Here is a 429269-nt window from a genome sequence, read left to right on the forward strand (position 1 = left end):
CCCAAGAGTCACAGACGTCGACGCGTTGATGCCAGGCGTTTTTTTGAGTGGAATTATATTCATTCTTCTTAATGGTTTACGGTGGTGTCACAAGGGGATATTTGCTCAAATACTGGAAGGTTTGTTTTCTAAGTCGTCGGTCGGAAAGACTGTCATGATAGATGCGACCTATTTGAAAGCGCACCGCACGGCCTCAAACCGACGGTTAAAAAAAGGGTGTGGTGGACGCCTGATCGGCCGGACAAAAGGTGGCATGAATATCAAGTTGCACGCCGTCACCGACACGCAGGGTCGCCCTATCAGGTTACACGTAACGGCGGGACAAATCAGCGACTACACCGGAGCTGCAGCCTTAATTGAGACGTTACCGAAGGTCGACTGGCTTCTTGCTGATAAAGGCTATGATGCTGACTGGTTCAGAGAACGGTTAAAAGACGAAGAGATAAAGCCGTGGATCCCGGGTCGCAAAAGCCGCAAAAAGGCTATCAAGTCTGACAAACGCCGATAGAAGCGGTACAATCATATCGAAATCATGATTGGAAGATTGAAAGACTGACGCAGAATTGCCACCCGTTATATTCTGGCTCAAAAAGGTATGAGTCCTGAGCATAAGTTCTCAACTGGTGATCAGCGCAATGCTTCCAGTTCAGCGATACGGGCTGCACTGTCTTTTTCCAGAACGCGCGTCATTTCACGAATGATTGTTTCAGCCAGCACGAAAAGTGCCGCAGATGAATCCCATGCAGACGGCACCGCAATACGACCTGCAAGAACATGACGTGATACTCGTGCGATGGGCGAAAGCCACTGGTCGGTCACAAGGATGACGTCCACCCCTCGCCCGCGCGCCTTTTCGGCCAGCCTCAGAAGACTGTCCTGATAACGACGAATATCAAACACCACCAGTACGTCGCGCTTGCCCATATCAAGCAGACGATCTCGCCATACACTTTCCTGCCCGCCAAGATGAAAAACGTTTGGTCGGATAATGGTCATATGCGCTGCCATGTATTGCGCAATAGGGTCGGTGAAACGTCCGCCGATCAGGTAAACATTGCCCTTTGAGGTACAAAGAGCAGCAACCGCCTGTTTCAGCTGCTTTTCGCCCAAATGCCGGAAGCTATCGCGGATATTCTCAAGCGTATGCTCGACAGCCGGATAGGCCTTGTCCTGCTCTTTGTCCGGCCGCGCATTGCGATGATGTGGAGCCTGCAATTGGGCGGCAAGCTCATCCTGCAAACGAGCCTGAAAATCAGGATAACTCTGGAAACCAAGACGATTGACGAAACGCAAAATTGTCGGAGAACTGACCCCGGCCTGCGCTGAGAATTCAGCAACCGTTTTCAAACCCAGCATAGGATAATTGGCGACCAGAGTTTGCGCAGCGCTTCTCTCTCCCGCTGGCATTGCATCAATCCGTTCATTGATCAGTTCCGCTACTGTGGCACTCGTCTGCACGCTGTTTCCATTCAAGTCTGCCCTTTTCAGATTTGGGCGAAATTGTGTTTGACAAATTATCATAGACCGTATCAAATAATCCACAATAGCGCATAATCTGAAAAAACGTAACATAAGTTACAGCGCGGGGAACAAACAGAATGACGGACGAGCGAGAAAATCGCGTGGCTTCGTGCGCGCCTGTTCATGTCGTAAATGAGGACGGCAACAGCCCTTGGCTGTTGATCTGCGAACACGCTTCAAACTTCATTCCGGAACGCTTCAACAGTCTTGGTTTAAACGCTGACGCACTAACAGCGCATATCGCCTGGGATCCCGGCGCGGTTGCGGTTGCGCGTCGGTTGAGTGCAGGCTTAAACGCCACACTGGTAGAGTCAGGCCTATCCCGATTGCTGATTGATTGCAATCGACCCCTCCATGCCTCTGATCTCATACCGGAGATCAGCGAAACCACTATCATTCCCGGCAATCTCGATCTGAGCGCGAAAGAGCGCACTGCGCGCATCGACCTTGCACATCGACCATTTCACACCTGCGTCGAAAAAGTAATCGCGGAACGCACCAAGCGTGGGTTGCCGTCTTGGATCGCTACCATCCATTCTTTCACGCCGGCCTACCGCAGCGTTTCCCGACCATGGCAAATCGGCATCATTCATGACGAGGATGATCGCATCGCAAAGCCGCTAATTGCAGCTCTTTCGCAAGACAAAAGCCTGAATGTCGGCATTAACGAACCTTACTCGCCAGCTGATCGGGTCTATTACACGCTGGAACGTCATGCGCGTCCACGCAACGCACCCTGCGTGATGATAGAGCTCCGTAACAACGAAATCGCCAGCACCAAAACACAGGCGCATTGGGCAGAGCGGCTTTCTACCATTTTCGCGGCAATCGGAAACGATCTTGTCTCCCAAGGTCAAAGCAACAGATCGAGAGCCTGAAGGAGCGGGAAATGCCCAAGCCAATCAGACTGTTCGTCAAATATGTTGATGCACTGAACTACTATGTCGGGCGTTTTGCGATGTATTTGTTCTTCGTGCTCGGCGCATGTCTTCTTTATTCGACCTTCTCGCGTGTTGTTTTGGGCGTACCCATCAACTGGGTGTTGGAAATGTCGCAATTCTTGCTTTCGGCCTATTATCTGCTCGGTGGAGCTTATGCCATGCAACAGGGCGCGCATGTGCGCATGGACCTATTCTTTGATCGCCTGAACCCGCGAAAGAAGGCGATCACCGATATGATCACCATTCTCTTCATCATCTTCTATCTCGGCGTGATGGTAATGGGCGGCATTTCATCCACCACTTATGCAATCACTTACAACCAAAAAAACTATACGGCATGGGCACCATTGCTCTGGCCAATTAAGCTCATCATGACGGTGGGCATCTTCCTGCTGCTACTGCAATGCATCTCGAATTTCTTCAAGGACTGGGCATTCTTAAGGGGCAAGCCAATAAAAACAATGGCAGGGCCAGCGATTGAAGAAGGGCATCATTTATGAGCTCAGAATTCATCACCCTTTTCATGTTTGCCACCATGATGGTGTTGCTGATGACCGGGCAGCGCGTCTTTGGCGTCATCGGATTTGTAGGCACAATCGCTGCACTTCTGTTGTGGGGCAAGGGCTCTTTCGAGATGCCCTACAACGCCACTTTCGCGGTACTGAACTGGTATCCGCTGATCACGGTGCCATTCTTTGTGTTCATGGGTTACATGCTTTCGGAGTCCGGCATCGCCAGCAATCTTTATCGCATGTTTCATGTGTGGTTCGGCGGCATTCGTGGCGGACTGGCACTTGGAACCGTCGGCCTGATGGTTATCATTTCCTGCATGAACGGTCTAAGCGTGGCGGGTATGGCCATTGGTGCGACGGTCGCCCTGCCCGAACTTTTGAAGCGTGGCTATAACAAGGTCATGGTCACAGGCGTTATTCAGGCAGGAAGTTCACTCGGTATCCTGATTCCACCCAGCGTAGTTCTCGTGCTTTACGCGATGATCGCACGGCAGCCTGTTCTCCAGCTTTGGCTGGCAGGTATCGGCCCCGGCCTTTTGATGGCAGCCCTCTTTGCGATCTATATCTATATCCGTTGTCGTTTGCAGCCGGAACTCGGACCAACCCTGCCAAAGGAAGAGCTTGAACGCATCACATGGGCAGAGCGTATTTCGGTGCTGAAAGTCGGTCTGCTCCCACTCGTCATTTTTGGCGCGATGATGGGATTGTTTCTGACAGGCGTAACCAGCCTTATTGAAAGTTCAGCCGTTGGTGCACTGTTGGCAACTCTGGCAACTCTTTTGACCGGCCGCATGAATAAAAAGGTGTGGGAAACAACAACACTCAATACGCTGACAGTCACCTGCATGTTCCTATGGATCATTCTCGCAGCACTTTGTTTTTCCTCCGTTTATGATGGCCTCGGTGCTGTCAAGGCGATTGAAAAAATCCTGCTCGGCACCTTTGATCTGTCGCCGTGGTCAATCCTTATTCTCATGCTGTTGTCATTCATCGTTCTGGGGATGTTTCTCGATGACACGGCCATGCTGGTGATCGTGGCACCACTTTATATTCCATTGGTCAAAAGTCTTGGGTTTAACCCGATCTGGTTCGGCGTTCTCTACACCATCACCTGCCAGATCGCCTATATTACACCGCCGTTTGGCTACAATCTCTTCATGATGCGGGCCTTAGCACCCAAAGAAGTGACATTGATGGATATCTATCGTTCAATCGTGCCGTTCTTCTTGCTGATGGTGCTCACCATCATCATCCTGATGATCTTTCCGGAGATCGCGATGTGGCTGCCGAACTGGTACATGGGCCGATAAGAGAGGACCGATGAAAAAGATGACGGAGGAACACGCATAAGAATGGTCAAAAGAGCCGGAAAGCGGCCAGACCAGCATGAGCGCATCCCGAAAAGTGTGAAGCGGTTTTCGGATAAAGATGCGCGATAGAACAAAGGGAACATCAAACAACAATTGGGAGAATGGGCATGAGCGAGAATAACAAGCTTAATAAACGTGACTTTCTCAAAAAAGCGGGGCTGACAACCGTGGGGGCGTTAGGCGCCACCACATTGGCTACACCTTATGTACGGGCACAAAGCCCGATCAAGTGGCGACTGCAGACCTATGCCGGTCCAGCACTCGCAGAACACGTTATCAAGCCGTCAATCGATGCCTTTAATAAGGCTGCAAACGGTGAAATGGTGATCGAACTATATACTGCTGATCAGCTTGTGCCGCAGGGCGAACTATTTCGCGCTGTGCAGTCGGGTACAATTGATGCGGCACAGAGCGATGATGACTCGATGGCATCGCCTGTCGATGTGGCGGTTTTCGGGGCTTATTTCCCGTTTGCATCGCGCTACAGTCTTGATGTGCCGGCACTGTTTAACTGGTACGGCCTCAATGAAATCTGGGAAGAAGCCTATAAGGAAATTCCGGGCGTCACCTGGCTGAGCGCAGGTTCATGGGATCCGTGTAATTTTGTGACCACCAAACCAATCCGCAGCGTTGCCGACCTGCAAGGGTTGCGCGTTTTCACCTTCCCGACCGGCGGACGCTTCCTCACCAAGTTTGGCGTTGTCCCTGTGACATTACCTTGGGAAGACATCGAAGTCGCCATCCAGACCGGCGAACTCGACGGCGTCGCATGGTGCGGCGCAACCGAGGCCTACACGGTCGGCTGGGCAGACATCAACAAATACTACCTTACCAACAACATCAATGGTGCATGGGCTGGCTCCTATTTCGCGAATACCGAAAAATGGGAGGCGGTGCCAGATCACCTCAAGACTCTTTTCAGGCTCGCGATGGATTCCTCGCACTATCATCGCCAGCATTGGTACTGGTGGGGTGAAGCGCATTACCGCACCACCGGCGGCAAACTCGAACTCACCACCATTCCAGAATCCGAATGGAAGCAGATTGAAGACGCAGCGCTTGAGTTCTGGGACGACGTTGCCAAGCAGAGCGAACGCAATGCCAAAGTGGTCGCAATTCTGAAGAAATATCAGGAAACCATGCGCAATGCGGGCGCGCCTTATCGCTACAGCTAACAATTGAGGGCGCCGCGCAACAATGCGCAGCGCCCATGATTTTATCCCGTGAGGAGCGAAGCATTAAATGGCCGAACAGTTAACTTTCGACACTCTGAAAAAAGCCGTCGCAAATGACGAGATTGATACCGTGCTTGCATGTTTTGTGGACATGCAGGGGCGTCTGATTGGCAAACGCTTCTACGGACCATTTTTTGTGGAATCCGGGCATGATGAGACCCATGGCTGCAACTATCTTCTGGCTGACGACATCGATATGGAGCCCGTACCAGGCTATGAGGCCGCAAGTTGGGACAAGGGCTATGGCGACTTCGTCATAAAGCCGGATCTCTCAACTCTGCGTCTGGCGCCATGGTTGGAAAAGACAGCCATCGTGCTCTGTGATGTGCTGGACCACCAAGATCACGAAGATCTGGCGCATTCACCGCGCGGCATCCTCAAGAAGCAGCTCGCACGTCTGAATGAGCGCGGCTATCGCGCCTATTTCGCGTCGGAACTGGAATTCTATCTCTTCGATGAGACATATAAAACAGCACGCGCAAAACGCTGGCAGGATATGGAAACCGCCTCTCCTTATGTGCAGGATTATGTCATCCATCTCACCACCAAGGAAGAGCAGGTTCTGCGCGCCATGCGCAATCATCTGGGTGCCGCAGGCATCCCGGTTGAAAATTCGAAAGGCGAATGGGGACCGGGACAGCAGGAACTCAATGTTCGCTATGCAGAAGCGCTGGAAATGGCTGACCGCCATGTCATCATGAAAAATGCCATGAAGGAAATTGCCGAGGCCCATGGCAAGTGCATCACCTTCATGGCAAAGTATGATTATAGCAGGGCGGGAAGCTCCAGCCATATTCACAACTCCATCTGGAGTGCCGACGGTAAAGAACCGCTGTTCTTCGATCCCAAAGCCCCCAATACGATGACGCCACTCATGCGCTCATGGGTGGCGGGCCAGCTCAAGTACGCTGTTGATTACACCTATTTTCTGGCACCCTATATCAACTCCTATAAACGGTTTCAGGCAGGCACATTTGCGCCAACAAAGATCATGTGGAGCCAGGATAACCGTACTGCCGGTTTCCGGCTGTGCGGCGAAGGCACCAAAGGCATTCGCATAGAATGCCGGATCGGTGGAGCCGATCTCAACCCTTATCTGGCCTTTGCGGCGCTTATTGCAGCAGGGCTTAGAGGTATCGACGAAAATCTGGAACTGGAAGATCCATTTGTGGGGGACGCCTATAGCGCGGTTAAACTCAAGGAAATTCCGTACACGCTGCGCGAAGCGACAGAAGCTCTCAAAAACTCGGCATTCCTCAAAGAAGCGCTCGGTGAAAAAGTGGTCAATCACTATGTCCACACCGCACACTGGGAGCAAATTGAATATGACCGCCGCGTTACAGATTGGGAACTGCATCGCGGCTTTGAACGCTATTAGATTATATGAAGCATAGAGGAATTGCCCAATGAGCGGCACGGCCAGAATTATCTCCCCTATCGATGGCTCGATTTATGCAGAACGCGCCTATGTCAGTGACACCGCGATCCATGCGGCGGTCACGGCGGCACGTCAGGCGCAACCCAGCTGGGCAGCCACGAGCATACCAGAACGCGCACGCTACTGCCGTTTGGCACTCGACGCGCTTGCTGCAATGCAGGACGAGATCATCCCGGAAATCGCATGGCAAATGGGGCGGCCAACGCGCTATGGCGGCGAGAATGGTGGCGTTCAGGAACGCGGCCAATACATGATCGACATCGCCGAAGACGCGCTGGAGCCTTATGTTCCAGCACAGAAAGATGGCTTTCGTCGTTACGTAAAGCATGTTCCGCTCGGCGTTGTCATGGTCATCGCACCCTGGAACTACCCCTATCTCACCGCCGTCAACACGATCATTCCGGCACTGATGGCGGGCAACACGGTTCTTCTTAAACACGCCACACAAACACTGCTGACCGGCGAACGCTTCGCGCAAGCCTTCGAAAAGGCTGGTATTTCAAAAGGCGTCTTCCAGAATATCGTTCTTGATCATACGTCTACGGAAAAGCTGTTGGCGTCTGGCTCAATCGACCATGTCAACTTTACCGGCTCCGTCGGCGGCGGCCGGGCAATCGAGAAGGCTGCAGCAGGTACATTCATGTCGCTGGGGCTTGAGCTTGGCGGAAAAGACCCGGCCTATGTATTGCCCGACGTCAATCTCGACCATGCTGTCGCCAATCTGGTTGATGGTGCCTTTTTCAACTCCGGTCAATGCTGCTGTGGGATCGAACGCATCTATGTGCATGAGGCCATCTATGACCGCTTCGTCGATGGTTTCATCGACCTCACGAAGCAATATGTGGTCGGCAATCCGCTCGATAACGCAACCACGCTGGGACCGATGGCGCAGGCGCGGTTTGCCGATCTCATCCGCGAGCAGAAAGCCGAAGCCTTGCGCAAGGGCGCCAAAGCGCACGTCAATATGAAGATTGAGAGCGACACCGCGGGTTCGCCTTATATTGCGCCGGAAGTGCTTACCCATGTCGACCATCAGATGAGTGTGATGCGTGAAGAAAGCTTTGGCCCCATTGTTGGCATCATGAAAGTGCGCAATGATGAGGAAGCGCTGGCATTGATGAATGACAGCATTTACGGCCTCACCGCTTCATTATGGACAAGCGACACGGATCATGCAGCGAGCCTCGGCGACCGCATCGAAACCGGAACTGTTTTCATGAATCGTTGCGATTATCTCGACCCGGCACTGGTCTGGACGGGAGTGAAAGATACCGGCAAGGGTGCTGCCCTTTCGCCCATTGGTTATGGCAATCTCACGCGGCCAAAATCCTTCCACCTGCGCGAAAAAATCTGATCTCATTTGAATCTCTGGAAAGCAATTGACATGACCACTCTGACTGCCAAATGGAATTTTCCGACCACAGTGCTTTTTGGGCCAGGTCGCATCAAGGAACTGCCTGCTGTTCTCAAAGCAGCCGGTATCGAACGCCCATTATTTGTCACAGATCCCGGCCTCGCAAAACTCCCCGTCATCGCTTCCACTCTCGCTATTCTTGACGGAGCTGGCGTCAAGTATGCGGTCTTTTCCGATGTGAAGCCCAATCCGGTCGAAAGTAATCTTTATGCTGGCGTGCAGGTCTTCAACGATGGCAAGCATGACGGCGTGATTGCTTTTGGCGGGGGCTCGGCGCTTGATCTGGGCAAGCTTATCGCTTTTCAGGCAGGTCAGACCCGCGATGTCTGGGACTTTGAGGACATTGGCGACTGGTGGACCCGCGCCGACAGCAATGCGATTGCACCGGTTATCGCCGTACCGACAACCGCTGGCACCGGCTCGGAAGTTGGCCGCGCAGGCGTGCTGACCAATGAATCCACCCATACCAAGAAAGTCATTTTCCACCCGAAAATGCTGCCTGTAACGGTCATTGCCGATCCAGAACTTTCGACTGGCATGCCCCCCTTCATCACCGTTGGCACTGGCATGGACGCACTCGCACATTGTTTGGAAGCCTATTGCGCACCGGGCTTTCACCCTATGGCTGACGGCATTGCAATTGAAGGCATACGCTTAGTGTTCGAGAACCTGCCAAAGGCTTATGCCAATGGCAATGATATTGAAGCGCGCGCCAATTTGATGGCCGCAGCTTCCATGGGCGCCACAGCCTTCCAAAAAGGACTCGGTGCGATCCACTCCCTCTCCCACCCAATCGGCGCTCTTTACGACACGCATCATGGCATGACCAATGCCGTCTTCATGCCCTATGTGCTTGAGCATAACCGCGCGGCAATCGAAAAGCGCATTGAACGACTTGCCCGTTATCTTGGAATTGAAGGTGGGTTTAACGGCTTTATTGATGCAATTATGAAGCTACGCCGCGACCTTGGTGTTCCAGATACACTACAAGACTTTATCAAGGATCTTGATATGGACGAGGACCGCAAGATATTGGTCGCAGAAATGGCGATTGTCGATCCGACCGCTGGCGGCAACCCGATTGAGCTTACCAAAAAAGGCGCGCTCGATTTACTCGATACAGCCCTAACAGGAAAAATCTAATACTTTCGTATTGGCTACACCTGGACTACAGGCAGCGAAAATCAAGGAAAGCTTAGAGTTTTCCCGGAAAAACCGCTGTATGAGCGTTCATATGGCAGCTGACACAGGTAAATCTTTGCTCGGAATAACTTGATTAAGTAAGTCAACTTTAATATCAGGGGCGCGAAATCGTGCCCCTGAGGATGATTATGATCACTAAGAAATTCGCGCTGCTTCTGTCCGCCTGCGCTATTGCATTCACAGCCCCTGCATTTGCAGAAGTGAAGACCATCACCGATGTCATCGGCCGTGAAGTGAAGGTCGATCTTCCTGCAAAGCGTGTTGTCGTGGGATTCTACTTTGAAGACTACATGGCAGTCGGCGGCGAAAAGGCTTACGACTCAGTCGTCGGCATTTCACGCGAAGCATGGGAAGGCTGGGTTCCTGCAAACTGGAACATCCATGTAACCCATCGCCCTTCACTAAAAGACATCCCTGACGTTGGAGAAGTCGAAGCACAGACCTTCTCTGTCGAGAAGGCACTGAGCCTCAATCCTGATCTCGTCATTCTGGCAGACTGGCAGTATAAAGCACTCGTCCTTGACGCAGATCGCCTTGAAGAAGAAGGGATTCCGGTCGTCGTCATCAATTACAACGCGCAGACCGTTGATCGCCACGTTGCATCTACGCTGGTTCTCGGCGAACTCGCAGGGACCGAAAACCGTGCGAAAGAAATCGCTGATATGTATTCCGGCGCTCTGAAGGATGTTTCAGATCGCGTTGCCAAGGCTGGTAAAAACAAGCCAAAGGTCTATGTCGAATTCGGCAACAAAGACCGGCTGAATATTCTTTCACCTACGGCAAAAACATGTGGGGCGCGATGATCCCTGCGGCTGGCGGCGACAATATCGCAGCACCGTTTGTTGAGTGGTGGGGGTCGAACAATCCGGAACAGGTTCTTGCTTCCATGCGACACATGAATGCGCAAACTATCATTCTCGGTGGTATCACGCTGCTTTTCCTGTTTCAGTCTTTGCTTTCGCTAATCCAATTCCTATCCTCACCTGAACTGTCCCAACAGATCCTGTTCTGGCTGTTCGGTAGTTTGACAAAAGCCACATGGCCGACCCTGATGCTGACGGCAGCAGTCACAGCGGTTTGCTGTGGCTTGTTGATGGCCGATTCATGGAAGCTGGCTGCATTGCGCATGGGTGAAATGCGGGCTGCAAGCCTCGGCATCAATGTGCGTCGCTTGCGAATGAAAATTCTCATCATCGTTGCGCTTATGACCGCCACAGCAACAAGCTTTGTGGGTGTTATTGGATTTATTGGCCTTGTCGCACCACACATCGCGCGCATAACAGTTGGCGAAGACCAGCGCTATTTCCTGCCAATGTCTGTGATATTTGGCGCATTGATGCTGTCCGCGGCCTCTGTACTATCGAAGTCGATCATACCGGGAGCACTCTTTCCGGTGGGGATTGTTACAGCCATTGTTGGCGTGCCTTTCCTGCTTTGGCTCATCTTTGCGCCAAGATCGCGGGGCGTATGATGGAACTGAAAAACATATCCATAAAACGCGGCTCGCAAACGATCATATCCAGTGTTGACACACGGATTGAGGCTGGGAAAATTCACGTCATCATCGGTCCGAACGGCACCGGAAAAACTACACTGCTTCGTGCAATGTTTGGGGATCTGCCTTTGGAAGCAGGACAGATCACATTTAAAGACCGGGCGCTTAGTACAGGTATTCATCGAAGCACACGACTGCGCCAGTGGCGTGATACCATCGCCTATATGCCGCAAGACAGTACGACGGATGCAGCTTTGACTGTGTTGGAAGTCGTGGTTCTTGGACGCTCGACAAGCTATCATTGCACATCGATGATGAAACTCTTCATCATGCGATGACACGGCTTGAAGAAGCAGGGATTGCTCATCTTGCCGACCGCAATGTGACATCGCTCAGTGGCGGCCAACGGCAAATGACCATGTTTGCGCAGGTCCTTATGCGTGAACCAAAAGCCATGCTTCTTGACGAGCCTGTCAGCGCCCTCGATCTCAAACATCAGGTGGGCCTCCTTGATCTGGTCAAGCGCGAGATACAAGCGAACAATTGGGTCACTGTCATTGTTCTGCACGATCTCAATCTAGCCTGCCAATATGCAGACAATCTCCTCGTGCTCTCTCAGGGCCGTCTTCAGGTTTCCGGCGCACCAGCCGATATCGTGACATCCGATCTTATTCTTCAGACCTATGGCGTTGATGCCGAAATCCTGCGTGACCGCGCAGGAAATCCTGTCATTCAACCCGTTGTCAAAAAATTCGAACCAGCAATACAAAATCAGGAAGGACTAGTCCTATGAAGTCGATCATCGCGGCTTTTGCATTGAGCCTCATTGCCACTGTCTCTATGGCAGCAGATCACAAGATCAAAATGCTCAATTATGGACAAGAAGGCGGCATGGTTTTTGAGCCGGGATATGTGAAAGCGGAAGTTGGCGACACAATTACATTTATTCCGGAAAACTCCAGTCACTATGTGCAGTCCTTCGCAGTGCCTGAAGGTGTGAAAGCTTGGAAAAGCAAGCTTGACGAAGAGTTTACAGTCACTGTCGATCAGGAAGGCGTTTATCTTTATTACTGCCCGCCACATCTTATGATGGCCATGATTGGCGTTATTCAGGTTGGCAAACCTGTCAACCTGGACGCAGTCAAAGAAAAGTCCGCCAAGCTTCGCTCAAAGCTCGTCATGAAGGGCGAACGTTTGGATAACTACCTGGGGCAAGTATCCGATTAGACGTAAAAAAAAAGCCTGAACCCATTCCGGCTATTATTTTCTTCACTTCGTATAGAGGTCGCGCGACCGCTCCAAATGATGACGCATCGCGCCTTCCGCGCCATCCGCATCTTTCGCGGCGATTCTATCAAGAATTTCTTCATGCTCGACCAGCGTGAAGTTTTCTTTGCCCGTCCAGATCAGCATATGGGTATGATATTCACGCAGCCATGCGAGCATCGCCTCGCTTAAGCCTACAAAAATCGGATTGCCCGAAATCTTCGCAATACGAATGTGAAAGTCCATATCAGCAGAGATGAAAGCATCAGCCTCACCCAGTGATGCGCGCTGCCGATCAACAATTGCTTTGAGATCAGCCACGTCCTGCGGGGTCGCTTTCAAAGCCGCTTCGCGCGCAATGCCACGCTCAAAGAAAATACGCGCATTCTTGAGATGCTCAAGGGAATCAATCGACTGCGCCAACATGATCTTCGCTGTCGGATCAACCTGCTGAAAGATCGACCTTGCAGTGAGCTTGAGAACTTTCGCCCGCTCGCCGTGTGAAATGCTGACAAGCCCCATCTTGGCAAGCGATTGCATCGCCTCGCGGATTGCGGGACGGCCCACGCCAAAGCGTTCCATCAAGACACGCTCCGATGGCATTTCATCGCCGGGCGTAAGCTCACCCGACGTGATCATGTTTTCAAGCCGGTCGAATACCTCGTCCGACAATTTGCGGCGAATAATCGGTTCCACTGGCTTATTCATGCTATCTCACTGCACATTGTCATTCCCCCCTTATGCCTCCTCAGGCTCCGCAAAGAAAGCTGTTACCCACGATGTCGTGAATGGGCTAACAATTTTCCACTTGCAGATATTGGAATACTCATTATACCAGTTCGCATTCGGAGCCAAGCGCTTCAGTCACATCCTTGAAAGCGAGGAGAAACTTTCGAGTAGGTGTGGAGAATAAATGTCGGAGCATTTCTGACATGGGTGGAACACTAAAGCGCATCCCGAATAATTTTGGAACGGTTTTCGGAAAGATGCGCTTTAAAACAAGCAGCGAGCGACAAAAAATCCGATGAATATCTGTCTGACCTATCGCATTGAGACAACCGGCAGCATCGAACAGATGGCAGCCAAGATCGCCAGCGATCAGTCAACCGGCACTTTTGTCGCCCTTCCCGGCGAGACAGAAGAACTTAAAGCCCGCGTTGCAGCGCGTGTGCTGGAAATTCGTCCGCTTGAAGATGCAACAGTTCCAGCCTGGCCAGAACTTGAACCCGGACACGGCCCAATCAAGCGAGCCGATGTTGACATTTCCTTCCCGCTCGATGCGGTCGGCACTGACCTTGCAGCGCTGATGACCATTGCCGTTGGCGGTGTTTACTCGATCAAGGGCATGACCGGCATCCGCGTCATCGATATGAAGCTGCCGGAAGCCTTCAAAAGCGCGCATCCCGGCCCGCAGTTCGGCATTACCGGGAGCCGTCGTCTGACAGGCGTCGAAAAGCGTCCAATCATCGGCACGATTGTTAAACCAGCGCTAGGTCTTCGTCCGCATGAGACCGCAGAACTCGTTGGCGAACTCATTGAATCGGGCGTTGATTTCATCAAAGACGATGAAAAGCTGATGAGCCCGGCCTATTCGCCGCTTAAAGAGCGCATTGCAGCAATCATGCCGCTTATTCTCAATCACGAGCAGAAGACCGGCAAAAAGGTCATGTATGCCTTCGGTATTTCTCACGCCGATCCTGATGAGATGATGCGCAATCACGACATGGTTCTTGAGGCTGGCGGCAATTGCGCCGTGGTCAACATCAACTCGATCGGCTTTGGCGGCATGAGCTTCCTGCGCAAGCGTTCCGGCCTTGTACTGCATGCGCACCGCAACGGCTGGGATATTCTGACCCGCAATCCGGGAGCTGGCATGGACTTCCGCGTCTATCAGCAGTTCTGGCGTTTGCTTGGCGTCGATCAGTTCCAGATCAACGGCATCCGCGTGAAATATTGGGAGCCGGACGAAAGTTTCGTCAACTCGTTCAAGGCCGTCAGCACGCCGCTGTTTGATCCATCTGATTGCCCGCTTCCCGTCGCCGGTTCCGGCCAGTGGGGCGGACAGGCACCGGAAACCTATGAGCGCACGGGCCGCACCACAGACCTGCTTTATCTCTGCGGCGGCGGCATCGTCAGCCACCCGGGCGGCCCTGCTGCGGGTGTTCGCGCCGTGCAACAGGCATGGGAAGCGGCCGTCGCTGGCATCCCGCTCGAAACTTACGCAACGGACCATCCTGAACTTGCAGCTTCATTGGCCAAATTCGGGAAGGGAGGCGAATAATGTCAAACGTACCTCACGACCTTCTTCTGTCTTACTACGGCGACGATCTCACCGGCTCGACAGACGTTATGGAAGCCATGGCTTCCAACGGCGTCGACACCGTTCTATTCATGAATGTGCCGGATGAAGACCTGCTTGCGCGCTTCTCGCATTGCAAGGCGATTGGCCTGGCAGGCACCAGCCGCAGCGAAACACCGGAATGGATGCAGGAAAATCTTACACCTGCATTCAATTGGCTGAAGAGCCTGAACGCGGCAATTGCGCATTACAAGGTCTGTTCAACATTCGATTCATCACCGAAAGTCGGCAATATCGGCAAAGCGGTTGAAATCGGCAAAGCGATTTTTGATCAGGCCTATGTGCCGGTGATTGTCGGTGCACCGCAGTTGAAGCGTTACACATCTTTCGGCAACTTGTTTGCTGCCTATCAGGGCGAAGTCTACCGCATTGACCGTCACCCGGTCATGAGCCGTCATCCTGTTACGCCGATGCATGAAGCCGATCTGCGCGTGCATCTTGCTCAGCAGACAGCGCTTAAAACCGTGCTTGCTGATCTCGTGGCACTTTCGGCCGCCGATGCAGATGATCGCGTAAATGCGATTGTCAAAGATGCCGACGGCATTTTGCTGCTTGATGTCGATAGCCGCGAAAGCCAGTTGCAAGCAGGTGAACAGCTCTGGCGTCTGCGTCCGGATGCTGGCTGGTTCGTTGCTGGTTCGTCGGGCGTTGAATATGCGCTTCTCGCTGCATGGGCCAAAGCCGGACTGATTGGTGCGAAGAAAGAATTTCCGCTTCCGGGCAAAGCTGACCGCATTGCGGTTGTTTCGGGCAGCGTATCCCCGACGACTGAACGCCAGATCCGTCATGCGACGACTTCCGGCTTTACCGGCATTGACCTTAACCCACTCGATCTGCTTGGCGAAAACGGCAATCAAACAATCGAAACTGCCATCGCTCAGGGTCAGCAGGCACTGAGCCAAGGTAACAGCGTTATCCTGAATACAGCACTTGGCCCATCGGCTGATCGCGGTACGGAAATCGATAAGATTGCAGGCAGCCGTCACAAACTGGCGCGCAGCCTCGGTTTCATCCTACGCAGCCTTGTTGAGCGCGAAAAGCTTACCCGCGCCGTGATAGCCGGCGGCGACACCTCCAGCCACGCCTTGCGCGAACTGCATGTCGATGCGCTGACAACACTCCTTCCATTGCCTCAGACACCGGGTTCCCCGCTCTGCACGGCACATGGCACCTATGCCGCCACCAACGGTCTTCAAGTTGCGCTTAAAGGCGGACAGGTCGGTTCTGACGGATACTTCAGCCAGATTCGTGACGGTCTAACCGCTTAAATCTGGAATACTCATTGACTGGTTATACCAGTTAAGCTACCAAAACTACGGGAAGGAATTACAATCATGACAGCTATTGCTCTGTTCGGCGCCGGTGGCAAGATGGGCTACCGTCTGGCCAAGAACCTCAAGGGTTCGCGCTTTGACGTTCGCCACATTGAAGTCAGCGAAGTCGGTAAAGCACGTCTGAAGGACGATCTCGGCATCGATACAGTCGATGTTGATGCAGGCCTTGAAGGCGCAGAAGTCGTTATTCTGGCTGTTCCAGATACCATCATCGGTAAGGTTGCAGCAGGCATCGTTGACAAGCTGAAGCCAGGCACCATGGTTGTTGCACTCGATGCAGCAGCACCATTTGCCGGTCACCTGCCAGAACGCGCCGACCTGACATACTTCGTCACGCATCCTTGCCATCCGCCAATCTTCAACGATGAAACCGATCCTGCTGCAAAGCGCGATTTCTTCGGCGGTATTGCAGCAAAGCAGCACATCGTTTCGGCGCTAATGCAGGGTCCTGAAGAAGCTTATGCACTCGGCGAAGAAATTGCCAAGGTCATCTGGGCTCCTGTCATGCGCTCGCACCGCGTTACTGTTGAGCAGCTCGCAATTCTCGAGCCAGGTCTTTCGGAAACTGTTTGCGCGTCGCTTCTGGTTGTCATGAAGCAGGCCATGGACGAAACCGTTCGTCGCGGCGTTCCTGAAGAAGCCGCACGCGACTTCCTGCTCGGTCACATGAATGTTCTGGGCGCCGTCATTTTTGGCGAAGTTCAGGGCGTGTTCTCGGATGCATGCAACAAGGCAATCGAATTCGGTATTCCAGCGCTGATGCGCGACGATTGGAAGAACGTGTTCGAGCCAGAAGAGATTGCAGAAAGCATTCGTCGCATCACGTAATATCTATCGGGGAGAGCGCAAGCTCTCCCTTCACTGCCTCTTGGGAAATGGGGCTTTAATTGGGAGGAAAACATGAAGTTTACACGTAGGACAATTGCGCGCGGATTTGCGATCGCAGCTCTTTCGGCCAGCTTGGCAGGCGGAGCGGTCATGCCAGCATGGGCAGCAGACCTTATCGCGATCATCACGCCATCGCATGACAATCCATTCTTTAAAGCTGAAGCCGTCGGCGCTGAAGCAAAAGCCAAGGAACTTGGCTACGAAACACTGATCCTCGTGCATGATGATGATGCCAACAAGCAGTCACAGCTCGTCGATACGGCCATTGGTCGTGGCGCAAAAGCCATCATTCTCGACAATGCCGGTTCGGAAGCCTCTATCGCTGCCGTTCAGAAGGCAAAAGACGCTGGTATTCCATCCTTCCTGATCGACCGTGAAATCAATGCCACCGGCGTTGCAGTGTCGCAGATTGTTTCCAACAACTATCAGGGTGCGCAGCTCGGTGCAGAGGAATTCGTCAAGCTGATGGGCGAAGCTGGCAATTATGTCGAACTGCTCGGCCGCGAAGCTGATCTGAATGCTGGCATCCGCTCCAAGGGCTATCACGATGTGATCGATGATTATCCTGATCTGAAAATGGTTGCGCAACAGTCTGCCAACTGGAGCCAGCCAGAAGCCTTCACCAAGATGCAGAGTATTTTGCAGGCAAACCCGGACATCAAGGGCGTTATCGCTGGTAACGACACCATGGCAATGGGTGCATGGGCAGCGCTGGAAGCTGCTGGCCGCAAAGACGTGATCGTTGTTGGTTTTGACGGTTCGAACGATGTTCGTGACTCGATCAAGGCAGGCGGCATCAAGGCAACCGTCCTTCAACCAGCCTTCGCACAGGCACAGATGGCTGTCGAACAGGCAGACCAGTACATCAAGACCGGCAAAGGCCCTGCTGAAGAAAAGCAGCTGATGGATTGCGTTCTTATCAACGCTGACAATGCAGACAAGCTCGAAACCTTCGCATTGAAGGACTAACTCCCAAGGCTTGCAAAGTCGGGAGCGCAAATTTCAAAGTGAGCGCTCCCGACAGTATTTCTTCTATCGGGGATATTCTCATGTCAGTGCTGAAGTCAGCTTCCATTGTCCTGCTGGCCTGCGGCGTCGCGCTTTCGGGCTGCAAAATCATCAAGACGCCAACAGCAGAAGAAGCCGCAGAAGCACGCGGCGATAACTTCAACCCGGATCGCGCGGTTGCGCAAATCTGGGAAAGCAAAGTCGTTCCTTATTTCGCAGAAAAATCCATATCGCTCGGCGAAGTGATGGATGCTGCAAACACTAATCTCGATGAGGCTGGCGAAAAGTACGGCCATCGCGAGAAGCAAGGCAACGCGCCATGGACCTTCGCAACCAAGCTTGAAGGCACTGTGGTTGGCGCGGAAACCAAATCGCGCGCTGCCTATGTCGATGTCGATAGCAATGGCGACGGCAAGGCTGATGCGCGCGTTCAGATCGGGCCGACAGTGCGGGGCACTGCAATCCGCGACGCCCTCAAAATCGTAAACTTTAACGAGTTCCGCAACCAGATCGAATGGGCGCAATTCGGCAAGTCATTCAACATTCTCGTCAATGACTCCATTCTCACAAAGCTCCCACGTGAAGACCTGATCGGTATGAAAGTGACCGCAACTGGCGCTTTCCCAATGCCATCCAAGGGTCAATTGCCGCTCTTCACCCCTGTTTCTATTTCTCTGGAGAAATGATCCATGGAAGCAGAAGCAAAAAACAAGGACGACATCGTCCTCAGACTTGAGGACGTATCCAAGGTCTATTCGGGCATTGTCGCGGTCAAGCGCGCCAATCTCGAATTGCGCCGTGGCTCGGTCAATGTGCTTGTCGGCGAAAATGGCGCTGGCAAATCGACATTGATGAAGATCATCGCCGGCGTTGAACGTCCAACCATTGGCAAGATCATTCTCGACGGCGAAGAAGTATCCTTCGATAGCCCTGCTGACGCGCAAAAGCGTGGCATTGCGATGATTTTTCAGGAACTGAACCTGTTTTCAAACATGTCGGTTGCAGAAAACATCTTTGCCAAGCGTGAAATTACGCGAGGCCTACGCGGGATTGATCACAAGGCGCAGATCAAAAAGGCCAATGAATATCTCGACCGTCTGGATGCGGGCATTGATGCGCGAACCATGGTTGCAGACTTGCCGATTGGTCAGCAGCAGCTCGTCGAAATTGCCAAAGCCGTTTCACTTGACGCGCGCATTGTGATTATGGATGAGCCAACATCAGCACTTTCAGCGGCTGAAGTGGATATTCTTTTTAAGGTTATCGCAGACCTCAAAAGTCGTGGCGTCGCCATCGTCTATATCTCGCATCGCTTGGAAGAACTGATGCGGATTGGCGATTACATCACAGTGCTTCGTGATGGCCAGATTACCGGCCAAGAAGAAATCAAAAACATCAACACGCAATGGATTGTGCGTTCGATGATTGGCTCTGATGCCAAGGATTTCGCCAAGGCTGTCACGCATAAAATGGGCGGCGAAATGTTCCGCGCCGAAAACATCACCCTGCCTCGCGCCATTGGCGGTCTTGCTGTAGACAATGTATCGCTCAGCGTTCGTGCAGGCGAAGTTCTAGGAATTTACGGCTTGATGGGTGCTGGACGCTCCGAGTTCTTTGAATGCATTATGGGGCAGCACGCGCATTCCACCGGCGAGATTTATATCGACGGTAAAAAGATCACCGAGCGCGACACCACCCGCCGCATTCGTCGCGGGCTGGCGCTGATCCCCGAAGATCGGCAGCGCGAGGGTCTGGTGCAAATCTTGTCGATTGCCAGCAATCTGACATTGGCAAGCCTTGATCGTCTTGCACGCTTTTTTCACATCTCACCCAAGCGTGAAAAGCAGGCCATTCAGGAAGCCATCAAAGATCTGGCAATCAAAGCGCCCAACCCTGATTTTGAGGTCACTTCGATGTCAGGCGGCAACCAGCAAAAGGTGGTTATCGGCAAAGCTCTGATGACCAATCCAAAAGTCCTGCTAATGGATGAGCCATCGCGCGGAATTGATGTCGGCGCAAAAGCCGACGTTTTCCGCACCATGCGCAGACTTGCCGGTGAAGGGCTCGCTATTCTGTTTTCAACCTCTGATCTGGAAGAAGTCATGGCGCTCTCCGATCGCATCGCGGTGCTCAGCAATGGGAAGCTGATTGCCATATTTGACCGCGAAAACGCGACGGAAGCCGACATTATTGCCGCTTCGGCCAAGGGCCACGGACATGTCAACGACCATGACCAACAAACAAGGGAACTCGCGTCATGACAGCCAAAACCACGGCAGCCTCTGACCCAACCTTTTCGAGCGGCTCAGCTTTGCTGACGCTTATGAAACTGCGAACCTTCATCGCACTTTTTGCGGTATTTATTTTCTTCGCATTCGCAGCACCAAACTTTCTTTCGGCAGCGAACCTCATTTTGATGTCGAAACACGTTGCGCTGAATGCATTCCTCGCCATGGGCATGACCTTCGTCATTATCACGGGCGGCATCGACTTGTCGGTTGGTTCCATCGTGGGTCTTTGCGGCATGGTCGCTGGCGGATTGCTTATCTACGGCATCGATCTTGGCATCGGCTATACGATGTATTTCAACGTGATCGAAATCTCGCTGATCACGCTTGCCGTGGGTGTAGCCGTAGGCTTCGTCAACGGGTTGCTCATAACGCGGCTTAATGTTGCGCCGTTTATCGCAACACTCGGAACGCTTTATGTCGCGCGCGGTCTAGCGCTGCTCTCTTCGGACGGCCAAACCTTCCCGAACCTCGTCGGTCGTGAAGACCTCGGCACACAGGGCTTCGGTTTCCTGGGCGCGGGCAGCATTCTCGGTCTGCCGGTCTCAATTTGGATTCTGGTCGTTGTCGCACTCGCAGCAGCGTATATCGCGCGTTACACCCCACTTGGCCGACAGATTTTCGCCGTTGGCGGCAATGAGCGCGCAGCACGTATGTCGGGTATCCGCGTTGATCGCGTCAAGATGTTCGTTTACATGTTTTCGGGCTTCTGCGCGGCGATTGCTGGTCTTATCATTTCATCCGAACTGATGGCTTCGCATCCGGCAACGGGTAATTCTTTTGAACTGAACGCCATTGCGGCAGCCGTCCTCGGCGGCACTTCGATGTCGGGTGGACGCGGCACAATCGGCGGCACGATCATTGGTGCCTTCGTTATCGGTATTCTCTCCGACGGTCTTGTCATGATGGGCGTTTCGTCCTTCTGGCAGATGGTCATCAAGGGGCTTGTCATCATCATTGCCGTGGTGGTCGATCAGGCACAGCGCCGCCTTCAGCAGCGCGTAACACTCATGCAAATGGCAAAAGCAGGATAAAAATGGCAGACTTGAATGGCGCTCTCATCGGGTGTGGTTTCTTCGCAATCAATCAGATGCATGCATGGAATGACGTTTCGGGTGCCAAGATCGTGGCAATCTGTGACCGTGATCCTGAGCGGCTGAAGATTGTCGGCGATCAGTTCGGCATCGAACGCCGCTACACGGATGCAAACGCGCTATTCGCCGATGGCGGTATCGACTTCGTCGATATTGCCACCACGGTATCAAGTCATCGCGCTCTGGTGGAACTTGCTGCCGCTCATAAGGTGCCTGCAATCTGCCAGAAGCCATTTGCCAAAACACTTGATGACGCCAAGGCCATGGTGAAAGTCTGCGATGACGCAGGCATTCCGCTGATGGTACACGAAAACTTCCGCTGGCAAACGCCTATTCAGGCCGTTCGCAAAGCGCTCGACAGCGGCGTCATCGGCACACCATTCTGGGGACGTTTCTCGTTCCGCTCAGGCTTTGATGTATTCTCCGGCCAGCCATATCTGGCAGAAGGTGAACGCTTCATCATTGAGGATCTCGGCATCCACACGCTTGATATTGCGCGCTTTATCCTTGGCGATGTCACAAGCCTCGTCGCACGCACCAAACGCGTTAACCCGAAGATCAAAGGCGAAGATGTAGCGACCATTCTCATGGATCATGAAAATGGTGCGACCTCGATTGTCGACGTGAGCTATGCAACCAAGCTCGAAACCGATCCATTCCCAGAAACGCTGATTGAACTTGATGGAACGGAAGGCTCTATCCGCCTTTATCAGGGCTATCGCCTTGAAGTGATTACGTCCGCTGGCACGACAGTTTCCGACGTTTCGCCGGCGTTGCTTTCATGGGCATCACGCCCATGGCACAATATTCAGGAAAGCGTTTTTGCCATTCAGCAGCATTGGGTGGACAAGCTCGCATCGGGCGAGGAAACCTCGACATCAGGTGCAGACAATCTCAAGACTTTCGCGCTTGTCGAAGCGGCCTATGACAGCGCTGCAAGCGGCAACCGCGTTGATATTACGGCGTTGCTCAAATGAGCAGAGTTGATCCCTTTTTGCTTTATGGCACGCGTGAGGCTGAAACTCCGCCAAAACACCTCAAGGCTGGCTTGCTTTCGGTCGATCTAAGCGAAGGCAATCTTCGCACCATTAAATATGATGGCATCGAAGTTCTGCGCGCTGTCTCCTATCTGGTGCGTGATCGGGATTGGGGAACCTACAACCCTACAATTCACGATCTGAATGTCGAGCAAAATGACCACGGTTTTAGCGTTAGCTATCAGGCACGCTGCGAAGGCCCGGATGCAACGCAACTCACTATCGATGTGCGTATTGAGGCTGATAGCAATGGCACACTGACTTTTGACGCCGAGGCCAACACCGCAACCGGTTTTGAAACAAACCGCTGTGGTTTCTGCATTCTGCATCCGATTGTTGGCGTTTCCGGTTCACCTGTCACTGTTGAACATATTGATGGCAAGCGCATCAAAACCCATTTGCCTGATCTGATTGAGCCATGGCAGCCGTTTAAGGACATGCGCGCAATTACCCACGAAGCAATGCCCGGTGTTTTCGCCGAGTGCCGCATGGAGGGCGATACATTCGAGATGGAAGACCAGCGCAACTGGTCTGATGCGTCTTACAAAACCTATGTGCGTCCGCTGGCCCTGCCATGGCCTTACCAGATAGAAGCATCGCAACCTTTGCATCAGCGCATTGTGCTCAACATTCGCGACAGCAGGAAGAATGCTCCGCGCACAGCAGATAGCATTGAACCCGTGCGCATTACGCTCGGTGACGCAAGCGGTACAATGCCCAATATTGGCATTATCATTACGCCGGAAGAAGCCAAAGCAAGCCTCACCGCAACTGATCTGTTGCAGGAGATTGGTCCGCAGGATCTGTTATTTCATTACGATCCGCTGGCGGGTCATGATGGCTTAGCATTTGCCGATTTTGCAGCACTTACAAAGCATCACAAAGGTCGCGTTTCACTCGAAATTGCATTGCCTTGCGAGCAATCGCTCATTGATGAGACGAAGGCCATCGCCTCCGACATGAAAGCTGCTGGTTTTACACCGGATGCAATCATGATTTCACCGGCAATCGACAGACAATCAACACCGCCGGGGAGCGAATGGCCGCGCTGCCCGCCGCTTGAAGATGTCTATGCAGCAGCAAGAGTAGCCTTCCCGAACGTGCAACTCGGCGGCGGGATGCTGAGCTATTTCACCGAGCTCAATCGCAAACGCGTTCCCGGTGATCTCATTAATTTCGTCAGCCACTGTACCAATCCGATTGTTCATGCCGCCGACGACCTTAGCGTCATGCAGACGCTTGAAGCATTGCCGTTCATCACGCGTTCGGTGCGTGCGATTTATGGCGACAAGCCCTATCGCATCGGACCATCGACCATCCCCATGCGCCAGAACCCTTATGGCAGTCGCACGATGGAAAACCCGAATGGCAAGCGTATTGCAATGGCCAATCGCGATCCGCGCCATAACGGAAAATTCGCGGAAAGCTTCGCTTTTGCCTATGCGATTTCGGTTCTCGATGCTGGTCTCGACAGCCTCACACTTTCAGCACTTACCGGTCCATTCGGTCTTATTGCCGGTGAAGGCGAGCCGACGGCTGCGGGTCATAAGCGGTCATTGTTTAACACCGTGAAAGTGCTGGCTGATTTGGCGGGTAAAAACTGGAAACAATGCCAGTCCTCGCGCCCATCGGACGTTCTGGCAATGGCCGTGGAAGACCAAACCATCTGGCTGGTTAACATCACCCCGCGTGAACAGACTGTGACTGTTCCAAACGGCGAGACGATTTACTTGTCACCCTATGACGTTCGATCAATAAATATCTAAAAAAAACCGGGCGATGGCCCGGTTTTTTTAAATTCTAAATCAGCGACGTTTCGCGGGCTGCTCGCCTAGCGTCATGCCGTGGCGTTTTGAAAGCTCAGCAATAACAAGCTCCAGCTCCTGCGCCTTGCGCGTAGCATCCCAGCCAAACTCAACGCTGAGAATATCAGCAATTGCGGCCAAATTAGCATTCGACAACGCACCGTCAATTGCCAGTGTCGTGCGTCGCAGGACCACGTCCGAGAGATGCACAACCAGCTCATTACGCGCAATCCACGCAATTTCTGCACGGCTGATGCTGTCTGTATCAGGCAGAAGTGTAACGCCAACCTTTGCCTCATCCTGAATGATCGGCAAAGCGGTGGTGCCATAACGCTGCAAAAGTGTCTCGACACGTTCGACTGCAAGCCCGGTTTCCTTGGCGTGTTTCGCCACCCATGCGGCGCGTGCCCGGTCATCAGCCGGGTAATCCTTGCCGCCGCCGATGGTTAGATTACGGGTTGTTTTCACACGCTCGCGACCAAGGCGCTTGAGTACCGTATCTGCCACTTCTTCCGCGAAACCACGAAAGGTCGTCCACTTCCCGCCAACCAGCGAAATGATTGGGAACGGGCGCCATGCATCCGGCTCGATCACCGGTGCAGAATGATCTCGGCTGATCAGCCCCGGTTCAGACGCATTCGATGCCGGTAGCGGACGAATACCGCTATAGGTATAAACGATCTGGCTGCGATCGAATTTCAGCTTCGGCAGCAGCGAACGCAGGCTCTCGATGAAATAATCGATTTCCTTGTCTTCGGCGAAGACCTCATCAGGATTGTTCGCCGGAATATCCGTCGAACCAACCAGCGCAAGACCATGATAATCATAGACAAGGCAAATACGACCATCATCGGCCTCGAAATAGATCATCCGGCCTTTAAGGCCTTCAACCAGTTCAGGATGATCGATCAAAATATGCGACCCCTTGGTGCCACCAATCATCTTGGTTTCTTTACCAAGCGCCGCATTGACATGATCAATCCACGGACCAGCCGCATTGATAACGATCTTCGGCTTAACGGTGAAAGTTGAGCCGTCTGGTCCTTTAAAGCGCACGGCACCATCGCTGGCCGCAACAATCGACGTGAAATTGGCTGCCGCACTATTGGGATTGGCTTTCAGGCCATCGCTAACAAGTTCATAAACCAGACGTTCTGGCTTGCTGACCCACGCGTCATAATAGATGCCACCACCCACAATAGACGGCGTCATGTATGGCATTTCCTTCAAGGCTTTCTTCTTGAAGAGAAAATTGTGCTTTGGCATGACGCGCTCACGTGCGCCAAAATAATCGTAAAGACCAAGACCAATCTTGATCAGCACAGCCCCACGACTGCGCGGGGCAGTCGTTGAACCAAACAGTGTCCGAAGGGCTGCAGTAATACCCTTTGTCCATGAGAAAACCGGAATAAAAGTCGGTAGCGGGCGAACATTATGCGGCGCGTTTTTCAGCAGGATATTACGCTCAACGGTTGATTGCGCCACAAGACCAAATTCACCAGTTTCGAGATATTTGAGACCTCCATGAATAAGACGTGACGGGGCAGCACTGGTGCCGGAGCCAAAATCGCCCTTATCAACGATGAAACAGCTCACGCCCTGTTCACTCAGATCACGATAAAGGCCCGCACCATTGATGCCAGCCCCCAGAATGAGCACATCAACGCCATTCGCTTCGAGCTTGCTTATGCGGGTTTTCATTTCGGCACTGCTTACGAAATCGTTCATTTCACTGTCTTCGCTGTATTTCAATCAGTTAAGGCATCAATCTTGGACCAGATCGGCCCCATTGCTGATGCTATTTCCTTGAACAGCGTATAACGCTTTTCATATTGTTCGCTGCGCGCCGCATCCGGGATATAGGTCCGGCCAATCGCATCCAGATCGCGCGGATCGCTGTAAACATCAGCGAAAACGCCTGCGCCCTTGCCTGCACAAAGTGCGGCACCCCATGCTGCGGCTTCATCCGTATCGGTGACCGTGACCGGCATACCCAGCACATTCGCAAACATCTGTGCAAAGGATGGGCTGCGCGAAACACCGCCCGTCAGGCGAGCAGCAGAAATTTCAAAGCCATCTTTCAAATGATCAACATGGATACGGTGGTTGAAGGCAATGCCTTCCCAGACAGCACGCAGCATATCACCACGTTCCTGCCAACCACGCAGACCGAAAAACGCACCGCTTGCCATTGCACCATAAGGCGAGCCAAACAGATAAGGATGGAACAACGCTGTCGAAGGCTTGGCCAGCGCGGCGTCGATTTCCGGGCGCAGCATATCATGGATCGAGCGGCCAGTTTCTTCCGCTTCACGGCGTTCCGCCGGACAAAGCTTATCGAGGAACCAGTCGTAATTCGCGGTGGAAGCAGGCGAGATGGACATATTATTCCACTCGCCCGCTGCAATGCCATTGCGGCAGAACCAGCTCTTATCGACACGAGGCTCAGACGACAGCGTTTCATTGATCGAATAGGTGCCGGCCACAACCGCAACCGTGCCAACCTTAAGACCACCCACACCGAGTGCCGAAGCTGTCACATCATGCAGACCGCCAACAACCGGCGTTCCCGCAACAAGCCCTGTACGACTGGCGCATTCTTGCGAAACGCCACCGACGATTTCGTCGGAGCGCGACATAGGCGGCAGTGCGTCCCAGAGCGCTTCAAGGCCAAAAAGCTTGAGCGCGTCTTTGGAATAATCCTGTGTTTTGCAATCAGTGAACGAGGTCGAAGCTTCAGTGCGGTCAGTGCCAACTTCGCCGGTCAGACAAAAGCGCAACCAATCCTTACAAGCAATCGCATGACCAATGCGATTATAACGGTCCGGCTCATTTTCTTTGACCCAGGCCAGAATAGCAGAAGGCGCAGATGCGTGTGGCAGCTGGCCGGTAATCGCAATCGACTGATCTGCAACCGCGCTACCTAGCCAGCGTTCGGCAACATCTACAGCACGGCTATCAAGCGACAGGATGCCTTTTCCAAGTGGACGCGCATCTTGGTCAAGCATATAAATGCCGTCACCATGCGCAGTGGTGGCAATCGCGAGAATATCTGATGCCGGGCGTCCGCTTTTGGCAATGGCTTCTGCAATTGCATCGGCTGTCGCATTCCAGAACTCATCCATGTCGCGCTCAACATGGCGTGGCTTTGGAAAATATTGCGGTACACGGCGGCGTGCAACGGCAAGCGTTGTGCCATCAACGTCAAAAATAACGGCCTTGGTAACGGTCAGTCCGCTATCGATTCCTAACAAAGACGGCATAGATGGTATTTCCTGATATGTATGCGCTAAATTCGTGAGCCTTGCGGCTATTCTTTCGTTCCACTCGAGCCAGCAATGACCACATTGATGCCCTGTGCCTGCATGCGTTCAACATGTTCGAACGAAGTCTTGCTATCGACAATCACCACGTCGAAATCCTTGAGCGCTCCGAAATTATGCAAGGCACGGCGCTCGAACTTGGTGTGATCGGTCAGCAGCACGCGTTTTGCTGAACTCTCCAACATCGCACGCTTGGTCTCGACCATTTCCGGCGATTGATGAAACAGAAGATCGTCGGTAATGGCAGCGATCGAGATGAACACCACATCAGCGCGCAGACGACGGATTTCATGGATCGTCATGCCGCCAACAAAAGCGTTGCACCAATTGTAAAACTGGCCACCAAGACCAAGGAGCGTGACGTCCTTAATGTCCCGCACTTCGTTCATCAGGATCAGCGAATTGGTAATGACCGTCAGTGGGCCTTTTTCAGACAAATATGGCACCATCTGGAGAACGGTTGTGGAGTCGTCGAGAAAAATGGCCTGACCCGGCTCTACGAATTGCATCGCGGCTTCAGCGATCAGTTTCTTTTCTTCAGACTGGCGCGCAACGCGATAGAGGTCGCTCGCTTCGATAAGGCTTGTGGGTGCTGCGGAAACAATGCCGCGCGACTTGCGAAACAGGCCGCGGCTAACCAGTTCATCCACGTCGCGATGCGCGGTCATAAGGCTGATTGCGAAACGCTCGGTCAGATCTTCGATTCGAACGGATCCTTCGGACATAATCAGTTCAGCAATTTGCTGGCGGCGAACCAGCTGACGTGCGTGCCTGCTATCGTTGGGCACCTGCTCTGTCAGAAGGTTGTCTATGCTTGCTTTCATGCTTGTAACCATGCCTATCACTCGTCCCCAGCCCGCCAATGTCCTATTGGCCGGTCCCGATTCATAGCCTCGGTACTAAAAATATAAACGGGGCGCAGACTAAACCGCGCCCCATTTTGTCACGTCTTACTGTTCCAGAACGAATGGAGCAGTGTACTTGTCAACATTGTCCTTAGTGATCAGGAAGCAATCGAAAAGCTGCTTTTCCTGGTCAACGCCGGTCTTGCCTGTCTTGATGAAGTTGTCAGCCTGCTTAACAGCAGCTTCCGAGAAAATCGCTACGGGCTGAAGAACGGTGTACTGAAGTTCACCGGCCTTGATTGCAGCAACTGCATCTGGCGAACCGTCGAAACCGCCAACCTTAACCTGATCAAGCTTGCCGGCCTTTTTCAGAGCAGCGATAGCACCGAGAGCCATTTCGTCGTTACCCGAGATAACGCCGATGATGTCTGGGTTTGCCTGAAGCAAAGCCTGCATCTTGTCGTGACCCTGTGTACGGTTCCAGTTCGCAACGTCCTGACCAGCCTTTACGAGGTCTGGGTACTGCGAAAGTACGGTTTCGTAGCCGTTCGAACGGGTGGCCGCATTATTGTCTGATGGCGAACCGAACAGCTCAACATATTTGCCCTTGTCACCAACGCTCTCAACCCACTGCGTTGCACCAAGTGCTGCGCCCTGTGCGTTGTTGGAAACGAGCTGTGCCTTGGCAAGGCCTTCCTGGTTGATTTCAGCATTCACGAGGAACACTGGAATGCCAGCTGCGACAGCGCGCTTAACTGCACCAACAGAACCGTCAGCATTTGCAGGATCAAGAATGATCGCAACCGACTTGTTGGTGATCGCGGTGTCGATCAGGTTGCTTTCGGTGTTGGTGTCGCCCTTGTGGCCGCCAACAACAGCCGAATAGCCGAGGCCTTCAGCGGTTTTCTTGGCGATTTCGCCTTCAGTGTACCAATATGGGTTCGAAGGATCGTTGACCACGATTGAGATCAGACCTTCAGCCCATGCGGTGCTGGCGATAAGCGGCAATGCTGCTGCAGCAGCAAAAAGAACGCGCATACCCTTCTTAAACATGTCTCACTCCCGTAAAAATTATCACTGAGTTGTACCGGTTTCCCGGCGTTTCCATTCCAGTGGGCGAGACTTTTCCGTAATCGCCGTCTTGGAAAGTTTTCGCTACCCCCGAAGAACCGGCTCCGCCCGGAACGGTGAGCGGAGCCTTAGTGGTGTTTAACGTCGGGAATATTGAATGCTGTTGAGCAGAACCGCGAGCACAATAACCGCGCCGGTAAATACGGTCTGCCAGTATGACGATACGCCGATGATCACGAGGCCATCGGAGAGGAAGCCAATCACGAAAGCGCCCAAAAGCGTTCCGAGAATTGTACCGCGACCACCCGTCAGCGCTGCGCCACCAATGACCACTGCAGCGATTGCCGTCAGCTCGTAAGTCGTACCTGCAGTTGGACCAGCAGAGGTCAGCTGCGACGACAAAACCAGGCCAGCGATTGCGGCACAGATTCCCGAAATCACATAAACCGAAATTTGTACGCGCTTGACTGGAACGCCGGAGAGTTCCGCTGCACGTTCATTGCCACCCGAGGCATAAAGCCAGCGGCCAAAGGCTGTGCGGTTAAGCACGACTGCGACGATAATCGCCAGAACGGCCAGTACAAGAACGCCAATCGGCACGCCAAAAAGCGTGTTAAAGCCCAGCCAGTCAAATCCGGTATTGCCGAGTTCAGGACGACCGCCAAGATTGTTGTAGGTCAGACCATTAGTCATCAGAAGCGCTACACCGCGTGCGCAATAAAGTACGCCAAGCGTTGCCACGAAGGCAGGAACGCGCAGATAAGCAATCAGAACGCCGTTGATGGCACCAACAAATGCACCGAGCGCACAGGTGATGATGACGACTGCCCAGACCGGGAAATACAGGATCACGCCCAGTTCTGGAATATTGACGCCCTGCATCAAAAAGCCAGCCACAACGCCTGCAAGTCCCAGTGTAGAACCGACCGAAAGATCGATACCACCATTCAAAATAACCAGCAGCATACCAATCGCAAGCAGGCCAAAAATGGCCACATGCGATGACATGATCAGGAAATTATTGACGGTGAAATAATAAGGCGAAAGGAATGAAAAGGCCGCGATAATCGCGATCAGCGCAAAAAACGCACGGCCTTCGAGCAGCAAATGCACGATGCTGGTTTTCCGCTTCGCCCCACTCGGGGCCGCTTTTTCTTTTGTAGTCGTGACTGACATTCTATCAGTGCTCCATAACTATTTTAGAGCGCATCCCGAAAAGTGTGAAACGGTTTTCGGACAGATACGCGTTTAGACAAAAGCTTAGAGCGCCGATCTGATCCAATCAGATCGAAACGCGCTCTAATGGCCGACCATGGACTCGCCCGAGGCGGCCATGATCTTTTCCTTGGAGACATCAGAGCCGAATTCGGCTGAGATACGTCCACGGTGCATAACAATGATACGATGAGCGATGCTGAGGCACTCGCCGACTTCAGATGTGGTGTAGACAACGGCCAACCCGTCTTTGGCTTTCTCGGCCAGAAGCTTGAACACTTCGGCCTTCGCACCAATATCGATACCGCGGCTTGGCTCATCCAGCAGGATAACCTTCGGCTCAGTCGCCAGCATCTTGCCGATCACGACCTTCTGCTGATTGCCGCCGGAAAGCGAACCGATGGCCGCTTCGCCACCATCCGTCTTGATGTGAACGTTCTTGATCGACTGATCGACGATGTTCTTTTCACGCTTTTTCGAGGTGAAAAGGCCTTTCGTCATTTCACCAATGCTGGCGAGCGACAGGTTACGACCAACTGTCATCGTTTGTACGAGACCATCACGCTGGCGATCTTCCGGCACCAGAACCAGACCCTGATCAATGCGCTGCGCAATCGTCAGACCCGCAACGTCCTGGCCGTTAAGCAAAATGCTGCCCGAACTTGCTTTCAAACGGCCTGCAACGCTTTCCAGTAGCTCGGTACGACCAGCGCCCATCAAACCGTAGATACAAACGATCTCACCAGCACGCACATTGAGCGACATATTATCGACAAGTGCGAAATCGCCCGACTTATCCTGAACGGTCAGACCTTCAACGGAAAGCGCTACATCGCCCCATTCGTATCCGGTGGGAGGCGAACCAAGATCGAAGTTTTCGCCCACCATGTTGCGAACGATCCATTCAAGATCAATGTCCGCGCGTGGGGCGTAAGCAGTCATTGCACCGTCCCGCAGCACAACCGCATGATCGGTGATCTGCAAGGCTTCTTCGAGATGATGCGAGATGTAAACGATGGCAACGCCACGCGCCGTCAGATCACGAATGACCTTGAACAGCACTTCAACTTCGGAAGCACTCAACGCAGATGTTGGCTCATCCATGATCAGAATGCGCGAATTGACCGAAAGCGCACGTGCGATTTCGACCACCTGCTGCTGACCAAGGCGAAGTTCTTCAACAGGCGTCAGCGGATCAATGTCTTCTTCAAGCTCAGCTAGCAATTCGCGTGTCAGGCGCTCTTCTTCGGCGAAGTTCACGCCCGACGCACCGCGAATTTCGCGTCCCATGAAGATGTTGTCGCGAACGTTCATATTCGGCGCGAGGCTTAATTCCTGATGGATGATCGAAATACCACGATCACGCGCTTCCGAAGACGAGTTGAACACAACCGGTTCACCATCAAGAATGATCGTGCCTGATGTCGGCTGAATAACACCCGAAAGAACCTTCATCAGCGTCGACTTGCCAGCACCATTTTCGCCAAAAAGCGTGGTTACCTGACCGCGACGGATTTCAAAGTTCACGCCCTTAAGCGCGTTGATACGCCCATAAGCCTTGGCAACATCGTGTGCAGAAAGAACGACTTCGCCGTGCTTGCCTTCAACTTTGGTTTGAACGGTCATTTTACTTCAAACCCCACCGGCGTAACCAACCAGTTCTTAGGATTAACAAGCTTGAAAACGCCCGTAACGGTCACTGTCTTGCCGACGAGATTATCGACATCTACGCCTTCAAGAACCTGCTTCTTCATCTCATTATTAAGAGCAGAACCAGCATTCTGGAATTCGATCTGGTTCTTAAACTGACCGAATTCGATTGTTCCCGTCGCATCGCGCAGATCAGTACCATTCACTGCCGGGCCAGTCTGAACGCGAATAGCCATACCTTCAGGGAAACCATCGACTTTGATGACATTGTAGTTGGACTTGCGCTCTTCAACCGTACCAGTGAACTTGACAGGGATTACCGGGTTTACGCTGCCAACGCCGTATTTCTTTCCGGCTGCGTCTTTGTCGGCAGCAAGTGCTGTACCAACTTCAACGGCATCGGCTGCGCGTTCTTCAACGCTCGCCTTAACCTTCGGAAACTCTGCCGCACCATAGGCGTCAGGCGAAAAAACCTGCTGACGCACATCGGCATCAGAACCCATCTTTACGACCTTCGTGTCAAATCCAATTGCACCGATAACCACGACCGCAGCGATCACGCTCCAGAGAACAGCGCGACTTGATTTGGCGGGCTTTGGTGTAACTTGATTAGCTTGTGTACTCATTATCAAACGCCTTCAGCAAATTCTGCCGGATTGTCGTTATAGAAACGGATGATGCGGTTAGGCCTATGCAGCCTCATAACTGCGTGGATGATGCGTAACCTTAGCGATCGCGAAATATCGGGAAGCCAAAGGGGCAAAACAAACAGGAGCAGAAATCTGAAACATAAATCCTCCGCATGTTGCCGGCGCCGCCCCTCCGCGTAAGCCTTCAAACAAATATGCCGCTCTCATGATCTATGATAGCAGCATGTTATCAACTCCAATAATCATGTTATAAAGACATATAACTGTCAATCAGGACTTTTTGAAACGTGTTCCATTTTGCACATTTGAACGCCAAAAATACACGCAACTCCGGCGGATTTAAGCATAAAGGCCGACGCGGCTGCTCCATGCTTCACAAAGAGAAGCAATGGGGAGCGCAGCAAGCAACTAAAATAATTAAGCATTAAAAACAGATATTTATAAGATTTCAAGCGCAAGAAGACACCTATATCACCTTGCATTAAGCTCATCCGAACCATGATTTTTTTCGGCAGAATTCGCCTCCATCACCTTTTGGTGAAAAAAAATGCTTATGCACAAAAATTTTACAGACAGACCCGCGTCGTTATGTTATCTCGGCTATACGCGAAAGCCTTTTTTGATTAAAACAATGGGCAGCGAGCGACAAATTTCGTCGCGGGAGGAAATCCAAATGTCCGTCAAGGACCACATTGGGAAAGCGTAATTCAGTCATGCGTGGTCAAGGTGATATAATCATCGGCATCGACGCGGGCACGTCCGTCGTCAAGGCTGTGGCATTCGACCTGAACGGTCGTCAACTCGATTCGGCGGCGGTCCGCAACAAATACGAAACCGGCGAACATGGCGCGGTGACGCAGTCACTCACCCAGACATGGGACGATTGCGCCAAAGCTCTACGCGGTCTTGCAGAGAAAATTCCAAATCTAAGCACCCGCACCGCTGCTATTTCCGTCACCGGACAGGGCGATGGCACATGGCTGGTTGGGCGCGACAACAAGCCTGTCGGCGAAGCCTGGATATGGCTTGATGCACGCGCTGCCAATACTGTTACCAAACTTGCAGCAGGACCGATGAACCGTGCGCGCTTTGAAGCGACCGGCACCGGGTTGAACACCTGCCAGCAAGGCACACAGATGGCGCATATGAACAGTTTCGTCCCGGAACTGCTCGATAATGCGGAAGTCGCCCTGCATTGTAAGGACTGGCTCTATCTCAATCTCACCGGCGTCCGCGCCACAGACCCATCAGAAGCCAGTTTCACGTTCGGCAATTTCCGCAATCGTCAATATGATGATGTGGTTATTGAAGCACTCGGCCTCATTAAGCGCCGCAATCTGCTGCCCGAAATCGTAGACGGTACTCTGACGCAGCATCCTTTGTCCCCCGACGCAGCCGCTGCTACTGGTCTTTTGGCTGGTACTCCGGTGAGTCTCGGCTATGTCGATATGGTAATGACCGCACTCGGCGCTGGCGTTTATTCCGGCACCGCCGATGCAGGTTGCTCGACCATCGGATCAACCGGCGTGCATATGCGTGCGAAGCCTGTTTCCGAGATCAATCTGAATGCGGAAGGTACGGGTTACGTTATCGCGCTGCCAGTTCCCGGCATCGTCACGCAGGTTCAGACCAATATGGGCGCGACGATCAATATCGACTGGATATTGCAGATCGCAGCTGACCTGATGTCGACAGCGGACAAGCCCGTCTCCCTGAGTGATCTGATCCCGCGCCTTGATGAATGGTTTAATGCAAGCCGCCCCGGCGCATTGCTTTACCATCCTTATATTTCTGAAGCTGGAGAACGTGGACCTTTCGTCAATGCCTTTGCGCGGGCCGGCTTTATCGGGCTCTCAAGTCGCGACCGATTCCCAGAACTCGTGCGTTCGGTGGTTGAAGGCCTCGGCATGGCGACGCGTGATTGCTACGCCGCCATGGGCGATATGCCGGCCGAATTGCGCCTGACAGGTGGGGCTGCACGCTCGCGCGCATTGCGCAGCACGCTGTCTGCGGCGGTGAACGCACCTGTGCGCGTATCATCGCGTGAAGAAGCAGGGGCGGCAGGGGCAGCAATGATGGCGGCGGTTGCTATTGGTGCTTACTCCAACATGGAAGATTGCATTGCGGAATGGGTTGCACCGTTGCTCGGTGCTGCCGAAGCGCCTGATGCTGCACAGGCACAACGCTATGCAGAACTGTTTGGCGCCTATAAAGACGCCCGACTGGCTCTAACCCCGATTTGGGACAAACTTGCTGCCGACCGGTAATTCGATGATCGGCTGTAATAACATATTATTTTGCCGGAACTCCGGCATCCGAAGGAGCATGAGATGGCTGAACCGGAAACCTGCGATCTGTTTGTGATTGGCGGCGGTATCAATGGCGCGGGCGTCGCTCGCGATGCAGCCGGGCGCGGCCTCAAGGTTGTGCTGGCGGAAAAAGACGACCTTGCAGAAGGCACTTCGTCCCGCTCTGGTAAGCTGGTTCATGGTGGCCTGCGCTATCTTGAATATTATGAATTTCGTCTTGTGCGCGAAGCGCTGATTGAGCGTGAAGTATTGCTCAATGCAGCGCCACACATAATCTGGCCGATGCGCTTTGTGCTGCCACACAGCCCGCAGGATCGTCCAGCTTGGCTTGTGCGCCTTGGCCTGTTTCTTTACGACCATCTTGGTGGCCGCAAGAAACTTCCCGGCACTCGCACGCTTGATTTGAAGCGCGACCCGGAAGGCACGCCGATACTCGATCAATACACCAAGGGTTTTGAATATTCAGATTGCTGGGTGGATGATGCCCGCCTCGTCATTCTGAACGCTGTTGGTGCCGCTGAAAAGGGTGCAACCGTTTTGACTCGCACGCCGGTGACATCGGCACGTCGCGAAAAAGGTGGCTGGATCATTGAAACCAAGAACCGCGATACCGGCGAAGTGCGCAGCTTCCGTGCGCGTTGTATCGTCAATTGCGCAGGCCCATGGGTTACAGACGTTATCACCAATGTTGCTGGATCAAACTCGTCACGCAATGTGCGTCTGGTCAAGGGCAGCCATATCATCGTGCCAAAATTCTGGGCCGGTGCGAATGCCTATCTGGTGCAGAACCACGACAAGCGCGTGATCTTCATAAACCCCTATGAAGGCGACAAGGCACTGATCGGCACCACCGATATCGCTTATGAAGGTCGCGCCGAAGATGTCAGCGCAGATGAGAAAGAAATCGATTACCTGCTCACTGCAGTGAATCGCTATTTCAAAGAAAAGCTGCGTCGCGAAGATGTGCTGCACAGCTTCTCCGGTGTGCGTCCACTGTTTGATGACGGCAAAGGCAATCCATCCGCCGTCACGCGCGACTATGTTTTCGATCTTGATGAGACCAATGACGCACCACTGCTGAACGTATTTGGCGGAAAAATCACTACATTCCGCGAACTGGCTGAGCGCGGCATGCATCGGTTGAAGCACATCTTCCCGAAAATGGGTGGTGATTGGACTCATGATGCACCACTTCCAGGTGGCGAAATCGCCAATGCTGATTTCGAGACTTTTGCAAACAGTCTGCGTGACAGCTATCCGTGGATGCAGCGCAAACTGGCCCTGCATTACGGTCGCCTATACGGTGCGCGCACAAAGGATGTGGTTGCGGGTGCGACTGATCTAGTGGGGCTTGGTCAGCATTTTGGGGGTAATCTTTATGAAGCCGAAGTTCGCTATCTCGTTGCAAAAGAATGGGCGAAGACAGCGAACGACATTCTCTATCGGCGCACCAAGCATTATCTGCATTTGACAGAAGCCGAACGGGCCGCATTCATCGCTTGGTTCGACAACGCAAACGTAGTTGCTTGAGGATAGTATGGCTTTAACGCTTTCACTTAACACCAATCCGCTCGTCAACCGCTTTGCAGAGCCGGATGATCTGATTGAAACCGTTGCACGCGATCTGCGCCTGCGCGATCTGCAGCTAACACACGAGTTCATCAATCCAAGCTGGCAGGCGTCGACCATTCGTCGCCTGACGCGCGACATGGATAAGGCATTAGAGCGTACTGGCGTCCGCGTAACGTCTGGCATGACGGGCCCCTATGGCCGCCTCAACCATTTCGGCCATCCAGACGCAGATGTGCGCCGCTATTATGTCGACTGGTTCAAAACATTTGCCGATATTATCGGCGATCTCGGCGGAAAGTCGGTCGGCACGCAATTCGCGATTTTCACCTATAAGGATTTTGACAATCCTGAGCGTCGTGAAGAGTTGATTAAGATCGCCATCGACTGCTGGGCAGAAGTTGCCGAGCATGCTGCCGGTGCTGGTCTTGACTATGTTTTCTGGGAGCCGATGAGCATCGGTCGTGAATTCGGCGATACAATCGCTGAAAGCATCAAGCTTCAGGATCGGTTGACGAGCGCCAATATGGCAATCCCGATGTGGATGATGGCCGACATTGATCATGGCGATGTCACCTCATCAAACCCCGACGATTTTGATCCATATGCATGGGCGCGTGCGGTGCCAAAAGTTTCGCCGATCATTCACATCAAGCAGAGCCTGATGGATAAGGGCGGTCATCGTCCTTTCACGGCTGCTTTCAACGCCAAGGGCCGGATTCAGCCGGAACCGTTGCTGAAAGCCTTTGCCGAAGGTGGCGCAGTGGACAATGAAATCTGCCTTGAGCTGTCGTTTAAGGAACGTGATCCAAACGACCGCGAAGTCATCCCACAAATCGCGGAAAGTGTGGCCTTCTGGGCGCCACACATTGACACTGGCGCTGGAGATTTGAAAATATAACTGCAAGAAAACAATAAAGAATCGGGAGCAGGCAGCATAAAATGGCAGATGCAGAGGATTCCTTAGCCCTTCGTGCGGCCTGGCTTCACTTTATTGGCGGAATGACCCAATCAGCTGTTGCAAAACGGCTCGGGCTTCCATCCGTGAAAGCGCATCGATTGATCGCCAAGGCCGTTGCTGATGGCGCGGTCAAAGTGACCATTGATGGCGATATTTCTGAATGTATCGATCTCGAAAATCAACTCGCTGAAAAATACAATCTCGAATATTGCGAAGTTGCACCCGATCTTGGTGAAGACGCCCTGCCCCTGCTCTCATTGGGCAATGCCGGTGCGGAATTTCTGCGTCGTGAGATTGAACATGGCGACCATGAGGTGATCGGCCTCGGCCATGGCCGCACGCTTTCGGCGGCGGTCAGCCACATGCCGCGCGTAACCGCTAAGGATTTGGAGTTCGTTTCACTGCTCGGTGGCTTGACCCGAAATTTTGCGGCCAACCCGCATGACGTAATGCACCGCATCGCTGAGAAGACCGGCAGACCGGCTTATGTGATGCCTGTGCCTTTCTTTGCCAATACCGCAGAAGATCGCGAAGTGCTGCTGGCGCAAAAGGGCGTTACAACTGTTTTCGATATGGGTTGCCGCGCGGAACTGAAAATTGTCGGTATTGGCACCGTTGATGCTCACGCACAGCTCGTCACATCGGGCGTTGTTGATTTGACTGAGATGGAAGAAATTGCTGAATATGGCGCAGTCGGTGAAATGCTCGGCCACTTCTTTGATAAGCATGGTACGCGACTGGATACTAAGCTGACAGCCCGCACCATCGCCGCATCCGTCGAAAACGCTGATATGAGCCGCATCATCGGTTTGGCTGGCGGCCTGTCAAAAGCCGAGGCTATTCGCTCGGTTTTAAAAAGCGGCCGTCTTTATGGGCTGATCACTGATGAGCGCACCGCAAAAGCTCTTGTGGAGTAAATCGCGCCTCACTCAACAAAACATCACAAAGTAACATTTTATATAGATTATTATGTGATTTTGTGATTTAAGATGGCATCAGAAGCAACCACGCTTTGAGATCGGAATTTTCGTGAAACGCGACGAAAGAAGACAGGCGATCATCAATCTGCTGATAGAAAATCATGCAGTTGATCTGGATGATCTTGCTGATCGTTTGGCTGTTTCCAAAATGACCATTCATCGCGATCTGGACGCACTCGAAGAATCCGGCGTATTGCGCAAAGTTCGCGGTGGCGCGACGATGGATCCCGGCTCGCAGTTTGAAAGCGATTTTCGTTTTCGCGTACAGCAGGACAACGAAGCCAAGATTCAGATGGGCCGCGCTGCCCTTGAACTGATTGAGCCCGGCATGACAGTGATGATCAATGACGGTTCAACTGCAGCAGTTCTCGGCAGCATGCTGGTTGAAAAGCGACCGCTCACAGTGATCACCAATAATGCCGTTATCATCGAAAACCTCAAGGGCGAAGCTGGTATCAATCTGATAGCGCTGGGCGGCGTTTTCTCTGCAAAGTTTAATGCTTTCTTTGGTCTGCTGACCGAAGAAGCGCTCTCCAAGCTCAGTGCAGATTTTGCCTTTATTTCCGCGCCCGCCGTCAACGGACGCCTCGTCTATCACATGGATGAAAACGTCGTGCGCACCAAGCGCGCCATGACTGCATCGGCAACACGCACCTGCCTGCTGGTCAATCATCAGCGTTTTAGACGGACAGCACTTCATGTCATGGCCGATCTCGGCGACTTTGATGCCATCATCACCGATCAGTCTCCCGGTGATGCACTCGTCGCCGATCTGGAGCCAGCCGGCATCAAACTAACAATCGCAGAATAGTTTCTGCGAAACCACATTTACACAAGCAGAAAGAGCATTCGAGCATGTCCAAATTCTGGGTAGGTACGAGCTGGAAAATGAACAAGACGCTGGCCGATGCCCGCGTTTTTGCAGAAAAGCTGAAAGAAGCCGATGGTGATCGTTCAGCGGATATTCAGCGCTTTGTCATTCCACCCTTTACCTATGTTCGTGAAGTCAAAGACATCCTGGCCGATACATCAGTCAAAGTTGGCGCGCAGAACATGCACTGGGCTGATCAGGGCGCATGGACCGGCGAAATTTCGCCGTTGATGCTCAAAGATTGCAATCTCGACATCGTTGAGCTTGGCCACTCCGAACGCCGCGCAAACTTTGGCGAAACCAACGAAACTGTTGGACTCAAGGTTGAAGCAGCCGTTCGTCACGGTCTGATCCCGCTGATCTGCATTGGCGAAACGCTCGAAGATCGCGAAAGCGGACGCGCTGCGGAAGTGCTTGCTGAAGAGGTGCGCGGCGCACTTTCCAAGCTTTCGGGCGAACAGAAAAAAGCCGAAATCCTGTTTGCCTATGAACCTGTCTGGGCGATTGGCGAAAACGGCATTCCTGCTTCAGCAGAATATGCCGATGCCCGTCAGGCTGAAATTATTGCTGTTGCTGAAGGCATCCTTGGCCGTCGCGTGCCTTGCCTTTATGGCGGCTCGGTCAATCCCGGCAATTGCGAAGAACTCATCGCCTGCCCGCATATCGACGGCCTGTTCATTGGTCGTTCGGCATGGAACGTGGAAGGCTATCTCGACATTTTGGACAAATGCGCCAAAACCATCAAAGCTAATTAAGGAGCATTATCATGAAAGTAGCAGTAGCAGGCGATAGCGCTGGCGAAGGTCTGGCCAAGGTTCTTGCAGATTATCTGAAGGATCGTTTTGAAGTGTCCGAAATCTCCCGCACGGACGCTGGCGCAGACGCATTCTACGCAAACCTCTCGGACCGCGTTGCATCCGCCGTTCTCGACGGCACCTATGACCGCGCCATTCTGGTTTGCGGCACCGGCATCGGCGTTTGCATTGCGGCCAACAAGGTTCCGGGCATCCGCGCAGCATTGACGCATGACACCTATTCGGCAGAGCGTGCAGCGCTCTCCAACAACGCGCAGATCATCACCATGGGCGCACGCGTTATCGGTTCGGAAGTTGCAAAGACCATTGCTGATGCGTTCCTTGCACAGACCTTTGACGAAAACGGTCGTTCGGCTGGCAACGTTGACGCGATCAACGAAGTTGACGCCAAGTACAACAAGTGCTGATCGCCTAATCTCTTGAAAACAAAAAAGCGGCGGGGAAACCCGCCGCTTTTTTATTAAGGTCTTACTCAGCTTTTAGCTGAACTTTGGGTCCAGCGAACCATCGCGATAGCGCTTAGCCATATCCGATAGCGGGATCGGACGAATAGATTGGGCATGGCCAGCGGTACCGAACTGCTCAAAGCGATCCTTGCAGAGCTTGGTCATCGCAGCCATTGCAGGCTTGAGATATTTGCGCGGGTCGAACTCGCTTGGGTCTTCCTGCAACACGCGGCGGATCTGGCCCGTCAGCGCCATGCGGTTATCGGTATCGATGTTAATCTTGCGCACGCCATGCTTGATACCGCGCTGGATTTCTTCAACAGGCACACCCCATGTTGGCTTCATCTTGCCGCCGTACTTGTTGATAATTTCCTGCAAATCCTCCGGCACCGAAGACGAGCCATGCATAACAAGATGCGTATTTGGCAGCTTGCGATGAATTTCTTCAATCACGTTCATGGCAAGCACGGAACCATCAGGCTTGCGGCTGAACTTGTAAGCGCCATGCGAGGTGCCCATAGCAATTGCAAGCGCATCAACCTTGGTTTCACGCACAAATTTCACGGCCTCATCAGGATCAGTCAAAAGCTGGTCATGCGAGAGTTGACCTTCTGCACCATGACCGTCTTCTGCTTCGCCCATACCGGTTTCGAGCGAACCAAGAACACCAAGCTCACCTTCGACGGAAATGCCGCCAAGATGGGACATTTCACTGACCTGACGCGTAACGGAGACGTTGTAGTCCCAGTCAGCAGGCGTCTTGCCGTCAGCTTTCAGTGAGCCGTCCATCATGACGGAGGTAAAGCCTGCCTGAATTGCGGTCATGCAGGTAGCTGCTTCATTGCCATGATCCAGGTGCACGCAAACAGGGATATGCGGGTAGATTTCCGTGACCGCATCCATCATGTGGCGCAGCATGATATCATTTGCATAGGAACGCGCGCCGCGCGAAGCCTGCAGGATCACCGGCGCATTTGTCGCATCGGCGGCTTCCATAATGGCCAGCGCCTGCTCCATATTGTTGATGTTGAAAGCCGGAACACCATAGCTATGTTCAGCAGCGTGGTCGAGCAATTGACGTAGCGTGATACGTGCCATATGAGTTTCCTCCTGATTAGAGCATGTCGCGGAAAAGTGGGAACCGGTTTTCCGATGACGACATGCGTAGAAATAAAGAACTAGAGCGAACGCGCGTAATATTCGCCGAGCACATCGACTTCTTCCGCAACGCCAAACACCAGCGCGCTGCGCTCGTGATAGGTTTCGGGAACGATATCGAGGATCGGTGTGGAACCGTTGGTCGCCTTGCCACCAGCCTGCTGGCTGAGGAAAGCAATTGGATTGGCTTCATAAACGAGACGCAGACGGCCTTTTTCATAGCCGGGGCGCGCATCGTCTACGTAGAAGAAGATACCACCGCGTTGCATGATGCGATGCATGTCGCCGACAGCTGCACCCAACCAGCGCATATTGAAATTGCGTCCGCGCGGACCGTCTTTGCCGTTGTAGCAATCATCGACATAGGCCTTCATGCCAGCCGAGAGATGACGATAAACGGATGCGTTATAGGCGAGATCGGACGTGCGCTCAGGAAGAGTCACATTCTTGCGGGTGATCTGGAATATACCGCTGACAGGATCAAGCGTTGCAAAGATCACGCCTTCACCAACCGAAAGCGCAAGATCAATCGAGTTGCCGAACGAGACATAACCTGCTGCCAACTGGCGATTGCCCGGCTGCAAAAACGGCTCATCAACATCAGCAGGAAAAATCGAGAAAATGGTGCCAAGTGGCGCACCGAGGCCAACATTGCCTGAGCCATCAAGCGGGTCGATTGCGACAGCAACCAGACCATCAGCTTTGCCCGGAACCGGAAGCTCTGCCTCTTCGGACAGCACCGATGCAGCGCCTGCCGCAATCAGCAATTCTACAAAGAGATTATGTGAGCCAACATCGATGCTCTTCTGCTGATCAGAATCGCTGTTAACGCCAACCAACTTACCCGGATTACCCGGAAGCGAGCCCCGCGCGATGCGACCAGCGAGACGACCTGATCCAGCCAGAATTGCCTTGACGACATTGCTTGTCGCGAGACGCAAGTGATCTTGGGCTGCCCAAGTATCAAGATATTCGCCAACAGATTGGAAATTATTAACATCTGTGTCGCCAGCCAAAACAAGCGGCGCGTAATTACCTACCATTGTCATTCGCCCTGCTCCCGAAGAAGCTGCGTTTGCGGCATGCATTTTGCACGCTGTATTTTGTTAAAAGCGGGGGAAGCTGAACTCATTTACTGGTAATCTCCATACGCATGTCTTTAAGACACGCCTTATTGGGCTGAGACATGCCGGACGTAACACCGTTTTGAGATCATAACAATAATCCCAATAACATTATAACGATTGAAATGTGATCTCGTGTTTTAAAATCATGTTAATTACCGACATGCGACGTCATTTTCGCAAGCGGAAACCACATTGAGACTGAAAACGAGTCACAAAATCATCGAGTGCATCATATTTTATGGAAAAACATGTCGATTATAACATCTCAGCGCATGAGGATTTCAATACGCTTTGAGAAGTTGTCGTTAATTTTAAACCATTGGGCTGAGCCATAATCAGCTTTGGTTTTGATATATTTGTTGTGTCGCCCTAAACACCGCTCGCTCAGCAAGCAAATGTCCTATTCCGACTTGTTCTTATCGGGATTATAGGTGATGAAAAACCGAAAAGATGCCCACAAACCAAGTGCGCCGAACAACATGGCCCAACCGATACTTCCCATAAAAACTTCAAATGCTGCCCAGGCAAGACAGCTACCCGCGATTAAAACCCGCGTCCACAAGGGCCGAAAGCGCGGATCATCAAACTCAAACATTGTTCAACCTTCTTAGTTTGTAACCCGCCGCAAACTCACGAAAATTTGGTGGTATCGGATAAACATCAACTTCAACGTTAGAAGCTATTGACCTACCCTTGAAAAGCATGCCGTGAAAGGGGTAATTTCGCGCCAGCAAGATGACGCTCAGTCAGCGCACGCTCCTCGACAATCGAATATCGGAAACGAAAGAGCTTTGCGGGGCGACCGCCAGTTTCACTATCGCTTTCCCCCGTCTCTTCAACCAAATCTTGCTGCTCAATCAATCGTCTGAAATTCTGTTTGTGAAGGCGCAAACCAGCAAGCGCTTCGACGGTTCTCTGAAGCTGTAATAAAGTGAAGCTATCCGGCATCAATTCAAAAACCACTGGGCGATATTTAATCTTTGCGCGGAGGCGTGCAATCGAGGTCGCAAGAATACGCCGGTGATCGGCAAACATATGCAACCCACTGGGAAAGTCACTGTCGACAGCCTCACGGACAAGACCAGCTTCGTAAAGCAGCTCGTAGCGCTGCAGAACAAAATCCTCGTTCCAGCCCTCACCATCAAGCCCGAACGAAAAAGCAATACGGCGTGAGCGTTGCAAAGCCTGATCGGGCGAAGCCTGCTGCGCCCAGTGACGAAGCCCCTCACTTAGGTCGATCAAGATATCGGGTCGACCTTGTCGATGGTCTTCCCAAGGCAAATAATCATACCATCCACGCCAACTGGCCTCATCCGCGTCTGTATAACCCTCACGAACAAGACCAAGGTAACTGATGGAGATCGTACGCTCACCTGGTTGATGTCTATCACGATCAGCAAACGTATAAAGCTGCTCTAGATAACCCACAGGATGTGCTGTCTCTTTTTGTACCCATGCACGCAGCCCAGCCTGTAATGACTTGTGCTCTATTTCAAATGGGCCTGACGGCAGTGCATGCCCTTGCCGCACAGTCATCACACGCGGTTGTTCCGCTGTAACGGCGGTCAACACTGCAATAAGTTCAGTATGGGCAATATCATACGACAATAATGGCTGCTTTCGTCAAAATGCTCTGACTTATAGTCAACCAAATAGTAAAATATAGTTTTTCAATAGGCTACCGCAGATCGCCCACCGAAACGCAGTTTTCAGTGAACGAGTGTTCAAAACGGATGGTCATGGTGTCACATCAAACCCAAACCATTTCATCGACAATCGTTTGATTGTGCCATCCGTTTTTGCAGCACCAATGGCTTCGTTAAAATCCTTAAGCAATTGTAGGTCGCTTTTTCTGATGCCAACAGCGACGCCCCGACCAAGCATGCTACCCAAATAGTATGGCCCTGTGAGCACGAGCTTTTCATATCCTGGAATTTTAGCTGTAGCGCTTAAAAATGTTCGGGAATTAACAACTGCGTCTATCCTGCCCCCCATCAAGTCCAGAAGAGCTTCTTCACCAGTCCTATATTCTCGTACAGAAAACGCATCCGGGAAATATGCCTGTACAAGGGCATCAGCTACGGCTCCTTTAACGACGCCAACAATGGCTCCGCTCATAGCGGTACGTATTTCTTTCACCGTGCCTCTCGCAATGCTTGGGTCTTGCGAGAGAAACAAAGTTTTGCCGGCTAGCGGCAAATTCTGATACCGCCCTCCCTTGATCGTGGCAAATGCCTGCGGCGTAAGACTGTAGGAATCCGAAAAATCGATAATCTGCTCGCGCGCAGATGTTGCGGTCAAAGCGGCCATGATGACATCAAATTTTCCTGCATTCAGCCCGGTTATCAGGCCATCAAATGGCTGCGCTACGAACGTGCATTCAACTTTCATGTGTTGGCAGAGATAACGGCCGAGTTCAACTTCGTAGCCGTCCAGGGTGCCATCGGGCCGCGTAAAATTGTAGGGACGAAAATAACCCTCCGTGGCAATAAACAGATGCGCCGCAGCAAATGCGTGCTCCGTCAAAACCAAGGATATAAGGCCGGTAAAAACCACAGAAGCAACGCGCTGAAAACGTTTCATCACAAAACCTGAAATAAATAATGAGAATATTTCAGATATTCAGGTGATTTTTACAAACGCAATTTCTTGGGTGCAAAGTAAAACGCCGCCCAATGGGCGGCGTTTCAATAAGTTTACATCGTTCAGATTACGGCGTTACGTCGAAGCCGAACCACTTTTCGGAAAGCTTCTTGATCGTGCCATCAGCCTTGGCTGCTTCAATAGCTTCGTTAAACATCGCCTGAAGTTCTGGCTCGTTCTTGCGAATACCGACAGCCACACCACGACCGAGAATACCGCCCTTGAAGAAGGGGCCAGTCATAACAAGGTCTTCATTGCCCGGCTTCTTTGCTGCATCCGAGAGGTAGGCGAGCGACGCAACCACGAGATCGACGCGACCGGACTTCAGATCGAGATCATGTTGATCGGTGGTCTTGTATTCACGAATATCTGTCGAATCCTTGAAATACTTATCCAGCAGTGAAAGACCAAGCGAGGCGGTCTGAACGCCAACAGTGCGGCCCTTGATTTCAGCCGCAACTTCATCGATCACCTTCTGGGAAGCGGCTTCATCCTTGGCGAGATAAAGCGTTTCGCCTGTATGTGGCAGCTTCGCAAACGGGCTGTCTTTCAGTGTTGCGAATGTCTGCGGCGTCAGGCCATAGGAAACGGTGAAATCAATGGTTTCTTCGCGCTTTGGCGTAGCGGTAAGGCCAGCCATGATAGCATCGAACTTGCCAGCATTGAGTGCTGGAATGATGCCGTCAAAAGGCTGTGCAACCAGCGTGCACTCGACCTTCATACGTGCGCAAAGATCTTTGTAGAGATCAACTTCGTAACCATCCAGCGTGCCGTCTGGCTTGGTGAAGTTATACGGACGGAAAGCGCCTTCCGTCGCAATTGTGATCTTGTCCCACTTCTTGCCTTCTGCATGTGCAGAAGCCGTTGTAAGAACCAGTGCCGAAACGAACAGGGCTTTAAACAATCCCATAGTCTTCATTGGGGTCTTCATTTGACTTACCTTATGACAGTTATTTGCTGACGCGCCTTTTGGCATAGATCAGCAATGTTTGAAATAATCAGGCTGCATTTTCGTGGCTGATAAACTTGCGGAAACGCTCGGATTTTGAATTTCCGAACACGTCTTCAGGCGCTCCGTCTTCTTCGACCAATCCCTGATGCACGAAGACCACGCGATTGGACACATCACGGGCGAAACCCATTTCGTGTGTGACGACCAGCATGGTGCGTCCTTCTTCAGCAAGTCCGCGCATAACGCGCAACACTTCACCGACCAGTTCCGGATCAAGCGCCGAGGTCGGCTCATCAAACAGCATAACCTTCGGCTTCATGGCGAGCGCACGCGCAATGGCTGCGCGCTGCTGCTGACCACCAGACAAATGCGCGGGATAGAAATCGCGCTTGTCCGCAATGCCAACCTTGGCGAGCAAAGCTTCCGCTTCTTCGACACATTCGGCACGCGACCGGCCCTGCACATAGATCGGTGCTTCAATGATATTTTCGATAATGGTCTTGTGCGACCAGAGATTGAAGCTCTGGAACACCATGCCAAGTTCAGAGCGGATGCGCGAAACCTGTTTTTTGTCTGCCGGATAGGCTTCGCCCTTTGAGTTCTTCGCCATGCGAATAGTCTCACCCGAAACAGTCACAGTACCAGAAGTCGGCGTTTCCAGCAGATTGATGCAGCGCAGGAACGTCGATTTGCCGGAGCCGGAAGATCCAAGGATCGAAATCACTTCACCTTCGCGCGCTTCCATAGAAATGCCCTTGAGCACTTCGTTGGCACCGAAGCTCTTGCGCAGATTTTCGACTTTCAGAGCCACCGGTGATATTGGAGACACAAGTTTACTCACGATGATTTTCCTTCGATGGCGGTTTTGACGACGGGCTGGCGCAGATAGGGCGTGAGCTTATATTCAGCAAACATGAGGACACGTGTCAGAATGAAATTTATGGCGAGATAGATAGCGCCCGCAATCACGAACACTTCAATCGCACGATAAGATTCTGCGATCAGCTTGGCGGCTATGCCTGTTACTTCCATCAAGGTGATGATGGAGGCCAGCGACGTCGCCTTGACCATGGAGATCATTTCATTGCCATAACCGGGAAGCGCCTGACGGATGGCGAGCGGCATGACAATACGGCGGAAACACGTGAAGCGAGACATACCGCAGGCTTTGGCCGCTTCGATCTGACCACTTGGCACGGACAAAAGGCCACCGCGGATGATTTCACTGGCATAGGCTGCATTGTTCAAGGTGAGCGCAATGATTGCGCACCAATATGGTTCGCGCAAGATTGGCCACAGGAACGAATAGCGCACTGCCGGAAACTGGCTAAGGCCGTAATAGATAATGAATATCTGAACCAGCAGCGGTGTGCCGCGAAAGACAAACACGTAAAGACGCGCGATCCAGTCGAGAACTGTAACGCCCGAAAGACGCATCAATGCAAAAAGCAAGGCCAGAACCGCGCCAAAGACAATCGAGCTTACCGCAAGTTGAAGAGTCAGCGGCACGCCGCCAATCATCTGCATGAAGGCTTCTGAATAGAACTGCAGGTTCATGATGCCCTCCGGACGCCGCGCGAAAAGTGGCGCTCAGCTTTTTGCAGAATGGTGCCGGAAACCGACGAAATCAGCAGGTAAAGCGCGCCAGCTATGAGGTAGAAGTTAAAGGGCAAGCCAGTCGAGCCAGCGCCGATCTGTGCCTGACGCAGAATGTCCACAACACCAACAACGGAGATCAGCGCCGATTCCTTCAAGGCAACCTGCCAGACATTGCCAAGCCCTGGCAGCGCATGGCGCAGCGCAAGCGGTGCAATGATGCGTCGGAACTTGAGCGCTTGTCCCATGCCGCAAGCAGAGGCTGCTTCAAGCTCACCTTTGGATACCGCCCGAAATGCTCCACGCAGCACTTCGGTATGGTGAGCACCACAGGAAATGCCGATGGCTAGAACGCCTGCAAGAAACGCCGGAAAGCCAATAAAACCTTGCGCACCAAAGAAACGGCCAATCGCTGTGACTGCGGCACTGCCGCCGAAATAGAACAGATAGATCACCAGAAGATCGGGAATGCCGCGAATGATCGTGGTGTATGCATCTGCAACACCACGTAGCGTGCGTCCGCCGGAGATTTTGGCCCATGCTGCGAATACGCCAATGATCGCGCCAAGCAGATAGCCCAAAACGGACAGCGCGACGGTGACGAGGACCGCCATCATCAGCACATAGCCCCAGCCATCAGGCCCGAAGCTCAGAATATCGAGAAAAGCCTTCATAATGCCTCAGGCTGTGTGGGGGATAGGGAAATAAACGTCATCTTGTTTGCCGGGTGTCTCATTAGGCTGGTGCTTACTTATCCGAAACAGGCAAGGCAGGTTGAACATTATCAGGGATCGGATTCACAAAAACAGCACCGTTCAATGTCTTTACATGATCTTGCTTGGCTTTATCGATCTGCTCCGGGTTGCGGAACAACTCTATCGCAGTGCTGCCCATAATCTTCGCCGCATGCGCCATGCCCTTATGCGCCGCAGGCAATTTACCCTGTGCCACCATCTGCCACGAATGCAGCGGCGTACCAATTGCACAAGTTGCACCGCGCATCTGAACCGTTGGAACGACCCAGCTTACGCTGCCCACATCTGTAGAACCAACAAGCGAATTATCGCCCTTATAAGGCTCATAAACACTTTCGCAAAGTGCAATTTCAGCACTTGGTTGAACACCAAAACGGCGAAATGCATCGGAGATGTCTTCTTTGGTCAGCGTTGCCTGAAAGCGCTTCGCGGTTTCGCGATCCTGATCATCAAAAACCGGCGGACCAAGGCGATCAAGCTCTCGCTGCATCAATTGTTCCAGCGCTGGATTGCCAATGAGATTGGCATCACCGCTGACAATCTCGCTTTTGACCGTGGTTTCCGTCATCAAAGCCGCACCGTCGGCGATCTTTTTGACGCGCTCCAGCAGAACCTGCATCTGCGGCAGATCGAGCGCACGGATCAGATAGCGCACGCTGGCTTTCGCCTGCACGACATTGGGTGCAAAACCGCCCGTATCAGTGACGGCATAATGGATGCGTGCGGATGATGGCATATGCTCACGCATATAGTTCACACCGACATTCATCAGTTCCACGGCATCGAGCGCGCTGCGCCCCAGATGCGGAGCGGATGCAGCATGCGCTGCTCGGCCTGTGAAGTTGAAATTGATTTCGTTGCAAGCCAGTGAAACCGGATCATTAACACCCGCAAATGGTGCCGGATGCCAGCAGAAGACAATATCGACGTCATCGAATAAGCCTTCGCGCACCATAAAACCCTTGGCCGATCCGCCTTCTTCGGCTGGGCAGCCATAATAGCGAACCCGACCCTTGACACCATGGGCTTCTAGATAATCCTTGACTGCTGCCGCTGCCAGAAGCGAACCGGAGCCAAGCAAATTGTGGCCACAACCATGCCCGTTGCCGCCAGCTTCAATCGGCTGCTCTTCCGCCACACCTGCAAACTGGCTCAAACCGGGAAGCGCATCAAATTCGCCAAGAATAGCGATGACCGGACCATCTTCGCCCGCCTCACCCATCACTGCTGTGGGTAGCCCTGCGATCCCACGCTGAACACGGAAGCCTTCAGCTTCAAGCTGCGCCGCATGCGCGTCGCTCGATTTATATTCTTCGTAATTCGTTTCAGGGTTATCCCAAACCGTATCGCTCAGTTCGAAATATGCAGCGCTTTTCGCGTCAACAATGTCCCAAATGTCGTGGTGATTTTTCAACTTGGCTCTATCGCTCGCGGCTCATATTTTCGGACTTGCGGGAGAAGAGGCAGGTCAAGGACAGTAAGAAGACCAGGATACAACTCCCCATTTCGCCGAATTTTTATGGCTGAAATGTCTTGTCTGACTTCTATCACAGAAGAGAACGCTCCTCCCGAGCTGTACCTAGAGGTACTCCATATGAATGGCAACAGATATGAGTAAAATTGAACAAAACACACAGCGCAACCAACATTTTGGTTGGCAAAATTATCCATATTGAAAAGAAGCCGCAGACTTTGCAGGAATCAGCTTTACCAAAAAAAGCCGTATGACGGTGTCATACGGCTTTCCAGGTTTAACTAGATCAGGCTTAGAAATCCCAGTCTTCGTCTTCGGTCGCAACAGCCTTCCCAATCACATAAGAAGAGCCGGAGCCCGAGAAGAAGTCATGGTTCTCGTCGGCATTTGGCGAAAGCGCCGAGAGGATTGCCGGGTTGACCTTGCAGGCTTCCGCCGGGAACAGGGCTTCATAACCAAGGTTCATCAGCGCCTTGTTGGCATTATAATGCAGGAACTTTTTGACATCTTCAGTCAAACCGACGCCGTCATAAAGCGCTTCGGTATAACGCACTTCATTGTCGTAAAGCTCCAGCAACAGATCAAAGGCAAAATCCTTGATTTCCTGCTTCTTGGCTTCATCGAGTTTCTCAATCGCGCGCTGATATTTATAGCCTATATAATAACCATGAACGGCTTCATCGCGGATGATCAGGCGAATGAGGTCAGCCGTGTTGGTGAGCTTTGCGCGGCTTGACCAATACATCGGCAGATAAAAGCCCGAATAGAACAGGAAGCTTTCCAGAAACACGCTGGCGATCTTCTTCTTGAGCGGATCTTCGGCGTTGTAATTCTCCAGGATAAGCTGCGACTTCCTTTGCAGAAATTCGTTTTCTTCCGACCAGCGATAAGCATCGTCTACGTCAGGCGTCAGGCACAGCGTCGAGAAGATTGACGAGTAAGACCGCGCATGAACCGCTTCCATAAACGAAATGTTCGACAAAACAGCTTCTTCATGTGGCGTGGAGGCGTCATCCATCAGAGTCACAGCACCGACGGCGTTCTGGATCGTATCCAGAAGCGTCAGGCCCGTGAACACACGGATGGTGAGCTGCTTTTCTTCGGCTTTGAGCGTTTCCCACGACTGAATATCGTTGGACAGCGGCACTTTTTCCGGCAACCAGAAATTGCCGGTCAGACGGTTCCAGACTTCGAGGTCTTTATCGTCTTCTATCCGGTTCCAGTTGATGGCGCGAACCACAGCCGGCTTTTTCGCATTGTCTTTTTTAAACTGCATATTCATTTGTCTCTACCTTGATTGGGATCGCGTGAGATTCTGGCTAAGGCGTGCCGAAAATGGTGGGGTTCGAGAACCGGAGCGCAACGTACATAAAGTACGTGAGCACCGGCTTGCAGAACAACGCCATTTAGAGGCCGCCAGAGCCTAAATATCCGCGATCCTAAAGGGCGCAGGAAACGCAGCCTTCTACCTGCGTACCTTCGAGCGCCATCTGGCGCAGGCGGATGTAATAAATCGTCTTGATGCCCTTCTTCCACGCGTAAATCTGCGCCTTATTGATATCGCGCGTGGTGGCGGTATCACGGAAGAAAAGTGTCAGCGAGAGACCCTGATCGACATGTTGCGTCGCCGCTGCATAGGTGTCGATTATCTTTTCCGGGCCAATCTCATAGGCATCCTGATAATATTCAAGATTGTCATTCGTCATGAAAGCAGCCGGATAATAAACGCGGCCAATCTTGCCTTCTTTACGAATTTCGATCTTGGAAACGATTGGATGGATCGAAGAGGTCGAGTGGTTGATGTAGGAGATCGAGCCTGTTGGTGGAACGGCCTGCAAGTTCTGGTTATAAAGTCCGCCTTCCATGACGGATTTTTTCAGTTCCTGCCAGTCTTCCTGCGTCGGGATCGCAATACCCGCATCTTCAAAGAGCTGGCGCACCTTGTCGGTTGCTGGCTCCCAGACCTGATCGGTATATTTGTCGAAATATTCACCCGTCGCATATTTCGATTTCTCAAAGCCCTTGAACGACCTGCCCTGCTCGACCGCAATGCGGTTGGAAGCGCGGACAGCGTGATAGGCCACCGTGTAGAAATAGATATTGGTGAAATCGATGCCTTCTTCCGAACCATAGAAAATGCGTTCGCGCGCGAGATAGCCGTGCAGGTTCATCTGGCCAAGGCCAATCGCATGGCTTTCGTCATTGCCACGGGCAATCGAAGGCACCGACCCGATATGGCTCATATCTGCAACGGCTGTCAGGGCACGGATCGAGGTTTCAATGGTCTTGCCGAAATCGGGGCTGTCCATAGCTGCCGCGATGTTGAGCGAACCGAGATTACAGGAAATATCCTTGCCGAGATGCTCATAAGACAGATCATCATTGAAGATGCTGGCTTCGCTGACCTGAAGAATTTCCGAGCAAAGATTGCTCATCGTGATGCGGCCGTCAATCGGATTGGCGCGGTTCACCGTGTCTTCAAACATGATATAAGGATAGCCGGATTCAAACTGAATTTCCGCCAGCACCTGGAAGAAGTCACGCGCGTTGATCTTCTTCTTGCGAATACGGCCGTCATCGACCATTTCGCGGTATTTTTCGGTGATCGAAATCTCGGTCATCGGCACGCCGTAGACGCGCTCAACGTCATAAGGCGAGAAGAGATACATATCCTCGTCGTTCTTCGCGAGTTCGAACGTGATGTCCGGGATTACAACGCCAAGCGACAGCGTCTTGATGCGGATTTTTTCGTCCGCATTTTCACGCTTGGTATCGAGGAAGCGCATAATATCCGGGTGATGGGCGTGCAGATAAACCGCGCCCGCGCCCTGACGCGCACCAAGCTGATTAGCGTAGGAGAATGAATCTTCGAGCAGCTTCATCACCGGAATAATACCGGAGGACTGGTTCTGGATTTGCTTGATCGGCGCACCGGCTTCGCGAATATTGGTCAGGCTCAGGGCCACGCCGCCGCCGCGCTTTGAAAGCTGGAGGGCGGAATTGATGGAGCGACCAATCGATTCCATGTTGTCTTCAACACGCAACAGAAAGCACGAGACGAGTTCGCCGCGCTGCTTTTTGCCCGCATTGAGGAAGGTTGGCGTTGCTGGCTGATAACGGCCTGAAATAATCTCATCGACCATTTCGCGCGCATGCTGTTCGTTACCGCGGGCAAGGGCTAACGCCACCATACAAACGCGGTCTTCGTAGCGCTCGAGATAGCGCTTACCGTCAAACGTCTTCAGCGTATAGCTGGTGTAATATTTGAACGCGCCGAGGAAGGTCGGGAAGCGGAACTTCTTGTCATAAGCATGATCGAAAAGATCACGCACAAAATTGAAGGAATACTGATCCAGCACTTCCCTCTCGTAATAGCCTTCATCGACCAGATAACCGAGCTTTTCACGCAGATTGTGAAAGAACACCGTGTTCTGGTTAACGTGCTGAAGGAAATATTGCTGTGCGGCCTGGCGATCGCGATGCAGCTGAATCTTGCCGTCATCGTCATAGAGGTTCAGCATGGCATTCAGCGCATGATAATCCAGCGACGTTTCTGCTGGCTTCTGCGGCTTACTGCCCGATGCAGCAACCGATGCTGGGGATGACTCTTGCTTTTCCGAAGCGACGACCGTCTCGCGCTCACGGGTCAGGGTTGTGTCTGCCGTGTCCAAAATCGTTCCATCCCGTCTTTAACATTGTCAATGTCTTCTTCCGTTCCCAACAGCTCAAAGCGATAGAGGTAGGGTACCTGACATTTTTCCGAAATTATTTTGCCTGCAAGGCCAAAGCCTTCGCCGAAATTGCTGTTCCCGGCGGCGATAACACCGCGAATAAGCGACCGGTTCTCAACATCGTTAAGAAAGCGGATGACCGGCTTGGGAACAGCGCCTTTCGCACCACCACCGCCATAGGTTGGTGTCACAAGCACATAAGGCTCGTTCACCCGCAACAGGCCAGCATCGTCATCATGGTTTTCCAGCGGAATGCGCTTTGAGCGCATCCCCAGACGCATCACAAAACGATGCGTGTTTTCCGAACGACTGGAAAAATAGACGATCTGACCCATAACAAACCCCGGCAGTAGTTGGGGCTTATGCGAGCGAGCTGATCATATCCGGGCGGAACCCGGCCCAGTGGGATTCACCAGCAACAACAACCGGCACCTGACGATAGCCAAGACCCTGAACCAGATCATACGCATCGCTGTCTGCAGAAATGTCGATGACGGCATATTCAATGCCCTGACGATCAAGCGCGCGGGTGGTGGCGGTGCACTGGACGCAAGCTGGCTTGCTATAAACGGTGACGTTCATTTTTTCCTCACTGGGGATAGATTGGGAAGGATTACAAACTGGAACAAAGACGCAAAAAACCGCACGCATTGCAAAATGCGCGTGACAAAAACTATAATTAAGAGGTAGCACGCTCTAAGCGCGCATCCTGTTCTTTAGCCCGTAAAGGGCGGACCAGAACTGGCCAGTTTTGAATTCATGTTCGACATGCTTTTCACCCCGAAGCTTTTGAGGGGATATCCAGGGCGGCAAAAGACGCGGCAAAAACTTTGCCAACATTCTATCACGCACCAACCGACACCCCGCCCGTTGACGTTCATGTTCAAGGCAGGTCTCCTGGCTCACGACTTAACGCCTTTGCCCACCTTCCCGGTTTCACCCAGTGGCATTTGGACATCGGCTAACCGCTTACAGTTGCGGGGGCAGCTACGGCTTAGCCAGATCCATCATGGATATGGTGCACCGTATTCCCATCTTCGCTTCAATTCTCACGAATCGTAAGAACCTTAAACACAAGATATAGTATCTGAAGTTAAAAACTCGTCAACGGATAGACGGATCAAATTTATTTAATGTTGGCTAATTTGAGGCTTGCCTGTGAATAGCAGGGATATCTACCGCTTCTGTCCACAGATCGGCGGAACCTATTAGGGACTGCCCATCTTGTGTGGGATTCGCCAAAGCTCTGCAACCAGATAGCCATCGCTGCACACAATATATAGTGCCATTTCAGGCAGCGGAGCATATCAAGCCAGATGGCAGCTTTGCCGCATTTAGAAAATAAATTCCAATCAAAGACCCAACATTCAAATGGCATTAACAAGATCAATGACTTGGCTGCCTTCACGTCAGACCTCGAATTGAATCGATTGAAACCACCGCCTCTTGAACGAAGGGATAATTTGACAGCAATGCGTTTTATCCTGTATCGATCAGTTAAATCCTGAACATTGTTCAATATATTGAACAACTAAGAAGAGGTCCTCCCAAGCATCTCTTCAGACGACCGGTGCACCGGCTGCATCGGGAAACTGTCGGTCTGGCTTTGCAATACGCGAAAGCCAGACCGGGTGAAACCCAGCGCCTTTGTGCCGGCGAGGTATGAGAGACCTCGGCTCTGGGAACTATGAACAAGGGTGGAAATAATGACTGTAGGTATCAAGCCATTTTCTTTCGACACGGTCGGCTCAATGCATGTCGAGTGGGAGGGCGCAAAGCGTCTCGGCGAAATTCTGGGCGAGCGTTTTTCGGAACGTAAAATCCTCATCGTAACCGACAAGGGCCTGCACAAAGCTGGCGTTCTCAACGAAGCCCTCGCTTCGCTGGAAAATGCAGGCTTCAGCATCAGTATTTTTGATGCCGTTGTTGCTGATCCGCCAGAAGCCATTCTCTTTGAATGTGTAGAACAGGCGAAGGCAGCTGGCAGCGATATTGTGCTTGGTCTTGGCGGCGGCTCATCAATGGATATTGCCAAGCTTGCTGCGGTGCTGATCGTCTCCGAGCAGGAGCTGTCCGAGCTTTATGGCATTGGCAAAGTGCAGGGCACGCGCCTGCCGCTGATCCAGATCCCAACGACAGCTGGCACCGGGTCGGAAGTGACCAACATCACAATCCTGACGACTGGCGAAACCACTAAGATGGGTGTCGTTTCCCGCCAGCTCTATGCAGACTTTGTAATTCTCGACGCCGAACTGACCTGCGGTCTGCCAGCACTTCACACCGCAGCCACCGGCATTGATGCGATGGTTCACGCAATCGAAGCTTACACCAGTCGCATCAAGAAAAACCCGCTTTCTGATGCCTTTGCCCGTGAAGCGTTGAAACTCCTGTCGGCCAATCTCGTTGCAGCCTGCGAAAACGGTAAAGATCGCCATGCCCGCGAAGCCATGCTGCTTGGCGCAAACTATGCCGGTCAGGCCTTCTCGAACTCGCCGGTTGGCGCCGTTCATGCTCTCGCCTACCCGCTCGGCGGCCATTATCATGTGCCACACGGTCTCTCGAATGCGCTGATGCTCGGACCAGTCCTGCGCTTCAACATGGCGGGGGCTGCTGAACTCTACGCAGAGCTTGCAGACCTGCTTCTTGGCAAGTCGGATGGCACAACTAAAGAGCGTTCGGCTGCCTTCGTTGATTATATGGAAGACCTGATGAACCGCTCCGGCGCACCACGCCGTCTGCGCGACGTTGATGTCACTGAAGAAAGCCTCGAAACGCTTGCCCGCGATGCAATGCTTCAGACACGTCTGCTGGGTAACAACCCTGTTGATGTCACAGAAGCTGACGCGCTGGCACTTTATCGCGAAGCATTCTGATCCAACAATCATAGTTAAAAACAGTCTCCCGGGAGAGCAGGCATGAGTGCCGCTCTTCTGGAGTTTTGTTTCGTTTTTTCGGAGTAATATCTTGAGCACTGAACGCATCGACGGTCAGGAGCAGCCATATTGGCCTGCCGGACCGTTCAAAATTCGTCTGCCTTTCGTTCATTATAAATTCGAGTGGCCTGATTATTGTCAGGGTTTGCTGATGTGTGCGGTCGATCTGGCCGCCATTCCATTGATGGCAGAACTGCTGGGCATGCCATTTGAAGTGGCGCTAGCAGTCGTCGTTCTCAACGGCCTATTTTACCTTACCCATCACCTGCTTGGTGATCCGGTTGTTCCGGGTTGGATCACACCAGCCGTCCCGCTTATCATGGCCTATTGCGCTACCTTCCCTGAAGGTCCGGAGCGGGTGCACGCACTTGTTTCATTCCAGATGACATTGGGGCTATTGTCGATATTGATCGGCGCGACGGGTATTGCCAATCGCGTTATCGCGGCCATACCGCAAGCCATTAAATCTGGTATCATCATCGGCGCAGGCTTCGCAGCGGTCATTTCCGTTTTCAAGATCGGTGGGAACTTCGATATTTTCCCGTTCACCATCGCAATCTCAATCGGCCTGTGCTTTTACCTGATGTTCTCGCCGCAATTTGCTCGCCTCTCGCGCAACGGTGGTATTTTCGGCCTGATCGGCAAGCTTGGCATTCTGCCTTGCATTCTACTCGCCGTTGTTATCGCCCCATTGTTCGGCGAAGCCAAATGGCCAGAATTCCAATGGACGATCTCGTCACCTGATTTTACGACACTCTGGCGCGAATATACGATCTTTGGCCTTGGCCTGCCGCCACTCTCGATGTTCTTGACGGCTCTGCCAACTGTGCTTGCAACCTACATCGTTCTCTTTGGCGACGTATTGAAAACCAAGTCAATTCTCGGCGAAGCACAGCTTCATCGCCCTGATGAAAAGATCGACTACAACGCCAATCGCGCACATCTCGTTTTTGGAATGCGCAACACCGGCATGTCTGTGCTCGGTCCTGATGTTACCATGTGCGGACCCGTATGGGCTGCGATGCAGGTCGTTATCTGCGAACGCTTCTCCAAGGGTAAAAAATCTATGCACTCGATTTTCGGTGGTGCAGGGTCTTTCCGCTGGGGAACCAATACCGGCCTGTTTCTGATGCCCATCGTTACGCTCGTGCAGCCGATCCTGGGCGTCGCACTCACCCTGACACTACTCATTCAGGGTTATGTTTCGGTGCGCATCGGCGTGATGGAAGCCCGTTCGCAGCGAGATCTCGGCATTGCCGGTGTTACCGGTGCGGTTTTGGCAACACGCGGCGCTGGCTGGGCTTTTGCAACGGGCGTTGTTCTCTGCCTGCTCATTTATGGCCGCGATTTTTTCAAGGGCGAAACTGACAGCACTTTCGTCAAAGACCAAAAGACGAAGTAAAAACATGAAAAGCCCCTTTCAAGCAAACAGGAAGGGGCTTTTAGAAATTCTCTGCTGACACGGTAAGAAAAAGCGTTAACGTATCCCAGAAAGAGCAAGTTCTAAACCTGCGAATGAGGTCTTAAATGCAAAATTATCAGCAACTGAACCATCATCAAAAATAATACCAACAGAAGCAGATTTTTTGATGGCTGCACGTAAACGTGGACCAACGTTCTGATAGGCAACACACACATTTTGATCACATTTATCTATCTTTACATGCACAATATTCCCACCGTCATCCAGCCCCAGATGAATCATCTTCCCCACTCCCGAATGAGGTGGTGCGCGCAGAATAAAAAAAGAGTGTCCATTCTGACTGGCAGCAAGTGACCAACTAAAAACATTGGCGCCACTACTATCAATAATATTCTGTGTTACATTACATATGCGCAACTTCGTTTTGAGGTTTTCATCACAAATCAAGGTCCAGTTTGGAAATGGCTCTATAATTCGCCGATACTGCCCAAGAGAAACACCTGACGGAACTTGAACATCTGATGGCTTAATTCTGTAAGATGTCTCTTTTGAAACTTGCGTTGTCGTTTCAGTTGCGGAGGCGTTGCCCACGACAAAAAGAGCTGATAACGCCGACAAGCACACCGATAAGATATCAGCTCTCTTAAACATACGACCTCCTTTAGTTGAATGTGTAGCTTACACCGCCACCCATACCCCAATGATGACCGGTATTCGTTGCAGCTACATTAAGTCTAATACGCTGGTTCTCGCTGGTGTAGCCAAGACCCGCAGCGAAGGCGCCCTCTCCACGCCATGCACCACCACCAATGGCCGCACTCAATTTCCCCGGACGATCATCATACCGCAGGGACGATGCAGCGAGGCCGATAGCTGCCGCTTGCCGAGCTTCCTTCTCCACATTGTCAACACGACCTGAAAGCATGGATAGCTTGTCATCCATTCGATGATCCATATCTTTCAACACATTATCCGTATATGACTTGGCGTCTTTTAACGTCTCCGTCGATTTAATGTCAGCATATGAATGAGCGTCCTCTGCCACCTTTTTCAACTGCCGTACATTGGTTACATCCAAATCTGCGGAACCATCAGAAATATTATGAATTGCGACAGGTGAATTGGGATCGCCGCCTACAGGAGTTATGCTATTAGAATTCGTGCCATCGGGGTTAGGATCATATTTGACTGATCTTTTTGAGACATCCTCTAACCCTGCCATTCTGTCACTTAAATTATCCAAACGGTGGTTCACAGCACCGAATGTGTCTCCAATATTGTGATACTCTCGACCGCCAATGTTATAAGTTGGAGCACCAATACTGCCATCAGAGTTAAAAGTGGAACCGCCTCCAAGAAGTGAAGCTAAACCACTGCCGAATGTTTTGAACTGATTATTGACCGTTGTTACTGCTTGATTGGTGGCATAAAGCTCAGAGCCGTTTACTGCGTCTGTTGAATCCTTTCCAATTCTACCTGCCGCAAGATTTGTGAGCGTTCGTTCCTTGCCCTTAGCCCCAATAGAAACTGTACTATCCGGTGCAGAACCTGCGAAGTTATAATCCACTCCATTAAGTTTAGTACCACTTGTAGCTACGGCAGCGGAAGTCTGAGAGCCAGCACCCAACGCAACACTGCCTGGGTTAGACGCATTTGAACCAGTCCCTATAGCTATAGCATTATATGAATCTGTAGACACCGAAGCTCCACTTCCCAGCGCAAGCCCACCGACACTGTCTGCTTTTGCATTCGCCCCAAAAGCGGATGAATTAACTGCGTTTGCTTGAGAGTTGTATCCAAAAGCACTCGCGCCTTGTGCTAAAGCATGAGAACATCCCCCAACAGCTGTGGTAAAGTGGCCAAGCGCCCTTGCAGAATTTCCATCTGCCAACGCGTATGATCCCTCTTGTAGCGATGCAGAATCATTGCAACCTAAATCAACCGCTTCACTCGCTAGAGTGTTAGCTTTAGTTTCACTGACTTGGCCTGCAAAGCCAACACCAATAGGCAGCCCTAGTATAAAGTACGCTCCCCCCAATAGAAGTATATTTCTTGTACGGGCTGTACGGTTATATTCGCATTTAACAAACATGAATCACCCCTTTAATATTAAAAATTACATTTTTATTGAAAACTAATTATTTTGAAAAAAACATGCCAATTTGTTTTTAGCACTTTATAATTTTTGAAAAAATGAATGATAGCAATATATTGCAATCAATAATATGAATCTAATAGGAGTAAAAATTGCGTAGTGAACAATATATTCTTCAAGTATCTATAGCGGTTACTATTTTTGTCGCAGGCTTCGGTGTCATCTTTGGCCTTTTGTCTGGCTCATTTTCTATTGTCTTCGACGGTGTTTACATGTTTGCCGATGCCGCCATGAGCGGGCTTGCGCTTGTTGTCGCGCGTCTGATTGCTTTATCTGCCCTAGCGGAGCCTCCGAGCGGAAAGTTACGAGATCGCTTCACAATGGGATTCTGGCATCTCGAGCCGATGGTTTTAGGCCTCAATGGGATCATGCTGACAGGGGTTGCGATCTATGCGCTTATCAATGCTATTGGCAGCCTTATGCATGGCGGTCGCGATCTCGAATTCAGTTACGCGATTTTTTACGCAATCGTTGCGCTAGTTGCCTGCCTCGGCATGGCTTGGTTTGAAACACGTGCCAATCGTAAGCTGAAGTCAGACTTTATCGCGCTCGATGCAAAAGCATGGATTATGTCAGGTGGCATTACGGCAGCGTTACTTATCGCGTTCTCCATTGGCTATGCGATTCAGGGAACACAATTCGACTGGATAGCACCGTATATCGATCCCGCAGTGCTTGCATTGGTTTGCCTTGCCATCATCCCAATGCCGATTGGAACGATCAGACAAGCGCTGGCCGACATGCTGCTCGTGACACCACTTGATCTTAAACAGCACGTCGATGAGGTTGCGAAACAGGTCGTAGAGCACAACGGCTTTAAATCATATCGCGCTTATGTCGCCAAAGTCGGGCGTGGCACACAGATTGAACTCTATTTCATCGTGCCAGCAGGCCAACCGGCAAAGAAGCTTGAAGAGTGGGATGCATTGCGCGATGAAATTGGCGATGCTCTTGGCGGCGAAGGCCCAAATCGGTGGCTGACGATTGCCTTCACCACCGATATAGAATGGGCCGTCTAATAAGCAACCCATTTGAACGCGTTAGTGAATGGTCGCAAGCACTGTATCAAGGCGTTTCTGAACAGGCTTTGGCTTCTTCGCAGCGACTATTTGCTCAAGATTGCTAGGATTATCACCAATCGTAATCAGTGCGACCATGCCCATTGAGTAATGCGGTGTGCATTTGACAAAATAGGCACCCGGCTCGGTAACCGTCAGTGTATAATTCTCATTGATCTTGCTTTTAAAGGGCTCAACGCCTGCCGGGATCATATCCTTGATCGACTCGACATTGTGGCCCTTATCAATCGGCATGAAGGTGATTGTATCGCCCGGTTGTGCCTTCACATAGGCAGGTTCAAAAACCATCGCGCCAGCCTCGCCTTTATTAAGCATATGAACCTCAAAGTTCTCGGCAAAGGCGGGAACGGCCGTCAGAATGCAGAGGCTCGCGGCGGCAGAAACGATAATCTTGCGCATGTCAATGATCTCCAAAGAGCTAGCTTCGGTGGCATCGAAATGATGCCCTGCAAACCAGCCTGACGGAGCCATAAACCTGTCGTTTCACACTCTCCTTGATTAAGATCAACGGACTGAAAAAATGCTGATCAAAGCTGTCATATAATATTCATTCAGCAACACTGCATCACGCGAATCCATGCTCAGATGTCAATTTTAACCATTCGTTAACTGTGTTTTTTGAGTCACGGACATTGAGACAACGCCATACATCCCCAACTTGATCAGCTTGAATAATCAAATATTTTCAGCACCTTGAGATATGTTTCAAATTCGGCTCGTAAATGTGATCGCTGTTTATGTTGACTATTAACACTTCGTTAACCACAGTTTGTTGCAATTGGTTACATAGCGTTATCACAAGCATAGCATTTGGAGCAGATACGAATTGAAAACAGGTCGGCAGATAGAAAAGCAGTCCCTTAATAAAGGGAACAGCACTGCCGTTTCGCAGATGACCTCCTTTTGGGGTTTAATGCGTGCATACTGGGTGTCAGACCGCTGGAAAGAAGCGTGGGCACTGACCGCTGCGATCTTTATCTTCACAGCCTTTATCAGCAAAACGACGGTTTGGGTTGCTGAAGCTTCAGGCCATTTGATGAACTCCATTGTCAATGTGAAAAGCGCACCGGTTCAGAACCCATTGCTGGCCATTGCAATGAATGCTGGTGTGCTGATCCTGTTGATGCTGGGCAAAGACGTTCTGCTTGTCGGTTTCCGACACCTTCTGTCGACCACCTTGCACCGTAAGTGGCGCAAGTGGCTCAATGATAGTTTTTCTGACGCGATGCTTGATCGCAACCACACCCATTTCCATCTGCAACAGGGGAAAGGCGCAAATCTGCCCGACAATGTAGACCAGCGCCTGCAAGAGTCCATCAAGGGTATGACTGGTGGAGCCATAGGCCTCGTCATGGGTATAGTCGGTGTTGTGCTTTCAGCATTTTTCATCGGCCAGAAATTACTGGAAATATCGACCGAGGTCAGTGGGCTTGAGTTTCTCGGTTCCTATGGCGGCGCCGTTTTGGCCTTTGCCGCGATCATCCTCTATGTACCAATCGGCACTTTCATCGCGATCAAGATCGGTCGACAGCTGGAAAGACTCAACCTCGGCATGCAAAAGGCTGAAGGCTCCTATCGTGGCGAGTGGACGACACTGCTGCGTCGTAGTTTCCAGATTTCTGCCTCCGAAGGCGAAGCTGTGCAACGCTCAGTTAATAAGCGGCTTTACAACGATGTTGACGGCACATGGAACAAGCTCAACCGTTTTGACGCTGCTTATCTCGCGTTCTCTCAGGCTTACGGCTTCCTGTCGAACCGCATCATCGCGTATATTCCGGGCCTTGTGCCCTATATGAGCGGCGCTGTAAGCTTCCGTAATTATGTGACAGGTGCCGAGCTTGTAGCGTCCATGATCAATGATTGTTCGTGGTTTATTCAGGTTATGCCTGCCATTGCCAATCTGCGTGCAAATGCTGGTCGTGTCATGGGGCTGGCACAAGCAATCGAAGCGGTGCAAGAACCGGCAGCTTTTTATGCGCGTTCTGGTGTAAATGGCTTCAATTTTTCCACGCAGCATCAGCGCTTTGGTCTTTCAGTCCATAATCTGGCACTGATGCAGGGGCCAGATACCGAAGTGCCATTCTTGCGTTCAGGCGTAATCAATATCCGCGCGGGCGATTGGGTTTATATGCGCGGTGAATCAGGCTCTGGCAAAACGTCCTTCATTAAGGCACTGAATGGTCTTTGGGCTTATGGCACCGGAAACATCATTTTCCCTCAGAAAACAAAATCTATCTACACGCCACAGGAAGCAAAGTTTCCCAACGTCTCTTTGAAACAACTTGTCAGCCTGCCGGAAGATGAAAACAATTTCAACGATCTCGCTGTCGCTGCTGTGCTTCACGAGGCCGGACTCGGTGAATTTATCCTGCGTATGAATGATGCGGATGCAGATGGCTCTGCATGGGACATGGTGCTGTCCGGCGGTCAGAAGCAGAAGATTATGCTGGCGCGACTACTGTTGCACAAGCCATCGGTAATCTTCCTTGATGAAGCAACCGGCGCGCTCGATCCTACATCGAAGATGCGGTTCCACACAGCGCTTAAAACACGCTGCCCGGATGCAATTGTCATCAGCATCATGCATGAGGAAAAGCTGCCCACGCTCGAAAATGGCGAGAGCGTCTATTCGCACGTGCTGGAAATCCAGAACGGATATGTTTCGCTGAAACCTGTTGACCTTGCTGGAGAGCCATACGTTCCCCTAATCGCAGCAGAGTAACCCACGACAATGAGATTTGCGAATTTTGGTTCATTCTAGAAAGCTTATCCGAACAGCGTTGGCTGCGCGGTAAAAAATACTTACCAGTATATAACCAGATAGAATGATCGGCTCTTCCCGTCGCGTTTATAAACTGTAACATGCGCGGAATAGAGTTTACCGAATCCGACATTCCTCATTAATGGACGCAGCAATGACCTACATTCCAGATCCGAAACGCTATGACTCGGCTGTCTTTCGCCGTGTGGGTCGAAGCGGCTTGAAACTGCCAGCGATCTCTTTGGGCCTTTGGCACAATTTTGGTGACACCACGACGCTTGATCGCCAGCGCGCGATTCTTTTCAAAGCATTTGATCTCGGCATCACGCATTTCGATCTCGCCAATAATTATGGCCCGCCTCCTGGATCTGCGGAAATCAATTTCGGGCAGGTTTTGAAACATGATCTAGCCGCTTATCGCGATGAACTAATCATCTCAACCAAGGCTGGCTGGGACATGTGGCCGGGACCCTATGGTGCAGGTGGCGGATCACGCAAAGCATTGCTTTCAAGCCTCGATCAGAGCCTTAAGCGCATGGGTGTCGATTATGTTGATATCTTCTATTCACATCGTTTTGACGCGCATACACCGCTTGAAGAAACTGCTGATGCGCTCGCGTCCGCCGTTCGGCAGGGCAAAGCGCTTTATGTCGGCATATCCTCTTATTCCGGCAACAAGACCCGCGAAATTGCGCGTCTGCTTGAACAGCGTCAGGTACCACTGCTGATCAATCAGCCATCCTACAACCTATTCAATCGCTGGATTGAAAAGGACTTGCTGACAGCAAGCGACGAAGTCGGCTCTGGCATCATTGCCTTCACGCCATTGGCACAAGGATTGCTGACCAACAAATATCTCAATGGTGTGCCGGAAGATTCCCGCGTCAACCGTCCGGGCGGTCACTTCTTGCAAGAAGCGCATCTGGCGCCTCAAAACATTGAGCGGGCAAAAGCGCTTAACGAAATCGCAAAGCGTCGTGGCCAATCACTGGCACAGCTGGCGCTTGCCTGGGTGCTCCGTGATCCACGTATTACCTCAGCACTAATCGGCGCCAGTTCTGCAAAACAGGTTGAGGAAAACGTTGCTGCCCTCAACAATCTGTCTTTCACAGCAGAAGAGCTGGCAGAAATTGACCGTTATGCGGTTGAAGGCGGCGTCAATCTTTGGGAAAAGCCTTCCCACGACGAAGCGATATAAACAAATATATGAATACATAAAAGGCCGGCTCATACTCGGCCTTTTTTTGATAAGAATATGATCTTCATTGTCATAAGAAAATAAAGCTACTCTTAGCTGATTTTTGAGAAACCATTTTCTTGTTGAACCTATTCGTCTGCATCATCATTCAAAAATGGATTACATAGGCTTTGTTCAGATAATTATCGCCACCACCCCATTTCTTGTATGGGGGATCATTATCTTTGTCCTTTCAAACATCGAAACATCGACCAGAGCGGAAAAGCCGGAACGCGAATTAGCCACAAATAACGAAAATATCGCTGACATCTCTATCATTCCTTATGGTTTAATTTTCCCTTTGTACTATCGATCCTCCGCCCCTCATAATAATTTGGGTTAGCATCCGCATTGATTGCTCATCTCTCTGAATCGATAAATTTCCTTATGGAAACTGCGCGATAATGACATTTTGCATATCGTCAAAATCATATAACGGCGATAGTTAGAGAACGTCGATAAGCACAGCCATACACAAAGGATTTTGCCATGCCTCGCTCTCTCATCGTCTGCCAAGGCCGAGTAGCAGACCGGACGCATGGAGCTATACCGGGTGCATTGACCGCTGCTAATTCACTTGCAAATCGTTATGGTTTAGAAATTCAAATTGCCGGAAAACCATCTTCTGCTAAGAATGATAATTGGAATGTAGCACTGGAGGAAGCGCACGAAACGCTTTCAGAACTCGCACAAGCTGTATCAGCGGAATTTGAAGATGGGCAGCGTCCCATTGTGGTTACCAACACTTGCTCCGCAAGTTTAGCAACCATCCCGCAGGCTGCCCGTCACATCAAAAACCTCGTCGTTTTGTGGATCGATGCGCATGGAGACTTCAATACCCCAGAAACCACAGAGTCGGGATATCTTGGCGGCATGGCTCTTGCTGGCATTTGCGGCATCTGGGATACCGGGCACGGTGCGGGAGTGGCAACCGAACGAGTTATAATTGTGGGCGGTCGCGATATTGATCCCGAGGAACGACGCCTTCTCGAAAATTCAAACGTTAGGATCATCCCCCCATCCGACGTCACAGCACAAACACTATGCGAAGCTATAGGCTCAAACCCAGTTTGGGTTCACATTGACTGGGACGTCATGAACCCGGGATTAATCCCGGCAGCTTATGCGATCGCAAACGGACTACATGTGCAGCAATTGCGAGATGCGTTGGCCGCAATTCCAACATCACAAATCGCGGGCATTGAGCTTGCCGAGTTTGAGGTTCCTGCAACCCCGCAGGAAACAGATCAAGCCGTAGCGATAATCCAAGAAATAACTGAACCGCTTTTCGTAAAAATTTAAGCTGACAAATCACGACACATGCTGCCCAACACGACATGGCAGCATGTGAAGATATCAAACCTGTGATACTTTAGGATTAACCTCTAAGTTTATAAATAAAAATCAATCAATTAAATCGTAAAACAGATCCGAAGCCAGGCTATCGCACACTTAATTCGCACCAGCTTCACCTTGATATTCCTGCAATCTTAAATTAGCACATGCAGCAATACACGCGCTTTTCTATATATTAAGTACAGAATCATCTAGGGCGTGTTGAATTGCGGGCACACATATATGAATTCCAGTTCGGCGCAGTCACAATGGCGCATGCTTGATATGCTGCCTGCCCTTGCTCTCTTCCTGGTGGGTCTAACAGCACTGCTTTACGCAATGCTGTTACCAAGCGGAGAGAACAACACATATGCGGTGTTGATGCAGCCATGGGCAGATATTTCTCAGGTCAGCGCGCTTTTAAACAAAGCAGATGCTCAAATTATATCACTCAACGAGCGGATGAATGTCGTCGTCGTCCACGCGGAGCGTTCAGACGCCATTTCTGCACTTTATAATGCGGGCGCTTGGCTCGTATTTGAACCTAGTCAACTCTCCAGCTGTATCGACCTAGCGGTCACCGGGGCCTAAATCCATGATCATTGAACTTGACGATATACGCAGACGCTTTGCGCGGTTCCTGGTTATCTTCTTTTGGCTTCACGTACCGCTATTCGCAGCGATTGCTTATGCAACAGGAATCTCTGTTATCGGCGGCGCTCTTGCAGCCGCTTTTCTTGCAATCTGCTACAATTTAATGTGGCTGCGCTCAGACATTGCACCAGCGACGCGTTTTCTTTCTGCAGTTGCACTGGTAGCAGAGCCAGCAGTCCTTCTCTATCTCTTGCGTGGCCATATCTGGCAGATGGACATGCATATGTACTTTTTTGCCATGCTTGCACTGACAATTGGATGGTGTGACCGGCGCGCAACCATCATTGCAGCTATCGCGATTGCGTTACACCACCTCGCGCTCGACTACATGCTACCATCGTTTGTATTCCCGACCGGCAGCGATATCCGCCGCGTTATGATCCACGCAGTTATTGTCGCCTTGGAAGCTGCGGTACTTGTCTGGTTTAGCGACATGCTTGTTGATTGCGTTAACAGCATCAGCAAAATGCGCGATGAAATCATGGTGAAAAATGCCGAGATTGAAGAGCGCTCTGCACAGGTTGAGCAGGCCTATAAAGCCAAAGGTATGTTTCTGGCCAATATGAGCCATGAAATCCGTACGCCGCTGAATGCAATCCTGGGCTTCTGCCATCTTATGCAGCGTACAGACATGACAGAACGTCAACGCGATTATCTAAACAAAATTAATGGTGCGAGCGGCTCACTGCTTCGACTGATCAATGACATTCTTGATTTTTCAAAGAATGACGCGGGCAAACTCACGCTGGAGAATCGACCTTTCGAGTTACGGGCACTTTTTGATCGCAAAATGCAGATCACCAGTGCTGAAGCCCGTACAAAGAATGTTTCTGTCAGCCTGCATATTGATGAAGGGGTACCAGAGCGTCTTGTCGGTGATGAGATGCGGCTCGGACAAGTTCTTCTCAACTTGATGACGAACGCCATAAAGTTCAGCGAGAACGGCTCTGTAATTTTACGTGTGAGTGGAAAGACAACGGACGCAGACCATTACATGCTCCAGATCACAGTTGCCGATACCGGTATCGGCATGTCTGAAGAGCAGCAATCGAAACTCTTTAACTCGTTCTCTCAGGCAGATAATTCTACTACCCGTCGTTTTGGCGGCACAGGACTTGGTCTGGTTATCAGCAAACAGATTGCTACACAGATGGGCGGGGGCATCACGGTTAACAGTGCGCCTGGAAAAGGCAGTATCTTCACCGTAACGGCAAAGTTTGGAAATGTGGATCGTAGCCATTCCATCATAGAAAGACCGCTACCACACATCCAGAAGTTGCGGGTGTTGGTAGCGGATGATAATCCGGCATCCCGTGAAATATTGCAGGGAATTTTCGCTGATTGGTCAATTACCGTCGACCTCGTGGCGTCGGGCAATGAAGTTATTGGTGCGCTTGAAACCGCTTTTCAGCGTGGTAAACCCTATGATCTTCTTCTTCTCGACTGGAAGATGCCAGGCATGGATGGTATGGAAACCGTCACCAGCCTTTATGCAAATGCGAAGCTGACAAAGCTTCCTGAAATCGTGCTTATCACCGCTTATGGAAGCGACGAATTTAAAGCTAAAGCCTCGCGTGCAGGAATCGCGGCTTATCTGCCCAAGCCGATAGAAGCTCAACAGATACTCGATACATTGAACGTCATATTCCCTCTCGCAAACGAAACCGCAGCATCTACAGATAGCTTTGGAATGATTGCACCTGCTCTCAGAGGCGAACATATCCTCCTTGTCGAAGACAATGCGATAAATCGTGAAATCGCATACCAACTTCTGAGCGATGCCGGTCTCGAGGTCGACACTGCTGAAAACGGTCGCCTAGCTTGTGAAGCTATTGACCGTGCAGGAGATCATTACGCGGCAGTCTTGATGGATGTTCAGATGCCGGAAATGGACGGACTAGAGGCAACGCGTCACATTCGACGTCAGCGTTCCGCTGAAGCTTTACCCATTATTGCATTGACAGCGCATGCTTATGAAGAAGAAAGGCGCCGATGTGCCGAAGCAGGTATGAACGATCATATCGCAAAACCTATTGACCCAAGCGTACTAATAGGAACGCTTGAACGCTGGATGAAGCCACGTCGCCCGCAATCCTCCGGTTTACTTGTCGCGGAAAGCAAGCCGGAAACGGTACCGTCTGAGCTTCCAGAACGGTTGCCACCCTTCGATCTTGCACGTGCACTCGTTCGTGTAAATGGAAAAAAATCTCTGCTACGACGCCTTATCATCAGTTTCCATGATGACTTCTACAATATTATTGAGGCACTCAAAGACCAAATCGCCGCAGGCGACCTTACTGGCGCTCGTCGCCTTGCTCATACATTGAAAGGCGTGGCGGCATCGCTTGAACTCTCGGAAGTTTCTCGCATTTCGGCTGAAGTAGAGTTGGCAATCGCCAATGAACAGATCGTGGGTATAGAGCCAACACTCATCGCGCTGGATACAGCATTGAAACCTGCACTAGCAGCTGCGGAGAGCATCAAGGATCAAAAGCCAAATACCGTAAAACAGGTAGATATTAGTATATCACAGTCCGACATAAATGCCGCTGTGTTATCTTTGAGAGATCACCTCAACCGTCGAAGCATGCGAGCGCGTAGCAGTTACGATACTTTAGTACAGCTATTCGGTTCATTATCAGATGGCGATGCACAAGCTCAGGCTTTGGCCAATATAAAATCAGCGCTCGATAAGCTCGATTACAAAACGGCATTGCGCAATCTAGACGCAATTTTCCCTGAACAGACAAATCCACCAGAGAGATAAATTCACAGCAGTTAACACCAGAAAAACAAAAACAGCCGTGGTGAACCACAGCATAGTTAAGATCACCGGAGCATAATAATGCCAAATCGTGCAACCGTAATGATCGTCGATGATGAAGTATCAAACATCGAAATCATGAACGCGGTGCTTGAAGATTATTACGAAATCTCTTTTGCAACATCGGGTGAACAAGCGCTCGAAGTTGCTCGCTCAGTTCTGCCTGATCTCATATTGCTTGATGTCATGATGCCAGGCATCGATGGCTATGAAGTCTGCTCGCGGATTAAAAATGATCGCCTTCTTGCGGATGTGCCTGTCATTTTCACTACGGGGCTTGATGATCAGGACGCGGAAGTACGCGGTTTGTCTCTTGGCGCTATCGACTATGTAACCAAACCAATCAATCCAATCGTCTTACGCGCGCGCGTTGCCAATCATATAGAACTTAAACGCTTGCGCGACCAACTGGCCCAAATGGCCGTCACAGATGCATTGACTGGCCTAAGCAATCGAAGGCAGTTGGAAGTTACGCTGGAGGCCGAAATATCGCGTCTGACACCGACAGAAGCTTGGCTCTCGGTCATCATGCTGGATATCGACTTCTTCAAGCTGTTTAACGATACTTACGGTCACCCGGAAGGCGACCGTTGCATCGCGATGGTTGCGGCTGCCCTCACCCGTGCAGTCCACAAGGTCTCTGGAATGACTGCCCGTTATGGCGGCGAGGAGTTCGCATGCGTATTGCCAGGAGCAAACCCAGAGAAGGCCATGGACACAGCACGTGAAATCCAGCACCAAATTCAGTCTTTAAACATTCCGCACAAAGGTTCCGAAATCAGTACCAGCGTTACCGTCAGCATTGGCATTGCATCTGCCCAAACCCAACCGGGAATGGGAGGGGCCTTGTGGCTTCAACATGCGGACCACCAGCTTTATTCAAGCAAGAAAAGCGGACGCAATCAAATCGCACTAACCGATTTTTCGGCATCTGAAAGCATTATCAATAAAATACCTTAGTCACGACTAGAGCGCATCCCGAAAAGTGTGAAACGGTTTTCGGAACAAGATGCGCTCAGAAAACAAAGAGATAGAGCACTTCGAATTATTCAATGAAAACTGGAAACGCTCTAATGGAAATCGAGATGCGCTTTGAGCGGCATATCGTCATGAATAGACACTGTCTGTCGCTCTATCATACGATGTACAACTGGCGGCGCATCGCCTTTATGGAGAGCGATAAGCCTTTCTGATACTTCGGCATCCGACTGCGTGCGTCGCTGATTATGACGCACATATTCCACCCATGTCGGAACATGATAACTTTCGGTCCACGTTTCAGGGTTCTCTAAGTCACGCAACAATGCCCATTGACGCGCTCCATCTCGAATCCTAATTCGTCTTCTTAAAGCCATTGCAGCGAGGAAAGCCTGAACGTCTTCCTGAGCAATTTTATAATCAACCATAATCATAATCGGACCACTTCGGGAGCGTAAATCCAGACGTAACTGTGGCTCGCTGAAGCGATTAAGCGGATCAAGATTAAGCGATTCAAAATCGGGTTGTGGCAGCAAAAAACCAACTAGTGCCCCAAACACCAAAAAGCAGGCTGCAGCCAGCAACGCGCCAGACACACCAAATTCATCAGCAACAGAGCCCCATAACCAACTACCTGCAGCCATGCCTCCAAACGTCGCTGTCTGATAAAGTGCCAACGCTCTCCCTACCACCCATCGCGGTGTTGAAAGCTGCACAGTCACGTTAAAGAGGGATAGTGCCAGAACCCAAGACATCCCCGCTGGCATTAGAAACATGCAGCTTAACCAGACCGTGTGACTGATCGAAAGAAGCGAACAACTCACAGCAAAAGCTACGAATGCTATGCGCACCAACCACTCATTACCAAGCAGTTCACGCAAGTGTGCACTGGAGAGTGCACCGCCGATTGCGCCGATGCCGAAAAAGCCAAGCATTATGCCATAAGTAAGCGCCGTGCCTTGTACAAGGTCGCGGGCAACCAGAGGCAAAAGTGCAAGAATAACGATTGCGGACAAACCAAACAGAAAGCCGCGAAACATCACCTTCAATAGATTTGGCGACATGGCAACATAGCGCAACCCAGCCACCATTGCGGGCCCCAAAGATTCTCGCGGTAAAGTCGATTTAGCTATTTGTGGCTGCCAACGCCAAAGTGCGAGAATAAGTGCACAATAGCTGAAAGCATTAAAAATAAACGCAAATGCGGCGCCAGCTGCTGCAACAATGGCACCACCAATTGCAGGACCTATACTGCGCATCAGGTTGAAACTCATAGAATTAAGTGCAACCGCAGCCGGTAGGTCTGTTCTCGGTACAATATCCCCCATTGAAGCCTGCCAAGAAGGATTGTGCAATGCGCCCCCACAGCCAATCAGGAATGTGAACCCAAGTAGCATCCATGGCGTTAAGACATTGAGATAAGCGCAGGCCGCCAGCGCTGCAGAAATGACGAGCAACATGATTTGAGCCGCCAGCATAATTCGCCGACGATCGAAATTATCAGCAAGCGCTCCAGCCGCAACGGAGAAAATCATAACCGGAAGTGTCGTTGAAGCCTGCACCAACGCAACCATGTCATCTGAATGCGCAATGGTCGCCATCATCCAGCCCGCGCCAACTGTTTGTACAAGACCACCAAGGTTTGAAAACAGAGTTGCAGACCAGAGAGCACGAAAGGTCCCATATTGGAATGGAGCCAGAGGGGAATTTCGTTGCGGCATTCGGACGAACCTCCCTATTCATCCGTCATTCGGGAGCGTTTCGATCATGCTGAATCAGATCAACATATTAGAGCATTTCTAGTTTAGAATGAAACAATAGAAATTATCTATCTCTTTGTTTTTTACGCGCATCTTGTTCCAAAAACCCTTTCACACCTTTCGGGATGCGTTCTAGCTTGCACAGGAAATAGGGATGGATTTTATGCCCTGGTGCTGGCTTCGAAGTGTTTGGTCGACGGTAAATCGTCTCGATGCTCATCTTCTTTATTAGAGTAGCGACATGGAGTGCCCAACCTCAAGCCCTTCTCCTTTCAAAAGCCCCTGCAACGTCCGATTTCCGCGAATGGATATTCCAGATGCAATTCATCGATCTGCCGCCTCAGTGCCAGATCGCCATCCGAGGCAGCGTGCGGTGAATAGTAGACACGGCTACGGCTGCCCCCCGGAGCTTTGCCTGTCGTGCGACCGAAAGCTTGTGAGCGCGGTCGATCATTTCCTTGCGCCCAGAAATCCCGCCTTGGTCTCGTCGCCGAAAACACCGATCACTCCCTCAAGAAGCTGATATTTCCATTGCAATATTGGGCTCGCGTGCACGTCAAACTGCTGGGATAATTCCACTGGCGTATGCTCGCCTTGCAGCGCAGCAAGCGCAACTTGCCTTGAAAGCTGGGCTATGGTTTTGGCGTTGTCGTCTCGTCATGGTATCGCCCGTTTCCAGCATCTAAGCCGAAGTCAGGCAGAATTTCCACTTAGCCTAGTTGGGCAGATTTCCCGAGCCGCTTCGGTGAGCGTTGGGTAACTATCACCAGCCTAAAAATGTAACTGCAAAAACTAAGCCGCATTTCGCGCTTTAAACCGAGCTATAGCTGTATTGATAATGAGATTAATCGCATCCTGGCGATCAAAATCGAGTTCAACATCAAGAATAACAAGCTCTCGCGCGAATGACCTTGGCAAATTTTGCGTCGTTATCAAACGTACCTGATCCTTCGCCGTCGTGATCAGACTGACCCCTAAGTGCCTGGCTCTATCTCTTAATTCTTCGATATCAGCAGCGGTATAGGGATAATGATCGGGGAAGGTTCGAGTTTCGACAATCTCTCCACCTGCCTGCCGGACGCTCGCAAAAAACTTGGTCGGATTGCCAATTCCTGCAAAGGGCAGCCAGCGATTGCCTGCAACTTCCGCCAATGATGAAGGTATCAACTGCGCGTCGTAGACGGGACGCCCGGCCCGCGATGCCTGTCGCACCACATAATCCGCTTCACTTCCCTTGCCGATACGCAAAAGTGCATCGGTTTTGCGCATCTGGTCAGTCAACGGTGCACGCAACGGCCCTGCCGGAATAACCTTCCCGTTACCGATGCCCCGCGTAGAATCAACCACCAGCAGTGCAAAATCGGTATGCAACCGTGCGCTTTGAAAACCATCATCCATAATGATGAAATCACAGCCGCATGCCAGCAATGCCTGCGCTGATTTAAGCCGGTCGGGGCAGAGTGCAACTGGTGCATGACGGGCAAGCAAAAGCGGCTCATCACCAACATGACGAGCACTATCGTTTGACGGGTCGACAATATGAAGCCCTTTGTAATCGCCGCCATAGCCGCGCGAGACGATGCCGGGAGCGAGGCCGCGTTCTTTCGCAGCTTTTGCAAATGCGATTGCAGTGGGCGTTTTGCCCGCACCGCCGACCGTGAAATTACCGATACACAGAACGGGAGCGGCGATCTTTGGTGGTTCTGCGTTGAGAAGCCTGCGACCCGCGACAGCCCCGTAAACCCACGAAAGCGGTGTGAGACTATGCGCACGCCAGTCGGGTTTCCCCCACCAGAAGGGCGGTGCCTCGCTCGCCATGCTCAGATGCCGCCATGGATGAAAGCCGCTTCATTGCGATTTCCCGGCAATTGCGCTTGCAGCACCAATGGCTGAATGAACGGCTCAAGCGAATTGAGCGTGCGGTTAAGCGCACCGCGCATATCTTTAACCGTATCAGCACCCGCACGGATCATCGTTTTCAGGTGCTCGGGATTGTTAAACAAAAAATTAATCGCGCCTGCCAGCATATTGCGATCTTTCACAACACGCGCGCCACCATTCTTGATGAGACGCTGGAAAGAATCCCGGAAGTTTTGAACATTCTTGCCAGTAAGAACAGCAGTCCCCATCATCGCCGGTTCCAGCGGATTGTGACCGCCTTCTTTGGTCAACGAATTGCCGATGAAAGCAACTTCGGTGAGTTGCAAATAAAGACCCATTTCGCCAATCGTATCACCCAGCAGAACATCGGTATCCGCTTCGATCACATCGCCACGGCTGCGCGCTGCAACCTTTAAGCCCTTTTCGGCGAGCATGGCTTCAATAGCGGGTGCGCGGTTGGGATGACGCGGAACAATGATTGTTACGAGACGCGGATAGCGCACTTTCAGCATTTGGTGCACTTCGGCAGCAATTTCTTCTTCACCGTCATGCGTCGAAATAGCGGCCCAGGTACGACGCCCACCAATCTGTTGCTGAAGCGCGGCCAGTGCCTGCGGGTCAGCTGGAGCAGGCGCTGTATCAACCTTGAGATTACCGGAAACGCTGACAGGCCGTGCACCGAGGGTGCGGAAGCGCTCTCCATCAAGTTCCGATTGCGCAATCACATGCGCGAAATTTTCAAACAGTGCCTCGGCCAATTCAGGTCGCTTCTGCCATGAGGCAAACGAACGGTCGGAAAGGCGACCATTAACGAGAACCTGCGGAATATGCCGTGTGCCAAGCGAAAGCACTGTTGCTGGCCAGATTTCAGATTCGCAGCCAATGACCAGATCAGGCTTCCAGTGATCGAGAAAATTATTGACTGCCGGTTGCAGATCAAGCGGCGCATATTGATGAATGACCTGATCACCGAGCTGATCCGCGACGAGTTTGGCAGAGGTTACTGTCCCGGTCGTCATAACAATATGGATACCAGTCGCAGCAATGCTTTCGATCAGCGGGGCCATCGCCACCGATTCACCCACACTGGCAGCATGCGCCCAGATCACCGGACCCTGCGGACGAGCGATAGAGGTCTTGCCATAGCGTTCGCCGCGCCGTGCGCGCTCCTCCTTGCCACGCGAGGCCCGATAGGAAATGTAAGTCCCAATAAAGGGATAAGCGGCAGAGCCGAGCATGCGATAGGCCGACAACATGTTTCGCGCCCACCGTTCACTCATTTACCTGCCTCCAATGCAGCATAGGCTCTATGTGTCGCGTCATTCAGCTGTCGCGTCAGTTCCATGCGCTTTTCTTCCAGTTGTGCCTCATCGGCATTTTCATCCACCCAGACAGGCTCTCCGCACACAATCATCGAGCGCCCGAACGGTAAAGGAATAGTCGTTTTATCCCATGTCTTATGCAAAACATGATTCCGCGAAAAAGCATATGCAAAAGGCATTATTGGTCGGCCGGAAAGCTTGGCCAGCAAAATAATACCCTCGCCCGCCTCCCGCGCCGTGCCATGAGCAATATCGGCAATCATCGATGCCGATTGTCCCTTTTTCAGCGCATTTTTCAATGTCAGAAGTGCGCGTGCACCACCTTTTTTCGCTGAATTTCCTTCACCGCGTCCGCCAGAACCGCGAACGGTGATAAAGCCAAATTTTTCAGCAATACGCGCGTTCAGCTCTGCATCTGCACTGCGCGAAAACATGGCAACCACAGCCAAATCAAGCGGCCGCACGACCGGCGCCATAATATGCTGACCATGCCAGAAAGTTATGATCGAAGGGCTATTCTCGCGCAAAAGAACCTTAATATCCGCAGAGCCTTTGCACAGCGGATTGGTCAGGCGCACGAACTTCAAATAGCCTGAAATTAACTGCACCAGCGCAGATTTAACCACAGCAGAACGCGCAAGCGGGCCGCGAATGCGGCGCCACAAGCGCTTAGCAAAGCCATCAGAACGATCACGCGAACCAGACAAGCGTTTATTCCGCTTTCAGATCAACGCCTTCCGGGTCGAGCAGACGGTGCAGATGCACGATGAAATAGCGCATATGCGCGTTATCAACAGTCTGCTGTGCCTTGGATTTCCATGCAGTCTTGGCCGATTCATAGTCCGGATAGATTCCGACAACATCGAGATTATCGAGATCACGGAACTGAACGGTTCCAAGCTTTGTCAACTCACCGCCAAACACCAGATGAAGAAGCTGCTTCTTGTTGCCTTCGACGCTCATTATAATATCCCTTGAAACTAAATCGTTTGCGGCATGATTAGCTCAATGGCCAATCGGCTACAACACTCAACATTTCCTGCAAAAGGTTTCCACTCGATGCCACCAATGCTCCGTGTTGCAACGTTGGTCCACCATAGTGAAGCGGCTGAGCATCGTGATTGAGCAACGCCCCGCCCGACTCACTTAAGATCAGATCAGCTGCAGCCAAGTCCCAATCATGCGAATTTGGCCGAATGAAGGTGCCAGCAATATCGCCGCGTGCCACCATTGCAATCCGGTAAGCAAGCGATGGCACATAAGGATGGACGATCACGCGGTCGCGCCAGCCTTCCGGCAGTACATCCACCATACGTTTTGCCGAGGCCATCGAGATTTTCTCGCCCGGAGGCGGCAAGCGCGTCTGGATTGGCAATCCATTTTGCGATGCACCAAAGCCTTTGCCAGCTTCAATAACTTCGTTCAGCACCGGGCATTGCAGCACCCCGGCAATTGGTTTGCCATCTTCGACAATTGCGAGACTTACGCACCATTGAGACTGACCATGAATGAAACCGCGTGTTCCATCAATGGGGTCAATCACAAAAGAACGGCGACGCACCGCATCGGCACGATCATCTGTTGTTTCCTCCGAAATCCAGCCATAGTCAGGCCGTGCTTCGAGCAAAACCTGCTTCAAATAGGTATCGACCGCGAAATCGGCTTCGCTAACCGGCGACTGACCTTCTTTGAACCAAACCTCCGGCGACTGGCCGAAATACCGCATGGCAATGCGGCCTGCCTCACGCGCTGCATGACGCAGAAGTTCAAGTTCGTTCTGAATGTCTTTTCGCTTCTCAATTTCCGGCAAGGGTCATGCCTTCAATCACGAGTGTCGGGGCGGTCATGCCAAAGTTCCGGTCAATATCAGAAGCAGGCGTCATGTTGAGGAACATATCTTTCAGATTGGACGCAATGGTTACCTCGCTCACCGGATAAGCCAGCTCACCGTTTTCGATCCAGAAACCCGATGCGCCACGGCTATATTGTCCGGTGATCATATCGACGCCCTGACCGAAGACTTCCGTCACGTAAAAGCCGGTGCCAAGCGCACGAATGAGCGCTTCCGGTGTCTCAAGACCCGGCTCAATCGCAAAATTGGTTGAGGCAGGCGATACGCCAGAACCCGAACGCACACCGCGCCCATTGCCAACAAGACCAAGTTCACGTGCGCTCGACCCGGACAGCAACCAATGTGCGAGTACACCATTCTCAACCATTGTGAGCGGCTGACCTTCAATGCCCTCGCCATCAAACGGACGTGACGATGATCCACGAATGCGCAAAGGATTATCGGTGACATTGATGCCTGATTTCAGAATCTGCTTGCCAAGACTATCGCGTAAGAAACTCGTCTTGCGCGCAACAGACGCGCCATTGATCGCACTTGCAAGATGCCCTGCAATACCGCGCGCCAAACGCCGATCGAACACGACATTGACTGACCCTGTCTTGGCTTGGCGCGCGCCAAGACGACGAACAGCACGTTCGCCAGCACGACGACCAATATTTTCCGGCGTATCGAGATCAGCGAAATGCAGACGCGAACTGAAATCATAATCGCGCTCCATCTTCGTGCCCTCGCCCGCAATAGCAGACACCGAGCGACCAAAACGCGTTGCCGCATATTCGCCAGAGAAACCAGACGATGTGACAAGCACGAGACCGCCCATGCTGCGCGATGCGCCTGCGCCACCCGAATTGGTCACGCCCGCGACCGCACGCGCGGCCTCTTCTGTCGCTAGCGCATCGGCTGTCAGCCGTGCCGTATCAATTTCAATCGCGTCAAAAAGATCGAGATCACGCGGCTGCTTCGCCAGCAGATCAGGATCGGCCAATTGCTCAAACGGATCTTCCGGTGCAACACGCGCCATGGCCACGGCACGCTCTGCCAATTGATCCGGATTGCTGCCTGCATTTGCCGAAACACTGGCAATGCGGCGACCGACGAAAACCCGCAGAGAAAAATCATCGCTTTCGGACGATTCGGTTCCCTCAACCTTACCAAGCCGGACCGAGACACTCACCGAGCGGGCACGGATCACAACTGCGTCAGCATGATCAGCTCCGGCGCGCTTTGCAGCAGCCACCAGCTGTGCCGCGCGATCAACAAGTTTACCCGATGAATTGTCTGAAATCATTGTATAATCCAAGATTGAAATTAACGTGAGCTCCAATAAGAAACCACGCTATGTAACCAGCCGTAATCGGAATTTGCAAAAAACTTATGTCAAATTATTCGACATCGGACTGATTAGAGACATATCGTGTTTCTATATTGCTGAAATCCGATGGCTTCAAGGGAAGCCCTCACATTCTTCGAATTCCAAGAGCATATCATGGTCCCAACTGGCGGAAGTCTCTACTTACAAGCGCTGATGATTCTGGGCGGCGCGATTATCGCGGCTCCGCTGTTCAAACGGCTCGGCCTTGGGACTGTTCTCGGCTATCTCGCAGCGGGCATTGTGATCGGTCCGGTGGCACGGCTCATTTCGGATGGCGAAGATCTGCTGCATTTCTCAGAGCTTGGCGTCGTTTTCCTGCTATTCGTCATCGGGCTTGAATTAAAGCCTTCGCGTCTGTGGGCTTTGCGTCATGCAATTTTTGGTCTTGGTGCTGCGCAAGTCATACTCACAGGGTCCGCCCTTGCCGCACTCGGCATCTACCTTGCAGGTTTGACCACTGAAGCGGCGATCATAATCGGCTTTGGTCTTGCCCTGTCATCGACAGCCTTTGCCATGCAAGTGTTGGAAGATCGTGCAGAAACCAACCAGAAGCATGGACAGCGCGCTTTTGCGATTCTGTTGTTTCAGGATCTCGCAATCGTGCCAATTCTGGCAATCATTCCAGCACTTTCCCCCAATGAGCCATCCCAAGCTAGCGCCGGGTTTCACCTTGCAACCGCTATCGCAGCTATTGCAGCGCTTGTTATCGCGGGGCGCTATCTGATCAACCCGATGTTCCGGATCATTGCCAATACCGGCGCACGCGAGGTCATGATCGCAGCCGCCCTGTTTGTGGTGTTGGGTTCGGCAAGCCTGCTGCAAGCCGCCGGGCTTTCAATGGCCATGGGGGCATTCATTTCAGGTGTTCTGCTCGCTGAATCGTCCTATCGTCATGAGTTGGAAGCGGATATCGAACCATTCCGCGGTATCTTCCTTGGCTTGTTCTTCGTGGCTGTCGGTCTCTCGCTCAACCTCACAGTCATTCTGCAATACTGGCAGACAATCTTGATTGCCGTGCCGATCTTCATGGTCGTCAAAGCGGCAATCACCTATTTGCTCTGCCGCATCTTCCGTTCAAACCACAATGATGCGATCCGCGTAGCTTTTCTGCTACCACAAGGCGGTGAGTTCGCTTTCGTACTTTTCTCGGCAGCTGCAGCAGCGGCCGTCATTTCCAATGCGCTAAGTTCCGAGCTTGTTGCTGCCGTAACAGTCTCGATGGCTCTGACACCGCTTTCTGTAGCGATCGGCTCAAGGCTTATCATCAAAGATAAAACCGAAGACGTCATCGAAGAAAACTTCGAAGGCGCCGGAGCTGACGTTCTGATGATCGGCTTTTCGCGTTACGGACAAATTTCGGCGCAGATATTGCTTGCGGGCGGCATAGACGTGACGGTGATCGACAACTCACCCAATCGCGTTCGTGCAGCCGGGAAATTCGGTTTTCGGATTTATTTTGGCGATGGCACCCGCAAGGATGTGTTGGAAGCGGCAGGCATACGTAAGGCAAAGCTTGTGGCTGTCTGCACGCATAAGAAAGAAATCACCAACCGCATCGTTAACCTGATCCAGTCTGAATACCCCGATGTTCGCCTGTTTGTTCGCTCTTATGACCGTGAACACACGCTGCAACTGCGCGCACAGGGTGTGGAATATGAACTGCGGGAGACTTTTGAGTCAGGCCTATTGTTTGGTCAACGCACTTTAGAGGGTTTGGGCGTATCGGAAGCAGAAGCCTATAACATTCGCGAAGATGTGCGTCAGCGCGATGAAGATCGTCTGCATGTGCAGGCATCAGAAGGGATCATGGCGGGGCGGCACCTGCTCTTTAACAAGCCAGTAACACCGGAACCATTGGTGAAGCCTGCACGCGAAGGACAGCGTATCGACAAGGCTGGTCATGACATGGCTGAAAGCCCACCTTCACCCGCCGTTGCGGCTGAGTAAATCAGGACGTCGCGGCCGCAGACCTGCCACTCAAAACCGTATCCAGTGCCTGTTTGAGTTCTTCTCGAATGGGTGCTGTTTGCGACAGTATCTGCTCGAACTTCAAGAAATCGAGCAGGCCAATCCTTTCCACATTCGGACGCAGGAAAATATGCGGTGGACGGTTGCGAAACTTGTTCTCAATGATGGAACACATGGTGAGCTGGTTCGCCCCCATGACAGCTTCCATCGTGGTCGGCATATAGTCATCCGGCCCAACGGGCGCACCAACAACATCTATGCCGATAACAATATCAGCCTTGTCGAACAGCAAGTCGAAGGGCACAGGATTAAGCAGTCCGCCATCAACAAGAATACGCCCATCGCGACGCACCGGCCTGAAAACAGGCGGGATAGCGCAGGACGCAGCAATCGCTGAACGCAGATCACCCCGTTCAATATTGAGTTCTGTTGCCGCATGAAAGTCTGATGCTGTGATGCTCATCGGAATTTTCAGTTGCTCGACATTTTCGGGCAATGATGCGGGAAGAAAAACGTCTAATATCTTCTCAAGATTGAACTGGCTTACTCGGAAGCCACCTTTGAGAAGTTCCACCCAGCGCTCAGGCCGGGCCTGCCACATGCGACGGGCGACTTCGGAACGGCGATTGAAAATCGCCGCCATATATTCATGAATTTCAACGCCGCTCATGCCATTGGCCATGCCAGCGCCAACGATTGAGCCAATGGACGAACCAGCGATCGCCACCGGCTTAATGCCAAGTTCGTCCAGCACTTCTATAATATGGATATGCGCGATACCACGCGCACCACCGCCGCCAAAAGCGACGGCGATACGCGGTGATGTTGGTAGTGTCATATCCATAAAGCTTTTCTCTCGCCATGTACGCTTAGAGCGTGGCGCGCTTATTCGTATTCACAGCGCTCGCTCTAGCTCCTTGTTTTTACGCATGTCGTCATCGGAAAACCGGTTCCCACTTTCCCGCGACATGCTTTAGGACTGCGCAGGTCCGAAAATCAGAATTGCAGGTTCTGCTTCCAAAAGCTTTTTGGCAATAGCTTTGACCTGATCAAGCGTCACCGCATCAATCAATTCATTGCGCTTGTCGATGTAATCCCGATCAAGGTCCGCCTCCTGAAGGCCAACAAGCGTATCGGCGATCGAGATAGAGGAATCGAGATTGTTCACAGCGTAAGAGCCTTTGAGGTAGCTTTTAGCAGCAGCAAGTTCAGCCTCTGTTGGCCCGTCGCTTGCCATTTTAGCAACCTGCTCGCGAATAATCTTGAGCGATTCCTGCGCTTTTTCAGGGCGCGTAGCGGTCGAAATTGTCAGCGCCGAAGCATGATCACGCAGTGACATCGACGAAGACACTGAATAGGCAAGACCACGCTTTTCACGCACTTCCGCATAAAGACGCGACGTGAAACCACCGCCCAGAATGTGGTTCATCAAATAGGCAGCGAAAAACTCATCATCCTTGCGCGGCACAGCCGGATACACAAAGCTGATCGACGTCTGCGGCATGTCAAAGCTCAGGCTGGTTGTTGTGCCAAGCGCGAGCTTCGCATCAGGCACCGGCACCAATTCTGCAGTGGCTGGCAAATCGCCAAAGACCTCATCAAGCATTTCGCCCAGATCTTTTGCATTGATCGAGCCAACCACACCGACTGTCAGCTTGTCGCGCGCGAAATTCTTACGATGGAAATTCACCAGATCGTCGCGGGTGATTGATTGCAGAGACTTGACAGTCCCTTCATCCGGACGAGCATAGGGATGATCGCCATAAAGCACATCTGCAAATTTGCGCGATGCAATTGTCGATGGGTTACGCTGTGATGCTTCAAGGCTCGCAACGACCTGTTTGCGGATACGATCAATTGCGTCCTGATCAAAACGCGGTTTATTGACCGCGAGTGCGAGAAGATCGGTGACAGGTTTGCGGTTCTCAGCCAACATACGAATACTGCCTGAAACAGAATCCGGCGACGCCGAGAAACTCATTTCTCCGCCCAGATTATCAATGCGTTCCTGAAAGCTGTCAGAATCAAGGTCACCTGCGCCTTCATCGAAAAGCCCGGTCATCAGGTTGGCAAGACCTTCCTTACCCGATGGATCCTGTGAAGCCCCGCCCTTAAACGAAAAACGCATGGATACGAGCGGCACCGAATTATCTTCCACCAGCCAGGCTTTGATGCCTTTGGGTGAAACGACTTCCTGAATCTCGATAGCATTGGCAGGCAGGCTGACTGCCACCAGCAACAACATCGAACCCACAATGGCAGCGACGGCATTTTTCGCACGCAAAATGCTCAATACAACAACCTTACTCACTGGATTGCTCCTTCTGCGCCTTGACCAACCGCATCGCCTGCAGCGGCATTGGGATTTTCGCGGGCGTTTTCTGGCTCAGTATCGGGTGGCAGCAGATAACTGGTCACGGACTGATCTTTGACGAGATAACGGCCCGCTGCATCCTTGATCTGATCAACCGTCACCGATTTGATGAGGTCCGGCCATTTCTGAATATCTTCGATATTCTGGCCAATCGACAAGGTAGAGCCATAGATGCGGGCCATTCCAGACTGGCTATCCCGTGCAAATGTAATCGCTTTCAGAAACCGGTTTCGCGCCTGATCCAGCTCTTCCTGTGTCACACCGTCTTTAATAATCCGCGCAAGTTCAGCATCAACGGCCTTCTCTACGTCTGCCAGGGTCTTGCCATTTTGTGGCGAGCCATAGACCGAGAATGTGCCGTCATCAAGCGGATCGCCATCATAACTCGCACCCGTATTGGACGCGATGCCCTGTTTGACGATCAGTTCCTGATAAAGACGCGAACGCAGTGAACCGCCAAGAATTTCACCAAGCAAATCAAGTGCTGGGGCATCGCCCGCCTTCACATTCGGGAAACGCTTTTCATTGGCATAAGATGGCACCAGCCAAGACATACGGAATGACGGCGTACTCACCCGATCATCATGCAAGGTTACAACCCGCGCTGCGTGTTTCTGCGGCTCCTGCGGGCGCTCACGCGGCAACACATCCGCACGCTTGGGGATTTTAGCCCAGGTTTGCATGACCAAATCACGCACGCGTTCCGGTGTCACATCGCCAGCGATGACCAGGGTTGCATTGTTTGGCGTATAATATTGTTGATAGAAATCAACCGCATCCTTGAGGCTGAGTTTCTCCATTTCCTGCCGCCAGCCGATAACCGGCACGCGATAAGGATGATTATAGAACAGCACGGCATCGGTGTTTTCCATCAGCATGGCTGCGGGATTTGAATCAACCCGCATACGACGCTCTTCAAGGATCACTTCGCGCTCTGTCGTGACGGCTTCCTCATCGAGAACCAAATTGGCCATACGATCAGATTCATAGCCCATCACCATTTCCAGTGCGTCCGGTGCGACACGCTGGAAATAGGCCGTATAATCATAGGACGTGAAGGCGTTTTCCTGACCACCAATGGCTGCGATCTTCGCAGAAAACTCCCCAGCCGGATAAGTCTTGGTGCCCTTAAACATCAGATGCTCAAGAAAATGGGCAATGCCGGATTTGCCGGGCGCTTCATCAGCGGATCCCACATGATACCAGATCATCTGTGTGACGACTGGCGCACGGTGATCAGGAATGACCACAACCTTCAAACCATTTTCCAGCGTGAAGCTGCTGATGTCGTCAGATTTGCTTATTTCCGGAAGAGTTTGCGCTGGCTTCGTGGTTGCGGCTTCGGTGGATACAGCCGGAGCGGGTGTCTGCGCCTGAACAGAAACAGCTGCCAGCGGCAAAGCCAGTGCGAAACCGATTGCCGTAGACAACAATAAGCGCCGGAGTGAGGGGTTATGCACCAAACGACATCTCCAATCAGTTTTCATTTCGCCTATTCAAAAGGCCGAAATGCTTCAAAATCAATATCAAATATCATTGCCTGTCCCGTCTCCGGGGCAGGCCAATTTTTCAGCCTTGCTTCAATTGGATAAGGCGAATGATGGTGCCACCATAATTGCGCTCTTCATGCACAACGAATCGTTCATCCAGCTCAAGCGAAGCTTCAGTTTCCTCTTCAAGCACGATAAGTGCGTCAGGATTAAGCCAACCACCTTCCAGTGCTGATAAAAGTGCTTTCTCGCCCATGCGACGTCCATAAGGCGGATCAGCAAAAATCAGATCGAAAGGCTCCATTGTGCCAGCTTCACCGAGCTTACAGGCGTCACGGCGCAACACTTTTGTCTGGCCCTGCAGGCCGAAAGCTTCGATATTCTGTCGCAGAATACCGCGACCTTCCGCCGATTCTTCGACAAAAACCGCATAGCGCGCACCGCGCGAAAGGGCTTCAAGGCCCAGCGCGCCCGTACCAGCAAACAGGTCAAGAACACGACCGCCATCCACCTTTTCGGGAAAGCTGTGCGCAAGAATATTGAAGAGGCTTTCGCGGGTGCGATCCGTCGTGGGACGGATCGCATTTGTTGTGGGTGTAACGAGCGCTCGCCCGCGGAATTTACCGCCGACGATCCGCACCATTGCCTCCAGGCTTGCCACCGCGTGGCTTTCCATCATTCGACCTATTGCCGCCCGAACCGCCGCGATCTGGTCCCTTGCCGAAACCACCCGGGCCCTTTGACGGACCACGACCTTCACCGGAACGTGGTGCGCCATTGCGGGGGCCAGAAGGCTTACCGAAGCCACGGCCTTCATAACCGCCCGATGATCTTTCGCCGCCCTCCGCCTTCAGTTCAGCGCGCTCGCGCTTACCCGGACGACGCTCTTGCTTGCGGTCATCGCTGCGACCCTCTGGGCGCGGTGTGCGCGGCTCATACCGACCTTCGGAACGCCCTTCCGAACGGTTTTCAAAGCGACGCGGACGCTCTTCACGCCCCTCATCACGACGCTGCTCGCCATCGCCGAAACGGCGTGGACGTGACTGGAAGTCACCTTCACTGCGCGGACCACGATGCGGCGGACGTCCTTCCGAACGGCCCTCTGGACGGCCAGTTGGCTTATCAAAGCGACGTGGACGATCTTCACGACCTTCTTCGCGGCGCTGATCACCATCCTCGAAACGACGTGGACGCGACTTGAAATCACCATCGGAACGGCTTGCGCGCTCACCACGTGCCGTTGCGCGTGCTGCTTTTTCCGCGGCTGCTTTTTCGCCTTGTGGACGTGCACCAGACGCCATCCAGACATTCACACCGCCGCGACGACGCGGTTCAATCTTGTCGTCTTTCTTTTCTTTTGGCTTGCGGCGTTCGGGCTGACTGGAAATCCACTCGCGCTGCGGACGACGACGCTCCTCTTCCGGCTCGCGCTGTTCCATCTCACGTGCAGTACGCCCCTGAACGACCGCGTTCGAGAACTCATTGACGATTGGCGCATCAAAGTCAGCACCCGATTCTTCAACAAGCTTTTCGCCAAGCTGATCGCGCAGAATACGACCGCGAATTTCGCGCACGCCGCCTTCCTCGAGATCGCCAAGCTGGAAAGGACCGAAGGAAACACGGATCAGACGACCAACGGTCAGACCAAGCGCACCAAGAATATTCTTAACTTCGCGGTTCTTGCCTTCGCGCAAACCAATCGAGATCCAGACATTGGCACCCTGCTCGCGCTCGAGCGTCGCTTCAATGCTGCCGTAGAAAATGCCGTCGACTGCGATGCCATTTTTAAGCTCATCAAGCTGCGCCTGCGTAACCTTGCCGTGGGCGCGCACGCGGTAGCGGCGCAACCAGCCCGTTGAAGGCAGTTCAAGAACGCGCGACAGCCCACCATCATTGGTGAGCAACAACAGACCTTCGGTGTTGATATCGAGACGGCCAACAGAAAGCACACGTGGCATTTCTTCTGGCAGCGCTTCAAACACAGTCGGGCGACCTTCGGGATCGCGGTTGGTCGTCACAAGACCTGCAGGCTTGTGATAGAGCCAAAGACGTGTGCGCTCAGCCTGCTTCAGCTGCTTACCATCAACTGTGATGACATCCGTGCGCTTGACGTTAACAGCCGGTGTCGAAAGCACTTTGCCATTTACGGTGATACGGCCAGCCGCAATCATCGTCTCAGCTTCGCGACGCGAAGCGATGCCTGCACGCGCTAAGCGCTTGGCGATGCGTTCACCGCTATCTTCACTGTCCTGCCCATCACGCGGTCCAAACTTGCGCGGAGCGCGACGGTCATCGTCGCGGCGCGGCCTGTCTTCGCGGAAGCCACCTTCACGAGGCTGGTCTTCGCGAAATCCCGGACGACGCTCACCGCGTTCACCACGCGTACTGCCCGAACGTTCACCACGATCTCCGCGACCTTCGCGTCCAAATGGAGGACGTCGACCGCCCTTATTGTCGTCTTCTGTACTCATCTGATATTAGCCTCTCAGCAGCGCCGCCGTGGTGTCTCTGGCCGCTGGGGGCTGGCAAAGGACGGTCCGGTCAAGAGCGCTGTATAAATCCGTTCGCAAATCGGTTTTGATTTCGTGACTTATGCAGTAACAAATCGCTCATAAGCTTGCGAGCGAAATTTCCCTGTACCGGCCATGAAATGAGGTTGGATTGAAAAAGGTTGCAGATATTTCATCCCAAAACGGCGCTACGTTTATGGATATTGCGCTTGAAGAGGCAAAATCTGCCGCCACTCGTGGTGAGGTGCCGATTGGTGCTGTACTCGTCCATGACGGAGAAATCATTGCACGCGCCGGCAACCGGACGCGAGAATTGAACGATATCACCGCCCACGCCGAAGTGCTTGTGATCCGGCAGGCCGGTGAAACGCTCCAGTCGGAACGGCTTATCGACTGCGACCTCTATGTCACCCTTGAACCCTGCGCGATGTGCGCAGCCGCAATCTCATTTGCACGTATCCGCCGTCTTTATTATGGGGCCGCAGACCCTAAAGGCGGCGGAGTTGAATATGGGCCGCGCTTTTATACGCAGCCCACATGCCATCACATTCCTGAAGTCTATACCGGTTTCTCGGAAGAAGACTCTCAGACCCTACTCCGGGAATTCTTTCGCGAGAAACGATGAACCAACTTAATTAGTTACGCGATGTCCCGTCATGTGCCGCAGCGTGTCATCACGCAGCACAAAATGATGAAGCAGCGCCATAATCACATGACCAACAATGATAGCCAGCAAAATCCAGCCCAAAAGGCCGTGAGCAGCATTAGCGGGAGCAGTCAGGGCCGCATCCTGAACACCAGTTTTCGCAAAAATTTCTATACCTAGAAACGAGAACCCACGGCCATTGCCATAACTGCGCAACAGCGCCAGCGCAGGCACGACGAACATAAGGGCATAAATCACCAGATGGCCAAGGCCTGCAAACTTGCCAGTCAGCCCCGCATGATGCGGTCGCCGGGAATAATTGAGTACCCCCCAAACACCCCGGAAAAGTAGCAGAACCAAAAGAGCAAACCCGACCTGAAAATGGGTTGGCCAGAAAAAATTATAAAATAAAGTATCCTTAGCGAATATGCGAAGAATGGTTGAGGTGAACTGCCAGACAAAAAGTGCTGCCATAGACCAGTGGAAGCAACGGCTGACCAGCCCGTATCCGTCAGGAGTGTCCCAAAAGCGGTTTGATTTATACATAATAAGCACCTTATATACCAAAAAGAGCAGGCTATGGCCCTGCCAGAATGTTTTCCTTGATTGAAATCAAATATTGTTTATGAAAACCGACATTAAAAATATTTAATGTATAAAAGTCATCAGCACTGACATCCTAATTTATTATATTCGTTCAAGTATAATGAAAATCAGCCGGAAGAGTTAACTTCCGACTGACTAACTTATAACAGATGATGATTTATATAATCAATTCCAAGGCAGCATATCGCGCCAGCTCTTGCCACCGCCACCAGCGGCTTTCTTGCGCTCGCGCTCTTTCTGAGCCTCATCCTGTCCAAGCTCACCTGCAGATGCAGTAGACGCTGGCTGACGATAAGCCAATGGCGGTTCACTGAGGTACTTACGCGTCGAGGATGAACCCTGAGCCTGCTGCTCCCGCGCTTTTTTCAACTCTGCCACACGAGCGGGGTCTGCAGTCGGTGTCCGCGTCGCGAATTCTTCACGACGGCTGCTACCACTTGGAAGGTTGCCTGCATTGCTGGCAATCGGCGCATCCTGTTCAATCGGCGAAACAAAGTTCGGATTGTCGCGATTTGCAGTGATTTCATCACGCAAACGCTTGCGACGCTGTTCCGGTGATTCTGGCCATGATGGATCACCAGCACTCGCTAGACTCTCTTGCGGCGCTGGCAGAACACCCTTATCGCCTTGTGCCGGACGCACAAGATCAGGACGCGGCTTATAATCAATACGCTCTTTTTTCTTGCCCTGACCGAAGCTAGCCATATTCGACATATCGTCGAGAAGCTGAGCACTCGCTGTTTTGTCGGTCCCGTAAGTCGGCGACGACACGCAGCCTGACAGTGCGAGACCCGCAACCGCCGTCATCAATACCAGAACTCGTCCTTCAATCTTCATAAGCGCCACTTCTTTTACGCCTGTCGATTTTCTCTATGCCAGAGGCGTTTTCACACCTCTGCCTCAGAAAACCGGCAACTCCAAGGCAGATTGCAAGTTTATCTCAAAGATTGCCTTTTACATGAGAGCAACTCGACGGGCAATCGTGATATTAACCGCCATTTCACCATGACCTCACTTTATAAGGCAAGCCTTATGGTGAAAAGCCCGGAACCTCAAACGATGGCCGGGCTTTTCATCATTAAACTGAAAGCTTACCAAGAGCTTTCAATTCGCGCAGTGCAACTGCGTCACGCGCCGAGACTTCCGGGAATTCCGGATCAGATCCGACATCTGTCGTATAGCGCCATGAGCGTGCACATTTTTCACCTTCCGCACGCACAGGCACCACAGCGACGCCCTTGACATCATCAAGCACGAACGCTTCGGCCGGCGCTGCAGCATCGGTAAGCGAGATGCCACTCGTGATACAAATTTCAGCAAAATCCAAGCCGTCAAGCGAATCGGCCAGGCTCTTATCAGCAATGTAAACGACCGGCGCCGCTTCGAGTGAAGAACCAATGCGCTTGTCTGCGCGTTCCAGTTCGAGCGCACCCGTAACGACGCGACGGACATTGCGAACCTTGCGCCACTTTTCAGCCAGCACATCATCGCGCCATTCGCCAGGAGTGGTGCGGAACTGCTCCAGATGCACCGAAGCCGCGTTCGGATAACGATCAAGCCATGCTTCTTCCGTGGTGAAAGGCAGCATTGGTGCGAGCCATGTGGTCACACGATCAAAAATCGCACGAACTGTCTGAAGGGCAGCCTTACGACGGGAGCTCGACGGCGCATCGCAATAAAGCGCATCTTTGCGGATATCAAAATAGAAAGCCGAGAGTTCGACATTCATAAAATCGATCAAAGCGCGGGAAATACGCTTGAAATCAAACGCGTCATAACCGGAACGTACAACTTCATCAAGTTCAGCCAGACGATGCAGCATCAGACGCTCAAGCTCAGGCAGATCCGCATGCGGCAGTGTTTCGCCTTCATCATGGGCAAGCGTGCCAAGCATCCAGCGGATCGTGTTACGCAGCTTTCGATAAGCGTCGATATTGGTCTGGATGATGCTCTTGCCAAGGCGCTGATCTTCCCAATAGTCGGTCGTCATGACCCACAAACGCAGAATATCGGCGCCGGAATCCTTGATCACGTCCTGTGGCGTCACAGTGTTTCCGAGTGACTTCGACATCTTCTTGCCGTTCTCATCCATGGTGAAACCGTGGGTAACAACAGCATTGTAAGGCGCACGGCCACGCGTTCCGCAGCTTTCTAGCAGCGACGAGTGGAACCAGCCGCGATGCTGATCCGAGCCTTCCAGATAAACATCGGCAGGCCATTTCATGTCCGGACGATCTTCCAGCGTGAATGTATGCGTCGAACCCGAGTCGAACCAAACGTCAAGAATATCACGAACCTGCGTCCAGCTTTCATCAGCACGGTTGCCAAGGAAACGCTCACGTGCGCCATCGGCAAACCATGCGTCAGCGCCTTCCTCCTCGAAAGCTTCGAGAATGCGCTTATTGACGGCATCGTCCTGCAGGATATTGCCTTCATCATCGGCAAACACACAGATTGGCACGCCCCATGCGCGCTGACGCGAAAGCACCCAATCCGGGCGGCCTTCGATCATTGCGCGCAGACGCGTCTGACCAGCAGCAGGTACGAAACGAGTTTCCTCAATCGCTTTCAACGAACGCGAACGCAGCGTGGTGCCATCGCCAAGGTTCTTGTCCATATAGACAAACCATTGTGGCGTGTTGCGGTAGATGATCGGCTTCTTGGAACGCCACGAATGCGGATAAGAGTGCTTGAGACGTCCGCGCGCAAACAGATTGTTATGCGCAATCAGCTGCTTAATGACAGATTCGTTCGCATCACCCTTTTTGCCGTTATCGTCGATAACGCGTGCGGGACCGCCTTCACGATCAGGGCCAAAGCCCGGAGTGTCCTTGGTGTAATAGCCGTCATCGCCAACCGGGAACGGGATGCTTGAATCAATCCCGCGCGCTTCAAGTTCACGCGCCGCATCCATCCATGCTTCAAAGTCTTCGCGGCCATGGCTCGGTGCCGTGTGTACAAAGCCCGTACCGGCATCATCGGTGACATGATCGCCAGAGATAAGAGGAACCACGAACTCATATCCACCGGCAAAGCCTTTGAGCGGATGATGGAGTGTAACTGCGCCCAATTCTTCGAACGACACATCCCGTAAACGCTTGAATTCAAGCTTCGCCTTCTTTGCGCATTCTTCAGCGAGCTTATCGCCAAAGATCAGCTTTTCTCCGGCCTGCGGGCCGAAATCATTTTCAGCAGCAACGACTTCATAAAGGCCATAAGCAACGCGGTTTGAATAGGAAACCGCACGGTTGCCCGGAATGGTCCATGGAGTCGTCGTCCAGATAACGACCGAGCTCCCGGAAAGATCATTCGTTCCTGCGACCGGGAACTTAACCCAGATCATATCCGACTCAATGTCGTGATATTCAACTTCAGCTTCTGCCAGCGCTGTACGTTCGACCACCGACCACATAACAGGCTTTGAACCGCGATAGAGCTGGCCGGAGGCTGCGAACTTCAAGAGTTCGCCTGCGATGCGGGCTTCCGCATGGAAGTTCATCGTGGTGTAGGGATTTTCAAAATCGCCGCAGATTGCGAGACGTTTAAACTCTTCAGACTGAACCTTGATCCAGCCAGCTGCAAAATCACGGCATTCCTTGCGGAACTCGTTGATTGCGACTTCGTCTTTGTTCTTGCCCTGCGCGCGATATTTTTCTTCGATCTTCCATTCGATCGGCAGGCCATGGCAATCCCAGCCCGGCACATAATTCGAGTTGAAGCCGCGCATCTGGAAAGAGCGCGTGATGACGTCCTTGAGGATTTTGTTCAGCGCATGGCCGATATGGATATTGCCATTTGCATATGGAGGGCCGTCATGCAGAACATAAAGCGGACGGTCTTTCGCATCTTCGCGTAGCTTCTTGTAGAGGTTCATTTCCTCCCAGCGCTGCACAAAAAGCGGCTCGCGAGCTGGCAAGCCTGCGCGCATCGGAAATTCGGTCTGCGGAAGATTGAGCGTCTTGGAATAATCGATCTTGGCGGTCGTGTCGGTCATTTTATCATTTGCCTGTAATCCCGCACGGCAATGTGGCGGGTAAAAATGCTTGAATATTTAGAAAGTTGCGAGGCATAGCCGGTCGTTCCCGGACCTTCCTGCCATGCATTGCAATTCACGCAACGCCATCAAGGCTTAGAGGAAGGCCGGGCCAATAATTCGTATGGCCGCAATAATTTGCCGAAAATCCGTCATCATGAACACGCTTTTAGCAATGACCTTCGCAGGAATAAAGAGGCAGGGCGCAATAAACTTGCAGCCCTGCCCCAATAAACTTCACAGATTGAAAACTTTACAGATTGGCTTAGTTTGATCAATCCAGCGAGAAATCGAAACGATAAGTCGCAGATACGCCGACTGTAAACTGGTTCGGTGAACCATGATCTTTCACGATGCTGGAGTTTTTGGCTTTATCCTGAAGACGATTATATTCTGCAAAAAGACTCGTATCGATCTTGTCAGTTGCGCGCCAGGTAACAGCACCTCCAACGCCGACTGATTCCCAACCGCCGCCCGGGCGATATTCTTTCAGGCCAGAAGCCACAGCTTCTTCAGCCGTCACACCATAGTAAGTGCGCATATAATCTTTGGAAGCAAAGGTTGCGCGCGGGCCAGCCGAAATGCGCACAACAGGCGTCACGTCATAAAACGCATCCGCCGCAATATCAGCTACAACGCCCTTATGCGCACGGATACCGTGGCGCACCTCGCCGCGAACGCGCAGCCAGTCGGTTGGATAGACATCAACGAAACCACCGGCTTCACCACCAAATTTCGTTTCATGCAGACCGTCAATATCGGTATCTCGCTTGAACATCAGCTTGCCGACTGCACCGGCACGGAAACGATCCGTATCGATGAAAGCAAAGGCCGCATTGTCATTGCGCGATGAAAAACGCTCTGCTTCACCCTGACGGCCAAGAGAAATCAATGGTTGTCCTGAAAAGCGGTACTTGTTTGATCCCTCAAACTTCGGCGCAATCATTCCGGCTGCGCCGATCTTGAGATACCAATCGCCCGACCATGGATATTTACGGGCAGGCTTCACTTCCTGAGTCACATAAACATCTGTCTGCTGCATATCTGCGGCAATGACCGAAAGAGGACCAACGAACAGTGCGGCGCCTGTAACAAAGGCGAGAGAGACAATACGCGTCACATGAAACTCCGAAAACAGTTCCCCATAAAATTTAGGGATATTTATTACTGTTGAACGGAATATGTAAAATTAAACTTAAATCAAAGGTAGAAACATCAGCACATATTTATCCAAGTGTTGCAAGTAAACACTAATATGCTGGAAATGACAGAAGTCGATCCAGTTCTGACAAAGGTTTTGCACCCGCCAAAATCGCGTGTGATTCTTCTTCGTCGCGCTTCATCTGCGCAATCAGCGGATCAAGACCATCGAATTTCACTTCACCGCGCAAATAGCCGAAGAACGACACTTCAACGATTTCTCCATAGAGATCGCCGGTGAAATCAAAAACAAAGGTTTCAAGCAGCGGCTTGCCATCGCTTGCCACTGTTGGACGTCGGCCAAAGCTGGCAACGCCGTCATGCAGTACGCCATCTGCTCGGCGGAACCGCACAGCGTAAATACCGTGCTTCAGACTGACATGATCGTCGATCACCATGTTGGCGGTTGGAAAACCAAGGGTGCGGCCAAGCTTCTGACCATGGATGACTTCGCCACTCACACGATAGCGATAACCAAGCAGACCCGCCGCCTCTGCCACTTCGCCAGCGCATAAGAGCGAGCGAACACGCGTCGAGGAAACGAGGTTGCCCCCCTCGTCGCTAAATGCATCCACAAGAGATACGCTGAAGCCCGAAGACTGGCCAGCTTGCTCCAAAAATTGCGGTGTACCGCGCCGACCTTTACCGAAATGAAAATCGTAGCCAGTCACGACACGGCTGGCATGCAGCCGATCGACGAGGATATTACGCACAAAATCCTCAGCGGACTGGCCCGAGAACTCAGCCGTAAACGGCTGCTCGACCACGGCGTTAAAACCCATGAACCGAAGGATTTCCGCTTTTTCGGCAGCATCAGTTAACCGCTCGACCGGCTCATCAGGCTTAAAGAAACTGCGCGGATGCGGCTCAAAGGTCAGCACCACTGCGGGCAAATTATCGCGATCTGCCAATTCCAGCGCGCGTTCAAGGACAGCCTGATGACCGCGATGAACACCATCGAAGTTGCCAATCGCCACCACGCAATTACGCAGCGTAGGCGGCAATGCATCTGTTCCTGAAAGACGCTGAAAAGCAGATTTTGTCATGATCGAAGCAGATTCTCGAAACAGGTATCAGACAAGAGCATAAAGCGAGGCGATTGGAGAATGTCCATGTTTTTGCAGGAAAGCAGTCATTCTCTCGAGATCAACATTCCCATCCAACGTATAATCGGCAGCATGAACGCCCCCGGAAATATAGAGTACGTCAAGACCGTAATCCGCAGCGCCCTTTACGTCTGTCAGCACACCATCGCCGATGCCCAGTATACGGGACTTATCAACGGGACGACCACGAATTTCCTCGACCGCCTTTGAAGCCGCTTCATAAATCGGACGATGCGGCTTGCCGGCAATTAGTGTGCGACCGCCGAGCTGGCTATATTCACGCGCCAGCGCACCCGCGCACCAGATGAGTCGCGGACCGCGCTCAACCATAATGTCGGGATTTGCGCAAATCAGAGGCAGGTTGCGTGAGCGAAGGCGTTGAAGCAATTCCGCGTAATTTTCTGGTGTTTCGGTTTCGTCATCATAAAGTCCGGTACAGACGACACCAGCGGCTTCAAACTCTTCGACCAGTTCGACATCGAGGCCTTCATAGATCGCCAATTCGCGCTCGCTGCCGATATGGAAAATCTTGCGCGGGCCTTCGACAATCAGATCGCGGGTGACATCGCCAGATGTAACAACACGGTCGTAGGCGTCTTCCGGCACGCCAAGCAGCGTCATCTGTGCGATCACGCTGCCAAACGGACGCGGCGCATTGGTAACGAGAATAACCGTAATGCCCTTGGCGCGCGCGCGCTTGAGTGCTGCGACCGCAGTTGCAAAAGCCACTTCGCCATTGTGCAAAACACCCCAGACATCACAGAAGATCGCATCATATCCATCCGTCAGATCGTCCAGGCGTTCAGGCAGCTTCATTGTTTTCCTCAATATGCTGGGTCCGGCCTCTTGCCGGTTAAGTCGGACAATGCGCAAGCGCACCATGCGGTTTCCTCTACAAGAATGAGCCCGCTCTGTCACCACGCTTGCAACGCTCTGCGTCCAAATGAACGGATTGTGTTCAATCCTGGCCTTCCCCCATCAGGCTTGACCGGGCACAGACATCGTTAACCAAACTGACCGATTCCTGACCATAACCCTGCAAGTAGCCATGGGTTGGTGGATATTTTTCCGCCTGCCTTGCCACACGCCAGTATAGTCCCCACATGCGACGCCATCGGGCTTTCACAGCGCGAAATCTCCATTAAGCAAAAATTATTTTTTGCTTTCGTCAAAAAACGGCAACGATCCTTGACAAAGAATAAGACCAATTCTATCTCTTGGGTACGTTAGCACTCAGATAGATCGAGTGCTAACAAGCGCGGATCGGTTCGATCCGTTAACAGGGTTCAACGTCTATAACACCAAGGGTTATACCATGGCTGATATCAAGTTCCGCCCGCTTCATGACCGCGTCGTCGTTCGTCGCGTTGAATCGGAAGCTAAGACCGCTGGCGGGATCATCATCCCGGACACCGCTAAAGAAAAGCCACAGGAAGGCGAAATCGTCGCTGTTGGCGCTGGCGCTCGTGACGAAGCAGGCAAGCTGATCGCTCTCGAAGTGAAGGCTGGCGACAAGGTTCTGTTCGGCAAATGGTCGGGCACAGAAGTTAAGATCGGCGGCGAAGATCTGCTGATCATGAAAGAATCCGACATTTTGGGCATCGTTGGCTAATTTTTCGGGCTCGCGCCGGTATCGGCGAAGCCAGAGTTTAGTTACCGCCTGAATTTCAATTCACCATAATCTGACCGGGACATTTCCCAGGAGAGTAAAATGGCTGCTAAAGACGTAAAATTCGGTCGCACAGCGCGCGAAAAGATGCTGCGCGGCGTCGATATCCTCGCTGACGCTGTTAAGGTAACGCTCGGCCCTAAGGGTCGTAACGTTGTTATCGACAAGTCCTTCGGCGCTCCACGCATCACCAAGGACGGCGTATCGGTCGCTAAGGAAATCGAACTCGAAGACAAGTTCGAAAACATGGGCGCACAGATGCTGCGCGAAGTTGCTTCCAAGACCAACGACACTGCTGGTGACGGCACGACCACTGCGACGGTTCTCGGCCAGGCTATCGTTCAGGAAGGCGCAAAAGCTGTTGCTGCCGGCATGAACCCGATGGACCTGAAGCGCGGTATCGACCTCGCAGTCACTGAAGTTGTTGCAAACCTTCTCGGCAAGGCCAAGAAGATCAACACTTCGGAAGAAGTTGCTCAGGTTGGCACCATCTCCGCTAACGGCGAAGCCGAAATCGGCAAGATGATCGCTGAAGCGATGCAGAAAGTCGGCAACGAAGGCGTGATCACGGTTGAAGAAGCCAAGACCGCTGAAACCGAACTCGAAGTCGTTGAAGGCATGCAGTTCGACCGCGGCTACCTGTCGCCATACTTCGTCACCAACCCAGACAAGATGGTTGCTGATCTCGAAGACGCATACATCCTTCTGCACGAAAAGAAGCTTTCGAACCTGCAGGCTCTTCTGCCAGTGCTCGAAGCTGTTGTTCAGACCTCGAAGCCACTCGTCATCATCGCTGAAGACGTAGAAGGCGAAGCGCTTGCAACGCTCGTTGTCAACAAGCTGCGTGGCGGCCTGAAGATTGCTGCTGTTAAGGCTCCTGGCTTCGGCGATCGCCGCAAGGCAATGCTCGAAGACATCGCGATCCTCACCGGCGGTCAGGTTATCTCCGAAGATCTCGGTATCAAGCTTGAAACCGTTACGCTCGACATGCTCGGCCGTGCGAAGAAAGTTTCGATCACCAAGGAAAACACCACGATCGTTGACGGTGCAGGCCAGAAGGCTGAAATCGACGCACGCGTTTCCCAGATCAAGCAGCAGGTTGAAGAAACCACTTCTGATTACGACCGCGAAAAGCTTCAGGAACGTCTTGCTAAGCTCGCTGGTGGCGTTGCAGTTATCCGCGTTGGCGGTGCAACTGAAATCGAAGTTAAGGAAAAGAAGGACCGCGTTGACGACGCTCTGAACGCAACCCGCGCTGCGGTTGAAGAAGGTATTGTTGCTGGTGGTGGTACTGCTCTGCTCCGCGCTTCGTCGCAGATCGCTGCTAAGGGTGCAAACCCTGACCAGGAAGCTGGCATCAACATCGTTCGTCGCGCTCTGCAGGCTCCTGCTCGCCAGATCACGACCAATGCTGGTGAAGAAGCTTCGGTTATCGTTGGCAAGATCCTTGAAAACGGCTCGGACACCTATGGCTACAACACAGCCAATGGCGAATTCGGCGACCTGATCAAGGCTGGCGTTGTTGACCCGGTTAAGGTTGTTCGCACCGCTCTGCAGAATGCAGCATCGGTTGCTGGTCTCCTGATCACGACTGAAGCCATGATTGCTGAACTGCCTAAGAAGGATGCAGCTCCTGCTGGCATGCCTGGCGGTATGGGCGGCATGGGCGGCATGGATTTCTAAGAAATCCATCCGAGTATTGCGCAGCACAGGCGACTTCGCCTGTGCGGCCGCGACAATACGGCTTGTAAAAGAAAAACCTTCGGTCTGGGCCGGAGGTTTTTTTTATGCCTTTTTTAAAACTCGTCACTTCTTCACACAGCAAGTGACGAACAAGATTTAAGGTATAAAATTGGGAGAAAAGCAGTCTTCGATTGCTTTTCTTACATTGTGTAACTCTTTGTGATTTATAGAAAATTTACCTATCGCAGGCTTTACTAAGGAAGCTGCGATTATTTTAGCATTTTCTGATTTACATTCTGCAGTTTTCATGGTCAATCGCTATCGATACGAGATGGACTTCCTGTTTGCCCCCGCACTTTGGAAGTCCTGTCTCAGGCAACAGGAAAGGCAGGCGCGAGCCTGCCTTTCCACTTTTACACTATAAGGCTCATCGACTGCTCATTCCGCAGCTTCAGCCTGATTATAATCGCGGCCCGACGCACGCGCGTCATAACGCACCCGCGCCATCATGACATGCGCTTCATTGGCAATGGCCCATTCACCCAAAGCACGGACAGGCTTCAGCAAATCGCGGCCCAGATCGGTTAATTCATATTCCACCTTGGGCGGGATCGTCGGGAAAACAGTTCGCGAGACAAACCCGTCCCGCTCCAGATTCCGCAGCGTTGTCGTCAGCATTTTCTGTGAAATACCATCAACTGTGCGGCGGATTTCATTAAATCGCATTGGACCATTGCCAAGATAACTCACAACCAGAACTGTCCACTTATCACCCACGCGCGACAAAATATCGGTCACAGCCCTGCAAGCACTGGTTTCCTTGAAGTCACCGGGTTTCATAAAAGTGCCTCCTTGCGCTATATCCAGTCACCAGTATAGCCTCAGTTTCCATTGGTTACCATCAAAAAGGAAACACCCATGAGCAAGCTAAAAGTCGCTGTGATTATCGGCAGCACCCGTGAACAGCGCTTCTCGCCTGTATCGGCAGAATGGATCGCGAAGGTTGCCGCTGAACGCCCTGAGTTCGACGTTGAAGTTCTCGATCTTGCCGATTATCCGATGGGCTTTTATGGCGATAGTGCAACGACAACCGCACAGGCGGAGACCGCCGACAAGTGGAAAACCAAGCTTCGCGCGTTCGACGCTTATATCCTGACTGCTGCCGAATATAACCATGCGCCGACGGCGGTTCTGAAAAACGCCATCGATTATGGTGACTGGATTCAGAAGCCGATGGGCTTTGTCGGTCATGGCGGCGTTGGTGGTGCACGCGCGGTTGAACAGCTGCGGATGATCGCAGTTGAGATGTCATCCATGTCGGTCAAGACTGGCGTCCATATCCTGTTCCCGGACTACCTCGCAGTTGTCAAAAAGGAGAACACGCTGGATGACTTCCCGCATCTTGCTGAAGCGGCCAAGAACATGCTCGATCAATTGGCATGGTGGGGCCATGCTTTGAAGGCCGCTCGCCTCGGATAATTAATTGATGACAAGCCGGGCTATCCCGGCTTGTCGCAATGCCGTTTCGCCCTATGATTATCTGAACTTAACTGAGATTGGATAATCATATGCGCAAAGAACTACCGATAGCGACTGCTCCACAAGATGGTCGCAAAATAACCGTGGTCTGGATCGATGACGACGATCAGCGCAATGAGTCGGTTGGCCAGTATCGCTCGCTCGATAAGCTGAAAGCCGGCGGCGGTGACTGGGATGAAACGGACACTGGCTGGTGGATTTTCACCGATAGTAAGACACAGCAAAAAGTCGAGCCGACTGCGTGGATTTCGGAAACCGATGACGGTGATGACGACAGCGATGATAACTAGATTTTGATACGGTATAACACTCAATAAAATTTGACTTTTATAATCATATTTTATCAAATGGTTACGTGTTAGAGCGCATCCCAAAAAGTGTGAAGCGGTTTTTGGAAAAGATGCGCGTTAAAATGAAAATTTAGCGCATATTTCGATCTGATTAAATCAGATTGAAATATGCGCTAAAGCGTTACCATAGATGCATTGCGTAGCCCATAATTTCCCAATGCTGTTATTCTCGAATCGACAGATAGGCGCTTCCTACCTGAAACCAGAGCCGGAGACTGAAAATGACTGCCACGCGTACCGAAACAGATACGTTCGGACCGATCGACGTTGCCTCGGATCGTTACTGGGGTGCGCAAACTCAGCGCTCTTTGCAAAACTTCAAAATTGGTGGCGAGCGTATGCCCCTCCCCCTCGTCCATGCATTGGGCGTTGTGAAGCGCGCGGCAGCTGAAACCAATATTGCGCTTGGCAAGCTTGATCCGGTTCTGGGACAGGTCATCGCCGTTGCTGCTTCAGAAGTGATTGAAGGCAAGCTTGATGATCATTTCCCGCTGGTTGTCTGGCAAACTGGCTCTGGTACGCAGTCGAACATGAACGCGAACGAAGTTATTTCCAATCGAGCAATTGAGCTTCTGGGCGGCGAGCTAGGTTCGAAAAAGCCAGTCCATCCCAATGACCACGTCAATATGAGCCAGTCTTCGAATGACACTTTCCCGACTGCAATCCATATCGCGACGGCGGTTGAAACTGTTCAACGCCTCTATCCTGCTCTGACACGCCTCACCAAAGCGCTCAAGGATAAGGAAGACGCGTTCGAGCACATCATCAAGATTGGCCGCACCCATACTCAGGATGCAACGCCGGTCACACTCGGTCAGGAATTCTCTGGCTATCGCGCAGCACTTGAATATGCGCGTCATCGCATTGAACAGTCGCTCGCCGACGTTTTCCTGCTGGCGCAAGGCGGCACCGCAGTGGGTACCGGCCTCAATGCACCGAAGGGCTTCGATACCGGCTTTGCCGATGCAGTGAGCGAAATCACTGGCCTCAGCTTCAAAACCGCGCCAAACAAGTTTGAGGCTCTTGCCAGCCATGGTGCGCTTGCAAATTTCCACGGCAGCCTCAACGCGCTGGCCGCTGATCTCTTCAAAATCGCAAATGATATTCGTTTCCTCGGCTCTGGCCCGCGCTCGGGCCTCGGTGAACTTTCACTGCCAGAAAATGAACCCGGCTCATCGATCATGCCCGGAAAGGTTAATCCGACGCAGGCTGAAGCTCTGACAATGGTTGCAACACAGGTCTTTGGCAATCAAACAACTGTGACGGTTGCTGCAAGCCAAGGTCATTTCGAGTTAAACGTCTTCAAGCCGGTCATTGCCTATAACGTGCTGCAGTCGATCCGAATTCTGAGCGACGCCATGGTTTCCTTTGCAGATCATTGCGTGGAGGGCATTGAAGCCAATGAAGATCGTATCAAGGATCTTCTTGATCGCTCGCTGATGCTCGTCACCGCTTTGGCTCCCGCCATCGGCTACGACAATGCCGCCAAGATTGCGAAGACCGCACATAAAAACGGTACGACCTTGCGCGAAGAAGCATTAAAGAGTGGGCATGTCTCGGAAGAAGACTATGAACGTCTTGTCCGCGCAGAGAAGATGATCGCTCCGGAATAACTGTTCACGATAATCGAACAAACTGTCGAGGAATATCTATCTTTCCTTGACAGTTCTAACCGTTTAACTCGTAGCTCATATTCATTTGGAGATACCAACAATGTCCTCGATTACTCCTCAGAGCAACGGTCTTGCGACGCTCGTCGCACGCGTCTTCCTTTCCATCCTGTTCATTCTCGCTGGTTTCAGTAAGCTGACTGCGATTTCCGGCACAGCTGGTTATTTTGCTGGCCTGGGTCTTCCGGTTCCAACTGTAACAGCTGTTATCGTTGGTCTGGTTGAGTTTGTCGGCGGTCTTGCCATTCTTGTCGGTTTCCAGACCCGTATTGCTGCTGCAATCGTTGCGCTGTTCACCATCGGCGCGACACTCGTTGCTCACATGAACTTCGCCGAAGGCATGAATGCTCTGATGGCGCAGAAGAACCTCGCCATCGCTGGTGGCCTTATCCTTCTCGCACTGCAGGGCGCAGGCTCGATCTCGATCGACGCAAAGCGTGGCTAATTCCCGCTCTCATGCCTGACTTTGAAAAGCCGTGCTTCATCAGCACGGCTTTTTAGCATCAGCCCTATCAAGACACAGAACTGTTACTTGAGCTGCGGTAATATTGCGTCGGGCGAACTTGTAAGATAATGCAACCGCCTATTTTCATTTTGATAGACCTGTCTTGCTCCCAGACAAGTCTCATAACTTAGCTTGTAGAGAAAAAATGGCCGTTTCCCCCACAACGAACAGTCAGCCTCGTGCTGCTACCCATCAGGGCAATAATTACAGCTTTGCACTTGCCAGCCTTACCATGCTCTTTTTCATGTGGGGTTTTATCACGTGTCTCAACGACATTTTGATACCACACCTCAAGGGCGTTTTTCAGCTCAACTACTTCCAGTCGATGCTGATCCAGTTCTGCTTCTTCGGCGCTTACTTCATCGTCTCGCTGCCTGCTGGCGCACTCGTGAAACGCATCTCCTATAAATGGGGTATTGTGACCGGCCTGGTGATTGCAGCCATTGGTTGTGCGCTGTTCATTCCAGCGGCATCCTATCGCGTTTATGGACTTTTCCTCGGCGCGCTTTTCGTGCTGGCTTCAGGCGTCACGATCCTTCAGGTGGCCGCAAATCCTTATGTCACTATTCTCGGCAAACCTGAAACAGCGGCCAGCCGTCTGACGCTGACACAGGCCTTCAACTCTCTCGGGACAACCGTCGCCCCATCCTTCGGCGCACTCCTGATCCTGTCTGCAGCCACCAGCGATGCGGCAAGCTCTGCACAAGCAGATGCCGTTCAGTTCCCTTATCTCATGCTCGCATTGGCTTTCGCAGTTCTTGCAATCGTTTTCGCGATCCTGAAGCTACCTGACGTTCAGGAAGAAGAAGCGGTCCTGACCAAGGAAGATGGCTCAGCCTGGCAATATCGCCATCTGGTCTTGGGTTCGATCGGCCTGTTCGTCTATGTCGGTGCAGAGGTCAGCGTAGGCAGCTTCCTCGTCAACTTCCTCAATGATCCCAATGTTGCGGGTCTGGCAGAGTCTGAGGCGGCACATTACGTTTCCTATTTCTGGGGCGGTGCAATGCTCGGACGCTTTATCGGTGCAATTGCCATGCGCTATATTGATGACGGCAAGGCGCTGGCTTTCAATGCGCTCGTGGCCATCATCCTGCTGCTTATCACCGTTGCAACCACAGGACATGTCGCGATGTGGTCGGTTCTCGCAATCGGTCTATTCAACTCGATCATGTTCCCGACGATCTTCAGCCTGGCGCTGCATGGTCTTGGAAAACACACCAGTCAGGGTTCGGGCATTCTGTGTCTGGCCATAGTGGGTGGCGCGATCATCCCACTGATTCAGGGCGCGCTGGCAGATAAAGTCGGCATTCATCTGGCATTCCTGATGCCAATCATCTGCTACATCTACATCGCCTATTACGGCTTGATTGGCAGCAAGCCGAAAAATTAAAACAAAAAAGCCGGTCTGAATCTCAGACCGGCTTTTTAAATTCACCATTATACTATTAGCCAGCCAAACCGTTGCGAATACGCGAAACAACCTCCGCCACTTTTGCATTGGCTTCACTGCGACGTGCTGAAACGAGACAAGCCTGCGAACGCAGGATAATGCCATCTTCCAACACTTTAAGCTTGTTTGCAGTCAGCGTTGAGCCGGTCGAGGTAATATCGACAATCATATCTGCCGAACCCGCCGCAGGCGCGCCTTCGGTTGCACCCAGACTTTCAACGATGCGATAGACCTGAATACCGTGCTTCTGTGAGAAGAACTGCTGTGTCAGACGCCAGTATTTCGTGGCAATGCGCAGACGGCGACCATGACGCTGGCGGAAATCGGCAGCCACATCATCAAGGTCGGCCATGGTCGTCACATCGCGCCAGACTTCAGGCACAGCAACCACAACATCCGCATGGCCAAAACCAAGCTCTGCCTCAATCGACACGCGCTCATCGGCATGGGCGAGCGTTTCACGAACAAGGTCTTCACCCGTCACGCCCAGATCAACGCTGCCATAGCCAAGTTCACGTGCAATTTCCGACGCCGACAAAAACAGAATGTCGAGATCGTTATCACCATCAACCCGCGCGCGGTAATTGCGCGAGTCATCTGGCAGAACAACCTTGTATCCGGCCTTTTCCAGCACGGCGAGCGTCTGCTCTTTCAGCCGTCCCTTGGACGGAAGTGCGAGCGTTACAGTCATGATTGTTCTCCGCTCAGTGCCTCGAGCCTGTCGAGCCAGATTGAAAAACCAACGCCCGGAATGTTTTCGGAAGCACCAAGCATGGTCAACAGCCGATCGTAACGACCGCCACCGGCCAGCACCTTATCTTTGTCGCCGCCCGCCTGACGGATTTCATAAACAAGGCCCGTATAGTAATCGAGCGGACGTCCGAAAGACGCATCGTAGACAATGTCTTCGGCAGGAATACCGGCTGCAATGATCGCATCCGTGCGCGCTTCAAACTTTTGCAGGACAGCGCTCAGATCAAGCGCATTATCAGCAGCAAAAGCGCGCAGTGTAATGCTTGCTGTTTCGAGAGAAACGCGTGTCGAAAGAAAACGCTTCAGCACATCGAGTGCAGATGAAGTGAAACGGGCCGCGGCCAGATCTTCCTTCTCGATCAGACGTCGGGCGATTTCCGCAGGTGTGCGTCCCGCGCCCGGCGACATGCCAGCTTCGAGCATTTCTGCTTCCAGCATACGTGCCAACCCTGCCTCGTCCCCTTGAGCCACAAGCCCGGCCAGATGTTCCGGCAACGGGTCAGTACGCTGTTCGCCAGTCAGCTCGGCTAAAGCTGCTTCCATTGTACGGGAATCGCCAAAGGCACGCAGCAGCTTTTTACGCCATCCTTGCGGAAGCCCCAAGGCTTTCAGCATACCTGCAAAAACGGACTGATCACCCAGCACAATTTCAAGCTTGGCATTGGGCGCTGCGGCATGAACACAGGCCAACGCATCAGCAATCGAACGCGCGTCCGATACTGCTTCGTCTGTTGCACCGAGATCCTCGATCCCTGCCTGAAGAAACTCAGCCGCGCCATCGCGACGCTGACGAAACACCTCACCCAGATAGGCATAACGCTTCGGGGTTGCTGCATTGAGCGCAATGTGATTGCGGCAGACCGGAATGGTAAACTCCGGGCGCAGGCAAAGGCTGTCGCCATTTTCATTTTCGGTGAGAAAGATACGGCGACGCAAATCTTCGCCCGCCATGTCCAGGAACGGATCGGCAGGCTGGATCAGCGGTATATCGACAAGCTCAGCTTCACTGGCATCAAGCTGTCCGCGAAGCGTCGTGAAGACCAAAGATGTACGTTGACCGACCATATTATCCGTCACTTCGACTGTTGTGCGCGATCGCGAGCTTGCGCATCTAGGATTTCGCGCACTGCCGCAACGATCCCCTCTTCCTTGACCGTGACCTGCGCCGGGCGGCTTTCGCGCCAGGTTGCATTGTCTTCGATCTCGGCAGAAATGCGCTTGCCTTCAATCAGATCTTTGATCTGAACTTCGCCAGCCTCACGCTCTTGCGAACCTTGAATAATCACGCACGGCGCATCACGACGGTCTGCATATTTCATCTGCGCCTTCATGCCGGAACCGCCGACATACATTTCGGCGCGGATACCAGCCTGACGCAGATCAGAAACCATCTTTTGATAGCGCCCAAGGCTTGCAGCGTCCTTGTCCATGACCAGCACGACGACGGGACCAACAACATCGGACACATCAAGCTTGCCGAGATTTTTCAGCGCCGTCATCAGGCGCGAAACGCCGATGGAGAAGCCGGTTGCCGGAACGGGTTCGCCACGGAAACGCGAAACCAGACCGTCATAACGACCGCCGCCGCCAACTGAGCCGAACACAACCTTCTGGCCATCTTCGTTGGTGACATCAAACAGAAGCTCGGCTTCAAAAACAGGGCCGGTATAATATTCGAGACCACGCACGACCGAAGGATCGATCTTCACGCGACCTTCATAGCCACCAGCGTCGAACAGAGCTTCCATATCGGAAAGCTCTTTCACGCCTTCTTCGCCCTTAGCGTTACCAGCAACAACAGCCTGCAAATTGGCGATGGTTTCAGCACCGGTTGCGCCACCCGCAGCGGTGAAGGCGAGAACCTTTTCCACAGCCGCATCGGACAGTTCAGCGCCCTTGGTGAAATCGCCGCTCTCGTCAAGACGGCCCTTGCCCAGCAAAAGACGAACGCCTTCAGCGCCAAACTTGTCGAGCTTGTCGATGGCACGCAACACGTTGAGGCGCTTGCCAGCATTCGCATCACCTTCAAGGCCGATGGCTTCGAGCACACCATCGAGAACCTTGCGGTTGTTGACGCGGATCACGTAATCGCCGCGCTGAATGCCAAGGCGTTCAACCGTGTCGGCCATCATCATGCACATTTCGGCATCAGCCGAGACATTTGGCGCGCCAACCGTATCGGCATCGAACTGCATGAACTGGCGGAAACGACCTGGACCCGGCTTTTCGTTGCGGAACACCCAGCCATTGCGATAGCTGCGATAGGGCTTCGGCAAGCTTTCGTAGTTTTCCGCCACGAACCGTGCTAGCGGCGCAGTCAGATCGTAGCGAAGCGACAGCCACTGCTCGTCATCATCTTGAAACGAGAATACACCTTCATTCGGACGATCCTGATCGGGCAGGAATTTTCCGAGTGCATCGGTATATTCGATAAGCGGCGTTTCCACAGGCTCGAAGCCATAAAGATCGTAAACTTCGCGGATGGTCGCGGTCATCTTTTCGGTGGCGCGCAGATCATCCGGCACCCGATCGACAAACCCACGTGGCAACCGTGCCTTCATCTTGTCCGCTTTGTCGGCCATTTTTCCCGCCTGATCACTGATTTTGTTCATATTACGCCAGAAAAAACCGGCAAATTCATTGCCGGTTTCCTACCCCATCAAACGGGGTGCGGCAAGTGCAGGAAGAGCTTTAAAAAGACGCGCTTAACGCGTGGCGATGGCAACGGCCACGCCAGCCATCATTCCGGCGCAGGTGCGGTTGGCGATCTTGACCATGCGCGGGGTGCGCAAAAAGCGACGTGCCTGCACGGCCAGCAACACCCATGCATTGTAAACAACGGCCAGAACCATGAACATAACCAGCAACAATTCGCCCCAGCCGAGGATCGAAACGCCGGTTAGATCAATTACAGTCGGCAGGATGGCAACATAGAAAACCATGATTTTCGGATTGCCAAGCGTGATCGCCAGAGCGCTCAGGAAAAGGCCGCCTGCCTCATTGCGACGCGGGATGATTGCGTCATTGGTAAGATCGTTAACAGGCGCAAACCACATTTTCCAGGCGAGATAAGCCAGATAGACGAGGCCAGCATATTTAAGCACGAGAAAGACTGTGTGGAAATTCTGCGCCAGCGTTGAAAGCCCCCAGACAGCGAGTGACAACCAGACGGCATCACCGATCCAGAGTCCGACCATGAAGGGAAACACGCCCTTATGGCCACGGCTGATAACGCGCGCGACCAGCGCTCCAATGTTTGGACCCGGCGTACCGGCTGCAACCATCAAAATTCCAGCAAAGACTGCCAGCGACGCCAGATCCATTTGTTTCTCCTGTCGCCGCTTTCTGCCAGAAAAATAATGCAAACGCAATCAACGCCTAAGGACGCTCAAACGACGTTCTTAAGTCTTCAATATAAGGGCGGCAATGGCAGCCTTCGATGTGGTCATTCACCAGCCCCATGGCTTGCATAAAGGCATAGACTGTTGTCGGCCCGACAAAAGACCAACCACGTTTTTTGAGGTCTTTGGAAATACGCGTTGAGGTCGCCGTTGTTGGATTGGCAATAAGCGTCGGATAATCGACCACGGCAGGGCGATCCTCCGCACCCGGTTCAAACGACCAAAAGTAAGCGGCCAGAGAGCCTTTTTCCTTCACCAGTTCAATAGCACGATTTGCATTGTTGATGGTGGAAACGATCTTACCGCGATGACGCACTATGCCCTTATCAGCGAGCAGACGTTCAATATCCTTATCGTCATAAAGTGCGACACGATTGAAATCGAAGCCATCAAAGGCTGCGCGAAAATTCTCACGCTTGCGCAGGATCGTCAGCCACGACAGGCCAGACTGGAAACCTTCAAGGCAAATCTTCTCAAACAGGCGATGATCGTTCGTAACAGGCACGCCCCATTCATTATCGTGGTAAGCGATATAATCAGGCAATTCGCCCGGCCAGAAACAACGCATTTTACCGTCTGCATTGACGATCAAGCCAGTCTTTTCCTGCACTGTATCGCTCATGTCTGCCCCCTGAACTTTCATCTTCTCTTAATCATGTCGCGCAACCTTGCGCTAACCACAACCACAATTTGAAGGTGTCTGTCGAACCAGACGGCCCAAAATTTACCTTTATGATTCCATTGCTCGGCACAATAGCCTCATGAATTTCGGGTTCGTACTCCTGACAGGACATGTCAGGGATATGAAGGGCAACAGCGTCAGCGCGAATGCAGGACGCAGAATAGACGGATTTGGCTTATGAAACCACGTCATCTGCTTTTAATCGGATCAATTGCGGCAATCACCGTTTCTATCGTCACGACCAGCATGGCTTTTGCCAATGATCGTTATGCAACCCAGCCGCCGGTTCGGGTCGACAATGAAACATCACAGCGCTGGCTCGCACAGCTTGGCGGCCCTGCTGTGCGTGTGTTGCCTAAGACCGAGCCTGCACTGCCACAAAAACGCACCGTCGTTAAAAAGAAGCAAGCGCCTGAAGCGCGCATTCAGAATGTAAGCCAGCAGCGTCCTGCCGCTAACCCTGCAAAGGCTGTGGGCAAGAAGCAACATCTTGATCCAATGTTCCTGCCACAAGTGGTCTCTTATTCCGGCGGTGAAAAGCCCGGAACCCTTGTCATCGATACCGGCAAGCGCTTCCTTTATCTCGTCGAAGGCAATGGCCAGGCGCGGCGCTATGGCATTGGTGTCGGGAAACAGGGCTTTGGCTGGAAAGGCACACAAAAAGTAAGCCGCAAGGCCGAATGGCCGACATGGACACCACCCAAAACGATGATCGAGCGCGAACGCAAAAAGGGTCGCATCCTGCCAGCCCAGATGAAAGGCGGGGTGAACAATCCGCTTGGCGCACGCGCCTTGTATCTCGGCTCAACGCTTTATCGTATCCATGGCACCAATCAGCCATGGACGATTGGCAAAGCCATGTCTTCGGGTTGTTTCCGCATGCGTAACGAAGATGTGAGCGATCTTTATGGTCGCGTTCCCGTCGGCACACGCGTGGTCGTTCGATAATTAAAACCCTTTATGGATCGCAAATTCAGGCCGTTGTCGCATTAAGTGACAACGGCCTTTTTGTCATCGAATTGAAATTTTTGGCGTTTTTAAAGGAAAAGCGTCCGCCTTAACGCACAAAGGCAGACGAAAGGTCTTTCACTTTTCATGCGAACACCCATATGCTGTGCAAGCAAAATGAAGAGTATATATGCAAGAGGGAAGGACTGAACATGACCGTACCGGTGGTAAAACTGAACGACGGCAATCATATCCCACAGCTCGGTTACGGTGTCTGGCAGGTTGGCAATGACGAGGCTGTCACGGCTGTCAGCGAAGCGCTGAAAGTAGGCTACCGACACATTGATACTGCTGCCATTTATGGCAATGAAGAAGGCACCGGCAAGGCAATTAAAGAGTCCGGCATAGCCCGCAAAGATATTTATCTGACGACAAAGCTCTGGAATAAAGAACAGGGTTACGACTCGACGCTCAAGGCTTTTGACGCAAGTCTCAAGAAGCTCGACACGGACTATGTTGATCTTTATCTGATCCATTGGCCGCTGCCATCCAAAGACCTGTTCATGGACACATGGCGCGCTTTCATCAAGATTAAAGAAGAAGGCCGCGCGAAGTCGATCGGCGTATCCAATTTCCAGACCGCTGATCTCGAGCGCGTTCTGAAAGAAAGCGATGTTGTTCCGGTTATCAACCAGATCGAACTGCACCCGCAGTTCCAGCAGGACGAGTTGCGTCTGTTCCACAGCAAGCATGACATTGCAACCGAAGCCTGGAGCCCACTCGGCCAGGGCACTATTCTGGAAAACCCAACACTGAAATCCATCGCTGAAAAGCACGGGAAATCAGTCGCTCAGGTCATCTTGCGTTGGCATATCGAAACCGGAAATATCGTCATTCCAAAGTCGGTCACACCTGCACGCATCAAAGAAAACTTTGAAGTGTTCGACTTCAGCCTCAATGGCACCGACCATGACGCGATCACCAAGCTGGACAAGACAGACGGTCGTATCGGACCGAACCCAGCGACATTCTCGGTGGTATAACGGAAATGAAAAGCCCGGCAAATTGCCGGGCTTTTTTCATCGCAGAAGTTTTAAACTCCCCGTTAGCGAACGCACCCATTTCGTTGGGCCAGCGATCCCCACCCCGTCAACTGCTTCATTCGCCAACTCCTTTTTGGGGAAAAGGGCTTCATACTCGGTATAAACATGCAGCGAGCGCGCAAAGGCGGGGAAGGCCACAACAGCCTGCCGCTCTTCAAAGCCTGCTGCTTTTAATGCGATGGCCCGAATCGTTTCCGCATCAGCCTGAAGAATTGGCACAGGACGATCCGAGCTGATGTCGATAGCAACGCCCATTTTATCGACCAATTGTCGGGCAGCAATGAAGGGCAGCTTTGCACCCAGACCAATCGAAATCGCGCCGACTGTATTGGCGATCAGCCCCAACGGCAGTTCTGGATTAACAATAATGGCGAGGCGAAGATCTTCTTGCATGACGGCTCCTGAAATAGAGATTTCTCACAGAGAAATACACCGCATCACGAGGTCAATCCTGCCTATCTCTCCCGCTTAGGATAGTTTTATGGTAGACCTTACCATAATAAGTCGACTTTAAGGTAAATTCATATGAACACGCTCGATCCGTCTGACATCAGGATTCTCGAAGCCTTACAGGGTGACGGTCGCCTCACAAATCAGGCGCTCGCAGATCAGGTCGGCATGTCCACGTCTCCAAGCTGGCGCAAAGTTCGCAAACTGGAGGAAGAAGGCGTGATACGGGGTTATCGCGCCACGCTGGATCGCAAGGCAATCGGCCTTGGCGTTCTGGCTTTTGTCCGCATCAAAATCGATAGTCACAGTGAAGCGGAAGCCGAACAGTTTGCGGCTGAACTGATGGGCCTTGATGAAGTCATCACCTGTTACAGCATTGCTGGTGACGCAGACTTTCTGCTGCAAGTCGTATCGCACGATCTCGATACCTATGCCGATTTTGCCATGTCAACGCTGCGCCGCTTGCCCCGCATCAAGGAAATGCAGACGACTTTCGTGCTGAAGGAAACGAAAAGCTTCAAGGGCTTTCCGCTCAAACATGCCCGGTCAATGAAGGCTGGAACCTGAAAGCACAACGGGCTTTGGCCCGCCATAGGCCCAGTCCAGCAATTCAATCGTGTGCACAATCGGCAGCTTACTGCCTGTTGCAATCTGCGTCATACAACCAATATTGCCGGTCGCAATCAGATCGGCTCCGGTCGCCTCAATATTCCTGACCTTGCGATCGCGAAGTTTGGTCGCGATCTCCGGCTGCATAATATTATAGGTGCCCGCAGAACCGCAGCAAAGATGGCCTTCCAATGGCTCTTTCACTGTGAAACCCGCTTTTGAAAGCAGGTCTTTCGGCTGACGCACAATCTTCTGGCCATGTTGCATCGAGCAAGCCGAATGATAGGCAACCGTCAGCACCTTCGGCTCTTCGGGCTGCGGCAGTGTGATGGTTGTCAGATATTCGGTAATATCCTTGGCGAGCGATGATACAAGCGCAGCCTTATCCTTATAGGCCGGGTCGAGCCGCAGCATATAACCATAATCCTTGATCGTCGTTCCACAGCCCGACGCTGTCACGATAATTGCATCAAGACCGCCCGTCTCAATCTCCCGCGTCCAGACATCGACATTGTGCCGTGCCTGATGAAGCGCCTGTTCTTCGCGTCCCATATGGTGCACGAGTGAACCACAGCAGCCTTCATCCTTTGGTGCCACCACTTCAATGCCAAACCGATTGAGCAATCTCAGTGTAGCAGCATTGATGTCGGGATTAAGCACGGGTTGCGCGCAGCCATTCAGGATCGCAACACGCCCGCGCTTTTCGCCCTTGGCCACACTTATTGGTAGAGGATCAGCTTTGGCGGGAAGATTTTGCGGTGCGAGTTCGAGCATGGCTGCGATAGGCTTTAAGCTCGCGTTTTTCCGCATAAGCGGAGCAAATGGTCGCCCGAGTTTGGCGAGCTTGAGTGCCATCCGAAACCGGCCCGGATAGGGCAGAACCTGCGCCAGCATCCCGCGCAGAAAGCGGTTCATAAATGGACGCTTATAGGTCTTTTCGATATGCGCACGCGCATGATCAACCAGATGCATATAATTGACGCCCGATGGACAGGTCGTCATGCAGGAAAGGCACGATAGACAGCGATCAACGTGGCGCACGACTTCTTCATCCGCCGGACGTCCGTTTTCGAGCATATCCTTGATAAGATAAATGCGTCCGCGCGGACTATCGAGTTCATTGCCAAGTGTCACATAGGTCGGGCAGGTCGCCGTGCAGAAACCGCAATGCACGCATTTACGCAGGATTTTATCGGCTTCGTTGACACCGGGTTCGAGCAATTGTTCGGGGCTGAAATGGGTCTGCATGGCTCACGCTCCCGCCTGCTCAGGATACATACGTCCCGGATTAAGAATGTTCTCCGGATCAAACTGATGTTTCAACCGCTGTGAAAGTGCTGCAAGCGCTGCCGGTTGCGGCTCAAAAACATCGATGTTGGCTCGCACAAATTCCGGTGCGCGTATCAGCGTTGCATGACCGCCGCCATATTTGGCGATCAGCTTCCGCAGCGTGCCGGCTTCCGGCTCGGCCTCCATTCGCATCCAGATCAAACCGCCCTGCCAATCATAATAGGCATCAACGCCTGCATGGCGACGAAACTCGTCAATCATGCGCCAGCCTTGCAACGGTGCCATTGAAACACGCCAGACCACACGATTATCGCCAGCCTGCGCATAGGGCAGCACATCGCGAACTTCTGTCCAGATCTGTGTCGATTGAGGCTCATCAATCACGTCGATTGCCCCTGCCCCACCTAACAGAGCCTGTAATTGTCTGCTTCGATGTGCGACGGATGGCGCAAAGCCTTCCAGCCTCAGAATGGTTGCAGCTTCCCAGCCAAGCTTGCCATCGAGAAAACGATTGGCGACAGTGGGCGGCAAATGAGCGCTGGATGCCACTTCTTCGCGCGATCCCATCGCCATAGCCATGACGCGAGCGGCCTGCTCGTCATCCAGCCCGCGAACAGCAAGCGTCACAGAAGTCTCAGGCTTGGGCAGAACCTTAAATGTAACTTCCGTTGCCACGCCCAGCGTACCCCAGGAATTGGCCATGCCTTTGGAAAGATCGTAGCCGGTGACATTCTTGACGACCCGCCCGCCGGATTTGAACAACTCGCCGCGGCCCGAAACCACCCGGACGCCCAAAATATGATCGCGCGCAGCGCCCGCCTTCAACCGACGCGGCCCCGAAAGATTGGCAGCCAACACACCGCCAATTGTGCCGCGACCTGCTTCACCACCAAGCAGCGGACCATAATCTATCGGTTCAAAATGAAAGCATTGGTGGCTTGCCGCCAGCAATTTTTCAATTTCGGCAACAGGTGTACCCGCCTTCGCCGACAGCACCAGCTCATCCGGCTCATAAAGTGTTATGCCTGAAAGCTGCGACACATCCAGAACATGGCCAGCCTGCACCGGGCGACCTATTCCACGCTTTGAGCCTTTACCGATAATCTCCAGCGGCGTTGACGTACCGAGTGCCCACTGGACCGCCTCGACGACACCCGATTCATCCTGCGGTATTAAGGTATTTGCATCAGTCATTTTCATAACCACAGATCAGAAACGCGGAAGGTCGGGGAAGGCCAGCTCGCCGCGATGCACATGCATACGACCAAGCTCGGCACAGCGGCGCAATTGCGGAAAGACCTTGCCGGGATTGAGCAGGTGCTTGGCATCAAACGCACATTTCACACGCATCTGCTGGTCGAGATCGATTTCGTTGAACATTTCCGGCATGAGATCGCGCTTTTCGATACCCACTCCATGCTCGCCCGTCAGCACGCCGCCAACGTTCACGCAAAGACGTAAGATATCGGCGCCGAAATCTTCCGCAGCCTCCAGCTCTCCAGGAATATTTGCATCATAGAGAATGAGCGGATGCAGATTGCCATCACCTGCATGAAACACATTGGCGACCCGAAGCCCGTATTTTTCGGATAACTCGCGCATGCCGGACAAAACACGCGGCAGTTCTTTGCGTGGAATAGTCCCATCCATACAGAGATAGTCCGGCGAAATACGCCCCACCGCCGGGAAAGCCGCTTTACGACCCGCCCAGAAAGCAAGTCGCTGTTCTTCCGACTGCGACAGGATGCAGGTGGTCGAGCCATTTTTAAGCGCAATGCTCTCGACCGCTCCGATCAAATGGTCAACTTCTATCGGCGGCCCATCGAGTTCTACGATCAGCAGTGCCTCGACATCAAGCGGATAGCCCACTCTGACAAAATCTTCGGCTGCGCGAATGGCAGGCCTATCCATCATTTCCATGCCACCAGGAATGATCCCTGCGCCGATAATATCGGCAACGCATTGCCCCGCCTGCTCACTTGATGGAAAGCCAACCATGACAGCACGCGCGGTTTCAGGCTTTTGCAGAATGCGAACGGTGATTTCAGTCACCACCCCAAGCAGACCTTCCGAGCCGGTCATCAGTCCCAGCAGATCATACCCTTCGCTATCAAGATGCTTGCCGCCAAGGCGCAAGACTTCGCCAGTTATCAGCACCATTTCAATGCCAAGCACGTTGTTGGCGGTGAGACCATATTTCAGGCAATGCACGCCACCAGCATTCTCCGCAACATTTCCGCCTATCGAGCAGGCAATCTGCGAGGATGGATCAGGCGCATAGTAAAAACCTTCATGCTCAACAGCTTTTGTAATGCCGAGATTCGTTACCCCCGGCTGTACGACTGCAACGCGATTGGGATAATCGATTTCGAGAATACGATTGAAGCGCGACATGCCAAGCAGCACAGCATCAGCCAGCGGCATCGAACCGCCGGACAGCGATGTGCCAGCTCCGCGCGGCACCACGCGAATACCATTGTCATGACAATAGCGCAGAACATCTGAGACTTGATCGACGGTTTCGGGCAGGACAACGACCAGCGGCAGAGAACGATGTGCTGTCAGCCCATCGCTTTCAAACACACGCATCGCATTAACAGTATCGACAACGCCCTCACCCGGCACGATATTGCGCAAGTCGGCAACGATGCTGGCCCGTCTTTGCAAGACGGCTGCATCCGGCTCCGGCATGACCAATCCGCTCATATATTCCTCCGCCTCCCAGCGACTTCACATAACTGGTAAACTAATTTTACCAATCATGCCTATGGCGAAACAGTTTTAACGCTGCGGCATAATCGCCTTGCGATTTCTGCAAAGCCTCGGCTAGATGAACGCATGCGTATATCTGCCGGGGAGCATTTGAAACTAACATGATGAGCAGTCTGGCCGATATGGAGATTTTCGCGCGTGTTGTCGCAACCGGCAGCATGTCAGCCGCGGCGCGCGATCTTGGGCTATCACCGGCTGTCGTTTCCAAACGACTCGGCAGACTTGAAGAGCGCCTCGGCACTCGGTTGCTGCAGCGCACGACGCGCCAGATCGCACTCACCGAAGCAGGTCAAGGCTATCATGAGCGCGTTCTTGGCATTCTCGGCAATATCGAAGAGGCGGAAGCCTTTGTCGCCCGCCGGTCAGCCGATGCGCGCGGGACGCTGAAAATCTCGGCTCCCACCACTTTCGGACGTATGCATATCGCGCCTTATCTGGTGCCATTCATGCGCGCCAATTCCGACCTCACCGTCAATATGCAGCTTTCGGACGAAATGGTGGATATTGTCGGCGACGGTTATGACCTAGCGATCCGCATTGGCGAACTCTCTGACTCAACGCTTGTGGCTCGCCGTCTCGCACCGGTGCGTAGAATTCTCGTGGCCTCACCCGCTTATATTGCTGAGCGCGGCACACCACAGACAATCGAAGATCTCGCCGATCATATCTGCCTTGCACCGCACAACAACGATCCATGGCGGCTGGAAGGCCCTAAGGGTCCAATCACCATCCGCCCGGTCGGCCCGCTGCAGACCAATTCGAGCGAACTGGTGCGCGAAGCCGTGTTGGCCGGTCTTGGCATTGCGCAACGCTCGACATGGGACGTGGGACCAGATCTTGCCGCCGGAAAGCTTGTGCAGGTGCTGCCCGACTATGCCGCGTCGCGAAATGTCGCAATCCACGCAGTTTACCCTTCCAAGCAGTTCCTGCCTGCTAAAGTGCGCCTCTTCATCGACTATCTGGCTGATCTTTATGGACCAGTGCCTTACTGGGAAAGCGGGAGTTCTCCACAAGGCTTGGCTAAGGAATAGACGTGGCAGCCGTGATTGCGTATGAACCCGGTCAGCCTCCCAGGCATCAGGTAATATTGAGGAAATAATCCAAGGAATCAAAATGAACACCGCTCCCCGCCTTATTCTCGCACTCGTCGTCGCCGTTATCGTCGGTTGCGGCTTCATGTATTATGACAAGTCGCGCGGCGCTGAATGGGTTGTTTCCCCGCAGCAGATCGAACAAGCAAAGTCCGAAGGCAAAACTGGCTTTGAAAGCCGCCCCGGAACCGTCACGGTTCTTCCGATCCGTAGCGAAACCGCAGATGTCCTGCCCTTCAAATGGGCGATGTACGGCCTCGCTGCTGGTATTGTGGTTTTCGTTTCTGGCCGCAAGCGCAAGAAGGCCTGATTACAGGCCGCAACTGTGTAACAAACCCCGGAAGCTTTGTTTCCGGGGTTTTTGTTTAAGCGTTTCAGAGAAACGTTGCCGTAACCTTTGCTTGGGGCTAGTTTGCGACCATGACCGAACCAGTGTTTTCCCGCATTCAGGCAAGCCGTACGGCAGACGATGTTGTGCATCAGATCGAGAGCCTGATTCTTGAAGGTGTTTTGCGCGGTGGCGACAGACTTCCGGGCGAACGGGAACTGGCACGTCAATTCGATATCTCGCGCCCTATTCTGCGTGATGCGCTCAAACGGCTCGAAAATGCAGGCCTTCTCACATCACGTCATGGTGGCGGAACATTTGTGGCCGATGTCATCGGTCAGGTTTTCAGCCCCCCTGTTGTCAGGCTTTTCAGCGAGCATCGAAAAGCGACAACCGACTATCTCGAATATCGTCGTGAGATTGAAAGCGTGACTGCCGAATATGCAGCGCTGCGCGCCACGTCAGCCGACAAGGCACTCCTTGCTGAAATCATGGCCGCGATGGAAGAGGCCAACAGCGCCAGTGATCTGGATAAAGGCGCACAGCTTGATGTCGAGTTTCACAATGCGATTGGCGAAGCCGCGCACAATATTGTGCTGCTACACACATTGCGTTCCTGCTATCAGCTGCTCAAAGACGGCGTTTTCTACAATCGCAGCCTGATTTACAGCTATCCCGGCGTGGCTGACATGCTGCTGTCACAGCATCGCGCCATTTACGACGCGGTGATTGCGGGCAACCCGCAAGCCGCACGCGAAGCGGTGCAGAAACATATCCGCTTTGTCGAACAGGCAACCAACGACCGCGAACTCAACGACGAGCGTGAACGCGTATCGCGATTGCGCTATCGGCAGCGGGCTGGAAAAGATGTGAAAGAGAGCGGCGATTCATGAGTGGCATGACCCTACAGGACGCAAAAGGCCCGGAAGGTATCCGGCTTTATGCCATTGGTGATGTGCATGGTCGTCTCGATCTCTTGCAAGATATGCATGGGCTGATCCGCGCCGACCTCGACCACAATCCTACACATGACTGGCGCATTATTCATTTAGGCGATTACATCGACCGGGGACCGGATTCGAAAGGCGTGCTGGATTTTCTGATCCATGCCTCAACCCATGATCCGCGCATTCTCGCGCTCATCGGCAATCATGATGATGGATTTCTACATTATCTTGCAACCGGCGATACAAATGGCATTTTTGCACTGCATGGCGGCAGCGACACCGCACGGTCATACGGTGTAGAGGTCGATTACACCGACCCCACATCGGCGAAAGCAGCTTATCCAAAGCTACTGGACGCAATTCCGCAGACGCATATCGACTATATCCGCTCGATGCCTTCTTGGTTAAGTTTCGGAGACTTCTTTTTCTGCCATGCGGGCGTGAACCCGGTGGTGCCGCTTGATGCGCAGGACCGTGATGACCTGATGTGGATCAGAACATTGTTTCTGAAATGGACCGACCCACTAGACAAGGTGATTATCCACGGCCATACGCCACAACGCGTTGTCGATGTTCAGCCCAATCGGGTCAATCTCGACACATATGCATGGAAAAACGGAAAGCTGTCGGCCATCGTCATCGATGGCCCGGAAAAGCGCTTTCTGGAAGCGGCAGGTCCAGCCGCTAGTAGCAACGTTTAACGCGCGCTGGAAATACCGTAACCGTCGGTCGAGGTCATGCTGTTACCAGCATCGACGGTAAAAATGCCAACTGCCATGAACACGATCGCAGAAACCATCAGAACTGTGAGAAGTGCAGCATGCTTAGCAGTCATAATCGAAAACTCTTTGGACAGGTTACCGGACAGTCGGAGACCGAGCTTTCATAATGGGCAAGATTTACACCTTGTCCGACCATTTGCCACCCGGAGCGAGGCCTCAGTTACACCTGAAAAAAGTTACCCGCAACTGAACGTCCGAGTTACAATTGTTGCTTTCAGACCGAAAATCCCAAATGGTTTTCACCTGTGGCAAAGTGGCAACGATTTATCAGATCAGACCAACCCATGCCCGTGCCAGAGCAGCCCCCGCGCGGTCGGCAGCGACGCCTGAGAGTTGTAGATTTCCTGGAAGTTCAGCTGCCCATTGAGAATCGAAACCGGCAATCATCTCACGTAAAGATGCACTCCATTCCGAGACGAGCTTGGTGTCGGCCTCGAAGTGAAACTGGGTGCCATAAGTCGCACGCCCGATCCTGTAAGCCTGATTGACCGTCATGTCGCTGCTTGCCATATGAACCGCGCCATCAGGCAGAGAAAAAGTATCACGATGCCAGTGGAAAATAGGAAAAGCGGCTCCCGCGGCAGACATAACCGGATCACTTTTTCCGTTCTCTGTCAGCCAGACCTTATGCCAGCCAAATTCCATCGGGCGGTTGAGAATATTTTCACCGCCATAAGCGCGCGCGATAAGCTGGCTGCCAAGGCAAATGCCTAAAACCGCCTTGTCTTTATCGCCAAACGCCCGAATGAGATTGAGCAGATCAGGGAAATAAGCGTAATCGCTATCGGCAAGAGCGTTCTGCTCGCCGCCTAGTACGATCAGAGCGTTATGCTGACTATCATCTGCGGGAAGGGCATCGCCATTATAGGCATGCCTGATATCAATTCCGTAACCCGCTTCAATCAGGATCGGCTCAATCTGCCCCAGACCTGAATCGGAATAATTCTGGACCACCAACACTTGCATTGTTCAAGCCCCGCGTTTTTATAAAAAATGGCTATCATGAAAAAAGCCCGGACAAAATAGCCGGGCTTTCATATGTTTCAGTTCACCACAGACACGCTGACGGTGCGGCCAGCCACCAGATGCACGCCTTCCGGCACATCTTCAAGCTTCACGCGCACCGGAACACGCTGCGCCAAACGCACCCAATTGAATGTCGGTGAAACATTGGCGAGCAGGCTGGAGGAATCAGTGCGCTCACGATCCTCGATTCCGCCTGCAATACCTTCGACCTTGCCTTTGAGCTGCACCTTGCTGCCCATCACATCGATGACAACAGGGTCGCCAATTTTGATGCGCTCAAGCTTGTTTTCCTCAAAATAGCCGGAGACATAAAATGAGTCCGTATCGACCAGCGCAGTCACCGCAGAACCGGCCGTTACATAATCACCGGGCTGGAGCGAGAAATTGGTGATGACACCATTCACCGGCGCTTTTACCGACGAACGGTCAAGATTAAGCGCGGCCAAGTCACGATCAAGCTCTGCCTGGCGATAGGTGGCCTCGGCTTGCATTGTCGTGGTTTCGATCTGCTCCATCTTCTGTTGCGTAACAGTCGTATCATTGAGTTTGTGATAACGAGACAAATCACGGTTTGCCATGTCGAGTGCTGCCTTGCTGCTGGCCAGTTTTGCCTGCGCCTGCTGCAATGCGAGCTTGTAGCGTGCCTGATCAATGCGGAAAATCACATCGCCCTTTTTGACGTCCTGATTGTCATGGACCAGCACTTCGGTGACGAGACCCGAAACATCGGGCGCAAGACGCACCACGTCCGCGCGGATTTTACCATCACGCGTCCACGGCGCATTCATATAATAATCCCATAGATGCCAGCCGAGAAGCCCTGCCATTGTAACCATGACGAGGGTTAGGAAGACCCGGCCGGAATGTGCGAAAAGCTTCTTCATAGTGGTATTCCGTTCAAGATAACGGCGCTTGCGCCGAGAATGCAAAAATACATGGCGGCATCAAACAAAGGTCTGTGCCACACAAAACGATAAAATCGCACGCGTGCGAGCAGACGCTGCATCAGCGAGTTTGCGAAATAGGCACCCAATGCCAGCACCGCGAGGCTCGGTAGATAGATCCCATAGATGTCGAATTCCGGTCTCATAATTTTAATTCCATTCGTCCAGTTCGTCTCAGGCGGCCTGCGACAGTTCGAGTTGCGATTGCGGTGGCAACTCAAAAGGCGGCGCCTTTGGAAAGAGGTTGAAGCGCAGCGCAACCAACGCCAGGCGTGGCCTTCTGGTGATTGCAGGCGAACCATGTTCAAGGATGACGGCAATGGCCTCATCGATTGCGCCAAGAAGTCGCTTATCTGTATCCGCTTGCGCTTCATCAATTCTGTTACGCAAAAGCGCTTTGTAATGCGCACCAACACCATCAAGCACCTTGTCAACCGCCTGTCGGCATTGTTCCGGTAACTTTGAACGATACTGCTGGATGTCGATGGTGTTCATTCCATTCCGCAGATCGCGCAGCAAATCGACCTTCGCAATGTCGGCAGAGGGAATTAAAGCCAGTCGTGGTGTCATCATTCCGATGCGGTCAATCATCCTGAGCAACAAACTATTCATACGCAGACGGCGATGACGTCCCTGCTTGCGTTCTGTAGCTTCGATGAGATCGCGCCAGCCTGCTTTTACAAGCCGCTGCACAGTCCATTCTGCGCCCACCGAGCGTACGATTGAAGTGACAACCGCAGCAATAATGATACCCACAACCGTTGCCAGATTGGCATTGGCAAAACTGAGGAAATCATGGGTAAGATGACCCTGCAACATCAGCATGTTTGGCAAGTTCACACAAAGAACCATGCCAAGCAGAAATTGCGATGGTATTGCCAAAAGCAGGCCAGCAGGGATCAAAAACAATCCCAGCACCAGTACGAGCGGAATAAATCCATCGACCAGCGGCAGAAGCGCAAATTCAAAGATGAAGGCTGCAACAATCACGATCAGCAGTAACCAGCTAAACTTGCGCATAACCGGAACCGGATCATCCATCGCTGCAAAAATACAGCAGAAGATGCCAGCCATCATGGCTGCTGCACTGCCCTGTGACCAACCGGTGGCGATCCAGAAAGCGGTTGCGATACAGGTTGAAAGAAAGGCCGAGAACCCTGACAGAAAAGCCATGCCATAATCTCTGTGCTGCGGACGACGCTTCAGATGTGCATCGTAGCGGCGCCAGCGTAGAGAATGGCGTGAACCAGAAATAATGTCTTGCCGCAACGTGATACAGTCGCTCCAGATCTGAACAAGATCACGCACGCGTGCCGCAACATTAAACGGCAGCAATTCATTCCACGTATGTGCATCCTTGCCATGACGGTCGATCTCGTCAATATAGCCCAGCAGAACAGCTCGGCGCTGTTCAGTCAGATCCTCTCCACTTTCTATCCAGTTGCAGGCTTCATCTAACAATTTCTGTACTGCCGGATGCCAGGATTTCTGACCTTCACCGGGCTTGAGAACCAACACATCATTCAGGCTGGAAATGATCGGCAGCACAGCAACCATGCGTTGCTGTAGAACATGCAATAAGGTTGCGACATTGCGAATTGAAGACGTATCATATGCCACATGTGTCGTCAGATTACGCAGTTCCAGCGCATCGGCGGCCAACCGCTGGCGGTCACGGCGAAATTCAGGGCTATCCCCCTTTCCACGCAATGTCTCAACTGCAAGCTTTGAACCATCGCGCAGCCAGTTATCAATGCGTGCAACAAGCACCGGACCGCTGTGGCGTGGAAAGACCAGACGATTGACCACCGCAGCACAGATGATGCCGATAGCGATTTCCTCAACACGGCCAACTGCATAATTGAATGTGGTTTCAGGCGCTGAAACAACGGCAAAACTTGCAATTGCAACCGTGTAACCTGCCAGCATGAAAAGATAGCTGCGCGGTGTGCCATCAAGCAAGCTGATTGCAAGGCAGAGTCCCATCCACAAACCAATGGCCAGTGTCAAAATCTCTGGAGAATTGACCAGATTCGGCACAAACAGGATCGTGACGGCACCGCCAATGATGGTGCCGATCAGTCGGTAAAAACCCTTTGACGTTGTCGCACCCGAAAGCGGATGCGCCACGATGTAAACCGCAGCCACAGACCAATAGGGATTGGGCAGATCTGCTATCAGAGCGATCCACAATGCAAGCATAGCGGCCGCAAAGGTCTTCAGCGAGAAGACCACGTCCCAAAATCGTGGCAATGTTTCAGCGGGCTTGATCATTTTCTTTACGGCTACAGTTGTTGAAGCGTGCTCTGCTCAGGACGGCTGGTTCTGAAACTTCTCATGAAGCTTGCGCAGCACATCCATCGCGATATCAACAGCTTCAGGATCGAGATCACCCAGAAAGGCTGTGCGCAATCGCGCCGCAGTCTTTTCGACTTTCTGTGCGAGGGCGCGGCCTTCATCGGTGAGCTGAATGAGTTTCACCCGTCGGTCTGTGTCGTCTGCGGTGCGGCGGATCAGGTTTTCTTTTTCCAGATCATCCACCACGCGAACAATCGTTGCGCCTTCAATACCAACTCTTTCAGCCAGCACACCCTGCGGGATGCAGTCGCCGTGCCGCAGAAGGGTCATGAGTGGAATGGCTTTTGCATCCGAAAGACTGTGCTCTGCCATTGCCGCGTCAAAAGCTTTACGCCATCCACGCGAATTGGCTGAGAGCAGCGGCGCAAATTCGACCCAGGCCTGTTTCATGATTTAAGTTCCATTCAAATAGATAGTATCATATCTATATGGATACAATTTAGTTTATTTCAACTGGTTTTTATTGGTATCAATTAAACGTGTAACATCGCTCATGATGCACGGAGCACGACCAAAAGGCTTGACCATTGGCCCCGCCCTCTGTCATCGATGCGAAATGCGCGCAAATTATAAAATGCAACGAATTCATATTGAAGCTGGCCTTGCTACAGGGGCAAGCGTCGAAGCCCCAATCCAGGCCGCCCATTATCTAACGCATGTGTTGCGGTTGAAGGAAGGCGACGAAGTTCTGGCCTTTAACGGACAGGATGGCGAATGGAGGGTCAGGCTTCGTCCCGAGGGCAAGAAGCGGCTCTTTCTGGAAGTGATCGAACAAACCCGCCCGCAGCCTGCGCCTTGCGATCTGATCTATTGTTTTGCACCGCTCAAACAGGGTCGGCTTGATTATATGGTGCAGAAGGCGGTTGAAATGGGTGCAGGCGTGCTGCAACCCGTTATCACACAGCATACGCAAGTGCCCAAGCTCGGCACAGATCGCATTAAAGCAAATGCGATTGAAGCCGCGGAACAATGTGGCGTGTTGGCCATACCCGAATGCCGCGATGCATTGCGCTTTGACCGCTTTCTGGAACAATGGGATCAGTCGCGCCGCCTGATCTTCTGCGATGAAGGCTATGAAAGCGATGATCCGCTAACCATTCTGAGCAATCTGAAACCCGGCCCTTACGCTGTGCTGATTGGGCCAGAAGGCGGCTTTTCGGAAAGCGAGCGACAGCAATTGCGCGCCCTGCCTTTTGTAACCGCCATTCCGCTTGGACCACGCATTCTGCGCGCTGATACCGCAGCGGTTGCGGCACTGACGCTTGTTCAGGCCGTGCTGGGCGACTGGAAAACACCAGCATGAATTCAAGAAAATTCAATTATCAATGAAATTGACTTGCGCGATTTGACAAATTTGTCCAATCACGCTGACAAAGACAAATTCGACTAGGGACAAACGATATGGCGCGCGACACAACTGATGAAACAGCACTGACCGGTGTTGAAGAACTCGCAGCCTATCTTGCTGAGGGCAGCAAGCCAAAAGATGCCTGGCGCATTGGCACCGAGCACGAAAAATTTCCGTTCTATGTCGCAGATAACAGCCCTGTTCCCTATGATGGTCCACGCGGTATCAAAGCCATTCTGGAGGGTATGAAAGCCAAGCTTGGCTGGGAGCCGATCATCGATGAAGGCAATATTATCGGCCTCGTTGAACCAACCGGACAGGGTGCAATTTCGCTTGAGCCGGGTGGCCAGTTTGAATTGTCGGGCGCGCCTCTCTCCTCCATTCATCAGACATGCCGCGAAGTGAATGCGCATCTTTCACAGGTGCGTGAGATTGCTGAACCACTTGGTATCCGCTTCCTCGGCCTTGGCGGCAGTCCGAAATGGACGCTGGCAGAAACGCCGGTGATGCCAAAGTCGCGTTATAAGATCATGAGCAACTACATGCCGAAAGTCGGGCATGAAGGTCTCGACATGATGTACCGCACATCGACCGTTCAGGTAAATCTCGACTTCAGCTCCGAAACCGACATGCGCCGCAAGATGCAGGTTTCGATGAAGTTGCAGTCAATTGCGACAGCACTGTTTGCCAGTTCGCCTTTCACCGAAGGCAAGCCAAATGGCCTTCAATCGTGGCGCTCCAATATCTGGCGGGACACCGACAACCAGCGCTCGGGCGTGTTGCCGTTTGTGTTCTCGGAAAACTTCGGCTTCATCGATTATGTGGAATGGGCACTCGACGTTCCAATGTATTTCATCCTGCGCGACGGTCGTTATCACGACTGCACGCATGTTACCTTCCGTCAGTTCATGAATGGCGCATTGAAGGGTGAAGTCAGTGATCCGGTGCCGAACATGGGCGACTGGACCAATCATCTTTCAACGTTGTTCCCGGAAGTGCGCCTCAAGCGTTTCCTCGAAATGCGTGGTGCCGATGGTGGCCCATGGCGTCGAATCTGCGCCCTGCCTGCTTATTGGGTTGGTCTGCTTTATGATGATGAAGCGCTCGATGCTGCAGAAGACCTGACGAAAGACTGGACCTATGAAGAGGTTCTGGCGCTGCGCAATGATGTTCCTGCAAAGGCACTCAATGCTACGTTCCGCGGCAAGCCGGTGGCGCAGATTGCACGCAAGACACTGGAAATTTCGCGCCTTGGCCTTCTCAACCGCAAACAGTTGAACAGCGACGGCTTTGATGAAACGCATTTCCTGGCACCGCTTGAAGAAATCGTTGCCGCAGGCATCACTGATGCCGAACGCATGATCAAAGCTTACAACAGCGTCTGGGCTGGTTCGGTTGAGCCGATCTTCCTCGAATACGCGTACTAAGCTTTAAAGACGGTCGAGCTTATTTTCGACCGTAACCAGCGATGCGCCGGGTCACTTTCCCGGCGCTTATGCCATATTTGCACAAAAACGAGTGGCGGCAGGGGTACGGGCACAGGCAGGACCACCAGATTATCCGCCAGTGGGAGATTCCTCAGAGCGCTTCGCGCAACTGTCAGAATAAGATCAGTCCCCTCTATGAGCTGCGGCGCCACATTCCAGTGCGGCACAACAAGCGCGATATGCCGTGTATGTCCCGCGAGCCTCAGGCTTTCCTCAATCTCCGTCATCGCGTCGCCACGCACCGCAACCAAAGCATGAGGGCGTGCAAAATAGGTTTCAGTGTCCAGGCGGCTACCTTCGAGCGTTCGGTCGTCAAGCAGGCAAACATATTCGTCCTGGATCACGACATCTGATGTTATCTGGGCTGGCAAATGCGGAAAGACGCCAAAGCCCAGATCAATCTCGCCATCCAGAATACGTGCTATCATGCCTTCGCGGCTGAATTGGCTGATCGCAAGATCAATCCCCGGAGCGTCTTTTCGCAATTCACGCACCAGCCCCGGCAACACAATACGACTGCCATAATCTGACATCGACAGATTAAAACGATACTGCGTAGTCGCGGGATCGAAACCTTGCGGCCCCAGCACTGCGCGCACGCCTGATAGCGCTTCCGTCAGCGGCTTTGCGATTTCCATTGCCTTAATGGATGGCACAAGGCCAGCGCCTTCCCGGACAAGCAATGGATCATCCAGCAGATCACGCAGACGCGCCAAAGCATGACTAACTGCAGGCTGGCTCATATTGAGTCGAACCGCTGCGCGCGAGACATGCCGTTCCGTCAGCAAGACATCGAGAATAACGAGCAAGTTCAGATCAACATTTCTTAGATTATTCTTTTGATGCATATCTCAATCGAAAATCCGAATTTCCCATTCACTAAACATATATCTAGTTCAGAGCGAAAGGAATAGATGAAAGGACTCTCCATGCAGGCTCAGGGATCACTTACATTTCTTGTCGCCGCGCTTATCGCCGGTGCGGTGGTGCCATTTCAAGCTGGGGCGAATGCCGCATTGGGCCGCGCACTCGGTCATCCATTGTGGGCGACCGTCGTTTCGCTGATCGTCAGCATCATTTGCGTGCTGCCGGTTTTGCTGGCAATGAAAGTGTCGCTACCCACCTTCACCGGCCTTTCAGGTCAGCCGAAGTGGATATGGATCGGTGGAATTGCCGGCGTGTTTTACATCACGGCAGCTATTTTGTTCGCACCCAAACTTGGCGCCGCAGGTTTTATGACAGCAGTTATTGCCGGGCAATTGATTGCTGCGGTGCTGGTCGATTATTTCGGCATTATGGGATTTGCCTCAAGAGAAATCACGCCATCGCGCATAGCGGGTGTTCTATTGGTTGCCGTGGGCGTTGTCGTGATGCAGGGACCATCACTCTGGCGCAGTGCTGAAAATATCGCTGCTGCAACAGGCAATAAATAAACAGAAGGCGCGGAGATCCGCGCCTTTTGTTGTTGGTTACGCTGAAACCTGTGTTCCTTTGCTCGGATCAGGGATCACCACAATCGTGCTGCCATCGCGAACATTGTTATAGAGATCGATCACATCCTGATTGAGCAGGCGAATACAACCTGACGACACGGCCTTGCCGATGCTCCATTCTTCAGGCGAACCATGAATACGATATATCGTGTCACGGCCATCCTTATGAATATACAGCGCCCGCGCACCGAGCGGGTTCTTCAGGCCCGGAGGCATACCACCATTGGCAATGCTATAGGGTTCAAGCGCAGGCTGGCGCGCCACCATTTCATCCGGCGGCGTCCAGCGCGGCCACTCACGCTTATAGGCGATGATTGCGCGACCCGCCCATGAAAAGCCATCACGGCCCACACCAATACCATAGCGCATGGCGCGACCGTTGCCACGAACGTGATAAAGATATTTGTTAGGCGTATCGACGATCACAGTGCCGACTTTTTCACTGGTCGGATAATCAACTTCCTGCCGCCAGAATTTCGGATCGACCTTGGCGACATTCACCGCAGGCAGTGGGAACTGCTCATAGGGCATCGCTTCATACATCGGCGGTACGGCACGAACCGGAGCAGGAGCCTTGGCCACTTTAGCCGCACCCGGCTGCTGTGCTGTTGAAACACAGCCGGAAAGCGCTACAGCACTTGCACCAATCAGAAAGGCACGACGACTGGTTACCCCATGGCCTTGAAAAAACTTAACCGACATTCAAAAACTCTTTCAGCTTCATTTTTGTGAGCCACGTGACTCGCTGGGATAACGAAAGAGAAAACCAAACTTAAGTCAGCCTTAAGAGTGTGCAAAGAACCTCAATTCTGTGAAATGGCTTTGGATATGTGTCTAAAATAACGAGTTTTGATCGTCGGAATCCGGTGTCCCCGTTTTGCTCGCTTTATTCTTTGAAGAGCGTCCTGAAGTAATTCCAGCCACAGCCGACACATCACCATCGCGGAAGCGAATCGACAAAGCATCACCATTGCCAACATTCGCGGCCTGCTTAACCGGCTTCCCTGCCGCATCGAAAACAACCGCAAAACCGCGATCCAGAACACTTTCATAGGAAAGTGTGCGCATCAGCCGTTCCAGTTCCTGCCCGCGTCGTTTGGTGCGTTCAATCAATATGTTAATCGCCTGATCGCGGCGGCGATCAAGTTGCTCCATGGCATTTTTCGCAAGCGTTGTGCGCCGCAGCAAAGGCTCCGGCGTCAGCCGGTCGGCGCGTCTTGCAAACATGATGCGGCGCTCGCGCAAAAATGCTTCCAGCGCACGCGGCAAGCGCTGACCAAGCAGTTTTATATGACGCTTTTGCTCGTCAAAACCACGTTGCAGCAAACGTGGCGACAATTGCCGTGCACGTCCTTCAAATTGTACGCGTTTCTTTTGCGTGTTTACAAACAACCCGCGTGTGAGGCGCGACGCAGCCTCATCAAAGCGACGACGCGGCAGGGCAAGCAGCTGATCAGCTAATGGCAGCGCACGACCGGTAGCGCGGAAGGATTGACGCTTTTGATCGATGAACCGGGACATGGCCGCAGACAGACGCGCAGATTGTGCGGCAACTGTTGCCACCAGATCAACCTTGACCGGGACGGCCATTTCGGCAGCACCTGTCGGCGTTGGTGCGCGGACATCGGCTGCCAGATCAATTAGCGTCCAGTCCGTTTCATGGCCGACAGCTGAAATTACCGGAATATGTGACGCCGCAACTGCCCGCACGACGATCTCATCATTAAAGCCCCAAAGATCTTCGAGACTGCCGCCACCACGCGCAACAATCAACACATCGGGGCGTGGAATCATGCCGTCTTCGGCCAGTCCATTGAAACCTTCCACCGCTGCAGCCACTTCCGCACCGCTTGTCTCACCCTGCACACGCACAGGCCAGACAATGACACGCAGCGGATAGCGATCCGAAATGCGGTGAATAATATCGCGGATCACGGCACCGGTGGGCGATGTCACAACACCAATCACCCGCGGCATAAACGGCAATAGCTGCTTGGCAGCCGGGTCGAACAAGCCTTCCGCAGCCAGCTTGCGCTTGCGCTCTTCAAGCAGTGCCATCAGCGCACCCGCGCCAGCAGGCTCCATCTGTTCTATGACAATCTGATACTTGGAAGAGCCCGGATAGGTGGTCAGTTTGCCTGTGGCAATAACCTCCATGCCTTCTTCCGGACGGAACCGCAAACGCCCCATGGAGCCGCGCCAGATCACGGCCTCAAGCCGCGAGCGGTCATCTTTCAACGCAAAATAGGCATGTCCCGACGAATGCGGTCCGCGATAGCCGGAAATTTCTCCACGCACACGCACATGCGCAAACGTATCTTCGACCGTGCGCTTCAAAGCGCCGGAAATCTCAGAAACGCTATATTCCGCTACATTAGAAGCGGTGCCCTTAGGATCAGAATCGAAACCTATGCTCATCCTGCAATAGGTATCAGTCGAGGATCAGCGGTCAACGGGACAAGACGCCACTCTTCAGGCTTACGCACGTTCAACCCTCACCAACCCGGTAATAATTCATTGCTACGCACGCGACGCATTCTAATGGATGAGAAGGATGACACTTCAGCAGACGAAAGAGCTGACGGAGGGGGCGAAGAAATATTATCAAGACTTTCAATAATATGCTGTGCCAATGCGTCCACAATTGCATTCTGCTTGTTATGCCCACGCATAATGCCAATGCCAAACTCTGGCAAAGCACCAAATCCGTCAGCCTCGCCCAGCACGCGCATGCCTGGACGCAGCGCACATTCCGGCAAAACAGAAACTGCTAGCCCCGAAAGAACCGCCGCCGCCAGAACGGTCGCAGACCAACTCGTGATGATAATGCGATAATCTCGGTTAGCCTGCTCGAGAACATTGATTGCAGCATTGCGCCAGATGCATGTGGGTCTTCCCACCGCCAGTGGCAACATCGCCTCTTCATGCACTGCATGCGTAGCCGAAGTGACCCACAAAAGCGGCTCCGTTCGCACAACTTCAGACCGACGCTTATCATCGCATTGCGTAACCAGCGCGATATCGAGCGTGCCACGACGGATCATTTCGTCAAGATTAACCGTTGGTTCGCACACAACCGACAATTCAACACGCGGGTTTGACCGCGCAAAACGTGCCATGATTTCAGGCAAAAACCGATCCGCATAATCATCAGGCGTACCAATGCGGACATGGCCTTCAAGTTGCGTATCGTCAAAGGCTGCGATGGTTTCGCCATTTAACAGCAACATACGACGTGCATAAAGCAGCAACCTTTCGCCATCTTCAGTCAGGCGATTAATGCGCCCATCCCGTTCAAAAAGCGGCTTCCCAATGCGTTCTTCAAGGCGGCGCATCTGCATGGAAACAGCTGATTGTGTTTTAAAAACAGCATCTGCTGCTTTGGTAAAGCTGCCCGTATCCGCAATAGCAATGAAGGTCTGCAACTGGTCAAGATCTAAAGGCGCGCTCATCAAAACGATCCATCATAATTATTGAACTATCATATTAAAAACATTCGTTGGAACAATCAATTCTATTCTTGGATAAAGCTGGCGTCGCAGAGAATGGAGACGCGAAAGCGAATGACCTGACGATAGAAACATTTTGAACAAGCGCGCTTGAAGGAGAGCGGCAATGACAGCGATAAGCAAGACCACCATAACACCTTTACCCCAAACCAGCACTTCAACCTCCGTGCTGCGTCAGATGGTGAATTCCGTGTTTGCGTCGGCTATGCGTCGCTGGACGCTTTTCAGAAACCGACGCCATGTCGGCCATCTCAATCAGCTCGATAGCTACCTGCTTAAGGACATTGGGGTGCATGATGGTGATATTTATACCGCGATCCACACGCGGGTGACGGATGATCCGACCCGCGTTCTGGCCGCACTTGCAGATGCACGCGCACGCTTGGAGGCCACGCGCCACATCTGCTGAACGAACATCTGGCGGGCGCCACCTTCACAGCCGGGTCCCCTCTCGGCCAGCCTGCCCTTTTGCCCGGCCGCACCTCTGCTGCCGGGCTTTTTTTCTGGATACCTGTCAAGTTGCGGTGCAAGTACAAGGCTTTCGAAGAGAAACAAAGAAATAACTGAATTTGCCATATTTTTTTAAAAGAAGGGCTTGCGCTACCCGTTTGAGTTCGCTAGATGGTGGCCACCGACAAATGAAGCATCTTGCTTACGTCGAAATCGCTCTCAGTTATACTGAACTGAAAAGCGATTGTGCTGGGGAATAGGTTAACGGTAGACCCACGGACTCTGACTCCGTTAGTCCTGGTTCGAATCCAGGTTCCCCAGCCATCTGATTTCATTACATAATTCGCCTTATTAGATTAGACCTGCATAGAGCGGTTTACACCTCAGTTTACAGACTTCTGTTTGTTTTCAAGTTTTCGAATGGCTGATTCAGCCAATTTAGGATCGCGATTTAGGTAGTGTGCATCAAGGATTGATCGCACATCACGCAGGCTGTGACCTGTAATGGTAGCGATTTCCGCCTCCGTACATTCAGCCAAAGCCAGACGCGTCACTGCAGTCCCACGAAGGTCGTTGAAAGTTAAACCGGATACGCCAGATTTGATTCTTGCCTTGCGCCACGACGTTCTAAATCCGTCACTCGTCCACGCCTCCCCGTCCAAATTTTTCAATATAGTTCCTGTGCGATTCTCGATTGCATCAAGCATAATCTTGAGGGGTGCCCCAACAGGGATGACCACTCGTGCGCCAGTTTTAGACTGCTTCAGTCTAATTTTGGTCCCGTCATAAGCAGGCCATTCCAGGCGCAGCAAATCGCCTTGACGCTGCCCTGTCCATAATGCCAGTTGCAGTGCAAGATGAAGGTGCGCAGGTGCCAAAGCCATGAAGGCACTTTCATCATCACTTGCCCACACATTCTCGGATCTATTTCCACGATAGACACGACCGCCCTTTTCACATGGATTGGCAGGCACCTTCCCCAATGGCAGCGCCCACGATAGGATTCGGGCGAGTACCTGCCATGCATAATCTGCCTGCCGGCGCGATTTCTTGGCCAACTCGTCTCGCCATTTCATGAGGACGGCTTTGGTGCGAATGTCAGCCAGCCCGTTAATGGGAAAACTGCCGAACTTTTTCTCAATGACTTTGATCTGTTTGATGTAATCCTGCTGTGTGCGTGGAGCAAGATCAGCCCATATAGTCGTGTCTTGAAATTCATTCAGAACAGATTGCAGCATTGTAGAATCCGGCTTTTTCTTAGCCGAAACCAATTCGTAATAAGACTGAGTGAATTCATCGCTGCCAGGCTGCCCCTTGATGCGGGGGCCATTACGCCATGCATAATAGTAATAAGCCGTCGTACCGTCGGAAAGCTTCTTTTTAACCCGATGAATTCCTTTCATATTAATTCGCATTTTCTGTGAGCCATTTATCAAGCGCGTTTGCGGGTGTAGGCTTCTCTTCGCCAGCCAAGACGATAATCTTGCCGCTTTGATCCACCTCTGCGCGTGTAACTTTTAATCCAGCAGCTATCGCGCCCTTTATTGCACGGGTTACGTCCGCTTGTTTGAATGCAACCGGCCTTCTCATAATTCACCTCACACCCGCATAGGCATCAGCACGAACACGGGCTTCTCGCCGCTGACTGGTGCGTCTTTGGTTGAAATTTTACAGGGTGATCCGGGCTGTTCGAGTTCGAACGTCAGTTCCTTGGCATCGATGGCTTCCAATATGTCGAGGCAATAACGACCGTTAAAGCCGATTTCGAGCTCATCAGGCGCACCGGTGGATATGTTGATGCTGTCCTGCGCGGTGCCATTATCCGGATTGTTTGTTTCCAGCCGCAGTTCGCCCGACGAGAAACTGAACTTCACAGCTCGCCCGCGCTCTGATGAAAGGGTCATAACGCGCCCAAGAGCAGCTGAGAGCGCCTCACGTTCAACCGTGTATGCCTTATCGTTGCTGGTAGGAATGACGCGGATATAGTCCGGGTAGTTCCCATCAATCAGTTTGGAAGTAAGCACAACGCCATCGGCCAGTTCAAAACGGATTTTGCTTGCGGACAGGCTGACAGATACGTCACCCTCAGCGCTCACAAGGTGCCTCAACAAACCAACGGTTGCGCGCGGGATGATGATGCCGGGGATCTCGTCACTGCCTTCTGGTGGGGCAAGCTTAACCAGTGCCAAGCGATGGCCATCGGTTGCGACAAACGCCAGATGATCATCAGTCCGGTGAAGGAAAATCCCATTAAGGTAATATCGGGTTTCCTCTGTAGAAATGGCAAAGGCGACCTTTGAAACAGCATCGATTATGTCTGCGCCTTTCAGCGCAAAGTGATGGCTAAATTCGCCCGATGACATTTCGGGAAAGTCTGACGCCGGTAACACCTGCAGACGGAATTTTGAACGCGCGGATGAAACGTTTACATGCGCATCGTTGCCGTCAAATTTCACATCCACGCCATCCGCAAACTTGTTCACTGCATCATGCAGCAGTGCTGACGGCATCGTAAATGGCGTGATTACACCAATGCCCGGAGCTTCCGCCGTCGCGCGCACTTCAAGATCAAGATTTGTGCCTGTTACACACAGATGGTCATTCTCAGCGCTGATAAGAAGATTGCCAAGGATGGGGATGGTGTTGCGCTTTTCTACGGCGCGATTGACCGCCTTCAAGGCGGGGAGCAATGCTCCCCGCGCTATTGTAAAACTGGTTGCCGGCATCAGTTAGCCTCCGGCTTTCCAGCGAATGAAGGCAATTCAGTCTGCTTTGTAAGCGTCAGCAAGTCAGATTCAACTTGCTGTGTAATGACCAGATCTGGACGATAAATATTATAGAACCAGACAACTTTCTGGTTGCTCATACGGTAACGTAGGCGCACCGGGATGCGCACTTTTTCGCTCATGAAGAACGGGGCAATAGACAGAATGAATATGCCCGGCACTTTGACCGGTTGCCCATCAGCGCCGGTATGTGTTTCTTCCCACTGAATCTGCCCTTCACCTGATTGAAGTTTTGTCTCTGTCTTCACTTGCGAAGATACATTGACCTGCATTTTACGAGACAAATTTACCAGCTGAGAGGGGAGCGCCACGGTTGTATTAAAATCACGCTCAATAGTGGCTATTTCACCTTCGGTCGGTGAGGCAAGATCGGGAATCCGATCTTCCAAGAAAAGGGCAAAGTCCTGCTGCTCCATGACTTCACCGTCATTTTTAATCCAGAGTTTCCAATCGTCAGACAATGGGAACTCGTAGTGGATGCGATGCTGACAATTATCGGCATCACCGCCTGACGCATTGCGATGATAATCAATTACAGACGTGAGGCTTGGTTTCGTCCAGTCGAGATTAGCAAAAATTGCTGAATCGTCGGTCTTGTGGCGGTTGGTTAAATCAATCAGTGCATCCAATGTCTGAACGTGCGCTGTGCCGCGCTTACGACTAGGGAACACCCGATATTTTTCGAGAATGTGATCAACGCTCGAAATTGACGGCGCGCTGCCTCGTGTTAGTAGAGCTGGCACTTCCTTTGGGAGGCCAATCATTGACTCTGTGGTTTCGATTTTAACCAGTTCAGCGCCGCTTGCCTGCGCGCCAAGTTCTGCAGCAGCTGTAATATCAATTGCCAGGTTGTGGACGGCATTTGTTGAAATAGGGGTCTCAGACATTTTAAATCCTATTAATGGTGCTAATTAAGCAGTGAATGCTTCGGACGTGTTTCGGGTGGCCTCGCGTGGACCGCCGAACATGTCGATTTGTTTTGGGTGTTGTGTCGAAAGGCTTCCGTCTTCGAGCATCCAGAAATGCGAAGAACCATGAACGGGCTTAGGACGCTTTGAAGCAATCTCGGCTTCGATGGTGACTGTCCCGTCTACAACTTCGATATTCAGCTTGAGACTAACTGATCCCTTGGCCTTAACCTTCGGGCGGTCGCCTGTGTGTTCTTTCAAGGCGAGAAATGTTTCCAGCAATTCCTTTGACATACGAGGAACGACCTCGCCATTTTCAAGAATGCTGATGATGGTATTAGAGTCACGTATGCGCTGCATGGCTTCCTCTGCTGCTGTTTTATGAAGGTTAGAAGTGCCTTATCCGCGCCATTCAGGTGCGAAAGGAATCTCGTCATCGAGATCACGAGCAAAACCGCCGCCGCTCTGATTGGCGTAGTTTCCCGGCGATTGGGTTTTGTTTGACTGGTCGCGCGTTCTAGTATCGCCGTAATCGTCTGGGCTTGGGGTGCCACGACCACTGCCATTGCCCTGCGGTAACAGTTGAAGTTCACCACCAAAGGATTCCAGAACGGTTTCGGTCGAATATCGGGTGTTACCGTTCTGATCTTCCCACTTGCGTGTGCGGACTTTGCCAGAGATGAAAACGATATTGCCTTTTTTCAGATATTGCTCTGCCGTCTTGGCTATGTTCTGATTGAAAATCACGACTGTATGCCACTCGGATTTTTCTTTCTTCTCGCCGGTGTCTCTGTCCCGCCATGTATCGGACGTGACGATGCGCATGCTGACAATCGTGTCGCCATTATTCGCTCTGCGCACTTCCGGGTCTGCCCCAAGGCGACCAATCATTTCGTGTCGATTGAGGCTCATGATGCTCTCCAATCGATACCAAGATAACGTTTAAGACGGTCGAGCCATTGTTCCTCGGCCTTAAGCGCGCCCCATGGCTTAATAGCGCCGGTAAGTTTTGGCATTGGCAATTCGCGACCTGCCAGATTGCGATAACCAACACTGCCGAACAGTGCGAGCGTCTCAGCGCGCAGCATACGTTCATCCATGTCGCCCACAGCTTGCGGCAAAACAGATGACAGGCCAGCTTTAGCAAAAATGGGTTGATCAAGTTTGGCTTTGATCGCATCGACAGCGTTGCGTACCCAATGTGAGGGAATGTCATGCATACGGTAAAGAGCGTCAGCCAGTAGTTCGGTCGTAGGACGTGACTGATCGCCAATCCATGCTTCATGGGCATCATGCAGCAGGAAGTAGCCTGACAATACAGGGTCGCCAGTTTCATTCATCAAAGCATCAGCGCCCATAACGCTATGCTGTGCCACTGAATATGCCAGCCCACAATAAATGCCGTTGAACCGAGCAATCTTTGAGAGAGCATTTCCCAACGTTTGCCAGTGAACATCAGCCAGAGTTGGCTGAGCAAGATTCATAAGGCTGCCATCCGGGCGAAATGACATTACTGCACGACTGCCCCGTTGCGCTGGTTCGCTGGCGTCGTAGGATGCTTGCTCCTGATCGCGTATGCCAAGAGTGCTCATGACATCGCCCTCGCATGAGTGACCGCAATCTTTGGCAGCGTCTTTTCAGCAGCTTGCAGGAGTCGACCGCGCTCAGTTGGTAAGAGTGGCAGCATATTGAGAAACAGCCCGAGATGGACGATGCAACGCTCGCGCTGTGCCGCCCAAGGGTCAAGCATAAGTGCGCCCCGACCAGCACAGTAGCGGCCCCATGCCTCAAAGAAAGCAGATGATGTCAGGAAATTCTCAGTCATTGGCGGGCGATTAGGCAAAGGCTCGCGCACCTTCATGGCCATGTCTTCAATATTGTCATAAGCCGATTTACGGCTTTCGGACTTCCATTGAGCCGCGAGATTTTGTGCTTGAGTACCAAACTCCAGAATTTCGGAAGCGGTGAATCCCGCTCTGGTTAGGTCAAGGAAGCATGCGGAGCCATTTGATGCCGCAATGTCTTGCATCGTCCTTGCCATTTCTATGGCGCGCAAATGTGGGGTTGTCTCAGCGGCGCGTGGATTATCACCGCGCAATGGATAACCATACCGTGTTGCGAACGGTTGAACTGTTTGAGAATGACTTAAAGGGAGATTCATATTCGCCTCCAACTTGAATGTTGTAAGCGGATATAAGCATAACTTATATTTTAATACAAGCAGAGTTAAGCTGTGAAAATCAAAAATACGATTCGACATTCATAAGGATTGGATTATTTATAGGGAACGAATATAGAACAGAGTGGCGTATGGGGGTGCTATGTTTCCGAAAGAACCAACGATTGGGCAGACAATTTCGATCTCAATTGAGTGTGGAGATTGCGGGCATGTGCGCTGGCGAAAGCCAGACGAGTTTTACACATTCGGCTTTAAATATACGACGACGCTCAATGAACTTGGCCAAAAGCTATTCTGCTCTTCATGCCGTTCAGAGGGAGAATCTGGGAAAAATGTTATTATCAGCGCTGCATTTAAGACGGAATTAGACCGTGAGCGTGCAAACGCATCACGGCTTAATATCCAAGCAGCTCGCGCAGCGGGATGACACGCCACATATTTTTGATCTCATAAGGATCGAACGATATTTCTTTTTGCGGATTGAACTGTAAGCAGACAATCTCAGTTTTTGAGCGCTTAACGAGGCGCTTAATATATGCGTGCCCCAAGTCTCCTTCTTGCTTGGGAAACATCTCGATGACAACGTCATCGCCTGGTATAGCATCCCTGCCGCCACAATAAACAAGCTCCCCTTGCTCATAACGTGGCCACATACTGTCACTTAATACGTGCAGTGCGAAAACCTTGCGGATGCCTGAAATGCCTGGAGGGCGGCGAACATATCCTGCGATTTCACCATTCAGGGAGAAATCGCCGTCATCTCCCCCTACCGCAACACCCCTGATTTCTACATCTAGCGGGCCTTTAACAAGCTCATGCAGATCAGAAATGACTTCAGCGTCATTCACTGGCTCGTCACCTAAGTAGATAACATTGCCCTGTCCAAGCGCGGCTGCGTCAACCCGCAGCAGATTCGCTACCTTTATCAGGTTCTCTGTGGAAGGGAGATTCTTGCCGATCTCCCAATTGCCAACCGCTGCTGTCTTTGTGTTCAGGTGCTCCGCAATTTGGCGCATAACCATCCCCCGCTGCTTGCGAGCAACGCGGATTGCAGTGCCAACTTTGATAGCCAATTCATTTCTGCTCATGTCGCGCATGTGAAGCTTAAACATGGTCCTCGTCCACTTAAGAGTTGCTTGCATTGATTTTCAAGTTATGCTTATATCCGGCTATGGAAACGAACATCACCCCAAACGCAGCTCTAAAGCTTGCAATTGACAAACTTGGCAGTGCCAGTTTGCTGGCGCGTCATCTCGGATTAAGCCCGTCTGCAGTATTGCAATGGGATGTGGTCCCGCCAAAGCGGGCGCTTAAGGTTGAGGAGTTGACCGGCGTCTCAAGGCATTTATTGCGCCCGGATGTTTATGGATCTGGGCCAGCTAAAACGGTGTCAGCATGAGTATTTTCCGCCATCTGTATGATGCCTATTGCGCGCTGTTCTATGGGCATTCCCGGCGCGATTTGTGTCGTGTTCGCATTCGCCGGTTGCGTTTGCTTGTTGAGCGTGAAATTCGGAAGCTCGAACGTGAAGCTGCGCGCCATGATGATTTGTCATTTTATGCGACCTCATGCCGTTTATCGGCGCAAGCGCTTGCGCGCCGCCTTGAACGCGTCGTCAATCGCGTTGATTGTGATGCTTACCGCGTTTTGCTTGACCAGCTCTTGATCGAGCGCTCCAATTTGCACGCCCGCCGCATATTTCAATGGGACGACTGGCATGCGCTCGACGATCTCAACAAGGCGCGAATTCAGTGCCCGGTAGTGACCGTGGTCGATCCTGCCAGCAAGCAATACGGCAAGCTCCTCAAAGGCCTTGGCCAACGCCTCGCTTTTGATCCGCTCCATGACAAGCGACGTTTCCACATTCGGTATTGGCATCGGCACTTAGCCCCCTTGTTGCAATTGTCTGCCCGACCATTCCGAAGCACCAAGGTGGTTAGTCCGCCTTAGCGCTCCGACCCTGACAATCTGACATTCAAAAACCTTTCCCGTGGCGGGAAAAAACTGCGGATTTTCCCGCCACGGGAAAGCTTTGTCTTTTGAGGACTTCACTATGGCACTTGCAAACGAGGCATGGTTTTTGCGGATTAAGTCCGCACAGCGTGATCTGATAAAATACTGCGGCGGGATTGAACGCGTTTCCGAAATCACCAGCATCTCAAAAAGTCAGGTCGGCAGGTGGAACAACACCACTGATACAGACCTGATGCCGCTCAACGCTGTCTATATGCTGGAACGTGAATGCGGTGTGCCGGTCGTGACAACAGCCATGGCAGCGCTCAATGGGCGGCGGCTTGCTGATCCGGATGATGATGTACGCGCAACCGGCAACTTGCTGGCTGCGCATTCCAGCGTCATGCGTAATGCCAGTGAGTTGATGAGCGTCAGCGCGCAAGCTTTCGCAGATGGCAAGGTCACGCATGCGGAAGCCACACAAATGGACCGTGTGAGTTCAAACCTTGAGCGTTCGGTTACCGATTTGCGCAGCAGCATTTCCCATCAGATGGCCAATGCAAAGCGCGGCGATCCTAGCCTGCGCATTGTAGGTGATGAATGATGGTAATTCGCCAGCCGCGCCCGCATCGTGAATTCACACGTTTGTTTATACTTCTGTCGTCAGTCTGCGCGGGTGGCACTATCGGCGGAATGTACGCATTCATGCTTTGGTGGGCGGTGTCACGATGACGGTATCCGCCAGCGGTTTATTCCGCGCTATGGGTAAAAAAGCAAAAGTTTCTCCGGTGCTGCTTGATGGCCAGATTGTGAAATCTGATAAGCGGGAGCGGGAAAAGAACGAATTCTATCCTACCCCGCCAGAGCCAACCCGCGCATTAATACATGCCGAATTAGCGCGTTTGCGCGACTTTGACAGCATATGGGAGCCTGCAGCTGGCAATGGTGCAATGGTACGTGAACTGCGCACGGTTGGTCTGGATGTTTACGCATCTGATGTTATTGATCGTGGCTGCGGTGCTGAGATCCGTGATTTTTATGATTACGCATCTGCTCCGGCTCCGGCGATATTCACTAACCCACCCTTCATCGATTGTGGCTGGGGCACACCAGCTATCCATGCATTAGGCAAGGGTAAAGCCCGCTGGCTCTACCACGCACTGGACACGCTTGGCGTAGAATATATGGCGCTGTTGCTCAACTGGTCATGGCCGGGCGCGGGTGGATTGGGCGGTTTTTGGACTGAGTTCCCCCCATCTCGTGTGTACCTGATGCGCTGGAAGATTGATTTTACCGGTCAGGGCGCACCACCCATGCTCAATGGGTGGTTCATATGGGATCGCCAGCATGTTGGTGAAACGGTCCTCCGTATGCTGGATCGCAAGGATGCCAGACAAGGTGAGTTGTTTGGCGGGAGTGTGGCTGAATGAGCGCGTCCACTCTAACCGATTTCACCATTCTCGGGATGTATGTGGATCGCAAGCGCATTTGCTCACGCATGAGGGAAAGCGATGTAGCACGTATCTGCGCCATCCCTTCAGATGATGTGCGTCGCGTGATCAGTGGAAAGCGCATCGGCCCAGAATCTACGCATGCGCTTTGCCAATGGCTTGAGCGCCCTCACAGCTTTTTTGACCGCAATGAACTCGCCACCAGACGAGAGGCTTATCCATGAAAACTTTTGGCCAGCCGGGAAGCATAACACCGGCAAGCTTCAGAACTGATTTGCACCCCGCAACTATTATCGAGGGTTTGGCCCTGTTGCGTGAGATGGGTCTTACGCGAAAGCAAATGCGTGAAGCTTCCGGATTTAGCGAACGCTCTATTCGCAGACATCTCACCACATCGCCAGCGCAGATCAGGCTGCCCGATGGACGTGCAGACCGCATGGTGGACTGCGAATGATACATTACGGTTCCCTTTGTTCCGGTATCGAAGCTGCGACACAGGCATGGCATCCGCTCGGCTGGTCTCCTGCTTTTTTTTCTGAGATCGAACGCTTTCCCTCACAGGTTCTCGCTCACCACTACGGTGCAAACATGCCGGGTGAAAAACTGACGGCAAATGGTGTCCCTAACCTTGGCGACATGACCAAATTCAAGGAATGGCCAGACTATGCAATTGACCTTCTTGTCGGCGGAACGCCCTGCCAATCCTTCTCGGTCGCTGGACTTCGTCAAGGACTTGCTGACCCACGCGGCAACCTCATGCTCACCTATCTTGCCATCGCTCGACGCTATCAGCCCCGCTGGCTGGTTTGGGAGAACGTCCCCGGCGTCCTGTCTTCCAACGGAGGAAGGGACTTTGGAACCTTTATCCGAGGGCTGGAAGAATGCGGGTATCATGCGGCCTGGAGAGTGCTTGACGCTCAGTATGTCCGAGTGGACGGGTATGGACGGGCAGTCCCTCAAAGACGAAGGCGTGTGTTCATTGTCGGATATCTTGGAGATTGGAGACGTGCCGCTGCGGTATTATTTGAGCGCGAAGGCATGTCAGGGAATTCTGCGCCGAGCAGAGAACCGGGGGAAAACGCTTCCCGTGCAACTGCGCAGCGCGCTGAATGCCGTAGCCTCATCGGTGGAATAGATTACGAAAACAACGCGCACGGCCCCGACGAGGCAACAGGCCCGCTGCTGAAAGGCTCGCCATCCGGTGGTGGCAGACCATTACCAGCAGTGGCTTTTGGATTAGATCGCGACATCACTTCGATGGCCACAGGTCAAAGTGGAGCCGAGATCAGTTTTAACTGCGCGCCAACGCTTAATTGTAATCATGAGGCTCCTATTGTCGCCGGTGCAATCTGCAAAGACAGCTTCACAGGCGGCGCAGGCGGTCGGCCAGAAGGCGCCGCAGCTGGTCATTTCCTCCCGATAGCTTTTGACAGCAAAGCATCAGGTCAAAGCGGTTTCGGAGTTGGTGAAATCAGCCCAACTTTAAGGGCAGTGAATAGCCGCGCCGGAAACCAGAACGCGGGTGGACAGGTTGCAGTGCAATCAGGTTTGGCAGTCCGTCGCCTCACGCCAACAGAGTGCGAGCGCCTGCAGGGTTTCCCGGATGGTTACACGAATATCCCTGTCGGCAAGAAAGTGGCCGCTGACGGACCGCGTTACAAAGCCCTCGGCAACTCCATGGCTATCAACTGTATGCGCTGGATCGGAAGGCGGATTGAAATGTTAGAGGAAGCATAATCATGAATCCCACTCTTGAGCTATTCGTCGAAAATGCTCGTGCAATTTCTATTGCAGACGGTGCGCAGCGCCTTGGCCTCAAATTCCGCGCAAGCGGCAACGAACACCCGCAACCCTGTCCTGCTTGCGGTGGGCGCGATACTTTTGCGTTCAATACTCAAAAGGGAAAATGGAACTGCCGTCAGGGTGGTATCGGCGGCAATGATGCAATCGGTATGACTGCACATATTCACGGTCTCAACACTCGCAGCCGTGATGGACTGCTTGAGGCCTGCTCAATACTAACGGGAGAGCCAATTCCAGAAGGTGGCGAGCGTGAAAGCGATAGTGATCGCGAGGAACGACTGGCGAGGCTAGAAGCACAGCGCCGCCGCAATGAGGAATTGCAGGCCAGACAGAATGAACAGCAGGCGGATTACCGTGAAAAAGAACGGAACAAAGCTCGTGGCATTTATAGCCGTGCTACTGACTTAGTTTCAGCCTCTCAGCCAGATGGTCGCTTTTATCTTACGACACGTGGCGCGGGTGTGCCACAGGCGACATGGTTGCGGATAGCGCCGTCTGTACCTTACTGGCGTGGTGACGAGGTAATCCATGAAGGCCCGGCTATGGTCGCCCCTTTTGTTGCTTCCGACCTCACTGTCATTGGTTGCCACATCACTTGGATTGATCTCAACAATCGCCCAAAATGCCGCCCGGAAATTGTTGATCAAGAATCCGGCGAGTTTCTTCCATCCAAAAAAATGCGCGGCTCCAAGAAGGGCGGCTTGATACCGATTGCTGGATCACCAGACGCTCTTCGTTGGGTTGGAGGTGAAGGAATTGAAAATGTGGCCGCGGTTGGCCGTGCAGAGGGCTTCCGTGATGACACGTTCTATTTTGCTGCCGGTGATCTCGGTAATCTTGCCGGTCCTGCAGATCCCTCATCCCGCTTTGCGCATCCAACATTGAAAAAAGCGGATGCCAAAGATCGATTACGTGCCGTGATGGTGCAAGGACCGGTACCGCGTGCTGATCAGGCTGACGATGATGCTTTCTGGATGCCTGAGCACGTTCGCGATGTGGTGTTGCTTGGTGATGGGGATTCCGAACGCATTATGACCGCCGCCGCAATGGTACGCGCCAAAGCCCGTATTATGCGTGAAGGGCGGCGGGTTGCGATTGCCTGGCCTCCAGCCGGGATTGATTTTTCTGAAATGATGGCAGGTGCCGCGTGACCAAGAATATCAAAGACATACCGGCTGCTGTGCGCGCTATCCTGAGTGAGGCAACGCGGCAAGCTGACGCTGCTGCACTTGAACCCCGTAACCCCACTGCCGATGGCGGTCATAATGCAAATCACACACATAATGATGATGGTGAGCCACAAGCCACATTGCGCGACAACCGTTCCGTAGATCGTGGCGTCGTGAAGGCTTGCGCAAAGCTCGATCACTCCGACACCGACAACGCAGAGCGCCTGCAAAGGCATTTCGGCGAAGATATGTTGGTGCTCGCGCAAAGCAAGGCGCGCAAGGCCACCTATGCCATATGGGACGGGACCCATTGGGATATCGATACGGGCGACCCTCGTTCGCTGGCAGTGGCGCAGCAGCTTGGCGGACGCATTGCCATGGAAACAGAATTTCTTGAATATTCGCCCGATGAGTTCGAGGTGGTGAAAGCTGCAAAAGAGGCATTGAAGAAAGAGGAGCATGAGCGGACGCAGCTTGAAAAGAAACTCGCGACCGCCGCGATGAATGCCAAGGAAAACTTAGGCAAGCGCAAAAAGCGACGGATGGATCATGCCGTAACATCTAAAAACAAGGCGCGGCTTGAAGCTATGCTGACCTGTCTCGCGCCGCATGTGATGCGTGGGCCTGATGATTTTAATGCCGATCCGCTCAAAGTAGCGCTTCTGGATCATACGTTGGTTTTCTCCCGATCATTGGAGAAGGTGCGGAACCCCGAATATGATGATGATGAGAATATTCGATATAACGTGCCAGAATATATTGAAAAGAAGATTGCCAAGGTGGAAGCCTTCAAAGGGCACAAACGCACAGACCTAATGACCCAAATTGTGCCTGTGTCATACGATAGGAAGGCCACCTGTCCGAAATGGACCGCGTTTCTTGAGCGTATGCTCCCGAACGATGACGTGCGGCGGATGGTGCAGGTTGCTTCCGGGCTTGGTCTCGTCGGTTTGACAGTTCAAAAGTTATTCTTTCACTATGGTTTTGGTGCGAACGGTAAGTCCGTCTACATGGAAACCCTATGTCGGCTATTCGGGGATATTGCGGTCACACTGCCGTCAGAATCCTTCATTGGTGAAGGCAATTCTGGTGGTGCAGCTTCCCCAGATATGGCGCGGCTCTATGGGCGTAGGTTCTTGCGTGTGAAAGAACTGCCTGAAGGCGAGGATTTGCGTGAAAATCTGGTCAAGGATTTGACCGGTGGCGAAGACTTCACTGTCCGCGACCTCTTTCAGGGCTATTTCGACTTCAAACCCATTTTTACCGGCCACATGTCGGGGAACGGTTATCCGCGCATCACAGGCACGGATAACGGCATCTGGCGACGTATGGTCGTTGTGCACTGGCCTGTGACGCTTAAAACGGAGGAGCAGCGCGAGTTCGAGGAGGTCGTGTCGGAATTCAGGCCCGAGTATTCCGGCATATTAAACTGGCTCATAGAGGGGGTGAAAATCTTTCTGAATGAGGGGCTGATTATCCCGGATTCGGTGAAGGAGAAAACTCAGGAATATCGCGACGAAATGGACCCCACGTCGGCCTTCGCCGCTCGGTGCATTGAGCCTGACGAACACGGCCAAGTGACTGCACGCGACTTCTACCAGGCCTATGTGGACTATACCGTGGACCAAGGTGGCAGACCGATCTCACTGACGAAGTTCGGACTGATCATGAAAAAGAAGTACCGGCGCGAGGACGGACGCATCAAAACTTACTTCGGTTTTCGTCTCTCAGATGTGCCGAAAGCTCCCGACAGAGGCGGCTCGTCCGATTATGAGGGGCACCAATTATGATAATGCACATCCATGCCCCGCAACCCCTCTTTGCACTGTCGCTTGCGCCTGAAAACTCGCAAGTCATTGATATTGCTATGTTTAGTATCGCGATAGTTAGCAGTAGTTTGCGATACTTTGCGATAGTCTTATCATCGGAATAAATGAAATGATTTCAATGGTTTGCGATAGTTTGCACCAGTTTTTCCCTATATAACTATAGGGAAACAAGGGGGTACGGGGAAAAGCTTTATATATAGATGAGCTTAAACTGTCGCAACTATCGCAACTATTTGAATTAATTATAAAATTTAAGATTTCAAAACTATCGCAAACTATCGCGAACTATCGAAAGTGGTGTAAACGATGAAAACCGTAACGATTGAAGAACTTCTCGTCTGGGCTTTCGTTCACGAACTGCCAAAAGGTGGCGGCACTGATGGGCTGGATAGCATTCATTCTGCTTGGCGGCAATTGGAAGCTTCATCATGGGGGAAAGTTCTTGGCTATGCCGAACTGATGACGCTTGTGGATCGCGACCGTGCCGATCCCGGCACTTGGATTGAGCAAGGTGCTCCACATGAGGATGCACTTGAGGTTGGGCGTGCGGTGGCGCAGCTTGCGAAATATGACGTTATGTTTCCTGAAGGCTGGAACCCGGTCATTGATTGGACTGAGCAGGGCGAACTGACGCGCGATGCGATTTCCCGCGCAGTTGAGCGTTTCAGCCTGCGCCCTGCCAGCAAACGCGGCGCTTCCATCGTATCACTCGTGATCTCAACCGCTATTCTTGGTCGCTTGCCAGATTTTTATGCTCCAGAGCCTGAGCAAGCCATGATCGAGCGCAACGGCAAGCCAGCATGGTTTATGCGACGTACTGCGAAAGATGCATTCGGTCGGGAATATTCCCTCGAAGTGGATGGTTATAATCACCGCGCCAAGCGTCCACAGCGTGACGCATACGTAAAATACGAATTCCAGCCAGAACCGTTGTCCGATATTCTCGGACGGGTAGATTATCAGATTTGGATTGCTGCGCTTCTTGTGCTGGAATCAGCACTCGCAAAAAGCCTGACCTCGCATCGCTTGACGTATTCAGCGCTCTCGGCGACACCATGGCTTGAAGAAAAAGACATGCTTGGCGTCCAGCTTTTCCGGGCTTTTGAAGGTGTGAGCGCACAACATTTTGAAAAAGCTTGTTGACCTGCGGCGGAAAGTTGACTTACACCTTGGAGGCTAAAAAAGATTAGATGAAACCCCGGCGCACTCGCGACCGGGGTTTTTGTTTGGGGAGTTCAAAACGATGCTGAACGCCCGATGGGAGAATCTTGAAGGGTTACGCAAATATGCCAATGGCATTAAGCGGCTGAACACAGAGTTCCCCAAAGTCTTGCCGCGTATTGTGAACCAAGTCGGTAGAAGGTCGCGCACCCGTGTTGTACGCAATCTGACTAAACAGACAGGATTGCAGCGGCGGGTAATCGTTCGGGCAGTAAAGAACGTTGATACGGCAAAACCGGGTAAACTCCTATATTCTCTGCAATCGCGTGGTGGATTTGTCAGGTTAAAGTATTTCAGTGCCCGTGAAACTAGGCGCGGCGTTTCTGCCATCCCTTTTGGAAACCGCCAGATATTTGGCGGCACATTCATCATGGGTGGTCTGTTCCCGCACCGCCATGTGAAAAGTTGGAACTTAGATGGCCACGTCTATCGCCGAATAGGGAATGCTGCCAGCCGACGCGTCACGCAAGTCCGCTCCGAGGTTCGCATTCCAGATGAAATGATCCGGGGTGAGACGCGGGAAGCCTTTGAACATGAGGCTTCGGTGACTATGCCTCCGAGGGTCGAGGCGGTCATCCGAAAGCTCCTGACCTGACCCCACCCCCCTTTTTAGGGACCGTATGCCTCTAAAACCCACTGTACGGGCGTGCTCGACTGCCGAATTTCACCAGTAGGTCGTTTTGAAAGCGATACACGCATACACGTGCTTGCACGTGTGTATGCACACAACATTGAACGGATCATCATGTCAGACGGCGATTGGATTTCGATATCGGAAGCCGCGCAACGGCTGACCGAAATGGGCGACTTGGTAGAGCGCTCCACATTGTCCCGCTACATCAAGCAACATGGCGAAGCGATAGAAATCCGCGAAGAAGGCAAGGCGCGTCTGGTCGAGTTCAACACTCTTGTTGCTCACCGTGGCGAGAATATTCGTATCCGCGCGACTCCTCCCACTGCGCGGACGACTGCGGCGCAGGGCACATTCCGCCCTGCGCCGCGATTTGGTGGCAGCCAGTCAGACGGCGCAGCGCGCAAGGCGCAAGCCGACGCTGAGTTACGCGAGATGGATCTTGCAGAACGTCGCAAAACGCTGACGAAAGTATCGGAAGTTGATCGTGCGGGTCGTGATGCTGTCGCCCTCATGCAGAGCGCTTTCGAGCGAGCGCTTGAAACAGAAGCTGCAAACGCATCGGTAAAATACGGCTTTGATGAACGATCTGCGCGTATCGTGCTGAAAGCCTTCATGCGCAAGGGATTGGACGTATTCAATCAAACTATCCTCGGTAGGATCGATGCCATGCGTCAGCGCGACGAGGCAGACCTTGCCGATGAAACGAAAGAGGAAACCGAACTGCCATGAACGCCCCGGAGCCACACGAGCAATTTAAAGAATTGCCGCGTGGTGAAATGGTGCTCTTGCGAGGGCTGGAAGCTGCCAGTCGTCCGATTGAAAATCTGTCCATCTCGGAACATGCAGACCGGTACCGTAAAGTTTCACCTGAATCGGGTTCACCGTGGCCGGGGGATTTTCGCACCGACCGCGTGCCCTATCTTCGCGAGCCACAAGATTGCCTGCATCCAGACCACCCTGCACGTCGTTGCACAGCACGTTGGGCAGCGCAGCTTGGTAAATCGACAGCAATTGAAAATTGGTTTTGCTTCATCGTTGATCAGGCACCCGGTTCGATGATGATCGTGCTACCAACTTTGGAAGAAGCTACCAAGTTCAATCGTATCAAGCTACATCCAACGATTGAGGCAACACCGCGCATCAAACATAAGGTGCTTCCGGTCAACAGTCGCGATGAGCAAGGATCAACTACGGCATTCAAGCGCTTCGCAGGCGGTTTCTGTCAGATAGTCAACGCAGGTTCCTCTAAGGGCTTGCAGATGGTGTCGATCAAGTATCTCGCCATGGATGAGATCACCGGATATCTGAGTGATGTTGACGGTCGCGGAAGTCCACGCGATCAGGCTCGTGCGCGTCAGAAGATGCATGGCGACATGGCCAAGGAGTGGCAAGGTTCGACACCCGGCATCGCAGGGAGTTGTGCAATCTCCGAAGACTTCGATGCTGGCGATCAGCGCTATTATTACTTGCCCTGCCCGCACTGTCGTACATATCAGGCACTTGAATTTGATAATCTCTTGCCTGCTGACCCTGAGAATGGCCTGCCTGTTCACTTCCGCTGTATATCCTGCAACGAAGTGATCATTGATGGTCATAAGCATGAGATGCTTCCACAAGGAAAGTGGATCGCTCGCCGGGTTCGTGAAGGTGAGCCAGCCGTACCTTTGGCAATAGCCGAAGATCAGATTGATCACTGGCGCTGTGCCCCATGTGAGGGCCGTTGCAGAGAATGGCAACCATCTTGGCACTTGTGGGCGGGATATGCACCGCGTGAACGATGGGCCGACATATGGGCGCGGTGGACAGCGGCCCAAGGCAATATCACGAAGATGCGTACGTTCTTCCAGCAGGACTTGGCATTGCCATACGACCCTGCCGGCGTCGCCGTAGAGCATGAGAAAATAGTAGAGGCAGTTCGCAAAGAATTGCTGCCATCTAAGGTTATCCCCTCGTGGGCCGGGCTTATTGTCTCGACCGCCGACGTTCAGGGGTACGGTATCAAATGGATGGCTATCGCACTCGGTCCCCACGGCCAGTATCAGGTCATTGACCGTGACATATTTGAGGGTGCGCCAGACCAGACAGATGAGCCATGGATTGCTCTTGCCAATGCTTTTGAGCGGGAATACCCAACCGCAGGCGGTGGCATGAAGGGCATAGACCTTTCTGGCGTCGACTCCGGTTTCGCCACCGACCGCGTTTATCGCTTCTGCGCCCCACGCCCGAATGTCTATGCACTGGATGGACGAGCGGCGCAGGGACTGCCTTGGCTTGGAACTCCAGTCAAACGTGACATCAAAGACAAGAACCGGCGCATTATTGCAAAAGTGCTTTTGTACCCGGTCGGTCTTTACGACGTGAAAACCGCTGTTGTCGGAGCCTTAGCTAATCTTGTGCTGGGTGCTGATGAAAGCGGAAAGTGGTCGCGCAACACTCTGCATATCGGCAACGACCTTTGCGACGAAGATTTTGCCAAGGAATTGACTGCCGAAAGTCTGGTTGATCCTGACGAAGAGGCTCTTTCCAAACCTTCGCGCGGCAAACGTAAACTGATCCCGTCAAAGGCGGGACGCATCTGGAAAAAGATCGCGGGGCGTAAAAACGACTGGTTTGACACCACCGTATACGCTTTCGCACTCGGCTGGCACCTCGAACGCAAGCTGCGCCTGACCGCCGAGCGGTGGGCCGACCTGCTGGTCAAAGTTCATGGTGTGCCAGCCGAGGAAGATTTATTCGGCCATGCCGATACGAGTGTTTTCGACAAACTGCAGAAACCCAAAAAACAACGGGATAAAACTGCCCGGCGTGAGAAATGGAACAACCGATGAATCTGGTAGAACGTATCAAGGGGCTGGGTCGCGCCCTGCGCTCTGGAACGGCTCTGTCTGTCTCATCAATGCGTCCTGTCGCTCGCATGTTGCGGGACACAAAATCCGGCGCACTCGCTTCTCGTCAGGTTTCCATTGTCGATAGCAGAGATGAGATTCGGCGCAGCTGGTCGCGCGTTGCGGCTTATGCGCTGGATTTTATACAGAACTCCGGCAAACTCAAAGGTGCAAGTGATCAGGTCATAGCCGATACTGTTGGCGTTGAACTTATTCTGCAGCCACAGCCCGATCTGGCAGAATTCGGTTATGATCGTGATGAGGCCGCAAAACTCGTTGCTTTGATCAAGAAACGCTGGAAAAAATGGGCTTGGAATCCAGCCGAGTGTGATGCACGTGGCAAGTTTACCGTGCCGCAGATGGTGGATATTGGCCTGCGCTGGAACATGGCCTTCGGCGAAATTACCGGAATGATGACCTATATGAGCCGCGCCGAGCGCCGCAAATATGGGATCACCACTGGCCTTAAAGTCTGCATGATCCCGCCGAATAAACTGGTGCAGGATACCAATGAAACAGAAAACCTGTTTCAGGGTGTTTATCACGATGAAAACGGACGGCCTGTCGGTTATCTGTTTGAGGAAAAAGAGCGAGGATTCACCAAAAAAGTTCGCTATCCGGCAAAAGATGCTGATGGTCGGCCTATTATTCTGCACATTTTTGACCCTATCGATGCGACCGATGTTCGGGGAATTTCCGTTCTCGCATCGGCATTACGCAAACATGCGCAGAAAGAGACGCTGGACGAAGCCACATTGCAGACTGCTATTCTACAAACAGTCTTTGCAGCGGTATTGACCAGTGAAACGCCGTCACGCGAAGCCTTCGAGGCAATTGAGGCCATCGATGACGATAAAATTAAGGACGAATTGCGTGAAGACTTTGCAGACTTTTTTCAGGCAAAGATGGACAAAGCGGGCAGTTCAACCATCAACATAAACGGTACGCCGACAGTTTCTCATCTCGGCCCGGATGAAGATCTGCAATTCCGAACGGCTTCGACTCCTGGAGGCAGTTATCTTCCCTTCGCAGCAAGTCTTGATCGCGAAACAGCGCGGGCCATCGGCGTTACATACAGCAGCTACGCAATGGACCACTCGAACGCGACCTATTCCTCCGTTCGTATGGAAACAGCTACAATCTGGCCCATTGTACTACGCCGGCGTGAACGTCTCGCGGCTCCACTCAAACAGGCAATTTTCGAGAACTGGCTGGATGAGGAAGTGGGCGAAGGGCGCATAAAGCTCAAAGTCAGCTACGAAGTCTTTGCCGCCAATCGCGACAAGTTCACATGGGCGCTTTGGTATGGTCCGGCAGCGCCAACCGCTGATGATTATAAGAGTGAACGTGCTGTCTCAGAGCGCATTTCCAACGGCACATCCAGTGTAGCGATGGAATGCGGCGTAAAGGGCATTGACCCTGACGAACTGTTTGAACAGCAGGAGCGTGAGCATAACCGTTATGTCCTAGCTGGGATGCGCTCTCCGTATGAACGGCCCTACCAACAACCGCTACCAGATGATGATCCGGAGCCAGCGAAGAGCGGAAAGAAAGCTGCATGACCAACGTCAGAATCCGCAAAACCGAAATCGATCTGGATGATCCATGCAGCGCAGTGAAGAAGCTTCGCGGCTTGCGCATCCAGATTGTAGCCGGAGGCCAGACAGAAGTTGTACGTTTCGGCGATGACGAAGTGCGCTACGGCAAAGCCAATATTGCAGCGCTTGATCAAGAAATTGAGCGCCTCACAGCAGAGTGCCAGATGATCACAAACGGCACCCGTCGCAGATTTGCAAAGCGCATTCGCTTCTGCTGATTTAACAGGAGTTTCCACTATGCCCGTTCTTCAGAACGGCGAGCTCGTTCTGTACGGGTTCGTCGGTGATAACTATTGGGATGAAGGCTTTACAGCACAGGATGTGCTTGCAGCACTCGCGGAGGTTGGACGTGACACAGATATTACGGTGCGCATCAATTCCGCTGGCGGTTATGTCTATGACGGTGTTGCTATCTACAACGCCCTGATGGGGCATAAAGGCAAAGTGACCGTTGTTGTTGATGCCTTTGCCGGGTCCGCAGCATCCGTTATTGCTATGGCCGGTGAAGATCGCATCATGCGAACCGGCTCCATGATGATGATCCATGATCCCGCATCAGTCACTTACGGCAATGCCGATGATCATGAAGCTGCTGTCGGCTTTCTCAATAAGCTTGGCGACCTGATGGCGGATATTTACGCCGAGCGCACTGGCGAGGATGCAGAAATCATTCGCGCAGATATGCGCAAAGAAATCTGGCTCACCGGCGATGAAGCCGTTGCGAGAGGTCTCGCTACGGAAACAGAGAAAATCAAAGCCGTCGCTTTTTCCGCTTTCGATTATCGCATTTATGCCAATGCGCCCGACAAACTGAAGCGCATGGCTCAAAAGAATTCATGGTCCCTTGACCATGAGATGCACGCGGCTGCACCCGCCGCCGCGCCAACCAGTCACAAGGACAATGACATGACTGACAAGCCATTGGCGGGACAGATGCCCGCCGAAATTGCTACGGCAACTGCCAAGGCTGAAAAAGATACCAAAGACCGCATCAAGGCTATTACGACCAACCCTGAAGCCTTGGGGCGTGAAGCACTGGCAAACCATTTTGCCTACGACACTTCAATGTCGGCAGAAGATGCCATTGCAGCCCTTACGGTTGCACCGAAGGCATCAGCCAACGGCGAACCTGAGCCAGACCCTGCAGCAAGCTACGAGCAACGCCGCATACAAGCATCAGCTTTGCAGCAACCACAGCCGCCACGCACATCAATCGCCCCAAAGGCGAGCCTCAACACAAGCGACATCTATGCAGCTCGTCGCCAGATGGCCAAGTAGGAGACTGACCTATGGAAAATAAGATTATGGGTCCGCGCCCACTCGAATTCATCCTGAATGAGGGTGACGGACATATCTCACGCGATGTCGCAAAGATTCCTGCCGGTACGGGCAAGATTGAACCGGGCACGGTGCTGGGTGAACTCACCGCTGCAAAGGGCAGCTTCATTCCATCCCCTGCGACAGAAGTAGCGGGAAAAGAAGGTGCTGAAAAAGCAACAGCCATCATCTGTTACGCCGTTGATGCAACCGACAGCGATGCCGAGGCGGTCATATTGAATGTCCATGCCGAGGTGAAAACTTCGCTGCTGGTGTTCGACGCTTCAGTCAACGACGCTGCCAAGCAGTCGGCAAAACTTGAACAATTGCGCGCCGCTCACATTAAGGCCCGCTAAGGAGACGCCCACATGCCAGGACTTGATATTTTTAACGACGATGCGTTTTCCGTCCAGTCGCTGACCGCTTCTGTAAACAACGAACCTCATCGTCCCGGACAGATCGGTGCATCCGGTATGTTTGAAGAAGACAGTGTTACCACCACCATTGTCTCAATTGAGGAGCGCGACGGCGCACTCAGCCTTGTTGAACCATCTGAACGCGGTGGCCCCGGCGAAACTGCGACTGGTGAAGGAAGGCGTCTGATCCCGTTCGAAGTTGATCATTACGAGCGGAACGATTCTGTGAAGGCAGATGAAGTTCAGAACATTCGTGCATTCGGTAGCGAAAGTGAAGTCGAACAGGTCGAAAGCCGGGTTATGAGCAAGGCAAACCGCCACCTGCTCGACCTCGACATGACCCTAGAGCATCAGCGCGTCGGCGCGATCAAGGGGATTGTTACCTCAAAATCTGGTCGCGTTCTTCACGATCTGTACAATCGTTTCGGCATTGCTGTGCCCGCTGCAGTTTCGCTCAACCTGTCGAGTGACGCTGCAAAGGTTGACGAAATTCTGGAGCAGGAAGTAGCTTGGTCTATCGAAGATAATCTCGACAGCTTTTACGACCATTTCCATGTTTGGACCGGACGCGAGTTCCATCTAAAGCTCTGGGGCCACAAGCGTATTCGTGAGACATTTCTTGCGACCAATGGTGCAGGCCAATTGCGCGAAGCGATCCCCGACAAATTCACAGTCGGCAAGTTTGTATTCGAACGATACAAAACCGGAGCCAAAGCCACTGCTGACGCTGGTGCCGCTTACATCGCCCACAACGAGGGCCGTGTAACCCCGATGGGCGCACCCGGTTTGTTCATCACCCGCTTTGCACCGGCTGACTATATGGAGACGGTGAATACGCCGGGTCTGCCGCGCTATATGAAGCAGATTGTTCAACGCAACGGCAAGGGCGTGGATCTGGAAATTCAGTCCAATCCGATTTCGCTTTGCACAAAGCCCGGCGCGCTTCGCAAGCTTACCGTTTAACATCCCCATGATGATCGGCCCGCTAACCATGCGGGCTTTCATTCGGAACATGAGGCTCACTATGTCGAAGAAATCTACAATCGTCGTCGCATTCCCCCGTGGCGGCATAATCCCCGCATCTGTGTTGGACGCCAGCGATGACTATACCGCCCCGCCACACAAGCCGGTTGAAGTCCCGAAAGCATATGGTGAGCATCTGATTATAGATCGCCTGGCATATGATGTGCTTGAGGCCGATAAGCGCCGGAAGGCGCAAGCTGAAACGACAGCACAAAGTGCGGCCTCGTCTGATACCGACAAGGCCGAACTCGACCGCCTGAATACTTTGGCTGCCAACTTGACGGTAGAACGTGACAAACTGACTGTTCTGTTGGCAGATGAGGCTGGCAAAATCGAACGGCTTAAGACAGACAACAATAAACTTTCAGTCGATCTTGCGAAGGTTCAATTGTCGTTAAAAACTGCCACAGATACGATTGCGCAGTTGGAGGCAGACAAGGTTAAGCTTTCCGGTGCAGCTGGCGAGTTGCAGCGTGACCTCGACGAAGCACATCAATTGCTGAAGACTGAACGCGAGAATGTAGTAACTCTCACAGAACAACTGGCTGAAGCAACGAAGCCACCCGTTCAGCAGCAGGAATCTCTGAAAATGGAAGGCGAGACTGGAAAGTCGAAATGAGCCCGTCTCCATTTGAAGAGCATCGGGACGCCCTTTACGAAGAGGTAGATGCAGAATTTGCGGAGTCTATCCGCATTTTCCCACTCAAGAACGGCAAGACGATTGAAGGCCAACCGCCTGTTGAAATCGAAGCTGTTCTGCGCACCGAAGATCGGGCTTCATTGCAGCCAGATGGTGGAAACAATAGCGACTGGAATATCAAACTTGCAGCAGGCAAAGCAGCAATCGCGATTGACCGTGCACGGTATCCAATCATTGCTCTTTATAAGGGCTATCGTGTTTGTGCATTCACACGGTCAGGCCAGCCCATGTTTGAAGTTCAATTTGTTGATCCACGCTCTCATCGTCGTCTTTATGCAGCCCTTGGCGAATTTACTGCCGGGAAAACAGGGAATGTCTGATTATGAGCCTTGCCCGTATCGCTTTACGTGCTGCTGGCGTCGAAGCTCTGAAAGGCCGAACGCGCGCGCAGGATAATGTTCTGGATAGCGAAATCGGCATCATCGACAATGATGGTGCCGGAAATATCGAGATCGACTCCGATAGCTATTTCATCTCTGTTTATACAGATGCAGGAAAAGCGCAGGTCGGAGACAACGAACTTCGCGCTTTGCTATTGAATGGCAGGACTGAGCTTCTGTTTGAGACCGGCGTTACTGCCAAGATGTTGGTGGCCAGCCCGCAGAATGGTACAGCTATGATGCCGGAAATAGGCATCCCAGACACAGACGGCAATTTTGAATTCACGCTTGATCTGATCTCGCGTGAAATCGCGCAGGCATTAACCGATCCTGACAATACATGGGGACAGATTTTCCTAAGTTTCATTTATAGAACTGTGTCCCTTGAGCGAGGTCGGGTTGGCAATATCAGTGAAGGCATTCGCCTCGCCGCCCATCAGACTAAAATCACAGTCGATCTGATTGACGATCCAGAGCCGCGTAAATCTCTTGATCCGGACACGCCATTTTCTCGCTTCATCACTATGGCGAAAGCCAGCAATGATGAGAGTTTGCAAAAAAAGGCGACATTTATCGAAGCAATCATCACAGGTGAGCGGGAGCCGTGGGAACGACTGCAACAGGCCCACGGCATGACTTCGCAGGAGTTGTTGGCACTTGGGTTAGGTCCGCATCCGTCTGATGTTGATTGCGAAATGCATGCATGGACCGATGCAACAATCCAAATTGAGTGGATTTCGCCCGCGCAAAAGGTGCCATGATGCTCCGCGATCTTATCGGTATGAAAATCGACATTGAGATGCTGAAAACCACATTCGGCAAATCTCTCAAAGTTGGCCCGGTGGCAGCCGTTGACGCAAAAAAAGGTTATCGTATCAAGTTTGGTGAAGATGAAAATGGCCAGCCATTTTTGTCTCCTTGGTACCCACACCCAGAGTCAGGTGGTAACTCCAGCACGTGGATGCCGCTATCCTTGGGGCAGATCGTCGGAATGATTAACCCGAATGGTGACCCGCGACAGGGACTTCTTCTTAGGGGTGGGTTTTCGGATGCCAGCCAGCCACCAAGTAGTGACCTTCTGGCAAATGTGTTCCGGGCGTTCGGCGTAGACGCCACCGTGAAAGATGGCAAACTAACGATCAAGGGCGACCTTGTTGTTGATGGCAATGTCGATTTCAAAAACGGACACGTCAAACACAATGATACTGACATAGGTGACACGCACGTTCACAGCGGTATCGAGCGTGGACGAAGCGACACCGATCCTCCTTCAAATTAAAAGGCAGTAGCATGACATCGAAAACCTATCGCGTCCGTCCCGGCGTCGATTGGGTGAATGGCGCTCGCGTGCCAGCAACCCGCAAAGTCAGCTTATCGGATGTTGAGGCTCGATATGAGCTTGATCATGGTCGGATAGAATTACCAAGCACCAAGCAGCACACCGATGGCGGCGAAGGCAGTCAAGATGGTCGGGATTAGTCGTTATACAGGATTACCAGTTAGCAATCTGGAATCTGCTTATCTGGGTGTCGAAGTCATCCTTATGAGACGCATCGGCTCGCTTATCATGCGTCGTGAATTTGGTGCCGGCATTGTCGAATTGCTTGGTCGCAAAATGACACCTTATCTGTTCGCCGCTTTCCAATCTTTGATTGCAACTGCAATTGATCTCTGGGAGCCGCGCTTTCAGGTTCGCCGCGTCATCGTGACGGGCAGCATCGAAGAAATCAGAACTGGTCACGCCGGTTTTCAGATCCTCGCAGACTTCCGACCACGTGGTCATCTTGGCGATACGACTGTTGAGCGCATCGTTTCTTTTGGGCTTTCGATCAATTCCGGAAAGGTAGTGGTGAAATCGCTATGAGCACCGTCGCTTTTGACTTTTCCAGCCTGCCACCGCCAGAGATCATCAAGACATTCTATTTTGAAACGATTCTTGCAGAGCGGATGGATGATCTACGCCAGCGCCTTGTCGCTTCTGGCATAGATTACGATGTCGGCAATCTGGAAACGGACATTCTAAAAGTCGTGCACCTTGCGGATACTTATCGCGAAGTCGCGTTACGAACAGCCATTAACGATGCCGCGAAAGCCAACTTACTTGCCTTTGCCCTTCGAAGCGATCTGGATCATCTCGGCGCATTTTATGATGTGTACCGGCTGGAAGGCGAAGTGGACGAGGCTTACCGCTCGCGGCTCATCATCGAAATTAAGGGCCGTTCGCCGGGCGGGAGCGCATATTGGTATGAGGCGGCAGCGCGACGTTCTGATGTCCGTATTCGTAGTGTCAAAGTATACCGCGAAGCATTTTGGCCAATCATTCACATCGCAGTGCTTTCGCGAGAAAACGGAGGCATACCCGATCAGACAATGATGGATGCGGTCACGACGGAAGTAATGAGCGAGCGTGTTCGACTGCTGAATGATACTTTGATTGTTGAGCCAGCCGTTGCGACAGGAACAAATATCGAAGCAGACATCTGGCTATTGCCCGATGCGGCTTTTGGAATTCTCGATGCTCTTCCCGAAATACTGCGTCAAGCTTGGCTAGCTGAATCCGAGATTGGATTTGACCTTGAACTATCGTGGATAGAATCCCGGCTTCACGTTTCAGGTGTAAAGCGCGTCGATATTCTATCGCCCTCCGCGTCTGAAATTGCTGCACCCGGTGTGGCAATCTCACTGGGCAATATCAAACTCAATTATAAAGGACGGGATTATTGATGGAGCAGCAGCATCTTCTCGGCGACGATGCTGCGCCGACATCGTTGGAGCGGGTACTCTCCGAATCTCTCGATAATCTTCCGGTGCTTCTGCCTGGCACGGATGCGCTACGCGGTTTTAAATTCAATCCACCAGATTCCGTAGTGCCTTATCTGATTGCAGAATATGGATTGAATGAAATAGCCGACTATTTGCCCGATCTTCGAACCGTTCTGCAGGAAGGCATAATCTGGCAACGCCTGATCGGCACACCTGCTGCGCTGCATCGTGCATTACGCTGGATCAACCACGATGGCGACATTGAGGAGTTTCCGGCAACAAAGCGTAAGTGGTGGTGGTTTCAGGTTCATTTGCCGTTTGAAGTCAGGAACACCAATTTCGTCAAGCCTATGACGCAACTGGTAAAGGCTTCAAAGCCGCTGCGATCCGAGTTTGCCCGCGTGACAAGCGGCTGGGATGTGCGAGCCTTCCAGTTGAACAAGCACAGGCTCAACGGCGACGCCTTTCTAAATGATTGGTCCGGTGTGCGTCGTATAGCGGGCGAGCCGGTGTTGTCGCTTCGCGTCAATCATAAGCACCGCGTCATCGTGCCGACGGGCGGGCGTGTTGCTGTCGAGCGCACCCAACATATTCTCATGGTGAGAAACGTTGCCGTGCAAATTCCCGTTTCGCAGCCATCGGCCAGACTTGCGGCAACAGCAGCAATCCAAGTGGATTACCGCAATCGCGCAACCGTCAGCTTCCAGAACGCTCCGTTCGTCAATCAACCCTTCGGCACGCCGGTGCCGCGTGTTCAAACAGGATCAGAATAATGGCCGTGTTCACACAGGGCGGGCGCACCGTCCTTGCTCAAGCGCTTCTCAATATGACTTTGTTTCTGGCAGTCGGTGAAGGCGATGCAGAATGGGATAACCAGCCACTGCCGACAACGCCTGAAGAACAGGCAACGCGTGATGCTGCTCTCAGCGTGCTTTCTGATCTCGATAGCAAGGTGGGTGTAACGCGTACCCGCGAGAAATTCTTCGTCAAGCCAGACAATGCAGGCACAATCCTGATGAGTGATGGCGCGGCCTACTCCCAGAGCGAAGCGCCAACGCCTTATGTTTTTGTCCGCTTCCAGCTTGATCTGCCAGATGCAGCTGACACCACGCTGCGCGAAACCGGCATCCTTGTTGGAACACAACTGGCAGGCACGGTTCCTGCGGGTCAGCAATATATTCCCGCCGACAATGTCGTGAACTTCGGCACCATGATTGAGGTGGATCGTTTCGCGCCTATCGTTCGCGATGGTTCCATCGGCCAGACTTTCAGCTTTATTTTGACAATGTGAGGCGTGATGAACAGCATCATACAACGCGATGGCTATGGAAGCCGCTTTGATCGCTCGCGAAAGCGCCATGCAATCGCCTATCCTGATCGTGCAATTTATCTGCAATCGAAGGACTTGAACGAAGCGCAGGATATAGCGCTCGACCATACCCGCCGCGTGGCTGAATACATCCTTCAGGACGGCCGCATTGTCGACGGCACAGACCCTGTCGTCACGGCTCCGGACGATGATCATATTCGCGTGCAGATTCCGGCATGTGCTATTTACTTTGGTGGCATTGTTCATGACGTGGAGGCAGCGGACTTCACCTTGTCGAACAAAGGCGAGATCGTCATCGGCGTTCGCCATTCCGACCGTCTGGTGACTGATCTTGAGGACGCAACCCTTAAAGGTGATATTGAAGGCACAGAGGCATTTGCAGAAGATGGCCCGGCCCGCGTCGAAATCACCATCACATGGGGCCACTCGCAGGATGGCAATGCAGAACCCGTTCTTTCGGTGTTTCAGGTGCGCGACGGTGTCATTCTCACCACCTCGACCAACATCGACTTTTCGGAGATCTACAACGCGATTGGCGATTATTCGCGTGAGAGCAACGGCTCGTTCGTCAATAACGGCTTTCTGGTCACAGCCTTGGGGCCGAATGCTGACAGCAAACAGGTTTTCTCTGTCTCTGAAGGCACCGCCTATGTGAATGGTCGCCGCGTTATTCGCCGCCAGTCCCTTCGGTTTGATTATGAGGAAAACCCTGATTTGCGCAATGTGGATGCCGAACCGCATCCGTTTACCGCAGCCACAGGCGGAACACAGGTTTTTACAGTTTCCAAGGCTCCGATTGCCGAAGTGCGCCGCGTAACCGTCGAGAAGGAAATCACGGACACAATCGTCCATGGTCCCTATACCGGCGTAACTGATCCTCTGCCGCATTCGTCAGTGACTGCTATCCTCGAAATAAAATCGGGCAGCACGATTTACACGACGCCAGCTGACTGGCTGCTTTCGCAGGGTCAAATTGACTGGTCTCCTTCGGGCAAGGAACCCGCGCCCGGCGCGTCATATACGGTCAAATACCGCTACAATCAGAATATCCAGCCTGATGCCGTGGGTCGCGATACAGTCACCGTCACGAGTGCTGCCAATGGCACCAACGTGCTGTTTGATTACCGCTACAAGCTACCGCGCATTGACGTGATCGCAGTCGAGCCATCGGGCGGCATGGTCTATCTGACCGGCGTATCGGCTGTTTCCCGCCCTCGCCCACCGGAAGTTCCTGCCGACCGGCTGGAGATTGCTCGGGTCTATAATGATTGGGGCCGCCCGCCGCGTATTGAGATCACACAGGTGCGTAACTTCACCTATGACCGCATCACGCGCATGGAGCAGATGCTGATCAACGTTTACGATCTGGTGGCGCAAGAGCGTTTGAAAAACGATATTTCATCGCGTGAGGTAGCAGCCAAGCGCGGTCTCTTTGTCGATCCGTTTATCGACGATGATCTTCGCGATCAGGGTATTGCTCAAACCGCCGCAATCGTCGGCGGCAAGCTTCGTCTGCCGATCAAGTCCACGTTGCATGAATTTCCGGCATTCATGGAAATTCAGCATCTCGATTTCAGCGAAGACATAATCATCAGACAGAACCGTCGCAGCGGTTCCATGAAGATCAATCCTTACCAGACGTTCACGCCCATGCCGGGCCGTGCCAGCGTCGAACCTTCAACCGACTTCTGGACGGAAAAGCGCACAAGCTGGACGTCACCGGAAACGCAAGCCTTTGAAGCGTCTGATGGGGAATACATCACCGGCATTTCGCTTGAACAGCAGGTTGAGAAAATCCGTGAAACAATCATCTCCGCCGAATTTATCCGGGCGCGAGATGTGAACTTCCGACTGGAAGGCTTCATTGAGAATGAAACTTTATCCGGCGTTTGGTTCGATGACATTGAGGTCACCTTTACCGTGGCTGGTCCTGCCGATGCTGATGGCGTTATGACGGGTGAGTTCACCATTCCTGCCAATGTGCCGGCAGGGTCAAAGTCCGTCTTCTTTGAAGGCAGCGTCGGAACGGATGCAGGTTGCACTTATGTTGGGCGTGGCGAAATCACGGTTGAGGAATATCGATTGACAAGTTCGCTGGAAACTTCCACCGAAAGCATGCCGCAACCGATCATCAACAACACCGTCATTAACAACGTAACCAACGTTACAAACGTGACCAATGCCAATAATTCCACCACGGTGAGCCGTGGCGGTGACGGTGGCGGGCGTGGCGGTGGGCATGACCCACTGGCGCAAACATTCACGCTGGATCAATCCCGGTGTCTTTATGGCATTCGGCTGATGTGCGCAAAAATCGGCTCACCGTCCAATTCCATTCTGGTGCAGGTCAGAACGGTAGAAGTCGGCCTTCCAACATCGGAAGTGATTGCGGAAGCTTTTGTGGCTGGCACCGTATTGCGTGAAGGAGAGACATTTACGGCAATGTTCAAGTATCCGGTGTTTATTCCGGGTGGCCGTGAATATTCCTTTGTGGTGCTGACCGATGACGGCGAGCATGAACTCTTCGTTGCGTCCATCGGCAAGATCGATCTCGACACAAATTCGATTGTGACCGGGCAGCCGTTCACAGTTGGCGTCTTGTTATCATCGTCCAATGCCTCGACATGGACCGTTCACAATGAATCCGATCTCTGGTTTGAACTAATCGCTTGCCGGTTCAATCCCGTTGAAAAGGTTGTGCCTATTGGTTCATTCACGCCTGCGAAAATGTCAGATGTGATCATTCGTGCTGGTGTTGAATGCCCTGATCCATCGGTCGATGTCAGCATTCGACTGACCCGGCCAAGCGGCGAGGTTATCAATTCCGCTCCTAGCCAGGTCATCAGCTTTGATCACTACATTCAGAATGAAACCATACAGGTGGCGGCGGTTCTGCGCGGAACCGAGCGAGTAACACCATTCATCTTTCCAAATGTGCAGATCATTGATGGTGAGTTGCAGACGACTGCCGATTATGTGACCCGCGCAGTGGACGCGACGGATGCTAACCGGGTGCTTGTGACTTTTGACGCAAAGCTTCCGGCAAATTCCTCTGCGCAAGTGCAGATCGGCATTCCCGGCAATTACGAGACAGTCAATGTGTCAGGCGCAACACCGCTTGGTGATGGGCTGGTCGAGCAGACGTTCACTCGTACCAACTATCCAGCCGCCAATCTGGACGCGCGAACTCGCATTGTTCTTACAGGAACACCCGCATCGCGCCCGGAAATTTCCGGCTTCCGTATGCTACTTTCAAAGGTGTGATAAATGGCAAAGACCATAAACTACGATTGGGATTTACCATCGCCGGGCGGTCTCCAGCTTGGTGAGATCGCCAAGATTGCCACCACATTCACAGCGATTGATGTGAAGATAAAGTCGTTTGAGACGGCTTTATCGACCCACAAACATGCCTTTGCTGATCTTACAAACAAGCCGACCACGCTGGGAGGTTTCGGGATAACGGACGGCATGACAGCCGATGAGGTTGCACAGGCGATCAAGTCGGCTGTCGATAATCTGGTGAATGGATCAGGCGAAGCTCTTGATACGCTGAAAGAGCTTGCCGACGCCCTTGGCAATGATCCCAACTTTGCCACTTCGGTTGGCACAGCATTGGGTGTTCGGGTCCGCGTCGATGCGGCAACAAACTTTAGCCTTGCGCAGCGAGTGCAGGGCCGAGCGAATATTGACGCGCTTGGAACAGTGGACAAAGGCGCAGCTGGTGGCGTGGCATCACTCGACAGCGGCGGCAAAGTTCCTGCTGCACAATTGCCAGCACTCACCACAACCGCGACAGTTGGTGCGGCTATAGCGGGTTCAAACGGTAAAGTGACGCCTGCGGACGGTGACTTCTTTACCGGTGTCGAAGCCGGTAGTTCGACCATGTTCAAAACGACATGGGCCAACATAAAGGCAGCGCTTCAAGCCTTCTTTGATGGAAGATATCTCCGCTTAATCGGGGGAACCCTTACTGGTCCATTAGCCCTATTATACCCTCGAAGTAATGCGGCTGTAGGGGACAGAAACTATACCCCTGCTTATATTGGGCGAATTGGAAGTGCAAACCTTGAAGTAACGTTCTTTGGTGAGGAGCGTGTAGGGACGGATGTACGTGCTGTAATATCCGCTAAGTCTGGCTCAGTTATAAATTACTTCGCCTTTACTCATACTGGCGATCTAGAAGTGACCAAGACTGTGCATTGTTCGGACGTTCGAGCTAGTGGTTGGGTTTATTCTGGCACAGCTACATTCCGTACTGATGGGAATATATTTGGCTCTAAATGGAATGATCGCTTCGGAAACTGGGATGCGGGTGAGGGTATTTTCAATCGGATTGAACAACGCGCACGCGAATATGCCGATGATAGAAAGAATGGTTGCTTAACTGACACACGCGTCGCTGGGTGGGTAGAATGGGATAATGCTGCGGCTGGCCGCAATGTTTGGAACCACGCACCAAGCGGATATTTCGTAACCTCAACAAAACAAGACACATCTTCTACTGTTCAGGCTCGTTATTTCGCGGCGCGCCAGCCGCAGATTTATATACCAGCGGTTGGCTGGCGCGCACTTGGAGGTTGGTAATGAAAAATTTTGGTCGGCTTAAAGCTTCAAGAGAACTGGTTGAAATGCCCGGTGTCAAAATTACCGAAACAGAAACTGGTGAACCAATCTTTGAGGCAGGCAAAACACTCGCCGTTATATTTTTTCGCGATGGTGACGGGGTCGATATTGTTGACGCGGCGAAGTTAAATCCTCACCCATTCTACATTGCGGTTGATGGTAAAGGCTCAATCGTCTCGATGGCCGACGACATAGAACATTCGCAGATTGATGGTCTGGATATTATCGGCATAGATCAAGACTATGGATTTAGCTGGGGGCAAGGAGGTAATGTTTACGGCAAGATATGGAATGGACTGGCAATCATCGAACCCGAAACCAACGAATTTTTGCTGCCAGACGAGATTAGTCGCCGACAGTTTTTCCAGCATCTAACACAACTGGAAATTATCACCCGTCAAGAGGCGTTGTCAGCTATGCAAAATGGGGCAATTCCATCCCGGTTACAGGAAATTATCGACCAGCTTCCATCCGAGGATAGTCGCTTTGAAGCTCAAATGTTCGTTATTGGAGCTCAGAATTTCCATCGCTTGCACTGGCTAACGGACGCTGTGCGAGAAGCTATGCAATGGTCCGTGGCTGAGAGGGACGATTTTTGGCGGATTGCCGCCGCCCTATAGATGAAAATTGACTTACTTGTCGCTGGTTTCTAATAGTCAGCCACTATTTAGAGGTCCGCGATGAAATCATACGTTATCAACTTAAACCGTAGCTCAGACAGATTGAATTTCATGTCTGCGCAATTTGCGGCATACGAATTGCCTTTTGAGCGGGTCGAAGCTGTTGACGGGCGGTTATTCTCTAATGATGAATTGGCTACTTACTTCCAGATGAGCCAAAACTGGCCCGACCCGCTTGGCCCAGCAGAAATTGGCTGCTTTCTTTCTCATCGTAAATGCTTGGAAAAAGCAGCTAATAGCGATGAGGCTTTTACGGCAATTTTCGAAGATGATGTGACTTTGAGCAAAGGCGCAGCATTACTTCTATCGTCAGATAAATGGATACCTTCCGACGCGGATATTGTAAAAATAGAGGCTTCTGGGCATGAAGTTTTAATATCTCGACCAGTCGTAATTGAAGATCAATATGCTGTCACACGCCTGCGCTCCCGGCATTTGCTGACGGGAGGATATGTTGTTTCACGTAGTGGAGCACAGAGGCTGCTCAAACTGATGAACAAAGTTCCTGCACCTATAGATCATTTCCTTTTTGATCCGGAAGACGGTCCCTTTAACGAGTTTGATATGTATCAGGTTACACCAGCTATCTGTTGGCAGTCGGGCTTAGAGAGTACTATTGGAAACAACAGGCCACGTAAAAGACGACCAGCATTCTTCCCACTTCTATGGCGTGAAGCTAAAAGGTTCGTACGCCGCACAATGCGCAACACAAAAGGCACATGTGTAAATTTAACGCGGACTGGAAAATGGGGACCGATACCCCGCGACAATAATGTCATCTAGTCTTCACCATTAACTATAATTCTTATTACCAAGCCCGGCCTTTGTGCTGGGCTTTTTGTTGCCGAAATCAGCCCGTGGCGGGGCAAATCCTGAAATCCAAAAGGAGCTAACCCGATGTCGACACCGACTTTCGGCATGACTTTCACACGCCCTAAAGATGAACCGTTGCCAGTACTCGGCGCAGATTTTTCTAAAATACTGCTCATCGAAACATCAGATAACGCATCGGCAACTGAATATCCGGTTGATACGCCAGTTCGCATTTCCAGCAGTAATCGCGATTCTGTCGAGGCACTCGGTACAGGTTATCTCGCTGATGCTGTAAAGGGGATCAATGCGCAGCTTACGGGTCTGAATGCTGGCGCTGATGTAACAATCTTCCGCGTTAAGGAAGGCGCTGATGTAGCCGCAACTTCTGCAGCTATTGCGGAGTGTTTGGCCAGCGTCTCCGAAATCCCTTCGGCGGTCAACGCCACTCCGCGTATTGTCTGGGCTGGGCGAACTGCATGGCGACCAGATGCAGATACGGTCAACCCGATTGTGGCGGCACTGCCAGCAGCTTGTGAGCGCCTGCTTGCTATTGCCCCTGTCGATGTTGACGATACATCAGCAGCGCTCGCAATCTCCGCGCGCGAAACAATGAACTCCCAACGGCTTATGCCCATTGGTGTTGCCGCTCGTGTTTACGAAGGCACCAATATTGTTACCAGACCTATGGGACCGCGTGTGGCGGGCTTGTTTGCATCCGTTGACAATCAAAATGGTGGCAAGCCATTTGAAACGATTGCCAATCGGCCAATTCAAGGTCTGGCTGGGCTTTCCCGTAATATTAACTTCTCGCTTTTTGACGGGTCGACCGAAGGCCAGCAGATGCTGGAGGGAAACGTATCGATTGTCACACGCGGTGAAACGGGTGTGGACGGTGCGGTTGCTGATGGCGGCTTTGTGTTCATCGGCACCGATAACGCTGAAACGGGCGAACTCTGGCAGCAAATCCATCAGGTTCGAGGCGCAGATTATCTCACGATTAAACTCGCTCAGATTACCCGCCAGTTTCTCGGTCCAAAAATCAGTGCAGATACAGCGGAAGCGTGGCTGAATTCACAAAAATTCATGCTGCGTGACCACAAGGTCGACAACGATATTCTGGGATTTGAGGTGAAGTTTATCGCCGACAAGAACAGCCCTGAACAAATTCGCCTTGGTCATCTCACCGTTAATCTTGGCATTGAGCCAGCCCCTGCTTTCAAAGTGGCTAATCACGAAATTCGACGCTACCGCCCAGCTGTTGAAGGTCTGGTCGCGGAAATTATCGCCCGTCTTAACGCTACTGCCTAAGTCAACATCTTTCATATACAACACTGAAGGAACTGCCATGCAGCCTCTTTATATGCTCGCAGCCGTCGATGTGCGCCGCGCAGAACAAGCCGGCACATCCCGCGCCACAACGATTGCGAAACTGACTATCCCAGCAATCAAATTTGCTACCGCCTCCCACAATCCGGGTGGCGGTGTTATGGCGGCAGATTTTGCCTTGCCTCGTATTGAAGCACCTGAACCTGCAATGGAAATCAAAGGTTTTGATACCGATGTGTTCCGCGGGATGGGACAGGTTGACCGCTGGGTTTTTGCAGCAGCAGTCCGAGACAAGAAAACCGGAGCGACGCTACCAGCTCGAGCGATTATCGAGGGTGCAATCGTTGAATGGACACCTGACGAAGGTAGCCCAGAAGATTTCATGGGCTGCACCCATTCCTTCAAGGAAGTCACTCACTACGAGTTCCATCTCAATGGCGAAGAGCTTTGGTATGTCGATTTCTGGGAGCGCGTTTTGCGCTCTGGTGGGGTTGACCACTTTGGCGACGTTCGTCGTGCACTCGGTGCTTAATAAACAATCATAAGGGTATTAATTATGGAAGATGAACTGATCGTCCCACACACTTTGCTGGTGCCAATCGCTGATAAGAACGGCGGCAAAATCACAGAACTGAAATTTGCCGAACCTGATGTGGGGCAGATGATTGCTGTCGAAGAAACAGCTAAGGGCGACATAGAGCGCACCATGCGAATCCTCGCGATGATGTGTGGCGTACCTTTCGATCTGTTCTCGAAAGTTAAGGGCCGTGACATTACCCAGATCATCGTGAAAACCGAAAGCATCTTGGGAAACGTGAGATAGGGCGCGGATCCGACTGGCGAGGTCTCGCCGTCCTACTATCTCATTATACCAACACTCCCAGAACAATCGTTGACCGTTACGCCTGCTCCCACGCACTTCGGGAGCGGGATGCTGTTCATCGTGTTATGAAAGCTCTCCGCAATGTCAGTCATTGAAAGCAAACTGATCGTTAGCCTGTTTGACCGTGTGTCCGGCCCGGCGCGTGGTCTGTTTGGCACTATGAACCGATTGCGGGGAGCGGCTGACAATTTCGCCGCTTCACAGCGACGGCTTGCATCGCCGATCACCGGTACTTTGGGGCGCATTGCAGCTATCGGTGCCGCATATATCGGCGTAGCTCAGGGCATTCGTGCAACTGCCGGGGCTGCCATCGAATTTGAATCGGCTTTCGCCGATGTCAAAAAAGTCGTTGAGGCGAGCGACAGCCAGTTTGCGAATATGCGGCAAACTATTTTGAAACTGTCGAAAACCATTCCGATCACGGCCTCCGGGTTTGCTGCTATTTACGCGGCAGCTGGCCAGTCGGGCCTTGCGAACGAAGAACTGGAATCCTTTGCAGAAGCGACGGCAAAGGTGGCTACCGCATGGGAAACTCCAGTTGGTGAAACAGGCGAAGCTCTGGCCAAAATTAAGACTGCCTTGGGACGAAGTGTGACAGACACGGTGTTGCTGGCCGATGCTATCAACGAAATTGGCAATACGTCCGCTGCAAATGCCCCTTCCCTTCTGGAGTACACCAACCGTGTAGCTGCCTTTGCTGAGACCGCCGGCTTCTCTGCAGAACAGGCTTTGGCTTTTGGTGGTGCGATGATCGGTTCCGGCTTCGAACCAGAAGTCGCCGCCACCAGCTTTCGGAATCTTACCAAAGCACTCACCACAGGTGAAAATGCAACGAAGCGGCAACGTGCAGCATTCAAACAGCTTGGACTTGATGGCATTAAAGTTGCCAAGGGCATGCAGAAGGACGCTGTTAAAACCACGCTCAGTGTCCTTAACCGTCTAAAGAAACTTCCAGAATGGCAGCAAATATCGTTGATGGAAGCCGTGTTTGGCTCGGAGGCCCGTGCACTTGCGCCACTGCTCAAAAGTACTGATGAGTTACAGCGTCTGTTGGGCACAGTCTCAAAACAAACCAACTATGCTGGTTCGTCTTTTAAAGAGTATGAGATTCGCGCCAAAACAACCGCAAATGCATTGCAGCTTTTACGGAATAATCTTGCCGCTATCGGTATTGAGATGGGCGACCGGATGCTGCCAGCAATTAATGATGCTGCAGCGGGTGTGCTTGATCTACTTAAATCGCTTGGAGATCGAGCAACCCCGTTAGACCAACTGTGGCAAGCTATCAAAGGATTCAGTTCCGGTCTCGGTTACAACGGCAATTTGCGTCAGATGATCAATGATCTTGGCGACCTATTGCTAGGGCCTGCGAACGGCGATGAGGCAGCTGATAAACTCGGCAGAATTTTCGCCCGTTTCAAGGAGTTTGGGGCTTCTCTTCGCGACTTCAACGAAGCGGTCAAAGACAGCCCGCTTGCAAAGTTTTTCGGCCAGGTACTCAAATATGGTGGGTATCTAATGCTTGCAAGTGTAGGCTTTGGAATGCTGGCAGGTACAATTCGCAAGCTTGCTTCTGCACTTTATTTTCTTTCCGGTGCGCGTGCAGCAGTTGGTATTCTGAAAACCATCGTAACGTTAGGAGCAGGCCTTACGGGAAGCGGTGCAGCAGCCAGCGCTGTGGGTGCTGCCAGTTCTGCTGCTGGTGCAGCAGCAGGCGTAGGTAAAGGTGGTGCCGCTGTCGGCGGCGGTTGGTTGGCTCAATTATCCAGCAAGCTTACACCTTTGCTGTACGGCGGCACAGAAGTTGGAGCAATGAAGACTGGCGCGGCTTCAACACAGGCCGGTTTGCTTGGGCGCCTTTTTTCAGGGGCCGGTGGATTCGGAGCCTTCCTGTCTAAGTTCAATCTGTGGTCAACGGCTGCTTACGGAATTTACAAGGGACTGGAGGCAAAGGGGCCATCTGACCCCCGATATATTGATCCAAACTTCTTCATCGAGAAGTCGAACGAACATAAAGACAAATACTATAACGGCACCGGCCCACGAGAACCCGCACCGCCGCCTCCGCAAGAACCTCCAGCCGAAACGGTTCCATTTAGCTTTCGCCAGTTGTGGAATGATCTGATGAAGCCAAGCCCAACGATTGGGGTTGGAAAGCCAGAACAGGTCTCATTGCTGGGTACACCGACGGTCGTTGCGCAACCATCGGGTGTGCAACAGGTGCAGGTTATGAACCAGAAACCGATGCCGCCGATTAATCTCAGTGTCGTCGTCAATGCAAAATCCGCCGCAACCCCTGAAGAAATAGCAACCCTTGCAGCTGCGAAGGTATCTCAGGGCATAAGATCTGCATTCGATGGCGTTCATGCTGATTTAGAATATACGGGGTAATTCAATGCTTTATATGCTCGGCACACTGGCAATTGATACGCGACCATTTAGTATCGATGACATGCAAAGAACTGCCTCTGCAGATATTGCATCCAAAGCCTTAATTGGCGCTTTCCCTGCAAAAGAATTTACCGGAGAAGGTGATGACGAAATCACCCTTTCCGGGCAACTTTTACCGACGAAGACTGGCGGCTTAGATGAGCTTGAAGCTGCTCACGAAATGCGTCGAAGTGGAGCAAAGTTTCCACTCATGCGCGGGGATGGCACACGGATGGGCTGGTTTGCCATAACCCGGATCACGGAAAGTCATACCGATCTTACACGAAATGGTGTGGGTTTTGTCGTGAAGCACACCATTGTCATGACGAAAGTACAGCCAGACGCAGGTGCTGGACAACAAGTGATCACTGGCCTGCTCTCTTTGTTCGGGCTTTTCTAGGATTCCAATATGCAAACAATCATCGTCAAGGGCGAGGGTATTACTCTCGACCTGCTGTTGTGGCGCGCATATGGCGTGCGTGGTCGTAGCCTCGTTGAAAGTACCCTTGCGTTTAACACCGACCTGGCATCGCTCGGAGTGATAATTCCCATGGGTACGGCAGTGAATTTGCCTGATCTGCCCCCGGAAGAATTAGGGCATTCGCGCAACGTCGTTTCTCTTTTCGGATAATAATATGACCAGCAATTGGAAAGTAATCTGGCGGGTCATTGTCGATGGCAACGACATGACCAGTGCCATGCGTCCCTATCTCATAGACATTGAGATTACAGACAAAGATGGAAGCACATCCGACACTTGCTCTCTCACCTTCGACGACGCTGATGGTCAAGTTGAGTTACCGAAAGACGGCGCTTCTGTTGAGGTGTTTCTTAATCAGGTCTCTAAATTTAAGGGCACCGTAGATAGCGTTCGTTCTTCCGGCTCACGCGGTGGCGGGCGAACCTTGCGCGTATCAGCGAAAGGGTTTGATAGTCGGGGAAAGGTCAAACAGCCGCTCCTGTTTCATAAGGATAATGCCACTCTACAGGAATTCATGGATGATGCGGCGAAACGTTCTGACATATCCTCGATTAAGCTTGACCCAGATTTTGCAAAAATCAGACGCGATTATTGGTCTGCCGACAGCGAAAGCTTCTTTCATCTTGGTGAAAAGCTGGCTCGCGAATTGGGCGGCACGTTCAAGATGCAAGGAGATCAAGCTGTTCTGGCAAAGCAGGGTGAAGGTAAATCGGTCACAGGCGTGCATCTGCCAACCATAAAAGGCATCGTCGGTGTGAATGTTATTTCGTGGGATATTGCTCCTTTCAAGGGGCGTAGATCATTCACGAAAGCCAAGGTTCGTTACTTCGACCGAAACGCGGCAGACTTTAAATCAAAAGATGTTGAGTTTGATCTCGACCGTGATCTGCCAGAGTCCACCAACGTTATACGCACGACAGCGGGAGACGAAAGCCAGGCGGATAATGTCGCCGAGGCGCGCAAACGGGAGGCCGAGCGTGAAGGCGGCGAAGGTAATGTTGAAATGGACCTCACGGTTGAAGCGCAGGCCGAAGCAACATTCGACTTTTCAGGAGCACGTGCCGGCGTTGATGGCAAATATCGTATTTCTTCGGTGCGACACAAAGCCGACCGGGGTGGCGGAAGCACGACATCACTGGAAATCAAACAGCCCGGAGGTACTGCCGGAAAAGATACACGCAAGAAAGGGAAGAAAAAGTCGGCATCTGGCGGAACTACCGACAGCACGTTCGCGGGTATGAGTGATGACCCATTAGATGATTAGAATATTAGCTTTGTAAACAGCCGCCCTTTGGGCGGCTTTTTTTATGCTGAAAGGACCGGCGCAATGAAAGCTAACTTTACAAACTCACTTGCATTTACGTTGAAATATGAGGGTGTTTATTCCAGCAACCGCAAGGATCCCGGCAACTGGACCGGTGGCAAGGTTGGTGTCGGTACGCTCAAGGGGACAAAGTACGGCATCGCTGCGCACTCATATCCAAACCTTGATATCAAGAACCTGACGCTGGATGACGTGAAGCCGATCTACGAGAAAAACTACTGGCGACCGATCCAAGGTGACAGCCTGCCACTTGGCATTGATCTGGCGACCTTTGATAGCGGCGTGATGTCGGGTCCCACGCGCGGTGCGAAGTGGTTACAGGCGGCGCTCGGCGTAAAACAGGATGGTGTTGTCGGGCCTACCACACTGGCGAAAGCTCGCGTGTCCGACGCTCGATCTATCGTCAAAAAGATTTGCGCGAAGCGAACCGGATTTGTGCAGTCACTTAAAACCTTCATCACCTTCGGTAAGGGTTGGATAACGCGCATTGCCGCGTGCGAAGCGCAGGCGCTCAAAATGATTGTCGCCACTGCGTCAACGGCGGCGGCGGCAACCACGGCGCTCCAGACCGAAGCAAAGGCCGCTGCATCCAAAGCAAAGCAACAGGCATCAGGCGCAGCTGCAACTGGTGCAGGCGGCACTGGCACCTACGCTGTATCTGATCAAGTGGCTCACTGGCTCGCAGCTGGCGTGATCGTCGGTGCCGTAGCTCTCGTCGTTTATCTCGTCTGGCGCTCGCATGTAAACAAGACGCGCTCCGACGCGTTCACCAAGGAAGCTGAAGCATGAGCAATGCAATCTTAGATACGATCCTGTCGTCTGCCGTGCGAACCGGGTCCGGTGTCATCAAGGATATTATTTCAGCGCAGCTCGGCCCGACTATAGGTGGATTGGCTGGAACCGTTGTCGACACCATTGCGGAAAGCCTCGGTGTTGATCCCGTTGCTATTCCGTCTCTTCCTGCTGATCAAATCGATGAGGCGGTGACTGTCGCTGACAATAATAAAGAGATCATCCAGCTTTACATGGAACAGCAGAAACTCACCAACAGCTTGCTTACGGCAGAAATGAACAAGTCTGAAAGCCTTTGGACATGGGCTTGGCGTCCGGCATGGATGTGGTTTCTCATGCTGGTTTGGTTTTACATATTGCTGGCGGCACCGATTGTCGGAGGTGTGACCGGCGTAAAATTCGAAATTCCAGAATTGGGTGTCGTTGTAAGTCTGACGCTTACATTTGTGACCCTTTACATGGGCGGTCATACACTCAAAGATATTTGGGGCAAAAAGTAATGGACGATCCATTCAGCGAATACGGCCTGAAAACATCGGTTCTGCTCGCTGGCTTTGCTGGGGGTATATTGCGAGCACTGTCTCGCAAAAAAACATCGATGAAAGAAACCATCGCATCCCCGATATGTGGTGCGCTTGCTGCGGGTTATCTTACCGGGCCTATCATCCATTATCTCCGCGCGGTAAATTTCCCACTGCCTCCCGAAGATGGCACGAATGTTGGCTTGCATGCCTCAGCATTTGTTGTTGGCGTCTGCGGCATGTGGATTAGTGATGCTTTGTTTGAGATGATCAGCACCCGGCTGCGAAAGCCATAAATAAATAAGCCCCGTTTTAACGGGGCTTTTTGCGTTTTAAATATGTTTTCATTCATCTGGTTCTGTGCCGGTGTAGCCGCGGTACATGCCTGCCGATACAACTTTGATTGCGGTTGCTGTTTCTTCGGCTGACCAACCAGCAGCAATCGCATCATCAATGAGATCACGTATGCCTGGTACACCGGTATCAGCTATAGCAGCAGCGGCGTCGGCTTCTGATGTGCCAGACAATGTCGCTTGCTCAATCAGATCCGCAATGCCTTGCGCTACGGCTTCCTGACAATCCAGATCCCGATCTGGGTAACTGCCTGCCTGTTTCGGTTTCAACATGATGCTCTCCCTTTTAAATGGGAGGTAGTGCGGCTTTCACCTTCGTCCAGCTAAGGCGTCTTCACCTTCCTGCTTGTGTTCGTAGCAAAACCAAAGTTGGCCATACTTCGTTTTGTAACCGTATGTCCCCCATGCTTTGCATCCATCAGCATCGCACCAATGTTCCCATTTGCCTCCGGGCTTGGAAACCCGGCCATTATCGGTTCCGTATCCGCTCATGCTAAGCCACCGACAAAGCCGCTCATTTCTTTAAGGCGCACCATGGAAAGCCGCATTGTGCCTTTGCAGCCGCGTCCTTTGCAGCGCGCCATGCTCTCGATCTGATCGAGATAGAGTTGTGAGCGATCAACCGTCTCGCATAACAATAATTTATCGGTGTAGGCCAGCCGGTTACATTTCCGGCAAATCAGCTCCAGCTTTTGATCGGCTGCCAGATCTCCGACTTTGATATGAGTTTTCCAGTTTCCCATCACCAGAAGTCCTCAGCGGATGGAATGCGGGTGTAGCTGATCTTTCCGCCAACGTGTCCGCCTGCCGGTGGCTTCCATTCGCCCATACTGACGATTGTGCCGGAATATTTGCTGTTGAGCTTATCAACGGCACCGTTTGCCCGTTCCCATTTCTGGCGCAGCTTGTCGTCGTTGTTTAGCAGATCAATCTGACGCTCGTCGGCTGGCGACAAATCATACAGAGTGACGCCGACGCGGAAAATCTCCGTTCCTCTCGGGAACTCTTGGCGGACACGATTCCATAGTGCATTCAGACCGGCCAAGATCGCCTGATCATCGTTCACGACAGATAGCCCTTGTTTGCCCAGCCATGACCCTTCGTGAATTGATAGCCAGAGCCATAAGCCTCCGGCATAGAAGTTTTCGCGGCGCAGGCGACGTGCGGCTTTTGTCAGCAATAGGCGTGAGATTTCATAAGCGCCATCAATCTTGCGCGATTCTGGCGGAAGCACGCGCCCATGGCCAAACATGCCGCGCTGTTGCTCTGGCGCTTGGATGTCATATCCATGCAGGGCGTACCAAAGCCGCTCACCATTCACATTGTTCCAGATCTTGCGCATGTGCTTCGGTTGCAGCGCATAAAGCTGTCCCGTGGTGTAGACGCGGTTTTTATAAAGGCGCTGAGCCAAACTCGATCCAATGCCTGGAATGTCTTCCAGCTGGATTTTCAACAGTGGCGCGGGCATCGATGCGGGATGCCAGATCGCAAGGCCGTTGCCATAGCTGCCGTGGCGCTTGCTTTCGTCTTTGCCAGCCTTGCATGCGATCTTCGCCAGCTGGCGGTTCGCCGCAAAACCGATTGAACTGGTGATGTATGGGCCGATGTTGTCAGCGATAGCGGCCTTGATGCGTGCTGATAGCATTTCAGGATTGCGCTTGCCGCTATCGTCCAGAACGCACGTCAGCTCATCGATGCTCTTCGCCGAATCAATCGCGATGACGGTCTCAATCTCGCAGAGCAAGGCATTGTGAGCGCGTCGGTATAAATCTGGTTTCTGTGGCACGAGAATGAGATCCGGACAAACCCGAAGCGCGTCCTTAATTGGCATCACATTCTTCACGCCCATTGCTTTCGCCTCTTTTGAGCAGGCGATCACAGCGGTTCTATTGGTGCCTTCAAAAGGAACAACACCGATTGGCCGACCTCGCAGACGTTTGTCGCACTGTTGCTCGACTGACGCGAAGAACCCGTCGAAGTCGAGGTACAGCCGTTCAATCGTCTCAGGCAGGCGCATTTCAAACTCCAGAAAACAGGGCGCACGAAACCTGTCCCGAGTACATAGGCACTAAGGAACATATTCCGCACGTTAGGGGAATGTTCCTAAAATGTTCTCATTTTGAATAAGAGTCAATCGTCATTTTAGCGATTGTGGAAATCCGCCCTGAACGGGGTGGTTATCGGTGTTTGAGCACCAATAAGCGGCGGTCTTTGATTGGCGTCTAGCTCCGCCCGGCATGACGGTAGGTCAAATGCCACACCCCGACCCTTGCGGGCGCGGGAATACTGGCCTCAACAGGTTAATAAAAATGCAAGAAAGATTCTCATTCACGTCGGTTCGCCCGGTTTCTCCACCGGCAAGTTATATTGGTGGTAAAAAGCAACTCGCTCAGCGGCTTGCGTCCATCATCGAACAAATTCCTCACACCCTATATGCTGAGCCGTTTGTCGGCATGGGCGGTGTCTTCTTTCGCAGAAATCTGATTCCAAAAGCTGAAGCGATAAACGACATTTCTGGAGATGTCGTAACCCTGTTTCGAATTCTGCAGCGCCACTACCCGCAATTTATGGAGACTATGAAATTTCAGATAACGTCTCGGAAGGAATTTGAACGGCTTTCAAGCTCTGACCCTAGCACATTAACAGACCTGGAGCGCGCAGCCCGGTTTCTCTATTTACAGCGCCTCGCATTTGGCGGCAAAGTGAAGGGGCGATCATTCGGTGTCGATGCCAGTGGCCCAGCACGGTTTAATATTAATCGTCTCGGACCAATTCTCGAAGAGGTTCACGAACGACTTTCAGGTGTAATAATCGAGCGGTTGCCGTGGGAAAACTTCATTGAGCGTTATGACCACGCTGGCACATTGTTCTATCTCGACCCGCCTTATTACGGATGCGAGACAGACTATGGCAAAGATGTATTTTCACGCGTTGATTTTATGCGGATAGCGGAAAAGCTTAGGTCCATCAAAGGACGCTTCATCGTATCGTTGAACGACCGTCCCGAAGTGCGCGAGATATTTGAGGGGTTTCGTATACATGCAGTTCCATTGACTTACACAATAGCAAGTGGTGAAGGAAAGCAGGTCTCGGAGGTGATCATCATGGATCTAAAATCTCCGGCGGTTACGAACTTACCGTAGCTTTTATCTGGAAACGACAGAAAGTGGGTATTTCTTAACATCTAATACCCACTCGCATCGTTTAATTACATTGCATCTATATGGTAATCCTCAGCATAACACTTCTTAGATGATAATTAATTTATTTCTTCATTATTATCTATCTAAAACCTAATACCTATATTTACATTATCTTCCGTTTACATTTCACTTTAAGTTAAATCCTCCCGAGCAAAACCAATCCGATTCAGCGAGGGCACTGTACATCGCTGTCTGCCAAGAATTGAGTTGAGCGTCTCTGGCACTCTCCATTCGAACTATTAGCTCGTTTCGAACAACCTCAATTGAAGCAAGCTTTTGCAACGCATAGCGAATAAGAGTCAGCTCGACTCCCGAATGGGAGGCGTACAAACTACCCAGCCCGAATATACGAAAATGATTCATCACTCTGTCACGTTTTACGTCAGGCCAAGTCGAAGGCGGCAAAGCATAAAACAGTAAAGATGCAGGTGAAGTATTTACAACAGAAGCAAATAACCATCTTTCGTCATCAACGAAATCAAAATACGGATGAAGTGTTTGTTCCTCAGCTGTTTTTGGTTGAGCATCAAGTTTTGCCTTATTACAAGCATTACATGCCGGAACTAAGTTTATTGGTGTAACAACCAGTGCTGGGTGCATAGATTGTGCAAGATAGTGGTCTAGCCCCTCCACAGTTCGCTGCCCACAGATTGGACAAATATCATTGAGTGGTAATTTTTTTATCTGATCGTAAATATTACGAGTTTTAACACTCTTCACAAATGTATTTTTGTAGACCTTCTTCATTTCTTCAATGTCAACACCACCAATACTTTCGGTTGGTATTACTTGGAATAAACCTTGTAATTCGCCATACCTATAATATTCTTCTTCGGCTGCCACGACATCTTGTCTTGAGAAAGATAAGCGATCAGTAAGGTCCTTATTTTGAATACTCTTGATGCAAAGATTCAAAATATCGAGAGCATTGAAATCCGGCTTTTTCAGGTGTCTCATAGCGTCATCTAACTTCCGGCTGCGTCCGATTGACGATTAGAGATCTCACTATGGCGCGAGCTTCATCACCTATCTGTCCATCAAAATAATCAAGAACGCCTTCGTAATCGAGACCATGCTTATTCACCGCATTGAACAACAAATCATGGAAGCCAGACTTCGTTACTTCAAAACCAAATACCTCCCGCGTTAGAATGCTTACATTTTCTCCAAAAGTCTCAACGGTAGGGCGTTCCGCCACCGCAATCTCTCGTGCTCGACGTAGTTTCCAAGCGCATAATCTCGGCACTTCTTGAAGCACAACAGGAGAATGAGTGGCGACTATTGCCACCCCATTACGCTTAATTAAGAGATCGGATAATGCGCGTATAAAGGCTGATAATAATGGAGGATGTAGGTGCCCTTCTGGCTCATCAAGTAAAACGAGCGTGCGTTCATCAACCACTTCTACAAGACGTGTCATTGTCAATAATACGATAGCATGACCAGAGCTCAGCCTTTTAAAAAGGCTAATAGCAGTTTGTTCCCATTCATGGTCAGCCAAGTTTAATAGCGACCCAATGTCTGCCTCGGCGAAAAGGTCATCCGCTTCGAGGGTCTCAACCGCTGCTCGCCAACGTGCTGCTCTCAATCCCTGACGGCAAATCTTAAAACTATCCCGAAAATCTTGTGCCAGAGCCATCGGTGTTTTCATGATGGAGTAATCTTGCTGGGTCTCCTCGTTAGTTCTCCATTGGATAAGGCCAACTTGTTGCGATCTAATACGGTCGTCCGGAAGTGGACGAAGGTCAAAGTCATCGAAGGCACTGAATGAAATCATAGCTAGACCGGTAAACGACCACGCGTTTTCATCACCGTCGATGGGTAAGTCCCCAGGTGAGATGATTATTTCACCAACAGGTCTCTCACCCTTTGGCTCGCGACCCAAAAGCGCCTCTGCTATTCCGCGCATGCAACGTGTCTTTCCCACTCCATTGCGGCCGATCAAAACATGCACATTGGAAGGGGGATGAGATTCTGGCGATACTTCGAATCTCAAGACGGGCACTTGGATATCATCCGCAATTTCAGGAAATTTGTAACTAAACTTAAACTCAGTAAGAGTCGCATCTCCCCTTGATAAGCGATGCAAACGGCCTCTGACATTCACGGGGCTGACAGATCGCAAGAGCGACTGCGTCATCACAGCCTCCATACGCTCAGCTTCAAAAATATCTAGATCGAATGCACAGTCCCTTAAGCCTAGTAATACCTGACTCCGCAACTCCTCGGATAAAGCATTAAGAGTCTCGTAATAATTCTCGTCTTGTCCAAGGGAAAAGAAGCGATCATCAACCCTGTCAAAAGTCTGAGGCAAATTTGGGTATCGTGTATTTGGTGGCAGCGCCTCCCCTGAAGAGTTAGCTTTCCCGGCCGCAAGCCCGCGTTGACCGATTTTTACTGAACCTACTTGATGACGTTCTCCCTCATCATCAAATATCCAAAGACCAAACGTGGTACGAAAGCTAAACCAATCATCCCAATAGTCTTTCACCAAATAAGCGACCGAACGTGACTCCAAAGGTGCATCAGTTAAATTTTCTACAATTGTGAAGAACACAAGCACCCCCCAAATTAACGATAATAAAGTACGTATATTTGAAGATATATTAGAAGACAATCAGACTAAGTATGTAAATTGTAAGCTTATCGTTAGACGATTGAATAACTGATGTAACCCAATCCAAACTCAAATTATTAATGAACCAGCGAAGGGTGAATGTGGAGGCGCCAGCTGACCCCTCACCTCCACCGCCGTTGCGACAAAAAGGGTGAAACGTGTTCATCAAAAGTTGACCAGGCCGACTTTTTCAGCGGCTTGTTAGTCCCGCCAATCCCACTGATGATTTTGAGTTTCTTTGGGGATTGAGTCTACCTAGTGGATGCAAATTTAAGGTCTATGCCGTAATATTTTCTTCTGGGAAACGGAGGGCCTCGGCATGAATGAACTAACTGTTGTTATTAGTAATTGTAATAGTGTTGATCGCGCAGAAATAAGCATAATGAAAGGCGCGCTGAATATTAAATATGGACCCAATGGCCTTGGCAAAAGTACTTTGGCAAAAGCCGTTGTCAGCCAAATTCGCGGAGATGGCACTCTCGATGATCTCATGCCATTCAAAAGCCGAGGCAAGGCGGACGCACCGCTGCCTTCTGTGCAGGGCATTGAAGGTTTGACTTCTGCCCTTGTCTTCGATGATGACTACGTCCATCAGTTCGTTTTCCAAAAAGACGAAGTCCTTAAGAATAGCTTCGATATCTTCATCAAAACGCCAGACTATGTCGCGGCGATGGAGGCCATTGATATTCTGTTAGCTGGTGTGAAGCAGACGCTCACCAACAATGTGGAAATAGAACAGGCCATTTCTGATCTCAAGGAATTGCGGGATGCGTTCGGCAAATCGAAGCCCGGCAACATTCCGAAGAACAGCAAGATTCATAAGGCGTTCGGCACCGGCAATAAAACCGAAAATATTCCTGAGGCGTTGAAGCCCTTCGCGACTTTCATCAAAAGCCAAGAGCCTTCCAAGTGGATCAGCTGGCAGATCAAAGGCAACGAGTATCTGAAGATGGGCGACAATTGTCCCTATTGCGCCACCCCACTTGTTGGAGAGGGGCAGAAAGACACCGCCCTAGCGGTCGAAAAGGAATTCGATGCCACGGCGGTCGGTCACCTAAACACGCTCAAAGCAGTCATCGAAAGGCTTGGCAAATATTTCAGCGAGAAATGCCGCGAAAATCTACAGAAAGTCACGAAAACCAACATTGACCTGACCGCCGCCGAAGTAAGTTTCCTAACGGGACTCAAGGCTGAGATCGACGGCATGATCACCCAGCTGGAAGGTCTCCGGGCTATCTCCTTTTTCTCGCTCCGGGACGTGGACCAGATCAGTGAGAGGATCACGCCGCTGAAGATCGACCTAGCGCTCATGGACAAGCTCGATTCCCCGGAGACCCGGAGCATCACCGACACTGTCAATGCGCAACTTGAGGACCTACTTGCGAAGGTTGGCGAGCTGACAGGAAAGGTTAACTCGCATAAGGCCAAGATCCAAAAAACCATAGAGGCCAACCAAGTCAGCATAAACACGTTCCTGAAGTCCGCCGGCTACAAGTACGTCGTCGAGATCGTTCCCGAAGAGCAATCCTACAAGATGAAGCTGGTGCACCAGGATCAGGCCGGTCACCTAGAAGCTGCGTCTAAGCACCTGAGCTACGGCGAAAGAAACGCATTCGCACTGGTACTTTTCATGCATCAAGTGCTGAGCGAAAGCCCGGATATGATCGTGCTGGACGACCCTATTTCGTCGTTCGACAAGAACAAGAAGTTCGCGATCCTGCACGAACTTTTCCAGGGCAAAGCTAGCTTGAGAGGTCGGACCACCCTTTTGCTGACTCATGACATAGAGCCCGCCATCGATGTTATCAAAAGTACCAAAGACGTGTTTCAGGGGGCAAAACCATCAGCATCTTTCCTTTCTTCGCGCGGAGGCATTGTGAAAGAAGTGCCGATCGTGAGGGAGGACATACAGACCTTCGCCAGAGTCTGCAGGGCGAACATTGCCACACTGCAAGACCCGATCCTGCAGGCGATTTATCTGCGGCGCGATTATGAATTACGTGATGACATCGGCGTGGAGTACAATCTGCTGGCAAGCCTGTTTAAAGGCCGCGCCGTGCCAACGCTGCAGACGGCTACCGAAAACCGGAACATGACCCCGGAGGAAAAACAGGCAGCAGAAGAAAGTATCCGAGAAGAACATCTACCAGAGTTCGTCTACGATACACTGGTCGCCGAGGTGAACGACGTGAATGCCATCCTCACCAAATTCGCCGCCACGGACGTCGGCTACGAGAAAATTCAGCTATTCCGGATTTTCAACATCGATCACGACGATGATGTGATCCGCAAATTCATCAACGAGTCGTACCACATCGAGAATGAGTACGTGATGCAGCTCAATCCGCATAAGTTCGAGAGCATCCCCGAGTATGTCATCGATGAATGTGTTCGCATGCTGCCCCCCAGCCACTAGATGTTGACCTCCGGCGAGAAGTGATCTGTTGGGGTTGCAGAATTAACTGCTTCTTATCGATTTTCTGCGGCATGAAAGCGGGTTTGCCATCAATGATGTTCTTCTGTATGCCCATGACGTCGGCAGCGACATCGTGTGCGGGCACGGCAGCGGACGGACGCTCTCTATGGAAAGCTACGGAAGTCTGACAGTTAGCGATCGGCACCGCGTAAGTCGATTTGAGGTCAAAAGCTGATGTTTAGAGACGCTAAAATGGGGCGGCAGTCATGTGAGCTCAAATAGTCCGAAATTGCTGCTCATTGTTTTGCATTTTGCGGCTAACCCATTGATTCATAACCGGCGAAAAACGCATCATTTTGCAAAATAATGCCTATTTATCAATAGATTGGCTGGGACTCTGACTCCGTTAGTCCTGGTTCGAATCCAGGTTCCCCAGCCATTTGATTTCATTACGTTTTTTCCGATTTTTAGTATGATTTTTTTGCTATTTTCGTTTGTAAACTGTGCAAACTAATACCTCATGAAACGTATAACTGACTGTTTTTGTTATCGTTTAATCTCGGAACAACGGTACGCTGTCCAAAGCCCTAATCGGACAATTGCAAACCATTAGTTATTGAACCGATCCTCTGCTTACTTAAAGAAAGTATGCGCCTACGCCCGCTTCTCTGAGTGATCGTATTCGACTATCGGATCATTCATGATTTACCGGGTTTTTGCTTTTGGTCGAATGACGCTCGCGCCGTACGAAAGTTATCGACGTTTTCAACGATCCAGGTCCAAAGTGGAACCATCCGAACTAGCAGTTCCAGTCCAGTATCGGATAACGAATATTCGACGTGAGGGACGACTTCTTCAAAGTCATGACGCAACACAAGCCCGTCGCGCTCTAGGTGTCGGAGAGTCCGCGTTAACATGCGTTGTGTGATGCCGTGCATGCGTCGTCCGATCTCCGTATGGCGAAGTTGACCATAAACGCCAAGTGTATGAATTATGCCGAGCGACCATCGATTACCAGCGTGTGAGAGGACTTCTCTTCTCAGTCCGTCATCATCATCACGGAGTCCGTCGCAAACTCGCTGAGAGTATTTGAGAATATCCTCACGACTTAACGTTTTGATCGCAGTATCACGCATGTACCCTTCTTTCAGACTTACAGATGAGATGCCAAATGAAAGCGGCAAGCAATCATACTGGAGTTTAAACTATGAATAATACAAAGTCCGCCGTGAAGTCCCGGAATATTCTTGTGCTGGGTGCCGGTGAACTCGGCATGCCGGTTCTGCGGAACTTAGCACGTCGCGCGAAGACCATCAGCGGAACTAAGGTTAGCGTATTGCTGCGCGCCAGCGCGGTCGAATCAGTCTCCCCAACCAAGCAGCGCGACATCAATGAACTACGCGGCTTGGGCGTCGAAGTCGTAGTTGGGGATCTTGTAAACAGCTCCATAGATGAGTTAGCAACTGTATTCTCGCGCTATGACACAGTAATCGGTTGTGCAGGTTACGCGGCGGGCATCGATACCCCAATGAAACTCGCTAAGGCCGCGCTACAGTCCGGCATCCCACGCTATTTTCCTTGGCAATTTGGGGTCGATTTCGAGGCTATCGGCCGTGGCGGTCCGCAGGACATCTTCGATGCGCAACTCGATGTAAGAGAGCTACTTCGCTCACAGGACAAGACCGAATGGGTGATCATCTCCACCGGTATGTTTATGAGCTATCTGTTCGAGCCTGAGTTTGGCGTCGTTGATCTTAAAATCAATGCAGTCCATGCACTTGGCAGCATCGATTCTGCCGTAACGTTGACGACACCTGAAGACATCGGTGTACTTACCGCCGAGATCGTCTTCTTCGAACCGACCATCCGTAACGAAATCGTGTTTCTTGCTGGCGACACCGTCACCTACGGTGAAGTCGCAGACAAACTTGAGGCGACACTGGGACGCTCTTTCAGCCGATCAGAATGGACTGTACCATTTTTGATGGAAGAACTTGCAAACGATCCCCAAAACATGATGCGCAAGTATCGGGCGGCTTTTGCAATGGGCCGAGGAGTGGCCTGGGACAAGGCGGACACGTTCAACCATCTACACAAAATTCCGGTCACCGACGTCTCGGCACTCATAGATGCCAATCTGAGAGCCGGTCATCTTAGCCAATAATTACTGGATCAGGGCATAGCTTGCCAGACACAGGCTATGCCTTGTTACAACACTAAGTCGCTTCTTGGTGGTTTGCATATCGCAGCTAACCCATTGAATCACAAGGGGCTTTAAATGCACCATTTTGCAAAATAGTTATTATATATCAATAGATTGGTTAGGATTCTGACTCCGTTAGTCCTGGTTCGAATCCAGGTTCCCCAGCCAATTGATTTCATTAGGTTTTTTCTCGTTTTGATCGGTTTTCTGCCAGTCTTTGGTTTGTAAACTGTGCAAACTGCGATTTCTTAAGAAGACTAAGCCACTGTTTCTATTATCGTTTAACTCCAGAACAACGGTAAACTTTCCAAACCTCTCTGCATCATGGGCTGGATGCCAAAGCACTTTTATGTTGCATTATTTGATCGATCTGCCCGTGACTGAAAAGAAGTGGATTGCTGACGTTCGGCTTTTTGGTTTGTTAAATGACTGTCAGGCGGCGGTTCTCGCCGCCTGACGCACCATTAGCCGATTAGGCGTAAACGGGCATTTTCGAAAGCGTAGCCGTCATCATCGCGATCACGACGTGACAACTCCTCAAAGCCGAGTCTGGTGTAGAAATTTACGGCCTGCTGATTGTCGGTGTAAACCTCAAGCTCAAGTTCACCTTTACGGTTGAGAGCATGTGAGATGAGCTGACGACCGATACCAAGCCCTTGCTGGGCTGGAGAAACGAAGATTCCTCCGATGAACGTATCAAGCAGACTTATAAAGCCGCTGGGCTCCTCGTCAACGCACGCCACCCAGGTCTCGGCATTAGGCAAATACTGATCTTCGATCAGCGTTCGTTGCTCAAGCAAGCGCTGTTCGCCAATAAAAGGATGAGCCAACAGGGACGCGTCTAGCCAAATACGCGATAGCTTTTTCAAGTCATCTTCCGGCGCATAGGGCCGGATTACAACGTCATGGTTCTTCATAATAATTCCAAGAAAAGATATGCAAAAGGGTCCGGCACCCAAATGTTAGTGCCAGGTGAAGCCGCAAATTGCGGTCGAAATCACAAGCCTCTGCGCATAAATCTCCTTCTGCTATTTGCCCGCTTTTAGGCCGCTGCCAATACTCTGTCAACGACAGACATGGGATCGAAAGCTGACGTTCAATCGACCCAACTTAACCTGGCATTTAGACGTTAACCAAACGTAAGAAATTGCTGAAAATTAGTTTGCATTTCGCAGCTAACCCATTGACTCATAAGGGACGTTAAACGCATAATTTTGAAAAATAGTTATTATATATCAATAGATTGGCTAGGACTCTGACTCCGTTAGTCCTGGTTCGAATCCAGGTTCCCCAGCCACTTTCCTTGTTATAATTCAACAACTTAGCTTCATGTCGCCAGTGCTGGGAATACCCCCACACTGCACCCCCACAAGGTGCCTTTGGCGATGTCGAACTTCCTGCGGCGCGAAGCCGATTCCTTCTTCTTCCGGCGGCGCGTTCCCGCTCCTCTTCAAGCTCGCCTTGGCCAGACTGAGATATACCGGTCCTTAAAGACCTCCGTGCGACGAACAGCCAGAGCGCGAGCAGCGCTCCTTTTCGTAGGCACAGAGAGGTTGTTCCGAATGCTGGAAGAAGAAGACGATGAATTCCCGTTGAAGGATGACGACATCCGGGTAGCCGTTCGCAGTTGGCTGGATACGAGCGCCTGTAAGTAGCGCCTCAAGATCATGGATGACATGTCACCCAGAGGCCTCCGGGCATACCATGAATCCTTGCCGAACACGGTCCTCAGCATGAGTGCGGATGACGGCGTCTCTTATGGCGACAATCTCAGTCAGGAAGCGAACGCAGCACTGGACCATTCAGAATACTTCGACGTTCGAAGTGGAGACCGTCTTCAAAGGACGGCGGCAGCGCTTCAGGATCAACTACGTGAATATGTCGATCGCCGTATGCAGGCTGTGTTCGGGCAGGAAACCGTTGCCGCTACTTCCGTGCAGACCGTAGCGGCACCAGCGGCGGCGCCGGAACTAGCCGCAAACATGACGAAGCTCTCCAGCTACATCAAGGATTGGCAGAAGGATATCATGGCCAGATACAATCACAGCAAGGGACTCGACGACGAAACCACGGATCAGTATCTCAAGACCGTGCAGATGTTAATCGCGCTGATGGGCGACCTTCCTGTCGGAAATATCACATTCGACACAGCCGCCGAGTTTCGGGAGCTTGTTCTTCAGATTCCGGCAGCCCACGGAAAGGGTCGACGGAGTCTCCCAAAAAGGAACTGGCTCGCGCCAAGGCCGACAAGACCTTGCCCGCGTAACCATGAAGACTGTGAAGCGCCACTTTTCGGGGGGTAACTCGATCTGGAAATGGCTCATCTACAAGAGACACATCCCTGCGACGATTCAGCCGTTTTCGGGGCATTCATTCCCAAATACGAAATCGAAGAAGTCCGCGCGCGATGACTGGTCACGCGAACACCTGCAACGACTCTTCACCTCCCGCGAATACCGTGACGCACCTGGTTCCAGCGCCCTCCACTGGCTGCCGCTCATCTCCCTTCACTCCGGGATGAGATTAGAGGAGATATGCCGTCTGCGCCCGGCAATCGACGTCATCCTCAAGGACGGCTTGCCGTGCTTCGACATCAACGCCCGCGAAGGCTGGAACCCGAAGACCAAGCCAGGAACCCGCCTCATCCCCATACATTGATGGCTGATCCGGCACGGGTTCATGAACTTCATAACGCAGCAGCGCGCCAGAGACGCGGAGCATCTGTTCTCCCCAGAACTGAAGCTGCACAAGGGCAAGATCAGCTCGAGATTTAACCGCGAGTTCTCTAAACCCAAGATCGACCTTGGCGTCGGTTCAAAGACCTCTTTCCATTCCTTACGGCACACCTTTAGAATGGACTTCCCCTTCAAAAGTGGAGGGCTTCTGTTAGATAAAACTGACAGGAGACTTAGAATTGAAGCAGCGCGAATTTACAGAAGATTTCAAACGGGAAGCCGTTCGTATTTTAACGACGAGTGGTCGAAGCATTTCATCGGTTGCGGACGACCTTGGCATTGGCAAATCAACACTTGACCGCTGGCGTCGCAATTTTGCTGAGAAGGATCTGCTTTCTGGTCCGCATGAGGACATGAGCGAGGAACTTGCCCGGCTTCGTAAGGAAAATGAACTCCTGCGACAGGAACGTGACCTACTAAAAAAAGCGACGGCCTTCTTCGCTCGGGAGACAAGTCGATGAAGTTTGCGTTCATCGACACGGAGAAGGCTCATATGTCTCTGTCACGGCTGTGCGCTTTCGCAGGCGTCAGTATCAGCGGTTATTATGCATGGAAGCATCGTTTGCCCAGTCGTCGTCAGCTCGACGATATGATCATCCTGGCGCATATTCGTAATCAGTTTGAGCTGTCACGTGAAACTTATGGCAGCCCTCGAATGCATGTCGAACTGAACGAAGAAGGTATTCGAGCAGGACGTCACCGCACGGCGCGACTGATGCGTGAAAACGGCCTTAAAGCCCGGCAGAAAACTCGCTTCAAACGCACGACCGACAGCAATCATGGTGAGCCCGTCGCTCCCAATCTTCTGGATCAGGACTTCACTTGTGATGGGCCTAATCAAAAATGGGGTGTCGATATCAGTTACATATGGACGGCAGAAGGCTGGCTATATCTGGCAATCGTTGTCGATCTTTATTCGCGTCGCATCATCGGCTGGGAAGCACGCGATAGGATGAAGAAGGATCTGGCGATCAGTGCTTTGAAGAAAGCCATTGCAATCCGTCAACCAAAGCCGGGGCTGATCCAGCACTCGGACAGAGGAAGCCAGTATGCCAGTTATGAGTATCGCAAAATCCTCACAGCTCACAAAATGCTTCCATCCATGAGCGGCAAAGGAAATTGCTATGACAATGCAATGGTGGAAACCGTCTTCAAAACGATCAAGTCGGAACTGATCTGGCGCACTGTGTTCTACACACGTAAGGATGCAATCAAAGCCATTGGCGAATACATTGACGGCTTCTATAATCCTGTGCGCAGACATTCTGCACTCGGATACAAATCACCGATGCAGTTCGAGATGATAAACCGTAAATTAGTGACAGAACCCCTCCACTAAATAAGGGCAAGTCCATTTTTCCTGCCCTTCGGATCGAGCCACGTGTCTCGATCCGATCCGTTTTGCGGACCGGGGAAAAAATAATCGCGGAACCTTGTCGCTCAATGACAGTCCCATGAGCCGCTCAGGACGGCTTTGCCTGCGGCATCCCCCTTGAGGGGCATGCCTCCCATGAGGATGACGGCCCATGCGACAGTCACCCCCTGCCTAGCCGTCGTGCCCATCTGAATCACGTTAACGACTTCGACGCCCTGTTTCCGGGAACCCGGAAATCATTTCCGATCTCCCTGGGGTCGACTCCTGAATTTTTCTATAAAATTCACGTTTTCAATGCTTTAGGGCTATCCGGATGAAAACGACGACCACTACAGTTCGCGGTCTAGCAATTGATGTCCTTGTCATCGAGACACAGCAGCAGACAGCTTCCAGGGAGGTGCTTTAGAACGTCGCCACGATCCTCGTCCAGAACCGCCGGACTGGGGATCGGCGCCTCGTCCGGCGCACCCGCGTTCCCGGCTCAGGTAGGGAACTGGCAAAGGTCGTGCAGCAGCGCGGCGTTCAAGCATTGAAAGCACTCTCAGCAGCACGAGCGTCAACAGAAAGGACACAGACATGACGAACAACATAACGATCGACGAGTGGACCGGCGACATATCATTCTCGGCAGAAGCGACGGTGAAGAATGGCCGCTTCCTGTCTCTCTTCACCGCACCGTTGCCGGGGTGCGCGTGGGATAGATGGGTTTACACAGTAGACACAAAGATGGAAGACGACGACGATAACTTGAGGCCCGTCGCCATGGGCATCTCCATACAGCAAGGAGGCGGCGATTGCCGACGCCGAGGTGTTGATTGCCGCTGAGAAGTGCCCCGGTGGGGGTGCGGACAAAAACTTGGACTATCATGGAGGTAGTTCATGTATTCCTACGAAGACCGGATGCGAGCCGTTACGCTTTATATCAAGCTGGGCAAGCGTGCGAAGGCCACTATTCGCCAGTTGGGCTATCCAAGCAAGAATGCTTTGAAGGGCTGGTGCCGGGAATATGAGCACCATCTTGAACTGCGTTTAGGATTTGCACCTCGAGCCCCAAAGTTTACACAGGCGCAGAAGGAAGCGGCTGTTGAGCACTACCGCACGCATGGTCGTTGTGTTTCTGCAACGATGCGTGCTTTGGGCTATCCCGGTCGTGCAACGTTGACAGCATGGGTTCGGGAGGCGTTCCCTGAAGCTCAAAAATCTACAGTTGGTAGGGCTGCTCCTCCACGATATCCGGCGACGTTGAAGAAGACTGGCGTCGTCGGACTTTATAATCGGCAAGAAAGTGCGCAGTCCCTTGCTGAAAAGCTCGGCGTATGCAGACCGACACTGTATAACTGGAAAAACCAGTTACTTGGTCCGGAGGCTCCTGCAATCATGAAACGTAAGAACAACTCGCCGCCAGTGCCAGAGCGAGAAGAATTAGAACGTCAGCTCGCAACACTGCAGCACGATATTCAGAAACTGCAGCTTGAGCACGACCTTTTGAAGAAAGCGAATGAAATTCTAAAAAAAGATCTGGGCGTCGATCTGCAACTCCTGAGTAATCGGGAGAAAACGCTGTTGGTTGACGCCCTAAAAGATCTTTATCAACTCTCCCATCTGCTTGCTCAGTTGCGACTGGCGCGCAGTTCATATTTTTATCATCGAGCCCGTATGAGGGTGACCGACAAGTACCTCACTATACGTCAGAACATCACCGAAATCTTCGAAGCCAACCGTCGATGCTATGGCTACCGCAGGCTGCAGGCGTCATTGGCCAAACAATGCGTTACAATCTCGGAGAAGGTTGTGCAGCGCTTGATGAAGCAGGAGAACCTGATCGTTGCCACGCCAAAGCGGCGTCGATACCGCTCTTATCTTGGAGAAATCAGTCCGGCACCCGAGAACCTTATTAATCGCGACTTCCAGGCCTCAGCCCCAAATGAGAAATGGCTGACCGATATCACGGAGTTCCATATCCCGGCTGGCAAAGTGTATCTCTCACCCATCATCGACTGTTTCGATGGTTTGGTTATCAGCTGGTCTATCGGAACGAGACCAGATGCGGAATTGGTCAATATGATGCTTGATGCCGCCATAGAAACTGTGACCGGCGCAGATAAGCGGCCAATAGTGCATTCTGATCGGGGTGCACACTATCGCTGGCCGGGTTGGCTATCGAGGATTAGTGATGCGAAGCTGGTGCGCTCAATGTCCCGCAAGGCGTGCTCCCCAGATAACGCCGCATGCGAAGGTTTCTTTGGCAGGCTAAAAACGGAGTTCTTTTATCCCAGCGATTGGAGGAACACCACACTCGAGCATTTTATCAATGAAGTTGATGGCTACATTCGGTGGTACAACGAGAAACGGATCAAGATATCGCTTGGCGCACGAAGCCCAATCGAATATCGAAACTGTCTTGGCATTGTGACGTAAAACCAGTCCAAGTTTTTATCCGCACCCCCGGTTTGGGGCACTTCTCAGCGGCAATCAACACCCGGTGACAAAAATGAAATGTTCGATCCCCGCTTCGCGTGCTTCATCGACCACATATTGGATGACGGGCTTGTCAACGACCGTCAGCATTTCTTTCGGAACGGATTTGGTGGCGGGCTGGAAACAGGTGCCAAGTCCTGCGACTGGAAAGACGGCTTTACGTATTTTACGGATCGAACTCATTCCTATCCTCGATTTTTTACGCCTGATGGTTGTTGGTGGGTGTCTTAACAGGGGATGGTTTATATCCCAATAGGATATTTGATCGATATAGTGATGTATATGGGCTATAGCCCTTTGGAATAGCTTAGAATAGCTCCTTAATTTCCCGGCGAAATGGGGTCCACTCCATTCCATAGGTATGCAAGATAACTCCGAGCAAAATCAAGGATGATTGTTTCTCTTTGGGGCATGGGCCATTGAGTGCCGACGCAATTGATCCGAGGATGCACTCTGTGCTTAATCAGAAATCGCCCCTATCGCTTTGGATAGGTGTCGACTGAGTTCGTTGAATTAGTAGTGAGCATACAATATTAGGGACGAGTTGATGGTGTGTGTAACAGCAAATGAGGCTTTGGTAGGTTAATATGAATTTCGATAATTATGATCTAATCATCGTTGGGGCGGGGTTCTTCGGAGCAACCATTGCTGAGCGAGTTGCGAATGAGTTGGGACGAAAAGTTCTGATTATTGACAGGCGCGCGCACATAGGAGGCAACGCATATAGTGAAAATGACGCAGAGACAGGCATTGAAGTTCATAAATATGGTGCCCATCTTTTCCATACTCCTAATAAGATTGTCTGGGATTATTTAAATAATTTTACCAAGTTCACTGATTACAAGCATCGTGTATACACATCTTACAAAGACCAAGTTTATTCGATGCCAATTAACCTTGGCACGATCAGCCAATTTTTTGGACGGCGGATGTCACCTGATGAAGCGCAGCAGCTCGTTTTGGAGCAATCGCGTGAACTAGGTGATAAAAAGGCTGAGAACCTTGAAGAAAAGGCCATATCTCTAATTGGTCGACCCCTCTATGAGGCGTTCATTCGTGGTTATACAGCTAAACAGTGGCAAACTGACCCTCGTGAATTACCCGAGCATATTATTACACGTCTTCCTGTGCGCTATAATTATGACAACCGGTATTTCAATGACGCTTACGAGGGGCTTCCAGTTGATGGCTATACGGCAATCTTCGAGAGGATGCTTTCTCATCCATTAATTCATATTCAGACGAGTATGGATTATTTTAATGTAAAGAGTCAAATTCCGGCAGGAAAGCTAGTTGTCTTTACGGGTCCAGTCGATAGATTCTTTCATTATAAGGCAGGCGAACTTGGCTGGCGCACGATTGATTTTGAACCAGAAGTTGTACAGACAGGTGATTTTCAGGGTACAGCTGTCATGAATTATGCTGACCAGAGTATCCCGTACACTCGAATTCTTGAATTCAGGCATTTTAATCCCGAGCGTAACTATCAGAAAGAAAAAACAATCATCGTTCGTGAGTATTCTCGCTTCGCCCAGCGTGGAGACGAGCCTTATTATCCTATCGATACGCAGAAAGACAAAAAGACCTACCTCGCTTATAAAGAAATGGCGGATGCTGAAAAAGACCTCATTTTTGGTGGACGTCTTGGTACTTATCGCTATCTGGACATGCATCAGGCGATTGGTGCGGCACTAAAGTGCTTTGATAACGAAGTTAAGTCCAAATTGACTTGATGATGGAAGACTGCACAAGCGCCTTACGGATTGGAAGTCGGATTCCGCAACGGTTAAATAGTTTGATTTCTTACTGGGCGTTACTATTATGAATAAAGCTAAGGCAGCCGTGGACGCTGTGGTTGTGACATATAACCGGCTTGAGAAGTTGTGTGAATGCCTAGAAGCTTTAAGTAGGCAGACTACGGAGGTTCGTCACATCCACGTCGTCGATAACAACTCAACCGATGGTACACGCGAATGGCTTAAAGCGAATAGTCAACGTCTTAATCTTATTCTGCATCTGCTCGATTATAATAGTGGAGGAGCTGGCGGGTTTAATATAGGTATCCGCGCTGCCACAAAGATGGATGCTGATTGGGTATGGGTAATGGACGACGATGTTGTTCCAGAGCCTAGCTGTTTGCAGTCCGCCATGGAAAGCCCCTTTTTCATCCAGCATCAAGCCGGCTATCGAACAGTAGGCTTTTTATCAAGCCGGGTAGAGTGGATTGACGGCAGTTTATGTGTGATGAATATTCCTGTTGCGAAGTGGCCATGGAACAGCACATTTCGGGAGATGCCCTCATCCCTTCCGTGCGTATCATGTTCGTTTGTTTCGTGTTTTATAAGCCGGGAAGCTATTCAAAAAGTTGGTCTTCCGGTGAAGGAGTTTTTCATCTGGCATGATGATACGGAATATACTCGCAGAGTCTCGGAGCATTTCGACTGCTTCTATGTTGATACCAGCGTAGTGACACATGTTACCCCACGAAATACGCTTCCAACCTACAGCGAGATTTCTAAGCATAATATATGGAAGTATAAGTATGATATAAGAAATGTTGCTGCAGTTGAGGCTCGCGCGGGTAGGAAAGCAGATAAACTAATCTCGCTTCGTTACGTTTTGAAAAATTCATGGGCGGCTTTTACGGCGACGAAAAGCGCGACAGTGTATCTAGTACTATTATACAATGGAATTAGCGGAATCTTTTGGAACTATAAAAGACACATAGAGTTCTTATAATGGCCTTTCTGACCAGAAATAACTTTGGTGACCGAAGTCGGAGTGTCAAGTGAATATTCTTTTTCTGATACTAGGACACAGCCAATTGCGTTCAGTTGTGAAGCTCACGGAGAATTTGATTCAGGGAGCTAACAACAATTACGTTGCAATTCATTATGATGCAAACTCTTCATTGCATGATTTTTCTCTTATTAGGAGTCAATTGCAGCAGAGGAATAGAGTCCATCTAGTTGATAACAGAATTAAATGCCGTTGGGGCAGTTTCAGTTTAGTTGAGGCGGTTGTTGCTAGTCTCAATGAACTAGAGACGCGTTATGGTCTGCAATCTTATGATTACATTTTTCTTCTAAGTGAGACCTGTCTTCCTAATCGCCCACTGCACCAGTTATATCGCTATCTCTTGGAGAATAAAGGAACACAGTTTATCGAAGTCGCCGACGAGAGGTGGGTTAAAGATGGACTCCGCTCTGAGAGATATAAGTTCTATTTTCCTTTCTCCCCATCGAAAGAGAATTCATTCTTACAAAAAAATTTAGTTAGACTTCAAAGATTTAGTGGAATTAAGCGAAGAGTTCCACAGGGTTTGGATATTCGATTTGGATCCCAGTGGTGGGCATTAACAGGAGAAATGTGCAGGGGCATTATTGATTATTTGAACGATAATCCGAAGCTGGCTACATTCTTCAGAAAAACGTATATTCCAGACGAAATGGTGTTTCCGACTTTGGTTAATCATCTGGATAAGGCACAATCCATTGCCGGTTTTAATCTTACAGCTTATCAGTTCGACGATAACGGTAAGCCAACCATGTATGGGAATAGCGATATTGAGAAGATCATGAATCTAAAGAGCTTTTTCTTTCGAAAGGCTTCGCCAGGTGCAGAAATATTGAGGGAAGCTTGTTTCGCAGTGGCCCTAGGTAAAGATGACGGTCGCGATCTTAGTATCATGTCATTTTCAAAGCCAAACTCTTTTGTATCCGGTGATTAATAATGGGATTCCGAGAGTTTCTCCATTGGTTTTCGGTTAAGTGTCCGAGCCTGACGTTCCTTTTTCAACCATTTCGTCGGCCAGCGAGAATGCTGGTTCGAAAAATACATTATCGGCATATTCTAATTGCGAGCAATTCCACGCAACTAGAATTCATTCAAGCTGCTGAAACGGACGGGAGTGGAAAAACTGTTGCGCTGATGAGTGTTCGAAATGAAATGGATCGATTGTCTGCGTGTTTGGAATATCACAGGTATTTAGGTATAGAGGAGTTCTGTATCGTCGATAATGGATCAACAGATGGTAGTTTTGAGTTCCTCAAAGCCCAGCGCGATGTCAATCTATATCGTACGAACGAAAGTTATAAGAAATCTTACTATGGTATAACGTGGATTAATGCCCTTTTTCATAAGCATGCAAAAGGCAGATGGGCTCTCTTTATAGATGCTGATGAATTTCTGTATTTAAGTCGTGAAGAATATAAAATAGATCAATACGTTGATTTTCTATCAGAGCATGGCCAGTCATATTTGTACGCTCCAATGATTGATTTGTATTCGTTTGATGATGAAAAAATAAAGGCGGTCAAGGCACAGGGTGATTTGGAGCTTGCTCTCAGGGAATCCATGCACGATGTTGACGGTTATGAGTCGGGCCGTATATTAAACAATGGATTTCTATCTCTACAAGGAGGTCCTAGAGGCCGGATTGCTAAAATGACTGGTAGCGCGCAGCCTCTTCTCGTGAAATTTCCTTTAGTTCGGTATGATGATCGCCGTTATTTTACAGCATCGTCTCATGAATTTATGCCGGATTCGCACGAAACTCATATGGAACAAGGATGGCTAATTCATCTTAAATTAGGAACGCAGGTAGCTCGTCGTCATAGTGACCCGGTAATTGAGCGTGAACATTATGGTGCTGGCGGCGAAAGAGCGTATCTCAATAGCTTGCAGGGTGTTCCTAGAGATGCCACTGCACAACATTTCGATGGCTTAAAAACGCTGGCCAGCTTGCATGGCAAAATTGTGGCAGGCGGCAGACAATGAGTTTTTCTGTTCTTATGTCCATATATCGCCATGAGAAGCCTGATTATCTGGACCGTAGTCTTAAGAGTATATGGTCTGACCAACAGCTAAAGCCTGACGAGATTGTATTGGTTCTCGACGGACCAATCACTGACCAATTACAGGCCGTGGTGAGCAAGTGGAAAAGATATATAGGCCAAGAACTAAGAATAGTTCCACTGAAAGAGAATGTCGGGTTGGGGGGAGCTTTGCGTGCAGGACTTGATGCCTGCTCATATGACTTTGTTGCTCGCATGGATGCAGATGATATAGCATTGGGCTCACGCTTTCAAAGGCAAATCGATTTCTTGATGAGAAACCCTCATATAGATATAGTAGGATCCTGCGCCGATCTCATCGATGCTGACGGAAAACAGATTGGAAGGCGGAATGTTCCTATCTATAATGCTGAGATAACGCAGTTGGTTTGGTCGTGCCCAATAATACATCCAACAGTTATGTATAGACGTCCACGAATTCTTAATGCAGGATCATATGATGCGCAAATTGCACATCGACAAGAGGACTACGATTTATGGATTCGCGCAGCCCGCAAAGGCCTTATTTTCCACAATTTATCGGAATCTCTAATCTTCTATAGGGTGAGCGCAGAAGAAAGGAATAATTGGCGGGTCGGATGGAATCGCTTGAGAATTGGTTGGTCTGCCGTCAGCGAATTTGATCGCCGACTCATATCTTACCTAGGTGTTATTTATCCTTTACTCAGAGGTATAACCCCCAAGCATCTCCGTAACTATGTTATAAAAACTTCCCAATTTTTTGATCCACGTCAATAGAGTTTAATTCAATTATCTTTAAGCTACCTTACAGTCTTGGAATTAGCGACTCAAGCGCCCGCTACACTATTGAGATCCAACCAACGTTTAAACAACGCGTCTTAAAATGCTTTCTCCAATCTTGTAATGATCAAGGCCGGTTCCCGCAATATCTTCAGGCTTGTAGACATTGCGTAGATCGAGCAGCACATTACCGTCCATGCTTTCCGCAATACGCCTGAGATTGAGTGCGCGATAGGCATTCCATTCCGTCAGAAGCGCCACCACCCCTGCGCCCTCTGCCGCTTCATAGGCCGAGTTGCACCAGATCACATCGGGCAGGACCGCCTTTGCCCCTTCCATGGCCTCTGGATCATGGGCTCGCACTAAAATCCCCGCTTTCAAGATAGCTGTTATAATGTCAAGCGAGGGGGATTCGCGAATATCGTCCGTATTGGGTTTGAAGGCCACTCCAAGAACCGCCACACTATCTGCGCCGCATTCTCGCGCAGCAGCAACGATGCGCTTTGCCATCGACTGCTTGCGCGCCTCATTGACCGCAATCACTTCCTCGATCAACGACTGCGGTGCGTCATACTTCTTGCCCGTCGCCGCGAATGCGCGCGTGTCCTTGGGAAAGCACGAGCCACCAAAACCGGGACCGGCATGAAGGAATTTCGAGCCGATACGATTATCCATGCCGATGGCGCGAGCAACTTCCTGCACATTACCACCGGTCTTTTCGCAAAGATCGGCAACCTGGTTGATGAAAGTCACTTTCATGGCCAAGAATGCATTGGCGGCATATTTGATGATTTCGGCATTTTCCAGCGAGGTAATCACCATCGGCGTCTCGCGCAGGTAAAGCGGGCGATATATCCGCTGCATGGCGGCCTTGCCGCCCTCGTCTTCCACTCCGACCACGACGCGATCGGGCCGCATGAAATCCTCGATCGCCGAGCCTTCGCGCAGGAATTCAGGATTGGACACCATCGAAAATTCCACACCCGGCCGGGCCGCGGCAATGCGGTCGCGAATGCGTGCATTGGTGCCGACGACGACAGTGGACTTGATGACGACCACCGCCCCCGGCTTCATTGCAGCGGCGATCTCGTCGGCGGCAGCTTCGATATATTGCAGATCCGCCTCGCCATCGCCGCGCCGCGAGGGCGTTCCCACGGCAATGAAGATCACATCCGCATCGGCCACACTCGTCGCCAGTTCCGTGCTGAAATCAAGCCGTCCGTCACGAATATTGCGCGCCATCAATTCATCCAGGCCGGGCTCGAAAATCGTGACCTTGCCCGCCCGCAGCCGTTCGATGATCGATGGATTATTATCGACACAGGTGACGTAAAAACCGAATTCGGCAAAACAGATACCTGAGACAAGCCCAACATAACCGGTTCCGATCATCGCAATCTTAGTTATAGCACTCATCGCGAAACCAACTTATCCACCTAAAATGCGTTTTGTCTTTTGCAAGATCTTATACAACTTATCATGTGCTCTGACGAGATCGCCCTTTACTTTTTCATAATGCATTGTCCCTGAACTATGACTATCATTATTCAATTCGATAATAGAATCCGCGTCCATATTAAACCGTTCACGAAGCTCTTGCGAATGCTTCGCAAGTATATGGCTGCTGCAATTAAAAATAACGTTCCAACTTTTGTCGACTGTTTCAGTGCTTATAATATTAATAAGAATTTCTTCGCTCTGAATAAAACTACCCCCACTAGCCGTAAAACGAAGGAGAAATTCCAAATCCTGCATTCGCCGCAACCGCTCATCAAATGGGAACTGTCGGAAAACCGATATGTGCCCCGCCATTAACGAGGTGCCCAAAGCATAATGAAAGCTAGCATCTATTCCAGTTTGTGGCATTAGATAACGTGCGGCGGTATGTCTAAGCACTTCGTTCCAAACTAAACGGTTTGCAAGATTTGGGTGAATAAAATCCCCATAAAAACCGAATGGATTTCGTGGTCCTAGAAACTTCGAATTTGAAAAATGATTAAATCGACTAATGCAAACCGTATTCTGACCGTGTTCCTCTATATGTTTTATCTGCTGTTCAACTCGATTAATCTTCGACACATCGTCGTCATCAAAAAAGACGAGAAACTCGCCGCGCGCTTCCTCGACAACTACTCCCCGGCTATAACCCGCACCCATGTTCTGCTTATTTTGAATTAGACGAATACGAGCGTCTTTTTGGCTATACTTACGTAAAAACTCCGATGTGCCATCAGTCGAGCAATCATCAACTATTATTATCTCAATATTATTCTCTGTTTGATTTAAGGCAGAATGGAGGGCATAACCAATCGTATCAATACAATTGTATGTAAGTATTCCTATAGAAGCCCGCACACCGCCGCCGTCAATAGAACGATTATTTTTAACTGAAGACACCGCATCAAAACGTGCATCCAAGGGATGGATAATGCGCAACTCTTTGAAAATCGTTCTGTTAGATTCAATCGATTTCAAAATACTAAGTTGGGTGTATGGGACGCCCTTGTCTTCACTTGCTGTTATAGTTTGGATCATACATGGAGTTTCGCTGCCCACTGCGCAATAGCCCGCAGCCGCTGCACGCAAATTAAACTCCGTATCATAATATCGGCGGAGTTCCTCATTAAAACGTACTGAGCGCATAATGTCGGTGGGACAAGTCATTATACCAGAACCGACAGACCCCTTAACGCCATGCCCCTTGACACTCGTAAAAAATTCTGGGGAGTTGCGATAAAATTTAGTGTCTAGGTGATAATAAAATGCATCCGCCATATAGCGTCGAAGCCTGTCAGCTTCAACGCTGAGAGGCCGAATTCCAAATGTATGTCCTGCATTCGCTTCGTTTACAAAACGATCGCAGAAAAAGATTTTATCAATCGCGCCGTTCAGAACTCGGAGAGATTCAGAAACACGGCAGGGCAAACTATAATCATCATCGTCAAAGAGGGCAACATACTGTCCGCTTGCCGCATCGGCAATCATATTAAAACATGCTGATGCGCCAAGATTGGTGGGATTCTTTATTAGCCTTGCCTTTTTAACCCCTTGAATTTTTCGTTCGATAACTTCAATAGATCTATCCGATGAGCAGTCATCAACTATAATAATTTCAGTATTGCTATAATCCTGAAGAATTGCGCCCTCAATAGCACGCTCAATACTACTTTCCGCGTTAAAGCATGTAATGCCGATTGTAACCAACGGCAAACTTTGATTTTCTTCAAGCATTCTAATTCCCTATTGTTTATTACGCTTAGAATAATAATCAGCCAATAATATTGCCGGCGGCAAACCTAAGCCCATCATCTTATAGCGAATTGATTCTTTATTCTCTCCAGCAAGTTTCTTTATCAGCGGGGTCTTCCAGTAAGCAGTCCTAAGAAAACTCTTAAACTCTTCTCTGTTAGTATATTTACGTTTTTCTGCCCTACTTCTGAAGCCGGTATCCCTGCAGCAAAGTACCGGTAATTTCCCTTAGCGAACTCCAAGAAATCCTTTTGTTTAGACCCAATATAATTTGCTATACTTATATATAATTCGGCATGATCAAAAACGTCCTTGAACTCTGAATAGACCCTGGCGAATACCGAAAAACGCAAACCAGGCGCAACTCTTTCTAAATACCATACGAACCTCAGGAAGTAGGCTGAATAGAATGCCACTTTCTGTTCAGAACCAAATGAATTATTACTCACTAAGAAATCACGCGTGGATGAAAGCATATTTATAAACTCATCTCCCCATTTTCTATTATGGCGAGATGCATCGAAACGACTTACTCGATAAAGATAGAAATGCTCACATATTCTAATATACTTCATACCAGACAGATAACACTTAAATGCGAAATCAGTATCTTGGAAACTCGCCCCAGGCGTTTCTATCACAGTTATATTATTCTTAATTAGTGATGAACGACGGTAAACACCGCTCCAAATACTGGGTGCATTAAGAATCGCGGTATCGTTACGAAAATCCACAATCAATGGATGTTTAACCCCACCTGAAGCATGGATGAAACCATCGGTAGACGTAAGAACATTTTTAATAGTGAACAAAGGGCTAGGTTTTGAAACTATGGGGCGCGGCATCACCGGGCTCCACGGTTGATAAGGGGTTTTTACAAAATCCACATCTGGGAACTGATCAAAAATTGCGACGATTCTCTGATGGACGCCGGGCACAATAACATCATCAGATTCGACGATCGAAACCAGACTGCCCCGCGCAACCTCCAAGCCTGCATTAATGGCCCGGCCATAGCCGGCATTTTGTTGATCTACAATACGAATATTTTCTGTATTCTGAGCAAATTTTTCTAGTATAGATAAGGAATTATCCGTACTACCATCATTCACACATATTATTTCGTAGAGAAATTCTTTGTCAAAAGCAGCTACTATACTAGTCAGGCATTCAGATAGATAACTCTCCACATTGTATATAGGAACAATGATCGACAGAATAGGTACATTCATCACGGAACCAATTCAAACCATGGGTTTCAAAAAACTTTTAATTGCATATACCTTAATCTACGAGAAAGTGAAGCCCTTTAACAACCACTAATGGAGAGACAATCTCGGTAGTGGTCGCTACCTTTGAAAGTTATCAAAATATGCAGGTAGAACTTCGGTAGCCGGCCCATCCATTTTTAAACGACCATGCTCCAGCCAAAGAATGCGACTGCAGTTTTTCATCAACAACTCTCTGGAGTGGCTTGCCAAGACCAGAATTTTTGTTGAACCAACAAGATCATGCATACGTTTGTTCGCGCGTTCTTTGAAATCCTCATCCCCCGTTGATAGCCACTCGTCCATAATCAAAATTTCTGGACGCACCGAGGTTGAGGTCGCAAAGGCTAACCGCAGTTGCATGCCCGAGGAATAAGTTCTGAATGGCATATCCAAAAAATCACCCAAGCCCGAAAACTCAGCTATCGCATCAAGTTTTTCACTAATTTCCTTTGGGTGCATGCCCATCATAGCAGAACGAAGTCGGATATTTTCTCGTCCCGTCGCATCTGGATCAATACCTAGCTGGATATTAATCAATGAAACACATGTTCCTTCGATATAAGCGACCCCTTGCGTCGGCGTATAGATACCCGAAAGCACTCGCAGTAGCGTCGTTTTCCCGGAGCCATTGTGACCAATCAGCCCAACCCGATCACCTTCTTTAAGGGTAATTGTCACCCCCTCAAGGCCGCGAATTACAACCAGCCGATCAGTTTTCCGTTCAATCCTGCCGCCAGTAGCGATACTCAGAACGCGGTTCTTCAAAGACCTACTTGATGAATTGTAAATGGGGAATTCGACGCTGACGTTATCTAGTTTAATCAAACTCATCCGATTATAACCAATATGCTACACGCCAACGGTATTTTCCGAAGAAAGCCAACGTACACGCCCAACCTAAGACCGACAGTCCGATAGCAACTAACCAACTGATGCTTTCAGGAGCGTGGCCGAGTAGAGGCGCCCTAACCAACTCAATGAAATGGTAAAACGGATTAAACTCAATAAATGCTTTAGACGCGTGATCCGGCAAGATTTTTACCATCCACATAATTGGAGTTGCATAAAAGAGTATTTGCATAACATTTGTTACCACCTGTGTCATGTCACGGAATCTCGCGCACGCCACAGCAAGAATAAGCATAATCCATCCTAAATTTAAGCAAACAATCATATATCCCGGAATTACCAGGAAAGCGTTGAAGTTCAAAGGGTATCCAATAATTATTGCAGCAACAGGAAATATAATTATATTATGCATAAATATTATAATATTTCTCCATATAGTGCGCAGTATATGCGTAAAAAGTGGCATCCTTACTTGAAGTATAATTCCAGCCGATCCACTAAATGCAGTACATCCCTCCGATAGGCAGCTCGTAATGAAACTCCACATGATTATGCCAGCACATACGTGAGGCAGGTATTCGTACATTTTGGATTGAAAAAGCGTTCCAAAAATAGCACCTAGCGCCCCGATCAGGACGGCCATATTCAGGGTAAGCCAAAATGCTCCGACTCGCGACCGACGATAGCGTTGAGCAACATCCTGCCAACCAAATATTAAAGCCAAACGGTATTTGGCGAGAGCCTCTATAATATCATTTAACGCTACTTTAATGCCTGTCTTAGATCTCAACTGGTATGCCGCAGGCTCAGCGCCCTCATTCAAAGTTTCCACGCTCATGTTAGTTTAATCCCAGTAGAACTCATGCAGCCATTAATATATCTGGCAGTTAACATGGTTCATCAGCTTATCCCTGTAAGGGAAACGCTCGAAGCGAGTCAACCATTTCCATGTTGGAACTAAACTCTAAATATGGCTAAATTCGCAAAAGTCAATCTAACTGATAGGCTGCTGACGTGCTCCCGTTAAATTAGGCCATTCAGAACTGGAATTTTCCACTTATGATCCCTTATCCGGGAGAAGGAGAGTTCCATGAAGGCATCGACGTTTTCAGAGGCGCAGATAGCATTCGTTTTGAAGCAAGCAGAGGATGGCACGCCGATTGGTGAGGTTTGTCGGAAGGCAGGTATTTCAGACGCCACGTTTTATAACTGGCACAAGAAATATGCGGGCCTGATGCCATCCGAGATGAAGCGGTTGCGGCAACTCGAGGAGGAAAATGCCAAGCTGAAGCGGATCGTTGCTGATCTGTCTCTGGACAAGGCCATGCTTCAGGATGTTTTGGCAAAAAAGCTCTGAAGCCTGCACGCAGGCGAGCGCTTGTCGACACTATTAAGTCGGATCGGAAAGTCTCGGTAAGACGCGCCTGTTCGGTGCTCAAGATTGACCGGTCACTTTATGTCTACAAGTCAAAGCGCGGCGAGCAGGCTGAACTGAAGCTCAGGATCAAGGACATCTGTCAGATACGGGTTCGTTATGGGTATCGGCGCGTGCATGTGCTTCTCAAGCGTGACGGCTGGCCCGTTAATCCGAAGCGAATCTATCGTCTTTACAAGGAGATGGGACTTCAGCTGCGGAACAAGGTTCCCAAACGGCGTGTGAAGGCGAAGCTTCGCGCTGATCGCACAGATGCGACGCATTCCAACCATGTCTGGGCAATGGATTTTGTCCATGATCAATTGGCGACAGGACGGAATATCCGCATCCTGACGGTGGTTGGTACATTCTCACGCTTCTCGCCAGCAGTTGATGCCCGCTTTAGTTATCGTGGTGAGGATGTGGTGCAGACCCTGGAACGGATATGTTGTCAGGTTGGTTATCCTGCGGTTATTCGTGTGGATAATGGCGGCGAATTTATCTCTCGTGACCTGGATTTATGGGCTTACCATAAGGGGGCTCGACTTCTCCCGACCCGGCAAGCCGACAGATAACAGCTACATCGAAAGCTTCATGTATAGACGGCCCCCGCGGGCGCAAGAGGCTTTCTGCAAGTTCAGGTCATCATTCGGGTGCGTTCATGTATTCGGCCTTTAACTGCGACCGATACAATGGTCGCTGGCCCTGATGGAGTACGCGGATCGAGGCCTCATCAACGGGTCGCGCTTGAATGGCGCCTAAAGCTCTCCGGGTTTGCTCGATCCTCAGCTCCGCTGGATGACCATCTGCTGCTTCTGCACCTTACACCAACTGGATTGGGTTGCGGCCTTATGCGGCCTTAACGTGTGCCTCTCTGAACATTTCTCCATTCGTCATCATCGCCCAGATGATCCGGGCAAGCTTGTTGGCCACCGCGACGGCCACAATCATAGGACGCCGTCGTTGCAGCAAAGCGTCGATCCAAGCTCAGCCGACCTTCGCTCGCGCTTTTGGATACCGAACGATGTTCCTGGCACCGATCACAAGCAGATGACGCAGGTACGCATCTCCTTGCTTCGTTATGCCTCCTAATCGAGTTGTGCCACCGCTGGAGTTTTGACGCGGGGTCAAGCCCAGCCAGGCGGCAAACTCTCGACCAGAGCGAAACATTCTCGCGTTCGGAACGGTCGCAGCGATAGCCGTAGACGTGATTGGGCCGACACCTGGGATCGAAGATAGCAGATTACAGACTGGATCTGATCGGCCCACTTCCGCTAGCTTCGTCTCAATTCCCTCTATCTGCGTGTTCAACTCGCCGACCGTTCACATAAGACTGTTCAAATGCGAACCGGGCATGTTCTGGTAACGACGCTGCGACTTCCTCTATCGAAGGCATTATGGTCTCGATGCGTTGTCGACCTTGACCGAAGATGATTCCAAACTCAGCAAGGTGAGCGCGGATCGCACATACTGCCATGGTCCGTTGTCTCACCAGCAGACCTCGAGCTCGATGTAACATCAGGAAGCCCTGGTTGGCTTCCGATTTGATCGGAACGAAACGCATATCAGGTCGTCGGACGGCTTCGCAGATGGCTGCAGCGTCCGCAGCATCCTTCTTAGCGCCGCGCCGTACAAACGGCTCAATGTACGAAGGCGGGATCAATTTAACTTCGTGACCAAGCTTCGTCAGTTCGCGGGCCCAGTAGTGTGCGGTAGCGCAAGCTTCCATGCCAACAAGGCATGGCTTAGCACTCTGAAAGAACTTGATCATCTCGCTTCGCCGGAGCGCAGCGTTTTTAATCACTCAACCCGCGGCATCCACCGCATGGACGTGAAAGTTATGCTTGGCCAGATCAAGGCCGATTGTGCTGGCAATCATATCAATGGCTCCTGTTTGAGTTGGCTATTCATCATACGACGATCCGGGTTGGAGCGGGACCGTCTTCCCCATCAATGGCAAGTTCAGAGCCGAGTGCCTGAACGCCCATTGGTTCATGAGCCTTGACGACGCCCGCATTAAGATGGAGGATCGGTGTAGAGACTATAACAAATTCCGGCCACATAGCGCCATAGGCAATAAGGTGCCGATTTCGCTTATGAATGGCTCAACGGCATCCCCGCCGCTTTGAGCCTTAAACCCGGAAAATTCCAGCTCTCCGTGGTACAAATTCGGGGTGCACCTCAATGGGGGCCAGAGCTTACTTCAAAATGGATTATTTCAACGGGGCAAGGTCAATGCTAATCAGGATTCATGGGAATCGCTAGAGTACAGACCGTCGACAATTGCTGCATTCTCGGCGCACTCGCAGTGCGCGACATTCTCCACTGCATGGGACGCACTGATGCAACAGTAATCAAATCCAGGCTACACATCGAAGTCATCAAGGGTGACTTACCTTTCGCCGTAACCATTGGAAGTCCTTATGCCCCTAGCCTTCCCGGACAATGGAATGCACATATGGCGGTCAAGGTCGGCGATCTGATCATCGATCCGACAATTGGCCAGGCAAAATGCTTCTGGAACAACCTTCCCCAATCTGTAGTATTTCGAGACAATATGGGCGCTGGAGAGCGAGTCCGGTTGACGGAGAACTGTTCCGTTCGTTGAAAACTCGGCACATTTCTGAATGCAGCAATCACACAATTCAGGTGTAATACTTCAAACTGTCTTTCAAGGTTGAAAACATGACCCGCCACTGGCGCGTCGCGCCAGATGCCAATTACGAACGCCGTGTCCGATTTGTTGAGGACGCTCTGGCAATCCTGAGCAAGACCGCACCCATTGCCGCTTAACGTCCGGCAGTGTTGAACATTTTTCGTATTTGGCAGCGACAGCCGTCGCCACGGCTCCGCTCACCTTCAACCCGGAAAAGAAAACAAAGACGATTACAATTGAAAATGCGCAGCAACTGCAGCACATCAAATCGACAATTTACTGGGAAACGGATCTCGAGAAGAATGGATACCATTTCCTGTCCTGGAAAGCACGCGCGGAGCAGGATAATCCAGCACCGGTCCGACTGCCTATACCGAGATTAAATCGGGCAGTGGTTAACGTCCGTTAAGACCGCACTCGCCTTCTTGGCCTTCTCATTCTAAACCAGGGCGCAGGTTCTTTTGCCTCGACATACGACAGCAAGCGTAAGGGCTGTGGTTGCAGATGCCCCGTAATGACCGGATACACATCAATTTTCTTTTTCATCACCGTCAAACTGGCAATGTTCGTATATCGTGTATCTCCCTGCGTTCGGCCCAGATGCCCGGTAATGTCTTCTATAGTCGACATTTCTATCCCCTTCTGTTTCAGCGTGTTGATGAAACCATGCCGCAACGCATGGATTGCGCTACTCCAAAGCTGATCACCGAGCCCCGTTTCCGCTTTCAGCAAAGGGACAAAGCTCTTGTAGAAACGATCACCGGTATCGTTTTTGCGTCCTGGAGCGACCAATTCTGGAAATAAACATCTGTGTCCGAGTTCCTTCAAACGCTTTGCGGAATCGATAAAACCCAGTCGGATAAGCTCATCTGGTACGGGGAGATCGCGTTTTGATTAGAGGTTCTTCAATCCTCGGAGCTCATTCTTCCGAATTTTGATGGACCACATACCTTGATCCTTTGCGTAAACCACATCATCAATCATGAGGCCCGTAAATTCGGCGCGTCTTGCGCCCAGATATGCGTAGAGCATTGGCACATAATAAAGGAACGAATGATATACGGTCTGTCCGGACTCCCGCATTTCCTTCGGCATCGGCCCGGCACAACCGGTGAACACAGGAAGCTGGAAGATCGGTTCAACCTGCTCAGAGCCAGGTTTAGCAGTCAGTTCCCGAACGGATGCGAGGCTGCGTTTCTTCGGCTTGATCCCTTTGAACGTGAATGCCCACAACATAAAACCTGATGCGACAAGATGGTTCCTGAACTGTTCAAGATTGTCAAGATGACGCCTGATTGTTCCACTCGACAAGCCGACCTGAGGTTCTGGCAAATTAAGCTTTTTTGCGCGGATTACTTCCCATTCTGTCGCCTCCCGCAATTGCACGGTCGTCATTGCCACGTAACGCGAACTTCTTCCCCATCTGATAAGGATGTTATTGAAATGCTGGCGCAATGCCGCCAGGTGGTCTGATTAATGGCACTGCTCGTGAGAACATTGTGCTCGTCCAGAATACCGCAGAAAATGCGAACGGCTGTCTTGACGCCCTTTGCAGTGTCTTCGTTCCAGTTCTCACAGTTATTGGCAATCAGAAGGTCGCACTGCTTCATGAATTGCTTTACTGGCAAGTCCTGCCCAGTAAGCTACAGTATATCAGCTGCTGATACAGGAACAGGATTTTCTACAACTGGCTGTGGCTCTGGCCGTGGAATGATGTCCGGCACAGGTTCCACGTTTACAACCGAAACAACTGATGCTGGCTGGATAGACGTTGGTTCAGCCTGCTCGTCAAGATAATCGATGAAATAGCGATCCTCGGTGCTCAGCAGTACATCAGCACGCGCTTTAAAATACTCGGCCTTCGCTTTTCGAAATTCAGGATCGAATAAGCGAGGTCATGCGGCTGCATGAGCGCGCTCAGTTCACCAGCGAAGCGTGATGATTCTGCGTCCTCGCGTTCACTACGATAGGATGTCGCGATGCCTTGGTGGAGGCTCTTCGGCACCTTCGCCTGCTCAAAAAAACGCCACCCCTGGCAACTTTCCTCTTCGAACAGGACACGGCGGGTACGGAATTTTTCCAGAAGCCTGTAAGCCCATCCGGCTTCAATATCTGCCGACAGATTGTCAATCTGATGAAACCCCGTCGGTGTGCGCTGGCCTGCAAATTGCGCGTTCTCCATATGATCATTCATCCGCGCGATTTCGGACTGAAACAATCCTTCAAGGGCTTCTTTCGACATCAATACACTTCGCGGGTTCTCTGCAATTTCATAAAGCATAAGATTAAGCTTGCGGGCCATGTGGCCTGCTGTCGATGATCGGATTGTTTGAGGCTGAATGCAAGGTGACGCGAACCGATATTGCATCCCAACTGTGCCGGAAGGCGCGCGCGCCAGTAAAAAATATTGCCGCGCCGTTGAAGATTCTGAACCTGATGTCTGACTGCCATAATGAACTCGCCGTTTGGAGCCACGAGACAAACCGACCAGGGCGAATCGGCATGTGTCATAGCTCTGTGTCACAGTTTTGTGCACAGTCGGCGAAATGGAAAAAAGCTTGAGGATTCCCAGCTAGGGAAACATTAAGAAGAATCAATAAGTCTATGATTTTACTTAAAATTCATGGCTGGGGCGCCTGGATTCGAACCAGGGAATGCCGGTACCAAAAACCGGTGCCTTACCGCTTGGCTACGCCCCAACAAATCAGATCAATGCGATCAGTTGCGCGGGCTTATAACCGCTCCCCGCGCCAAGTGCAATCATCTATTGACGGATTCTGTCAGGCTTTACAACATGCTGTATAAGGGCTGGGGATAAATGCCGGGGCGCTTTCACAATTCGGGCACAGGCGGGATTTGCGCAGGCCCTGAAAGCTGGTAATCGGATGGGAGAATTCCACATTGATCGGTTCTCGCAATGATCCTGCTGCTCGTTTCCTTCCTTGCAAGCGCCATTCTTTGCGGCGTGGGCCTCTATCTTCTATCGAGACTGTTACCTGCAAATTTTCTAGCAGCAGGCTTTAATGCGCGTTCAAACCACAGCGTTGCTGCACGTCAGATCGGTGGCCTTGCTCTTATCCCGGCCATCCTGATCTCGCTTTTGATGTTTGGCACCGATCTGGGACTGACCATCGATCTCGTTCTGTGTCTGTCTGGAGCGTGCTTGTTGCTCTGGATCATCGGTGGCCTGGACGACCGTTTCGATCTTCCCGTTTCAACGCGGTTTGGCTCACAGTTTGTTGCCGCCTGCTTCGTCGCTTATGGTCTGGGTGCAGACTTCCGACTGCTTCCTGATCTGCTGCCGCATTGGGTGGAAATGATGCTGATCGTCATCACGCTTGTAGCCGCCATCAATGTCACAAACTTTATGGACGGTCTCGATTGGATGACCGCTGCAGGCATCGGCGTGCCTCTCGCGGGAATCGCGCTGCTGACAGCCTTTCGGCTCTCTGGCATGGAAAGCGGCTCAATTGCTGCGATAGCGGCTGGTGGGCTCTTGAGCTTCGCCTTCTTCAATCGGCCACCAGCAAGCATTTTTCTGGGCGATTCCGGTAGCTTTCCACTCGGCCTCATCGCAGGCACCGTACTGTTATTATTAGCGCATGAAACACATATAATTGTCGCGCTCATCCCGCCGCTCTATTACGTGCTGGATGCTGGGACGACGATCATTTTGCGAGGCCTGGCAGGCGAGAACATTTTGAAGGCGCATTCAAAACACGCCTATCAAATTGCCAAGCGGGCAGGCTGGAGCGTGTTGAAAGTGGTGAGCCATGTCGCGTTGCTCAATGTCATCCTGATAGGCTGCGCGGCCGCAATCATGATTTTCGATCACGCGCTTTCGCAGATCATATTTCTGCTCGTCGCTGTTGTCGCCGTTCTATTGCTATTGCTTGATTTCCGCGGCCGGTTTAGAAAGTTATAACTTCAAAAAGCACTTTGCGAACTGCGGCCACATCTTCGGTCTCCATCGAAGCCCTCAAAGCACTCAGACTTTTCGGGACGTCCACGGCAATTTTCTGGCCCTTTGGCGCGCGCATGATCTTTGGATGACGCGTTGTCTGAGCCTGCGAAGGATCGTAGAAGAGCTCTTCATACATCTTTTCGCCTTGACGAATGCCTGTAACCTCAATCGCAATATCACCACCAGGATTATCGGCGTTACGCACGGTAAGTCCAGCGAGCAGGATCATATTTTCTGCCAGATCGCGAACCTTGACCGGATCACCCATCTCAAGAAGCACGGTATCGCCGGATTGAGCAATCGCTCCGGACTGCACAATCAGTTCCGCAGCCTCTTTAATTGACATGAAATAGCGGGTCATGTCTTCATGCGTGAGCGTTATGGGGCCGCCATTAGCGATCTGTTCGCGGAAAAGCGGCACAACCGAACCGTTGGAGCCCAAGACATTGCCGAAGCGTACTGAATAGAACGTCTTATTACGCCCGGTCTTTTCAGCAAGCGCCCCGTAATAATAGACCACCAGCTCGGCCCAGCGCTTGGTCGCGCCCATGACATTCGTCGGGCGCACAGCTTTGTCCGAAGATATCAGCACCATACGTTCAACATCTGTCTCAAAGGCCGCTGCGGCAACGTTCAACGTGCCAAACACATTGTTATAGATGCCGACAAGCGGGTTCTGCTCGACCAGCGGAACATGCTTATAGGCCGCACAATGATAGACCGTATCAACGGCATGAATGCGGATGGTTTTTTCAACGCACTGCTGATTTGCGACCGTGCCGAGCACCGGAATGACGTCACATTGCGCAATCTGACGTAACTGTCGTTCAATCTGATAAAGCGCAAATTCACTCGATTCAAACAGCACAATGCAGCTGGGATTCCATTGTGCAATCGTGCGGCACAGCTGGCTGCCGATCGAACCACCTGCACCTGTCACCATAATGCGTCGGCCTTCAACAACCTCACGCAGAAGATCGACATCAGGCGGCACAGGCGAACGACCGAGCAGATCGTCGATTTCGACATTGCGCAGCGCACTGATCAGATATTTGCCTGCCGTCAGATCAGCTATCGGCGGCAAGATGCGGGTGCTTACCGGAAGGCGACCGAGCATACGTGCGAGTTCCTGTCGTTGCTTTTGATCGATTTCCGGTTCGGATATGAGGACCTGACGAACGCCGAAGTTCTCGATCAGACTTGGGATGCGTGCGATATCATAAACACGCATGCCAATGATATCCATCCCACTGAGCGTGCCGGTAGGATCCACGAAGCCAATGACATACGTGTCGCTATGGCTTTTGAGTGCGGTTGCCAGCTGGCGCCCCGGCTCACCCACGCCGATGATCAAAGCTGTACTTGAATAGGTTTTATTTGATTCAGCACTGCTCAACAGCCATTTAGCACCGAACCGGCTTGCAGAAATGAGAACCGTGCTCAGCAGCCAATAAAGAAGCGGGACCGAACGCGGTAGACCAGCGCCGCCATAAGATTCCATCAGGAAGACCAGCGCCACCCAGAAGAGCGCGGCAATAGCTGTTGCCTGGAAAATCGGCCAGATAGCGCGCTCAGCCAGATATCGGATAATTGCCCGATAAAGACCAAAACGAATGAAAACAGGTATCGCCAGAGCCGGAGCAATGGCAATCAGGAAAATCTGTATTTGCGTCGGGACGAAAACGAAACCAAGACGCATGACAAAGGCGAGATAGGCACTCAGCAACAACAAGATGCAGTCGCTAAACAGAAGAATAATCTGCTTACCGAAGCGCGGTAATAAAGCCAGTCTCTGCCATGGATATCTGAAACTCATACGAATATATCCTGCCCCCTCAAGGCGAGAATGCGAATAATCGCGGTTGAGGATTCGACTAAAACCGACTCTTTTTTACCAGTGAAATCAGATATCTAACTCAGATATCCGAGCGTTTAACCAGCCAAATAGTCGCACCATTAAAATGAGTCTCCCCTGCGGAGCCATATCAATTGACATTGCACGCCATCACGAAGATTACGCGATCCCTCCTTAATTAACTTATTTCATTCGATTTCTCTTAATAATAACATCCGATTTTGTTTTATGAACTTAGGCCGTGTGGACGAATTGACTCAGGTATAAGTTTTCCGGTTCCAGCCTTTCTCTCGACGTGATTCAGATATTGCTGACGTGATTTGGAGGTCTGCAATGTGCACCAAAATGACAGAGAGTGATTATGAACTGGCACTGGAGGTTTTTCGAACTTGCCTACCATCCGTTGGCGCGAAAGCAAAAAATGACCGCCTGTTTCCTTGAGGCATAGCATTATTTCACCCTTCACAACATCTCCTGGCGGGCTTTGCCTGAGCAATTTGGTAACTGGAACAGCATATGGAAACGTTTTGACCGCTTGGGTAAGGCGGGTGTTTTCGAAGACTATTTTTCCATTTTGGCTGGACTTGATGAAAGCGCTCATCTGATTGCTATGTTCGACAGCACCGTCATTCGCGCCCATGTATCTGCAGCCGGTGCTAAAGGGGGCAGGAAGGTCAAGCGCTCGGCCATTCTCGGGGAGGGTTTGGAACCAAAATCCATCTGAAGACCGATCGCAATGGTCAGCCCCGTGGGTTTGAACTGACCGGGGACAAAGCCTCTGATAGCAAACAGTTTGAGAGCCTCATGAAAACTGGCCCTCACGTCAGGCACCGCGCTATCATTGCTGACAAAGGCTATGATAGCGACGTTAATCGAGAGATTGCGCGAAAGGTTAGCCCTGTCCCTGTGATACCTTACAGATCAAACAGGCGGAATATTCCGAAACATTTCGCCACGGCACTTTATCGAGGTCGTGCACGTATCGAACAAATGATGGGCAAGCTCAAACCGTTCAAACGTGTCGCACTACGCTGCGAGAAAACAGCAAGAAACTTCCGATCCATCGTCGCTATCGCAGTTGCTTTCATCTTAATCAAATCCGTCCACACGGCCTAGTGATTTCGCATAACAATTACGTACGGCATATTTTATATAATATTGGATAAAGTTCATTACCCCGTGTCCACAAGATTGCTGATTTAGTGTGGTGGATTTGGCGTTCCTATCATTTGTGTTGCATTCACATTTAGGAACTTCAAATCCGTAAACCACATCAGGTTCAAAAGTTTAATAGTATGGGTTCGCCCATACTAGTAGCTTGCCTCAGATAGATTTCCGCTACCAGCTATGACTTCATCTCGATTGCGAACTGAAAGCCTGATATGGCACCAAGTGTAACATCCCATCGCCAGGTAGTGGCAGCGCTACGTGAAACCTGCCACAGAAAAACGGGCTTGGGCTACCCCCCATTCACAAGTGTCAACACCAATTGCTCGACATTGCCGCCTGAACCCATTTCGATACGGTCAAAATCCCGGCCCTGCTGACGCTGAACAGCGACCAGTGCATTGATACGATCGATCAATTCGCGTCGCATTTTCTGACATTTTGGATCGTTGGGAATGGAAAGCCCGACCGTGGTCCGCACGATCTCGCGCGTCATATCCTTGGCGGTTTCGCCATGCACAAGCTCATGCTTATAGATACCATCATAAAAACGCTCCCAGTTTTCTTTCACTGGAGAGGATAATTTCTGCGATGGCTTTGGCAGCGTATAGGTGATTTTCAGTTTCGGCTTTGCCGACACAATCGTGCAGCCATTGTTGGAATTGTCAAATTTGCGATCCCATGTCAGCACATAGGTCGTATGCGCAATAACGCGCGCAATTCCAATGCGTGGCCCTTTCTGGCCAATGGATTGGTAAAGCTCTGGACCTGTGCGACCGCTAATCGCATAAGGCTTTATAATTTCGACAGCTTTCCAGTCGTCTTCTGCCTGCGCCTGGCCCGACATCACAACACCGAAAACAATACCAAACACATCTATGCGCACGAGAACTCCAACCAAACGGAAAATCACTGCGCGCACGCTACAGTATCAGAGCGCAGCGCAGAAGCCCTTTCATGCCCTCGACGGCTGAGAATAAATTTCTGGTAAAACGGCACTATAGGAATGATTGACTATATCTTCATATTTTCGTAGATACGTAATTATGAACAATAGCGACCCAATCGACCCGGGTGTAAAAACCCACCTCGCGGCCGACAAGGCAAGTGAATTTCTCAAAACAATCGCCAACAATCACCGGCTGATGATCCTTTGCCGGTTGCACGGAGGTGAGAAGTCTGTGGGACAGCTTGCCGAGTTAATTGGCCTACGGGATTCGACTGTCTCACAACATCTGTCTCTGATGCGCCGCGAAGGAATTGTTGCCAGACGACGTGATGGCCAGACAATCTGGTATCGCGTTGAAAGCGATATTGCGCAGCAGGTGATGGCGGTCATTTGCAAACATTTTCAGATGCCAGCAAACAGCTAGTTGGTGACTGAAGGCAACTGCTTAAGCGATCATAAAGAAGTATAGATCATGACTGACCAGACCATCGCCAGACGCAATATTTTCGTGCTAACCGCAGCACAAGCTCTGGGCGCTGCAAGCCCACCGATCATTATTTCGCTGGGTGGACTCGTCGGCCAGCAGCTTTCTTCCGATCCGGCGCTGGTTACACTTCCCGTCAGTTTATTCAGCCTTGGGCTAGCGCTTGGCACCCTGCCAGCCGCATTCATCATGCGCGCCTTCGGACGCCGCAACGGCTATTTATTAGGCGCGTGTTTTGGCATCTCGTCAGGCCTTGTGGCAGCGCTTGGCATTTTCACAAGCTCGTTCCTTATTTTCTGCCTCGGAACCTTCATTGCAGGCTTTTATGCGTCTTACGTGCAGAGCTACCGTTTTGCGGCAACCGATGCCGCGACAGGCACACTGAAAGCGCGTGCCATTTCATGGGTCATGGTGGGTGGGCTGATAGCGGCCATCATCGGGCCGCAGCTTGTGATCTGGACGCGGGACGCGTTGTCAGAAACGCCCTATGTCGGCAGCTTTATCAGCCAAGCAGCACTCGCGCTGCTCGCTATCCCTGTTTTGATGCTGTTTCGCTCGCCCAAGACGGCAAAGGCCGCCCTTGCCGGAAACATGGGCCGTCCATTGACGCAGATATTGCGAAACCCACGCTATATCCTTGCTGTCGCCGCGGGTGTGGTTTCCTATGGCCTGATGACCTTCGTCATGACCGCTGCGCCAATTGCAATGGTCGGCCACGGCCATTCTGTCGATCATGCCGCACTGGGCATTCAGTGGCATGTGCTGGCGATGTTTGCACCGAGCTTTTTCACCGGTCTGCTGATTACCCGCTTTGGCAAAGAGCGTGTAACTGCCATTGGCCTTTTCATCATTGCACTTTCGGCAATCGTTGCCTTATCAGGCGTTGATCTCGGCCATTTCTGGTTTTCTCTTGTTTTGTTGGGTGTCGGCTGGAATTTCGGCTTCATTGGTGCAACGGCTATGGTTGCTGATTGCCACACACCGGAAGAACGCGGCAAGGCACAGGGCGCAAACGACTTCCTCGTTTTCGGAACGGTTGCTTGCGCATCTTTCTTCGCGGGATCACTGCTGCATTCGTCCGGCTGGCAGACAATCAACTGGCTAATCTTCCCGGCGGTTGCATTCATTCTAGTTCCGCTGGTCTGGCAATCTGCACGAAAGCAAAAATCCAGAATATTATCCTAGCATCGGAAGAATACAGTATTCGTTGAACGAAGCGGATTTCGGCGCTAAAGGTTTCAATCGAGCAGGAATCTGCAATTCATGCGTAGCAATGTGTTAAAGAAATAAATGTTGCTCACCTAAAAATAGAGCTACCAAAGATCTGTGGCCAAATCGAGTTCAAATTGCCCTCCGTGCCTTCCCCCGTATTTTCCGTTATATGTTCCCACACGCACTCCCCCGTGCGTTATATCGCGACCAAGGGATGTTAAAGGGCGATCACCGCTTTGCCGCATAATCGGATTGGCATGTATGGGTCCTTTAACATGAACCTCATCACTTCTATAAAACATACCACCTAATTTATCTTTTGAATTTTCAATATTGTCTGCAGTGTATGTTTTTTCAAAAGAACTGAAAAGCTCTTTATAGCTTTCATCATTTTCTTTAAAAGCCAATTGAGTTTCCAGCGAAACACTCCTTCCGCCTTTAACATTATAGACGGAAAAAACATCTCCATACCGATCATTAAAATCTTTAATAGGTATTATGTGATGCGTATCTGTTCTGATCCTGTAAAGATAGGGAACATTTAAGTTTCCAAGACCAGATAAAACGTTTTCGTTAGCTGCGCCGAGGATTTTTAGCCTCGCTACTTCAAAAGGAAAGTCTGCAAAAACATTTATGTCTGTATTTAAAAAGTTCTTCACCCCCTCAATAGATCCTGAAGAAAAAACAGTATCATCACCAAAAAATGTTATATTGGGCGGATGTATCCCATGATTGTATCCACCAAAACCACTCCCCATGATGTGGGAAGGAGACCTTCTATCATAACGATAGACCGTCAAAGAAAAAGGTTCTGCCTCAAAACTTCGCCAGCGATTACTGGGCGACGGCCACATATTATCCTCATTAGCCATATCAATACCATAGAGAGAAAAAACTAGGGCTCAATCATAGCATGCTGTGGTGCTAAGTCGTCTGGTTTGTTTGACAGCCCTCAACCGTTCAACAAATCAATCTCGACATTAAAGTGTCGCCGCAATTACAGCCTCTGCAACCGCATATTCACAAATACCTATCAACAACACAAAAAGCCCGCCCTGATCGCTCAGGGCGGGCTTTTTTAAATAAACCGCGAGATTTACTGTTCGATTGTGCGGTTCCAGCGATTATTGAGCTGCTGACGACCTTCGTTGACGGCATCCCAATCGAGCGTGTTGGCTGTTTTCATGTAGCCATTAAACGCATCGAGCTTGGCCTGCGCTTCCGGCGTGCCGGCCTTCGCCTTCAGGTTTGACGGGATCACATTGCCATGATCAAGCGCCTTGCTCTGCGCATCAGCCGAAAGCAGATAATGCGCCAGCTTCTGGCTCAGTTCCGGTTCGTTGTTGCCAGCAAGAACGCATTCGGTCACTGCAAGAATAACGGAGCCTTCCTTTGGCTGTGCATATTCAACCGGAATGCCCTTGTCCTTCAGATTGTTGACGCCGGTTGGGGTCAGCGGGAAGATTGCTGCTTCGCCGGTCTGAACCATTTCCGAAATCTTGGCCGATGACGGGATGAACTCCAGAACATTCTTGCCAATGGTGTCCGGAAACTTTTCAAAACCTGGTTCGAGGTTCTTCTCGTCGCCGCCCTGAATGCGGTTGAACATCAGGAATGCATGCAGACCAAAAGTCGAAGCCGAAGCCGACTGAAACACAACGGCCTTGTTGAACTTCTCGTCCGCGAAATCCATCCACGAGGTCGGAGCAGCCCAGCCCTTTTCGTCAAAGAGTTTCTTGTTATAGGCAATACCGGTCATGCCCATATCGACGCCGATTGCCATGTCGTCTTTCAGACGCGCTGCTGGCTGAATGTCGGCGAGAACGGCATCATCAGTAATTTTCTGGCAGAGGCCACCATTGATTGCGCGGACCATGACGCCATCATCAAGCAGCATGACGTGCATCTGAGGATTGTCCTTCTGCGCAGTTGCTTTGGCAAGAATATCCGCCGAAGTGCCCGGAACGACGACAACCTTGACGTTGTTGGCCTTTTCAAATTCCGGCAGAACGTGCTCGGTATAGGCGCGCTCCATGTTGCCGCCATTCATGCCAATATAGAGCGTCTTGGTTTCAGCCGATGCGCCCGATACGAAAGCTGTCGACAGGCCGAGTGCCATTGCCGCCATTGCAGTAATGTGTTGATTTTTCATGCTTAGTTCCCTTCCATGTTAAGCTTGATATTGGTTGAAGTAAAACGGTTGATCGAAAAGGCTTCGATCGGTGTTTCTGTTTCGCCTTTGGTTGCGAGATCGCACAGAACTGCGCCCACGGCAGGTCCGGTCTGGAACCCGGCACCGTTAAAACCGAAGGCGTGATAAAGATTTTTGACCCGGCTGCTTGGCCCGATCACCGGATTATCATCCGGCATTTCGGCTTCAGTGCCCGACCAGAAGCGAATAACCTGCGCATGTTTGAGATGCGGGAAAAGCTCAATCGCCCGCAGCATCACTGCGGATGCCGCATTGACTGAAGGCCGCGAAAAATCCGGATTTTCAAGCGGCGTACCGCGTCCGCCACCCATTACATAATTGCCGCGGGTGACCTGACGACCGTAGAAGCCGCCGCCTTCTTCGCCAAGGCTCATCGGCAAGCAAAACGGCATTGGCTCTGTCACAACCATTGTGGGATAAATCCGCGTCAACGGAACCGGCTCACCGAACGAAGCCGCAAACTGACCTGACCACGCCCCCGCGCAATTGAACAGAAGGGGAGAGCGAATTTCGATGCCGTTTCCAGCCAGAATGGCAAAGCCGTCACCAGTCTCACGCGCTTCAATGACCGGTGTGTTTTCCAGCACGGTGGCACCTGCAGCCTGTGCGGCGCGGGCAAAAGCAGGCGAAACCAGTCGCGGATTGGCATTGCCATCTTCCGCACAAAGCGAAGCACCGGCCACATCGCCCGGAAGCCATGGGAAACGTTCGCGCACGGCATTGCCGCCGATCAGTTCAAGCTCCAGGCCGAGCGGTTTGACTTCGTCGGCATAGGCTTCAAGCTTGGCGAAATGCGCTTCTGTTCGGGCAAGTTTCAAATGTCCGCTGCGGCTATATTCGCCATCAATGCCGATCAGTTCCGGCAGCCGCGCCCACAATTTGTGCGAACGCTGGGCCAGCGGCAGCTGTTCCGGCGCGCGGCCCTGCCTGCGAACGCCGCCATAATTGACGCCGCTTGCCTGCGCACCGCAAAAGCCCTTATCGAGCAGGATGACCGACAATCCGGCCTGACGCATGAAAAGCGCCGCCGATCCGCCGACAATCCCGCCGCCAATAATAACCGCATCCGCCTGAAGTTGTTTCATCATGACGATGCGCCTTCCCTGGACGGAGCGCCAAAGCCGAGCGGGATCGGCTTGACCGGCGCCTGTGCACGGATACGCCCGAATTCTGCAGGCGTTTTGTCCTGCAGCGACGCCAGAAGTTCGGCGGCGGCTGCGGTACACATGCGCCCCTGACAACGGCCCATACCGACACGGGTCAGCGCCTTCAGCCGATTGATCTCACGCGTGTCGCCCTGGCCGATGACGTCTTTTGCGTCACGCACCGCAATTTCTTCGCAACGGCAAAGCGTGACTTCATTTGCAACCGTGTCGAACCAGTCGCGCGGGAACGGAAATGCTTTTTCGACGATCAGGCGCTCGCGATAGATATGATCGAGCTTTGTGAGAAGCCCGCGTTCCATGTCTTCGTCAAACGGCAGGCCCATGTCGCGGAGCAATGCAATCGCGGCCAATGTCCCCCGAATTTCAGCGGCATCGGCACCGGCAATGCCTGCACCGTCACCCGCCACATACACACCGTCGCGGCTTGAACGACCAAGCCTGTCAGCTGCAGGAAGCCATGCACGGTCACGTTCTTCAAAGCGGAATTCGCATCCGGCGAGATCGGCAAGCTGGGTTTCAGGACGCAGCGCAAAACCATAAGCCAGCGCATCGCACTGAGCCTCGCAAACGCGCTTGCCCGTGCGAAAGCGAATGCCTTCGACATGGACTTCGCCCAGAACCTCATCCGGCCGGACATTATAATGGATCGGCACGCCACCAAGTTTCAGACGCAGACCATAATAAGCGCCGAGCGCCACAATGCGCGGCGCATAAAGCGCGAGATGTGCCAGATGAAACTTGGAGGTGAAGGGTGCCGTGTCGAGAACCGCTACGACCTTTGCACCGGCATGATAATACTGCCAGGCCACCAGATAGAGCAGCGGTCCCGACCCCATGAACACCACCCGCTCGCCAACCGTACAACCTTGCGCTTTGAGTGCGGTCTGCGATGCGCCAAGCGTATAAACACCGGGCTTGGTCCAGCCTTTAAAAGGCAGAACCCGGTCGGTCGCACCGGTCGCGAGAATGAGATGGCTGTAGGCCAGCTGGCTATGCGAGCCATTGGTCAGCAGATCAAGACGATCGCCCTCGCCGCGCGTGATATTCCAGACGAGCGTTTCCGGGCGATAATCGATTGCGCCGCGCAACGCGTCAAAAGTCTTGTGCAGCACTTCAGCCTTATGCGCTTCCGATCCGTAACGCGCTTTATAGCTGCGGCCATCATCAAACGGCGGACGGCGATAAATCTGGCCACCGGATCGAAAGCCTTCATCAAGCACAATGGGCTTAAGACCCGCTTTGACCAGCGTTTCAGCGGCGCGGATGCCTGCGGGACCAGCGCCAACAATAACCGGATTGAGCAACGCGCTCATAATGCAGGCTCCGTCACAAAGGACATACCATCTTCCAGAAGTGTCGTGCAGGCGCGCACCCGCCCCCCTTCATTGGTCATGACATGACAATCCTGACACGCGCCAATCAGACAGAAACCCGCACGCGGCTCCCCGGTAAATTCGGTATGACGCAACTTTCCCTGCACCGAGAGAATGGCGGTCAGCACGGTATCGCCACGGCGTCCCTCAAACAGCACGCCGTTAAGCGAGAAGCTGACCGGCTGTTCATTCAGCCGATAACGTCTGCGAAATTGCGCCACGGCAGGCAAAACCGGGATTGACATGATTGACCCGCTTAGCCTTTGCCCACGAGGACGCGATCAAGACCAAACAGACGGTCGATAATCACCATGGTCACGGTTGCAACGAGGATCATCAGCGCAGACACAGCCGCCATCATCGGATCGATGGATTCGCTTGCATACATATACATGCGGACCGGAAGCGTGACGGTGGATGGCGAGGTGACGAAGATCGACATGGTCAGCTCATCAAACGAGTTGATGAAAGCAAGCAGCCAGCCACCCGACAATCCCGGCAGCAGCAGCGGCAACGTCACGCGACGGAACACGGTCCATTCGCCAGCGCCCAGCGTACGCGCTGCGTTTTCCGCATTGCGATCCATGCTGCTCAGTGATGCCAGAATGAGGCGCAGTGCATAAGGCGTTACAACAATCACATGCGTTGCGACCAGCCAGCCAAACGAACCCGTAAGGCCCATCAACGAAAAGAGACGCAGGAAAGCGACGCCAAGCACCAGATGCGGAATGATTAGCGGCGACAGAAACAAAGCATTGAGCGCATCGCGGCCACGGAAATTATACTGCGCAATGGCAAGGCCTGACGGAACGGCAAGCAATGTTGATATCGTTGCGGAGAAGATTGCGAGTTTCAGCGAATTCGAGAACGACGTCATGAAGTCGTTATGCGCGAATACGGCATAGAACCAGCGCAACGAAAAGCCGTTCCACGGCATGGTCAGCGTGTTTTCAGGCGTGAATGCCACCAGACACACCACAACCATTGGCGCCAACATGAAGATGACGACCAGCGTGTGGAAAAGAAGAGCAAAAGGACCGTTTTTGACCATGGCCGTTACCCCAGCTTCTTTCTCGCCTGCCCTTCAAGCATGCGATTATAGGCGATCATGATCACAAGATTGGCGACCAGAACGATGATGGCGATGGCGGCACCAAGTGGCCAGTTCAGCTCGATCAGGAATTCGTCATAGACGACGGTCGCCGCCATTTTGAGACGACGCCCGCCAAGCAGACCCGGAATAGCAAACGAACTTGCCGAGAGCGCAAAGACGATCAGGCTGCCAGACAGAATACCGAGGACCGCCTGCGGGAACACCACGCGGCGCAGCGCTGTGAAGCGTGATGCACCAAGCGTGAGCGCAGCGGCTTCAACCGTCGGATCAAGCTTTTGCAGCACGGTCCAGACAGGGATCACCATGAAGGGCAGCATAATATGCACAAGGCCGATCACGATGGCCGTTTCAGTGTAGAGGATTTGTTGGGCTGGCAGACCGACAAATTCCAGCACGCTGTTCACAAGCCCGTTGCGGCCCAAAAGCATACTCCAGCCAAAGGTACGCACCACAACCGAAACCAGCAGCGGGCCAATAATCACCAGCAGGAAAATCGAGCGCCAAGGTGCGCGCATATTGGACAGAATGTAGGCTTCCGGTACGCCGATCAGCACAGTGATCACAGTGGTAATAAAGGCAAGCTTGAGCGTGCGCCAGAAGATGTTCAGGTAATAAGGGTCCTGAAGCACTTGGGTATAATTGGAGATCGTATAGACGGCCTCAATGCCTTTGTCATAGCTGTAGCTGTTGAACGACAACATGACGGTGAGTGCCAGCGGCAGCAGCACCAGCGCAAAAAACATCAGAGTGGATGGACCTGTCAGAAAGACCGGCATCCAGTTCCGCCGTTCTTTCGTCTCACCGGAACCTGTTTGTAAAGCGGCACTCATGATCAGTGCGCCCCCTTCTCAAGAACACGGCAATGCTCATGATCCCATGATAAGCCGACCCTGCTGCCTTCGATGGGCGGCGGGTTGCCGAGATTTGGCAAAGCGACCGACAACATGCCGGCAGGCGTCAGCACGCCGAGCAGCCACTGTGCGCCCATAAAGTAACGTGTCGTGACTTCACCGCTGACATGGCCCTGATCTTCATCAACGAGATGCACTTTTTCCGGTCGAATGAAGACAGAAACTTCGCCCGACGCAGACACGTCCTTTGCAGGGAAACGCACCTGCGTATCAGCCAGCGTAATATGCTCGCCATCGGCATGGGCTTTGAGGAAATTCGACTTACCAACAAAGTTGGAAATAAAATGATTATGCGGATGCTCATAAAGCTTGTAAGGCGCATCGACCTGCGTGATCAGACCTTTTTCCATCACCACGATGCGGTCGCTGATCGACAGCGCTTCCGCCTGATCATGTGTTACCATGATCGTTGTGATGCCAACCGTGCGCTGAATGCGGCGCAGTTCAAACTGCATTTCTTCGCGCAGCTGCGCATCAAGATTGGAAAGCGGCTCATCAAGCAATAACACCGGAGGATTGATGACCAGTGCGCGGGCAATCGCCACACGCTGACGCTGACCACCGGACATTTCACGCGGATAACGATCAGCCAAGGCGCTCAGACGCACCAGTTCCAGCACATCGCGAACGCGCTTTTCGCGCTCGGCCTTTGGCACTTTGCGCATTTCAAGCCCGAAACTCACATTCTGCGCCACGGTCATGTGGGGGAAGAGTGCATAGCTCTGAAAGACCACGCCCAGTTCGCGCTTGGCTGGCGCAAGGCGGGTGATCTCGCGGCCATCCAGTGTGATCGTACCGGACGATGGCGGCACAAGGCCAGCAATCATCTGCAAGGTTGTCGTCTTGCCGCAGCCCGAAGGACCCAGAAGCGAGATGAACTCTCCCTTTTCAATCTCCAGATTGAAGTTATCGACGGCTGCGAACTTGCCGTAATAACGGGAAATATTGGAAAGGGTCAAAAAGCTCATCGGGTCTCCCTCTCGGCAAGCCTTCCGCCATAGGCTGGGGGAGCGGAAGCGCCGTGATGTTGTCTCACGTCGCCTCTTCGATAGGGCTTGGCTGGCGGAAGCGGTTCGACCGCGCATAAAGCGCTGATCAGACTTGGATCGTTTGAACGCGTGATTATCCGGCCAAAGATGCGACCGCAGCGTTCCCCTTACTTCAAGTTAAAACCGCCGATCCGCTTACAGCATCCACTGGATACCTTGCCGGACCTTCCCATTGGCGACGGATTTTAAATGGCAGAAAATTTTGAACGATTACAAATTATAATTTTCAATTTCGGAAGAAATTATATATTTCTTTTAATATACAGAATTTGGAAGCAATTTTATGGATGATATATCAGAGAATATGAAATCTGGCGCCGCGCTTAACTCAAGTTTGGTGAAGGCAATTCATATTTTAAAAGGTCTGGCCAGTAGCACCGAAGACGGTGTCCGCCTGATTGATCTGGCCCGCGATCTGGAATTAAGCCAGCCTTCGGCCCATCGTTTGCTCAAGACGCTGATTGCGGAAAACCTTGTCGAACAGCTTCCCGACAAGAAGGCCTATCGTCTGTCGCTCGAATTTTTTGCCATGGCAGCGCAAGCACGTCAGCGCGATGGAATTTTGAGCCTCGCCCGTCCTTCCCTCTTGCGACTTTCAACCACCTTCAACGATACCGTCTTCCTGCTCGTGCGCAGCAATTTCGATGCGGTCTGTCTTGATCGCGTGGAAGGGCCGTTTCCGATACGCTCTTATACTGGCGATATCGGTGGCAAGGTGCCGCTTGGCATCGGCCAGGGCAGCCTTGCCATTCTGTCCTTTCTGCCGGAAGAAGAGCGCGAGGCGATCATCCGTTTCAACATGCCCCGCATTCTGGATAAGGCCACCATTGACGAGGTTGATCTTCGCATCATGATCGCGGAGGTGCGCGAAACTGGCGCATCCACCTTCAACTTCAACATGATTGACGGCATGGCGGGCTTAGGCGTTCCAGTATTAAACCGCAATGGCGAAGCGGTAGCGGCACTCAGCATCGGCACACTGGCCTCGAGACTCACCGAAAAACGTCAGCACACGATCACGGAACTTTTGCAGCGTGAAGCAGCCGCTATTTCCGAGAAACTCAACCCTTTTGACCCGGCTTTACGTCACCCCAGTCAGGCATTCGTGAAATAATCGAACGCTTTAATAGCCTCCCGCGCAATAGCTTACCTTGTCCACAGACGTTCTAAAAATTGGAGATTGACTTGCACTTGCCAGCATCGTTTGATCGGGCAAGTGTGGGGGATCTGTAAAAAGAGGCGAAAAGCCCGAAACAGAAATTCCATCTCTTTATTGATGTAAAAATGGAGTTCTGTTGTGTTCAAGTTCACCAGACGGGGAATGTTTCATCTTGCCCTCGCTCTCGCCGGCTCTACGGCGCTGGGCAGCGTTGCCACCACGGCAGCACAGGCACAGGACAAGATCCTGCTCATCATCAATGGCGCGCTCGGCGATAAATCTTTCTTCGATTCCGCCGCCAATGGCATGAAGATGATCAAGGACAAATATGGCGACGACGTCGAAACCAAGATTCTCGAAATCGGTGACGATCCAACCAAGTGGGAACCCGTGTTCCTCGATGCCTCTGAACAGGACTGGGATCTGATCATCGGCGGCACCTACCAGATGTCGGAAACCGTAGGCTCCGTTGCGCAGCAATATCCGGACAAAAAATATGTCCTCTATGATGCAAGCGTGCCTTACGAAGAAGGCGGCTATGACAACGTTTATTCCATCCAGTACAAACAGAACGAAGGCTCTTATCTCGGTGGGATGCTGGCGGCCTCGCTGCTGAAAGACGGCAAGCTCGGTGAAGCAGGCAATAAGCTGGGTTTCCTTGGCGGCATGGACATTCCCGTGATCAACGACTTCCTCGTTGGTTATATTGCGGGTGCGCAAGCCGTTGAGCCGGATGTAAAGGTTGCGATTTCCTATGCCGGTTCCTTCATGGATGCGGCGAAGGGCAAAGAGCTTGGCCTTGCGCAGTATCGTGCTGGCGTGCCCCTCGGCTTTGTCGTTGCCTCGCAGACCGGCCTCGGCCAGCTTTCGGCGGCAAAAGAAACCGGAAAATATGTGCTGGGCGTCGATTCAGATCAGGAAGCCATCTTCAAGGACAGCGATCCGGCCATGGCCAAGCAGGTCGTCAGCTCCGTTTTGAAAAACGTTGATGTCAGCCTTTTGCAGGCCTATGACCGCTTCAAGGAAGGCAATCTTCCATTCGGAAAGGCCGAAGCGCTGGGCTTGAAAGAAGGCGCTGTCGGCATTGTGCAGGATGGCAACATGGCTTCCATGGCCTCACAGGAAACCAAAGATGCTATTAAAAAAGCATCTGATGAAATTTCTGAAGGCAAAATCTCCGTTCCAACCGCATTTGGCATGAGCACAGAGGATCTTAACGCGATCCGCAACAAGGTTCGTCCATAATCGTGGAAAAACAATCTGGAACCGTTGAAGGCGGCGATGCAATCGTCGCCTTCCGAGATGTGAGCAAGGTCTATCCGAACGGCACTGTAGCACTGCGCGATGTGTCCTTTTCGATCCGCGCCGGTTCGATCCACGCCATTTGCGGCGAGAACGGTGCAGGCAAATCCACGCTCATGAAAATCCTGTTCGGCATCGAAAATGCCACCGCAGGCGAGATCGTGATCGACGGCCAGACGATCTCATCATGGTCGCCGGAAGATGCCAGCGCCCGAGGTATCGGCATGGTGCATCAGCATTTCTCGCTGGTGCCGACACTGAGCGTCACCGAAAATATCATTCTCGGCCATGAGCCGGTAAAAGGCGGCTTTATCGACCGTGTTAGCGCGCGCAAAAGCGTCGAAGAGCTGATGCAGCATTATGATCTGCATGCCGATCCGGATGCGATCACAGGCACGCTTTCGGTTGCAGCCCAGCAGAAGGTCGAAATCCTCAAGGCGCTGGCGCGGCGCACAAGGCTGCTGATCCTGGATGAGCCGACCGCCGTTCTTTCGCCCCCCGAAATTGAAGAGCTGATGCGCAGGCTGAAAGCCCTACGCGATGAAGGCATCACCATTCTCTTCATTTCTCATAAGCTCAATGAAGTGCGCGAACTGGCCGAAAGCGTCACGGTTTTGCGTGCAGGCGCGGTTGCAGGAACCGAAAAGCTCGCCGATGTGCCAGACGACGCCATCATGCAGATGGTTATGGGCCATGCGGTCGAAATCCCGCAACGCGCACATAAGCTCGACGCAACGCAAACAGTGCTTGAAATGAAGGGCGTCACCATTGAAGCCCTCGACCCTGCCGACCGTATCCGCGATGTAAACCTTACCATTGGCGCAGGCGAAATCGTCGGTGTTGCGGGTGTGGATGGCAGCGGCCAGCGCGGACTGGTTTCCGCTTTGTCTGGTCTGATGCACGCATCTCAAGGTACAATCACCCTGAACGGCGCAGATATGGGTGCCGCCGACACGGCCAGCTGGCGCAAAAAAGGCCTGGCCTATCTGCCTGCCGACCGCTTTTCACAAGGCGGTGCGCCGGGCTTGTCTCTGGCTGAAAATACGATTGCTGGCACAGATGGAGACCGCAACACTGATTTTGGCCCGTTTCTGCGCTGGAGCGCGATCAAAGCGCGTGTCAGCGGCATGATTAAACAATATTCGGTGCGTGCAGGTGCAATCACCGAAAGGCTCGACTCGCTGTCAGGCGGCAATGCGCAGAAGCTGATTGCCGCGCGCGAACTTGCCACCAATCCTAAATTCCTGATCGCCGATCAGCCAACGCGCGGCATTGATGTTTCAGCAGCAGCCTTCCTGCATCGGCGCATCGATGAAGTGGCGCAGGGCGGCTGCGCTGTGCTTCTCATTAGTGCCGATCTCGATGAACTGCTGCGGCTAAGCGATCGCATCGTCGTGTTCTTCAATGGCCGGATTGTTGCCGTCCTCAAGAACGGACCCGATATTACGCCGGCAGTCCTTGGACCTTATATGCTGGGCACGCGAGCATGATCCCAAAAAGTGAAAAACGGTTTTTGGTTAAGATCATGCTTAAGCAGAGAGTTACAGCTTAATGCGTAGATTTATATCCTATCTTATTCCCTTCTTTCTGACCGTCTTGGTGATCGGCGTCATCATGGCGCTGCTCATTGTGCCATTGGCCCTGATGCAGGATAATCCGGCTGGTGTGCTCAAAACCTTCTTCCTCGGGCCATTCGGCAGCATTCGCCATATGGGCAATGTGGTAGAAGCGGCAACACCGATCATGCTGACGGGCCTTGCCATCACCATTCTTTTCCGGTCTGGCCTTTTTAATCTCGGTGCGGAAAGCGGCTTCTTCCTTGGAGCACTGGGTGCCGTTGCGGGTGCCGTTCTGCTGCCATCGCTTGGCTGGTTCACACTGCCGGTCGCCATTTTGTGCGGCGCCGTTGCGGGCAGCTTTGCCTGTACGATCCCGGCAGCGCTGCGCCTGCGCTTTGGCGCATCTGAAATGGTGACATCGCTGGTTCTCAACTATGCCTTCCTGTTTCTTGGACTGTTTGTGCTCAATTATGTGATCCGCGACCCGGCTGCAGGCGGCATGATGTCCATGCGCATTCCACCCGAAGCAAAGCTTGACAGGCTTCTGGCAAGCACGCGCTTGAACTCCGGCTCGATCATTGCCATTCTCGCCTGTATCGCAGGTGGCATCTGGCTTTACTGGACACGTTCCGGCCTCAATATCCGCATTGCAGGCTCCAGTCCCGGATTTGCAAACCATCTGGGCCTGCCGCTCAAAGGCATCATCATGCGCGCGCAAATTGTGGGTGGTTTGGTGGCGGGAATGGCGGGTGCGCTGGAAGTTCTGGGCCTGCATAACCGCTTCTCATGGCTTGATCTGCCCGGTTATGGCTGGACGGGTCTGGTGGTCGCCATCCTTGGTCGAGAAAACCCGTTTCTCCTCATTCCGGCAGCACTGTTTCTGGGCTTTGTTCAGATTGGCGGCGATCTTCTCGCGCGCAATATGAATATTCCCACCGAAGTTGTTGGGCTCATAACTGCTGCCATTATGGTGGGAGCAACCGCCGGGGTGATTCATAATCATCCGACAGTGCTGCGTGTGATCCGCAACCTACGCAATCGGGAAGGAGAACAGTCATGAGCGCAGTTCTTGCACAAATTCTCGATCCAGCCTTTATCGCAACCATTCTGCGTGTCGCCACCCCCTTGTTGCTGGCAGCGCTGGGCGTAATGATTTCCGATCGTGCAGGTGTGTTGAATATCGGCATGGAAGGCATGATGCTGATTGCAGCACTGATTGCGGTTCTCGCAAGTGCGGCGACGGGAAGCCCGGCCATCGGTCTCCTCGCAGCCCTTATAGTCGGTGCCTTTCTTGGTTGGCTTATGTCCCTGTCGGTCAACAAGCTCCGCACCGATCTCATTATGACCGGCATCGCACTCAATATTGCTGCGGCAGCAGGCACCACGCTGGGGCTATTTCTTGCCACCGGCGACAAGGGCATGTCGGGCGCACTGAAAAGCGGCGCGTTGCCAAGTTTTGCCATTCCCTATATCGGCAATATCCATATTCTGAGCTTTGCCGCATTGCTGGCTGTTCCAGCCGTCAGCCTTTTGATGATGCGGACACGGTTCGGTCTTCATCTGCGCGCAACCGGTGTTGATCCGAAATCGGCGCGTGCAGCAGGCATTCACACCGGACGCGTTCAGATGCAGGCGCTCATACTTTCGGGCATCTTTGGCGGTGCAGCAGGTGCCTATCTCTCGCTCGGCTATGTGACATGGTTCGGCCAGAACATGACCGCTGGTCGTGGCTTCATCGCCATTGCAGCCGAAGTGATGGGACAGGGAACAGCGTGGGGAACGCTGGTCGCAAGTCTTGTGCTGGCTGCAGCGGAATCGCTGGCAATCACCTTGCAAAGCCTCGGACTGCCGTTCGAGCTGATGCAGATGATCCCTTATCTCGTGCCCGTTGTGGTGCTGACGGTACACGCCGCAAGAAGACAGCGGCGTGCAAGACAGTTGAAGAAATCCTGATATGCATGAAAACGAGAAAAACATGAAAGCCTGGGAGCTGACACGCGATCTGCTGCGCGACACGAAGCCTGTTATACGCACCGCAGAAGAGCAGACATGGGACGCAAGCGCCGTCATGAAGGCGCAAGACGATCTCATGGCCATGTTCTGGAAAAGCAATGTGCCGGGTTCAGCAGCACCCGAATGCCTGATGGCCGGTGCGCTGCAATCGCTTGAAAACAAGGGTTATGTGCTGGCACCCTATGCAGAGCTTCTGCGCGACGGGCTTGCAGCATTGGAGCGCTCTGATTTTGAAACGCTTTATCGCATCGATATGCGTTTGCGCATACTCATGCGCGCGGCAAAGCCCGATCCCGAGCATCCATCGCAGAAAACCATCCGCTTTGCATCATGGGACGCGTTTGACGCGAGCGTGAAGTGGCCGGAAGATGTCGCTTACCCTATCCAGTCTGATGATTTCCGCGACCGTACCGCGGGCGCATGGATGGCGCAGCTGGTGGGTGCTGCGGCTGGCACAGCACTTGAGGGCTATACGGCTGAGAACATCATGGAGGTTTTCGGTCCAATCCGCGATTATGTGCGCGAGCCCAACACTTATAATGACGACATCACCTTTGAGATCGCCTTTCTGGAAGCCTTTGGCGAAAAGGGTTCTTCTGTGACCAGCGTCGACATTGCCGAACGCTGGACCTCGCTGATCCCGCTAGGCTGGTCGGCGGAGGCAATCGCCCTTTCCAATATGCGTCGCGGCCTCACGGCGCCTGAAACAGGCACGTCCGACAATCCGTTCGATGAATGGATCGGCGCTCAGATGCGCGGCACAATCTGCGGCATGGTCGTGCCGGGACGTGCGCGTGAAGCTGCCCGCCTTGCCTGGATGGATGCTGAAATCTCCCACGCCGGAAACGGAATTCTGGGCGAAGTTTTCAATGCTGTCATGGCGGCCCGCGCCTTTGCGGTTCAAAACACGCGCGAATTGCTGGTCTCAACCGCAGCGCTTTTCTCGACCGAAACAGAATATGGCGCGGTTCTCGCTTTCGCGCTTGATGCCTGCTGCACTGCTGACAACTGGCAGGATGCCTGGGCAAAATGCGACGCCGAATATGCCGAGTATAACTGGATTCACGTCACGCCAAATGCTGCGGCACAAGTTGTGGCACTCTGGTTCGGCGAAGGTGACTTCGACCAGACGCTGGAAATCGTCTGCGGCATCGGCCACGACGTTGACTGCAATGCCGCGCAGATTCTGAGCATGATCGCCATCCAGCATGGTCCCGGCATTATCGCAGAACGCTGGTCAAAACCGCTCCTCGCCGATGACATCGTCACCTATATGCGTCGCCCGGCAAAAATCTCCTTCAATGCGCTTGTCGACCAGACAGTTCGTGCAGCGCGCAACGCTCTTTAAAATCCCCTATTAGGAACACATCATGGCCCGTAAAATCATTATCGATACCGATCCCGGTCAGGACGATGCAGTAGCCATTCTTCTGGCGCTCGCAAGCCCTGAGCTCGACATTCTCGGCATCACCGCCGTTGCAGGCAACGGCCCGCTGGCTCGCACTGAAATCAATGCCCGCACCATCTGTGAAGTGGCGAAAAAGCCGGACACAAAAGTATTTGCAGGCTCTATCCGTCCGCTGGTGCGCCCGCTCGTGACGGCTGAAAACGTCCATGGCAAGACCGGCCTTGACGGTTATGATCTGCCTGCACCCACCATGCCGCTTCAGGCGCAGCATGGCGTTGATTTCATTATCGAAACACTGATGAAGGAAGAAGCTGGCACCGTCACTCTCTGCCCGCTCGGCCCTCTCACGAACATTGCATCAGCCCTCATCCGCGAACCGAAGATCGCAGAACGCGTCAAGGAAATCGTGCTGATGGGCGGCGGCTATTTCGAGGGCGGCAACATCACGCCATCGGCGGAGTTCAACATCTATGTCGATCCACATGCAGCCGCGGTTGTGTTCAAATCAGGCATTCAAATCACCATGATGCCGCTTGATGTCACGCACAAGGTGCTGACCACCGAGAAGCGCATCGCAGCCATTCGCGGCCTCGGCACGCATGTCGGCGAAGTGGTTGCTGCATGGCTTGAATTTTTCGAGCGCTATGATGAAGCCAAATACGGCACCGATGGTGGCCCGCTGCACGACCCGAACGTCATCGCCTATCTGTTGAAGCCAGAACTTTATTCTGGCCGTCATTGCAACGTGGAAATCGAGATCAATTCCGAACTGACCATTGGTGAAACAGTCGTCGACTGGTGGGAGGTAACAGACCGTCCAAAGAATGCGCTCTTCATCAAGGATGTCGATGCGGATGGCTTCTTCACGTTGCTGACAGAGCGCCTCGCAACGCTCTAAACACGCTTAAAATCACACAATTGCCACAAAAAAGCCGCGAGATTCATATTCTTGCGGCTTTTTTGCCATCGGTTTTTATGGCTTTTTTGTGATTTATGGCTGTTTTTGCAGAAGTTCGGCCACTTCGTGGGCCGTTGGCGCAGCAGATCCGGCACCCACACGCGTCACGGCAATCGCACCGGAAGCCGAGGCAAAGCGCACGCAATCATGCAGCGACTGACCCTGCGAATAGGCAACGGCAAAGCCACCATTGAAACTGTCGCCAGCAGCAACAGTGTCAACCACCTTCACCTTGAACGGTTCAAAGTGTTTGACCTCATCAGCTGTCACAAGCAATGAGCCGCGACCACCAAGCTTGACGATAACGATCTTTGGACCGCGTTCGAGAAGCTGGCGGGCAGCAGCTTCCGCCGATGCAATATCGGTTGGTTCAATGCCGGTAATTTCAGCGGCTTCGGTTTCGTTGGGCGAGATGATTTCGCTCAACGCAATCAGATCGGCCATACGGCTTGCATCACCCACAGGTGCGGGATCAAGCAACACGGTGCCACCGGCAGCTTTCACAGCCTTTGCAACAGCAAGATTGACATCATGCGGCACTTCACGCTGCAACAGCGTGATTTTTGCTTTCGCAATGTCAGACGCATAGGCATCGATATCAGTAGCGGTCCAGTTTGCATTGGCACCAGCGCAAACAACAATCGTGTTCTGCCCGGCTTCTTCAACCTGAATAATCGCAATGCCGGTATCGACACCATCAATCCTTTTAACACCATCGGTGTTAAGGCCAAACTGCTGCATTTCCTTGACAGCCAATTGGCCAAAGGCATCGTTGCCGACCGCTCCGACGAAACGGACGTCGCCGCCAAGCTTTGCCACCGCAACCGCCTGATTGGCACCTTTGCCGCCAAGACCAATGCCATAGCCGGATGCATTGAGCGTCTGGCCGGGACGTGGCAGTGTTGGCATACGGGCGCTGACATCTACGTTCACACTGCCGAAAATGAAAATTTTCAATGGAATTCTCCACGATTGTAATTGCCGCAGAACATAGCGTCGGTTGTGGCAAACTTCCATGCCATGACGAAAGCCATACACAGTTTGAACATGTCTTTTTCAAACCGCATGATGCGATGCGGGCTTACTCAATAAATATCTTCACGCTGGCAGCGCGTCCGCCTGCATCAACAACGGTCAGTGTGGAATAGCCAGTGCCGTCCGGTAGCCAAGTGGCCGTGCGGCGGCGGTTGGGTTCGGCAATGGGTTTACCATTGGCAAGCCAGCGAAACGGTGCGCGTCCGCCCTGTAATTTCAGCACAAGCGGCGATGCATTTTCGCTCAGGGCTTTCAGTTCGACATGCGCACCATCCGGTGGAAAGACGATGCGCGGTGCAGGCTCAATCGTGGCCTTGAGAACCGGCAGAGGATCGCTGCTCGATGAAAAGCGTATCTGCGTTACGGGAAGATCGGAGCGTGCTGTGCGAAATGCGCCAGCAGGCGCACGCGGCAACGGTACGGAAGCAACACCTGAACGTACAAAGGCGTCAAACAGGATGGGCGCTGCCGAAACATAACCGGCAAGGCCCGGCACAGAACCGCCATCAGCGCGCCCGACCCAGACACCCAGCACATAGCGCCCGTCATAACCAACCGACCATGCATCGCGGTAGCCATAGGACGTGCCGGTCTTGTAAGCGAGGCCGAGGCGTTTCGCGCCTTGCGGCGGCACGACACCGGCTAGAATATCGCCAATCTGCCACGATGCCTGCTCGCTCAGAATAGGAGCCGATGGCTGAACAGGTTCTGAACCTTCGGTGCCGTCACGAAGGGCTGCCCCTCGCCCGCCATTGGCAAGGCCAGTATAGAGCTGCACCAGATCGCGCAGGCTGATGCCCGCGCCACCAAGGCCGATAGCCAGTCCCGGCGCTTCACCTTTCGGCAATTGCAGATTAACCGCCGCCTGTCGAATACGCGTGGTGAGCCGTGCGGGGCCAATTGCATCGAGCAGGCTGATGGTCGGCACATTCAGCGACATTTGCAGCGCCTGACGGATGCTGACATCACCCTGATAGCTCATATCGAAATTGCGCGGACGATAGCCTGCAAAATCCTGCGGGCGGTCCTCGATGATGGTTTCCTGCGCAATCAGTCCCTGCTCGAAGGCCAGCCCATAGATGAAAGGCTTGAGCGTAGAACCGGGCGAGCGCACGGCACGGGTCATATCGATCCAGCCCTGCCGCCTGCCGTCGAAATAATCAGCGGAGCCGACTTCGCCTAAGATATTGCCGTTGCGACTGTCGGCCAGCACCATGGCGACCGATACTTTTGGCCCAAGCTTGGCAGCCGCTTCGCGTGCAACAACTTCAAGCCCAGCCTGCACCGACTTCTTAAGCGTCAGCTGATGCCGGGCCTCGGTCGGTGCCTGTTTCAAAGCGAGATCGGCAAAGTGAGCGGCCAATGAAGGCAAGGGATGACGCGTTGCGGATATGCGCTCACGCGATGCACGCTCGGCTTCTTCGCTCGTGAAAACATCAGACGAAACCATGCGTTTTAGAACGCGATCCCGCGCAGCAACCGCATTCTTCATCTCGCGATCCGGACGGCGGCGCTCCGGCAATTGCGGCAGAGCCACAAGAAGCGCTGCTTCCGATATGGTGAGGCGCAGCGGCTCTTTGCCAAAATAGGCTAACGATGCCGACCGAACGCCTTCCAGATTGCCGCCATAGGGCGCGAGTGTCAGATAACGTTCAAGAATTTCAGATTTGCTCAGCCGTCGCTCAATTTGAACGGCACGCGCCAGCTGCCGGAACTTGGAGCCGAAGCTGCGGCTTTCGCGCGGCTCGATAAGGCGTGCAAGCTGCATGGACAATGTGGAACCACCGGAAACAATACGACCGCTCCCTGCAAGCTGATAGGCGGCTCGAAGAAGCGCTGTAAAATCAATGCCGCCATGATTGTAAAAACGCTTGTCCTCATAGGCGATCATCATTTTCACGAATTTCGGATCGACATCTTCAATGCGGGTATTCAAGCGCCAATAGCCGTCCGGCGTTGCATAGGCACGCAGCAAAGCGCCGTCGCGATCCATAACTTCGGTGGAAATGGTCAGCCGTTCCGGCAAAGGCGGCGGAAAAGCGCGGTCGAGCCAGTCAAGCCCGATAACGGTTCCAAGTGCAGCGATGCCGAGAAACGCGGCACCGCCAATCGCTATTTTCCAACGCCTTTTCATTTGTTTGAGCATGATCTTGTCCGAAAACCGGTTATCCTGATTTACGGTGCAGCCACCTCCATCATGCTTGTCGCCGTGCGCGCTGCAAATTGCGGACGATACATATCCTCAACCGTTGCTGCCGGATGGGTGTAAAGACCCAGCGTCACCGCACGCACCACATAAGCGAGCGTGATCGGCTTCTTCTCGCCTGCCGAGCGGTCGAAAGCGGCCACAAAACGATCATTGCGGAATTCGAGATGCGCTGCCTGTGTGCTTTCAAGCCATGGGAAATTGCCAAGATCGGCACTGGAAACAAGACCCGGATTGTCGATCTCGAAACCAGCTGGCAGCAGATCCGTCACAAGCAGACGCGACTGCCATTCCTGCAGATCGTCGATTTTCAGAACAACAACATAGCGCTCATTCTGATTGACCCCGGTGACATTGGCCGGCTCGCCATCAAGCGTATAATACGTGCGCTCGATGTTAAAACCTTCTCCACCCGCAGGCAGCGACTGCGCAGGTGGCGCAACTGCGGTCACGACCGCATCAACCGAACCCTGCCCCTTGTTGGTGACGACCAGCGGCTGCGCTTCAAGGCTTGCACCATTGAGACGCTCGGAGAACGCGCCCTCATGCGCTGTGCCATTGATGTCGAGGCTGATTGCGCCATTGTCATCCTGAAGCCCGCGTGCTGCAAGCAGCATCCATGCCTGATCCTGCGTGCTGAGATAACGCGCCTTTTCGCGCTGGAACTCGACCAGCGTAATCAGCGATGGCAGCACTTTTGGCGCAGGCTTGGTTTCAGCAGCCAGGGCGAGCATCGCCGCACCATCGCGCAGCGGCGATCCATAATCGGAACGATTATAGTCATAGCTGGACTGGCTGGTTGCGAGCTGGAGCGACGCATTGAACACGCGTTCCGAACGCGGCTGATCACCATAAAGGGCCAGTGCTGCACCCAGCTGGGCAACCGCCATCGAGCTTGCAAAGTTTTCAAGCTGGGTATCGGCAAAGTAACGCAGATCGCCAACTGAAGCCTTCTTGTTGCGTGCCAGAACATAGAGCGCATAGGCAATGTCGTTGCCGCGTTCCTTGACGTCGGTGGTATAGCCGAGCGCATTTTGCAGATTAGAAAGTGCAGACAGCATCGCCTGCTGCGGCACGTCGTAGCCCTTTTCGCGGGCACGCGTCAGGAAGTCGGTCACATAGGCATCCATCCAGAGATCACCCGACCCCGGCGACCAGAGGCCAAACGAACCGCTCGAAGACTGGTTGTTGAGCACGCGGAAGATGGAATCCTGTACGCGCTTTTTAAGTTCTTCCTGACCTTCCAGACCCGCTGCCGCTTCCGTACCTGCAGCCATTTCGCTCAAATAAAGCAGCGGCAGTGCGCGGCTGGTGGTCTGCTCTGTGCAGCCATAAGGATAGCGGTCGAGCGCCATCAACAAAGCTGGCACATCAAATGCGGCACTTCGCGTTACACCAACGCTGACAAAAGCACCATCAAGCAGGCTTTCAGACAGAAGGCCGCCATCGACTCGCACACTTCCGCCATTGGCCGTGAGATTGACGACATGGCGGCTCGTGACCGGCAGATCGACCGGACGCACCGGCAATGCCAAAGCCTGTTCAACATTGAGGCCTGCATCGTTGGAAAGCCGGATCGTCACACCGCCCGAACCCGTTGCTAACGCATTGAGTGGAACGGTGATCGACTGTCGTTTGCCGCCCTTAAGCGCGATGCTTTCAGGATAAGAGCCAACCTCGACACCGAGATTATCGGTGGTCTCAAGGCTCACACGATAATCGCCGTCCGGTGCATCCGTATTGGCAATATCGAAGCGGATATTGGCCTGATCGCCAGGGGCCATGAAGCGTGGCAGACCAGCGGTGATGACCACAGGATCGCGGATGATGACATCGGTCACCGCATGGCCAACAGCTTTCCTGGTCCATGCAACCGCCATGACGCGCGCGGTGCCGTTGAACTGCGGTATGTCGAAAGTGATAGTTGCCTTGCCATCGCTGTCAAGTTCAACCGGACCGGAGAACAGCGCAACCAGCTTTTCAGTGGGCGGACTGCCTTCCGCTGCCATATTGCCACCATCGCCACCTGTGCGCAGCTTGCCGGTGACGCCGAGCGAACCATCGATCAGGCGACCATACATATCGCGCATCTCAAGGCCCAGCTGACGTTGGCCGAAGAACCAGTTTTCAGGGTTCGGCGGCTGATAGCGTGTCAGATTGAGAATGCCGACATCGACTGCCGCGACCATGACATAGGCCTGCTCGCCACCCGCATTTTCAACCGAAACCGGGATGGAAAGTGTGGAACGCGGCGTGATCTTTTCAGGCGGGGTCAGCTTGACTGCAAGCTGCTTGTCGGCAGGATCGACCTTCAGCCATTTAAGACCAATCGCACGCGCAGGCATACGGCTTTCAATCGCCTCACCCGGTCGGAACAGCGTTGCTGTTACATAGGCGCCCGCACCCCAATCCTCACCTACCGGAATATCGATGGTCGTGCCACCTTCCGGCACGCTTGCGGTGATTGTCTTAAGCAGCTTCTCCGCACCAATGGTGATGAGCAACTCACCGGCAAAACGCGGGGACACTTTCAGCTCTGCCGTATCGCCCGCCACATAATGTTCCTTGTCGAGCGCGATTTCGAGCCCGTCCGGTGTTTCGGTCGAGGTTGAGCTGACAAACCAGCCCGCATCGAATTCATAGCTTGTGGCCGGGCCGGAAGCATCGGCGGTTTCGACTTCGAGACGGTAACGGCCCCAATCGACCGGCAGACTGATTTCAGCCTCACTATCGATTGTAAGGTCAATCTTGCCGTTGGCAATCGCCTTGGTGAAAGTCACTGGTTCGTAGTTCCAGCTGTTGCCACTGCGATACCACTGATAATTACGCTCGATCTTGACCAGCGACCATTGTGCGCCATCAAGCGCCTTGCGATCACCCTTGCTGTCAGAGGCGATCAGGCTGAACTTTGCAGTGCCGCCCTGCGGAACTTCATCGCCAGCAAAATCCGGGCGAATGCCGATCAGATCGGTTTCCGGCGAAATGGCCACATCGATCTTACGCTCAACCGCACGACCGCCAGTTTCGCGCATACGAACGGTCACGGCCGCGTTTACGACGCGCGTCGTTGACGGCATTTCATCGATTGTAACCGGGAAAGTCGCCTTGCCATTGTCATCGACTTTTGACAGGCCATCGAGCGGCAGGCGCGTGGCTTCACCCTGTTCTTCATCGGCGAGGCCGAAATAATAGCCGTTGAAGCGGTCCCACTGACGCTTGGTCGAAAGCGTAACTTCGCCTTCTAGCGCAAGACCAGCGGCAGGCGCACCATAGAGGAAACGACCGTCCACGGTGATATTGGCGGTTTCGCCAACAGCGATTTCCGGCTTGTCAGACGTCAGATCGAACTCGATCCGATCCGGCACGAAATCTTCAACCAGAAACATCTGCGTGGCAATCGCTGGCTGCTTGGGATCGGTATAGACCGAAACATTCCAGGTGCCACGCATGGCGTTCGACGGCAAGGTCAGGTCGATGGCATGACCACCGGCGAGCTTGCTGTCGGAAACAAGACGGCGATCTTCCACGCCATCAGGACGCGTGAAGATGAAGGTGAGCGGCAGATCATCGATTGCGGTTGCGGTGTCGTCGCGCGCGAGCGCACCCACATGCACAACTTCGCCCGCACGATAGATGCCGCGCTCGGTCCATGCATAAAGATCAAGCGCTTTCGGCACGGCACGGCCCGTCACACCACGATCGGAAAGATCGAAACCCGCACGCGCCATATCGAGGAATGTGAAATCCTCGTCATCGTTACTCGCCATCAGCACCGCTGGCACCATGCCGTCTGTGCCGCGTGTCAAACCCGGCGTAAAGTTTGCGCGGCCATCGCGGTCAGTCTCAGCTTCGCCCAGCACTTCATTGTTGCGTGCAAGCAGCGTCAGCTTCACGCCTTTAAGCGGCTCTGCGCTTTCCAGCGAACGGGCAAACACATTGATGCCGTCCTGTCCGGTGTAGGTCGAAAGGCCGATATCGGAAACGACAAACCATTGCGTAGCCTTGGTGCTATATTCGTCATCGGACTTCTGAACCAGTGGCTCGGCGGTCAGCACATAGACGCCGGGCTTGCGTTCCGGCAGGGCCTCATCAACCGGGAAACTGGTCGTTGCTTCCTTGTTCAGTTCATTGCCTGCAACCTCGATCTCACCCTCCCAGACAGGCGCACCCATCTGATCGGAAACCGTGCTGATGTCGTAGCTGTCCAGCTGGCGCAGGAACTGATAGCCGGAGAGAAGCTGGGCCAGCGAACGGTCGCCAACACGGTAGAGCTTAACTTTTGCTGCATCCAGATTAACACTGACCAGCGGTATGCCGCGACGGGCTTTCGCAGGCAGCACGAAGCTGTCGCCGGTAAAGCGTACCGATGGCGCGCGGTCCTGCACATAGATCGAAAGATTGACCGGAGCTGGCAGCACTTCGCCAACCGCCGATGGCAGTCCCTGACGGAATGTCACCGTATAATTGCGGCCATGTTCCAGACCCTCGACGCAAATCTGGCGGTCCTTAGCGTCAACGGCTTTTGGCGCGCCATTATCGAGTGTAACGAAGCTCGAATAATCGACACCGCTTTTCACCAGCTCTTCCGAGAACTGCGCACAGATGCGCGGCGCGGCATTGTCATTATCGACCGTATTATTGACGATGCGGAAGCCTTTGCGGGCCTTCAGATCTTCATAGGCGTCACGAACGGATGCGGAATTGACGAGATCAAGGCTCGCCTCATAGGCCTGCAAGGCCGGACGCGATGCATCGCGCTTTTCCAGCGCCTGCGCCATGACGGCGAGCGCCTGCGCACGATCATCCTTGGTGCGTGAGGTCTGGTAGGCAAACCACGAGGCCGACGTCGCATCGCGCTGGAACTTGGAGCGTTCCTGTCCATTGGAGGGCTCGGTCAAAAGTGCCGAAAGCGCATAGCCAGCCCAGAGCTGGCTTTCATCCGGTGCCATGCTGGCAGCCAGTCGGAATTTTTCCATTGCCGTGCGCGGATCACCATTCAGGCCCGCAGCGCCTGCTTCATTACGCAAATCGCGCAGGCTATCAGAGCTTTCAAGGCTGCTCATTTCGCGCTTGAGACGCCGCGCTTCGTCAACCAGATTGGCAGCAAAAAATGAGATTGCCGGTGGCGCACCAATATCTTCAACGGCAACCGCAGCGGCAGCTTCCTCTGTCACCACCCGCCCGGCAATCGACCCGACAGACGCGTTGAGCTTATTGAAATCAGATTTCAGAAAACACCATTTGACCTTCGGATTATAGGTGAAAGCCAGACAGGCATTATCGCCAAGACAAGTACTTTTGCACTGAGCCAGCGAGACATTCTTTTCGGTCCGCAGATCAAAGCCAAAATAATCGGCGTCCTGCGTGGTCTCGATTTTCCGCGTTTCTGCGGCATGAGCGCTCATTGATGTCGCAAGGCAGAACGCAGTCGTAAAGGCGAGTAAAAGCCGATGAAACCGAACAGACATGAATGTCTCTCTTCTGTAGTTGTCCCTCATCGCGCGCGGTTGTCGTCCACCCGCACGCTCGTAAAATCAGACATTACCAATTTATACGCGAACGCATAGCTGGATTCGTATCTGACACTCAAAAGCAATCTGATACAGGACAAACCCGCTCAAACAAGACTTCTTTGGCAACTATATCTCTCATGGTTTGGGAAGCATCCATTTTTGATGCTTTGTGCAAAGTGCATTAGCAAAGGGGAGCAATTTTCGGGCAACGGCTCTGATCAACGAGACATGAGCTCTTTGAGCTTTGCGCGTATTGGCAACGCCACCTTTTAAAAAAGACGGATTTTGCGCGCGAAGAAAGCTTCGGCATAGGCCTCAGGCGCACGACACTCAATGCCACGCAGCCGCGCTATGCCTTGAAAGGTTTCGGTATCAAACCAATCTTTAGCGCGCTGCGATCCAAAATGCTTGAATAAAAGCTCGATTTTCCGTTTCAAGATATCGGCGGAGAGAGCGCTATAAGCGTTCGGCTGCCCCAGATCGCCATCCCATTTCGGAATTTCATATTCAAGTATCAGCTGATCTCGAAAAAGATTCCACGTCAATTCGCTAATCGTGCGGTGGTCCTGGTGTGCATCATGATTTCGATGCGTAAAAACAATATCCGGCGATTGACGCTGACGCTGCAGCATCAGCCAGCTTTTAATATCTCTGATCTGGCCCGGAAAATAACTGTCCTCAAATGAGGCAAGATTGATTTGAAAGCTGCTTGCGCCTTGCAAAAAATCAAGCGCCGCCAATTCAGCTTCATTATGCCGCTCGACATTTCCAGAGAGAACACACCAATGAATATCGAGCGGAATGCCGGACGAAATCAAATGCAGTATGGTTCCACCACATCCAATCTCGATATCGTCCGAATGCGCACCAAGGCACAATAATTTCAACGGCTTGTTTGGGCTCGCCATTGAAAGAAGATCAATCATAGGGCTAACGCAATATTGGCGGCACGGGGTTCTGCTTTATGTTTTTTCCAAGGCATATCGCCTTTCTCCACCATGTCCTCCAGCGTTTGCCAGTCGCGCAGAGTATCCATAGACCGCCAAAAGCCTTCGTATTTATAGGCCATCAACTGGTTTTCTGCGATCAACCGACTGAATGGTTCGAGCACCAGTTCTTCGCCTTCGCGCATGTAATCAAAAATTTCTTTGCGGAAGAGAAAATAACCACCATTAATCCAGATATCTGACGTGTTTGACGTGCGGAACGCACGCACATTGCCCCCATCAGCGATATCAGCAAGATGGTAGGTGAGTGGGGGCCTTACGGCGAGAAAGCAGGCAATTTTTCCACTCGCACGAAAGCGTTCTGTCATATCATCGAGATCAACATCGCTTAAACCATCGCTATAATTGGCAAGAAAAACTTCTTCATTGGCGACATGCGCGCGCGCACTCCACAATCGTTCGCCGATATTGCGCCAAATGCCCGTATCAAGCAGCGTGACACTCCAGTCACGATCAACTTCCTCCAGAAGCTGCACATTGCGCCCGCCATCCGAAACAACGCAATCCGCAAATGTCTGAGGCCGAATGTTCAGGAAAAAATCCTTAACCACATTGGCCTTGTAGCCGAGACAAAGAATGAAATCATTGTGACCATAATCACTGTAATACTCCATCACATGATGCAGTATTGGCTGATGACCCAATGGTATCATCGGTTTTGGAACATTCTCAGAATATTCCCGGATTCTCGTGCCCAGACCGCCACAAAACAAAACAACTTTCATGACCTATCGCTCCTCTGGCAACAAAGCAGGATCAATCAGAGTGACATGCGGGATGGGGACAATAAATTTGGCACCCCATTCGACGACATGATGCATTTGACGAATGATCTCATCCTTGAAATTCCAGGGCAGAATAAGAATGTAATCCGGCCGATAACTATTGATCGCAGCGACATCATGGATCGGGATGTGCATCCCCGGAGTAAAGCGTCCATGCTTGTAGGGATTTCGATCTACTGTGAACTCAAGAAAATCCGTGCCGATACCACAGTAATTGAGCAGCGTATTGCCCTTTCCAGGCGCACCATAACCGCAAATGCGCTTGCCAGCATTCTTGGCCGAAATGAGAAAAGATAAAAGGTCGCGTTTTGTGCGTCGCGTTTTCTCAGCAAATTGCTCATAGGTCGCAATGTTATTCAGCCCGAAAATTTGCTCGCGCTTGAGAAGGGCAGCAACCCGCGGGCCAGCTTTGCGCTTGCTGCTGTTATGTGCGAGATAAACCCGCAACGAACCGCCATGGGTCGGAAGTTCCTCAACATCAATAACCTTCAGGCGATGACGATGTGCCATGTAACGGATCGTCAGCAGCGAAAAATACGAGAAATGTTCATGGTAAATCGTATCAAACTGGTTCTGCTCAATCAGGTTCGCGAGATGTGGAAACTCCAGCGTTATGACCCCTTCCGGTTTAAGCAAAATTTGCATTCCACGAACAAAGTCGTTGAGATCAGGCACCTGTGCAAGCACATTATTGCCAATAATTAAATCGGCCTTTTGCCCTGTTTCGACCATGTGGGCCGCGAGGCTTGCACCAAAAAAGTCCACCCGCGTCGGAACACCTTTTGCCACTGCGGCCTGTGCAACATTGGCTGCTGGTTCAACCCCGAGAACAGGAATATCTTTGGGTATAAAGTGTTGCAAAAGATAGCCGTCATTGCTCGCAATCTCGACCACGAAACTATTTTTGTTCAAGCTCAGCTTTTCGGTGATTTCCTCGCAATACACGCGCGCATGATCAACCCAGCTGGTCGCATAGGATGAGAAATAAGCATATTCAGTGAATATATCCGCCGGGCTGAAATACTCTTTCAATTGCACTAGAAAACAATGATCGCAGACAAGAGCATAGAGCGGATAATAGGGTTCCATCTGATCGAGACGATCTGCCGGAACGAAGCTTTCGCAGGGCGGGGACATTCCAAGATCAACAAAAGTGTGTTTGAGGAAAGACCCGCACAAGCGACAGCTTGTTTGCTCCTGAGCCATAGCCGTGCTCCGCGATATGTTCGGTGTCTGAATGGTCATACGAAATACCTCGCCCTGATCCGCTGATTGCTGATCTTGATGGACATTCTTCTTGAATACCGATTGAGCCATCAATTTCCGAGACTGCAATGAGGAGCGAGCACTACATCCCATCGGGGGCAACGATCGCCAGACGCATGAGGGATATTCGCCCTGGCTTTTCAACCCAGTTACACCATCGGACAGGCATTCCGCCCTATGAGGAACTTGGCTCATCCATAAGGCTAACCTGGTGCTTCGAAGAGCCCGGTTAACGATGAGCGCCAAACTGTCAGAATATGACTATCGAAACGACAGAGGCGACAAAATGCAGTTCGTTCCGCTTATAATAGACGGAGCTTGGTCGATCCGACCCGAAAGGCTTGAAGACGAGCGTGGCTGGTTTGCTCGCGTTTTCTGTGAAAACCTGTTTGCCGAGCATAAGCTGGAAACGCTTTACCCACAGCATAGCCTTTCCTTTTCGCGTGAAAAGGGAACGCTGAGAGGGCTTCATTATCAGAATGAACCACATTCCGAAACAAAGCTTGTCACATGTCTACAGGGCATCATCTGGGACGTTTTGGTCGATCTGCGACCGCACTCAAAAACCTATATGCGATGGACTGGCATCGAGCTTTCAGCAGAAAACGGCATACAACTTTACATACCGGAAGGCTGCGCCCACGGCTTCCAAACTCTCACAGATAATGTCTTGATGCGTTATATGATATCCAGTCCCTATGTGCCGGAATCCGCCGATGGGTTGCGCTATGATGATCCAGCTTTGGGCATCCCATGGCCAGATAGGCCAACGGTCATTTCCCAGAAAGATCGTGACTGGCCGCTGCTTTCAGCAAGCCCACAGCAAGCAAACGATCCGCAGCATCTGCCATAAGGGCGAACGGCAGTTTCGCTCGTCGGCTCATTTCAAAAATAGAAAAGCTGCCGTCGGCCAAATTCAACACCCATAACACGGCCATAGCATTTTCCGCTGCCTGTTTATCACCACCAACATTTGAGTATAGCCCACGCTTCCCGAGCTGCGGTTCACCTTTTGGAGATGTACTAACTGGCACCCAATTGCGTTCTGCAATATCGATCGCCTGCATGATCATCTGATAGGATTGTTCAAGATATTCTGGTTTTATGAAATCAAGATTATCCGCAGAAGTATGATATTCGGGGAACGTGCCATAAAGACTCCGCTCAAGCATACCGACAGGCAGATTAAAACCCGGAGAACAAAACTGGCGTTCATCATAGCCATAGGGCCAGAAATCGAGCATGGACGCACGCGTCAAATCAGAGCTGTTTAGGACATAATCCATGATTTGATCAATTTCAGCGTCACCCCGGCGACTTCTTTTATAATGTGGTCCGCCACCATCACCAAGACAGGATAAAACCAACCCATAGTGCACGCGATCAAGGCAGCTCTCATTCTGCTGCAACCAAGCAAGCGCACCAAAGGTCGCTGGCCCAAACATGAGCCTATAGGTGAGCCGTGTTTTGCGCTCCTTTAGCGTCTCCCCCACCCGCGCCAACACGGCGAGACCTGAACAATTATCGTTTGCAAGAGAGGGATGGCAAAGATGGGCGGAAAGAATAAACGTCTCGTTCGTTTCGCCTTTTATAACGCACTCACCACGGGTCAAAAAGCCATCCCGACGTTCGGAGTCGATGACAACTTCATAGGTCTCGTCTTTCATGGCCATCAAATCATCATGGGCCATGCAAAAGCCCCATGCTTCCGTATGGTAGCAAGTACGATACGGAATGAGATCTGGCTGCTCAGGCAATGTATGAATGTAGCTCTTAAGCTCGCCGAGCGGCATGTTTGTATGAACCGGAATGCTATAATTGACGACATGTAGATTATTGCTCACAAAATCGACAATTCGCCTCCCGTCGGCGCTTTTGATATAAGCCTCGCGAATGATCCATTCCTGTGGCGCCTTCCAGTCGAAAAGTGTTTCACCGGTTGGAATATGATGCATTTCCAACGGGATATATTCACCAAGGATAGCCAGCGTTTCCCGCACACCTTCACCGCTAACGCTTCGGCAAATTGGGAAAAGGCGGGCAGCCAGATCATAAATACGCTGTCCGACCGTGTCCGGCATTGGCGGATTATTTGGAGCTTCAACTGCCCTTGCGTCCATTATGCTATAACCCGAAGTGGTTGATGATGCTCTGATCGGGCACGCAAATCCGCGTCGAGAATACCATCCGCAATTGATTGGCGGATATGCGCTATGCGCTGGAATCTTGGTCCTTCAAATTCCTCGACTGTGAGGGTTGAACGACCATATGCCGTGAGCAACTCACGAGTCCCTGCAACAGCATCCCATTTTGGCTTTGCATCAGGCAATATGCGTGCGAGCTTTTCAAAGCTCACCCGATAGGAGCGCGTATCCGGCCCTGCATCCTGCGCATATTCAATCCTGCAGTTGGGTACGTTCTCAGCAACAATACCGGCAATCTCGCGAATGCGGTAATTATGCCCGGTTGATCCAACATTAAAAGCTTCATTCCAAACCTTTTCGATGGGCGCTTCCATCGCGACTATGAAGGCTCGCGAAATATCGCGGATATGGACAATCGGACGCCAGGGCGAACCATCAGATTTCAGATAAATAAGCCCCTTTGTCACAGCCCAGGCAACGAGATTATTCAATACAATATCGAAGCGCAGAAATGGCGAAACACCATAGGCAGTTGCTGGTCGTACGTAAGTTGGGCAGAAATGCCTGTCCGCCAAATCTTGTATATCTTTTTCTGCCCGCACCTTGGAACGACCATATGCCGTTACAGGGTTCAAATCACCCGTTTCATCGATGAGATCCCCGTCACTGATACCGTAATTGCTGCAGGACGAGGCGAACAAGAACCGTTGAACACCAGCCTCTTTAGCCGCTTTGGCCATTCTAACGCTTGCGTGGTGATTGATGTCATAAGTCAGTTCTTCGTTCAGATTACCAAGCGGATCGTTGGACAGCGCTGCCAGATGCACAATAGCATCAAACCCCTCAAGATCGTGGGAGGAAACATCCCGTACATCTTTTGAAATAGTCGGCACATCAACAATCGCGCCTCCCTCCTCAAAATGGCAGCTGCGATAGAGACCGACATCATAGCCACAGACGTCATGACCCGCATGCACCATTTCCGAGGCCAAAACCGATCCGATATAACCCTGATGTCCTGTTACCAGCACCTTCATGTCCCGCTCCTCAATTTGAGTTGCCGATATCCTAACCGGAGATCTTTGAAGCGGCGAGTTGAACGATGGTCATGTCTGGTTCGGACAAGTGGTCACTGGAAGCATGAAACGTTGTATAGCCTACTTCTTTTGGATAGCTTTTAGGCTTGGCTCAGTCCCGAGTAATAAAATCCAGTCACTCTGAATGCCCATATCCGGGTTCAGCGGTGGTGTATAAGAAGCATGGTCTTCACTAATTTTTGGTGCTTCAGCCTTGAAAAACCGTCCAGATGCTGGATCAAACCATGAGGCTGAAAAGCCCGCATTGACAGCATCACGATTGAGATCAAATCTATCAGCATTGCCGTACAGAATGATCAGGCTCATATCTTGCTTGGCGGCCGCGTATGTTGAAGTATCGGCAGGAATTCGGTTCTCACGGTCAGGCTGCAATTGCCACCAAGGCAACCGATCAAACAAGCGTCCCAAGATAGTCATAGACCAAGAACCAGGACTATCGAGCGCTTCTTTCCAGGTTCCATCCGCCGTAAATACGCCCGGCCCAGTAAAATGCCAAATCGGGTTATTGCCGTAAAATTGTCCCGCCGCACCGGCTAACACTGCGCCATAGGCATTGCGCCGAATACGTTGCGCTGTGGTTTCTCGTTCAAACTCATATGAACTTTCAAGCAGAATGACAGGCATGCTTGAGTTTTCGCTACGCTCCAGAATTGCAGCATGAACATCATCATAAGTGTAAACTGTATCAAAACTCAGCCAAGTTTGGTCCCCCCAAAGATCGAACGTGTTTGTATCTCGACCCGAATGCACACTGACGAGTGCTTTTGAACCCGCTAATTTCAGACCATTTGCAAGTTGAATAACAAGTTCACGGTCTGGCGCATCGAAGTCGCCGCCAAGCACCCATATGATATTGTCATAGCCCGCAAAGCGACGTGCTATTGCCGCACCATAGCTGCGCATTTGATCCGGCCCGGCAGCTTCAGCTTCCTTAAACCATCCTTGATCACTGCCATTCACACCGAGATAAGCCGGTGTCAAAAAGACAGCTAAGCCCAATGCTTTGGCGCGTTTTACAACCCATTCCGCATGATCAAAATATGCTGGATTCAACTCACCAAATGCTGCGCCTAGAAACGGCTTATCACCATAGAAATTTGCTGGTGGTCTGCTGGAAAATTGATGTTCAATCAGATTAACAAGAAGAGCATTGAAGCCTCGCTTCTTCCTATCCGTGAGATAAAGTTCCGTATCCTCCCGGTTGAGTTCGGCAACCAACGACCACGCGGTATCCCCTTGCAACAGAAAAGGTTTTCCGTTCGAATCTTCAAAAAACTTCTGGCTCTTACTGACATGAATCGGAAATGGATTATCCGCATATGCAGTGCGGCTAGCAAACAGCAGCAGCGTTAAAATTGCGGCGACGAGCAATCCTCTCATCGCACTGTCGATGGATAAGAAGGGGTGTCATTGAAGCGGCGATAGACAACCTGTGATGGCCGCCCCGTCAAATACAAGCCAACGCCATCGTTGAGCGCACGAACATAGATATCCAGCGCGCCATCAATGGCCTCCATGGTACGCTCAATATCCGTATCACTGTGGGTATAACTTACTACCAGCGAAGGCATCAGAATGCCGCGGCGTATTGTTTCCTGAAGAAAGAGCGTCCGAAAAGCTTGTGATGGCTGTCCACTCTCATCCAGCGTCGAATAGGCAAGACAGCACGGTCTACCAACCAGTCGGACATACTCCGCAAGACCATGACTGGTAATCGCGGCATTCACCCCAGCGGCCAGCTTTGTACCTTGCTCGTACAGCCGCTCAATCACCGGCTCGTCGCGATAAATTTTCATGGTTGCAATAGCAGCCGCCATTGCATGGGTTTCTGCGCCATGTGTGGTTGAAAGCAAAAAAACACGCGGATGTTCAGTCTGGGACAGCCCGCCCAACTGCATATATTCAGCCTTTCCTGCGAGCGCTGAAATAGCAAAGCCATTTCCTAAAGCCTTACCAAAACAGGAGAGGTCCGGATCGACGTCATAAAGCTTCTGGGCACCGCGCAGATGCCAGCGAAAGCCTGTTATCATTTCATCGAGGATAAAAAGCGCGCCATTTTCGTGCGCAATACGCTTGGCTTCCTGCAAAAAATTATTGGTGGGCTCATCGGCTTTTGCCGGTTCAAGAATGAGCGCCGCAATCAATCCCGGATGATTGTCAAAAAGCGCTTTCACGCTTTCAATATCATTATAGCGAAAGGTCGCTGTCAATGCCGTAACCGATGCTGGTATTCCGGCGTTCATCTTGGTCGTGCCAATGAACCAGTCATCCGTCGAGAAAAATGGATGATCAGCACAACAAGCGATCATATCGCGGCCCGTATAAGCTCTCGCTAGGCGAACCGCCCCTGATGTCGCATCAGAGCCGTCCTTACAGAACTTAACCATCTCAGCGCCATCGATAAGCTCGAGAAAGCTTTCCGCACACTCAATTTCTATCGCACTCGGCCGCGTGAAGTTACAGCCATCTTGTAGCGCATCGCGCACTGCTTGCAGAACGGGCGGATAGGCATGACCCAAGCCAACTGCCCTGTTACCCATTCCATATTCAATGTAGCGATTTCCATCGACATCCACGACATGGCAACCAGAACCGCGTTGAATGAAACCAGGCGCAAGGAGCGGATACTGATCATCGCCCTTTGCATAGGTATGACAGCCACCTGGAATGAGCGCATGGGCTTTACTGTTAAGCAATTGCGAGTTGCGGAACTGTGATGTGAAAAGGTTCATTCCCTTCTCCTTGCGCAATAGAGCTCTGACTACACTCAGACTGCCGGCCAAGCTATATGAACGCGTTCACGCATCTGCCTCAACCAGTTCTTGACTGGCTTGGGCAGTCGACTGCGTAGGCTTGAATGCAAAGATTTTGGCATCATCCACTCGGACAATGGCAGTGGGGGAGCCAAGGCTGGTTTATCTTGTTGCAGATTTTGTAAAAGTGCCGCGTAAGCTTTGCCAACTTGAGCAGCGTCGAAGGCAACTTCAACTTTCTTCGCCGCAGCGTTCGCCATTTTAAGGCGCAACGCCTTGTTTTGGGCAAAGGTATCGATATGAGCGGCGGCCCGTCGCACATCACCGACAGGAAAGAGAAACCCATCTTCACCCTCTGTGACAATCAGGTCAGTGACACCCGCGATACGCGAAACAACGGCAGGACAACCTTGGCTCATCGCCTCTATCAATGTGAGACCAAACCCCTCGAAACGAGAAGGCATCACGAGAAGATCATGTTGGCTCACCAGTGACGACACGTCGGACGGAGCCACATATCCTTTAAAACTAACCTTTTCGCCCATATGACCAAAACGCTGACGCAGTTCAGAAAGATCAGGACCATCACCAGCAACAGTCAGATGGTAATCGCACTTTAATTGACGCAGAATATCAGGAAGCCAGAACACGCCTTTCGCATTGTCTTCGATACGGCCAAGATAAAGCAGTCGCAGTGGCTTATCAAAATCGACGTGACGTGCAGCATATTGAAACTGAAGTTCTCTGCTTAGACCATGAGGGATGACCAGCGTGCGCTCGGCATCAAATCCATATTGTTTGACGAGGTCGTCGCGGCACCGTTTTGACACACCAACTGTCGCGTGAACATGATCACGAATTGTGCGAGCGGCGGCATAGGTTCCGGGTGTAATGTTGTGAACGATCATCACACGCAAAATATCGGCAGGCAGATAACGCATAAGATTGGCTTCAAAGCGGCTCGACAACACGTTTACGAAGACCGCCTCGACATGGTTTTCGCGTAGAAATCCTATCATCTTCCGTGCACGCGTTTCTTCGTCGAGCACCCCCATCGGATCAATTGCATCACCTTTGTGCGCCGCATCGCCAAGACCCTGCGCGACCGGAATCCGAACGGTATCGCACGCAGCACCAGCCGCCAACCAACGCATTTCAATGCCACACCGCTTGAGTTCTGCGCTGAGCGTTGAAAATACCGAATAGGTTCCACCGATATGCGGACGAACGAAATAGGCGCATTTCATGGCTATCATCCTGTTACCCGGGAACTCAGACTTCGAGGGCATAACCTCCCTCGAAGCCTCATTCCGGTATATCGGGGGGCATTTGATATACCGCCTACCAATCTATCGGAAACATCGAACAACGCATTTTGGCTATGAGAGGTACACCCCCTCATACAATAGAGGATGGTGTTCACCCTTATGCCAGTTTTGCCAAACGCATATAGCCGATTATTTTGTTATCGCGGCTGGAGACACGCGGATGAAAATAGGTCTTTTTGGGCAATTCGGTTCCGGCAATACAGGCAATGACGGGTCGCTCGAGGCGATGTTGCAATTATTGCATCGTAACTGTCCGGGCGCACAGCTTATATGCATTTGCCAAAGACCCGAAATAATTACCGAAAAATTCAACCTGCAAGCAGTTTCCGTTGGGCAACCGGCCTCAAACAACATAGTTTTCAACACATTAAACCGGGCTCTCCTGCAACTACCGCGCCGACTTCTCGGCTTTATCAGCGCGATATCGCTGGTGCATGGCTTGGACCTCATTATAGTCCCAGGTACGGGTATTCTCGATGATTTCAATGAAGACCCATTCGGTTGGCCATTTGCTATTTTACGGTGGTCCTTGGCAGCCAAACTTGGCGGTGCACATATGGCTTTCGTTTCTATTGGAGCTGGTCCAGTCGAGCATCCGTTAAGCCGCTTCTTTGTGCGAATAGCGGCGTCATTGGCCGCGTACCGTTCCTATCGCGATCAGGTTTCTTACGACTTTATGGATTCAATTAAACTGGACGTAAGCAACGATCATGTCAGCGCCGATATTGCATTCAGTCTGCCCCCAGCAACTCAAGAATTGAGAGACAGTCCCGGTGAAAATGTAGGCATCGGTGTGATGACTTATAGGGGATGGCGAAAGCGGGCGGTGGAGGGTGACGCTATATATCAAAACTACCTTTGCAAAATGATCGCGATAATCGAAGGTTTGCAGCGCAAGGGCCGGCAGGTCCGTTTGCTAACCGGAGATACCGGCGACTTGGAAGCGGCGAGAGATTTGCAGCGGCTTCTGAATAAACACGATTACAGAGACGTTATATTTGAACCTGTTCAGTCATTGCATGACGTGATGCAGCAAATCGCTAAAACCGATATCGTTATTGCCAGCCGTTACCACAATATTGTTTGCGCACTTTCGATGGGGCGCCCAGCAATTTCGCTTGGCTATGCAAAAAAGAACGACGCTCTTCTAAAAGACACCGACTTGAGTGAATTTTCCCACCATATAGAAACATTCAACCCTCAATTATTGCTTTCACAAGTTGATAGCATGTTCGAACGGAAGGCTGAGCTGGGTGAGAGTGTAAAAGCTGGCGTCACCCAATACCGTAAACGATTAGCACGGCAGGAAGATGCCATAAACAAAGAACTTCTATCAAAAATCGACCCCGATAAAATGATCAAAAGATAATATGGCGTCTTTGCAAACGCAGCATGAGATAATCAAGTGGTGGGATCAATGCCATAAGCGGGTCACGCTTCAAGACATTAAACATGAGACTGGCACTTCCAGTCCGCAACCGAGAAAGATCGGACAAAGCGGACCAATATGCGCGTTTGGAAAGGCATTGACGCACAGATTTAATCAATTGTTCTGCGCTGGGAATATCTTGCCCTTCATGACTGAAGAATGACTCAAAAGCAGCTTCAAACTCGTCATTCCAATTTTGAGTGCCCGCAACCATCGCCGACTGATTATTCGGATGAACCCGCGCATAAGCCTGAATATTTGATGTTGACGCAATGCTTCCATATGCTGCGAAGCGCAGCCACATTTCAAGATCATCCGTGTGTTTTAAAGTCTTTCGGTAATAGCCAATCTGCTTTTGCACCGCCGTTCTGACAACGGCTGTTGGGCCTGCTACGGGATTGAAGGCATGCCTGCAGGTATATTTGATGAACTCCATACCCGACCATATTTTCCAGTGGTGGGCATTTTCATCCATTCGGCTTATTGAAAGACGTTTTTCGTCCGTGACGTTACGAGTTGCACCACAGGCCAGATGAACATTCGGATAATGCTCGAGTGCATATGTGGCCCTTAAAAGCGCCCCAAGATTCAAAAGGTCATCCGCACAAAGAATTAAAAAGTAATCGGAACGTGCCCAATCTATGCCCTCATTAAACGAAGCATGTGGACCAAGGTTGCGAGAACGTAATATCACCTCTACACGCCCATCACTGCTGGCAAGATCGCGCGCGATATCAACGCTTTCATCTTGTGACGCGTTATCAATAATCAACAATCGAACATGTACGCCAGATTGAGACAAGACGCTCTCTGCACAGGCTAGCAAATAGCGCCCATAATTGTAGTTTGGTATCACAACATCAATCGTCGGCAATCCGCCCAGATGCTTGGACATTTACTCCTCATTCAGCTGGTGTAGTTATATCGAAGCTTGTATGTCGCGAGAGACCAATGCGGTGCGTGACCATACTCCACGCCTGTTGCACCACATGCTTGACTTCGTCTCGGAAAGGATGTTGCGTGATGAAAACAGCAACAAGCCAACTGGCAATTGCAAGCAACCCTAGAACCAAAGCTTTTGTCCAATGCATATCGAAAGCAAAGCCGTCCAAAGCAACAATCGCTACTGGCCCCAAGAGCGCCAAAAACGTGACCAACGCACTCTTTGTAAGTTCTTTTCCCAGTACCGTGTAGGGAAAAAACACGTGCTTGCGCACATAGATAATGGCAACAACCATCTGAAAGGGCAGACTGATAAATTGGCTAAGTGCGACTGCACGAAGACCATAAGGAGCTGCGGCACAAAGAATGCCCGTCGCAACCAGTCTGGAAATCAAATTGGATAAGAAAGCTTCCCGGTTGGCGCCCAAAGCCATCAAAAGTGGGTATGTTAATATGACGGGAAACCAAAAGAGGCTTGCGAGGCTCGTAATCGCTACGATAAGCGCAGCCTCGGACCAACCCGGCCCGAGGATGAGATGCACGGCGGGATATGCAAGAAGAGCAAGCAGTGCCTGAGAAGGCCAATAAACCACTGATATGTAAGATAAAGCGCGTATATAAGATTTGCTGACGTCTCCGCCCGCGCGCACATGTGCCGACAGCATCGGGAATGCAACTGTAAAAACAGCCGAAAGAATAATTCGGTCTGGTAACCCGCTTACGGTATTGGAGCGATTATAGATACCTACAGATGCAATGGGCATAAAGCGACCGAGCATCAATTGCGGAAAGGTTTCGCAGATTTTGTTCAAGCCGGCATTACCGCCCAGATATATCCCGAACCGCCAGGCAGTAAGAATGCTTGCAAAAGAAGGCCGGAACAATGGCCCCAGTGGATAAATAGCCATTGCAAGCCCGGTTGTCATTAACGCACTCGCAAGTAAACCAAACGCGAAACACATATGTCCGAAGCCCAAATAGGCCATTGCAATTGCAACAATCGCGCCCAAACCCGTGCCAGCCGTACGGATGCGTGCCAAAGTACCAAAAGCCATTTCTCGTCGAAGCAGCGCTACAACTGGCAAGGACAGGCTTTCCACAAGAGCGGCGATGATCGTTATATCTAAAAACAAAAGAAGCGATGGGTCGTGGTAGGTAATAGCAAAATATTCTCTCGCGCAATAAAGCCCAGCAGATAACAGCAAGGTCACGCTCATTAAAAATGTCATTGCAGTGCGGCTGTCCTGATCTGTCACCTTTTCAAGACGAATGAGGAATTCAGGGCTAGCAAACTCGCGCAAAGAAAAGACGATAGCGCCTACACTCAAGCCAACGACGCCAGCACCAGTTTGAGCAGGCCCAAGGAAGCGCGAAACAGCAATTACAGTCAAAAAATTGAAGAAGAGGCCGGCATATTGCTCAAGCGCAGCCATCAGGAAACCTCTGCGGCCACCACTCATGATGCACTTCTTTCCTCAAGCTTTGCTTTGTATTCCACTCTATTTTTCAAAAGACACCCCCGGACCAAACCACGTGAGGCCCCATAGCTCTCACAGTTCGATTCAAGGATAGTCCTTTGTTTGCGGAGCGAAATGCCACCCTTGGTGTTAACTTATGCTCTGAAAGGAGTATGGCAAACGCTCTAAAGCCAAGTCGTCCCTGCGGATAAGAGTCGTTAAAAATTTACAACGATTAATTGGCACGTGCTTTGGAGGAGACATGACCGGTCTTTACTGGATCACGCTTCTGGCTTTCGTCTTGTCGGTTACTTTTTGCCTGAGTTTTCGCGAGTTAGCGCGCAAATGGTATCTGATAGACACACCTGACGCACGGAAGCATCATGAAGGCAATGTTCCACTATGTGGTGGGATTGCAATAGCATTATCATTTTGCATCACAATCGCACTCAGCCCGTCTCTCTTCGGGTCAGCCAGTATCTCGCCGTTTTTGCCAGGCCTCCTCCTTATCCTTGCAATTGGCGTTATTGACGACCGTTTTAAACTGCCTGTCGCGCCACGTCTGGCCACCCAATTACTCGCAGCGCTCCTAATGATCGGTATTGCTGGCCTTAACCAGATTCATCTTCATCTATCTTCCGAAATTTCGTCGACACATTTTGAGCAAATGAATCTGCTCGGTTACGTTTTGAATGGGCCAGTTTTCTTTATAGTTGCATTGGCTTTTATTGTTGGTCTGATCAACGCTGTGAATATGAGTGATGGAGTGGATGGCCTTACAGCTTCATCGACAGCCGCATCACTTTTTTGGTTAGCGCTGATCAGCATGAGTGCCTCTGAAGGTTGGTTAGGCTTTCAACTCTTAGCACTCATGGCAAGCTGCCTTGGCTTTCTTGTTTTCAATATGCGCCACCGCTGGCGCGCCAGAGCGAGTATGTTCATGGGCGATGGCGGCAGCACTTTTCTTGGAGCGTCACTTGCCGGTGCTATTCTCATTCTTACAGGCAGCCACGCGAAAATTGCGTTTCCCATCCTTTTATGGGTGGTCATTGTTCCGGTCATAGACACATTAAGCCTGATCATCCGCAGATTATCAGCGCGCAGAAGTCCATTTTCTCCAGATAGGCAACACCTTCATCACCTCTTGATGGAGACAGGGCTCTCGTCGGGTCAAACGGCTATTGCAGTTTTACTGCTCAACCTTTCAGCCGGTGCAGTTGCCTATATTGCTATACGCCTCCAGATTCCCAGCTGGACAATGCTTCTGGCACTCGTCGCGCCATTTATCGCACACACAATTTTTGTGATGCGCATGACCAATGCCGCGCGCCCCATTGCTCCGCCCGTAACAGCTGATACCTCGTCGCAAAATAAGCCAAACATTACTCTTCCAGGGGCAACTTCATGAGTATTTCCGTACTAATCATGACCTTAAATGAAGAAGTAAATCTGCCAGCCTGCCTTGCATCGCTCGACTGGTGCGATGACATTGTGGTTCTGGATTCCTTCAGCAGTGACCGGACGGTAGAAATTGCACAAGCAGCTGGTGCTCGTATCTATCAACGTCGCTACGACACCGAAGATCGCCAGCGTATGTTTGGCCTTAAAGAAATCAAGTTCAAGCATAACTGGGTCTATACGCCAGATGCAGATGAAATTACGCCGACGGACCTGCGTGACGAAATGCTTGGCATAGCCTCCGACCCTACAAGACAGGAAGTATTGTTCAAAGCACGTTACAAAAATATGTTCATGGGCAAATGGATTCGCCACGCGAGCTTGTATCCAACATGGATTACGCGTTTGGTCCGGCCTGATCGGGTGCGGTTTGAACGTTCTGTTCACTCACGCGCCAGCGGTGGCCCTGAAGGCGAGTTGCAAGCGCATTTTGTGCATTACAGCTTTAATAAAGGACTTAAAGCCTGGTACGAAAAACATAATAACTATTCATCGGCTGAAGCGGACCTTTCTGCCGCAAAGCTGCTTGAGCGAAAAATAGACTGGCATGGTTTATTTTCGCTAACAGCTGAACGCAGGAGGCGAGCTCTAAAATCATTGTCATACCACATGCCCTTCCGGCCCAGCTTACGCTTCCTTTATATGTATATTTTTCGATTGGGATTTTTGGATGGAAAACCGGGCTATCTATACTGTCGTCTGCTGTCTGCCTATGAATTTATGATCGTCGTAAAGACGGAAGAGCGACGCAAAACAAAGCCAGCAATCAACGCTAAAATTTCCGACATGAAACCGAACGAAGCTGAAACTCCTGAACGGCATGCGATATGACAGCATTCGTTGTACTACCTTGGATTGTTCTCTTCGGTTTTGTAGCAATTTATTACTCCGAGCCGATGTTGACCGTGCAAGATGATGGCAGCAAGGTGGATTTAATTGTTGTCCCCGGCGGAGATGGACCTCCACGAGCAACTCAGGCCGCACGTTTATGGAAAGCGGGGCGTGCACCACTTATCCTGATCACCGGAGATGGCGATTGCTTATTTAACAAACAAATCATGCTGCGCGACGGTGTGGCCCCATCTGCAATTTTCGTTGAATGTCAGTCTGGCAGTACCTGGCAGAATGCGCGTTTTTCGGTGCCAATGATGCGTGAAGTTCAAGCCAAAAGCGCGCTTATCGTAACCAACTGGTATCATTCACGCCGCGCCATTGCGAGTTTTCGGACAGCCTGCCCACAAATGCACTTCGTGGCCTCTCCGATCGGCAATGGTGAGCTGAACCCCAAACTGCCAACAACAAACGCGGATCTTGAGCTGATCGCAAAAGAATATGTCAAACTGGCGTGGTATCTTCTCTCAGGCCACATCACTCCTGCAAAACTGACAGGTGAACAATCGGACGGCCCATCATCTTTATGTGCGCAATATGAGAGACATCCATGAACCTGTCACTGACGTGGATATTTACAGGACTGGTTTGTAGCTTTTTGGCGAGTGGGCTGTTTTTTCGTCCGCAGCGCATGTACCAGTTTCCATTTCTGGCAGGCGTCATGACATTCGGGTTTTTACTTCCACAAATCCCAGCTCTTATGAATGATCCTTTCTTGCCATCAGGAGCCTATGCAAAGACTCTCTTTATGGGATCTTTGTCTCTTATTATGCTGGCTCTTGGTTGGCGCCTCGCCAAACGTCCAATTGGCTTCCTGATGGTAAGCTTTAGCGAAAAGCGACTTTTATGGGCAGCAACTTTGCTATCCGCTATTGGGTCATCTTTCTATTTTCTATTGAGCCGCTTGCCAGGCGAGATTTCCATCGGAATGCAAATGACAGGCATACCTGTGGTTTATTTGTTTTTTGCACAACTCATGCCATACGGCCTTGCTATTGCGCTTTTATGCTTTGCACGCAAACCAACATGGTTTGCAATATCTATCATCGCCTTTGATCTCATCTTCTATCTCGACCGTATCATAGTAACCGGCAAACGGGCCGAAGCTATCCAACTTGTTTTAATGATATTTCTGGCACTCTGGTTTTATCGACGAATTGTAATCCCTCGCAGCCTCATGCTTTTGGGTATTGTAGTGGGAACATTTTTAATGACCAGCATGGGGGACTATCGCCAGATCACTCGTGCGGCTTCCGGTTTCGTTTTAGACGACATTCTGGAAATTGATTATGCCGCCAATTTCAACCAAACGCTTGAGCGCGGCGGCCTCGAATTACGCAATGCTGTCCAGCGCATCGATGAAATTGATCGTCGCCTAGAATTCGATTTCGGCAAGTTTCATTGGAACCGTGTGGTGTTTACATTTGTACCTGCACAACTCGTAGGTACGGGCACAAAAGAAGCTCTACAATTTGATATGCCCAAACCAGGAAGAGATTATAACCCTCTTACAGGCACAACCGAAACCGGACTTGTCGATGCTTTTGCATCCTTCTGGTATTTCGGCGCATTGAAATTCTTGGCTCTAGCGTGGGTATTGCGACGTATTTGGGAAACAGCAATGTCAGGCCAGATGCTAGGGCAACTGGTCTATATGTTGTCTATCGTTCCGGCTATGCATTCAATTTCTCACCAGACGGACTGGGTTATCCCTGTTTGGATACACATGGCGATATTCCTCATACCTGTTTTATACTTCTGTCGTCTAAGTAACCGCTCAGTGGGATTACCAATGCCATTACAACACAATCCCGGCATTCCTAATATCATTAAAGGATAGCGATAATGGGCACTATATCACGTCCAGGCACTTCTATGCCAATTGATGGCAAAAAAACATCATCCAGACCGTTGGAAGGAGATGCAACATTCATACTCAAACATCGCATTCAACGGCTTTTCTGGAACTGCACTTGGCTAATGCTTGCAGCATGGACGCCTTCTTTTCTTTGGCGATGGCGAGGAGCCTTATTAAGAGCTTTTGGGGCAAAGATACACAGGACGGCAATCGTCCGCGGTAGTGCACGCATCTGGTGGCCTGGAAATCTAAGGATGGATGCGCATTCTTCACTCGGACCTGGCGTCATTTGCTATAATGTTGCGCAGATAAACATTGCTGCCTTTGCTATTGTTTCACAACGTGCGCATCTATGTACAGCCGGTCATAATATAGACCAACAAGACTTTTCATTGATTGCTACAGCCATTCAAATTGGCACAGGTTCATGGATAGCTGCGGAGGCTTTCGTGGGACCAGGCGTGACGATAGGAGAAGGCGCAGTATTGGGCGCAAGAGGCGTCAGTTTCCGTGATCTTGAACCATGGACCGTTTATGCCGGAAACCCTGCAAAACCCATCCGTCAGAGACAACGGCTGCGGTGAAATGAGGAACTTCGATTAAGCTGTAGAGGCTTTTCCGCGCGCTAGCTTTGAAAAGAATTTTTCGAAACCAGAAAAACTATACTTTTGGTAAGCATCTATTGTTTGTAACGCGATATGCGGCCAGGTATAATTATCCCTGACGAGCTTAGAACCAGCCGCGCCCATCCGGGCAGCTTGATCGAGATCCTCCAGAATAACTGTCAAGGCATTCGCAACCGAACGCGGATCTACAGAACAAACAATCCCGGCCTCTGCGTCAGCCACTTCCGGAAAGTGGCAAGCGTCTGTAATTGCGACTGGCTTGCCACACGCCAGCGCTTCAGTTATGGCCACGCTGAAACCTTCCTGGCGGCTGGGCAAACAAAAACATGCAGACTGTTTAAGCGCTGCAAGTTTTGCCGGGCCATACAGTCCACCCGTCAAGTGCACACGATGCTCTAACCCAGCATTGGAAATGCGCTCTCTAAATCCGGATTCCGCACCACCGTCAGGCCCGGCCACCACCAAATCCACGTCGGCAAAACGCGATGCAATCAGACTGAACGCATCAGCAAGGATATCGAGACCTTTTTTGTAATGGAGCCTGGACAAGAAGAGAATATAGCGCCGCTCTGGCAAATTTATAGATGAATTCAGTTCTTCTGTATCAATCTCATTAAAGAAAATTCCATTGGGAATAATGATCGTCGGTGCTCTGAGTGCCAATGGTCGCATGAGGTCCATTTCATCCCTATTCAGAGCCTGAATAAAAGCCGCTCCATCAAGCATAGCTTTAAAACCGAGGGCCAAAGCCAGTTTCTTCTTCCATGCACTTTGCTGCATGCTCCAAGCATCAAGCATACCACAACAACAGATGCAGTAGGGAACTTTGAAACGACGACAGAGAAGCGAGGCTCGAAGCAGGTTTGTTTCCCACACACCATGAATATGAACAAAATCTGCCGTAGATATGATAGACGACATAGCTTTTGCGGCCCGATCACCAAATAGCTTTTCCCGTAAATCAGGCATGGGAAGCAAATAGGTCCGTACCCTATGAAAATCGGGAATTGTTGCCGTAGCCTTGCTCGCTCGATAATTGATCTCATCGTCACTGTAGCTGATAATTGTCACATCATGCCCGAGAGATGCCTGAGCTGCAGCCAAGCGCACGACGACGGCTTGAGGGCCTCCTTTTGCGGGGTCATAAGAACCAATCACATGTACGATTTTCATTGTACGATCCCCCGAGGATGATGCGCCAAGGCAGAAATCAAACGTTCTCCATAGCGTGCAACCGTAAAATCCTGCGCTCGCTCACGCGCATTACGCCCCATCACGGCCAGCAATTCTGCATCAGATGCAAGTCGCCTTATGATTTGAGATGTTTGCGCTACGTCACGGATAGGCACTATATATCCATCAATACCATGGCGCACGACACTGCCAGTATTTTCAGTACATATGACAGGAAGCCCCGCAGCAAGCGCTTCATAAACCGCTGTCGCCGAGCCTTCACACAATGACGGCAGCAAAAATATATCTGCCCATTCAAACTGCGCCCGCATCTCCGAACGGGGTATCGACCCCGTCAGTTTAACATTTTGCGAAAGCAGAGCATGTGCATGCGATGAAATATCAATGGGGCCAACAATACGAAACTGAGCTATATCTCCAAGCGTCTGCGCCACGGCTCCAACGTAAGGAGAACCTTTGCGAAGGCCGACCGCGCCAACCGTCAACACGCGTAACTTTCCAGATGCACGTGGGCGAGCGGGCAGCAAAAAGTGATCATCGACCCCATATGGAACGATCACAACTTTTCCGGGTAAGCAACCGGCATCAATGACATGCCGTGCCACAAATTCGGAAGGACAGATTACAATATCCGCGATCTTCCATTCCGCACATTCACGAAAGGCGAATTGATCAGCATTATTGTCCTTTGCAGCGAAGGGCTGCCAACCGGGATGCAGAAGTTCCTCTTCACAAGCAATTTGGTCGACGACAGGGCGCGGAGCGATCATCTGCTCCACTGCAGTCCATAACCCTTGTCTGCGTGCAGCGGTTAAAAGTTCCAAAGCCTCGCCGCTGAAGGCATAGACCCCGCTCGCTCCATAAAAGCCATGTTGAGCAACAAGTTTTCCAAATCTTTCACCAGCCCAAATCGCATTGGCGGTCGATTTTGGGCCAGTTTGATTGGAGAGACGCCGGATTGCGGAATGCAAGCCAAAGCCCGGAAAAGTCGTCATCTTTTCAAGAGGAATGTCTTTCGGATTTCGCCCGATCAAACGGCGCACCGAATTCGGAAGAAATGGAATGGGCAATCTGTTCAAAAGACAAGGCCAACCCTGCAATGCACAAATATCGGTATAAAAATGAGCAAGACGTGAACGTGTTTCGAATATTCGCGGAACAGCATAGTGCATTCTGGCGCCAAGCTGGCTGACAACCACAGAACCATCCATTACAATTTCTCCGGTTGCAAATGCCCACCAAGTGCAGGCATTCTTGCGGGAGAAAATTTCTTCTCCAGCCCCCCAATCGCTGACTGCCAAACCGCTACACCATATTCACGAGAATAGGCCGTCTCCATCAGATAGCGAGCATTATGACCCATCATCTTACATGTGAGCTTTGATTGGTAGAGATGCATGATAGAATGAACGAGTGTATCTACATCACCAGGATGCACAGCAATCCCGCATTGAAAGTCCCGAACCACCGATCCTATTTCGCCTTCTGTATCACCAATGAAAAGAGTGGGGCGTGCAGCAGCAAGTACTCCATAGAATTTGCTTGGAACAATGCAGTGCTCCAAAGCAGGTTTCAACGACACCAAATGAACATCCGCAACACCCAGGCTTTCCGATAACCGTTCAACAGGCTGAAACGGCTTCATCGTCACATTTGTGAGCCCACGCCGTTCGACTTCATTTTCAACAAAGCTGCGCTGCTGGCCTTCGCCAACCATCAGAAAGCGAATTTCCGGATGATTTTTGAGCCGCTCAGCGGCGTCAAGAACTGCTGCAAACTCATGTGCGCGACCAAAATTACCAGAATAGCCGATGACAAACTTCCGTCGCAGTCCCCATGCTTGCCGAAGCGCGTTCTTATTGGGATCAACTGGAAAAATTTCATTTCGATCCGCCCAATGATGCGCTATCGCGAAGTCCTCAGGCCGGATATCTCCATCCGACAAGTATCGCGCCATTCTTGCTATCGGACAGATGGTCAGAGAGGACTGACGAATGGACCAATTTCGTAAAGCCAAAGCCAGCCGTCCGGCAACCGTATTCTGATTCATCAGTCCCAGTTCGATTGCCGTCTCCGGGAACAAATCCATGACCCAGTTAACGAGGCGAGCACGACGCACGCGAATTGGCAATGCGACTGAAACAGCAAGCAGCGGGGGGTCAGTACACACAACACAAATATCGTCTTTTCGGGCATGCTTTGCAAACCATGCAGCTGCCATGATATGAAATGTTGCATAATCCGCAGCACGCCCTACAAGTCTTGCCCGACCGAAGCGAGACGTTCTTAATCGATGAACATCGACGCCATCAATACTTTCACGAGATGGGAGCTCTTCAGTATGCTTATCATGATAGCTACGGCTGGCGAGTACGGTTGTTTCGATCCCCTGCCGCACAAGCTCACTCGCCAGACTTGAAACCATCCGGCTGGTTGCAGACTGATCTGGATAATAATAGCGGTTGGCAAGTATAATGCGCATGAAACCAGCCTTCTTTCCCGTGGTCCAGTACAGGAAATTTGGCAACGTACGCATCGGTACTGCAAGAAGACCAATGGCATAGCGAACATCGTCTAGTGGTGTTTTACCTACCTCTTTGGTCTGAACCACATCAGCCATAGCATAGTCTGATACTTACCCAAACTGAGCGGAATGATATCTGACATCCCATTTTGGAGCCATTTTTCTGTCCTGCCAAATGGTTATGATGAGTTTACCACCAATTGGGCCGGAGGGAAAACCTTGCAAGAGAAAACAGCACTCATCATAGGTGTTACTGGACAAGATGGTGCCTACCTCAGCGAGTTGCTGCTGAAGAAGAACTACCGTGTTCACGGTTTAAAGCGCCGCTCATCCTCTTTCAACACAGCTCGAATTGATCATCTTTATCAAGATCCTCACGACGAAGACATTCGATTTCGCCTTCACTTCGGCGACCTGACCGATGCAACAAACCTATGTCGCGTAATACAGGAAGTCAGACCTGATGAAATCTACAATCTCGGCGCCCAAAGCCATGTGCAAGTGAGTTTCGAAACACCAGAATATACAGCCAACGCAGACGCACTTGGAACGTTGCGACTGCTTGAGTCCATGCGCATTTTGGGCCTTGGAAAGTCATCGCGTTTTTATCAGGCATCCACATCCGAACTTTTTGGCAATAGCTCACCGCATGCGCAAAGTGAACACACCCCTTTTGCGCCACGTAGTCCCTATGCCACGGCAAAGCTCTATGCCTACTGGACGACCGTAAACTATCGCGAAGCCTATGGCTTCCATGCATCAAATGGCATTCTGTTTAATCATGAAAGTCCACTACGCGGCGAAACTTTCGTTACACGAAAAATAACGCGGGCTGTTGCAGCTATCGAACGCGGCCTACAGGATAAGTTGCGTCTCGGCAATCTTAACGCCCGTCGTGATTGGGGGCATGCGCGCGATTATGTTGAGGGTATGTGGCGCATTCTACAAGAAGAAGAAGCCGACGACTATGTGCTGGCGACGGGCGAAACACATACAGTACGCGAGTTTGTCGAGCAGGCCTTTAATGCGGTTGATAAACATATCGAGTGGCAAGGCGATGGCGTAGAGGAAATCGGTATCGACCGTAAATCCGGCAAATGTCTGATAGAGATTGATCCGCGATATTTTCGTCCAAATGAAGTGGATTTTCTCCTTGGCGATGCTTCAAAAGCGAGGGATCGTCTTGGCTGGCGACACTCAACCAACTTTAGCAATCTTGTTGCTGAGATGGTTGACTGGGACCTGCGTACTATCATGAGGGAGGTCGGACGCAATGACTTCTATGGATAAGCCGATTTATGCACTGGAAGGCAAAAGAATATTCATTGCAGGTCATACAGGAATGGTCGGATCAGCTCTGATGCGACGGTTCGCTCAGGAAAACTGCGAAATCATTACCGCATCCCACTCAACACTCGATCTCACACGACAAAGTCCAACAGAAAGCTATATTACCGACGTCAAACCGGATGTCATTATTGTTGCAGCTGCAAGAGTTGGCGGTATTCTGGCAAATGCACAGTATCCCGCAGATTTCCTCTACGACAACCTCGCTATTGGGATGAACGTCATCCACGCCGCACATCTTTGTAACGTCGAAAGACTTTTATGGCTTGGCTCCAGCTGCATTTATCCGCGTGATGCGGTGCAGCCTTTGCAAGAGAGCGCGCTCCTGACTGGCCCGCTGGAACCAACAAATGAAGCCTATGCAATCGCAAAAATTGCTGCGTTAAAATATGCGCAGGCCTGCTCTAAACAATATGGCAGCCATTTTATGACGGCCATGCCGACAAATCTCTATGGGCCGAACGATAACTTCGACCTTAACAGTTCCCATGTTCTACCTGCACTGATGCGCCGCATACACGAGGCGAAAACCAGTGGTGCTGATCGTGTCATAGTATGGGGCAGCGGCAATCCATTGCGTGAGTTTTTACACGTCGACGATCTTGCTGATGCTTGTTTGTATCTGTTGTGTCATTACAACCAAGCAGACCCTATTAATATTGGTAGTGGTGAAGAAGTCTCTATCACAGAACTCGCATTAATGCTCGCAGACATCATTGGCTTTCAGGGTAAGATCGAAAACGACTTAAGCAAGCCCGATGGAACACCAAGAAAGCTACTGGATACGAGTCACATGAAAGCTCTTGGATGGTCCCCGCGCATCCGACTGCAGCAAGGCTTGGCGGAAGTCTACTATAATTGGTCCCGCCAGTTTGCGACCTCTGAAGCCGCAGCCTAAAAATACGACCATAGAAAAAGGGCGCCGTATTTGCATTCGGCGCCCTTGCTTCTTTGTTATCGGATTATTTTAGGACGGAGATGCTCCCAACTTACTCATATCAAGCTCAATACGAAGAATATCTCCGGGACGAATTTCTGTGCGTTCATTGGCAGCGAAATCCTCAAATACGCCACTTACATTGCGGCTAATTGTGAAGACCAGCTTCTGACGCATATCGGACGATGAGATATTTCCAGAGGACTTTGCTATCTCGGCCATAGTTTGAAGTTGGGCATTTGCGCGCGATTCCATCCTTGCAAGATTTAGATCTATTTCTTGAAGACTTGTCGCTGCTTCGCTTCTGCGCGCTTCTTCCAGATTGGCGATACGCTGTTGGACCGCTAACTGGTTTTGTCGTGCACGCGCGAGGAAAGATGCCAACTCCAGGGCATCACGCCGGGTTGAGGAAAGATCCCGCTCCATATCGCGCAGGTTTGACTTTGCCGCCAATCCACGCTCAACAAGTGTCTTACTTGATTGGACATTTTCTTCCAGAAGTTTGATTTCCGCGTCATGAAGCGTGATACTTTGCTTTAATGTTTCAATTTCATCACCATAGCTTGCTGATTGCGCTTGAAGCGCACTGCGCTCCGCATTCAAATTATTGCGTCGCACATCAAAGAGCGTTTTTTCACCTGCCGCCATTTGTTTGGTAAGATTAGATGTCTGTTTGTTGGCCGGTGTTTGCTCGGGAAGCTGATAATCAAAGTCTATACCGTTTAATTCGGCTTGAAGACGCACGCGTCGAATGCTCGCCTGCGTCATCTGCATTTGCAAATCTGCATAGTCTTGTTGGGCCGTAATCAGCTGCATTCCAGCCGTGACTGCCGGAGCTTCTCCCTTGCCAGCGCCGCCACCAATTGCCATCAGCTCCAAAACCACCATACCGGGTCTGAATTCATATTTGCCGGGCACTTTGACATCACCAACGACAAAAACCGGCGCATACTGATTTATAGTGGCAGTGACCGTCAGTCCCGGAATATGTTGAGAAAGTGCGGCGGCTATTTTTTCGCTAATCTGAGGCATCGTCAGCCCGGCAACCGCAATGTTACCAACGACTGGATAGCCAATATTTCCTTCGGTATCGATCGGATAAAGTCCGGTAAGCGCAGGCTGCCCATAAACCGTGATCTGCAAAACATCATTTGAACCGGCCGAATAGCCCTGTCCCTCAGCGATAGCAACAGTCGCAAATGACCAAGCGATTGCAGTGGCGAGCAAAGTAGAACGAAAAAGAGAGGGAAAACCACGTCGGCTAACGATGTATCTCATGATGAAACCTCCCCATTTTTTGTTAAATCGGGATCCGTACCTTTCCGAACACGTTTAAAAGCTTGCTTAAAGAACACTCTGATCTGCTGAATGGCCGAGACAGCGAAAGCAACAGGAACTATTATCCAGCTTCGGTATGACGGTGAAAAATCATTCACAACGGCAATCGCAGGTTTGCGGCCAACTGATGCCATGGTCTGAATCAATGCATGGTTTGCATTTTGTTCATTCCGATCGGACTTCACCATCAAAAGAGATGTGTCGGTAGCACGTGAAAGCAAAATCGAGCCTTTATCGTCCCTAACTGCCGGAAGATCGACGAGAATAATTTTATGATCCAGACGCAATTGCGCAATCAGCTCGGCAAGCCAATCCCCCTCACGCATCTGTTTGCCAGGAGTAATAATATCGATGCCTGAACCGTGATCATGAACAAGTGTTGCGCCCGAAAGCAACCGGCCGGTTGGTGTAAAGCCATACTCGTTGTTTGGAAGACCGAATGCTTCTGATAACCTCGACTGATCGTTTGTCGCGTCGATAACCGCCACAGCTATGCCGCTGGCCGCAAATTGTTGTGCCAGGGCGGTAATGAGGAGTGCTTTTCCCTCGCTATCCGAAAGAGAGACCACGGAAAGCGCTAGGGAATCGCGCCCGCGTGTTAATGATCGCAGACGGTCATGAACCGACTTTACCGCACGACCAAAGGCACTGGCCGGATCAACGCCACGATTGATAAGCAATGACACTGTCAATCGGGGTGTTACCGGCAACAGCGTGGCTGCTGGAATGCCTGGCAAAATCATTGATGCGGTCTGGGCCGGACGGATTTTGTCGAAGGTTTCGCGTGCGATTGTGCCCGCAACTGCAATCAGACCACCAAGACCGAGCCCCAACAAAAGCCAATTGGATAGATTGGGACTTGAACGTGCTGCTGATGGCTCTGCTGGGGATATCAGCTGCGCCTCAGGAACAGCAATACCATCTTGCTCAATCAGTTGCTTGTAGCGCGTTAGATAGCTCTCATAGACTGTGCGGCTAGCATTGGCTTCGCGATCAAACTGAGCCACCTTGACCTGTGCCTGATTGGCTTCAGCGAGATCGCTTTCAGCTATCTTCAAAGCATCTTCCAATCCGGTGCGTCGTTGGTGCGCAATTTGTATTTCATTGCGAAGGCTCTTTATAATTTCGCCAACTTGGGCCGAAATTTGCTGCTTAAGAGCTTCGCGTTCGGCCGTTAACACGGGAATTTCCGCGCTTTTCAAGGCACCGTTTGAACGCAACTCATCAAGCTGCCGCTCGACCCTAGCCTGCTCATTTCGCAAATTTTGAATTGCTGGCGACGCCAATACTTCCGTTAAAGCAGGCGCCTCATTGTTGTCCTTCAAGCTTTCAGCCGTCCGCAGTCTGGCCTCAGCAAGCGACACCGCGCCCGTCGCTGCAACAATTTCAGTGTTTAAGGCTGCAACCTTCTGTGCCTGAAAACTGATCTGACCCGGATCGCCCGCTAAACGTGACTTCTGCCGAAAGTTTTCCGCAGCACTTTCAGCGTTTTCAAGATCATTACGTAAAGTGACAAGCTTATCACCAAGCCATTCGCTAACGCGTCGAGCAGCCGATTGTTGCACATCAATCTGATGGTCAAGATATGCCGTCGCAAAGGCGTTTGCAACTTTCGCCGCATACACAGGATCAGGCGCTCGATAGGATATAAAGATGGTATAAGATCGCCCATCATTGCTAACTCTAAGCCGCGACAACAACTGATCGATACGCTGTCTTTCCCGCAACTCGGGATCAACCTCACGAGCACCACGATCTTGCGCCGCAGACCGTGACGTTGAAGACAGTATTGTGCGAGACTGAAGCCCCGTCGGAACGTACACGTTCCCTTCTTGCAGAATATCAATGACCTTGCGGGCCATCATCCGTGAATTAATGATGTCGAGTTCTGAGCGCAACACCGGGCTGTCCTGTGGCAATGGCGTAATTGCACTTTCATTTGGCAACGCTTGCAGACGGCGCATGTCCAGAACGAGAACAGATTCAGAGACATAACTAATTGGTGCGCAGAGATAGCCAACAAAGCCTACACCAGCGCCGATTATGACCGGCACGATCAGCATGGCTTTCCTGCGTTTGATAGTATCGAACAGGTCAGCCAACGGCTGACGCCCGTTTCCTGATGAAACGTCGGAGATAATCACAAAAATTCTCCTTAAAGGGCAGTTTCGCTTTCGCTACTGCAAGTCGGAAAACGATGTCTCCGAAGGGAAAAGCTCGTTGATGATACAAGCAACTTCCGTGCGATTTGACGCCTTCAACTTCTTCATGATGTTGCGAATATGCACTTTTACGGTGCTTTCACGCAGCTTAAGCTCATAAGCGATAATCTTGTTCGCTTTTCCGCGACGCAAAGCATTCACGACCTCTGCCTGACGTTGCGTAAACATTCCGCCAAGAGGTTGAAGTCTATGGGAGTTGGGGTCCGTTGCATGCCGCATGGCCAAAACACTGCTTGCAGGAACGAAGGTTCCGCCAGCCAGCGCGAGGCGTAATGCTTCAACACAGACATTCACATTGACGGAAGTCGGAATGTAACCCTTAACACCATAATCAAGCGCTTTAAGCACCTGAGAAATGTCTTCTTTATCTGCCAGAATAATGACTGGAGCAGGCGCACAATCGTTAACAATGCGGCTAAGGTAGTTACCCACGGCGGGATCAGAAACTTTCTGACCGCCAATATTGAACAAAACCGCGCTAACGGTCCGCCCCCGACGTTGGTGCTGCAACTGTTCAAAAGAACTGAACGTTGCGATTGTCATCTCTATACTGTGATTTGTCAGTCCGTGAGCGAGACATTCTCTGTCTAATGCACGGTTATCTATGATCACCAATAAAGGCAGCAAGCCATCAAAAGAATCTTCAGACTTTAATGACGCCCCCTTAACCGCCATATTAGTATTGTTTTTGGAATTGCCCGACATTCCGTTAAAATGCGGAGAAATGTTCATAATCTTTGCCCTCTAATCCGAATTATGCATACAGTTCCACTCTCTTACGCATCAATTTATGATGCGCTTCTGCTTCTTTATGTTTGTAATAATCAGGATGTACTTTTAACCACGCAAACAATTATTGTTTTTATTACTTATTGACGAAAAGATTGCCCGAATTCCATTTCATTGTCATTAACCTAGATTAGGCAGTTCCGTGAAATATGGTTTAGTGAAATATCAAATATATACGCAATTAGTGGTAGATTTTACTACCTTGCCAAAAGATTGCTGCTCACGGAAACTTACTGAAACTGCAAGTACCTGACCTACAGCGAATTTTCTGTGCTGTTGAGAGTCGGGGGAATCAAAGGCTTCCTAAAGATCACGGCAGGACACAGATCAATGGCGCTACATGTTGATGAAGCCAAGTCTCTGCGGCACTTTATGGAAAGCGTGCCGATAAGTGCCGTTTTTGATGACAATGATAAGAACGCACTTCAAACTCTGACTGTCTCGTTAAAGACCTACCCACCTCACTCAGTTGTAAGCAGTCAAGGGGACTGGGCCAATACCGTCCATATTATAAAAAGCGGATGGGGTTGCATTTATCGTGATCTCGCCGATGGCGACCGCCAAATAATGGATTTTCCAATGAAGGGCGATTTCATTGGCTTTAGAACAGGCATTGGCTTCAACTATTATACTTTGATTGCCGTCACCGAACTATCCGTTTTTGAAATATCAATCGATCATTTAACAGAAAGCCTACTAGCCTCCCCCCGCCTTGCCATGACATTCATGGAATTAATGGCGCGGCAGCGTTCCATTTTCATAGAACATCTTATTAGTCTTGGGAGAAGAAGTGCGCTCGTTCGCGTTGCACACTTGCTCCTCGAACTGGGCCAGCGTGCGCGCATGAATGGGACAAGTGACGAGAATAGCTTCTTCTGCCCACTGACACAAAGCGAGTTGGCGGACGCCTTGGGCTTAACACCAATTCACACGAACAGAATGTTGCGTGACTTAAGGGAGGAGGACCTGCTGATCTTTAAAAATAATGAAGTAGAGTTTCTTAATCGCGCTGCACTTGTTCACATCTCCAGCTTTGATGAAAACTACCTGACGATGGAAATTTTCCCCCGGTTTCGCGTAAGCCGTTAATCAGTGAACAGTAAAAGAAACAACACAGGCCTGTTGCTCTTCTGACATAAATTGCCTAGCTGTAAGACAGATTGCAATTAAAGGGGAGAGCATTGGGGTGGTCACTGAATGGCTGGCAGATTCCAGTCCGGTAAGCCGGAAAAGTGCTGCGGAAATCGTTTTTGAGGATATTCGTTCGGCCATTGCAAAGGGAAGACTGGCGGTTGGAACACGCCTGCCCTCGGAAGCTCAGCTTGCTGAAAAATATAGCGTCAGTCGCCCGATCGTGCGCGAGGCGCTGCGCTCGCTGCAAACGCTTGGCCTCACCCATACCCGCACCGGAAGCGGGACTTATGTGCTTAAAACATCTCCCGGCCCGGAACTGAGCTATGGCGGCTATTCAGCGCGCGATCTGATCGAGGCCCGCCCCTTCATCGAAGTGCCAGCAGCCGGATGGGCCGCAATCCGCCACACGGATGATCAGATGGCAAAGCTCATTGATCTTTGCGATCGCATGGAAAAGCAGACCGATCCGCATAAATGGGTGCTGCTCGACACCGAATTTCACAGCATGATTGCCTCTGCTTCCGGCAATGCCATGTTTGCAAAAATCGTTGCTGATGCCCGCGTGGCGCTTTCCCGCCAGTCTGAACTCGTCAATCTCATGGCCGGTCGCCGCGAGGCTTCCAACATCGAGCATCGCCAGATTGCCGAGGCTATCAAGAGTGGCTCCGAAGAACAGGCGCGTCTCGCTATGCAAAGCCATCTCGGTCAGGTGAAGCTGGCCGTCACCACCATTATGGCGAAAGAAAAAAGCGCATCAGACTGATGTCCGATGCGCCATTTTAAAGCATTCTCAGGCTTCAATCGCCAGATTGGCAAGGTGCTCAGGCTTGAGCGCCTGCTGCAATTGTTCCACTGTCATATGGCCTTGCGCAAGCACAACCTCCGGCACTGTTTGACCGGTGGCAAGCGCTTCCTGCGCAACTTTTGTTGCTGCATAATAGCCGATCAGCGGATTAAGCGCTGTGGCAAGACCGATGGATTCCTCCACACGCCGCGCCATGATTTCAGGATTGGCGGTAATGCCATCCACACAACGTTCTGCAAGAATGCGGCAGGCAGCACCCAGATGGCTGATGCTTTCCGACAGTGAGCGCACGATGATCGGCTCAAAAGCATTCAACTGCAGCTGACCGCCTTCGGCTGCCATGGTGATCGTAATGTCGCTGCCGATGACCGCAAAAGCCACCTGATTGACCACTTCCGGGATCACCGGATTGATCTTGCCCGGCATGATGCTGGATCCTGCCTGAACGGCTGGCAGGTTGATTTCGCCGATACCGGCACGCGGACCGGACGACAAAAGCCGCAGATCGTTGCAGGTCTTGGAAAGCTTGACCGCAACGCGCTTTAAAACGCCTGAAAGATGCACGAAAGCACCGGGATCCTGTGTTGCCTCAATCAGATCGCTGGCTGTGACCAGCGGGCGACCCGTCAAACGCGAAAGATGCTCGCAGGCAAGCGCTGCATAGCCTTTCGGCGCATTAAGCCCGGTGCCGATTGCCGTGGCGCCCAGATTGATTTCGTGCAGAAGCTTTGCCGATTCAAGCAGCCGCAGGCGATCTTCGCCAAGCATCACTGCAAAGGTACGGAACTCCTGACCCAGCGTCATCGGAACCGCATCCTGAAGCTGCGTACGCCCAACCTTCAGCATCTTGTCGAATTCGCGCGCTTTACGCTCAAACGATGCCTGAAGCAGCTCCATGCAATCCGCCAACTCATCTATGGCTTCAATCACACCCACGTTAATCGCAGTTGGATAGGCATCATTGGTCGACTGGCTGAGATTCACATGGTCGTTGGGATGCAGATGCGCGTAGTCGCCCTTTTCATGCCCAAGCAATTCCAGCGCACGGTTGGCGATAACCTCGTTCGCATTCATATTGGTCGACGTACCGGCACCCCCCTGAATCACATCGACCACGAACTGATCGTGCAGGGCACCATCGCGAATTTCGCGGCAGGCACTGACAATCGCATCCAGATGCTGACGGCTCAACAGGCCGAGCTCGTGATTGGCTAGCGCTGCAGCTTCTTTTACGAAGGTGAGGCCACGCACGAGATAGGGATAGCGTCCGATGCTGACGCCTGTAATCTGAAAATTATCCACTGCTCGCGCCGTATGGACGCCCCAGTAAGCATCTGCGGGCACCTCCTTTGCACCAAGCAGATCATGTTCAACGCGCGTTCCGACCACTTTGTCCTCCTGAACTCGAAACGTTAGAGCGCATCCCGAAACCGTTTCACACTTTCAGAACTTGCCTTAATATCTGTCATGCTGTCTGACAGATTTAAACCGGTTACCTCTGTTCAAGTCAAGCGTCAACGCACTTGTGAACTTGACTCATGTTTTCTGATATGCGTTAAAGCCGCAATTAAATCTGTCATGCAGCTTTACAGAAAATGCAATGGGAACGAATTGAAGCGTGACAAGAAATCTGCCCATAGCGGCGCTGAGGTTTCTTTTCTCGACAGTGCTTTGAATTAAAACAACAGATGCATTGCCGCGCCGCGTAGGCGCTCCATGTATCCGACTGTTTCAACACTGTCGTTACTCATTGCGATCACTGCAAAAGCTATAGAATTTGTTCAAAACTGAGCTCTCAGGGAGGAGCGATGACAACGGAAAATTTCAAGGTCACACCCGCCGAGCGTGAACTCTTCACAGAAGAGGATCGTGGCTATCACAAAGCGCTGAAGCCGCGTCAGATTCAGATGATTGCCATCGGGGGAGCAATCGGAACGGGTCTGTTTCTGGGTGCAGGCGGACGTCTGGTACAGGCTGGTCCGTCGCTTGTGTTCGTTTATGCGGTCTGTGGTTTTTTCGCATTTCTGGTGCTGCGCGCCCTTGGCGAGCTGATTATGCATCGTCCGAGCTCCGGCTCCTTCGTTTCCTATGCCCGCGAATTCTACGGCGAGAAAATGGCCTTTGCGGCTGGCTGGATGTATTGGCTTAACTGGGCCATGACCTCAATTGCAGACGTGACCGCCGTTGCCCTCTACATGAATTTCTTCAAGCATTACGTGCCCTGGCTCGAAGGGATCGACCAGTGGATGTTTGCGATGACCGCACTTATCCTCGTGCTGTCGATGAACCTGCTCTCGGTCAAGGTTTTCGGCGAACTGGAATTCTGGTTCAGCCTTGTCAAAGTGCTGTCGCTGGTAATCTTCCTTGCTGTCGGCATTTATTTCGTCGTGTCCGGCACCCCGATCGATGGCCATCAGCCGGGTTTCCATCTCATTCGTGAAAGCGGCGGTTTCTTTCCGAACGGTATCCTGCCCGCCCTTGTCATCATACAAGGCGTGGTCTTCGCCTATGCCTCGATCGAGCTGATCGGCACCACGGCTGGTGAAACCGAAGACCCGCGCAAGATCATGCCAGGTGCGATTAAAACAGTCGTTTTCCGTCTTCTGGTCTTTTATGTCGGCTCGGTTCTGCTGCTTACCCTTCTGCTGCCGCATACACTCTATTCGGCTGGCGAAAGCCCATTCGTGACCTTCTTCAGCAAGATCGGTGTTGAGGGCGCGGATATCATTATGAACCTCGTCGTGCTGACTGCGGTTCTGTCATCGCTGAATGCCGGCCTTTATTCGACGGGGCGCATTCTGCACTCGATGGCTGTTTCGGGCTCTGCGCCGGCGGCACTGGCCAAGATGAACAAAAGCGGCGTTCCTTATGGCGGCATTGCTGTTACCGCAGTCGTCACCGCAATTGGCGTTGCACTCAATGCCGTTGTGCCTGCCGCAGCCTTTGAAATTGCACTGAACCTTGCTTCGCTGGGCATCATAACCGCCTGGGGCGTGATCATCCTGTGCCAGCTTAAGCTTTGGCATTTGTCACGCAAAGGCGAGATTGCCCGTCCGGACTTCCGTATGTTCGGCGCGCCCTATACTGGCATCCTGACGCTGTTCTTTCTATTCGGCGTTCTGGTTCTGATGGCAGCAGACTATCCGATCGGCTCTTACACGATCGGCTCGCTGATTATCATTGTACCCGCGCTGGTTATTGGCTGGTATGGTCTGCGTGACCGAATCTATCGTCTGGCGGCAGAACGTGCTGCTGACACGCAATGAGTAACTGATTGAGGGGCAGAGTGAGTAATTCGCAATTCAAACCATTGGTGGCGGTTATCGCCACCGGTGGAACTATTGCAAGCAAGCGCGGGAAAGATGGCGCAAGCACGCCAACGCTTAATGGTGACGATCTGCTTGCGACGCTTGGCGATGTCGGAGCGCAGCTGCGCCCCATTGATCTCATGGCAAAGGATTCATCGATCCTGACACTGATCGACATGCAGACTATCTCCGATGCTGTTGCAGCGCAGATTGCTGATCCTGAAATTCATGGCGTTGTCGTGCTGCATGGCACGGATTCCATGGAAGAAACGGCCCTGCTCGTTCACCTGCAACACCGTCTTTCCAAACCGGTGATTTTCACCGGAGCGCAGTTCACTGCAGATCATCCCGATGCGGATGGACCATCCAATCTGACGACCGCAATCAATCTTGCAACAGACCCGGCCAATGCCCAAAAAGGCGTCTTGATTGCCTTTGGCGGCAGGATCTTGCCTGCATGGGGCGCATTCAAGTTCAGCAGTGACCACGCTGATGCGTTTCGGGAAGTGCGCGATCTGGAAAGACCGGATGCTATCCGCCTGCCCGCATCGGTCAGCGCAACACGGGTCGATATTGTTGCCATTCATCCGGGTTGCGACGACCTGCATCTTCGGGCGAGCATTCAGGCTCAAAGCCACGGAATTGTGCTGGCAGCTCTTGGCTCTGGCAATGCCAATGCAACAATCGTTGCAGCCGTGAAAGAGTGTACGAAAAAAAATATCCCGGTGGTGGTTTCAAGCCGCGTTCCAATCGGCGTTCTGGTGCCGGGTTATGGCGGCGGTGGTGGCGGCCATGATCTGGTTGCAGCCGGTGCTGTGCATTCACAGACTTTGCGTCCCGGTCAGGCGCGGATCCTTCTGGCGAGCCTGATTGCGAGCAAAAGCCCGAAGGGTGCGATTACCCGGGCCTTTGATGACCTGAATCCTTAAGATACATCGGAAAATTGAAAGCCGAAACGCGTCGCAACCTGCGGCGCGTTTTTTTGTTGTCATATGCCTGACCTCAAAACATATATGACTTTTTTATTTTTCACCCCTCTCCCCTCTCTCGAAACCCTATGGGCTGCGGCAGCATAATCCCTGCTGTGGAAACAGAGAGCCCCATAGGCATTCGGCCATGAGGCAATCGCGACAGGGCATTCAAAATGACAATGGATATCGCCGTTCTTGGTATCGGCATCGCTTTCTTCGCCATGCTGTTTGGCTATTTGCGCCTTTGCGAGAGGCTTTGAGGGCACGCCATGCTGATTGAATATATCGCAGGCGCCTTGGTTGCGGCTTTCGTTGCCGCCTACCTTCTTTACGCGCTCATTCGTCCGGAACGGTTCTGAATAAGCAGCCGATTTAAGCCTAGAGCGCATCCCGAAAAGTGGGAAGCCAATTTCGGATACGATGCGCGTTAAACCAAAGATTTAGAGCGCGGATCTGTTTCAATCAGATCGAAACGCGCTCTAATCAGGCTTGGGAAAAACCATGACAATCAATGGATGGATACAGATCCTCATCTTTTGTGGGATCATCATCGCGCTCATAAAGCCGCTTGGCAGCTATATGACGCGCGTTTTCAATGGCGAGCGCACGTTTCTGTCGCCTGTCCTCGTTCCCATCGAACGGGGACTTTATCGTCTGGCAGGAACAAGCGAGCGTGAGGAGCAGCACTGGACGAGCTATGCAGCCGCCATGCTACTGTTCAATCTTGCAGGCTTTCTGCTGCTTTATTTTCTGCAGCGCGCGCAAGGTTCCTTGCCTTTCAACCCTATGGGCATGAGCAATGTGCCCGCCGATCTCGCCTTCAACACAGCAACAAGTTTTGTGACCAACACCAACTGGCAGAACTATGGTGGCGAAAGCACCATGTCCTATCTCACCCAGATGGCAGGTCTTACGGTCCAGAACTTCGTGTCGGCTGCAACGGGTGTGGCCATTGCCATTGCACTTATCCGCGCCTTCTCGCGCAAATCGATGAAGACGCTGGGCAATTTCTGGTGTGACCTCACACGCTGCATACTCTATATCCTGCTGCCGATTTGTGTGGTCATGACGCTTATTTTTGTCACGCTCGGTGTACCGCAGACGCTCGGTTCTTACGTCGAAGCCACCACGCTTGAAGGCGCGCGTCAGGTCATAGCGCTTGGTCCGGTCGCTTCCCAGCTTGCCATCAAGATGCTCGGCACCAATGGCGGCGGCTTCTTCAATGCCAATTCTGCGCATCCATTTGAAAATCCCGATGCCATTTCGAACATGATCCAGATGGTGGCGATCTTTGCCATCGGTGCAGGCCTTACCAATGTGTTTGGCCGTATGGTCGGCAATGAAAAGCAGGGCTGGGCGATTTTCGCTGCAATGGGCGTGCTTTTTGTGGCCGGTGTTGCCATTTGCTACTGGGCAGAAGCTGCGGGCAATCCACTCATCCATGCGCTTGGCATTGATGGGGGCAATATGGAAGGCAAGGAGACCCGCTTCGGCATTACCATGTCGGCGCTATTTGCAGTGGTGACGACAGCCGCCTCCTGTGGCGCAGTCATTGCCATGCATGACAGCATGATGGCGCTTGGCGGCATGATCCCCATGATCAACATGATGCTGGGTGAAATCATTATCGGCGGCGTGGGCGCAGGCTTCTACGGCATCATCCTGTTTGTTGTGGTGGCAATCTTCGTGGCTGGTCTGATGGTCGGACGCACACCGGAATATCTGGGCAAGAAAATCGAGGCAAAAGAGGTGAAGATGGCCATGCTCGCCGTTCTCTGCCTGCCGCTTTCGATCCTTGGCTTTACGGCAATCGCCACAGTCATTCCGGCGGGTCTAAGCTCGATAGCCAATCCCGGACCGCATGGTTTTTCGGAAATCCTTTATGCCTATACGTCGGGCACCGCCAATAACGGTTCTGCCTTTGGCGGCCTCTCGGGCAACACGCCCTGGTACAATGTCACCATCGGTCTTGCGATGCTGATGGGCCGCTTTCTGGTCATCGTTCCGGCACTGGCAATTGCAGGCTCACTGGTTGCCAAGAAGGCAGCACCCGAATCCGCCGGGACATTCCCGACCCACGGACCGCTTTTCGTCGGTCTGTTGATCGGTGTCATTCTCGTTGTGGGTGGTCTGATCTTCTTCCCCGCACTGGCGCTCGGACCTGTGGCTGAACATCTCGCGCTGATTAACGGGCAGACATTCTAATGCACATATTCAGCAAGTTAATAACTCCTTTTTGCATCCTTTCGGATGCACGGAGTTTTAGGCCATCAAACCTCATCCTCCTCATCCTCGCAGCAGTGCTGATGATCGTGCTTGCTGCAGAATTTCTGGGTCCGCTTTTCTGGAGTTCCCTATGAGCAAGTCCCAATCCGCCAAAGTCGTTAAGGCCAGCATCCTTGATGCGCGCATCCTCCTTCCCGCCATTGGTGACGCTTTTCGCAAGCTTAATCCCAAAAGCCTTGCACGCAATCCGGTGATGTTCGTGGTGGCTGTGGTCTCCATGCTTACAACTGTTCTTCTGTTGAAGGATGTTGCGACCAGCGGAGCCGATATCGGCTTTTCGTTCCAGATCGTGCTATGGCTCTGGTTCACGGTGCTGTTTGCCAATTTTGCCGAAGCTGTTGCCGAAGGTCGCGGCAAGGCACAGGCGGAATCCCTGCGCCGCACCCGCACGGAAACCCAGGCCAAACTGCTTCGTGATATAGGCCAGAAAGACTTTACGACCGTACCTGGCACAAGTCTCAAGGTCGGCGATGTGGTGATCGTTCAAGCAGGCGATATCATTCCATCCGACGGCGAAGTCATCGAAGGTGTGGCTTCCGTCAACGAAGCAGCCATCACAGGTGAATCCGCTCCGGTCATTCGTGAATCGGGCGGCGACCGCTCTGCTGTCACCGGCGGTACGCAGGTTCTGTCTGACTGGATCAAGGTCCGCATCACAGCGGCTCAGGGCTCGACTTTCATCGACAAGATGATCAGCCTTGTCGAAGGGGCTGAACGCCAGAAGACGCCAAATGAAATCGCGCTCAACATCCTGCTTGCAGGCATGACGCTGATCTTCGTTCTGGCTGTGGTGACAATTCCGAGCTTTGCCTCCTATGCGGGCGGCTATATTCCCGTCATCGTGCTGGTTGCTCTTTTCGTCACCCTGATCCCGACCACAATCGGCGCACTTTTGTCGGCAATCGGCATCGCCGGCATGGACCGTCTGGTGCGTTTCAATGTGCTTGCGATGTCTGGCCGTGCGGTCGAAGCTGCCGGTGATGTTGACACGCTTTTGCTCGACAAGACCGGCACAATCACGCTCGGCAATCGTCAGGCCACAGTCTTCATGCCGGTTAGCGGCGTGAATGAACTGGCCCTTGCCGATGCCGCACAATTGGCCTCGCTTGCCGACGAAACGCCAGAAGGCCGCTCCATCGTCGTTCTTGCCAAGGAAAAATACGACATGCGCGGCCGCGATATGCAGAGCCTGAATGCGATCTTCGTGCCTTTCACGGCGCAAAGCCGGATGAGCGGTGTCGATGTTGACGGGTCGTCAATCCGCAAGGGCGCGGTTGATGCCGTGCTCAAACATGCAACATCGGATGAAAAGACCGTCCATGAACTGCAAGCCATTGCCGACACAATCGCCAAAACCGGCGGAACGCCTTTGGCAGTCAGCAAGGATGGACGCCTGCTTGGCGTCATTCACCTCAAGGATATCGTCAAGGGCGGCATTCGCGAGCGTTTCACTGAATTGCGCCGCATGGGTATCCGCACAGTGATGATTACTGGCGATAATCCGATGACGGCGGCGGCGATTGCTGCAGAAGCAGGCGTCGATGATTTTCTGGCGCAGGCAACGCCAGAAAACAAGCTTGAGCTTATCCGGCAGGAACAAGCCAAGGGCAAGCTTGTGGCGATGTGCGGCGACGGCACCAATGACGCGCCAGCCTTAGCGCAGGCCGATGTCGGCGTTGCCATGAATACGGGTACAGTTGCCGCACGCGAGGCCGGGAATATGGTCGATCTCGATAGCGATCCAACCAAGCTCATCGAGATTGTTGAGATCGGCAAGCAATTGCTGATGACGCGCGGCGCACTCACGACTTTCTCGATTGCCAATGACATTGCCAAGTATTTTGCGATCATTCCCGCGATGTTTCTCGCCTTTTATCCGCAGCTTGGCACGCTCAACATCATGGGGCTTGCAACCCCACAAAGCGCGATCCTCTCGGCGATCATCTTTAACGCACTCATCATTGTCGCGCTGATCCCGCTTTCGCTGAAGGGCGTTGCTTATAAGCCTGTCGGCGCAGGCGCACTGCTGTCGCGCAATCTTCTGATCTACGGCCTTGGCGGCGTCATTGTTCCGTTCATCGGCATCAAGGTCATTGATATGGCCATCGTCGCCCTCGGCCTGGTTTAAGGAACAAGAAAATGTTGAAACAACTGCGTCCAGCACTCGTCATGATCGTTGCTCTTACTGTCATCACAGGGCTGATTTATCCGCTTGGCATGACCGGGCTTGCACAAGCCATCTTTCCGCAACAGGCCAATGGCAGCCTCATCGAAAAGGATGGCAAGGTGATCGGCTCTGAACTGATCGGCCAGAAATTTGCAGGCGACCGCTATTTCCATGGCCGCCCTTCTGCGGCAGGCAAAGAAGGTTATGATGCTGCAAGCTCGGGTGGCTCCAATCTTGGGCCAACCAATCCGGCACTGATTGCACGCATCAAAGCCGATGCCGACGCATTGCGACAGGGTACACCCAATGCCGACGTGCCGATTGATCTCGTCACAACATCGGCAAGCGGGCTTGATCCGCATATCTCACCGCAAGCGGCTCTTTTTCAGGTGCCTCGCGTTGCCAAAGTGCGCGGGCTTGATGAGGCGAGCCTTCGCGGCATCGTCGAGCAGCAAATTGAGCAGCGTGAGCTTGGTTTTCTTGGTGAGCCTGTCGTGAATGTGCTCAAGCTTAATCTTGTTCTGGACAGAACAAGTAGTAATTAGAGTAGAATAGCAGCGGGTTTTCTCGCTACCTTCTCATTTTGAGGAACAACGTTTGGTATCGGACGATCTTCGCCTTGGTGATATGAGGCCTTCCCCCGATGCGCTGCTTGAACAGGCAGAGCGCGAAATGCGCGGCCGTCTCAAGATATTTCTGGGAGCAGCACCCGGCGTCGGCAAGACCTATGAAATGCTGATGTCGGGACGTGCGCGCAAAGCGGACGGCATTGATGTGGTGATCGGCATTGTCGAGACGCATGGGCGACAGGAAACGGAAGCGCTTGTCGATGGGCTTGAAATCATCGACCGCGAGCCGGTGTCCTATCATGGCCACCGGCTCGATGAGATGGATATCGATGCCATCCTCAAAAGACAGCCGCAACTGGTTCTGGTGGATGAGCTGGCCCACACCAATGCACCGGGCAGCCGTCATCCCAAACGCTATCAGGATGTCGAGGAAATTCTGGCGCGCGGGATCGATGTTTATACCACGCTCAATATTCAGCATGTCGAAAGCCTCAATGATGTGGTGGCACAGATTACCCGCATCCGCGTGCGCGAAACCGTGCCCGACAGTATTATCGACCGGGCCGATGATATAGAGCTGATTGATCTTACACCGGACGATCTCATCAAGCGGCTTGACCAGGGCAAGATCTATCTGCCAAAAACCGCCAAGCGTGCGATCCGCAACTATTTTTCTCCCGGCAATCTGACTGCCCTGCGCGAACTTGCACTTCGCCGCACCGCGCAGCGGGTTGACGAACAATTGCTGACCCATATGCGGGCACATGCCATTGAAGGGCCATGGGCTGCGGGTGATCGCGTTCTGGTTGCCATCGACCAGCGCACAAGCAGTGCTTCATTGGTGCGCTATGCGCGGCGGCTTGCCGATCGGATGCGGGCGCCCTGGGCTGCCATTCACATTGAAACACCGCGTTCGGCCAATCTGTCCGATGAAGCAAAGGACCGGATTTCAGCGACCATGCGCCTTGCCGAACGGCTTGGCGGCGAAACCGTGATTATTCCCGGCCAGAACATTGCCGAAGACCTCGTACGTTACGCCTCAACCCATAATTATACGCATATCGTTGCCGGAAAATCGGCAAAGTCACGCTGGCGCGAGGCAATCGAAGGCTCTGTCGCGCATGATCTTATCCGCCATTCAGGCGCGATTGATGTTCATATCACCTCGACTGCCGACCGCGACAAGGCGGGGACGACGCGTGGTGTCAAAACCGCAAGTCAACCGAGCGCCTTCAACATCAAGCCTTATCTCGCCGCCTCACTGGTCACGGCCTGCGCGCTTGGTGTCGGGCTTCTGCTCGACCAGTTTTTGGATGTGCGAAGCATCGCTCTGGTTTTCGTTGTAGGCGTTCTTGGCGTTGCGGTTACGCTCGGTCTTTGGCCAGCGCTGTTCGTGTCGGTGTTAAGCGCATTTGCCTATAACTTCTTCTTCCTCTCGCCGCTCTACACGCTGTCTATCGCAGACCCAGAAAGCGTGGTGGCGCTTTCGTTCTTTCTGCTTGTCAGCTTTGTCGCCAGTAATCTGGCAAGCCGCGTGCAGCGTCAGGCAGCAGCGGCACGGCAGCGCGCAAACATGACCGAGGATCTTTATCTTTTCAGCAAGAAGCTGGCGGGAACAGGTTCGCTCGATGATGTGCTCTGGGCAACCGCCTTTCAGATCGCCTCCATGCTGAAAGTGCGCGTTGTCATCCTGCTTCCCGAAGGTGAAAGCATTGCGGTTCGCGCGGGCTACCCGCCCGATGACAGTCTTGTCGATGCCGATATTGCTGCAGCTCACTGGGCTTGGGAACATGAACTGCCAGCCGGTCGGGGTGCGGATACGCTGCCGGGCGCCAAGCGGCTTTATCTGCCGCTCAAGACGGCACGCACGTCTGTCGGCGTGATCGGCCTCGATAATGATCGACAGGGGCCAATCCTGACACCCGAACAGCAGAGACTTTTTGAAGCGCTCAGTGATCAGGCGGCCATTGCCATCGAGCGTGTGCAGCTTGTGGGCGATGTTGAACGCGCCAAGCTTGCAGCAGAGGCAGACAAGCTCCGCTCAGCGCTTCTCACCTCCCTATCGCACGATCTTAAAACACCACTTGCGGGCATCATGGGGGCCGCCACCACATTACGCGACTATTCCGTTTCGCTGCCTGAAAGCGACCGCACCGAATTGCTATCGACCATTGTCGAGCAATCCGAACGGCTGAACCGCTTCATCGCCAATCTGCTTGATATGACACGCATTGAATCAGGGGCCATGGAACCCAAACTGTCGCTGCACTATCTCGGCGATATTGTGGGAGCAGCGCTGCATCGCGCCGTCAAAATTCTCGCATATCACAAGCTTCAGGTGGCGGTTCCAGCCGATCTTCCCATGCTGCGGCTTGATGCGGTCTTGTTTGAGCAAGTATTGTTCAATCTTCTCGATAATGCCGCAAAATATGCGCCGCAGGGATCAGAAATCGCGCTTGAAGCGCATGTCGAGCGTGGTCATGTGGTGCTTGAAATCAGCGATCATGGTCCCGGTATTCCCGATATCGATCTTGAACGGGTTTTCGATACATTCTATCGCGTTCGCAAGGGTGATCACGTACAGGCAGGAACGGGCTTGGGCCTTTCCATTGCCCGCGGCTTCACAGAAGCAATGGGCGGAACTATTCGGGCCGGAAACCGGGCTGAGGGTTCCGGCGCCCGTTTTACGATAACCATACCGCTGCCGGTTCAAGAGACAGACAGGAACGCATGAACGATCCAAAGCCGAAAATTCTGATCGTCGATGACGAGCCACCCATTCGCAAATTGCTGCGGGTGGGACTTACGACTGAAGGCTATACGATCATCGAAGCGGCCAATGCACGTGAGGCTGACCTTTTACTCGAGAGCGAAAAGCCCGATCTCGTTCTGCTGGACCTTGGTCTTCCCGATACGGACGGCCACGAACTTCTGCGTCTGTGGCGCGAACGGGGACTGACGCTGCCAGTCCTCATCCTTTCAAGCCGTACCGATGAGGCAGGCATTGTGCGCGCACTTGAAACAGGTGCGGACGATTATGTAGCCAAGCCTTTTGGCATGAAGGAACTGGCGGCACGAACGCGGGTGGCGCTGCGCCATAAACTGCACCAGCAGGGCGAGAAGCCGGTGTTTCAGAGCGATGGTTTATCGGTCGATCTGGTCAGGCGCATCGTGAAGCTTGATGAGGCGGAGATAAAGCTCTCGCCCAAGGAATATGAAATCCTGCGTCTGCTAGTTCAGCACGCCGGCAAGGTGCTGACGCATCAATTTATTCTGAGCCATGTGTGGGGACCGGCGGCCGATGTGCAATATCTGCGCATCTATGTCCGCCAGCTGCGCCAGAAAATCGAGAAATCTCCCGATCAACCGCATTATATTCTGACGGAAACAGGCGTCGGCTATCGCCTGCGCGAAGCCGACGCAATCACTGCATGATTAGGATGGGGTTTTTAATGCCTTGGACTTTTTCAACGTCTTGCCGTGATTGGCAATCCAGTCCATTGCGGCCAGAAGCACGCCAAGAACCGTGGAATAATTGTTCAAGATAAAGGGCGCCACATGTCCAGTGACGCCATAAAGCAAAAAATTGAATGGGCTCAAAGCCCATGTGTGCCGTCATATCCGTTGATTTTTGGTGCGACCCAGCCGTCTGGCTTACGAGCAGGCTTATAGACTTCAACGACCAATGGATAGCAAGCGGCTGTGTCGGAGGAATGCTCCGACGAGCAGTCACCGCCCGGACAGGCCGACATGCAGCCCAGCAGGTCGATTTCGGCGAAGAACTCAAGATAGTCGCCGGGGCGAACCGGGCTTGCCTTCATGAAATACTGGCCGGTATCGCGCGTGAAGCCGGTGCACATGAAAACATTGAGAACGTCATGAACAAAATTGCCTGCATCTTCCAGAGATTTTCCCGTCTGTTTTGCAAAAGCGCGGGTTAGATTGGAGTGGCAACAGTGATGATACTGGCCACCATTGCTGAGAAGATTGTGGGTATATGGGTCGCAGCGGGTTCCGATAACATCGTGTACCGAACCACCGAATTCATCAAAGCCATACCAGTCGAGCGTGTCATGCGTGATCGTCGCGATCGGGCGCAGATAAGGCATGTTTGAGAACAGCTGATCACCAAGGCCAACATGCGTTCCATTGAGCGCGCGTGTTTTGCCGGTATAAAGCCGCTCATTAAGGTTTTTTGCATTAAAAAGGTTGAGATCACCGACCTGCGAACCTTCGCTGCAAAGAATACGGCAGAAATGTCCCGCCGGTACCTGCCAGCACGCTGCATCACGTGCCGGAACGACAATGCGTTCGACAAATTCCAATTCATCGCGCAGCGCGCGATAGGCTGCAAGATCAGGGCGCGGCAAAGTATCGACCGGATAGCAGATTACAGGTTTGATCGCCTTGCGCGCAGATGCATCTTCCGGCGCAAGGGTAATGGGCTCAGGTTTCATCCCTGTTTTCTCCTTAATATCGGTACAGAACGCTATTCTGCGTGTGAAGCTATCTTTTTGCTGGGGCGAGGCAGGTTTTGTGCGCGGGCTGCCTCGAGAACCACGCGTTCAGATTCCTGCAAATAGAGTTCAAGAGCGCGACTTGCGGCGGCGCGATCGCCATCACAAAGCAGGCCGCAGATTTCGACATCACGCGCCACCCAAGGCTCCTGAAACCGGCGAGCGTCAGGGGCCATGGAGAAGGCCAGACGCGCCTGTGCTGCGACCGTTGCAAACACCTCGTTCAAGCGCGGACTACCGATGAAATCGACGATCTGCTGATGAAACTCGAGCGAAGCGGTGCCGCATTGCTGCCAGTCCCTTTTAAGCGCTGCACGCTGCACAGCTTCGACGCGCTCAACAAGTTCTGACATCGCTTCCTGCGAGGCATAGGCACTGCACGTAACACCCCGAAGTTCAAGCGTCATGCGGATGGCATAGATTTCACTGATTTCGGCCGCATTCAGCGCGCGAACGGTCGCGCCGTGATGTGCACGATGCTCAATCAGACCTTCGGCGACAAGATCGCGCAATGCTTCGCGCAATGTGTTGCGTGACACGTTCAGCGTTTCGGCCCAGACCACCTCACGCAGCGGTGTTCCGGGCGCAAGCTCACCACGCAGAATTTTGTCGCGCAACAGGCCTGCCGCAGTCTGCGTCAGTACAAGAGGGCGATCTGAGGGGCGGTCCTGATTGGTCACTGCAATCTCCTTGTCATTATAGTTTGTTGAACAATATTTCGATGTCAAGGGAAAATGCACCGCTCACTCACTCCCACAAGAAAAATCTGTAACAGATTCTCTTTCCCTATTGTGGTTTGTTTGTTTGGCATAGCAGGCGCTAGTGTGATGGATTTAAAGTTCGTATCATTCGCGCTGCATTCACTTCGAGGAACTGTAAATCCGTAAACCACACTAGATTCAATAATTTGCTGGCATGGCCTTGGACCCGAAATTCGCTCAGTTGGTTTCTTTGCAGTGAAGCGAATTTCGGATCCGCCATACTAGGGGTGACTTATTGGCTCGGAATATCCGATTGGCCGCAAAGGCTGGATTTACGAGGGTTGAGCAAAATTTAAAATTTTTTTCCCTCTAATGTTGAACAAAAAAGAAATGCCCGAAAAATGAATAAGTTACGTTAGTTTCAGCGAATTTTGGGTAGTGAATCCAGTATGCTTTACCGACTTTGAGTCACCTAAGATGAAAATTTGTGCAGAACGAGGGATTGCATTCTCATAATTGTTCAACAAAGATAAGAAAACGAATGAGAGGAACATCCCATGAAAAAACTTCTGGCCAGTACTTTAATCCTGATGGCGTCACTGACGGCAGCCAATGCCGAGACCCTGAAGATTGGTGTTGATCTGACCTACCCGCCCTATAACTATTTCGATGAAGCCAATCAGCCGGCAGGCTTTGACGTAGAGCTGGTGAAACTGATCGGCAAGAAGACTGGCAGCGAAGTTTCTTTTCAGGATACCCGCTTTGAGAACCTGATCCTCGGCGTTTCCAGTGATCAATTCAATGTCATTGCCTCTACGCTTTATGTGACGCCTGCGCGCGCCAAACAAATCGACTACGTCCCCTACATGAAAACCGGTGTTTCCATCGCAGTTGCCACGAGCAGCGGTGAAAACTTCACCAAGCCGGAGGAGCTGTGCGGCAAACGCGTTGGCTCGATTAAGGGGGCTGCCTGGATTCCTGAACTTGACAAGCTCAACAAGTCGGTTTGCGCCGCAAATCCGATTGACTCGCGTGAGTTCCCGACTTCACCGGAAGCGACACAGGCTCTTCTTTCCGGTGGCGTTGACGCGCAGCTTGAAAATTCTGCCGTACTGGCCGATGCAGCCGAAAAGCTCCGTGGCCGTATGAAGGTGACTTCAACTGAGCAGCTTTATCCAGTGATCGTCGGCTTTGGTGTCAAAAAGGGCAATGAAGAACAGGCGAAGTTCCTGCGCGATGCACTGACCAAGCTTGATGGCGATGCCGATTACGAGGCTCTGTTCAGCAAGTATGGCGTTGCGAAATCGACGGAAGCCGAGTTCAAGGCAGCTATTGCTGAATAAACGTGTCTGGCAGGTGGTCACCACACACCTGCCAGACCAATCACGACTGGAATTTGCGGCGCTTCAAAACGCATCCCGAAAACTGTGAAACGGTTTTGGATAAGGATGCGGATTAAATCAATGGCTTGAAGCGCCATGCGTCCAACTGGGCGCACTACATTTGGGAAACCCGGCCCATGAATTTCGACTGGAACTATCTCTTCAGCCTCGTGCTCTATCCAGATTTCTGGCGTGCCACAGCACTTGTCGCATGGCTGGGTGTGCTGACCTGGGTTGTCGGTACTGTGCTTGGCTTTTTGCTGGCGCTTGCAAGACAATCCAACCTGCGCGTCGTGCGCTGGTTTGCAAAGACCTATATCTGGTTGTTCCGCAGTTTGCCTTTGCTGGTATTGCTGATTTTCGTTTATAACATGCCGCAATTTATACCGGCGCTCGGTCCAGTCCTGTCGGTGCCCTTCTGGGCGGGTCTGATCGCGCTGGTTATTTCGGAAACTGCCTATCTTGCAGAAATTCATCGCGCGGGTCTCATCTCTGTTGATCAGGGCCAGCACGAAGCAGCACACGCGCTTGGCATCCGCCCCGTGGGCAAATATCGCCATATTATTCTGCCACAAGCTGTACGCGTTGCACTGCCATCACTCGGCAATGAATTCATCACGATCGTTAAGCTCACTTCGCTTGTATCGGTGATTTCGCTTGCGGAGATATTGCTGGTTGGCCAACGGCTTTACACGCGCAATTTCATGGTGATTGAAACGCTGGTTGCGGTGTCGTTCTACTATGTGCTGGTGGTTTCTGTTTTCAGCTTTTTCCTGTCACGGCTTGAAGGTCGTCTTGATATCACGCGTATGACCGGGGCTGAAATTGCCGTGCCTGCCACAACGCAAGCGCCAGCCCAGACCACCAATGAACGCCGTATCGGCAAAAACATTGTCGTGGCTCTTGAGCACGTCTTTAAGAATTTCGGTGACAAGCATGCACTCGCAGACGTCTCACTGAAGGTCAACAAGGGCGAAGTGGTCAGCATCATCGGACCGTCCGGCTCTGGTAAGACGACCCTGATCCGCACGATCAATGCGCTTCAGGATATCGATAAAGGTCGTATTCTACTGGATGGGGCTGAGTGGATTACAGCCGATGACAAGGGCTATCGCGTTGTTTCCGATTTCCATGATCGCGTTACGCGGCTTGGAATGGTGTTCCAGTCGTTCAACCTGTTCCCGCATATGACTGTTTTGCAGAACGTGACATTTGGTCCGCGTTATCATGGCAATGGCAACAAGGAAGCGCTGCGCGCTGCTGCCATGAACCATCTGGCTCGCGTCGGTATGGCGGCCCATGCCAACAAATATCCGCATCAGCTTTCGGGCGGACAGAAACAGCGCGTGGCAATTGCGCGTGCGCTGGCTATGGATCCTGAAATCATGCTATTCGATGAGCCGACCTCGGCGCTCGATCCGGAGCTGGTGGGTGAAGTGTTGCAGGTTATTGAAAGCCTCGCACGCGATGGCATGACGATGATTATCGTGACCCATGAAATGCGCTTTGTCAGCCGTGTTAGTGACCGCGTTGTGATGATGGAAAATGGCCATGTTGCGGTCAACATGACGGCAGAGGAACTGAAAGATGCCCCTGCTGACAGCCGCATCCAGAAGTTCATGCTGCAGAGCTAGCTGCTACCCATTTCGGGCTATACCATTGCAAAACAAAGACCGGCGGGTTTCATAATCCGCCAGTCTTTTTTGATTTAGAAAAGGGGCATTCCTGCCCCTTTCATTATTCGATGGTCGCAAGTTCCGCGCCAAGACTAACGCTCTGGCCCGGCTTAGCATGAAGACTAATCTTGCCGGCCTTGGGAGCAGCTATGCGCGTTTCCATCTTCATGGCTTCCATGATCGCTACCACTTCGCCCTCAGTTACCATGGCTCCATCTTCAACCAGCCACTGCTGAAACGTGCCGGGAATAGGCGCAGTCACTGCACCTTCTGCAACCTGTTGAGTGGCATCGCCTACTTGCTGCGGTGCGCTGAGGCCCGAGAAGAGGGCTGCGGGCAAGCCAAGTTCATGGCGTTTGCCATCGATCTCGATAAAGCTGCGGATGACGTCAGTATCAACCGGATCAATCCTTGCCGATGGCTCAACACTGCGAAACTCGGTTTCGATCCAGTTGGTAAAGACGTTAAAGCCGTCTTCGCCGGTAAAATCTCTTTCTTCGACCACCGCACGATGGAATGGCAACACGGAGGCAACACCTTCGATTTTAAACTCGGCCAGTGCCCGTCGTGCACGGATAAGCGCTTCCTCGCGTGTAGCGCCGGTCACAATGAGTTTTGCCATCAAGGAGTCGTAGAGGCCGGGAATTTCCGATCCACTTTCCACACCTGTATCAAGACGCACACCCGGACCCGAAGGGGCGCGGAAACGCTTAATCAGGCCTGGTGTAGGCAGAAAGCCACGGCCCGGATCTTCGGCATTGATACGGAATTCAAAGGCATGACCGCGCGGTGCAGGCGTTTCGGTCAAGGACAGCGCCTTGCCATCCGCAATACGAAGCTGCTCGATGACAATATCGATGCCGGTGGTTTCCTCCGTAATCGGATGTTCGACCTGAAGGCGCGTGTTGACTTCGAGAAACGAGATCGTGCCATTCTGCGACAACAAAAACTCGACCGTGCCTGCTCCCGTATAGCCCGCTGCTGCGCAGATTGCGCGGGCCGATTCATGGATACGGGTGCGCTGCTCTTCCGTGATAAAGGGCGCAGGCGCTTCTTCGACTAGCTTCTGATTGCGACGTTGCAGTGAGCAATCACGTGTGCCAAGAACAACCGTATTGCCGTGTGTGTCGGCGAGGACCTGTGCCTCAATGTGCCGTGGCTTTTCAAGGAATTGCTCGGCGTAGCATTCGCCACGTCCGAAGGCTTCTACTGCCTCACGAACGGCGGAATCGAACAATTCACCGACTTCTTCCAGACGATGCGCCACCTTCATACCACGACCGCCGCCGCCAAACGCTGCCTTGATCGCCAAAGGCAGACCAGCTTCACGCGCAAAGGCCACAGCTTCCGCAGCCGATGCCAGTGGGCCGTCTGAACCCTTGACGAGCGGTGCGCCGACTTTTTCGGCAATTCGCCGTGCTTCAACCTTGTCACCCAGCGACGTGATGACTTCCGGCGATGGGCCGACCCATATCAGACCGGCATCGATGACGGCTTTGGCAAATTCAGCTCGTTCCGACAAAAAGCCATAGCCGGGATGCACGGCATCCGCACCGGAGCGCTTCGCAATGTCGAGTATCTTTGCAATATTGAGATAGGTATCCGCCGGGCGACCAGCGCCGAGGCCATAGGCCTCGTCTGCAAATTCGGCGTGCAGTGAATTTGCATCTGCATCAGAATAAATCGCCACGGAGGCAACACCGTAATCGCGTGCTGCGCGGATAATGCGGATGGCGATTTCGCCGCGATTGGCAATAAGCAGCTTCTTCATCAGGCTATAACTTCTTGCGGTTCGAAATTGGAGATCGGGTTAAAACGGATGCGGGCGCCGATAGGTATCTGGCCTGCAAGATCGAGATGATGGTTTGCCACGACACCAATGACGGGATAGCCACCGGTCAGCGGGTGGTCGGCCAGAAACAGAACCGGTTGTCCGTTCGCGGGCACCTGAATGGCACCCAGAGCTGTACCTTCAGATGGTAACTCATCATTGATGGCGCGTTCGATGGCTGTAGCACCTTCGAGGCGCATTCCAACGCGGCTTGATTGAGGTGTCACATCCCAGTCCTGCGAGGTGAGTGTTTCAAGGCCCTGTTGCGTGAACCAGTCGGTACGCGGGCCCAGCACTATATCGAGTGTGACGACGTCTCCGGCGCGCGGCAGCACCCGCTGCGAGTTTATATCCGATGAAACCGCCAATGCTGTCCCGTTGGCCGGTACAAGAATATCGCCAGCCGCAATTGGAGCAGGTCCAACTTTGGCGAGTGTGTCACATGCGACTGATCCGAGAACGGACTCAACCTCAAATCCACCACGCAGCGCGAGATAGCTCAGCATTCCTTCCGGCGGGATGCCAAGCGACAATTCATCACCTGCATTGAGTGCTACTGGCTTTGCAACGCCTACTGTAATGATCGCACCTTCCGGGGTACGAATGGTTAGCGGGCATGGCGCGCCGGTCACAGCAATCGTCACCGGACGGTCGGCCTTGAACGCAAAGCCACCAAAGGAAATCTCGATAGTCGCGGCATTCGCGGGATTGCCCACACAGCGATTGGCCTCACGCATAGCGATGCGATCAAGCGCACCGGATTCCGACACACCCTGACTGGCAAGGCCCGGGCGGCCCATATCCTGATACAATGCAGGACGGTCAGCGCGTGTGACAAGCAGGCCATCGGCGGGCTGAGGCGTTGCTGCTGCTGCGACTGGTTTTGATACTGTGATTGGTCCACCCTTCGCCATATCACGAAACCGCACGCGATCACCCGGAGCAAGCAGTGCTGCGCGTTCTCGTGTCGTGTCCCACATGGCAAGCGGTGTGGTGCCGAGCAATTGCCAACCGCCGGGGCTGTCCGACGGATAAATACCGCCGAATTTACCTGCCAGTGCCACCGATCCGGCCGGAATTTTCACACGCGGGCTTTTGCGACGCGGCACATTGAAACCGGGATCGTCACAAGTCATATAGGCAAAACCGGGGGCAAAGCCTGTAAAGGCGACTGTATATATTGCCTCAGTATGACGCTCAATGACCTCGTTGATTGTGCAGCCAAGCATGGCCGCTACATCGCCGAGATCTTCACCATTATAGGTAACGGGTATTTCAAACAAATCGCCGCTGCGGGAGCTACGCGCTGAGAGATCAAGCGCTGCAATCTGGCTTGCAAGTTTGGCACGATCTGTCAGCCAGCGGTCGAAACGCACCATGATCGTACGCGCGCCGGGAATGACTTCGCATACGCCTTCAAGCTTTGCTGCATGCAAAGCGTCGAGTAGTGTGAGCGTTATGGCCAAATCATCGAGCTCGACCAGAAAACTGTCACTGCCGGATGGCAGAAAGCGCAGGCGTTCACTCATGATGTGACGTCAACGAAAGGCTTGAGTTCCACGCCGCGTGCTTCCAGTCGCTCACGCAATGCGGCGGCGATTGCAACAGCGGTCGGGTTATCGCCATGCACACAGATCGACTGCGCATCTAGCGCAATGTCAGTGCCATCAATAGCGGTTACGCGCCGCTCATTAACCATGCGCAGCATCCGTTCCGCAATCACTTCGGGGTCGTGTATGACCGAACCTTCAATGCGGCGGTTAACGAGACTGCCATCAACATTATAGGCGCGGTCGGCAAAGGCTTCGCACACTACCGTTAGGCCAGCGGAACGAGCCTGATCAACGATTGGCGCACCAGCCAGCGCCATCAGCACGAGCGATGGATCGACTGCCTTGATCCCTGTAATGACATCGGCTGCCTGACGCGCATCATGGGCGATTGTATTGTAAAGCGCACCATGCGGCTTCACATAACGCACCTTTGTTCCAGCAGCCTGTGCCAGTCCCTGCAATGCACCGATCTGGTAAATCGTGTCGGCGACAAGTTCAGCACTTGAGGGGTCCATGTTCCGACGGCCAAAGCCGACGAGATCGCGATAACCGATATGCGCACCAACGGAGACGCCACGTCGGGCAGCTTCGCGTAGCACAGTGAGAATTCCGGCTGGGTCTCCCGCATGGAAGCCACAAGCAATATTGGCGCTGGTCACGATCGCCAGCATCGCTGTGTCGTCTCCCATAGGCCATGGGCCGAAGCCTTCACCAAGATCACTGTTGAGATCGATAGCTGCCATGTTTTGCCCCTGTTGAACATAAATGCATTACGGGTTATTGTTGAATAACCTATTATAGATTGTTCAACAATATGAAATCGTATATTTGCATGAATATGATGTGAAATAGCTGATCAGAGTTATGGTTAGCATGGCTCTGAGAGTTTGGCCCGAAAAGCTGTCATCAATTGGCAGAGGGTTTGAAGGATATTCATGATACGCGAAATTTTGCCGCCTTCAGATGACCAGTCATTGGCAACCCAAACTGCTGCCAAGATTCGCGAGATGCTGATTACGGGTGAACTTTCGCCCGGCACCAAGCTTTCAGAGCAGCAGATTTCAGCGCAGTTTGGCATATCGCGTAACACGCTTCGTGAAGTTTTTCGTTTGCTGACCAGTCAGAGCCTGCTGACTTATATTCCCAATCGCGGTGTGTTCGTTGCCACGCCCGATGAGGCCACGGTCGTTGATATTTATCGTGTGCGACGCGTCATCCAGAAGGGTGCTGTTCAGGTTGCCATCCCCGGCCATCCGGCATTGTTGCGCATGCGGGCACTGCTGGCACAAACGGCATCAGCGCAGGAAGCGGGTAACTGGCGGCAGGTGGGAACGATCAATATGGAGTTTCACCGTGCAATGGTGGAGCTTTGCGATAGTCCTAGGCTAAGCTCTTGCTTTGATCTGGTGCTGGCTGAGTTACGTCTTGTTTTCGTGCAACTGGAAGACACAGCGCATCTTCACGAACCTTACATAGCACAAAATGCCGAACTTCTGGCTTCTCTTGAAGCGGGAGATATCGAGACGGCAACCCAGCAACTCGATTCTTATCTCCTGCGGTCCGAACGCTCTGTGCTTGCTGCTTTGCAGCGCAAAAAGTCCACTTAGGCTCAGGACTCATTGCTTTCCGAGCCAGAATATAACGGCTGCTGCAAGATCTATTGCTGCACGGAACACAATCGGGCAGCGATCATAACGGGTAGCAATTCTTCGCCAGTCTTTCAGTCTGCCAAACATGATTTCGATACGATTGCGTCGCTTGTATCGACGTTTGTCATACTTAATAGGCTTCTTACGGTTTTTGCGACCCGGGATGCATGGCTTTATCTCTTTGTCTTTTAACCGTTTTCTGAACCAGTCGGCATCATAGCCTCTATCAGCAAGAAGCCAGTCGACCTTCGGTAACGTCTCAATTAAGGCTGCAGCTCCGGTGTAGTCGCTGATTTGTCCCGCCGTGACGTGTAACCTGATAGGGCGACCCTGCGTGTCGGTGACGGCGTGCAACTTGGTATTCATGCCACCTTTTGTCCGGCCGATCAGCCGTCCACCATCCCCTTTTTTAGCCGTAGGCTTGAGGCCGTGCGGTGCGCTTTCAAATAGGTCGCATCTATCATGACAGTCTTTCCGACCGACGACTTGGAAGACAGGCCTTCAAGTATTTGAGCAAATATCCCCTTGTGACACCAACGGTTCCAACGATTATAGAGCGTTTTAGAGGGCCCGTATTCTCGAGGGGCATCACACCACCGTAACCCATTACGAAGAATGAATATAATTCCACTCAAGACACGCCTGTCATCAACGCGTGGACGTCCATGGCTCTTGGGAAAAAAGGGCCGAAGGCGTGACATTTGCCCTTCGCTCAGCCAGTAAAGATTGCTCATCGTTCAGTCTCCTCAAGAGAAACTGAATCAGCTCTTCATTCTCAAATCAATAGGTCCTGAGCCTAAGACGTTCGCTTAAAAAGCGTACAGGCTCCCATGAGCTTGCTGAAGATGCATTGCGGGAAACTTGGTTTCGTCTGCAAACCGCAAAAATAGAAATTGCCGTCATACGCGATAAGCAGGCGTTCACTCTGCGTGTGGCTGGGAATATAGCGACCGATCTTGTCCGAAAGGAACAACGGCATTCAACACATTGTATCAGCGATGAAGCGGTTCTTGCAGCGATAGCCGATGCATATCCTTCACCTGAAGCTTTCGTCGTTGATCGTGATCAACTTCGACGTCTGGTAAGCATCTTGGCTAAATTGCCTGTCAAACGGCGTGATGCACTCCTGCTCAATCGTTGCGATGGCCTGACTCACACCGAAATTGCTAAGCGTTTGAACGTTTCTGCCAGTACGGTTGCCTACTATTTATGCCTGCCGTCAATCAGACGCACAGCCCTTGATGCACATTGAAACTACCAGTCTCACTTAAGTGTTTCTCAATAACAGAAACGCAGATCAGGCGATATTTTCCTCCATCTTTATTGTGGCAACCGACGGCGATACAGAATACCGCCGTCTTTTAAGATCTAGACATATCATTTTACTTGATACCCGCGCGCATGAAACTCTGAACGAACTGGCGCTGGAACAGTAGAAAACCGATCAGCAAAGGCGCTGACGTCATCAATGCAGCAGCCGAGATAATGCTCCATTGAACACCCTGATCGGGCGATGAAAACACCTGTAGCCCGACCGTCAGTGGACGAGTGGAAACGGAATTTGTAATGACCAGCGGCCAGAGCAGGTTGTTCCAGTGATAGCTGACCGATACGAGACCGTAGGCCACATAGATCGGTTTGGCCAATGGCACGTAAACCTTGAGAAGTGTGGTAAGCGCACCAGCCCCTTCAACACGCGCTGCGTCGTCCAGCTCTTTGGGTACGGTGAGGAAAGTCTGGCGCAGAAGGAAAATACCAAAGGCCGATGCCATATAAGGCAGCCCCATAGCCACAACTGTATCCACCAGACCGAGTTTGGAGATGGTACGGTAATTTTCGACCAGCAGCACTTCTGGCATGATCATCAGCTGTACCAATACCAGCATAAAGATAATGGTTTTGCCCGGAAATTCGTAACGAGCGAAGGCATAGGCCGCCAGCGTGCAGATAATGAACTGGCTGATAAGTATCGTGGTGATCAGCAGAAATGTATTCAGAAAATAACGCCCGAAAGGAGCGGCGTTCCACGCATCGCTGAAGTTCTCCAGTGTTACTGGAGCGAAAAGATCAAACCGAGCCTCATATTGAGCAGGATGAAATGCCATCCAGACAGCATAGATCAAAGGCAGGATCCAGAGCAGCCCCAGCAGATAACACCCTACAGTTTCAAGAGCCCGCCAAAACGAGAATTCACGTGGTTGATGCGGTAATGTCATTGCAGTCATTTGTAATGCACCTTGCGATCAAGAACCCCGAACTGGACGAACGCGATAAATGCCAATGCCAGCAGCAGAACAACCGTCAAAGCCGATGCATAAGCAGTATCCCAGAAACGAAATGCAACATTGTAAACATAGTAGAGCAGCAGAGTGCTGGCATTGTCTGGCCCGCCACGGGTCATGACGATCACATGGTCAATCAAACGGAACGCATTGATCATTGCATTAATCAGCACAAACAAAGTGGTTGGCATCAACAGCGGAAACGTCACGCGTCGAAAGAAGTACCAGCGTGATGTACCTTCAAGCGCAGCCGCTTCAGACAGGCTGGGACTGATCTGCTGCAATGCCGCAAGATAGAAAATCATGAAGAAGCCAGCTTCTTTCCAGATGGCAAGCACCATCAGACTGCCAAGAACGGTATCCGGATTACCCAGCCAGTTCGTTTCATGAAAGCCGAACATGCCGAGGAATTGATCGATCAAACCATAACCTGGCGTATAGAAAAACAACCATATATTGGCGACTGCGATCATCGGCAGCACGGTCGGCATGAAGAAAGACATCCGCATAAGCGAACGACCGCGAATAGAAGAATTCACGATAATCGCCATCAGCATGGCCAGTGCAATAGATGCAGGGACAGTGCCAATCGCATAGATTGCGTTGTTCTTGAGAGCCGCCCAGAAAACTGGGTCACTGATCATTGTTGTATAATTATCGACGCCGACAAAGCGAGGTGGGCGCTTGCCCCGCGGCGTCTGGTAAAAGCTGTTGACGAACGTCATCACGGCTGGAATATGCGTGAATACTGCCAGCAAGACGGTGGCCGGTAACAGCAGAAGCCATGGTGTTATCTGGTTTTTTGCCTGTTTCACGCGATTTCTCAGCCCTCTGGTAACGATGTGAACCGGCTCTGCCCTACAAAACCGGATTGCCATTTTTGAATAATGAGGAGCTTCGTATGGGCGGGCCACACAAAGCTCTCATCCAAACGATCACTGGTAGGGCTTAAGGATACGTTCGGCCTCAGCCTGCGCATCGTCGAGAGCTTGTTTTACGCTCTTATTACCTGTCAGCGACGCTTCAATCGCATCATCAATAACGCGTGCTACACGCTGATTTTCATAGGTTGAGAGCTCTGGCACCATGTAAGGAATCTGGTCGTGGGGTACCTTTGCGCTTGGAAACTCCTCGACATATTTCTTCATTGCTTCGGTTTGCCAAGCATCATCACGGGCAGCGATATAGCCTGTCTTAATGCTCCATTCGGCGGCCTGATCAGCAGAGGAAAGCCATTTCACAAACTGGAATGCCGCCTCCTGTTTCGCCTCATCTTCAACGTTAAAAATATAAGCATTTCCACCGCTGGTGGGCGCGCCATAGGCTTTATTCTTTGGCAGAATCTGCACACCGAATGGGAAAGGCGCATTAGTTTTCACATTTGTGAGATTACCGCTGGTCGTGGTGATCATAGCGGCGCGTCCTTCAAAAAAGTCCTTTGGATTGGTTGCCCACTCAATCACGCCGGGCTTCATCACCTTATGCTTTTGAGCCAAGTCCACCCAATATTGCATGGCCTCGACAACTTCAGGCGCGTTGAAATAGGTGGTTTTCCCATCCGGCTCGGAAATTTTGCCCTCATTCTGCGCAACATACCCTTGCAACAACCAATAGGACGTCAGCGACGACGGCACCTGCATACCCCAACGTGCGACGCCGCCATCAGCGGAACGCTTGGTCAGCTTCGTGGCGAAATCGACGACTTCTTGCCAATCCTGTGGACCTTTTTCCGGATCAAGACCGACCTCCTTGAAGGCATCCTTGTTCCAGAAGAAAACGGTTGTGCCGCGCTGGAACGGCACACCCCATGTTTTGTCTTCGCTTTTGCTGTTGATCATGAAAACCGGTGTGAACCCCGCAAGCCATGCCTTGTCATCTTCGGTCTTGGCGAGATCCTCATAGGGAACGATGGCATCTTCATCGATGAGCGTGAACATGTCTGTCGAGAGTATAACCGCGACTTCAGGCGCCTGACCGGATTTGAAAGCCGTGAGCGATTTGCTCAGGGTCTCGGGATAGGTGCCGGAATAGATCGGCTTCACCTTGATATCCGGGTGCTGCTCCTCAAAACGGACGATGAGATCATCGACGATTTTCGTAACCGGACCGCCGATTGCGACCGGATAATAAAAGCTGATCTCAACGGGCTTTGCCTGAGCCGTCCCCCAACCGCTAACTAAGGTCAGTATCGCAGATGTGGCCAAGAACCTGACAGATCGTTTTATCGTTAAATTCATTGTTCTCTCCTCCCAAGAAATGATCGTTCCCCGATCCTTTTTTACTTAAATGACTAAGGCCGTGCGTTCGACGCGATGCCCCTCCGCTTCATCAAACACATGCACCGCAGACGGCGCCCATGTCAGACCAACGGTATCACCCCGATTGAAGTGGCGAATGCCTTCAATACGAACCTGCAACGACTGATCGCCGACACGGCATTCAAGAATGCTGTCCGCACCATGATATTCGATAGATTCTATAGAGGCTTTCACACGTCCGTTATCCGACACACGGATTTCTTCGGGACGCAACCCTAGGACAAGCCCCTGCGCAGGATCACCTAAAATCGCCGGTCCCTCTGGGGTTCCACTGATCGCCGCCTTGCCGTCATAATCCGCCATACGGATAATGTTCATTGGCGGTGTCCCGATAAAACGGGAAACAAACGTTGTGGCGGGCTTCAGGTAAAGTTCGGAAGGCTTTGCCTTTTGCTCAATCTTACCGGCCTTCATCAGGATAACCTGATCGGCAAGGCTCATGGCTTCGATCTGATCATGGGTTACGTAAACCATGGTCATGCCGAGTTGCTGTTGCAAGCTACGGATTTCCTTGCGCATCTCATGGCGCAGCTGTGCATCAAGGTTGGAAAGTGGCTCATCCATCAAACACACGGACGCTTCTGCGACGATCGCACGCCCCAGAGCAACGCGCTGCTGCTGCCCACCCGAAAGCTGGGATGGCCGCCGATCGAGCAGATGCGACAGCCCCAGAATATCGGCAGCGCGTTTCAGACGCTGGCGACGCTCACCGGCAGACACTCTGCGTACACGTAGTCCGAAGATAATGTTCTCGGCAACCGTCAGATGCGGAAAAAGTGCATAAGACTGAAACACCATCGCGAGGCCGCGCTTTGCAGGCGACGCATTGGTGACGTCTTTGCCGCCAATAATGATCTGGCCGGAGGTCACTGAATCCAGACCGGCGATCAGACGCAAAGAGGTGGACTTACCACAACCGGAAGGTCCAAGCAGCACCGTTAGTGTACCGGGCTCCACGGTAAAACTCACATCGTTGACCGCGTGGAATGTCGCCCACTTCTTGTTGAGATTGACGATCTCAATTCCCGACATTCGCATCCTCTCCCAATGCCTATAGCAACCTTTGAAACCACGTCGGCAAAAAGGCAACTCCCAACTGGAAAACCTGCGGACGAACCTGAGGAACCAGTCTCCTTCTCAAAAAAATTATTGAACTTTTTATTCATAGTCAATACTTTTGTACATAATGAGTTGATTTACATCTTGGCTCATTCATTATGGGAGCGGACATGTCCAGATTCAGCATATTACAAATTTCAGATACTCATCTTTCACCGCGCACCGCGTATTTCCGTGAGAACAATCGCCTGCTCACCGAACCGCTGGCGAAGTCAAATCATGACTTCATTATCCACACGGGCGATGTGACACTGGACGGAATTCGTTATGACGAGGATTATGTTTTATGCCGCGATTTCTTTAGGGACACCGGCAAGACCATTCATTTTCTTGCAGGCAATCATGACGTGGGTGACAATCCAAGTCTTTCCAAGCCAGAAAGTGAAAATGGCAGCGCCATCAATGCCGCACGTTATACCAAATTTGCTGATTTTTTTGGCGCAGACCGCTGGGTTATCAATCAGGGCAATTGGCGAGTCATAGGGATAAGCTCGATGCTGATCGGCTCCGGACTTCCGCAGGAAGCCGAACAATATGACTGGATCGACGAGCAGATTGCCTCATCAGGCGACCAATATCTCGCCGTGTTCTCCCACCAACCCATTTATATCGATAATATGGACAGCACGGAGCTGACCTATTGGACTGTCGATCCAAAGGGCTGGGGTCGTCTTAAAGGTCTGATCGATCATCCCAAGTTGCGCCTCATCGCCAGCGGACACCTGCATCAGCAGCGTTCATCCAAGCGCGGCAATGTGCATCTGGAATGGTGCTCATCGATTGCATTTACAACGACGGAAGAGCTCGTTCCGGAAATGGGCGGAACTCGCGAAGTCGGCTACATGGAACATCACTTCTTTGATGACGGTCAGGTCGAAAGCAAAGTGCTTAAACACGAAGGATTCGCCAATGATCATCTTGAAGACATGATCAAGGTCGTTTACCCACTGATTGGCTCTTAAGCTTTTTTGGCCAGAAACCGGCTTTTTTAAACCATACACCCCGCCAGCCTGAGCTGACCGGGGTGTATTTTTATGCGTTATAGATATCAACCAGGCTTGTGCGCTGTCACCGATGCTGGCACCCGCGAATGACCAAACCAATTGGGGTTTGTGACACTCGCCTTACCCGCGTCAATCAACGCATTCTCATCGCTGCCGTTGGATTTGTAATCACGATCAGCTAATGGCTGAATACGAACCGAATTTTCCGTTTCTTCGAAAAGCTTCACATATTTCAGGTTTTTGTCACGGCCGATTTCAGCCTTCTCCAATGCAGCGGGCAGCTTTCGGGGCAGATTGACGTTCAACCAGTGACCATCATGCGCCCAATCGCTTCTGGTTTCCCAAAAGTTTCGGATATGGCTTGCAAGCCATGCCAAAGCGTCCTCCCCATCGAACGCTTCAGAGTCACGAGGCGCGGAAAATGCAACAGAAGCTATACCGTTCAGAGCACCTTCGCGAGCAACTGCCATCGTGCCGGAATAAGATACGTCCTCGGCCACGTTCCGTCCGGCATTGATGCCCGACAAAACGAGATCCGGCAGTTGCTTTTCACGGAAAACCCAATGAACCGCAGCGATCACACAATCCACCGGCGTCCCCGTGCAGACGTAGCGTTTGTCTGCGAGTTTGTTGACCGAAAAGCCAGCTGTCAGAGAAACGGAGTGCCCATTGGCACTGCGATTCCCGTCCGGGGCGATGATCCACACATCGTCACTCAAAAGACGCGCAGCCTTCTCAAGCACCGCAATGCCGGGAGCATTAATACCGTCGTCGTTTGAAATCAGAATTCGCATTTCCCACCTCTTGAAAACCGTCTCCGAGCAGGAGAGTCTCCACAATTTATGTGGCAACTTATGATTTATTTGTAAATTCTTTGCAATAAGAATATTTTTGTTCATTTTCTTGTTCAATCAATTCTTGACGTAAAGGTAATTATTGCCTCATTATCGCGCGCAAATTCGGACAGTGTGCCGTCTTTGAAGAAAGATATAAAAGGTAGGATAATGGCCCGCAGCACGAAGCCGAAAACCAAGTTTCAGGCAGATCAGGACGAACTGAAACTTCGTGCCGCTTGGCTCTATTATATTGAGGGACTGACACAGGAACAGGTCGCGCAGAATCTAGATATCAGCCGTATCAAGGCTTTTCGCCTGTTGGCAGCCACACGTGACGAAGGCATCGTCCAGATTTCTCTGAATTCCCATGCCGAGCCGCTCATTCGTTTGCAGCGGTCACTGGAGAAACACCTTGGGCTGTTCGAAGCGATTGTCGTGCCCTCTTCCGATCAATCCGAAGCCAGCATCTCGGCTGTTATAGGACACGCTACCGGACGCTACCTTTCGGATCGTCTGCAAGATGGACTGACAATCGGGGTCGGCTGGGGCGCGACTTTGCAGGCTTGCATGAGTCATCTTAAATGGCGTGAAATTAATGACCTGTCCGTTATATCGCTGCTCGGCGGCTTGACGCATTCCATGGCCGACAATCCATCTGCCGTTGCTTGGCGGCTTGCGGAATTTTACAAAACCGAACTGTTTCAGATTACCGCCCCAGTCTTTGTTCCTGAGGTGGCACTTGCTCAGAAATTGTGGGAAGTTCAGGAACTCAAAGCACTGAAAAACAAAGTTTCCGACATAGATCTCGCGATTTTGAGTGTAGCGGACATGAGCAAACAGGCATCGATTTTCCGTCGCGGCCTTCTTACTGCCCAAGATGCCGAAAGCCTGCAAGCGGCAGGTGCTGTTGGTGACGTTCTATGCCAGTTCGTTAATGAAGCAGGTGAAATCGTCGAGCATCCAATAAACAAACGCGCCATGGCGATCAGTCCCATGGAATTGCGAAAAGTGCCAAAAGTAATCATTTCTGCGGGTGGCATTCGCAAGGCGCAGATCATCCGCGCCAGTATTCTCACAACAAAGGCTCAAGTGCTGATCACGGATGAGATGACTGCTAAAGAACTATTGACTCTAAAAAGCCTCAACTAATCAGCTTGTTGCCCCCGGGTTCAGAATCAGCAAAAGCCGTGATTGACCATAGCTTGACGCTTCGTGCACAAGCTCTGGCACTCCATGGTATGTCGGAGTGCATTACCATAAATTAAGCCATTGCCCGTCTCGATCAGCCGCATGACAAAATTGATCACCTTTCGCCTTCACCTATCATAATTCTGCGCACCGCCCGCCATTTCGCACAGGAAAAATAATCTTCACTACACAGCTACGAATACTAGGCAGAGACTAAACGGCTATCACTTAATAGCCCGGCCTCATCAAGTATCGGATGCGCGACTGAAACAATATGAGCATTAATACGTTTTAGATCGCGCAACAAATCAAGATGTATTGAACTTGTCCGAAGACTTTCAACCCTTCCATCACGAAGTCGTGCAAGATGCTGCTCTGAGGAAAGTTTTTCCATACGACGCACTTCGATTTTAATCTCCATAAGTCGCTTAGCGAGATGAAAATCTCTCGTCGCAAAAATAGTCTGAGCCGTGCGTATATTGTCTATGGTTAAATCGAATAATCGCTCGAGTTCGCCAAAACCATCGTCAGAAAAATGCAAGCCAAGTGCCGCTTTCTTCGCTAATGAAGGCACCAACCCCTTCTCTACTATATCGCCTATATGTTCAAGATTGACAGCGTAATCGATGATTTCCAGCGATCGACGACCATTTTCTTCAGTCAAGCTTTGACGACCAAGATTGGACAAGTAGACCTTTACTTCCTGTTGGAGGAAGTCTACCCGCTGTTCAAGCAATGCAATATCGCTTGAGACAGAAGGATCATTCTTCTGAAAAGCTGATGACATCCGCATCAACATGCGTTCAACGAGATCACCTATACTCAAAACTTCGCGCGTTGCTCCAGCTAAGGCCATGACCGGCGTTGAAAGTTGCTGCATATCAAGAAATTTGGTTCCCATATCTGACTTCTGAGGGTCCGGAACCATCCTTATCATCAAATCGGATAACAAGCGCGAGAATGGCCATGCCACAATCGCCAGCATGATATTGAAAGCAAGATGTGCATCCACGGGTAGTTTACTTGCTGGAAGTGATAATGCTGCTGCCACATCGGCTCCGTATTGGGCAAATGGGAGTGCAATCAAACATCCAATTCCCCGAACAATGAGATTACCAAGTGTAACCCTTTTTGCTGCAACCTCTCCTCCCATAGAAGCGATCACCGGTGGAATTGCTCCGCCAAGGTTAGCGCCAAGAACAAGAACAATCAGTAGCCCGGAAGGTATTACGCCGGTGGCGGCAAGGGAGAGGATCAGGACGACCGCCGCCAGACTTGACGATGAAATGAACGCGATACCCGCCGAAAAAAGCAAAGCAACGGGCCAGGCATCATTTAACATGCTCACAAAGCTTGCCACGGCAGGTGAATGGCGGACCGGTCCTGTTGCCAAACTGAGGAGGTGAAGCGAGAGCAGCATCAGTCCTATGCCAATGAGCATAGTCCCAATGCCACGGCGATTCCCGCTTCCTTTTTTCAGAAAAACTATACCGGACAATATCAATAATGGAGACAACCATTCGGTTCCGGTTGCCACGATCCAGGCCGTTACCGCAGTGCCAACATTTGCTCCCAAAAGCACAGTTTGCGCCATACGCTGCTGAATGAAATCACGTTCAACAAATGACGCCACCATTAAGGCGGTCGCCGTCGAACTCTGGAGGCCAATTGTAGCCGCAAAGCCAGAAATGAAAGAACGAGGTCCATTGCTTGTGCCGCGAGCAAGCCCCGCACGAAGACTAGCACCAAATGCTCGCTGAACACCATCCTTGACCTGTGCAAGACCGAATAACAGCAGAGACACAGCACCGCATAGATTGATTATGATGATTGTGGATTCCATCATAAGGCTCCGATGGTCTTTTCAGCGAACAGTTAGTACTTATTTCATCAGACGGAGCGGAAACCTCCGTGACGTTGCGCCTCTATTCCGGTTTCACGGCAACAAGATATTCATCGCCCAAACGTGTTTCGCCAAACCAGTTCAACCGGCTAATACAGACATTACCACGATCAAGCAGATCATTGTCATCTCCATCGGAGGCACTGTGCTCGCGGCCCCGAGGTATTATGATCTCGGTGACTTGTCCGTTTGACGATAATACTTCAGCGCGAATCCCGATCTTGTCACGACCAATCCTTGGTTGTGCAATCGCCGCTGGCAGTCGCTCGGGCAAATTGATACTGAGCCAATGCCCGTCCAAAAATATGGTGTCGCGCTTGTTGAGTATCTGTCTGACGAAGTTTGCAAGCCAGTCAATATCACTGTCAGCTTCTGCGGCTTGCTTAACGCGCGAAAATCCAATCGCCGGAACACCCCAAAACGTGGCCTCTCTAGCAATTCCAAGTGTGCCAGAGTACGCAAGGTCTTCAGCGACATTACGACCATCATTGATGCCCGACAACACGACGTCTGGCTTCTTCTGACCATCGAAAAGCCATGTCATCGCAGTGACCACGCAATCCGCAGGCGTGCCTGAACAAGAATAGCGACGGATTCCCTTTTCCACCATAGTAAGCGGGCGGGCAATCGTGATGGATCCACTCGCTGCTGTGCGCTTGCCATCGGGTGCGACAACCCAGACATCATCGCTTATCCGTTCGGCAACCTCAGTTAATCGCGCAAGTCCAGGCGCATCAATGCCATCATCGTTTGCTACGAGTATTCTCATTTTATCTCCATTCAGATCGAAAGCCGTGAGCCGGTCACCGCCGTTGTATTGAGCGTTGTCAGGTAAGGCTTAAGCTCCTCAAGCTTATCGAGTGCGCAGGAATGACCGAGTGCAGCGGGTTTTCCCGCGTCTCGCCAGAGTTCCAAATTCTCCGACCGGGTGGGATGGGTAGGAAGTCGTATCCAATTCGCCCGACCTTGTTCCAATAGAGTTTGCGCTGGTGTGTTTTCTGGTACGTGACCCGTCAGCAGCACAGGTACATTTTGCTCTGCCGCTTGTTGTAATGCTTGTATTGAGGGCCCTGCACTACCCATGCCGTCGAAAGTCAATAAAGGACAATTAGGCAAATCAGAGTCCTCGTTCCAATCAACTGCCTCCGTGAGCTTTGATCGCAACAACCGGACAACCTGTGATGAGAACGCATTTGGAACATCAAGCTGCGCTTCCAATGAACGGCGCATCGCGTGATGGATTGCAAAACGGTCTGGGAGAATAGCCATCAATTCAAGTGGTTTCCCGGAAACAGGCACAGGGATCACCAGTTTACCATTATGCTCATCTATAAAGCTCTCGATCTGGCGAACCCGATCCTTCGCAGAAACCGGATCACCACCATACGAGGCATCAAGGATGACAAGGTCACAATGCGGTAGCGGGTCCATTAGAAAAACATCGCTTTTAGGAACTACGTCCGCACAATAAACAACACGTTTCGACTGGGTTGTTACCGAAAACCAAACACCTCCAGCTACATGACCCGATCGCCCTGACGAAATATCGGTCTGACCTACGCGTAAGGTATCGCCGGGGGCAAAAACTTTGATAGACATGTCAGCTAAAGAGCTGTTCAGCTTATGCAATGGGTCGGCGTATTGGCTGAGCATTGAGCCTGCATCGGCAAGGGTTTCCTGAGTCATGTAAAACGTACCCTTGAAACCATTACAGCTCAGCCAGTAAAGTGCACCAATGTGGTCTTCGTGAGCATGTGAAATAAAGGCGGCATCAAGTGCTGGAACATCCTGTTCAGCAATGGCTGGATAATAGTCGCGCCCCTTCCCTCCAACTTTGATTCCCGCATCGAATAAGAGCCTCCTATCAGTGCTTATACCAACACTGGTACGCCCCTTTTCCCCGAACCCCCCATAGAGATCGATTAACATTTCCCTGTTGCTCCTTCAGGAATAACCCAACCGGAGTTAATGGCTATGTTAATCGTATCGCCTTCCTGTCCACCGGCCATATCCGGCAAATCAAAAGTGAGTTCGACGGAAGGATGATTTACCGGGTGCGCTTCGATACGAGCGCCACCACCTCGGTAAATGCGACGCTTGACTGTGAGTACTATGCCATCACTGTCCCGCAACTCTATGTTCTGAGATCGTATGCATATCTTTGTATCAACATTTGACCTCTGTCCCGGAGCGCAGCGCAACACTGCTTTTTGCCCAAACACTTCAACTTCGCAGTGCCCGTTATTTTCCGCGCTCAGTACGCGTGCAGGCAGAACCATTCCATTTGCTATGAATGACGCCACCATCTCGCTCTGAGGCCGTTCATAGAGCTCCCGCGGAGTAGCAAACTGGATCAGCTTTCCCTTATCCATGACCGCTATGCGATCAGCCAGCGCCATCGCTTCGGCCTGATCATGTGTAATATAGACAATCGTGGTGCCTGTACGTTTGTGGAACGAGGCAAATTCATCTTCCATCGAAGCACGCAAATGCACATCCAGATTAGCCAGCGGCTCGTCAAACAAAACCAGTGATGGCGTAGCAACCAGACATCGCGCGAGCGCCACACGCTGACGCTGACCGCCCGATAAATTAGCGGGTCTGCGGTCTCCAAGTCCGGTGAGATCAACAAGCGCAAGTGCCTCTTTTACCCGTCGCTCCAGTTCAGGTTTAGCGACCTTTGCCACACGAAGACTATAACCGACGTTCTCAGCAACAGTCATGTGGGGCCAAAGCGCATAGTTCTGAAAAACGATACCAACACGGCGGTTCTCAGGTTCGACGTGACTGTCGATAGCTGACATTACCTTATCGCCAACACAAATTGTGCCTTTGGTAATTTTCTCAAAGCCAGCGATCGCACGTAGCAGAGTTGTTTTCCCGCAGCCTGATGGCCCAAGGACGGCTACAAACTCTCCATTCTTAATATCGAGTGTGACATCGGAAAGCGCATCGAAATTACCGAAGTTTTTAGTGACATTTTTAATGTTTAATCCCGCCATGGGAGCACTCCATCAGGCAGACGCCGCGCGAAAAGGTTCGTCGACAGCATGAGAAAAATCGTTACCAATATCGTTACAATCGATGTGGCAGCGGCATATGTGGAATCCCCTCCCTGCTCGAAGGAGAAAATAACGACACCAATGGTTTCAGATCCTGACGCCCAAAGAAGAGCTGAGACGGTCAGCTCGCTAAATGCCGTCAAGAAGATCAGTACCCCACCAGCAAGAGTAGCTGGCGCGACCAATGGAAAGATTATGGTTCGCAAGCGCATGAACAGGCTGGCGCCAGCCACCTGCGCAGCTTCTTCAAGCGACCGATCAATCTGGTGAAGTCCACTGACGGTCGGCCGTAGTGCGAGAACAAAAAACCGAGCCAGATAGGCATACAGGATAATCCAAATCGTATTGTAGATGTGAAAGCCAAATATCGGCATCGGCTTAAGAAAAAGCAGCAGCGAGGCAATGGCCATGACCACACCCGGCAGGGCATAAGGGAGTTCGGCAGTGAGGTTGAATAGTCTAGTCCACCAACGTTTACGCCAAGTTGTGATATAAGCCAAAGGCACAGCAATCACAACAGCGAAGAAGGAGGCCGCCAGCGACAGCCCAAAGCTATTCAAGAAGGCGCGTTCGGTGGCTGCATGTTCAAAGAGAATGAAACTGTAGTTGGCAAGCGTCGCAGTCTCCCATGTCAATGGCGTGCCATAGGCGCTAACCAAAGACGTCAAAGCAAGACCCAAAATAGGTAGTCCCAATACCGCAACAACAATCAGCAACATGACGCCTTCGATCCAGATTCGCCAACGCCCAAGTTCAAAAGGACTTGCGGGGAGCGAAGTTGATGCAATTCTGTAATCGCGCCAGCGCGAGACATATTCTTGAGCAACTATACCAACGATTGCGATCACGCCGATCAAGGTGGACAAGGTTGCGACATCCGTGAGGACTGCGGGACCACCACCGCTCAGACGCTGGTAAATCAATGTCGGTAAAACAAGATAGTTGGCCGGGATCCCCAGGAAGGCTGGGATACCGAAATTACCAACACAAGAGACAAATGTGAGGGCGGTCGCTCCAATGATGGAGGGTGCCATCAGTGGAACGATGATTGTGCGCAAAACTGTCAATTTTTTCGCGCCGCTGCTCAACGCGGCCTCTATGAGTTCGCGTGGTAACTTGCGCAGTCCCGCACGCACAATGAGAAACACCAGTGGTCCATATTGTACTCCAAGCAGCAGAATAATCCCTGTGCTGGAATAAAGCGGGTTACGCGATCCCAATGGCGGCGCCATTCCGATCATCTTGAGGAACGGGCTCGCAGGGCCAAAAAGCTGTAGCCATGCGAGCGCTGTAACCTGCGGCGCAATCAGCAATGGTGTTACGTAGAGAAATATAAAAACGGACCTCCCGCGAATATCCGTGAGGCTAACCAGCAAGGCCACACCCGTTCCCAGAATAACCGCAAAAACAGTCCCAAAAACCCCGACATACAGTGAATGCCACGTCGCGGTCCAAGTCGCTGAAGAGGAAAAGACGCGCCCAATGGCCTCGACCGCCGTACCTTTAGCGGGCATTATGACTTCAAGGAGAAGCCGTCCCATTGGGAGAAGCGACAGTAGAGAAACGATAATAATCGTCCCTGCAATCAGAGCCTTATCCCGGCTCTGATTGTTTGTCTCAGATACTTTTTGCATAGGTTTTCTAAGCCCTAACCGCCAAACATTTCTGTGAATCGCGACTTGTCTTGATCGGTCTTTTCCAGAACCTTTTGCGTGTCTATTGGCATAATTTTAACCGTCAGCCCCTCAGGCATCCAAGCAGGTTTCCCCACAGATGACTTGGCAGGCAAATAGCCCTGCTTCAGAGCAAGGTTTTGACCTTCATCCGAAATGATGAAGTCAATGAACTTCTTCGCGTCGTCGGCGTTTTTGGTCGTTGACATGATAGCAACTGGCTCAGTCACAGCTGGAACGCCCTCTTCAGGAAAGACGAACTCAACAGGTGAGCCTTTTGCTTTAGCGTTTAGCGCCATAAAGTCGACAAGGACACCATAGGGTTTCTCGCCGCTGGCAATAGACTTAAGAACCGCACCATTGCCTCTAACGCTTACAACATCATTTTCTTTGAGAGCGTCAAAAAACTTCCAGCCGAGACTATCATTAGCCACAAAGCCACTCAGGAGATATGCTGCGGCACCTGAATAGAGAGGACTAGGCATAACAATCATACCTTTATAGTCTGGCTTTTCTAAGTCAGACCAGTGCTGTGGCTTTTGTTGAGCCGCAGAATTGTAAGCAATACCCGTCGTGATCAACTTGCTGCCAAAATAGTACTTTTCCGGATCAATTGTGCCGGCCTCAAAACCGTCAACGTTCGCACCAGAATACTGCATTAGTCTATTATCGGCTTTTAAGCTTTCCATACTGACAGCATCAGCAATGAGCAACACGTCCGCCTGTGGCGCACCCGCCGAAAACTCTGCCGCTAGTTTGCTCATGATATCGCTCGTGCCTGAGCGATAAACCTGAACATCGACATCCGGATTGAGTTTGCGGAACTCTTCAACAGTCTTGGCCGCATCAGCGTCGGGCTGCGACGTGTAGAGCGTAAGTGTGCCAGCCAGAGCAGTTCCAGCAAATGTAAGGCTAGCGAAACACGCCGTGAGGACACCTATCCTCCGGGTCAAATTCTTCATTTCTTCCTCCCATAGGAACGCCATCGCGGGCCGTTCCTGTTCCTCCCTTTAGTCGGACAGCTTGATGTCCTTAAGCGATATAATAATGTTCATTTGTTCTTTGTCAAATACATTTGAACAGTTGACGCATAGGGTGTTTTTTTTGCTATAGTTTAAGCAGCCTTAGAAATTCGCGGGGGGAGTGAAATAGGAATGACGAGCAAAAACTGGCCGTTGAGATCATCGGACCTCAAGGTGAAGACAGTTTGGCTGTACTATGTAGAGGGTATGACTCAAGAGCAGATTGCCGATCAGCTGGGTGTCAGTCGCGTCAAGATAATGCGCACGCTTGCCGCCGCAACTGCCGAAGGAATCGTTGTGACGCGTATCAATGCAGCTACGAGCGAGCAAATTGAGCTTGAGCGCCGTCTTGAAGAAAAATGGGGACTGGCATCGGCGATTGTCGTCCCTACACCTCAGAACGGAGAGAACCTTGAGAAGGCGCTTGGCAACGCCGTTGCCTCCTATCTTGATCAGGAAATGCAAGATGGAATGACGCTTGCGATCGGAGGAGGAGCAACGCTCTATGCCAGCGTCCAGTTCCTGGAACATCGTAAACTTCAAGATGCATCCGTTGTCGCCCTTGTAGGAAGCCTTCCACACTCAGGCTGGATCAACCCTTCTGTTGTTGCGGCGCGAGTTGCGGAGGTCTACGAGGTAGACAGCTATCAGATTACGGCACCCGTTGTTCTCGATGAACAAGGTTTACGGGAGACTCTATGGCGCCAATCGGAACTCCGTAATCTCCAGCAACGTGCAGCTCAAGCAGATATTGCATTACTGACAGTAGGTGCAGTTTCGGAAGACGCAACGATCTTTCGACACGGGATCGTTTCATCTGATCTCATAAGGCCGCTACATGATTGCGGAGCGGTCGCCAACATACTCTGCTATTTCGTCGACAAGCACGGAAAACTAGTTGATCACGAAATCAATCAACGGGTGATGTCGATCGACCTGAAGACAGTGGCAGCGATCAGCCGCGTCGTATTAGCAGCCGGCGGCACCTCTAAAGTAGCAGCGATCCGCGCTGCACTTAAAATTGTTCCGGCAAGTGTACTCATTACCGATAGTCAAACAGCAATGGCCCTCCTCAAAGACTGACAGTCTTTGAGGACGAAATTCTGTCACTCTTAACTCAAATGTTAAGCTTTACGGCTACGCAAGAAATCTAATAAGCCTACATGCGTAATTGCCTCAAATTCATTGGTGACTTGTTCAAAATGCCGTTTCTGAGCTTGCATCATCAGCAAGACCGCACGCATTTCTGAAGAGACCCCGAAGCGTTCCCACCGTCTGGCGACATGCAGGGGGATGCTGGCAACATCACAAAAATCGGATATACTATCATACCCAAGCTCACTCAGCAGCGCTCTTAAATCGGTCGCAGACATCCGCTCTTCAACAGCATGATCATGAAGCCGCTCAGCAACAAACTGAATATCGCGCGGCGCAGACTCAGCAAGCCTCGTTAAAATTCCTCCGAATTCAGTCAATAGTTTTGACATTTTAGGTTCTCCTCGGCACGCTGGTTAGCTTTATTGGCTTCGATTGTCGCGTGTTACACATTGATTGATTGATAAATTTAATCAAGCAAATTTCGAAAACCTACACCACAAGGGCATCAAAGCAATGGATCGCCAAAGCGCATACTTACAGCGTAAGTGTGTTACCTTGTGTATGAAGCCGCTTTAAGTCCCGTCTGCATTCATTTCAACCATATTATAGCGCACGCGAGATGGACGAAGCCCATGAATGCGGTGATTGTCTTCTCGCATCGTAATGCGATGCGGCGGAATCTCTTGAGTTTGTTGAAGAAGCATTCAACCTGATGGCGCTCTTTGTAAAGACTCCGGTCAATGGGCGGTGTCATTGCACGAGAGGGGGTGGCTTTGATCTGGGCGATTGCGTTGAAATCATCGACAATGAAAGCTCTGAGCCGATCGCCATCATAGGCGGCATCCGCAATGAGGTGGCCGACGCCCTTCAAGCCGGACGGCAGCGCTTTGGCCTGCGGGCAGGCTCCATGATGACCCGGCGTTGGATGGATGCGAACTGGCAGGCCGATAGCATCAACCACAGCATGGAGCTTGGTGGTCAGTCCTCCACGTGAGCGACCGATGCAGACCCACCTTGCCCCGTTGAAATAAACCATTTTGAAGTAAGTTCTGGCCCATTGAGAGGACCAGAGAATGAAACGCAACCGTTTTACAGACGAACAGATCATCGGCATTCTGAAGGAACACGAGGTGGGGACGCCTGTCGCGCAGCTTTGTCGCAAGCACGGCGTCAGCGATGCCAGTATCTATAAATGTAAAGCCAAGTTCGGCAGCATGGACGTGTCCGAGGCCAAGCGGTTGAAGACGCTTGAAGACGAAAACACGAACCAGAAACGGCTCCTGGCAGATGCGATGCTCGACAACGCCGCTTTGAAAGACCTTTTGGGAAAGAAGTGGTGACGCCCGCAGCAAGGCGGAAAGCTGTCGCTCATCTGGTGGATCACCACCAGATGAGCGAACGGTGGGCTTTTGCCGTATGACGATCCGTTACGAAACCAGGCGCAGCGATGACGATGACCTTCGCGAGCGGATGAACGAGTTGGCGCATGAACGTCGCCGCTTGGGATATAGACGTCTTCATGTGCCGCTCAGGCGTGAGGGTCACCTTGTGAACCACAAGCGGCTCTATCGGGAGGAGAAGCTGACGGTACGCAAGCATGGCGGGCGTAAGCGGGCGATCGGATGAAGAAGGATCTGGCGATCAGTGCTTTGAAGAAAGCCATTGCAATCCGGCAACCAAAGCCGGGGTTGATCTAGCACTCGGACAAGGGGAGCCAATATGCCAGTTACGAGTACCGCAAAATCCTCAAAGCTCACGAGATACTTCCATCCATGAGCGGAAAAGGAAATTGCTATGATAATGCAATGGTGAAAACCGTCTTCAAGACGATCAAGTCGGAACTGATCTGGAAAACCGTGTTCCAAACCAGAAATGACGCAATCAAAGCAATTGGCGAATACATTGATGGCGTCTCAAATCCTGTGCGCAGACATTCTGCACTCGGGTATCGATCTCCGATCCAGTTCGAGACAATGAACCGTAAATTAGTGACAGGACCTCTCCACTAAACATGGGCAAGTCCAGTCGACATGCCATCCCTTGACGCAGCCAGAACGCGGCTACGCAGATCACCACTGAAAGCCCGGGGCATATTGCCTCCAACCAAATCACTAGTCGGAGCGATGGAATCAGTATTCGGCGACAACGGGAACCCTCAACCCGATTCCGCGTTCAATGGACGCGCTCTAGCTTAGCTTCGCATTACCAACCTTCTTGCAGAACCAATTCCAGTGTATCCGCAAAATAGTCAGCGCTCTCTTTCGTGAGGCAAAGCGGTGGCTTGATTTTAAAGATGTTCAGATGGTCGCCCGTCGGTTGCATAATAATGCCAAGTTCGAGAAGGCGGTCGCATAGAGCCATTGTTTCTTCGGTAGCCGGTTCAAGCGAGGCATGATCGCGGACAAATTCCAGCCCCATATAGAGTCCCATACCATGCACAGCGCCGATCAAAGGGTATTGCTGTTTGAGTGCCTCAAGCCGCCTTTTGAGATGATAACCAACATTGCGCGCATTGGCCTGAAGTTGTTCGTCTTCCATGATGTCGAGAACAGTATTTCCGACGACAGATGACACCGGACTGCCACCTGCAGATGAAAAGAAATAGCCCTCCTTTTCAAGCGCATCGGCAATTTCCTTGCGTGTTATCACGGCTCCAAGAGGGTGGCCATTGCCCATGCCTTTTGCAATTGTAATAATGTCAGGCACGACCTGCTGCTCTTCAAAGCCCCAGAAATGGTGGCCTGTACGTCCATAACCAACTTGAACCTCATCAGCGATACAAAGACCGCCACGAGAACGGATTTCTTGATAGACTTTCTTCAGATAACCCGATGGCAGTGGGATTCCCCCCGCATTGCCATAAATCGGTTCACAGATAAAACCTGAGAGCCCCTCGCCTTTCGCGTCAAGCTCCAAGAGCTTTTCGAGTACTGTTCCGATATATTGTTCGGCAGTCATATTCCCGCGATAGGTATTCGGGGAAACGACTGGATGCACCCATGATGGGCGTGTTCCAAGTGCATTCGGATTATCAGCCGTTGAGGTGGATACGGCATCACTACCCACGGTCCAACCATGATAGGCTTCCAGCAGCGAGACAATATTGCGATGACCGTTCCATGCCCATGCCAGTCTCAGAGCAAGATCATTGGCTTCGGAACCACTATTGACCAGAAAAACCGTGTCCAGCCCGTCCGGTGCCAGTGCTGCAAGCCGCTCTGAAAAGTCGGCCACTTCGGAATAATGGAAGCGTGAATTGGTATTCAGCTTCAGCCACTGCCTGTTCACATTTTCCGCGAGACGAGGATGGCCATGACCGATCGTGGTCACATTATTGACCATATCGAGATATGCACGTCCTTCAGTATCGAACAGATGCTCTTTCCAACCACGCTCAATCTGAGGCGGATTTTCATAGTAATGCTTCTGCGTACCGGCAAGGCTTCCATAGCGCCTATGAAGTAATGATGCCGCCGCTTTTGAAGGTATTTCTATAGGTAAACCGAGAAAAGCAGCTGGCGATGGGCAAACGGCAGACCATGCGGCAGATTGTGTTGGCTTGGAGAATTGTGGCAGGTTGTCAGATGTTATTTCTGACTGCTGAACACTAATGATGCCAAAACCATTCTGTTCATTACGGACTGTGCCGAGCACATCACCAGATGATACAGAATATGCCAGTCCATCGACAGCGTCCAAACCGCTGATATGCAGACTTAGCTCACTATTGCGCAGAATAAGAATACCATCCGCGACATAGGCGCGACCTTCAAACGGCGCAACGACCTCCGTTCCGGCGGGAACACAAACTGCGATATGCAGCGCAAAGCTTTCCGGTTCGTTACGGCTGTTAGCTTGTGTGCGCGTTAGTCGGTATTCACCATATCGCGTCAGGCTACTGCCAGCCGATTGAGCTGCTTTGAACAAAAGCTGGCGTTCGATGTCGCACGCATTCCAGTTCCCGGCAACAAACTCAGGATTATCAATCGACAAATCAACCTTTTTTGCCGCCGACAAATCGATACTCGGAATAATCGACTTTGCATTGACCTGATGCTTGGCTTCAAAATCAATATCCAACGCACAGAAGATAGCCTTTTCCATCAACTCAAACGGAACTGAAGTGGCTACATCAAAGATAATCCGCTCATGCGCTGCATTAGCCGCTGCATAACTGTTATTCGGATCAAGCTTGAGTTGCTGATGCGATGCTGCGAGCAATACGCAAGCACGCGCCACGACCAGCGGCCAAAGGGCGGTAAGCTCATCCTTGTTTAACGGACAAACCGCATGGAACGCCTTCACCGCTGGTAAGATCGAAAAAGGGTCTTTATCTCCGTGATGCAGCAAGGAAGTACAAGTCGTTGCAAGTTCTGCAACCAACCAGCTTTTCGTCATATCACCAAAATCGATAACGGCGTATGGAAGCACCGATCCTGAAAGCTCCCGGTGACCGACAACATTATCATCGGTGATGTCGTGGTGGATGACCTGAATTCGCAGGCTGTCTCTTACGGGATCAAGGCGCTTAGTGACTCGGTCCATTGCCGTAAAAATGGATGCGGCGACTGTACTCGACGCCTCATCCTTTAACAAGAATGGCACCGCAGCTTTAGCATGCATCAGATCCCAAAGGGAACTCCTCAGCGCCCCAGTATGGGAGAAATCAGCCAATGAACTTGCGACATTTCCGGCAAGTGCGCCAAGTGCTTCAATTGCTGCGCCACTCAGGTAATTGTGTGCTGTCAGCGTCTCGCCTTCGATAAAGCTCAACAGACGAATATGATAGTTTTCCAAACCAACACTCGCAGCACCAATCAAATCACCGTTGTTGGAAGGAATGACTTTCGGAAAGATAAAAACCTGGTCTGTGCCGTCGTCCTGCTTTGAAGCCAGATGTTGCAAAATGGCATTCTGGGCTTCAAGCTCAACGCGCGGATATTCGCTGCGGCTGATTTTCAGCACATAGCTTTCGTTGCCGATACTGACCTTAAAATTGCGGTCCTGCTGACTTCCAAGCTCGCGCAATTCGCCGCTCAGCCCATAAACTGAACTTAAAATATCCGCCGCATCCTCAATAGTAAGATTGGGGCGCGGCAATTCAGCTTTTGAAAAAAGGGACATTTCAGACATGCGAGTTTCCAATAGAAAATGGTACGACAGGTCAGGAGCCGTGGTGCGCTTTATGAAAGCGCATCACAATTCACTCACGGCTCAACGTTTGTTGTATCGGGCGTAGTAACGCTCAATGCGGGACTGAATGAATTCGAACGAGATGGAGAGCATCCAGTAGATCATCGAGGCTGTGATCAGCATTTCAATATGTCGGAACTCGGTTTGACCCTGCGTTCTTGCAACATACATAAGCTCCCATACGCCGATTACCGAAACAAGCGACGAATCCTTGAGCATTGCGATGAACTGGTTGCCTGTTGGCGGGATGATAATCCGCATAGCCTGAGGTAGTATGACGAGCCACATTGTCTGCGCCGAGCCAAGACCAAGTGCTGTTGCGCCTTCAGTTTGCCCGCGCGGAATGCTCTCAATGCCAGCGCGGAAAATTTCCGTCATATAGGCGCCATAGCACAAAGAGAGAGCGAGAATACCGGCAGGGATCGCGCCGATTACATAGCCAATCTGCGGAAGACCGAGATAGATAATGTAAATCTGCATCAGAAGCGGCAGGCCGCGAAAAAGCGACGTGTAAAAGGTCGAAAGCCCATAGATAACGCCGTTTTTGGATAGCTTCGCAATCGCACCTATAAGCGCGATGACTGTCGCGATCACGATTGAAATTGCAGAAATATAGAGTGTCGTGACTGTTCCCTGTGTGATCAGGAAGCCAATTTTACGGGCGATAAACGAAAATGACAGATCGAACGAATAAAAGAAGAGCATCAGAAGGATAAAGAGCTCTGCCCATACCGCAATGACTTGCTGGTTGCGTGATAGTCGTTTGAGCAGCTTCCAGTTCAAAAAGAGGATCAGAGAAATAGCAAATGCTGACACGATCTTCGCTGTTGCTGGATTTTCTTTCACCCATTCAGCAAGTGGGGGAACAACAGAACCCAACCAATGTGCGCTAATGCCAATTGAATAGAGCACCACCATAGTCAGTGCGAACAAGACAAGACCGCCGAGCCTGCGCGCTGTATCGGGATAGTTGAGAATGAATCGTCCAAGCATGAACGGTCTCCTTCAATTCGGTGTGCACCCTGTGCCGATCGGCTCAATGGATGTCTTTTTGTTCTGGGGATTAAAGTTCGCAGTCAGAAGAAGGGAGCTTAACCTGTAGTCCGTTCGCGCCACTTATCCAGCGCTTGCAGCTTCCAATAAGTCAGCTGCGCGACTGCAAGACCGGCATAACCCCCTGCCCAGGGAAGGCCAAAAGGCTCGAACAGCTTATAGCGATCCGTTGTGCCAAGGATTGCTTCGGAAACCACCTTGCCGCCAATAGCCGTGGTGTTCAGCCCATGGCCACCAAATGCGGTGCAATACCAAACGCCATCCGGCATTTTGCCAATTTGAGGCATCAGATGGCGCGCATAAGCCATCAGGCCAGACCAGGCGAGTTCCGTCTTAAGTTCAGAAAGCTGCGGATAAGTGCTCGTCATTTCATTGCGCAACTCACGCACGAGACCTTCCGTAGAAGCGGCACGGGTTGTTATGCGCCCACCCCACAAGACGCGTCTGCCACCTTCGATAAGCCGGTAATAATCACCAGCTCTACGGCTATCGCCAATCGCAGCCGGTGTTTTAATAGCCTCGCTTATCAGATCGGGGGCTACTTCAGAAACCATTACATAGGTCGCGATTGGCAAATAAGAGCGCTGGAGTTTCTTGCTCAATCTACCCGTATAGCCACCAGTGGTGATCACCAAATTCTTGGCGTGAACGGAACCCCAGCTTGTTCGAACAGCTTTCTGAGCGCCAGAAACATCCATCGCTTCTGCAGCAGAGTTTTCATAAATCTTGCCACCAAGACGTTCGATTTCCGCTGCGAGGCCGCGTGCATAGTTGAGCGGATGAATGTGAAACGCCTTTGAATCACGAACAGCTTGATAATAGCGTTCTGACTTCAATACAGACTGAACTTCATCACGCGACATATATTCAAGGTCGTAATTGAAATCTCGCTTTGTCTCAGCCACTTCCGCCTGCAAAGCGGCGGCATCTTCATAGCGCTGAACGCTGATCAAGCCATGCTTAGGATCAGCAGAGGTAATGTTCAGATCGCGGATTGTTTGGCCTACAAAATCCATGCCCTCAACCGAGAGCATGTGAAGCTTTCGAGCGTTAGTTTCGCCAGTCGTTGCTGCAATCTTGTCATGACCCGTGGCATATCCGGGACTGACAAAGCCACCATTACGCCCGGAAGCGCCGAAGCCAACATTTTGCGCCTCAAGAATGATAACAGAATGTCCCTGCCGCGCCAGTTCAAACGCTGTCGTCAGACCAGCAAGACCTGCTCCAATGATGAGGGTTTCACACTCCTCATTGCCCACGAGTTCTGCGCGCTCTTTGGTATCAGCCATTGTTCTGAAATAATGCGTATCAGGATAAGACATTTTGTTACCAGCTTGATTTTATTTCTTTATTTCCGCCTTGATTTCAAATCCCAGCCTGCCTCATATGACGAGGCCTGGATTGAAATATGTTGGGAGATTAGTCTTTGCTGTAATCAGCGCCGTACCACTTGGTCGTAAGCGTTGCGAGCGTGCCGTCATCCTTCATCTGCTTAATGATTTCGCCGATCTTTGCAGTCCACTCTCGATCGTTCTTTTCAGCGATCACAACGAGCGGCTCACGGAATGCATAGCCACCCTCGAGAATGCGAACCGGATAGCCATTTTTGATCGCTGTCTGTGCGGTCTGCTCAGGAGCAATAACAGCATTAAGACGCACGCCATCGCCAAGACGAAGATCGTCAAACGGCATCATGGAATCTTCAAAGGTGCGGACTTCGCCCGGTGTCACCTTGTATTCAAAGGCAGGAAGATCAGGTGCATCGATTTCGAGACGACGGTTGATGAAATCTTCCGACGTGGTTCCGGTTTCGACGCCAATAATCTTGCCGTTCAGATCATCCGTGGAATGCGCTGGACTATCCTTGTGAACAACATAGACATATGGGCTGTAATAATAGATGCCAGCAAAGTCGATTGCCTGTGCACGTGCCTTGGTTGGCGTTACCGAGCCAACGCCCACATCGTAACGTCCCTGCCAATGACCGCCGGTCAGCGTTGGCCATTCTGGTGTTTCAAAGCGGACTTTGACGCCAAGGCGCTTGCCAATTTCATTGGCCACATCAATGTCAAAACCGACAAGCTCATTGTTGTCATCAAGGAAGCCCTGTGGAGGCCAACCGACATTGGTGGCAACAACCATTTCCTTCTTTTCATTAACGCGGTTGAGTGTTGGACCTGCATGTGCCATTCCTGAAACCAGAAACAACGATGCTGATGCGAGTGCGAAAAATTTGTTCAAGTTACCCTCCGTTGGTGCGGTTATAGTTTTGATAAATCAATGTAGAATTTGGCTGAGGAACAGTTTGGTGCGCTCGTGTTGCGGATTATCGAAAAACTCGGCTGGCGCATTCTCTTCGACAATCTGGCCCTGATCCATAAAGATCACGCGGTTTGCAACCTGACGGGCAAAGCCCATTTCATGCGTCACGCAGATCATGGTCATGCCTTCATCAGCGAGGCTAACCATTGTATCAAGCACTTCCTTGACCATTTCCGGATCAAGCGCTGAAGTCGGCTCGTCAAAGAGCATCACTTTCGGGTTCATGCACAGCGCACGGGCAATTGCCACACGTTGCTGCTGACCACCGGAAAGCTGACCCGGATATTTATTGGCCTGCTCTGGAATTTTCACGCGCTTCAAATAATGCATGGCGATTTCTTCCGCCTGCTTCTTGGGCATTTTGCGCACCCAGATTGGGGCCAGCGTGCAATTCTCCAGAATGGTCAGATGCGGGAACAGGTTGAAGTGCTGAAACACCATACCAACTTCACGACGCACTTCATCGATCTTCTTCAAATCATTGGTGAGCTCAATGCCGTCGACAATGATCTGGCCCTTCTGGTGTTCTTCCAGACGATTGACGCAGCGGATCATGGTTGATTTGCCTGAACCCGATGGGCCAGCAACAACGATGCGTTCGCCGCGCATAACTTTCAGATTGATGTCACACAGCACGTGGAACTCACCATACCATTTGTGCATGTTCTTGATCTCGATAGCCACTTCGGTCTTCGAGACTTCCAGTTTTGGTCGATCATTTTGAACTTGAGGAGCTGTCTTTGTCATCATATCACCCGTGAGCAATCATGACGTGACGCACTGTGGTGTAATCCTCAAGCGCGTAGATCGACATGTCTTTGCCATAGCCGGACTGCTTCAAGCCACCATGCGGCATTTCATTTGTCAGCATGAAATGGGTGTTAATCCATGTGCAGCCATATTGAAGATGTGCCGCAGCCTTAAGACCTTTGCTTATGTCCTTGGTCCACACCGATGATGCCAAACCATAATCACTGTCATTGGCCCACGAAATAGCCTGTTCTTCTTCGCTAAAGCGCGTGACAGAGACCACCGGACCAAAGACTTCGCGACGAACGATTTCGTCTTCCTGCAAAGCTCCGGCAACTACCGTCGGCTCGAAGAAAAAGCCCTTGTCACCCGATGGATTGCCACCCGCCGTTATCTCGATATGTGCGTTCTCACGCGCACGTGCCACGAAGCTCTCAACCCGATCACGCTGGCGGCGCGAGATAAGAGGCCCAATTTCATTCTGCGCATCATCTTCCAGATTGAATCGAATGCTGGAAACTGCTCCTGACAGATCGGCAACGAGACGATCATAAATACGCACGTCGGCATAGATACGGCAAGCAGCCGTGCAGTCCTGCCCAGCATTATAAAATCCGAATGTCTTAATGCCCTGAACGACCGCCTCAATGTCGGCATCTGCCATAACGATGACAGGTGCTTTACCGCCCAGCTCAAGATGCGTTCGCTTCACCGATTTTGCGGCAGCCTGCAAAACCTTTTTACCGGTTGCGACATCACCCGTAATGGAAACCATGTTGATCAGTGGATGATTGATCAACGCGTTGCCGACAGTTTCGCCGCGGCCAAGAACGACATTTACGACGCCGGACGGCAGAATATCGGCCATAACCTTCGCCATTTTCAGCGCGGTCAAAGGCGTTTGTTCCGATGGTTTGAAAACGACAGTATTGCCGCCAGCAATCGCAGGCGCGAGCTTCCAAGCCATCATCATCAACGGATAATTCCACGGCGCAATCGATCCAACGATGCCGACAGGATCGCGACGGATCATCGATGTATGACCCGGGATGTATTCGGCAGCAAGCGGCCCCTGCATATTGCGGACAGCACCTGCAAAGTAACGGTAGCAATCAATAACTGCAGGAATCTCGTCATTCAGGACAGCGTGATATGGCTTGCCGCAATTTAAAGCTTCAAGCGCTGCAAAACCTTCCGCATCTTTTTCGACTGCATCTGCAATTTTCATCAGATAACCAGAGCGCTCCGCAGGCGTTGTCCGAGACCATGATTGAAATGCTTTTTCAGCCGATTCCACAGCCTTATCGACCTGCGCCAATGAAGCCTCAGGCAAATTCAGAACGACATCTCCAGTTTTCGGATTGAGAACAAGTTCTTCATTTTCTGTCCCCAGTTCAAACTGGGAGCCGATCAGCATTTCAGAATTCATTACAGTCTCCGGCAGAAATTATGTCTGTTTTCGTTGCCATCTGGTGAAGGGATCGTTGAGGCCACGAGATGTAAAACCGCATAAATTGTCAGCTGCGCCACTCAAAATAAGGGAAGCATGAAATCTAGATGGGTTTTGCGATTATCGAAAAGCGCGTCTGAACGACAATGAAGACGCTTAGTTGCAACTCACAAATTTGGCTGAGCAGCACTTAGAAAACTTGATTGCATTCTTCTCTCCATTTGGCCGTTTTCGGCTTTTCGTTCCTTGGCGAGGAAGTTATCCGAATGGGCAACATTCGCAAATTCATTTATTAGAAAGCAGATATCGGTTTTTCCGATTTCTATGGCGGGAGTGAAACTTAAAACACGCAGTACTTTTCATTTATTTAGTAATATCAGTTTCTTGATTGAATCTCGCTCAGCGATAGAATAGTTTTAACGCTGCCGGCCAGACCGCGCGGCTTCTGCAATTCCGATAAAATCACGTGCGGATTGTGGAAGACTCGACCCTTTTCGCCAAACCATACCAATTTGCACGATTGGCAAAGAGCCAGATACGTCGCGGCTTTCAATCCTATCACCTTCGAGCGACCAGGGGCGATAGACAAGATCAGGAAGAAGCGCGACGCCAGCGCCTGTCGCCACAAGACTGCGCACCGCTTCGACAGAACGGGTCCTAAAAGCCACATGCGGCCTTGCGCCGAGTGCAGCAAGAAGCTTTCCCGTGTTTTCCTCAATTTCATCGACGGTGAGCATGATCAAAGGTTCTTTGGCCACATCTTCAATCGATATTCCATCAACAGACACCAGCGAATGCCCCAAAGGCAACCAAAGTCGATAAGGAGACGTTTCCAGAATTTCGGCATGCAATGCCATGCGGTCACGCAGGCTGGAGATAACCACCACGGCCACATCAAGCTCGCCACCGATAAGCAGATGCTCCAGATAAGACCCGTTATCTTCAATGGCGCTCACTTCCACATCAGGAAAAGCACGACGATAGCGCGCCAACAAATCTGACAGCACATAGCCTGCAACAAGTGATGTAACGCCAATATTCAATGTTCGCTTTTCTGCCACCTGCTTACTTAAAATCGAACGTCTTGCATCCGAAACGTCAGCCAGAATCTTTGTCGCATGACGCATAAACTGATGACCACTATGGGTAACGATCAAACCACGCGGATGGCGCTCAAATAATGTCACGTTGAGATCGGCCTCGAGCTCTTTGATTGCCTCAGTTATTGACGACTGGGAAATGGAGAGATTTTGCGCGGCACGCGTTACTGAACCTTGCTCAGCGCATGCAATAAAATATCGTAATTGTCTGAGCGTGAACATGAAGCGAAGACCGGCATTCTGGAAGCGGCGCGACAGTCGGGCCAATTCATCGATGAACTTCAACTCTTAACGCCAATAGTGAGAAGTGCAAATGGCTCAAGACATCTTTTTCCCCTTTACGAGTGAACGTACGTTTTGAAGTGCCGGTTAAAGATACGCTTCACTGACCTTAAATAAGCTACCAAGTGCTCATCCTTTGTAAAGCTGCCGCAGCGCAAACGATCAACGAGCACTGCGCACAAAGCTTTCGCCCAATGCCTGTGGAAGACTAGCTCAGGATCCAGTGGTTTCAGAATGATGATCTGATTGAGATTCGCTTGAGGAGACTGATTGATGAGCAATCTTTACTGGCTGAGCGAAAGCCAGATGTCACGCCTTCGCCCCGTTTTTCCCGAGAGCCATGGACGACCACGCGTCAATGGCAGACGTGTCTTGAGTGGAATTATCCTCATTCTTCGCAGTGGGTTACGAAGGTGTAATTCCTCCTCCGGAATACGGCCCCTGTAAAGCGCTCTATAATCACTGGAACCGTTGATGTCACAACGGAATATTGGCTCAGATCCTGTAGGGCTTTTCTTCCAAGTCTCCAGTCGCGGAGACTGTCATGATGGATGCAACCTATCTGAAAGCGCGCTGCACGGCTTCAAGCCTACAGTAAAAAAAAAGGGTAGCGGACGCCTGATCGGCCGGACGACGGGTGGCATGAAAACCAAACTGCACACCGTCACTGATACACAGGGGGTGTCCATCAGGCTACACATCACGGTGGGACAAATAAGCGACTATACCGAAGCCGCAGCCCCAATTGAAGCGTTACATATGTTAAAAATCACATCTTACCATACGTCGCAGTTACTCCGCTTGTAACAGGTGGTACGACAGTGTTGCTGCCTAAATTCTTTTACCTGTTTTGCTATCAAACAGATGAACGCAGCCTTCATCTCCCTTGACATATATTTGTTGTCCAAGTTCCACCTCACCGTCGCGTGGAAATTCGACAGTCAGCATTTTAGGTTGACCAATCTCTATATAACCAAACATCTGACTACCCAACCGCTCAACCACCGCAAGTTCACCGCTAAACCATGCTTCCTGTGCAGAACAGCTAGTAAGATCTTCAGGGCGTACACCAAGTGTAATATGATCCTGAACGCTAAGCGGTTTGGTCTGAGAATTAATTGCTATATCTCTACCTATGCATGCGAGCACAAGCTCTTCCCCACGATTCTGTAGAACCTCAGCAGGAAGCGCATTCATTGTCGGACTACCAATAAATTGTGCCACAAACAGGCTGGCAGGCTTACGATAAATGTCGAGCGGTCTACCAATCTGTTCGACATTACCTTTATTCATAACCACAATACGATCAGCAAGAGTCATAGCCTCCACTTGATCATGCGTGACATAAACAGTGGTTGCTTTGATCTTTCGGTGCAGTTTTGCGATCTCCAACCGCATCTCGACCCGCAAAGCCGCATCAAGATTAGAGAGTGGTTCATCAAACAAAAAAGCATTGGGTTCGCGGACAATTGCGCGCCCCATCGCGACGCGTTGGCGTTGGCCACCCGAGAGCTGTGCAGGACGACGAGCAAGGAACTCACCAATTTTCAGTGTCTCCGCCACGGCTCCAATGCGAGATGATACGTCGTTGTCATTGGAACCACGCATCTTGAGGCCGAAAGCCATATTCTCCTCCACACTCATGTGCGGATAGAGTGCATAGTCCTGAAACACCATCGCTATGTTGCGTTCCGAAGGCGACAACTCATTGACGATTGCATCACCAAACTTCAACTCACCGCCGGATATATCCTCCAGGCCAGCAATCATTCTGAGCAACGTTGATTTACCACAACCGGAAGGACCAACCAGAACGACAAACTCTCCACTCTCGATCCGAAAGTCCAGATCATGGATAACTTTGTGGGTGCCATAAGTCTTCTGAATGCGCTCCAAGGCGATGGCGATCATGCTTTCTCCTCCCAGAGTTTTCGCTTGACGTCTTTTATCGATATTATTATCAATAATGATAATTGAAGTGTTAGGCAAGAAGGAGCAGGCATCGGCGTGGCATATTTTTCACCCAAGCTCGTTCAGAGCAGACCTCCAAAAGCGGCAGTCGTATTTGAAGCGCTGAAGCGAGACATCATGCTTGGCACATTGCCTGCCGGGGCAAACCTGACAGAGCTTGAAATCGCAGCACATTTCCAATGCAGCCAGGGGCCCGTACGTGAAGCGTTGCTTCAGTTGCAGGAAGAAGGGCTCGTCCTGAGACAAGGCCACAGGGGCACCCAAGTGTCTCTTTGTACTCCAGATGAAGCTATTGAAATGTTTCGTCTGCGCAACTCCATTGAATGCAATGGCATCCCGCGTGTCATGATGCGGCATACTGAGAAGCTGACGGACGATCTCAAGGGAATGCTAGAAGGTATGCTGCAAGCAGCCGATGACGAAGATGAATATCGTCTGGCTGCAATTGATCGCGATTTTCACAGGCGCATCTTCGACGAAGCAGACTTGCCCGCACTGAACCCGATATTGCATCGTTGCCTTGTGCATAATCATCGCTTTAAAATTTCACAAAGCGGCAGCGCCCGCGATCTGCGCGGAACTGCATTACGCCATTGCTCAATCATTGATGCTATTGACGCTGCGGATGTCGATGCCGCACAGACTGCGATGCGCCATCACATTGCAACCATTGTCGATTTCGGGCCAGCAGTATTCCCTGAAGAGAGCCGTTCGTGATGCCGTATAGCCTTAATCATGAGCCGTCGCCAGAGATGCGCGCTCTACTCGAAAAAATAGCCGTTGAATTTGCAGGCACTCCTGATCCAACAACACTCCCAGCCGCAGAAGGCCGCGCACTGGCAGAAAAAAATAACAAGCGTTGGAATCTCAATCTTCCTGAGATGCAGGTTGTGCGTTTAGTGCGGATACCTGCAAACCCATCCATAGGGTCGCAAGAAACGCCACTTCTCGTTCTTGAGCCTCTCAACAAAAAGCCCGGAACCATTCTTTTCATTCATGGTGGCGGGTTTGCGTTTTGTAGCCCAAAGACGCATGAGCGCTGCGCACGGGTGCTTGCCGAAAAAACCCACTTAACGGTGGTTTTGCCTGATTACCGACTAGCGCCGGAAAACCCCTTTCCAGCAGGGCTACACGACGTCATAGGCAGCATGCGCGCGTTGATAAATGGGCAGATGGAAGGACTGGATGGTCCTGTTTACATTGCTGGAGATTCCGCTGGCGCAAATCTTGCGCTCTCAGCTATGATGTATGAAGCGGAAAACAATCATGCGCTGCCTAAAGGCGCTCTGCTGTTTTATGGCAACTATGCCATGGATTTCGAAACCCCATCTTATCAAGCATTCATCAATGGTCCCGGGCTTACCACAGACCGAATGAAGCGTTACTGGAGCTGGTATGCGAGTGGACAAGATATTGCTTCAAATCCACTCGCCTGTCCGCTTCACGCAAAAGCCGAAACACTTGTAAAACTGCCCCCGCTTTACCTCACCGCAGCAGGCATTGACCCCTTATTTTCTGATACAATTATGCTGCACGAGCGACTTACAAAGGCTGGGCGCAAAGACGAATTAGCCATAACGGAAGGCGTCATACATGGCTTTCTGCAATACACCAATGAACTAAAGGCAGCTGAAGCAACGTTGGAGGACGCGGCGAAGGCATTAAGCCGAATGGCCTAAACAGGAGAGGCCTTTTTTTACAACTGGGAGGAGTTGATATGTTTAAATCTCTTATGCTGAGTGCAGCATTTACCGCTGCCCTGACAATGTCCGCGCAATCTGCTGAGACTGTTCGTTTTTGGTATCACTTCGACAATCCGGAAAACCCGATGTCGGAACTGGTTGCAAAGTTCGAAAAAGCAAATCCGGATATCAAAATCGAAGCGGAAAACATTCCGTGGAACAGTTATTACGATAATCTCTACACATCGATTATTGGCGGCAGCGCACCTGACGCGGCAATGGTCAAGCTTTTCGCCCAACCGCGATTGACCGAAATGGAAGCGCTTGAACCACTAGGTGACAGGATCAATGGCTGGGCCGGAAAAGACGACTTGCTTGATAATTTGCTGGAACTGAATAAAGCTGCAGATGGTAACCGATACTATCTCCCTATCCAGTATGTTGTTCTTTATCTCTATTATCGTGCTGATCTCTTCAAGGAAGCAGGCCTCGAACCGCCTAAAACCTGTGAGGACTTCCGCAACGCTGCAATCAAGCTCACCGATGCCCCAAATCGTTATGGCTTTGGTCTGCGCGGCGGCAAAGGCGGATGGGATCAATGGGGCGCATTTGTTCTCTCACAAGGCGGCGAGGTAAAGCCAGGCGGCTTGACAACACCGTCGGCTGTCGCAGCCAATCAATGGGTAATTGATCTGTTCCAAAAAGACAAGGTCATCCCGCCATCCGCACCAAACGATGGATTTCAGGAAATCATTTCGGCTTTCAAAATCGGAAAAACGGCGATGACGATCCACCATATTGGCTCGTCCAAAGATCTCGTTGCTGCACTCGGCGATAAGGTATCAGCAGTCCGCGTACCTGAATGTGGGGGCAATCGCTGGACATCCTATGGTGATGAATCGCTTGCAATTTTCTCATCATCAGAAGTGAAAGACGCTGCATGGAAATGGATTTCTTTCCTTGCTGAAGGCGAAAATAACGTCTCCTTTAACAGTGCAACCGGTCAGATGACCGTCACAAAAAGTGGCTCAAAAGACTGGAAACTGCATGATCGTCGTTTTGTTGATGCGACAGTCGAGTCCCTGCCCTTCGCGCATGTGCTGCCACAAAACGAAGGCACTTCAGAATTCGTGAACACGGCTTGGCAAACTGCTATGCAACGCGCACTCGCTGGGCAAATTACATCTGAACAGATGATGCAGGAACTGGAAAAGCTATTCCAAAACTAAGCAACCGACGGTCGGGACATTTATGGTGGCATTTCCATATGCCACCATAGCTCCCCGATTATAAAACGTCGAAAGCCAGTCCATTTCCTAGCTTGGATAGATAGCCTATGTCTGCTCTGCCCTCTGTCTCCCGACCGCCGACGCGTATGCGCCGCAGAAGTAAAAATCTGCTGCCTTACTGGTTGCTCAGCCCGGCTGTTATTGTCACGCTCGTCATCGTTTTCTTGCCAATGATGCAGGCCGTCTGGACAAGCTTCTACGATCTGGTTCTGTTCAAACCCAAGGCAACAGCCTTTGTTGGTATCGGTAACTATATTAAACTGTTGCAGGATCCGGTGTTCTGGGCGGCATTCTGGAATACATGTATATGGATAGGTCTGACTGTCCCTCTCCAGATGGTACTTGGGCTTATAACCGCACTGTTGCTCAATAGAGAATTCCCTTGGCGTGGTCTGGCGCGTGCGCTGGTTATCATTCCTTGGGCACTCCCCAGTGTGGTCATCGCACTGATGTGGCGCTGGATTTACGATCCCAATACTGGCGTTCTCAATGACATATTGCTTAATCTATCGATCGTAAGCCATGCAGTTCCATGGCTGGCTGATCCAAACATTGCACTTTATGCAATCATCGCAACGCTGACGTGGCAGGGTTTCCCATTCTTTGCAATCATGATCCTTGCCGGTTTACAAGGCATTCCCAAAAGCCAGTATGAGGCTGCATCCATCGACGGCGCCTCCCCATGGCGGCAATTCGTAAATGTAACACTGCCCGGCATAGCACCCGTTCTTGCAACGGCAGGACTGCTACGCGTGATCTGGGTTGCGAACTCGATGGACGTCATCTTCGTTATGACGGGTGGCGGTCCGGGCTATTCCACATATACCCTGCCCCTTTATGCCTTCGTAAAAGCCCGTCAAAATCTCGATTTTGGTTATGGCACATCGATTGCTGTCACCTTCACACTGCTGCTTGGTGTTCTGGTGGTTCTCTATCTTGCCCGTACAATGCGTGAGGTCGAGAAATGAAACGTCAAAGCACTCTCAAGCGTATATTAACCACCGACCTGCCAGTTGCATGCATCGTACTGTTTGCCTTAGCTCCATTCGGTTGGATGGTTTTGACATCGCTTACACCGACAGAGCAACTATCCGCCAACGGGGTTTCACTCTCTCCATCTGGTTGGAGCCTCGACAACTACGAAAGGCTGTTTAACAAAGCGCAGTTCTACAAGAATATGCTCGACAGTCTGGTTATCGCCGTCGGCACAGTGGTGCTTGGCCTCGCGGTTTCGGTGACAGCGGCCTATGCGCTATCACGCTTTCGCTTCATCGGGCGCAAACTATTCATGATGCAGTTTCTGCTCATCAATATGTTTCCGATTGTGCTGCTGATCCTGCCGCTTTTTATCCTTATGCGTAAATACGGTATTCTGGATACCTATTTCGGACTTATTCTTGCCAACTCTACGGTCGCCATTCCTTTCTCTGTCTGGATGCTGACGAGCTATGTAGCCGCTATCCCTAAAAGCCTTGATGAAGCTGCAATGATGGATGGCTGTTCACGTCTTACCGCGTTGCGACGCGTGATCATCCCACTGATGATGCCCGGCATTATTTCAACAGGCATCTACATCTTCATCACGGCCTGGAATGAATATCTCTATGCTCTCACGCTGGGTGGGAGGAATGTGCGTCCAGTAACAGTCGCCATTCAAACTCTCGTTGGCGAATATCAAATCGAATGGGGGCTACTCGCCGCAGGTGCAGTTGTCGGCGCAATGCCAGCAACCATTCTTTTCCTTATCGTTCAAAAGCGCCTCATAGGTGGCCTCACTCAAGGGGCGGTCAAAGGCTAACAGCAACTTATTCCCCAATAGTTCTTCAAGCAATCGAGGAAATATCATGAACCCCATCGGGTTGATTTCAATGCAATATGCGCGGCCTTTCACAGCCGAACATTTCCCGCTCTTTCAAAAAATGCGCGAGCACGGATTTGATTTTGTTGAGTTGCTGGTGCCTGAACCCGGCGAACTTGATCTCAAAGAAACACGCAAAGCACTTGATGATGCAGGATTGAGCGTCGTGCTTGCAGCGCGCGTCAATCTTGAACGCAATATTTCTTCTGCGGACAACAAGGCCTATCAGGGCGGTGTTGATTATCTCAAATATACTGTCGATTGCGCCAATGCACTTGGCGCGCAGGTCGTCGGTGGCCCTTTAACTGGAAATCCGCTGGTTTTTGCTGGTCGCCCACCACAGCCAGTTTCAGAAGACGAGCGTTTGCGCCGCAAAGATAGCTGTGTGAACGCTCTGAAAATTGCAGGAGAGTACGCTCAGGGTAGCGATGTTCTGCTCGCTGTTGAGCCACTAAATCGCTTTGAAAGCGACGTGTTGTGCACAACGCAACAAGCAATCGAGCTGTTGGATGCTGTTGATCAGCCAGCAATAAAGCTGATGCTCGACACATTCCATATGCACATGGAAGAAAGCTCAATTCCTGAAGCAATCAGGCTTGCGGGCGATCTGGTTGTGCATTTTCAAGCCAACGAAAATCACCGCGGCTTCCCCGGCACCGGCGCAACAGATTGGGTAGCAGTTTGTCGGGCACTGCATGAAATCGGTTACACCGGCCCAATCTCACTTGAACCTTTCCGGCGTCAGGATGATCGTTTTGGCGTTCCTTTTGCCCAATGGCGCGCACCACACGAAGACGAAAGTGATCGCTTGGCAGCCAGCACCGCCTTCATGAAAAGCCATCTCCTTCTCACGGAGTATCGTCGATGACCCTCAAAATTGGTTGGATTGGTTGCGGCATCCACGCAACCCAAATGTTATTACCTCAGCTCGTTCGCTATGACGTGGAAATTGCCGCTCTTTGCGATATCGACCCGCAACGCCTAAAGAATGCCGGAAGGCAGTTCGGGGTGCGTACGCTCACAACTGACGTCGAGGCTTTACTCAATACACCCGGTCTGGACGCCATTGGCATGGCAGTTGGCCCTGATCAACATCTTGCCTTTGGCAAAGCTGCATTGGAGCGAGGTCTACCTGTATTCATGGAAAAACCACCCTCGGGATCAGCCGAAGGCGCTCGTGAGCTTTTGAAAGCATCCGAGAAAGCGAAAAAGCCACTGCTGCTCGGTTTCATGAAGCGTTATTCAATCGGCAACAAAATCGCGGCAAATATCATTCGCTCCGGCCAATTTGGCGATGTTCTGGGCCTAACAGGCTATTATATGACAGCACCTGGCTATTTCGCGGGCAATGTCGATTATACCGGCTTCTTCCTGCATCATTGCGTCCATTACATGGATCTCGTCTCTCATCTGGTCTCTCCAGTGCGAAAACTGACAGCCAGGAAAGTTGAAAAAGAACCGGGTAAGTTGCTGATTCATGCTGCATTCGATTTTGAATGTGGAGCGATTGGGACCATTGCTATGGGGACGATGCAATCACGCGGAACCCCCGTCGAACGTATCGAGTTGATGGGAGATCATCAACGTATCGAAGTGGAGGATGTCATAGATGTGCGCTGGCATCGCAATCCTGCATTCAAGATAGATGACCCTAAGGCAACGCTATCAGGCGAATGCGACACACTTACTTGGAAGCCCAACTTCACCGCAGCTGCGAACGAAGACCCCAAGGGCTATCATTCATTGTTGGCCGATGTCATTCCGGCGCTCATGGGTGCAGAAACATCCGCTCCAAACATCATTGACGGCGTTATGGCCATGGAAAGGTTGGAGACCATGCGAATAAAAACCGGACTGTAATTCTAGCGGATATTTTATGTCAAATCGAATCCATAGAAGGACAATTAGTAAGTAATAATAAATAAACTTGCAAATATGTCACATATGGTAAAATTCTATTTTGCCATATGTGAAGTTATTCTAAAATAACGCTAAATATTAGATAAAATAAACATTTACACATTCAATTATTTAATAATTACAAATATTTATGCTCCTCCATTATTTGACTCAACATTTTTTTCCACAGATCAACTAATTTTCGACCCGTTGCCATTTCTGGATCAAAGCTTTGGTGCACCGCGATACCACGCAAAACTGACAGAATAAGATGAAGCTTTAAGGTGTCAGTTTCATTGTCAGGCTCAAAACCCACCAGCTTCGATATGCTTAAATCACGTATATCGACCCAACGGCTCATTTCATCACGCAATCTCTGACCAAGCTCATTATCCAAACGCGCAGCGAGCATCAATTCAATAGCAGCGATGTAGCGCGTATCGGAGAAGATCGTCAGCCACAGTGCTTCTGTTAGTTCCGGCAGCGTATATTGGGTTTCATTGGGGTCTGCACCAAACGGATCAGCCACCTCCCAGTCTTCGTGAAGCTGTCGAAGAGCTGCGACGAGAAGATCATTACGCGAGGGAAACTGATGCGTCAGTGCACCGCGCGAAACTTTTGCTTTTTGCGCGATCATTGCGGTCGAGATCAGCCCATGCCCAACCTCAGCAAGTGCTTCAAGTGTTGCCTGACAAACGCGTGAACGGGTCGATGAAGAGCGTTCGGCTTGCGTTTTTCTACTTGATAGCGCCGAATTCTGACCCTTGATCGGCTTTATGGAACGATTCATATGGCGTGATCTCTACAGGTGACGACAGTTAAATTTATGCCTCGATATTAAGCGAACTGCACCTAAAATCAACAAGGCCAATGATTGGGATCGACATAAATATAAATTAAAACAGTGCTATAGGTGAGTTTTCAACATAAAAACAAACTAACCTGTTTTTATGTAGACAAACCAAAATCCCTATGCAAGGATGTTGCTAATATACTTACTGTATACAAGCGCTGAAACTGGCGCATAATGGGGAATGAACTATGACAAGTTTTGTGTTTTTCGGCGGCCATGTCCTTGATGTCGATAATGGCACCCTCAAAGCCGGACTAGAAGTGCTAGTCGAAGGCGACCGCATCGTTACGGTTAGCGACCAGCGCATTGATGCTCCTGATGCTCAGAGGATTGACCTTGCTGGCCGCACATTGATGCCAGGCCTTGTTGATGCACACGTACACGTAGCTGCGACTCTGGTCGATCTCGCTGAAAATGCCGCTTTGCCAACATCCCTCATTGCTTTGCGCAGCGCCAAAATCATGCGTAATATGTTGATGCGCGGGTTCACAACTCTGCGCGATTTGGCTGGCGCTGATCTCGGCTTAAAGCTTGCTGTCGATGAAGGAACAGTTGAGGCCCCTCGCCTTGTTATATGTGGCAAAGCATTGAGCCAAACCGTCGGCCATGGCGACTACCGTAAGCGTTACGACAATCGGCCATTGCATGAAGCCCGCCTGGGAAGTTTGGGACGCATTGCCGATGGCGTAGATGAAGTGCGTCGCGCTGCACGCGAAGAAATCAAGAATGGTGCGCAGTTCATCAAAATCATGGCAAATGGTGGCGTCGCTTCGCCCAATGATCCTATTCACGTATTACAATACTCGCGCGAAGAAATTTGCGCCATCGTTGAAGAGGCCGAAAACTACGGTCTTTATGTTGCGGCACACACATACTCCGACGCCTCTATTCGCCGTGCTGTCGAATGCGGTGTTAAGTCGTTAGAACATTGTAATCTTATCACTCCTGAGACTGCACGACTTGCTGCCGAAGCCGGTGCAATTGCTTGCCCAACGCTCGTTGCCTATGAAGGGCTGGCTATGGAAGGCGCAAGCTTTGGTTTAAGCGCAGATTCCCAATCCAAAATTGATACAGTACGCCGTGGCGGATTGGAGTCGCTGGCGATAATGCGTGACGCTGGCCTGCCAATGGCATTTGGGTCAGATTTGCTTGGGCAGCTTCATAAATATCAGTCGATGGAATTTTCATTACGTGCAAGCGTTTTGACCAACCGCGAAGTTCTGCATTCAGCAACACGCGTTTCAGCAAAGCTATGCGGCATGGAAGATGAAATCGGCGTTATCATGCCCGGCGCATATGCTGATCTTTTGATTGTTGATGGTAACCCATTCGAAGACATCACCACACTTGAAAGACATGATGAGTGCTTAACTGCCATCATGAAGGGCGGCGTCTTTCATAAGAACACCCTGGCGGAGTAGGTCGAATGGTCCGAGGCAATTCTCTTACAGAACGCCTAGGACGATTGGGAGCAGCGACAATGATAGCATTCAGCCTGGTGCTGATGCTTCTGCCCCTTGTGCTTGTGTTCTGGCTTTCTGTCATCTCGAACGAGATACTGTCATTGCCGGTTGAAGGCTACTCACTCCACTGGTTTTCGGAAGCGTTTCGTCAGCCCCAGTTTCTGAGCGGCTTTCTGCTTTCCATCGCGGTTGCAAGCTTCGCGATGATTGCTGGTCTGCTGGTCTCGGTCCCTGCGGCGATGGTGATTGTAAGGCGGAACTTCCGTGGTCGCAGTGCCTTGATCCAACTCTTGATGTCGCCTCTCACGGTGCCAGCAATTGTTATCGGTGCAGCGCTCTATGTAACGGTTGTTGAAATCGAGATAGCATCTGGTGCGCCTATTGTCGGCTCAACTGGTGTTTTCGTGGCAGGGCATGTCTTGTTGACAATCCCATGGTGTATCCGCCTGCTTCTGGCTTCGCTTGAAGGTGTGAATATGTCGGTTGAGGAAGCTGCTGCTTCGCTCGGTGCCAAACCATCAACTGTTGTCTGGCTGGTGACACTACCGCTCATCAAACCGGGAATATTTGCTGCTGCTGTATTTTCGTTCGTTGTCAGCTTCGGCAATCTTGAGGTCTCTATTTTCCTTTCTGGTCCCGGACAGGTCACGCTTCCGGTTGCGATGATGCAATATCTGGAATGGAAGATTGATCCAACAATCGCTGCCGTTTCCGTACTGCAAGTGCTTTTCGTGGCGCTAATGCTGATGATTTCCAATCGCTTTGTGAATATTTCGAGGATGGTCTGATGGCTGACGTTCAAATTCAGGGACTGACCAAAACCTACGGTGCTTTCAAAGCTGTATCCGACATGACGCTTGATGTCCATGAGGGTGAGTTTCTCATTTTCTTAGGGCCGTCCGGGTGCGGAAAAACCACAACATTGCGCATGCTGGCTGGCTTCATCGAACCTGATGCGGGAACCATGCGCCTTGGAAAAAGAGACATTACGTTTGAACCGCCGCATCGGCGCAATATTGGTCTGGTATTTCAAAACTATGCGCTTTTCCCGCATCTGAGCATTTTTGAGAATGTCGCCTTTGGTCTGCGCCGCAGGAAAGTGGCAGAACCAGAGCTGAAAAGCCGCGTTAAACACGCTCTTGAACTCGTTGATCTTGCACATCTGATAGAGCGCCTGCCAAAGCAGCTATCCGGCGGGCAACAACAGCGCGTCGCGATTGCCCGTGCTATCGCAATTCGGCCCGATATGCTGCTTCTTGATGAGCCGCTATCCAATCTGGATGCACGTCTGCGTTTGCAAGTGCGTGACGAGCTTCGCAGCCTACAGAAGTCACTTGGCATCACAACAATCATGGTCACGCACGATCAGGAAGAAGCCATGTCGGTTGGTGACCGATTGGTACTCATGCGTTCGGGGCTGATTGAACAGATCGGCAATGCGGAGCAATTATATAAGCAGCCTGCAAATCGCTTTGTTGCCGATTTTATTGGACGTGCAAATTTCCTATCCGGAAAAGCGGTCGAAAATGGGCGCTTTACGACTAAAGGCGGCGTTCATTTTCAGGCGGCACAAAGCACTAAGACAGCATCTGAAGTGCTTATCCGGCCCGAAGCTCTGCGGTTGAGCAAAGCACCTCTTCCTTCTGCTCAAAACAATCAGACGGCTATTATCAAGAAGCATGTATTCTTGGGCGGCATGGTCGAGATTGATCTGATGCTGACCGACGGACAGCATCTGACAGCCGTTGCATCTCCACGGGAACTGAATGAGGCGGGTATCGATCTTACTCCTGAAAGTTCAATCACAATGAGCATCGCGCCAGAGGACGTCGTGCTGCTTTAATCATTTAATCCCGAACGAGGCGACAGACCTCCGGGAATGCTTCATCAACGATCAAAAGGGGAACTAGCATGACAACAATCAGCAGACGCACTTTTGGAATTCTTTCCGGCAGCCTTTTGGCTTCAACAATGTTGCCTTCATTCGCCAAAGCGTCAGGTCGAGCCGTTGTTGGCACATGGGGCGGCGATTACCAAAATCTGCAACAAATCAATATTGCTGATGGCAATCTGAAGGGCAGCGGTATGCAGGTCATCTATGATCCTGCGACAGATACAGTGCGCAAAGCAAAGCTTCTAGCGGAGCGGCGTTTGCCACGCGGCTCTATGGATATTGCGTGTCTCACCCGTCAGGGGAGCTTTGAAATGTTCCAGAACGGAGTTATTGAAGGGCTGGATGAAACCAAAGTTCCAAACCTGAGCAAGGTTCTGCCATTCATCCGCACCAACTACTCCATCCCACATATCTATACGGGTCGGGTTATTCTTTATAATCCAAAGCAGGTAAGCCCAGCGCCGACATCCTAAGCCGATTTGTGGGATCCGAAATATGCTGGTCGCGTTGGCGTCATTGATCTTCAGTATCAGACGACAATTGAATCAGCCGCGATGATAGCTGGCGGCGGTGCTTCTGACTACGAACCCGGCAAAGCCAAGCTATTGGAGCTGAAAAAACAGGGTGTGAAGATCTATCCTACCAATGAGGCTCTTGCGCAGGCATTGAAGTCCGGTGAAATCGTCATGTGCATCATGTGGAATGCACGCGGCTACATGTGGAAGAATGCGGGTATCGACATCGAAATTGCTATTCCAAAAGAAGGCATCGGGCTCTACCTCTCGGACATGACAGTGCCTAAAAACGCACCAAACAAGCAAGCAGCCTACCAGTATATGAACGCCATGCTTGAACAAGCGCCACAAACAGCTTTTGCCGAGCAGATGGGCTATGCGCCAACCAATTCTGAGGTGGCATTACCTGCCGAACTCGCATCAGCCGTTGATTATACTGCCGCGCAGCGTGAACAATTCGTTCTGCCTGATCTTGAATATGTCGCGAAGGCAGATGCCGACCTGCAAAACTGGTGGAACAAAGAGTTTAAAGCCTGATTATCGCAACAACCTGTCTGGCTAAGCCAGACAGGTTCAGCTCCAGCTTTCCCGGTATAGCCATGCAAAAAACATCAATTTCCGCCGCTGCACTTCTCATGCCTGCGACAGGGCTGGTCCTTGTATTCATGGCATTGCCGCTGCTTTATCTGTTGCGTTACAGCTTCAACGATTTCGTGCCCGGCGAATTTATGGTGCAAGGCTTTACACTAGCAAACTTTGCAACATTCTTTACCGACACATACTATCTAAAAGGCATGGGGACAACCTTGTTCATGGCAGGTTCTGTTACCGCAGTCTGCATCATACTCAGCCTGCCGCTTGCCAATTGGATTTCACGACAAAAGGGTAGTCTCAAAACCATACTTCTCATGGCAATTATCCTGCCACTGTTCATTTCGAACGCTGTCCGCGCTGCGGGCTGGATGGTCGCGTTTGGTCAGACGGGAGTGCTGAATTTTCTTCTTATGAAAATCGGCATCATTTCTACGCCGCTAACGATCATGCAAACACCAACAGCTGTCTTTATTGGTATAACGGCCGTCAATCTTCCTTATGTCGTTCTTACATTACAAAGCGTTTTCGAAGGACTGGATGAAAACATTGATTATGCCGCTGCAAGCCTTGGTGCATCGCCTTTTCAAAGCTTTATGCTCGTTCGTATGCCACAAATCATGCCGGGTCTTCTCGCAGCGTCAGTTTTGTCATTCATTTTGACAATGAATGCATACGCCACACCAGTCCTTCTTGGCGGCCCATCGTTCCGAATGATGGCTCCAATGATCGTGACTGAGATACTGAACAAAGCAAACTGGCCACTCGGCGCTGCCCTTGCCTTCGTTCTGCTAACCGTCACTGTCACAATATCAGTACTGGCGGGTATATTCATTCGTCAGCGCTATTAATAAAAAAGCGGGAGCTAGGGCGTCAAATAGCGCCCTAGTTACTAACAATAACGCTCGATATGGATTTTTCCAAAGCGGAAAAATCTGGATGCTCACGCGTCCTTCGATCAACGATGAAATGTGAATTTTGCTAATAGAAAATTGAACTTTTTTAATTTTTTCGAGTTAATTTACTGTCGATCATATATGAGACACTATCAGCAGCGTCTCGTATCGGATCTGATGCAAGATGTGCATATCGCTGAGTTGTCACAGAGTGACTATGACCTAGTCCTAGTCCGTCTGACTAAGACGTATTCAGGCAGTGAGCCGCCATAGATGCATTAATCTCTTTTAATATCCGAAGCGGACGTGTGGCGCGGCCTTTGGTACAGTGCGGCGTTAGCTTTGGCACAAAAAGATAAATGCGCTAATGCCGTAGAATGCCTTAGTAGTGGTAATAAGTCTGTATCACGCCATTATCATTGCAAGTCACAGTCGCGGCAATCTGTGACAGACGCCCTGTAAAACAATAACGTGACTGTGGTGACGATACGGTCTGTAGTGCGTCATTATAATTGAGGGCTCCACAGAAACGTAGCTCTGTCCCTGTGATGTGAACGAATTCAACAAGGAACAATTTCAAAACCATTTTCATGTCCTTTGCAACATCAAACGGAAGCCCTGATTGGCTAACGTTTGCTAAACATAAAAGACAATTGGCTTCTTCCGCCAATTGGTGCTGCTTATCACTTGATGAACCGATCTGACAGTCGAGCAAGGCGTTCGACCATGACATCATATTGATCCCGGCCGAACAGTTCCTTGCCATAATGATATTCGGTCCCTCAGTATGGCGGACCGCGATAGAACAGAGTTTCTGGACGGTCAGAACGATCAATGAACATCTGCCAATCAAGGTACTCAATCACCACAGATGCAAGGCGTTCATGCACGTCCAGAAGCAAGGGCGCAAGTGTGGTCATATTGAAACGCGAGCCGATATCCCGATTCACACCAAACGAACGACCCGCAACTTTGCCATTAAGGTCAGGCGCTGGAGATAAACAAACTTTACCGCACTTTTCAGATCGGTCAATGTAGTTGGGTCGTTTGCCTTCAGCCGCTCAAACTCGCGTCGGCTGGTAATCTAGAAGCGAAGCGTGTCCATGAACTGCGGATAATGTCGTTGCAGGATACGAAACAGTTTCACCAAATCACCAGAGCGATCATTGATGAGCTCGGCCCGTGGTGCTGATGTTCGCGTGAATAACACGCCATCATCTCAGCGAAACAAAACATATGGCAAAAGTCAGAATTTGTCGTATGTCTACTCGAGATCTAAGAATCTATTTTCATGCAATCATAGAACCCGTTTTCTCATGTGCTTTTAACTATCATGATCGGTTAAAGCTCTCTCTAATTACTATGGACATTGTGGGATTCACGAGCGTTAAAACATCTATACGACAAATTCCGTACGGGGGCGCCAAACATGCCATTCCAGCTAACATGTTAGTCAAATATTTTTTAACAATCAATTATATTGACTCCATCGATTAGCTCTTGATAAAGAAGCGTAGAGCTGTGGAGGAGCTTGTCTCATCGGCGGCACAATATGTAGCTGATGGAGACCTCAAGCATGTTTAAAACAAATCAACTCAAGGCTCGCCTATTGGCGGGAGAGGTCGCATTCGGTTGCTGGGTGGCTGGCGGATCTGTTACGGCTGCCGAAGTTCTGGGCCATATCGGATTTGACTTCCTCCTTCTTGATCACGAGCATGGCGTTGGCGACGCTGCAACAATCGTTGATGAGCTGCGCGCCGTTGCAGTCACCCCAACACCCGCAATTGTCCGTGTTCCGTGGAACGACCATGTCTATCTGAAGCGCATTCTCGATGCTGGCGTTCAATCGGTCATGATCCCATCGGTGGAGAATGTTGAAGAGGCTCGCGCCGCGATCGCTGGCTGCTATTACCCACCACATGGACGCCGCGGTTATGCGGCAGGTGTCGTCCGCGCCTCGACCTATGGTCTTGTTCCAGACTACATTCATCAGGCAAATGAGAACCTTCTGACAATTTGTCAGGTGGAGTCGGCAGCCGCTGTTGAGCAGATCGACGCGATCTGCGCAATTGAAGGTCTTGATTGCGTCTTCATCGGCGTTAACGATCTGGCCGGATCGATTGGCAAGCTGGAGCAGACAGATGATCCGGCAGTTCGTGCGCTGGTCAAGAAGGCCGAAGATGCCATTTTGCGTTCCGGAAAAATCATGGGGACTGTTCCTAACGCAGGTGCCTCAGTCGCAGATCTGGTTGAACGCGGATACCGTATCATCGCAGGACCGCATGACATCGCCCTTCTACGCGACGCAGCAAAAGGTGCTCTGGATGCATATAAAGGTATCAAGAGCTCATCTGCGTCCCAGGCAAGCGATCAGAAACTGCGCGCGTATTGATGACGATATGACGCCATTAGGCGGCACTCGGAATCTGCAAACATCACTGTCATATCTCTGAAAGTCTACCCCATGTCCATCCAACGTCTTGCGCCGCGCATGAGCGTCATCGGCGCCTCTCCGACCGCCGAAATTTCCAATAAAGTCCGCGCTTTGCGTGCAGCAGGTTTCGACGTCGTAAACCTCGGTGAAGGTGAACTCGATTTCGCCACGCCAAAAGCCATCGCCGATGCGGGCGTGGAAGCCATTCGCAATGGCGAAACAAAATATACCGCCGTATCAGGTACAGCAGCTCTCAAGGCGGCAATAATTCATAAGTTCAAGTCCGAAAACAACCTGACTTATGAACCAAATCAAATCATCGCTGGCGCAGGTGCCAAGCAGCTGATTTTCAATGCGTTCTTCGCAACCCTGGATTACGGTGATGAAGTTATCATCCCGGCACCTTACTGGGTTTCTTACCCTGATATGATCCGTCTTGCTGGCGGCGTACCGGTTTCCGTCGCAACAAAGCGCAGCAACCGCTGGATCTTGCAGCCAGAAGAACTCGAAGCTGCTATTACCCCTAAAACCCGCTGGGTTATTCTGAACTCGCCAAGCAATCCAACTGGTGCCGTTTATTCCAAGGATGAACTCAAAGCGTTAACTGATGTGCTTCTGCGCCATCCAAATGTACTTGTTATGGCCGATGACATTTATGAACATGTTATCTATCAAGGCACTTTTGAAACGCCAGCGGCTGTAGAGCCAGCCCTTTATGATCGCACACTGACGATCAACGGCGTATCAAAAGGCTTCTCCATGACTGGCTGGCGGCTGGGCTATTCCGGCGGTCCTGCCTGGTTGGTTTCGGCAATGGAAATGTTGCAGTCCCAGAGCACCGCGCACCCATCATCCGTCAGTCAGGGAGCCGCAGTCGTGGCGCTCAATGGCGGTCATGATTTCATGCCAGAGTGGCTTCGCATTCTGGGTGAGCGCCGCGCAATCGCAATGGACATGATCGCTAAGGCCGATGGCCTTGAAGCCGATGCCCCGGAAGGCGCGTTTTATGTTTTTGCAGATTGCTCAGCACTGTTCGGTCGTAAAACAGCAGACGGTAAAGTGATCAAAAGCGATCTCGATGTTGCGTCTTACCTTCTGGATGAAGCGCATGTCGGCGTTGTTCATGGCGATGCTTTTGGCATGCCGGGCCACATTCGGTTTGCATATGCGGTAGCAACTGAAACTTTGCGCGGTGCATGCGAACGCGTCGTTGCGGCAGTCAATAAGCTCCAGAAATAACATCTTCAAATTTTCAACAGGCGGTTCTGCACTGTCTGTTGAAGGACCTTCTCAACTTAAATTGGCTCTTTAAGCCAGATAAACAGGGTGAAACAATGAAAAAGGTTCTACTTAGCACTGTAATGGGAATGATTGCCGCGACAGCTGCAACGTCCATGTCTTCAGCATCCACTTTGTCGGATGTGAAGACACGTGGCGTTTTGCATTGCGGCGTCAACAGCGGGCTTGCTGGTTTTGCGGCACCCAATGACAAAGGCGAATGGTCCGGTTTTTCCGTCGATTATTGTAAAGCGGTAGCAGCTGCTGTCTTGGGCGATGCGACAAAGGTAAAGTACATTCCTTTGACCTCTAAAGAACGCACACCTGCGCTCCAGTCTGGTGAAGTAGACCTGCTCTCGCGTGAAACCACCTGGACAATCAGCCGTGATACAGCACTTGGTTTCAACTTCCGCCCCGTCAATTTCTATGATGGTCAGGGCTTCATGGTCCGCAAAGACCTTGGCGTGAAATCGGCGCTCGATCTGGATGGCGCTTCGGTCTGCTTGCAGACTGGAACCACCACTGAAATGAATGTGGCGGATTACTTCCGCGCCAATAAAATCACCTATGAGCCAATCGTTTTCGAAAAGCAGGAAGAAGTCGACGGTGCTTATGCAGCAGGCCGCTGCGATGTTTACACGACCGACCAATCGGCGCTGTACTCGCTGCGTTTGGCTTTGAAAGATCCCGACAACCACGTAATTCTGCCAGAAATCATCTCGAAAGAACCACTTGGCCTTGTTGTTCGCCATGGTGATGATCAGTGGTTCGACATTGTAAGCTGGGTTCACTACGCTCTGATCAACGCTGAAGAATTCGGCATTACACAGGCCAACGTCGAGGAAATGAAGCAGTCTGTAAATCCGGATATTCAGCGTTTCCTTGGCGTTGAAACTGGTAACAAGATCGGTGCAGATCTTGGCCTCGACAATGGATGGTCTGAGAGCACGATCAAAAGCGTAGGCAATTACGGCGAAATCTTCGAACGTAATCTTGGCAAAGATAGTCCGCTGAAAATTGATCGTGGCCTGAACCAATTGTGGAACAAGGGCGGCATCCAGTATGCCCCACCTGTTCGCTAAGAAACGCACCACCACATCAGGAAGAGCGCCAATGCGCTCTTCCTCCTATCTGCCTGGCATAGATTTGGGGTCCTTCCACCAAAACTTATTCAGGACGCGCCTGACTTTGGGAGGGAGTTAATCCATGGCTGAAAACGTCATGACTAAAGACGTTGGTCCAGACAAAAAACTGCGCTCCATGAACGATCCAAAATTTCGGGGCCAACTATTCCAGATAGCTGTGCTCATCTGTCTTGTTGCGGCAGCATATTGGATTGTCTCAAACACGATTGCAAACTTGCAGCGCGCGAACATTGCATCGGGTTTTGGCTTTCTTGAAGGTCGCGCTGGCTTCGATATCTCACAGGCATTAATCCCATTCTCAAGCGACTCCACTTATGGACGTGCGCTTCTTGTAGGTTTTCTCAATACCCTTTTGGTGGCAGTCACCGGCATTGTTGCCGCAACTATTCTGGGCTTTTTGATTGGAATTGGACGACTATCCAACAATTGGCTGATCGCAAAATTATGCACAGTATATGTTGAGGTGTTCCGTAATATTCCGCCACTACTGATCGTCTTCTTCTGGTATGTCGGCGTCATTTCGATCCTGCCACAGATCCGGCAGTCGATTGAACTCCCTTTCTCAGTTTTCATCAACAATCGCGGCATTTCATTTCCAAAACCCGACTTTGGTGGTGCTGGCGTCTGGGTTTTCACCGCTTTCATCATCGCGATTCTGGCTAGTATTGCGATTGGATTTTACTCGCGCAACAAACAAGCTGCGACGGGCAAGCGTTTGCCTGTTCTTTGGATAACAGTGGCTTTACTCATTGCCTTGCCAACACTCACAATGCTTGTGGCAGGCGGAGCACTGTCTTTTGAACTGCCGGAACTTGGGCGGTTTCGGCTTCAGGGCGGCATGACGGTTGGACCAGAATTTTTGTCGCTGTTCTTGTCCCTGTCTTTTTATACCGCCGCATACATTGCCGAGATTGTGAGGTCCGGTATCGTTGGTGTTAACAAAGGCCAGACAGAAGCGGCGCATGCATTGGGGCTTTCTCCTTCACTGACCACTCGGCTTGTCGTCATACCGCAAGCTATGCGGATCATCATTCCTCCGCTCACAAGCCAATATCTCAACCTGATGAAAGATTCCTCACTCGCTATCGCCGTTGGCTATGCCGATATCGTCTCTATCGGCGGAACAATCATGAACCAGACGGGACAGGCAATTGAAGTTATAACGATATGGGCAATCGTGTTCGTATCGCTGAGCCTGACGGCTTCTGCCTTCATGAACTGGTTCAACACAAAAGTGGCGCTGAAGGAGCGGTAAAATGAGCGATACACATTTCATCCGCAAGGAAATGCACCCTGCTCTTCCTGCACCAGGAACTCGAACTGGCGCGCTGGCATGGATCAGACGCTCATTATTTGGCAGTCTGAAAGACAGCATTTTCACCATTTTAGCTCTGCTTCTCATCGGATGGCTGCTACCGCCAGCAGTGAAATGGCTTTTCATTGACGCATCATGGACAGGCAGCGGTCGCGAAGCCTGTTCGACCATCGCCCAAGGCGGCATGCAGCCAGATGGTTGGTCCGGCGCATGCTGGGCATTCGTTAATGCAAAAATGGATCAGTTCATTTTCGGGCGCTATCCAATAGATGAGCGCTGGCGCCCGATTGCCGTTTTTATGCTTTTCGCAATGCTGTTAGCCCCGCTGCTGATATCGAAAGTCGGACACAAGGCGCTAAATGCGGCTCTTATGTTCCTGTTATTGCCGGTAGTTTCAGTCATATTGCTTATTGGTGGCATTTTTGGCTTGCCCTATGTCGAGACATCGCTCTGGGGCGGGTTGCTCGTTACGCTGACGCTTTCATTTGTCGGCATTTCCGTGTCGCTGCCAATGGGCGTCTTGCTCGCATTGGGTCGCAGATCCGAATTGCCGGTAATCCGCAAGCTTTCAACTGCGTTTATTGAACTGGTACGCGGCATTCCATTGCTGGCCGTATTGTTCATGGCAAGTGTGGTTTTGCCTCTGTTCCTCCCACAGGGCTTTACAGTTGATAAATTCATTCGCGCACTGATCGGCGTCTCGCTTTTTGCATCGGCTTATATGGCTGAAGTGGTGCGCGGTGGCCTTCAGGCAATGCCCAAAGGCCAGTATGAAGGTGCCGACGCTCTGGGGTTAACCTATTGGCAGAAGATGATCCTCGTCGTTCTTCCTCAAGCCTTAAAACTCGTAATCCCCGGTATCGTAAACACCTTCATCGGCTTGTTCAAAGATACATCGCTCGTCACAATTATTGCAATGTTTGACCTGCTCGGGATTGTTCGCCTCAATTTCTCAGACGCCAACTGGGCCTCACCAGTTACTCCCGTAACCGGATTAATCTTTGCGGGTTTTGTTTTCTGGATTTTCTGTTTCGCCATGTCGCGATACTCTATATTCATGGAACGACGGCTCGACACGGGTCACAAACGATAAGAATTAAAGGGAATAATTCAAATGAGTGCACAAAGCGCCCTCCCGCAATCTGAGCTAGGTGTCGACATCGACCGTTCAAAACTGGAAATCTCGAAGACCGAAGTGGCTATCGAGATCAAGAACATGCACAAGTGGTATGGTGAGTTCCACGTGCTGCGTGATATTAATCTGAAAGTCATGCGTGGCGAACGCATCGTCGTTGCCGGCCCTTCAGGCTCCGGCAAATCAACGATGATCCGTTGCGTCAACCGTCTGGAAGAACACCAGAAAGGGCAAATAATCGTTGATGGCATTGAGCTCACCAACGATCTCAAGAAGATCGATGAAGTGCGTCGCGAAGTCGGGATGGTGTTTCAGCACTTCAACCTGTTCCCGCATCTGACCATTCTGGAGAATTGCACGCTGGCCCCAATCTGGGTGCGCAAAATGCCCAAGAAGCAGGCGGAAGAAATCGCGATGCACTATTTGAAGCGCGTGAAAATTCCGGAACAGGCCAATAAATATCCGGGTCAGCTTTCCGGTGGTCAGCAGCAACGTGTGGCAATTGCCCGTGCGCTGTGCATGAACCCGAAAGTGATGCTCTTTGACGAGCCGACTTCAGCGCTTGATCCGGAAATGGTCAAGGAAGTGCTTGATACAATGGTTAGCCTCGCTGATGAAGGCATGACCATGATCTGCGTGACACATGAAATGGGCTTTGCCCGTCAGGTTGCAAACCGCGTGATCTTTATGGATCAGGGCCAGATTGTCGAAGAGAATGCGCCAGCCGAGTTTTTCGACAACCCGCAGCACGAGCGCACCAAACTCTTCTTGAGTCAAATTCTCCATTAGAGCCGGAGTATCAGACGCATAAAAAGCGCGGCACGATTGTGTTAAACTGCCGCGCTTACAACAAACTCTTGCAATTTTGATCATCCAAGTACTCAATAATATTTCACTGATGAATCAGTTATAAGTTAGGAATTTTGAATGACGCCGTTAGGCCAACCTCGCGCAGGTGGAAAAGAAGTCATTAAGCAGCGCGAGCTTGCCTATAGCAGCATCATCGACAAGCTTCTGGCACGGGAATTTTTGCCTGGGCAATTTTTATCGCAACGACAACTTGTCGAAAGCACTGGACTACCGCTTGGACCAATCCGTGAAATCATTCCCCGGCTGGAATCCGAAGGTCTATTGACAGCGTTGCCACAGCGCGGAATTCAAATTGCACATGTGGATCTCAATCTTATCCGTGAGGCGTTTCAGTTTCGCCTGGTAATGGAAAAAGAGGCTGTACAGCTTTTTACGCGTAACGCATCTGACGCCGCTATAAAATCCCTTCGTGACGAACACGAAGAAATGCTTGCGCTCGCACAATCAAAAACACTGAGCCCTCTGGAAGAAGAAAAGGCGCAGCAAATTGATTGGAAAATGCACAACACACTTATCGATGCGATGGGAAACAACATCATCTCAACGGCTTATCGCGTCAATTCAGTTAAAACCCGTTTAATCAATCAAGAGCGTTATACGATTGAAGGACGCGTCGCACCCGTTATGCAAGAACATCTGCGTATTATCGAGGCCATCGAAACAAGAAATACCGATAAGGCGACAGAAGCTTTATCGGATCACATTAACAATTCAAAAGCACTGGCACTTGACGTTTAAGTTCGGTAAAGCTGCAGACGAATTGCTACCATCATTTCAGCACGCTGAATTTTTGGTCGTATTGAAAAAGTATGGCAGCCATATCTTGGACTTCCCCTTCAAAAGTGGAGAGCTTCTGTTAGATAAAACTGACAGGAGACTTAGAATTGAAGCAGCGAGAATTTACAGACGAGTTTAAACGTGAAGCCGCTCGGATTTTAACGACGAGCGATCGAAGCATTTCATCGGTTGCGGTTGACCTTGGGATTGGTAAATCAATACTTGACCGTTGGCGGCGCAATTTTGCTGAGAAGGATCTGCTTTCTGGTCCTAATGAGGACATGAGCGAGGAACTTGCCCGGCTTCGTAAAGAAAACGAACTCCTGCGCGAGGAACATACCTGCTAAAAAAAGCGACGGCCTTCTTCGTTCGAGTTGAGGCGGATAAGAAAACAGTCCAGCGAACTGTTTTCCCGCCGAACAATCGATGAGGTTTGTGTTCATCGACACGGAGAAGGCCCATATGTCTGTGTCACGGCTATGCGCTTTCTCAGGCGTCAGTATCAGCGGTTATTATGCATGGAAGCATCGTTTGCCCGGTCGTCGCCAGCTTGATGACATGATTATCCTGGCGCATATTCGTAATCAGTTTGAGCTGTCACGTGAAACTTATGGCAGCCCTTGAATGCATGTCGAACTGAACGAAGAAGGTATTCGAGCAGGACGTCACCGCACGGCGCGACTGATGCGTGAAAACGGCCTTAAAGCCCGGCAGAAAACTCGCTTCAAACGCACGACCGACAGCAATCATGGTGAGCCCGTCGCTCCCAATCTTCTGGATCAGGACTTCACTTGTGATGGGCCTAATCAAAAATGGGGTGTCGATATCAGTTACATATGGACGGCAGAAGGCTGGCTATATCTGGCAATCGTTGTCGATCTTTATTCGCGTCGCATCATCGGCTGGGAAGCACGCGATAGGATGAAGAAGGATCTGGCGATCAGTGCTTTGAAGAAAGCCATTGCAATCCGTCAACCAAAGCCGGGGTTGATCCAGCACTCGGACAAGGGGAGCCAATATGCCAGTTATGAGTATCGCAAAATCCTCAAAGCTCACGAGATACTTTCATCCATGAGCGGCAAAGGAAATTGCTATGACAATGCAATGGTGGAAACCGTCTTAAAGACGATCAAGTCAGAACTGATCTGCGCACTGTATTCCAGACCAGAAATGACGCGATCAACGCCATTGGCGAATACATTGACGGCGTCTCAAATCCTGTGCGCAGACATTCTGCACTCGGGTATAAATCACCGATCCAGTTCGAGATGATAAACCGTCAATTAGTGACAAAATCTCTCCTCTAAATAAGGGCAAGTCCAAATACTTTTATTATATAATTAGGATTTTTTTCTTAGTAACCTCATACATATAGCGAAATATCAGGCGACTTGGCCAGCACTCCAGCCAGATGACCAAGCCCACTGAAAATTATATCCTCCCAGCCAGCCGGTAACGTCGACGACTTCGCCGATAAAATACAGGCCAGCTACGTTGTTTGCCTCCATAGTTTTAGAGTTCAACCCTTTCGTATCTACGCCACCAATAGTCACCTCAGCCGTGCGATATCCTTCTGAGCCTGCAGGCTTAACAGTCCATTTGTTCACCGAAGCATCAACGCGTCGCAGAATTGCATCTGATATATCCGCAAGTTTATCAGGGGCAGCGGCTTCCATCGCTATAATTTGTGCCAGTTTTTTTGGAAGAAATGAAGTCAGTGCCGTCTGCAGCGCCTGCTTGCCGTTTTTACTTCGCAATATGCGTAGTTCTTCAAATATGTCGACTTGCGGGACCATAGATATCGTTATTTCGCGTCCTTCGCGCCAATAAGACGATATCTGTAAAATAGCTGGCCCGCTTATTCCACGATGTGTGAACAACGCAGCTTCGGAAAAATGAGTTTTGCCGCAATACACTTTCCCGTCCACCGCCACACCTGCCAATGGCTTTAAGCGCTCCAAAAGATGCGGCTCAAACGTCAGAGGCACCAAGCCAGGACGTGTCTCCACGATGTTTAATCCGAATTTCGCAGCAATTTCATAACCCAAACCTGTCGCACCCATTTTAGGGATCGACTTACCGCCTGTCGCAACAACAAGAGACTTTGAAATCGTCGTTCCTTGGCTATGTCGAACGACAAACCCGGCTTCAGTTTTCGTTACATCTTCGATTGAGGTTTGGAGCTGCAACTGAGCACCATATATCTCCATTTCATTGCGCAGCATCTTTATAATCTGGACAGCCGAGCCGTCGCAAAAAAGTTGGCCAAGTGTCTTTTCATGGAATGAGATATCGTAGCGTTTCAAAAGGTTAATGAAGTCGCTTGGTTTGTAGCGACTTAAAGCCGAAATACAGAAATGGGGGTTTTGAGAAATAAAATTTTTAGGACTGGTATGAATATTTGTGAAGTTACATCTTCCGCCGCCCGATATTCTGATTTTATCGCCGGGCGTTTTGGAATGATCGAGCACGAGCACCGACCGGCCACGCTTTGCGGCTTCAATAGCGCACATCATCCCCGCAGCACCTGCACCCAAAATCAACACATCAACGCTGTTCACTCGATAACTCCAAAGGAAGTGGCCCAATATGCTGGTTCAGGAATTATCGCAGCCGCTGCATACCGGTAAAATCGTCGCCGCTCCTATCCAACCTTTATCATCTCCGGTCAATATCGCGGCGCAGCACAATTGCTGTTGTCAGGTCTTCGACGAGCTCGTGCTGCGCGATCAGGTCACGCAACTGATTAATACGATCAATTGACCCTGCTTCTAACTCCACAATGAAATCAAGCTGCCCACTGACAGATGATACGCGGCGGACTTCTGAATAAACCGCAAGGACATCCAACAATTCACGCGCAGGTGTCTGCTTTAAACTTACAAGCAAGGTCGCACAAATGACATGCGCATTTATTTCGCCGATATCGGCACGATAGCCCCTGATTACACCACTCTTCTCAAGACATGTAATGCGCTCGCTGGTGGCACTTCGCGACAATCCTATGCGCCCCGCAAGCACTTTAATCGCGATGCGCGCCTCTGTCGATAATATCGACAGTATTTCGCGGTCTTTGTCATCAAGCGCCCGCATTTTGAACCATCCATTCCAAAAGTAGAAAAGTGTTTGTCCATTCCGACAAACCGTCGGCGACACCGACAGAATGCTTGATGCCTGAAAACATGTCATGTGCCAAGTTGCAGCTTTCAATCACATATATAAAAGCAACGGCTATCACCAATCTCTGCCATCCTGCACCGCAATTTACCACAACCAACGCTGAAATTTTGCCTCAGCGCTATTTGGTATCGAAGCTTTCGCTTCTAAACTTGATAGCGAGCGAGACTGCAATTTCCATCAAGGTGCAGACAATGATGCGCGTTGGATTCTCAAAATTGTTAATGCCAGTGCACCGGCAATTGTCAATGCGTTTCAGGTCGCCCTTCTACAGCACCTTCTCAACGTCAATCCAAAACTCGCTGTCCCGTGCCTGAAAGGAAATGTTGCTAGGAATTTGATTGGGATTTGCGCTATGCTGATCGCGCACGAACGCGCCTTCAATTCATCAAAGATAATAACAAAACGGCATATAGACCTCACTGCCAACGAAATACTTGGGGCTGGCGAGGCCGCCTATCTGGATGTCTGGACAGATCTCTTTCCAGATGCCGCGGGCCTCATCGGCATTCCTCCGGAAACTTTTATGCAGAACGGTCGCAATCCAGCTCAGATCATTGGTGGGCGTTCGAAGTGCAGGATGTCCTTCCGGATATCGTAACCATGGGCAAACGAATAGGGAATGGTCATCCAATGTCCGCTGTTGTGACAACCCGCGAGATCGCTGATAGCTTTGATAATGGTATGGAGTATTTCAACACATTTGGTGGAAACCCTGTCTCGTGTGCAGCCGGATTGACTGTACTTAATGTCATTGAGCGCGACGGTTTACGCGCCAATGCTTTGGACGTCGGCAACTATCTGCTTGATGGTTTCCGTGCAATGCAACAACGTTTTGATATCACAGGTGATATACGCGGTAGAGGCTTATTCATTGGAATAGAACTTGTAACGGATCGCAAAACCAAAGCGCCAGCAACAGATTTAGCACGCCCGATCAATAACGAGGCGCGGCAGCGCGGCATTTTGATGGGAACTGAAGGACCAATGACAATGTTCTAAAAATGCGTCCTTCTATGGTCTTTAATCGAGCCAATGCCGATTATCTATTGAATGATAGCATCGAAGCAGCTTTAAGATAGAGGTCCTAGGAAATCATTCTGAATCCTTCTATGCGTCGAATTTATACAATGAGCGCGATGCACGGTGATCCAATTTCATAAAGCCTTCGTAAGAGGCTTTATGAATACAAATGTTTCCTTTGGCTTGAAGACATGGCAAAAGAAGATAGGGCGTGATTTGCAGCGTCGGTCTTCGCCACATCTGAGCATACGGGATTCAATTAAGATGAATGAACGGACTGCTTCTGAAAATCAGCCTTCACTGGAGGAATTGATGCTGGCGGTCAGTTCGCGGCGTGACGTGGACGCATTCGAGGTGATTTTCAAGCATTTTGCCCCTCGGATAAAAGCCTATATGGCTAAACTGTCTGCGGATACGCAAACAGCGGAAGAGTTAATGCAAGAGACTATGATTACGGTCTGGAACAAAGCAGATCAGTTTGATTTCTCCAAAGGCGCGTTATCGACCTGGATTTTCACAATCGCACGCAACCAGCGCATAGATGCGGTGCGGCGAGAACGACGCCCTGAATTCGACCCAACCGACCCCGCTTTTGTTCCCGACGAGGAACAACCTGCCGACATGAAACTATCTAAGCAACAATCTGCCAGCCAATTACGTGCGGCCATGGCAGCATTACCGACAGAACAATGCGCCTTGCTTGAACTCGCCTATTTTGAGGAAAGCTCGCATAGCGCTATCGCCAAAAAGCTGAACCTGCCACTCGGCACAGTTAAATCCCGCTTACGATTGGCGTTCAGCAAATTGCGTGCAGCACTCGAGAATTCAGGAGGGCACTGATGAATATCAATCATCATCTCAGTGACGAACTCCTTGCAAGCTATGCCACTGGTTCATTGGCAGAAGGCTGGAGCATTGCTGTTGCAACGCATCTTGCACTTTGCCCCGCTTGTCGTTCAAGACTCAAGCAGTTTGAACAGATCGGCGGAGAACTCCTCGAAACAGTGCAACCGGCGAAATTCGAAGCGAGTTCATGGGAAGGTTTCAAAACCAAGCTGGCCAATACCCCAACATCGCATAGACATTCATCATCGCTCAGTCAAACGACCATACCAAAGGTCATACCAGAGCCATTACGCTCCTATGTCGGCGGCGACTTAGCCGAACTGAAATGGAAATCGCTTGGTCGAGGCGCCTATCAGGTGCCTATCAAAACACGCGATAGCGAAACACAGGTTCGATTGTTGCGCATTCCAGCGGGCAAGCCCGTACCAGAACATGGTCATGGTGGTCGAGAACTAACACTCGTGCTTAGTGGAAGTTTTAACGATGGAACCGGACTTTTTGCGCGTGGCGACATTGAAGAAGCAGATGCCGATCTCGTGCACCAGCCGATTGCTTCGCCTGATGGTGACTGTATCTGCCTTGCTGTCACTGACGCACCGCTGAAATTCCAGGGCTGGCTCATGCGCCTAGTTCAGCCATTGGTTGGAATTTAAAGAGAAAGGCGGCAATTATGCCGCCTTTTTTAGTTAATTCAGTACAACAATTGCCGCGTTCAAAGCTGTCGCAAGAGACAGCCATACGAGATATGGGACAAAGAGCAGCGCCGAGATGCGATCTGGTTGCCATGCGCGAATAATAAACAAAGATACGCAGAGCCACACTCCGATGATGACGGCGAGGCCGAGCACTGTCATATGAAGACCAAAGAAAATAGGCGTCCAGATGAAGTTCAAGAGCATTTGCCCAAACCACGGCCCGCGCCGCCGCCACCCGCTATCATTGATCCAGGTGCGCCAGCCCACGATAGCAATGAAGATGTAGAGTATCGTCCAGATCGGGCCAAATGCAGCATTAGGTGGAGTAAACCAAGGTTTCTGAAGCGATGCATACCATTCACCCGGCGGAAAGCCGATACCGATGGCCATTCCGAGGACAATAATCACAAAAACAAAAACCGCGAGAAGACCCAATTTTTGCATATATTTGCTCCAGCCTACCCACTGATCCTAGACGTAACCCAATAGCCAATATAGGCTGATGAGGCCGAGAGAACAGTACCCCAGATCATGTCCGCTATAGTAAGCGTCCAAGACCAGTTTTTTAATGTAGCCTGATTGGTCAAATCATAGGTAGCGTAAGCAATAAATCCCAAAAGCGCACCATTAAGAAGTGTTAACGTACCACTACCCGCTAAGAGCCCCGGCTTCACTGCAAAGAAAACCAGACCAAATACAAAAATTACATAGAAAACGATTGCTGGAGCCAGTCGGAATCCCGACAACATCATATCCCCCATAACAGGTCGATAGATCACATTCGCCATATTCGACAACCAGACAGAATCGATTGCGAGAAAAGCAACCGCAGTGGCAACATAAGCTATGAGATAGTCTTTCATTGCAAACCAACCTTCCTAATTAATACGTGTCCAACCTACACTCCGACATAGAAGGCCAGCCAAAACACAGCCGTTGGACGTCATAGTGTCGCCGTCAACTTTCACGTTGATTTTGTAGGTGAGCTTGCGTTGGGGATCGAAAGCAGTTCCTGAATATTGCCCGCTTGTACTTTGCTTAATGCTCATGACAAGCACATCACCAGTTTTCTCTTTTGGTGTTCCGGGCTTGATCCAGGTATTGGTGGCGCATATGTCTTGACCGCATCCAGCAATTTTTACCTTGGCTTTGCCATCCCCACGCGCCCAGTTGCCATTGATCTCACCCGCCTGCGCCGCAAATGGGAATATTACTGTCAGTACGCTGATCACTTGTATCCATTTCATCGGTGCGTCCTCAGTTATCAAACGAGACTTTAAGCGTGCTCGATGGTGTAAAGACCGACATTGATCGCGCCTTCTTCAAAGCCACCTTCGCAATAACAAAGATAATACTCCCAAAGCCTTCTGAACCTGTCGTCAAAACCAAGCTTTTCGATTTCAGGCCAGTTCGCGACAAAACGCTCACGCCATTCGGCAAGGGTCCGCGCATAAGAATGACCGAAATGTTCGACCTCCTTCACAACAAGTCCAGCCTTCATCAAATCGCGTTCAAGAACCTTGTCTGAAGGCAGAAACCCACCAGGAAAGATGAATTTTTGAATGAAATCAGCCTTGCGGCGATAATTCTCATAGCGCGAATCTTCAATTGAAATGATCTGTAAAACAGCCCGGCCGTCTGGCTTCAAACAGCGTTTCATGGTCGCGAAATATTCAGGCCAATAAGCTTCACCGACTGCCTCAAACATTTCTATAGAGACAATCCGGTCAAACTGCCCTTCCAAGTCACGATAATCCTGCAGGCGAAGATCAATATCTTTTTCCTGTCCTGCTTCGATTATTGATTGATTTGCCCACGCCAACTGTGACGGCGATAAAGTGATGCCTGTTACATATGCGCCGTCATGCTTTGCCAGAAAGCGGGCTAATGCACCCCAGCCACAACCGATCTCAAGAACTTTTTCGCCACCCTCGAGCGCCAGTTTTTCTGCTATGCACTGCAACTTATATTCCTGAGCACTCTCAAGGTTATGCGTCGTCTCATTCCATATCGCCGACGAGTAAAGCATCGACGGATCAAGCCAGCGGCGATAAAAATCATTGCCGAGGTCGTAATGTGCTTCAATGTTGCGACGGCTACCCCGGCGCGTATTCGCATTGAATAGATGGCCAATACGGTTCAGCGCCCGCATCCAGACCGAACCACGCAAACTGGATAAGAGTGTATCGCGATTGCGCACTGCAAAGCGGACAACTGAGGTTAGATCGGCCGATGTCCATTCACCTGCGATATAAGCTTGCGCGAAGCCGATATCGCCGCCCATCAGAAGCCGACGCAAACAACGCCAACTTTTAATTATTATTTGGGCTTCAGGCCCAGCTAAACTGCCTTGGCCATAAATTACTTTTCCAGATGGAAGAACCAGTGTCAGTCGTCCATGCTGGACTTGATTAAGCAAGCGACGCAAAAGACGCGCAGAGGGGCTCCATCCAGAAAATCCGCGTGCAATCACTGTCGGCAGCGGCGAGATCTCATCAATATGGCTCATACGGCCTCACTCCTTTGCCCGGATTGCCCTTGGCGGATATGCGTTATCGGTTCGTGTGGTGGTTGTGGACGTTTGCGCAGACCGATACCCTTCAACCAGATCTTCAGCGCTTCCCAGTGAATGCCGCCGACCACTTTCAGGGTCAGAAACGGAATTGAAAAGAACGCGCGCAGCAAGGCAGCATCAGTCAATTCAATCCGCCGCGCCAGATGACGGGCAGTCATAACCAGTCCTTCATCGTCAAAACTGTTGATGCGGATGGATAGCTTATCTTTGGGCGGAGAAACTTCAAACTCGTACCGCAGTTTCATATCCATGAAAGGCGAGACATAAAATGCCTTGTCGCAGCTTTGTACGATGCGTCCGTTTGAATCATTTTCGACCGGAATCAAGTAACCGTGGCGCTGGCGGAAGGTGTTATCAACTTCCCAAAGGATAGCCACGAGGTCGCCACCTCGATTATAGCAGAAGAAAACACTCAGCGGATTGAAAGCCCAGCCCAAAATGCGCGGCATGGTGAGCAAGCGGACCGCTCCACCATCTGGCATCACTCCGGCTGCATCCATCGCACGCTCGACCTGTTCGCGCAACGGAGCAGACGATCCATCACCTCTATCTTGTCTATAGAAAGAAAAGAGGTTGAAACGGTCGAGCGAGAACAGCTTCAGCTTACCATCAAGCGCTTCCAACTCGTCGAGATCGAGCAGGAGTGAGTAGATTTTATAAGCCAGCTTGTGACCCTTAGGCCGCAAACGCGTATGAGTCACATGGCCAGGGAAAAGCGCTGACTGGAAATTTTCGGTCATGCCAGCGCCCTCTCTCTGATTGGCAATGGCTGGCGAACAATGCGCGCGCTTTCCTGCTCAACCAGCCAAGGACGACGCAGACCACCGAGATCTTCCGCCACTGCCAGACCTGCCTGAAGCCCGTCCTCATGAAAACCGGAGCCAAAATGCGCGCCACAGAACCATGTCCGGCGCTGTCCCTGCAATGACCAGATTTCTTTCTGCGCACGATCCGTTGCCATGTCGAAAATCGGATGCTCATAAATCTCGCGACGGATCACCAGTTCCTCACGCGGCGCGCGGCACGGATTGAGTGTAACAAAAGTTTCAGGCGCTTGGCCGAGCGGTTGCAAACGGTTCATCCAATAAGTGATAGATGGCTGTGCCGGACCAGTGGCTGCATTGGTCAAATAATTCCAGCTCGACCATGCCGCACGACGTTTAGGCATCAGCGTTACGTCGCTGTGCAACACCGCTTCATTGCGTGAATATTGAAATGCGCCAAGAATACGGCTTTCATCCGCGCTCGGATCGGCCAGCATCCGCAAAGCCTGATCGGCATGAGTGGCGATCACGACATCGTCGAAGACATGGGAAACTCCGCTTCCGTCAATCAACTCGACAAAGTTTTCAGAGCGTCGAACAGATTGGATCGGTGTCGAAAGCCTGATCCGGTCTGCATAGGGTTTGGTGATACGCTTTACATATTCCCGACTGCCGCCGGATACCGTACGCCAGATAGGCCTGTCACGAAGAGCCAGAAGTCCGTGGTTACAACAAAAGCGAACGAAGCTTGCTGCCGGATAGCGCCCCACTTCCATGGCAGGGGTAGACCAGATCGCCGCCGCCATTGGGTACAGGTGATCTTCACGGAAAGCCCGACCATAAGCATTGCGCGCAAGATAATCATCAAGCGAAATATCGCCCATGACGGCGAGGTCTTTTGGCGCGTTGCGATAAAAGCGCAGCAGATCACGGATCATCGACCAGAAGCGCGGACTCACCAAGTTAGAGCGCTGCGCAAAAAGTCCGAAGCCCGTACCGCCTGAATATTCATAGGCTCCGTTTCCGATTGAAACGGCAAACGACATATTGGACGCTGCGGTTGGAACTTCCAGTGTACGAAACAATGCAGTTAAATTGGGATATGTCACTTCATTGTAGACGATGAAACCCGTATCGACGGCTACCGGACCGAGGCTGCTCTCAAACTCGACAGTATTGCTATGGCCGCCGATACGATCTGACGATTCAAACAAAGTGACATCATGCCGTTGCGAAAGCAGCCATGCAGCGGATAATCCGGATATCCCACTGCCGATAATCGCGATCCTGAGACGTTTAGAGCTGCCCGAATGGTTCGTGATATCCATAGTCCCTCTCTTCAACGCAGGCTTTGGCCACATGAACGGGCCGCCTCCGTGCTGCATTTTTATCGTCTTACGTTTTGAGAATGAATTTGGTTCAATCGGCTACCAAACTTTTTTCATTTTTTTACGCCGCTTACGAAACCAAATAGCAGGACAGAACGTATTGCATGATGTAAATGCCATTTCGAATAAAGGTCAGCCATGCAAATTGGTCTGCTTATACTCGTTGCTATCAGCCTGTCTGCAATCATGACACTTGCCTGGGTGATCGAACGAAAGACCGGTAAAAGTGGTTGGATCGATGCGATCTGGTCTTTTTCGGTCGGCATCGGCTCACTCTTAGCCGTTGTGCTTGCAAACGCGACATTGCAACGGCGTTGGGCGATCCTGATAATCATACTAATATGGTCGATACGCCTTGGTTGGCATATTGTTCAACGAAGCCTAAGCCATGGTGAAGACCCACGCTATGCTAAGCTGATCAAAGAATGGGGAACTAATGCTTCCTCACGCCTCTTCTGGTTTTTGCAGATACAGGCACTCGCAGCTTTCGTTCTGGTTCTCTCAGTCTATCTCGCTGCCACTAGCCGTCCCGATTTTCCATATTTCTGGGATGTCATCGCTATCGCAATAATATCGATAGCATTGCTTGGCGAAGCACTGGCTGATGCGCAGCTCGCAAGGTTCCGAAAAACTCCAGAAGCCAAAACTGAAATTTGCGAAACTGGACTTTGGGCCTATTCCCGGCACCCAAACTATTTCTTTGAATGGTTATTTTGGTGTGCTTGGCCGATGCTGGCAATCACAACGTCACCTTGGAGTTGGCTATCGTTTCTCGCACCTATCCAAATGTATTGGTTACTGGTTCATGTCTCAGGAATTCCGCCCTTAGAAGAACACATGCTAAAATCTCGCGGTGAGAAATTCCGATCCTTACAAAAAAGGGTAAATGCGTTCTTTCCCGGCCCCAGAAAATCACCAAGTTAAATCATCGGCTGAATTATCTTACTATTTAAGTTTCTCACTTTTATTGCTTTTATATATCGAAATTAAAAGCATTTGTATGTTTAACTGGAAATCACGTGCTAAGTGATGAATCTTATGATTTTCTGCGGGAACCGAAAAATGCAAAGAATTACGATAACCGTTGATGATGATCTGATGCACGACCTTGATGCGTTGATTGCTCGCAAGGGCTATGCGAACCGCTCAGAAGCGGTCCGCGATCTTGTCCGGTCAAGTATTGGTGAAGCGGAAATTGCATCCGATGAAGCCAAAAATTGCGTCGGCGTATTGAGCTATGTCTATCAGCACGATGCACGTGATCTGGCTAAGAAGCTCACGGCTTCGCATCATGACCATCATCATATGTCGGTAGCGTCACTTCACGTTCACATGAACGAAGAGCTTTGCCTCGAAGTCAGCCTCCTCCGCGGGGAGGTCAAAGATGTAAAGCAGTTCGCAAATTCAATTATTTCACAACGCGCCGTTGTTTATGGGGATGTCTCTATCATTCCACATGAACCGCATGAGCCGCATGACCATTAAGCAATACAAATAGATTTAGCTGCATAATTTCGATTTATGTCACAAAACATCACATTGAAATCATTGCTTTAATATAGCTTATCAGCGTATGCCTAAAGTGATTTGATACCTCATTTCGAAATAGTGGACAATTATGGACCTGACCGTTCTCATATTCTTGCTTGTATATCTTGCGATGGGTTGCGGTACTTTACCAGGTTTCAAGGTTGATCGGACGGGCGCAGCCATCATTGGTTCGCTCGCGATGCTCGTAGCAGGCAGTATCACGGCTCAAGCTGCATGGAACGCGATTGATTACAAAACCTTGGGTATGCTGTTTGGCCTGATGGTCGTATCAGCCGGTTTCTCTGTTTCGGGTTTTTATGGCTGGGTTGCAAAGCGCGTAACAGAACTGCCGTTGTCGCCACCATTATTGGTCGGCGTTATGATTGTGATGGGCGCCTCGTTCTCAGCTTTTTTGACAAAAGACGTGGTAGCCGTGGCTATGACGCCGTTGCTTGTTTCAGTGAGTCTGGCGCGCGGGCTTAACCCTGTACCGTTTCTTCTGGCTTTCTGCTTTGCCGTTAATACGGGTTCAACAGCCACATTGATCGGTAGCCCGCAGAATATGATCACCGCTCAACAATTGGGGCTATCCTTTAATGGGTTCCTGAAAATTGCCGCTATTCCTGCTCTGCTTTCGCTGCCAATTGTTTGGAGCGTTATCGTTTTTGCTTATCGGGGTCGTTGGGAGCTTAAGAAGCCTTCGACCAAAGGCGTTGATGTCTCGCAGGCGAGTGAAATCGATGTTCTTGAAACAATAAAAACCGGGCTCGTAGCAATTGTTGTCATCGGATTCTTTGTTTTCAGCGATTTGCCGCGCGAGCTAATTGCTATGGCGGGTGCCGGGATCTTGCTTGTCAGCCGCAAGATTTCATCAAAAGACATGCTTAAGCAGGTTGATGGCGACTTGCTGCTTTTGATCATGGGACTTTTCATTGTGAACGCAGCGATAGCTGGTACGGGTATTCCACAGGACTTGCTCCACCATTTACGCGCAGCCGGCCTAGATTTGAATGATCCGCTTTCCTTGCTTTTCGTTGGTGGTGTCCTGAGCAATCTGGTCGGAAATAATCCAGCCGTCATGCTGCTAGTGCCTTATCTTCACTCGGGCCCAGATGCTGATGCGCTGGGCGCTGCCTTGGCTTTGGGGACAGGTTTTTCAAGCAACATGATTGTCTTTGGCAGCTTGGCCGGAATCATTGTCGTTGAACAGGCTGGCGCGCGTGGGATTAAAATAACATTTATGGAGTTTGCCAGAACGGGAACAGTTGTGATGTTCTTGTGTATGGTCGTTGCCGCCGCCTGGATTTTTGTTCTAACCAAATTCTAGTTGATATGATTTAATCTCAAAATCTATAAAACTTTAATTTTGATTAATAGATGGATCAATACTGTGAATTTCTGTCCATGTAATAATCATCATCTCACAGATTTAATTATTCATTTGTAAAATAAGTATTGCTCCCACACCGCCTGATTGCTAGCTTAATTGTGGTTGTTTAATCGGGGGGTCGATCTACCTGTGCTGTTGCACCGCGTCTCCCCATCGTCTTTGTACGGAGGTTACGTATGCATTTCACGCCGCGAGAGATTGACAAGCTCATGATTCATACGCTGGCGATTGTCGCGCAGCGTCGTAAAGATCAGGGTTTGAAGCTTAATCATCCTGAAACCGTATCTTTGATTGCTGCCGCTGCCCTTGAAGGCGCGCGCGCTGGAAAAACACTTGAAGAAGTCATGGAACTGGCCCGTAAGACCATCACGAAAGATGATGTGATGGAAGGTGTCGTCGAAATGATTCCTTATGTGCAGGTTGAGGCTGTTTTCACAGATGGTAGCCGGCTTGTAACTGTTCACGATCCAATTCAATAATTTCCACGGGAGGCTTAGTTATGGCTGCAGATAAGGCAAAGACTCCTGTTGGAGGACTGGTTCTCGGCAAAGGTGATATTGAGATCAATGCCGGTTATCCGACCACAACACTGAAGGTTCGCAACACGGGTGACCGCCCTATTCAGGTGGGTTCCCATTATCATTTCTTTGAAGTGAATTCGGATCTCGAATTTGACCGCGAACAGGCATTCGGCAAGCGTCTGAATATTCCTGCCACAACCGCTTTGCGTTTTGAGCCCGGCGACGAAAAGCAAGTCGTTCTCGTTCCTTATCAGGGCAAGCAGCGCGTTATCGGCTTCAACGGTCTGGTGAATGGTTGGGTTGGCGAAGAAAGCTACAACGAATCCCGCCCACGTCTGACGGATGCAATGGAGCGTGTTGAGCGCTACGGCTTTAAAAACAAGTCGTAATTGCCCGCCCCAACATCAGCGAACAGGATAGTGAAATGGCTAAAATCTCAAGGCAGCAATATTCGGATCTATACGGCCCGACCACCGGCGATAAAATCCGTCTGGGTGACACTGATCTTTACATCGAGATTGAAAAAGACCTTCGTATCTATGGCGAAGAAGCGGTTTACGGCGGCGGCAAGACGCTGCGTGACGGCATGGGCTATGACAACGAACTTACGAGCGCTGCTGGCGCGCCTGATCTCGTTATCACCAATGTCACCATTGTTGACGCTGTTCAGGGCGTTATCAAGGCAGATGTCGGTATTAAAAACGGCCTGATTTACGGCATTGGTAAAGCGGGCAACCCGTCCACCATGTCCGGCGTTACACTTCCGCTCGGTCCGGGAACGGATGCGATCTCCGGTGAGCATTTGATCCTGACAGCAGGTGGTATTGATGCTCACGTGCATTTCATTTCACCACAGCAGGCAGAAGCAGCACTCAGCAATGGTGTGACGACGCTTTTTGGCGGCGGCATCGGCCCGACAGACGGCACCAACGGAACGACGATTACGCCAGGCACATGGAACATCGAAATGATGTTGCGCTCGTTTGATAGCTGGCCTGTCAATGCGGGTGTTCTGGGCAAGGGCAACTCCTCGTCGGTTGTGACAATCGAAGAACAGATCCGCGCTGGCGCCATGGGCCTTAAAATCCATGAAGACTGGGGCAGCACACCGGAAGCAATTCGTACATCGCTGAAGGTCGCCGATGCGTTTGACGTACAGGTCTGTATCCACACCGATACACTGAACGAAGCTGGCTTTGTTGAAAATACAATCGCCGCTTTTGAAGGTCGCACCATCCACACCTATCATACCGAAGGTGCTGGCGGCGGTCACGCGCCGGATATTATTCGCGTTGCAGGTCAGCCGAACGTTATCCCGAGCTCGACCAACCCAACGCTACCCTATGGCATCAATTCACAGGCCGAATTGTTTGACATGACGATGATCTGTCACAATCTCAGCCCGAAGATTCCAACTGACGTTGCTTTTGCTGAAAGCCGCGTGCGCCCGGAAACCATTGCGGCTGAAAACGTGCTGCATGACATTGGCGCGATTTCCATCCTGTCGAGCGATAGTCAGGCGATGGGTCGTGTCGGTGAAAACTGGATGCGTACCATTCAGACTGCACATCTGATGAAGACACGCTTCGGCGCTTATGACGGCGACAAGTCCGGCAACGACAACCAGCGCGTGCTGCGTTTCGTCTCCAAAGTGACCATCAATCCAGCAATTGCACAGGGTGTGTCCCATGTGGTTGGCTCGATTGAAATTGGCAAGATGGCCGATTTGGTGCTCTGGGAGCCAGCATTCTTTGGTGCCAAGCCGAAAATGGTCATCAAGGGTGGCATGATTTCATGGGCGCTGATGGGTGATCCGAATGCATCATTGCCAACGCCACAGCCGGTTATCTATCGTCCGATGTACGGCATGTATGGCTCGGCCTTGCCTAAGACCCGCGTGACATTCACTTCCGCTGCTGGCTTTGAGCACGGCATTGTGGATCAGTATGAGCTGAAATCACAGGTTGTACCAGTTTATAACACGCGCGCGATCAGCAAGGGTTCAATGGTGCGTAACAATGCGTTGCCGACCATTGAAGTGAACCCGGAAACCTTTGCGGTTACGGTGGATGGAAAGCACGCCACTGTTGAGCCGGCGACGAGTGTTCCTCTGACACAGCTTCATTTCTTTAGCTGATGTGAAGTTTCGGGAGGGAACATATCCCTCCCGCTTTCAATCATAAAATGCAATGCCCGAAAGTGTAGGCTTTTGCGGCACTTATCAGTGACCGATACGAAGCGATAAGCTTCCGGAGGAACTATGATTCTCGTTGAGAAAACACTCGGTAACATCAAGGATTCCGTGTGGCATGATCGTTCGCATCATGCGCAGGTTGATTATCTTGCTCTTGAGCAATGGGAAGCGCCAAAAAGTCGTTTGCGTAAGGCCAGTGAAGGTGGCGTTGAGCTTGCCATTTCTCTGCCGCGCTCGGAACATCTGCATGATGGCGATGTGCTCCATTACGATGAAGCTGCGAACATCATCGTTGTAGCACGCATTGCGCTGAAAGAAGTGATGGTCATTGAGCTTGAAGGGCTTGAAGAACTCGCACCGCAGGAAATCCTGCGTATTTGCTTTGAACTTGGTCACGGTCTGGGAAATCAGCATTGGCCTGCAGTGATCAAAGGCACAACAGTTTATGTGCCGCTTTCTGTCGATCAGAAAGTCATGGCCTCTGTCATGCGCACCCACGCATTTGATCGCGTAAAGATGCATTTTGCACCGGGCGAAGAAATTGCAGCGAAACTTGACGCCAAGGAAGTGCGGATGCTTTTTGCGGGTGCCGACGCGACCCCGCATCATCATCACGACATGCACAAACATTCTCATTCCCATAGCCATTCCCACGATCACCATCATGATCATGGCGACCACTCGCATTCCCATGACCACAGCCATGAGCATAGTCATGATCATTCGCATGACCATCATCACGGCCACAATCACAGGTAATCCATGTCAGGCATAAAGAACGAAGAACCGCGTCCAATGCAGGATATGGTTCTTCTGGCAAAATTGCTGCAATTCTCGGATTCAACACTGCCTGTTGGTGCGTTTGCATTCTCAAACGGGCTTGAATCCGCCCTGCAGACCGAGGTTGTAACAAACCCGGAAAGCCTGCATCAGTTTGTCAATCTGGTGGTCCGCCAAGCCGCTCATATGGACGGCATCGCGTTTCTTCATGCCCATCGCGCCATTCTGGCGGGCGACTATGAAGCTGTGCTCGCCGCTGATCATGAAGTCTGGGACCGTCGCGTGGGTGAAGAGCAACAGCTTATGCTGGCCCGAATGGGCAAGAAATTCGCTGAATTGTCTCTCAAGATCAGCGATTTCCCGCCGCTCGAGCGCTGGTTGAAAGACATCAAATCCGGCGCAACGCCGGGCTGCTTCCCAATTGGTCAGGCATTGGCTTTGGCACATATGGGGGCCGATGAACGGCAAGCTTTTGTTGTTCACCAATATGGTGTTGCATCGATGATCCTGAGTGCAGCAGTGCGCCTTATGCGCATCGATCATCTGGATACGCAGCGCATATTGTTCGCCGCTCAAGCCCGGGTTGAGCAAGACTATGAGGATGTGCACAGATTGGGGTTAGATGAAATGTCCAGTTTCGCGCCTGTCTTCGACGTTCTCGTTGCGCATCATACAAAAACGCACGTCCGTCTATTTATGAACTGATTACGTTTCGAAATAGGAATAAGCCATGAAGAAAATTACACGTATTGGTATCGGTGGACCTGTTGGTTCGGGCAAGACGGCGGTTATTGAAACAATCACGCCGCGGCTGATTGAAATGGGCATCAAGCCGCTCATCATTACCAACGACGTTGTGACGACAGAAGATGCGAAGCAAGTTCGTCGCACACTTAACGGTATCCTGATTGAAGAAAAGATTGTCGGGGTTGAAACCGGCGCTTGCCCGCATACGGCTGTTCGCGAAGATCCGTCTATGAACATCGCAGCGGTTGAAGAGCTGGAAGAAAAATATCCGGACAGCGATGTTATTCTGATTGAATCGGGCGGCGATAATCTCACGCTCACATTCAGCCCGGCTCTCGCTGATTTCTATATTTACGTGATCGACGTGGCTGCTGGCGACAAGATTCCACGCAAGAACGGCGCTGGTGTTTGCCAGTCCGATATTCTGGTTATCAACAAAAAGGATCTCGCACCTTATGTTGGCGCGAGCCTTGAAGTGATGGACCGCGATTCCAAGCTGATGCGTGGAAAAAAGCCATTTGTTTTCACCAATTGCAAAACGGGTGAAGGCATTGACGATCTGATGAAGCTCATTCTCGACATGGCGCTGTTTGACGTTAAGCCAGTTCTCGCCACCGAAGCAGCTGGGTAAAATCATGAGCCTACACGAGCGACTAAGCCGACTTGATGCAGCACGTGAGCTGAACTCGTATCAAACCGAGCCAGCACAAATGCGTGCAGCCGGGCCGGGGAAAATCGGTGAGTTGCGTCTCGGCTTTTCCATTCGCAATGGTCGCTCGGTGCTGCATGATCTCTACCGTGTAGCACCGCTTCTGGTTCAGCAGGCGCTTTACTGGGATGAGGCGATGCCAGAACTGCCGATTTGCTCCATCATTTCGATTGGTGGCGGCATTTTGCAGGGTGATCGCTACAAGATTGATATTCATGTTGGCGAAAATGCGTGTGCTCAAGTGACATCACAGGGCGCAAACCGTGTTCACCAGATGGATGCGAATTATGCCTCGCAATATCAGACAGTAACGCTCGAAGCTGGCGCATATCTCGAATATTTGCCCGATTTCACCATACCTTATCGCAATTCGCGCTTCATCAATCAGACGGATGTTGTCATCGATGAGAGTGCAACGCTCATCTATGGTGAGATGATGATGACGGGACGCAAGCATCATCATGAAGACGAGCGCTTCGGCTTCGATTTGCTCTCCATGCTTGTCTCCGTAAAGCGGCCAAATGGTAAGCGCCTGTTTACGGACAAGGTGCTGATCGAAAAAGGCAATCCGACGATAGATTTCGCTGCTGTGATGCGCGGTTTCGATGCTTTTGCAAATATTGTTTGCGTTACACCACCTGATGTTGCCGCACGTATCAAGGAGCGTGTCGAGGTAAATTTCAGCACTGATGCGCCACGTGCCATTTCTGGCGTATCCATGCTGCCCAACAATGCGGGGCTTATGCTGCGGGCAGTTGGCATTGAAAGCTATGATGTGCGCGCCGAGGTGCGAAATTTCTGGAAAATTGTTCGTGAAGAGGCCCGTGGACGTACTCTGCCAGAAGAGTTTCTCTGGCGTTAAAAATCGAAATACGGCTTCGATTTAATTGAGAGGGGATACTGAGATGGCAGAGAAGAACGTTAGTTTTCCAATCACCTGTCTTCGAGGGGCGGGGCAGGTTTTCTTTATGGAAAACGCCTTTACCGGTGTCATGTTTTTTGCAGCAATTGCCTATGCGTCTTACGCAACGGGCATTTGGGCCACCACGATTGGCGCAGTCATTGGCTTGATCGTTGCCACACTGACAGCTCAGCTGCTTGATTGCGACAAGCCCTCCATCAATTCAGGCCTTTTCGGCTTCAACGGCATTCTTGTTGGTGTTGCTCTGCCGACCTTCATCGCCGCAACGCCACAGCTCTGGTTTTATATCATCATTGGATCAGCACTAAGCACGGTCATTACAGCGACATTTGGTGCAACGCTGACGAAAAGCTGGGGCATTCCCGGCTCAACTGGCCCATTTGTGCTGACAGGCTGGCTTATGGTTGCCGGTGCTTACTCGTTTGGCGCATTGAATGTTACGGGTGACGCGCCAAAACTCGTCTCCGACTATGTTGCGGGTACAGCGACCATCCCGGCCAATATTGAGCTCGTGCAAATCTTCTTCCGCAACATTGCGCAGGTGTTTTTGCTCGGCAATGAGGTGAGCGGCGCACTGATCCTGATTGGTATTTTTGTGGCCTCACGTCCAGCGGGTATCGCAGCAGCGCTTGGCTCACTCATCGCCATGATCATAGCCATTGGCATGCGCGCTGATCCAGCAACGGTTGTTCAGGGGCTTTATGGTTTCAGCCCGGTACTGACAGCAATTGCGGTTGGAACAGTTTTCCTGAAAACCGATGGAAAAGTCATCGTTTACGCGGTGCTCGCAACCATTACCACTGTCTTCATTCAGGGTGCCTATGATGTGATCATGGCTCCTATGGGGCTGCCGTCTTTCACAGCGCCTTATGTGCTCACACTTTATCTGTTTATCGCACCGAAGAAACTCTTCGCACCGCATCCGCACAAGCCGGTCGCCAAGCATCTCGTAAGCGATAAGTAATTTTTGAAATAAAGAACCAATGGCTCTGAATTTCAGTTCTGAAGGAAAAAGAACATGCAATCTATAAGTGCTGGCGATACAGCCTTTCTTCTGATTTGTACGGCGCTGGTCTGTATGATGACCCCAGCTTTGGCTCTGTTCTACGGTGGTCTTGTCCGTCAGCGTGATGTTCTGTCGATCATGATACAGAACTTTGTCTGCATGGGTGTGATCGGCCTCATCTGGGTTTTTGGTGGTTTCAGTCTTGCATTCGGCCCGTCCATCGGCGGTGTCATTGGCGACATCACCACCTATTTCGGCATGTATCATGTGGGTATTGAACCGAACCCGACCTATGCGGCCAATGTGCCTTTCATTCTGGTGTTCGCATATCAGATGATGTTCGCCATCATCACACCTGCGCTGATGACGGGCGCTTTTGTCGGGCGCTTCAAGTTCGGTGCTTATCTGTTCTTCATCGCTTTCTGGACCATTCTGGTTTATCTGCCAGCAGCCCATTGGATCTGGGGTGGCGGCTTCCTTGCAAAGCTCGGTGTTGTCGACTTCGCAGGTGGTATCGTCATTCACGCTTCCGCTGGTTTCTCCGCATTGGCGGCAGCAAAATATCTCGGCAAGCGCAAACTCGCAAAAGGCCAGAAGGAATCCCAGCCTGCAAGCTTGCCGCTGGTTGCAATCGGTGCAGGTCTTCTATGGTTTGGCTGGTTTGGCTTCAATGCGGGCGGCGCTTACGCAGCCGATGCACTGGCGGCTTATGCCTTCACCAACACCATGCTGGCAGGCTCCATCGCCATGCTCGTCTGGATGTTCTGGGAATGGAAAGAATCCGGACGTCCATCGTTCTCTGGTGTACTTGTTGGAGCGGTCACTGGTCTTGCAACGATCACGCCTGCTGCTGGTTATGTTGAACCAATGACGGCGCTGCTCATCGGTGCAATCGGCGCGTCCGTGTGCTTTAATGCCAAATATGTTCAGAAGTGGCTCAAGATCGACGACACGCTGGAAGTCTGGCGCGCGCATGGTGTTGGCGGCATGACCGGCGCAATCCTGATCGGTGTGACAGCCAGCTCAAACATCAATGCGGTATCGGCAAGCGCTTATCAGCTTGGCATTCAGGCAATGGCTGTGGCTATCGTGGCGGCTTATGCCTGGATTATCACGATGATCCTGCTCAAAATCCTCGATGCTTTCGGTCATCTGCGCGTGCCGGAAGAAGTACAGCTCGAAGGCCTAGATGAAGATCTCTATGGAGAAAATGCATTCAGTCTCTGGGGCATGAAAAAGCACATGGACAAGTAATTCATCCAGCCCGTTATATCAAAGCCCGCATCTGATAGCTGCGGGCTTTTCTTTCAATTTCTCATGCACTTAAGCAAAATTAAATGCGTATTTCATCAATATATTGATTGCCTCGCGAGAATACCGCAGTAAGATGTTTTTGGTAAAAGATCATACTGTGGGGATAGAGATGAATTTCAAAGCCATTTCGGTTGCATCCATTCTTGCACTTACATGTGCAACATCAGCCTATGCCCAGCCGAAAGATACTCTCGTTCTGGCGATTGGTGGTGAGCCGGATAATGGATTTGATCCCCTCGCAGGATGGGGCGGCTATGGGAACCCACTGTTTCAATCAACGTTGCTGCGACGTGATGTGAACCTAGAAACGGCGCCCGATCTGGCAACTAGCTGGACACTGTCTGATGACCGAAAAGTCTGGACGATCAAATTGCGCGATGATGTAAAGTTTTCTGATGGCACACCAGTTACCGCCGAGGATGTTGCTTTTACATTCAATACAGCCAAGGCATCCGCCAACGCGATTGATTTAAGCGTGATGGAAAAGGCCGAGGCTATCGATAAAGACACCGTACAGATTTCGCTTAGCAAGCCGTGGATCACTTTTGTCGAAGCATTTTACACACTCGGCATTGTGCCCGCAGCTTCTTACGGTCCTGATTATGGGCGCAAGCCTGTAGGCTCTGGACCATATAAGTTTGTAGCCTGGAATGAAGGTGAACAGCTTATTGTCGAGCGCAACGACGCTTATTATGGCGATAAGGGGCCATTTAAGAAAATCACGTTCCTGTTCACGGGTGAAGCTCCGGGTTTAGCAGCAGCAAATGCTGGAGCGGTCGATATGGTTGCAGTTCCGGCTCAGCTCGCAGATGCAGTTCCAAACGGCTTTCAGGCAGTTCCCGTGCAAACAGTCGACAATCGTGGCTTGAGCCTTCCTTTTACAAAGCCACATGACGTCAATGGCCGCAAAGTTGGAAATGCTGTGACGTCAGACCCTGCTATTCGCAAGGCGATCAATATGGGTATTGATCGGAAGCTGGTCGTTGATGTAGCTCTGCATGGTCATGGTACACCTGCATTCGGTCCCGCCGATGGATTGCCGTGGGCAGGGAAAGCCGATCAAATTGAATTCAATCTTGATGGTGCGAAAGCCATACTTGATGAGGCTGGTTGGACGGCGGGTGAAGATGGAATCCGCGCCAAAGATGGTGTGAGAGCCGCCTTTCCAATCAACTATCCGGCGAGTGACGCAACGCGACAAGCATTGGCTGAAACAGCAGCCGAATTGTTGCGCCCTCTTGGTATTGAAGCCACGCCGCAAGGTGGGAGCTGGGATGCAATCGGTCGCGTCATGCATTCCGAACCCGTGGTTTTCGGCTTTGGCAGTCACTCCCCTTATCAGCTCTATAGCCTGTTTGCCCAAAAGCTCGGCGGCGTGGAATATATGAACCCGAGTTATTACGCCAGCCCGAAGGTTGAGGAGCTTTTTGAGAAAGCGCAGGGCGCAGGCAGCCTAGAAGGGTCAATGCCTTATTGGTCTGAAGCCGCTGACTATTACGGGTTGAAGGGTGATAATTCATGGGCTTGGCTCGTTAATTTCGACCATGTTTATTTCGTCAACAAGTGCCTTGATCTCGGAAAGACACAGATCGAACCACATGGTCATGGCTGGCCGGTTACTGCAACAATTGCCAACTGGCGGTGGACTTGCGAGTGACGACAAACCTCGCCACCCAGATTTCCTTACGCATTTTGCGTCTCTGTGCGCTGGTGATCTGCGTTGCCTTCGCGGTGTTCCTGCTGATGAAGGCATCCCCCATTGATCCTGTGGATGCGTATCTCGGTCCAGCGATGGCCTATGTTGGGCCAGAGCAGAAAATACAGATTGCTGCAATATGGGGCCTCGACCGCCCCGTCTATGAGCAGTTTTTGCGATGGGCTGGAAATATCCTCAGTGGTGATCTCGGTTTTAGCATCACTTACAATACTTCCGTGGCCGAGGTGATGAGCACGCGTATCGGGGCATCGCTGACGCTTACGGGTCTCGCATGGTTGCTATCCGGGATTCTCGGCTTTTCTCTTGGGATGCTTTCTGCGGCTTATGAAGGACGCTGGCCTGACCGCATCATTCGGCTTTATTGCTACATTTTGGCCGCAACGCCGACTTTCTGGCTGGCAATGCTGATGTTGGCGCTGTTCTCAGTAAAACTGGGCTGGACACCAATATGTTGCGCTGGTCCGATTGGCGTTCCTTCGGAAGACGTCACCTTCATAGAACGCTTGCAGCATCTAATCCTTCCTCTGACGGCATTGACGCTATTTGGTGTCGCGCAGATCGCTTTGCATTCTCGCGCCAAGCTGATCGAGGTTCTGCAATCAGACTACATTACATTTGCGCGCGCACAAGGTGCGCGTCAGGGCGACATCATCCTACGCCACGGCGTTCGCAACTCAGCTCTGCCAGCGTTGACCGTGTTGTTTGCGTCAATTGGTGAAATATTCGGCGGAGCCATTCTTGCAGAGCAGGTTTTCGCCTGGCCCGGATTGGGGCGAGCTGCCGTGGAAGCGGGTATTCGTGGCGACGTAGCGTTGTTGCTGGCTGTTGCCATGCTGACCACCGTTGTAGTTTCGACTGGCAATATGATTGCCGATATTCTTTATCGCGTTGTCGATCCAAGGTTGAAGGGGCAAGCATGAAGGCTTTCCCTCTCAACGGGCGCATTCGGGCGCTCATCAGCGCTATTTTCGCTCTGGCGATCATTGCCGCCATCACATTTGGCGCATGGGCCTATGGCAATGTCGGTATTCGCTCTGACTTTTCCATACGCAATTTACCGCCATCATTTGCGCATTGGTTTGGTACTGATCAGATGGGGCGCGATATGCTGGCTCGAACGCTGCATGGGCTAACCTTGAGCCTGCGCGTTGGTATTCTGGCAGCAGGCTTTTCGGTCATTATTGCACTGCTCATCGTTCTGCTATCAGGCCTCGGCAGAACAGCCGATGCGGTTGGTAGCTTCATTACCGATGCCATGCTCGCCATGCCGCATCTGGTTCTGCTTATCCTGATCAGCTTTGCGCTGGGTGGCGGAACGAGCGCGGTGATCATCGCTGTTGCGATTTCGCACTGGCCGCGTTTTGCGCGTATCTTGCGCGCCGAACTTATTCAGGTGCGCGTCGCACCTTTTGTTGAAGCATCGCGTAGCTTTGGTAAATCGCGCAGCTTCATATTGCTCAACCACATCCTGCCGCATCTGTTGCCACAGATGCTGGTTGGATTTTTGCTGATGTTTCCACATGCCATCTTGCATGAAGCAGGCCTGACATTCCTGGGCTTTGGCCTGGAACCATCACGCCCAGCAATCGGAATCATGCTGTCGGAAGCCATGCAACACATCACTGGGGGCCGCTGGTGGCTCGCCGTCTTCCCCGGTCTTGCACTGTTGATCATGGTGCTATGCTTCGATTTGCTCGCCAATGCATTGCGTCGTCTTATCAGTCCAAAAGAGGCCCATATATGATGCTTGAAATTGATAGCCTTTCTGTTTCATTCCAGCGCTACAATGGTCTGTTCCGTCAGAATTTAATGACGCGATTGTCCGATGTGTCACTCAATATCGCGGCAGGTGAAATCGTTGCGCTGGTTGGGCATTCGGGAGCTGGGAAAAGTCTGCTCGCGCATGCAATTCTGGGACTACTACCGAACAATGCGATAACAAGCGGAGAGATTTTCTTCGATGGCAAATTGCTGGATGAAACTGCGCGCCAAAAGCTGCGAGGACGGGAAATCGCATTGCTGCCGCAACAGACAACTTATCTCGATCCAACGGCGAATGTCGGAGATCTTATAAACTGGGCTGCCAAGCGCGCTGGAAAACCTACAAAAATATCTGAGAGGCTTGCAGAGGTTGGCCTCTACACAGATGTCGCGAAACTATATCCTCACCAATTATCCGGTGGCATGGCACGCCGAGTTTTAATGGCACAAGCGACAGCAGGAGAAGCCAAACTGTTAATTGCCGATGAACCAACTGCTGGTCTCGATCCAGAAAACTGCACTATGATTCTGCAAAAACTGCGCAGACATGCGGATAATGGCGGCACTTGTCTTATAATAACGCATGATCTTATGACCATTCAGCCTTATGCCGACAAAATAGCTATTCTTAATGAAGGAAAGCTATGTTGCTTTTTACCAGCCACCGCCTTTCAAGGGTCAGGTGACCAGATTACGTCTCACTATGCAAAAGACATGTGGCGCGCTTTGCCCCAAAACGGCTTCAACGCATATGCTTGAAGCAAAAAACATCAGCGCATCTTTTAAACAGAGATCTGTTTTTTCGAATCTTTCGATAACGATAAAAACAGGTGAGATATTTTGCATTTCAGGGCAATCGGGATGTGGAAAGACGACATTGGGCCGAATACTCGCTGGCCTGCACCAACCCGACCAGGGAGCCATCTTTCTGGACAACCAATGCTTTTCACCTAAGAAAAGCTGGAATGTCCAATATTTGTATCAATCTCCGCTCGCAGCAATGAATTCTCGCTGGCGCATTAAGAATATTATTAATGAATCGGGACCGACTGATACCGAGCTGGCACAACGTCTTGGTGTGCAAGAAGAATGGGGAGACCGTTACCCCCATGAGCTATCAGGGGGACAATTACAACGCGTCGCAATATTAAGAGCACTTGGTGCAAAGCCACGTTATATTATTGCAGATGAAATCACATCTGCACTTGATCCCATAGCACAAGCACAAATTTGGCACGTTCTCACATCATTGGTCGAAAAAAAATCAATGGGAATTGTAGCAATCAGCCATGATAAGGAATTACTTGCAAAAATCAGCAAATTACAAAGACACCTTATACTAGATGAAATGAAAAATCGCACAACACTCAACAGTTTATAAACTTTAGTGTGATATGCTTTATGTTTGGAGAAAAATATTGATTTTGCATATTTTTAGCGACTGCCCACAAATACCTATAGGAGGTTGCAACGAATTCACATCGCCCAAATAGGGCTTTCACGACGCAGACCAGCGCAATGGCTGCTTCGAACAAACGATTCTTGCGGTCGGTGTTCAATTCGCCATTATGCGCCATAAAGCAGAACGGTTGCGCCATCGATGGATGCTGATCAGTATTGGTCGAAAGCCGCGTATGAAATAGATCGTGTGGTTTGCGTGATCACTATCGACCAGAATTAGGCGATATTTTCCACATCACCGTGATCAAACTCGCAAGCATTTTAATACCCACGATCAGGTAAGAATTTGCGTCACCGATCGTGTAGCTGAAATCATCATGGGTACAAACTGGCGGGTGATGGTATTTTCATCATAGCGCAGGTTAGACGCAGCGAGCACCACGGCAGCAGTCGTGTGACCATCAGGCAAATGGATTGGTGCGGCCAAGGCGATATCATTGGCGTAAACCTGCTCTACCGCAATCGCAAATCCGCGCTGACGGGTCTCATAAACCCGCTGCCATATCTGTTCGGGCTCGAAGATCGTTTTAGGCGTATAAGCGCGCAAGTCACTTCGCGCGAGGATATCGTTAATTTGCTCATCCTGTAATCCGGCGAGAAAAACCAATCCCGCAGCAGAGCAATAAGCGGGAAGCTTGCTTCCAACGATCACATCGTTGTCGAGTGTATTCGCGGACAGATAGCGGGCCAGATAAATAATATCGGTGTCATCGCGCAACGTCAGAGAGATTGTCTCTCCCGTACTGCGATTAAGATGCATCAAATATGGATGCGCACGCTGCACCAACTGGCTGGATCGCGTATAGCGGTAACCCATATTCAGCGACTTGGCTGAAAGCTCATACGTCTTCGAATTTGGTACTTTTTGAAGATAACCAAGGTATAGCAAAGTATGTGCAAAGCGCTGCGCAGCAGAGCGGTCAATGCCCGCGCGCTGGGCAAGCTGAGTCAACGTTTGACGAGAATTAACCGCATCAAAAGTCTCGAGAACGCGAAACGCCTTTTCGACGGCCCGAACCAGCATTGGATCGTCATGTTCTTCGTCGTGATGCGCCATTTCAAGCCGTCCCTCCGCCTTGTACTAAGGCACCCCCGATATCATGCATCTAGGCAATAATAATCTCTTGATAGGATTTAGTTACAGAATTTTTCATTGTTCCAAAGCAATATATCTGAGCCGAAATGCTTGCCAAATCGCAAAAGGTGCCGAGAACGGCACCTTTCGTTTCAAAGATCAAAAATCAGAAACGAACCCCTTCAGAAATCACGGAAGTATCCATTCCCGCATCCTTGAAGCCTTCAATTAGCAAAGGAACAATTGCCTGACTTGCGCGGTTTTCTTCTGCCCACTTTTGAAGAAATGCCTGAACACGACCATCTTCATCGATACGTGTTGCCGCTGAAACAGGAATGCCATGCGGTGGTGTCGGAACCGTATAGCTGGAGAACACAGCTGGAGCGGTCGAGAATGTTTTGACGCAAATCGGCAGCTCCTGGATCATGTAATCTGCACGACCGGACTGAACGGCCATGATGGCTTCGCTCATTTCCTTCAAGCTCATAATCTTGGCTTTTGGCATGCTTTCTTTAATGAAGTTGGTCTGCGCTGTACCCGTCACCATAGCAAAGGTTACGTCTGGGTTGTTATATTCTTCCCAAGTGGCCATTGGTTGTTTCGCTTTTGAGCCAATCACGCAATCAGACATCTGCCAAACAGGACCAGCCATGGCCAGCGCCTTTTTGCGCTCTTCCGTAGCAGTCATTCCCGGGAAAATATCGAGACGGCCAGATTGCAGGTCGAGAACGATGCTCTGCCACGTGACTTCACGCCATTTGAGCTTGAGGTCTTTACCCATAGCCTTGCCAAGATCAGCAGCCATCTGACGACAAACGCGCGGGCCATAGCCAGCATATTCGAGCTCGCCACCAACATGAAAGGACGTTGGTGGGTAGTTACGGACACCGCCGCAAACAACTTCACCGGTGCGTTCAATCTTGTCCCATACAGATTCAGCCATAGCTGGCACACTGGCAACGGCTGCCGAACAGGCCAACAATGCAGCTGCGATCATCCTCATCATGTCGATATTCCCTTCGTTTGCTCTTCTATAGAGAGCTTTAATTTAACCAACAGCAGCATGTATTTTTCTGTCAGAACAAAACAAGCGAAAACTTTGTTTTTTGCACTTTAAGCCTGATAAAACCGTAATTAGACGGTCATTTATTAATTAAATATCGTATAATGATTTAAAGTAATCGGCATACGATTAAATTAATATTTTTATCTTGAAAATGCTTTTCAGTGATTCCGAATCGCGCTAGCGCTTAAGAAAAAGACCGCCTGATCGGGAATGAACACGGTCGCAAAATGGGAGTGCATGCAAATGTACCAATTTGACTGGTCCGTTATTCTTGACGGGCAATTGTGGCTTAACGCAATCGGTGTAACCATTGCTTATGCAGTTGTAACGTCGCTCGCAGGCCTTCTCATCGGCGTCATCCTTGGGCTTGCGCTGGTGTCGCGGATACCTGTGCTCAAGTGGCTTATAAATGCCTATATCCACTTGTTCCGCTGTACGCCTCTGCTGGTTCAGATTGTTTGGTTCTTTTATGCCCTGCCAATGTTGACTGGCTATACCTTGCCAGATTGGTTTGCCGCTGGCCTGGGTCTGACACTCTATATGGGCGCATTTGCAGCCGAAATTTTCCGCGCAGGGGTTATCTCCATAGACCGTGGCCAATGGGAAGCATCAACTGTGCTTGGCTTCTCCTACGTCACGAAGATGCGCCACATCATTCTACCCCAAGCAACACGCAGAATGATCCCTCCAATCGTAAGTCAGACAATTCTGCAGCTTAAAAACACGTCTCTTCTGTCTGTCGTTGCCGTGCCTGACATTATGTATGCGGCGGGTAGCCTGACGATGGAAACCTACAGGCCTCTGGAAGTCTACACATTCGCAGCACTGCTTTATCTCGTCATTCTGACACCCGTAACTTTGATCGCCAATCGCTTTGAAATCAAACACTAGGGGTGCGTCATGATTAATGTAAAAAATCTGCGAAAAACATTTGGTACGCATGAAGTTCTCAAGGGAATTGATCTCGCGGTAAATCGCGGTGATGTAGCCGTTCTTATTGGCCCATCCGGTTGTGGAAAATCGACCCTGCTCCGCTGTCTTGATTTGCTTGAGCAGCCAACTGAAGGTCGTATTGAAATCGCGGGTAAGAGCCTCGAGTTTACACCCAAGAGTAAATTCTCCGAACGGGTACAGGCTGATTTTCGCGCTAAAACAGGCATGGTCTTTCAGGGCTTTCACCTGTTCCCGCATATGACGGTCTTGCAGAACGTTATGTCAGGGCCGCTGCTCAACAAGCTCAAAACCAAGCAGCAATCAAAAGAGCTGGCGATGTCGCTGCTTAAGCGCGTCGGACTGGCCGATAAGATCGATCTCTACCCTCAACAAATTTCAGGCGGGCAAGCACAACGTGTTGCAATCGCACGCGCACTGGCATTGGAGCCGGAAGTCATGTTGTTTGATGAGCCGACATCCGCCCTTGATCCTGAACTCGTCGGGGAAGTTCTCGATGTGATGCAGGGACTAGCAGCCGATGGAACGACCATGATCGTGGTGACACACGAAATGAGCTTCGCGCGCAATGTGGCATCAAAGGTTATCTTCATGGAAGGCGGACATGTTGTCGAGACGGGCGCACCAGACCACGTCTTGCGTAACCCGCAAACTGATCGGCTGAAGTCCTTCCTGTCCAAGGTCGAACATTAATTACATCCAATAGAAATGGGACATTTGATCATGAAACATTCTGACTTGCAGGGTATGTATCCTGCAATTCCGACACCGCTGACTGATGATGGAAACCTCGATGTCGCGAAACTGGAAACCCTGATCGAATTCAACCTGGCTGGCGGAGCTAAGGGACTTGCACCGATTGGCGGTACAGGCGAATTTACGGCCTTGTCGTCAGAAACACGCCTTGCTGTCGTTCGCGAAACTGTTCGTATCGTCAATGGTAGGGTTCCGGTTGTTGCTGGCGTTGTGTCCCCCGGTTGGTCAGAAGCTGTTGAACATGGAAAGGCATTTAAGGAAGCGGGTGCGGACGCTCTTCTTCTGGTAACGCCTTTCTATGTCATTCCAAGCCAACAGGGTGTCATTGACTATTTCCACGCCTATCGTCAGACAGTCGATCTGCCTATTGTTTACTACGATGTCCCTTCCCGCACGAGCTTTGTGACGGCTGTTGAAACACTCAGAACATTGGGTGAAGACGGAACGATCATCGGCGCCAAAATCTGCAATACCGATGCCTATTACTTCAATCGCTTGTCGGCGGCGATTGGCGACAAGATTGCTCTGCTTTCCGGCGATGACATGATGTATGCCGTGCATATCATGTATGGCGCGACGGGCGGAATACTTGCCAGCGCGCCGATGTTGCCAGCATTCTGGACCCGTATTCACGACACGCTTATCAGCGGCAACTATGCTGAGGGTATTGCGCTGCATCGTCAGCTACTTCCGACTTTTGCAGCACTTTTCAACGAAGTGAACCCTGGTCCGCTCAAGTCCATGATGGCTGATCTCGGCATGCCTGTCGGTCCGGTTTCATTGCCGCTTAGAGCGCCGAATGAGACGACCCTCAGCCTTATTTCCAAGGCTATTGAAGGTCTGAAAGCGCAAGGGATCGCATAAGCATGGCAGGCGGGGCGGAGTTTCTGGATTTTGCAGAGGCGAGAGAAAAGGCGAGGTCTTTTCTCCCCCGCGCTCTATTTGATTATATTGATCGGGGCACGGAAGCGGAAGACGCGATAGCAGCACTTCATCGTGGCTTCCAGGCAAAACGCATCGTCCCCCATGTGCTGCGCCCCGTCGCGTCACCGGCCCTATCAACAAGCTATCTTGGTCACGATCATAGTTGCCCCTTCGTGATTGCTCCTACCGCGCTGGCAGGTATGGTTCGATATAATGGCGAGGTCGTTATGGCGCGCGCAGCAAAAGCTGCGGGCCTGCCATTTGTTGTCGCTACCCAATCATCAACAAGCATTGAGCATATTTCGGACGGTGCACCGGGGAGCGAACTTTGGTTTCAGCTCTATGTCTGGAATGATCGCAACGAGACATGGAAACTGCTGGAACGCGTAAAATCATGTGGCGTCGAAACACTCGTCCTAACGGTGGATACACCCGCATCACCCAAGAAAATTCATAACCGGCGCAATGGCTTTGGTGTTCCGTTGCAACCCTCCGCCACTCTGGCGCTCGACTTGATGGCTCATCCACGCTGGACACTTGGCGTTATGGGACGCTATGCGCTCGGCAATGGCTTCCCTTCCTACGCACATTATCCCGGCGCAGTCGCGAAAGCCGTTACGCAATCCATTCGCGATCCGCGCTTCGCATTGGATATGGTTCTAGACCTTGAATTTCTCAAAGAGCTTCGTCGCCAATGGCCACATAAGCTTGTCATCAAAGGTGTCATGGCGGTTAGCGATGCAGTCGCTATGTTTGAAGCAGGCTGCGATGGGGTCGTTGTGTCGGCGCATGGTGGCCGCAATATGGACAGCGCAGCGCTTCCTTTGGAAGTTCTTCCAAGAATACGCGATGCCGTTGGTCCTGATAAAACGCTTTTTTCAGATAGCGGCGTCAGACGTGGTTCGGATGCAGCTAAGTTACTCGCAGCAGGTGCTGACGGTGTATTCTTAGGGCGCGCGCCACTCTATGGACTTGCTGCTGATGGGAGCGATGGCGTTGTTCGCATAGTCGACCAGCTCCGCGATGAGCTTCGATCATTTCTCGCTTTCGCAGGTGCTCCCACCATTCCAGATCTTCGACAATCTGAGTGGATTGGTTAGCAATCCAAACTTTTGTCCAGACAGCTCTTTTTCAGGCCAGTTTCATGCAGTTCAAGTCCGATAATAATGATCAATTACTCGCAACCCTGCGCGAGGTGATTGGCGATCAGTATGTGATGACAGATGCGCACGATACTGAGCCCTATCTTACCGATTGGCGGGGTTACGAAACAGGCAACGCACTTGCTGTTGTTTTCCCTGCGACGACTGAAGAGGTATCGCAACTATTGCGTATCGCAGCGGATTATAAATGTTGCGTGGTTCCTCAGGGAGGGAATACAGGCCTGGTGCAAGGCGCAATCCCGGTAGGGCAAAGCCGTGCAATTGTTATCGGCCTTCGCCGGTTGGATCGTACCCGCGAAATTGATAAAGCGTCCAATATTATTGTACTGGAAGCTGGTGTTACCCTTTCAGCCGGACACGATGCTGCTGCACGTGTTGACCGCCGTATCCCGCTGCATCTTGGCAGTGAGGGCAGCGCACAAATCGGTGGCCTCGCAGCTACAAATGCTGGTGGCACAAGCGCTCTGCGCTATGGCCCAATCCGCGAGTTGATTTGCGGTATTGAGGTTGTTTTGCCAGATGGTCGTATTTTCAGCGACTTAAAAGCGCTGCGCAAAAACAACACGGGCTACGATCTGAAAAACTTGTTCATCGGATCCGAAGGCACGCTCGGCGTCATCACCGCTGTCGCTTTGCGTATGCAGCCTGTTTTGCGCTCATCAGGCCATGCATGGATTGCACTGCCCAGTCTTGAAACAGCCGTCGAGATTCTAATCGGAATACAAGACCGCTTTGACAGTGCCGTACAAGCTGTCGAGCTTTTGTCCGGCAATCAGGTTGACCTCGTTTTGCAGCATATACCGCGCTCCCGCCACCCACTGGAAAGCCGCCCTGAATGGTCACTTCTGGTAGAATTGGGAAGCACGGATCCCAAAGCTGATCTGCACAATGCCCTTGAAGAATGGCTTAGCGAGCTATTTGAGGAAGGCATTGTCGAGGATGCATTCATCGCGCAAAGCGATGCTCAGGCCGCCGATATCTGGCATTTGCGGCATTCGGTTTCTGAAGCAAATAAGCTCGAAGGTCATAGTCTTTCGCACGATATCGCCGTTCGTCCAGCACTGGTTCCCGAGCTGATTGAGCGGGCAACCGACGCAGTTCACGAGTTGCACCCAGATGCGCGTATTCTTATTGTCTCACATATTGGCGATGGCAATGTTCATTTCATTGCCCATTTCAAACATGATCAGTGGACCAATTTTGAAAATCCGAAGCGCGTGACTTCGGAAATCATGACAAGGGTGCATAACGTTGTTGATGAGCTCAATGGGACGTTTTCTGCTGAGCATGGTATTGGCCGCAAGCTAACCGCAGAACTCAACCTGCGCACCGACCCTGTACGTATGGAACTGATGCGTTCAGTTCGGCATTTGCTTGATCCATCAAAAATCCTGAACCCAGATAGCGTGATTGCGAATGAAACTTAGAGACAAAATAGATGCCATTTATCGACTAAGCCAATCGTTGAGCTCAACCTCTGCCCGTTCCAACGCACTGTAATTCAAGAGCTTTCGAAGCAAGGCGATTGTGACTGCACGCGATCGAAGGTTGAAACGCCCCTCCTCTGGCTCACCTTTCTCCTGGTACACGCCCAGTTTTTCGTAAAGCTGCTGCAATCGGTTCTGCACGCTTCTGAGCGACAGATTACGTCTGCGTGCGATAACGCGATCGGTCAAACCAAGTGCTATATCGATCAGAATTTCATATTCGCTCTCGCTGAACCCGCTGGTATGACCAAGGCTCTTTTGCTGTAAACCGCGTACTTCACGGTCGATCACGCACTGCGCCTCAACAAAAATGCTGCGGAGCGCCAAGCGCAATTTGTCGTCAGATGCCGATTTCAGCACATAGCCATAAGCGGCGCCTTCCGGCACGATGCGCGAAACACCACGCACATAGGCTTCATCGGCATAATTCGACCAGAACAGGATGCGGGTTTCCGGGTTTTCCTTCCAGATGGTTCGCGCAGCTTCAATGCCATTGCGTCCACTCATCTGCAGGTCCATGACAATATGCGCTGCACGATGCATTCGGGCCAGCTTTTCACCGGCCGAGCCGTTATCCGCTTCCAGAACAACGCTGCACTCAGGCAAAGCGGCGCGGATCGCCTCCCCGAGATAGGTGCGATGCAACGGATCATCCTCTACGATCAGAACCTGCATCCTACCCTCCAACTGGTTCATTGATTTCCGGCGGCAGATGGATCGTCACGCATGTGCCACTGCCATCCGTATTTTTTCTGATGGCAAAGCTTGCAGAAATGAGCCGTGCCCTTGTGCGCATATTATCGATGCCATGGCCGCTACGCTGCGCCTGACGGTCCATACCAATACCGTCATCCATAACTTCAACGAGAAGCCGACCACCCTTATCGCGCAGACGAACGCGGATTTCTCCAGCGAGAGCATGACGAATCGCATTGTTGATTGCTTCCTGCACAATGCGGAAAAGCGAAGTCGCGACCGTCTCTTCGAGCCTGTCGGTCATGCCGTCGCTCTGATCGTCCAGAATCCATTCAATTGCAGCGCCGCTTTCGCGGATCGAACGGTCGAGATGGTTCTCCGTTGCCTGCGCAAAACCGAAGAGCTGAAGCACGGAAGGTTTTGCTTCTTCGATGATCTGCCGCAAATCCTGCATGCAATGCTGTAAGCCGCGAAACAAGGGTTCGAGCTGTTCGCCGGACAAATCCGGCGCACGGGTCAGCCGTTCCACATGACGGGCAAGACGGGTGAGATCAGCGAGTGTCTGATCATGCAGATCCATGCCAATGCGATGGCGTTCCGTTTCCAGAGCCTCTGTGAGTTTGAGTGCGCCAAACCGCAAGCCCTCCTCACGCGCCCGCGCTTCCGCCTCGACAATCGCCGAGCGCTTCGCCTGTTCAGCGGCACGGATTGCGAAGAAATAAGGTGCCAGAAGATCGGCAATCGACTGCGCGTTTTCGACATCACGCATTGAATAACTGCCCGTCTGCAAACTCGAACAGCTTAAAGCACCAATAATATCTCCCTGCGCTTTGAGTGGCACATGCAATCGGGCTTTAAGATCATGCTCAATGATCGGTGTCGAAAACGCCCCTTCAAAATGAAAGCGCGGATCTGTGCGGGCATCATCTGTCAGCAAATATTCAACTTCGCCCGACAATACCGTGCGGATCGGACTTCCCGAAAGAAGGGCGGGTGGATTGCGGCTCCAGGCAGTGGCAATGCCGCTTTCATAAGCAATGTGAAACTTGCCATCCACCATCTTGATGCAGACATCAAGATGGTCATAGGGCAGGATATGATTGATCTCTGCAGCGACGGACTGAATAATGGAATCAAAATCGAGCTGTCCTGCCAGCAATCTGGAAATAGTCAGATAGCGGTCAAGCAGGCGTGAGGGGGCCAGTTCCAGCAAGCGACTCTCCTCCCAAAGACAGGTTGCTTTACTCTCATAATACGCCGCTTCTCTATCGGCGCGTCTTGCGGGTTCCCGCAATTTTGCTGCGCAAACCCGCAGCATGGTTGCTTTGATCAGCCTTCACAGTGCAACGCATTTGTTTCATCCTCGCTTCATCAGAAAATTGCCCGCAAGACAACAGGAAATGTCATGGGCGAGCTGATGCTGTTGAGGAGCGGCGGTGCGGGAGGTTTCGCGCCACATTCAAATTCGAACGATCCGAAGCGCTGACAGGCGCTGCGGGGCGGATATTTGCAACTGGGAGGAATGAAATGAAGCTTGGGAAAATTCTTTTGGCATCTGCAGCACTCGCCACATTGATGGCAAGCGGTAGTGCATTTGCTGACACAGCATCAAAGAAGATCGCATTCTCCAACAATTACGCCGGTAACTCATGGCGTCAGGCGATGCTACAGAGCTGGGACAAGGTTACAAAGGAAGCCGTGAGCGCAGGCACAGTTTCTGCAGCCGATGCTTTCACCACAGCTGAAAACCAGGCCACCGAACAGGCAGCGCAAATCCAGAATATGATTTTGCAAGGCTATGACGCAATTGTCATCAATGCTGCTTCACCAACTGCATTGAATGGCGCCGTCAAAGAAGCCTGCGATGCGGGCATCACCGTCGTTTCCTTCGACGGTATCGTCACCGAGCCTTGTGCATGGCGCATTGCGGTTGACTTCAAGGGAATAGGCGAAGGCCAAGTCGATTATCTGGCCAAGCGTCTTCCTGAAGGTGGCAACCTGCTTGAAATTCGCGGGCTTGCCGGTGTTTCTGTCGATGATGAAATCCATGCTGGCATTCTGGAAGGCGTGAAGAAACACCCGAATTTCAAAATCGTCGGCTCTGTGCATGGTGACTGGGCGGCAGATGTTGCGCAGCGCGCTGTGGCCGGTGTTCTGCCAAGTCTGCCGAAGATCGACGCCGTGGTAACACAAGGCGGCGACGGTTACGGCGCAGCACAGGCTTTTGCCGCAGCAAAGCGCGAAACACCAATCATCATCATGGGCAACCGTGAAGACGAACTGCAGTGGTGGAAGCAGCAGAAAGATGCGAACGGCTATGAAACCATGTCGGTTTCCATTGCGCCGGGCGTTTCAACACTCGCTTTCTGGGTCGCACAGCAGATTCTCGATGGCAAAGACGTCAAGAAAGACCTCGTCGTTCCTTTTCTGAGCGTTAATCAGGACACGCTCGATAAAGAACTGGCAAACACCCAGAAGGGTGGCGTTGCGAATGTCGAATATTCGCTTGAAGACGCGCAGAAGGTTATTGCGGACGCAAAGTAAACCTTTTCTCCCAGGGGGTGGACATTTCCTGTGTCCGCCCCTCCCTTATATCTCCAAACCAGTTCGAGTGCATGGCAAATTCAATCGACAAAGGCGAAGTCGTCGCCGCACGCAATATTCGCGTGCAGTTCGGTGCGGTGAAGGCACTGGATGGCGCTGAACTTGTGATCCATGAAGGCGAATGTGTCGGACTTGTCGGCCATAATGGCGCGGGCAAATCCACCATCGTCAATGTCATCAATGGTGGCCTTACCGCGCATGAAGGCAGCCTTTCCTATCACGGCGAGGCAGGCCATGGCGTGGCGACTGCCCGCAAGCACGGCATCCGCTGCGTCTTTCAGGAGCTGTCGCTCTTCCCTAATCTGACAATTGCCGAAAATGTCCGCATCATGCAGCGCGACCTTACGGGCGCGAACTGGCGCGGCAAGGCCGTAGACCTCATTGCAAAAAAGCTCAGTGAGATTTTCCCCGGCCACAAGATTGATTGCGCGGCAACCGTTGATGAGTTGTCCATTGCTGAACGGCAGATGGTTGAAATCGCCATCAACTTCACCGCCCCCGGCACGCCGCCGAAGCTTGTCATTCTTGATGAGCCGACCTCATCGCTCGATGCGGGCATTGCTGCACAGCTGATGGCCTATGTCCGTCGCTTTGTCGGCACAGGTGGTTCGGTGATCCTCATTTCGCATATGCTTGGTGAAATCCTTTCGACATCCGACCGCATCGTCGTGATGAAAGACGGCAAGGTTGTCGCTAATCGTGCAGCAAGCGATTTCACCAATCGCAGCCTTGTCGAAGCCATGGGCAGTGTCGAACGTGAAAAAGCGGCACGCCGCACGGCACAAGCCAGCACGACAGGCACTGCCGTTCTCTCTGCAAAAAAGCGCGCCCATGACAGCAAGCCGTTTCAGGCTTTCAAGGGCGAAGTTATCGGCCTCGCTGGACTTGCCGGTCACGGTCAAACCAAGATGCTGCTCGATCTTTACTATGCGCGTCGGCCAAACTGGTTGCCTGCACGCAATTGCGAGATCGCATTTGTGGCGGGTGATCGCAGCTTGAACGGCACGTTTCCGCTCTGGAGCATCCTGCACAATCTCACCATTGGTTCGCTTGATCGTCTCTCATCCCTAAAGCTCGTCGATCAGTCACGCGAAGATCAGCTTGGCGGACAGTGGAAAGACAAGATCCATATCCGTACACCCGATATGGGCAATCGCATTCTGTCGCTTTCCGGTGGCAATCAGCAGAAAGTGCTTTTTGCGCGTGCGCTTGCGACCAGCGCCAATGCCATTCTGATGGACGACCCCATGCGCGGCGTGGATGTCGGCACCAAGCAGGAAGTCTATGAAATCCTGCGCCAGGAAGCTGAAAATGGCCGTACCTTTGTCTGGTATTCCACCGAAATGGACGAGATCGAATTGTGTGATCGCGTCTATGTCTTCCGCGACGGTGCAATCGTGACAGAACTTATCGGCGACGAAATCACGGAAAAGAACGTGCTTGCTGCATCCTTTGAGGGAGGACACGAATAATGCGTTTCTCCGCTTCATCTCTCCGCCTTCTGACGCCGGTCTTCTCGCTCGCTTTGCTGCTGGCTGCTGTTTTCTACATGCAGCCGCGCGCAATGAGCTATACCGGCCTTAACCTGCTGTTCAACCTCGCCGTCCCGATTGCGCTCGCAACAATTGCGCAGATGCTGATCATGGCAGTCAATGATCTTGATCTGTCGATGGGAACCTTCGTGAGCTTCGTGGTCTGTGTAGCTGCGACCTATCTCAACACAAATCCCGTCATCGGTGTTCTGATCCTTGCAGCGGCGATTGCAGCCTATGCGGCACTCGGCGCCATCATCCATCTGCGCAATCTGCCCTCCATTGTCGTCACGCTCGGAATGTCGTTCGTGTGGGGTGGCCTTGCCGTTTTGCTCCTGCCCTCACCCGGCGGTCAGGCGCCCGACTGGGCACGCTGGATCATGATCACAAAACCGCCATTCATACCGATGGCAATTGTCGCAAGCATTCTGATTGCCATTGTTACGCATTTCATCGTCATGCGCACGACATTCGGCGTGCTGATGCGTGGTGCAGGCGGCAATGCCCGCTCCATCGAGCGTGCGGGCTGGTCGATCACGGCAATCCGCGCCGGAACATATGCGCTTGCGGCCTTTTTTGCAGTGCTTGCAGGCATCGCACTTGTGGGACTGACCACCTCGGCAGATGCCAATATTGCGCTGCGCTATACGCTGCTCTCCATTGCCGGTGTCATCCTTGGTGGTGGTGAATTTGTTGGCGGTCGCATTTCTCCCATTGGCGCAGTCATCGGGGCGCTAACACTCACGCTTGCGGGTTCCTTCCTTTCCTTTATGCGCATCTCGCCCGACTGGCAGATTGGTGCGCAGGGCGGAATCCTCATCATTGTTCTGGCGCTTCGCCTTTTCCTCAATCGCCTCGACCGCCGGGAGAAAAAGCAATGAACGCTGTCTCCGTTCTCACAAGCCGTCCGTGGATATGGTCCTTCATCGCAACCATTGCTGTCTGGGTCATCACCATATTGTTTACGGGTGGCGCGGGTGCCGCAGGGCTTTCTCACGCGGCCTTCACCTTCGCATCGTTCTCGGTGATTGTCGGCCTCGGGCAGATGTTCGTCATAACGCTTGGTCCCGGCAATATCGACCTCTCGGTTCCGGCCACCATGACCCTTGCCGCAACATTGGCATTGAAGCTGATGGACTCGCAAGACAGCATGGTGCTGGCAGGGCTTGCCGTTGCTCTTCTGATCGGCCTTGGCATTGGCATCTGCAATTATGCGCTGATCAAGGCGCTGCGCATTCCGCCTATCATTGCAACTCTGTCGATGAGCTTTCTGATCCAGTCGACCGCTATCTGGAGCAATCGCGGTCTGCGCGTAAAACCGCCCGAAATTCTGGCACAGTTCACCACCTCTTCTTTCTTTGGCATCCCCAATGTTGCAATCGTGGCGCTGCTCCTCTCGGTGTTGGGCTGGGTGCTTCTCAAGAAAAGCATTTATGGCCGCTGGATTTCAGCCATCGGGCAGAATCCCTTTGCAGCACGCATGGCAGGCGTTCCGGTCGATGGGACACGCTTCATCACCTATCTGCTCTGCGCAGTATTGGCTTCGCTCTGCGGCTTCCTGCTTGCCTGCTTTTCAGGCGGCGCGGCACTCAATATGGGTGCTGAATATCTGCTGATGTCGATTGCCGTCGTCATCATTGGAGGCACAGCGGTCGCCGGTGGCGATTCCAATATCCCCGGCATCTGGGGAGCCGCTCTCTTCATGTTCCTCATAGTCTCCATGCTCAACACCTACGGCTTCGGCGCCGGTGTTCGTCTGGTTCTAACTGGACTAACCATCATTGCGGTGATTTTCCTGGCGAGCCGCCGCAGACCTGAGCGTTAAACAGCATTCCCGGAGTAGTATCTTTGTCTCAGCATCCTTCGATTTACGAAATTCACGACGAGCGCTTTCAAAATCTGATCATATCGAGCGCCGATCTTGATGAACTCTATAGTGATTGTCGCTGGGCCGAAGGGCCGGTGTGGTTCGGTGATCTGAATTGCCTGCTGTGGAGCGACATTCCCAACCAGCGTATCCTGCGCTGGGTGCCGGAAGGCGGCGTTTCTGTGTTCCGCCAGCCTTCAAATTTTGCCAATGGCAATACGCGCGACCGTGAAGGACGACTGGTCTCCTGTGAGCATGGCGGGCGTCGTGTCACCCGCACTGAACTTGACGGCAGCATCACAGTGCTTGCCGATAGCTATCAGGGAAAAAAGCTCAACGCACCAAATGATGTTATCGTCCGCTCAGACGGTACCATTTGGTTCACCGACCCGACCTACGGCATCATGGCGGATTATGAAGGCTACAAAGCAGACGCCGAACAGCCAACCCGCAATGTGTATCGTCTTGATCCGAAGAGCGGCGAACTTACAGCCGTCATAACAGACTTTCAGCAGCCCAACGGCCTCGCCTTTTCGCCCGATGAAACGAAACTCTTCGTTGCAGACAGCGCCTATAGTCACGACGAAAAAGCACCGCGTCATATCCGGGTTTTCGATGTCGTTGATGACGGCAAGCGCGTCACGGGTGGTAATATTTTCTGCACGATTGATAACGGCCTACCAGATGGCTTTCGTTTTGACACGGATGGCAATTTGTGGACCAGCGCTGGCGATGGCGTGCATTGCTTTTCACCCGAAGGTGAACTGCTTGGTAAGATCAAGACGCCGCAGACCGTCGCAAATATCACTTTTGGCGGCCCGCGCCGCAACCGGCTTTTCATTGCTGCAACAAAATCGCTTTATGCGGTCTATCTTACTGTCACAGGGGCTCAGCATCCATAAAGGCTCGATCGTTAAACAGTGCGAAAAATAATTTCTTTCCAATTTAAGTGAGACAAAATATCTGATCATGACATCTGTGATGGACCTGGGTCATTCGTGCTGAAGGTTGTGATCGTACCACGCTCACTCAATATGAGAAGGAATTGACGGTGTTCAGCCGGTTTCGTCTGTTTATACCTATATTGGCCGGCGCGAATTTGCGCGATCGCATGATCGCGTGTTTCGGTGCTTTGCTGGGTATAGGCCTCACAGGTTTTATCACGGCACTCATACTGGGGCAGTCGATGGCTCTGCCCATCATCGTTGCTCCGATTGGTGCTTCTGCGGTGCTTATTTTCGCTGTTCCAGCGAGTCCCCTGGCACAGCCATGGTCAATCATCGGCGGCAACGTGATTTCAGCGCTGGTTGGCATAACAATTGCAAGATTTGTCGACCATCAGGTGCTCGCCATCGGCCTGAGTGTCGGCCTGGCCATCGCCGCGATGTCTTTTGCCCGTTGCCTGCATCCGCCGGGTGGCGCGGCCGCTTTGACAGCTGTAATCGGTGGCCCTGCCGTGACGGGGCTTGGATATCAGTTTGCTTTTATCCCAGTCGGATTAAACTCGGTCACGCTGGTTTTGCTGGGTATTGCCTTTCACAAGCTCATGCGGCGCAAATATCCGCATGTGCCGGTAGCAACTCCCGTCAATACGCATAAGACCAGCGATCTGCCTGCGTCTTTGCGCGTCGGTTTCAATTCAGATGATGTAAACAAGGCGTTGCAGGCCATAGATGAAACATTTGATATTGATCCTTCCGATCTGGATCGACTGTTAAGGCAGGTCGAGCTGGAAGCGCTTGTTCGTACCCATGGCACGTCGCAAGCAAAAGATATCATGTCGCGCGACGTGATTTGCGTCACTGAAGATGACACTCCAGACCGGGCGCGAGAACTGCTACTCACGCATAATATACGCGCATTGCCAGTGGTCGATGGGACAGGCAAGCTTAAAGGAACGATTGGATTGCGCGAGCTCCAGAACATCGGTACCGATGCAGGCTCGTTGATGATAGAGGCAATCAAGGCTTCACCGGACGATCCGGTGGTCGGACTGGTGCCAAAGCTGACCGACGGACATGCACATGCCATCATCGTGACCGATCACGATGATATCTTGCAGGGTCTCATCTCGCAGACTGATCTGCTCAGTGCGCTTGCACGCTCGCTGCGTTTTCAGGAGCCGAACCAGCCAAAGAAGCGGAAGTCTCCGCTTCACCTTCTGCGTGGGGCAGGCATTTAACCAAAATGAATAAGCTCTCTTGAAAGCCTGTTTCAGCAAGCTTGCTGCGGACATAGCGAAGTGCTGAAAAATCTTCGATCGCAAAACCGACGCTATCGAACAAAGTAATCGCCCGTTCTGATGAGTGTCCTTGAATGCTACCAGTAATGACTTCCCACAATTCCTTAACCGGATAATCGGCATCAAGCTGCTGAATTGCACCTTCAATACGGGTCTGCGGCGGTTATTCGACAAAGATATCAGAGCACACCAAGATATCCTTATTCAGCTCAGTCTTACCGGGGCAATCACCACCAAGAGCATTGATGTGCAAATTCGGTCCAACCATGTTGTCACTCAGAATCGTCGCATATTGTTTGTCTGCCGTCACAGTGGTGATGATATCCGCGCCTTCAACAGCTTCCTAAGAGGTGCTAAATATCAAAATAGAAAGGCCTGTATAGGCAAGGTTTCCACGCCAATGGTCAAAACCAGCTTCATCATATTATCAACGCTGACGAACGGAACAATGTTCAGCTTTTCAATCGTCATATTGTTAATCCTCGGTCGGATAGCTTTGTGCTGAATCTCAGGCTCGCTTCGACAAAAATTCTTCCGCGATCATCGATACGACCTGCGGCAAGATCTCAAATGCATAGGGCGCATGTACGCGCTCCAGCTTCTGGTGAAACTCGCGGCCCCAAGGACCGATGTTAACCACAGGGAACCGCAACGCATCGCTGGCCGGATGGTCAACCAAACGTGCAACCGGCGTATTGAGTGAAACGAGATCTTGACCAAGCGTCGCCTGCCCCAGGAAACTCATATCTGAAATTCCCTGGAAATAAGGCTTCCAGACCAATGCCTGATCCGCAAAATTTTCGAATTGCTGCATCGTCGCGTCAATCGCCTGTTTGAATGCACGATCATTCGCCTGCTTCTCATCCAAATGGCTTGCAGGATAATGAAGACCAGCAAAGCCGACCACGACTGCCGGACCAGACAGATGAGCCACACCCACCAGCCATTCCGTTAACTGACGGCTGACAGATAAAGGATTGTCTATGTGGGAGAGGCGCTTTTCCTGCTCGCTGTAAAGCGCCTCGAACTTGTCGCCTGCAACGTCCGCAGCGATAAGCCGTAATTGCTCGAATGTAATGAGCTTCGGTGCAGCTGGAATGGCGCCCGGACGTTTGCCAATCAGCTTACCGAAGGCTTCAGACTGCGCAGAAAAACGTTCAACCGCTTGCGTAGCTCCTGCCAGCACTTCACTCTTGAAGCGTTCAAACAGCTCTTCTGCTGTCATGGCATGATAAAGCCAGTTCAGTGCGATCCAGAAGCGTTCCGGTGTTGTGACTTCGTAGCCATCGCGCAAATCTTTTGCTTCAAGGCAGATTGGGGGTGGCGAAATATCATTCTCGTCGCGATCAGCAAGAGCTGCATTGCCCTCAAAGCGAGCCAGAATACCAGCAGCCATAGCCTGTGCACTCACACCTTCATAAGGATAGCTTGCATGGGAACTCAGACCAATGACCAAGGCAAATGGCAACAACTTACCGATGGTTCCGGCATAGACGGCGCGGCCTTCCTGACCGTCACCCTGATCAGACGTCACATCGAGATTGATAGCTGCTGCGATTTCAATATCGAAGTCACGCGCAATTGCTGGCAGTGCATTGCGCATTGAGCGCATACCGCGGCTTTCGCGTTCTTCATCCGGCGTGAAAACAAGCAAGAGATTGCCGCTTCGATCTTCGTCTCCCGCAAATTTTTCTGCACATGCTATTCCGACGGCAAGGCCACTCTTCATGTCGAGCATGCCGCGCCCCGGAAGAAAATCGCCACTCAGCAAATCTTCCAATGCACGATCTTCCTGTGCAGAACGTGAACGCTTGGATAGATCCGCAATCAACGCATCTTTGAGCTTGAGACTCTCGCAGGCAAGCGATTTCAACTCGTGATAATTATCCGTTGCAACCGTATCGAAATGGCCTGCCAGAGCGAGTGTGTGTTTGCCCTTACCACGCACCAGTGCGACGACATTGTGCGTCAGCGGATCACCATGACTGGCAATTGTGCGGATATTATCAGGGTTCTGCTGAAAGTAAGGAATTTCCTTCAAAACAGCCACCAGATGATCAGAGAATGTCGCTTCGCCAGGCGTTCCGGTTTCGCTGTTCCAGCCAACCAGACGCAGCGCCAGTTTCTCAACATGCTGTGCATCAATATGGTTGTGCGCCATCGTTACGGCGTTAGACGCGCCGTTTGCAATATTCACAGTCATAGATCAAATCTCCTTTGATCGAAGCGTGTTCGCCTTGCGCAACACACCGCTAAGACATTAATTTCAAATTTTAATGAGACAGATGCTTGCGCAGGAATGCCCGCGTCCGCTCTTCCGTGGGATTGGACAGAACCTGATCTGGCGAGCCCTGTTCAACCACCACACCACCATCCATGAACATGACGTGGTCACAGACTTCGGCTGCAAAACGCATCTCGTGTGTGACGATCAACATAGTCATATGTTCGCTTGCGAGCTGCTTCATCACCTGATTCACTTCTTCAACCAGTTCGGGATCAAGTGCTGAAGTCGCTTCATCAAACAGCATCACTTTGGGCTGCATAGCCAATGCGCGAGCAATCGCAACACGTTGTTTCTGGCCACCCGAAAGCCGTGCCGGATAAGCATGGCCTTTATCGATAAGACCAACCTTCGCAAGCAAACCATTGGCACGTTCCAATGCATCTGCCTTGGACAAACCCTTCAGCTTCATCGGGCCAACCATGATGTTCTGGAGAACAGTCAGATGTGGGAACAAATTAAACTGCTGGAACACCATCCCCATTTCCTGACGGATATGGTTGATGTGCTTTTCAAAAGCACGGCCCTTCAGCGGGCGATTGACTTGATGGCCATCAAGCCAGATTTCGCCGCTGTTGGTTTCTTCCAGCATATTGATAGAACGCAAAAGCGTGCTTTTGCCTGAACCGCTGGGGCCAATGATGGAAACAATCTTTCCTTTGGCGACAGTCAGATCAATGCCTTTCAGCACTTCGATATCGCCATAGGACTTTCTGATCTGACGCAGTTCGATCATAGGGGTCTGTGTGTTCATCGGATAGCTTCCGCTTTCTTGGCCGCTTTGCTCAAAACCCACTCCATCAAAAGATTGATGAGGTAATAGAGGACGGCTGCAACGAAGTAGAACTCAAAAGGACGATAGGTTTCGCTGATGCCACGCTGTGCACTCAGCACCAATTCTGTGATGCCCAGAACCGACAGGACGGCTGTATCCTTGAGCAGGATAATGCTGTTATTTCCAACCTGTGGCAGCGCAGTCAGGATCGCCTGTGGGATAATGAAATAGCGCAGCGATGCGCTGCTTCCAAAACCGAGCGAACGTGCGGCCTCCATCTGTCCTTTATCAACGGCTTGAAGCGATGCACGGAAAATATCGGCATTGTAAGCCGCGTAGTGCATACCAAGGCCAAAGACGCCGGTCCAGAAAGCTGGCACCATAATGCCGATTTGCGAAAGGCCATAATAGAGCAGATAAAGCTGCAACAGCAGCGGTGTTCCCATGAACAGAAACACGATACCGCGGATGGGCAAACTGATCAATTTGGGCGCATGCAGCGTGACAATTGCAATAACGATTCCCAAGACAATGCTAATTAAGCCAGCCAGTACAGTAATGAGTACAGTCCAGGTTAGCCCAATGAACATAAGCTCGGCATACGGCGGAACAACGCTAAAATCGAGACTCATGCCCCTGCCCTCTTGTCTGCACTGAAGTAGATTTCAAGGCCGCGAATGATCAGAGAAATGACAGCGATAATCACAATATATGCCGCCGCCGCGACCGCAAAAACCTCGAAGGGCTTATAGGTCGAAGTTACAAAACGCTGTGCGGTGTAAGTCAGTTCAACCACGCCAATTGTGGACACAAGCGCGGTACTTTTCGTCAAAATCACCATGTTCACGCCGAGCGAGCGGATCATCAAGGGTGCAGCTTGTGGCAGAATAAAAAGCCGCATCGTTCCAACGCGACTAAAGCCAAGTGACCGTGCCGCTTCATTCTGCCCCTTATCGACGGCCAGAATAGCGCCGCGCATGCCTTCCGACATATAGGCGCCGATGTTGAAACCCATGGTAATCACGCCAGCGACAAAGGGCGAGAATTCGAAGCCGAATTGAGGCCCACCGAAGAAAACGAGAAACAACTGTACCAGTAGCGGCGTGCCGCGCATCACGCTGATATAAGCGGTTGCGATCCAACGCACCGGCGCATAACGCGAAAACTTGGCAATCACCAACGAGCTGGCAACAAAGAGGCCAATGAGCAATGACACAACAGTCAACTCAATTGTGACCCACCCCGCCTGAACAATGAAGGGAAAAATCCGCTCTATGAGTGCAATATCCATCCTTCAACCTTTCTGCTCCAACGCAGGACGCATCTGCCAAACCTGATCAATCCGGCAATGCGCCAGCCAGCAATGCGCCAGCCAGCAATGCGCCAGCCAGCAATGCGCCAGAAAGTGCATATGACAAAGTTTAGGAACGAAAGCATTCTCCGAACAATTGCTTGATTTTACGTCAAAGCCAAAAGCTGGGGGATGCTTGAGCGGCATCAACAGTGATGTCGCCTTTATTCAAGGTGGAGCGGCTTATCCGCCGCTCACAACCAGGTTTAAGATTAGCGGATATCCGCACCAATCCACTTTTCAGAGATGGTTGTGTATGTGCCATCTGCCATCATCTCATCCAGAGCTTTCTGCATAGCATCGCGCAGTTCTGGATTGTTCTTACGCACGGCAATACCAATGTCATAGCGCGGCAGCTCATCATCCTTGACCTGATCAATCGGTGCATTGCTTTTTCTGATTGCAACGAGAACCGGAACGTCGTCTGCGACAACCGCATCAATACGGCCGGAACCAAGGTCAAGCAGCATTTCTGGCAACCCCTTATAGGTGCGGACTTCATATTTGCCCTGCTCACGAACCCACTTTTCAGAAGTTTCGCCCAGCGTCACACCGATGGTCTTGCCGTCAAGCTCATTAAGCGATTTAACCGCGTCACCCTTGCGGACAAACAGCGCCAGACCGGAACGGTAATAAGGACCGACGAAATCAATCGCCTTCTTGCGCTCTTCGGTAATGCCCATCGATCCAACGATCGTATCAAAACGACCCGTGACGAGACCGGCAATAATGCCATCCCAAGCAGTCGTCACAATCTCAGGCTCCGCCTTCAGACGGCGCGCAATTTCGGAGCCGATATCAACGTCAAAACCAACGACCTGATTGTTTTCATCGACAAAGCTGAAAGGTGGAAACACGCCCGAAAGCGCAATTGTCATTTTGCCGTTCTTCTGGATTTTCTCCAGATCATCGGCCTTAGCCACATGCGCGGACAAAGAAATACCAAGCGCAATAAGCGCCGTAGAAATAAGTCTCACCATTTTCATTATCGATGTTCCCTACGAAAGCTCCGAACGAAGCTGTTGACGCAATTTTCACAGCCTTGTAGCCGGCCTGAACGGGGAATTGTGCAGCACTCCTCCTGCTTACAGCATTTTAGGAGCCACTTTTACATTCCCCTTAGAAGAAATCATTAGTCACAATTTCGTTGACAAAAAAGAATGGAAAGTGATTATTTTTATAATAAACTGACGATTTAGTCAGAAATAATTACGAAAAAGACAGCGGGAACGATGGACGACCTGGATAAGAGACTGATAACAGAATTGCGTATCAACGGACGTGCCTCCGTTCCGCAGCTCGCAGAGTTACTCGGCGTTGCGCGCGCGACGGCTCAAAAACGCCTGGACCGCTTGATTGCCAATGGTGACATCAAAGGCTTTACGGTGCGCGTTCGGGATGACATCGGAAAAGACCAAATCCGCGCTTTTATGCTCATCGAAATGTCAGGCGCATCTCTGAAAGCCACCATCGCCGCAATTAAACGCGTTCCCGGTTTAACCAGCTTATGCAACACTAATGGGATTTGGGATGTCATCGCAGAGCTCGAAGTTTCAACGATCTCGGAATTGAATGAAGTAATCTCGACCATCCGTTCACTTCAAGGCGTCAGCAAAAGCGAAACCTTCATCATGTTGGGGCCAGCATAACATATGATTTTTCGCTATTTTTGTAACTTGTGATATCGCTTAATTAATCGGTCGCGCTTGAGCTTTGAAAGGCGTTGAAGCCAGAAAATACCGTCGAGCTGGTCAATCTCATGTTGATGGCAAACTGCAAGCAAGCCATCAGATTCTTCAGTCTGCTCCGTGCCATCAATATCCTGATAACGCAGATGAATGCGGGCATGTCTTTCAACATCGTCCACCACACCCGGCATGGAGACGCTCCCTTCCTGATGACGAATTTTCTCATCGGAAGCCCATGTGATTTCGGGATTGATATAGGTCTTGGCGCTGCCGGGGCCGGAAAGCTCAAGCACCACCACACGCGTCAGAACGCCGATATGCGGAGCTGTGATGCCGATGCCGGGTGCTGCGCGCAGCGTGTCAAGCAAGTCCTGTGCGAGAACACGAAGATGATTATCAAAGACGGTGACAGGTGCTGCTGTTGCACGCAAAGCTGCATCCGGAAATTTGACGATTTCTCTTACGGTCATTCTGCTTCTCTGCTCTTCGCTGTCTGCCAACTATTGCGTTGAGCAATGTCTTTATTTTGCAAAATGCGCAAGCGGGCACGGCAATATGCAGTGCCCGCCAGTGGTTCAGAACGAGACTTACTTGGCGTTTAGGAAATCTGCCACTTCGAGCAGGATAAATTCGTTATTCGCAGCTTCGCCAATCTGGCGACCGCCCGAAAATGGCAGATTATTATCATTGGCGACCAGGATATGCGTATCGTCAACGCGCATCACGTCTTCAATGGTGAAGAACGGGAAGGTAAACTTGCCCTTGGGATCGCGGGCTGCTGCGGTCTTCAGGATTGCCTTGTTGTCAGGGTCCTGAATGTCCATCAGATTGATATGACGGATACGATGGATGTAGCCGTCTGCGTCGATCTTCGATGTATCGACGAGAACGATGTTCTTGACCTTTGCTGGCAACGGGTAGCAGGCCGAAAGATCGTCGGTCTTGCACTCAAGGCTTGGATCGCCTTCGCCATTGTCACGCTCGATGACCAGCGCGCGGGTGTCGTCAATAAAGTTGAAATCACCGATAGCAGTTGCGCCTTCGGCCAGACGGAAACGGTAGCTATTGCCTGTCCATTCGCCCTTGCCGGTGTCGAAAGTGATGACGCGCAGGAAATCGCCTTCCGGCTTGCCACTGTCGTCAAAAAGCGGCTTTTCAAGCATAGCCCAGAGCTGGTTGGTCTTTGGCTGCAAGGCCATGCCTTCGTAACCGCCCGAACGCTGAACGCGATAATCCTTGCCAGCAACCGCTGGCACGACGATGCCCGCTGTATCCGGTCCTGTCAGCTGCTTACCATCGAGCGTGGTTGGATAGACGGCTTTCACGCGACCATCGAGACCAGCGCGAATGATGTAAGGGCCAAACTCATCACCAATCCAGATCTCATCATTGAGATACTGAATGCTTTCCGGGTCAAAATCCGCACCCGTCAGGTAACGGCCATCGGTGCCTTCATAAGCGATGCGGAACGGCACTTTCTTGTCGGGGTCGCGCAGAAAAACCGATTCCACGCGCTCAACCTTGCCGGTTTCAAAATCAGGCTTCATGCGGTGGAAGAACAGCAGTGCATCCGGGCTGTTGGCCTTGGTGCCAAAACCGTTGTCGGTGAGTGTGAAAATGCTGCCATCGGCTGCACGGTTCATCGCGAAACCTGACATGCCCTGTACCGGTTGACCGATGAAGGGAAGCGAGATGCCGGTGGTGTGGCTGCCATAGGCCTTGCCGACATCGCCCATGACACTCATTGGTTTGTCATTGCGTGCCTTGGCGGTAAACTTGCCGGAAACCCAGGCGTCGCGGGGTGCATCGGCAGGCGGTGTTATCAGCGTCCGAGCTGGCAGATAGGCGTGACCTGCCAGTTTAGCGGTGAATGTCTCTTCAGCCATGGCGGAAGACGTCATAGCAATCGTGGCAATAGAAGTGAGAAGATAACCAAGGCGCATAAGGGACCCCCTAAATTGCGAAAACAAACGCAATGGTCCTTAAAGGGGCCCTGTGACGGGTGATTATCATCACGATTAAGGTTTGATGACAGCTGCTAAGGAAACTTGAGCACGACGAACTGGGTAAATTGGTAAACAAAAAACGCACCGACCAGAGCGAAAATTTTTTCTCGTGCAAGGATGGGCATGGCGTTGTTCCGAGGGCGTATATCCAATGTGACGATTAACAGTGCTTTCAGCATCATATGTCACCTGCCTGATCAAACAACATAGCCGGCAAAGCAAGTTTTACAAATTAATCGGCGAATTGTTATACCAGTGTCATCTAGCTTTCTTATCTGACCCTCACACGCATTACACAGTGGGGATTTCTGATATGCGCAAACTGCTTCTTGCTCTCGCCTCAGCAACCATGCTGACGACTGCGGCTGGTGCTGCAACCGTCTATCCGATTGACCGGGCGACAATCCTTGTCAATTCGCCATTCGATTTCAAGGTTGAGTTCGATAAGGTCGTTAAGCCAGAGGACGTGAAAGTTACCGTCAATGGACAGGACTATGAAGCTGTATTTGGCAGCAAAGCCGAGTTTACCGCTGAAGAAAAGGGCGCAGAAGACAAGGTTCTGGGCTCTGCTCTTATTCTGCGCGGACTGAAAATCGGCAAGGCTGGCGATTACAAGGTTGAAGTTTCAGCTGGCGACGAAACCAAGTCTGTCAATTGGGATGTCTATGCGACCGGCAATGAAGCCAAAGCCAAGAACATCATCTTCCTGATCGCTGACGGTCTGTCGGTCGCGCACCGCACCGGCGCGCGCATCATGTCGAAGGGCATGACCGAGGGTAAGGCCAATGGCCGCCTCAACATGGATGACATTCCACCTGTGGCTTTCATCGGCACGTCGTCGACCCATTCGATTGCGACTGACAGTGCCAACACCATGTCGGCTTACATGACGGGCCATAAGTCACGCGTGAATGCACTTGGCGTTTATGCCGACCGTACACCTGACAGCCAGGACGACCCGAAGGTTGAAACCATTGCAGAAGCAATGCGTCGTGAAACCAAGAAGTCCATCGGCATTGTTTCGACATCCGAACTTCAGGATGCGACACCGGCAGCACTGGTCGCACATACGCGCAAGCGTTCCGACAAGGCTGATATTGTCGGCATGATGTATGACGTGAAGCCTGACGTTATTCTTGGCGGCGGTTCTGCTTACTTCCTCGCCAAGGATGTTCCGGGTTCCAAGCGCAAGGACGACAAGGATTATATCCAGTTGTTCAAGGATGCCGGATATGCGCTGGTCACAAGCAAAGATGAGCTTGCTGCATCGGGTGAGTCCAATCAAGACAAGCTGCTCGGTCTTTTCCACACCGGCAACCTGGACGTGACGCTTGATCGTGAGTTCCTCAAGAAAGGGACGGTTGACAAGTTCCCGAACCAGCCGGGTCTGGTGGAAATGACCAAGACTGCTCTCGAAAAGCTCTCCAAGAATCCGGAAGGCTTCTTCCTGATGGTTGAAGGCGCATCCGTTGATAAGATGAGCCATCCGCTTGATTGGGATCGCGCGCTGGTCGAAACCATCGAGTTCGACAAGGCCGTTGGCGTTGCCCGCGAATTTGCCGAAAAGAACCCGGACACGATGATTATCGTCACCGGCGATCATACCCATGGCGTTGCCATCATTGGTACAGTCGATGATGAAAAGCCGGGCGATGAAATGCGCGAAAAGGTTGGCACTTACGATGCTGCCGGATTCCCGAATTACGAAGACACCAATGGCGACGGTTATCCGGATCGCATCGATGTTTCGCGTCGTCTGTTCCTGGCCGCCAATAACGGCCCGGATCATTACGAAACCTTCCGTCCAAAGATGGATGGCGCCTTCGTGCCAGCCGTTAAGAACGAGAAGGGCGAATATGTAGCCAATGAGGCTTACAAGGATGTTCCGGGCGCAGTCTTCGTTCAGGGCAACATCCCTAAGGAAGATGACACCGGCGTTCACGCGGTCGATGACGTTGTTCTTCAGGCAACGGGTCCAGGTTCCGACGGTCTGCGCGGCTATATGGAACAGAGCGATGTTTACCGTGTGCTTGCTGACACCTTTGCGCTCGGCAAGGCCAAGTCTGAGTAATCTTCGTTTGATCAGGGACAGGCGGGTTTTCCGCCTGTCCACTTCTCTTCAGGAGGGCAAGATGCGCACAGGACCGCATTTCAATCGCAGGCAACTCATGCTTGGTGCATTGGCAACTGCGCCTTTGATGTGCATTGCAAACAGGGCACAAGCCGCAGAGCAACTTGGCTTTGACAATCTGTATAAAAGTTTTGGCGTGCTGGGTCTGGAGTTTTCCGATCAGGTCAAAAATGCTTCCGGGCGGCAAGTGGCGATCCGCGGGTTCATGGCACCGCCACTCAAGGCTGAAGCCAACTTCTTCGTTTTGACCGAAATTCCGATGTCAATCTGCCCATTCTGCTCGTCGGATTCCGACTGGCCCGATAATATCATGGTTGTTTATCTGGCATCCAAACAGACATTCGTACAGTTCAATGCGCCAATTCTGACGCGCGGCACGCTGGAATATGGTTCATGGACAGACCCTGAAACGGGCTTTGTCAGTCAGCTTCGTCTGCGTGATGCTTCTTTCAAAACGGTCTAATGATGATGCTTGCCAAGCCATCGGGCCTGTCGCTCGATATTGCCGATCTGGAAGTGCGCTTTCCGGGGCTGGCTCTCCCTGTGCTTTCCATTGAAAAATTTAATCTGGCTGCTGGTGACCATCTGGCAATTACCGGTGCCTCTGGTTCGGGGAAAAGCACGCTGGTCAACGCGATAACGGGTCTCGAACCTGTGAAAGCCGGCAAAGTCGTGTGGGGCGAAACGGCCATCAGCAGCCTGTCTTCTTTCAGGCGCGATGCGTTTCGTGCGCGCAACATTGGTTTGGTGATGCAGGATTTTCACTTGTTTCCCGGCCTTTCCGCACTGTCCAATGTGCTGTTGCCGCTCAAATTGAGTTTTGGGGTGAAGGTTGATGATCGCGCACGCGCGCTTCAATTGCTTCAAACAGTCGGAATAACCCGTCCCGATCAACATATCGAAACGCTGTCGCGCGGCGAGATGCAGCGCGTGGCTATCGCGCGTGCGCTTCTTTCTAAGCCCGGCGTGATCGTGGCCGATGAGCCGACTGCCAGTCTTGATCAGAAAACCGGTGCCGATGTTGCCGAGCTTCTGGTGCGGCTTGCGACCGAAGAAAAGGCGACATTGGTGGTCGTCACGCATGATCCGCAGCTGATGCAATATTTGCAGCGCCGCATTCGCCTGGAAGGCGGAAGGATTGCAAGCGACAGCGCGGAGATGGAATTGTCATGATCGCATTCATTCTTGCCGATCTGCGCCGCTTCTGGAGTGGTGCCGTTGCCATCATCGTTCTGCTGGCTTTGTCGGTTGCATTAAGTTCGGTCGTAACCTTGCAGGAACGGGCAGTGAGGCTTGGCACGGCGCGGGCATCCGACAAGTTTGACCTTGTGATCGGTGCGGCGGGAAGTGACACGCAGCTCACACTTTCTTCGGTGTTTTTGCAGCAGTCGCCTCTGCCACTTGTGTCGGGTGCGACGCTGGGCAAACTTGCCAATGACAAGCGCGTGGCCTTCGCAGCACCCATAGGCTTTGGCGACAGCGCGATGGGCTTTCCCATTGTCGGCACGACAACCGGGCTTATTTCCGCCCTGTCACCACAGCTCGCCGAAGGCACGATGTTCACGCGTCTGGGTGAGGCAATTATTGGTTCGGCAGTCGATCTAGCTGTCGGGGCTAAAGTCAATCCAATGCATGGTACGGTTGAAACCGGCGGACATGCCCATACCGAGGTCAGCTATCATGTAGCTGGCAAAATGGCCCCGACCGGCACTGCATGGGATCGGTCCATTCTGGTTCCCATTCGCACGGTCTGGCAGCTGCATGGCATGGAAGCTCATGAAGAGCACGAGCATGATGACCATGCTGAAAAGCCGGGTAACGGATTTGGTGTGCTTATCAATGAAAAACCACATGACCATGATCACGAAATCGACGTCAATGCGCCGCTTGACGAGACTTTCGATGCCGATAGCCCCGGTGTTCCGGCTATTCTTGTAAAACCAAAGACCATTGCGGATGCCTATCGGCTGCGGCAGGAATATCGTTCTGATCGCACATTGGCGATCTTCCCGGCAGAGGTTCTCACAAGGCTCTATTCAACATTGGGAGATGCCCGCAGCCTGCTGCTTGGTATCGCCATCGCTACGCAGGTGATTGTGGTTTTCGCCTTGTTGTTGGTTGCGGTCATGCATATCGGCGCGCGAAAACGTCAGATCGGTGCGCTGCGGGCGCTTGGTGCGCCGGTTCGCTCCATCATGGCGATTGTCTGGGGCGAGTTATTTTTCCTGCTGCTGCTTGGAATCTTTCTTGGGCTGGCAATCGGCTATGCGGCAGCGCGGGCCATCACATCATGGCTCACCGCAACAACAGCAGTCAGGATGCCGGTGGAATTTGCGATGAGCGATGTCTGGCTTCCTATTGGCTTTATTGCTGTTGCAGCGGTAGTTTCGCTGGTTCCGGCGTTAATGACGCTGCGCATGAGCCCGGCAGAAGCTTTGCGGGCTTAACGAGTTACCCAATTTCCCTAAAAATAATGGCATTGAAAATTAGTGCGCTATCAACTCTTCATCTATTTTTTTGAATTTAGCGCGGGAAATCCAATTTGCACTCTGCTTCAAAGGCGGCATGGAACCACACACCAGCTACCGATATGCCGAGCAACTGCGCCGTCGCATGATCAAACTCCAGAAGAGTTTCGTTATAATGTCCCATCTAATCGCTGCAGACCAGACTCCAGTCAGCCAGGTAAAATGCGAGTATCACCGGAGCGCCACGCAGATCGTTAAGCGATATGGTTTGCCGCATCACTGTTCTTGATACCGCAGGCCGCGCCTATGTGCAGAACGTTGAAGCGGGCGATCTGTGATATTTCCCAGCAGGCTTTCCGCAATCCTTACAGGGGCTCAGTCCTGATGGCTGCAAATTTGTTCTGGCATTTGATGAAGTCGATCCCGCTCAACAATCTCTTGATTTTTTAGGGTCGCGAGCAGGGCGAGCTTTCCAACAATCAGAAAGCGGTTTAATCAGGTGGCCTGCCACGCTTTCCGTTCACCTACAAGCTCAGTTCTGCAAAGCCATTGAAGTAAAACCATTCTGGCGCCAATCGCATGGCTGACAGTTCAATCTTCAAGGCATCCACCACGATTGCTTCTGCAATCGAGACGATCAAGCCCGGCGGTGTCCGCGAGTTGCACTGGCCCCAATACCGATGAATGGCTATACTGGATCAAGGGCGAAAGCCGCATGACCGGTTCCGTTGCAGGCCCCCGCGTCCAGACTGCAGATTTCAGAGCTGGAGATGTCGGCTATGTGAAGCGCAGTCAGCGTCATGTTATCGATTTACGAAAGCTGCTTTCCAACCAGCCAGGCATGGTACCCCGTTGATGAAACCACCAACCACAAATGCGGCCAAACGGTCGCCTTTTTATTGTTTGTAAAAAGCAATTTTTCTCAGTTAATGCAGGGCAGCAATCGAGCTGCGAATACGAAAAGCGACGAACTGAATGGCCAGCGCTATCATGGCGAGCAAACCGCCCAGCAGGCTTACATCAAGCCAGCCGCCATGTTTCCATGCAAGCGTCGAGAGTGCAGCGCCCGCCGCTCCACCGAGGAACATGGCCGTCATAAAGATGGTATTGAGGCGGCTCCTTGCTTCCGGATCAAGTGCATAGATGATGTGCTGATTGGAAACGAGAGCGCTTTGGATGCCGAAATCGAGCACGATCACACCAATGACCAGCGCGATAAGCGAAGACCCGAGACCGAAAATCACCCAAGAAACCAGCGTGAGGATTGCGCCCATAAGCACGACAAAGTGCGGACCTTTGCGGTCGGCAATCCGGCCTGCAAACGGCGCTGCACAAACACCAACTGCTCCCACAACACCGAAGAGACCTGCAACATCTGCGCCCAAGTCAAATTCAGGCGTTTGCAGGTAAAGCGCGAGAATGGTCCAGAAGGCCGTGAAGGCTGCAAAAAGCGCTGCCTGCGTGAGTGCTGCAATGCGAAGGGCGCTGTGCGTTTTCCAGATTTTAGCCAGCGAACTGATCGCTGTGTGATAGCGCATATGCGATGTTGAACGATGGTTCGGCAGCGCGAAAAACATCAGCAAACCGGCCGAAAGCGCCAGCGGCACACCGATCCAGAACATTTCGCGCCAGCCAGCATGTTCGCCGACAAAGCCGGAAAGCGTACGGCTGAACAGAATGCCCGAAAGGACGCCCGCCATCACTGTGCCGATGGTTGCGCCGCGCTTTTCAGGCACGGCTAGCGACGCTGCAAACGGCACGATCTGCTGTGCGACTGTGGAGCTTGCACCCACGATAAGCGATGCAATCACCAGAGCCAGAGCCGATGGTGCGACAGCGGCAATGGCAAGCGCTACTGCCAGAATGATGAACTGGCCGATAATCAGCTTGCACCGGTGAACGATATCCCCCAACGGAAGCAGGAAGAACAAACCAGCGGCATAGCCAAGCTGCGTGGCGGTCGGGATAAGGCCCGTCATTGGATCGTTTGGGAAATCGGCTTCGATGATCCCAAGCATTGGCTGATTGTAATAGATATTTGCAACCGCCACGCCGCTGGCTACAGCCATTACGAACAGAGCCCCCCTACCGATACCAGTGCTGACTTGCCCGGCTTGTGTTGAAGATTGGCTTTTATCGTCCATTTTGCTGCCCTCTTATGGCTGGTCCCGAGGAAAGTGGGAGGCGCTTTCCGGCGGAACGATGCGTGAAAAACTTTGGATAGGGCGGCTATCAAAAGCACCTTGAAGTGAGAGCCGCTTTATCGCAATCGGTGCCTGACTATCTAGCTTTTTATCGATTTTCGTTTTAGTGATCTTGAACGATCTGCCTGTATAACGAAAATCGATATAATGAATACGGATGACGTTGTTGTATTTCTAGCGGCAGTGAATGCGGGAAGCTTGGCTGAAGCGGCCCGGAGGCTTGGTCTCCAGCCGATGGTTGCCACACGCCGTCTCGCTGCTCTTGAAACAATGCTCGGTGTCCGGCTGCTGCATCGCACGACACGTTCGCTTTCGCTGACTCCTGAAGGTGAAACCTTCCTGCCTTTTGCGCGCGCTATAATCGAAAATGAAACCGAAGCCAAAGCGCTGCTGCGGGCTGAAGCCAGAGGTGCGGCAGGTCTTTTGCGTGTTTCGGTTCCCGTCGCCTTTGGCCTTCGCTATGTCTCGCCGTTTGTGCCGCAGCTGCTTGAGCAAAATCCAGAATTGCGTATCGCGCTCGATCTCACGGATCACTTGCCCGATCTGGTTGCCAGCGGGACGGATCTCGCGATCCGCATTGCCCGGCTGCGCGACAGCAGCCTGATTGCGCAGAAGCTCAGCGGCAATCCTCGTTGCATCGTTGCAAGCCCGGACTATCTGGCCAGACGCGGAAGACCGCACGCGACTGATGAGATTGCAGAGCATGACTGCCTGCCCCTCGGCTCTGCAACACACTGGACTTTCTCGACGCCCGAAGGCGAAAAGCACATTCGTCTTAACGCCCGCTTTTCCGCCAACACGATGGAGGGCTGTTATGCCACTTGTCTTGCGGGCGGTGGGCTTGCACTTCTATCGACCTGGTATGTGAGGGAAGATGTGAAGGCAGGGCGTCTGGTCAGGCTCGATTTCGGTGAGGCAAGACCTGAAACGCTCAATATCTGGGCGGTCTATCCGACCACCAGACTGGTCTTGCCGAAGGTCCGGGTTTTCATTGCTGCATTGAGGGGGGCTATTTCGGCATCGGCTGAAAACTTTCACGCGTGAATCCTCATTAGATTTCCGCGCCTGCGAGTGTCGCCCGACACGCGCCCCGACATTCGGACGTGTCTTATAACGGCGCCAAGCGCCTTGTTCTCGTTGCGCAGCTCGGCGAGCATTTCATGCGGATGCACAAACTCCGCATCATTATCGAGAATGCGCTGGTGGCGCGAAATATCGCCGATGAAGCGCAGTGTGTTGTCACTAAGCTTGCGGGCGCGTTCTGCCATATCGTCGGTAATGGTAAACACATCGGCGAGCAGTGCAGTGATGCCGCCGGAAATTTCCTTCACGGCTTCTTCCTAAAACCCGCTTGGTGTCTTAAGAAAGGCAGAGCGACGGGATTTTACATTATCAGTCATGATGATGGTCCTTGCATTCGTAAATGCGTGTAGCCGGATTGAAGTCATAGGGGTTTAAGGCACTTTGAGGCAGGCTTCAATGAAGGGCTTGGTCGAATGACAAATCTTCAACCACGGTTACTGAGCCCGCTAATCAAGCGCTGATGCCATTGGCTCCAGTATTGGCGCAATCAGACTTACAAATTCGCCGCGTTTCGCACCCGCATTCATCATATCCGTCCCCTGCCCGTTAACCAGCATTCAAAACCTATTGTGAAAAGCGTAAAAAAACGGTAAGTCTCACAGCCGCATCTTATATCATTTCAACATTCAAGCTTGAATGAAAGCCAAAAGATCAGCATACAAAACATCGGCATTGGCAGTCAGCATACCGTGCGAGAAGCCCGGATAGGTTTTGAGCGTGCCGCTCTTGAGAAGCTTGATCGCCTGGGTACAGCATCCGTAATCGGCACGATCTGGTCATCTTCGCCACGCAGAACCAATGTTGGCACGCCGTTAGCCTTGAGGTCTTCCGTCTGGTCGATTTCAGAAAAATGGAATAGCCCCCTAATGTCCCGGACAGTTTCTCCCACTTAAATAAGTGACAGGACTACTGTTCACATTATGACTGGTAATAGCATTAAGATGGAAATTCTTTCCGGCCCTGAGCGGCGTCGACGCTGGAGTACAGCAGGAACATCGCGGAAGAACGGGGCGCGGTTTGCTGCCAGCGCCGAGCGCAAGCCGTCAAACACTTCCAAAGGCAGGCCTTCCGGCTTAGCTTCTGTCTTGAGTATCAGCGGAGGGGCGGCGGAAACCAGAACCGCCTTAGCAAAGCGACCTGCCGGTTCACCATGCTTGGCGACATTCTTGAGATCAAGCGCTTCCACGACCATGGCGGTCATGGGCGATAACGCGATAAGCTTTCAAAAGGAAGAAAAACAACTGGGCATCCCAGTCGTCCGAACTCAGAGCCTGACTCATAATAAATGTCGCGATATCAGTCTCTTAACAATGCCCAGAAAGCTTAACGGAAAAAGATGACGGTGATAAAGCGAGGTGCGAGCTTCAGTCATCCCGCTTTATCTATTATTGAGTTTACGCCAAAGTTAACGTTACGGTGCCCAGTTCGAATGAAAGCTTAAAACCCCTTCATTAAAATTCAAGTTTTTGGCTCTCTCTGGGAGAATTTCATATGTAACTTTTTCTTATGATCTAATATTGAAATTACTAAATGTAGTATATCCATAAAAAAATACACCGTTAGCAGAGTCGTCCTCGATAATACTCAAATAGCTCCCAGTATATTCCCCCAAAAAACATATCTTCCCGTCCGTCCAAACAGGAACCAAATAGCAATTAAACCTCCCCGTATTACCCATAACACCACCGAATGTGTCATATGTAATGTAGTGGCCATGTTTAGAAGTATCGTAATCTGCACCTAGAAATAATGGTGCATCTCGCCGGATATCATTAACGAAGCACAAAGATACTTTATACCACCCAAGATTAGAAATACCCCCCATGGAACCAAGCTGCGACGATGGATCAAAATTAGTCGTACCCGGATTGCCCAATACTATCTCTGAGTTCGCGGATGACGCTCCATACTTAACTTCGCAAGTACCCTTACTTTCCGACCATGTGTTGTTGTCGCAATAGATAAATTGATCCTCTGCTGAAGTATAAAAATTGTAAGAAGGATTAACCTCAACATCAGATATTTCTGTAATACTTTTTCCTGGCGTCAAAACATCATTATAATTATTTTTGCTCAGGTTTTCCGATTCTTGATTTGTATAAAGCATACCGAGGCTGTTTAAATTTATAATAAACGGATAAACATTTCCATATATATCTATCCATTCGATATTTAAAGGTTTAAATTGTTTCGATATTTGCGACACCCAAGAGAAAGATGCAATAATTTTTATGTATAAGCCCCCATCATCTAAATTTTGAACTAATTTTTGAGACATAAATAGCTGTCTGTTCAGTGGAAGAATCTGAAAATTACCACCCGGGCATAAATCCAAATTATTAAGGGAGGGGTCAATAAATGATCCAACCGGAAGCAATAGATATTGGTTATGATAAAGTCCTTTACTCAAAGTACTCTCATGAATAGGGGACATAGGGTTGGAATAATTTGGGTCATTAGAATGGTCTTGCGTATCGTCTGCCAATCTCCATCCAATCATAAAGCGTTTATTATTGTTTAAAGGAGGAGATATATTAAAATCCCAGTGTCGATTAAACGCATCCTTGCTGCAAGGGGTGCCGTTAGTTTTTTCAGGCAAATCATCACTTGGCTGTGTAAGAGTGTAAGATCCTTTATAAACAATTTGTAAATTGAAGTCACTTTTCCTTACAACCGGGGCCGGCACCAAGTTTGCTATTATACTATCGGCACTTTCCTCCGAAGCATTATAACCTTTCCAAATATCAATAATTATGGGAGAACTCCAATCTGGATCTGTAATTGTAAATCTGATTCCAATTTTTCTCGTTACGCTGTTATTATGTGTAATATTGCCGGTAAGATAAAGCTTAACAGTTTTATGGTAGCTTCCAATGTTTGTATGCACACCAGGTAGCGCAGGCCCACTGAAACCGTTATCCATCACTACGTTAAATGGATTTGGATCCCTGCTTTTGTGCCAAGAAACATCGACATCATTAAGAGATTCTCCTGTTTCATAATCGATTAATTGTAAAGAATTATATATGTATGTAGAGTCAATTGGCTTTGTTGCAAAATTATTGTTCGTTGCGCCATAACACAACGCATCGAATTGCAGTATTATCGTCGCCTGGTTCTTTCCATTTCCATAAATACTTCTTGTTTGCTGCTCGCTTTCTTGCCACCGTAGAAATGCGGTTGATACGCCACACCAATCACCTCTTTGCGGGTTTTTGGTATTTATTTGATAAGGATTAACCGTTGGTCCTCCGTTGCCTGTATCCAGCGGTCCAGTATGCGGTGTAAGCGTTTGCAGCCCGTTACCTTTGCCGAATTCATATGCTTGCAAAGTAGCAAAAACAGAGTAGCTGTCATCAGCAACGAGTTCTCCGAGGGCATAACCATCATAAGATCCGTCTTCTGTAGCAGACAATGTTACATTTCCCAAACCTACGCCAGCGGTTACGTTATGGCCATACATAACAAAACCTCCGGCACTCCAAACAGGCCAAAATTGCCAGGTGAAGCAGTTTGCCGCGTTGCCATCGACTGGAAATATTGGAACTGCCGCCAGGCCGTAACTATCCGTAATCAATGGTATTCCAAGGGCTGATGACTCCTTTTGTTTTTTTTCCAGATCCGCACATATCCCCAGTTTATAATCAAAATCTTCTATGTTCGTAGTTTCTTGATTGTTTTCAGCTAATCTGTATGTACGGAAAGCAAATTCCGTATTTTCACTTACTGGTATATTTTTATAGTCTTGTTTATCCTGCAATCCGATATGATCAATAATATTATTATCATTATAATTATAGTAAAGTATTTGCCTTTTATCAGCAGAATCTTCATTGTTATTAGTAACTATCCAAAAATAATTATCCACATGACTACCCGTCAACGAAGTAACATTTTTATTTTCCGATAGCCAATCAACGGGATAATCGCTAATATTATAAAATTTTTCGATACCTATTTGCTCATCATCGTCAACCGAGAAAATTCGCGGGCAATTAGTCGGATTAACATAAAATATCAAAGAATTACCATATTGATCTATCAGCTTCATGTTAAACTTAGTTCTTCTACCAAAGTATTGCCCCATAAAACCAAAAGTTACATATAAGCTAATACATACACAATTATAGTCGTAATATTCTGGACAATAATTTGTATTACTAGGTTTACTTGAAAAAACTTCAGATAACTTTATAACTTGGTTTTTGAATTGGTCTGCAAAAAGAGTGTAGGAACATGTATTTTTGTTCTTATCCTCTAATGCAACGGGCTTAGGAAGATATAATTGATCCATTTTTACCAAATTAATTGGCCATAGATAGCCTTTATAGCAGTATAAACCATCTCTTTCGTCTAAAAAGCAGCATGGTTCAGTTATCTTTGCACGATTATTATCCGGGTCTTCATTGGTCGGATTTTCTACTTGAGGATAAATATATCCTCCTTCACCTATACTGACGCCAATATGTAGCACTTGATTATTGTGATCAAAATCAGGGAAGTCACCATCTTTGAGATCAAAATAGTATGCTAAATGAACGTGACGTAACAAATCCGATTCAGCTAATTGATCACTCGAATCATCAGGGCCATCATCGCTGCTTGTAGGTGTTAATTCGGTGGTGCCCTGAGGAATATCCTGGCTATATACCGATACAACATTTAAGCCTTCGAATGGTAACTCAATGTTCCCAATTAATTTAACAGTCGATAGAATATCAAAATCACCACCTTTTTTACTAGTGACCGTTTTGCTTGGAAAATTGGGGGCTATCTTACCTATATCTAATCGAAATCCAATATTTACTGTAAGATTATCTAAATTTTTATTTTTGCTTTGATCATACGTATGCACATAGTAATATAAGGTATATAATCCTTCTTCCATATTTGTTGTTGTGTTTATTAAAGACCCAGATGTGGCGTTAATAGGACAAGCAAAAATACTGTGATTTACCGTTGTTTCGTATTTCCATGGGTCTTCGTCAAGATCATTCCCTTTCTCGAAGTCGATAAGTTCTAAATTCGCCTGTACAGCAGAAGCTTCAGGCAAATTCACTTTGCTAGTAATAGGGTTTCCGCTTTGGTCAACTGGTCTGAAGGAAATAGCAACAATAGCCCTATGAAAACCGTTAGCATATATAGTAGTAGAATTAGAAAGAACTATATCGGGATTATCCTTTTCCTTATCATACACTTGTACTTTAACATCAATAATATTAGACCATGAAACTAGAGACATTATTAAATCCTTACGAATATAACGTTTTCTGTGTCAATTGATAACTTGTATCAAAAATTTAAGTAATTTATCGTAAATTTATTATAAATAACATTACTATAACAATAATGTATTATTTTTCTTTAGAAACGTACGCTTAAATATGTAATACTTCTCATTTGTTGCAAATCATAACTTGCAAAAACACTTTCCCCGGGCTGAGTGCTATAACCAGAGGTAATACTTCCGTTACGGGAACGGTCATCTCCCATTGACGCGTTTACATACAGATCACTAGATCTGTTTGTTGGAAGATTAAAATTTTGGTTAAGATCATTCGCTGCTTCTGGAGTTAGTATCGGATTTTCGGTAACTGGATTAAATTCACTACCGGTAATCAAATCAATATTATCTCTTTGTTGGAGACAAACATTGCCTTCAGCTGTTTTATAAGCACCATTTGGTATATCATGTTCATGGAATTCTACAAGATCATCAGATGTTGCGGTTCGTAAGCCAGCGAATAATTCGGGCTTATCTTCAGGAATTTGGAAATAGGGTATTTTATTACTTCTACGGATTATTTTTTGAACGAGAGATTCTTCGCTTTTAATTTTGGCTAATTCAAAGTCATCCGCTTTTTTGCTTCCTGAGGATACTACTTGCTTTGGAATGACGTGATCTGCGTCAAAATTTTTCGCATTAAACCCCACAGAATAAGCAGCAAAAAAGCCCATTGCAGCGAAAGTCAACTCGGTAGCCGCTTTACTCGGATTGGAGTTCCAATCCTCAGATGCCTTGACGCCTTCATATGTAGCCCCCCCAAGGATTGCCAGGGAAACGCTTGCCTGAATAGCGGCTCCAACCGTTAATGGACCCAGTACAAAAGATCCAACAATCAAAGCAGACTCAACCACTGCTATTCCAACAACCACACCCAATAATTTTTTATTGCTAGCATTACTTCCCTGTGGAGTATGCCCTGTCGGATCACTATAATTAACTGGATCGTTGTGGGCGTAAGCAAATGGATTTACACCAGCAGCAGTGTGTGGCCCATAAGAGTCTGGCATATTAAATCTGGCAATACGCGGATTATAAAGACGGTACCCACGCCCTAAGAAATAGCCTCCTAGCGCACTATTATAAACTTCCCCGCGATATGAAGGTGTCGTTAGGCTCGGTTTATAAGATGAACCAAATGGGGTCGTGGCTGTTGACAATTTATCACTGCCTTCTTCACCATAAATAGGTGTATCAAAGCTATCGACCAAGATAAATCTGAAAATATCATCAGGGTCCGTCTGGCCGATAAAACCGGCTAAAGAGTAAATGCGGCTGATTTTATTGTTTTTATTCGACGCGGCATCGAGAGTAAACTCCGCATTAACTTTAAAACCGTCATAGAAAAAGCAACGTATATTATTATCTTGCTCTAATTGGCGCCGGAGACTGTTAGTGCCATCGTATACAAAACTCGTAGATCCATTGGCGTCACTTACGGATGACAAACGCTCCATTGTATCATAAGTAAACTTACGACCCTGGTCATCATTTAAAGCCCTATCGTATGCCAAATCATAAAGTATACTAATCGGAGATCCGTTATCTTTTACAATGGATTCGACCAGAAATGGATTATTATTAGTATAATTAAATGTTGTCGTGCTATTTACGTCAACACCATTCTCAATATAAGTTGTTGTAATTTCTTTTATATTGTTTATATCATCATATTTATAATCCTGTTTTTTAACATTATTTCCAGTTTCATCAGTTACAAACGAGGTTCCGTCACAATTATACTGTATTAGGCGCTTACGATTGTCATATTTATAATTTTCGACGCGTGTTCGTATAGAGTTAGGGTCCTGTGGCCCGTAAGTACGTTTCGTAAGCCGCCCATCGGAGCGATACGTCATTTCCAGGATTGTAGGATTTGAAGATGGGCTTTTCTCAATGAGACTTGTTATGTAACCCGTTTTTTCATCATAGCCCTTCGTTAAAGAATAACATTTGCTGTCGTCTATTTGCCCAGTTTGGTTATCGGTATTCCATGTCAGGATCGGCCAAGACTTCTGAACCTCCAACCTGCTATATTTATCGTAGGAAAAGTCTGTTCGCATGTGAACGTTCTCAAGGCGAACCAGCCGCATAAATTCATCGTAGTAATAATAAGTTGTTAGCCCATTTGCATCGGTTTTACTGCTTAAATAATTCGTACTACCAATATAAGTATTTTCTGTTATTGCGTATAGGTTTGATGAATATTGATATCGTTCTGATACTACGCGCCCCAATGCATCCAATTTTCTCATTATTACGACTTGGTTATTACCATTGCTCTTTTCTGTGATACTAGAAATTTGCCCCAATCTATTATAAGAAAATATTTGCGATATATTATCGGAAGTTTGTATTGTCGTTAATCTTCCTCCTAGATTATCATCATAAATGTAATTGATAGTAGTTTTCCGGTCGGGCTTCGTTTCTTTTTTTACGCGAGAATATGCGACATCATACTCGTATGAATAGAAGTGTGGGTATTTTAAATCACGTCCTATTAGACTTCTTTGACTAATAAGACCGCGATCATTATAACTGCACTCTAATAATGTTAGTTTTTTTTCGTCTAACAAAGTATATGTTACCTTAGTAACAAGAGGCCTTATAAATCTTGTGTCATATTCAATAGCCAATACGGTGCCGTCAGGGAGAGTATATGATTGAGGTCTACCAAGGAAATCACTTGTGAATTCGCTTAGATACGTTGTATCTTTCACTTCTTCAGCACCAGTTATATTTTCAACGATGCTTTTTAAGGTACCATACACATCTAACTGCTTAACTAAACTATGTACTTCACTGCCATCATCAGTAAACGTTGTCGTTTTAATAATATTATTAACAATATCGTTCTCTTCTGTCATATAGTTAGTAAACGCATTGTTTTTTACCGTCGATGAAATCGTATTTGGATTAAATGTTGACGAGACAATTTGACCGGAACCATTTATTGGAAATTTATATCCCGATTTCAAATGAAGCCCGTCGTAAATAAATTCCTGTTTGAGGCTGGCGCCGCTCGTGCCTTCTATTCCTGGTAAATCAGCAATTTTTAATGTGTAATCAATATCTCCACAGTAGTTATACATTTTCTGCATTATGGTACTATAATTAAGTTTTTTTTGATTAACCGCATTATTGTTTATAGCTATATCCGTTTGGACATTGCGGCATCCCCCATCATACGTATTTAAATGACCATTAAGAGGGTTATTGTCTTTAGGGTCCCCAAGATAAACTTAAGAACAATGAGTCATAAAATGACTATTTTCATTTATTGAATAATTGTCTACAACTGTAGTATAATATTTTGATTTTAATTTGTTATATTCTTGTTTAATTACAGCTTTTGATACTCCATATGTGAAATCCTGCGTATTATTGTATTTATCTTTCTTACTTAACAATAATCCTCTATATTTGCAGCGCCATTCTACATCTATTGTATTTTCTATACCCGTTTCGGTTTTTATTGTTGCAATATTTTCTTTATTGTCGATTGAATCGTCGTTATGAACATACGTAAAATTTGTTGAAGAAGTAGAGCCAATACCAAGTAAAGGATCACCAGACTTTATAATGTTGTCGGTATCACTACTTACACGTGTAAAATCCTGATTGTTTGCATCTGTCACATATGTATATATCTTTTGAGAAACATATTTTTCTCTCGAGTATAATCGCTTTTCTTTGACCATGAATATTTGTTTATTGCCGATATCCTGATCAACTCGCTTGCCTAAAGGTAAGCTCGTATAGTCGAATTCAACTTTCGCTATAGATTTTGGGGCCTTTATTTCAGATATATCGAAAAGTTCGATAGATTTTTGATAGTTAGACCCCCATCCATTGACAGTGTTGGATATCGCGTTAGGGTCTTTGGGGCAGCCATTTTCCTTGCCGTCCGCCAGATAATATAAATGAACGATTTGTTTATTATCTGCATAAGTTTCCGATTTTAATAATCCATACCAGGCCGGCACCGTCTTGTCATAGTATTCATATGTATTAGTCAGTATTTTCTCGTCCCATTTCCCTGCGTTCTTTACTCGTGTCTTAGTTGATGTTGAAAGTGGCTTTTGGTACCATGCAGGCAGCAAATCAAACGCCGTACCGTTATATATGACTGGATCATAATTATTAGTTTTTATTTGCTCTGTACTATCATCATAATTACGATAATATTCCTCATCTAATAGATGATACTTATTGTATGTACGAGCATAACTAAATTTTATTGAACCAGAAGCATCAACGGTATTTTCAGTAACTGTGTAGCTGTATGTTTTATCAAGAGAGTTATAAAGTGGATCATCATTATAACTAGATACATTAATTCCACTATTGTACCCTAAGTAATTATTATATGATTTGTCATACGTGTATGTTTTGATCAGCGGAGGCTGTCCACCACCATAATCAATAGTAGACTTTTTAAGAGAAGGCATGTAGCCCCCCCAGGAAGGCGCAAACCATATGTACCAATATTGTAGACTACAGATTCTCGCATACCCGTTGGGTAATTAATGGCTAGGAGTGTATTGTGGCTACCGAATTGTACACGTTGCGGATTATCCTTATTCAGACCCGTTTCAAATGTCCAAGTAATATTACCCAGCTCCTCAGAGGTGCTCGTAACCATTGTTAGATAGTCTAAATTAAGTGTAAAATTAAAATTTTGTTCAAATGTCTTACCAGGATAAAATTTTAAATTTGCAGATTGTGCTAAATAACTAATAGAAATTAACGTAGTTTTATCTGCATCGCCGTCATTAATAGCCGTAAGGCGACCATTTTGGTCAAATGTTAATGATACACTATGCCCGCTGCTCGTAACGATTCGCTTTGGCAAGCAAAGGCTTGTCGAACCAAAGAACTTAGGAGTTGCGTCGAATACTACTGAATCTCCACTCATACTGTAAATAGAATATTCACCATTATTACTTCTTTTAAATACAAAATTTTTCATTTTTTCATATTTAATATTATAAGTACCATCGCTCAACTGTCCACTACCTAATGCCCAGCTACTACCATTAGGATGGTTAACTACTTTATTTCCAACATCAAAACTGGCAAATGCAAAACTCCAGCCAATACCAAAGCCATGGTTCTCGTTGTTTTGAGGATTATACTGCAACGAAATTGGAATGTGTGGACCGAGTCCACAATTTCCCGTAATCTCGCCAAATGGTACCGATGGTTTAAATTGACCAGTTCGGGGGTCAACATTTAAACTTACCGAACTAGAAAAATTCTGCGCCATTGAAAAATATTGAGGCATTTGGTAAATTCCTTTTAAAATAGTACTTTTAATAAATGTAACTATAGTTGTATGTTTATCGGCATGAATATAAACATTTATCCACGTTGATTAAAACCTGATATATTTGCAGCTAGAATGATCAATGAATGCTCAGAACGATATTGCGATTGGTGAAAGGATTGTGTTGGGCGGGTTTTTGCACAGAAGCAACTCTAAGGAGTGCACTCATAAATAGTCTAGCTATTTGAACGGTTTAGTGATTCAAAGGCCTCGAAACTGAAGGTTATTGATGTCACGTCGTCGCTATGAACTGACAGAACGGGAATAGTCGATTATTGCGCCGCTGTTGCCATGCAAACCTCGTGGCGTTCCCCTGCCTTGATGATCGCATGTGCTTGATGGTATTCGGTGGCGGTTTCGCACCAGCTAAACAAGGTCCGAAATCCCCGAGCGCTGTAGTGTTGCAACAACCTGCTACAACTGGCGCTAGGGAGGTGCTGGTGCATAGGCTCGTTTGCTGAAGGTCGTCCCTTAGGTTTTGTCTGCATTCATAGGTTCCTTTTTCTTTAAATTCTGATTCAAGGTTGTTGAAGGAGAACAGCCTTGAGCAGACGCAACCTCACAGATGAGCAATGGAGCCGGATCGAACGTTATCTTCCGGGGCGCAGCGGGATCGATAATCGATGTTTGTCGATGCGATTTTATGGGTGGCAGGCAATGCAGCGCATTGGCGTGATCTGCCGGAGGTGTTCGGCAAATGGACAGCGGTTCATGCGCGCTTTCGGCGCTGGGCGCAAGCAGGTGTATGGGAGAAGCTTTTCCATGCTTTGGCTGACACACCAGACTTTGAATATGTGCTGATCGACAGTACGATATCGAAAGTCCATGCCGATGCTTGCGGCGCAAAAGGGGGGCTGAAGCTGCCTGCATCGGTCGCTCACGTGGAGGACTGACCACCAAGCTCCATGCTGTGGTTGATGCTATCGGCCTGCCAGTTCGCATCCATCCAACGCCGGGTCATCATGGAGACTGCCCGCAGGCCAAAGCGCTGCTGTCCGGCTTGAAGGGCGTCGGCCACCTCATTGCGGATGCCGCCTATGATGGCGATCAGCTCAGAGCTTTCATTGTCGATGATTTCAACACAATCGCCCAGATCAAAGCCCCCGCCTCTCGTGCAATGACACCGCCCGTTGACCGGAGTCTTTACAAGGAGCGCCATCAGGTCGAGTGCTTCTTCAACAAACTCAAGAGATTCCGCCGCATCGCATTACGATGCGAGAAGACAAACACCGCATTCATTGGCTTCGTCCATCTCGCGTGCGCTATAATATGGTTGAAATGAATGCAGACGGAACCTAAAGCTCATTCACCACCTTGCTTTGAATCCAAGTGTCCCTTTGATTGCATAGCTTTTTGCGAAACTGTTGAGGCTGGTGTTGATGGAACCTTCACCATAGAGCGCGTACTTGTCATCAGCCCATGCATATGTGCCGCCAGCCCCGATCCCACCCGAAATATTGTCATTGGCGTTATCGAATGTTTTGTCTGCAACGCTTATACGCATAGGTCCCATCATCTCCTGGTAGAGATTGGCAATGCCATAAATGCTGGTGCGGGTGAACTGTCCTCTGGTATCAATCCATGCAGTACGGTAATCAACAGAGATACCAATACGACCTGTCAGGTTGTTACCGTTACCCAGATCAACAGCTGCGCCAAACACATCTTCAAAGCCGCCGAAGCTCATTGAAGACCACATCAGCTGTGCCTGCGGGGTTAGGGACCATCTGTCGTTTAGATCAATGCGCTGACCTGCTTCTGCACTCACAGCATAGCCTGAACTCTTGCGGCCATTGGCAAGGCTCCGATTAACGGTGGTCGAATTAAAATCGCTGCGGTACCAACTGGCCTGCCCCTGAACATCGAGGTAATAGCCACGATCACTATACCAAGTCAGCGTACCCCCAAGACCCCATGCCTGTGTCCGTACATCACCATCGCTTTGTGTGGAAGCAATACCGGAGCGAGCATTGCCATATTGACCGGTCAAGCCACCAATCAGCTTCCCATTCTCGCCCTCATAGAACTGACCATCAATACCGACCTGCATCAGATAGGTATTGATATCCTGTTTTATGTCAGAGTCGCTGTGTTCAAGACGATTATGCGCACCTTCAATGCGACCCCAGATGTTGCGCTGATCCCGGACAGAGCTTGCCTCATGCGAGGAGACAAGCGATGTGCCGATAGTATCTGCACCCTGTTTAATCACCGGATGGGCACTACGATCCCAATAACGATTACCCACACGTTGTTGCAGAGTTGGCAGCTTGTTAAGCGCCTGCATAGCTTCAAGCGCCCCTTGGTAAAGCGGCACGCCGGGATTGATGATCGGGCCTTTACCATCTTTGAGCTCACTGCGCAGATACCAGTCGCCATCAGACGGCGTGCTTACCCCTCCTTCATGCAGCGAATACGCATAGGCACCGGCAACCACAGCCTGCTGACCATCCTTCGTGATGTAATCACCTGCAAGATTGAAGGTACCACCGGATTTTCCGTCAATCTCTATAATCCTGATACCTTCATTAGTCTGCGCACCCAGCCCTCCGCGATTGATTATCTTCACAGTACCGGTACCTGCTGTATCGCCACCAACTCTCAAAAGATCGCTTCTAGAATCATCGCCATTCAACTCAACATTCATAATGATTGTGCCGTTGTGGCTAGTATAATTACCGCTTACATTGATCACAGCACCCGGAATGGTGCCAAAATTCATTGTGCCACTATTATCGAGCGACGCAAGCGTAGTTGTATAACCACCACTATCCAGTGTGGCATTGGCTGCGACATAATAGGCGGAAGCCGAGCTGAACGATCCTTGCATCTTTTGCTGCAATGTCCCGACATTTACGCGGGTTGCACCCGTATAAGTATTGGCGCCAGTCATGAGCGTTGTGCCTGTTCCGTCCTGCGTGACAGAGCCAGTGCCTGAGATAGCATTGGAGAAGATCAATTGATCCGCGCGGTTGAAGGAAAGTGTGCCATCATTGGTCACATCACTGGTAATGCTGCCAGTTGTGCCACCATCACCAATCTGCAAAGTGCCACCATTCACGATCGTATCACCTGTATAGGTGTTGGCTGCCGACAGGATCAGCGTCCCCTCTCCTTCTTTGGTCAGGGCACGACCGTTCCAGCCACTGCTGAATGTCCCTGTTTGATCGGCAAGAGCAAGATCAACATTAAAGCTATCCGTTGGATTGGTGAGGGTGAACACGCCATTGCCTGCAGAAGCCCCGGCAAGCCAAGTCAGGCCAAAGCCGACAGTATACGTCTTATTGTCAGAACTCTTGCCTCCAGCAAGAGTTACATAATCTAACGTACTCCCACCTGAGCCCAGATTGACCGAGGCAAAGTCGCCGGTAATCCCATTGGTCGTTTCAATGAGGGTCACTTGCGACGACGTCAGGCCGCTGGCGCTCGTCGCAACGCTGCCACTAAAGCCAGTCACATTCAGTGTTCCATCAAGCGCAGCCATATTGGCTGTGATGATGGGGTGGTTCCCTGCACCAATCGCCGTATTCAAGATCGCACTCGCGTCTTGCGTAAAGGCACCGCTCACAGTGAGTTGCGCATCAGCGCCAATTGACGTCGTCGCATTCGCCGCCGTTGTATAGCTTCCAGCACTAAACATACCCGTCTGACCAAGTGACAACGCGCCAGCAGTCACAGAAACACTCCCCACAGAGCTATTAACGCCTGTAAGTGTCGTATTCCCGGCTCCTGTTTTGTTCAGCGCACCATCACCAGAAAGAACATTCGCCAAAGTCCCATCTGCGTCAAAGCGAAGTTCAAGCTCAGCTGCATTAGTGATGCTGACCGTATTGGTGCCAAGCGCGTTGCCATTATCTGCGATTAAATGACCAGCAGAAATCGTCGTACCACCGCTATAGCTGTTGTTACCCGATAGCGTCCAATCGCCAACACCTGTCTTCGTGACAGAGCCAGAACCGGAGATGGTGCCGCTTAAGGTGGCGGCAGTCGCAATCTCCGCTGTCAGCGCTCCAGAACCCAGGGTCACATTGCCCGCGCCCGAAAGCTGTTTGGCTGTTTGAGCGAAGCCGTTTAAATCCAGTGTTGCTCCGCTCGCAAGTGTTACCGCACTGCTTTGTGCAAAGGCATTCGCAATACCCGCCTGCAAAGTGCCACCATTCACGATCGTATCACCTGTATAGGTGTTGGCTGCCGACAGGATCAGCGTCCCCTCTCCTTCTTTGGTCAGGGCACGACCGTTCCAGCCACTGCTGAATGTCCCTGTTTGATCGGCAAGAGCAAGATCAACATTAAAGCTATCCGTTGGATTGGTGAGGGTGAACACGCCATTGCCTGCAGAAGCCCCGGCAAGCCAAGTCAGGCCAAAGCCGACAGTATACGTCTTATTGTCAGAACTCTTGCCTCCAGCAAGAGTTACATAATCTAACGTACTCCCACCTGAGCCCAGATTGACCGAGGCAAAGTCGCCGGTAATCCCATTGGTCGTTTCAATGAGGGTCACTTGCGACGACGTCAGGCCGCTGGCGCTCGTCGCAGCGCTGCCACTAAAGCCAGTCACATTCAGTGTTCCATCAAGCGCAGCCATATTGGCTGTGATGATGGGGTGGTTCCCTGCACCAATCGCCGTATTCAAGATCGCACTCGCGCCTTGCGTAAAGGCACCGCTCACAGTGAGTTGCGCATCAGCGCCAATTGACGTCGTCGCATTCGCCGCCGTTGTATAGCTTCCAGCACTAAACATACCCGTCTGACCAAGTGACAACGCGCCAGCAGTCACAGAAACACTCCCCACAGAGCTATTAACGCCTGTAAGTGTCGTATTCCCGGCTAAATTATTTATCAGGCCATTTCCATTTATAGATGAAGAAAAATCGTAATTGGTTTCATTATGATTAAAGTAAATACTGGCGTCTCCATCTCCCATTACAATAGAGCTACCGGTAAATCTCCCAGAACTCGTATTTGATACTGCGGCCGAACTACAACTGTCATCGCAACCTACAAAGAGTTTACCTGTCGAGCCGACGTCTTTTGCCAATGTGAGTATTTTCCCTACATCTAGCGATAAAATCCCCCCTTCCGCAATTTGTAAACTACCGCTTCCCCCAACACCTACCGTGATATCGTCGTGAGCAATCCAATTGCTATTGCCTGAAATCAAAACCTTACCAATACCGGTGCCAGCTATACCGACTTTCGTGATCCCGTTGGTTTCAAGCGTAGCGTCGGTATTTACAATCACATTGCCCGTAGCACCATTATTTCCAATTACTAATGTTTCGATATTCGCCTTCGTATCAGAATGAAAAAAGGATAGTCCCCCATTAGAACCAGAAACGTCACCAACGGTGACGGTAGTCTGCGCCCCCATCGTTAAAGTACTTGCATGTTCGAGCCGCAAAAAAACATTGCTAGAGGGAAATGAAAGCGTCCCTATTTTCATATCACCATTAACTGTGAGCGAAATGTTCGAGACATCTGGACGCATATCTATCACACTAGAGTAACCGCCTCCCAGATTCACCGCACCATTCACTGTTAAAGCGGCATTCGACTGCGTAAACGTAATAGCAGCTGGGGTACTGTTAGATCCAGTAAGGGTCAGATTGTTAATCGTAGCATTAGATACATTAAATTGGACCACACCACTGTCATTCAAAACAACATCATCCGTAGCGCCTGGCAAGCCATTAGGAGTCCAACTCGCAGCATTTCCCCAAACCCCATTCGTCGTAGGACCACTCCACGTAACAGTTCCAGAGGAAGCTTTATCAGATGCATAGCTTATTATAGAAGCTATACTGGTAATATAAAAAAAATACTTAAAGTAAATATTCATTACAACCTCGTTGAGGAATTTATAGTGTTATCTAAAAATGTTCATAAAATTTATTGAATGTCAAACTCATATGTATTTTATGAAAAATGTATTTTTATTTAAATTTATTTTTCTAATAAAAATTATCTGAAATTAATATTCAATTATAAGTACTTTTTGCTTTATTGATGATGAGATTTTAAATAACTAATTATTCGGTATTTTGAATGCAGTCTTGTTTCTGGATGCAATTATGCTAAAAGCTCCGCAGAGACCTCAAATGAAGAACGATTGTCATTTGCGAACTGATACTTTCGGATCATAGACACAACTTCGAGGCCAACACTCATCGCTGAGGCTGAATGAAAAGCTTTAAAGCCCAACATATGTTTGACGATCCGCTTTATAAAGCGATGATCCTATTCAAGAATATTGTTCAGGGCATTGCCAAGTTTTTTGAGCTTGTGGTTTCCAGTATTGATTTAGCATCAAATTACCGAGTTCATTTCTCCGGTTGATGGGGGTTGGTTTATGTGCTCAACGATGCCGCTTGCGATTATCTAAAGTCGCGGCATGGCGTCGATCCGACGATTATCGCCAGACTGCGAACCCGCAACCCACAGCACTTTCCCAATCAGGTGCCGTTTCTTGAGCACTTGGCCCATAAGGGTATCGACATCTTCGATAAGGATTTAGTTCGGATAATCGCGGAATCCGGTATCTGGGGTTCTATTCGCCATCATAGTTTGTTGGGCAATGCCGTTATTGTCTATGATGATGCTGGTCAGTTCCGGGTGGGAGACCATGCGCTGTGCTGGGTCAATGCTGAATGCTTGTTGCAAAAGCTAATGCCAGCAACGCTCCTGCAGGTGAGGCATGTCGAAACTCTGCGCAAACTCATCTGGCTCTTTTACAAGCTTTTGAAAGACTTTGCCCGAAGTCCCAGCGCTCGTGCAGCTCAGGTTCTTGAAGTCAGGTTCGATCGGATATTTTCCATCCGCACGGGCTATGCAGATCTGGATAAGCTTCTGGTGCATTTACTGCGCCGTAAGCACGAATTGCTCAAAGTTCTTGAACGCCCGGAAATCCCGTTGCACACCAATGCGTCCGAGATTGATCTGCGCAGTTGCGTCACAAAGCGCAAAATCTCCGGTGGCACTATGAGTCGGGACGGCCGTGCCGCCCGCGACACAATGCTCGGCCTTATGAAGACTTGCAAAAGGCTTGGCCTGTCCTTCTGGCATTATATCGGCGATCGGCTTGGCGTGCCCGCTGAACGACCAGTGACCCAGGAACTCGCAGGCTTCATCATTGCAGAAGCCTGACCCTGCTTACTTACGGCGGTAGGGCTTTGAGAATAGGACCACCTGCCCTGCTTTTGTCGGGGCTTCATCCCGACTATCAATGTCGATCGCGGTCATCCACGCGTTCTTCAAAATGCAATTGGAAGCAATCTTCTGTCACAGACCGGATTATGATAGACTGCGATAATCCATGCAATTGCCCAGTAAGATGGCACTGCCACCACATCCACTCCGCTTACCCGCGCCCGCTTACGACAGACTGAAGAAATCAGGCCACAGTCAAACAATTGAAAAGATATAATAAAACAAAAGTTAATCTATTTAACCGCTACTTTGGTTTAAGCACCGAAGAGATACCCCCTCTTCGTGCAGTTGCAAAGAGAGACTAATCAAGCCTTCTGCACTTCTTGAATAAGGTGTTTAGGTGAAAGATGTGCATGCTTACACCATATAAGGACGACATTCACGCGGAAAAGCCTGGAGATAGCGACCACCACTCGATCTCAGGCTGATCTTGTTTCGCAAAGCTCAAAAATGCGGCGGTTAAAAACTCAAACGAATATCGCATTTTACAATTCCTATGCGCAATGAACCCGCCCAATACACACCGCACCTTTTTGAAGGCTCACTTCGAATATACGCTCCAAGCATCGCATGATGCGCTAGTCTTGAAAAGAATACAATAAACAGAAACCATCCGTCACCACGAATTAAAAATCTATCATTCAGGATGAAACTCACCATACCCGCGGAACAATAGATTCAGCTTCGCAGCTGATAAAGAATAGATACCCACTTGGAGCTGAATGAGCCCTCCCGATTCCCCCACAACTAATGTTGTCGCTCCCAGAAACGGCGCTTGAAAAGCGAACCGAATCTCCTATTTTTCGTCTCTAAAGATGTAGACTGCCGTCTATTATGATTAATTCTCTTTGAATTCAATTAGATAGGCTTTTTTCAATTCGTTGTAAAAACAAGACAAAGCCCTTAAGGCAGATACGCTAACCATTTGTTAAGTTAGACCTCTTGCAGCAAAATAAGAATCGGACATAATGACGGTATTTAGACGGCATTAGTTCCAGTGCCGTCATTAGGGATGCTAATTCTATGAATACCGCAAATCAGGCAGAGCAAATGTCGTTTGACGACATGATATTGACGCAAGGTCGCGAAATCTCGCGCAAGCTCAATTTGCTGCGCCATGAAAACTTTCCGCCAGATGCGCGCAAAAACCTGCGCCAGTTTTCTATGGCTGAAGCTGCGTATTTTCTAGGCGTATCTCCGAGCAATCTCAAGAAGCTCCATCTGGAAGGTAAGGGCGTAGAACCGATCATCCTTTCTGGTGGACGGCGCGCCTACACGATCGAACAACTGCAGGAACTGCGTCAATGGCTCGATCAAAACGGTCGCGCCGAAGTAAAGCGTTATGTTCCACACCGTCGTGGCAATGATAAATTGCAGGTCATTGGTGTTGTGAACTTTAAGGGCGGCTCCGGCAAGACAACGACAGCAGCGCATCTGGCTCAGCATCTGGCTCTTACCGGCCATCGCGTACTCGCCATTGATCTCGATCCACAAGCTTCGCTTTCAGCGCTACATGGCATTCAGCCTGAGCTTGATGAGTTTCCTTCGCTCTATGAAGCCGTTCGTTATGACGAGCAGCGCAAATCAATCCGGGAAGTTATTCGTAAAACCAACTTTCCGGGTCTTGATGTTATCCCTGCTATGCTCGAGCTTCAGGAATATGAATATGACACACCTCTAGCAATGCAAAACGGTGGAGAGGGTAAAACCTTCTGGAACCGTATTGCATTAGCTCTTGAAGAGGTTGATGCAGAATACGACGTTGTGGTTATCGATTGCCCACCGCAACTCGGTTATCTGACTTTGACCGCCCTTTCGGCAGCCACATCGGTCCTCATCACCGTTCACCCTCAGATGCTCGATCTTATGTCGATGTCACAGTTCCTGTTGATGCTGGGCGACATTCTCAAGACTGTGCGTCAGGCAGGTGGTGCGGTCCAACTTGATTGGTTCCGCTATCTCATCACGCGCTATGAACCGACGGATGTTCCGCAAGCACAAATGGTTGGCTTCATGCAGAGCATGTTAGCCTCTCACATGCTGAAGCATCACATGCTAAAATCAACGGCGATATCCGATGCTGGCCTGACGAAGCAGTCGCTCTATGAAGTTGAGCGCTCTTCCATGAACCGTGGAACCTATGATCGCGCCATGGAAGCCCTGGAAGGCGTCAATACTGAAATTCGCGGCCTTATTCATCGGGCCTGGGGCCGTTAGACGGCAGTCTAATACGAGAAATATGAAATGAAATCAGTGCTATCGCTGATTTAAGGATAAGAGAATGGCACGGAAAAACATTTTTCAGAGCGTCATGAAGACGGAAGAAGCAGATGGAGCCGCTGCTGCGCCGGTCGAAAATGTTACGCGCCGTTTTGGTGCCGCAAAATCATTGTCAGCATCGATCGATGAACTCGCCAAACAGGCATCCCATAAGCTTGATGGTGAAGCAATTGTCGATCTGGATCCTGCTCTTCTCGATGTGTCTTTCGTGGCAGATCGTCTTCCTGAAACGGATGATCAAGAATATAAAGAGCTCTTAGAGGCCGTTCGTGAGCGTGGACAGGATAGTCCTATTCTCGTGCGCCCTCACCCAGAGACCAACGGTCGCTATATGATCGTCTTTGGTCATCGTCGTGCCAAGGTCGCGCATGAGCTTGGTATCAAAGTTAAAGCAGTTATCAAACCGCTGGCTAATCTGGAACATATCCTGAGCCAAGGTCAGGAAAACTCAGCACGTGCAAATCTCAGCTTCATTGAACGCGTCTTATTTGCAGCGCGCCTCGAAGAGCTGCATTATAGCCGCGAAGCTATTCAAGCAGCGCTTTCTATCGATTATCAGACCCTGTCGAAAATGCTGACAATTCCACGTGCTATTCCAGAAGACATGCTGGTTGCTATTGGTCCCGCAAAAGGTGTTGGTCGTGATCGCTGGTTGGAATTACGTAAGCTGATTGAAATGCCAGGGAAAGCAGATGCTGCAAACGAGCTGATGAATACGGAAACGTTTAAGACAGCACAATCAAGCATGCGCTTTGAGCAGCTCTATGGCTATCTCAAAGGCACAAACCAGAAGAAGCCAATTACGAAAGCTGCTTCACGCACTGGCATAGCATGGCGCTCTGCTGACAAGAGCGTGAATGCAACTATCAAACAAAGTGGTAAAACGGCAACTTTGGCACTCAGTGCTGCCAATGGTCCACGTTTTGCTGAATGGATTTCGCGTAATCTGGATACGCTTTATGCGTCATTCAGTGACGAAGAGAAGTGAGTAAGCGTCTGGGTAAGGAACTTATCCCTACCTATCCTGCGTAATGTATAAAAGTAGAAGAGTGCAGATGGTGGTCACCTGCATCATTTAACAAAAAGGAAACAGACGCAAAAGAAA

General features: G+C 51.2%; 384 protein-coding genes, 2 tRNA genes, 20 pseudogenes and 1 riboswitch (1 of these 407 running past the window's edge). Of the genes and pseudogenes, 221 read left to right on the top strand and 185 right to left on the bottom strand.

Annotation, left to right across the window (positions count from 1 at the left end; genetic code table 11):
• Nucleotides 1-553 (top strand): annotated as a pseudogene (locus tag U2P60_RS00320) (IS5 family transposase); its annotated part reaches 56 nt to the left of the window's first position; the annotation flags it as partial.
• Nucleotides 554-627: 74 nt separating this feature from the next.
• Here the strand turns inward: U2P60_RS00320 and U2P60_RS00325 are convergent.
• A complete protein-coding gene (locus tag U2P60_RS00325) occupies nt 628-1572 on the bottom strand; it encodes a MurR/RpiR family transcriptional regulator (protein WP_413570763.1) in 945 nt (314 codons plus the stop codon).
• A 26-nt stretch (nt 1573-1598) separates the two neighbouring features.
• Here U2P60_RS00325 and U2P60_RS00330 point away from each other — a divergent pair, with 26 nt between their 5' ends.
• The 11 genes and pseudogenes from U2P60_RS00330 (at nt 1599) to U2P60_RS00380 (ending at nt 12356) form a co-directional block, all read left to right on the top strand.
• Nucleotides 1599-2399, top strand: a complete 801-nt coding sequence (locus U2P60_RS00330; protein WP_413570764.1) for an N-formylglutamate amidohydrolase — start codon at nt 1599-1601, stop codon at nt 2397-2399.
• Nucleotides 2400-2410: 11 nt separating this feature from the next.
• The gene (locus tag U2P60_RS00335) at nt 2411-2962 is read left to right on the top strand and encodes a TRAP transporter small permease subunit (protein ID WP_413570765.1); all 552 of its coding nucleotides are present in this window, start codon (nt 2411-2413) and stop codon (nt 2960-2962) included.
• Nucleotides 2959-4284: a TRAP transporter large permease gene (locus tag U2P60_RS00340; RefSeq protein ID WP_413570766.1), complete on the top strand. Its 1326-nt coding sequence runs from the start codon at nt 2959-2961 to the stop codon at nt 4282-4284. The genes U2P60_RS00335 and U2P60_RS00340 overlap by 4 nt, the downstream gene beginning before the upstream one ends.
• A 167-nt stretch (nt 4285-4451) precedes the next feature.
• A complete protein-coding gene (locus tag U2P60_RS00345; RefSeq protein ID WP_064321515.1) occupies nt 4452-5519 on the top strand; it encodes a TRAP transporter substrate-binding protein in 1068 nt (355 codons plus the stop codon).
• A 67-nt stretch (nt 5520-5586) separates the two neighbouring features.
• Complete coding sequence (locus U2P60_RS00350; protein WP_313828721.1) at nt 5587-6957, top strand: glutamine synthetase family protein; 1371 nt, start codon at nt 5587-5589, stop codon at nt 6955-6957.
• A 28-nt stretch (nt 6958-6985) separates the two neighbouring features.
• On the top strand, nt 6986-8371 hold the full coding sequence (locus U2P60_RS00355) for an aldehyde dehydrogenase family protein (RefSeq protein WP_413570767.1): 1386 nt from the start codon (nt 6986-6988) through the stop codon (nt 8369-8371).
• 30 nt (nt 8372-8401) lie between these two features.
• Nucleotides 8402-9574, top strand: a complete 1173-nt coding sequence (locus tag U2P60_RS00360) for an iron-containing alcohol dehydrogenase (RefSeq protein ID WP_413570768.1) — start codon at nt 8402-8404, stop codon at nt 9572-9574.
• Between the two features lie 188 nt (nt 9575-9762).
• Nucleotides 9763-11105: pseudogene (locus U2P60_RS00365) on the top strand (iron chelate uptake ABC transporter family permease subunit).
• Nucleotides 11105-11467, top strand: coding sequence for an ATP-binding cassette domain-containing protein (locus U2P60_RS00370; protein ID WP_413570769.1), 363 nt, complete (start codon nt 11105-11107; stop codon nt 11465-11467). Before U2P60_RS00365 ends, U2P60_RS00370 begins: the two are co-directional and overlap by 1 nt.
• Nucleotides 11431-11922 carry an ABC transporter ATP-binding protein gene (locus U2P60_RS00375; protein ID WP_413570770.1) on the top strand — a complete coding sequence of 164 codons (492 nt, stop codon included), beginning with the start codon at nt 11431-11433 and terminating at the stop codon, nt 11920-11922. Before U2P60_RS00370 ends, U2P60_RS00375 begins: the two co-directional genes overlap by 37 nt.
• The gene (locus U2P60_RS00380; RefSeq protein WP_413570771.1) at nt 11919-12356 is read left to right on the top strand and encodes a pseudoazurin; all 438 of its coding nucleotides are present in this window, start codon (nt 11919-11921) and stop codon (nt 12354-12356) included. Before U2P60_RS00375 ends, U2P60_RS00380 begins: the two co-directional genes overlap by 4 nt.
• Before the next feature lie 42 nt (nt 12357-12398).
• Here U2P60_RS00380 and U2P60_RS00385 read toward each other — a convergent pair whose 3' ends face one another.
• Nucleotides 12399-13103 carry a transcriptional regulator NanR gene (locus tag U2P60_RS00385; RefSeq protein ID WP_413570772.1) on the bottom strand — a complete coding sequence of 235 codons (705 nt, stop codon included), beginning with the start codon at nt 13101-13103 and terminating at the stop codon, nt 12399-12401.
• Between the two features lie 316 nt (nt 13104-13419).
• Here U2P60_RS00385 and oiaX point away from each other — a divergent pair, with 316 nt between their 5' ends.
• The 9 genes from oiaX to U2P60_RS00430 all read left to right on the top strand — a co-directional run bounded on the left by oiaX (nt 13420) and on the right by U2P60_RS00430 (nt 24169).
• Entirely contained in the window at nt 13420-14676 is a 1257-nt protein-coding gene (gene oiaX / locus U2P60_RS00390) for a 3-oxo-isoapionate-4-phosphate decarboxylase OiaX (protein ID WP_413570773.1), read from the top strand.
• Nucleotides 14676-16022, top strand: coding sequence for a four-carbon acid sugar kinase family protein (locus tag U2P60_RS00395; RefSeq protein ID WP_413570774.1), 1347 nt, complete (start codon nt 14676-14678; stop codon nt 16020-16022). The genes oiaX and U2P60_RS00395 overlap by 1 nt, the downstream gene beginning before the upstream one ends.
• Before the next feature lie 66 nt (nt 16023-16088).
• A complete protein-coding gene (locus U2P60_RS00400) occupies nt 16089-16916 on the top strand; it encodes a phosphogluconate dehydrogenase C-terminal domain-containing protein (RefSeq protein WP_413570775.1) in 828 nt (275 codons plus the stop codon).
• 72 nt (nt 16917-16988) lie between these two features.
• Nucleotides 16989-17945 carry a D-ribose ABC transporter substrate-binding protein gene (locus U2P60_RS00405; protein WP_310011242.1) on the top strand — a complete coding sequence of 319 codons (957 nt, stop codon included), beginning with the start codon at nt 16989-16991 and terminating at the stop codon, nt 17943-17945.
• Between the two features lie 80 nt (nt 17946-18025).
• Nucleotides 18026-18670, top strand: a complete 645-nt coding sequence (locus U2P60_RS00410) for a DUF2291 family protein (protein ID WP_413570776.1) — start codon at nt 18026-18028, stop codon at nt 18668-18670.
• A 3-nt stretch (nt 18671-18673) separates the two neighbouring features.
• Nucleotides 18674-20245, top strand: coding sequence for a sugar ABC transporter ATP-binding protein (locus U2P60_RS00415; protein WP_413570777.1), 1572 nt, complete (start codon nt 18674-18676; stop codon nt 20243-20245).
• A complete protein-coding gene (locus U2P60_RS00420) occupies nt 20242-21306 on the top strand; it encodes an ABC transporter permease (protein ID WP_413570778.1) in 1065 nt (354 codons plus the stop codon). The genes U2P60_RS00415 and U2P60_RS00420 overlap by 4 nt, the downstream gene beginning before the upstream one ends.
• Nucleotides 21307-21308: 2 nt before the next feature.
• Nucleotides 21309-22343, top strand: a complete 1035-nt coding sequence (locus tag U2P60_RS00425; protein WP_413570779.1) for a Gfo/Idh/MocA family protein — start codon at nt 21309-21311, stop codon at nt 22341-22343.
• On the top strand, nt 22340-24169 hold the full coding sequence (locus U2P60_RS00430) for a hypothetical protein (RefSeq protein ID WP_413570780.1): 1830 nt from the start codon (nt 22340-22342) through the stop codon (nt 24167-24169). The genes U2P60_RS00425 and U2P60_RS00430 overlap by 4 nt, the downstream gene beginning before the upstream one ends.
• 39 nt (nt 24170-24208) lie before the next feature.
• Here the strand turns inward: U2P60_RS00430 and U2P60_RS00435 are convergent, their stop codons facing one another.
• The 7 genes from U2P60_RS00435 to U2P60_RS00465 form a co-directional block, all read right to left on the bottom strand.
• Complete coding sequence (locus tag U2P60_RS00435) at nt 24209-25936, bottom strand: glycerol-3-phosphate dehydrogenase/oxidase (RefSeq protein ID WP_413570781.1); 1728 nt, start codon at nt 25934-25936, stop codon at nt 24209-24211.
• 20 nt (nt 25937-25956) lie between these two features.
• A complete protein-coding gene (locus tag U2P60_RS00440) occupies nt 25957-27471 on the bottom strand; it encodes an FGGY-family carbohydrate kinase (protein WP_413570782.1) in 1515 nt (504 codons plus the stop codon).
• A gap of 47 nt (nt 27472-27518) precedes the next feature.
• A complete protein-coding gene (locus U2P60_RS00445) occupies nt 27519-28367 on the bottom strand; it encodes a DeoR/GlpR family DNA-binding transcription regulator (protein ID WP_413570783.1) in 849 nt (282 codons plus the stop codon).
• Between the two features lie 114 nt (nt 28368-28481).
• The gene (locus U2P60_RS00450) at nt 28482-29429 is read right to left on the bottom strand and encodes a D-ribose ABC transporter substrate-binding protein (RefSeq protein WP_187547096.1); all 948 of its coding nucleotides are present in this window, start codon (nt 29427-29429) and stop codon (nt 28482-28484) included.
• A 156-nt stretch (nt 29430-29585) separates the two neighbouring features.
• Nucleotides 29586-30623, bottom strand: a complete 1038-nt coding sequence (locus U2P60_RS00455) for an ABC transporter permease (RefSeq protein WP_413570784.1) — start codon at nt 30621-30623, stop codon at nt 29586-29588.
• A 123-nt stretch (nt 30624-30746) separates the two neighbouring features.
• Nucleotides 30747-32288 (bottom strand): sugar ABC transporter ATP-binding protein, encoded by a 1542-nt coding sequence (locus tag U2P60_RS00460; RefSeq protein WP_413570785.1) that lies wholly within the window; start codon nt 32286-32288, stop codon nt 30747-30749.
• Nucleotides 32285-32938 carry a DUF2291 family protein gene (locus tag U2P60_RS00465; protein WP_413570786.1) on the bottom strand — a complete coding sequence of 218 codons (654 nt, stop codon included), beginning with the start codon at nt 32936-32938 and terminating at the stop codon, nt 32285-32287. Before U2P60_RS00465 ends, U2P60_RS00460 begins: the two co-directional genes overlap by 4 nt.
• A 737-nt stretch (nt 32939-33675) precedes the next feature.
• On the opposite strand from U2P60_RS00465, the gene U2P60_RS00470 reads away from it, so the two are divergent.
• From U2P60_RS00470 to U2P60_RS00500, 7 genes are all read left to right on the top strand, one after another.
• Nucleotides 33676-35229, top strand: coding sequence for an FGGY-family carbohydrate kinase (locus U2P60_RS00470; protein ID WP_413570787.1), 1554 nt, complete (start codon nt 33676-33678; stop codon nt 35227-35229).
• A 63-nt stretch (nt 35230-35292) separates the two neighbouring features.
• Nucleotides 35293-36801, top strand: coding sequence for a glycerol-3-phosphate dehydrogenase (locus U2P60_RS00475; protein ID WP_413570788.1), 1509 nt, complete (start codon nt 35293-35295; stop codon nt 36799-36801).
• 7 nt (nt 36802-36808) lie between these two features.
• Nucleotides 36809-37741 carry a TIM barrel protein gene (locus U2P60_RS00480; protein ID WP_413570789.1) on the top strand — a complete coding sequence of 311 codons (933 nt, stop codon included), beginning with the start codon at nt 36809-36811 and terminating at the stop codon, nt 37739-37741.
• Between the two features lie 41 nt (nt 37742-37782).
• On the top strand, nt 37783-38718 hold the full coding sequence (locus tag U2P60_RS00485; protein ID WP_313828758.1) for a sugar-binding transcriptional regulator: 936 nt from the start codon (nt 37783-37785) through the stop codon (nt 38716-38718).
• A gap of 112 nt (nt 38719-38830) precedes the next feature.
• On the top strand, nt 38831-39592 hold the full coding sequence (locus U2P60_RS00490) for a DeoR/GlpR family DNA-binding transcription regulator (protein ID WP_413570790.1): 762 nt from the start codon (nt 38831-38833) through the stop codon (nt 39590-39592).
• A gap of 44 nt (nt 39593-39636) precedes the next feature.
• Nucleotides 39637-40407, top strand: coding sequence for a triose-phosphate isomerase (locus U2P60_RS00495; protein ID WP_413570791.1), 771 nt, complete (start codon nt 39637-39639; stop codon nt 40405-40407).
• Nucleotides 40408-40418: 11 nt separating this feature from the next.
• A complete protein-coding gene (locus tag U2P60_RS00500; RefSeq protein WP_094540588.1) occupies nt 40419-40874 on the top strand; it encodes an RpiB/LacA/LacB family sugar-phosphate isomerase in 456 nt (151 codons plus the stop codon).
• Between the two features lie 72 nt (nt 40875-40946).
• Here the strand turns inward: U2P60_RS00500 and fba are convergent, their stop codons facing one another.
• From fba to nrdH, 14 genes are all read right to left on the bottom strand, one after another.
• The gene (gene fba / locus U2P60_RS00505) at nt 40947-42011 is read right to left on the bottom strand and encodes a class II fructose-bisphosphate aldolase (protein WP_064321482.1); all 1065 of its coding nucleotides are present in this window, start codon (nt 42009-42011) and stop codon (nt 40947-40949) included.
• Nucleotides 42012-42091: 80 nt separating this feature from the next.
• Entirely contained in the window at nt 42092-43120 is a 1029-nt protein-coding gene (locus U2P60_RS00510; RefSeq protein ID WP_313828762.1) for a class 1 fructose-bisphosphatase, read from the bottom strand.
• A 478-nt stretch (nt 43121-43598) separates the two neighbouring features.
• Nucleotides 43599-43793 (bottom strand): DUF3329 domain-containing protein, encoded by a 195-nt coding sequence (locus U2P60_RS00515; protein ID WP_413570792.1) that lies wholly within the window; start codon nt 43791-43793, stop codon nt 43599-43601.
• 92 nt (nt 43794-43885) lie between these two features.
• On the bottom strand, nt 43886-44806 hold the full coding sequence (locus U2P60_RS00520) for an NUDIX hydrolase (protein ID WP_413570793.1): 921 nt from the start codon (nt 44804-44806) through the stop codon (nt 43886-43888).
• 129 nt (nt 44807-44935) lie between these two features.
• The gene (locus U2P60_RS00525; protein WP_413570794.1) at nt 44936-45781 is read right to left on the bottom strand and encodes a transporter substrate-binding domain-containing protein; all 846 of its coding nucleotides are present in this window, start codon (nt 45779-45781) and stop codon (nt 44936-44938) included.
• A gap of 127 nt (nt 45782-45908) precedes the next feature.
• Nucleotides 45909-46760, bottom strand: coding sequence for a transporter substrate-binding domain-containing protein (locus U2P60_RS00530; RefSeq protein WP_313830007.1), 852 nt, complete (start codon nt 46758-46760; stop codon nt 45909-45911).
• Nucleotides 46761-46839: 79 nt separating this feature from the next.
• Nucleotides 46840-47634, bottom strand: a complete 795-nt coding sequence (locus U2P60_RS00535) for an ABC transporter ATP-binding protein (RefSeq protein WP_413570795.1) — start codon at nt 47632-47634, stop codon at nt 46840-46842.
• Complete coding sequence (locus U2P60_RS00540; RefSeq protein ID WP_413570796.1) at nt 47631-48350, bottom strand: ABC transporter permease; 720 nt, start codon at nt 48348-48350, stop codon at nt 47631-47633. The genes U2P60_RS00535 and U2P60_RS00540 overlap by 4 nt, the downstream gene beginning before the upstream one ends.
• The gene (locus tag U2P60_RS00545) at nt 48347-49063 is read right to left on the bottom strand and encodes an ABC transporter permease subunit (RefSeq protein ID WP_313828771.1); all 717 of its coding nucleotides are present in this window, start codon (nt 49061-49063) and stop codon (nt 48347-48349) included. Before U2P60_RS00545 ends, U2P60_RS00540 begins: the two co-directional genes overlap by 4 nt.
• Before the next feature lie 73 nt (nt 49064-49136).
• Complete coding sequence (locus U2P60_RS00550) at nt 49137-50558, bottom strand: M20 family metallopeptidase (protein ID WP_413570797.1); 1422 nt, start codon at nt 50556-50558, stop codon at nt 49137-49139.
• Between the two features lie 352 nt (nt 50559-50910).
• Nucleotides 50911-51900 carry a class 1b ribonucleoside-diphosphate reductase subunit beta gene (gene nrdF / locus U2P60_RS00555; protein ID WP_313828774.1) on the bottom strand — a complete coding sequence of 330 codons (990 nt, stop codon included), beginning with the start codon at nt 51898-51900 and terminating at the stop codon, nt 50911-50913.
• A 157-nt stretch (nt 51901-52057) separates the two neighbouring features.
• Nucleotides 52058-54163, bottom strand: coding sequence for a class 1b ribonucleoside-diphosphate reductase subunit alpha (nrdE, locus tag U2P60_RS00560; RefSeq protein ID WP_413571946.1), 2106 nt, complete (start codon nt 54161-54163; stop codon nt 52058-52060).
• A gap of 101 nt (nt 54164-54264) precedes the next feature.
• Nucleotides 54265-54684 (bottom strand): class Ib ribonucleoside-diphosphate reductase assembly flavoprotein NrdI, encoded by a 420-nt coding sequence (nrdI, locus tag U2P60_RS00565; RefSeq protein ID WP_413570798.1) that lies wholly within the window; start codon nt 54682-54684, stop codon nt 54265-54267.
• 25 nt (nt 54685-54709) lie between these two features.
• Nucleotides 54710-54931, bottom strand: a complete 222-nt coding sequence (gene nrdH, locus U2P60_RS00570) for a glutaredoxin-like protein NrdH (protein ID WP_250041769.1) — start codon at nt 54929-54931, stop codon at nt 54710-54712.
• A 287-nt stretch (nt 54932-55218) separates the two neighbouring features.
• A riboswitch (cobalamin riboswitch) is annotated at nt 55219-55434 on the bottom strand.
• 621 nt (nt 55435-56055) lie between these two features.
• Here nrdH and U2P60_RS00575 point away from each other — a divergent pair.
• The gene (locus tag U2P60_RS00575) at nt 56056-57222 is read left to right on the top strand and encodes an iron-containing alcohol dehydrogenase (protein ID WP_413570799.1); all 1167 of its coding nucleotides are present in this window, start codon (nt 56056-56058) and stop codon (nt 57220-57222) included.
• A gap of 91 nt (nt 57223-57313) precedes the next feature.
• On the top strand, nt 57314-58684 hold the full coding sequence (locus tag U2P60_RS00580; RefSeq protein WP_413570800.1) for a hypothetical protein: 1371 nt from the start codon (nt 57314-57316) through the stop codon (nt 58682-58684).
• Between the two features lie 75 nt (nt 58685-58759).
• On the opposite strand, the gene U2P60_RS00585 is transcribed toward U2P60_RS00580, so the two are convergent.
• Together U2P60_RS00585 and U2P60_RS00590 are read right to left on the bottom strand one after the other, a co-directional pair.
• A complete protein-coding gene (locus U2P60_RS00585) occupies nt 58760-59356 on the bottom strand; it encodes an invasion associated locus B family protein (protein WP_413570801.1) in 597 nt (198 codons plus the stop codon).
• Nucleotides 59357-59366: 10 nt separating this feature from the next.
• Nucleotides 59367-60797: a YadA-like family protein gene (locus tag U2P60_RS00590; protein ID WP_413570802.1), complete on the bottom strand. Its 1431-nt coding sequence runs from the start codon at nt 60795-60797 to the stop codon at nt 59367-59369.
• A gap of 155 nt (nt 60798-60952) precedes the next feature.
• Between U2P60_RS00590 and U2P60_RS00595 the strand changes: the two genes are divergently transcribed.
• Nucleotides 60953-61879 (top strand): cation diffusion facilitator family transporter, encoded by a 927-nt coding sequence (locus U2P60_RS00595; RefSeq protein WP_413570803.1) that lies wholly within the window; start codon nt 60953-60955, stop codon nt 61877-61879.
• Between the two features lie 21 nt (nt 61880-61900).
• On the opposite strand, the gene U2P60_RS00600 is transcribed toward U2P60_RS00595, so the two are convergent.
• Nucleotides 61901-62338 carry a pseudoazurin gene (locus U2P60_RS00600; RefSeq protein WP_413570804.1) on the bottom strand — a complete coding sequence of 146 codons (438 nt, stop codon included), beginning with the start codon at nt 62336-62338 and terminating at the stop codon, nt 61901-61903.
• Nucleotides 62339-62765: 427 nt separating this feature from the next.
• Between U2P60_RS00600 and U2P60_RS00605 the strand changes: the two genes are divergently transcribed.
• From U2P60_RS00605 to U2P60_RS00630, 6 genes are all read left to right on the top strand, one after another.
• On the top strand, nt 62766-64661 hold the full coding sequence (locus tag U2P60_RS00605) for an ABC transporter ATP-binding protein/permease (RefSeq protein WP_413570805.1): 1896 nt from the start codon (nt 62766-62768) through the stop codon (nt 64659-64661).
• A gap of 193 nt (nt 64662-64854) precedes the next feature.
• The gene (gene mgrA, locus U2P60_RS00610; protein WP_413570806.1) at nt 64855-65898 is read left to right on the top strand and encodes an L-glyceraldehyde 3-phosphate reductase; all 1044 of its coding nucleotides are present in this window, start codon (nt 64855-64857) and stop codon (nt 65896-65898) included.
• 528 nt (nt 65899-66426) lie between these two features.
• On the top strand, nt 66427-67239 hold the full coding sequence (locus U2P60_RS00615) for an arginase family protein (RefSeq protein WP_413570807.1): 813 nt from the start codon (nt 66427-66429) through the stop codon (nt 67237-67239).
• 276 nt (nt 67240-67515) lie between these two features.
• Nucleotides 67516-67863 carry a hypothetical protein gene (locus U2P60_RS00620; protein ID WP_313828789.1) on the top strand — a complete coding sequence of 116 codons (348 nt, stop codon included), beginning with the start codon at nt 67516-67518 and terminating at the stop codon, nt 67861-67863.
• 4 nt (nt 67864-67867) lie between these two features.
• Entirely contained in the window at nt 67868-70693 is a 2826-nt protein-coding gene (locus tag U2P60_RS00625; protein WP_413570808.1) for a response regulator, read from the top strand.
• Between the two features lie 78 nt (nt 70694-70771).
• On the top strand, nt 70772-71710 hold the full coding sequence (locus U2P60_RS00630; RefSeq protein WP_413570809.1) for a diguanylate cyclase: 939 nt from the start codon (nt 70772-70774) through the stop codon (nt 71708-71710).
• Nucleotides 71711-71820: 110 nt separating this feature from the next.
• On the opposite strand, the gene U2P60_RS00635 is transcribed toward U2P60_RS00630, so the two are convergent.
• The 8 genes and pseudogenes from U2P60_RS00635 to U2P60_RS00670 form a co-directional block, all read right to left on the bottom strand.
• Nucleotides 71821-73449 (bottom strand): MFS transporter, encoded by a 1629-nt coding sequence (locus tag U2P60_RS00635; RefSeq protein ID WP_413570810.1) that lies wholly within the window; start codon nt 73447-73449, stop codon nt 71821-71823.
• Nucleotides 73450-73621: 172 nt separating this feature from the next.
• Nucleotides 73622-74170 (bottom strand): annotated as a pseudogene (locus U2P60_RS00640) (transposase); the annotation flags it as partial.
• A gap of 110 nt (nt 74171-74280) precedes the next feature.
• Nucleotides 74281-75306, bottom strand: coding sequence for a tetraacyldisaccharide 4'-kinase (gene lpxK / locus U2P60_RS00645; RefSeq protein ID WP_413570811.1), 1026 nt, complete (start codon nt 75304-75306; stop codon nt 74281-74283).
• 2 nt (nt 75307-75308) lie between these two features.
• A complete protein-coding gene (waaA, locus tag U2P60_RS00650) occupies nt 75309-76649 on the bottom strand; it encodes a lipid IV(A) 3-deoxy-D-manno-octulosonic acid transferase (RefSeq protein WP_313828794.1) in 1341 nt (446 codons plus the stop codon).
• Complete coding sequence (locus U2P60_RS00655) at nt 76646-77398, bottom strand: lysophospholipid acyltransferase family protein (protein WP_413570812.1); 753 nt, start codon at nt 77396-77398, stop codon at nt 76646-76648. The genes waaA and U2P60_RS00655 overlap by 4 nt, the downstream gene beginning before the upstream one ends.
• A gap of 4 nt (nt 77399-77402) precedes the next feature.
• Nucleotides 77403-77654 carry a DUF4170 domain-containing protein gene (locus tag U2P60_RS00660; RefSeq protein WP_313828797.1) on the bottom strand — a complete coding sequence of 84 codons (252 nt, stop codon included), beginning with the start codon at nt 77652-77654 and terminating at the stop codon, nt 77403-77405.
• 37 nt (nt 77655-77691) lie between these two features.
• Nucleotides 77692-78501, bottom strand: coding sequence for a 3'(2'),5'-bisphosphate nucleotidase CysQ (locus tag U2P60_RS00665; RefSeq protein WP_413570813.1), 810 nt, complete (start codon nt 78499-78501; stop codon nt 77692-77694).
• Nucleotides 78488-79831: a TldD/PmbA family protein gene (locus tag U2P60_RS00670; RefSeq protein ID WP_413570814.1), complete on the bottom strand. Its 1344-nt coding sequence runs from the start codon at nt 79829-79831 to the stop codon at nt 78488-78490. Before U2P60_RS00670 ends, U2P60_RS00665 begins: the two co-directional genes overlap by 14 nt.
• Before the next feature lie 198 nt (nt 79832-80029).
• Here U2P60_RS00670 and U2P60_RS00675 point away from each other — a divergent pair, with 198 nt between their 5' ends.
• Nucleotides 80030-81862, top strand: a complete 1833-nt coding sequence (locus U2P60_RS00675; protein WP_413570815.1) for a monovalent cation:proton antiporter-2 (CPA2) family protein — start codon at nt 80030-80032, stop codon at nt 81860-81862.
• Between the two features lies 1 nt (nt 81863).
• On the opposite strand, the gene U2P60_RS00680 is transcribed toward U2P60_RS00675, so the two are convergent.
• The 5 genes from U2P60_RS00680 to U2P60_RS00700 all read right to left on the bottom strand — a co-directional run bounded on the left by U2P60_RS00680 (nt 81864) and on the right by U2P60_RS00700 (nt 88218).
• Nucleotides 81864-82727 (bottom strand): patatin-like phospholipase family protein, encoded by an 864-nt coding sequence (locus tag U2P60_RS00680; protein WP_413570816.1) that lies wholly within the window; start codon nt 82725-82727, stop codon nt 81864-81866.
• A 129-nt stretch (nt 82728-82856) separates the two neighbouring features.
• Complete coding sequence (locus U2P60_RS00685) at nt 82857-84128, bottom strand: M16 family metallopeptidase (RefSeq protein ID WP_413571947.1); 1272 nt, start codon at nt 84126-84128, stop codon at nt 82857-82859.
• Nucleotides 84129-84190: 62 nt separating this feature from the next.
• Entirely contained in the window at nt 84191-85717 is a 1527-nt protein-coding gene (locus U2P60_RS00690; protein ID WP_413571949.1) for a M16 family metallopeptidase, read from the bottom strand.
• Between the two features lie 109 nt (nt 85718-85826).
• The gene (gene rsmD / locus U2P60_RS00695; RefSeq protein ID WP_310015998.1) at nt 85827-86387 is read right to left on the bottom strand and encodes a 16S rRNA (guanine(966)-N(2))-methyltransferase RsmD; all 561 of its coding nucleotides are present in this window, start codon (nt 86385-86387) and stop codon (nt 85827-85829) included.
• Nucleotides 86368-88218, bottom strand: coding sequence for a pseudouridine synthase (locus U2P60_RS00700; protein ID WP_413570817.1), 1851 nt, complete (start codon nt 88216-88218; stop codon nt 86368-86370). Before U2P60_RS00700 ends, rsmD begins: the two co-directional genes overlap by 20 nt.
• A 235-nt stretch (nt 88219-88453) precedes the next feature.
• On the opposite strand from U2P60_RS00700, the gene U2P60_RS00705 reads away from it, so the two are divergent.
• Nucleotides 88454-88882, top strand: coding sequence for a nucleoside deaminase (locus U2P60_RS00705; protein WP_409558691.1), 429 nt, complete (start codon nt 88454-88456; stop codon nt 88880-88882).
• A gap of 6 nt (nt 88883-88888) precedes the next feature.
• On the opposite strand, the gene U2P60_RS00710 is transcribed toward U2P60_RS00705, so the two are convergent.
• From U2P60_RS00710 to U2P60_RS00735, 6 genes are all read right to left on the bottom strand, one after another.
• Nucleotides 88889-89449 carry a cytochrome b gene (locus U2P60_RS00710; RefSeq protein ID WP_413570818.1) on the bottom strand — a complete coding sequence of 187 codons (561 nt, stop codon included), beginning with the start codon at nt 89447-89449 and terminating at the stop codon, nt 88889-88891.
• A 225-nt stretch (nt 89450-89674) separates the two neighbouring features.
• Nucleotides 89675-90346 (bottom strand): hypothetical protein, encoded by a 672-nt coding sequence (locus U2P60_RS00715; RefSeq protein ID WP_313830014.1) that lies wholly within the window; start codon nt 90344-90346, stop codon nt 89675-89677.
• Nucleotides 90347-90587: 241 nt separating this feature from the next.
• Nucleotides 90588-93503 carry an isoleucine--tRNA ligase gene (gene ileS, locus U2P60_RS00720; RefSeq protein WP_413570819.1) on the bottom strand — a complete coding sequence of 972 codons (2916 nt, stop codon included), beginning with the start codon at nt 93501-93503 and terminating at the stop codon, nt 90588-90590.
• Nucleotides 93504-93816: 313 nt separating this feature from the next.
• Nucleotides 93817-94584, bottom strand: coding sequence for a MipA/OmpV family protein (locus tag U2P60_RS00725; protein ID WP_413571951.1), 768 nt, complete (start codon nt 94582-94584; stop codon nt 93817-93819).
• Between the two features lie 208 nt (nt 94585-94792).
• Nucleotides 94793-95788 (bottom strand): bifunctional riboflavin kinase/FAD synthetase, encoded by a 996-nt coding sequence (locus tag U2P60_RS00730; RefSeq protein ID WP_413570820.1) that lies wholly within the window; start codon nt 95786-95788, stop codon nt 94793-94795.
• Nucleotides 95789-95815: 27 nt separating this feature from the next.
• Nucleotides 95816-96664, bottom strand: coding sequence for a TIGR01459 family HAD-type hydrolase (locus tag U2P60_RS00735; protein ID WP_313828806.1), 849 nt, complete (start codon nt 96662-96664; stop codon nt 95816-95818).
• Between the two features lie 499 nt (nt 96665-97163).
• Here U2P60_RS00735 and groES point away from each other — a divergent pair, with 499 nt between their 5' ends.
• Complete coding sequence (groES, locus tag U2P60_RS00740) at nt 97164-97460, top strand: co-chaperone GroES (RefSeq protein WP_006472506.1); 297 nt, start codon at nt 97164-97166, stop codon at nt 97458-97460.
• A 99-nt stretch (nt 97461-97559) separates the two neighbouring features.
• Entirely contained in the window at nt 97560-99200 is a 1641-nt protein-coding gene (groL, locus tag U2P60_RS00745; RefSeq protein WP_313828807.1) for a chaperonin GroEL, read from the top strand.
• Nucleotides 99201-99638: 438 nt separating this feature from the next.
• Here groL and U2P60_RS00750 read toward each other — a convergent pair whose 3' ends face one another.
• Nucleotides 99639-100040, bottom strand: a complete 402-nt coding sequence (locus U2P60_RS00750) for a winged helix-turn-helix transcriptional regulator (protein WP_413570821.1) — start codon at nt 100038-100040, stop codon at nt 99639-99641.
• A gap of 78 nt (nt 100041-100118) precedes the next feature.
• Between U2P60_RS00750 and U2P60_RS00755 the strand changes: the two genes are divergently transcribed.
• The 5 genes from U2P60_RS00755 to U2P60_RS00775 all read left to right on the top strand — a co-directional run bounded on the left by U2P60_RS00755 (nt 100119) and on the right by U2P60_RS00775 (nt 104654).
• On the top strand, nt 100119-100679 hold the full coding sequence (locus tag U2P60_RS00755) for an NADPH-dependent FMN reductase (RefSeq protein ID WP_413570822.1): 561 nt from the start codon (nt 100119-100121) through the stop codon (nt 100677-100679).
• An 89-nt stretch (nt 100680-100768) separates the two neighbouring features.
• A complete protein-coding gene (locus tag U2P60_RS00760; RefSeq protein ID WP_313828810.1) occupies nt 100769-101029 on the top strand; it encodes a hypothetical protein in 261 nt (86 codons plus the stop codon).
• 281 nt (nt 101030-101310) lie between these two features.
• Nucleotides 101311-102702, top strand: coding sequence for a class II fumarate hydratase (gene fumC / locus U2P60_RS00765; protein ID WP_313828811.1), 1392 nt, complete (start codon nt 101311-101313; stop codon nt 102700-102702).
• A gap of 100 nt (nt 102703-102802) precedes the next feature.
• Nucleotides 102803-103204: a DoxX family protein gene (locus U2P60_RS00770; RefSeq protein ID WP_413570823.1), complete on the top strand. Its 402-nt coding sequence runs from the start codon at nt 102803-102805 to the stop codon at nt 103202-103204.
• A gap of 205 nt (nt 103205-103409) precedes the next feature.
• A complete protein-coding gene (locus U2P60_RS00775) occupies nt 103410-104654 on the top strand; it encodes a sugar MFS transporter (protein ID WP_413570824.1) in 1245 nt (414 codons plus the stop codon).
• 55 nt (nt 104655-104709) lie between these two features.
• Here U2P60_RS00775 and hisG read toward each other — a convergent pair whose 3' ends face one another.
• The 5 genes from hisG to U2P60_RS00800 form a co-directional block, all read right to left on the bottom strand.
• The gene (gene hisG / locus U2P60_RS00780) at nt 104710-105405 is read right to left on the bottom strand and encodes an ATP phosphoribosyltransferase (RefSeq protein ID WP_413570825.1); all 696 of its coding nucleotides are present in this window, start codon (nt 105403-105405) and stop codon (nt 104710-104712) included.
• Nucleotides 105402-106532: an ATP phosphoribosyltransferase regulatory subunit gene (locus U2P60_RS00785; protein WP_413570826.1), complete on the bottom strand. Its 1131-nt coding sequence runs from the start codon at nt 106530-106532 to the stop codon at nt 105402-105404. Before U2P60_RS00785 ends, hisG begins: the two co-directional genes overlap by 4 nt.
• 8 nt (nt 106533-106540) lie before the next feature.
• On the bottom strand, nt 106541-108049 hold the full coding sequence (gene hisS, locus U2P60_RS00790; protein WP_413570827.1) for a histidine--tRNA ligase: 1509 nt from the start codon (nt 108047-108049) through the stop codon (nt 106541-106543).
• Nucleotides 108050-108172: 123 nt separating this feature from the next.
• Nucleotides 108173-108790: a LysE family translocator gene (locus U2P60_RS00795; protein WP_313828819.1), complete on the bottom strand. Its 618-nt coding sequence runs from the start codon at nt 108788-108790 to the stop codon at nt 108173-108175.
• Nucleotides 108791-108845: 55 nt separating this feature from the next.
• Nucleotides 108846-109490, bottom strand: coding sequence for a DNA-3-methyladenine glycosylase I (locus tag U2P60_RS00800; RefSeq protein ID WP_413570828.1), 645 nt, complete (start codon nt 109488-109490; stop codon nt 108846-108848).
• A 237-nt stretch (nt 109491-109727) separates the two neighbouring features.
• Here U2P60_RS00800 and U2P60_RS00805 point away from each other — a divergent pair, with 237 nt between their 5' ends.
• Both U2P60_RS00805 and U2P60_RS00810 read left to right on the top strand, forming a co-directional pair.
• The gene (locus tag U2P60_RS00805) at nt 109728-110498 is read left to right on the top strand and encodes a L,D-transpeptidase (RefSeq protein WP_413570829.1); all 771 of its coding nucleotides are present in this window, start codon (nt 109728-109730) and stop codon (nt 110496-110498) included.
• A gap of 212 nt (nt 110499-110710) precedes the next feature.
• Complete coding sequence (locus tag U2P60_RS00810) at nt 110711-111541, top strand: aldo/keto reductase (protein WP_413570830.1); 831 nt, start codon at nt 110711-110713, stop codon at nt 111539-111541.
• 36 nt (nt 111542-111577) lie between these two features.
• Here U2P60_RS00810 and U2P60_RS00815 read toward each other — a convergent pair whose 3' ends face one another.
• Nucleotides 111578-111994 (bottom strand): DUF2000 domain-containing protein, encoded by a 417-nt coding sequence (locus U2P60_RS00815; protein WP_413570831.1) that lies wholly within the window; start codon nt 111992-111994, stop codon nt 111578-111580.
• 132 nt (nt 111995-112126) lie between these two features.
• Here U2P60_RS00815 and U2P60_RS00820 point away from each other — a divergent pair, with 132 nt between their 5' ends.
• Complete coding sequence (locus tag U2P60_RS00820) at nt 112127-112618, top strand: Lrp/AsnC family transcriptional regulator (protein WP_413570832.1); 492 nt, start codon at nt 112127-112129, stop codon at nt 112616-112618.
• Here U2P60_RS00820 and glcF read toward each other — a convergent pair.
• The 3 genes from glcF to U2P60_RS00835 are packed head-to-tail and all read right to left on the bottom strand — an operon-like array spanning nt 112598 to nt 116656.
• On the bottom strand, nt 112598-113908 hold the full coding sequence (gene glcF, locus U2P60_RS00825; RefSeq protein ID WP_413570833.1) for a glycolate oxidase subunit GlcF: 1311 nt from the start codon (nt 113906-113908) through the stop codon (nt 112598-112600). The two genes, U2P60_RS00820 and glcF, sit on opposite strands and share 21 nt — an antisense overlap.
• A gap of 3 nt (nt 113909-113911) precedes the next feature.
• A complete protein-coding gene (gene glcE, locus U2P60_RS00830; RefSeq protein WP_413570834.1) occupies nt 113912-115144 on the bottom strand; it encodes a glycolate oxidase subunit GlcE in 1233 nt (410 codons plus the stop codon).
• A gap of 15 nt (nt 115145-115159) precedes the next feature.
• Entirely contained in the window at nt 115160-116656 is a 1497-nt protein-coding gene (locus U2P60_RS00835; protein WP_413570835.1) for an FAD-linked oxidase C-terminal domain-containing protein, read from the bottom strand.
• 167 nt (nt 116657-116823) lie between these two features.
• Between U2P60_RS00835 and U2P60_RS00840 the strand changes: the two genes are divergently transcribed.
• The 4 genes from U2P60_RS00840 to U2P60_RS00855 all read left to right on the top strand — a co-directional run bounded on the left by U2P60_RS00840 (nt 116824) and on the right by U2P60_RS00855 (nt 119789).
• Nucleotides 116824-117753: a LysR family transcriptional regulator gene (locus U2P60_RS00840; protein WP_413570836.1), complete on the top strand. Its 930-nt coding sequence runs from the start codon at nt 116824-116826 to the stop codon at nt 117751-117753.
• Between the two features lie 82 nt (nt 117754-117835).
• Nucleotides 117836-118123, top strand: a complete 288-nt coding sequence (locus tag U2P60_RS00845) for a hypothetical protein (protein ID WP_413570837.1) — start codon at nt 117836-117838, stop codon at nt 118121-118123.
• A gap of 110 nt (nt 118124-118233) precedes the next feature.
• The gene (locus tag U2P60_RS00850) at nt 118234-119034 is read left to right on the top strand and encodes an FCD domain-containing protein (protein WP_413570838.1); all 801 of its coding nucleotides are present in this window, start codon (nt 118234-118236) and stop codon (nt 119032-119034) included.
• The gene (locus U2P60_RS00855) at nt 119031-119789 is read left to right on the top strand and encodes a metallophosphoesterase (protein WP_413570839.1); all 759 of its coding nucleotides are present in this window, start codon (nt 119031-119033) and stop codon (nt 119787-119789) included. The genes U2P60_RS00850 and U2P60_RS00855 overlap by 4 nt, the downstream gene beginning before the upstream one ends.
• On the opposite strand, the gene U2P60_RS00860 is transcribed toward U2P60_RS00855, so the two are convergent.
• The 6 genes from U2P60_RS00860 to U2P60_RS00885 form a co-directional block, all read right to left on the bottom strand.
• Nucleotides 119786-119923, bottom strand: coding sequence for a hypothetical protein (locus tag U2P60_RS00860; RefSeq protein ID WP_250043203.1), 138 nt, complete (start codon nt 119921-119923; stop codon nt 119786-119788). The genes U2P60_RS00855 and U2P60_RS00860 overlap by 4 nt on opposite strands.
• Nucleotides 119924-120137: 214 nt before the next feature.
• Entirely contained in the window at nt 120138-120836 is a 699-nt protein-coding gene (locus tag U2P60_RS00865; protein ID WP_413570840.1) for a type 1 glutamine amidotransferase, read from the bottom strand.
• A 77-nt stretch (nt 120837-120913) separates the two neighbouring features.
• On the bottom strand, nt 120914-121780 hold the full coding sequence (locus U2P60_RS00870) for an HlyD family secretion protein (protein WP_313828834.1): 867 nt from the start codon (nt 121778-121780) through the stop codon (nt 120914-120916).
• Nucleotides 121777-121986, bottom strand: a complete 210-nt coding sequence (locus U2P60_RS00875) for a DUF1656 domain-containing protein (RefSeq protein WP_313828835.1) — start codon at nt 121984-121986, stop codon at nt 121777-121779. Before U2P60_RS00875 ends, U2P60_RS00870 begins: the two co-directional genes overlap by 4 nt.
• A 28-nt stretch (nt 121987-122014) precedes the next feature.
• Complete coding sequence (locus U2P60_RS00880; RefSeq protein WP_413570841.1) at nt 122015-124114, bottom strand: FUSC family protein; 2100 nt, start codon at nt 124112-124114, stop codon at nt 122015-122017.
• Nucleotides 124115-124150: 36 nt separating this feature from the next.
• On the bottom strand, nt 124151-124588 hold the full coding sequence (locus tag U2P60_RS00885; protein ID WP_413570842.1) for a MarR family winged helix-turn-helix transcriptional regulator: 438 nt from the start codon (nt 124586-124588) through the stop codon (nt 124151-124153).
• 166 nt (nt 124589-124754) lie between these two features.
• Between U2P60_RS00885 and U2P60_RS00890 the strand changes: the two genes are divergently transcribed.
• Both U2P60_RS00890 and U2P60_RS00895 read left to right on the top strand, forming a co-directional pair.
• Complete coding sequence (locus U2P60_RS00890; RefSeq protein ID WP_413570843.1) at nt 124755-125501, top strand: 16S rRNA (uracil(1498)-N(3))-methyltransferase; 747 nt, start codon at nt 124755-124757, stop codon at nt 125499-125501.
• 98 nt (nt 125502-125599) lie between these two features.
• Nucleotides 125600-126973 carry a glutamate--cysteine ligase gene (locus U2P60_RS00895; protein ID WP_413570844.1) on the top strand — a complete coding sequence of 458 codons (1374 nt, stop codon included), beginning with the start codon at nt 125600-125602 and terminating at the stop codon, nt 126971-126973.
• Here the strand turns inward: U2P60_RS00895 and U2P60_RS00900 are convergent.
• Nucleotides 126970-127881, bottom strand: a complete 912-nt coding sequence (locus U2P60_RS00900; protein ID WP_413570845.1) for a LysR substrate-binding domain-containing protein — start codon at nt 127879-127881, stop codon at nt 126970-126972. The genes U2P60_RS00895 and U2P60_RS00900 overlap by 4 nt on opposite strands.
• Before the next feature lie 66 nt (nt 127882-127947).
• On the opposite strand from U2P60_RS00900, the gene U2P60_RS00905 reads away from it, so the two are divergent.
• The gene (locus tag U2P60_RS00905; RefSeq protein WP_413570846.1) at nt 127948-128466 is read left to right on the top strand and encodes a DMT family transporter; all 519 of its coding nucleotides are present in this window, start codon (nt 127948-127950) and stop codon (nt 128464-128466) included.
• A gap of 36 nt (nt 128467-128502) precedes the next feature.
• On the opposite strand, the gene U2P60_RS00910 is transcribed toward U2P60_RS00905, so the two are convergent.
• The 3 genes from U2P60_RS00910 to U2P60_RS00920 all read right to left on the bottom strand — a co-directional run bounded on the left by U2P60_RS00910 (nt 128503) and on the right by U2P60_RS00920 (nt 131978).
• Complete coding sequence (locus tag U2P60_RS00910; protein WP_313828843.1) at nt 128503-129228, bottom strand: L,D-transpeptidase; 726 nt, start codon at nt 129226-129228, stop codon at nt 128503-128505.
• Between the two features lie 132 nt (nt 129229-129360).
• The gene (gene xseA / locus U2P60_RS00915; RefSeq protein WP_413570847.1) at nt 129361-130944 is read right to left on the bottom strand and encodes an exodeoxyribonuclease VII large subunit; all 1584 of its coding nucleotides are present in this window, start codon (nt 130942-130944) and stop codon (nt 129361-129363) included.
• A gap of 77 nt (nt 130945-131021) precedes the next feature.
• Complete coding sequence (locus U2P60_RS00920; protein ID WP_413570848.1) at nt 131022-131978, bottom strand: LysR substrate-binding domain-containing protein; 957 nt, start codon at nt 131976-131978, stop codon at nt 131022-131024.
• A gap of 163 nt (nt 131979-132141) precedes the next feature.
• On the opposite strand from U2P60_RS00920, the gene U2P60_RS00925 reads away from it, so the two are divergent.
• Nucleotides 132142-132444: a DUF1127 domain-containing protein gene (locus U2P60_RS00925; RefSeq protein WP_413570849.1), complete on the top strand. Its 303-nt coding sequence runs from the start codon at nt 132142-132144 to the stop codon at nt 132442-132444.
• 291 nt (nt 132445-132735) lie between these two features.
• Nucleotides 132736-132809, top strand: a tRNA-Gln gene (locus U2P60_RS00930).
• Nucleotides 132810-132868: 59 nt separating this feature from the next.
• Here U2P60_RS00930 and U2P60_RS00935 read toward each other — a convergent pair.
• From U2P60_RS00935 to U2P60_RS00975, 9 genes are all read right to left on the bottom strand, one after another.
• Nucleotides 132869-133888 carry a tyrosine-type recombinase/integrase gene (locus U2P60_RS00935; protein WP_413570850.1) on the bottom strand — a complete coding sequence of 340 codons (1020 nt, stop codon included), beginning with the start codon at nt 133886-133888 and terminating at the stop codon, nt 132869-132871.
• 1 nt (nt 133889) lies between these two features.
• Entirely contained in the window at nt 133890-134075 is a 186-nt protein-coding gene (locus U2P60_RS00940; RefSeq protein ID WP_413570851.1) for a hypothetical protein, read from the bottom strand.
• An 8-nt stretch (nt 134076-134083) separates the two neighbouring features.
• Entirely contained in the window at nt 134084-135211 is a 1128-nt protein-coding gene (gene dnaN, locus U2P60_RS00945; protein WP_413570852.1) for a DNA polymerase III subunit beta, read from the bottom strand.
• Nucleotides 135211-136158, bottom strand: a complete 948-nt coding sequence (locus U2P60_RS00950; protein ID WP_413570853.1) for a DUF2303 family protein — start codon at nt 136156-136158, stop codon at nt 135211-135213. The genes dnaN and U2P60_RS00950 overlap by 1 nt, the downstream gene beginning before the upstream one ends.
• A gap of 24 nt (nt 136159-136182) precedes the next feature.
• Nucleotides 136183-136539: a hypothetical protein gene (locus tag U2P60_RS00955; RefSeq protein WP_413570854.1), complete on the bottom strand. Its 357-nt coding sequence runs from the start codon at nt 136537-136539 to the stop codon at nt 136183-136185.
• A 39-nt stretch (nt 136540-136578) separates the two neighbouring features.
• Entirely contained in the window at nt 136579-137091 is a 513-nt protein-coding gene (gene ssb / locus U2P60_RS00960; RefSeq protein WP_413570855.1) for a single-stranded DNA-binding protein, read from the bottom strand.
• Entirely contained in the window at nt 137088-137771 is a 684-nt protein-coding gene (locus tag U2P60_RS00965) for a hypothetical protein (protein ID WP_413570856.1), read from the bottom strand. The genes ssb and U2P60_RS00965 overlap by 4 nt, the downstream gene beginning before the upstream one ends.
• Nucleotides 137768-138340 carry a hypothetical protein gene (locus U2P60_RS00970; protein ID WP_413570857.1) on the bottom strand — a complete coding sequence of 191 codons (573 nt, stop codon included), beginning with the start codon at nt 138338-138340 and terminating at the stop codon, nt 137768-137770. The genes U2P60_RS00965 and U2P60_RS00970 overlap by 4 nt, the downstream gene beginning before the upstream one ends.
• Before the next feature lie 413 nt (nt 138341-138753).
• Complete coding sequence (locus U2P60_RS00975; protein WP_413571952.1) at nt 138754-139455, bottom strand: XRE family transcriptional regulator; 702 nt, start codon at nt 139453-139455, stop codon at nt 138754-138756.
• A gap of 74 nt (nt 139456-139529) precedes the next feature.
• On the opposite strand from U2P60_RS00975, the gene U2P60_RS00980 reads away from it, so the two are divergent.
• The 41 genes from U2P60_RS00980 to U2P60_RS01180 all read left to right on the top strand — a co-directional run bounded on the left by U2P60_RS00980 (nt 139530) and on the right by U2P60_RS01180 (nt 175002).
• Nucleotides 139530-139757, top strand: a complete 228-nt coding sequence (locus U2P60_RS00980) for a transcriptional regulator (protein WP_413571954.1) — start codon at nt 139530-139532, stop codon at nt 139755-139757.
• Nucleotides 139754-140308: a hypothetical protein gene (locus U2P60_RS00985; RefSeq protein WP_413570858.1), complete on the top strand. Its 555-nt coding sequence runs from the start codon at nt 139754-139756 to the stop codon at nt 140306-140308. Before U2P60_RS00980 ends, U2P60_RS00985 begins: the two co-directional genes overlap by 4 nt.
• 103 nt (nt 140309-140411) lie before the next feature.
• Complete coding sequence (locus U2P60_RS00990) at nt 140412-140915, top strand: hypothetical protein (protein WP_413570859.1); 504 nt, start codon at nt 140412-140414, stop codon at nt 140913-140915.
• 124 nt (nt 140916-141039) lie between these two features.
• Entirely contained in the window at nt 141040-141741 is a 702-nt protein-coding gene (locus tag U2P60_RS00995; RefSeq protein WP_413570860.1) for a hypothetical protein, read from the top strand.
• Entirely contained in the window at nt 141738-141986 is a 249-nt protein-coding gene (locus tag U2P60_RS01000) for a hypothetical protein (protein WP_413570861.1), read from the top strand. The genes U2P60_RS00995 and U2P60_RS01000 overlap by 4 nt, the downstream gene beginning before the upstream one ends.
• Nucleotides 141983-142216: a hypothetical protein gene (locus tag U2P60_RS01005; RefSeq protein WP_413570862.1), complete on the top strand. Its 234-nt coding sequence runs from the start codon at nt 141983-141985 to the stop codon at nt 142214-142216. Before U2P60_RS01000 ends, U2P60_RS01005 begins: the two co-directional genes overlap by 4 nt.
• Complete coding sequence (locus tag U2P60_RS01010) at nt 142213-143499, top strand: DNA cytosine methyltransferase (protein WP_413570863.1); 1287 nt, start codon at nt 142213-142215, stop codon at nt 143497-143499. Before U2P60_RS01005 ends, U2P60_RS01010 begins: the two co-directional genes overlap by 4 nt.
• A 2-nt stretch (nt 143500-143501) precedes the next feature.
• Complete coding sequence (locus tag U2P60_RS01015; protein ID WP_413570864.1) at nt 143502-144716, top strand: P4 alpha zinc-binding domain-containing protein; 1215 nt, start codon at nt 143502-143504, stop codon at nt 144714-144716.
• Entirely contained in the window at nt 144713-146524 is a 1812-nt protein-coding gene (locus U2P60_RS01020) for a phage/plasmid primase, P4 family (protein ID WP_413570865.1), read from the top strand. Before U2P60_RS01015 ends, U2P60_RS01020 begins: the two co-directional genes overlap by 4 nt.
• 345 nt (nt 146525-146869) lie before the next feature.
• Nucleotides 146870-147706: a hypothetical protein gene (locus U2P60_RS01025; RefSeq protein ID WP_413570866.1), complete on the top strand. Its 837-nt coding sequence runs from the start codon at nt 146870-146872 to the stop codon at nt 147704-147706.
• Nucleotides 147707-147806: 100 nt separating this feature from the next.
• The gene (locus U2P60_RS01030; RefSeq protein ID WP_413570867.1) at nt 147807-148379 is read left to right on the top strand and encodes a hypothetical protein; all 573 of its coding nucleotides are present in this window, start codon (nt 147807-147809) and stop codon (nt 148377-148379) included.
• A 150-nt stretch (nt 148380-148529) separates the two neighbouring features.
• Nucleotides 148530-149147, top strand: coding sequence for a hypothetical protein (locus tag U2P60_RS01035; RefSeq protein ID WP_413570868.1), 618 nt, complete (start codon nt 148530-148532; stop codon nt 149145-149147).
• Nucleotides 149144-151246: a terminase gpA endonuclease subunit gene (locus U2P60_RS01040; protein WP_413570869.1), complete on the top strand. Its 2103-nt coding sequence runs from the start codon at nt 149144-149146 to the stop codon at nt 151244-151246. The genes U2P60_RS01035 and U2P60_RS01040 overlap by 4 nt, the downstream gene beginning before the upstream one ends.
• A complete protein-coding gene (locus U2P60_RS01045) occupies nt 151243-152865 on the top strand; it encodes a phage portal protein (protein ID WP_413570870.1) in 1623 nt (540 codons plus the stop codon). Before U2P60_RS01040 ends, U2P60_RS01045 begins: the two co-directional genes overlap by 4 nt.
• Entirely contained in the window at nt 152862-153119 is a 258-nt protein-coding gene (locus tag U2P60_RS01050; RefSeq protein ID WP_413570871.1) for a hypothetical protein, read from the top strand. The genes U2P60_RS01045 and U2P60_RS01050 overlap by 4 nt, the downstream gene beginning before the upstream one ends.
• A gap of 19 nt (nt 153120-153138) precedes the next feature.
• On the top strand, nt 153139-154179 hold the full coding sequence (locus tag U2P60_RS01055; RefSeq protein ID WP_413570872.1) for a head maturation protease, ClpP-related: 1041 nt from the start codon (nt 153139-153141) through the stop codon (nt 154177-154179).
• Between the two features lie 11 nt (nt 154180-154190).
• Nucleotides 154191-154574: a head decoration protein gene (locus tag U2P60_RS01060; RefSeq protein ID WP_413570873.1), complete on the top strand. Its 384-nt coding sequence runs from the start codon at nt 154191-154193 to the stop codon at nt 154572-154574.
• A 12-nt stretch (nt 154575-154586) separates the two neighbouring features.
• On the top strand, nt 154587-155597 hold the full coding sequence (locus U2P60_RS01065; RefSeq protein WP_413570874.1) for a major capsid protein: 1011 nt from the start codon (nt 154587-154589) through the stop codon (nt 155595-155597).
• Nucleotides 155598-155658: 61 nt separating this feature from the next.
• The gene (locus U2P60_RS01070; protein WP_413570875.1) at nt 155659-156276 is read left to right on the top strand and encodes a hypothetical protein; all 618 of its coding nucleotides are present in this window, start codon (nt 155659-155661) and stop codon (nt 156274-156276) included.
• Entirely contained in the window at nt 156273-156677 is a 405-nt protein-coding gene (locus U2P60_RS01075) for a hypothetical protein (protein ID WP_413570876.1), read from the top strand. The genes U2P60_RS01070 and U2P60_RS01075 overlap by 4 nt, the downstream gene beginning before the upstream one ends.
• A 2-nt stretch (nt 156678-156679) precedes the next feature.
• Nucleotides 156680-157498: a hypothetical protein gene (locus U2P60_RS01080; RefSeq protein WP_413570877.1), complete on the top strand. Its 819-nt coding sequence runs from the start codon at nt 156680-156682 to the stop codon at nt 157496-157498.
• A complete protein-coding gene (locus U2P60_RS01085) occupies nt 157495-158016 on the top strand; it encodes a baseplate assembly protein (RefSeq protein WP_413570878.1) in 522 nt (173 codons plus the stop codon). The genes U2P60_RS01080 and U2P60_RS01085 overlap by 4 nt, the downstream gene beginning before the upstream one ends.
• A gap of 11 nt (nt 158017-158027) precedes the next feature.
• Entirely contained in the window at nt 158028-158216 is a 189-nt protein-coding gene (locus U2P60_RS01090) for a hypothetical protein (RefSeq protein WP_413570879.1), read from the top strand.
• Nucleotides 158182-158601 (top strand): GPW/gp25 family protein, encoded by a 420-nt coding sequence (locus U2P60_RS01095; protein ID WP_413570880.1) that lies wholly within the window; start codon nt 158182-158184, stop codon nt 158599-158601. Before U2P60_RS01090 ends, U2P60_RS01095 begins: the two co-directional genes overlap by 35 nt.
• Complete coding sequence (locus U2P60_RS01100) at nt 158598-159461, top strand: baseplate J/gp47 family protein (RefSeq protein WP_413570881.1); 864 nt, start codon at nt 158598-158600, stop codon at nt 159459-159461. The genes U2P60_RS01095 and U2P60_RS01100 overlap by 4 nt, the downstream gene beginning before the upstream one ends.
• Entirely contained in the window at nt 159461-160273 is an 813-nt protein-coding gene (locus U2P60_RS01105; RefSeq protein WP_413570882.1) for a phage tail protein, read from the top strand. Before U2P60_RS01100 ends, U2P60_RS01105 begins: the two co-directional genes overlap by 1 nt.
• A complete protein-coding gene (locus U2P60_RS01110) occupies nt 160273-160791 on the top strand; it encodes a hypothetical protein (RefSeq protein ID WP_413570883.1) in 519 nt (172 codons plus the stop codon). The genes U2P60_RS01105 and U2P60_RS01110 overlap by 1 nt, the downstream gene beginning before the upstream one ends.
• 6 nt (nt 160792-160797) lie before the next feature.
• Nucleotides 160798-164094 (top strand): DUF4815 domain-containing protein, encoded by a 3297-nt coding sequence (locus U2P60_RS01115; protein WP_413570884.1) that lies wholly within the window; start codon nt 160798-160800, stop codon nt 164092-164094.
• Between the two features lie 3 nt (nt 164095-164097).
• On the top strand, nt 164098-165417 hold the full coding sequence (locus U2P60_RS01120) for a hypothetical protein (protein WP_413570885.1): 1320 nt from the start codon (nt 164098-164100) through the stop codon (nt 165415-165417).
• Entirely contained in the window at nt 165417-166076 is a 660-nt protein-coding gene (locus U2P60_RS01125; RefSeq protein ID WP_413570886.1) for a hypothetical protein, read from the top strand. Before U2P60_RS01120 ends, U2P60_RS01125 begins: the two co-directional genes overlap by 1 nt.
• 60 nt (nt 166077-166136) lie before the next feature.
• Nucleotides 166137-166919, top strand: a complete 783-nt coding sequence (locus U2P60_RS01130) for a glycosyltransferase family 25 protein (protein WP_413570887.1) — start codon at nt 166137-166139, stop codon at nt 166917-166919.
• Between the two features lie 114 nt (nt 166920-167033).
• Nucleotides 167034-168257 carry a phage tail sheath family protein gene (locus U2P60_RS01135; protein ID WP_413570888.1) on the top strand — a complete coding sequence of 408 codons (1224 nt, stop codon included), beginning with the start codon at nt 167034-167036 and terminating at the stop codon, nt 168255-168257.
• A 37-nt stretch (nt 168258-168294) separates the two neighbouring features.
• Complete coding sequence (locus U2P60_RS01140) at nt 168295-168807, top strand: phage major tail tube protein (protein ID WP_413570889.1); 513 nt, start codon at nt 168295-168297, stop codon at nt 168805-168807.
• A 24-nt stretch (nt 168808-168831) separates the two neighbouring features.
• A complete protein-coding gene (locus U2P60_RS01145; RefSeq protein ID WP_413570890.1) occupies nt 168832-169098 on the top strand; it encodes a phage tail assembly protein in 267 nt (88 codons plus the stop codon).
• A gap of 141 nt (nt 169099-169239) precedes the next feature.
• Nucleotides 169240-171549: a phage tail tape measure protein gene (locus U2P60_RS01150; RefSeq protein ID WP_413570891.1), complete on the top strand. Its 2310-nt coding sequence runs from the start codon at nt 169240-169242 to the stop codon at nt 171547-171549.
• Nucleotides 171550-171553: 4 nt separating this feature from the next.
• Nucleotides 171554-171988, top strand: a complete 435-nt coding sequence (locus U2P60_RS01155; RefSeq protein WP_413570892.1) for a phage tail protein — start codon at nt 171554-171556, stop codon at nt 171986-171988.
• A gap of 9 nt (nt 171989-171997) precedes the next feature.
• Nucleotides 171998-172219 carry a tail protein X gene (locus tag U2P60_RS01160; protein WP_413570893.1) on the top strand — a complete coding sequence of 74 codons (222 nt, stop codon included), beginning with the start codon at nt 171998-172000 and terminating at the stop codon, nt 172217-172219.
• A 4-nt stretch (nt 172220-172223) separates the two neighbouring features.
• Nucleotides 172224-173333, top strand: coding sequence for a phage late control D family protein (locus U2P60_RS01165; protein ID WP_413570894.1), 1110 nt, complete (start codon nt 172224-172226; stop codon nt 173331-173333).
• A gap of 63 nt (nt 173334-173396) precedes the next feature.
• Entirely contained in the window at nt 173397-174182 is a 786-nt protein-coding gene (locus tag U2P60_RS01170; RefSeq protein WP_413570895.1) for a glycoside hydrolase family 108 protein, read from the top strand.
• Entirely contained in the window at nt 174179-174685 is a 507-nt protein-coding gene (locus tag U2P60_RS01175) for a hypothetical protein (protein ID WP_413570896.1), read from the top strand. Before U2P60_RS01170 ends, U2P60_RS01175 begins: the two co-directional genes overlap by 4 nt.
• Nucleotides 174685-175002 (top strand): hypothetical protein, encoded by a 318-nt coding sequence (locus tag U2P60_RS01180; RefSeq protein ID WP_413570897.1) that lies wholly within the window; start codon nt 174685-174687, stop codon nt 175000-175002. Before U2P60_RS01175 ends, U2P60_RS01180 begins: the two co-directional genes overlap by 1 nt.
• 48 nt (nt 175003-175050) lie before the next feature.
• Here U2P60_RS01180 and U2P60_RS01185 read toward each other — a convergent pair whose 3' ends face one another.
• The 3 genes from U2P60_RS01185 to U2P60_RS01195 all read right to left on the bottom strand — a co-directional run bounded on the left by U2P60_RS01185 (nt 175051) and on the right by U2P60_RS01195 (nt 177076).
• Entirely contained in the window at nt 175051-175332 is a 282-nt protein-coding gene (locus U2P60_RS01185) for a hypothetical protein (RefSeq protein ID WP_413570898.1), read from the bottom strand.
• Between the two features lie 215 nt (nt 175333-175547).
• Nucleotides 175548-175802, bottom strand: a complete 255-nt coding sequence (locus tag U2P60_RS01190) for a hypothetical protein (protein ID WP_413570899.1) — start codon at nt 175800-175802, stop codon at nt 175548-175550.
• Nucleotides 175802-177076, bottom strand: a complete 1275-nt coding sequence (locus U2P60_RS01195; protein ID WP_413570900.1) for a Y-family DNA polymerase — start codon at nt 177074-177076, stop codon at nt 175802-175804. The genes U2P60_RS01190 and U2P60_RS01195 overlap by 1 nt, the downstream gene beginning before the upstream one ends.
• Nucleotides 177077-177368: 292 nt before the next feature.
• Here U2P60_RS01195 and U2P60_RS01200 point away from each other — a divergent pair, with 292 nt between their 5' ends.
• Nucleotides 177369-178202: a DNA adenine methylase gene (locus U2P60_RS01200; RefSeq protein WP_413570901.1), complete on the top strand. Its 834-nt coding sequence runs from the start codon at nt 177369-177371 to the stop codon at nt 178200-178202.
• A 186-nt stretch (nt 178203-178388) separates the two neighbouring features.
• Here the strand turns inward: U2P60_RS01200 and U2P60_RS01205 are convergent, their stop codons facing one another.
• A complete protein-coding gene (locus tag U2P60_RS01205; RefSeq protein ID WP_413570902.1) occupies nt 178389-179219 on the bottom strand; it encodes a hypothetical protein in 831 nt (276 codons plus the stop codon).
• Nucleotides 179220-179223: 4 nt separating this feature from the next.
• Entirely contained in the window at nt 179224-180819 is a 1596-nt protein-coding gene (locus tag U2P60_RS01210; protein WP_413570903.1) for an AAA family ATPase, read from the bottom strand.
• A gap of 379 nt (nt 180820-181198) precedes the next feature.
• Between U2P60_RS01210 and U2P60_RS01215 the strand changes: the two genes are divergently transcribed.
• A complete protein-coding gene (locus tag U2P60_RS01215) occupies nt 181199-183295 on the top strand; it encodes an AAA family ATPase (protein WP_413570904.1) in 2097 nt (698 codons plus the stop codon).
• A 698-nt stretch (nt 183296-183993) separates the two neighbouring features.
• On the opposite strand, the gene U2P60_RS01220 is transcribed toward U2P60_RS01215, so the two are convergent.
• A complete protein-coding gene (locus tag U2P60_RS01220) occupies nt 183994-184431 on the bottom strand; it encodes a winged helix-turn-helix transcriptional regulator (RefSeq protein ID WP_413570905.1) in 438 nt (145 codons plus the stop codon).
• A 71-nt stretch (nt 184432-184502) separates the two neighbouring features.
• Here U2P60_RS01220 and U2P60_RS01225 point away from each other — a divergent pair, with 71 nt between their 5' ends.
• Nucleotides 184503-185459 carry an aromatic alcohol reductase gene (locus U2P60_RS01225; RefSeq protein ID WP_413570906.1) on the top strand — a complete coding sequence of 319 codons (957 nt, stop codon included), beginning with the start codon at nt 184503-184505 and terminating at the stop codon, nt 185457-185459.
• Between the two features lie 503 nt (nt 185460-185962).
• On the opposite strand, the gene U2P60_RS01230 is transcribed toward U2P60_RS01225, so the two are convergent.
• Nucleotides 185963-186415 (bottom strand): GNAT family N-acetyltransferase, encoded by a 453-nt coding sequence (locus tag U2P60_RS01230; protein ID WP_413570907.1) that lies wholly within the window; start codon nt 186413-186415, stop codon nt 185963-185965.
• A gap of 468 nt (nt 186416-186883) precedes the next feature.
• On the opposite strand from U2P60_RS01230, the gene U2P60_RS01235 reads away from it, so the two are divergent.
• Nucleotides 186884-187153, top strand: coding sequence for a DUF6538 domain-containing protein (locus U2P60_RS01235; protein WP_413570908.1), 270 nt, complete (start codon nt 186884-186886; stop codon nt 187151-187153).
• Between the two features lie 78 nt (nt 187154-187231).
• Entirely contained in the window at nt 187232-187801 is a 570-nt protein-coding gene (locus U2P60_RS01240) for a hypothetical protein (protein ID WP_413570909.1), read from the top strand.
• Nucleotides 187802-188021: 220 nt separating this feature from the next.
• On the opposite strand, the gene U2P60_RS01245 is transcribed toward U2P60_RS01240, so the two are convergent.
• Complete coding sequence (locus tag U2P60_RS01245; protein ID WP_413570910.1) at nt 188022-188219, bottom strand: hypothetical protein; 198 nt, start codon at nt 188217-188219, stop codon at nt 188022-188024.
• A gap of 193 nt (nt 188220-188412) precedes the next feature.
• On the opposite strand from U2P60_RS01245, the gene U2P60_RS01250 reads away from it, so the two are divergent.
• The 3 genes from U2P60_RS01250 (at nt 188413) to U2P60_RS01260 (ending at nt 192026) form a co-directional block, all read left to right on the top strand.
• A protein-coding gene (locus U2P60_RS01250) for an IS3 family transposase (protein WP_413570911.1) occupies nt 188413-189572 on the top strand; the annotation gives its coding sequence in 2 pieces (ribosomal slippage) (nt 188413-188674 and nt 188674-189572; 1161 coding nt in all).
• Between the two features lie 612 nt (nt 189573-190184).
• Nucleotides 190185-190433, top strand: coding sequence for a hypothetical protein (locus tag U2P60_RS01255; RefSeq protein WP_413570912.1), 249 nt, complete (start codon nt 190185-190187; stop codon nt 190431-190433).
• Nucleotides 190434-190487: 54 nt separating this feature from the next.
• A complete protein-coding gene (locus tag U2P60_RS01260) occupies nt 190488-192026 on the top strand; it encodes an IS3 family transposase (protein ID WP_413570913.1) in 1539 nt (512 codons plus the stop codon).
• Nucleotides 192027-192086: 60 nt separating this feature from the next.
• On the opposite strand, the pseudogene U2P60_RS01265 reads toward U2P60_RS01260, so the two are convergent.
• A pseudogene (locus U2P60_RS01265) lies at nt 192087-192269 on the bottom strand (sugar phosphate nucleotidyltransferase); the annotation flags it as partial.
• Nucleotides 192270-192673: 404 nt separating this feature from the next.
• Between U2P60_RS01265 and glf the strand changes: the two are divergent.
• From glf to U2P60_RS01290, 5 genes are all read left to right on the top strand, one after another.
• The gene (gene glf / locus U2P60_RS01270; protein WP_413570914.1) at nt 192674-193819 is read left to right on the top strand and encodes a UDP-galactopyranose mutase; all 1146 of its coding nucleotides are present in this window, start codon (nt 192674-192676) and stop codon (nt 193817-193819) included.
• 88 nt (nt 193820-193907) lie between these two features.
• Nucleotides 193908-194825 carry a glycosyltransferase family 2 protein gene (locus U2P60_RS01275; RefSeq protein ID WP_413570915.1) on the top strand — a complete coding sequence of 306 codons (918 nt, stop codon included), beginning with the start codon at nt 193908-193910 and terminating at the stop codon, nt 194823-194825.
• Nucleotides 194826-194874: 49 nt separating this feature from the next.
• Nucleotides 194875-195816, top strand: a complete 942-nt coding sequence (locus U2P60_RS01280) for a beta-1,6-N-acetylglucosaminyltransferase (RefSeq protein WP_413570916.1) — start codon at nt 194875-194877, stop codon at nt 195814-195816.
• Nucleotides 195817-195905: 89 nt separating this feature from the next.
• Nucleotides 195906-196865 carry a glycosyltransferase family 2 protein gene (locus tag U2P60_RS01285; RefSeq protein ID WP_413570917.1) on the top strand — a complete coding sequence of 320 codons (960 nt, stop codon included), beginning with the start codon at nt 195906-195908 and terminating at the stop codon, nt 196863-196865.
• Nucleotides 196862-197680: a glycosyltransferase gene (locus tag U2P60_RS01290; RefSeq protein WP_413570918.1), complete on the top strand. Its 819-nt coding sequence runs from the start codon at nt 196862-196864 to the stop codon at nt 197678-197680. Before U2P60_RS01285 ends, U2P60_RS01290 begins: the two co-directional genes overlap by 4 nt.
• Before the next feature lie 87 nt (nt 197681-197767).
• On the opposite strand, the gene U2P60_RS01295 is transcribed toward U2P60_RS01290, so the two are convergent.
• From U2P60_RS01295 to U2P60_RS01315, 5 genes are all read right to left on the bottom strand, one after another.
• The gene (locus tag U2P60_RS01295; RefSeq protein WP_413570919.1) at nt 197768-199099 is read right to left on the bottom strand and encodes a UDP-glucose dehydrogenase family protein; all 1332 of its coding nucleotides are present in this window, start codon (nt 199097-199099) and stop codon (nt 197768-197770) included.
• Between the two features lie 12 nt (nt 199100-199111).
• Nucleotides 199112-200914: a glycosyltransferase family 2 protein gene (locus U2P60_RS01300; RefSeq protein ID WP_413570920.1), complete on the bottom strand. Its 1803-nt coding sequence runs from the start codon at nt 200912-200914 to the stop codon at nt 199112-199114.
• A gap of 122 nt (nt 200915-201036) precedes the next feature.
• The gene (locus U2P60_RS01305; RefSeq protein WP_413570921.1) at nt 201037-202164 is read right to left on the bottom strand and encodes a glycosyltransferase; all 1128 of its coding nucleotides are present in this window, start codon (nt 202162-202164) and stop codon (nt 201037-201039) included.
• Nucleotides 202165-202281: 117 nt separating this feature from the next.
• Nucleotides 202282-203034 carry an ABC transporter ATP-binding protein gene (locus tag U2P60_RS01310; RefSeq protein WP_413570922.1) on the bottom strand — a complete coding sequence of 251 codons (753 nt, stop codon included), beginning with the start codon at nt 203032-203034 and terminating at the stop codon, nt 202282-202284.
• Between the two features lie 4 nt (nt 203035-203038).
• Nucleotides 203039-203890 (bottom strand): ABC transporter permease, encoded by an 852-nt coding sequence (locus tag U2P60_RS01315; protein WP_413570924.1) that lies wholly within the window; start codon nt 203888-203890, stop codon nt 203039-203041.
• 252 nt (nt 203891-204142) lie between these two features.
• On the opposite strand from U2P60_RS01315, the pseudogene U2P60_RS01320 reads away from it, so the two are divergent.
• Nucleotides 204143-205060 (top strand): annotated as a pseudogene (locus tag U2P60_RS01320) (IS3 family transposase); the annotation flags it as partial.
• Nucleotides 205061-205315: 255 nt separating this feature from the next.
• Here U2P60_RS01320 and U2P60_RS01325 read toward each other — a convergent pair.
• Nucleotides 205316-206270 (bottom strand): annotated as a pseudogene (locus U2P60_RS01325) (IS110 family transposase).
• Nucleotides 206271-206418: 148 nt separating this feature from the next.
• Here U2P60_RS01325 and U2P60_RS01330 point away from each other — a divergent pair.
• Nucleotides 206419-206595 (top strand): annotated as a pseudogene (locus U2P60_RS01330) (integrase core domain-containing protein); the annotation flags it as partial.
• A gap of 122 nt (nt 206596-206717) precedes the next feature.
• Nucleotides 206718-207074: a hypothetical protein gene (locus U2P60_RS01335; RefSeq protein WP_413570925.1), complete on the top strand. Its 357-nt coding sequence runs from the start codon at nt 206718-206720 to the stop codon at nt 207072-207074.
• Nucleotides 207075-207527: 453 nt separating this feature from the next.
• Here U2P60_RS01335 and U2P60_RS01340 read toward each other — a convergent pair whose 3' ends face one another.
• From U2P60_RS01340 to U2P60_RS01360, 5 genes are all read right to left on the bottom strand, one after another.
• Nucleotides 207528-207950 carry a hypothetical protein gene (locus tag U2P60_RS01340; RefSeq protein WP_413570926.1) on the bottom strand — a complete coding sequence of 141 codons (423 nt, stop codon included), beginning with the start codon at nt 207948-207950 and terminating at the stop codon, nt 207528-207530.
• A gap of 66 nt (nt 207951-208016) precedes the next feature.
• Nucleotides 208017-208577 carry a hypothetical protein gene (locus U2P60_RS01345; RefSeq protein ID WP_413570927.1) on the bottom strand — a complete coding sequence of 187 codons (561 nt, stop codon included), beginning with the start codon at nt 208575-208577 and terminating at the stop codon, nt 208017-208019.
• A 367-nt stretch (nt 208578-208944) separates the two neighbouring features.
• Nucleotides 208945-209364 (bottom strand): hypothetical protein, encoded by a 420-nt coding sequence (locus U2P60_RS01350; protein WP_413570928.1) that lies wholly within the window; start codon nt 209362-209364, stop codon nt 208945-208947.
• On the bottom strand, nt 209364-209633 hold the full coding sequence (locus tag U2P60_RS01355; RefSeq protein ID WP_413570929.1) for a DUF6538 domain-containing protein: 270 nt from the start codon (nt 209631-209633) through the stop codon (nt 209364-209366). Before U2P60_RS01355 ends, U2P60_RS01350 begins: the two co-directional genes overlap by 1 nt.
• Before the next feature lie 113 nt (nt 209634-209746).
• Nucleotides 209747-209821 (bottom strand) — tRNA-Gln (locus tag U2P60_RS01360).
• Between the two features lie 218 nt (nt 209822-210039).
• Between U2P60_RS01360 and U2P60_RS01365 the strand changes: the two genes are divergently transcribed.
• Entirely contained in the window at nt 210040-211047 is a 1008-nt protein-coding gene (locus tag U2P60_RS01365; RefSeq protein ID WP_413570930.1) for an MraY family glycosyltransferase, read from the top strand.
• On the opposite strand, the gene U2P60_RS01370 is transcribed toward U2P60_RS01365, so the two are convergent.
• Nucleotides 211034-212902, bottom strand: coding sequence for a nucleoside-diphosphate sugar epimerase/dehydratase (locus U2P60_RS01370; RefSeq protein WP_413570931.1), 1869 nt, complete (start codon nt 212900-212902; stop codon nt 211034-211036). The two genes, U2P60_RS01365 and U2P60_RS01370, sit on opposite strands and share 14 nt — an antisense overlap.
• 508 nt (nt 212903-213410) lie before the next feature.
• On the opposite strand from U2P60_RS01370, the gene U2P60_RS01375 reads away from it, so the two are divergent.
• Together U2P60_RS01375 and U2P60_RS01380 are read left to right on the top strand one after the other, a co-directional pair.
• Entirely contained in the window at nt 213411-213665 is a 255-nt protein-coding gene (locus tag U2P60_RS01375; protein ID WP_413571956.1) for a hypothetical protein, read from the top strand.
• Nucleotides 213662-214057: a transposase gene (locus tag U2P60_RS01380; protein ID WP_413571957.1), complete on the top strand. Its 396-nt coding sequence runs from the start codon at nt 213662-213664 to the stop codon at nt 214055-214057. The genes U2P60_RS01375 and U2P60_RS01380 overlap by 4 nt, the downstream gene beginning before the upstream one ends.
• 343 nt (nt 214058-214400) lie before the next feature.
• Here the strand turns inward: U2P60_RS01380 and U2P60_RS01385 are convergent, their stop codons facing one another.
• Nucleotides 214401-214955 carry a DUF922 domain-containing Zn-dependent protease gene (locus U2P60_RS01385; protein WP_313830019.1) on the bottom strand — a complete coding sequence of 185 codons (555 nt, stop codon included), beginning with the start codon at nt 214953-214955 and terminating at the stop codon, nt 214401-214403.
• A 199-nt stretch (nt 214956-215154) separates the two neighbouring features.
• On the opposite strand from U2P60_RS01385, the gene U2P60_RS01390 reads away from it, so the two are divergent.
• Together U2P60_RS01390 and U2P60_RS01395 are read left to right on the top strand one after the other, a co-directional pair.
• Nucleotides 215155-215481 carry an ArsR/SmtB family transcription factor gene (locus U2P60_RS01390; protein WP_413570932.1) on the top strand — a complete coding sequence of 109 codons (327 nt, stop codon included), beginning with the start codon at nt 215155-215157 and terminating at the stop codon, nt 215479-215481.
• A gap of 48 nt (nt 215482-215529) precedes the next feature.
• Nucleotides 215530-216726, top strand: coding sequence for an MFS transporter (locus U2P60_RS01395; protein WP_413570933.1), 1197 nt, complete (start codon nt 215530-215532; stop codon nt 216724-216726).
• Nucleotides 216727-216854: 128 nt separating this feature from the next.
• Here U2P60_RS01395 and U2P60_RS01400 read toward each other — a convergent pair whose 3' ends face one another.
• The 8 genes from U2P60_RS01400 to U2P60_RS01435 form a co-directional block, all read right to left on the bottom strand.
• Nucleotides 216855-217625, bottom strand: coding sequence for a hypothetical protein (locus U2P60_RS01400; protein WP_413570934.1), 771 nt, complete (start codon nt 217623-217625; stop codon nt 216855-216857).
• A 224-nt stretch (nt 217626-217849) separates the two neighbouring features.
• Nucleotides 217850-218905, bottom strand: coding sequence for an ABC transporter substrate-binding protein (locus U2P60_RS01405; RefSeq protein ID WP_413570935.1), 1056 nt, complete (start codon nt 218903-218905; stop codon nt 217850-217852).
• Nucleotides 218906-218907: 2 nt separating this feature from the next.
• Entirely contained in the window at nt 218908-220053 is a 1146-nt protein-coding gene (locus U2P60_RS01410; RefSeq protein WP_413570936.1) for an NAD(P)/FAD-dependent oxidoreductase, read from the bottom strand.
• Nucleotides 220050-221444 (bottom strand): FAD-dependent oxidoreductase, encoded by a 1395-nt coding sequence (locus U2P60_RS01415; RefSeq protein ID WP_413570937.1) that lies wholly within the window; start codon nt 221442-221444, stop codon nt 220050-220052. Before U2P60_RS01415 ends, U2P60_RS01410 begins: the two co-directional genes overlap by 4 nt.
• Nucleotides 221441-221749 (bottom strand): (2Fe-2S)-binding protein, encoded by a 309-nt coding sequence (locus U2P60_RS01420; protein WP_413570938.1) that lies wholly within the window; start codon nt 221747-221749, stop codon nt 221441-221443. Before U2P60_RS01420 ends, U2P60_RS01415 begins: the two co-directional genes overlap by 4 nt.
• Before the next feature lie 11 nt (nt 221750-221760).
• Nucleotides 221761-222555, bottom strand: a complete 795-nt coding sequence (locus U2P60_RS01425; protein ID WP_313828865.1) for an ABC transporter permease — start codon at nt 222553-222555, stop codon at nt 221761-221763.
• Nucleotides 222556-222560: 5 nt separating this feature from the next.
• Nucleotides 222561-223448: an ABC transporter permease gene (locus tag U2P60_RS01430; protein WP_413570939.1), complete on the bottom strand. Its 888-nt coding sequence runs from the start codon at nt 223446-223448 to the stop codon at nt 222561-222563.
• Nucleotides 223449-223450: 2 nt separating this feature from the next.
• The gene (locus U2P60_RS01435; protein WP_413570940.1) at nt 223451-224497 is read right to left on the bottom strand and encodes an ABC transporter ATP-binding protein; all 1047 of its coding nucleotides are present in this window, start codon (nt 224495-224497) and stop codon (nt 223451-223453) included.
• Between the two features lie 364 nt (nt 224498-224861).
• Here U2P60_RS01435 and U2P60_RS01440 point away from each other — a divergent pair, with 364 nt between their 5' ends.
• The 7 genes from U2P60_RS01440 to U2P60_RS01470 all read left to right on the top strand — a co-directional run bounded on the left by U2P60_RS01440 (nt 224862) and on the right by U2P60_RS01470 (nt 232917).
• Nucleotides 224862-225692 (top strand): IclR family transcriptional regulator, encoded by an 831-nt coding sequence (locus tag U2P60_RS01440; protein ID WP_313828868.1) that lies wholly within the window; start codon nt 224862-224864, stop codon nt 225690-225692.
• A 183-nt stretch (nt 225693-225875) separates the two neighbouring features.
• Nucleotides 225876-226982 (top strand): BMP family ABC transporter substrate-binding protein, encoded by a 1107-nt coding sequence (locus U2P60_RS01445; protein ID WP_413570941.1) that lies wholly within the window; start codon nt 225876-225878, stop codon nt 226980-226982.
• Nucleotides 226983-226984: 2 nt separating this feature from the next.
• On the top strand, nt 226985-228529 hold the full coding sequence (locus U2P60_RS01450; protein WP_413570942.1) for an ABC transporter ATP-binding protein: 1545 nt from the start codon (nt 226985-226987) through the stop codon (nt 228527-228529).
• Nucleotides 228530-228590: 61 nt separating this feature from the next.
• On the top strand, nt 228591-229658 hold the full coding sequence (locus U2P60_RS01455) for an ABC transporter permease (RefSeq protein WP_413570943.1): 1068 nt from the start codon (nt 228591-228593) through the stop codon (nt 229656-229658).
• On the top strand, nt 229655-230551 hold the full coding sequence (locus tag U2P60_RS01460) for an ABC transporter permease (RefSeq protein WP_313828872.1): 897 nt from the start codon (nt 229655-229657) through the stop codon (nt 230549-230551). Before U2P60_RS01455 ends, U2P60_RS01460 begins: the two co-directional genes overlap by 4 nt.
• Before the next feature lie 22 nt (nt 230552-230573).
• Nucleotides 230574-231959: an ADP-ribosylglycohydrolase family protein gene (locus U2P60_RS01465; RefSeq protein ID WP_413570944.1), complete on the top strand. Its 1386-nt coding sequence runs from the start codon at nt 230574-230576 to the stop codon at nt 231957-231959.
• 22 nt (nt 231960-231981) lie between these two features.
• The gene (locus tag U2P60_RS01470; protein ID WP_313828875.1) at nt 231982-232917 is read left to right on the top strand and encodes a nucleoside hydrolase; all 936 of its coding nucleotides are present in this window, start codon (nt 231982-231984) and stop codon (nt 232915-232917) included.
• Between the two features lie 93 nt (nt 232918-233010).
• On the opposite strand, the gene rbsK is transcribed toward U2P60_RS01470, so the two are convergent.
• From rbsK to U2P60_RS01500, 6 genes are all read right to left on the bottom strand, one after another.
• A complete protein-coding gene (rbsK, locus tag U2P60_RS01475) occupies nt 233011-233994 on the bottom strand; it encodes a ribokinase (protein WP_413571958.1) in 984 nt (327 codons plus the stop codon).
• Between the two features lie 64 nt (nt 233995-234058).
• Entirely contained in the window at nt 234059-236158 is a 2100-nt protein-coding gene (pbpC, locus tag U2P60_RS01480; protein ID WP_413570945.1) for a penicillin-binding protein 1C, read from the bottom strand.
• A 29-nt stretch (nt 236159-236187) separates the two neighbouring features.
• Nucleotides 236188-241686 (bottom strand): alpha-2-macroglobulin family protein, encoded by a 5499-nt coding sequence (locus U2P60_RS01485; protein ID WP_413570946.1) that lies wholly within the window; start codon nt 241684-241686, stop codon nt 236188-236190.
• 314 nt (nt 241687-242000) lie between these two features.
• On the bottom strand, nt 242001-242657 hold the full coding sequence (locus tag U2P60_RS01490) for a PIG-L deacetylase family protein (protein WP_413570947.1): 657 nt from the start codon (nt 242655-242657) through the stop codon (nt 242001-242003).
• Nucleotides 242654-243463: a sugar phosphate nucleotidyltransferase gene (locus U2P60_RS01495; protein WP_413570948.1), complete on the bottom strand. Its 810-nt coding sequence runs from the start codon at nt 243461-243463 to the stop codon at nt 242654-242656. The genes U2P60_RS01490 and U2P60_RS01495 overlap by 4 nt, the downstream gene beginning before the upstream one ends.
• A 3-nt stretch (nt 243464-243466) precedes the next feature.
• Nucleotides 243467-244768: a class I SAM-dependent methyltransferase gene (locus tag U2P60_RS01500; protein WP_413570949.1), complete on the bottom strand. Its 1302-nt coding sequence runs from the start codon at nt 244766-244768 to the stop codon at nt 243467-243469.
• Between the two features lie 307 nt (nt 244769-245075).
• Between U2P60_RS01500 and rfbC the strand changes: the two genes are divergently transcribed.
• The gene (gene rfbC, locus U2P60_RS01505) at nt 245076-245642 is read left to right on the top strand and encodes a dTDP-4-dehydrorhamnose 3,5-epimerase (RefSeq protein WP_413571959.1); all 567 of its coding nucleotides are present in this window, start codon (nt 245076-245078) and stop codon (nt 245640-245642) included.
• On the opposite strand, the gene U2P60_RS01510 is transcribed toward rfbC, so the two are convergent.
• From U2P60_RS01510 to U2P60_RS01530, 5 genes are all read right to left on the bottom strand, one after another.
• Nucleotides 245563-246909, bottom strand: coding sequence for a DUF4910 domain-containing protein (locus U2P60_RS01510; protein ID WP_413570951.1), 1347 nt, complete (start codon nt 246907-246909; stop codon nt 245563-245565). The genes rfbC and U2P60_RS01510 overlap by 80 nt on opposite strands.
• Nucleotides 246909-247970 (bottom strand): NAD-dependent epimerase/dehydratase family protein, encoded by a 1062-nt coding sequence (locus tag U2P60_RS01515; RefSeq protein ID WP_413570952.1) that lies wholly within the window; start codon nt 247968-247970, stop codon nt 246909-246911. Before U2P60_RS01515 ends, U2P60_RS01510 begins: the two co-directional genes overlap by 1 nt.
• 120 nt (nt 247971-248090) lie before the next feature.
• Complete coding sequence (locus U2P60_RS01520; RefSeq protein WP_413570953.1) at nt 248091-249410, bottom strand: DUF4038 domain-containing protein; 1320 nt, start codon at nt 249408-249410, stop codon at nt 248091-248093.
• On the bottom strand, nt 249407-250762 hold the full coding sequence (locus U2P60_RS01525; protein WP_413570954.1) for a glutamate-1-semialdehyde 2,1-aminomutase: 1356 nt from the start codon (nt 250760-250762) through the stop codon (nt 249407-249409). Before U2P60_RS01525 ends, U2P60_RS01520 begins: the two co-directional genes overlap by 4 nt.
• A gap of 35 nt (nt 250763-250797) precedes the next feature.
• Nucleotides 250798-252030 carry a glycosyltransferase family 4 protein gene (locus U2P60_RS01530; RefSeq protein WP_413570955.1) on the bottom strand — a complete coding sequence of 411 codons (1233 nt, stop codon included), beginning with the start codon at nt 252028-252030 and terminating at the stop codon, nt 250798-250800.
• A 241-nt stretch (nt 252031-252271) separates the two neighbouring features.
• On the opposite strand from U2P60_RS01530, the gene U2P60_RS01535 reads away from it, so the two are divergent.
• Nucleotides 252272-253480 (top strand): polysaccharide pyruvyl transferase family protein, encoded by a 1209-nt coding sequence (locus tag U2P60_RS01535; RefSeq protein ID WP_413570956.1) that lies wholly within the window; start codon nt 252272-252274, stop codon nt 253478-253480.
• On the opposite strand, the gene U2P60_RS01540 is transcribed toward U2P60_RS01535, so the two are convergent.
• Entirely contained in the window at nt 253470-254435 is a 966-nt protein-coding gene (locus U2P60_RS01540) for a glycosyltransferase (protein ID WP_413570957.1), read from the bottom strand. The two genes, U2P60_RS01535 and U2P60_RS01540, sit on opposite strands and share 11 nt — an antisense overlap.
• A gap of 7 nt (nt 254436-254442) precedes the next feature.
• The gene (locus U2P60_RS01545) at nt 254443-255942 is read right to left on the bottom strand and encodes an oligosaccharide flippase family protein (RefSeq protein WP_413570959.1); all 1500 of its coding nucleotides are present in this window, start codon (nt 255940-255942) and stop codon (nt 254443-254445) included.
• A 259-nt stretch (nt 255943-256201) separates the two neighbouring features.
• Here U2P60_RS01545 and U2P60_RS01550 point away from each other — a divergent pair, with 259 nt between their 5' ends.
• From U2P60_RS01550 to U2P60_RS01570, 5 genes are read left to right on the top strand one after another with little or no spacing between them, the layout of a single operon-like run.
• Nucleotides 256202-257347 carry an MraY family glycosyltransferase gene (locus U2P60_RS01550; RefSeq protein WP_313828888.1) on the top strand — a complete coding sequence of 382 codons (1146 nt, stop codon included), beginning with the start codon at nt 256202-256204 and terminating at the stop codon, nt 257345-257347.
• Nucleotides 257344-258228: a glycosyltransferase family 2 protein gene (locus U2P60_RS01555; protein ID WP_413570960.1), complete on the top strand. Its 885-nt coding sequence runs from the start codon at nt 257344-257346 to the stop codon at nt 258226-258228. Before U2P60_RS01550 ends, U2P60_RS01555 begins: the two co-directional genes overlap by 4 nt.
• Nucleotides 258225-258842 carry a YdcF family protein gene (locus U2P60_RS01560; protein ID WP_413570961.1) on the top strand — a complete coding sequence of 206 codons (618 nt, stop codon included), beginning with the start codon at nt 258225-258227 and terminating at the stop codon, nt 258840-258842. Before U2P60_RS01555 ends, U2P60_RS01560 begins: the two co-directional genes overlap by 4 nt.
• Nucleotides 258839-260128 carry a hypothetical protein gene (locus U2P60_RS01565; RefSeq protein WP_413570962.1) on the top strand — a complete coding sequence of 430 codons (1290 nt, stop codon included), beginning with the start codon at nt 258839-258841 and terminating at the stop codon, nt 260126-260128. The genes U2P60_RS01560 and U2P60_RS01565 overlap by 4 nt, the downstream gene beginning before the upstream one ends.
• Nucleotides 260129-260133: 5 nt before the next feature.
• Nucleotides 260134-260730, top strand: coding sequence for a putative colanic acid biosynthesis acetyltransferase (locus tag U2P60_RS01570; protein ID WP_413570963.1), 597 nt, complete (start codon nt 260134-260136; stop codon nt 260728-260730).
• A 15-nt stretch (nt 260731-260745) separates the two neighbouring features.
• Here U2P60_RS01570 and U2P60_RS01575 read toward each other — a convergent pair whose 3' ends face one another.
• The 3 genes from U2P60_RS01575 to U2P60_RS01585 are packed head-to-tail and all read right to left on the bottom strand — an operon-like array spanning nt 260746 to nt 264448.
• Nucleotides 260746-261945 (bottom strand): glycosyltransferase, encoded by a 1200-nt coding sequence (locus U2P60_RS01575; protein ID WP_413570964.1) that lies wholly within the window; start codon nt 261943-261945, stop codon nt 260746-260748.
• The gene (locus U2P60_RS01580; protein ID WP_413570965.1) at nt 261942-263177 is read right to left on the bottom strand and encodes a glycosyltransferase family 4 protein; all 1236 of its coding nucleotides are present in this window, start codon (nt 263175-263177) and stop codon (nt 261942-261944) included. The genes U2P60_RS01575 and U2P60_RS01580 overlap by 4 nt, the downstream gene beginning before the upstream one ends.
• The gene (locus tag U2P60_RS01585; RefSeq protein ID WP_413571960.1) at nt 263177-264448 is read right to left on the bottom strand and encodes a glycosyltransferase family 4 protein; all 1272 of its coding nucleotides are present in this window, start codon (nt 264446-264448) and stop codon (nt 263177-263179) included. The genes U2P60_RS01580 and U2P60_RS01585 overlap by 1 nt, the downstream gene beginning before the upstream one ends.
• 261 nt (nt 264449-264709) lie before the next feature.
• Between U2P60_RS01585 and gmd the strand changes: the two genes are divergently transcribed.
• Both gmd and U2P60_RS01595 read left to right on the top strand, forming a co-directional pair.
• The gene (gene gmd, locus U2P60_RS01590) at nt 264710-265780 is read left to right on the top strand and encodes a GDP-mannose 4,6-dehydratase (RefSeq protein ID WP_413571961.1); all 1071 of its coding nucleotides are present in this window, start codon (nt 264710-264712) and stop codon (nt 265778-265780) included.
• The gene (locus U2P60_RS01595) at nt 265773-266735 is read left to right on the top strand and encodes a GDP-L-fucose synthase family protein (RefSeq protein WP_413571962.1); all 963 of its coding nucleotides are present in this window, start codon (nt 265773-265775) and stop codon (nt 266733-266735) included. Before gmd ends, U2P60_RS01595 begins: the two co-directional genes overlap by 8 nt.
• A 69-nt stretch (nt 266736-266804) precedes the next feature.
• Here the strand turns inward: U2P60_RS01595 and U2P60_RS01600 are convergent, their stop codons facing one another.
• From U2P60_RS01600 to U2P60_RS01610, 3 genes are read right to left on the bottom strand one after another with little or no spacing between them, the layout of a single operon-like run.
• Complete coding sequence (locus U2P60_RS01600) at nt 266805-268052, bottom strand: polysaccharide biosynthesis/export family protein (protein WP_413570966.1); 1248 nt, start codon at nt 268050-268052, stop codon at nt 266805-266807.
• A complete protein-coding gene (locus U2P60_RS01605; protein WP_413570968.1) occupies nt 268049-270256 on the bottom strand; it encodes a GumC family protein in 2208 nt (735 codons plus the stop codon). The genes U2P60_RS01600 and U2P60_RS01605 overlap by 4 nt, the downstream gene beginning before the upstream one ends.
• A gap of 33 nt (nt 270257-270289) precedes the next feature.
• Nucleotides 270290-271009: a LuxR C-terminal-related transcriptional regulator gene (locus tag U2P60_RS01610; RefSeq protein ID WP_413571963.1), complete on the bottom strand. Its 720-nt coding sequence runs from the start codon at nt 271007-271009 to the stop codon at nt 270290-270292.
• A 444-nt stretch (nt 271010-271453) separates the two neighbouring features.
• On the opposite strand from U2P60_RS01610, the gene U2P60_RS01615 reads away from it, so the two are divergent.
• Both U2P60_RS01615 and U2P60_RS01620 read left to right on the top strand, forming a co-directional pair.
• Complete coding sequence (locus U2P60_RS01615) at nt 271454-272212, top strand: Crp/Fnr family transcriptional regulator (protein ID WP_413570969.1); 759 nt, start codon at nt 271454-271456, stop codon at nt 272210-272212.
• Between the two features lie 97 nt (nt 272213-272309).
• Nucleotides 272310-273020 (top strand): FadR/GntR family transcriptional regulator, encoded by a 711-nt coding sequence (locus U2P60_RS01620; protein WP_409558669.1) that lies wholly within the window; start codon nt 272310-272312, stop codon nt 273018-273020.
• A 27-nt stretch (nt 273021-273047) separates the two neighbouring features.
• Here U2P60_RS01620 and U2P60_RS01625 read toward each other — a convergent pair whose 3' ends face one another.
• On the bottom strand, nt 273048-274451 hold the full coding sequence (locus tag U2P60_RS01625) for an aspartate ammonia-lyase (protein ID WP_413570971.1): 1404 nt from the start codon (nt 274449-274451) through the stop codon (nt 273048-273050).
• A gap of 419 nt (nt 274452-274870) precedes the next feature.
• On the opposite strand from U2P60_RS01625, the gene U2P60_RS01630 reads away from it, so the two are divergent.
• The 8 genes from U2P60_RS01630 to U2P60_RS01665 all read left to right on the top strand — a co-directional run bounded on the left by U2P60_RS01630 (nt 274871) and on the right by U2P60_RS01665 (nt 285798).
• Nucleotides 274871-276328 (top strand): amino acid permease, encoded by a 1458-nt coding sequence (locus U2P60_RS01630; RefSeq protein WP_413570972.1) that lies wholly within the window; start codon nt 274871-274873, stop codon nt 276326-276328.
• 20 nt (nt 276329-276348) lie between these two features.
• Complete coding sequence (locus U2P60_RS01635) at nt 276349-277299, top strand: asparaginase (protein ID WP_413570973.1); 951 nt, start codon at nt 276349-276351, stop codon at nt 277297-277299.
• 311 nt (nt 277300-277610) lie between these two features.
• Nucleotides 277611-277700, top strand: a complete 90-nt coding sequence (gene kdpF / locus U2P60_RS01640; RefSeq protein WP_036567035.1) for a K(+)-transporting ATPase subunit F — start codon at nt 277611-277613, stop codon at nt 277698-277700.
• 142 nt (nt 277701-277842) lie between these two features.
• The gene (gene kdpA / locus U2P60_RS01645; RefSeq protein WP_413570974.1) at nt 277843-279546 is read left to right on the top strand and encodes a potassium-transporting ATPase subunit KdpA; all 1704 of its coding nucleotides are present in this window, start codon (nt 277843-277845) and stop codon (nt 279544-279546) included.
• Nucleotides 279547-279697: 151 nt separating this feature from the next.
• Nucleotides 279698-281755 carry a potassium-transporting ATPase subunit KdpB gene (kdpB, locus tag U2P60_RS01650; RefSeq protein ID WP_413570975.1) on the top strand — a complete coding sequence of 686 codons (2058 nt, stop codon included), beginning with the start codon at nt 279698-279700 and terminating at the stop codon, nt 281753-281755.
• An 11-nt stretch (nt 281756-281766) separates the two neighbouring features.
• Nucleotides 281767-282339 (top strand): potassium-transporting ATPase subunit KdpC, encoded by a 573-nt coding sequence (gene kdpC / locus U2P60_RS01655; RefSeq protein ID WP_413570976.1) that lies wholly within the window; start codon nt 281767-281769, stop codon nt 282337-282339.
• A gap of 82 nt (nt 282340-282421) precedes the next feature.
• Nucleotides 282422-285097, top strand: coding sequence for a DUF4118 domain-containing protein (locus U2P60_RS01660; RefSeq protein ID WP_413571964.1), 2676 nt, complete (start codon nt 282422-282424; stop codon nt 285095-285097).
• Nucleotides 285094-285798 (top strand): response regulator transcription factor, encoded by a 705-nt coding sequence (locus U2P60_RS01665; protein WP_413570977.1) that lies wholly within the window; start codon nt 285094-285096, stop codon nt 285796-285798. The genes U2P60_RS01660 and U2P60_RS01665 overlap by 4 nt, the downstream gene beginning before the upstream one ends.
• Nucleotides 285799-285959: 161 nt before the next feature.
• On the opposite strand, the gene U2P60_RS01670 is transcribed toward U2P60_RS01665, so the two are convergent.
• Together U2P60_RS01670 and U2P60_RS01675 are read right to left on the bottom strand one after the other, a co-directional pair.
• Complete coding sequence (locus tag U2P60_RS01670; RefSeq protein ID WP_313828907.1) at nt 285960-286820, bottom strand: urea carboxylase-associated family protein; 861 nt, start codon at nt 286818-286820, stop codon at nt 285960-285962.
• Between the two features lie 32 nt (nt 286821-286852).
• A complete protein-coding gene (locus tag U2P60_RS01675) occupies nt 286853-287560 on the bottom strand; it encodes a GntR family transcriptional regulator (protein WP_413570978.1) in 708 nt (235 codons plus the stop codon).
• A 578-nt stretch (nt 287561-288138) separates the two neighbouring features.
• On the opposite strand from U2P60_RS01675, the gene U2P60_RS01680 reads away from it, so the two are divergent.
• Together U2P60_RS01680 and U2P60_RS01685 are read left to right on the top strand one after the other, a co-directional pair.
• The gene (locus tag U2P60_RS01680; RefSeq protein WP_413570979.1) at nt 288139-288924 is read left to right on the top strand and encodes an ABC transporter substrate-binding protein; all 786 of its coding nucleotides are present in this window, start codon (nt 288139-288141) and stop codon (nt 288922-288924) included.
• A gap of 176 nt (nt 288925-289100) precedes the next feature.
• Complete coding sequence (locus tag U2P60_RS01685; protein WP_413570980.1) at nt 289101-290597, top strand: amino acid ABC transporter permease/ATP-binding protein; 1497 nt, start codon at nt 289101-289103, stop codon at nt 290595-290597.
• Between the two features lie 103 nt (nt 290598-290700).
• On the opposite strand, the gene U2P60_RS01690 is transcribed toward U2P60_RS01685, so the two are convergent.
• The 3 genes from U2P60_RS01690 to U2P60_RS01700 are packed head-to-tail and all read right to left on the bottom strand — an operon-like array spanning nt 290701 to nt 294766.
• On the bottom strand, nt 290701-292410 hold the full coding sequence (locus tag U2P60_RS01690) for an acetyl/propionyl/methylcrotonyl-CoA carboxylase subunit alpha (protein WP_413570981.1): 1710 nt from the start codon (nt 292408-292410) through the stop codon (nt 290701-290703).
• Complete coding sequence (locus U2P60_RS01695) at nt 292410-293999, bottom strand: 5-oxoprolinase/urea amidolyase family protein (RefSeq protein ID WP_413570983.1); 1590 nt, start codon at nt 293997-293999, stop codon at nt 292410-292412. Before U2P60_RS01695 ends, U2P60_RS01690 begins: the two co-directional genes overlap by 1 nt.
• Nucleotides 293996-294766 carry a 5-oxoprolinase subunit PxpA gene (locus tag U2P60_RS01700; RefSeq protein WP_313828915.1) on the bottom strand — a complete coding sequence of 257 codons (771 nt, stop codon included), beginning with the start codon at nt 294764-294766 and terminating at the stop codon, nt 293996-293998. Before U2P60_RS01700 ends, U2P60_RS01695 begins: the two co-directional genes overlap by 4 nt.
• 192 nt (nt 294767-294958) lie before the next feature.
• Here U2P60_RS01700 and U2P60_RS01705 point away from each other — a divergent pair, with 192 nt between their 5' ends.
• Nucleotides 294959-295630: a GntR family transcriptional regulator gene (locus U2P60_RS01705; protein WP_413570984.1), complete on the top strand. Its 672-nt coding sequence runs from the start codon at nt 294959-294961 to the stop codon at nt 295628-295630.
• A 9-nt stretch (nt 295631-295639) separates the two neighbouring features.
• On the opposite strand, the gene U2P60_RS01710 is transcribed toward U2P60_RS01705, so the two are convergent.
• Nucleotides 295640-296406, bottom strand: a protein-coding gene (locus U2P60_RS01710; RefSeq protein ID WP_279678372.1) for an IS5 family transposase whose coding sequence is annotated in 2 segments (ribosomal slippage) — nt 295640-296086 and nt 296089-296406 — 765 coding nt in all. Because the reading frame shifts where the segments join, the coding sequence is not laid out codon by codon here.
• 56 nt (nt 296407-296462) lie between these two features.
• On the opposite strand from U2P60_RS01710, the gene U2P60_RS01715 reads away from it, so the two are divergent.
• Nucleotides 296463-296924: an RNA polymerase sigma factor gene (locus tag U2P60_RS01715; protein ID WP_413571965.1), complete on the top strand. Its 462-nt coding sequence runs from the start codon at nt 296463-296465 to the stop codon at nt 296922-296924.
• Between the two features lie 130 nt (nt 296925-297054).
• Here U2P60_RS01715 and U2P60_RS01720 read toward each other — a convergent pair whose 3' ends face one another.
• The 4 genes from U2P60_RS01720 to U2P60_RS01735 all read right to left on the bottom strand — a co-directional run bounded on the left by U2P60_RS01720 (nt 297055) and on the right by U2P60_RS01735 (nt 301304).
• On the bottom strand, nt 297055-297897 hold the full coding sequence (locus U2P60_RS01720; RefSeq protein WP_413570985.1) for a carbohydrate ABC transporter permease: 843 nt from the start codon (nt 297895-297897) through the stop codon (nt 297055-297057).
• On the bottom strand, nt 297894-298769 hold the full coding sequence (locus U2P60_RS01725; protein WP_413570986.1) for a carbohydrate ABC transporter permease: 876 nt from the start codon (nt 298767-298769) through the stop codon (nt 297894-297896). Before U2P60_RS01725 ends, U2P60_RS01720 begins: the two co-directional genes overlap by 4 nt.
• 120 nt (nt 298770-298889) lie before the next feature.
• On the bottom strand, nt 298890-300191 hold the full coding sequence (locus U2P60_RS01730) for an ABC transporter substrate-binding protein (RefSeq protein WP_413570987.1): 1302 nt from the start codon (nt 300189-300191) through the stop codon (nt 298890-298892).
• Between the two features lie 45 nt (nt 300192-300236).
• Nucleotides 300237-301304: an ABC transporter ATP-binding protein gene (locus tag U2P60_RS01735; RefSeq protein WP_413570989.1), complete on the bottom strand. Its 1068-nt coding sequence runs from the start codon at nt 301302-301304 to the stop codon at nt 300237-300239.
• Between the two features lie 197 nt (nt 301305-301501).
• Here U2P60_RS01735 and U2P60_RS01740 point away from each other — a divergent pair, with 197 nt between their 5' ends.
• On the top strand, nt 301502-302353 hold the full coding sequence (locus tag U2P60_RS01740) for a metallophosphoesterase family protein (protein ID WP_413570990.1): 852 nt from the start codon (nt 301502-301504) through the stop codon (nt 302351-302353).
• 86 nt (nt 302354-302439) lie between these two features.
• Here the strand turns inward: U2P60_RS01740 and surE (U2P60_RS01745) are convergent, their stop codons facing one another.
• Nucleotides 302440-303189, bottom strand: a complete 750-nt coding sequence (gene surE / locus U2P60_RS01745; protein WP_413570991.1) for a 5'/3'-nucleotidase SurE — start codon at nt 303187-303189, stop codon at nt 302440-302442.
• 210 nt (nt 303190-303399) lie between these two features.
• Between surE (U2P60_RS01745) and U2P60_RS01750 the strand changes: the two genes are divergently transcribed.
• Entirely contained in the window at nt 303400-304380 is a 981-nt protein-coding gene (locus U2P60_RS01750) for a sugar-binding transcriptional regulator (protein ID WP_413570992.1), read from the top strand.
• 241 nt (nt 304381-304621) lie between these two features.
• Here the strand turns inward: U2P60_RS01750 and U2P60_RS01755 are convergent, their stop codons facing one another.
• The 6 genes from U2P60_RS01755 to U2P60_RS01780 form a co-directional block, all read right to left on the bottom strand.
• On the bottom strand, nt 304622-306262 hold the full coding sequence (locus tag U2P60_RS01755; RefSeq protein WP_413570993.1) for a Na/Pi cotransporter family protein: 1641 nt from the start codon (nt 306260-306262) through the stop codon (nt 304622-304624).
• 82 nt (nt 306263-306344) lie between these two features.
• Nucleotides 306345-307091, bottom strand: coding sequence for a 5'/3'-nucleotidase SurE (gene surE, locus U2P60_RS01760; protein WP_413570994.1), 747 nt, complete (start codon nt 307089-307091; stop codon nt 306345-306347).
• A gap of 11 nt (nt 307092-307102) precedes the next feature.
• Nucleotides 307103-308251, bottom strand: a complete 1149-nt coding sequence (locus U2P60_RS01765) for an MBL fold metallo-hydrolase (RefSeq protein WP_413570995.1) — start codon at nt 308249-308251, stop codon at nt 307103-307105.
• On the bottom strand, nt 308245-309324 hold the full coding sequence (locus U2P60_RS01770) for an ABC transporter ATP-binding protein (protein WP_413570996.1): 1080 nt from the start codon (nt 309322-309324) through the stop codon (nt 308245-308247). The genes U2P60_RS01765 and U2P60_RS01770 overlap by 7 nt, the downstream gene beginning before the upstream one ends.
• Nucleotides 309312-311018 (bottom strand): ABC transporter permease, encoded by a 1707-nt coding sequence (locus tag U2P60_RS01775; RefSeq protein WP_413570997.1) that lies wholly within the window; start codon nt 311016-311018, stop codon nt 309312-309314. The genes U2P60_RS01770 and U2P60_RS01775 overlap by 13 nt, the downstream gene beginning before the upstream one ends.
• A gap of 14 nt (nt 311019-311032) precedes the next feature.
• Entirely contained in the window at nt 311033-312019 is a 987-nt protein-coding gene (locus U2P60_RS01780; protein ID WP_413570998.1) for an ABC transporter substrate-binding protein, read from the bottom strand.
• Nucleotides 312020-312211: 192 nt separating this feature from the next.
• Here U2P60_RS01780 and U2P60_RS01785 point away from each other — a divergent pair, with 192 nt between their 5' ends.
• A complete protein-coding gene (locus tag U2P60_RS01785; protein WP_413570999.1) occupies nt 312212-313162 on the top strand; it encodes a sugar-binding transcriptional regulator in 951 nt (316 codons plus the stop codon).
• 41 nt (nt 313163-313203) lie between these two features.
• Here the strand turns inward: U2P60_RS01785 and U2P60_RS01790 are convergent, their stop codons facing one another.
• Nucleotides 313204-313566: a hypothetical protein gene (locus U2P60_RS01790; RefSeq protein WP_413571000.1), complete on the bottom strand. Its 363-nt coding sequence runs from the start codon at nt 313564-313566 to the stop codon at nt 313204-313206.
• A gap of 200 nt (nt 313567-313766) precedes the next feature.
• Nucleotides 313767-314198: pseudogene (locus tag U2P60_RS01795) on the bottom strand (IS5 family transposase); the annotation flags it as partial.
• A gap of 52 nt (nt 314199-314250) precedes the next feature.
• Here U2P60_RS01795 and U2P60_RS01800 point away from each other — a divergent pair.
• Together U2P60_RS01800 and U2P60_RS01805 are read left to right on the top strand one after the other, a co-directional pair.
• A pseudogene (locus tag U2P60_RS01800) lies at nt 314251-314800 on the top strand (transposase); the annotation flags it as partial.
• Nucleotides 314794-315186, top strand: a pseudogene (locus U2P60_RS01805) (DDE-type integrase/transposase/recombinase); the annotation flags it as partial. The pseudogenes U2P60_RS01800 and U2P60_RS01805, both read left to right, overlap by 7 nt.
• A gap of 193 nt (nt 315187-315379) precedes the next feature.
• Here the strand turns inward: U2P60_RS01805 and U2P60_RS01810 are convergent.
• From U2P60_RS01810 to U2P60_RS01840, 7 genes are all read right to left on the bottom strand, one after another.
• Nucleotides 315380-318310, bottom strand: a complete 2931-nt coding sequence (locus U2P60_RS01810; RefSeq protein WP_413571001.1) for an aminotransferase — start codon at nt 318308-318310, stop codon at nt 315380-315382.
• A gap of 81 nt (nt 318311-318391) precedes the next feature.
• Entirely contained in the window at nt 318392-319363 is a 972-nt protein-coding gene (locus U2P60_RS01815; protein ID WP_413571002.1) for an amino acid ABC transporter permease, read from the bottom strand.
• A 98-nt stretch (nt 319364-319461) separates the two neighbouring features.
• On the bottom strand, nt 319462-320745 hold the full coding sequence (locus tag U2P60_RS01820) for an NAD(P)/FAD-dependent oxidoreductase (RefSeq protein WP_413571004.1): 1284 nt from the start codon (nt 320743-320745) through the stop codon (nt 319462-319464).
• 97 nt (nt 320746-320842) lie between these two features.
• A complete protein-coding gene (locus U2P60_RS01825) occupies nt 320843-321613 on the bottom strand; it encodes a transporter substrate-binding domain-containing protein (protein WP_413571966.1) in 771 nt (256 codons plus the stop codon).
• An 87-nt stretch (nt 321614-321700) separates the two neighbouring features.
• On the bottom strand, nt 321701-322492 hold the full coding sequence (locus U2P60_RS01830) for an amino acid ABC transporter ATP-binding protein (protein ID WP_413571005.1): 792 nt from the start codon (nt 322490-322492) through the stop codon (nt 321701-321703).
• Nucleotides 322493-322496: 4 nt separating this feature from the next.
• Entirely contained in the window at nt 322497-323924 is a 1428-nt protein-coding gene (locus tag U2P60_RS01835) for a gamma-aminobutyraldehyde dehydrogenase (protein WP_413571006.1), read from the bottom strand.
• Between the two features lie 437 nt (nt 323925-324361).
• A complete protein-coding gene (locus U2P60_RS01840; protein ID WP_413571967.1) occupies nt 324362-325267 on the bottom strand; it encodes a LysR family transcriptional regulator in 906 nt (301 codons plus the stop codon).
• A 333-nt stretch (nt 325268-325600) separates the two neighbouring features.
• On the opposite strand from U2P60_RS01840, the pseudogene U2P60_RS01845 reads away from it, so the two are divergent.
• Nucleotides 325601-326083, top strand: a pseudogene (locus U2P60_RS01845) (transposase); the annotation flags it as partial.
• A 75-nt stretch (nt 326084-326158) separates the two neighbouring features.
• Here U2P60_RS01845 and U2P60_RS01850 read toward each other — a convergent pair.
• The gene (locus U2P60_RS01850; RefSeq protein ID WP_413571007.1) at nt 326159-327238 is read right to left on the bottom strand and encodes an ABC transporter ATP-binding protein; all 1080 of its coding nucleotides are present in this window, start codon (nt 327236-327238) and stop codon (nt 326159-326161) included.
• 96 nt (nt 327239-327334) lie between these two features.
• Here U2P60_RS01850 and U2P60_RS01855 point away from each other — a divergent pair, with 96 nt between their 5' ends.
• The 7 genes from U2P60_RS01855 (at nt 327335) to U2P60_RS01885 (ending at nt 333987) form a co-directional block, all read left to right on the top strand.
• Complete coding sequence (locus U2P60_RS01855; RefSeq protein WP_413571008.1) at nt 327335-328015, top strand: GntR family transcriptional regulator; 681 nt, start codon at nt 327335-327337, stop codon at nt 328013-328015.
• Nucleotides 328015-328977 carry an alpha/beta hydrolase gene (locus U2P60_RS01860; RefSeq protein WP_413571968.1) on the top strand — a complete coding sequence of 321 codons (963 nt, stop codon included), beginning with the start codon at nt 328015-328017 and terminating at the stop codon, nt 328975-328977. Before U2P60_RS01855 ends, U2P60_RS01860 begins: the two co-directional genes overlap by 1 nt.
• A gap of 38 nt (nt 328978-329015) precedes the next feature.
• Nucleotides 329016-330209, top strand: coding sequence for an ABC transporter substrate-binding protein (locus U2P60_RS01865; RefSeq protein WP_413571010.1), 1194 nt, complete (start codon nt 329016-329018; stop codon nt 330207-330209).
• 146 nt (nt 330210-330355) lie between these two features.
• Nucleotides 330356-331237 (top strand): carbohydrate ABC transporter permease, encoded by an 882-nt coding sequence (locus U2P60_RS01870; RefSeq protein WP_413571969.1) that lies wholly within the window; start codon nt 330356-330358, stop codon nt 331235-331237.
• Nucleotides 331234-332067 (top strand): carbohydrate ABC transporter permease, encoded by an 834-nt coding sequence (locus U2P60_RS01875; protein ID WP_413571011.1) that lies wholly within the window; start codon nt 331234-331236, stop codon nt 332065-332067. The genes U2P60_RS01870 and U2P60_RS01875 overlap by 4 nt, the downstream gene beginning before the upstream one ends.
• Before the next feature lie 46 nt (nt 332068-332113).
• On the top strand, nt 332114-332995 hold the full coding sequence (locus U2P60_RS01880; protein WP_413571012.1) for a sugar phosphate isomerase/epimerase family protein: 882 nt from the start codon (nt 332114-332116) through the stop codon (nt 332993-332995).
• Complete coding sequence (locus tag U2P60_RS01885; RefSeq protein ID WP_413571013.1) at nt 332992-333987, top strand: Gfo/Idh/MocA family protein; 996 nt, start codon at nt 332992-332994, stop codon at nt 333985-333987. The genes U2P60_RS01880 and U2P60_RS01885 overlap by 4 nt, the downstream gene beginning before the upstream one ends.
• Nucleotides 333988-334165: 178 nt before the next feature.
• On the opposite strand, the gene U2P60_RS01890 is transcribed toward U2P60_RS01885, so the two are convergent.
• A complete protein-coding gene (locus U2P60_RS01890) occupies nt 334166-334816 on the bottom strand; it encodes a TetR/AcrR family transcriptional regulator (protein ID WP_413571014.1) in 651 nt (216 codons plus the stop codon).
• Nucleotides 334817-335067: 251 nt separating this feature from the next.
• Here U2P60_RS01890 and U2P60_RS01895 point away from each other — a divergent pair, with 251 nt between their 5' ends.
• From U2P60_RS01895 to U2P60_RS01920, 6 genes are all read left to right on the top strand, one after another.
• A complete protein-coding gene (locus U2P60_RS01895) occupies nt 335068-336300 on the top strand; it encodes an amidohydrolase family protein (RefSeq protein WP_413571015.1) in 1233 nt (410 codons plus the stop codon).
• 59 nt (nt 336301-336359) lie between these two features.
• Nucleotides 336360-337130, top strand: a complete 771-nt coding sequence (locus U2P60_RS01900) for an ABC transporter permease (protein ID WP_413571016.1) — start codon at nt 336360-336362, stop codon at nt 337128-337130.
• Entirely contained in the window at nt 337130-338185 is a 1056-nt protein-coding gene (locus U2P60_RS01905) for an ABC transporter ATP-binding protein (RefSeq protein ID WP_413571017.1), read from the top strand. The genes U2P60_RS01900 and U2P60_RS01905 overlap by 1 nt, the downstream gene beginning before the upstream one ends.
• 68 nt (nt 338186-338253) lie before the next feature.
• Nucleotides 338254-338709: a hypothetical protein gene (locus U2P60_RS01910; RefSeq protein WP_413571018.1), complete on the top strand. Its 456-nt coding sequence runs from the start codon at nt 338254-338256 to the stop codon at nt 338707-338709.
• A gap of 6 nt (nt 338710-338715) precedes the next feature.
• Complete coding sequence (locus U2P60_RS01915) at nt 338716-339288, top strand: ABC transporter substrate-binding protein (RefSeq protein ID WP_413571019.1); 573 nt, start codon at nt 338716-338718, stop codon at nt 339286-339288.
• 62 nt (nt 339289-339350) lie between these two features.
• A complete protein-coding gene (locus U2P60_RS01920) occupies nt 339351-340193 on the top strand; it encodes an ABC transporter permease (RefSeq protein WP_413571020.1) in 843 nt (280 codons plus the stop codon).
• 734 nt (nt 340194-340927) lie between these two features.
• Here the strand turns inward: U2P60_RS01920 and U2P60_RS01925 are convergent.
• A pseudogene (locus U2P60_RS01925) lies at nt 340928-341448 on the bottom strand (DNA adenine methylase); the annotation flags it as partial.
• Between the two features lie 366 nt (nt 341449-341814).
• Between U2P60_RS01925 and U2P60_RS01930 the strand changes: the two are divergent.
• From U2P60_RS01930 to U2P60_RS01965, 8 genes and pseudogenes are all read left to right on the top strand, one after another.
• Entirely contained in the window at nt 341815-342630 is an 816-nt protein-coding gene (locus U2P60_RS01930; RefSeq protein WP_413571021.1) for an HpcH/HpaI aldolase family protein, read from the top strand.
• Nucleotides 342631-342702: 72 nt separating this feature from the next.
• On the top strand, nt 342703-343911 hold the full coding sequence (locus tag U2P60_RS01935) for a pyridoxal phosphate-dependent aminotransferase (protein WP_413571022.1): 1209 nt from the start codon (nt 342703-342705) through the stop codon (nt 343909-343911).
• 95 nt (nt 343912-344006) lie between these two features.
• Nucleotides 344007-345032 carry a transporter substrate-binding domain-containing protein gene (locus U2P60_RS01940; RefSeq protein WP_413571023.1) on the top strand — a complete coding sequence of 342 codons (1026 nt, stop codon included), beginning with the start codon at nt 344007-344009 and terminating at the stop codon, nt 345030-345032.
• A 124-nt stretch (nt 345033-345156) separates the two neighbouring features.
• Nucleotides 345157-346350, top strand: a complete 1194-nt coding sequence (locus U2P60_RS01945; protein WP_413571024.1) for an amino acid ABC transporter permease — start codon at nt 345157-345159, stop codon at nt 346348-346350.
• A gap of 1 nt (nt 346351) precedes the next feature.
• Nucleotides 346352-347503 carry an amino acid ABC transporter permease gene (locus U2P60_RS01950; protein WP_413571025.1) on the top strand — a complete coding sequence of 384 codons (1152 nt, stop codon included), beginning with the start codon at nt 346352-346354 and terminating at the stop codon, nt 347501-347503.
• A gap of 21 nt (nt 347504-347524) precedes the next feature.
• Complete coding sequence (locus U2P60_RS01955) at nt 347525-348334, top strand: amino acid ABC transporter ATP-binding protein (protein ID WP_413571026.1); 810 nt, start codon at nt 347525-347527, stop codon at nt 348332-348334.
• Nucleotides 348335-348472: 138 nt separating this feature from the next.
• Nucleotides 348473-349153 carry a GntR family transcriptional regulator gene (locus tag U2P60_RS01960; RefSeq protein ID WP_413571027.1) on the top strand — a complete coding sequence of 227 codons (681 nt, stop codon included), beginning with the start codon at nt 348473-348475 and terminating at the stop codon, nt 349151-349153.
• 146 nt (nt 349154-349299) lie between these two features.
• Nucleotides 349300-350499: pseudogene (locus U2P60_RS01965) on the top strand (IS3 family transposase).
• Nucleotides 350500-350574: 75 nt separating this feature from the next.
• Here U2P60_RS01965 and U2P60_RS01970 read toward each other — a convergent pair.
• Nucleotides 350575-351753 carry an NAD(P)/FAD-dependent oxidoreductase gene (locus U2P60_RS01970; protein WP_413571028.1) on the bottom strand — a complete coding sequence of 393 codons (1179 nt, stop codon included), beginning with the start codon at nt 351751-351753 and terminating at the stop codon, nt 350575-350577.
• 97 nt (nt 351754-351850) lie between these two features.
• A complete protein-coding gene (locus U2P60_RS01975; protein ID WP_313828927.1) occupies nt 351851-352285 on the bottom strand; it encodes an Lrp/AsnC family transcriptional regulator in 435 nt (144 codons plus the stop codon).
• 439 nt (nt 352286-352724) lie between these two features.
• Between U2P60_RS01975 and U2P60_RS01980 the strand changes: the two genes are divergently transcribed.
• The 4 genes and pseudogenes from U2P60_RS01980 to U2P60_RS01995 all read left to right on the top strand — a co-directional run bounded on the left by U2P60_RS01980 (nt 352725) and on the right by U2P60_RS01995 (nt 354891).
• Entirely contained in the window at nt 352725-352970 is a 246-nt protein-coding gene (locus U2P60_RS01980) for a hypothetical protein (RefSeq protein WP_413572022.1), read from the top strand.
• Nucleotides 352925-353451 (top strand): annotated as a pseudogene (locus tag U2P60_RS01985) (aminotransferase class III-fold pyridoxal phosphate-dependent enzyme); the annotation flags it as partial. The gene U2P60_RS01980 and the pseudogene U2P60_RS01985, both read left to right, overlap by 46 nt.
• Before the next feature lie 205 nt (nt 353452-353656).
• Nucleotides 353657-354232 carry a sigma-70 family RNA polymerase sigma factor gene (locus U2P60_RS01990; RefSeq protein ID WP_413571970.1) on the top strand — a complete coding sequence of 192 codons (576 nt, stop codon included), beginning with the start codon at nt 353657-353659 and terminating at the stop codon, nt 354230-354232.
• A complete protein-coding gene (locus U2P60_RS01995) occupies nt 354232-354891 on the top strand; it encodes a ChrR family anti-sigma-E factor (RefSeq protein WP_413571029.1) in 660 nt (219 codons plus the stop codon). The genes U2P60_RS01990 and U2P60_RS01995 overlap by 1 nt, the downstream gene beginning before the upstream one ends.
• A 33-nt stretch (nt 354892-354924) precedes the next feature.
• On the opposite strand, the gene U2P60_RS02000 is transcribed toward U2P60_RS01995, so the two are convergent.
• Genes U2P60_RS02000 through U2P60_RS02025 form a run of 6 tightly spaced genes read right to left on the bottom strand, consistent with a single transcriptional unit; the run spans nt 354925 to nt 359600 of the window.
• Complete coding sequence (locus U2P60_RS02000; RefSeq protein ID WP_413571030.1) at nt 354925-355377, bottom strand: TspO/MBR family protein; 453 nt, start codon at nt 355375-355377, stop codon at nt 354925-354927.
• Nucleotides 355378-355391: 14 nt separating this feature from the next.
• Nucleotides 355392-355796 carry a DUF2177 family protein gene (locus U2P60_RS02005; RefSeq protein WP_413571031.1) on the bottom strand — a complete coding sequence of 135 codons (405 nt, stop codon included), beginning with the start codon at nt 355794-355796 and terminating at the stop codon, nt 355392-355394.
• 15 nt (nt 355797-355811) lie between these two features.
• Nucleotides 355812-356180, bottom strand: coding sequence for a DUF2147 domain-containing protein (locus U2P60_RS02010; protein WP_413571032.1), 369 nt, complete (start codon nt 356178-356180; stop codon nt 355812-355814).
• Between the two features lie 29 nt (nt 356181-356209).
• On the bottom strand, nt 356210-357442 hold the full coding sequence (locus tag U2P60_RS02015; protein WP_413571033.1) for a class I SAM-dependent methyltransferase: 1233 nt from the start codon (nt 357440-357442) through the stop codon (nt 356210-356212).
• On the bottom strand, nt 357439-358248 hold the full coding sequence (locus U2P60_RS02020) for a DUF1365 domain-containing protein (RefSeq protein WP_413571034.1): 810 nt from the start codon (nt 358246-358248) through the stop codon (nt 357439-357441). The genes U2P60_RS02015 and U2P60_RS02020 overlap by 4 nt, the downstream gene beginning before the upstream one ends.
• Complete coding sequence (locus U2P60_RS02025) at nt 358245-359600, bottom strand: NAD(P)/FAD-dependent oxidoreductase (RefSeq protein WP_413571035.1); 1356 nt, start codon at nt 359598-359600, stop codon at nt 358245-358247. The genes U2P60_RS02020 and U2P60_RS02025 overlap by 4 nt, the downstream gene beginning before the upstream one ends.
• 198 nt (nt 359601-359798) lie before the next feature.
• Here U2P60_RS02025 and U2P60_RS02030 point away from each other — a divergent pair, with 198 nt between their 5' ends.
• From U2P60_RS02030 to U2P60_RS02110, 17 genes are all read left to right on the top strand, one after another.
• Complete coding sequence (locus U2P60_RS02030; RefSeq protein ID WP_313828942.1) at nt 359799-360584, top strand: DUF1295 domain-containing protein; 786 nt, start codon at nt 359799-359801, stop codon at nt 360582-360584.
• Between the two features lie 138 nt (nt 360585-360722).
• A complete protein-coding gene (nikR, locus tag U2P60_RS02035) occupies nt 360723-361145 on the top strand; it encodes a nickel-responsive transcriptional regulator NikR (protein ID WP_313828943.1) in 423 nt (140 codons plus the stop codon).
• A 133-nt stretch (nt 361146-361278) separates the two neighbouring features.
• Nucleotides 361279-362517, top strand: coding sequence for an SLC13 family permease (locus U2P60_RS02040; RefSeq protein ID WP_413571036.1), 1239 nt, complete (start codon nt 361279-361281; stop codon nt 362515-362517).
• A gap of 239 nt (nt 362518-362756) precedes the next feature.
• Complete coding sequence (locus tag U2P60_RS02045) at nt 362757-363059, top strand: urease subunit gamma (protein WP_187547608.1); 303 nt, start codon at nt 362757-362759, stop codon at nt 363057-363059.
• Nucleotides 363060-363079: 20 nt separating this feature from the next.
• Nucleotides 363080-363490: an urease subunit beta gene (locus tag U2P60_RS02050; RefSeq protein WP_313828947.1), complete on the top strand. Its 411-nt coding sequence runs from the start codon at nt 363080-363082 to the stop codon at nt 363488-363490.
• Nucleotides 363491-363525: 35 nt separating this feature from the next.
• On the top strand, nt 363526-365238 hold the full coding sequence (locus U2P60_RS02055) for an urease subunit alpha (protein WP_313828948.1): 1713 nt from the start codon (nt 363526-363528) through the stop codon (nt 365236-365238).
• A gap of 123 nt (nt 365239-365361) precedes the next feature.
• A complete protein-coding gene (ureE, locus tag U2P60_RS02060) occupies nt 365362-366054 on the top strand; it encodes an urease accessory protein UreE (RefSeq protein WP_413571037.1) in 693 nt (230 codons plus the stop codon).
• 3 nt (nt 366055-366057) lie between these two features.
• Entirely contained in the window at nt 366058-366780 is a 723-nt protein-coding gene (locus U2P60_RS02065; RefSeq protein ID WP_413571038.1) for an urease accessory protein UreF, read from the top strand.
• 25 nt (nt 366781-366805) lie between these two features.
• Nucleotides 366806-367453 carry an urease accessory protein UreG gene (ureG, locus tag U2P60_RS02070; RefSeq protein ID WP_250042530.1) on the top strand — a complete coding sequence of 216 codons (648 nt, stop codon included), beginning with the start codon at nt 366806-366808 and terminating at the stop codon, nt 367451-367453.
• A gap of 4 nt (nt 367454-367457) precedes the next feature.
• Nucleotides 367458-368393 carry an urease accessory protein UreD gene (locus U2P60_RS02075; RefSeq protein WP_413571039.1) on the top strand — a complete coding sequence of 312 codons (936 nt, stop codon included), beginning with the start codon at nt 367458-367460 and terminating at the stop codon, nt 368391-368393.
• A gap of 43 nt (nt 368394-368436) precedes the next feature.
• Entirely contained in the window at nt 368437-369417 is a 981-nt protein-coding gene (gene yut / locus U2P60_RS02080) for an urea transporter (protein WP_313828953.1), read from the top strand.
• Between the two features lie 54 nt (nt 369418-369471).
• The gene (locus tag U2P60_RS02085) at nt 369472-370713 is read left to right on the top strand and encodes an ammonium transporter (RefSeq protein WP_413571040.1); all 1242 of its coding nucleotides are present in this window, start codon (nt 369472-369474) and stop codon (nt 370711-370713) included.
• A 169-nt stretch (nt 370714-370882) separates the two neighbouring features.
• Complete coding sequence (locus tag U2P60_RS02090; RefSeq protein ID WP_413571041.1) at nt 370883-372430, top strand: ABC transporter substrate-binding protein; 1548 nt, start codon at nt 370883-370885, stop codon at nt 372428-372430.
• Nucleotides 372427-373410 carry an ABC transporter permease gene (locus U2P60_RS02095; protein ID WP_413571042.1) on the top strand — a complete coding sequence of 328 codons (984 nt, stop codon included), beginning with the start codon at nt 372427-372429 and terminating at the stop codon, nt 373408-373410. The genes U2P60_RS02090 and U2P60_RS02095 overlap by 4 nt, the downstream gene beginning before the upstream one ends.
• On the top strand, nt 373407-374234 hold the full coding sequence (locus tag U2P60_RS02100; RefSeq protein WP_413571043.1) for an ABC transporter permease: 828 nt from the start codon (nt 373407-373409) through the stop codon (nt 374232-374234). Before U2P60_RS02095 ends, U2P60_RS02100 begins: the two co-directional genes overlap by 4 nt.
• Nucleotides 374231-375010, top strand: coding sequence for an ATP-binding cassette domain-containing protein (locus U2P60_RS02105; RefSeq protein WP_413571044.1), 780 nt, complete (start codon nt 374231-374233; stop codon nt 375008-375010). Before U2P60_RS02100 ends, U2P60_RS02105 begins: the two co-directional genes overlap by 4 nt.
• The gene (locus U2P60_RS02110) at nt 375003-375632 is read left to right on the top strand and encodes an ABC transporter ATP-binding protein (RefSeq protein WP_413571045.1); all 630 of its coding nucleotides are present in this window, start codon (nt 375003-375005) and stop codon (nt 375630-375632) included. Before U2P60_RS02105 ends, U2P60_RS02110 begins: the two co-directional genes overlap by 8 nt.
• A 130-nt stretch (nt 375633-375762) precedes the next feature.
• On the opposite strand, the pseudogene U2P60_RS02115 reads toward U2P60_RS02110, so the two are convergent.
• The 3 genes and pseudogenes from U2P60_RS02115 to U2P60_RS02125 form a co-directional block, all read right to left on the bottom strand.
• A pseudogene (locus U2P60_RS02115) lies at nt 375763-375911 on the bottom strand (hypothetical protein); the annotation flags it as partial.
• 75 nt (nt 375912-375986) lie between these two features.
• Nucleotides 375987-376769, bottom strand: a complete 783-nt coding sequence (locus tag U2P60_RS02120) for an IclR family transcriptional regulator (RefSeq protein ID WP_313828964.1) — start codon at nt 376767-376769, stop codon at nt 375987-375989.
• Between the two features lie 184 nt (nt 376770-376953).
• Nucleotides 376954-377793: a transporter substrate-binding domain-containing protein gene (locus U2P60_RS02125; protein ID WP_313828965.1), complete on the bottom strand. Its 840-nt coding sequence runs from the start codon at nt 377791-377793 to the stop codon at nt 376954-376956.
• A 303-nt stretch (nt 377794-378096) separates the two neighbouring features.
• On the opposite strand from U2P60_RS02125, the gene U2P60_RS02130 reads away from it, so the two are divergent.
• Genes U2P60_RS02130 through U2P60_RS02150 form a run of 5 tightly spaced genes read left to right on the top strand, consistent with a single transcriptional unit; the run spans nt 378097 to nt 383074 of the window.
• A complete protein-coding gene (locus tag U2P60_RS02130; RefSeq protein ID WP_413571046.1) occupies nt 378097-378744 on the top strand; it encodes an amino acid ABC transporter permease in 648 nt (215 codons plus the stop codon).
• Between the two features lie 9 nt (nt 378745-378753).
• The gene (locus tag U2P60_RS02135) at nt 378754-379497 is read left to right on the top strand and encodes an amino acid ABC transporter ATP-binding protein (RefSeq protein ID WP_413571047.1); all 744 of its coding nucleotides are present in this window, start codon (nt 378754-378756) and stop codon (nt 379495-379497) included.
• A gap of 30 nt (nt 379498-379527) precedes the next feature.
• Nucleotides 379528-380424: a dihydrodipicolinate synthase family protein gene (locus U2P60_RS02140; RefSeq protein WP_413571048.1), complete on the top strand. Its 897-nt coding sequence runs from the start codon at nt 379528-379530 to the stop codon at nt 380422-380424.
• Nucleotides 380425-380426: 2 nt separating this feature from the next.
• Nucleotides 380427-381584 (top strand): alpha-hydroxy acid oxidase, encoded by a 1158-nt coding sequence (locus U2P60_RS02145; RefSeq protein ID WP_313828971.1) that lies wholly within the window; start codon nt 380427-380429, stop codon nt 381582-381584.
• Between the two features lie 44 nt (nt 381585-381628).
• The gene (locus tag U2P60_RS02150) at nt 381629-383074 is read left to right on the top strand and encodes an FAD-binding oxidoreductase (protein ID WP_413571050.1); all 1446 of its coding nucleotides are present in this window, start codon (nt 381629-381631) and stop codon (nt 383072-383074) included.
• A gap of 18 nt (nt 383075-383092) precedes the next feature.
• On the opposite strand, the gene U2P60_RS02155 is transcribed toward U2P60_RS02150, so the two are convergent.
• The gene (locus tag U2P60_RS02155; RefSeq protein ID WP_413571051.1) at nt 383093-383809 is read right to left on the bottom strand and encodes a response regulator; all 717 of its coding nucleotides are present in this window, start codon (nt 383807-383809) and stop codon (nt 383093-383095) included.
• Nucleotide 383810: 1 nt separating this feature from the next.
• The gene (locus tag U2P60_RS02160; protein WP_413571052.1) at nt 383811-385043 is read right to left on the bottom strand and encodes a GAF domain-containing sensor histidine kinase; all 1233 of its coding nucleotides are present in this window, start codon (nt 385041-385043) and stop codon (nt 383811-383813) included.
• 314 nt (nt 385044-385357) lie between these two features.
• Here U2P60_RS02160 and U2P60_RS02165 point away from each other — a divergent pair, with 314 nt between their 5' ends.
• The 6 genes from U2P60_RS02165 to U2P60_RS02190 all read left to right on the top strand — a co-directional run bounded on the left by U2P60_RS02165 (nt 385358) and on the right by U2P60_RS02190 (nt 392015).
• Nucleotides 385358-386374 carry an ABC transporter substrate-binding protein gene (locus tag U2P60_RS02165; RefSeq protein ID WP_413571053.1) on the top strand — a complete coding sequence of 339 codons (1017 nt, stop codon included), beginning with the start codon at nt 385358-385360 and terminating at the stop codon, nt 386372-386374.
• 71 nt (nt 386375-386445) lie between these two features.
• Nucleotides 386446-387906, top strand: coding sequence for an ATP-binding cassette domain-containing protein (locus U2P60_RS02170; protein ID WP_413571054.1), 1461 nt, complete (start codon nt 386446-386448; stop codon nt 387904-387906).
• Nucleotides 387906-388847, top strand: a complete 942-nt coding sequence (locus tag U2P60_RS02175; protein WP_413571055.1) for an ABC transporter permease — start codon at nt 387906-387908, stop codon at nt 388845-388847. The genes U2P60_RS02170 and U2P60_RS02175 overlap by 1 nt, the downstream gene beginning before the upstream one ends.
• Nucleotides 388844-389791 (top strand): ABC transporter permease, encoded by a 948-nt coding sequence (locus U2P60_RS02180; RefSeq protein ID WP_413571056.1) that lies wholly within the window; start codon nt 388844-388846, stop codon nt 389789-389791. Before U2P60_RS02175 ends, U2P60_RS02180 begins: the two co-directional genes overlap by 4 nt.
• A gap of 23 nt (nt 389792-389814) precedes the next feature.
• Nucleotides 389815-390735: an SMP-30/gluconolactonase/LRE family protein gene (locus U2P60_RS02185; RefSeq protein WP_413571057.1), complete on the top strand. Its 921-nt coding sequence runs from the start codon at nt 389815-389817 to the stop codon at nt 390733-390735.
• Nucleotides 390736-390944: 209 nt separating this feature from the next.
• On the top strand, nt 390945-392015 hold the full coding sequence (locus U2P60_RS02190) for an HPP family protein (protein ID WP_413571971.1): 1071 nt from the start codon (nt 390945-390947) through the stop codon (nt 392013-392015).
• On the opposite strand, the pseudogene U2P60_RS02195 reads toward U2P60_RS02190, so the two are convergent.
• The 6 genes and pseudogenes from U2P60_RS02195 to U2P60_RS02220 all read right to left on the bottom strand — a co-directional run.
• Nucleotides 391921-392418 (bottom strand): annotated as a pseudogene (locus U2P60_RS02195) (hypothetical protein); the annotation flags it as partial. The gene U2P60_RS02190 and the pseudogene U2P60_RS02195 sit on opposite strands and share 95 nt — an antisense overlap.
• Nucleotides 392419-392583: 165 nt before the next feature.
• Entirely contained in the window at nt 392584-394266 is a 1683-nt protein-coding gene (locus U2P60_RS02200) for a M20/M25/M40 family metallo-hydrolase (RefSeq protein WP_413571972.1), read from the bottom strand.
• 82 nt (nt 394267-394348) lie between these two features.
• Complete coding sequence (locus U2P60_RS02205; protein ID WP_413571058.1) at nt 394349-395113, bottom strand: amino acid ABC transporter ATP-binding protein; 765 nt, start codon at nt 395111-395113, stop codon at nt 394349-394351.
• A complete protein-coding gene (locus U2P60_RS02210; RefSeq protein WP_313828984.1) occupies nt 395110-395766 on the bottom strand; it encodes an amino acid ABC transporter permease in 657 nt (218 codons plus the stop codon). Before U2P60_RS02210 ends, U2P60_RS02205 begins: the two co-directional genes overlap by 4 nt.
• Entirely contained in the window at nt 395763-396425 is a 663-nt protein-coding gene (locus U2P60_RS02215; RefSeq protein ID WP_413571059.1) for an amino acid ABC transporter permease, read from the bottom strand. The genes U2P60_RS02210 and U2P60_RS02215 overlap by 4 nt, the downstream gene beginning before the upstream one ends.
• A gap of 272 nt (nt 396426-396697) precedes the next feature.
• Nucleotides 396698-397471 (bottom strand): transporter substrate-binding domain-containing protein, encoded by a 774-nt coding sequence (locus U2P60_RS02220; protein WP_413571061.1) that lies wholly within the window; start codon nt 397469-397471, stop codon nt 396698-396700.
• Between the two features lie 246 nt (nt 397472-397717).
• Between U2P60_RS02220 and U2P60_RS02225 the strand changes: the two genes are divergently transcribed.
• Complete coding sequence (locus U2P60_RS02225; RefSeq protein ID WP_313828989.1) at nt 397718-398134, top strand: Lrp/AsnC family transcriptional regulator; 417 nt, start codon at nt 397718-397720, stop codon at nt 398132-398134.
• Nucleotides 398135-398148: 14 nt separating this feature from the next.
• Here U2P60_RS02225 and U2P60_RS02230 read toward each other — a convergent pair whose 3' ends face one another.
• Nucleotides 398149-398643: a peptide deformylase gene (locus U2P60_RS02230; RefSeq protein ID WP_413571062.1), complete on the bottom strand. Its 495-nt coding sequence runs from the start codon at nt 398641-398643 to the stop codon at nt 398149-398151.
• A gap of 117 nt (nt 398644-398760) precedes the next feature.
• Nucleotides 398761-400116 (bottom strand): esterase-like activity of phytase family protein, encoded by a 1356-nt coding sequence (locus tag U2P60_RS02235; RefSeq protein WP_413571063.1) that lies wholly within the window; start codon nt 400114-400116, stop codon nt 398761-398763.
• A gap of 376 nt (nt 400117-400492) precedes the next feature.
• Between U2P60_RS02235 and U2P60_RS02240 the strand changes: the two genes are divergently transcribed.
• From U2P60_RS02240 to U2P60_RS02255, 4 genes are all read left to right on the top strand, one after another.
• Nucleotides 400493-402250 (top strand): alkaline phosphatase, encoded by a 1758-nt coding sequence (locus U2P60_RS02240; protein ID WP_413571064.1) that lies wholly within the window; start codon nt 400493-400495, stop codon nt 402248-402250.
• Between the two features lie 61 nt (nt 402251-402311).
• The gene (locus U2P60_RS02245) at nt 402312-402773 is read left to right on the top strand and encodes a hypothetical protein (protein WP_313828994.1); all 462 of its coding nucleotides are present in this window, start codon (nt 402312-402314) and stop codon (nt 402771-402773) included.
• Complete coding sequence (locus tag U2P60_RS02250) at nt 402773-403483, top strand: ABC transporter ATP-binding protein (RefSeq protein WP_413571065.1); 711 nt, start codon at nt 402773-402775, stop codon at nt 403481-403483. Before U2P60_RS02245 ends, U2P60_RS02250 begins: the two co-directional genes overlap by 1 nt.
• On the top strand, nt 403480-404757 hold the full coding sequence (locus U2P60_RS02255) for an ABC transporter permease (protein ID WP_413571066.1): 1278 nt from the start codon (nt 403480-403482) through the stop codon (nt 404755-404757). Before U2P60_RS02250 ends, U2P60_RS02255 begins: the two co-directional genes overlap by 4 nt.
• 76 nt (nt 404758-404833) lie before the next feature.
• Here U2P60_RS02255 and U2P60_RS02260 read toward each other — a convergent pair whose 3' ends face one another.
• Complete coding sequence (locus U2P60_RS02260; RefSeq protein ID WP_413571067.1) at nt 404834-404962, bottom strand: hypothetical protein; 129 nt, start codon at nt 404960-404962, stop codon at nt 404834-404836.
• 531 nt (nt 404963-405493) lie between these two features.
• Here U2P60_RS02260 and U2P60_RS02265 point away from each other — a divergent pair.
• Complete coding sequence (locus U2P60_RS02265) at nt 405494-405634, top strand: hypothetical protein (RefSeq protein ID WP_413571068.1); 141 nt, start codon at nt 405494-405496, stop codon at nt 405632-405634.
• A 70-nt stretch (nt 405635-405704) separates the two neighbouring features.
• Here U2P60_RS02265 and U2P60_RS02270 read toward each other — a convergent pair whose 3' ends face one another.
• Complete coding sequence (locus tag U2P60_RS02270) at nt 405705-406922, bottom strand: MFS transporter (RefSeq protein ID WP_413571069.1); 1218 nt, start codon at nt 406920-406922, stop codon at nt 405705-405707.
• 207 nt (nt 406923-407129) lie between these two features.
• Here U2P60_RS02270 and U2P60_RS02275 point away from each other — a divergent pair, with 207 nt between their 5' ends.
• On the top strand, nt 407130-408026 hold the full coding sequence (locus U2P60_RS02275; RefSeq protein WP_413571070.1) for a LysR family transcriptional regulator: 897 nt from the start codon (nt 407130-407132) through the stop codon (nt 408024-408026).
• Here the strand turns inward: U2P60_RS02275 and U2P60_RS02280 are convergent.
• The 6 genes and pseudogenes from U2P60_RS02280 to U2P60_RS02305 form a co-directional block, all read right to left on the bottom strand.
• The gene (locus U2P60_RS02280; protein ID WP_413571071.1) at nt 408017-408313 is read right to left on the bottom strand and encodes a hypothetical protein; all 297 of its coding nucleotides are present in this window, start codon (nt 408311-408313) and stop codon (nt 408017-408019) included. The two genes, U2P60_RS02275 and U2P60_RS02280, sit on opposite strands and share 10 nt — an antisense overlap.
• 378 nt (nt 408314-408691) lie before the next feature.
• Nucleotides 408692-409333: pseudogene (locus tag U2P60_RS02285) on the bottom strand (alpha/beta hydrolase); the annotation flags it as partial.
• Between the two features lie 236 nt (nt 409334-409569).
• A complete protein-coding gene (locus U2P60_RS02290; protein ID WP_413571072.1) occupies nt 409570-413307 on the bottom strand; it encodes a hypothetical protein in 3738 nt (1245 codons plus the stop codon).
• Nucleotides 413308-413429: 122 nt separating this feature from the next.
• Nucleotides 413430-416450: an RHS repeat domain-containing protein gene (locus tag U2P60_RS02295; protein WP_413571073.1), complete on the bottom strand. Its 3021-nt coding sequence runs from the start codon at nt 416448-416450 to the stop codon at nt 413430-413432.
• 141 nt (nt 416451-416591) lie between these two features.
• Complete coding sequence (locus U2P60_RS02300; RefSeq protein WP_413571074.1) at nt 416592-417800, bottom strand: hypothetical protein; 1209 nt, start codon at nt 417798-417800, stop codon at nt 416592-416594.
• Nucleotides 417746-418636: a hypothetical protein gene (locus U2P60_RS02305; RefSeq protein WP_413571075.1), complete on the bottom strand. Its 891-nt coding sequence runs from the start codon at nt 418634-418636 to the stop codon at nt 417746-417748. The genes U2P60_RS02300 and U2P60_RS02305 overlap by 55 nt, the downstream gene beginning before the upstream one ends.
• 585 nt (nt 418637-419221) lie before the next feature.
• Between U2P60_RS02305 and U2P60_RS02310 the strand changes: the two are divergent.
• Nucleotides 419222-419960, top strand: a pseudogene (locus U2P60_RS02310) (IS5 family transposase).
• A 24-nt stretch (nt 419961-419984) separates the two neighbouring features.
• Here U2P60_RS02310 and U2P60_RS02315 read toward each other — a convergent pair.
• The 3 genes and pseudogenes from U2P60_RS02315 to U2P60_RS02325 form a co-directional block, all read right to left on the bottom strand.
• Complete coding sequence (locus U2P60_RS02315; RefSeq protein WP_413571973.1) at nt 419985-423455, bottom strand: autotransporter outer membrane beta-barrel domain-containing protein; 3471 nt, start codon at nt 423453-423455, stop codon at nt 419985-419987.
• Between the two features lie 300 nt (nt 423456-423755).
• A pseudogene (locus U2P60_RS02320) lies at nt 423756-424517 on the bottom strand (hypothetical protein); the annotation flags it as partial.
• A 230-nt stretch (nt 424518-424747) separates the two neighbouring features.
• Nucleotides 424748-424936 (bottom strand): annotated as a pseudogene (locus U2P60_RS02325) (DDE-type integrase/transposase/recombinase); the annotation flags it as partial.
• On the opposite strand from U2P60_RS02325, the gene U2P60_RS02330 reads away from it, so the two are divergent.
• From U2P60_RS02330 to repB, 4 genes are all read left to right on the top strand, one after another.
• Nucleotides 424859-425014, top strand: a complete 156-nt coding sequence (locus U2P60_RS02330; protein WP_413572023.1) for a hypothetical protein — start codon at nt 424859-424861, stop codon at nt 425012-425014. The pseudogene U2P60_RS02325 and the gene U2P60_RS02330 overlap by 78 nt on opposite strands.
• Before the next feature lie 15 nt (nt 425015-425029).
• On the top strand, nt 425030-425821 hold the full coding sequence (locus U2P60_RS02335) for a hypothetical protein (RefSeq protein WP_413571077.1): 792 nt from the start codon (nt 425030-425032) through the stop codon (nt 425819-425821).
• A 1086-nt stretch (nt 425822-426907) separates the two neighbouring features.
• Nucleotides 426908-428101, top strand: coding sequence for a plasmid partitioning protein RepA (gene repA / locus U2P60_RS02340; protein WP_413571078.1), 1194 nt, complete (start codon nt 426908-426910; stop codon nt 428099-428101).
• Nucleotides 428102-428165: 64 nt separating this feature from the next.
• On the top strand, nt 428166-429152 hold the full coding sequence (gene repB, locus U2P60_RS02345; protein ID WP_413571080.1) for a plasmid partitioning protein RepB: 987 nt from the start codon (nt 428166-428168) through the stop codon (nt 429150-429152).
• The last annotated feature ends 117 nt before the right edge of the window (nt 429153-429269 follow it).

Origin of the sequence: Brucella sp. H1_1004 (assembly GCF_047308065.1) — a bacterium.
In the GTDB taxonomy this organism is placed as follows: domain Bacteria; phylum Pseudomonadota; class Alphaproteobacteria; order Rhizobiales; family Rhizobiaceae; genus Brucella; species Brucella pseudogrignonensis_B.

Excerpts from the sequence above, each read along its gene's own strand:
- hisG (WP_413570825.1), bottom strand. The coding sequence starts at position 105,405 with ATGACTGTAACGCTCGCACTTCCGTCCAAGGGACGGCTGAAAGAGCAG.
- U2P60_RS00465 (WP_413570786.1), bottom strand. The coding sequence starts at position 32,938 with ATGAGTACACAAGCTAATCAAGTTACACCAAAGCCCGCCAAATCAAGT.
- U2P60_RS02010 (WP_413571032.1), bottom strand. The coding sequence starts at position 356,180 with ATGAAATGGATACAAGTGATCAGCGTACTGACAGTAATATTCCCATTT.
- U2P60_RS01145 (WP_413570890.1), top strand. The coding sequence starts at position 168,832 with ATGGAAGATGAACTGATCGTCCCACACACTTTGCTGGTGCCAATCGCT.
- U2P60_RS01525 (WP_413570954.1), bottom strand. The coding sequence starts at position 250,762 with ATGAACCTTTTCACATCACAGTTCCGCAACTCGCAATTGCTTAACAGT.
- U2P60_RS00575 (WP_413570799.1), top strand. The coding sequence starts at position 56,056 with ATGACTGTAGGTATCAAGCCATTTTCTTTCGACACGGTCGGCTCAATG.
- U2P60_RS01665 (WP_413570977.1), top strand. The coding sequence starts at position 285,094 with ATGAACGATCCAAAGCCGAAAATTCTGATCGTCGATGACGAGCCACCC.
- U2P60_RS01500 (WP_413570949.1), bottom strand. The coding sequence starts at position 244,768 with ATGACCATTCAGACACCGAACATATCGCGGAGCACGGCTATGGCTCAG.
- U2P60_RS00480 (WP_413570789.1), top strand. The coding sequence starts at position 36,809 with ATGGCTTTAACGCTTTCACTTAACACCAATCCGCTCGTCAACCGCTTT.
- rbsK (WP_413571958.1), bottom strand. The coding sequence starts at position 233,994 with ATGGAAGTTTGCCACAACCGACGCTATGTTCTGCGGCAATTACAATCG.
- U2P60_RS01950 (WP_413571025.1), top strand. The coding sequence starts at position 346,352 with ATGAGCGATACACATTTCATCCGCAAGGAAATGCACCCTGCTCTTCCT.
- U2P60_RS01870 (WP_413571969.1), top strand. The coding sequence starts at position 330,356 with ATGCGCCGCAGAAGTAAAAATCTGCTGCCTTACTGGTTGCTCAGCCCG.
- oiaX (WP_413570773.1), top strand. The coding sequence starts at position 13,420 with ATGAATATCTGTCTGACCTATCGCATTGAGACAACCGGCAGCATCGAA.
- mgrA (WP_413570806.1), top strand. The coding sequence starts at position 64,855 with ATGACCTACATTCCAGATCCGAAACGCTATGACTCGGCTGTCTTTCGC.
- U2P60_RS01875 (WP_413571011.1), top strand. The coding sequence starts at position 331,234 with ATGAAACGTCAAAGCACTCTCAAGCGTATATTAACCACCGACCTGCCA.
- U2P60_RS01090 (WP_413570879.1), top strand. The coding sequence starts at position 158,028 with ATGACATCGAAAACCTATCGCGTCCGTCCCGGCGTCGATTGGGTGAAT.
- U2P60_RS01010 (WP_413570863.1), top strand. The coding sequence starts at position 142,213 with ATGATACATTACGGTTCCCTTTGTTCCGGTATCGAAGCTGCGACACAG.
- U2P60_RS01755 (WP_413570993.1), bottom strand. The coding sequence starts at position 306,262 with ATGGAATCCACAATCATCATAATCAATCTATGCGGTGCTGTGTCTCTG.
- U2P60_RS01365 (WP_413570930.1), top strand. The coding sequence starts at position 210,040 with ATGATCCTGCTGCTCGTTTCCTTCCTTGCAAGCGCCATTCTTTGCGGC.
- U2P60_RS01835 (WP_413571006.1), bottom strand. The coding sequence starts at position 323,924 with ATGAATTCTGAAATGCTGATCGGCTCCCAGTTTGAACTGGGGACAGAA.
- U2P60_RS01245 (WP_413570910.1), bottom strand. The coding sequence starts at position 188,219 with ATGCTCCGCGTCTCTGGCGCGCTGCTGCGTTATGAAGTTCATGAACCC.
- U2P60_RS00600 (WP_413570804.1), bottom strand. The coding sequence starts at position 62,338 with ATGCGCAAGATTATCGTTTCTGCCGCCGCGAGCCTCTGCATTCTGACG.
- U2P60_RS00805 (WP_413570829.1), top strand. The coding sequence starts at position 109,728 with ATGAAACCACGTCATCTGCTTTTAATCGGATCAATTGCGGCAATCACC.
- U2P60_RS00410 (WP_413570776.1), top strand. The coding sequence starts at position 18,026 with ATGTCAGTGCTGAAGTCAGCTTCCATTGTCCTGCTGGCCTGCGGCGTC.
- nrdF (WP_313828774.1), bottom strand. The coding sequence starts at position 51,900 with ATGAATATGCAGTTTAAAAAAGACAATGCGAAAAAGCCGGCTGTGGTT.
- U2P60_RS01390 (WP_413570932.1), top strand. The coding sequence starts at position 215,155 with ATGAACAATAGCGACCCAATCGACCCGGGTGTAAAAACCCACCTCGCG.
- U2P60_RS01610 (WP_413571963.1), bottom strand. The coding sequence starts at position 271,009 with ATGGCGGTTAAGGGGGCGTCATTAAAGTCTGAAGATTCTTTTGATGGC.
- U2P60_RS01540 (WP_413570957.1), bottom strand. The coding sequence starts at position 254,435 with ATGTCCAAGCATCTGGGCGGATTGCCGACGATTGATGTTGTGATACCA.
- U2P60_RS01400 (WP_413570934.1), bottom strand. The coding sequence starts at position 217,625 with ATGGCTAATGAGGATAATATGTGGCCGTCGCCCAGTAATCGCTGGCGA.
- U2P60_RS00685 (WP_413571947.1), bottom strand. The coding sequence starts at position 84,128 with ATGTTGTTGCTGGTGGCAGTCAGCCTGCCTGCCAATGCTATCGAGATT.
- U2P60_RS01135 (WP_413570888.1), top strand. The coding sequence starts at position 167,034 with ATGTCGACACCGACTTTCGGCATGACTTTCACACGCCCTAAAGATGAA.
- U2P60_RS01275 (WP_413570915.1), top strand. The coding sequence starts at position 193,908 with ATGAATAAAGCTAAGGCAGCCGTGGACGCTGTGGTTGTGACATATAAC.
- U2P60_RS00940 (WP_413570851.1), bottom strand. The coding sequence starts at position 134,075 with ATGAGAAGGCCGGTTGCATTCAAACAAGCGGACGTAACCCGTGCAATA.
- U2P60_RS02110 (WP_413571045.1), top strand. The coding sequence starts at position 375,003 with ATGCTTGAAGCAAAAAACATCAGCGCATCTTTTAAACAGAGATCTGTT.
- U2P60_RS00725 (WP_413571951.1), bottom strand. The coding sequence starts at position 94,584 with ATGCAGCAGACAGATGTTTATGTGACTCAGGAAGTGAAGCCTGCCCGT.
- U2P60_RS00925 (WP_413570849.1), top strand. The coding sequence starts at position 132,142 with ATGACAGCGATAAGCAAGACCACCATAACACCTTTACCCCAAACCAGC.
- U2P60_RS02085 (WP_413571040.1), top strand. The coding sequence starts at position 369,472 with ATGCAATCTATAAGTGCTGGCGATACAGCCTTTCTTCTGATTTGTACG.
- surE (WP_413570994.1), bottom strand. The coding sequence starts at position 307,091 with ATGAGAATACTCGTAGCAAACGATGATGGCATTGATGCGCCTGGACTT.
- U2P60_RS01580 (WP_413570965.1), bottom strand. The coding sequence starts at position 263,177 with ATGGATGGTTCTGTGGTTGTCAGCCAGCTTGGCGCCAGAATGCACTAT.
- groES (WP_006472506.1), top strand. The coding sequence starts at position 97,164 with ATGGCTGATATCAAGTTCCGCCCGCTTCATGACCGCGTCGTCGTTCGT.
- U2P60_RS00710 (WP_413570818.1), bottom strand. The coding sequence starts at position 89,449 with ATGTATAAATCAAACCGCTTTTGGGACACTCCTGACGGATACGGGCTG.
- U2P60_RS00860 (WP_250043203.1), bottom strand. The coding sequence starts at position 119,923 with ATGACTGCTAAGCATGCTGCACTTCTCACAGTTCTGATGGTTTCTGCG.
- U2P60_RS00330 (WP_413570764.1), top strand. The coding sequence starts at position 1,599 with ATGACGGACGAGCGAGAAAATCGCGTGGCTTCGTGCGCGCCTGTTCAT.
- U2P60_RS00460 (WP_413570785.1), bottom strand. The coding sequence starts at position 32,288 with ATGACCGTTCAAACCAAAGTTGAAGGCAAGCACGGCGAAGTCGTTCTT.
- U2P60_RS01545 (WP_413570959.1), bottom strand. The coding sequence starts at position 255,942 with ATGAGTGGTGGCCGCAGAGGTTTCCTGATGGCTGCGCTTGAGCAATAT.
- U2P60_RS01070 (WP_413570875.1), top strand. The coding sequence starts at position 155,659 with ATGTCGAAGAAATCTACAATCGTCGTCGCATTCCCCCGTGGCGGCATA.
- U2P60_RS02025 (WP_413571035.1), bottom strand. The coding sequence starts at position 359,600 with ATGGATATCACGAACCATTCGGGCAGCTCTAAACGTCTCAGGATCGCG.
- U2P60_RS02260 (WP_413571067.1), bottom strand. The coding sequence starts at position 404,962 with ATGGGACATTATAACGAAACTCTTCTGGAGTTTGATCATGCGACGGCG.
- U2P60_RS01920 (WP_413571020.1), top strand. The coding sequence starts at position 339,351 with ATGCAAAAAACATCAATTTCCGCCGCTGCACTTCTCATGCCTGCGACA.
- xseA (WP_413570847.1), bottom strand. The coding sequence starts at position 130,944 with ATGAGCATAGGTTTCGATTCTGATCCTAAGGGCACCGCTTCTAATGTA.
- U2P60_RS00500 (WP_094540588.1), top strand. The coding sequence starts at position 40,419 with ATGAAAGTAGCAGTAGCAGGCGATAGCGCTGGCGAAGGTCTGGCCAAG.
- U2P60_RS01890 (WP_413571014.1), bottom strand. The coding sequence starts at position 334,816 with ATGAATCGTTCCATAAAGCCGATCAAGGGTCAGAATTCGGCGCTATCA.
- U2P60_RS01630 (WP_413570972.1), top strand. The coding sequence starts at position 274,871 with ATGACAACGGAAAATTTCAAGGTCACACCCGCCGAGCGTGAACTCTTC.
- U2P60_RS01310 (WP_413570922.1), bottom strand. The coding sequence starts at position 203,034 with ATGAGTTTGATTAAACTAGATAACGTCAGCGTCGAATTCCCCATTTAC.
- U2P60_RS00455 (WP_413570784.1), bottom strand. The coding sequence starts at position 30,623 with ATGTCAGTCACGACTACAAAAGAAAAAGCGGCCCCGAGTGGGGCGAAG.
- U2P60_RS01660 (WP_413571964.1), top strand. The coding sequence starts at position 282,422 with ATGAGGCCTTCCCCCGATGCGCTGCTTGAACAGGCAGAGCGCGAAATG.
- U2P60_RS00975 (WP_413571952.1), bottom strand. The coding sequence starts at position 139,455 with ATGCGCGACATGAGCAGAAATGAATTGGCTATCAAAGTTGGCACTGCA.
- U2P60_RS01485 (WP_413570946.1), bottom strand. The coding sequence starts at position 241,686 with ATGTCTGTTCGGTTTCATCGGCTTTTACTCGCCTTTACGACTGCGTTC.
- U2P60_RS00910 (WP_313828843.1), bottom strand. The coding sequence starts at position 129,228 with ATGTCGGTTAAGTTTTTTCAAGGCCATGGGGTAACCAGTCGTCGTGCC.
- U2P60_RS00865 (WP_413570840.1), bottom strand. The coding sequence starts at position 120,836 with ATGCAAGTGTTGGTGGTCCAGAATTATTCCGATTCAGGTCTGGGGCAG.
- U2P60_RS00405 (WP_310011242.1), top strand. The coding sequence starts at position 16,989 with ATGAAGTTTACACGTAGGACAATTGCGCGCGGATTTGCGATCGCAGCT.
- U2P60_RS00615 (WP_413570807.1), top strand. The coding sequence starts at position 66,427 with ATGCCTCGCTCTCTCATCGTCTGCCAAGGCCGAGTAGCAGACCGGACG.
- U2P60_RS01705 (WP_413570984.1), top strand. The coding sequence starts at position 294,959 with ATGATACGCGAAATTTTGCCGCCTTCAGATGACCAGTCATTGGCAACC.
- glcE (WP_413570834.1), bottom strand. The coding sequence starts at position 115,144 with ATGACTGATGCAAATACCTTAATACCGCAGGATGAATCGGGTGTCGTC.
- U2P60_RS01000 (WP_413570861.1), top strand. The coding sequence starts at position 141,738 with ATGAGCGCGTCCACTCTAACCGATTTCACCATTCTCGGGATGTATGTG.
- U2P60_RS00700 (WP_413570817.1), bottom strand. The coding sequence starts at position 88,218 with ATGAGTACAGAAGACGACAATAAGGGCGGTCGACGTCCTCCATTTGGA.
- surE (WP_413570991.1), bottom strand. The coding sequence starts at position 303,189 with ATGCGAATTCTGATTTCAAACGACGACGGTATTAATGCTCCCGGCATT.
- U2P60_RS02295 (WP_413571073.1), bottom strand. The coding sequence starts at position 416,450 with ATGCAGAAAATGTATAACTACTGTGGAGATATTGATTACACATTAAAA.
- U2P60_RS01885 (WP_413571013.1), top strand. The coding sequence starts at position 332,992 with ATGACCCTCAAAATTGGTTGGATTGGTTGCGGCATCCACGCAACCCAA.
- U2P60_RS01435 (WP_413570940.1), bottom strand. The coding sequence starts at position 224,497 with ATGAGCTTTTTGACCCTTTCCAATATTTCCCGTTATTACGGCAAGTTC.
- U2P60_RS00680 (WP_413570816.1), bottom strand. The coding sequence starts at position 82,727 with ATGGATATGACACTACCAACATCACCGCGTATCGCCGTCGCTTTTGGC.
- U2P60_RS01990 (WP_413571970.1), top strand. The coding sequence starts at position 353,657 with ATGAATGAACGGACTGCTTCTGAAAATCAGCCTTCACTGGAGGAATTG.
- waaA (WP_313828794.1), bottom strand. The coding sequence starts at position 76,649 with ATGAGTGAACGGTGGGCGCGAAACATGTTGTCGGCCTATCGCATGCTC.
- U2P60_RS00820 (WP_413570832.1), top strand. The coding sequence starts at position 112,127 with ATGAACACGCTCGATCCGTCTGACATCAGGATTCTCGAAGCCTTACAG.
- U2P60_RS01730 (WP_413570987.1), bottom strand. The coding sequence starts at position 300,191 with ATGAATTTAACGATAAAACGATCTGTCAGGTTCTTGGCCACATCTGCG.
- U2P60_RS01460 (WP_313828872.1), top strand. The coding sequence starts at position 229,655 with ATGAGCGCAGTTCTTGCACAAATTCTCGATCCAGCCTTTATCGCAACC.
- U2P60_RS01490 (WP_413570947.1), bottom strand. The coding sequence starts at position 242,657 with ATGATTGATCTTCTTTCAATGGCGAGCCCAAACAAGCCGTTGAAATTA.
- U2P60_RS01700 (WP_313828915.1), bottom strand. The coding sequence starts at position 294,766 with ATGGCAGCTATCGATCTCAACAGTGATCTTGGTGAAGGCTTCGGCCCA.
- U2P60_RS02180 (WP_413571056.1), top strand. The coding sequence starts at position 388,844 with ATGAACGCTGTCTCCGTTCTCACAAGCCGTCCGTGGATATGGTCCTTC.
- U2P60_RS00980 (WP_413571954.1), top strand. The coding sequence starts at position 139,530 with ATGGAAACGAACATCACCCCAAACGCAGCTCTAAAGCTTGCAATTGAC.
- U2P60_RS01570 (WP_413570963.1), top strand. The coding sequence starts at position 260,134 with ATGGGCACTATATCACGTCCAGGCACTTCTATGCCAATTGATGGCAAA.
- U2P60_RS01695 (WP_413570983.1), bottom strand. The coding sequence starts at position 293,999 with ATGAGTGAACGCCTGCGCTTTCTGCCATCCGGCAGTGACAGTTTTCTG.
- U2P60_RS00735 (WP_313828806.1), bottom strand. The coding sequence starts at position 96,664 with ATGAAGCTGCCTGAACGCCTGGACGATCTGACGGATGGATATGATGCG.
- U2P60_RS01195 (WP_413570900.1), bottom strand. The coding sequence starts at position 177,076 with ATGCGCCTGCCTGAGACGATTGAACGGCTGTACCTCGACTTCGACGGG.
- U2P60_RS01815 (WP_413571002.1), bottom strand. The coding sequence starts at position 319,363 with ATGCTTGGACGATTCATTCTCAACTATCCCGATACAGCGCGCAGGCTC.
- U2P60_RS02215 (WP_413571059.1), bottom strand. The coding sequence starts at position 396,425 with ATGGATATTGCACTCATAGAGCGGATTTTTCCCTTCATTGTTCAGGCG.
- hisS (WP_413570827.1), bottom strand. The coding sequence starts at position 108,049 with ATGGCCGACAAAGCGGACAAGATGAAGGCACGGTTGCCACGTGGGTTT.
- U2P60_RS02005 (WP_413571031.1), bottom strand. The coding sequence starts at position 355,796 with ATGAAAGACTATCTCATAGCTTATGTTGCCACTGCGGTTGCTTTTCTC.
- U2P60_RS00370 (WP_413570769.1), top strand. The coding sequence starts at position 11,105 with ATGGAACTGAAAAACATATCCATAAAACGCGGCTCGCAAACGATCATA.
- U2P60_RS00870 (WP_313828834.1), bottom strand. The coding sequence starts at position 121,780 with ATGAAGAAGCTTTTCGCACATTCCGGCCGGGTCTTCCTAACCCTCGTC.
- U2P60_RS00340 (WP_413570766.1), top strand. The coding sequence starts at position 2,959 with ATGAGCTCAGAATTCATCACCCTTTTCATGTTTGCCACCATGATGGTG.
- U2P60_RS02270 (WP_413571069.1), bottom strand. The coding sequence starts at position 406,922 with ATGGACGATAAAAGCCAATCTTCAACACAAGCCGGGCAAGTCAGCACT.
- U2P60_RS01585 (WP_413571960.1), bottom strand. The coding sequence starts at position 264,448 with ATGCGCATTATACTTGCCAACCGCTATTATTATCCAGATCAGTCTGCA.
- U2P60_RS01905 (WP_413571017.1), top strand. The coding sequence starts at position 337,130 with ATGGCTGACGTTCAAATTCAGGGACTGACCAAAACCTACGGTGCTTTC.
- U2P60_RS01470 (WP_313828875.1), top strand. The coding sequence starts at position 231,982 with ATGGCCCGTAAAATCATTATCGATACCGATCCCGGTCAGGACGATGCA.
- U2P60_RS01025 (WP_413570866.1), top strand. The coding sequence starts at position 146,870 with ATGAAAACCGTAACGATTGAAGAACTTCTCGTCTGGGCTTTCGTTCAC.
- U2P60_RS02100 (WP_413571043.1), top strand. The coding sequence starts at position 373,407 with ATGAAGGCTTTCCCTCTCAACGGGCGCATTCGGGCGCTCATCAGCGCT.
- U2P60_RS01810 (WP_413571001.1), bottom strand. The coding sequence starts at position 318,310 with ATGTCTGAAATGTCCCTTTTTTCAAAAGCTGAATTGCCGCGCCCCAAT.
- U2P60_RS01050 (WP_413570871.1), top strand. The coding sequence starts at position 152,862 with ATGACCAACGTCAGAATCCGCAAAACCGAAATCGATCTGGATGATCCA.
- U2P60_RS00775 (WP_413570824.1), top strand. The coding sequence starts at position 103,410 with ATGGCCGTTTCCCCCACAACGAACAGTCAGCCTCGTGCTGCTACCCAT.
- U2P60_RS01550 (WP_313828888.1), top strand. The coding sequence starts at position 256,202 with ATGACCGGTCTTTACTGGATCACGCTTCTGGCTTTCGTCTTGTCGGTT.
- U2P60_RS00545 (WP_313828771.1), bottom strand. The coding sequence starts at position 49,063 with ATGAAGGCTTTTCTCGATATTCTGAGCTTCGGGCCTGATGGCTGGGGC.
- U2P60_RS01740 (WP_413570990.1), top strand. The coding sequence starts at position 301,502 with ATGTCCAGATTCAGCATATTACAAATTTCAGATACTCATCTTTCACCG.
- U2P60_RS01015 (WP_413570864.1), top strand. The coding sequence starts at position 143,502 with ATGAATCCCACTCTTGAGCTATTCGTCGAAAATGCTCGTGCAATTTCT.
- U2P60_RS01060 (WP_413570873.1), top strand. The coding sequence starts at position 154,191 with ATGGAAAATAAGATTATGGGTCCGCGCCCACTCGAATTCATCCTGAAT.
- U2P60_RS01415 (WP_413570937.1), bottom strand. The coding sequence starts at position 221,444 with ATGAGCGCGTTGCTCAATCCGGTTATTGTTGGCGCTGGTCCCGCAGGC.
- U2P60_RS01410 (WP_413570936.1), bottom strand. The coding sequence starts at position 220,053 with ATGATGAAACAACTTCAGGCGGATGCGGTTATTATTGGCGGCGGGATT.
- U2P60_RS01690 (WP_413570981.1), bottom strand. The coding sequence starts at position 292,410 with ATGAAGAAGCTGCTTATTGCCAATCGCGGCGAAATCGCCATCCGCATT.
- U2P60_RS01190 (WP_413570899.1), bottom strand. The coding sequence starts at position 175,802 with ATGGGAAACTGGAAAACTCATATCAAAGTCGGAGATCTGGCAGCCGAT.
- U2P60_RS01105 (WP_413570882.1), top strand. The coding sequence starts at position 159,461 with ATGGAGCAGCAGCATCTTCTCGGCGACGATGCTGCGCCGACATCGTTG.
- U2P60_RS01785 (WP_413570999.1), top strand. The coding sequence starts at position 312,212 with ATGACGAGCAAAAACTGGCCGTTGAGATCATCGGACCTCAAGGTGAAG.
- U2P60_RS02065 (WP_413571038.1), top strand. The coding sequence starts at position 366,058 with ATGTCAGGCATAAAGAACGAAGAACCGCGTCCAATGCAGGATATGGTT.
- U2P60_RS00400 (WP_413570775.1), top strand. The coding sequence starts at position 16,089 with ATGACAGCTATTGCTCTGTTCGGCGCCGGTGGCAAGATGGGCTACCGT.
- U2P60_RS02040 (WP_413571036.1), top strand. The coding sequence starts at position 361,279 with ATGGACCTGACCGTTCTCATATTCTTGCTTGTATATCTTGCGATGGGT.
- U2P60_RS01225 (WP_413570906.1), top strand. The coding sequence starts at position 184,503 with ATGAATAATACAAAGTCCGCCGTGAAGTCCCGGAATATTCTTGTGCTG.
- U2P60_RS01200 (WP_413570901.1), top strand. The coding sequence starts at position 177,369 with ATGCAAGAAAGATTCTCATTCACGTCGGTTCGCCCGGTTTCTCCACCG.
- U2P60_RS01595 (WP_413571962.1), top strand. The coding sequence starts at position 265,773 with ATGGATAAGCCGATTTATGCACTGGAAGGCAAAAGAATATTCATTGCA.
- U2P60_RS02145 (WP_313828971.1), top strand. The coding sequence starts at position 380,427 with ATGGCAGGCGGGGCGGAGTTTCTGGATTTTGCAGAGGCGAGAGAAAAG.
- U2P60_RS01315 (WP_413570924.1), bottom strand. The coding sequence starts at position 203,890 with ATGAGCGTGGAAACTTTGAATGAGGGCGCTGAGCCTGCGGCATACCAG.
- U2P60_RS01910 (WP_413571018.1), top strand. The coding sequence starts at position 338,254 with ATGACAACAATCAGCAGACGCACTTTTGGAATTCTTTCCGGCAGCCTT.
- U2P60_RS00350 (WP_313828721.1), top strand. The coding sequence starts at position 5,587 with ATGGCCGAACAGTTAACTTTCGACACTCTGAAAAAAGCCGTCGCAAAT.
- U2P60_RS02150 (WP_413571050.1), top strand. The coding sequence starts at position 381,629 with ATGCAGTTCAAGTCCGATAATAATGATCAATTACTCGCAACCCTGCGC.
- U2P60_RS01750 (WP_413570992.1), top strand. The coding sequence starts at position 303,400 with ATGGCCCGCAGCACGAAGCCGAAAACCAAGTTTCAGGCAGATCAGGAC.
- repA (WP_413571078.1), top strand. The coding sequence starts at position 426,908 with ATGAATACCGCAAATCAGGCAGAGCAAATGTCGTTTGACGACATGATA.
- groL (WP_313828807.1), top strand. The coding sequence starts at position 97,560 with ATGGCTGCTAAAGACGTAAAATTCGGTCGCACAGCGCGCGAAAAGATG.
- U2P60_RS02055 (WP_313828948.1), top strand. The coding sequence starts at position 363,526 with ATGGCTAAAATCTCAAGGCAGCAATATTCGGATCTATACGGCCCGACC.
- U2P60_RS00785 (WP_413570826.1), bottom strand. The coding sequence starts at position 106,532 with ATGGTCGGTCAACGTACATCTTTGGTCTTCACGACGCTTCGCGGACAG.
- U2P60_RS00325 (WP_413570763.1), bottom strand. The coding sequence starts at position 1,572 with ATGTTACGTTTTTTCAGATTATGCGCTATTGTGGATTATTTGATACGG.
- U2P60_RS01405 (WP_413570935.1), bottom strand. The coding sequence starts at position 218,905 with ATGAAAAATCAACACATTACTGCAATGGCGGCAATGGCACTCGGCCTG.
- U2P60_RS02210 (WP_313828984.1), bottom strand. The coding sequence starts at position 395,766 with ATGAGTCTCGATTTTAGCGTTGTTCCGCCGTATGCCGAGCTTATGTTC.
- U2P60_RS01720 (WP_413570985.1), bottom strand. The coding sequence starts at position 297,897 with ATGACTGCAATGACATTACCGCATCAACCACGTGAATTCTCGTTTTGG.
- U2P60_RS01735 (WP_413570989.1), bottom strand. The coding sequence starts at position 301,304 with ATGTCGGGAATTGAGATCGTCAATCTCAACAAGAAGTGGGCGACATTC.
- U2P60_RS01080 (WP_413570877.1), top strand. The coding sequence starts at position 156,680 with ATGAGCCTTGCCCGTATCGCTTTACGTGCTGCTGGCGTCGAAGCTCTG.
- fumC (WP_313828811.1), top strand. The coding sequence starts at position 101,311 with ATGACTGCCACGCGTACCGAAACAGATACGTTCGGACCGATCGACGTT.
- U2P60_RS02030 (WP_313828942.1), top strand. The coding sequence starts at position 359,799 with ATGCAAATTGGTCTGCTTATACTCGTTGCTATCAGCCTGTCTGCAATC.
- U2P60_RS01955 (WP_413571026.1), top strand. The coding sequence starts at position 347,525 with ATGAGTGCACAAAGCGCCCTCCCGCAATCTGAGCTAGGTGTCGACATC.
- U2P60_RS02125 (WP_313828965.1), bottom strand. The coding sequence starts at position 377,793 with ATGATGAGGATGATCGCAGCTGCATTGTTGGCCTGTTCGGCAGCCGTT.
- U2P60_RS01385 (WP_313830019.1), bottom strand. The coding sequence starts at position 214,955 with ATGTCGGGCCAGGCGCAGGCAGAAGACGACTGGAAAGCTGTCGAAATT.
- U2P60_RS00810 (WP_413570830.1), top strand. The coding sequence starts at position 110,711 with ATGACCGTACCGGTGGTAAAACTGAACGACGGCAATCATATCCCACAG.
- U2P60_RS02105 (WP_413571044.1), top strand. The coding sequence starts at position 374,231 with ATGATGCTTGAAATTGATAGCCTTTCTGTTTCATTCCAGCGCTACAAT.
- U2P60_RS00880 (WP_413570841.1), bottom strand. The coding sequence starts at position 124,114 with ATGATCAAGCCCGCTGAAACATTGCCACGATTTTGGGACGTGGTCTTC.
- U2P60_RS01030 (WP_413570867.1), top strand. The coding sequence starts at position 147,807 with ATGCTGAACGCCCGATGGGAGAATCTTGAAGGGTTACGCAAATATGCC.
- U2P60_RS01515 (WP_413570952.1), bottom strand. The coding sequence starts at position 247,970 with ATGAAGGTGCTGGTAACAGGACATCAGGGTTATATCGGATCGGTTTTG.
- U2P60_RS01230 (WP_413570907.1), bottom strand. The coding sequence starts at position 186,415 with ATGAAGAACCATGACGTTGTAATCCGGCCCTATGCGCCGGAAGATGAC.
- U2P60_RS00590 (WP_413570802.1), bottom strand. The coding sequence starts at position 60,797 with ATGTTTGTTAAATGCGAATATAACCGTACAGCCCGTACAAGAAATATA.
- U2P60_RS02330 (WP_413572023.1), top strand. The coding sequence starts at position 424,859 with ATGAAAAGCTTTAAAGCCCAACATATGTTTGACGATCCGCTTTATAAA.
- U2P60_RS02175 (WP_413571055.1), top strand. The coding sequence starts at position 387,906 with ATGCGTTTCTCCGCTTCATCTCTCCGCCTTCTGACGCCGGTCTTCTCG.
- U2P60_RS01430 (WP_413570939.1), bottom strand. The coding sequence starts at position 223,448 with ATGAGTGCCGCTTTACAAACAGGTTCCGGTGAGACGAAAGAACGGCGG.
- U2P60_RS00845 (WP_413570837.1), top strand. The coding sequence starts at position 117,836 with ATGAACACCGCTCCCCGCCTTATTCTCGCACTCGTCGTCGCCGTTATC.
- U2P60_RS01775 (WP_413570997.1), bottom strand. The coding sequence starts at position 311,018 with ATGCAAAAAGTATCTGAGACAAACAATCAGAGCCGGGATAAGGCTCTG.
- U2P60_RS01980 (WP_413572022.1), top strand. The coding sequence starts at position 352,725 with ATGCTGATCGCGCACGAACGCGCCTTCAATTCATCAAAGATAATAACA.
- U2P60_RS00630 (WP_413570809.1), top strand. The coding sequence starts at position 70,772 with ATGCCAAATCGTGCAACCGTAATGATCGTCGATGATGAAGTATCAAAC.
- U2P60_RS01520 (WP_413570953.1), bottom strand. The coding sequence starts at position 249,410 with ATGAGAGGATTGCTCGTCGCCGCAATTTTAACGCTGCTGCTGTTTGCT.
- U2P60_RS00885 (WP_413570842.1), bottom strand. The coding sequence starts at position 124,588 with ATGAAACAGGCCTGGGTCGAATTTGCGCCGCTGCTCTCAGCCAATTCG.
- U2P60_RS02170 (WP_413571054.1), top strand. The coding sequence starts at position 386,446 with ATGGCAAATTCAATCGACAAAGGCGAAGTCGTCGCCGCACGCAATATT.
- U2P60_RS01560 (WP_413570961.1), top strand. The coding sequence starts at position 258,225 with ATGACAGCATTCGTTGTACTACCTTGGATTGTTCTCTTCGGTTTTGTA.
- U2P60_RS01930 (WP_413571021.1), top strand. The coding sequence starts at position 341,815 with ATGTTTAAAACAAATCAACTCAAGGCTCGCCTATTGGCGGGAGAGGTC.
- U2P60_RS00485 (WP_313828758.1), top strand. The coding sequence starts at position 37,783 with ATGGCAGATGCAGAGGATTCCTTAGCCCTTCGTGCGGCCTGGCTTCAC.
- U2P60_RS00770 (WP_413570823.1), top strand. The coding sequence starts at position 102,803 with ATGTCCTCGATTACTCCTCAGAGCAACGGTCTTGCGACGCTCGTCGCA.
- U2P60_RS01120 (WP_413570885.1), top strand. The coding sequence starts at position 164,098 with ATGGCAAAGACCATAAACTACGATTGGGATTTACCATCGCCGGGCGGT.
- U2P60_RS00800 (WP_413570828.1), bottom strand. The coding sequence starts at position 109,490 with ATGAGCGATACAGTGCAGGAAAAGACTGGCTTGATCGTCAATGCAGAC.
- U2P60_RS00540 (WP_413570796.1), bottom strand. The coding sequence starts at position 48,350 with ATGAACCTGCAGTTCTATTCAGAAGCCTTCATGCAGATGATTGGCGGC.
- U2P60_RS00905 (WP_413570846.1), top strand. The coding sequence starts at position 127,948 with ATGAAAGGACTCTCCATGCAGGCTCAGGGATCACTTACATTTCTTGTC.
- U2P60_RS02130 (WP_413571046.1), top strand. The coding sequence starts at position 378,097 with ATGTACCAATTTGACTGGTCCGTTATTCTTGACGGGCAATTGTGGCTT.
- U2P60_RS01290 (WP_413570918.1), top strand. The coding sequence starts at position 196,862 with ATGAGTTTTTCTGTTCTTATGTCCATATATCGCCATGAGAAGCCTGAT.
- U2P60_RS00470 (WP_413570787.1), top strand. The coding sequence starts at position 33,676 with ATGCGTGGTCAAGGTGATATAATCATCGGCATCGACGCGGGCACGTCC.
- ureG (WP_250042530.1), top strand. The coding sequence starts at position 366,806 with ATGAAGAAAATTACACGTATTGGTATCGGTGGACCTGTTGGTTCGGGC.
- U2P60_RS02015 (WP_413571033.1), bottom strand. The coding sequence starts at position 357,442 with ATGAGCCATATTGATGAGATCTCGCCGCTGCCGACAGTGATTGCACGC.
- U2P60_RS01305 (WP_413570921.1), bottom strand. The coding sequence starts at position 202,164 with ATGAATGTACCTATTCTGTCGATCATTGTTCCTATATACAATGTGGAG.
- U2P60_RS02235 (WP_413571063.1), bottom strand. The coding sequence starts at position 400,116 with ATGCGCCTTGGTTATCTTCTCACTTCTATTGCCACGATTGCTATGACG.
- U2P60_RS00445 (WP_413570783.1), bottom strand. The coding sequence starts at position 28,367 with ATGGTTACAAGCATGAAAGCAAGCATAGACAACCTTCTGACAGAGCAG.
- nrdI (WP_413570798.1), bottom strand. The coding sequence starts at position 54,684 with ATGGGTCAGATCGTCTATTTTTCCAGTCGTTCGGAAAACACGCATCGT.
- U2P60_RS02135 (WP_413571047.1), top strand. The coding sequence starts at position 378,754 with ATGATTAATGTAAAAAATCTGCGAAAAACATTTGGTACGCATGAAGTT.
- U2P60_RS00760 (WP_313828810.1), top strand. The coding sequence starts at position 100,769 with ATGCGCAAAGAACTACCGATAGCGACTGCTCCACAAGATGGTCGCAAA.
- U2P60_RS01575 (WP_413570964.1), bottom strand. The coding sequence starts at position 261,945 with ATGAAAATCGTACATGTGATTGGTTCTTATGACCCCGCAAAAGGAGGC.
- U2P60_RS00450 (WP_187547096.1), bottom strand. The coding sequence starts at position 29,429 with ATGTTTAAGAAGGGTATGCGCGTTCTTTTTGCTGCTGCAGCAGCATTG.
- U2P60_RS00635 (WP_413570810.1), bottom strand. The coding sequence starts at position 73,449 with ATGCCGCAACGAAATTCCCCTCTGGCTCCATTCCAATATGGGACCTTT.
- U2P60_RS00515 (WP_413570792.1), bottom strand. The coding sequence starts at position 43,793 with ATGTTTGAGTTTGATGATCCGCGCTTTCGGCCCTTGTGGACGCGGGTT.
- U2P60_RS01765 (WP_413570995.1), bottom strand. The coding sequence starts at position 308,251 with ATGTTAATCGATCTCTATGGGGGGTTCGGGGAAAAGGGGCGTACCAGT.
- nrdH (WP_250041769.1), bottom strand. The coding sequence starts at position 54,931 with ATGAACGTCACCGTTTATAGCAAGCCAGCTTGCGTCCAGTGCACCGCC.
- U2P60_RS02265 (WP_413571068.1), top strand. The coding sequence starts at position 405,494 with ATGACCGGTTCCGTTGCAGGCCCCCGCGTCCAGACTGCAGATTTCAGA.
- U2P60_RS00620 (WP_313828789.1), top strand. The coding sequence starts at position 67,516 with ATGAATTCCAGTTCGGCGCAGTCACAATGGCGCATGCTTGATATGCTG.
- U2P60_RS01255 (WP_413570912.1), top strand. The coding sequence starts at position 190,185 with ATGACGAACAACATAACGATCGACGAGTGGACCGGCGACATATCATTC.
- U2P60_RS01945 (WP_413571024.1), top strand. The coding sequence starts at position 345,157 with ATGGCTGAAAACGTCATGACTAAAGACGTTGGTCCAGACAAAAAACTG.
- U2P60_RS02000 (WP_413571030.1), bottom strand. The coding sequence starts at position 355,377 with ATGCAAAAATTGGGTCTTCTCGCGGTTTTTGTTTTTGTGATTATTGTC.
- U2P60_RS01670 (WP_313828907.1), bottom strand. The coding sequence starts at position 286,820 with ATGAAACCTGAGCCCATTACCCTTGCGCCGGAAGATGCATCTGCGCGC.
- U2P60_RS00510 (WP_313828762.1), bottom strand. The coding sequence starts at position 43,120 with ATGACAATGGTAGGTAATTACGCGCCGCTTGTTTTGGCTGGCGACACA.
- U2P60_RS01350 (WP_413570928.1), bottom strand. The coding sequence starts at position 209,364 with ATGTCGAAAGAAGCCCTTGAAGGATTGTTTCAGTCCGAAATCGCGCGG.
- U2P60_RS00345 (WP_064321515.1), top strand. The coding sequence starts at position 4,452 with ATGAGCGAGAATAACAAGCTTAATAAACGTGACTTTCTCAAAAAAGCG.
- U2P60_RS00660 (WP_313828797.1), bottom strand. The coding sequence starts at position 77,654 with ATGAGCGTCGAAGGCAACAAGAAGCAGCTTCTTCATCTGGTGTTTGGC.
- U2P60_RS00440 (WP_413570782.1), bottom strand. The coding sequence starts at position 27,471 with ATGCCGTCTTTGTTAGGAATCGATAGCGGACTGACCGTTACCAAGGCC.
- U2P60_RS02240 (WP_413571064.1), top strand. The coding sequence starts at position 400,493 with ATGCGCAAACTGCTTCTTGCTCTCGCCTCAGCAACCATGCTGACGACT.
- U2P60_RS01260 (WP_413570913.1), top strand. The coding sequence starts at position 190,488 with ATGTATTCCTACGAAGACCGGATGCGAGCCGTTACGCTTTATATCAAG.
- U2P60_RS01825 (WP_413571966.1), bottom strand. The coding sequence starts at position 321,613 with ATGGCACATGCAGGTCCAACACTCAACCGCGTTAATGAAAAGAAGGAA.
- U2P60_RS01045 (WP_413570870.1), top strand. The coding sequence starts at position 151,243 with ATGAATCTGGTAGAACGTATCAAGGGGCTGGGTCGCGCCCTGCGCTCT.
- pbpC (WP_413570945.1), bottom strand. The coding sequence starts at position 236,158 with ATGCTCAAACAAATGAAAAGGCGTTGGAAAATAGCGATTGGCGGTGCC.
- U2P60_RS01095 (WP_413570880.1), top strand. The coding sequence starts at position 158,182 with ATGGCGGCGAAGGCAGTCAAGATGGTCGGGATTAGTCGTTATACAGGA.
- U2P60_RS00875 (WP_313828835.1), bottom strand. The coding sequence starts at position 121,986 with ATGAGACCGGAATTCGACATCTATGGGATCTATCTACCGAGCCTCGCG.
- U2P60_RS01395 (WP_413570933.1), top strand. The coding sequence starts at position 215,530 with ATGACTGACCAGACCATCGCCAGACGCAATATTTTCGTGCTAACCGCA.
- U2P60_RS00530 (WP_313830007.1), bottom strand. The coding sequence starts at position 46,760 with ATGAAGACTATGGGATTGTTTAAAGCCCTGTTCGTTTCGGCACTGGTT.
- U2P60_RS01880 (WP_413571012.1), top strand. The coding sequence starts at position 332,114 with ATGAACCCCATCGGGTTGATTTCAATGCAATATGCGCGGCCTTTCACA.
- dnaN (WP_413570852.1), bottom strand. The coding sequence starts at position 135,211 with ATGCCGGCAACCAGTTTTACAATAGCGCGGGGAGCATTGCTCCCCGCC.
- U2P60_RS01615 (WP_413570969.1), top strand. The coding sequence starts at position 271,454 with ATGGCGCTACATGTTGATGAAGCCAAGTCTCTGCGGCACTTTATGGAA.
- U2P60_RS02255 (WP_413571066.1), top strand. The coding sequence starts at position 403,480 with ATGATCGCATTCATTCTTGCCGATCTGCGCCGCTTCTGGAGTGGTGCC.
- U2P60_RS01975 (WP_313828927.1), bottom strand. The coding sequence starts at position 352,285 with ATGCGGGCGCTTGATGACAAAGACCGCGAAATACTGTCGATATTATCG.
- U2P60_RS00625 (WP_413570808.1), top strand. The coding sequence starts at position 67,868 with ATGATCATTGAACTTGACGATATACGCAGACGCTTTGCGCGGTTCCTG.
- U2P60_RS01685 (WP_413570980.1), top strand. The coding sequence starts at position 289,101 with ATGAATTTCGACTGGAACTATCTCTTCAGCCTCGTGCTCTATCCAGAT.
- U2P60_RS01005 (WP_413570862.1), top strand. The coding sequence starts at position 141,983 with ATGAAAACTTTTGGCCAGCCGGGAAGCATAACACCGGCAAGCTTCAGA.
- U2P60_RS01680 (WP_413570979.1), top strand. The coding sequence starts at position 288,139 with ATGAAAAAACTTCTGGCCAGTACTTTAATCCTGATGGCGTCACTGACG.
- U2P60_RS02205 (WP_413571058.1), bottom strand. The coding sequence starts at position 395,113 with ATGAACACACAGACCCCTATGATCGAACTGCGTCAGATCAGAAAGTCC.
- U2P60_RS01370 (WP_413570931.1), bottom strand. The coding sequence starts at position 212,902 with ATGAGTTTCAGATATCCATGGCAGAGACTGGCTTTATTACCGCGCTTC.
- U2P60_RS00380 (WP_413570771.1), top strand. The coding sequence starts at position 11,919 with ATGAAGTCGATCATCGCGGCTTTTGCATTGAGCCTCATTGCCACTGTC.
- U2P60_RS02045 (WP_187547608.1), top strand. The coding sequence starts at position 362,757 with ATGCATTTCACGCCGCGAGAGATTGACAAGCTCATGATTCATACGCTG.
- U2P60_RS01155 (WP_413570892.1), top strand. The coding sequence starts at position 171,554 with ATGCTTTATATGCTCGGCACACTGGCAATTGATACGCGACCATTTAGT.
- U2P60_RS00415 (WP_413570777.1), top strand. The coding sequence starts at position 18,674 with ATGGAAGCAGAAGCAAAAAACAAGGACGACATCGTCCTCAGACTTGAG.
- U2P60_RS01840 (WP_413571967.1), bottom strand. The coding sequence starts at position 325,267 with ATGTTCACGCTCAGACAATTACGATATTTTATTGCATGCGCTGAGCAA.
- U2P60_RS01075 (WP_413570876.1), top strand. The coding sequence starts at position 156,273 with ATGAGCCCGTCTCCATTTGAAGAGCATCGGGACGCCCTTTACGAAGAG.
- U2P60_RS02275 (WP_413571070.1), top strand. The coding sequence starts at position 407,130 with ATGAATACGGATGACGTTGTTGTATTTCTAGCGGCAGTGAATGCGGGA.
- U2P60_RS00705 (WP_409558691.1), top strand. The coding sequence starts at position 88,454 with ATGGATATTGCGCTTGAAGAGGCAAAATCTGCCGCCACTCGTGGTGAG.
- U2P60_RS01830 (WP_413571005.1), bottom strand. The coding sequence starts at position 322,492 with ATGACAAAGACAGCTCCTCAAGTTCAAAATGATCGACCAAAACTGGAA.
- U2P60_RS00750 (WP_413570821.1), bottom strand. The coding sequence starts at position 100,040 with ATGAAACCCGGTGACTTCAAGGAAACCAGTGCTTGCAGGGCTGTGACC.
- U2P60_RS02140 (WP_413571048.1), top strand. The coding sequence starts at position 379,528 with ATGAAACATTCTGACTTGCAGGGTATGTATCCTGCAATTCCGACACCG.
- U2P60_RS01285 (WP_413570917.1), top strand. The coding sequence starts at position 195,906 with ATGCTGGTTCGAAAAATACATTATCGGCATATTCTAATTGCGAGCAAT.
- U2P60_RS00475 (WP_413570788.1), top strand. The coding sequence starts at position 35,293 with ATGGCTGAACCGGAAACCTGCGATCTGTTTGTGATTGGCGGCGGTATC.
- U2P60_RS01850 (WP_413571007.1), bottom strand. The coding sequence starts at position 327,238 with ATGATCGCCATCGCCTTGGAGCGCATTCAGAAGACTTATGGCACCCAC.
- U2P60_RS00815 (WP_413570831.1), bottom strand. The coding sequence starts at position 111,994 with ATGCAAGAAGATCTTCGCCTCGCCATTATTGTTAATCCAGAACTGCCG.
- U2P60_RS02300 (WP_413571074.1), bottom strand. The coding sequence starts at position 417,800 with ATGCCTTCTCTTAAAAAGTCTACTATTGATTATGGTGGTGGACAGCCT.
- U2P60_RS02165 (WP_413571053.1), top strand. The coding sequence starts at position 385,358 with ATGAAGCTTGGGAAAATTCTTTTGGCATCTGCAGCACTCGCCACATTG.
- U2P60_RS01160 (WP_413570893.1), top strand. The coding sequence starts at position 171,998 with ATGCAAACAATCATCGTCAAGGGCGAGGGTATTACTCTCGACCTGCTG.
- U2P60_RS01425 (WP_313828865.1), bottom strand. The coding sequence starts at position 222,555 with ATGGTCAAAAACGGTCCTTTTGCTCTTCTTTTCCACACGCTGGTCGTC.
- U2P60_RS01235 (WP_413570908.1), top strand. The coding sequence starts at position 186,884 with ATGTCGAACTTCCTGCGGCGCGAAGCCGATTCCTTCTTCTTCCGGCGG.
- U2P60_RS00855 (WP_413570839.1), top strand. The coding sequence starts at position 119,031 with ATGAGTGGCATGACCCTACAGGACGCAAAAGGCCCGGAAGGTATCCGG.
- U2P60_RS00395 (WP_413570774.1), top strand. The coding sequence starts at position 14,676 with ATGTCAAACGTACCTCACGACCTTCTTCTGTCTTACTACGGCGACGAT.
- U2P60_RS00425 (WP_413570779.1), top strand. The coding sequence starts at position 21,309 with ATGGCAGACTTGAATGGCGCTCTCATCGGGTGTGGTTTCTTCGCAATC.
- U2P60_RS00950 (WP_413570853.1), bottom strand. The coding sequence starts at position 136,158 with ATGTCTGAGACCCCTATTTCAACAAATGCCGTCCACAACCTGGCAATT.
- U2P60_RS01770 (WP_413570996.1), bottom strand. The coding sequence starts at position 309,324 with ATGGCGGGATTAAACATTAAAAATGTCACTAAAAACTTCGGTAATTTC.
- U2P60_RS00935 (WP_413570850.1), bottom strand. The coding sequence starts at position 133,888 with ATGAAAGGAATTCATCGGGTTAAAAAGAAGCTTTCCGACGGTACGACG.
- U2P60_RS00900 (WP_413570845.1), bottom strand. The coding sequence starts at position 127,881 with ATGCATCAAAAGAATAATCTAAGAAATGTTGATCTGAACTTGCTCGTT.
- U2P60_RS00715 (WP_313830014.1), bottom strand. The coding sequence starts at position 90,346 with ATGAAGATTGAAGGACGAGTTCTGGTATTGATGACGGCGGTTGCGGGT.
- U2P60_RS02290 (WP_413571072.1), bottom strand. The coding sequence starts at position 413,307 with ATGTCTCTAGTTTCATGGTCTAATATTATTGATGTTAAAGTACAAGTG.
- U2P60_RS01085 (WP_413570878.1), top strand. The coding sequence starts at position 157,495 with ATGATGCTCCGCGATCTTATCGGTATGAAAATCGACATTGAGATGCTG.
- U2P60_RS01535 (WP_413570956.1), top strand. The coding sequence starts at position 252,272 with ATGAAAATAGGTCTTTTTGGGCAATTCGGTTCCGGCAATACAGGCAAT.
- U2P60_RS01600 (WP_413570966.1), bottom strand. The coding sequence starts at position 268,052 with ATGAGATACATCGTTAGCCGACGTGGTTTTCCCTCTCTTTTTCGTTCT.
- U2P60_RS01215 (WP_413570904.1), top strand. The coding sequence starts at position 181,199 with ATGAATGAACTAACTGTTGTTATTAGTAATTGTAATAGTGTTGATCGC.
- U2P60_RS02155 (WP_413571051.1), bottom strand. The coding sequence starts at position 383,809 with ATGCAGGTTCTGATCGTAGAGGATGATCCGTTGCATCGCACCTATCTC.
- U2P60_RS02120 (WP_313828964.1), bottom strand. The coding sequence starts at position 376,769 with ATGGCGCATCACGACGAAGAACATGACGATCCAATGCTGGTTCGGGCC.
- U2P60_RS01300 (WP_413570920.1), bottom strand. The coding sequence starts at position 200,914 with ATGCTTGAAGAAAATCAAAGTTTGCCGTTGGTTACAATCGGCATTACA.
- rfbC (WP_413571959.1), top strand. The coding sequence starts at position 245,076 with ATGCAGTTCGTTCCGCTTATAATAGACGGAGCTTGGTCGATCCGACCC.
- ssb (WP_413570855.1), bottom strand. The coding sequence starts at position 137,091 with ATGAGCCTCAATCGACACGAAATGATTGGTCGCCTTGGGGCAGACCCG.
- kdpB (WP_413570975.1), top strand. The coding sequence starts at position 279,698 with ATGAGCAAGTCCCAATCCGCCAAAGTCGTTAAGGCCAGCATCCTTGAT.
- U2P60_RS01780 (WP_413570998.1), bottom strand. The coding sequence starts at position 312,019 with ATGAAGAATTTGACCCGGAGGATAGGTGTCCTCACGGCGTGTTTCGCT.
- lpxK (WP_413570811.1), bottom strand. The coding sequence starts at position 75,306 with ATGGCGAGCGAGGCACCGCCCTTCTGGTGGGGGAAACCCGACTGGCGT.
- U2P60_RS02250 (WP_413571065.1), top strand. The coding sequence starts at position 402,773 with ATGATGATGCTTGCCAAGCCATCGGGCCTGTCGCTCGATATTGCCGAT.
- U2P60_RS00895 (WP_413570844.1), top strand. The coding sequence starts at position 125,600 with ATGGCGCGCGACACAACTGATGAAACAGCACTGACCGGTGTTGAAGAA.
- U2P60_RS00675 (WP_413570815.1), top strand. The coding sequence starts at position 80,030 with ATGGTCCCAACTGGCGGAAGTCTCTACTTACAAGCGCTGATGATTCTG.
- U2P60_RS00525 (WP_413570794.1), bottom strand. The coding sequence starts at position 45,781 with ATGAAACGTTTTCAGCGCGTTGCTTCTGTGGTTTTTACCGGCCTTATA.
- U2P60_RS02020 (WP_413571034.1), bottom strand. The coding sequence starts at position 358,248 with ATGACCGAAAATTTCCAGTCAGCGCTTTTCCCTGGCCATGTGACTCAT.
- U2P60_RS01140 (WP_413570889.1), top strand. The coding sequence starts at position 168,295 with ATGCAGCCTCTTTATATGCTCGCAGCCGTCGATGTGCGCCGCGCAGAA.
- U2P60_RS01185 (WP_413570898.1), bottom strand. The coding sequence starts at position 175,332 with ATGTTGAAACCGAAACAGGCAGGCAGTTACCCAGATCGGGATCTGGAT.
- U2P60_RS00835 (WP_413570835.1), bottom strand. The coding sequence starts at position 116,656 with ATGAGCGGATTGGTCATGCCGGAGCCGGATGCAGCCGTCTTGCAAAGA.
- U2P60_RS00965 (WP_413570856.1), bottom strand. The coding sequence starts at position 137,771 with ATGAGCACTCTTGGCATACGCGATCAGGAGCAAGCATCCTACGACGCC.
- U2P60_RS01420 (WP_413570938.1), bottom strand. The coding sequence starts at position 221,749 with ATGTCAATCCCGGTTTTGCCTGCCGTGGCGCAATTTCGCAGACGTTAT.
- U2P60_RS01495 (WP_413570948.1), bottom strand. The coding sequence starts at position 243,463 with ATGAAAGTTGTTTTGTTTTGTGGCGGTCTGGGCACGAGAATCCGGGAA.
- U2P60_RS00850 (WP_413570838.1), top strand. The coding sequence starts at position 118,234 with ATGACCGAACCAGTGTTTTCCCGCATTCAGGCAAGCCGTACGGCAGAC.
- glf (WP_413570914.1), top strand. The coding sequence starts at position 192,674 with ATGAATTTCGATAATTATGATCTAATCATCGTTGGGGCGGGGTTCTTC.
- U2P60_RS01115 (WP_413570884.1), top strand. The coding sequence starts at position 160,798 with ATGAACAGCATCATACAACGCGATGGCTATGGAAGCCGCTTTGATCGC.
- U2P60_RS01175 (WP_413570896.1), top strand. The coding sequence starts at position 174,179 with ATGAGCAATGCAATCTTAGATACGATCCTGTCGTCTGCCGTGCGAACC.
- U2P60_RS01940 (WP_413571023.1), top strand. The coding sequence starts at position 344,007 with ATGAAAAAGGTTCTACTTAGCACTGTAATGGGAATGATTGCCGCGACA.
- kdpF (WP_036567035.1), top strand. The coding sequence starts at position 277,611 with ATGCTGATTGAATATATCGCAGGCGCCTTGGTTGCGGCTTTCGTTGCC.
- U2P60_RS01555 (WP_413570960.1), top strand. The coding sequence starts at position 257,344 with ATGAGTATTTCCGTACTAATCATGACCTTAAATGAAGAAGTAAATCTG.
- U2P60_RS01860 (WP_413571968.1), top strand. The coding sequence starts at position 328,015 with ATGCCGTATAGCCTTAATCATGAGCCGTCGCCAGAGATGCGCGCTCTA.
- U2P60_RS01900 (WP_413571016.1), top strand. The coding sequence starts at position 336,360 with ATGATAGCATTCAGCCTGGTGCTGATGCTTCTGCCCCTTGTGCTTGTG.
- ileS (WP_413570819.1), bottom strand. The coding sequence starts at position 93,503 with ATGACCGACACGACCGCCAAGATCGATTATTCCAAGACGCTCAATCTT.
- nikR (WP_313828943.1), top strand. The coding sequence starts at position 360,723 with ATGCAAAGAATTACGATAACCGTTGATGATGATCTGATGCACGACCTT.
- ureE (WP_413571037.1), top strand. The coding sequence starts at position 365,362 with ATGATTCTCGTTGAGAAAACACTCGGTAACATCAAGGATTCCGTGTGG.
- U2P60_RS00360 (WP_413570768.1), top strand. The coding sequence starts at position 8,402 with ATGACCACTCTGACTGCCAAATGGAATTTTCCGACCACAGTGCTTTTT.
- U2P60_RS01165 (WP_413570894.1), top strand. The coding sequence starts at position 172,224 with ATGACCAGCAATTGGAAAGTAATCTGGCGGGTCATTGTCGATGGCAAC.
- U2P60_RS01455 (WP_413570943.1), top strand. The coding sequence starts at position 228,591 with ATGCGTAGATTTATATCCTATCTTATTCCCTTCTTTCTGACCGTCTTG.
- U2P60_RS02230 (WP_413571062.1), bottom strand. The coding sequence starts at position 398,643 with ATGACCGTAAGAGAAATCGTCAAATTTCCGGATGCAGCTTTGCGTGCA.
- U2P60_RS00730 (WP_413570820.1), bottom strand. The coding sequence starts at position 95,788 with ATGACAAAATCTGCTTTTCAGCGTCTTTCAGGAACAGATGCATTGCCG.
- U2P60_RS01110 (WP_413570883.1), top strand. The coding sequence starts at position 160,273 with ATGGCCGTGTTCACACAGGGCGGGCGCACCGTCCTTGCTCAAGCGCTT.
- U2P60_RS01205 (WP_413570902.1), bottom strand. The coding sequence starts at position 179,219 with ATGAGACACCTGAAAAAGCCGGATTTCAATGCTCTCGATATTTTGAAT.
- U2P60_RS00585 (WP_413570801.1), bottom strand. The coding sequence starts at position 59,356 with ATGTTTAAGAGAGCTGATATCTTATCGGTGTGCTTGTCGGCGTTATCA.
- yut (WP_313828953.1), top strand. The coding sequence starts at position 368,437 with ATGGCAGAGAAGAACGTTAGTTTTCCAATCACCTGTCTTCGAGGGGCG.
- U2P60_RS02245 (WP_313828994.1), top strand. The coding sequence starts at position 402,312 with ATGCGCACAGGACCGCATTTCAATCGCAGGCAACTCATGCTTGGTGCA.
- U2P60_RS01125 (WP_413570886.1), top strand. The coding sequence starts at position 165,417 with ATGAAAAATTTTGGTCGGCTTAAAGCTTCAAGAGAACTGGTTGAAATG.
- U2P60_RS01130 (WP_413570887.1), top strand. The coding sequence starts at position 166,137 with ATGAAATCATACGTTATCAACTTAAACCGTAGCTCAGACAGATTGAAT.
- U2P60_RS02190 (WP_413571971.1), top strand. The coding sequence starts at position 390,945 with ATGATCGCGTGTTTCGGTGCTTTGCTGGGTATAGGCCTCACAGGTTTT.
- U2P60_RS00985 (WP_413570858.1), top strand. The coding sequence starts at position 139,754 with ATGAGTATTTTCCGCCATCTGTATGATGCCTATTGCGCGCTGTTCTAT.
- U2P60_RS01180 (WP_413570897.1), top strand. The coding sequence starts at position 174,685 with ATGGACGATCCATTCAGCGAATACGGCCTGAAAACATCGGTTCTGCTC.
- U2P60_RS00385 (WP_413570772.1), bottom strand. The coding sequence starts at position 13,103 with ATGAATAAGCCAGTGGAACCGATTATTCGCCGCAAATTGTCGGACGAG.
- U2P60_RS00670 (WP_413570814.1), bottom strand. The coding sequence starts at position 79,831 with ATGATTTCAGACAATTCATCGGGTAAACTTGTTGATCGCGCGGCACAG.
- U2P60_RS00920 (WP_413570848.1), bottom strand. The coding sequence starts at position 131,978 with ATGAGCGCGCCTTTAGATCTTGACCAGTTGCAGACCTTCATTGCTATT.
- fba (WP_064321482.1), bottom strand. The coding sequence starts at position 42,011 with ATGGCACGTATCACGCTACGTCAATTGCTCGACCACGCTGCTGAACAT.
- kdpC (WP_413570976.1), top strand. The coding sequence starts at position 281,767 with ATGTTGAAACAACTGCGTCCAGCACTCGTCATGATCGTTGCTCTTACT.
- U2P60_RS02090 (WP_413571041.1), top strand. The coding sequence starts at position 370,883 with ATGAATTTCAAAGCCATTTCGGTTGCATCCATTCTTGCACTTACATGT.
- U2P60_RS00995 (WP_413570860.1), top strand. The coding sequence starts at position 141,040 with ATGACGGTATCCGCCAGCGGTTTATTCCGCGCTATGGGTAAAAAAGCA.
- U2P60_RS01440 (WP_313828868.1), top strand. The coding sequence starts at position 224,862 with ATGGATGATATATCAGAGAATATGAAATCTGGCGCCGCGCTTAACTCA.
- U2P60_RS01895 (WP_413571015.1), top strand. The coding sequence starts at position 335,068 with ATGACAAGTTTTGTGTTTTTCGGCGGCCATGTCCTTGATGTCGATAAT.
- U2P60_RS00755 (WP_413570822.1), top strand. The coding sequence starts at position 100,119 with ATGAGCAAGCTAAAAGTCGCTGTGATTATCGGCAGCACCCGTGAACAG.
- U2P60_RS01220 (WP_413570905.1), bottom strand. The coding sequence starts at position 184,431 with ATGCGTGATACTGCGATCAAAACGTTAAGTCGTGAGGATATTCTCAAA.
- U2P60_RS02050 (WP_313828947.1), top strand. The coding sequence starts at position 363,080 with ATGGCTGCAGATAAGGCAAAGACTCCTGTTGGAGGACTGGTTCTCGGC.
- U2P60_RS01935 (WP_413571022.1), top strand. The coding sequence starts at position 342,703 with ATGTCCATCCAACGTCTTGCGCCGCGCATGAGCGTCATCGGCGCCTCT.
- U2P60_RS01865 (WP_413571010.1), top strand. The coding sequence starts at position 329,016 with ATGTTTAAATCTCTTATGCTGAGTGCAGCATTTACCGCTGCCCTGACA.
- U2P60_RS01995 (WP_413571029.1), top strand. The coding sequence starts at position 354,232 with ATGAATATCAATCATCATCTCAGTGACGAACTCCTTGCAAGCTATGCC.
- U2P60_RS01100 (WP_413570881.1), top strand. The coding sequence starts at position 158,598 with ATGAGCACCGTCGCTTTTGACTTTTCCAGCCTGCCACCGCCAGAGATC.
- U2P60_RS00430 (WP_413570780.1), top strand. The coding sequence starts at position 22,340 with ATGAGCAGAGTTGATCCCTTTTTGCTTTATGGCACGCGTGAGGCTGAA.
- U2P60_RS02225 (WP_313828989.1), top strand. The coding sequence starts at position 397,718 with ATGGACGACCTGGATAAGAGACTGATAACAGAATTGCGTATCAACGGA.
- repB (WP_413571080.1), top strand. The coding sequence starts at position 428,166 with ATGGCACGGAAAAACATTTTTCAGAGCGTCATGAAGACGGAAGAAGCA.
- U2P60_RS01960 (WP_413571027.1), top strand. The coding sequence starts at position 348,473 with ATGACGCCGTTAGGCCAACCTCGCGCAGGTGGAAAAGAAGTCATTAAG.
- U2P60_RS02075 (WP_413571039.1), top strand. The coding sequence starts at position 367,458 with ATGAGCCTACACGAGCGACTAAGCCGACTTGATGCAGCACGTGAGCTG.
- U2P60_RS01790 (WP_413571000.1), bottom strand. The coding sequence starts at position 313,566 with ATGTCAAAACTATTGACTGAATTCGGAGGAATTTTAACGAGGCTTGCT.
- U2P60_RS01465 (WP_413570944.1), top strand. The coding sequence starts at position 230,574 with ATGAAAGCCTGGGAGCTGACACGCGATCTGCTGCGCGACACGAAGCCT.
- U2P60_RS01065 (WP_413570874.1), top strand. The coding sequence starts at position 154,587 with ATGCCAGGACTTGATATTTTTAACGACGATGCGTTTTCCGTCCAGTCG.
- U2P60_RS00840 (WP_413570836.1), top strand. The coding sequence starts at position 116,824 with ATGATGAGCAGTCTGGCCGATATGGAGATTTTCGCGCGTGTTGTCGCA.
- kdpA (WP_413570974.1), top strand. The coding sequence starts at position 277,843 with ATGACAATCAATGGATGGATACAGATCCTCATCTTTTGTGGGATCATC.
- U2P60_RS01510 (WP_413570951.1), bottom strand. The coding sequence starts at position 246,909 with ATGGACGCAAGGGCAGTTGAAGCTCCAAATAATCCGCCAATGCCGGAC.
- U2P60_RS00990 (WP_413570859.1), top strand. The coding sequence starts at position 140,412 with ATGGCACTTGCAAACGAGGCATGGTTTTTGCGGATTAAGTCCGCACAG.
- U2P60_RS01040 (WP_413570869.1), top strand. The coding sequence starts at position 149,144 with ATGAACGCCCCGGAGCCACACGAGCAATTTAAAGAATTGCCGCGTGGT.
- U2P60_RS00955 (WP_413570854.1), bottom strand. The coding sequence starts at position 136,539 with ATGCAGCGCATACGTGACTCTAATACCATCATCAGCATTCTTGAAAAT.
- U2P60_RS02220 (WP_413571061.1), bottom strand. The coding sequence starts at position 397,471 with ATGAAAATGGTGAGACTTATTTCTACGGCGCTTATTGCGCTTGGTATT.
- U2P60_RS00970 (WP_413570857.1), bottom strand. The coding sequence starts at position 138,340 with ATGAATCTCCCTTTAAGTCATTCTCAAACAGTTCAACCGTTCGCAACA.
- U2P60_RS01820 (WP_413571004.1), bottom strand. The coding sequence starts at position 320,745 with ATGTCTTATCCTGATACGCATTATTTCAGAACAATGGCTGATACCAAA.
- U2P60_RS01335 (WP_413570925.1), top strand. The coding sequence starts at position 206,718 with ATGGGAATCGCTAGAGTACAGACCGTCGACAATTGCTGCATTCTCGGC.
- glcF (WP_413570833.1), bottom strand. The coding sequence starts at position 113,908 with ATGCAGACCCATTTCAGCCCCGAACAATTGCTCGAACCCGGTGTCAAC.
- U2P60_RS01240 (WP_413570909.1), top strand. The coding sequence starts at position 187,232 with ATGAGTGCGGATGACGGCGTCTCTTATGGCGACAATCTCAGTCAGGAA.
- U2P60_RS01055 (WP_413570872.1), top strand. The coding sequence starts at position 153,139 with ATGCCCGTTCTTCAGAACGGCGAGCTCGTTCTGTACGGGTTCGTCGGT.
- U2P60_RS01295 (WP_413570919.1), bottom strand. The coding sequence starts at position 199,099 with ATGAGTGCTATAACTAAGATTGCGATGATCGGAACCGGTTATGTTGGG.
- U2P60_RS01150 (WP_413570891.1), top strand. The coding sequence starts at position 169,240 with ATGTCAGTCATTGAAAGCAAACTGATCGTTAGCCTGTTTGACCGTGTG.
- U2P60_RS00890 (WP_413570843.1), top strand. The coding sequence starts at position 124,755 with ATGCGCGCAAATTATAAAATGCAACGAATTCATATTGAAGCTGGCCTT.
- U2P60_RS00435 (WP_413570781.1), bottom strand. The coding sequence starts at position 25,936 with ATGAACGATTTCGTAAGCAGTGCCGAAATGAAAACCCGCATAAGCAAG.
- U2P60_RS01170 (WP_413570895.1), top strand. The coding sequence starts at position 173,397 with ATGAAAGCTAACTTTACAAACTCACTTGCATTTACGTTGAAATATGAG.
- U2P60_RS01355 (WP_413570929.1), bottom strand. The coding sequence starts at position 209,633 with ATGACACATGCCGATTCGCCCTGGTCGGTTTGTCTCGTGGCTCCAAAC.
- U2P60_RS00335 (WP_413570765.1), top strand. The coding sequence starts at position 2,411 with ATGCCCAAGCCAATCAGACTGTTCGTCAAATATGTTGATGCACTGAAC.
- U2P60_RS00495 (WP_413570791.1), top strand. The coding sequence starts at position 39,637 with ATGTCCAAATTCTGGGTAGGTACGAGCTGGAAAATGAACAAGACGCTG.
- U2P60_RS00420 (WP_413570778.1), top strand. The coding sequence starts at position 20,242 with ATGACAGCCAAAACCACGGCAGCCTCTGACCCAACCTTTTCGAGCGGC.
- U2P60_RS00355 (WP_413570767.1), top strand. The coding sequence starts at position 6,986 with ATGAGCGGCACGGCCAGAATTATCTCCCCTATCGATGGCTCGATTTAT.
- U2P60_RS01565 (WP_413570962.1), top strand. The coding sequence starts at position 258,839 with ATGAACCTGTCACTGACGTGGATATTTACAGGACTGGTTTGTAGCTTT.
- U2P60_RS00795 (WP_313828819.1), bottom strand. The coding sequence starts at position 108,790 with ATGGATCTGGCGTCGCTGGCAGTCTTTGCTGGAATTTTGATGGTTGCA.
- U2P60_RS02305 (WP_413571075.1), bottom strand. The coding sequence starts at position 418,636 with ATGCCTCAATATTTTTCAATGGCGCAGAATTTTTCTAGTTCGGTAAGT.
- U2P60_RS01035 (WP_413570868.1), top strand. The coding sequence starts at position 148,530 with ATGTCAGACGGCGATTGGATTTCGATATCGGAAGCCGCGCAACGGCTG.
- U2P60_RS01530 (WP_413570955.1), bottom strand. The coding sequence starts at position 252,030 with ATGAAATGCGCCTATTTCGTTCGTCCGCATATCGGTGGAACCTATTCG.